400 protein-coding genes, 2 tRNA genes, 1 other RNA gene, 8 pseudogenes, 5 riboswitches and 5 other annotated features (2 of these 421 cut by a window edge) are annotated in these 461,373 nt (G+C 30.8%); of the genes and pseudogenes, 86 read left to right on the top strand and 325 right to left on the bottom strand.

From position 1 onward, the window contains the following. From CA_RS04280 to CA_RS04270, 3 genes are all read right to left on the bottom strand, one after another. Positions 1 to 50, bottom strand: partial view of a PEP/pyruvate-binding domain-containing protein gene (locus CA_RS04280; protein WP_010964115.1) — the beginning only. The gene continues 2,470 nt to the left of window position 1, outside the view; the window shows 50 of its 2,520 coding nt (coding positions 1–50); the start codon lies at positions 48 to 50; its stop codon lies off the left edge, out of view. 13 nt (positions 51 to 63) lie between these two features. Next, positions 64 to 651, bottom strand: a complete 588-nt coding sequence (locus CA_RS04275; RefSeq protein WP_010964114.1) for a CDP-archaeol synthase — start codon at positions 649 to 651, stop codon at positions 64 to 66. 440 nt (positions 652 to 1,091) lie between these two features. Continuing rightward, positions 1,092 to 1,946, bottom strand: a complete 855-nt coding sequence (locus CA_RS04270) for a glycosyltransferase family 2 protein (RefSeq protein WP_010964113.1) — start codon at positions 1,944 to 1,946, stop codon at positions 1,092 to 1,094. Positions 1,947 to 2,074: 128 nt separating this feature from the next. Between CA_RS04270 and CA_RS04265 the strand changes: the two genes are divergently transcribed. Further along, positions 2,075 to 3,022 carry an NAD-dependent epimerase/dehydratase family protein gene (locus CA_RS04265; protein WP_010964112.1) on the top strand — a complete coding sequence of 316 codons (948 nt, stop codon included), beginning with the start codon at positions 2,075 to 2,077 and terminating at the stop codon, positions 3,020 to 3,022. A gap of 93 nt (positions 3,023 to 3,115) precedes the next feature. On the opposite strand, the gene CA_RS04260 is transcribed toward CA_RS04265, so the two are convergent. Then, positions 3,116 to 4,162, bottom strand: coding sequence for a Vps62-related protein (locus CA_RS04260; protein ID WP_010964111.1), 1,047 nt, complete (start codon positions 4,160 to 4,162; stop codon positions 3,116 to 3,118). A 162-nt stretch (positions 4,163 to 4,324) separates the two neighbouring features. Beyond that, positions 4,325 to 5,167: a D-amino acid aminotransferase gene (locus CA_RS04255; RefSeq protein WP_010964110.1), complete on the bottom strand. Its 843-nt coding sequence runs from the start codon at positions 5,165 to 5,167 to the stop codon at positions 4,325 to 4,327. Positions 5,168 to 5,477: 310 nt separating this feature from the next. Here CA_RS04255 and CA_RS04250 point away from each other — a divergent pair, with 310 nt between their 5' ends. From CA_RS04250 to CA_RS04225, 6 genes are all read left to right on the top strand, one after another. Then, positions 5,478 to 6,272: an ABC transporter ATP-binding protein gene (locus CA_RS04250; protein ID WP_010964109.1), complete on the top strand. Its 795-nt coding sequence runs from the start codon at positions 5,478 to 5,480 to the stop codon at positions 6,270 to 6,272. Then, positions 6,273 to 7,196 carry an iron-hydroxamate ABC transporter substrate-binding protein gene (locus CA_RS04245; protein WP_010964108.1) on the top strand — a complete coding sequence of 308 codons (924 nt, stop codon included), beginning with the start codon at positions 6,273 to 6,275 and terminating at the stop codon, positions 7,194 to 7,196. Between the two features lie 82 nt (positions 7,197 to 7,278). Then, positions 7,279 to 8,283 carry a FecCD family ABC transporter permease gene (locus CA_RS04240; RefSeq protein WP_010964107.1) on the top strand — a complete coding sequence of 335 codons (1,005 nt, stop codon included), beginning with the start codon at positions 7,279 to 7,281 and terminating at the stop codon, positions 8,281 to 8,283. Beyond that, a complete protein-coding gene (locus CA_RS04235; RefSeq protein WP_010964106.1) occupies positions 8,280 to 9,290 on the top strand; it encodes a FecCD family ABC transporter permease in 1,011 nt (336 codons plus the stop codon). The genes CA_RS04240 and CA_RS04235 overlap by 4 nt, the downstream gene beginning before the upstream one ends. Positions 9,291 to 9,612: 322 nt before the next feature. Next, positions 9,613 to 10,062 carry a YsnF/AvaK domain-containing protein gene (locus tag CA_RS04230; RefSeq protein ID WP_010964105.1) on the top strand — a complete coding sequence of 150 codons (450 nt, stop codon included), beginning with the start codon at positions 9,613 to 9,615 and terminating at the stop codon, positions 10,060 to 10,062. A gap of 58 nt (positions 10,063 to 10,120) precedes the next feature. Further along, entirely contained in the window at positions 10,121 to 10,501 is a 381-nt protein-coding gene (locus tag CA_RS04225; RefSeq protein WP_242663043.1) for a YsnF/AvaK domain-containing protein, read from the top strand. Positions 10,502 to 10,560: 59 nt separating this feature from the next. Here the strand turns inward: CA_RS04225 and CA_RS04220 are convergent, their stop codons facing one another. Continuing rightward, on the bottom strand, positions 10,561 to 11,115 hold the full coding sequence (locus CA_RS04220) for a DUF6143 family protein (protein WP_010964103.1): 555 nt from the start codon (positions 11,113 to 11,115) through the stop codon (positions 10,561 to 10,563). A gap of 287 nt (positions 11,116 to 11,402) precedes the next feature. Here CA_RS04220 and CA_RS04215 point away from each other — a divergent pair, with 287 nt between their 5' ends. Together CA_RS04215 and CA_RS04210 are read left to right on the top strand one after the other, a co-directional pair. Beyond that, positions 11,403 to 12,527 carry a DEAD/DEAH box helicase gene (locus CA_RS04215; protein WP_010964102.1) on the top strand — a complete coding sequence of 375 codons (1,125 nt, stop codon included), beginning with the start codon at positions 11,403 to 11,405 and terminating at the stop codon, positions 12,525 to 12,527. Then, entirely contained in the window at positions 12,517 to 13,152 is a 636-nt protein-coding gene (locus CA_RS04210; RefSeq protein ID WP_010964101.1) for a pentapeptide repeat-containing protein, read from the top strand. Before CA_RS04215 ends, CA_RS04210 begins: the two co-directional genes overlap by 11 nt. Positions 13,153 to 13,299: 147 nt before the next feature. Here CA_RS04210 and CA_RS04205 read toward each other — a convergent pair whose 3' ends face one another. The 3 genes from CA_RS04205 to tyrS (CA_RS04195) all read right to left on the bottom strand — a co-directional run bounded on the left by CA_RS04205 (position 13,300) and on the right by tyrS (CA_RS04195) (position 16,098). Beyond that, positions 13,300 to 13,698, bottom strand: coding sequence for a hypothetical protein (locus tag CA_RS04205; protein ID WP_010964100.1), 399 nt, complete (start codon positions 13,696 to 13,698; stop codon positions 13,300 to 13,302). Positions 13,699 to 13,713: 15 nt separating this feature from the next. Next, positions 13,714 to 14,544 carry a DUF2262 domain-containing protein gene (locus tag CA_RS04200; RefSeq protein WP_010964099.1) on the bottom strand — a complete coding sequence of 277 codons (831 nt, stop codon included), beginning with the start codon at positions 14,542 to 14,544 and terminating at the stop codon, positions 13,714 to 13,716. 351 nt (positions 14,545 to 14,895) lie between these two features. Further along, positions 14,896 to 16,098 carry a tyrosine--tRNA ligase gene (gene tyrS, locus CA_RS04195; protein ID WP_010964098.1) on the bottom strand — a complete coding sequence of 401 codons (1,203 nt, stop codon included), beginning with the start codon at positions 16,096 to 16,098 and terminating at the stop codon, positions 14,896 to 14,898. A 50-nt stretch (positions 16,099 to 16,148) separates the two neighbouring features. Next, positions 16,149 to 16,423 (bottom strand) — a binding site (T-box leader). Between the two features lie 133 nt (positions 16,424 to 16,556). On the opposite strand from tyrS (CA_RS04195), the gene CA_RS04190 reads away from it, so the two are divergent. Next, a complete protein-coding gene (locus CA_RS04190; protein WP_010964097.1) occupies positions 16,557 to 17,192 on the top strand; it encodes a cysteine hydrolase in 636 nt (211 codons plus the stop codon). 35 nt (positions 17,193 to 17,227) lie between these two features. Here CA_RS04190 and CA_RS04185 read toward each other — a convergent pair whose 3' ends face one another. The 15 genes from CA_RS04185 to CA_RS04115 all read right to left on the bottom strand — a co-directional run bounded on the left by CA_RS04185 (position 17,228) and on the right by CA_RS04115 (position 33,195). Next, the gene (locus CA_RS04185; RefSeq protein ID WP_010964096.1) at positions 17,228 to 18,985 is read right to left on the bottom strand and encodes a helicase-related protein; all 1,758 of its coding nucleotides are present in this window, start codon (positions 18,983 to 18,985) and stop codon (positions 17,228 to 17,230) included. A gap of 154 nt (positions 18,986 to 19,139) precedes the next feature. After that, complete coding sequence (locus tag CA_RS04180) at positions 19,140 to 19,772, bottom strand: CatB-related O-acetyltransferase (RefSeq protein WP_010964095.1); 633 nt, start codon at positions 19,770 to 19,772, stop codon at positions 19,140 to 19,142. A gap of 135 nt (positions 19,773 to 19,907) precedes the next feature. Next, positions 19,908 to 20,654: a nickel pincer cofactor biosynthesis protein LarB gene (larB, locus tag CA_RS04175; RefSeq protein ID WP_010964094.1), complete on the bottom strand. Its 747-nt coding sequence runs from the start codon at positions 20,652 to 20,654 to the stop codon at positions 19,908 to 19,910. A gap of 20 nt (positions 20,655 to 20,674) precedes the next feature. Then, a complete protein-coding gene (gene larE / locus CA_RS04170) occupies positions 20,675 to 21,490 on the bottom strand; it encodes an ATP-dependent sacrificial sulfur transferase LarE (RefSeq protein WP_010964093.1) in 816 nt (271 codons plus the stop codon). A 24-nt stretch (positions 21,491 to 21,514) separates the two neighbouring features. Continuing rightward, positions 21,515 to 22,777, bottom strand: a complete 1,263-nt coding sequence (gene larC, locus CA_RS04165; RefSeq protein ID WP_010964092.1) for a nickel pincer cofactor biosynthesis protein LarC — start codon at positions 22,775 to 22,777, stop codon at positions 21,515 to 21,517. A gap of 46 nt (positions 22,778 to 22,823) precedes the next feature. Continuing rightward, positions 22,824 to 23,549, bottom strand: coding sequence for an energy-coupling factor ABC transporter ATP-binding protein (locus CA_RS04160; protein WP_010964091.1), 726 nt, complete (start codon positions 23,547 to 23,549; stop codon positions 22,824 to 22,826). 18 nt (positions 23,550 to 23,567) lie between these two features. Beyond that, complete coding sequence (locus tag CA_RS04155) at positions 23,568 to 24,377, bottom strand: energy-coupling factor transporter transmembrane component T family protein (RefSeq protein ID WP_010964090.1); 810 nt, start codon at positions 24,375 to 24,377, stop codon at positions 23,568 to 23,570. Further along, positions 24,374 to 25,342, bottom strand: coding sequence for a cobalt transporter CbiM (gene cbiM, locus CA_RS04150; RefSeq protein ID WP_010964089.1), 969 nt, complete (start codon positions 25,340 to 25,342; stop codon positions 24,374 to 24,376). The genes CA_RS04155 and cbiM overlap by 4 nt, the downstream gene beginning before the upstream one ends. Positions 25,343 to 25,650: 308 nt before the next feature. Beyond that, entirely contained in the window at positions 25,651 to 26,379 is a 729-nt protein-coding gene (locus CA_RS04145) for an MIP/aquaporin family protein (protein WP_010964088.1), read from the bottom strand. A gap of 27 nt (positions 26,380 to 26,406) precedes the next feature. After that, entirely contained in the window at positions 26,407 to 27,687 is a 1,281-nt protein-coding gene (larA, locus tag CA_RS04140; protein ID WP_010964087.1) for a nickel-dependent lactate racemase, read from the bottom strand. Between the two features lie 158 nt (positions 27,688 to 27,845). Next, positions 27,846 to 28,736 carry a LysR family transcriptional regulator gene (locus CA_RS04135; protein ID WP_010964086.1) on the bottom strand — a complete coding sequence of 297 codons (891 nt, stop codon included), beginning with the start codon at positions 28,734 to 28,736 and terminating at the stop codon, positions 27,846 to 27,848. Between the two features lie 187 nt (positions 28,737 to 28,923). Beyond that, positions 28,924 to 30,054 carry an aldo/keto reductase gene (locus CA_RS04130; RefSeq protein WP_010964085.1) on the bottom strand — a complete coding sequence of 377 codons (1,131 nt, stop codon included), beginning with the start codon at positions 30,052 to 30,054 and terminating at the stop codon, positions 28,924 to 28,926. A 43-nt stretch (positions 30,055 to 30,097) separates the two neighbouring features. Beyond that, complete coding sequence (locus tag CA_RS04125) at positions 30,098 to 30,478, bottom strand: MerR family transcriptional regulator (protein ID WP_010964084.1); 381 nt, start codon at positions 30,476 to 30,478, stop codon at positions 30,098 to 30,100. A gap of 87 nt (positions 30,479 to 30,565) precedes the next feature. Next, entirely contained in the window at positions 30,566 to 31,741 is a 1,176-nt protein-coding gene (locus CA_RS04120) for an aldo/keto reductase (RefSeq protein ID WP_010964083.1), read from the bottom strand. Between the two features lie 218 nt (positions 31,742 to 31,959). Continuing rightward, positions 31,960 to 33,195: an NAD(P)-dependent oxidoreductase gene (locus CA_RS04115; RefSeq protein ID WP_010964082.1), complete on the bottom strand. Its 1,236-nt coding sequence runs from the start codon at positions 33,193 to 33,195 to the stop codon at positions 31,960 to 31,962. A gap of 460 nt (positions 33,196 to 33,655) precedes the next feature. On the opposite strand from CA_RS04115, the gene CA_RS04110 reads away from it, so the two are divergent. Together CA_RS04110 and CA_RS04105 are read left to right on the top strand one after the other, a co-directional pair. Continuing rightward, positions 33,656 to 34,129, top strand: a complete 474-nt coding sequence (locus CA_RS04110; protein WP_010964081.1) for a MarR family transcriptional regulator — start codon at positions 33,656 to 33,658, stop codon at positions 34,127 to 34,129. Positions 34,130 to 34,273: 144 nt separating this feature from the next. Beyond that, positions 34,274 to 35,509 carry an MFS transporter gene (locus CA_RS04105; protein WP_010964080.1) on the top strand — a complete coding sequence of 412 codons (1,236 nt, stop codon included), beginning with the start codon at positions 34,274 to 34,276 and terminating at the stop codon, positions 35,507 to 35,509. Positions 35,510 to 35,576: 67 nt separating this feature from the next. Here the strand turns inward: CA_RS04105 and CA_RS04100 are convergent, their stop codons facing one another. From CA_RS04100 to CA_RS04080, 5 genes are all read right to left on the bottom strand, one after another. After that, positions 35,577 to 36,008 carry a hypothetical protein gene (locus CA_RS04100; RefSeq protein WP_010964079.1) on the bottom strand — a complete coding sequence of 144 codons (432 nt, stop codon included), beginning with the start codon at positions 36,006 to 36,008 and terminating at the stop codon, positions 35,577 to 35,579. A gap of 152 nt (positions 36,009 to 36,160) precedes the next feature. Then, on the bottom strand, positions 36,161 to 36,715 hold the full coding sequence (locus CA_RS04095; protein ID WP_010964078.1) for a hemerythrin domain-containing protein: 555 nt from the start codon (positions 36,713 to 36,715) through the stop codon (positions 36,161 to 36,163). 4 nt (positions 36,716 to 36,719) lie between these two features. Continuing rightward, positions 36,720 to 37,346, bottom strand: a complete 627-nt coding sequence (locus CA_RS04090; RefSeq protein WP_010964077.1) for a hypothetical protein — start codon at positions 37,344 to 37,346, stop codon at positions 36,720 to 36,722. Further along, positions 37,347 to 37,541 (bottom strand): DUF1858 domain-containing protein, encoded by a 195-nt coding sequence (locus CA_RS04085; protein WP_010964076.1) that lies wholly within the window; start codon positions 37,539 to 37,541, stop codon positions 37,347 to 37,349. 212 nt (positions 37,542 to 37,753) lie between these two features. Next, complete coding sequence (locus tag CA_RS04080) at positions 37,754 to 38,551, bottom strand: Tim44 domain-containing protein (RefSeq protein ID WP_010964075.1); 798 nt, start codon at positions 38,549 to 38,551, stop codon at positions 37,754 to 37,756. Positions 38,552 to 38,759: 208 nt separating this feature from the next. Here CA_RS04080 and CA_RS04075 point away from each other — a divergent pair, with 208 nt between their 5' ends. Together CA_RS04075 and CA_RS04070 are read left to right on the top strand one after the other, a co-directional pair. Next, entirely contained in the window at positions 38,760 to 39,302 is a 543-nt protein-coding gene (locus CA_RS04075; protein ID WP_010964074.1) for an NAD(P)H-dependent oxidoreductase, read from the top strand. 16 nt (positions 39,303 to 39,318) lie between these two features. After that, positions 39,319 to 39,987 carry an NAD(P)H-dependent oxidoreductase gene (locus tag CA_RS04070; protein ID WP_010964073.1) on the top strand — a complete coding sequence of 223 codons (669 nt, stop codon included), beginning with the start codon at positions 39,319 to 39,321 and terminating at the stop codon, positions 39,985 to 39,987. Between the two features lie 54 nt (positions 39,988 to 40,041). Here the strand turns inward: CA_RS04070 and CA_RS04065 are convergent, their stop codons facing one another. The 3 genes from CA_RS04065 to CA_RS04055 form a co-directional block, all read right to left on the bottom strand. Beyond that, the gene (locus CA_RS04065; RefSeq protein ID WP_010964072.1) at positions 40,042 to 41,391 is read right to left on the bottom strand and encodes an enhanced serine sensitivity protein SseB; all 1,350 of its coding nucleotides are present in this window, start codon (positions 41,389 to 41,391) and stop codon (positions 40,042 to 40,044) included. A 307-nt stretch (positions 41,392 to 41,698) separates the two neighbouring features. Then, positions 41,699 to 42,790 carry an AAA family ATPase gene (locus CA_RS04060; RefSeq protein ID WP_010964071.1) on the bottom strand — a complete coding sequence of 364 codons (1,092 nt, stop codon included), beginning with the start codon at positions 42,788 to 42,790 and terminating at the stop codon, positions 41,699 to 41,701. 2 nt (positions 42,791 to 42,792) lie between these two features. Further along, positions 42,793 to 43,590: an RNA ligase family protein gene (locus CA_RS04055; protein WP_010964070.1), complete on the bottom strand. Its 798-nt coding sequence runs from the start codon at positions 43,588 to 43,590 to the stop codon at positions 42,793 to 42,795. Between the two features lie 493 nt (positions 43,591 to 44,083). Here CA_RS04055 and CA_RS04050 point away from each other — a divergent pair, with 493 nt between their 5' ends. Continuing rightward, on the top strand, positions 44,084 to 45,649 hold the full coding sequence (locus CA_RS04050) for a peptide MFS transporter (RefSeq protein WP_010964069.1): 1,566 nt from the start codon (positions 44,084 to 44,086) through the stop codon (positions 45,647 to 45,649). Between the two features lie 49 nt (positions 45,650 to 45,698). Here the strand turns inward: CA_RS04050 and CA_RS04045 are convergent, their stop codons facing one another. The 4 genes from CA_RS04045 to CA_RS04030 all read right to left on the bottom strand — a co-directional run bounded on the left by CA_RS04045 (position 45,699) and on the right by CA_RS04030 (position 49,843). Then, a complete protein-coding gene (locus tag CA_RS04045; protein ID WP_010964068.1) occupies positions 45,699 to 46,367 on the bottom strand; it encodes a hypothetical protein in 669 nt (222 codons plus the stop codon). Between the two features lie 74 nt (positions 46,368 to 46,441). Then, on the bottom strand, positions 46,442 to 47,344 hold the full coding sequence (locus tag CA_RS04040; RefSeq protein WP_010964067.1) for a 3'-5' exoribonuclease YhaM family protein: 903 nt from the start codon (positions 47,342 to 47,344) through the stop codon (positions 46,442 to 46,444). Between the two features lie 53 nt (positions 47,345 to 47,397). Continuing rightward, the gene (locus CA_RS04035) at positions 47,398 to 48,123 is read right to left on the bottom strand and encodes a nitroreductase family protein (RefSeq protein WP_010964066.1); all 726 of its coding nucleotides are present in this window, start codon (positions 48,121 to 48,123) and stop codon (positions 47,398 to 47,400) included. Between the two features lie 319 nt (positions 48,124 to 48,442). Continuing rightward, positions 48,443 to 49,843, bottom strand: a complete 1,401-nt coding sequence (locus tag CA_RS04030; RefSeq protein WP_010964065.1) for a L,D-transpeptidase family protein — start codon at positions 49,841 to 49,843, stop codon at positions 48,443 to 48,445. A 477-nt stretch (positions 49,844 to 50,320) separates the two neighbouring features. Between CA_RS04030 and CA_RS04025 the strand changes: the two genes are divergently transcribed. Beyond that, a complete protein-coding gene (locus CA_RS04025; protein WP_010964064.1) occupies positions 50,321 to 52,666 on the top strand; it encodes an immune inhibitor A in 2,346 nt (781 codons plus the stop codon). Between the two features lie 76 nt (positions 52,667 to 52,742). On the opposite strand, the gene CA_RS04020 is transcribed toward CA_RS04025, so the two are convergent. After that, positions 52,743 to 53,624, bottom strand: coding sequence for a LysR family transcriptional regulator (locus CA_RS04020; RefSeq protein ID WP_010964063.1), 882 nt, complete (start codon positions 53,622 to 53,624; stop codon positions 52,743 to 52,745). A gap of 138 nt (positions 53,625 to 53,762) precedes the next feature. On the opposite strand from CA_RS04020, the gene CA_RS04015 reads away from it, so the two are divergent. Continuing rightward, positions 53,763 to 55,109 (top strand): Na+/H+ antiporter NhaC family protein, encoded by a 1,347-nt coding sequence (locus tag CA_RS04015; RefSeq protein ID WP_010964062.1) that lies wholly within the window; start codon positions 53,763 to 53,765, stop codon positions 55,107 to 55,109. Positions 55,110 to 55,173: 64 nt separating this feature from the next. Here CA_RS04015 and CA_RS04010 read toward each other — a convergent pair whose 3' ends face one another. From CA_RS04010 to CA_RS03985, 6 genes and pseudogenes are all read right to left on the bottom strand, one after another. Then, positions 55,174 to 56,589: a glycoside hydrolase family 1 protein gene (locus CA_RS04010; protein WP_010964061.1), complete on the bottom strand. Its 1,416-nt coding sequence runs from the start codon at positions 56,587 to 56,589 to the stop codon at positions 55,174 to 55,176. A 237-nt stretch (positions 56,590 to 56,826) separates the two neighbouring features. Beyond that, entirely contained in the window at positions 56,827 to 58,611 is a 1,785-nt protein-coding gene (locus CA_RS04005; protein WP_241393853.1) for an acid phosphatase, read from the bottom strand. Positions 58,612 to 58,818: 207 nt separating this feature from the next. After that, positions 58,819 to 59,643: a methyl-accepting chemotaxis protein gene (locus CA_RS04000; RefSeq protein WP_010964059.1), complete on the bottom strand. Its 825-nt coding sequence runs from the start codon at positions 59,641 to 59,643 to the stop codon at positions 58,819 to 58,821. A gap of 219 nt (positions 59,644 to 59,862) precedes the next feature. Beyond that, on the bottom strand, positions 59,863 to 60,150 hold the full coding sequence (locus CA_RS03995; RefSeq protein WP_010964058.1) for a DUF503 domain-containing protein: 288 nt from the start codon (positions 60,148 to 60,150) through the stop codon (positions 59,863 to 59,865). 178 nt (positions 60,151 to 60,328) lie between these two features. Further along, positions 60,329 to 60,436: pseudogene (locus CA_RS20450) on the bottom strand (serine protease); the annotation flags it as partial. Between the two features lie 1,183 nt (positions 60,437 to 61,619). Continuing rightward, on the bottom strand, positions 61,620 to 62,540 hold the full coding sequence (locus tag CA_RS03985) for an exonuclease domain-containing protein (RefSeq protein ID WP_010964056.1): 921 nt from the start codon (positions 62,538 to 62,540) through the stop codon (positions 61,620 to 61,622). A gap of 275 nt (positions 62,541 to 62,815) precedes the next feature. Here CA_RS03985 and gdhA point away from each other — a divergent pair, with 275 nt between their 5' ends. Together gdhA and CA_RS03975 are read left to right on the top strand one after the other, a co-directional pair. Continuing rightward, complete coding sequence (gene gdhA / locus CA_RS03980; protein WP_010964055.1) at positions 62,816 to 64,147, top strand: NADP-specific glutamate dehydrogenase; 1,332 nt, start codon at positions 62,816 to 62,818, stop codon at positions 64,145 to 64,147. Positions 64,148 to 64,316: 169 nt separating this feature from the next. Next, positions 64,317 to 65,147, top strand: coding sequence for an endo alpha-1,4 polygalactosaminidase (locus CA_RS03975; protein WP_010964054.1), 831 nt, complete (start codon positions 64,317 to 64,319; stop codon positions 65,145 to 65,147). A gap of 50 nt (positions 65,148 to 65,197) precedes the next feature. On the opposite strand, the gene pelG is transcribed toward CA_RS03975, so the two are convergent. The 6 genes from pelG to CA_RS03945 all read right to left on the bottom strand — a co-directional run bounded on the left by pelG (position 65,198) and on the right by CA_RS03945 (position 74,324). Further along, on the bottom strand, positions 65,198 to 66,634 hold the full coding sequence (gene pelG / locus CA_RS03970; RefSeq protein WP_010964053.1) for an exopolysaccharide Pel transporter PelG: 1,437 nt from the start codon (positions 66,632 to 66,634) through the stop codon (positions 65,198 to 65,200). Next, entirely contained in the window at positions 66,634 to 68,049 is a 1,416-nt protein-coding gene (gene pelF / locus CA_RS03965) for a GT4 family glycosyltransferase PelF (protein WP_010964052.1), read from the bottom strand. The genes pelG and pelF overlap by 1 nt, the downstream gene beginning before the upstream one ends. 10 nt (positions 68,050 to 68,059) lie before the next feature. Beyond that, the gene (locus CA_RS03960; RefSeq protein ID WP_010964051.1) at positions 68,060 to 69,862 is read right to left on the bottom strand and encodes a DUF2194 domain-containing protein; all 1,803 of its coding nucleotides are present in this window, start codon (positions 69,860 to 69,862) and stop codon (positions 68,060 to 68,062) included. Continuing rightward, complete coding sequence (locus tag CA_RS03955; protein WP_010964050.1) at positions 69,852 to 70,757, bottom strand: hypothetical protein; 906 nt, start codon at positions 70,755 to 70,757, stop codon at positions 69,852 to 69,854. The genes CA_RS03960 and CA_RS03955 overlap by 11 nt, the downstream gene beginning before the upstream one ends. 1 nt (position 70,758) lies before the next feature. Further along, on the bottom strand, positions 70,759 to 72,936 hold the full coding sequence (locus CA_RS03950) for an NAD-dependent epimerase/dehydratase family protein (RefSeq protein ID WP_010964049.1): 2,178 nt from the start codon (positions 72,934 to 72,936) through the stop codon (positions 70,759 to 70,761). A gap of 236 nt (positions 72,937 to 73,172) precedes the next feature. After that, complete coding sequence (locus tag CA_RS03945; protein WP_010964048.1) at positions 73,173 to 74,324, bottom strand: AI-2E family transporter; 1,152 nt, start codon at positions 74,322 to 74,324, stop codon at positions 73,173 to 73,175. 255 nt (positions 74,325 to 74,579) lie between these two features. On the opposite strand from CA_RS03945, the gene CA_RS03940 reads away from it, so the two are divergent. Then, positions 74,580 to 75,926 carry a DUF4317 domain-containing protein gene (locus CA_RS03940; protein WP_010964047.1) on the top strand — a complete coding sequence of 449 codons (1,347 nt, stop codon included), beginning with the start codon at positions 74,580 to 74,582 and terminating at the stop codon, positions 75,924 to 75,926. A 46-nt stretch (positions 75,927 to 75,972) separates the two neighbouring features. Here CA_RS03940 and CA_RS03935 read toward each other — a convergent pair whose 3' ends face one another. Beyond that, a complete protein-coding gene (locus CA_RS03935; protein ID WP_043943610.1) occupies positions 75,973 to 76,749 on the bottom strand; it encodes a class I SAM-dependent methyltransferase in 777 nt (258 codons plus the stop codon). Between the two features lie 194 nt (positions 76,750 to 76,943). Then, complete coding sequence (locus tag CA_RS03930; RefSeq protein WP_010964045.1) at positions 76,944 to 78,326, bottom strand: amino acid permease; 1,383 nt, start codon at positions 78,324 to 78,326, stop codon at positions 76,944 to 76,946. A 249-nt stretch (positions 78,327 to 78,575) separates the two neighbouring features. Between CA_RS03930 and CA_RS03925 the strand changes: the two genes are divergently transcribed. After that, a complete protein-coding gene (locus tag CA_RS03925) occupies positions 78,576 to 79,046 on the top strand; it encodes an RpiB/LacA/LacB family sugar-phosphate isomerase (RefSeq protein WP_010964044.1) in 471 nt (156 codons plus the stop codon). A 117-nt stretch (positions 79,047 to 79,163) separates the two neighbouring features. Here the strand turns inward: CA_RS03925 and CA_RS03920 are convergent, their stop codons facing one another. Then, the gene (locus CA_RS03920; protein WP_010964043.1) at positions 79,164 to 79,703 is read right to left on the bottom strand and encodes an HXXEE domain-containing protein; all 540 of its coding nucleotides are present in this window, start codon (positions 79,701 to 79,703) and stop codon (positions 79,164 to 79,166) included. Positions 79,704 to 79,869: 166 nt separating this feature from the next. Here CA_RS03920 and CA_RS03915 point away from each other — a divergent pair, with 166 nt between their 5' ends. Then, positions 79,870 to 80,427 (top strand): TetR/AcrR family transcriptional regulator, encoded by a 558-nt coding sequence (locus CA_RS03915; RefSeq protein WP_010964042.1) that lies wholly within the window; start codon positions 79,870 to 79,872, stop codon positions 80,425 to 80,427. Between the two features lie 200 nt (positions 80,428 to 80,627). On the opposite strand, the gene CA_RS03910 is transcribed toward CA_RS03915, so the two are convergent. Next, a complete protein-coding gene (locus CA_RS03910) occupies positions 80,628 to 81,185 on the bottom strand; it encodes a TetR/AcrR family transcriptional regulator (RefSeq protein WP_010964041.1) in 558 nt (185 codons plus the stop codon). Positions 81,186 to 81,336: 151 nt separating this feature from the next. Here CA_RS03910 and CA_RS03905 point away from each other — a divergent pair, with 151 nt between their 5' ends. After that, positions 81,337 to 81,873, top strand: coding sequence for an HXXEE domain-containing protein (locus CA_RS03905; RefSeq protein WP_010964040.1), 537 nt, complete (start codon positions 81,337 to 81,339; stop codon positions 81,871 to 81,873). 11 nt (positions 81,874 to 81,884) lie between these two features. On the opposite strand, the pseudogene CA_RS03900 reads toward CA_RS03905, so the two are convergent. Continuing rightward, positions 81,885 to 82,742 (bottom strand): annotated as a pseudogene (locus CA_RS03900) (helix-turn-helix domain-containing protein). A gap of 115 nt (positions 82,743 to 82,857) precedes the next feature. Here CA_RS03900 and CA_RS03895 point away from each other — a divergent pair. Continuing rightward, positions 82,858 to 84,003: an epoxide hydrolase family protein gene (locus tag CA_RS03895; RefSeq protein ID WP_010964038.1), complete on the top strand. Its 1,146-nt coding sequence runs from the start codon at positions 82,858 to 82,860 to the stop codon at positions 84,001 to 84,003. 571 nt (positions 84,004 to 84,574) lie between these two features. On the opposite strand, the gene CA_RS03885 is transcribed toward CA_RS03895, so the two are convergent. The 33 genes and pseudogenes from CA_RS03885 to CA_RS03730 form a co-directional block, all read right to left on the bottom strand. Next, entirely contained in the window at positions 84,575 to 85,315 is a 741-nt protein-coding gene (locus tag CA_RS03885) for an NADPH-dependent oxidoreductase (protein WP_010964037.1), read from the bottom strand. 42 nt (positions 85,316 to 85,357) lie between these two features. Beyond that, positions 85,358 to 85,501 (bottom strand): annotated as a pseudogene (locus tag CA_RS03880) (transposase); the annotation flags it as partial. A gap of 56 nt (positions 85,502 to 85,557) precedes the next feature. Continuing rightward, positions 85,558 to 85,683 (bottom strand): DUF1304 family protein, encoded by a 126-nt coding sequence (locus CA_RS03875; protein WP_241393852.1) that lies wholly within the window; start codon positions 85,681 to 85,683, stop codon positions 85,558 to 85,560. A 196-nt stretch (positions 85,684 to 85,879) separates the two neighbouring features. Beyond that, positions 85,880 to 86,238, bottom strand: a transfer-messenger RNA (tmRNA) gene (ssrA, locus tag CA_RS03870). Between the two features lie 337 nt (positions 86,239 to 86,575). Next, a complete protein-coding gene (locus CA_RS20445) occupies positions 86,576 to 86,710 on the bottom strand; it encodes a hypothetical protein (protein ID WP_423191768.1) in 135 nt (44 codons plus the stop codon). Next, positions 86,700 to 88,187, bottom strand: a complete 1,488-nt coding sequence (locus CA_RS03865) for a hypothetical protein (RefSeq protein ID WP_242663042.1) — start codon at positions 88,185 to 88,187, stop codon at positions 86,700 to 86,702. Before CA_RS03865 ends, CA_RS20445 begins: the two co-directional genes overlap by 11 nt. A gap of 125 nt (positions 88,188 to 88,312) precedes the next feature. After that, positions 88,313 to 88,780: an SsrA-binding protein SmpB gene (gene smpB / locus CA_RS03860; RefSeq protein WP_010964035.1), complete on the bottom strand. Its 468-nt coding sequence runs from the start codon at positions 88,778 to 88,780 to the stop codon at positions 88,313 to 88,315. Positions 88,781 to 88,911: 131 nt separating this feature from the next. Further along, positions 88,912 to 91,104, bottom strand: a complete 2,193-nt coding sequence (gene rnr / locus CA_RS03855; protein WP_010964034.1) for a ribonuclease R — start codon at positions 91,102 to 91,104, stop codon at positions 88,912 to 88,914. Positions 91,105 to 91,222: 118 nt separating this feature from the next. Beyond that, positions 91,223 to 91,459: a preprotein translocase subunit SecG gene (gene secG / locus CA_RS03850; protein WP_010964033.1), complete on the bottom strand. Its 237-nt coding sequence runs from the start codon at positions 91,457 to 91,459 to the stop codon at positions 91,223 to 91,225. Between the two features lie 124 nt (positions 91,460 to 91,583). After that, the gene (gene eno / locus CA_RS03845; RefSeq protein ID WP_010964032.1) at positions 91,584 to 92,879 is read right to left on the bottom strand and encodes a phosphopyruvate hydratase; all 1,296 of its coding nucleotides are present in this window, start codon (positions 92,877 to 92,879) and stop codon (positions 91,584 to 91,586) included. Between the two features lie 121 nt (positions 92,880 to 93,000). Beyond that, positions 93,001 to 94,533: a 2,3-bisphosphoglycerate-independent phosphoglycerate mutase gene (gene gpmI / locus CA_RS03840; protein ID WP_010964031.1), complete on the bottom strand. Its 1,533-nt coding sequence runs from the start codon at positions 94,531 to 94,533 to the stop codon at positions 93,001 to 93,003. Positions 94,534 to 94,721: 188 nt separating this feature from the next. Further along, positions 94,722 to 95,468 carry a triose-phosphate isomerase gene (gene tpiA / locus CA_RS03835; RefSeq protein WP_010964030.1) on the bottom strand — a complete coding sequence of 249 codons (747 nt, stop codon included), beginning with the start codon at positions 95,466 to 95,468 and terminating at the stop codon, positions 94,722 to 94,724. Positions 95,469 to 95,666: 198 nt separating this feature from the next. Continuing rightward, on the bottom strand, positions 95,667 to 96,860 hold the full coding sequence (locus tag CA_RS03830) for a phosphoglycerate kinase (RefSeq protein ID WP_010964029.1): 1,194 nt from the start codon (positions 96,858 to 96,860) through the stop codon (positions 95,667 to 95,669). Between the two features lie 130 nt (positions 96,861 to 96,990). Continuing rightward, complete coding sequence (gene gap / locus CA_RS03825; protein ID WP_010964028.1) at positions 96,991 to 97,995, bottom strand: type I glyceraldehyde-3-phosphate dehydrogenase; 1,005 nt, start codon at positions 97,993 to 97,995, stop codon at positions 96,991 to 96,993. A 145-nt stretch (positions 97,996 to 98,140) separates the two neighbouring features. After that, positions 98,141 to 99,175 (bottom strand): sugar-binding transcriptional regulator, encoded by a 1,035-nt coding sequence (locus CA_RS03820; protein WP_010964027.1) that lies wholly within the window; start codon positions 99,173 to 99,175, stop codon positions 98,141 to 98,143. A 140-nt stretch (positions 99,176 to 99,315) separates the two neighbouring features. Next, positions 99,316 to 100,704, bottom strand: a complete 1,389-nt coding sequence (gene rpoN / locus CA_RS03815) for an RNA polymerase factor sigma-54 (RefSeq protein WP_171779437.1) — start codon at positions 100,702 to 100,704, stop codon at positions 99,316 to 99,318. A 281-nt stretch (positions 100,705 to 100,985) separates the two neighbouring features. Then, positions 100,986 to 103,154 carry a cellulase family glycosylhydrolase gene (locus tag CA_RS03810; protein ID WP_010964025.1) on the bottom strand — a complete coding sequence of 723 codons (2,169 nt, stop codon included), beginning with the start codon at positions 103,152 to 103,154 and terminating at the stop codon, positions 100,986 to 100,988. A 347-nt stretch (positions 103,155 to 103,501) separates the two neighbouring features. Beyond that, positions 103,502 to 104,434, bottom strand: a complete 933-nt coding sequence (locus CA_RS03805; RefSeq protein WP_010964024.1) for an ABC transporter permease — start codon at positions 104,432 to 104,434, stop codon at positions 103,502 to 103,504. After that, positions 104,427 to 105,524 carry an ABC transporter permease gene (locus CA_RS03800; RefSeq protein ID WP_010964023.1) on the bottom strand — a complete coding sequence of 366 codons (1,098 nt, stop codon included), beginning with the start codon at positions 105,522 to 105,524 and terminating at the stop codon, positions 104,427 to 104,429. Before CA_RS03800 ends, CA_RS03805 begins: the two co-directional genes overlap by 8 nt. Further along, the gene (locus tag CA_RS03795) at positions 105,511 to 107,055 is read right to left on the bottom strand and encodes an ABC transporter ATP-binding protein (RefSeq protein WP_010964022.1); all 1,545 of its coding nucleotides are present in this window, start codon (positions 107,053 to 107,055) and stop codon (positions 105,511 to 105,513) included. Before CA_RS03795 ends, CA_RS03800 begins: the two co-directional genes overlap by 14 nt. 84 nt (positions 107,056 to 107,139) lie before the next feature. Beyond that, positions 107,140 to 108,213, bottom strand: coding sequence for a BMP family lipoprotein (locus CA_RS03790; protein ID WP_010964021.1), 1,074 nt, complete (start codon positions 108,211 to 108,213; stop codon positions 107,140 to 107,142). A gap of 246 nt (positions 108,214 to 108,459) precedes the next feature. Next, complete coding sequence (locus CA_RS03785) at positions 108,460 to 109,299, bottom strand: DegV family protein (protein WP_010964020.1); 840 nt, start codon at positions 109,297 to 109,299, stop codon at positions 108,460 to 108,462. 16 nt (positions 109,300 to 109,315) lie between these two features. Beyond that, positions 109,316 to 109,798 carry a tRNA (cytidine(34)-2'-O)-methyltransferase gene (locus CA_RS03780; protein ID WP_010964019.1) on the bottom strand — a complete coding sequence of 161 codons (483 nt, stop codon included), beginning with the start codon at positions 109,796 to 109,798 and terminating at the stop codon, positions 109,316 to 109,318. A 139-nt stretch (positions 109,799 to 109,937) separates the two neighbouring features. Further along, positions 109,938 to 110,948 carry a spore photoproduct lyase gene (gene splB, locus CA_RS03775; RefSeq protein WP_010964018.1) on the bottom strand — a complete coding sequence of 337 codons (1,011 nt, stop codon included), beginning with the start codon at positions 110,946 to 110,948 and terminating at the stop codon, positions 109,938 to 109,940. 55 nt (positions 110,949 to 111,003) lie between these two features. After that, entirely contained in the window at positions 111,004 to 111,834 is an 831-nt protein-coding gene (locus tag CA_RS03770; protein ID WP_010964017.1) for a Cof-type HAD-IIB family hydrolase, read from the bottom strand. A gap of 167 nt (positions 111,835 to 112,001) precedes the next feature. After that, positions 112,002 to 113,024, bottom strand: coding sequence for an aldose 1-epimerase (locus CA_RS03765; protein WP_010964016.1), 1,023 nt, complete (start codon positions 113,022 to 113,024; stop codon positions 112,002 to 112,004). 105 nt (positions 113,025 to 113,129) lie between these two features. Next, on the bottom strand, positions 113,130 to 114,608 hold the full coding sequence (locus CA_RS03760) for a UxaA family hydrolase (protein WP_010964015.1): 1,479 nt from the start codon (positions 114,606 to 114,608) through the stop codon (positions 113,130 to 113,132). A 21-nt stretch (positions 114,609 to 114,629) separates the two neighbouring features. Then, a complete protein-coding gene (locus CA_RS03755) occupies positions 114,630 to 116,078 on the bottom strand; it encodes a tagaturonate reductase (RefSeq protein WP_010964014.1) in 1,449 nt (482 codons plus the stop codon). A 142-nt stretch (positions 116,079 to 116,220) separates the two neighbouring features. After that, entirely contained in the window at positions 116,221 to 117,570 is a 1,350-nt protein-coding gene (locus CA_RS03750) for an MFS transporter (RefSeq protein ID WP_010964013.1), read from the bottom strand. Between the two features lie 49 nt (positions 117,571 to 117,619). Beyond that, positions 117,620 to 118,624, bottom strand: coding sequence for a LacI family DNA-binding transcriptional regulator (locus tag CA_RS03745; protein WP_010964012.1), 1,005 nt, complete (start codon positions 118,622 to 118,624; stop codon positions 117,620 to 117,622). Between the two features lie 169 nt (positions 118,625 to 118,793). After that, entirely contained in the window at positions 118,794 to 120,197 is a 1,404-nt protein-coding gene (uxaC, locus tag CA_RS03740; RefSeq protein ID WP_010964011.1) for a glucuronate isomerase, read from the bottom strand. Positions 120,198 to 120,703: 506 nt separating this feature from the next. Then, positions 120,704 to 120,786 (bottom strand) — tRNA-Leu (locus CA_RS03735). A 73-nt stretch (positions 120,787 to 120,859) separates the two neighbouring features. Beyond that, on the bottom strand, positions 120,860 to 122,095 hold the full coding sequence (locus CA_RS03730; RefSeq protein WP_010964010.1) for a VanW family protein: 1,236 nt from the start codon (positions 122,093 to 122,095) through the stop codon (positions 120,860 to 120,862). Positions 122,096 to 122,238: 143 nt separating this feature from the next. On the opposite strand from CA_RS03730, the gene CA_RS03725 reads away from it, so the two are divergent. After that, positions 122,239 to 123,270, top strand: a complete 1,032-nt coding sequence (locus CA_RS03725; protein ID WP_010964009.1) for a M42 family metallopeptidase — start codon at positions 122,239 to 122,241, stop codon at positions 123,268 to 123,270. 44 nt (positions 123,271 to 123,314) lie between these two features. Here CA_RS03725 and nth read toward each other — a convergent pair whose 3' ends face one another. The 6 genes and pseudogenes from nth to CA_RS03695 all read right to left on the bottom strand — a co-directional run bounded on the left by nth (position 123,315) and on the right by CA_RS03695 (position 129,367). Beyond that, positions 123,315 to 123,950 carry an endonuclease III gene (gene nth / locus CA_RS03720; RefSeq protein ID WP_010964008.1) on the bottom strand — a complete coding sequence of 212 codons (636 nt, stop codon included), beginning with the start codon at positions 123,948 to 123,950 and terminating at the stop codon, positions 123,315 to 123,317. Beyond that, a complete protein-coding gene (locus CA_RS03715; protein WP_010964007.1) occupies positions 123,951 to 124,670 on the bottom strand; it encodes a lysophospholipid acyltransferase family protein in 720 nt (239 codons plus the stop codon). A 256-nt stretch (positions 124,671 to 124,926) separates the two neighbouring features. Further along, positions 124,927 to 125,487: a serine O-acetyltransferase EpsC gene (gene epsC, locus CA_RS03710; RefSeq protein ID WP_010964006.1), complete on the bottom strand. Its 561-nt coding sequence runs from the start codon at positions 125,485 to 125,487 to the stop codon at positions 124,927 to 124,929. Between the two features lie 54 nt (positions 125,488 to 125,541). Next, positions 125,542 to 125,757: a binding site (T-box leader), on the bottom strand. A 66-nt stretch (positions 125,758 to 125,823) separates the two neighbouring features. Then, positions 125,824 to 126,528: a spore cortex-lytic enzyme gene (gene sleB / locus CA_RS03705; protein ID WP_010964005.1), complete on the bottom strand. Its 705-nt coding sequence runs from the start codon at positions 126,526 to 126,528 to the stop codon at positions 125,824 to 125,826. A gap of 318 nt (positions 126,529 to 126,846) precedes the next feature. Beyond that, the gene (locus CA_RS03700; RefSeq protein ID WP_010964004.1) at positions 126,847 to 128,073 is read right to left on the bottom strand and encodes an Nramp family divalent metal transporter; all 1,227 of its coding nucleotides are present in this window, start codon (positions 128,071 to 128,073) and stop codon (positions 126,847 to 126,849) included. A 12-nt stretch (positions 128,074 to 128,085) separates the two neighbouring features. Then, positions 128,086 to 129,367 (bottom strand): annotated as a pseudogene (locus CA_RS03695) (magnesium transporter). Positions 129,368 to 129,635: 268 nt separating this feature from the next. Continuing rightward, positions 129,636 to 129,809, bottom strand: a riboswitch (M-box (ykoK) riboswitch). A 398-nt stretch (positions 129,810 to 130,207) separates the two neighbouring features. On the opposite strand from CA_RS03695, the gene CA_RS03690 reads away from it, so the two are divergent. Both CA_RS03690 and CA_RS03685 read left to right on the top strand, forming a co-directional pair. Further along, on the top strand, positions 130,208 to 131,425 hold the full coding sequence (locus CA_RS03690) for an ammonium transporter (protein WP_010964001.1): 1,218 nt from the start codon (positions 130,208 to 130,210) through the stop codon (positions 131,423 to 131,425). Positions 131,426 to 131,554: 129 nt separating this feature from the next. Beyond that, positions 131,555 to 131,920 (top strand): P-II family nitrogen regulator, encoded by a 366-nt coding sequence (locus tag CA_RS03685; RefSeq protein ID WP_010964000.1) that lies wholly within the window; start codon positions 131,555 to 131,557, stop codon positions 131,918 to 131,920. A 71-nt stretch (positions 131,921 to 131,991) separates the two neighbouring features. On the opposite strand, the gene CA_RS03680 is transcribed toward CA_RS03685, so the two are convergent. From CA_RS03680 to CA_RS03665, 4 genes are all read right to left on the bottom strand, one after another. After that, positions 131,992 to 132,642 carry a hypothetical protein gene (locus tag CA_RS03680; RefSeq protein WP_010963999.1) on the bottom strand — a complete coding sequence of 217 codons (651 nt, stop codon included), beginning with the start codon at positions 132,640 to 132,642 and terminating at the stop codon, positions 131,992 to 131,994. 104 nt (positions 132,643 to 132,746) lie between these two features. After that, positions 132,747 to 133,634, bottom strand: coding sequence for a YegS/Rv2252/BmrU family lipid kinase (locus CA_RS03675; RefSeq protein ID WP_010963998.1), 888 nt, complete (start codon positions 133,632 to 133,634; stop codon positions 132,747 to 132,749). A 219-nt stretch (positions 133,635 to 133,853) separates the two neighbouring features. Continuing rightward, positions 133,854 to 134,282: a CBS domain-containing protein gene (locus CA_RS03670; RefSeq protein WP_010963997.1), complete on the bottom strand. Its 429-nt coding sequence runs from the start codon at positions 134,280 to 134,282 to the stop codon at positions 133,854 to 133,856. 48 nt (positions 134,283 to 134,330) lie between these two features. Continuing rightward, complete coding sequence (locus tag CA_RS03665) at positions 134,331 to 135,020, bottom strand: TVP38/TMEM64 family protein (RefSeq protein ID WP_010963996.1); 690 nt, start codon at positions 135,018 to 135,020, stop codon at positions 134,331 to 134,333. A gap of 203 nt (positions 135,021 to 135,223) precedes the next feature. Here CA_RS03665 and pssA point away from each other — a divergent pair, with 203 nt between their 5' ends. Further along, positions 135,224 to 135,763, top strand: a complete 540-nt coding sequence (pssA, locus tag CA_RS03660; protein WP_010963995.1) for a CDP-diacylglycerol--serine O-phosphatidyltransferase — start codon at positions 135,224 to 135,226, stop codon at positions 135,761 to 135,763. Positions 135,764 to 135,807: 44 nt separating this feature from the next. On the opposite strand, the gene CA_RS03655 is transcribed toward pssA, so the two are convergent. The 4 genes from CA_RS03655 to CA_RS03640 form a co-directional block, all read right to left on the bottom strand. Continuing rightward, positions 135,808 to 136,155: a hypothetical protein gene (locus tag CA_RS03655; protein WP_014518865.1), complete on the bottom strand. Its 348-nt coding sequence runs from the start codon at positions 136,153 to 136,155 to the stop codon at positions 135,808 to 135,810. A 72-nt stretch (positions 136,156 to 136,227) separates the two neighbouring features. Beyond that, a complete protein-coding gene (gene sdaAA / locus CA_RS03650; RefSeq protein ID WP_010963993.1) occupies positions 136,228 to 137,100 on the bottom strand; it encodes an L-serine ammonia-lyase, iron-sulfur-dependent, subunit alpha in 873 nt (290 codons plus the stop codon). A 1-nt stretch (position 137,101) separates the two neighbouring features. Further along, entirely contained in the window at positions 137,102 to 137,785 is a 684-nt protein-coding gene (gene sdaAB / locus CA_RS03645) for an L-serine ammonia-lyase, iron-sulfur-dependent subunit beta (RefSeq protein WP_010963992.1), read from the bottom strand. Positions 137,786 to 137,806: 21 nt separating this feature from the next. Then, entirely contained in the window at positions 137,807 to 139,468 is a 1,662-nt protein-coding gene (locus CA_RS03640; RefSeq protein WP_010963991.1) for a nucleoside kinase, read from the bottom strand. A 153-nt stretch (positions 139,469 to 139,621) separates the two neighbouring features. On the opposite strand from CA_RS03640, the gene CA_RS03635 reads away from it, so the two are divergent. The 3 genes from CA_RS03635 to CA_RS03625 all read left to right on the top strand — a co-directional run bounded on the left by CA_RS03635 (position 139,622) and on the right by CA_RS03625 (position 141,035). Next, the gene (locus tag CA_RS03635; RefSeq protein ID WP_010963990.1) at positions 139,622 to 140,296 is read left to right on the top strand and encodes a YetF domain-containing protein; all 675 of its coding nucleotides are present in this window, start codon (positions 139,622 to 139,624) and stop codon (positions 140,294 to 140,296) included. 10 nt (positions 140,297 to 140,306) lie between these two features. Beyond that, the gene (locus tag CA_RS03630; RefSeq protein ID WP_010963989.1) at positions 140,307 to 140,687 is read left to right on the top strand and encodes a DUF4363 family protein; all 381 of its coding nucleotides are present in this window, start codon (positions 140,307 to 140,309) and stop codon (positions 140,685 to 140,687) included. A gap of 123 nt (positions 140,688 to 140,810) precedes the next feature. Next, positions 140,811 to 141,035 (top strand): (2Fe-2S)-binding protein, encoded by a 225-nt coding sequence (locus CA_RS03625; protein ID WP_010963988.1) that lies wholly within the window; start codon positions 140,811 to 140,813, stop codon positions 141,033 to 141,035. Between the two features lie 84 nt (positions 141,036 to 141,119). Here CA_RS03625 and CA_RS03620 read toward each other — a convergent pair whose 3' ends face one another. The 11 genes from CA_RS03620 to CA_RS03570 form a co-directional block, all read right to left on the bottom strand. Continuing rightward, positions 141,120 to 142,340 carry an ABC transporter permease gene (locus tag CA_RS03620; RefSeq protein WP_010963987.1) on the bottom strand — a complete coding sequence of 407 codons (1,221 nt, stop codon included), beginning with the start codon at positions 142,338 to 142,340 and terminating at the stop codon, positions 141,120 to 141,122. A gap of 5 nt (positions 142,341 to 142,345) precedes the next feature. Further along, complete coding sequence (locus CA_RS03615) at positions 142,346 to 143,482, bottom strand: efflux RND transporter periplasmic adaptor subunit (RefSeq protein WP_010963986.1); 1,137 nt, start codon at positions 143,480 to 143,482, stop codon at positions 142,346 to 142,348. Positions 143,483 to 143,493: 11 nt separating this feature from the next. Continuing rightward, a complete protein-coding gene (locus CA_RS03610; protein WP_010963985.1) occupies positions 143,494 to 144,321 on the bottom strand; it encodes a carbohydrate ABC transporter permease in 828 nt (275 codons plus the stop codon). A 3-nt stretch (positions 144,322 to 144,324) separates the two neighbouring features. After that, complete coding sequence (locus tag CA_RS03605) at positions 144,325 to 145,194, bottom strand: carbohydrate ABC transporter permease (protein ID WP_010963984.1); 870 nt, start codon at positions 145,192 to 145,194, stop codon at positions 144,325 to 144,327. Positions 145,195 to 145,317: 123 nt separating this feature from the next. Next, the gene (locus CA_RS03600) at positions 145,318 to 146,676 is read right to left on the bottom strand and encodes an ABC transporter substrate-binding protein (protein ID WP_010963983.1); all 1,359 of its coding nucleotides are present in this window, start codon (positions 146,674 to 146,676) and stop codon (positions 145,318 to 145,320) included. A 238-nt stretch (positions 146,677 to 146,914) separates the two neighbouring features. After that, a complete protein-coding gene (locus tag CA_RS03595) occupies positions 146,915 to 147,394 on the bottom strand; it encodes a hypothetical protein (protein ID WP_010963982.1) in 480 nt (159 codons plus the stop codon). A gap of 30 nt (positions 147,395 to 147,424) precedes the next feature. Beyond that, positions 147,425 to 148,780, bottom strand: a complete 1,356-nt coding sequence (locus tag CA_RS03590) for an ABC transporter substrate-binding protein (protein WP_010963981.1) — start codon at positions 148,778 to 148,780, stop codon at positions 147,425 to 147,427. A gap of 186 nt (positions 148,781 to 148,966) precedes the next feature. Further along, positions 148,967 to 150,850, bottom strand: a complete 1,884-nt coding sequence (locus CA_RS03585) for an ABC transporter ATP-binding protein (RefSeq protein ID WP_010963980.1) — start codon at positions 150,848 to 150,850, stop codon at positions 148,967 to 148,969. A gap of 204 nt (positions 150,851 to 151,054) precedes the next feature. Further along, the gene (locus tag CA_RS03580; protein WP_010963979.1) at positions 151,055 to 151,258 is read right to left on the bottom strand and encodes a CA_C0660 family putative sactipeptide bacteriocin; all 204 of its coding nucleotides are present in this window, start codon (positions 151,256 to 151,258) and stop codon (positions 151,055 to 151,057) included. 82 nt (positions 151,259 to 151,340) lie between these two features. Beyond that, positions 151,341 to 152,660 (bottom strand): insulinase family protein, encoded by a 1,320-nt coding sequence (locus CA_RS03575; protein ID WP_010963978.1) that lies wholly within the window; start codon positions 152,658 to 152,660, stop codon positions 151,341 to 151,343. Between the two features lie 36 nt (positions 152,661 to 152,696). Next, positions 152,697 to 154,253 (bottom strand): radical SAM protein, encoded by a 1,557-nt coding sequence (locus tag CA_RS03570; protein WP_010963977.1) that lies wholly within the window; start codon positions 154,251 to 154,253, stop codon positions 152,697 to 152,699. Between the two features lie 678 nt (positions 154,254 to 154,931). On the opposite strand from CA_RS03570, the pseudogene CA_RS03565 reads away from it, so the two are divergent. Beyond that, positions 154,932 to 156,541: pseudogene (locus tag CA_RS03565) on the top strand (IS1182 family transposase). Between the two features lie 230 nt (positions 156,542 to 156,771). Here the strand turns inward: CA_RS03565 and CA_RS03560 are convergent. The 6 genes and pseudogenes from CA_RS03560 to CA_RS03535 form a co-directional block, all read right to left on the bottom strand. Continuing rightward, positions 156,772 to 156,975, bottom strand: a complete 204-nt coding sequence (locus tag CA_RS03560; RefSeq protein WP_010963974.1) for a CA_C0660 family putative sactipeptide bacteriocin — start codon at positions 156,973 to 156,975, stop codon at positions 156,772 to 156,774. A gap of 222 nt (positions 156,976 to 157,197) precedes the next feature. Beyond that, positions 157,198 to 157,597, bottom strand: a pseudogene (gene tnpA / locus CA_RS03555) (IS200/IS605 family transposase). A gap of 473 nt (positions 157,598 to 158,070) precedes the next feature. After that, positions 158,071 to 159,612, bottom strand: coding sequence for a sensor histidine kinase (locus tag CA_RS03550; protein WP_010963973.1), 1,542 nt, complete (start codon positions 159,610 to 159,612; stop codon positions 158,071 to 158,073). Then, positions 159,606 to 160,271 carry a response regulator transcription factor gene (locus CA_RS03545; protein WP_010963972.1) on the bottom strand — a complete coding sequence of 222 codons (666 nt, stop codon included), beginning with the start codon at positions 160,269 to 160,271 and terminating at the stop codon, positions 159,606 to 159,608. The genes CA_RS03550 and CA_RS03545 overlap by 7 nt, the downstream gene beginning before the upstream one ends. Positions 160,272 to 160,517: 246 nt before the next feature. Next, complete coding sequence (locus tag CA_RS03540; RefSeq protein WP_010963971.1) at positions 160,518 to 161,108, bottom strand: VanZ family protein; 591 nt, start codon at positions 161,106 to 161,108, stop codon at positions 160,518 to 160,520. A gap of 54 nt (positions 161,109 to 161,162) precedes the next feature. After that, the gene (locus CA_RS03535; RefSeq protein WP_010963970.1) at positions 161,163 to 162,200 is read right to left on the bottom strand and encodes a nucleoid-associated protein; all 1,038 of its coding nucleotides are present in this window, start codon (positions 162,198 to 162,200) and stop codon (positions 161,163 to 161,165) included. Positions 162,201 to 162,379: 179 nt separating this feature from the next. On the opposite strand from CA_RS03535, the gene CA_RS03530 reads away from it, so the two are divergent. From CA_RS03530 to CA_RS03520, 3 genes are all read left to right on the top strand, one after another. Continuing rightward, positions 162,380 to 162,922 carry a class IV adenylate cyclase gene (locus tag CA_RS03530; RefSeq protein ID WP_010963969.1) on the top strand — a complete coding sequence of 181 codons (543 nt, stop codon included), beginning with the start codon at positions 162,380 to 162,382 and terminating at the stop codon, positions 162,920 to 162,922. Beyond that, entirely contained in the window at positions 162,922 to 163,773 is an 852-nt protein-coding gene (locus CA_RS03525; RefSeq protein ID WP_010963968.1) for a DUF5685 family protein, read from the top strand. The genes CA_RS03530 and CA_RS03525 overlap by 1 nt, the downstream gene beginning before the upstream one ends. A gap of 97 nt (positions 163,774 to 163,870) precedes the next feature. Further along, positions 163,871 to 164,458, top strand: coding sequence for a J domain-containing protein (locus tag CA_RS03520; protein ID WP_010963967.1), 588 nt, complete (start codon positions 163,871 to 163,873; stop codon positions 164,456 to 164,458). Between the two features lie 82 nt (positions 164,459 to 164,540). Here CA_RS03520 and CA_RS20110 read toward each other — a convergent pair whose 3' ends face one another. Continuing rightward, positions 164,541 to 164,714, bottom strand: coding sequence for a hypothetical protein (locus tag CA_RS20110; RefSeq protein ID WP_171779430.1), 174 nt, complete (start codon positions 164,712 to 164,714; stop codon positions 164,541 to 164,543). Positions 164,715 to 165,055: 341 nt separating this feature from the next. Between CA_RS20110 and CA_RS03510 the strand changes: the two genes are divergently transcribed. Together CA_RS03510 and leuS are read left to right on the top strand one after the other, a co-directional pair. Beyond that, positions 165,056 to 165,132 (top strand) — tRNA-Gln (locus tag CA_RS03510). Positions 165,133 to 165,222: 90 nt separating this feature from the next. Beyond that, positions 165,223 to 165,418, top strand: a binding site (T-box leader). A gap of 47 nt (positions 165,419 to 165,465) precedes the next feature. After that, on the top strand, positions 165,466 to 167,904 hold the full coding sequence (gene leuS, locus CA_RS03505) for a leucine--tRNA ligase (RefSeq protein WP_010963965.1): 2,439 nt from the start codon (positions 165,466 to 165,468) through the stop codon (positions 167,902 to 167,904). A 50-nt stretch (positions 167,905 to 167,954) separates the two neighbouring features. On the opposite strand, the gene CA_RS03500 is transcribed toward leuS, so the two are convergent. Together CA_RS03500 and CA_RS03495 are read right to left on the bottom strand one after the other, a co-directional pair. After that, entirely contained in the window at positions 167,955 to 169,067 is a 1,113-nt protein-coding gene (locus CA_RS03500) for a Ger(x)C family spore germination protein (protein WP_010963964.1), read from the bottom strand. Continuing rightward, positions 169,064 to 170,467 carry a spore germination protein gene (locus CA_RS03495; RefSeq protein WP_010963963.1) on the bottom strand — a complete coding sequence of 468 codons (1,404 nt, stop codon included), beginning with the start codon at positions 170,465 to 170,467 and terminating at the stop codon, positions 169,064 to 169,066. Before CA_RS03495 ends, CA_RS03500 begins: the two co-directional genes overlap by 4 nt. A 98-nt stretch (positions 170,468 to 170,565) precedes the next feature. On the opposite strand from CA_RS03495, the gene CA_RS03490 reads away from it, so the two are divergent. Next, positions 170,566 to 171,672, top strand: a complete 1,107-nt coding sequence (locus tag CA_RS03490) for a GerAB/ArcD/ProY family transporter (RefSeq protein WP_010963962.1) — start codon at positions 170,566 to 170,568, stop codon at positions 171,670 to 171,672. A gap of 23 nt (positions 171,673 to 171,695) precedes the next feature. On the opposite strand, the gene CA_RS03485 is transcribed toward CA_RS03490, so the two are convergent. After that, positions 171,696 to 172,484: a GTP pyrophosphokinase gene (locus CA_RS03485; RefSeq protein ID WP_010963961.1), complete on the bottom strand. Its 789-nt coding sequence runs from the start codon at positions 172,482 to 172,484 to the stop codon at positions 171,696 to 171,698. A gap of 308 nt (positions 172,485 to 172,792) precedes the next feature. Here CA_RS03485 and CA_RS03480 point away from each other — a divergent pair, with 308 nt between their 5' ends. Next, a complete protein-coding gene (locus CA_RS03480) occupies positions 172,793 to 173,683 on the top strand; it encodes a DUF2225 domain-containing protein (protein ID WP_241393176.1) in 891 nt (296 codons plus the stop codon). A 122-nt stretch (positions 173,684 to 173,805) separates the two neighbouring features. Here CA_RS03480 and CA_RS03475 read toward each other — a convergent pair whose 3' ends face one another. From CA_RS03475 to CA_RS03455, 5 genes are all read right to left on the bottom strand, one after another. Next, complete coding sequence (locus CA_RS03475; protein WP_010963959.1) at positions 173,806 to 174,501, bottom strand: metallophosphoesterase; 696 nt, start codon at positions 174,499 to 174,501, stop codon at positions 173,806 to 173,808. 4 nt (positions 174,502 to 174,505) lie between these two features. Further along, complete coding sequence (locus CA_RS03470) at positions 174,506 to 174,778, bottom strand: EscU/YscU/HrcU family type III secretion system export apparatus switch protein (protein WP_010963958.1); 273 nt, start codon at positions 174,776 to 174,778, stop codon at positions 174,506 to 174,508. 46 nt (positions 174,779 to 174,824) lie between these two features. Continuing rightward, positions 174,825 to 176,678: a hypothetical protein gene (locus CA_RS03465; RefSeq protein WP_010963957.1), complete on the bottom strand. Its 1,854-nt coding sequence runs from the start codon at positions 176,676 to 176,678 to the stop codon at positions 174,825 to 174,827. A 240-nt stretch (positions 176,679 to 176,918) separates the two neighbouring features. Then, on the bottom strand, positions 176,919 to 178,142 hold the full coding sequence (gene tyrS, locus CA_RS03460; RefSeq protein ID WP_010963956.1) for a tyrosine--tRNA ligase: 1,224 nt from the start codon (positions 178,140 to 178,142) through the stop codon (positions 176,919 to 176,921). Between the two features lie 39 nt (positions 178,143 to 178,181). Further along, complete coding sequence (locus tag CA_RS03455; protein ID WP_010963955.1) at positions 178,182 to 179,267, bottom strand: sensor domain-containing diguanylate cyclase; 1,086 nt, start codon at positions 179,265 to 179,267, stop codon at positions 178,182 to 178,184. Between the two features lie 309 nt (positions 179,268 to 179,576). Between CA_RS03455 and CA_RS03450 the strand changes: the two genes are divergently transcribed. Next, the gene (locus CA_RS03450; RefSeq protein ID WP_010963954.1) at positions 179,577 to 179,747 is read left to right on the top strand and encodes a zinc-ribbon domain-containing protein; all 171 of its coding nucleotides are present in this window, start codon (positions 179,577 to 179,579) and stop codon (positions 179,745 to 179,747) included. A gap of 49 nt (positions 179,748 to 179,796) precedes the next feature. Here the strand turns inward: CA_RS03450 and CA_RS03445 are convergent, their stop codons facing one another. Continuing rightward, positions 179,797 to 180,354, bottom strand: a complete 558-nt coding sequence (locus CA_RS03445) for an ECF transporter S component (RefSeq protein WP_010963953.1) — start codon at positions 180,352 to 180,354, stop codon at positions 179,797 to 179,799. A gap of 247 nt (positions 180,355 to 180,601) precedes the next feature. On the opposite strand from CA_RS03445, the gene CA_RS03440 reads away from it, so the two are divergent. The 3 genes from CA_RS03440 to CA_RS03430 all read left to right on the top strand — a co-directional run bounded on the left by CA_RS03440 (position 180,602) and on the right by CA_RS03430 (position 182,667). Further along, a complete protein-coding gene (locus CA_RS03440) occupies positions 180,602 to 180,757 on the top strand; it encodes a hypothetical protein (RefSeq protein WP_158306559.1) in 156 nt (51 codons plus the stop codon). Between the two features lie 214 nt (positions 180,758 to 180,971). After that, positions 180,972 to 181,937: a phosphatase PAP2 family protein gene (locus CA_RS03435; RefSeq protein ID WP_010963952.1), complete on the top strand. Its 966-nt coding sequence runs from the start codon at positions 180,972 to 180,974 to the stop codon at positions 181,935 to 181,937. Between the two features lie 82 nt (positions 181,938 to 182,019). Next, a complete protein-coding gene (locus tag CA_RS03430; RefSeq protein WP_010963951.1) occupies positions 182,020 to 182,667 on the top strand; it encodes an HAD family hydrolase in 648 nt (215 codons plus the stop codon). On the opposite strand, the gene CA_RS03425 is transcribed toward CA_RS03430, so the two are convergent. Next, complete coding sequence (locus CA_RS03425; protein WP_010963950.1) at positions 182,656 to 184,974, bottom strand: GGDEF and EAL domain-containing protein; 2,319 nt, start codon at positions 184,972 to 184,974, stop codon at positions 182,656 to 182,658. The two genes, CA_RS03430 and CA_RS03425, sit on opposite strands and share 12 nt — an antisense overlap. A gap of 196 nt (positions 184,975 to 185,170) precedes the next feature. Then, positions 185,171 to 186,751, bottom strand: coding sequence for a peptide chain release factor 3 (locus tag CA_RS03420; protein WP_010963949.1), 1,581 nt, complete (start codon positions 186,749 to 186,751; stop codon positions 185,171 to 185,173). Positions 186,752 to 186,945: 194 nt separating this feature from the next. Between CA_RS03420 and yidA the strand changes: the two genes are divergently transcribed. Continuing rightward, the gene (gene yidA / locus CA_RS03415) at positions 186,946 to 187,752 is read left to right on the top strand and encodes a sugar-phosphatase (RefSeq protein ID WP_010963948.1); all 807 of its coding nucleotides are present in this window, start codon (positions 186,946 to 186,948) and stop codon (positions 187,750 to 187,752) included. A 48-nt stretch (positions 187,753 to 187,800) separates the two neighbouring features. Here the strand turns inward: yidA and CA_RS03410 are convergent, their stop codons facing one another. The 4 genes from CA_RS03410 to CA_RS03395 all read right to left on the bottom strand — a co-directional run bounded on the left by CA_RS03410 (position 187,801) and on the right by CA_RS03395 (position 193,066). Then, the gene (locus tag CA_RS03410) at positions 187,801 to 189,054 is read right to left on the bottom strand and encodes an Nramp family divalent metal transporter (protein ID WP_010963947.1); all 1,254 of its coding nucleotides are present in this window, start codon (positions 189,052 to 189,054) and stop codon (positions 187,801 to 187,803) included. A gap of 134 nt (positions 189,055 to 189,188) precedes the next feature. Beyond that, complete coding sequence (locus CA_RS03405; protein ID WP_010963946.1) at positions 189,189 to 189,623, bottom strand: MarR family winged helix-turn-helix transcriptional regulator; 435 nt, start codon at positions 189,621 to 189,623, stop codon at positions 189,189 to 189,191. A 144-nt stretch (positions 189,624 to 189,767) separates the two neighbouring features. After that, complete coding sequence (gene trpS / locus CA_RS03400; RefSeq protein WP_014518857.1) at positions 189,768 to 190,775, bottom strand: tryptophan--tRNA ligase; 1,008 nt, start codon at positions 190,773 to 190,775, stop codon at positions 189,768 to 189,770. A gap of 65 nt (positions 190,776 to 190,840) precedes the next feature. Then, positions 190,841 to 191,079, bottom strand: a binding site (T-box leader). 109 nt (positions 191,080 to 191,188) lie between these two features. Further along, a complete protein-coding gene (locus CA_RS03395) occupies positions 191,189 to 193,066 on the bottom strand; it encodes a S53 family peptidase (protein ID WP_010963944.1) in 1,878 nt (625 codons plus the stop codon). A 271-nt stretch (positions 193,067 to 193,337) separates the two neighbouring features. Here CA_RS03395 and CA_RS03385 point away from each other — a divergent pair, with 271 nt between their 5' ends. Next, a complete protein-coding gene (locus CA_RS03385; RefSeq protein WP_010963942.1) occupies positions 193,338 to 193,547 on the top strand; it encodes a hypothetical protein in 210 nt (69 codons plus the stop codon). Positions 193,548 to 193,691: 144 nt separating this feature from the next. Here CA_RS03385 and ppk1 read toward each other — a convergent pair whose 3' ends face one another. Further along, positions 193,692 to 195,713: a polyphosphate kinase 1 gene (ppk1, locus tag CA_RS03380; RefSeq protein ID WP_423191769.1), complete on the bottom strand. Its 2,022-nt coding sequence runs from the start codon at positions 195,711 to 195,713 to the stop codon at positions 193,692 to 193,694. Positions 195,714 to 195,896: 183 nt separating this feature from the next. Here ppk1 and ppx point away from each other — a divergent pair, with 183 nt between their 5' ends. The 4 genes from ppx (at position 195,897) to CA_RS03360 (ending at position 200,055) form a co-directional block, all read left to right on the top strand. After that, on the top strand, positions 195,897 to 197,402 hold the full coding sequence (ppx, locus tag CA_RS03375) for an exopolyphosphatase (protein WP_241393177.1): 1,506 nt from the start codon (positions 195,897 to 195,899) through the stop codon (positions 197,400 to 197,402). Between the two features lie 71 nt (positions 197,403 to 197,473). After that, a complete protein-coding gene (locus tag CA_RS03370; RefSeq protein ID WP_010963939.1) occupies positions 197,474 to 198,490 on the top strand; it encodes an ABC transporter substrate-binding protein in 1,017 nt (338 codons plus the stop codon). Between the two features lie 19 nt (positions 198,491 to 198,509). After that, on the top strand, positions 198,510 to 199,271 hold the full coding sequence (locus CA_RS03365; protein ID WP_010963938.1) for an ABC transporter ATP-binding protein: 762 nt from the start codon (positions 198,510 to 198,512) through the stop codon (positions 199,269 to 199,271). After that, the gene (locus tag CA_RS03360; RefSeq protein ID WP_010963937.1) at positions 199,261 to 200,055 is read left to right on the top strand and encodes an ABC transporter permease; all 795 of its coding nucleotides are present in this window, start codon (positions 199,261 to 199,263) and stop codon (positions 200,053 to 200,055) included. The genes CA_RS03365 and CA_RS03360 overlap by 11 nt, the downstream gene beginning before the upstream one ends. A gap of 27 nt (positions 200,056 to 200,082) precedes the next feature. On the opposite strand, the gene CA_RS03355 is transcribed toward CA_RS03360, so the two are convergent. The 3 genes from CA_RS03355 to CA_RS03345 all read right to left on the bottom strand — a co-directional run bounded on the left by CA_RS03355 (position 200,083) and on the right by CA_RS03345 (position 201,916). Beyond that, positions 200,083 to 200,763 carry a HEAT repeat domain-containing protein gene (locus CA_RS03355; protein WP_010963936.1) on the bottom strand — a complete coding sequence of 227 codons (681 nt, stop codon included), beginning with the start codon at positions 200,761 to 200,763 and terminating at the stop codon, positions 200,083 to 200,085. 234 nt (positions 200,764 to 200,997) lie between these two features. Then, positions 200,998 to 201,423 carry a hypothetical protein gene (locus tag CA_RS03350; protein ID WP_010963935.1) on the bottom strand — a complete coding sequence of 142 codons (426 nt, stop codon included), beginning with the start codon at positions 201,421 to 201,423 and terminating at the stop codon, positions 200,998 to 201,000. A 136-nt stretch (positions 201,424 to 201,559) separates the two neighbouring features. Next, a complete protein-coding gene (locus CA_RS03345; RefSeq protein WP_077836351.1) occupies positions 201,560 to 201,916 on the bottom strand; it encodes a ferritin family protein in 357 nt (118 codons plus the stop codon). Between the two features lie 156 nt (positions 201,917 to 202,072). Between CA_RS03345 and CA_RS03340 the strand changes: the two genes are divergently transcribed. From CA_RS03340 to CA_RS03320, 5 genes are all read left to right on the top strand, one after another. Next, positions 202,073 to 202,303 (top strand): spore coat protein CotF, encoded by a 231-nt coding sequence (locus CA_RS03340; protein WP_010963934.1) that lies wholly within the window; start codon positions 202,073 to 202,075, stop codon positions 202,301 to 202,303. A 19-nt stretch (positions 202,304 to 202,322) separates the two neighbouring features. Beyond that, positions 202,323 to 202,619, top strand: coding sequence for a spore coat protein (locus CA_RS03335; RefSeq protein WP_010963933.1), 297 nt, complete (start codon positions 202,323 to 202,325; stop codon positions 202,617 to 202,619). Positions 202,620 to 202,830: 211 nt separating this feature from the next. Beyond that, entirely contained in the window at positions 202,831 to 203,184 is a 354-nt protein-coding gene (locus tag CA_RS03330) for a CidA/LrgA family protein (RefSeq protein ID WP_010963932.1), read from the top strand. After that, positions 203,177 to 203,881, top strand: a complete 705-nt coding sequence (locus CA_RS03325; RefSeq protein WP_010963931.1) for an LrgB family protein — start codon at positions 203,177 to 203,179, stop codon at positions 203,879 to 203,881. The genes CA_RS03330 and CA_RS03325 overlap by 8 nt, the downstream gene beginning before the upstream one ends. Before the next feature lie 14 nt (positions 203,882 to 203,895). Beyond that, entirely contained in the window at positions 203,896 to 204,450 is a 555-nt protein-coding gene (locus CA_RS03320) for a hypothetical protein (RefSeq protein ID WP_010963930.1), read from the top strand. A gap of 48 nt (positions 204,451 to 204,498) precedes the next feature. Here CA_RS03320 and CA_RS03315 read toward each other — a convergent pair whose 3' ends face one another. From CA_RS03315 to CA_RS03305, 3 genes are all read right to left on the bottom strand, one after another. Next, on the bottom strand, positions 204,499 to 213,111 hold the full coding sequence (locus CA_RS03315) for a GH36-type glycosyl hydrolase domain-containing protein (protein WP_010963929.1): 8,613 nt from the start codon (positions 213,109 to 213,111) through the stop codon (positions 204,499 to 204,501). A 329-nt stretch (positions 213,112 to 213,440) separates the two neighbouring features. Then, positions 213,441 to 214,736, bottom strand: coding sequence for a diaminopimelate decarboxylase (lysA, locus tag CA_RS03310; protein ID WP_010963928.1), 1,296 nt, complete (start codon positions 214,734 to 214,736; stop codon positions 213,441 to 213,443). Between the two features lie 94 nt (positions 214,737 to 214,830). Continuing rightward, positions 214,831 to 215,016: riboswitch (Lysine riboswitch) on the bottom strand. Between the two features lie 163 nt (positions 215,017 to 215,179). Then, entirely contained in the window at positions 215,180 to 216,481 is a 1,302-nt protein-coding gene (locus CA_RS03305; protein WP_010963927.1) for a M18 family aminopeptidase, read from the bottom strand. 158 nt (positions 216,482 to 216,639) lie between these two features. Here CA_RS03305 and CA_RS03300 point away from each other — a divergent pair, with 158 nt between their 5' ends. Next, on the top strand, positions 216,640 to 217,824 hold the full coding sequence (locus CA_RS03300) for a cation diffusion facilitator family transporter (RefSeq protein WP_014518855.1): 1,185 nt from the start codon (positions 216,640 to 216,642) through the stop codon (positions 217,822 to 217,824). Between the two features lie 55 nt (positions 217,825 to 217,879). Here the strand turns inward: CA_RS03300 and CA_RS03295 are convergent, their stop codons facing one another. The 16 genes from CA_RS03295 to ribD form a co-directional block, all read right to left on the bottom strand. Beyond that, the gene (locus CA_RS03295) at positions 217,880 to 218,752 is read right to left on the bottom strand and encodes a phosphatase PAP2 family protein (RefSeq protein WP_010963925.1); all 873 of its coding nucleotides are present in this window, start codon (positions 218,750 to 218,752) and stop codon (positions 217,880 to 217,882) included. A 29-nt stretch (positions 218,753 to 218,781) separates the two neighbouring features. Continuing rightward, positions 218,782 to 219,447, bottom strand: coding sequence for an FMN-dependent NADH-azoreductase (locus CA_RS03290; RefSeq protein WP_010963924.1), 666 nt, complete (start codon positions 219,445 to 219,447; stop codon positions 218,782 to 218,784). 60 nt (positions 219,448 to 219,507) lie between these two features. Next, entirely contained in the window at positions 219,508 to 221,673 is a 2,166-nt protein-coding gene (locus CA_RS03285) for a HelD family protein (RefSeq protein ID WP_010963923.1), read from the bottom strand. Next, complete coding sequence (ftsH, locus tag CA_RS03280; protein ID WP_010963922.1) at positions 221,628 to 223,493, bottom strand: ATP-dependent zinc metalloprotease FtsH; 1,866 nt, start codon at positions 223,491 to 223,493, stop codon at positions 221,628 to 221,630. The genes CA_RS03285 and ftsH overlap by 46 nt, the downstream gene beginning before the upstream one ends. Before the next feature lie 74 nt (positions 223,494 to 223,567). Next, positions 223,568 to 225,154, bottom strand: a complete 1,587-nt coding sequence (locus tag CA_RS03275) for a WG repeat-containing protein (RefSeq protein WP_010963921.1) — start codon at positions 225,152 to 225,154, stop codon at positions 223,568 to 223,570. A 904-nt stretch (positions 225,155 to 226,058) separates the two neighbouring features. Beyond that, entirely contained in the window at positions 226,059 to 227,177 is a 1,119-nt protein-coding gene (locus tag CA_RS03270; RefSeq protein WP_010963920.1) for a DUF1648 domain-containing protein, read from the bottom strand. 17 nt (positions 227,178 to 227,194) lie between these two features. Next, a complete protein-coding gene (locus CA_RS03265) occupies positions 227,195 to 227,572 on the bottom strand; it encodes a GntR family transcriptional regulator (protein WP_010963919.1) in 378 nt (125 codons plus the stop codon). A 189-nt stretch (positions 227,573 to 227,761) separates the two neighbouring features. Beyond that, complete coding sequence (locus CA_RS03260; RefSeq protein ID WP_010963918.1) at positions 227,762 to 228,868, bottom strand: Ger(x)C family spore germination protein; 1,107 nt, start codon at positions 228,866 to 228,868, stop codon at positions 227,762 to 227,764. Continuing rightward, positions 228,855 to 229,949 (bottom strand): spore germination protein, encoded by a 1,095-nt coding sequence (locus CA_RS03255; RefSeq protein WP_010963917.1) that lies wholly within the window; start codon positions 229,947 to 229,949, stop codon positions 228,855 to 228,857. The genes CA_RS03260 and CA_RS03255 overlap by 14 nt, the downstream gene beginning before the upstream one ends. After that, on the bottom strand, positions 229,942 to 231,465 hold the full coding sequence (locus CA_RS03250; RefSeq protein ID WP_010963916.1) for a spore germination protein: 1,524 nt from the start codon (positions 231,463 to 231,465) through the stop codon (positions 229,942 to 229,944). Before CA_RS03250 ends, CA_RS03255 begins: the two co-directional genes overlap by 8 nt. Positions 231,466 to 231,641: 176 nt before the next feature. Beyond that, a complete protein-coding gene (pdxT, locus tag CA_RS03245) occupies positions 231,642 to 232,202 on the bottom strand; it encodes a pyridoxal 5'-phosphate synthase glutaminase subunit PdxT (protein ID WP_010963915.1) in 561 nt (186 codons plus the stop codon). Next, the gene (pdxS, locus tag CA_RS03240) at positions 232,202 to 233,077 is read right to left on the bottom strand and encodes a pyridoxal 5'-phosphate synthase lyase subunit PdxS (RefSeq protein WP_010963914.1); all 876 of its coding nucleotides are present in this window, start codon (positions 233,075 to 233,077) and stop codon (positions 232,202 to 232,204) included. The genes pdxT and pdxS overlap by 1 nt, the downstream gene beginning before the upstream one ends. Before the next feature lie 83 nt (positions 233,078 to 233,160). Then, positions 233,161 to 233,628, bottom strand: a complete 468-nt coding sequence (gene ribE / locus CA_RS03235) for a 6,7-dimethyl-8-ribityllumazine synthase (RefSeq protein WP_010963913.1) — start codon at positions 233,626 to 233,628, stop codon at positions 233,161 to 233,163. 16 nt (positions 233,629 to 233,644) lie between these two features. Further along, the gene (locus tag CA_RS03230) at positions 233,645 to 234,850 is read right to left on the bottom strand and encodes a bifunctional 3,4-dihydroxy-2-butanone-4-phosphate synthase/GTP cyclohydrolase II (RefSeq protein WP_010963912.1); all 1,206 of its coding nucleotides are present in this window, start codon (positions 234,848 to 234,850) and stop codon (positions 233,645 to 233,647) included. Positions 234,851 to 234,890: 40 nt separating this feature from the next. After that, positions 234,891 to 235,532 carry a riboflavin synthase gene (locus tag CA_RS03225; protein WP_010963911.1) on the bottom strand — a complete coding sequence of 214 codons (642 nt, stop codon included), beginning with the start codon at positions 235,530 to 235,532 and terminating at the stop codon, positions 234,891 to 234,893. Positions 235,533 to 235,538: 6 nt separating this feature from the next. Next, positions 235,539 to 236,621 carry a bifunctional diaminohydroxyphosphoribosylaminopyrimidine deaminase/5-amino-6-(5-phosphoribosylamino)uracil reductase RibD gene (gene ribD / locus CA_RS03220; protein WP_043943609.1) on the bottom strand — a complete coding sequence of 361 codons (1,083 nt, stop codon included), beginning with the start codon at positions 236,619 to 236,621 and terminating at the stop codon, positions 235,539 to 235,541. Between the two features lie 125 nt (positions 236,622 to 236,746). Then, positions 236,747 to 236,861, bottom strand: a riboswitch (FMN riboswitch). A gap of 103 nt (positions 236,862 to 236,964) precedes the next feature. Here ribD and CA_RS03215 point away from each other — a divergent pair. Next, positions 236,965 to 237,777: a biotin--[acetyl-CoA-carboxylase] ligase gene (locus tag CA_RS03215; protein WP_010963909.1), complete on the top strand. Its 813-nt coding sequence runs from the start codon at positions 236,965 to 236,967 to the stop codon at positions 237,775 to 237,777. A gap of 7 nt (positions 237,778 to 237,784) precedes the next feature. Here CA_RS03215 and CA_RS03210 read toward each other — a convergent pair whose 3' ends face one another. The 10 genes from CA_RS03210 to CA_RS03165 all read right to left on the bottom strand — a co-directional run bounded on the left by CA_RS03210 (position 237,785) and on the right by CA_RS03165 (position 247,690). Further along, positions 237,785 to 238,405, bottom strand: a complete 621-nt coding sequence (locus tag CA_RS03210) for a DUF3793 family protein (RefSeq protein ID WP_010963908.1) — start codon at positions 238,403 to 238,405, stop codon at positions 237,785 to 237,787. A gap of 18 nt (positions 238,406 to 238,423) precedes the next feature. Continuing rightward, complete coding sequence (locus tag CA_RS03205; protein WP_010963907.1) at positions 238,424 to 238,852, bottom strand: flavodoxin; 429 nt, start codon at positions 238,850 to 238,852, stop codon at positions 238,424 to 238,426. 177 nt (positions 238,853 to 239,029) lie between these two features. Beyond that, positions 239,030 to 239,491: a chemotaxis protein CheX gene (locus tag CA_RS03200; protein WP_010963906.1), complete on the bottom strand. Its 462-nt coding sequence runs from the start codon at positions 239,489 to 239,491 to the stop codon at positions 239,030 to 239,032. After that, positions 239,473 to 240,348: a response regulator gene (locus CA_RS03195; protein WP_010963905.1), complete on the bottom strand. Its 876-nt coding sequence runs from the start codon at positions 240,346 to 240,348 to the stop codon at positions 239,473 to 239,475. The genes CA_RS03200 and CA_RS03195 overlap by 19 nt, the downstream gene beginning before the upstream one ends. 105 nt (positions 240,349 to 240,453) lie before the next feature. Continuing rightward, positions 240,454 to 241,056: a precorrin-6y C5,15-methyltransferase (decarboxylating) subunit CbiE gene (gene cbiE / locus CA_RS03190; protein ID WP_010963904.1), complete on the bottom strand. Its 603-nt coding sequence runs from the start codon at positions 241,054 to 241,056 to the stop codon at positions 240,454 to 240,456. Between the two features lie 30 nt (positions 241,057 to 241,086). Next, on the bottom strand, positions 241,087 to 241,908 hold the full coding sequence (locus CA_RS03185) for a sirohydrochlorin cobaltochelatase (RefSeq protein ID WP_241393850.1): 822 nt from the start codon (positions 241,906 to 241,908) through the stop codon (positions 241,087 to 241,089). A gap of 14 nt (positions 241,909 to 241,922) precedes the next feature. Further along, positions 241,923 to 242,870 carry an adenosylcobinamide-phosphate synthase CbiB gene (cbiB, locus tag CA_RS03180; RefSeq protein ID WP_010963902.1) on the bottom strand — a complete coding sequence of 316 codons (948 nt, stop codon included), beginning with the start codon at positions 242,868 to 242,870 and terminating at the stop codon, positions 241,923 to 241,925. Positions 242,871 to 243,208: 338 nt separating this feature from the next. After that, positions 243,209 to 244,582, bottom strand: coding sequence for a SpoVR family protein (locus tag CA_RS03175; RefSeq protein WP_014518852.1), 1,374 nt, complete (start codon positions 244,580 to 244,582; stop codon positions 243,209 to 243,211). 5 nt (positions 244,583 to 244,587) lie between these two features. Then, positions 244,588 to 245,763: a sporulation protein YhbH gene (yhbH, locus tag CA_RS03170; protein WP_010963900.1), complete on the bottom strand. Its 1,176-nt coding sequence runs from the start codon at positions 245,761 to 245,763 to the stop codon at positions 244,588 to 244,590. 4 nt (positions 245,764 to 245,767) lie between these two features. Beyond that, positions 245,768 to 247,690, bottom strand: coding sequence for a PrkA family serine protein kinase (locus tag CA_RS03165; protein ID WP_014518851.1), 1,923 nt, complete (start codon positions 247,688 to 247,690; stop codon positions 245,768 to 245,770). A 169-nt stretch (positions 247,691 to 247,859) separates the two neighbouring features. Continuing rightward, a riboswitch (SAM riboswitch) is annotated at positions 247,860 to 247,965 on the top strand. Positions 247,966 to 248,039: 74 nt separating this feature from the next. Between CA_RS03165 and metH the strand changes: the two genes are divergently transcribed. Further along, entirely contained in the window at positions 248,040 to 251,678 is a 3,639-nt protein-coding gene (gene metH, locus CA_RS03160) for a methionine synthase (RefSeq protein ID WP_010963898.1), read from the top strand. Positions 251,679 to 252,084: 406 nt separating this feature from the next. Then, positions 252,085 to 254,115 carry an RICIN domain-containing protein gene (locus CA_RS03155; protein ID WP_010963897.1) on the top strand — a complete coding sequence of 677 codons (2,031 nt, stop codon included), beginning with the start codon at positions 252,085 to 252,087 and terminating at the stop codon, positions 254,113 to 254,115. 994 nt (positions 254,116 to 255,109) lie between these two features. Here the strand turns inward: CA_RS03155 and CA_RS03140 are convergent. The 6 genes from CA_RS03140 to CA_RS03115 all read right to left on the bottom strand — a co-directional run bounded on the left by CA_RS03140 (position 255,110) and on the right by CA_RS03115 (position 260,909). Next, complete coding sequence (locus CA_RS03140; protein ID WP_014518850.1) at positions 255,110 to 255,682, bottom strand: hypothetical protein; 573 nt, start codon at positions 255,680 to 255,682, stop codon at positions 255,110 to 255,112. A gap of 245 nt (positions 255,683 to 255,927) precedes the next feature. After that, positions 255,928 to 256,857 carry a DUF4097 family beta strand repeat-containing protein gene (locus CA_RS03135; RefSeq protein ID WP_242663041.1) on the bottom strand — a complete coding sequence of 310 codons (930 nt, stop codon included), beginning with the start codon at positions 256,855 to 256,857 and terminating at the stop codon, positions 255,928 to 255,930. Between the two features lie 2 nt (positions 256,858 to 256,859). After that, on the bottom strand, positions 256,860 to 257,435 hold the full coding sequence (locus tag CA_RS03130) for a DUF1700 domain-containing protein (RefSeq protein WP_010963893.1): 576 nt from the start codon (positions 257,433 to 257,435) through the stop codon (positions 256,860 to 256,862). After that, positions 257,428 to 257,751, bottom strand: a complete 324-nt coding sequence (locus tag CA_RS03125) for a PadR family transcriptional regulator (protein ID WP_010963892.1) — start codon at positions 257,749 to 257,751, stop codon at positions 257,428 to 257,430. Before CA_RS03125 ends, CA_RS03130 begins: the two co-directional genes overlap by 8 nt. Positions 257,752 to 257,935: 184 nt before the next feature. Beyond that, the gene (locus CA_RS03120; RefSeq protein WP_010963891.1) at positions 257,936 to 259,933 is read right to left on the bottom strand and encodes a glucose PTS transporter subunit IIA; all 1,998 of its coding nucleotides are present in this window, start codon (positions 259,931 to 259,933) and stop codon (positions 257,936 to 257,938) included. Between the two features lie 151 nt (positions 259,934 to 260,084). After that, complete coding sequence (locus CA_RS03115; protein ID WP_010963890.1) at positions 260,085 to 260,909, bottom strand: PRD domain-containing protein; 825 nt, start codon at positions 260,907 to 260,909, stop codon at positions 260,085 to 260,087. Between the two features lie 205 nt (positions 260,910 to 261,114). On the opposite strand from CA_RS03115, the gene asd reads away from it, so the two are divergent. After that, on the top strand, positions 261,115 to 262,194 hold the full coding sequence (asd, locus tag CA_RS03110) for an aspartate-semialdehyde dehydrogenase (protein ID WP_010963889.1): 1,080 nt from the start codon (positions 261,115 to 261,117) through the stop codon (positions 262,192 to 262,194). A gap of 37 nt (positions 262,195 to 262,231) precedes the next feature. On the opposite strand, the gene CA_RS03105 is transcribed toward asd, so the two are convergent. The 4 genes from CA_RS03105 to CA_RS03090 all read right to left on the bottom strand — a co-directional run bounded on the left by CA_RS03105 (position 262,232) and on the right by CA_RS03090 (position 266,306). Next, positions 262,232 to 262,861, bottom strand: a complete 630-nt coding sequence (locus CA_RS03105) for a class I SAM-dependent methyltransferase (protein ID WP_010963888.1) — start codon at positions 262,859 to 262,861, stop codon at positions 262,232 to 262,234. 104 nt (positions 262,862 to 262,965) lie between these two features. After that, complete coding sequence (locus CA_RS03100; protein WP_014518848.1) at positions 262,966 to 264,054, bottom strand: Ldh family oxidoreductase; 1,089 nt, start codon at positions 264,052 to 264,054, stop codon at positions 262,966 to 262,968. 67 nt (positions 264,055 to 264,121) lie between these two features. After that, complete coding sequence (locus CA_RS03095) at positions 264,122 to 265,621, bottom strand: sensor histidine kinase (RefSeq protein ID WP_010963886.1); 1,500 nt, start codon at positions 265,619 to 265,621, stop codon at positions 264,122 to 264,124. Beyond that, complete coding sequence (locus tag CA_RS03090) at positions 265,605 to 266,306, bottom strand: response regulator transcription factor (protein WP_010963885.1); 702 nt, start codon at positions 266,304 to 266,306, stop codon at positions 265,605 to 265,607. Before CA_RS03090 ends, CA_RS03095 begins: the two co-directional genes overlap by 17 nt. 195 nt (positions 266,307 to 266,501) lie before the next feature. On the opposite strand from CA_RS03090, the gene CA_RS03085 reads away from it, so the two are divergent. Next, positions 266,502 to 267,008, top strand: coding sequence for a hypothetical protein (locus tag CA_RS03085; protein ID WP_010963884.1), 507 nt, complete (start codon positions 266,502 to 266,504; stop codon positions 267,006 to 267,008). 389 nt (positions 267,009 to 267,397) lie between these two features. On the opposite strand, the gene CA_RS03075 is transcribed toward CA_RS03085, so the two are convergent. The 14 genes from CA_RS03075 to CA_RS03015 form a co-directional block, all read right to left on the bottom strand. Continuing rightward, on the bottom strand, positions 267,398 to 270,034 hold the full coding sequence (locus tag CA_RS03075) for a glycoside hydrolase family 9 protein (RefSeq protein WP_010963882.1): 2,637 nt from the start codon (positions 270,032 to 270,034) through the stop codon (positions 267,398 to 267,400). Between the two features lie 620 nt (positions 270,035 to 270,654). Further along, positions 270,655 to 270,737: riboswitch (cyclic di-GMP riboswitch) on the bottom strand. A 114-nt stretch (positions 270,738 to 270,851) separates the two neighbouring features. Next, entirely contained in the window at positions 270,852 to 272,177 is a 1,326-nt protein-coding gene (locus CA_RS03070) for an MFS transporter (protein WP_010963881.1), read from the bottom strand. Continuing rightward, a complete protein-coding gene (locus tag CA_RS03065; protein ID WP_010963880.1) occupies positions 272,128 to 272,571 on the bottom strand; it encodes a MarR family winged helix-turn-helix transcriptional regulator in 444 nt (147 codons plus the stop codon). The genes CA_RS03070 and CA_RS03065 overlap by 50 nt, the downstream gene beginning before the upstream one ends. Before the next feature lie 82 nt (positions 272,572 to 272,653). Further along, positions 272,654 to 273,148, bottom strand: a complete 495-nt coding sequence (locus tag CA_RS03060) for a hypothetical protein (RefSeq protein WP_010963879.1) — start codon at positions 273,146 to 273,148, stop codon at positions 272,654 to 272,656. A 267-nt stretch (positions 273,149 to 273,415) separates the two neighbouring features. Beyond that, positions 273,416 to 273,607 carry a hypothetical protein gene (locus CA_RS03055; protein ID WP_013913674.1) on the bottom strand — a complete coding sequence of 64 codons (192 nt, stop codon included), beginning with the start codon at positions 273,605 to 273,607 and terminating at the stop codon, positions 273,416 to 273,418. 169 nt (positions 273,608 to 273,776) lie between these two features. Beyond that, a complete protein-coding gene (locus CA_RS03050) occupies positions 273,777 to 275,042 on the bottom strand; it encodes a M48 family metallopeptidase (protein WP_010963878.1) in 1,266 nt (421 codons plus the stop codon). 127 nt (positions 275,043 to 275,169) lie between these two features. Next, on the bottom strand, positions 275,170 to 275,928 hold the full coding sequence (locus tag CA_RS03045; RefSeq protein ID WP_010963877.1) for an AIM24 family protein: 759 nt from the start codon (positions 275,926 to 275,928) through the stop codon (positions 275,170 to 275,172). A 125-nt stretch (positions 275,929 to 276,053) separates the two neighbouring features. Next, a complete protein-coding gene (locus CA_RS03040) occupies positions 276,054 to 276,761 on the bottom strand; it encodes a sulfite oxidase heme-binding subunit YedZ (protein ID WP_010963876.1) in 708 nt (235 codons plus the stop codon). A gap of 163 nt (positions 276,762 to 276,924) precedes the next feature. Next, entirely contained in the window at positions 276,925 to 277,899 is a 975-nt protein-coding gene (locus CA_RS03035) for a GH25 family lysozyme (RefSeq protein ID WP_010963875.1), read from the bottom strand. Positions 277,900 to 277,914: 15 nt separating this feature from the next. Further along, complete coding sequence (locus tag CA_RS03030) at positions 277,915 to 278,175, bottom strand: hemolysin XhlA family protein (RefSeq protein WP_010963874.1); 261 nt, start codon at positions 278,173 to 278,175, stop codon at positions 277,915 to 277,917. A 118-nt stretch (positions 278,176 to 278,293) separates the two neighbouring features. Continuing rightward, the gene (locus tag CA_RS03025; protein WP_010963873.1) at positions 278,294 to 279,490 is read right to left on the bottom strand and encodes an Ig-like domain-containing protein; all 1,197 of its coding nucleotides are present in this window, start codon (positions 279,488 to 279,490) and stop codon (positions 278,294 to 278,296) included. A gap of 269 nt (positions 279,491 to 279,759) precedes the next feature. After that, positions 279,760 to 280,266: an Ig-like domain-containing protein gene (locus tag CA_RS03020; protein ID WP_010963872.1), complete on the bottom strand. Its 507-nt coding sequence runs from the start codon at positions 280,264 to 280,266 to the stop codon at positions 279,760 to 279,762. Positions 280,267 to 280,706: 440 nt separating this feature from the next. Next, positions 280,707 to 280,838 carry a hypothetical protein gene (locus CA_RS20320; RefSeq protein ID WP_275541666.1) on the bottom strand — a complete coding sequence of 44 codons (132 nt, stop codon included), beginning with the start codon at positions 280,836 to 280,838 and terminating at the stop codon, positions 280,707 to 280,709. 263 nt (positions 280,839 to 281,101) lie between these two features. Then, entirely contained in the window at positions 281,102 to 281,530 is a 429-nt protein-coding gene (locus CA_RS03015; RefSeq protein ID WP_010963871.1) for a sigma factor-like helix-turn-helix DNA-binding protein, read from the bottom strand. A 234-nt stretch (positions 281,531 to 281,764) separates the two neighbouring features. Between CA_RS03015 and CA_RS03010 the strand changes: the two genes are divergently transcribed. Together CA_RS03010 and CA_RS03005 are read left to right on the top strand one after the other, a co-directional pair. Then, positions 281,765 to 282,187, top strand: coding sequence for a helix-turn-helix domain-containing protein (locus CA_RS03010; RefSeq protein WP_010963870.1), 423 nt, complete (start codon positions 281,765 to 281,767; stop codon positions 282,185 to 282,187). 24 nt (positions 282,188 to 282,211) lie between these two features. Further along, the gene (locus CA_RS03005; protein WP_010963869.1) at positions 282,212 to 282,646 is read left to right on the top strand and encodes an ImmA/IrrE family metallo-endopeptidase; all 435 of its coding nucleotides are present in this window, start codon (positions 282,212 to 282,214) and stop codon (positions 282,644 to 282,646) included. On the opposite strand, the gene CA_RS03000 is transcribed toward CA_RS03005, so the two are convergent. The 3 genes from CA_RS03000 to CA_RS02990 all read right to left on the bottom strand — a co-directional run bounded on the left by CA_RS03000 (position 282,626) and on the right by CA_RS02990 (position 283,933). After that, positions 282,626 to 283,105, bottom strand: a complete 480-nt coding sequence (locus tag CA_RS03000) for a VOC family protein (protein ID WP_010963868.1) — start codon at positions 283,103 to 283,105, stop codon at positions 282,626 to 282,628. The genes CA_RS03005 and CA_RS03000 overlap by 21 nt on opposite strands. Before the next feature lie 164 nt (positions 283,106 to 283,269). After that, the gene (locus CA_RS02995; RefSeq protein ID WP_171779429.1) at positions 283,270 to 283,626 is read right to left on the bottom strand and encodes a DUF4064 domain-containing protein; all 357 of its coding nucleotides are present in this window, start codon (positions 283,624 to 283,626) and stop codon (positions 283,270 to 283,272) included. Positions 283,627 to 283,708: 82 nt separating this feature from the next. Further along, positions 283,709 to 283,933 carry a YdbC family protein gene (locus CA_RS02990; RefSeq protein ID WP_010963866.1) on the bottom strand — a complete coding sequence of 75 codons (225 nt, stop codon included), beginning with the start codon at positions 283,931 to 283,933 and terminating at the stop codon, positions 283,709 to 283,711. 141 nt (positions 283,934 to 284,074) lie between these two features. Here CA_RS02990 and CA_RS02985 point away from each other — a divergent pair, with 141 nt between their 5' ends. Further along, positions 284,075 to 284,560 carry a DUF6803 family protein gene (locus tag CA_RS02985; RefSeq protein WP_010963865.1) on the top strand — a complete coding sequence of 162 codons (486 nt, stop codon included), beginning with the start codon at positions 284,075 to 284,077 and terminating at the stop codon, positions 284,558 to 284,560. Positions 284,561 to 284,638: 78 nt separating this feature from the next. On the opposite strand, the gene CA_RS02980 is transcribed toward CA_RS02985, so the two are convergent. The 23 genes and pseudogenes from CA_RS02980 to rlmD all read right to left on the bottom strand — a co-directional run bounded on the left by CA_RS02980 (position 284,639) and on the right by rlmD (position 316,559). Continuing rightward, positions 284,639 to 286,378, bottom strand: coding sequence for a methyl-accepting chemotaxis protein (locus CA_RS02980; protein WP_010963864.1), 1,740 nt, complete (start codon positions 286,376 to 286,378; stop codon positions 284,639 to 284,641). Positions 286,379 to 286,572: 194 nt separating this feature from the next. After that, a complete protein-coding gene (locus tag CA_RS02975) occupies positions 286,573 to 288,300 on the bottom strand; it encodes a methyl-accepting chemotaxis protein (RefSeq protein WP_010963863.1) in 1,728 nt (575 codons plus the stop codon). A 238-nt stretch (positions 288,301 to 288,538) separates the two neighbouring features. Further along, positions 288,539 to 289,195 (bottom strand): class I SAM-dependent methyltransferase, encoded by a 657-nt coding sequence (locus CA_RS02970; protein ID WP_014518847.1) that lies wholly within the window; start codon positions 289,193 to 289,195, stop codon positions 288,539 to 288,541. Positions 289,196 to 289,421: 226 nt separating this feature from the next. Next, positions 289,422 to 291,020 carry a glycosyl hydrolase gene (locus tag CA_RS02965; protein ID WP_010963861.1) on the bottom strand — a complete coding sequence of 533 codons (1,599 nt, stop codon included), beginning with the start codon at positions 291,018 to 291,020 and terminating at the stop codon, positions 289,422 to 289,424. Positions 291,021 to 291,060: 40 nt separating this feature from the next. Continuing rightward, positions 291,061 to 292,578 carry a glycosyl hydrolase gene (locus tag CA_RS02960; RefSeq protein WP_010963860.1) on the bottom strand — a complete coding sequence of 506 codons (1,518 nt, stop codon included), beginning with the start codon at positions 292,576 to 292,578 and terminating at the stop codon, positions 291,061 to 291,063. A 470-nt stretch (positions 292,579 to 293,048) separates the two neighbouring features. Further along, positions 293,049 to 294,644: a glycosyl hydrolase gene (locus tag CA_RS02955; protein ID WP_010963859.1), complete on the bottom strand. Its 1,596-nt coding sequence runs from the start codon at positions 294,642 to 294,644 to the stop codon at positions 293,049 to 293,051. 237 nt (positions 294,645 to 294,881) lie between these two features. Continuing rightward, positions 294,882 to 295,979 carry an SGNH/GDSL hydrolase family protein gene (locus tag CA_RS02950; protein WP_010963858.1) on the bottom strand — a complete coding sequence of 366 codons (1,098 nt, stop codon included), beginning with the start codon at positions 295,977 to 295,979 and terminating at the stop codon, positions 294,882 to 294,884. 157 nt (positions 295,980 to 296,136) lie between these two features. After that, complete coding sequence (locus tag CA_RS02945) at positions 296,137 to 296,895, bottom strand: SDR family NAD(P)-dependent oxidoreductase (protein ID WP_010963857.1); 759 nt, start codon at positions 296,893 to 296,895, stop codon at positions 296,137 to 296,139. Between the two features lie 86 nt (positions 296,896 to 296,981). Beyond that, complete coding sequence (locus tag CA_RS02940; protein ID WP_010963856.1) at positions 296,982 to 297,788, bottom strand: MBL fold metallo-hydrolase; 807 nt, start codon at positions 297,786 to 297,788, stop codon at positions 296,982 to 296,984. Positions 297,789 to 297,960: 172 nt separating this feature from the next. After that, positions 297,961 to 300,567 carry a phosphoenolpyruvate synthase gene (gene ppsA, locus CA_RS02935; RefSeq protein WP_010963855.1) on the bottom strand — a complete coding sequence of 869 codons (2,607 nt, stop codon included), beginning with the start codon at positions 300,565 to 300,567 and terminating at the stop codon, positions 297,961 to 297,963. A gap of 251 nt (positions 300,568 to 300,818) precedes the next feature. Then, entirely contained in the window at positions 300,819 to 302,144 is a 1,326-nt protein-coding gene (locus CA_RS02930) for a 6-phospho-alpha-glucosidase (protein ID WP_010963854.1), read from the bottom strand. Positions 302,145 to 302,221: 77 nt separating this feature from the next. After that, on the bottom strand, positions 302,222 to 303,817 hold the full coding sequence (locus CA_RS02925; protein ID WP_010963853.1) for an alpha-glucoside-specific PTS transporter subunit IIBC: 1,596 nt from the start codon (positions 303,815 to 303,817) through the stop codon (positions 302,222 to 302,224). 347 nt (positions 303,818 to 304,164) lie between these two features. Further along, positions 304,165 to 304,938, bottom strand: coding sequence for a MurR/RpiR family transcriptional regulator (locus CA_RS02920; RefSeq protein WP_010963852.1), 774 nt, complete (start codon positions 304,936 to 304,938; stop codon positions 304,165 to 304,167). Between the two features lie 107 nt (positions 304,939 to 305,045). Then, on the bottom strand, positions 305,046 to 305,567 hold the full coding sequence (locus tag CA_RS02915) for a PadR family transcriptional regulator (RefSeq protein ID WP_014518846.1): 522 nt from the start codon (positions 305,565 to 305,567) through the stop codon (positions 305,046 to 305,048). A gap of 63 nt (positions 305,568 to 305,630) precedes the next feature. Further along, the gene (locus CA_RS02910; protein ID WP_010963850.1) at positions 305,631 to 306,479 is read right to left on the bottom strand and encodes a sialate O-acetylesterase; all 849 of its coding nucleotides are present in this window, start codon (positions 306,477 to 306,479) and stop codon (positions 305,631 to 305,633) included. A 131-nt stretch (positions 306,480 to 306,610) separates the two neighbouring features. Then, positions 306,611 to 306,880, bottom strand: a pseudogene (locus tag CA_RS20160) (hypothetical protein); the annotation flags it as partial. Between the two features lie 262 nt (positions 306,881 to 307,142). Next, the gene (locus CA_RS20155; RefSeq protein ID WP_013913519.1) at positions 307,143 to 307,280 is read right to left on the bottom strand and encodes a hypothetical protein; all 138 of its coding nucleotides are present in this window, start codon (positions 307,278 to 307,280) and stop codon (positions 307,143 to 307,145) included. 558 nt (positions 307,281 to 307,838) lie between these two features. Beyond that, positions 307,839 to 309,317 (bottom strand): Lsa family ABC-F type ribosomal protection protein, encoded by a 1,479-nt coding sequence (locus CA_RS02895; protein ID WP_010963849.1) that lies wholly within the window; start codon positions 309,315 to 309,317, stop codon positions 307,839 to 307,841. Between the two features lie 470 nt (positions 309,318 to 309,787). Further along, on the bottom strand, positions 309,788 to 312,379 hold the full coding sequence (locus tag CA_RS02890) for an ABC transporter permease (RefSeq protein WP_010963848.1): 2,592 nt from the start codon (positions 312,377 to 312,379) through the stop codon (positions 309,788 to 309,790). Then, positions 312,376 to 313,059: an ABC transporter ATP-binding protein gene (locus CA_RS02885; protein ID WP_010963847.1), complete on the bottom strand. Its 684-nt coding sequence runs from the start codon at positions 313,057 to 313,059 to the stop codon at positions 312,376 to 312,378. Before CA_RS02885 ends, CA_RS02890 begins: the two co-directional genes overlap by 4 nt. 82 nt (positions 313,060 to 313,141) lie before the next feature. After that, complete coding sequence (locus CA_RS02880; RefSeq protein ID WP_010963846.1) at positions 313,142 to 314,131, bottom strand: sensor histidine kinase; 990 nt, start codon at positions 314,129 to 314,131, stop codon at positions 313,142 to 313,144. After that, a complete protein-coding gene (locus tag CA_RS02875; protein WP_010963845.1) occupies positions 314,118 to 314,804 on the bottom strand; it encodes a response regulator transcription factor in 687 nt (228 codons plus the stop codon). Before CA_RS02875 ends, CA_RS02880 begins: the two co-directional genes overlap by 14 nt. A gap of 372 nt (positions 314,805 to 315,176) precedes the next feature. Continuing rightward, the gene (gene rlmD / locus CA_RS02865) at positions 315,177 to 316,559 is read right to left on the bottom strand and encodes a 23S rRNA (uracil(1939)-C(5))-methyltransferase RlmD (RefSeq protein ID WP_010963844.1); all 1,383 of its coding nucleotides are present in this window, start codon (positions 316,557 to 316,559) and stop codon (positions 315,177 to 315,179) included. A 140-nt stretch (positions 316,560 to 316,699) separates the two neighbouring features. On the opposite strand from rlmD, the gene CA_RS02860 reads away from it, so the two are divergent. Next, positions 316,700 to 317,497 (top strand): Cof-type HAD-IIB family hydrolase, encoded by a 798-nt coding sequence (locus CA_RS02860; RefSeq protein ID WP_010963843.1) that lies wholly within the window; start codon positions 316,700 to 316,702, stop codon positions 317,495 to 317,497. A gap of 57 nt (positions 317,498 to 317,554) precedes the next feature. On the opposite strand, the gene CA_RS02855 is transcribed toward CA_RS02860, so the two are convergent. Next, complete coding sequence (locus CA_RS02855; protein ID WP_010963842.1) at positions 317,555 to 317,920, bottom strand: DUF1540 domain-containing protein; 366 nt, start codon at positions 317,918 to 317,920, stop codon at positions 317,555 to 317,557. Positions 317,921 to 318,143: 223 nt separating this feature from the next. On the opposite strand from CA_RS02855, the gene CA_RS02850 reads away from it, so the two are divergent. Next, positions 318,144 to 318,941 (top strand): sugar nucleotide-binding protein, encoded by a 798-nt coding sequence (locus CA_RS02850; protein ID WP_013913518.1) that lies wholly within the window; start codon positions 318,144 to 318,146, stop codon positions 318,939 to 318,941. Between the two features lie 18 nt (positions 318,942 to 318,959). On the opposite strand, the gene CA_RS02845 is transcribed toward CA_RS02850, so the two are convergent. From CA_RS02845 to uvrB, 18 genes are all read right to left on the bottom strand, one after another. Next, positions 318,960 to 320,234, bottom strand: coding sequence for a dihydroorotase (locus CA_RS02845; RefSeq protein WP_010963841.1), 1,275 nt, complete (start codon positions 320,232 to 320,234; stop codon positions 318,960 to 318,962). A 285-nt stretch (positions 320,235 to 320,519) separates the two neighbouring features. Then, positions 320,520 to 321,941: a pyruvate kinase gene (gene pyk, locus CA_RS02840; protein WP_010963840.1), complete on the bottom strand. Its 1,422-nt coding sequence runs from the start codon at positions 321,939 to 321,941 to the stop codon at positions 320,520 to 320,522. An 89-nt stretch (positions 321,942 to 322,030) separates the two neighbouring features. Next, positions 322,031 to 322,990: a 6-phosphofructokinase gene (gene pfkA, locus CA_RS02835; RefSeq protein ID WP_010963839.1), complete on the bottom strand. Its 960-nt coding sequence runs from the start codon at positions 322,988 to 322,990 to the stop codon at positions 322,031 to 322,033. Positions 322,991 to 323,246: 256 nt separating this feature from the next. Further along, positions 323,247 to 326,750 (bottom strand): DNA polymerase III subunit alpha, encoded by a 3,504-nt coding sequence (locus CA_RS02830; RefSeq protein ID WP_010963838.1) that lies wholly within the window; start codon positions 326,748 to 326,750, stop codon positions 323,247 to 323,249. 7 nt (positions 326,751 to 326,757) lie between these two features. Then, positions 326,758 to 327,042, bottom strand: coding sequence for a Dabb family protein (locus tag CA_RS02825; RefSeq protein ID WP_010963837.1), 285 nt, complete (start codon positions 327,040 to 327,042; stop codon positions 326,758 to 326,760). Positions 327,043 to 327,057: 15 nt separating this feature from the next. Then, positions 327,058 to 328,362: a CBS domain-containing protein gene (locus CA_RS02820; RefSeq protein ID WP_010963836.1), complete on the bottom strand. Its 1,305-nt coding sequence runs from the start codon at positions 328,360 to 328,362 to the stop codon at positions 327,058 to 327,060. Positions 328,363 to 328,365: 3 nt separating this feature from the next. Further along, entirely contained in the window at positions 328,366 to 329,319 is a 954-nt protein-coding gene (whiA, locus tag CA_RS02815; protein ID WP_010963835.1) for a DNA-binding protein WhiA, read from the bottom strand. A 1-nt stretch (position 329,320) separates the two neighbouring features. Then, a complete protein-coding gene (locus CA_RS02810; RefSeq protein WP_010963834.1) occupies positions 329,321 to 330,676 on the bottom strand; it encodes a gluconeogenesis factor YvcK family protein in 1,356 nt (451 codons plus the stop codon). Next, complete coding sequence (rapZ, locus tag CA_RS02805; RefSeq protein ID WP_010963833.1) at positions 330,673 to 331,557, bottom strand: RNase adapter RapZ; 885 nt, start codon at positions 331,555 to 331,557, stop codon at positions 330,673 to 330,675. Before rapZ ends, CA_RS02810 begins: the two co-directional genes overlap by 4 nt. A 154-nt stretch (positions 331,558 to 331,711) precedes the next feature. Then, positions 331,712 to 332,629, bottom strand: coding sequence for a UDP-N-acetylmuramate dehydrogenase (gene murB, locus CA_RS02800; RefSeq protein WP_010963832.1), 918 nt, complete (start codon positions 332,627 to 332,629; stop codon positions 331,712 to 331,714). A gap of 53 nt (positions 332,630 to 332,682) precedes the next feature. After that, the gene (locus tag CA_RS02795) at positions 332,683 to 333,417 is read right to left on the bottom strand and encodes a phosphatase (protein WP_010963831.1); all 735 of its coding nucleotides are present in this window, start codon (positions 333,415 to 333,417) and stop codon (positions 332,683 to 332,685) included. 4 nt (positions 333,418 to 333,421) lie between these two features. After that, positions 333,422 to 335,293 (bottom strand): excinuclease ABC subunit UvrC, encoded by a 1,872-nt coding sequence (uvrC, locus tag CA_RS02790; RefSeq protein WP_010963830.1) that lies wholly within the window; start codon positions 335,291 to 335,293, stop codon positions 333,422 to 333,424. Between the two features lie 13 nt (positions 335,294 to 335,306). After that, entirely contained in the window at positions 335,307 to 335,915 is a 609-nt protein-coding gene (locus tag CA_RS02785) for a metal-dependent hydrolase (protein ID WP_010963829.1), read from the bottom strand. A 9-nt stretch (positions 335,916 to 335,924) separates the two neighbouring features. Next, the gene (locus CA_RS02780; protein WP_010963828.1) at positions 335,925 to 337,373 is read right to left on the bottom strand and encodes a peptidoglycan D,D-transpeptidase FtsI family protein; all 1,449 of its coding nucleotides are present in this window, start codon (positions 337,371 to 337,373) and stop codon (positions 335,925 to 335,927) included. Position 337,374: 1 nt separating this feature from the next. Continuing rightward, the gene (locus CA_RS02775) at positions 337,375 to 338,577 is read right to left on the bottom strand and encodes an FtsW/RodA/SpoVE family cell cycle protein (protein WP_010963827.1); all 1,203 of its coding nucleotides are present in this window, start codon (positions 338,575 to 338,577) and stop codon (positions 337,375 to 337,377) included. 11 nt (positions 338,578 to 338,588) lie between these two features. Beyond that, a complete protein-coding gene (locus CA_RS02770; protein WP_010963826.1) occupies positions 338,589 to 339,068 on the bottom strand; it encodes an FHA domain-containing protein in 480 nt (159 codons plus the stop codon). 68 nt (positions 339,069 to 339,136) lie between these two features. After that, complete coding sequence (gene uvrA / locus CA_RS02765; protein WP_010963825.1) at positions 339,137 to 341,956, bottom strand: excinuclease ABC subunit UvrA; 2,820 nt, start codon at positions 341,954 to 341,956, stop codon at positions 339,137 to 339,139. Further along, positions 341,956 to 343,956 carry an excinuclease ABC subunit UvrB gene (gene uvrB, locus CA_RS02760; RefSeq protein ID WP_010963824.1) on the bottom strand — a complete coding sequence of 667 codons (2,001 nt, stop codon included), beginning with the start codon at positions 343,954 to 343,956 and terminating at the stop codon, positions 341,956 to 341,958. The genes uvrA and uvrB overlap by 1 nt, the downstream gene beginning before the upstream one ends. Positions 343,957 to 344,168: 212 nt before the next feature. Between uvrB and CA_RS02755 the strand changes: the two genes are divergently transcribed. Further along, positions 344,169 to 344,993 (top strand): undecaprenyl-diphosphate phosphatase, encoded by an 825-nt coding sequence (locus CA_RS02755; RefSeq protein ID WP_010963823.1) that lies wholly within the window; start codon positions 344,169 to 344,171, stop codon positions 344,991 to 344,993. 67 nt (positions 344,994 to 345,060) lie between these two features. Here CA_RS02755 and CA_RS02750 read toward each other — a convergent pair whose 3' ends face one another. From CA_RS02750 to CA_RS02690, 13 genes are all read right to left on the bottom strand, one after another. Further along, positions 345,061 to 346,365 (bottom strand): S1C family serine protease, encoded by a 1,305-nt coding sequence (locus CA_RS02750; protein ID WP_010963822.1) that lies wholly within the window; start codon positions 346,363 to 346,365, stop codon positions 345,061 to 345,063. Between the two features lie 155 nt (positions 346,366 to 346,520). Next, entirely contained in the window at positions 346,521 to 347,732 is a 1,212-nt protein-coding gene (locus tag CA_RS02745; protein ID WP_010963821.1) for a S41 family peptidase, read from the bottom strand. A gap of 291 nt (positions 347,733 to 348,023) precedes the next feature. Continuing rightward, entirely contained in the window at positions 348,024 to 348,929 is a 906-nt protein-coding gene (ftsX, locus tag CA_RS02740) for a permease-like cell division protein FtsX (RefSeq protein WP_010963820.1), read from the bottom strand. After that, positions 348,919 to 349,605: a cell division ATP-binding protein FtsE gene (gene ftsE, locus CA_RS02735; protein ID WP_010963819.1), complete on the bottom strand. Its 687-nt coding sequence runs from the start codon at positions 349,603 to 349,605 to the stop codon at positions 348,919 to 348,921. Before ftsE ends, ftsX begins: the two co-directional genes overlap by 11 nt. Before the next feature lie 123 nt (positions 349,606 to 349,728). After that, the gene (locus CA_RS02730; protein WP_010963818.1) at positions 349,729 to 350,568 is read right to left on the bottom strand and encodes a YitT family protein; all 840 of its coding nucleotides are present in this window, start codon (positions 350,566 to 350,568) and stop codon (positions 349,729 to 349,731) included. Between the two features lie 153 nt (positions 350,569 to 350,721). After that, on the bottom strand, positions 350,722 to 351,357 hold the full coding sequence (gene thiE / locus CA_RS02725) for a thiamine phosphate synthase (protein WP_010963817.1): 636 nt from the start codon (positions 351,355 to 351,357) through the stop codon (positions 350,722 to 350,724). Between the two features lie 83 nt (positions 351,358 to 351,440). Further along, positions 351,441 to 351,809: a type II toxin-antitoxin system PemK/MazF family toxin gene (locus CA_RS02720; RefSeq protein ID WP_010963816.1), complete on the bottom strand. Its 369-nt coding sequence runs from the start codon at positions 351,807 to 351,809 to the stop codon at positions 351,441 to 351,443. Continuing rightward, positions 351,769 to 352,089, bottom strand: a complete 321-nt coding sequence (locus CA_RS02715) for a CopG family ribbon-helix-helix protein (RefSeq protein ID WP_010963815.1) — start codon at positions 352,087 to 352,089, stop codon at positions 351,769 to 351,771. Before CA_RS02715 ends, CA_RS02720 begins: the two co-directional genes overlap by 41 nt. Before the next feature lie 117 nt (positions 352,090 to 352,206). Beyond that, positions 352,207 to 353,367 (bottom strand): alanine racemase, encoded by a 1,161-nt coding sequence (gene alr / locus CA_RS02710; protein WP_010963814.1) that lies wholly within the window; start codon positions 353,365 to 353,367, stop codon positions 352,207 to 352,209. A gap of 129 nt (positions 353,368 to 353,496) precedes the next feature. Then, on the bottom strand, positions 353,497 to 354,132 hold the full coding sequence (locus CA_RS02705) for a germination lipoprotein GerS-related protein (protein WP_010963813.1): 636 nt from the start codon (positions 354,130 to 354,132) through the stop codon (positions 353,497 to 353,499). Between the two features lie 43 nt (positions 354,133 to 354,175). After that, positions 354,176 to 355,684 (bottom strand): bifunctional ADP-dependent NAD(P)H-hydrate dehydratase/NAD(P)H-hydrate epimerase, encoded by a 1,509-nt coding sequence (locus CA_RS02700; protein ID WP_010963812.1) that lies wholly within the window; start codon positions 355,682 to 355,684, stop codon positions 354,176 to 354,178. 1 nt (position 355,685) lies between these two features. Continuing rightward, positions 355,686 to 356,060 (bottom strand): holo-ACP synthase, encoded by a 375-nt coding sequence (acpS, locus tag CA_RS02695; protein ID WP_010963811.1) that lies wholly within the window; start codon positions 356,058 to 356,060, stop codon positions 355,686 to 355,688. 232 nt (positions 356,061 to 356,292) lie between these two features. Next, a complete protein-coding gene (locus CA_RS02690; protein WP_010963810.1) occupies positions 356,293 to 356,634 on the bottom strand; it encodes a DUF6514 family protein in 342 nt (113 codons plus the stop codon). A gap of 341 nt (positions 356,635 to 356,975) precedes the next feature. Between CA_RS02690 and CA_RS02685 the strand changes: the two genes are divergently transcribed. After that, on the top strand, positions 356,976 to 357,224 hold the full coding sequence (locus CA_RS02685) for a TM1266 family iron-only hydrogenase system putative regulator (protein WP_010963809.1): 249 nt from the start codon (positions 356,976 to 356,978) through the stop codon (positions 357,222 to 357,224). A gap of 65 nt (positions 357,225 to 357,289) precedes the next feature. Here the strand turns inward: CA_RS02685 and CA_RS02680 are convergent, their stop codons facing one another. The 4 genes from CA_RS02680 to CA_RS02665 all read right to left on the bottom strand — a co-directional run bounded on the left by CA_RS02680 (position 357,290) and on the right by CA_RS02665 (position 361,355). After that, positions 357,290 to 357,904 (bottom strand): hypothetical protein, encoded by a 615-nt coding sequence (locus tag CA_RS02680; protein ID WP_010963808.1) that lies wholly within the window; start codon positions 357,902 to 357,904, stop codon positions 357,290 to 357,292. An 86-nt stretch (positions 357,905 to 357,990) separates the two neighbouring features. Continuing rightward, a complete protein-coding gene (locus CA_RS02675) occupies positions 357,991 to 358,842 on the bottom strand; it encodes a YihY/virulence factor BrkB family protein (RefSeq protein ID WP_010963807.1) in 852 nt (283 codons plus the stop codon). 160 nt (positions 358,843 to 359,002) lie between these two features. After that, positions 359,003 to 360,349 (bottom strand): phosphoglucosamine mutase, encoded by a 1,347-nt coding sequence (gene glmM, locus CA_RS02670; protein ID WP_010963806.1) that lies wholly within the window; start codon positions 360,347 to 360,349, stop codon positions 359,003 to 359,005. Between the two features lie 76 nt (positions 360,350 to 360,425). Continuing rightward, a complete protein-coding gene (locus tag CA_RS02665; RefSeq protein ID WP_010963805.1) occupies positions 360,426 to 361,355 on the bottom strand; it encodes a CPBP family intramembrane glutamic endopeptidase in 930 nt (309 codons plus the stop codon). Between the two features lie 180 nt (positions 361,356 to 361,535). Here CA_RS02665 and CA_RS02660 point away from each other — a divergent pair, with 180 nt between their 5' ends. Next, positions 361,536 to 362,171, top strand: a complete 636-nt coding sequence (locus CA_RS02660; protein WP_010963804.1) for an MBL fold metallo-hydrolase — start codon at positions 361,536 to 361,538, stop codon at positions 362,169 to 362,171. Here CA_RS02660 and nrdG read toward each other — a convergent pair whose 3' ends face one another. From nrdG to CA_RS02580, 16 genes are all read right to left on the bottom strand, one after another. Next, complete coding sequence (gene nrdG, locus CA_RS02655; protein ID WP_010963803.1) at positions 362,172 to 362,633, bottom strand: anaerobic ribonucleoside-triphosphate reductase activating protein; 462 nt, start codon at positions 362,631 to 362,633, stop codon at positions 362,172 to 362,174. A gap of 77 nt (positions 362,634 to 362,710) precedes the next feature. Continuing rightward, complete coding sequence (locus tag CA_RS02650) at positions 362,711 to 364,819, bottom strand: anaerobic ribonucleoside triphosphate reductase (protein ID WP_010963802.1); 2,109 nt, start codon at positions 364,817 to 364,819, stop codon at positions 362,711 to 362,713. A 456-nt stretch (positions 364,820 to 365,275) separates the two neighbouring features. After that, the gene (locus CA_RS02645) at positions 365,276 to 366,631 is read right to left on the bottom strand and encodes a PFL family protein (RefSeq protein ID WP_010963801.1); all 1,356 of its coding nucleotides are present in this window, start codon (positions 366,629 to 366,631) and stop codon (positions 365,276 to 365,278) included. Between the two features lie 16 nt (positions 366,632 to 366,647). Then, the gene (locus tag CA_RS02640; protein WP_010963800.1) at positions 366,648 to 366,917 is read right to left on the bottom strand and encodes an ACT domain-containing protein; all 270 of its coding nucleotides are present in this window, start codon (positions 366,915 to 366,917) and stop codon (positions 366,648 to 366,650) included. Positions 366,918 to 366,997: 80 nt separating this feature from the next. Next, positions 366,998 to 368,302 carry an ectonucleotide pyrophosphatase/phosphodiesterase gene (locus CA_RS02635; RefSeq protein ID WP_010963799.1) on the bottom strand — a complete coding sequence of 435 codons (1,305 nt, stop codon included), beginning with the start codon at positions 368,300 to 368,302 and terminating at the stop codon, positions 366,998 to 367,000. A 177-nt stretch (positions 368,303 to 368,479) separates the two neighbouring features. Further along, complete coding sequence (gene pepT / locus CA_RS02630; protein WP_010963798.1) at positions 368,480 to 369,706, bottom strand: peptidase T; 1,227 nt, start codon at positions 369,704 to 369,706, stop codon at positions 368,480 to 368,482. 24 nt (positions 369,707 to 369,730) lie between these two features. Then, entirely contained in the window at positions 369,731 to 370,786 is a 1,056-nt protein-coding gene (locus CA_RS02625) for an HD-GYP domain-containing protein (protein ID WP_010963797.1), read from the bottom strand. Between the two features lie 30 nt (positions 370,787 to 370,816). Continuing rightward, positions 370,817 to 373,747 carry a zinc ribbon domain-containing protein gene (locus tag CA_RS02620; protein ID WP_010963796.1) on the bottom strand — a complete coding sequence of 977 codons (2,931 nt, stop codon included), beginning with the start codon at positions 373,745 to 373,747 and terminating at the stop codon, positions 370,817 to 370,819. 94 nt (positions 373,748 to 373,841) lie between these two features. After that, positions 373,842 to 375,938, bottom strand: coding sequence for an Hsp70 family protein (locus CA_RS02615; protein ID WP_010963795.1), 2,097 nt, complete (start codon positions 375,936 to 375,938; stop codon positions 373,842 to 373,844). Between the two features lie 14 nt (positions 375,939 to 375,952). Then, the gene (locus CA_RS02610) at positions 375,953 to 377,608 is read right to left on the bottom strand and encodes an Hsp70 family protein (protein WP_010963794.1); all 1,656 of its coding nucleotides are present in this window, start codon (positions 377,606 to 377,608) and stop codon (positions 375,953 to 375,955) included. Between the two features lie 2 nt (positions 377,609 to 377,610). Beyond that, complete coding sequence (gene grpE, locus CA_RS02605; RefSeq protein WP_010963793.1) at positions 377,611 to 378,183, bottom strand: nucleotide exchange factor GrpE; 573 nt, start codon at positions 378,181 to 378,183, stop codon at positions 377,611 to 377,613. Positions 378,184 to 378,491: 308 nt separating this feature from the next. Further along, entirely contained in the window at positions 378,492 to 379,013 is a 522-nt protein-coding gene (locus CA_RS02600; protein WP_010963792.1) for a spore maturation protein, read from the bottom strand. 11 nt (positions 379,014 to 379,024) lie between these two features. Further along, positions 379,025 to 379,600: a nucleoside recognition domain-containing protein gene (locus CA_RS02595; protein WP_010963791.1), complete on the bottom strand. Its 576-nt coding sequence runs from the start codon at positions 379,598 to 379,600 to the stop codon at positions 379,025 to 379,027. 185 nt (positions 379,601 to 379,785) lie between these two features. Continuing rightward, the gene (locus tag CA_RS02590; RefSeq protein WP_010963790.1) at positions 379,786 to 380,490 is read right to left on the bottom strand and encodes an HAD family hydrolase; all 705 of its coding nucleotides are present in this window, start codon (positions 380,488 to 380,490) and stop codon (positions 379,786 to 379,788) included. Positions 380,491 to 380,502: 12 nt separating this feature from the next. Continuing rightward, positions 380,503 to 381,312 carry a lipid II flippase Amj family protein gene (locus CA_RS02585; RefSeq protein ID WP_010963789.1) on the bottom strand — a complete coding sequence of 270 codons (810 nt, stop codon included), beginning with the start codon at positions 381,310 to 381,312 and terminating at the stop codon, positions 380,503 to 380,505. A gap of 42 nt (positions 381,313 to 381,354) precedes the next feature. Further along, the gene (locus tag CA_RS02580) at positions 381,355 to 381,777 is read right to left on the bottom strand and encodes a hypothetical protein (RefSeq protein ID WP_010963788.1); all 423 of its coding nucleotides are present in this window, start codon (positions 381,775 to 381,777) and stop codon (positions 381,355 to 381,357) included. Between the two features lie 199 nt (positions 381,778 to 381,976). On the opposite strand from CA_RS02580, the gene CA_RS02575 reads away from it, so the two are divergent. After that, positions 381,977 to 382,768, top strand: a complete 792-nt coding sequence (locus CA_RS02575; protein WP_010963787.1) for a helix-turn-helix domain-containing protein — start codon at positions 381,977 to 381,979, stop codon at positions 382,766 to 382,768. Positions 382,769 to 382,916: 148 nt separating this feature from the next. Here CA_RS02575 and cutA read toward each other — a convergent pair whose 3' ends face one another. Continuing rightward, a complete protein-coding gene (gene cutA / locus CA_RS02570) occupies positions 382,917 to 383,258 on the bottom strand; it encodes a Nif3-like dinuclear metal center hexameric protein (protein ID WP_010963786.1) in 342 nt (113 codons plus the stop codon). A gap of 124 nt (positions 383,259 to 383,382) precedes the next feature. Here cutA and CA_RS02565 point away from each other — a divergent pair, with 124 nt between their 5' ends. Then, the gene (locus CA_RS02565; protein ID WP_010963785.1) at positions 383,383 to 384,429 is read left to right on the top strand and encodes a S1C family serine protease; all 1,047 of its coding nucleotides are present in this window, start codon (positions 383,383 to 383,385) and stop codon (positions 384,427 to 384,429) included. A 28-nt stretch (positions 384,430 to 384,457) separates the two neighbouring features. Here CA_RS02565 and fabV read toward each other — a convergent pair whose 3' ends face one another. The 3 genes from fabV to CA_RS02550 form a co-directional block, all read right to left on the bottom strand. Beyond that, entirely contained in the window at positions 384,458 to 385,654 is a 1,197-nt protein-coding gene (gene fabV, locus CA_RS02560; RefSeq protein WP_010963784.1) for an enoyl-ACP reductase FabV, read from the bottom strand. 63 nt (positions 385,655 to 385,717) lie between these two features. Further along, positions 385,718 to 386,116, bottom strand: a complete 399-nt coding sequence (locus tag CA_RS02555) for a heavy metal-responsive transcriptional regulator (protein WP_010963783.1) — start codon at positions 386,114 to 386,116, stop codon at positions 385,718 to 385,720. 26 nt (positions 386,117 to 386,142) lie between these two features. Next, positions 386,143 to 387,474 carry a hemolysin family protein gene (locus CA_RS02550; protein WP_010963782.1) on the bottom strand — a complete coding sequence of 444 codons (1,332 nt, stop codon included), beginning with the start codon at positions 387,472 to 387,474 and terminating at the stop codon, positions 386,143 to 386,145. A 207-nt stretch (positions 387,475 to 387,681) separates the two neighbouring features. On the opposite strand from CA_RS02550, the gene CA_RS02545 reads away from it, so the two are divergent. From CA_RS02545 to lon, 4 genes are all read left to right on the top strand, one after another. Next, positions 387,682 to 389,565 (top strand): sigma-54 interaction domain-containing protein, encoded by a 1,884-nt coding sequence (locus tag CA_RS02545; protein WP_010963781.1) that lies wholly within the window; start codon positions 387,682 to 387,684, stop codon positions 389,563 to 389,565. A 190-nt stretch (positions 389,566 to 389,755) separates the two neighbouring features. Beyond that, positions 389,756 to 390,985 (top strand): MFS transporter, encoded by a 1,230-nt coding sequence (locus CA_RS02540; RefSeq protein ID WP_010963780.1) that lies wholly within the window; start codon positions 389,756 to 389,758, stop codon positions 390,983 to 390,985. Between the two features lie 186 nt (positions 390,986 to 391,171). Next, positions 391,172 to 391,735 carry a TetR/AcrR family transcriptional regulator gene (locus CA_RS02535; RefSeq protein ID WP_010963779.1) on the top strand — a complete coding sequence of 188 codons (564 nt, stop codon included), beginning with the start codon at positions 391,172 to 391,174 and terminating at the stop codon, positions 391,733 to 391,735. 68 nt (positions 391,736 to 391,803) lie between these two features. Beyond that, positions 391,804 to 394,164, top strand: a complete 2,361-nt coding sequence (gene lon, locus CA_RS02530; RefSeq protein WP_010963778.1) for an endopeptidase La — start codon at positions 391,804 to 391,806, stop codon at positions 394,162 to 394,164. A 59-nt stretch (positions 394,165 to 394,223) separates the two neighbouring features. Here lon and CA_RS02525 read toward each other — a convergent pair whose 3' ends face one another. From CA_RS02525 to CA_RS02515, 3 genes are all read right to left on the bottom strand, one after another. Continuing rightward, positions 394,224 to 394,457 carry a hypothetical protein gene (locus CA_RS02525; RefSeq protein WP_010963777.1) on the bottom strand — a complete coding sequence of 78 codons (234 nt, stop codon included), beginning with the start codon at positions 394,455 to 394,457 and terminating at the stop codon, positions 394,224 to 394,226. Positions 394,458 to 394,569: 112 nt separating this feature from the next. Then, positions 394,570 to 397,068, bottom strand: coding sequence for an ABC transporter permease (locus CA_RS02520; protein ID WP_010963776.1), 2,499 nt, complete (start codon positions 397,066 to 397,068; stop codon positions 394,570 to 394,572). Continuing rightward, positions 397,065 to 397,748: an ABC transporter ATP-binding protein gene (locus CA_RS02515; protein ID WP_010963775.1), complete on the bottom strand. Its 684-nt coding sequence runs from the start codon at positions 397,746 to 397,748 to the stop codon at positions 397,065 to 397,067. The genes CA_RS02520 and CA_RS02515 overlap by 4 nt, the downstream gene beginning before the upstream one ends. Before the next feature lie 405 nt (positions 397,749 to 398,153). Between CA_RS02515 and CA_RS02510 the strand changes: the two are divergent. Further along, positions 398,154 to 399,321, top strand: a pseudogene (locus CA_RS02510) (MFS transporter). A gap of 34 nt (positions 399,322 to 399,355) precedes the next feature. On the opposite strand, the gene CA_RS02505 reads toward CA_RS02510, so the two are convergent. From CA_RS02505 to CA_RS02475, 7 genes are all read right to left on the bottom strand, one after another. Then, positions 399,356 to 400,606 carry a HAMP domain-containing sensor histidine kinase gene (locus tag CA_RS02505; RefSeq protein ID WP_010963773.1) on the bottom strand — a complete coding sequence of 417 codons (1,251 nt, stop codon included), beginning with the start codon at positions 400,604 to 400,606 and terminating at the stop codon, positions 399,356 to 399,358. Continuing rightward, positions 400,607 to 401,290, bottom strand: a complete 684-nt coding sequence (locus tag CA_RS02500; RefSeq protein WP_010963772.1) for a response regulator transcription factor — start codon at positions 401,288 to 401,290, stop codon at positions 400,607 to 400,609. A gap of 120 nt (positions 401,291 to 401,410) precedes the next feature. Further along, entirely contained in the window at positions 401,411 to 401,881 is a 471-nt protein-coding gene (locus CA_RS02495; protein ID WP_010963771.1) for a DUF3189 family protein, read from the bottom strand. Between the two features lie 80 nt (positions 401,882 to 401,961). Then, positions 401,962 to 403,725, bottom strand: coding sequence for a ferrous iron transport protein B (gene feoB, locus CA_RS02490; protein WP_010963770.1), 1,764 nt, complete (start codon positions 403,723 to 403,725; stop codon positions 401,962 to 401,964). Next, the gene (locus CA_RS02485; RefSeq protein ID WP_010963769.1) at positions 403,725 to 403,952 is read right to left on the bottom strand and encodes a FeoA family protein; all 228 of its coding nucleotides are present in this window, start codon (positions 403,950 to 403,952) and stop codon (positions 403,725 to 403,727) included. The genes feoB and CA_RS02485 overlap by 1 nt, the downstream gene beginning before the upstream one ends. Before the next feature lie 83 nt (positions 403,953 to 404,035). Then, entirely contained in the window at positions 404,036 to 404,656 is a 621-nt protein-coding gene (locus CA_RS02480) for an NUDIX hydrolase (RefSeq protein ID WP_010963768.1), read from the bottom strand. 16 nt (positions 404,657 to 404,672) lie between these two features. Beyond that, on the bottom strand, positions 404,673 to 405,431 hold the full coding sequence (locus CA_RS02475; protein WP_010963767.1) for a DUF2087 domain-containing protein: 759 nt from the start codon (positions 405,429 to 405,431) through the stop codon (positions 404,673 to 404,675). 163 nt (positions 405,432 to 405,594) lie between these two features. Further along, positions 405,595 to 405,650: a sequence feature (sodium ion sensor (DUF1646 type); this cis-regulatory element may regulate processes involved in with the transportation of sodium ions), on the top strand. Positions 405,651 to 405,710: 60 nt separating this feature from the next. Here CA_RS02475 and CA_RS02470 point away from each other — a divergent pair. Further along, on the top strand, positions 405,711 to 406,892 hold the full coding sequence (locus CA_RS02470; RefSeq protein WP_010963766.1) for a cation:proton antiporter: 1,182 nt from the start codon (positions 405,711 to 405,713) through the stop codon (positions 406,890 to 406,892). Positions 406,893 to 406,982: 90 nt separating this feature from the next. Here the strand turns inward: CA_RS02470 and CA_RS02465 are convergent, their stop codons facing one another. After that, entirely contained in the window at positions 406,983 to 408,692 is a 1,710-nt protein-coding gene (locus CA_RS02465; protein ID WP_010963765.1) for a methyl-accepting chemotaxis protein, read from the bottom strand. A gap of 292 nt (positions 408,693 to 408,984) precedes the next feature. Between CA_RS02465 and CA_RS02460 the strand changes: the two genes are divergently transcribed. Next, positions 408,985 to 410,319 carry a chloride channel protein gene (locus tag CA_RS02460; RefSeq protein ID WP_010963764.1) on the top strand — a complete coding sequence of 445 codons (1,335 nt, stop codon included), beginning with the start codon at positions 408,985 to 408,987 and terminating at the stop codon, positions 410,317 to 410,319. 28 nt (positions 410,320 to 410,347) lie between these two features. Here CA_RS02460 and CA_RS02455 read toward each other — a convergent pair whose 3' ends face one another. Then, positions 410,348 to 411,127: a YdcF family protein gene (locus CA_RS02455; RefSeq protein ID WP_010963763.1), complete on the bottom strand. Its 780-nt coding sequence runs from the start codon at positions 411,125 to 411,127 to the stop codon at positions 410,348 to 410,350. A gap of 152 nt (positions 411,128 to 411,279) precedes the next feature. Between CA_RS02455 and CA_RS02450 the strand changes: the two genes are divergently transcribed. Continuing rightward, positions 411,280 to 411,717, top strand: a complete 438-nt coding sequence (locus CA_RS02450; protein WP_010963762.1) for a BON domain-containing protein — start codon at positions 411,280 to 411,282, stop codon at positions 411,715 to 411,717. Positions 411,718 to 411,779: 62 nt separating this feature from the next. On the opposite strand, the gene CA_RS02445 is transcribed toward CA_RS02450, so the two are convergent. Then, positions 411,780 to 412,076, bottom strand: coding sequence for a hypothetical protein (locus CA_RS02445; RefSeq protein WP_010963761.1), 297 nt, complete (start codon positions 412,074 to 412,076; stop codon positions 411,780 to 411,782). 411 nt (positions 412,077 to 412,487) lie between these two features. On the opposite strand from CA_RS02445, the gene CA_RS02440 reads away from it, so the two are divergent. Next, positions 412,488 to 412,730 carry a metal-binding protein gene (locus CA_RS02440; RefSeq protein WP_010963760.1) on the top strand — a complete coding sequence of 81 codons (243 nt, stop codon included), beginning with the start codon at positions 412,488 to 412,490 and terminating at the stop codon, positions 412,728 to 412,730. A 108-nt stretch (positions 412,731 to 412,838) separates the two neighbouring features. Here the strand turns inward: CA_RS02440 and CA_RS02435 are convergent, their stop codons facing one another. Then, a complete protein-coding gene (locus CA_RS02435; RefSeq protein ID WP_010963759.1) occupies positions 412,839 to 414,752 on the bottom strand; it encodes a PAS domain-containing sensor histidine kinase in 1,914 nt (637 codons plus the stop codon). A 293-nt stretch (positions 414,753 to 415,045) separates the two neighbouring features. Then, positions 415,046 to 415,942, bottom strand: a complete 897-nt coding sequence (locus CA_RS02430) for a polysaccharide deacetylase family protein (RefSeq protein ID WP_241393847.1) — start codon at positions 415,940 to 415,942, stop codon at positions 415,046 to 415,048. A gap of 269 nt (positions 415,943 to 416,211) precedes the next feature. On the opposite strand from CA_RS02430, the gene CA_RS02425 reads away from it, so the two are divergent. The 3 genes from CA_RS02425 (at position 416,212) to CA_RS02415 (ending at position 418,339) form a co-directional block, all read left to right on the top strand. Next, positions 416,212 to 416,385, top strand: a complete 174-nt coding sequence (locus tag CA_RS02425; protein ID WP_010963757.1) for a hypothetical protein — start codon at positions 416,212 to 416,214, stop codon at positions 416,383 to 416,385. Between the two features lie 121 nt (positions 416,386 to 416,506). Next, positions 416,507 to 416,974 (top strand): 2-C-methyl-D-erythritol 2,4-cyclodiphosphate synthase, encoded by a 468-nt coding sequence (gene ispF / locus CA_RS02420; RefSeq protein ID WP_010963756.1) that lies wholly within the window; start codon positions 416,507 to 416,509, stop codon positions 416,972 to 416,974. A gap of 39 nt (positions 416,975 to 417,013) precedes the next feature. Then, positions 417,014 to 418,339: a methyl-accepting chemotaxis protein gene (locus CA_RS02415; protein WP_010963755.1), complete on the top strand. Its 1,326-nt coding sequence runs from the start codon at positions 417,014 to 417,016 to the stop codon at positions 418,337 to 418,339. Between the two features lie 49 nt (positions 418,340 to 418,388). On the opposite strand, the gene CA_RS02410 is transcribed toward CA_RS02415, so the two are convergent. Then, complete coding sequence (locus CA_RS02410) at positions 418,389 to 419,402, bottom strand: PocR ligand-binding domain-containing protein (RefSeq protein WP_010963754.1); 1,014 nt, start codon at positions 419,400 to 419,402, stop codon at positions 418,389 to 418,391. Between the two features lie 441 nt (positions 419,403 to 419,843). On the opposite strand from CA_RS02410, the gene CA_RS02405 reads away from it, so the two are divergent. Further along, a complete protein-coding gene (locus tag CA_RS02405; RefSeq protein WP_010963753.1) occupies positions 419,844 to 420,719 on the top strand; it encodes a YitT family protein in 876 nt (291 codons plus the stop codon). Positions 420,720 to 420,810: 91 nt separating this feature from the next. Here CA_RS02405 and CA_RS02400 read toward each other — a convergent pair whose 3' ends face one another. The 9 genes from CA_RS02400 to licT form a co-directional block, all read right to left on the bottom strand. Next, the gene (locus CA_RS02400) at positions 420,811 to 421,560 is read right to left on the bottom strand and encodes a glycerophosphodiester phosphodiesterase (protein WP_010963752.1); all 750 of its coding nucleotides are present in this window, start codon (positions 421,558 to 421,560) and stop codon (positions 420,811 to 420,813) included. A 10-nt stretch (positions 421,561 to 421,570) separates the two neighbouring features. Next, a complete protein-coding gene (locus CA_RS02395) occupies positions 421,571 to 422,914 on the bottom strand; it encodes an ABC transporter substrate-binding protein (RefSeq protein ID WP_010963751.1) in 1,344 nt (447 codons plus the stop codon). A gap of 32 nt (positions 422,915 to 422,946) precedes the next feature. Then, on the bottom strand, positions 422,947 to 423,768 hold the full coding sequence (locus tag CA_RS02390; RefSeq protein ID WP_010963750.1) for a carbohydrate ABC transporter permease: 822 nt from the start codon (positions 423,766 to 423,768) through the stop codon (positions 422,947 to 422,949). A gap of 22 nt (positions 423,769 to 423,790) precedes the next feature. Beyond that, positions 423,791 to 424,705, bottom strand: a complete 915-nt coding sequence (locus tag CA_RS02385) for a carbohydrate ABC transporter permease (protein WP_010963749.1) — start codon at positions 424,703 to 424,705, stop codon at positions 423,791 to 423,793. A 154-nt stretch (positions 424,706 to 424,859) separates the two neighbouring features. Continuing rightward, positions 424,860 to 425,726 (bottom strand): AraC family transcriptional regulator, encoded by an 867-nt coding sequence (locus CA_RS02380; protein WP_010963748.1) that lies wholly within the window; start codon positions 425,724 to 425,726, stop codon positions 424,860 to 424,862. An 80-nt stretch (positions 425,727 to 425,806) separates the two neighbouring features. Further along, a complete protein-coding gene (locus CA_RS02375; RefSeq protein WP_010963747.1) occupies positions 425,807 to 427,279 on the bottom strand; it encodes a sucrose-6-phosphate hydrolase in 1,473 nt (490 codons plus the stop codon). Then, on the bottom strand, positions 427,280 to 428,230 hold the full coding sequence (locus tag CA_RS02370) for a carbohydrate kinase family protein (RefSeq protein ID WP_010963746.1): 951 nt from the start codon (positions 428,228 to 428,230) through the stop codon (positions 427,280 to 427,282). A gap of 75 nt (positions 428,231 to 428,305) precedes the next feature. Then, a complete protein-coding gene (locus tag CA_RS02365) occupies positions 428,306 to 430,189 on the bottom strand; it encodes a sucrose-specific PTS transporter subunit IIBC (protein ID WP_010963745.1) in 1,884 nt (627 codons plus the stop codon). A gap of 140 nt (positions 430,190 to 430,329) precedes the next feature. After that, the gene (licT, locus tag CA_RS02360; RefSeq protein ID WP_010963744.1) at positions 430,330 to 431,178 is read right to left on the bottom strand and encodes a BglG family transcription antiterminator LicT; all 849 of its coding nucleotides are present in this window, start codon (positions 431,176 to 431,178) and stop codon (positions 430,330 to 430,332) included. 275 nt (positions 431,179 to 431,453) lie between these two features. Between licT and CA_RS02355 the strand changes: the two genes are divergently transcribed. Further along, a complete protein-coding gene (locus tag CA_RS02355) occupies positions 431,454 to 432,002 on the top strand; it encodes an ECF transporter S component (RefSeq protein WP_010963743.1) in 549 nt (182 codons plus the stop codon). A gap of 57 nt (positions 432,003 to 432,059) precedes the next feature. On the opposite strand, the gene CA_RS02350 is transcribed toward CA_RS02355, so the two are convergent. Together CA_RS02350 and CA_RS02340 are read right to left on the bottom strand one after the other, a co-directional pair. Further along, the gene (locus CA_RS02350; protein ID WP_010963742.1) at positions 432,060 to 432,890 is read right to left on the bottom strand and encodes a CPBP family intramembrane glutamic endopeptidase; all 831 of its coding nucleotides are present in this window, start codon (positions 432,888 to 432,890) and stop codon (positions 432,060 to 432,062) included. A 197-nt stretch (positions 432,891 to 433,087) separates the two neighbouring features. Then, complete coding sequence (locus tag CA_RS02340) at positions 433,088 to 434,203, bottom strand: hypothetical protein (RefSeq protein ID WP_010963741.1); 1,116 nt, start codon at positions 434,201 to 434,203, stop codon at positions 433,088 to 433,090. Positions 434,204 to 434,369: 166 nt separating this feature from the next. Here CA_RS02340 and CA_RS02335 point away from each other — a divergent pair, with 166 nt between their 5' ends. Beyond that, on the top strand, positions 434,370 to 435,020 hold the full coding sequence (locus CA_RS02335) for an HAD family hydrolase (RefSeq protein WP_010963740.1): 651 nt from the start codon (positions 434,370 to 434,372) through the stop codon (positions 435,018 to 435,020). Between the two features lie 78 nt (positions 435,021 to 435,098). On the opposite strand, the gene CA_RS02330 is transcribed toward CA_RS02335, so the two are convergent. The 14 genes from CA_RS02330 to CA_RS02265 all read right to left on the bottom strand — a co-directional run bounded on the left by CA_RS02330 (position 435,099) and on the right by CA_RS02265 (position 451,472). After that, complete coding sequence (locus tag CA_RS02330; protein ID WP_010963739.1) at positions 435,099 to 435,437, bottom strand: arsenate reductase family protein; 339 nt, start codon at positions 435,435 to 435,437, stop codon at positions 435,099 to 435,101. A gap of 198 nt (positions 435,438 to 435,635) precedes the next feature. Continuing rightward, on the bottom strand, positions 435,636 to 436,766 hold the full coding sequence (locus CA_RS02325; RefSeq protein ID WP_010963738.1) for a tetratricopeptide repeat protein: 1,131 nt from the start codon (positions 436,764 to 436,766) through the stop codon (positions 435,636 to 435,638). Between the two features lie 23 nt (positions 436,767 to 436,789). After that, positions 436,790 to 438,100: a tetratricopeptide repeat protein gene (locus CA_RS02320; RefSeq protein ID WP_010963737.1), complete on the bottom strand. Its 1,311-nt coding sequence runs from the start codon at positions 438,098 to 438,100 to the stop codon at positions 436,790 to 436,792. 220 nt (positions 438,101 to 438,320) lie between these two features. Beyond that, entirely contained in the window at positions 438,321 to 439,301 is a 981-nt protein-coding gene (locus CA_RS02315) for a hypothetical protein (protein WP_010963736.1), read from the bottom strand. 530 nt (positions 439,302 to 439,831) lie between these two features. Continuing rightward, positions 439,832 to 440,137: a WXG100 family type VII secretion target gene (locus CA_RS02310; RefSeq protein WP_010963735.1), complete on the bottom strand. Its 306-nt coding sequence runs from the start codon at positions 440,135 to 440,137 to the stop codon at positions 439,832 to 439,834. Continuing rightward, positions 440,124 to 441,260: a tetratricopeptide repeat protein gene (locus tag CA_RS02305; RefSeq protein ID WP_010963734.1), complete on the bottom strand. Its 1,137-nt coding sequence runs from the start codon at positions 441,258 to 441,260 to the stop codon at positions 440,124 to 440,126. Before CA_RS02305 ends, CA_RS02310 begins: the two co-directional genes overlap by 14 nt. Before the next feature lie 127 nt (positions 441,261 to 441,387). Continuing rightward, positions 441,388 to 441,690: a WXG100 family type VII secretion target gene (locus tag CA_RS02300; RefSeq protein WP_010963733.1), complete on the bottom strand. Its 303-nt coding sequence runs from the start codon at positions 441,688 to 441,690 to the stop codon at positions 441,388 to 441,390. 72 nt (positions 441,691 to 441,762) lie between these two features. Beyond that, entirely contained in the window at positions 441,763 to 442,032 is a 270-nt protein-coding gene (locus CA_RS02295; protein WP_010963732.1) for a WXG100 family type VII secretion target, read from the bottom strand. A gap of 14 nt (positions 442,033 to 442,046) precedes the next feature. Further along, positions 442,047 to 442,301 carry a hypothetical protein gene (locus CA_RS02290; protein WP_010963731.1) on the bottom strand — a complete coding sequence of 85 codons (255 nt, stop codon included), beginning with the start codon at positions 442,299 to 442,301 and terminating at the stop codon, positions 442,047 to 442,049. Between the two features lie 9 nt (positions 442,302 to 442,310). After that, positions 442,311 to 446,885, bottom strand: coding sequence for a type VII secretion protein EssC (gene essC / locus CA_RS02285; RefSeq protein ID WP_010963730.1), 4,575 nt, complete (start codon positions 446,883 to 446,885; stop codon positions 442,311 to 442,313). Positions 446,886 to 446,910: 25 nt separating this feature from the next. Next, on the bottom strand, positions 446,911 to 447,690 hold the full coding sequence (locus CA_RS02280) for a PP2C family protein-serine/threonine phosphatase (RefSeq protein ID WP_010963729.1): 780 nt from the start codon (positions 447,688 to 447,690) through the stop codon (positions 446,911 to 446,913). Positions 447,691 to 447,700: 10 nt separating this feature from the next. Then, positions 447,701 to 449,251 (bottom strand): FHA domain-containing protein, encoded by a 1,551-nt coding sequence (locus CA_RS02275; RefSeq protein WP_010963728.1) that lies wholly within the window; start codon positions 449,249 to 449,251, stop codon positions 447,701 to 447,703. 21 nt (positions 449,252 to 449,272) lie between these two features. Further along, a complete protein-coding gene (locus CA_RS02270; RefSeq protein ID WP_010963727.1) occupies positions 449,273 to 449,530 on the bottom strand; it encodes a hypothetical protein in 258 nt (85 codons plus the stop codon). A gap of 10 nt (positions 449,531 to 449,540) precedes the next feature. After that, positions 449,541 to 451,472 (bottom strand): serine/threonine-protein kinase, encoded by a 1,932-nt coding sequence (locus tag CA_RS02265; RefSeq protein ID WP_242663055.1) that lies wholly within the window; start codon positions 451,470 to 451,472, stop codon positions 449,541 to 449,543. A 185-nt stretch (positions 451,473 to 451,657) separates the two neighbouring features. Here CA_RS02265 and CA_RS02260 point away from each other — a divergent pair, with 185 nt between their 5' ends. Beyond that, positions 451,658 to 453,832, top strand: coding sequence for an Ig-like domain-containing protein (locus tag CA_RS02260; RefSeq protein WP_010963725.1), 2,175 nt, complete (start codon positions 451,658 to 451,660; stop codon positions 453,830 to 453,832). A 43-nt stretch (positions 453,833 to 453,875) separates the two neighbouring features. Here CA_RS02260 and CA_RS02255 read toward each other — a convergent pair whose 3' ends face one another. From CA_RS02255 to CA_RS02210, 11 genes are all read right to left on the bottom strand, one after another. Continuing rightward, positions 453,876 to 454,031, bottom strand: a complete 156-nt coding sequence (locus tag CA_RS02255; RefSeq protein WP_158306558.1) for a hypothetical protein — start codon at positions 454,029 to 454,031, stop codon at positions 453,876 to 453,878. 245 nt (positions 454,032 to 454,276) lie between these two features. Further along, on the bottom strand, positions 454,277 to 454,783 hold the full coding sequence (locus tag CA_RS02250) for an AsnC family transcriptional regulator (protein WP_010963724.1): 507 nt from the start codon (positions 454,781 to 454,783) through the stop codon (positions 454,277 to 454,279). Positions 454,784 to 455,047: 264 nt separating this feature from the next. Continuing rightward, entirely contained in the window at positions 455,048 to 455,176 is a 129-nt protein-coding gene (locus CA_RS20315; RefSeq protein WP_278046125.1) for a hypothetical protein, read from the bottom strand. Positions 455,177 to 455,402: 226 nt separating this feature from the next. Further along, positions 455,403 to 455,654 carry a hypothetical protein gene (locus CA_RS02245; protein WP_010963722.1) on the bottom strand — a complete coding sequence of 84 codons (252 nt, stop codon included), beginning with the start codon at positions 455,652 to 455,654 and terminating at the stop codon, positions 455,403 to 455,405. A 16-nt stretch (positions 455,655 to 455,670) separates the two neighbouring features. Next, positions 455,671 to 457,044: a hypothetical protein gene (locus CA_RS02240; RefSeq protein ID WP_014518838.1), complete on the bottom strand. Its 1,374-nt coding sequence runs from the start codon at positions 457,042 to 457,044 to the stop codon at positions 455,671 to 455,673. A 41-nt stretch (positions 457,045 to 457,085) separates the two neighbouring features. Next, positions 457,086 to 457,388, bottom strand: coding sequence for a WXG100 family type VII secretion target (locus CA_RS02235; RefSeq protein WP_010963720.1), 303 nt, complete (start codon positions 457,386 to 457,388; stop codon positions 457,086 to 457,088). Positions 457,389 to 457,658: 270 nt separating this feature from the next. After that, positions 457,659 to 458,207 (bottom strand): 6-phospho-3-hexuloisomerase, encoded by a 549-nt coding sequence (gene hxlB / locus CA_RS02230; RefSeq protein ID WP_010963719.1) that lies wholly within the window; start codon positions 458,205 to 458,207, stop codon positions 457,659 to 457,661. Between the two features lie 5 nt (positions 458,208 to 458,212). After that, entirely contained in the window at positions 458,213 to 458,839 is a 627-nt protein-coding gene (locus CA_RS02225; protein WP_010963718.1) for an orotidine 5'-phosphate decarboxylase / HUMPS family protein, read from the bottom strand. Positions 458,840 to 458,843: 4 nt separating this feature from the next. Further along, on the bottom strand, positions 458,844 to 459,791 hold the full coding sequence (locus CA_RS02220; RefSeq protein ID WP_010963717.1) for a sugar kinase: 948 nt from the start codon (positions 459,789 to 459,791) through the stop codon (positions 458,844 to 458,846). Between the two features lie 285 nt (positions 459,792 to 460,076). Next, complete coding sequence (locus CA_RS02215) at positions 460,077 to 460,703, bottom strand: bifunctional 4-hydroxy-2-oxoglutarate aldolase/2-dehydro-3-deoxy-phosphogluconate aldolase (RefSeq protein ID WP_010963716.1); 627 nt, start codon at positions 460,701 to 460,703, stop codon at positions 460,077 to 460,079. 93 nt (positions 460,704 to 460,796) lie between these two features. Next, positions 460,797 to 461,373, bottom strand: the 3' portion of a protein-coding gene (locus tag CA_RS02210) for a LacI family DNA-binding transcriptional regulator (protein WP_010963715.1). Its footprint extends 458 nt past the window's final position; 577 of the gene's 1,035 nt are visible here — the last part of the coding sequence; its start codon lies beyond the right edge, outside the window; its stop codon occupies positions 460,797 to 460,799.

The raw sequence follows: 461,373 nt of genomic DNA, 5'->3' as shown, positions 1-461,373 counted from the left end.
TTATTACCCAGCTCTTGAGATACCTCACCTTTAGCAATATCAAAAATCATGCTCTTTCATCTCCTAAATATTTTTCTTTAACTTTAATAAATATAATAAAACATTAAGTATGTAATGTGTAACTCCACCTAAAAATACACAAATAAGATAGTAAGGTAATGTCATAGAACTAACCAAGCTAATTACGAAAGCACAACCAAATAGCGAATCCACTTGATCAATTATTATAAACACATAACCATTTTTTTTATTAATTGATTTTCCTGGTTCAATTCCTACCCTTCTCTTAAAAAAACTATTAGGTAGCTCACACAGAGCGTAAGCAAGTCCAAGAGCTAATCCAAGGATAATATTAAATGTAAATATATTTTTATGATAGCTATATGATAAATTATTTTGATATATTGCTTTATTTAAGCTGCAAATCACTCCCCAAATCACAGTAGAAATAGCAGCAAACACCACCATTCCTAAAAATCCCTTCCAGGTTTTGTTATCTCCAAATATTCTTTTTCCATCTTTTAATGTTTTGTTGTTGTCTATTGGATATTTCAACACATTAAGTACTGGCAGTTTAACAAAAATCATATTAAATATTCCCGCTAATATTACAGGAAATAATGTAATATACATATCTACAATAACTTTCACACATAGCCTCCTTTCAATAATATTGTAACAATGACATTAAAATGTAAATTTTTCCTTAAAAAACATTATAAATCCACAATTTGTTTATACTAATACATTTCTCGATTCTTGTCAAGTTATAGCATAAACTAAATTCTACAAATAAAGCTGAACCTATATAAATCAATACTTGTATAAAATTCAATATATATTTTTTTCATTTACTGTCATTTGACTTTTACAGTTTTTTATTATTTTATAATGTTATTAAACTTTTTACAAGTATATTTTATAGTTATAACATTAAATACATTTTTTCCTAATAAAATGCTTAATCTCCTTCTTTAAGCATTTCATTACAATATTAAAGATAATTAGCCCATAAAAAAGTTCCTACATCAATTCACCAGTTTTAATGCAAGAACTCTTCACTATAAACACATTCATAAATTTTATACAAATCATCTTCGCTTCTGAACAAAGTGATCAATATATCTCCACCCACTCTTATCCATTTTAAAGATTGGTTTGAATTTATCTCCCCAACGTTTTAATACTCTCCTAGTTTCCCACTCAATCATGCGATTATAGACATCAAGTTTATTTGTATTATTATAATCGTGTCGTCTATAAACATAAAGCACGCTGTCAATCCAATAAAAACGATTTTTTTCTACTAATCGTAAAAGCACTCTTCTGTCTTCCATATGACGACCTCCATATGGGTCATCTGTAGGCCAACCACCAATTTTTTTTAAGGAACTTGTTCTATAGCATCGTGGCCAAAGAGTCAAATTTGATAATAAAAAATCATACTTATCTTTAAAAAAACGACCTTTTCTAATATTAGGTTCCAAAAAACCATTATTTAATTTGAACCACGTTATCTCATTGCTTGTAATTAAAACATTTCCACTAACAACCGCCACCTCCTCTGGCTGTTTTCTAAATGTCTTAAGTAATCTTTCTAAAGCATTTGGAAAAAACCAATCGTCACTATCTAATTGTACACAATAAGGTGTTGTAATCAATTCCAAAGCCCTATTTTGAGCTTCAGATTGTCCTAAATTTCTAGTATTTTTAATTACTGTAATCCTAGTATCCTCCAATAAATCTTTAGCCATATCCAAACTATTATCTGTTGAGCAATCATCTACTAAAATTAGTTTCCAATTTCTATATGTTTGCCAATATACGCTTTTTAAAGCGGTTCTCAAAAATCTACCTGGATTAAATGAAGGTATAAAAACAGTAATTTCACTAGCATTTTCCTCTTTCGTAAAAGCCTCCTGTGATTTTATTTTATCATTTTCCATTACATCACCCCTACCAAATTATAGGCACTTTGCACCATATGTGTTCAAATTTCATATAATTTAATATATGCTAAATAGAATTAAATTTGTATTTAGCAATAAATATATATATGATAAGGTGATTTACCATGCATTATTTAATTACAGGTGGTGCAGGATTTATTGGCACTAATCTAACTCTCAGACTATTAAATGCTGGTCACAAGGTTACTGTACTTGATAATTTTTCAGCAACTTTACCTGATAGACTCAATAATACCAAAGCAACCGTAATTAAAGGCAGTGTTTTAGATAGAAACTTAGTTTTCTCTTTAGTTAATAAATGTGATTATATAATACATCTAGCAGCTGTAGTTGGAGTAAGACTAGCAATGTTAAAGGGAATAGAAGGCCTTAAGGTTAGCTGCACAGGAACAGATAATATGCTAGAAGCTGCACATCTATACAATAAGGGAATTTTTATTTCCTCTTCTTCCGCTATTTACGGAAAGATAAGTAAGAAATCTGTAGATGAAGAAGATGATTCCGTTTTGGGTACAAGCAAAAAACCAAGTTGGCTTTACTCTGTTGGCAAATTAACCGAAGAGCATTTGGTTCTTGCTTATCATAGGGAATTAGGTGTTAAAGTTAAAATAGGACGTTTCTTTAACGTTATTGGACCTTATCAAGTGGGAAACTACGGTATGGTTGTTCCTACATTCATAAATGTTGCTCTTGAAGAAAAGCCTATACAAGTATATGGTAATGGTCAGCAAACTCGTACATTTGGTTATATAGAGGATATTTTAAACGGTTTACAGCTTGTTTTAAACTACGGAGAAATTGGTGAAATCTACAATATTGGAGGCACTGAAGAAATAAGAATTTTAGATTTAGCCAAAAAAATTAAAGTTTTGACACAATCAAATTCTAATATCAACTTAGTTCCATATGAAAAAGCCTTCGATAAAAATTTTGAGGAAACACTCCAGCGTGTTCCAGACATTAGCAAGCTAAAAAAACTAGGTTATACTCCTCATTACTCTTTAGATGAAGCATTAAAAAGTATAATTAAATATGAAGTTTCAAAAAAATAGATGGGATTCTTTCCTTACTAAAAGTCTAATTTACCCATTTATAAATACTTATATGTATAAATGGGTATACCGTTATTGTAAGGTTATACATAGTTAAATAATAATATTAAAATCATCTTTACTTTTAATTCCATTAGCTTGATTTATATTTTTTTTACTGTAAGGAATAAATCTCCATAGTAAGCTATCAACCACTTTTCCACCAGCCGGCAATCTTGATATTTGATATAAAATACTTATATCTTTGTCTGTTAAATCGTAAGGCTTTCCCCATCGTCCATTGAATGCCATCCACTTAGGCTCTTCAACCTCCGTGCCAGTAATATTATAAGAAACAAGCTGACACACAAGTGATGTATCCCACCTTCTTCCTTTATCAGTAGCATCGTGTAATTCAAATTTAACTATACCAACTGAAACCGGCGGCACTCCTAACTCCTGTGAATCATATTCAGTTACACTTTTACCTGCTGATGGATATGAAGCATGGCTACTTAATGCTGAATATACAACAATATGTCCTTTTTCATATTCCAATTGATCAATATCATAAAAACAGCTTTTACCATGTTGATCAAAAATAGCACCTAGAATTGACCCATCAGTTGAATCTATAACAACAGTAACATGCTCCCAATTACCATAATTTTCACCTATATTGGATGTAGAATAATTCTTTTTATTTTTATTAAGATGAATATTAATTGTTGGACCATTGTAGCCGTAAAAGAAAAAGTATTGTAAATCTAAATATCTTCCCTTGTTTCTTTTTCTGACATATACATAACATTTTGCACTATTAAGATTTCCTTCTCTTACACTTGTATCTGTAATCTTAAGATAAAATTTTTGATTTCCTAACGCATCTTTAAAAGAACCAGAGAGGATTTCTTTTCCATCACAAAATTTTTCATTTTTTTCATTCATGACGTCAGTACATTCTAAAAATTCTTCTACTGTTATTGGAAAACATTTTTCATCTGGATGAAAATAAACTATAGGTGCATACTTTATAATCCAATTACTTAATATTACAGCTTTATTCTTCTCTTCTTTAATGGGCTTTTTTTCTTCAGCTTCTAAAGGTAAAATTTTATCCTTATTACCTCCTTTAATTACTACACTTTCTGCCTCACTCATAAAACCATCTCCTGAAAAATAAAATTTCACATTAACTAGTTATTTACTATAATATGCTATGCTAATTTATTATTCTAAGTTCATTATGTTTTTTACATAGAAAAAGAGTACTAAATTTAAAGTACTCTAATCATAAATTGTGTAGTTATGGATTTTTAAACTTTAATTTGTTTCTTCCAAAAATTCATTAAGTAAGGCAGTCTGAAGCTTTTTAATAATATCTGGCGCTTTTCCGCCTACAGGTCTTCCATCTATCTCACAAGCAGTCATACAAAATTGCCCTGAACTTGTAACTATAACTTCATCCGCATTAATTAACTCCTTTAATGTAAATGGAGTTTCATCTACAGGTATCTCAAATTTTTTGCACATTTTTATAAGATGCGCCCTTGCTATTCCCGGCAAAATAAGATTATCTGTTGGCGCAGTTTTTAAAATCTCATCCTTTATAATTGAAACATTACTATGAGCACATTCAGTAACTCTATCTCCTCTATGAAATACTGCTTCCTGGCAGCCTGCTTCTTCAGTTTTTTGTGCTGCAATTACACTAGGAAGCAAATTTAAGGTTTTTATGTTACAATGTAAAAATCTAGTATCCTCTAATGTTATTAGTTTTAATTTTTTTGACATATCTTTTACCTTTAGTGGCTTTAAAACAATCCAAATATTAGCCTTAACATCCTCACTCAAAAAAGCATGATTACGCATGCCAGTACCTCTAGTAACCTGCCAATATACAAATTGTTCTCCGCTATCAACCTTTTTAACCATATCCTTTAAAAGCTCTTTCATTTCCTTCTTTGTATATGGAATTTTAATTCTTAAAAGCTCGGCACTATTATAAAATCGGTCAATATGCTCATCTAGTGCAAATATATTATGGTTTCTACTATAAGTAGCATCATAAACACCATCACCAAAATAGCATACACGATCATTCATTGGTATTTTCATATTTTCAATTAAGTCGTATTCTCCATTGTAATATCCTAAATCTTTCATCAAAATCCCTCCAAACAAATTAATACTCTCTACAAACAATTCATTACATTTTATAACTTTTTAGTAATTTATTTATATATTATATTACAAAATAGTTTTTTTCAATATTCTTAGAAGATTATTTTCAATTTATTATAGATTAACCATAATTCTCACTTTATACTAATTTTCTTTTGATTATATGCCTAACTTGAATTTCATTTTCAATTAAAAATGATTATTGACATTTTAGTGTAAACAAAGTATAATTAACAATCATTGATAAACATTATCAGTTACATATAAAAATCATTTAGTATTGGAGGAAAAAATGACTAGGTTATATACTGACATGCTTAACGTCGCTTATGACAATAATTTGATTGTTAAAAATCTTAGTATAAAAATTCCAGATAAAAAAATAACTACAATTATAGGTGCTAATGGTTGTGGAAAATCCACTTTACTTAAGGCGTTAACTCGTATAATTCCAACTAAAACTGGAACAATTCTTTTGGATGGAAAAAATATTTTAAAAGAAAATACAAAAACCTTAGCTAAGAAAATAGCCATTCTACCACAAACCCCTGAGAGTACAGATGGAATAACTGTAGCCGAACTTGTTTCCTATGGACGTTATCCCTATCAAAAAGGTTTTGGGAGGCTTTCAAAAAAAGATTATGAAGTTATTGACTGGGCACTGGAGGTAACTGGAACTAAGAATTACAAGTTCAGACAACTAGATGCACTTTCAGGAGGACAACGTCAGAGGGCTTGGATAGCCATGGCATTAGCTCAAGAAACAGATATTATTTTTCTTGATGAACCTACAACTTATTTAGATATGGCACATCAACTAGAGGTATTAGAACTTCTGCAAAAACTTAATAAAGAACAACATAGAACGGTTGTAATGGTATTACATGACTTAAATCAAGCAGCTAGATTCGCTGATTACATAATTGCCCTTAAAAATGGAACTATAGTAAAAGCAGGAAAATGTGAAGAGGTAATAACTAAAAAAGTACTTATGAAAGTGTTTAATATCGACGCTGAAATTGGAATCGATCCTAGAACCACTAAACCAATATGTTTTACATACAACTTAATCAAGGAGATGAAGTAATTGAAAAAAATATTAATTTCAATAATGATAATAATGATGATATTTGGAAGTGCTTGCAGTCAAAATAGTATCAAAACTTCTAAAGATACAAGTAAAGAAGCTGAAACAATTACATACAAATCAGAAAATGGTCCAATAAAGGTACCAGCACATCCAAAAAGAATAGTCGCACTAAACGGAAGCACCTCTGGAGATATCATGAAGCTAGGCGGAAATATAGTTGGTGTTGAAAAGTACTCAATGGCAAATCCTTTGTATAAAAAATATTTAAAAAATGCTACTGTAGTATCTGATGAAGACTTAGAGAAAATAATTGAATTAAAACCTGATTTAATAATAGCAGGTTCAACTGATAAAAACCTAGACAAACTATCTAAAATAGCCCCTACCGTTTCTTATACCTACAATAAACTTGGTTATTTGGATCAAGTTATTGAAATTGGAAAATTAATAAATAAAAAGAAACAAGCACAGGAATGGGTAAATAATTTTAAAAAGAGAGCCTCTGATGCTGGCGAAAAAATCAAAAATAAAATAGGCAATAACTCAACAGTAACAATTTTAGGTGGAGATAACAAACAGTTATATGTTTTTGGAAGCAATTGGGGAAGAGGAAGTGAGATACTTTATCAAGCTATGGGTCTAAAAATGCCTGCTAAAGTGACCGCTAACGCCTTAAAACCAGGATATTATGTTATTTCATCCGAAGTTCTCCCTCAATATATAGGAGATTATTTAATTTACATCAAAGATTCAGCAGCAGACAATTCATTTCAAAATACTGATACATATAAAAATATTCCGGCAGTTAAAAACAATAGAGTTCTTGAAGTTGACGCAAATAAATTTTACTTTAATGATCCAATCTCATTGGACTATGAGTTAGACACATTTATTAATTATTTTTTAGGAAATAGTAAATAATTTAGATTTTTAATGCTCTATCGGAGAATTCACAAACAGAATTCTCCTTCTTTAATTTTTATTTAAAGGAGATGAAGTTTGATTGGACAAAACCAATAGTATAACTAACTTTAGCAGTAAATTAATTTTATCAGTTATAATACTTATTATTATGTTTATTCTTTCATTAATACTTGGAGCAGAGAAGGTATCATTAAATGATGTGTGGCTTGCAGTAAGTAGCAGTGTAAAAAACGGAAATATAAATATAATAAGGGAAATTAGACTACCGAGAGAAATTGCCGCAGTATTTGTTGGAGCAGCTTTAGCAGTTTCTGGAGCTATAATGCAAGGTGTAAGTAAAAATCCTTTAGCAGACCCAGGACTCCTTGGACTTACTGCAGGAGCAAATGCTGCACTGACAATTACTATAACTATAGCACCTTCTGCAAACTATTTAACTATTTTAATTTCATGCTTTTTAGGAGCAGCTGCCGCCGTAGTTCTGGTTTTTGGAATAAGTTTTTCAAAACGAGGTGGATCTTCTCCTCTTAGAATTGTGTTGGCTGGATCAGCAGTTTCGACTTTTCTTTTTGCAATTTCTCAAGGTATGCAAATATACTTTAAACTATCAAAAGATGTATCAATGTGGACATCAGGTGGTTTAATAGGAACATCTTGGGATGAACTTGCTGTTATTATACCATTTATAACTTTAGGACTTGCTACAGCATTTATTTTATCGAGACAATTGACTGTATTATCTTTGAGTGAAGAAGTTGCTGTTGGACTTGGTCAAAAAACAACACCAATAAAGGCAATCCTTTTCGTTGTGGTAACAATTCTTGCTGGAGCTTCGGTAGCCCTTGCATCTAATCTAGTTTTCTTAGGTTTAATGGTGCCACATATAGCTTATTTCATTATTGGAAAAGATTATAGATTTGTAATTCCAATTTCAACTGTACTTGGTGCCGCACTAATGGTTTTTTCAGATATTTTAGGAAGGCTAGTTGCTTCTCCCTATGAAACGCCAGTAGCAGCAATAATATCTATAATTGGTTTACCATTCTTTTTATTCATAGTTCATAAGGGGGGAAAAAACAGTTGATTATAGAGAAAAAAAGAGAAATGAAACATAGACTAGTACTACTTATTATAATACTTCTTACAGTTTTAACCATAGTCATTAGTTTAGGTATAGGTGACTATGCTCTTTCATATAACAATTTGATTCCTACTTTATTAGGACAAGGCTCATTTAAAGATGAGTTTGTTTTATTTGATTTGAGATTTCCACGAATGGCAATAACAATATTATCCGGTATGGCTCTTGCCCTATCTGGCGCAGTCCTTCAGAATATAACAAGAAATGATTTGGCCGATCCCGGTATAATTGGAATAAACTCTGGAGCAGGTGTTGCTGTAACAGTATTTTTTATGTATATGCCAATTGATTCAAAAACTTTTTCTTATTTAGTTCCAATAATAGCCTTTATAGGCGCACTAATCACTGCAGTTATTATATATCTGCTTGCCTACAAAAAAAATGAGGGTGTTCAGCCATTGAGGCTAGTTCTACTAGGTGTAGGTCTTTCAATGGCGCTATCTGGACTTATGATAGTTATTATGTCTCTTGCAGATAGATCAAAAGTAGATTTTATATCTAAGTGGTTAGCTGGAAATGTCTGGGGATTGGATTGGGCTTTTGTCTTGGCTATATTTCCATGTATAGTTATATTAGTGCCATATATATTGTACAAATCTAATACCTTAAATATTATTAAATTAAGTAGAGATGTATCTATAGGCGTAGGCATGTCAATTGAAAAAGAAAGATTTAAACTACTTATGGCTTCAGTTGCATTATCTTCTTTTGCCGTTTCGGTTACTGGAAACATATCATTTATAGGACTCATGGCTCCACATATAGCAAAGGCATTAGTTGGACATAGAAATCAGATGTTTATACCAATAGCAATTTTAATGGGCGGATGGCTTTTATTATTAGCAGATACTATTGGACAGCACTTACTTCAGTCTGGAAATATACCAGCAGGAATAGTAGTTTCGGTAATAGGTGCTCCTTATTTTATATATTTACTTTTAAAGAAATAATAATTTCTCTTATTTATTATAAAATTTCATATAGATATCCTAATATTAAAACTATAATGATGTTGAGCTATAAAGCTTTAAAGAAATTTTATCCAACACAAATACATCAACCAAAGAGTTAATTTTTTTAACAGAATAAATTTTAATATATGGTGATTGTGCGCATTATTCATTAAATTATTTTTTACAATATTTTACACTTAAGTTTTATATTATACTCTGTACACTTATTTCTTTTCTTTCCATATTTAAAACAGGATAATATATTTCTTATAGGGTAATATATAAGTGGGCAAAAATTATTATATGGAGGTGCTTGCACATGGGAATATTAGATGGACTTTTTGGAGAAAACGATGATAATAAAAAAGCAGATACAAATAACGATGCCAAACTTAAACTTCGTAAAGAAGAACTTGATATCAACAAGGATAAAGTTCAAAAAGGTGAAGTAGAACTTGGCAAGGAAATTATAGAAGAGCATAAAGCCGTTGATGTCCCTGTAAAACGTGAAGAAGTAGTAATTGAAAGAAAAGCTCTAAACAATGAAGCAAGCGATTCACCTATAACTGACGAGGAAAGTATTAAAATTCCTGTCAGCGAGGAAAAAGTTAATGTTGGTAAGCATACAGTACTAACTAGTGAAGTTTCAGCCCATAAACATGATGTAGAAGACACTCATCATGTAGATGAAACTCTTAAAAGAGAAGAAGCCAGAGTAAACAGAACAGGCGATGCTGATGTAGTTGATACTCAGCCTAAGCAGCAGTAATATAATAAAAACACCTCCGATGATATTCTCGCGAGGTGTTTTTTAAATTAAATAGGAGGTGTTTTTGTTGAATTCCTCAACTGAAAATGTAACCCTAAAGCTTAAGTCGGAACAATTAGACATAGCCAAACAGTGGATACAAACAGAGGATGTTAAAGCCTACAAGGAAACTTCCTCCATACAAAAAACTTTTACTATACCTGTTGAACGTGAAGAACTCGTAATAGAAAAAATACCTACGGCTTCTGATGATAAAAAAGAAGTTATACGAATACCTCTAAGTGAGGAGGAAGTTAACTTTTCAAAACATAGGATAATTTTAGAGGATGTATCAATATATAAAAATCAAATAGAAGATGTAAGACACATTGAAGAAACCTTAAAAAAAGAAAATCCTAAAATAGAAACCTTCGGTAATGCTAAGGTAATAAAAAAATAATTTCTATTAAATAAGAGCTGCAAAACTAAAAACATATGCAGCTCTCTTTTATTATTCCCCTAATATATTGGCTTTTCTGACCAACCAAATGCAACTATTGCCTTACTAAGACTTGCTCCTAAAGATTTTATGACTATTACATAATTTCCATTAGGTCCCTCTATAAATTTTCCATCTTCTTCAGCTACTAAAGTTGTTTTAGGCGGTACAATCCTCTCATAAACATTAACTCCTTCACATGGCAATTCACTAGTAAAATCAGTAAATCTAATATCCACCTTGTTTTTGGGAAGAGGTCTTAAAGAAGTATTTGTAGGTGATACTCTGTGTGATATCCTTCCCTTTTGAGGAAGATTTGTATTAAGCCATACCTCAGCAATTAAATACTCACTAGACAAGTTTGTAATGGTAAATACATAAGCATACAAATCAATTTTTGAGTCACATGGATTTATCAAACCTGCCCAAGCACCTATGCCTTTATCTACTCCCAAAATTCCTGTTTGTCCTACAAAATACCTTCCCTTTACTGATTCTTCTTGAGAAACTGGAATGCTAACTACTTCTTTCTTTACAATACTTTTATCTTCAAAAAACTGATTTTCGTATTTCATAATTACATCCCCTACGTTTTTTTACGGACTCAATGTAGTCCTTATCAATATATAATATTCAGACTATGTAAAGCTGTTCATAAATTTATGAATCTATGTTCACATTTTATAAAAAACACTTAATCTTCTTTTTACTATAGTATTAAAAAACTTATATGACTTATACTATTATAGGTAAACTATTAACTTATGTATGTCAGTATGGTATTATTAACTATGCTAACCATATAAAATACATAGTACTAAAGGGAAAATTTTTTTATCCCTATAACGAAAGGTAGAAAACAATGAATTTTAAAAAATTAGGAATTAGTGAAGCACTAGTTGAGGTGCTAAAAAAGAGTGGTATTACTGAGCCAACTCCAGTTCAAGCTGAGAGTATAAGCCACATTAAAGGTGGAAGAGATGTCATTGGAGAAGCCCAAACAGGTACCGGAAAAACCCTTGCATTTCTACTCCCTATTTTTGAAAATATATCACCAACATTAAGCGCAGTTCAAGCCTTGATTGTAACACCTACAAGAGAGCTTGCCCTCCAAATAACAGAACAAGCTTTAAAGCTTAAAGAAGCTAAGGATATAAATATATTAGCTGCCTATGGTGGTAAGGATATAGCCTCCCAACAAAAAAAACTTAGAGGAAGCACTCATCTTATTATTGCAACACCAGGTAGACTTTTAGATCTTATCCAGAGAAAAACTGTAGATCTAAGAAAGTTAAAAAGTTTTGTACTTGACGAAGCAGATCAAATGCTTTTAATGGGCTTTAAAAATGATGTAGAAGAAATCCTTAAAAATGCTCCTAAAAAAAGGCAAATGCTTTGTTTCTCTGCAACTATAAGCCCTGCTGTAAAAAAATTAGCCTATAGATACATGACTAACCCTCTTACAATATCTACAAAGAAAAAAGAGGTTACTTTAGAAAACATTGAACAATTTGTAGTAGAAACCACTGACAGAAAAAAATTAGAAGATTTGTGTACCGCATTAAAGCAAGATAATCCCTTTATGGCTATCATATTTGGAAGAACCAAAAGAAGAGTAGATGAACTTGAAGTAGAGCTTTATAGAAGAGGTTTTGACTGTCAAAAACTTCACAGTGATTTAACTCAAACAAAACGTGAAAGAATTATGAAGTCCTTTAGAAATGGTGATTTTCAATACCTTCTAGCTACAGATGTAGCATCAAGAGGTCTAGATATAAGTGGAGTAAGTCATATATATAATTATGATGTTCCAGATAATCCTGAAAGCTACATACATCGTATAGGTAGAACTGGAAGAGCTGGAGAAGAAGGCTACACTTGCTTGTTCGCTGCTGAAAGAGATAAAAGAAAATTAGAAGATATAGAAGCTGCCATTAAATTTAAGATACCTAGAAGAGATTTAACTGGAGGTAAAAATGAACGCTAAAGGCAATTTTAATTACAATAGTGCAGAAAAAAAGAACAAAAACTTCATGTATCAAAATCTTGAAAGAAGCCATTGCTACAGCTGCGACTTTTCAATGTCTAATTTCAACTATGTAAATTTTAGAGGAGCACACTTTAAGTTCTGTAACCTTTATAAATGCAGCTTTAAGCATGCAGAATTCATTGGCTCAAATTTAAAAGGAAGCGATTTTAAAGATGCAGTGTTTGAAAATACTGTTTTTGACTCAGTAAGACTTGAAGATGTTAGCTTTAAAGACGCAAAATTTATAAATACTATATTTGTATCAACCAATACAGCCGCAGCTAAAAACTTAGATATAAAAAATCCAGGTATAAGAATCTTTAATGAAATGCCTAAACTTGAAATTAGTGATAACTTAAAAAATGCTGTTTTAAGTGCAATGGAAAATAAATATATAAAAAAATCACGAATTCTCGATACAAAGGATGGAGGAATAAATACTCTAAGTCTTATGCTTCTTCTAGAAAATTTTGACGAAGAAACATTGATTAAGGGGCTTACACTTCTTAATAGTCAGATAGATAGAGATTTTTATACTCTTAGCTATATAACAAAATTCTTAGAAAATATGCCTAAAGAGTAAAAATTAAAGAAAGGTGCTAGCATATAAACACCTTTCTTATTTATTATCTATCCAAGTACACCTTAGTTGTAGCCTTTAAAGTTATTTAATTTCTATTCACTTTTATTTTACCTATTTTCTTCTTTCCATTTTCACTCGTTTTAAAGCCTAACAATTATGTGTAACCTCTAATTTATTGTTTGGATATATAGTTCCATAAGTGGCACAAAAAAGCATACATCCACATACATCACTGCTAAGCCCAAAATTTATTCTATCTTCATAAGTATCAAGACTATCAGCTCTAATTGTAGACACAAGTTTCTTTAAATCAAGCATCCGCAAGTATTTGTAAATTATTTTATAACTTGTTAATTTGTCTTCATTTCTATATACATTGTAATCTTGAATCTTTTTATAAATTAGGCTCGGACTATAAAGATCATGGTTTACCTTTCCATACTCATCTTCAAATTTTTTCATTTCTTCTACTATGTAATTAGGGTATTTTTTCTCTCTTTTTTTCTGGTCTCCAAACTCCCAAAAGGGATAAGCTATGTCACACAAATATTCTATAAACCACTAACCCGGAATATCCGCATCCTCCAAACCATGATTTAAATCACCTGAAATTAAAATTGAGTGTCCCCAAAATAAATCTCCATCATCATGCCAAAATTCAAATTCTCCATTTGGTCTTACCGTAATAGCTTCAAGCTTCATACGCTTTTTAAATTCTTCAGCTGTTATTTCTTCCTCATCCTCTTCAAGCCAACTTTCATTCTTTAAACCAAGAAGCTTTTCAACCGCATAATCACAAACACGCTTTTGCCACATTAATTGATTATTCCACAAGTCTTTTGCGACCTCTAAGCTAGAGGCTATATTTTCATCATCATCTAGTAGCAAATTAAGATTAATTCTATCTTCTCCCCAAATTATATTTCCACCATACCACTTAACCATTCTATCAAAAACAAGGCTTCCAAAATCAGGATCAACATAAGTAACTGTTTTTTGAAGTTCCTTTAAGTATTCATTTAATTCCTTATCATTTGAAACTTCCTCAATAAATCCTTCTAAAAGCGCATCAGGTCTACCAAATACACTTTTCTCAATCATACGCGCTTTTATTCTTACTATGGTTTCTGCTTTTATTACCTTCTGTATACTTTTTAATTCTTCATCTGTAACTTTTTTCTTAATATGAAGTGGTGTGGTTTTTATACTACTACCATTAATTCTCCATGCATCTAGTTCTGTATTTAAGGTCCATATGTTCTCGCCACCTGCTCTTCCAGCAGTAACTCCACTTATAGATACTATCCCTGTTATTTCTGATACAGGACATTCTTTTAATTGCTCCAATAGATCTTTTTCTGTTTTAGAATTATTTCTTAAAGTATTTAACATTAGTTATACTTCCTTTCTTATGTTGACTATCTTACTAATATCCAATTATCTTAAAATATTATTCTACTCTTCAGCAACTCTGCCTACCCCATAAAGTATTTCACAAAAATAATATTTTGAGGCTACGACCTTTTTCAATTTCTATAAACTAGTTTTACCTCTTTTATAGAAATCCATTCCAAAACCTTGTAGGGAAGCTTTTTAAGCCTTTTTTGTTTGTGATAAATCTCCTCATAAAAACTTAAGCTTAAATATATTTAATAATTCATCCATGCATTTAAGCACTTTCCTATTATTTCTGATTTAATATAATTAAATTATTATATGGAATTATACCATAATTTTATGAAATTATTCTACTAATAGCTTTACAATTTTTTTCTTTCCTATTTGAATTACATCATTACTTTTTAAGATAATATCATTAAAATCTATAACTTTTCTTCCATTTAGTTTTACCCCACCCTGAGCGATAAGTCTTCTTGCTTCACTTTTTGATGTATTTGAATTAATTTTTACAATTGCCTCAATTAAATTATTCTCTGACCTAACTTTAAAAATCGGTATATCTTCTGGAATTTCTTTATCTTGAAATAGATTTTTAAAGTATATTTCTGCATTAAGGGCTTCTGCTTCATTATGGTATAAACAAACAATTTCCTTAGCAAGCTTCATTTTTATATCTCTAGGATTAACTTTATCCTCATTAAGCTGTTTCCTAATTATATCAATTGCGTCTGGATGCATATCTGTACAAAGCTCAAAATATTTAATTATTAAGCTGTCCGGTATTTGCATAACTTTTACGTACATATCCTTTGCACTTTCTTCAATACCAATATAGTTACCTAAGCTTTTACTCATCTTTTCTTTTCCATCTATCCCTTCTAACAGAGGCATAAATATAGCTATCTGTTTTTCCTCTCCATATTCTGCTTGAAGAGTTCTCCCCATTAAAAGATTAAATCTCTGGTCAGTCCCACCAAATTCAATATCAGCTTTAATAGCCATTGAATCATACGCCTGCATTAAAGGATAAAAAAATTCATGTATTCCTATACTTTGCTGATTTTTAAACCTCTTTTTGAAGTCCTCTCTTTCAAGCATTCTAGCCACTGTGTATTTTGAAGCAAGCTCAATTACCTCTTTAAAATTTAATTTTTCTAACCATTGGCTATTAAACCTCAAATCAGTTTTATTCCTATCTAATATTTTAAATATTTGCTTTTCATAAGTTTCAGCATTTTTCATAACCTGCTGACTTGATAGCTGCTTTCGTGTTTTTGATTTTCCCGTAGGATCTCCTATCATTCCTGTAAAATCACCTATAATTATAACTATTTTATGACCTAGGTCCTGAAGCTGTTTTAATTTTCTTAATACCACTGCATGACCTAAGTGTATATCAGGCGCACTTGGATCAAGTCCTAATTTAACCACTAATTGTGTATTTTCCTTTTCTGCTTTTATTAACTTCTCTTTTAATTCTTTAGCATCTATTATTTCTTCTGCGCCCTTTTTTATTATTTTTATTTGTTCATCAATATTCTTCATTATATTTTCTCCTTTATATTTTTATATAAAAAAAACTCCCATCCTTAATTAATAAGGACGAGAGTTACATTCGCGGTACCACCTTAATTTATTAGCATCTCACAATACTAACCTTTTCAAGTACGATGTATAGAATTCATACATGATACTCTATCCTTTTAACGTTGGAAAGGAATACGCCTTCAGCCTACCACCTTCTAGTTTGAAAGCTTTGGTGAGGTGCTCAGAGATGTATTCAGAATACTTATTCTTGCTTCCTCTCAGCTAACGGAAGCTCTCTGTAAAAGCTCTAGGTAATCCTACTCTTTCTCTTCAATGCATTTAAATATATTTTTTTACCAATACTATCATATAAATAATAAAAAATCAACACATTGCATTAATCGAAAATGGAAGTAACAACATCATTGCATATCACATACTATATAAACGTACAAACTCATATTAGGAGGATTACTGTGATATATTTTTGCCCCTTTCATAGAAACGCTTTCAATTACTTAAATGATGATTTTAGATATACTGGGTTTCAAAGACAAGACAAAACAATTATAGATAACTGGAATACAGTTTCTACACCTCCTGCACCTACGCTAAAACCAGTAAAGATTGATCCTAGAAATACTGCACTTTTAATATTAGATATGGAAAATACACTATGTACAAATCCAGAATGTAGAGCTTCTATACCTAAAATTCGTAATTTACTTGTAAAGGCTCGCGAAAACAATATACCAGTCATTTATAGCCTTAGACCAACAGCTACTGCTTTAGATGTAATTAAACCTTTAGCTCCTCTGCCAATGGATCTTGTTGTAAGATCTGGTGTGGACAAATTCTATAAAACTAATCTAGGCGAAATATTACAACAAAAAAACATTAAAAATGTTATAGTTACAGGCTATGCTGCAAACGGAGCAGTTCTTCATACTGCTACTGGTGCTGCTCTTCGTAATTATAATGTAATTGTTCCTGTTGATGCTGTATCCGCAGACGTTCCCTATGCTGAACAATACACTGCCTGGCATATGATTAATAGTCCTGGAACAAGGGATAAGGCAGTATTAACACGAACTAATCTAATATCAATTTAAGGTGCGAAAAACACCTTAAATTAATTTTTTAATACTTACATGCCTACTAATATATTATTTATATCTTCGCTTACTCTTATTCTTTCACTATAAACCCACTCTTCATCAAATTCCAAATTGAATATTTTAGAAAATGAGTAATACATGTTTATCTTTTGATAGTAAATTTCAAGCTCATCTAAGCTCCCTCTAAAACATTCTGGTTTAAATATACTGTCCTGCTTATTAATAAAAATCTCAACTACGTATCCCGAGAAAGTGCTCATTAATTCTTCCTTTGATACATCAAAAGGAACCTTTAATAAATCCCATTGAACCTCCTCACTTAATTTATATTTCTTTATCCTATCCAATATCATCATATATTCACTTATATCCATTTTGGTGTAGTAATCTAACTTTTCTTGTCTAGTGCTCCACAAAGCTAACTTTTCACTTAAAGGCAGTCCTTTAATCCTAAGTATAGCCTCAGAAGGACCAATAACAGCTCTTCTTATACTTTTATCCTCTTCCTCTAATTTTTCCTTAATAAAATCTTGAGTATCTCCTGCACTTGCCACATAGCCAACATCATAAATTCCAATTCTTCCCGCACGTCCGCTTATTTGCTTTACTTCTTGTGAAGTTAACTCCCTTATTTGTTCTCCATCAAACTTTCTTATGTTTATAAAAATTATTCTTCTGATAGGTAGATTAACTCCCATTCCTATAGCATCAGTAGTTACTAAAACTTTAGTCTCTTTTTTTATAAACTGTTCATATTGAAGTTTTCTAACCTCTGGTGGCAAATCACCATATATTATACTTGCTTTAATGCCTCTAGCAGAATAACTTTGAGCTATTTCAAGCACTCTCTTCTTAGAAAATACAACAACAGCGTCTCCTTCTTTTATATCCTTATAGTTAAAGCTTTCATCCTCAACTTCAAGTGGAATAGCTCTCTTGTACTCCTTTATCTCATACTCATCCTCGCAATCCTTTATGATTGTTTCAAGTATATACCTTGCATTAATAGCACCACATATATGAATTTCATCACACTTTAGTCCAAGAAGAGCCTTACTCCATGCTATTCCTCTTTGATAATCACTGATCATTTGGATTTCATCAATAACTGCTATGTCATAGTGCTCTTTTAAATCTACCTTCTCTATTGTGCAGGATATATGAGTAGAATCTGGTTTTAAAATTTCCTCTTCGCCAGTCAATAAATCGCAAATAATCCCTTCATTATTTAATTTTTCGAAATTCTCTAAGGCAAGAATCCTCAATGGTGATAGATATACCCCTCTCCTTGCTGTTTTAAGGCGTTCTACAGCATTGTAAGTTTTTCCTGTATTTGTATCACCTAGATGGATATAGAACTTTCTATGCATTCTGCGTGTTTCAATGTATTCATTTTTAGGGTTATCTGGGAATTTTTCTTCAAATTCTTTTGCTATAAGCTTAGGAATATGATGTTTAGTGAGTACTGTCATAAGTCCTGAATTATAAAAAGCATTATAATTCTCTTCTAAAACCTCATAAAAATCAAAATTTGTTCCGTTTTTCTTATTATAATATTCAAGCATCCTTTTACCGGTGTCATTTAAAAGCTCTTTATACCTATCATATGTATAATCAAAATCTCTAAAGCCTTCCTTCTCAAATTCCTTTAGCTGCCTTAACTTTTTTCTTATTGCAGATTCATGCTCTATAAGTGCACCTGGCTTTGAATGATGTACAATCTCCTCAATTTGATTAATTTGACTTTTTAATTTTTTAAATTCTCTTTGAGCACCATTTTTCTTCATATATACCTCCCCTATATTATTACTCTAATTATATTATATCTATTATATGTTAATTATAAAAACCTCTTTAATAATTTTATAAATATTTATAAGGACGCAATTAGGTAGGCATATATTATTATAATATGAGCCTACCTTTAAATTACACATTAACTTAAATTAATTTATCAATGTTTCCGGATTTAAAATATTGAATATTTTCTCTAATCTTTTCGTACGGCAAGTTCCACCACTTAATTTTTAAAAGCTTTGAAATCACGTCGTCATCAAATCTTTTCTTTATAACCCTTGCTGGTACACCTGCAGCAACAGTATAAGGCGGAACATCTTTAGTAACTACTGCTCTTGCTCCAATAATCGCACCATCACCAATTTTTACTCCTGACATAATTACAGCATCATAACCTATCCATACATCATTTCCTATTACAATATCCCCCTTATTATCCCATGCCTCCGTTATTCTTTTAACGTCTAAATCCCATTCTTCATAAAATATCGGGAATGTATAGGTAGATAGTGATTTCATACTGTGATTTGAGCTGTTCATAAGAAACTTTGCTTTGCATGCAATTGAACAAAACTTTCCAATTATTAACTTATCACCATTTATAGGATACTGATATAGTACATTATTTTTTTCAAAATCTCTTGCGTCATTATAAAAATCATTATAGATTGTATAATCTCCAACTTCTATATTTTTTCTTGTAATAACATTTTTAAGATATACAGTTTGGTAATCATTACTTCTTGGATATATTTTATTTAAATTTGGAATAGTCATATTTATTTCTCTCCTTTTTATTGTGCTATTTTTTGACTATTCCACTACTACAATGCATTTTTTCATAAAACCACTTCCTAGTTGTCTTTGTTTTAAATTACATTTATAATCTTCACTTTAAAAGTAGAAATCTCTCTATAATTTATTAATCATACTGGCATTATAAGCCGCACCAAAGCCATTATCTATATTTACCACGCTCACACCACTAGCACAGCTGTTCAGCATTGACAATAAAGCTGAAATCCCTCCAAAATTTGCTCCATAACCAACACTTGTTGGAACTGCTATTACAGGTTTATCAACTAATCCACCTACAACACTAGCTAAAGCTCCTTCCATTCCCGCAACTACTATAACAACCTTAGCTCCCTTAATAACATCTAATTTAGAAAAAAGCCTATGTATTCCTGCAACTCCTACATCAATTACTTTTTCAACCTTATTTCCTAATATTTTTGCTGTCTCGTAAGCTTCCTCTACTACTGGTAAATCAGAAGTTCCTGCTGCCACAATAGCTATATAACTATCTGTAACTTTTTCATCTTTTTTTCTAATAGTTATTGTTCTTCCAAGTTTATTGTACTCTGCATCAGCACATATTTGCTTTACTGATTTATACATTTCTTCAGTTGCCCTAGTTCCTAAAATATTATTATTTTTTGTAAGCATAAATTTAACAATATCACTAACTTGTTTCACTGTTTTTCCCGCACAATATATTACTTCTGGGTATCCAACTCTAATTTCTCTATGATTGTCTATCTTTGCAAACCCTAAATCTTTAAAAGGTAAATCCTCTAGTTCTTCAAGAGCTTTTTCTATGTCTATTTTGTTATCTCTAACACCTTGTAATAAAAGCTTAATCTCTTCTTTATCCAACAGTTTTTCCTCCCAAGGTTTTATTTATCAGAAATTTTGGCTATAGTCTCATTGAAGCTTCCTACCCTATATCCTTGCAAATCTAATGATACATATTTAAATCCACATTTTTTTATATTCTCTGAGATAGTATCTAAAAGCTCTTCATTAAACAATTTGCTCCTATCCTCTCTAGCGACTTCAATTCTTGCCAAGTCATCATGACACCTTACTCTAATAGCTCTAAAGCCAATACTCATCATATATCTTTCTGCTCTTTCAATTTTCTCAAAATCTTCTACCTTAAGTTCATTTCCATAAGGTATTCTTGTTAAAAGACAAGCATATGGTGGTTTGTCCCAAGTTTTAAGTCCTAGTTCCTTTGAAAAGGTTCTTATTTCTGCTTTAGTTAATTTACATTCTAAAAGAGGACTTTTTACTGATAATTCCTTCAAAGCTCTTAGTCCTGGTCTATAATCCTTTATATCATCAAAGTTTGTACCATCAATTACACAATCATATCCCTGTCTTTTAGCTGCATCTAATATCATGCTAAACACTGCAGTTTTGCATAAATAGCATCTATCTTCTGGATTAAATTTAATTGAATCAATAATAGGTGCTTTTATAATTTCATGTTCTACTCCTAATTCCTTTACTAACTCCTCTGCTTCTCTTATTTCCCACTTTGGAATATATGGAGATAAAATTGTAACTGCCTTTACGTTATCTCCAAGGGCTTCTTTTGAAGCTTTAAGCAAAAAAGTACTATCTACACCACCTGAAAATGCTAAAACTACTTTTCCTAAGCTTTTAAGGTACTTTATTAGTTCCTTATATTTTTCATTATTTATCACTTATTTTCCACCTCTCATCTAATATTATTTTAAATCTTGTTTATATACTGCTTTATATACCTTATGTATGGATACATTTTTTTCTCTTGCTATATCCTTGCACTCCTCATATTCTGGTTTGTACTTCACAAGCTCGCCTTTATAATAAGCTTTCTTTACTGTAATATCTCCGAATTCTGTTTTTACTTTTGAAAACTCTCTTTTTAACATTATTTTTTCAACCTTATACCTTCTAACTCCTATGGATGTAGTTTCCTCAAAAATAACATCTAAAACTTCTCTTTCTGACTTTTCATTAGTCAAAACACTGAGTTTTATTCCCGGTCTTCCTTTTTTCATACATATAGGTGTTTTAAATACATCTAAAGCTCCTACCTTAAAAAGCTTTTCCTCCACATATCCATAAATCTCTGGATTCATATCATCTATATTAGTTTCAAGTATATATTGATTTTCTATATCTTGAAAGCTCTCTTCTTCTCCTAAATACACTCTTAAAACATTTGGAATTTCTAGATCCCTATGCCCTATTCCATATGCTGTCTTTTTAATTATGAAATCAAGCTTTTGTGTGAATTCCTTAACATTTGCTGCAAGTATAGCTGCTCCTGTTGGAGTGGTTGTTTCAAATTGAACTATACCAGTATTTATAGGTATATTCTTTAAAATTTCCACTGTTGCCGGCGCTGGTACTGGCATAATTCCATGAGCACATCTAACAAAGCCTCCTCCAACTTGAACTCTAGATGCAAGTATCTTATCTACTTTTAAGTAATCTATGCAAATAGCTGCCCCTACAATATCCACAATTGAATCGACAGCTCCAACCTCATGAAAATGTACTTCATATAATTCTCTTCCATGAACTTTCGCCTCTGCCTCTGCAACTTTCATAAATATATTTAAACTAAGCTTTTTAACCTTGTCATTTAATGTACTTGAGTTTATTATTTCCTCTATATCCCTTAAACTTCTATGATGATGCTCATGACTGTGCGCTGGTTCATCGTTTTTAATTTCGTGATGATTGTGCTTATGCTCATGATTATGTAAAACTTCTTCTAATTCATGTTTGTTATGATGTTCATCCTTTAATATAACATCTACTCTAGTTCCTGTTATTCCAAGCTTTTGCCCTTTTTCAATTTTTATTTCGTATTCCGATCCCAAATTAAGCTTTAAAAGCTCATCAATTAAATATTTCTTAGGAACTCCTAAGTCTACAAGTGCCGCTAAATTCATATCACCACTTATTCCACAAAAACAATCATAATACAATATCCTCATATTTATCACTCCTCTTACTCTTAACCGCTTACTTGTCCAATGTTTATCATATAATATTACATTCCATTAAAAACTCTCTATCGCTTATAATATTTTCATATCTATCATCTCTTATTATTTTATGATTTTCTGAAAATACAACAGCTCTATTAAATACTCCTTCAATATATTCAAAATCATGAGTTGCGCAAATTATAGTCTTACCACTTTTATTTAAATCTATTAAAAGCTCTTTTAAAAAGCGTTTTCCTTTTGGATCTATTGCATTCATAGGTTCATCTAAGGTTATCACCTCTGGATTCATGGCTAGTACGCTGGCAATAGCTACTCTCTTTTTCTCTCCTCCGCTTAAGTTATATGGATGTTCCTCCTTTAACTTTTCTATATTAAGCAGCTTAAGGCAGTCTCTCACCCTTTTATCTACCTCTTCTCCTTCAAGTCCCATTTGCATAATTCCAAATGCCACCTCATCAAATACTGTAGAACAAAATAACTGAGCGTCAGAATTTTGGAATACAAATCCCACTCTTTTATGAAATAACTTTAAGAATTTATTGTTTTTTAATGTATTCTCATTTATTTCATTATTGTCAAATACATACCTACCACTGCTTGGAAAAAGAATCCCGTTCAATACCTTTAAAAAAGTTGACTTTCCGCTGCCGTTAGGACCTATAATAGCCACAGCTTCCCCCTCATTTATATCAACATTTACATCGCACAAAGCTGCCCTATTCTTATATGTAAATGAAACTTTCTCTAATTTTATCATTAATAACTCTCCATTCTATTAGTATTGCAAATGAATGAATCTTAAGTATATGAATATAATAAGTAAAATTAAGTTTATTATCATGTATATATAATCATTTTTTTGGAATTTCAAATTTGCTTTTGTAACGTATTCTCCTACAAATCCCCTGCACTCCATAGCACTAAACATCTCTTCACTCATCTTATAAGATTTTATAAACAAATTTCCCATGATTCCTGTGAATGAATTATATTTATTATAGCTTATGCCAACTGTTCTAAGTTTTAAAGCATATAACAAGTCTATAGAATACTCTCCTAAGACAACAATATATTTTATAGTTATATCCATAATCCATATAAAGATATCTGGAACAAATAATAATTTTAGTGATTTATTAACCTCGTTCCATTTAGTAGTGTGTGATAATAAATTTACAAGTATTATAGTTATTATTATTTTTTGAACGATAAGTACACTATTATAAGCATTTCCATAAAGAATGGATGGAAATAATGCAATAAAGGTTATAATAGGAAATATAAGGCTTCTAAAAAATATTCTTTTTCTCAGTTTATTTTCTATAAAAAATAGAGCTATCAAAACATATGCGTCCATTACTAATAAACTACCTATATTCCTTGATATCGCCACACATATTATAAGAACTATATTACTTATAACCTTCAGTGTAGGATTTAATGAGTATATTACCCCATTAGTATTTTTATTTTGCTTAATTATTGCTATTGTTTTGATTAATGAATAAATGCTTTTTTCTACATAGGAGTCTTTTTCTTCCTTAGGAATATATTTATCCTTTTCTGAAAGCCACTTTGGAATCATACTTTCTCCTTTTTTACCTTCTCTAAAATTTTAAATATCATTAGTATTATTACTACTCCAACCACTGCTGCCAATATATATCCAATATAGTCCTTTAAATTACCTACATTATATCCCTGAAATAGTGAATTAAACTTAAAACCATTTTTCATTCCCTTAGGTGTAAAACCTATAAGATTTTTAATTTGCTTTACATTCCATTCTCCCCATGCTGTACCGCTCGACAAAAGTCCTAATGGGGTAGCCAAAATAAGTAGCCCCAGTATAACGTACAAAAATCTATTTTTACTATTGTTTTCCTTGTATATTATTTCAGGAGAAGCTTTCTTTACATAGCTGTACGCTCCAACTGTTATAATTCCTTCTAAAAATCCAACCACCAACAAATGTGGTATTAACATAGATGGAATAGATACTGTTAAACCATAAGGACTATATAGTGGCTTTCCTAAAGCATCCTTAAAAAGCAGTGGTTGAATACCAAACTCAATTGCTGCAAATAAGGCAGCTAGGTTTACAGCTATATATCCAGAAAAAAACGCTCCGAAATACTCACCTTTTTTACTCTTTGAAAATCTTTTTATCATCTTAAATAAATTAAATGATACAAAAGGTATTATAAACGCCATATTAAAACAGTTTACACCTATTGCCAAAATACCACCATCGCCGAAAAATAACGCTTGTATTACAAGTGCTACTGTAACTGCAAGCACTGCAGCATATGGTCCAAGTAAAATAGCCACAAGCGCCCCTCCTATAGCATGGCCAGTAGTTCCTCCTGGTAATGGGACATTAAACATCATAACTAAAAATGAAAAAGCGGCGGCTACTCCAAGTAGGGGCATTTTCTTCCTTGAAATCTCACCTTTTACTTTTATTATTGCATTTCTCCATACAGGCAACATAAATGCCCCAAAAACAGCACAGGTTGAAGGACTCAAATAATTATCAGGTATATGCATAAATTTATCTCCCCCTGAATCAAATAAATTTTATTTATGCGAATAATAATATTATAAGACTTAAAGTTAACTCTAAGTCAAGTAACTTTGAAAAAAATTTCAATTTAACCTTGATATGCAAATTAAATACACGTATTTATGTTAACACAGGAGCCTACTCTAAATAGTATAAAATAAGTGTAAATGTTAACTATATAAAAAAACAATTCTAAATTATATATTTAACATTTACACCTTTATGTTAAAAGATAGCTAACTTATAATTATAGTAATAAATATACGACGTAATTGTATTAAGTATGAAATTATTAATATATTTTATTAAACAAGAATATAGCAATAATACTTCCAAACATTGGTGCCAAAACAGGAATCCAGGCATATGTCCATTCAGAATTGCCTTTATTTTTAAGTGGCAAAAGTGAATGTACTATACGAGGGCCCAAATCTCTAGCTGGATTTAATCCAGGACCAGTTGGACCACCTAAAGATGCAACTAATGAGCATACAAGAAATCCAAGACCAACATAACCTACTGCAGGTGTACTTTTTACTCCAGTTGAATTAAGAATAAACATTGCACCTAAAACCAATAAGAATGTGCCAAAAAATTCTGTGACAAATCCATTTATATGACTTCCTGATGCTGATATAGTAGAACATGTACCAAGAATGCTTTTAGTATCCTCTGTTTGTTTATAAAACGGAAGGTATATAAAGTAAAGAATAACTTGACCTATTATAGCACCTACAAACTGAGCCAATATATATGGTATAACCTCAGACCACGGAAAAAGCCCATTTACTGCTAATCCTATTGTCATAGCTGGATTTGTCTGACTACCACTAATTTTATTAAACATTAAAGCTGGAAGCATTACACCAACACCATAACCAATGGCAATAATAATCCAGCCATTGCGATACCCTTTAGTTCCTTTTAATTCTACATTAGCAACTGCACCGTTACCAAATAGTACTAAAATTGCTGTACCAAGCATTTCGCAAACTAACTTTACAGCTAAACTATAATGCATTATTATCTACTCCTTATATTAAAAATTCTATTCCACAATTACTGAAAGTCCATCTGGAATAACTGTTACTTTAGCATCTTTTCCTTCTATTTTATAAGCACGCTCTAGTGCCTCTTCAAAATTTGAAACAAGCTCCATATGCATACCACAAATAAGCTTTTGATCAACAAGGTCAGAAACCATTATTACATGGTGCTTTGAAAGAATACGCGCTAATATTTGAGAAGTCCATTGATCTGGAATTGTCTTCTGGCGTTCTGTATGAATAGCTTTTTCTAAGAATTCTTCAGGTGTTTTTACATTAGCAAGATTTTTGTAAAAACCTTCTCCCCCATGCCCATCCCTACATCCAGCAACCATTATAATTACACCATTTTCTTTATTTGTAGCTTCTGCTGCGGTCATTCCTTTTACTGCTTGATAAATATTTTGATCAAGAGGATAACCACCATTTGTAGACACTGCAATATCACAAGGCACTTTTTTAACTCTTGCCAAATCCTTTACGAAATCACAACCTGTCTCATGGGCTTTTTCTACATCTCCTGCAAAAGAGCCAATAATCTTTTTGTTGCCGTCAAGAACTACATTTAAAATAAACTTAAGACCGGCTGTTCTAGCTGCATAAACCATATCTTCATGAATAGGGTTGCATTTTATATTACCAGTTCGTGCTTTATTTGAATTTATAAACTCGCCACAATGATTGGCCATAATTGTTTTATAAGAAGCTATTCCAGGTAATACAGATTTACGCCCACCAGAAAAACCTGCAAAAAAGTGAGATTCAATAAATCCTTCAGCAATAAGTAAATCCGCCTCTGCAGCAATTTTATTGATAATGCATGGACCTCCTGATGGCAGAGTACCTATTTGTACCATAGCAGAATCATCAGTTGAAACATGCATTACAATATTCTCTCTTTTTACAATTTCCTCACCATACTTATCCACTAACTCCTCATGAGTAGATGGACGGTGAAACCCCGTAGCAACAAGTATAATAATGTTTGCATTAGGTTCAACACTACGAATACGACGAAGCAAAATAGGTGTAATAATTTTTGAAGGAACAGGACGCGTGTGATCAGAACTGATTAAAACTATATTTTTCTTTCCCTTCACTAATTCCTCCAGTTTAGGTGAAGCAATAGGATTATCAAGAGATTTTTCAACAAGCTCCTTCTCTGATAGACTATTTTTATAATTTTCTGATTTTGAAACTAAAATACCAGCTAAATTTCTCTTATATATTTTTGCAGTAATTTGTTTTTTATCATAAGGTAATTTTATATTAACATACTCCATAACTTATTCATCCTCCCTTTATATTTTCTAAAAATTTCTTTTTTTGTATGTCGAGATTATTATAGTTCAATGGAATATACTTGTATAGCCAAATAAAAAAATGGCTGACATAAAAAAATTTCATAACAAAATTAATTTTATATCAGCTGTAATAAATATTAGCTATCCCTTTGATTTAATTTTACAACGTAATCAGTAAATATTTTTATCGCACTATACTTTGGATTTTCTTTTTTATATAGTAGAAAGGCTTTTATTTCATACGGTGGGTCAATGTTAAAGTATTCTTGCTTATATTTAAACCCAAGTGTATTGAGAAGACGTTCTGTAATAAATGCTCCAGCAGTGTCCTGCTTGCAATATTCAATGAACGCATATGGAGATGGTAATTTTGCTGCCACCGTCGGCATTTTCCTCTCAATATTAAAATACTGATCAATCATTTTGTTCATGAAATTATCCGGCGGATATTTCACTAATGGCACTTTTAGCATATTGTCCCTTTTTATAGTGCCAGATATTTCTTTGATTTTTGGCGCATAATATACAATCTTATCCTTTCTAAATAGGGACTTTTCAAAATTTTCTAAGGTCTCATCATCAAAAAGAAAGGTAGATGCAATATCAATTTTACCATTATTTAAAGCGCGTATAAGTTCATTTTTTTCCATACTATAAACTGTAATTAGTATGTTCTTATTCTTTTGAAAATAATTGACGTGTTGATTCATTAGTATGTCTCCAAGTGATGTAAGTACCCCTACTTTTAGTTCTATTGCTTTTTCACCATTTATTTGTTGAAATTCGTAAATTACTCCCACCAATTCTGGCAGTATTTCACTTATCTTCTTATAGAAAATTTCACCTTCAGGTGTTAAACTGCTACCTCTATTAGAACGTAAAATGAGTTTTACTCCCAAAGTCTCTTCAAGTTTTTTCATTTGAAAGCTAAAGGCTGATTGCGTTATGTTTGCTTGATTAGCTGCAAGTGTAAAATTTCGTACTTTCCCGTAAATTATAAAATTCTCTAATTCTTGAATGCTAGGCAACTCTTTTATTTAAAACACCTCCTAACTTTTTAATATATCATATTTGTTTTTTTATTTCAAAAATAATACCATTAGTTCCTACAAAAACCAATGGTATTATCTTCTTATTATTTCGTTTAGTAATCTACAATAAAATATCTCACACTTTAAATTTTATAAAAGCCTAACTTTAGAAATATTTTTCTAGTTAAAGCCATCTACCTTCAAAGGAATTTGCTACATCCTTTAGGTATTTTGTAATTTCAATATGCTGCGGACAAGACTTTTCGCACTGCTTACATCCTATGCAATCAGATGCTTTTCCGTAAATTTTTATATATTCTTTATAATCTGATTTTTGCTTAGATGAACCAGTATTTAAGTATTGCTTTTCCTTATTGTATAATGAAAAATATTTAGGAATAGGTATATTCTTAGGACATCCCTCTACACAATATTGACAGGCTGTACAAGGAACAGTAATGGATTTATGTATGATTTCTACTGCCTCTTCAATAACTTGATATTCTTCATTATTAAGTGGTTTAAATTCCATCATATAGCTTGTATTATCAAGCAGCTGGCTCATGTCAGACATTCCACTTAATACCATCATGACATTATCATGGCTTGCCACATAACGAATTGCCCAAGAGGGTACTGATAAATTAGGATGATAGTTTTTGAATAACTGCTCTGCTTCTTTTGGCACCTGTGCAAGTTTGCCTCCTTTTATAGGTTCCATAACTACAATTGCCTTATTATGTTTTTTTGCTACTTCATAGCATTTTCTTGATTGAACACTTTCATTTTCCCAATCCAAGTAATTTATCTGCAGCTGAACAAAATCCACTTCTGGATGCGCTAATAAAATTTCATCCAATAACTCTGAGGTATCGTGAAAAGAGAAACCTATATTTCTTATTTTTCCTTCCTCTTTCTTTTTCTGAATAAACTCAAAGCTTTTAAATCTTTGAGCTGTAGCATAGTTTTTCTCTCCTAATGCATGAAGAAGGTAATAATCGAAATAATCCACACCACATTTCTCTAATTGCTCATTAAAAATTCTTTCTTGATCGCCTTCTTCTTTTAAGAACATTGTTGGCAGCTTTGTTGCTAAAGTAAAGCTGTTCCTTTTATGGCGTTTTACTAAAGCTTCCTTAATAGCCAGCTCACTTTTACCTGTATGATACATATAAGCTGTATCAAAGTAGGTAAATCCCCTCTCTATAAAAGTATCAACCATTTGATTTACTGCTAAAAGATCAATGCTTCCTTGATCATTTTGATCTTTTAGAGGTAAACGCATAAATCCGAAACCCAATTTTTTTGTTTCCATATAATAACTTCCTCCTATTTATTTTAAACTTTTTTATGATGTCTTACTGAGATTTTAATTCTTTTTCTCTAAGTAATATCCTTTTTTCATAACCATCAATTTTTTTGTCTAGCCTTTCTAAGGTTTGCTGCATTACTTTAATTTTTTTAACAAGTTGACTGCGCTGTTCTATTAAAAGCTGTTTTCTTGTACCAATAGTAGAATTTCCTTCTTGAAACATTTTTACATACTCTATTAATACTTCAATGGAAAGTCCTGCACTGCGCATACACTTTATAAACTGAACCCATTTACAATCTTCATGTGTATAATCTCTAATACCACTGCTATTTCTATTTACTGCTGGAATAAGTTTAATTCTTTCATAATATCTTAACGTATCAGCTGAAATATCATATTTTTGGCTTACCTCTTTAATTGTCATATAACCTCCCCCTTCAAAAGTAATGCTTTTGTTTACATGAATTTATTACTGTTAAACACATACCAATTATATAATTTATATCTTTTCCTAACTTATTTTATCTTTCTTAAATTTTTCTAGTAGGAATAATGCTATTTTTTCAAACTTTTCTACAACATCTTTTAAGTGTGTAGTAATTTTGATATGTTGTGGACACGCACTTTCACACTGTTTACAACCAATACATTCACTGGCTTTTCCATGATTAATAGCAATATTATTATAATACACCATCTGACTTGAAAAACTATCAGTAGTACGCATGATACTGTTGTAAAGTGAAAAATATTTTGGAATAGGAATATTTTTAGGACACCCATGTGTACAGTATTCACATGCAGTACATGGAACCGCTGTATTTTCATTAATTATTTTAGTAACCTTTTCAATTATAGCCATTTCTTCTTCGTTTAAAGGTTCAAAATTTTGCATAAATGAAGCATTATCCTCTACTTGCTCTATAGTGTTCATTCCACTTAATACACGAAATACTCCCTTTTGACTAGCTGCATAACGAAATGCCCAACTTGCAATAGAATAATTAGGATTATAATCTCTCATTAATTTTTCAGCTTCCTTTGGTACATTTACAAGAGTTCCACCCTTACAAGGTTCCATAACAGTTACTGGTTTATTATACTTATTAGCAATTTCTAAACAATCACAAGCATTAACATTTGGCTGATTCCAATCCACATAGTTAATTTGCAATTGGATAAAATCTAATTTATCAGTATATTTGGATAATATCTTATCTAGTAATTCTGGTGTATCATGAAAAGACATTCCAACAACTTTAATTTTTCCTTCTGCTTTCTTTTTAGCTACAAAGTCAAAAGCACCATACTTTTCGCATTTATTAAAGACATTTGACCCCATGTTATGCAGTAGATAAAAATCAAAGAAATCAACACCACAATTAGATAACTGTTCATTAAAAATACGTTCCATATCACAACTATCTTTAAAATCACGCAGTGGCAATTTTGTTGCCAACTGAAATTCATCCCTTAAATGGCGCTCTACTAATGCCTTACGCACTCCTTCTTCACCATGATAACCATGATATGTGTATGCAGTATCAAAATAAGTAAATCCTTTTTCTAAATACATATCAAATAATTTATTAATTAAATCATAATCAAAGGATGTAGGATCTTCCTTATCTAATAAAGGTAGACGCATACATCCGAACCCAAACTTTTTTTCGTTCATTAACTCCATACTAGACCCCCTAACTCTTTCAATAAAAGTGTAGCACTTTGAGTTAACTCTAAGTCAAGTGCCTTTTTTAACTTCAATTTTCTAACTACATTCTTTAAGAAATCAAAAATGCCACCAGCTTATTAACCTGATGGCATATATTTATTAAAATTCAAGCTCTCTAAAAGCTTTTATAAATTGTTTTATTCTGTAGTTTCCAAATTTCACTTCAAATTAATTTAATTATTCTTGCAATACTCATCAATAGTTTCTGCAACTACTTTTGCTTGTGCTGCAGCTTCAACTACAGTTTTTGCTCCTGTAACTACATCTCCACATGCAAAGGTTCCTTTTTTAGTTGTATTGCCTTTTTCATCTGTTACTATTAATCCCCATTTAGTATCTAAGCCTGTTGTATTAGATACTATATTATCCTTAGGTGCTTGACTTACGGCAACAACTACTGAATCACACTCAAAAAACTCTTCTTTTCCTTCAATAATTTTAGTTCTTATTTTTCCTTCTGCATCTGTAACATTTTCTGTAAATGCTACTTTAATACCCTCTTCTGTTATTTCAATTGGTGCTCTAAATAATTTAAACTCTACTCCATCTTCTTTAGTTTCTCTTATTTCTTGTTTTGATGCTGGCATCTCATTAAAGCTTTTTCTATAAAGTATTGTTACCTCAGCACCATTTCTCTTAGCAGTTCTTGCAGCATCCATGGCAACATTACCTGCTCCTATTACAGCTACTTTTTTTCCTAATCTATAGCTTTCAGGAGATTTTAAATAATCAATAGCAAAATGAACATTTCCTAAAGTTTCTCCCTTTACATCTAAGGTTTTTGGATTCCATACTCCAGTTCCAATAAATACTGCCTTATATGAATCTTCAAGTAACCTGTCCAAAGAAATAACTGGTCCAATAACAGTATTAGGTCTAATTTTCACTCCAACCTCTATAAGTCTTTCTTCAAGCTTATCCACTAATTTCTTAGTCAATCTATACTCTGGAATACCATATCTAAGTACTCCTCCTATTTTATCGTGAGCCTCAAAAATGGTAACATTATAGCCTTTATTAGCAAGTACAAATGCAACTGTGATTCCTGCTGGACCTCCTCCAACTATTGCAATTCTATCCTTGTCCTTCTGAACATTCTTAAGCTTGGCCTCTTTTAAGTACTTCTCTGATATCTCTTCTTCTATCTCGTGAAATTTTATTGGCTCGCTTTTTATTCCTCTTACACAATTTCCCTTACATTGATCCTCATGAATACAGACCAATGAGCATATTACTGAAAGAGGATTGTTATTAAATAAAATTTCTCCTGCTTCCATAATTTTTCCTTCTTTATAAAGGCTTATAATTTCTGGTATGGGTGTATTAATAGGGCAATTTGCTTTACATCTAGGGTTTTTGCATAGTAGGCATCTGTTTGCCTCTTCTGACAATAAATTAGGGTTATCCATAATAATTAATATCTCTCCTTTTTCTTACGCATATTTTATAAATTCCGTTTGCAAAACATAATTTTACTATCAAGTAAATTTTACTTTCCAAGTAGTATTAATTATACCTTAATCTTATAATAAAACAGTACGCTTAATATTGCAATTATAATCTTACAAAGCCTTCTCCTGTCTTAATCAAATAATTTACTATATTATTTATATAATAAATTAATTCTTTAAAAAGAATAGATACTCTATTAATCACGCCCGCTTAGTATATTTATTTTCCTAAACCCACTATATTTTCAACTAACTTTCCTATAGGCTTTTAGTCTTTTCATGTCTTCAATTTAAAATTATTGTAGAACTAAAACAACTGCTACAACTCAATACTGAAATAATTATCTTAATATTGTTGAAATAGAAACAAAAATTTAATATAATATTGTTAATCTACCAAAGGATGGGAGGACGGACTATGAATAAAGAAGAACAAGTCATGATGAGTTTAAGGGAACTATTTAACAAAATGGCTTGGCTCAATAAACTTAAGATGGAAGATAGTCTTAAAGGGTATAAACCCTCTGAAGTACATTACATCGAATGCATTGGAAAAAATGTAGATTCTAACGTTACAAAGCTTGCAAAGTCCCTTTATATGACTAGGGGAGCCATAAGTAAAATGACAAAAAAGCTTATAGAAAAGAATATTGTGGAGAGCTATCAGAAGGCAGATAATAAGAAGGAAATCTATTTTAGACTTACTGAAAAGGGTCATGAAATTTATAAACTTCATGAAAATCTACATAAAGAGTTTCAAGAGAGGGATAAAGTTGTATTTGAACAGGTTACCGATGAACAATTTGAAAGCATGCTTAGCTTTATAGAAAAGTACAGCAAACATTTGGATTCAGAAATAAAGAAACTTGGTATAGATACTAAGTTAGAGTAAATTTTAATAGTAAAATGATAGGCAGTCTAATTTTATTTAAACTAGGCTGCATTTTTATTTTTTTGTTGACATGGAAACAAAAAGTTGATATGATAAACATGTTTCCCAGGAAACAAAATTAATAACTTTGAGAGGAGAATTCAAATGTCTAAATTTAAATCACACAATAGCAATAATACAAAACAAACTATAAATAAACACGCTTTAATATTCGGTCTTATATCTGTATTTCTTTCTGGAATAGGTTTTACTATCATATCACCTGTAATCCCATTTTTAGTTCAGCCTTACATAAATAATCCGGGAAACCAAGCTATAATTGTTACACTTTTAACTTCTGTCTATGCAATTTGCATGTTCTTTTCAGCTCCCGGGCTTGGCGCTTTGAGCGATAAATATGGCCGCCGTCCAGTACTTTTAGTATGCCTTTTAGGTTCATCAATAGGATACTTAATTTTTGGCATAGGAGGAGCTCTATGGGTTTTATTTGCTGGGCGCATAATAGATGGTATAACTGGAGGAACTATAAGCACTATATTCGCATATTTTGCAGACATCATTCCTGAAAACGAAAGAACAAAATACTTTGGATGGGTAAGTGCCGTTGTTGGTGTAGGCACCATCATTGGTCCAACTCTAGGAGGATTACTTGCCAAGTTTGGTTATTCTGTACCCCTGTATTTTGGCGCAATAATAACTTTATTAAATGTTGTTTACGGATTCTTTTTTATGCCTGAGAGCCTCGACAAAAATATCAGGCTAAAAGAGATAACCTTTGTAAGACTAAATCCATTTACACAGCTTGCAAATTTACTTTCCATAAAAAGCTTGAAAAGACTTCTTATCTCAGCATTCTTACTTTGGATTCCAAACGGATCTTTACAGGCTGTTTTTTCACAATTTACAATAGATACCTTTAGTTGGAAGCCTGCTATAATCGGACTTATGTTTTCAATTATGGGCTTCCAAGATATCATTTCACAAAGTTTAATAATGCCAAAGCTTTTAGTAAAACTTAGCGACAAATATATAGCGATTCTTGGAATGATTTCAGAGGTTATAGGTTACAGTCTCATTGCAGCATCAGCTTTATTTTATTTCTATCCTCTCTTTATAGCTGGAATGTTTATATTTGGTTTTGGTGATTCCATCTTCGGACCTTCCTTCAATGGGATGCTCTCCAAGTCTGTTGATTCTAGCGAGCAAGGAAGAATTCAAGGAGGAAGCCAATCTATTCAAGCTTTAGCAAGAATGATCGGACCTATCATTGGTGGTCAAATCTACGTATCACTTGGTCATGCCACCCCCGCTTTTATGGGTATAGTACTTATAACAGTGGCAATACCTGTCTTGTATAAGAATATTCATATAAATATATAATAATAGGGTTTCAGAACTTGTTTCTAAGTTCTAAAACCCTATTATTATACACTCTAAGTAAATTTACTTAAAGAATAATTAAGAAAGCTATCATAATAATGACACTGATGCTAGTAATGATCGCCCCCACAACCATAAATTGTCTGCTTAACCCATACACATCCATTGGTGTGTTGGCGCGAATATCAACTCCTTTGTCAGTATATAAGTGTCTTAATTCGATTTTGTTACCAATTGTATATTTGCTTTTAAGGGTATGTCCCGTGCTAGATTTATAGAGCAAATATGAGTTACTACGTTCATCCCAGTACTTGATTACCGGACACCATGATTGTGGACTATCTAAAACTTTAACTCCCTTTACAATATCGACTATTTCTCCTTCTATAATTTTTGATTCAGAAGCATATTTTTTCCCCTCATTATAATAATGCAATCCAACTAATAAAGGAATCAATCCAATTACAATAAAAGGAGACATAATTAAAATAATTATCATATCAGAAACTCCTTAATTTTAAATTATTATATACTATATTGAATAATAATTCCTTATTTGTGTCAATATAAAAATAAGGTTAAGTTAATATCATATACTTCCTTTAATATTAACTTAACCTTAATAAAGCTTTTTTAATCATTACTATAAATTTAGTTATATTTTTTCTCCAGAGCTTCTAGTATTTTAGCATATTTATTTTGAATGCCTTCCTTATTAGTTTCTTCTTCAAACTCAAAGCATTCTTTATTTATCTCATTTAATGTCTCTTCACTAAGCTCTCTTTTAGCAAACGAATATGCAACATTATCTTCTTTATCTATATGTCTATTTAATAAATTTGTATACCCTACAGCATTAGCTATAACATCAAGCTTTGCTTCACTATCACCATTTTTTAGCTTATTTATAGCTTCCTCAAGGTCTCTCATATAAAGTCTTCCAAAGTCGTGTTCTACAAGCATTCCATACTTAACTAATTTCTCCGCTGCTCCACCTATTTCATCAACCATTCTATTAAATAAAAACTTTTCTTCTTTTCCATGGTGATGCTTATCCGCATAATTCCTCACAAAATCAATGATATCTTCAAAGTCTTCATATTCAACTTCTTTTCCATTCATAATACCAAAGCAAACTTTTCTTATAACCTTAAGCATTCTCTTTATATTTTTGTGTTCATCAACCATTAAAGCAATTCCATCCATAAGATCACACCTTTTCTATTGTACTTATTCCATCTTCTTTTCTAGAGTATTTATACCCAGCAGGACTTTCACTAAAAAAACCATTAATCCACGAATCTCTAAAATCATTAAAATTCTTAACATCTCCATGAACATTATCCCAATAAGTTCTATGCAAGTCGCTAGTAGTTCTCCAACTAATAGACTCTTCGCTGTTTTCAATTATTTCATTTACCCTATCACATGGCATTCCTTCAAGCATGTAATCAAAAATAAGGTTAAAAAAGTTTTCAGGTGTCCCATCTTCTACATTAAGTTCCTTCATTGTATTTACCCCATTTTGATAAAAAATATGAGCAATATCCTCTTTTTTAACAATGTTATCCCCTAACAAATTAGTTATAATATATGCCAATCTACTTTCTACACTTATTATTCTTTCTTGAAGCCATCCATGTATATTACTATGATTTATATTATCTTCAAGTGAACCTACTATAGGCTCACCATATTTTGAGTAACTTTCGCTTATAAGGCTATCAGCTTTATAACCATTATTATCTGCAAGTTTTGCTATATCTTCTATTAAAGCTTCATGCAATTGAATTTTATTGTAAAGCCAATAATGAATTTTCCCCAAGAATGCACTCATCTATTTAGCCTCCTTATTTAAGGCCTCAACTAATTCATTAACATCCATTCCATGAACGCTGCATGCCTCTTCTATTGTTTCTGCTTGTGCTGACGGACATCCTACGCATCCTAATCCAAAATTAAATAACACCTCTACACACTCTGGATGATTTCTAACAACTTCTCCTATAGTCATATCTTTTGAAATTTTCATAACCTTTTCCTCCGTTATTTTATAGTAAAACCATATGAACTATTAACCTTCACACTTGGTTTTCTGAATTTCTTTTAATTTATGTTCTAATTATATGATTAACTTTTTTTAAATTCGGTATCCTTCGTTACGAAAATAATTTATTTTATAAAAAAAGCACTATTATTTTAGTGCCCTCTTATTATAAATTAATATTATATAATCATTTGTCTTTACTCTATAGAATAATCTTGTTTATTATCTATATGTATTTTAAAAAAGCTCAAGTCCACAACATCTTTTGTTTGCTTTATCTCATCTGCCACCCAGCTTTTTTCTTCTCTTATAAACTTCCAATACTCTTCAAATTCAACACTAACGGATTGATATCCTTCTATTACCTTATTGTCTTCCTCATTTATTGTATAATCTATGGCCTTAGCTTTTATATATAACCAAAAGCTATCTTTATCCGTACCTTCGTAATCTTCAACTGCTACTGGATAAAATTCTAACAATTGTACATTATCTAAAATATTTTTTTCTTTTTTAATAATCATACTTTCAGTTTCAGCTTTATGTTTATCGTACAGTTTCTTACTCATATATTCTCTAGCTAATTCTTGATTTCTCTCCATCCAAGCCTTTTGAATATTATAAAATGCTTCTTCTACATCCTTTTTTATTTCATCATAATTCCAATTATTATCGTCTATAGATAAATCGTTTATTGCTGAAATACTTTCATTCTTTTTTTTACGCATAATTTTATTTGGAATTATTACTCCTACTACAAAAATAAGACCCATAAAACCTGCATTTATTCCAATTACAATTGGACCAATAAAACCTGAACCTCTCCCACCTAGTGAACTTCCATGAAATGAACCTCCGTGAAATGAACCGCCATGGCTACCACCTGAGCTTCCACCTCCTGCCCTTGCTAATACAGCTACTTTTTGTCCGCTTATTAATAGAACCATGAGTGCTATAATCAATGTCTTTCTTATAAAATTATTAAATTTCTTCATTTTCACCTTCCTCTTTTGCATTATTAAAATTTATATATAATATATTACCATAATTCTTTAATATGTAGAGTCTAATTTATATTATTTAAAATCCATTAGTAATATATTTGCACTAAACCCATCTCTTGTTATAATTATAATACAATTGTTTCAACTTATTTTTCAAAGATTCTACAAAAGCTATTCTATAAATTGAGGAGTGATCTAAATGAAAATATTACTTATCTGTGATAAGGATAAGAGAACAATTCCTAGCGAAGTATTAAAAAAAGATTTACTTGAGTTTTTTTCTTACAAAAATTTTGAAACAAAAGTTATTGAAGCTGGGAGAAACAGTTTTAAGCACTGTATAGGCTGCTTTAGCTGTTGGATAAAAACACCAGGCAAATGTGTTCTTAAGGATTCAATGTCTGAAGTAAATAAAAGTTACATAAATAGCGATATAGTTATTTATTTAACTCCCATAATTTTTGGTCAATACAGTGCAAATATTAAAACCATTATAGACAGAGCTCAACCCTATTGTTTACCTTTCTTCAAAGTTATTAATGGAGTAATTAAGCATCCTCTAAGATATGAAAAAAACCCAAAAGAAATAATTGTAGCTTATGGTGATGATGTAACAAAAGAAGAAAAAAGCACTTTTCAAGATTTAATTGATAATCACGGACGTAATTATAGAGATGTCTTTTACTCTCTTAAAATAGAGGACAACAAAAAAATACTTGATGATTTGAAAAAAATTATATAAATATAATGGAGGAACTATGAAAAATATATGCTTTATAAATGGAAGTCCAAGATCAAAAAAAGCCAATTCAACTCTTTATTTAAATTTAATAGACAAGTCATTAGACTCTAAAAATTACACTAAATATTATATAGACACAACTTCTAGTATAAAAGGAGATTTAGAGTCTACTTTTAAAACACTTCTAGATGCGGATTACATTATACTAGCCTTTCCACTATATGTCTATTCTATGCCAAGTCTTCTAGTAAGATTTTTAGAAGACTATTATATCTACTTAAAAAATAAGGATACTATAAGTCAAAAGACTAACCTATATGCTGTAGTAAACTGTGGTTTCCCCGATGCAAAAATGAATGTAGAAGCACTAAAAATAGTTTTCAACTGCTGCAAAAAATTAAATATAAATTTTAGATTTGGCATTGGTATTGGTGCAGGGGAATTTGTTAATTTTTCTAAAAACAACCCTCTTTTAAATAAACTAAGCAGCTGTGTTTATAAATCTATAAATAAAATCACTTATGATATTGAAAATCAAGTCTCAATTGAAATTAATAATATTTTTGTAAATCCCAAAATACCTAGAAGACTATTTTTTATTTTCGGACATATATTTTGGAAAAAATGGGCAAAACGAAACGGTATTAAAATAAGTGCTTTATTTGATAAGCCCTACTCAGATTAAATTCGTATAACATAAAACAACCCTCGGTATATCACCGAGGATTTTATTTACATATTAAAATATTCCAAACAGCTTTTTTTTATAAAATGGTTTAACATCTATAAGTGCATCTTTGGCCCAAGCATCCATTTGAACCATGTCTAAATGCATACCTCTTAAATAAGGAACTGCAACCTCTGCAATTTCATCAAATACCTTATCATCCTTTTCATTATAGTCCACAACTATAAGGTAGCTTTTATCCTGATTCTTTGTCATAAGTCTTATATATGCTTTATTGATGGATTTCCTGTTTTCCATATACTGCTTAACAGCCTCTATCATTTCGTCTGGATACTCTTTAGGCTCACAAAGTGTGATTTCTGTATCCTTTGAATCATGATTTTTCTTAACTATTTCTTTTTTCTCTTCTTTCTTTTCTTCTGTTAAGACCTTACCTCTTTCATATATCTCTAACATTTTTCTATTGTTTTCATCTATTCGTAGTGAAACTCCACTACAATTTACAACCACACCATGCATTTTAACACATAATTTCATTAAACCATCGTAGGAAGTTATATATCCCCTCCACATATTTTTATGATATACCTTTTCAAACTCCTCCCAATCAGTAAAAGCCGGAAGCCAAGTTGTATCATCCTTATCTACTATGCTTGCAAACTCAGTATCTTTTTTGTTTAATATAGTCTTTACTTGCTCTCTTGAGATTATGGGAGCTGCTGTTCCAACTTTTACTGGAACTAAATACTTAGCACTTACTATCTCATCCAACATTTTTCTCTCCAAGTCATGGATAAATTCCTGCTTTCCTTCATACTCATCTTTAGAATACAGATTTTGAAAAAACTTTATCATACTGTACTGCAACTTAGGATTTTCTATCGGAATATTTATCAACATCGTATTACCAATATGAGGGGGAGGTAATATATCCTTTCTGTCTATCTCAACTTTATATTGACCATTATCTACTATTATTTTTTTTATTCCAAGCCTATGTAAATTATTAAAGTTATCCAGAATACATTGTTTGTTTACTCTCTTTACTTTAAGACGTATCGATTGTTTCACAAAATAATTCTTAACAACAACTGCATATTCTTGTTTTGAAAATATCCATACTCTATCCTTAGAATCTATATATGGGTAATCAGTATTTTCATCATACATAATAAATAATTCATTAGCATTTCTTATTTTTTCTAATAAAACCTTCATAAAAATCTCAATTTTTTCTTTAAAAATATTACTCGCAATTGTTTGTTTTGATTTAAAAAATCTTGCAGAACAAATTAAAAAAATAATTTCTTGAATTTCTAACGCTCTTAATTTATTTAATGATGTTTCTTTTCTTAATAAGAATACTACACCTATTTGGTCTTTCCTTGTTTCCTCAAGCATTGTTGCATTCATCCTCCAAATTACTACATAAATATATATAACTTACCAAATACACTAATATCTTTTATAGTTTGCATTTAATATACTATTTATTTTACAATAATGCAATTATTTTTAGACATATATGTAACATTTTTTATACTTTTATTATATCATATTAAAAAAACTATTATAACGCAAGTAATTAACTAAGCATTTATGTAATATGTATTCATTTTAGGACTAATACGCAAAAAAATAAATTACTCCTAGAAAACCTTGTATGGTTCTGCAGGAGTAATTTATTAATAAGTATTTTGAAGTTATATCATCTACAAATTTCTTCTCCTTCAAGCATATCCATTTTTCTTATCATCTTATTTATAACTTCAACTGGAACATACCTGCTTCTCATTTTGTTTCTCGAGAGTAATTCCCTATAAGGAACTTCTAAATAAATAAACTTTAATTTCGCCCCATAAGCTGTACATAGTCTTATTAACTTTTGTCTGTTCTCTCTTCTTAAATTCGTTGCGTTCCAAATAAAACTTTCTTTTCTTCTTAGAAGCTGTTTTGCCCTAGAAATCGCAATTGCTGCAACTTTTCCTGAATTTCTTTTAGATGAAATATTAAGCTCTTCTCTAATGTCATCTAAAGATATTACATTGATATTTTTAAAATTTTCTTTTATATAAGTATCTTTTCCAGCTAGCGGCAACCCCATCATTGCTACAACCCCGAAACCTCTGTTATCAAACATCTCTGCTTCAGGATGAATCTTTTTTTCTTTAAAATATAAAAACCGTGTATATTCATTTTTGAACTTCTTTCGTCCATAAAAACAGCCTAGCTCTTTTGAATATGTCTTAAAATACCCTATGTTATCAAGCATAATTTCTTTATCTTTACAAAAACGTCCAAGTAAATCACACTTAGCTAATAAATACAACAGCTTCATATTAGTAATTTCAGCTGCCTTTATAATATCGTAATCCATATTCTCTCTTTCAAGAAAGTACAAAGGAAGTCCATGATACCTTATTAAAGCCGCTGACTCTTCCCTTATACTATTTTCTATTTCATACCTTGTATACGCCAAGTATCTAAACATCTTTGCACCCTTTAAAGCATGTCTTGGAGAAATTATCTTACCATTTTCTTCTCTTGTTGTAACTAGCTTTCCTATGTCATGAAATAATGCTGAAGTATATAAAACGACTTTTTCCCTATCATTTAGAGTTTTCCATTCCTCAAGCTTTAAAATCTCTCTGCAAACTAACTCAGTATGCTTGTACACGCTTCCTTCCCCATGATATTCTGGGTTTTGCTTTACTTTTTTTAGTCTTTCTATTATGCTAAATTCTTTTACTATTTCTTTAAAGTTGTAGTTTTTTTCTTTTAAAATTCCTTCCATATCCATAACTATACCTCACCATCAAAAATGTTTATTCCTACTTTTAATCTATTGGGAATAATAGGTCTACTTATCCAATGAGTTTCAGAATCCATAATTGTATTTAAAAATGAGGCCCTCACATATTTCATTCTGCTGAGTACATAATCTTCATCCTCTAATTTTATATATATTCCTTCCATTAAATCACTTAAATCCGTCTGTTTTTTTGCAATTTCATAGGATAAAGTTAATTCACTGCATCTAATTTCTAAATTTTCTCTCCAATTATGTGACTTAAAATTTGATTTTCCTAATAGTGTTGTAATTTCCTTTTTTGAAGTTATTATTCCTTCCTTTAAAACAAGCACTGATTTTATAAAACCATAATCCTTAAGCATTTCTTTTCTTCTTTTAGTACTTAAAAATTTTTCTTCTTTTTTATCGAATATATCAAATTCCATAAAGTAATGGCTTAATTTATCATAAAATACAGTATGCTTTGCATATAGCCATTCCCCATACATTACATACCTATCACCCAAAATACTCCAAAGCCTACACTTGAAACAGTTTGCCCAAGTTTTAAATAAATCAAATTGTTTTTCACCATATCCACCATTTAAAAAATGTCCTCTACTCTGTAAATACATTTTTCCGTTTGTATCAAAACTTATACCGCAGTTTGCTCCATCTACCTTCTCTTCAAGTACACAAAATCTATTTTTAATATTTTCAAATTTTATACCTTCTAAATCCTCATCACCCTGCTGAAATCTTGATCCTTCAAGATGTGGTGTCCTTGGATATTTGTAAATCCGTTCCATATAATTCATCTCCTTTAAATTTACGCAACAAAAAAAGTGCTGCGGTTCTTACCTTTTTCACAACACTAATAAACTTAAAAGAGATATTCTTTTTAAGAATTTTATTATGTGATAAAAAAGTAAATTATATTCAAAATAAAAATCAAATTGCAAAAACGAACCCATAAAAAAGCAACTTTTTTAATAAATTGATAATTGTCTTCAATTTTGCTTAAATAAATCTACTTAAATTACATAATAATTTTCCTCACAGTTTTAATTTAATGCTTTATTATAACATTTAAATTATGCAAAATCAACATTTGACATTTAATCAAACAATAGCCTTTTTTATTATTTTTTTTTCACATTTTTACTTAATATTTTATTTAATTAATTTTTATTCAAGGTTTTCCTTAACAATCATTTTGAAAACAAAAATCCATAAACTTGCAGAATATAAAATTGATTGATAAAATTATAGTAGACAAAAAATAGAGAAAAGGGGTTTATTATGACGATTAGGCAGACAAACGATATAACTATAAATGAAACTTTGCAAAACAAAAAATTCAAAACAAAACATCCGCCAGGATTATATATGCTTTTTTTCACTGAAATGTGGGAACGATTTAGCTACTATGGTATGAGAGCTTTATTGGTATTATATTTAACCACAAAATTTGTACAAGGTGGACTTGGTGTTAGCGATGCAACTGCTACAAGCTTGTACGGTACCTTTACCTCTCTAGTATATCTTACCCCAATAGCTGGTGGTTATATTTCAGATAGATATTTGGGTCAAAGAAAGGCGATAACTATTGGCGGAATAATAATGGCTATCGGACAGCTTACATTATTCTCTAGTCAAAGTATGACAGCCTTATATAACGGTACCTTTACCTCTCTAGTATATCTTACCCCAATAGCTGGTGGTTATATTTCAGATAGATATTTGGGTCAAAGAAAGGCGATAACTATTGGCGGAATAATAATGGCTATCGGACAGCTTACATTATTCTCTAGTCAAAGTATGACAGCCTTATATATTGGACTATTTTTACTTATAATTGGTAACGGCTTTTTCAAACCGAACATTTCAACTTTAGTCGGTCACTTATATCCAGATGGAGACAAAAGAAGAGACTCAGCATTTACAATCTTTTATATGGGTATAAATTTAGGTTCATTTTTCGCCCCACTAATATGCGGAACTTTGGCTGAAACAGTAATGGCAACAACAAAAGCAGGACAAATTATACATTACGGATTTAGATATGGTTTTTTAGTTGCTGGTGTTGGAATGATTATAGGACAAATTATTTTTAATTCCTTATCAAATAAATTCCTTGGCGATATAGGTAAAGTACCAGTTACTAAAATTAAAACTGGTACTAATGCCGAGAACAAAAATAGACCTTTAACTAGACAAGAAAAAAACAGAACTATTGTTATATGCATATTAGCAGCCTTCGTAATAATTTTCTGGACAGGCTATGAACAAGCAGGAAGTTCATTTACCCTTTATACTCAAAATTTCTTAAACAGAAATGTTGGCAGCTTTGAGGTCCCAGTGTCCTGGTTTCAGTCACTAAATCCACTTTTCATATTGATACTTGGAATACCTATGTCAAAATTATGGCTAAAATTAGCTTCTAGTAAAAATGGAGATTTAAGTATACCTACAAAAATGGCTTTAGGATTAATACTTTTAGGCTTAGGTTTCTTACTTATGGTAGGAGCGGTTATGCAAAGAGGTGGAAACTCTACTGATACTGCTATAAAAGCTAGCATGCTTTGGATGGTAGGTGCTTACTTTTTTCATACAATTGGAGAGCTTTGCCTATCACCAGTTGGTCTTTCAATGGTAAGTTCACTTGCACCTGCTAAATTCGCATCACTTTTAATGGGAGTATGGATGCTAAGTAATTTTGTTGCTAATAAATTAGCTGGTATTGTTGCAGGATACACTGAAACTTTAGGACATCTGCAAATATTCGGTGGAATAGCTGTAATTGCTATCCTAATAGGTTTAGTATTATTAGCATTGAATAAAAAATTAGAAAAAATGATGGAATAAAGTACATAAAAGCTTGTATTGTTACAATTAAACAATACAAGCTTATTTTTTAATTATCCTGTTTACACGAATATTGAAATTGTGGCTGTGTTTGAATATAGTAACCTGTTCTTACTTCACCAATCCAATTTTGAAAAATTGATTTCCAATCATTTCTTCTAAAGAAAGTTTCAATAGGATTTACTGCTGTAGAATCCCATTCCAATATTAAAAGTGGTGCAATTCCAAAAGACCAAATTCCGTTTTGTTCTACACCTATTTCCCTTATTAGAAGTAGAGGAAGACCATATTGATAAGCCATTCCAGGCTCTATTTGGGCAAAAGGACTTCCCTCCCAAACATCTCCCCCTATAGGTTGATTAAGATTGTTTTCTATTAAGCTAACTCTTCTTTGTCTGAGATTAAGTGACACCATTCCATAGCTAGATGCAATCATTCTACGAATATTGGTTAGAGGTGTTTCTGGATATTGTTCGCTTATAGGAAGCGTTCGAGGAAACAGAAGCGCTTTTCTAATTTGTCTTATTATTGCATCTACAAATTGCTGCTGCACTGTATTTAATCTACTAGGATGACTTAAAAATACTGGTATTCTAAATAGAAGATTAGCTGATTCCTGCATCAACTCAGTAGGTTCAGCTTGTTTCACAATTGTATTTAAGCTTTGGTCACCTGCTTCACTATTGTCTTTATCTATTTTAACCTTGGTTTTATCCACATTTATCCCTTCTTTCAATATATACTATGTGGATAATAAAAATGAAGTGCAAAATTAGCTTTTGCACTTCATTTTTATAAATATAATTTCCTCTCAATTCTTCTATCAAACTCAGACCATGTATCAGGCTCTGTTTTTTCCTTTAACTGAGATATTTTATTCATAGTAGCATCTATTGAATCTGCATAATTAATTATAAAAGACTCCTCCATATTCATTTCTCTTGGAGAACCAAACTCCAGCTTACCATGATGTTGAACAATGCATCCCTTTATTCTATTTACAAAATCCTCCGGATAAAGATTCAAATTTTCTCTAACTGCTCTATCTACAAGCTCTACTCCAATAACAATATGCCCCTCCATTTGCCCTCTCATAGTATACTTAAAAGGGCCGTTACAATCATACTCATAAACTTTTCCTATATCGTGAAGCTTTGCTGCTAGTACTGCCACTTCCATTCTTCTACATTTGTACTTTTCTGAAAGCTTAGCAGTTATTTTCATAACATTCAGTGTATGTTCTGCAAGTCCACCAATATAATTATGGTGCATAGAAACTCCACCTATGCCTTTTTTAAATTTCTCTAAAAACTCTTCATCCTTAAAAAAATAATCATTTAACGCTCTACCTTCTTTAGATAGAACATACTTATTTGTGTATAATTCAATTTCATTCATAATATCTTCAATTGGCCTTTTAACTGTAGGAAGATAATCTGAAATATTATAATCCCGTATAATTTTATAACTTTTAACTTCTAGATTTACATTTTTACTGCCATTTATTTGTATTACCATACCTTGCTTTATGTCACCATCTTTTAAAGGTACACTGGCCTTTATTTCGCCCGTCCTATCTGCCAATATACATATAAGCTTATCGGTTTCTCTGAATATTATCTTCATTACCATTAAAGATAACTTTATATTATCTCTACTTTTTAAGTCTTCTAAAAAAGTTTGCTTTGTATCCATTATGCACTCCTCCAAATTTATGTTTCAATTTAGATTGTGCTATAGATTTTTTTTTATACTTCTTTAGTAAACTGAGCTCCATTTCCCCACTGCCATTTTCCGCCCTTAGCACCTATTTGAAAGTGTAATTTTGCAATCCCTAAATCGATTTGTTCATATTCATTATCTCCCTTTACAACTGCTGTAACAGTTGAATTTTCAAAATAAAATCTTACCGGTTGTTTATTTATAGCAGAAGGTGCTTTTTTAACTGCCATCATTCCATCCTTAAACCACTCTGGAACTTCTCCTTTAGTCTCACACATTTCTTCTACCTTTTTTGATTTCCTATGAATTGCCTTAAATATAAGCTTTTCTTTAATACTAAGATTTTTAGAAACATTTCCTATAGTTATTACACCAACTAAGATTTCATTGTCCTCAATTTCAGCAGAACAAGCTTCCTTATCAAAACTTCCTCCTACCCAACAAGTTCCTAAATTCATTGTAGTAGCTTCTAATACAATCTTTTCTCCATAGTATCCTACTTTTTCTCTTAAAAGCTTGTCATTTTTACCCACTAACGCTATATAATTTTGTACTCCGCTAAACATTCCATAACTTTTTCTTATATTCTCAAATGCCTTTCCATCCTTTAAAATTAATTGAAGATGCAAATTTGCCTTTTTATTTATCTTTTCAATTAAATTTTCAAGATGTATAACTTTATTGCTATCTATTAAATCAGATGTGTATTTTCTTCTTGAACACCTAACATCAATTGCTCCAATCAAATCCATTAATTATCCTCCTCATTATTCTTAAATTGATTAAAATACATTTGATAATAATACTTACCTTTTTTACTTATAGTCTCCTTATGGTTTACAATTTTAATAATTTCACCTCCATCTATAACAATTATCTTATTTGCATACCTATAATAATTAATCTATGCGCTACTATAAAACTGGTTCTTCCTTAAGATACTTAAAGTCCCTGAGCTTTGATCTTTAGAAACATTACACATAAACTTCAAATTATATATCTTGTTGGATTTACTTTATAAACAATAAAAGACGCACTAAAATTTCTAGTGCGTTGTAATTAAAATAAATATTAATAATAACAAACAACTGGGGTGCCAGCATCAATATTTTCAAATACTGTCTTAGCTAAATCATATGGTGAGTTTACACACCCATGAGAGCCTCCAGTCTTATATATTTCTCCGCCAAATACACTTCTCCAGTTTGCATCATGAATTCCTATTCCTCCGTTAAACGGCATCCAATAGCTAACGGGTGAGCTATAGCCCTGCCCCTTTAAAGTAGCGTTTCTTTCCTTATATTTTAATCTATATACACCTGCTGGAGTTGCATCATTTTCGCTCACATTACCTGTAACTACATCTCCTTGAACTACCAAAGATCCATTCTTATAAAACCATAAATGCTGTTTTGACAAATCAACTTCTACATAAGTGTTGCCAATATCATTCGCATCGTGGGATGCTGCTGTTTGGCTGTAGGTTGGCTGTTTTTCTATAGTCTGTCCCTTCTTAATGGCTTCATTTAATGTCTGAGCTTCTTTAGAAGCATCTATAACCCAACCATAGTCACCACCACTGACATTTATTGTAGCTCCTGATGAGGTAGCAAAGCTTCTAGTTTTACCTGCTGTATTATAAGGACTAAAAATTCCATTTAAATATTTTTTTTCTTCTTTTTCATCAATTGTAACATTGAGATCATCATCAACCTTAAGCCATTTATTTATTACAGCTCCAGCTATATCCTCTTTATGATTTCCTAGATTATAGGTCACTTTTGAAGCCACATATTTATTCAAAAGTCCCTTAGTCTCCTTAACCTTTGGAGAATTTGATGTGTACTTAGGCTCAATGTAAACTCCACTTTTCTCCAAATCTATTGAGCTATCTTCATTAGAAATAGCCTTTCTTATCTTCATATATAGGGCATCCTTATTAATTTTATTTCCCTTTACTTCATTTATAACTTCATATCCTTTATCTGTATACTTGAAGCTTGGACTTTTAGGTTCTATTACTGAACTTCCAGTTATACAGGCCAAATTATCAATTTTTTGTTTAAGCAATTTGTCATCATATGAAATTTCATCTTTCATATTGGAATCTTTTGTTTTAAAGACACTTACAATCCACTTATAGGGATTTTGTTTTTCTTTAAAGCTACTGTAATTATCTTGTGAATTGTACTTTACATTAATATCCTTTGCCTTTATGTTCTCTACCTTTCCTCCTCTCTCTTTTATACTTAGGGTGTAGTTATTTAGCTTACCTTCCATTTCAGTCTTAACTTGATCTACAGTTTTTCCTGAAACACTAACATCATTAATTTTAGATCCAAAATAAAAATGATTTGTAAAATACCTGGCCATTCCTAAATATATGACAAGTAAAATACAAAAGGCAGCTGCAGCACCTATGATAATTTTATTGCGCTTGCTTTTCTTCTTCTCTGTTTCCGTAGTATCCATCCCCTTCTCAACTAGGTTTAAAGCTAATAATTTTTTTATAATGAACCATACATTTTATTTTATGTAGTGATAACCATACTTAAAACAACCTATTAATAATTTTCGAAAATTATTTTTAATAGTTAAATCGTTTTTTATGTGTCACTATTATTTTACACAATTATATAACCTCATGTCCATGCTAATATGCTAAGTTTTTTTTAATTATTATTATTTTCTTTCTGTAGAAACATTCTATGACTTATTATAACTTATCTATATTATATACATAACAAAATTCAACTTTTTTCAAACAATTATAATACACGCTTAATTTTTAGAATAATATTAATATATTTTAAAAAAATATTATTTTTTATCAACAAATAAGTAATTTTATAGTAAAACTGTCTATTTACATTTAGTACCTTTTGTGGTAGTTTATTATTATATACTTTAACACTTTACATTGTAGATTAAAAAAGGGGGAAACTTGTTATGTCAAAAACAAAAATTTTAGGCCTACTTACAGCCATAGCAATTACTTTTAATGCAACAACCAATTTAACTATCAAAGCCTATGCCGATAATTCTTTACAAGAAAAAAGTAAAATTTCATCAAACTCTTCGGCCAGCGCTGATAATGCCATCGCTAATGATGATAAGTTAATACAAATGTTAAAAAAGAACGGAACAATTCCCAAAAATGCAACTGCTGAAGAAACTGACAAAATTCTTAATAACTATTTAGCAAAACATGAAGGCAAGGACAGCAATGATCCTAACAAATTAGATATGAAGTCAATTCAAGGATTAAAGAAATACAGTAAAGATGCTCTTAATAAAGGAATTCTAAAGAAAGCTGACAAAAAAAGCAAAAGAAATGGTCCTCAAACTTCTTGGGATGGAACTGTAACAAAGGACAAGGCTCTTGTAATTTTAATTGAATTCCCTGACTTACCTCATAATACCTTAACTCCGCAGGATACAGATATGTATTATAAAGACTATACAACCTCACATTATCAGGATATGATATTTGGCCCTAACGGATATTCCGGTCCTCATAATGAAAATTTAGTTTCTTTAAAAGAATATTACAATCAGCAATCAGGTGGGAGCTATGATATAGGCGGAACTGTTGTAGGCTGGTATAAAGCTCAACATCCAGCAGCTTACTATGGTAAAAATCAAGGAAGCGACAACAGCCCACGTGCTCGTGATCTTGTTAAAGAAGCTTTAACCGAAGTTGCTAAACATATAGATCTAAAACAATTTGATGTAAAAGATCCTTACGATTTAAATGGAGATGGAAACCTTAACGAACCAGATGGAATAATTGACCACCTTATGATTATTCATTCCGGAATGGGAGAAGAAGCAGGTGGAGGTTCAATAGGAACTGATGCAATATGGTCTCATAGTTCAAAAGTTTATGATATGGATAATGGTACTACAAAACCTTGGAAAATACCAGGTACAGATATGTCTGCCTACCCATATACTATTATGCCTGAGGACGGAGCTGCTGGTGTATTCTGTCATGAATTTGGACATGATTTAGGTCTTCCTGACGAATATGATACTCAATATTCAGGTAAAGGAGAACCTGTAGGTTATTGGTCAATTATGTCAAGTGGAAGTTGGTCAGGAACAATACCTGGAACTGAACCTTCAGGTTTTAGCGCATACGATAAAGAATATTTCCAAAAAAGATATGGCGGTAATTGGTTTCATGGAAACACTATAGATTTATCTTCTTTAAATAAGAAGGGTAAAAAATACACTTTAGATGCTGCTAGTGAAAAATCAGTAAATAATGATTTTGTTAAGGTTACTCTTCCACAAAAATCCACTACAATAACAAAACCTTCTAGTGGTAGCTATCTTTACTTTAGCGGTAAGGGTGATAACTTAAACAACTCTATGTCTACTGCTATAGATCTAACAAATGCTACTTCTGCGGATTTTAACTTTAAAACTTGGTACAACATAGAACAAGATTGGGATTATGCTTCTGTACAAGTACAAGTAGACGGTGCAAACACTTGGACAAGCATTCCAGGAAATATCACTACAAGTACTAATCCAAACAATCAGAACCCTGGAAATGGTATCACTGGAAAATCTAATGGTTGGATTGATGCTAAGTTTGATCTTAAAGACTATATCGGCAAAAAAATTAACTTAAAACTAAATTACTGGACAGACGCTGGTGGCGATATGGACGGTTTTTATGTGGATGATTTAGCCCTTAATATAAATGGAAAACAAGCTTTTATTGATGATGCTGAAGGAGCCACAAGTAGATTCACATTAAATGGCTTCACTAAAGATAGTGGTATAAAACTTACAGATCAATACTACTTAATGGAACTTAGAAATCACTATGGCACTGACAGTGGACTTGGACATATAAAACGTGGTGCAAGTCTTATGTCTTATGATCCTGGTGTAGTTGTATGGTATGTAGATAATCTTTATAGCGATAACTGGACAGGCATTCATCCAGGTCACGGCTTCTTAAGTGTTGTAGATGCCGATCAACATTTATTAAGATGGAGCGACGGAACACTAGCTGATAACAAATATGAACTGCATGATGCAGCTTTTACTACAAGAAAAGCCAGAAAAATGTTTATAGATTACAGTAATACCTCAACTCCAAAGACTTTAACTGATGATGTTATTTCAAAACATCCTACTTTTGAAGATGATAGACCTTATATTACAGAAGAACTTCCAGACGTAGGTGTTATACTCCCACACTTCGGTTTAAAAATGAATGTAATTGACCAAGCAAATGATGGCAGTCATGCAAACATCGATCTTAAATTAAAATAGTAATTTAAAATCTAAAAATATACTGCTCATTACCAAAAATTAATGAGCAGTATATTTTATTAAAAAATGTTTTACTTTATTGTTTGTCCATGAAGTGTTTGCAGTTTTCTAAAAAATGTTTAGCCGCAGCTGAAAGGTACTCCCCTTTTTTCCATACTATTGCAGTTCTTGTTTTTAAACTTGATTTTTTAATTTGAGCGTATTTTAAATTTATATTTGGAATAATTCCAATCCAATCTTTCGGTATTATTGCTACTCCCATTCCCGTATTTGCCCACAACAATATAGCTCTTGTATCTTCTATTTTTCCAAGTACCCTTGGTTCAAAGCCAGACTGCTCACATGCCTCTATTATCATTTTTGCATATCTTCTATGCATTAATAAAGGCTTACTTGAAAGATCCTTCATATCAATAACTTTAGGTTCATCTCTCCAAAACATATTCTCATTAGCAGCTGCTATCATAGGTTCATCCGGAAGTAAAATTGACTCATAAAGTTCTGAATTTAACGGAGTTCTTATAATTCCAACTTCTATTAAACCATTATTTAATAGCTCTAATACCTCATGAGTATCACATTCCCGTATATGAAAATCTATATTAGGATATTTTTTATGAAAGTTATAAATCCAATTTGGCAATAGAATATCTCCCGCTGAGGATATAGCTCCAATTGACAGTGTCCCTTGAAGTCCCTCATTAAAATCCTTCAACTCCTTAATTGTTCTATCTCTCAACTCTAGCATCTGTTTAGCTCTATGTAAAAGCATTTCTCCTGCATTCGTAAGCTTAATCCTGCGAGTAGTTCTCTTAACTAGCATAACACCGAGTTCATCCTCAAGAAGTTTTAATTGATTACTAAGATGAGGCTGTGCAATATGCAGTCTTTCAGCTGCTCTTGTTATATTTCCCTCTTCTGCTATGCTAATGAAATATGTAAGCTGCTTTATATCCATTTTACCCCCTATTATTTATACATAAATATATATAAATTTTATATTTATTAGATATTTTAATTATATATCAATTTTTGCTACAATAATACATGGTCTTTAGGATATTAAATAATTAATATGACAATTTGGAGGGTACACATGGAAATTTTATTAGGATTTTTAATTTCTTTCTGTCTGCTTATAATTAGTGTAATAAAAGGCATCTTTATAGGATATGCATTAATTACTTGTTGGGTGGTTTTTGCATTAATTTCAATAAAAAAGGGCTATACAATAAAAGAAATTATAAAAATGTCCTACAATGGAGGAAAGCAATCATTTATAGTTATAAAAATTCTTCTTTTAATTGGAGCAGTTATAGGTGTATGGATGGCTTCAGGGACAATAGCTGCGATTGTGTATTATTGCTTGGAATTTTTAACTCCTTCTTTATTTATTTTTTTCTCATTTATAATTTGCTGCATAGTATCATTTTTAATAGGTACCTCATTAGGAAGCATAAGTGTAGTTGGAATCCCATTAATGATAATAGCACGAAGTGGACACGTAAATTTAAATATAACAGCAGGAGCTATTATTGCTGGTGTTTATTTTGGAGACAGATGTTCACCAATGTCAAGTAGTGCCGCCTTAGTTGCTAATTTAACTAAAACAAATATATTTACTAACATGAAAAACATGATTTATTCTTCAATAGTTCCATTTTCACTGTCATTATTTTTTTATTATATTTTATCCATATCACAACCATTGAGGAATATGAATAGCAATTTATCTAACGAAATTTCAGGTACATTTAATATAGCATTTATTACCTTGTTTCCAGCTATAATTATACTTATACTTTCACTGTTTAAAGTTAAACTTTATTTTTCTGCTTCTATTAGCATTATTATAGCCTCAATTTTTGCTTTAGTCTTTCAACAGCATAATTTATTGGATATAATTAAATTCATTATCCTTGGATTTCAAACAAGCCCTCATAGTCCACTGCATAATGTCTTAAAGGGCGGTGGCATTGTTTCAATGCTACAACCATGTTTAGTAATGTTTGTTTCCTGCTCTCTTTCAGGCATATTTAAGGAATTAAACATATTTAATAGCTTCAAGAAAGTAATTACAAATAAAAATTTAACAAAACACAAACTATTTAGCGTAATTTCGATAGTAAGCATTATGACTGCGGCCTTTGGGTGCAATCAAACAATTAGTTCAGTTATGACTAATGAAATTATGAAGGACTCCTATAAAAACATTGGAAAATATCGATTTGCACTAGATCTTGAAAATTCCGGAATAATAATTGCAGCCCTTATTCCTTGGAATATATCTGCACTTGTACCAACAACAACCCTAAACGTAAGCGCAATAAAATATATTCCTTATGCATTTTATTTATATATGCTTCCTATTATATATTTTATATATTTAAGATACTCCAATAAGTTTTTAAAGATACGCCTAAATAGACACACACTCTCTTAAATAATACATTATACAAAAACCAAAATAGCTTAAGCTGTGTGCCTAAGCTATTTTTTCTATCTTTTTATTTCTTTAAACTAGCTCCATTTGTAGCTATAACTTCCTTATACCAATAAAAACTTTTCTTCTTATATCTTTCTAATGTACCACTTCCATCATCATGCCTATCTACATATATAAAACCATATCTTTTCTTAAGTTCAGCAGTTGATGCACTTACTAAATCTATACATCCCCAAGTAGTGTAACCCATTAGCTCAACACCATCTTCTATGGCCTCTCCTACTTGAACCAAATGATCATTTAGATAGTTGATTCTATAATCATCATTTACGGTTTTGTTACCTCTTTCATCTGTTATTAATTCATCCACAGCACCTAAACCATTTTCAACTATAAATAAAGGCTTTTGATATCTATCATATAACAAATTGAGTATATACCTTAATCCTTCTGGATCTATTTGCCATCCCCATTCTGAAGCCTTCAAATAAGGATTTGGCACTCCAGAAATAATATTTCCTGCCCCTCCCTTACTCTTTTTAGTGTCGGATGTTGCACATGAACTCATGTAATAGCTAAAAGAAATAAAGTCTACTGTATTTTTTAATATTTCTTCATCCCCTGGCTCCATCTTTATATGTACATTATTTTCCTTAAATAATCTATTCATATATTTTGGATACCTTCCTCTTGCATGAACATCTGCAAAGAAAAGATTTTCTCTATCCTGATTCATTGCTTTAAGAACATCGCTTGGCTTTGAAGTAAGAGGATAGTTTGGTACTCCAAGAATCATACATCCTATTTTAAATTCCGGATTTATTTCATGACCTATCTTAACTGCAAGAGCACTGGCAAGTAATTCATGATGCATAGCTTGATATAAATCTTGTTTGCTCAACTTTTCCTTTGGTGTCCATATTCCAGCACTCATATAAGGAGCGTGGAGAGCTGAATTTATTTCATTAAAAGTGAGCCAATATTTTACCTTATTTTTATATCTATTAAATATTGTCCTAACATAATTTTCAAAAAAGCCTATGAGTTTTCTATTAGTCCAACCATCATAATTTTTAGCAAGTGCTAATGGTGTTTCATAATGAGATATTGTAACTAAAGGCTCAATATTATACTTAGCTAATTCATCAAATACATTGTCATAAAATTGAAGTCCCTTTTCATTTGGCTGCTTATCATCACCATTTGGGAATATTCTAGACCACGCAATTGATAATCTAAAGGTTTTAAAGCCCATCTCTGCAAACAACTTTATGTCTTCTTTATATCTGTTATAAAAATCAATACCTATAAGTTTCATATTATCTTCTGTTGGCTTATCAGTTATAGGTCCTCTTATACCTTTTGGCATTATATCTTGAATAGATAAGCCCTTACCATCTTGATTATAAGCTCCTTCAAATTGGTTAGCAGCCGTAGCTCCTCCCCATAAAAATCCTTCCGGAAATTTAACTCCCATAGTTATTCCTCCTAAATTTTATATATCTGATTTTATAAAAAATACCTAAGAAATGTATTAGAGTATTCTCTACACATTCCTTAGGTATAGCCTGCATTACCAGTAACAATCCTTATTTTTATTAAATTTAATTCTATGATAAGGTTATCATAGAATTTTAATCATGTCAATCACTGCCTTGTTTATCAAATAACTTTATTTACAATAAAAGCCGCTAAACTCAGCAGCTTTTATTTCTTATTTGACAACTTGCAGTACAACCTGATCATTTTTATATAAAATATTCACCCTATCCCCACTTGGAAGTCCTGCTGTTGCAACTGATGAAAATCTTCCCCCTATTTTGCCGCATTTTATAATAACTTCTTTATTCGTAGGCACATATCTGTTTAAAAAATTTAATTTTAATACCCCGTTAAAATTTGCCTCATCTTTTATTCTAAGAACATCATTTTTACTATAAATATTGAGTTCTAAAGTACCATTTCCCAACTGTACATATTTCCCCCTAATATTTAATTTATCAGCTTCTTTAGTAAGCATTCCTGAATTATTTACAACATCCCCATCTCCAAAAGCTTTCTTAGAATCGGCCTCTAAATCTCCTCCATTAATTTCAGTACCTCCTCTATACTTATTATCCCCTTTTAATTTTAATTTTCCAGTTCCATTTTTAATAAGCTTACCATTACCCGAAATATCATTGATCCAGCTATCTTCAGCATTAAATCCCCCTTTAGAAGCATCCATTGTAACCGTAACATCTTTTACAAAAGAGGCATAACCATCTGCAGCCGCAAAAAGATTAATTCTTCCCCAGCCTTCTGAATCATCTAATACTGGATATCCAGATGGAATACCTGTTGTATAAAGAATCCATCTGCGATTTTCTGCATCTAAATAAGGAAACCGTGTTTCTAATAAAACCTCTGCTCCCTTTGGAACTACCATAGGCTTATTCTTATCACCTATTTGAGGAAAGTCATAGGTTAATCTTTGAGTATAATTTTTCTTGTTTTCAGAATAGTTACCAAACCTATCCTTTGAAATTGCATTTTCTTTAATAATAAGCTTAGTTTGAGCATCTAAATATGCAGCATTTTTAATTGCTGTGTTATCCCTATTATTTAGAGCAGAAGCGGCAATAGCTGTTGCCATAACTCGTCCTCCAATTACATCTAAAGGAGAATGCATTCCTGCTACTATACGATCATTCCCAAGTTCAGATGCACGTGTAAGCATTTCCTGATAACGTTCTGGTACTGCATAAGCTAGAGCTATGGCATCTATAGTTGCAGCATTTGTATGTCCACTTGGAAAGCCTCCATCTGATGATGGATTAGTACTTTTTTCCGGAACAAGTGTAGGTAGAACCTTAACCTTGTCACTCCATCGCCATGGACGAGGATACTTATAATAATTTTTAGCAGGTGTTGTTGATGCTGCACTATTGCGAATAGTATCTACTAATTTAACTACACTTCCTAAATCAGAACTTTCTTCTGCCCAGTTCCCCTCAGCATTGCCTTTATCCGTATATTGAACATTAATAGCATCTTTAGGAATAACATCAGTTATTGTAGTTCCAGCTCCAGCCCCCTTTATAAAAGCATCCTTATATGGCCCCAAACCATCTAACACACTGTAATTTTGATTTCTTCTATCATCAAGATATGCTTGATGCTCCTGAAAACTTGTACGTCGATAAGTTATTTGTATAACCTTTTGAATATTTAAGTTTAAGATATCAGAATTAAGCTTTATTCCGTTATCATAAGAAATACCTGGCTTCCATAACTTTAGGTATCCAGAAAGTACACCAATGGCTGGATTAGTACTTGGACTCATATTGTTTGTATTATTATTTTTCCACTCATCTACAAAATACCCATAAACTGCATGATGTGAAGTTATTTCATTACCATTTACGCTACGAGCTAAAAGTACGCTTGAATAACTTTGGGATAATATAAAAGTAAGAGCTAATGACAAAAAAGTTTTCTTAAACTTCAAGTAAATCATTTCCTTTCTAAGAATGTTATACTTATGAAAGTACTAGCTCACTCAACTTACCTTTTATATTATATATGCAAATGATTGCCTTATTGTTATCACACGGTTAAACTATTGTTAACTACAGTTAATTAATACAATTATGGAATTATGCATTCTTCTCTTTTTCATTGTAAAAAACATAAAGCCCTCGATTATTCTCGAGGGCAAATTAAATTATATATTTTTAGACTCTTCCACAAGCGTTTGAGATGCTGTAGTTATTTCATCTATAGTTGCATTTATTTCTTCTGTAGCTGCGGCATGTCCTTCAGCAACTACATTTACTTCATTGATTTGACTTATAATTGACTGAATGGAATTTCTCATCTCTAGAAGCATTTCTGAAACCTTTTTGGCAGATTCACTACTATTTTGTGATAGCTTTCTCATTTCTTGAGCTACTACAGAAAATCCTTTTCCTGACTCTCCTGCTCTAGCCGCTTCTATTGCTGCATTTAACGCTAAAAGATTTGATTGAGATGCTATATTTTTAATGGCTCCAATTGTTGAATCTGTCTCATTAATTTTATTATTTGTAACATTTGCCTCTGACAAAACATCAACAATAACACTAGAAAGCCTTTGTGAACCTTGTGCTATTTCATCAATTGCACCATTTATTTGACTAAGAGAAGAAAATAAATTCTCGGCAATTCCTTCTATTTTAATTTTATTTTCTAAGCTCTTTCCTACGCCAATAGCTCCAACGACCCTTCCATTACTATCATTTATAGGATATGCTATAGCCTTAAATGAAACCCCGTAAACCTCCTTAGGTACTACTGCAGATATTACCCTATTCTTTTCCATAGCTATGCATAAAGGATTATCGTTTGGCACTAAATCTCCTGTATTGAAACTAATAGGGATTTTATTATTGTGATATACTGCAACTGCAATTTTATCTTTATTTACTATGGTAGTCGCTACATCCTCCTGTATTAGTTCAGACAAAACTGGTAGTACATCTTTAAAAGACTGCATAATATCCTTTTCCATAATGCTCTCTCCTTAAATTTTAGTTAAGTGTAACCTACTCTCACCAAAGTTACTTATGCTTACTTTATCGAAATATTTAAAACATATCTTTATAATTTTTTATATTGTTTTCGACTTATTTCACAAGAACGAAATATCATAAACTTCGTTTAACCATCATTGTTACACTTTCATAAAATTTAAGTTATACGCAACTTATCCCTCCTTCCTAGTAAATAATTATTTAATAACATCATCTTTTTCTATATCAACTATTTCTGCATCAGTATTTTCTTCTATAAAAGTTATTATCTTCTCCATTGTAGAATCTTCCTTTGCTGAATCCTCGCATATTCCTGCAATTCCTATAACTATTTTTTGGTGAATGTCCTGTTCATCTACTTCTGATACAGATATATTAAATTTATTTTTTAGTTTTTGGACAATACTCCTTACTACCATCCTTTTCTCCTTTAAAGAATGACACCAGGATGCTCTTAAGGTAATTCTCATAATTAAAATTCTCATTTTCTTTCCTCCAAATTATTTTAGTATCCCCCATTATTTTAAACATTTTTCTATTTTTAAATAATAAAAACTGTGCCAAAAATAACACAGTTTTTATTATTTAAATTTTATAACATATTTAAAGCTACTTGTATTTAGTAATTTATCAAATTTAATTACCTGAAGTTGTTCCATTTGTTGTAGTAGTTGAACCCGAATTACTGCTTGTTCCACTACCTGATGTTTTAGTATCTTGATTTGTATTTGTTGTTCCGCCTGACGTATTTGTTCCTGAATTTGTACTAGAACCTCCTGTTGTTTCACCTGTTGATGTCTTTGTGTCTGTACTTGTTCCACTCGATGTATTCGTATTGCTATTACTATTACCACTCTCTTTGGTATTCGTTCCACTACCTGTGCTTTGCTTTGTATCTGTACCTGTACCGCTTCCACCACTTTGTGAAGTTGTACCTGTACTTTTGTTTGATCCAGATTTTGACGGATTAGTTTCTGAATTCACACTACTTCCACTCTTTGAATCATTAGAACCTGTACTTGTTGTAGGTGTACTTCCTGTAGGCTTTGTTGTATTTGCTGGCTTGCTTTCAGTATTAGCTTTTGAACTATTAGCTTGTGTCTTATTAGGTGAATCATCTTGGAAACTTAATTTTACAGCAACTGCAGCAAGAATAACTAGAGCAATTGATGCAACAGCTAAAATTACCTTTTTATTCTTACTAAGTCCTCTATTGGTACCTGTTCCACCTTTTTCATCCTTTGAACCTAAGATTGTTTCAGCTACATTTTTAGGCATACTAAATACTGAAGCTAGTACCCCTTTTTGATCCATGGAATCTACCTGCTTAAAATTTTCAGGTGATCTTAATACAATATGAGGTTTATTAGGAGTTTCTACATATACTGTAACTGAAAACTTATCACCTTTACTTAAAAAAGGCATGGAAATGTCAACAGTATTATATTCTATTGAAGAATCAAATTTTAATCCTTTTGTTATTTTTGCATCAGCAATATTAAGGCTGCCTCTTTGGCTTTGTATGTTCAAGGTTAACTCATGAACTGTATTTTTTGACATGTTACTAACAGTAACAATATATGCAAAAACTTTCTTTCCATTCATCTGTAAGGATACACATTTTCCTACAGTACACAATATTTTAGGAGCCACGTTTTTAACGTTTTTAACGTATTCTAGTAATAATCCGGATATAATTGATATTATTATGGTTGCAATTGCAGTTTTAATAACACTTAGCATATTGTTTTCGCTTCCTCACTTTTTCCTATTTTACTTTATAAATTATAAAGTAGATACATATTTGTGTCAAACTTAAAAATTAGTTATAATGAAATCCAAAATTTTCAAGCAAAATAATTATGTTAGTATGATTTTTTAATTAACCTATATATAGGTTACAAGTATAATATCAAAACTATTATATTATTAAACTTCTAAATTAATACTTTATCTATTTTATCTTTAAAAATTCCTCTTCATTTAAAAATTTTATATTCTGTCCTCTGGCATTTAAGTCCGATGCCCTTTTTAGTTTGTTACTCATTTCTTCCCTTCGTAAATTTTTTATGTTTTTCATATTGGTTACTAGTATTGTAGTTTTTTTTGTAACAGAACTTCCTGCTGTACCTCCAAGTCTCCTGACTAATCCCATTGCCTCGTCTCTTGACATAGAATCTAGTCTTCCAGTAAACACCACAACCTCATTTTTAAATTCATCAGCTTTTAATCTTTCAAAGGCACTCTTTTTTTTAGAAAAATAAATTCTATCTGATGTTCTTACTGCAATTCCTTTAGTTTGTGATGGTTTATATCCTTTACTATCTACCTTTCCAACAGTTACGCCTAACAGTTTAGATATTTCAGTTATATCCTTACATTTTAATTCTTTTGATATACTAAGCATTATATTACTACAGGCAAGAGCATCATATAATGCATCATGGTGTCTAAACTCATAGCCCAAAAAATTATTTACTGTATTCAATTTTGCATTTTCAATGCCTTTATAAAAGTTCCTAGCAAGCTTCATTGTACAAATATAATTAAACTCTGGAAGCTCTATATTATAAAGCTCAGCACTTTTTCTTAGAACTGATATATCGAAGGAAGCATTGTGTGCTATCACTAAAGTGTCATCAAAATAGTGCTTAATCTTTTCCCATACCTTATCAAATTCTGGTTCCTTCTCAACCATAGCTGGTCTTATTCCATGAATACCAATATTGATTGGCATAAACCTCATTTCCTTGGGTCTTATTAAATGATGTGATTTTTCTACAACATGTCCATCCTTAACAACAACAATACCAATTGAACATGGACTATTTCTTTTTTCATTTGCAGTTTCAAAATCTATAGCTGTGAATTTCATTTCCTTCCTCCAGATTTTCTTAGTTTTTATCACTATGTTTTTTCCTATGACTATTATACTTCATAATTTACTATTGAGTTGAATTTTTTATTAATGTTTACAATAAAGCAAAATTTCTAATGTATTTAACCTTCGTATGGGTAAGGAGATAAAGGAATAAATATTATAAAACAACACAAATTAAAATAATATTTCTAGTCATTAAAGGCACCAATATTAATATCAACATAAGCATAAATATTACTATTAATACTTTAAATAAATTGGAGGGAAAAATGGAAATTTTAAAGCATGTAATGGATGATGTTATTAAAAGAAATCCAAATGAACCTGAATTTCATCAAGCAGTAAAAGAAGTTCTCCTATCTCTAGAGATAGTTGCAGAAAAACATCCTGAATGGGTAAAAGACAAAATTTTTGATAAAATTGTAGAACCTGAAAGACAGATTATTTTCAGGGTACCATGGGTAGATGACAATGGCGAAGAGCATATTAACAGAGGCTTCAGAATTCAATTTAATAGTGCTATAGGCCCATATAAAGGTGGCTTAAGATTTCATCCATCAGTAAATCTTGGAATAGTAAAGTTTTTGGGCTTTGAACAAATCTTTAAGAATTCCTTAACTGGTCTTCCAATAGGAGGCGGAAAAGGCGGCAGCGATTTTAATCCAAAGAGCAAATCAAATTCAGAAATAAAGAGATTTTGTCAAAGCTTTATGCTTGAACTTAATAAATATATAGGAGCAAATACAGATGTACCTGCCGGCGATATTGGAGTTGGAAGCCGTGAAATAGGCTATTTATATGGCATGTTCAAAAAGATACGTAATGAATCTACTGGCGTATTGACTGGAAAAGGATTAACCTTAGGTGGAAGTTTAGTGAGGACTGAAGCCACTGGTTATGGATTATGTTATTTCATGAATGAGGCACTAAAGGCTAAAGGTAAATCTTTTGACGGTGCTACTGTTATTATTTCAGGATCAGGTAATGTGGCTATTTATGCAAATCAAAAAGCAACTCAACTTGGTGCTAAAGTTGTTGCTATGAGTGATTCAAATGGATATATTTACGATGCTAATGGAATAAATTTAAATACTATTAGAAAAATAAAAGAAGTTGAAAGAAAAAGAATACATGAGTACACAAAATATCATCCTAATGCATCTTATACTGAAGGCTGCGATGGTATTTGGAAACTTAAATGTGATATAGCTCTTCCCTGTGCAACACAAAATGAAATTGATGAAAATTCTGCTAAAACTTTAATTGCCAATGGATGCTATGCTGTTGGAGAAGGTGCTAATATGCCATCTACAATAGAAGCTGTTGATTTATTTATAAAAAACAAAGTGATTTTCGGGCCAGCAAAAGCTGCTAATGCCGGTGGTGTTGCCACATCAGCTCTTGAAATGTCTCAAAACAGTATGCGCTATTCATGGACTTTTGAGGAAGTTGATACTAAGCTTCAAAATATAATGAAGAATATATATATAAAGTGCAGTAATGCTGCAAATGAATATGGCTTCGAAGATAATTTGGTTGCAGGCGCTAACATAGCTGGATTCACTAAAGTTGCTGAAGCCATGTATTCTCTTGGATTTTAACTTGCAATATTAAAAATAACACGAATGACCACTTAAACAAATATATAAAATCTGTGTATTATATTAATATATTTTATCCTCCTGAGTTTATCAAAATATTCTTTATAGCCCTTTATTTATGGTAAAATATTTCTAGGCTTTTATGAATACTGGACGCAGGAGGAAACTAATGAAAAAAAAATTAATTATTGTTGTAATGATTTTTGTTGTAATATTTTCGATTTTGATAAACTTAAGAATAAGAATTAAAAATTCTAATACCTTATCTTATGGTGTTTTTACTGGTTTACAACCTAAAAATATAAATAGGTTGCTTTCATATAAAGAAGTAGTAATAGACGCTTCATACTACAGCAAAGCCCAAATTGACTTTTTACATAAAAAAGGTATAAAAGTTTATAGCTATTTAAATGTTGGTTCATTAGAGAACTTCAGGCCATACTACAGTGATTTTAAAGATATAACTTTGGACAATTATGAAAATTGGAAGGATGAAAGCTGGATAGATGTAAGCAACCTTAAATGGGACAATTATGTTGTTAACACCTTAGGTAAGAATCTAAAAAATAAAGGTGTAGATGGTTTTTTTTTAGACAATTTGGATGTGTACTCAAAGTATAAAAAAGACTCTATGTTTATTGGCTTACTAAATATAATAAAGGGATTAAATTCAAGCTATAATCTTCCTGTAATATTTAACGGAGGAGTTGATTTCCTTGAAGCAGCAGAGAATAAAAAAATATCACTTAAAAGCCTGATACACGGTATCAATATAGAAAGTGTATATACCACAGTAGATTTTAATAACAATAAATTCATTAAAAATTCTAGAGATGATAGAGATAAAAAAGTTAAATACCTAGAAAAATTAAAATCTAAGGATATATTAATTTATATAGTTGAATACTCTAGAGATACTTCTTTAAATAAAATTATTCATAACTACTACAACAATTTAGGTTTTAAAGTTTATATTTCTAGCAGCCTTAGCTTAAACTAAATATAATTAAAAAAGACTTATGCTTTAGATTTCAAGCATAAGTCTTTTTACTATACCTTGTACAGTTTATTAACTATTAAACTAAATATTCCTTCACGCTCTTTATAAATTATAGGCTGCGAACAGAAGGTTATATAATCTATGTTTACTAAAAACTTATTTAAATTAATAAAGGCTACTATTACAGAAATAAATGATGCTAAAAAGTATCCCACTCCATAATAATTTTGTCCCAGCTTCAAGCTTATAAATGTAAATACTGCATTTAAAATCAAAAACACACTAGTTGAAATAAGTGCCCCTTTTCTATTTTCAAAATACAAATCTATTAATATAATAGTAAACATACTTATAGAACAAAATGCCCCAAGAGTTAAACTCTTAAATATATCTATTGAAATTTGAGACAATCCAACAAAAGGAAGCAAGTAATGACCTAGGGCAATAAAAACTACACTAAAGAAAAGTTGTATTTCCATAAGTCTAAATATTTGTTGGTAAAGCACTGAAATCATGCTCTTTCTAGCATTTGTTATCTCCTTTAAGCTACCGCCTAAGGTAATCTGTGAATAGTACTCCTTATACTTATCATAGAAAGAAGTTTCAAGCGATATTGAAAATATTATAGACGCAGGAAAGGTTGTAAGTAAAGCATAAAACGTAGGTACATCATACATTGTTGCAAAAATGTATGTATGAGAAATAACTTCTTTTAAACTTCCCGACCAAAAAATAAAATTGTGTATATAAAGAGAAACTGTATAAAAAAAGCATATAAGAAAAAGAGAAATATATCTATCAAAGTATTTTAGAAAATCAAAATACCCCTTTTCACTGCTTTTAAAAAATGATTTTATATAAAACATTAGCAAGGTTACTATAATAAATACTCCTATATCAAAACAAAGAAGCGATATTTGTATTGGATTTATGTGTGTAACCTTTAAAATTATAATTCCAAGTACGCCTGAAGTTACAAAACCAATTAAAAAACTTCTTACTATTTTCATATAGTCTTTAAGAGCACTTAAATAAGAGGTTTCTAGCCACATTACTATAAGCCCAATAAAAAGGATATAAGTAAAGAATTTAGTAAAGATATTAATTGGAGATTTATAAAAGAACACAGCTCCTATTACTCCTCCTATGAATACACATATAGATATAACTCCATATAGCGATGGAAGAACCTTATTGTATTCTTTAGCAAAAAGCTTATCAGATATATACCTAGTTATTATCATAGAAAATCCACTTGTTATAATTTGAGAAAAAATAAAACAGTATAGTGTAGAAGCTAGAAATAACTCTTTATCCTTAAACGAAACATTTGCATTTGACATAATAATTTGAAAAAAAGCAATTGCTGCTATACAAAGAAGCTGAGGACCAACTATCACTATTGATGAATACATTAAAGTTCTAAAATCAAGCAGTAAACTTTTATGATTATATAATTTCTTTAATTGAAATCCAACTCCTGCCATTATAATCCTCCTTCATACTTCTTATAAATATCTTTGTATCTATTTATAAACTTTTCAAATGTATATTTTGTAGATGCCCTTTTATATCCATTTTCACCCATACTAAGTCTTAAAGCTTTATCTTTACATAATTTTATAAGAGCATTTCCCATTTTAACATAATTCATTACAGGTACTACAATACCAGCACTTCCAAAATTATCATCGACACCATATATTAACTCACTACAGCTTCCAACATTAGTTGTAACAAAAGGTTTTTTACAAGCCATACCCTCAAGCATTGCAAGAGGTTGTCCCTCACTAATGCTGCTTAAAACCATTATATCCATTTTTCCTATATAGTCTTTTACGTTAGCTCTTCCTGTAAAAATTACATTTTTTAATTCCAATTCACGAACAAGCCTCAAACATTCCTTATAATACTCCTCATCTTCATCTGTTGGACCTATGAGATAAAAGTTACAGTTTTTTATTTCATAGGACACAACTGAAAAGCTTTCAAGCATAGTCTTTACATCCTTTATAGGAACAACTCTTAAAACAGAACCAATATTTATAGTGTTCTCTGTGTCTCTCTCACAAGATATATTTGCAAAGTCTTGTATTGGTATGCCATTTTCAACTATTTCTATCTTGCTAGGCTTACACCCTAATTCAATTTCAATTTCTCTATTTTTATTAAACAAAGTTATAACTTTATCTGCTGTGTCATAACTACACTTAGATAGGGTATAGAAGAATTGAATCCACATATCCTTTAAATAGCCTTTTATCCATTTTGATTTTATAATCTCTTCTTCTCTTTCCCTTGTGTATATTCCATGCTCAGTAATTATAAATGGTTTGTTATACAAAGTTCCAGCTAAACTTCCAGCAATCCCTGCATATCCTGTAGAAACACTGTGATACAAATCTGCTTTTGGCAGCTCATTGCTTACTATATATAAAAGTGGTAGCAGCATAGCCCTTACTCCCCAAAAGAATTCATTAAAAGGTATACTAGGATATTTATCCTCATAAGCAGAAACCACAATATCAAAAAAGTTTTTACTCATAAAAAAATCTGTTGGCTTCTTTAATTCCTTACTTCTTAAAAACTCATATAAAATATTAAAGTTTACCTCTCCACCAATAATAAGATTTTTTATTGATTCCTCTCCTGAAGTACCTATTGGATAGCTTTTCTGCAATGACGACTTTTGCTTTAAAATATAATCCAAAAAAATTTCTTTTACTTCTACAACATTACTTGGAATTTCATACTTAAAATTCCCTTTAGATTTTTCCTCTGCAACAATACAATAAAGTACGAATTCATGCTCTGGCATTTGTTTTATAAGCATATGAACCCAACTGGATACTCCACCTGTAACATGCGGATAACTTCCCTCACAAATTAAACAAATTTTCATAAATACTCACCTACTTAATATTAATGGAGAACTTCTCTTTATTAGCCGTTATAAGATATACTCCTGTATCAATTTTTTCAATTTCACAACTGCCATCTGAATAAATATCTTTATTGCTTCTGAAAATAAATTTATCGCCTTTTTCAAAGTTTTTACAGTAAATATCTATAGAATCCTTATTATATTTTATAAACGGCTCTAGATCACTATAGCTTTTTTCTGAATTAGACGCTTCTGAAGCTGTAGATGCAGTTAACCATGGAAATTTTTTGTATATATTATACATAAGACTATTATAATTTTTTAAAAGCTGTTCCCAGTTCTTACCTTGGCTTCTTTTTGCATCTAGTATATCGTCTGGATGAATAAAGTGAGAAAATACCCCAACTGAAGTTAAGCCATTATAAGCCTTCCATATGGTTTCTTCATCATCATAGTATCCAGAGGTTATTCTTGGGAGCTCACAAATTCCATTTTTAATTTCGAATTCCTGAACGTAGGTGTCTTTATAATAATCATCAGTATAAATAGATGATATAGTTTTCAAATTAGGCATTGCTTTTAAAATAGCCTTTTTACCATCAGGACTTAGCACATTCGAAGGTGGAACATAAACCTTAAAAGCATAATTTTTAAATAATGAAGCTGAATACCTACTAACCTCTTCAACCGCTTTTACCATATTTTCTTCACTTGCCCAAGGCTTATAACCTAGAGGTTCCTTAATATAATCTTTAGGAGCAAGAGATTGATGGTTGTATCCATGTATGCCCAATTCTCCTCCACTTTTCACAAGTTCACTTCCATATAATATAAAATCATTAGCATTGCTTGTCTTGGTTGAAAAAGGTGGAGTTGTATTATTGTTATAGTCCTCTATTATTGAGCCTGTATATTTCAAGTTATAAAGCCTTGAACCTTTTAGTACATCTGGCCACCAAACCTTACGGTAAAAATCAGCTGTAGTGATTCCATATTCCTTATATATGGAACTATTATACCCTGAAGGAATTGGTGCAGGAAAATCATCTATATAGGTTAATTTTGCATCTATAATAGGATAAATATAATTTGGAACTAGTAAACTAATAGCACCAGTAATAATTCCTCTCTGGTCTTTCTTAGCTAAAATTGTTCCATTAAACACCATAATATTTCCACTACCAAACTTTGTTTGCCACATCATTGGAATTTTATTATCTGAAATTCCGAGTAGTTTGGAGTTATTATTTAAAGTTACTTTTAAAGAGTAGTCAGATACTATATCTTTACTAACATTAACACCATTACCCTTTATAAGAACATTAGAAAGAAGCGTCATTCCATCAGATTCACCCATATCACTTACGGTTTTTATACCTATTTCATTTGATATACTTGATAGTGCATCCCCCATTACAGGTCTTTCAGCAAATAACACATTTCCTCCATTTTGAGCATAATTCATCACTGATGATAAACTTTTAAAATCATCAATGTCCTCAAATGTCAATATTACTGCTCTATATGAAGGATCAACCGTTTGGACATTATTTTTTTCTTCTACTACTGCAGTTTTTTTCATGTATTTTAACATCTGTTCAATATTATTTTTAATTTCACTGCTATTTTGCTCATTCTTATCAAACAAAATCAAAAACTTTTCTTTTTCAGTATTTGAAGGAATTTTCGCTGATGTATAAGAAATTTTATTCGTTATTCCTTTGTCATTCTTAAAGAAATTCATTACAAAATTAAGACGTAATATTTGAAAGAATACAGCTATACATAACACTATAGTAAGCATTATCCTAATATTTCTTTTAATATTCATTTCCTTCACCTGCTATCCAAAATCTTACTGTATTTAAAGTATCGCTGCTAAACTTTATATTTGATTCCATCAATTTTTTTAAAGTTTTTTTGAAGTTAATGTGATCATTAAGTAAATAATAAATTTTCATAAACATAATATAAGGTTTTTCATTATTTTTATGGTTATCGTAAAAAACCGTGCAATATTTTTTAGCAGAATTAAAATTCTCAAGTTCAATATCGCAGTCTATCTTTTTTACAAAATACTCAGCATCTGATTTATTAATTAAAAGTAATTCTCCTAATTTTTCTGAATACAGCTGCTTATATTTATTTAAATTATGTCCCTCTAGAAATCCACTGTCTATGTATTGTTTAAGTATATTTAAATACGATATAAGTATCTCTATATTATTTTTATCCTTTTCATACCTTACAGCTTCCTTTTGGATATTTTCTATAAAATAATTCTTTATTTCTGTAATTGCGCTTGCTGCATAATGAGACACCTCTGTATCATCATTCTCCAAGGCCTTTTCTAAAATTGAAATATGCTTCATTGGATTATCTTTAACCAAATTAATTAATAGTTCTCTTTTAACTTTATTGCTATTTAAAATAAAAGCTTCACTAATAGGTACTAGATCCTTTTGCTTATTAAAGTTTGACATTTTAAAATGTGTATTTTCTAAAGTACTTTTTATATAATCCTCATAATCTGATAATGCTTTATCCGATTTATAATTTTTCTTATCCAAAATATAAATAATAAGAAAATATACTATACCAAAACAAGGAATAAATAAAACTACCAATAATCTATAAAGTAACTCTTCTTTTGAAGTATTCTTAATATGCATATATACATAAAATATTAGGCAAATTAAAAGATGAATTATTAAAAACTTATACATATCAATATAGATCCTCCATTACTTCAGCATTTAATCCACTTTTGGAAATCCTCATTAACACTTTCTCAGATTTAATCTTGTCTGTATTTGATAAAATAACATAAATATAATTCCCCTCACCAAGTCCTATTAAATCATCGTCTCTTATGCTTAAAGAAAGTTTATTAAAGTTTTCTTCATAAGAAAGATTATTATCTTTAATTCTCAAAAGAGTAAAATTTATTCCAGAGATTTCCTTGTTTCTAATTTTATCGGTTAAAACTTTTTTAAACTCTTTAGTAGTTAGTATTTCCGTATTAGGTATATATTTATTTCTAGCTGCTATTTCATCATATTTTAATGCCTTACCTATAGCATTTGAAATCAAATCAACTAGGGCCTTAAACAAATTCTCATAATGGAGAGTTAGCTTTTCAAATTTAACATCATACACAGATATAATAGCCTTTACATTATCATTAATTATTACTGGAGCAACCATTGTAGGCAGTTTAGGATTTAGAGTTCTATTAATAAATACTGTTTTACTTTTTATAGCCTGATTTATCTCTCTAAATTGATCTAGATTAACTGAATAAGGCAAACTAAAGTTTTCACTGCTGGATTTGGCTTTAAGTCTAAGATATTTCCCATCTCTATCCAATATATATATTGATGATTTCAATGTATTTAAAAGCTTATCTATTATCCTAATAGAACCAAAGTATATATCATTGACTTCCAAACTATCTAAAGCTTTTGTTGTATTATAAATATTTACAAAGCTGTTCTCCGAACCAATAATTTGTTCTTCTAATTCTTCCTTTGCATTTCTTGTTTCATTATAAATTGTTTCTAGAAACTTATATTTATTGTTAAGAGTATCAATTTTTAATTCTTTAATTTTAGAATTTCTTTTATAAACATCCGCAGCATATCCACAAACTGCCCCAATTATAATATAACTTAATACATGCGGAAGGTTTGTAGGATCATATAAAATTGTAACTACACTATACCCCGTGTTTAATAACAAATAGAAATATAAGCCACAAGAAAAGATTACCGATAATGATGCCTGCTTCATTCCATACATAATGGACATAATTATTATATACATATAACAAATATCCGCAAAACCACTGGAAAATGGATCCTTAACTTTAAGTATGCTAAAAGTCAAGAAGAAAATAAGAAGCATAAATAATATATTCTCAAAATAAGGTAGATATTTAAATAACGTTCTTTTTTTTGTCTTAGCCTTAGATGTATCACTAACTGTTTCACTTAGGCTACAATTTTTCTTATACCAATCATAGGTTTTTTCCAAGGCTGCTCTAAAAGAATATTTAGTATCCCATCCTAGTTCTGTTTTTGCCTTTGAGTTATCTAATTTTGATTTTTTTATATCCCCAGAACGATTTAATCTGTAATTTACCTTTCTTATTGGATGAAATTCCTCTAAGGTGTCTATTAATTCATTCAAAGAATGCTCCGTATTTGTAGAGATATTAAGTACTCCAGTATAATCACTTTCTAGAGCTTTATATATAGCATCAACAACATCTTCAACATATATAAAATCTCTTGTTTGAGTTCCATCACCAAATCTATCTATTTCAGAACTTTTAAGAGCTTTATTTATAAATAAAGCTACCACATTGCCTTCTCCTTTTATACTTTGTCTTGGACCAAATACATTTGAAATTCTAAGAGATATTGTTTTCAGCCCATAAATCTCGAACCATTTTTGAGTATAGAATTCCCCAACATATTTATTTACTGCATAAGGTGATAGCGGATTTATCTCAGCTTCCTCTTTAATAGTAAGATTATTATTGCCATAGACTGAAGCAGAAGACGCAAATATAAATCTTTTCACTCCATATTTAGAGGAAAAGTTTAGCAAATTAGTAATTCCCTTAACTGATGGTGTTAATTCAAATGAAGAAGCTTCAGCATTAGTATTGACTACTGGAGATGAAAGATCAATGACAGCATCAAATTTATTTGCCTTAAACACTTCTTCACAACTTTCGCTTTCAATTGATAAATTATAAAACTTATGTGGTACTGTAACATTTTTTAAATTTCCAGTAGAAAGATTATCTATTATATATGTTTTATGCCCTTCTTTATAAAGTCTCTCAACAACATGGGAGCCTATGAACCCACAGCCTCCTACTATTAGTATCCTCATAATTCCCTCCTAGGTTTTCGACAAATAATGTGCAAAACTCAACAAATTGTATAATAATTATATCAAATATGTTGAGTCATTTCAAAGAAACCATTATGTTATTTAACAAAAGCGAGAAAGGATACAAAAAATAGCCCTGTTAAAGGCTTTATGCATAAAATATTTAATTTAAGCTCCACTAAACAAAAATAAGAAGTGAATTAAAAAATCCACTTCTTATTTTTATACTATAAACCCTATTCTACCTTTAAAGCTTTTTTCTCTAATCTAGTATAAACTTCTTTTCGAAGTAAAACGTAAGCTACTGAAAATAAAGGAATAGACATAATCATGCCTGGAACTCCCAAAACTTTTCCTCCTAAAGTTATTGCTACTAATACTAAAATAGATGGTAACCCTACAGAATTTCCTACAATCTTTGGATAAATAAAATTATCCTCAACCTGCTTAATTGCTAAGAAAACAAATACAAAAACACCTGCTTTTATAGGGTTAAATATTAAAAGCAATAACACACTTAAAACAAATCCTATAATTGAACCTATCATAGGTATAACTGAAAAAAAGGCAATTATTATACTAACTTCAATCGCATATGGAAGCTTTAAAATTGTCATTACAATAAAAAACATAACTCCTAAAATTATAGATACAGTACATTGACCAGTAATAAAATTTGAAAAAGTATTACTAGTAAGTTTTAATACTTCTAAAGCTGAATCTACCTTTTGCTTCTTAAAAAAAGCATACAATACCATTTTTACTTGAGTGCCTAATTTATTCTTTTGCGCCAATATGTATATTGAAAATATAAATGACAATACAAATTCGATGGCAGTACTAGCAAAAGTAGTTGCCGCACCTAATGTTGACATAAAAACTGAACTAGCACCTGTAATAATAGTGATTTTTACTTTATTTAAAATTCCATTCCAATCTATATTCAGATTATTAACCAAACTCGTTACATTTTTAGACATCCAACTATTTTCATTAACGAATTTCTGAAATGCAGTTATAGAATTATCAAAAGCGTTTGGTAATATTTTAATAGTTTGAATTATATTAGGTATAATTATTGCTGAAATCAATGCAAAAATGCCTATTATAAGAATACATGAAGCTACTATACTAATGCTTATATTATATTTTCTAACTACTTTTCCTATGAATTTAATTTTGCAATTAAGCAGCTTCTTCGAAAAAAATGTAACTGGTATATTAAGAATAAATGCAATACATCCTCCTAAAATGAAAGGAAAAAATATCGAGTATATATTATTTATTATTCCTCTTACATCATTACCGTAGTTAAGTAGGAAATACATTAAAATCGCAATAAATACTAAAATAGTAATTTTGCTTTTAATTCTTTCTTCCAATTTCATAGTATTACATACTCCTTCTTAAATAATTGTTTTATCATAATATTAACTATATCATTATTTATAATTTCTGCCTACCCAAATACAGTTGAAAAAGTTTATATAATGTTGATTAATTAAATCCATCAATTTTTAATATCCTTTTAAATTTTTCAAAACAAAACTAGTTTAGTTACTTGCAGAGCTTTCAATTGAACACTATACTATATTAAGTAGTATAGTTTCTTTATAAAAACTCATGAAATGAGAGGGTTAAATATGAATAAAAAGGATATATTAGAATTAAAAAGACGTTTTAAAAAAGACGAGTGTACCTTTACTAGAATGTGCGGTTGTTATGTAGATGCACAAAAAAATATCGTATTAAAAATTAATGAAACCTTTTTAAATCTAAGGGACGAAGAATTCTTTAAATATTTAGAGATTGCTAAAAAAGCTTTATCTGGAACAGTTGGAAATAACCTTCTAGAACTTAACTTTCCCCTTGATGGCGAAAATATGGATAGTCGGCAGCTTTCTTTGTTAAGCCTTAAAAAAAGTGCATTAAAAGACGCTGCTCTTCTCGACAGCTTTTATAACTTAATTATAGATAGTTATGATTATGCAGGTAATTTCTTAATACTTATTTTTCATGACGCTTATGATGTTATGACTAAAACTACAGATAATTCTAAATTAGATGAATCTGAAGAAATATACGAATACTTATTATGCGCAATATGTCCAGTATCACTTTCAAAAGCAGCTCTTGGATATCTTGAAGATGAAAATAGAATTGGAGCACGCAATAGGGACTGGATAGTCGGGCCGCCAGATCTTGGATTTGTATTCCCAGCCTTTACAGACCGCAGTACTGACATTCACTCTATTATGTACTATACGAAAAATGCAAAGGATACTCATCCTGAATTAATGGAACAAGCCTTAGGGTGTAGCTCTAAACAAACTGCTACTGAACAAAAAGAAGCATTTAATACCATTATTCGTAAAGCTATTGGCAGTGATGATGCTAAATCTGATCATTTATTTATGGAAATTCAAGAGACTCTTAATAACATAGTTGATGAAAATAGTACCGTTAATGGTACTGATGCTGAGCCTGTAATTTTAACTAATGATAACATTCAGGATATTCTAGTTGAAAGCGGAATTCCTGAAGAAATCACTGAGAAAATTGAAAAATCCTATAAAGAAGAGTTCGCTGATACTCCTCCTGTAGTAGAAAATTTAATAGATAAAAAAGCACTGGCAGCAAATGAACAAAGAAAAAAGGAAAAGAGACTCGAACAAAAAGTACAAGTATTAGAAGAAAGACTTGAACAAACAAAGAAAGAAATTGTAGAAGATTCAGACAAAGAATCGGTATTAGAAGAAAAAATTAATATACCAGAAGAAGCAGCCACTGATACTACTTTAGAGGAGGATTCCAATTCTGAAATAGCACCTGATAATCAGTCTGATCCAAGCTATGATATTGTTCTTAAGGTAAAGCCTGAAAAAGTACCCGAAATAAAATCACAAATAATTGACGGCAAGAAATGCATTGTAATTCCTCTAGAAGAAAATGAACAAGCTAATGTAAATGGCGTCGATGCCTTACTTTAAAAAAATCCCACTAATTTTTATATTAGTGGGATTTCTAATGTTTGTCCTATTCTTTTCTCAAAATATCTACGGTATGTGCACTTGCTCCTAAAAGCTCCGGTCTTTCACATGTGGAAAAATGATAATCAAGAAAAAGATTAAAGGTATCTTCATCCATAGCATTTAAAACAGGTCTCATATAATTAGCAGGTCCATCTGCTGCAATCAATTTTATTCTCTTTAAGTTTACTTCCTTATCTAACCTGTTAATATCTTCAATCCTTACATAATCGTATAAATCCTTTGGCTCTGCTATAACATGAAATTTACTATCAAGCTTACCGTTATCAACACATTCTCGAATATTGTTCTCCTTAAAACCATAGGTTATTACACTATATTCATTCATACAATATGCTACTAGAATAACGCCTCCAACTTTGGTTACTCTTTTTGCTTCTTTAAGTGCTTTCACCTTATCTTCAAAGGTATATAAATGATACATTGGTCCAAATACCAACGTTATGTCAAAGGTATTTTCAGAAAATCTTGATAAATCTAGTGCTGTCCCCTGCATTGCCTTTACTGTACTTCCTTTTGATCTTAAAACTCCTAAATTATGCTTTACAAGTTCGATAGCCGTAACATCGTAGCCTTCGTTTGCCAACTGCACAGAATACCTGCCTGTACCCGCACCAACATCTAAAATTTTTGCATTCGCATTATCTCCTATATATTCATGAATATATTTCATTGAAGTTAAATATTCAACTTGTCCATATTTTCTTGTTAATCTTTTGTCCTCGCAAAATTTATTGTAGTACTTTTCCAATTCAGTTACCATATCTTTATGCTCCTCACCCATTATTATATTAGAAATCTTCAACTACAAAAATCGTCCTTCGTATTCTACAGAAATATTATACTATGTAAATTCTCTATATGCCATAATTTTTGAAATTGATACTTAGAAATACATCAATCCAAATTTGTAAAAGCATCATCATAGGCATAACCCACGATGATGCTTTATAATTCCTATTCTTGCAATTCTTCTACTTTTGAAACCTTACCCTTGTGTATACCAAAAGCAAAATATGCTATAGTAACGATAGCACAGAATACAGCACCAATAAACAAAGGAATCTGAGTTGATGAATTAAAGCACATACCAATTAAAACTAAGCAAAGATATGCTACTACAATATAATTAGCATATGGAAAAAGCCTTGATTTAAAAGGATGCATCTTCATTTCTTCTGCATGCTCTTTCCTGAATTTTATTTGGCTAATGCATAATACAAACCAAGGAGCCATTCCTGGAAGCACACTTGCACTATAGATATAAACAAATAGTTTTGAATTTGGATATATATAGTTTAATATCACACCTATAAGTAAACAAACTAAAGTTGTTCTTATACCATTTGCTGGTACACCATCCTTGTTTAATTTCCCTAAAAATTTAGGTGCTTGACCATTTGTAGCTAATGTATAGAGCATACGACCACAGCTGTAAATTCCACTGTTACAACCGGACATTGCTGCTGTAAGTACTACAAAATTTATAATACCGGCCGCTGCTGCAATACCAATTTTAGCAAAAGTTAAAACAGATGGACTGCCAAGTGTACTAATCTTGTCCCATGGATAAATAGTTACAATTACAAATATAGCACCAACGTAAAAGATTAGTATACGCCAAATAATATTTTTAGTTGCTTTTCTTAATGTATTTTTAGGATCCTGTGCCTCTCCTGCTGTAATTCCAATAAGCTCTACTCCTTGATATGATGCCGTTACCATACATAAAGCAAACAACCAACCTTTTAACCCACCAGCAAAGAAACCTCCATGAGCTGTAAGATTTTTAAATCCAATAGGCACACCATGATTACCAATACCAAAGAAAATCAAACCCACTCCAACTATAAGCATAACTACAATAGTTACAACCTTAATTAAAGAAAACCAAAATTCAAATTCACCGTAAAATTTAACTGAAGCCATATTAGCAGCGGCAAGAATAGCCACACCAATTAATGCTGGAATCCAAGCTGGTAAAGCCGGAAACCAAAACTTCACGTAAATTCCTATAGCTGTTATTTCAGACATACCAACAGCTATCCACATAAACCAGTAACACCAAGCTGTTATATATCCAGCTAAAGGAGATATATATTTATTTGCGTAATTTGCAAAGGATCCTGCTAATGGTTCTAGATAAAGCATTTCTCCCATAATTCTCATAATTATGTACATAGCTATACCTGCTACTCCGTAAGCTAACAGCACTGATGGTCCTGCCCATTTAATTGTACTAGCTGATCCCATGAACAAGCCTACCCCAATTGTACCACCTAAAGCTATTAGCTCAATATGACGTGCTTTTAGCCCTCGTGACAACTCTTTTTTTTCCAACTGAATGTCCCCCTTCAAAAATGTCTATCAATAAAATGTTTTTTTTATGCAGACACTTGTTTGTTATTCTAATAATATATTATCACAATTTTTAGTTTTTTTCATTTTTTTCTTCATTTTTTTCTATCGTTTTGAGTTTAAATTTAAGTAATATCATTATAAATACCTTAAAGACTAATATTATTTCATTAATAAAACAAACATATTTGCCTTATACTATATTTAGAAATTAAATTGGAGGTACATAGAATGAAGATTGTTGTTGCTAGTGATCATGCTGGTTTTTCTCTAAAGGAAGAAGTGAAAAAATTTCTAGAAGATGGTGGTCATGAAATTTTAGACTTTGGAACTCATAATACAAATCCCTCTCACCTATCTGACTATATTTACCCAGCAGCTTTATCACTTTCAGAAGGCAAGGCAGAACGTGGAATTTTTATTGATGGTGTTGGTTATGGCAGTGCTCTAATTGCAAATAAAATATATGGCGTGTATGCAGCAGTTTGCCAGGATCCATTTTGTGCTAAACTCGCTCGCTCACACTCTAATACAAATGCTCTTTGCATTGGCGCAAAAATAATAGGTTCTGCCATAGCCCTTGAAACCATAAATACGTGGATGAATACTGATTTCCTAGGTGATATTGAAAAATATAAAATTCGTGTAGATAAGGTAACTAAAATTTCTGAAAAGCATTTAAAGAAACTTTCTGAAATTTAAATTTATAAAGGGCTGCAAGGTTTTAAATTGCAGCCCTTTTGTATTGTTTATATTAAAAATAATAAAGTTACTTTTACATACCACGTTACACCGTAATACATTTCCTAACTGCTTTCTTTATTTTTCAATTTTGTTAATTGAATATTCAATTAATTTATTTGCAAAATTTTTTTCCATACTGTGAAGGAATGTATAAATGAAAAAACCAACTGCTGCTCCTAGAACGCATGATATTAATATATCAACTGCATTAAACCTTAACATTGCTGTTACAATATAAATGATATAAGCATTTAATGGCAAAAACAAGATTGAAGTTACAAATCCAGGAACATAATGTTTGAATTCTAATACACCCTTAAAATGAGCTGTTATAAAATGAGCTGTTATAGTAAATATGAACCCATACCAAACATGGTAATCGTTAAAAATGATAGAAATTAGTGTTATTAACGAAAGAATTACAAATATTATTTCTACTCCTATTGAAAATTCATCTGTACTTTTAAAATGTGAAAATGGCTTCTTTTTCATTGCGGAAGCATCAAGACAATACTGATACTTCTGTCTCCAAACCTTAACGAATATAATCTCCTCAAAATCATGAATCATAAAAAGGATAGGAAGTAACCAGGCAATAGCATTCATTTTGTTCATATAAATCATCTCCTAATAAGTTTCAAATCGTGTCACACATGTGAATCACAGTCACACATGTGACATTTATTTCTAAACATAGTATAATAATATCTATAAATAATATCAATACTATTCGAACAAGTGCTACATATAAAGAAATCTGTGACACTTTAGGAGGGATAATTTGAAACAGAAAACAAATCGTATTGCAGAACAATCCAAGAAATGGCTGGTTCAAGCCCTATTAGATTTAATGAGAGAAAAACCATACTCGAGTATTTCAGTTAAAGAAATAGCAGATAGAGCACAGCTGTCAAGAAGAACTTTTTATCGTAATTTTAAAATAAAAGAAGACTTATTATCTGAGTATTTTAATTATTTATTTGAGGACTATACAGAATCTTTAAAAGAGCTTACAGTACTCTCTATTAATGACGTTCTTATTACTTATTTTGAATTTTGGAATAAACATATTAATGAATTGAAACTACTAAAACAAAATCATTTATTTTATTTAATTATGGAGCAGGCAAACTCATTTATACCTAATATTAATAAATTTGAAAACGTTAAATGGCATGATTACGATAATCACACTGAAGAAGAATATATAGGACTTTATAGTATAGGTGGGCTTTGGAATGTCTTATCTAATTGGATAGATCGTACAGATAGACAATCACCTCAAGAAATGGCTCAAATAATTATAAAAGCATTCCGTAATTTTTCTAAATCAATTTAGGTTAATGCTTTAAAGAATAGTAATGAGATGAATTTATTACAGCTTAAGAATTGTTTTATTCAGTAGTCTCTCAAACCACCTTTGGGTAAGCCTTTTTAAGCTCCATTAATATTTTCTTATCTTAGCTCACAATAAAAAGTGCTTATTCCATAAGAATTAGCGCTTTTTCACATATAAAATTAATGAAAAGTAAAAACAATTTACTTTATTAATTTGTCACTTAATATTGAATCTATTAACATTGCCATATCATCAGGTGTTTCCTTTGCACCATCTTGCAGCCATTTAACAAGTATATTCCAAAAACCTCCGGCACTAAAGAATAATACATACTCAAGCATTCTATCATTAAACTTTTCTATTTTATTTTCATTAACCTCTTTATGAATCATAGGTAAATATTGATTAAATCTTTGCAATAAAAGGTGCAGAAGATTATTTTTTTCCATTAATATTAGAAAGTCTAAATGTTTACTCCAAAAAGTAAAGTAAACTTTAGCACCATTATGTATTGTTAAATACTCATTTTTTAATAGATTAATATATTCATCTATTAGCCCTTTTATATACATATCCAATACATCTTCCTTAGACGCAAAATTTCGATAGAACGTCCGTCTTCCAAGTTGAGCTGTATAAGCTATTTCTGTTATTGTTATTTTTTCATATGGTTTTTCAGCCAACAGCTTTAACATGGCTTCTGTTATCCATTTTCTTGACTGCATTGCAATTTTATTGATTTTAGATTTTTCTTTCATAAGCTTCTCCCTTGAATTTTGATGACACATTTTTTTCTATTTGTAGCACTTAAAGCAAATCTATTGATTTTCCTTCTGATGGATATTATACTAAAAAGCATCAAGCAGCACAAATGTGTCACTTAATTGATAATTAAAGGAGGTTTATATTATGAAAACATTATTTACTATTATATGGCTCTTTCCAATAATCTTCATGATTCATGACTTTGAGGAAATCTTAATGATTAATGTATGGCAAGAAAAAAACAAACAATATATTCAAAGTAGGAAGGGTAAATACATTCCGTATAATTTTAATGGTTCTACTGCCTCAATAGCTTTTGGAGTAGCTTTGGAATTTGTAATCATATCAGCACTTACTACAATTTGTTACTTACTTAGCAGTTTTATTGCATGGTTTGGATTTTTTACTGCTTTCACATTACACCTAATATTTCACATTATTATGACTATAAATTTTAAAAAATATGTTCCTGGAGTAGCAACAAGTATAATTTTTATTCCTCTTTGTTTTTTTATGCTTCATAAAGTTACTAACAATATTCTACCTAATTACAATGTCCTAACCTTATCTTTTTCCATACTAATTAGTATATTAATAATGATTAGTATAATATTTGTTCTACATAAAGCAGTAAAACACTTCAACCTTTGGCTAAAAATGTACAAAACTAACTCTATATAAAACTCTCTCTTTTATTGATAATAATAAACAAACTCACGAGAAGAATTCCTAAACTCCGTTGGTGTCATTCCCCTTTTATCAGTAAATTGTCTTATGAAATAAGTGTCATACTCAAAGCCAGCAGCTCGTGCAATTTCATTTAAGCTCATATCTGTATGAGTTAAAAGACTTTCTGCCATCTTTAATCTATATGTCAACAAGTATCCCATGGCAGTGTATCCAGTTAATTCCTTAAACATTTTATTTAGGGACACTCTATTTAAATGAGCACATCTTGTTAAGTCCTCTAAACTTATTCTATCACTATAGTTTGTATGTATATATTCTAAAACTCAATCAACAGGTGACTGCTCTCCGTTTTTATTCAGTTCCTCAAGCAAACCTAATATTTGTATTAAATATTTTTTTATTCTGCACACCCAAAGAGAATCGCTCTGTGCATGTACTTCTGTTCCCATAATAAAGAACCATTCATATAGTTTAGGATAAGCCTTCTCAGTTACAGTATATACTCCATTATTTTTATTATCCTTTTTAAAAAGAGAAAGTCCTGTTTCTATCTTTAAGCTATTTGACATATATCCTGTTTCCTCAGAAAAATAAGCTGTATTAAAGAAATCTGGATGAAAGCTGAATGACTGTGAAGCTAAATTATTCTTTTCAAAAATTTGTATTTTATCGTCTTTTGACAAACAAAGAATACTTGGAGCTACAACTTTTATTGGATAGGCATTAAGTTTCAAATTCACACTTCCATTTGTTACAAAAACTATCGTAAATCTCGCCTTATACGGAAGTTTATTAAAATCCTCCTCTGCATTAAATTCAATATATACAGATCTATTCTTGTAACGGTCCATTTGAGGCATAAACATTCCTCCATTAACAAATAGTATAGTTTAAAGCTTCATTTATCTCATTGTATCATAATTTATAAATGATAAACTATTGTTAATACTTAAATGTTATGAAAGGAGAATTATTATGTCTATAAAACGTTTCAATATTAAAGTATCTGATGAAGTACTTAATAATTTAAAATCCAGATTAAAGAATGTTAAATGGCCTGATCAATTAGAAGACCTAGGCTTTGAAAGAGGCACTGACTTAAACTATTTAAAATCTCTTGTATCCTATTGGATAGAGGACTTTGATTGGCGTGCACAAGAAACCGAACTAAATAGTTTTTCTCAGTTTCATTGTAAAATAGATGGGATAGATATTCATTTTATACATGAGCACGGTAAGGGACCTAACCCTATTCCAATTATCTTAACCCATGGATGGCCCGATAGTTACATACGTTACAAAAAGCTTATACCATTACTCACTGACCCTGCAAAGTATGGTGGTAACCCAGAAGATTCATTTGATGTCATTGTCCCCTCTCTACCTGGTTTTGGATTTTCCGGCAAACCTAAGTATGGCGGAATGAACAATTCAAATGTTTCTGAACTTTGGGCAAAACTAATGACTGAAAAACTTGGATATAATAAATTCGCCGCCGCCGGAGGTGATGTTGGTTCTGGGGTTACAAGATATCTTGCATTAAACCATCCTGAACTTCTAATAGGAATTCATCTAACGGATGTTGGTATTATCAAAGCTTTAATGACTTCACAAGGTAATCTAAAACTTTCTGGAGAAGAAGTACAATATAAGAAAAATGCCTCTAAGTGGATTTCTGAAGAAGGTGCTTATATGTCTATTCAATCCACAAAACCTCAGACTCTTGCATATGGACTTTCAGACTCTCCAGTGGGACTAGCAGCTTGGATTATCGAAAAATTTCGTGCCTGGAGCGATTGTAAAGGCAACTTAAGTAGAAGCTTTAACATGGATGAACTTCTCACTAATATAATGATTTATTGGGTTACAAATACCATTGGCTCATCAGTAAATATATATTATGAAAATACACATTCTTTGCCTTCACTGAGTTATATTGATGTGCCAACAGGCATGGCTATCTTCCCAGCTGATATATTGCTTCCGCCTAAAGAATGGGTCGAACGCAATTTAAATATAACTCGATGGACTACAATGCCTAGAGGCGGACATTTTACTGCCATGGAAGAACCTGAGCTTCTAGCAGAAGAAATTCGAGCATTCTTTAAACCATATAGGTGATTATCTTTTCTTCTTTAATGAAAAAACCACCAGCTGCTCGGCTGTCTTTTTCAAGGGATACCATACCAGCTACAGCTACTGCATATCCTGCTAATGGTGATTCCTCCAATAAAGCTATATATGCTTTAGCTTATAACAGTTCCAAAGCCGTTCTCAATATGCTTACTCTAACTCTTTCAAAGGAACTATTAGATACTAACATTAAATTTAATTCAGCAAGCTGCAGAGATTATAGTAAAACTTGCCACTCTAGATGAAAACGGACCTACAGGAGGATTTTTCGATAAAACTAGAACTGTTCCATGGTAAGAATAATGTTTAACGCAATATGTACCTATGTACTATTGTCCAAAGTCATATGTTTTAAAACCTGCATTTACAATATGAAAATTGCTATATACAAAAATATAAAACCCTTTTCTAAATATCTAAACACTAAAAAACAACCCACAACAATTTGTGTGGGTTGTTTTTTAGTGGAGGCGAATCGTGACCTTTGAAATCCACAACAACTATATAATCATTTTTAGTATTACAGCATTATATTTATTAACAATAATTTCCATATTGATTATTTAGTTTTTAGTCCTTGTTTATTAATAGCGCCTTTAACTTTAGGATAATAAACAGATTGATAAATTGTTGAAGTAAAAGTACTCCAATTTATTTCTTTCTCAGCTCTTCCAATTTCCTTTAGATATTTATTCATCTGTTCGTCATAAACATTAATTGAATCTTCAACAGCTTTTATATCATAACTCTCATTATGCCTAAAACTTTCAAAAGGAACCCTAGGTTTTTTATGTGATTCATCAGCCGGATATCCAACTACTAAACCTACCATTGGAAAAGTATATTTAGGTAATCCTAATATTTCTATAACTTCTTCTGGATTTTTTCTGATACCACCAATAGGCACTGTGCCAAGTCCAAGGGATTCGGCAGCAACAACAGAAGCTCCTAAAGCTATTCCAACATCTACAGACCCTGCAAGAATACCTTCTATATCTTCATGAATTACCTGCTTAAGACCAGTTTTTTCACCTGCAAGATAAGTTCTATAAAAATCCATCACAAATACTAAGAATACTGGAGCTTTTGCAACATATTCTTGATTACCAACAAGTTCTGCTAATTTTTCTCTCTTCTTTTTATCTCTTACAACTATAACAGATGTTTGTTGTCCATTGATTGAGTTAGGCATAGCCTGAGCACTTTTAACAATTTCATCGATTAAATCATTTGGCACCTCTTTATCTAGATATTGTCTTATTGATCTATGATTTTTCATTGTATCTATTGTATTATTCATAATAAATTTCCTCCTATTTTAAATTATTTTATATAGCTCAATTTACTTTTTAACTATATCTATTTGTTCACTCCTAGTTGTTATAAGCCAATAACTTATGCTCCAAAAATGTTCTTCCCATAATTGTTTTTTTATAATCTGGAATTCTTTTTTTAGTCTACTACTGGCACTTTTATACGCATTTAATTCCGCCCATTTAGTTAAATTTATCTGTTATATTATCATAATATATCTATAAATAATTATGATGTAGCTAAAATTAAAAGAGTTATTGCTAATACGGCTAAACCACCTTGCTTTATCAAAATATTTTTATTAGATGTAATCGCTCCATACATAGCAGCAATAATTACACATCCTTTGCACATTCATAATCTTATTTCCTCGTAATTCTCCATCTTTACGTAAACATCTGTGTCAAACTTTATTTGTTGCAATTTAATTGTACACAACTAAATTTCAATTGTCAATATATTATTTTCTTGCAAATGATAAATTAAAATTCATCCATATATTTTCGCTTTAAATAGGGAAAAAACCCTCGACATCCGTCGAGGGTTTTCATAGTGGAGGCGAGGGGAATCGAACCCCTGTCCGAAAATGGTTTCATTTAAGCATCTCCGAGTGCAGTTTGTATTTTAACATTCCCTCCATGAAACGCCTACAAACAAGCTTTTCACTTCAGTAGCTTCATAAATTCCGTTCCTTACTCAAAGCTTTGTAAGGCTCGGTTCCCCGCTGTCGACGCCAGACTCTGAGTCGCGGGACTCTCAGGCTGACGTTAGCTGACTACGCAGCTAAAGCTAAATTATTTTCGTTATCCTTTATTTTTAAGGCCTATAGTTTTTTAACGCGGGTCCACAGGTTCCCTCGACTCGCTTCTCAAACGTAACATCATCCCCGTCGAAACCAAAAGCGCCCCCATATTATAGTATTTAACCTTAAACTCGAAAGTTATACACAAGTTTAAAATTAAAAGGCACAAAACTGTGAATAAACACAAAGTTTCATGTGGATAACGTTAAGCTTTTTACTTGTTTTAAATCGTAATAATGATTATATCACATTTAATTTTATTTGCAAGTACTTTAATTTAGATAAATAAATTATTTAAGATGTCATATGCACTTGCGACGATTATTATGATACTCCAATACTTTAATAATTTCAAGTATAATTTATCTTCATATAATAACAAAATGTAGAGAATGTACACAGTATTTTGCTAAATAACTATGTACATTCAAAACTTGTGTACTATTAAAATGTATAGTTATATGAAGGTGAATCCGTAGCTGCTGTTTGCCAATAGGTAAATGAATACTTTATTGTGTCTCCTGCTTTAAGTCCTGTAACATTTTGCTCCCATCTATTTTGGATGCTATTATACGTCATGTCTATAATTAAGCTGATTTTGTGAATTAACTACATAATGTACATCTGCCCACGCTGCACTGGGTGATGGAGAAAACCATATTACAGCACTATTATCACCAGTTTTTGTTACTCCATAAGAGGTATCTACTGGTGTTGGTGTAGGAGTTGGTATTGCGGAATTCAAATATTCCCCAGTGAATGGATTCCACCTACTTGAAGCAATTATAAACCATCCTGTACTAGATACACAATTTTCTTGAGCCATATGCCAATAATTATTATTTGTTCCCATAAGTGAATATGGAATTCCTCCAAGAGATTCTCCACTTGACGTACTTTGCTTCTTCATTATGTCATCTATTATACTGTCTGCCTTACTTGTATTTCCCTGCATATAATAAGCACATGACATGAATGCTGAGCCTTCGAACCATATATCAGGACCTTTTAATCCCATGGATGCATCTGAGCTATAAGGCACATTGTCGCTTTCCCAATCAAAATCATATAAAGTCATAGTTTTTCCGTTATCAGCAGCAGTTAAAGTCTCAACATATTTAGGATTACTAAGTGTACCTACTCCAGACGCGTTACCTTTTGCATTTTCTATATAAGCTAAACTTGAAGCATAATTATGAGGATTACTGGCACCACTTAAGGCCATAACTCCCCACGGATTAACATCAAGAGGAACATACGGATCTACTGTTTGAGTATCATTTTTGAAACCTCCGTGAAACCTATTGTTTGTATTATCCCATTCTATATTATCTAAAAAACTCTTAACTCTATTCTGCGCTGATTCATATACTGAACTTTTATCTGGAGTTGTACTTGAAAAATATTTAAGAGCTGCATACGCATCTATATTTTCCTCTGTACCTGACCAAGTAACTGGCTGCCAAACTCCTGATGCATATGTTTGCCCACCCGAAATACCTCCATTAGGTTTTTGAAATTGAAGTGCCCAATCAATATATTTAGTAGCCATTGAGTGAAAGGAAGTGTCTCCTGTTATTTTTTCATAGTTCATTACTGCTAAGCATATCCACATTCCAGGTCCAACATTTTTTATAAGTTCTTGACCCGATAGGTTATTATTCCAATATGAGTTACACCATGACCCATCACTGCCCTGTATTTTACTCATAAGCGTAAGAACATTTTTAGTTCTATTTGTATCACCCTTTAATAAGAATGCAATAGCAGCAACCCCTTGATCATAAGTATAACTTATCTGTTTAGGTAAATTAGGTCCCCAATAATCTTCAAAACTGTCAACCATACCACTCGGAAGACCTGTACCATCTAATTTTGCAGAATCCTGCTGAGTTTTTAACCAAGTGTATGCATTATCTGAAGCTGTTTTATATTTTGTCTCTACTACTGGGATGTCAGAAGTTTTAGCCATTAACTGTGGTGGCAAGATACCTATGAAACTTAAAGTAAAAGCAGCACTTACTATTAAGCTCAACTTAGTTCTAACTTTTTTCAATTCAATCCCTCCAAAATATATATTAGAGTAAACCATCATGTTTACCTTAATATATATTATACACCATAATAATATATTAAGAACAGAAATAAAAGAGTGGTGTAAATTAATAAACTTACACCACTCTACCTATTATTTTTCATAGCTCTATCTATTTCACGTCTAGCATCTTTTTCCTTTAAAGCGTCCCTCTTATCGTAATTCTTCTTACCTACAGCAACCGCCAACTTTACCTTGACTCTTCTATTCTTTAAATATAATGCTATAGGAACTAAAGTATACCCCTTTTGACTTGTAAATCCTAAAAGCTTATCTATTTCACTTTTATGAAGAAGCAGCCTTCTCTTTCTCAAAGGATCTACGTTAAAAATATTTCCTTCTTTATATGGGCTTACGTGCATATTACAAGCAAAAACCTCTCCATTTCTTATTTCTGCATAACTATCCTTAAGATTAGCTTTTCCATTTTTTATTGATTTTACTTCTGTGCCAACGAGTTCTACTCCACATTCATATGTTTCTTCAATAAAATAGTCATGCCATGCTTTTCTATTATCAGCTAAGGTATTATTTTCTGTATTCTTTTTAGCCATAATGTCACCTACTTATATAATTTTTCATTCTATACTTTTCTTAAAATTATATCACATATAATCTCACCGTAGCAAAATTAAAACTTATATCCTTACAAAATATTTTTATGAAAGGATATAAGTTTATGCATCTAGAATTCTTCTTCCTCTTCTTCTGCTTCTACTTCAGTCTCTGCCTCTACTTTTATTTCTCCTTGCGCCGCTTCTCCTTTATTCTCAACCAACTTAAAATATATTTCGTGAGAATCAACACTTACTTTATCTACTTTTATTCTCGCCTCATCACCTAATTTGTATATCTTTTTAGTTCTTTCTCCTACGAGGCTTAAATATTTTTCATCATATACATAATAATCGTCTGTAAGTTCACTAATGTGTACAAGACCTTCTATGGTATTAGCAAGCTGAACAAATATACCAAAGTTTGTTACAGAAGATATTATACCATCAAATTCCTCACCTACTCTATCAGCCATGTATTCTGCCTTTTTCAAGGAATCTACTTCTCTTTCAGCTTCTTGAGCAACTCTTTCCATTTCAGAAGACTGCATTGAAGCATAATCAACCTCTCCTATGAGCTTTTTAGATCTCTTTTCATCCATTCTTCCATTTATATATTCCTTCATTATTCTGTGTATTATAAGATCTGGATACCTTCTTATTGGAGAAGTAAAATGACAATAGTACCTTGCTGCCAAACCAAAGTGACCTGAACATTCTGGCGAATATCTAGCTTGCTTCAAAGACCTTAAAAGAAGCGTACTTACAACTGTCTCTTCTTTCTTTCCTTTTATCTTTTCTATTACATCTTGAAGCTGCTTTGGATGAACCTCTGATCCCCATCTTACTGCATAACCTAGGTTATGAATAAATTCATTGAATCTTTCTAATTTTTCACTATCTGGTTCTTCATGAACTCTGTACACAAAAGGAATATTAGCCCAGTAAAAGTGCTCAGCTATAGTTTCATTACAAACAAGCATAAATTCCTCTATTATTCTATTTGCAACTGCTCTCTCATATGGCTTTACTTCTACTGGTTTTCCAAGCTCATTAAGAGTTATTTTACTTTCCTCAAAATCAAAATCTATTGCTCCTCTTAATAATCTCTTCTTGTTAAGTATAGAAGCTAATTCTTCCATATTCTTAAAATCATCATAAAGGTATTCAAAAGCCTTAATAGTTTCTTCATCGTGATCTCTAAGTATTTTGGTTACATCTGTATACGTCATTCTTTCGTTTGTTTTTATTATACTTTCAAATATTTCATGTTGAATAACCTTTCCTGTAGGATCAATTTCCATAAAACAACTCATTGCTAGTCTATCCTGTCTTGGATTAAGACTACAAATTCCATTTGAAAGCTTTTTAGGAAGCATTGGAATAACTCTATCAATAAGATAAACAGAAGTTGCCCTTTTAAGAGCTTCCTTATCAAGCGGATTATCCTCTCTTACATAATTTGAAACGTCAGCTATGTGAACTCCTAATTTAAAGTTACCATTTGAAAGCTTCTCTATAGATACAGCATCGTCAAGATCCTTTGCATCCTCGCCATCTATTGTGACCATCTTTACATCTCTAATGTCTCTTCTTCTCTTGTATTCACTTTCTGGTATTTCATTTGGTATACCTTCTGCAAACCTTTCAACTTTTTCTGGGAATTTTTCTGGGAGCTTATGCTTCTTTATTATTGTAAGTATATCTACACCTTTTTCTCCCTTACTTCCAATTATCTCTACTATTTTACCCTCAGGATTTCTTCTTTTCTTAGGCCATACTGTTATTTCAGCAACTACTACATCTCCACTTTTAGCACCATTCTTTTCTCCTTTAGGAATAAATACATCTTGTGGTATCCTAGCATCATCAGCAACTACAAAACCAAAGTTTCTACTATCCTCGTATACTCCAACTACAGTTTTATTTGCTCTTTCAAGAATCCTTATTATTTCACCTTCGCATTTTTTACCACTATCACTTTCTTTAAGAATTTTAGCAACTACCTTATCTCCATTTAGTGCACCATTCATATTGATAGATGGAATATATACATCTGGTCTATCCTCTTCTGGTATAACAAAACCAAAACCTTTAGCGTTTCCTTGAAGAGATCCCTTCACAAGTCCCATTTTTTCTGGTACTCCAAAGTGGTCCGTTCTATTTTTAATTATAAGTCCTTCTTTTTCCATATCCTTAAGTAATTTTTTAAATATTTTATAATCAGCTTTACCTATATCAAAAACTTCTGATAATTCCTTTATGTTCATAGGCTTATATGCTTGTTCTCTCATAAATTCAAGTATATTATCCCTTATATTCATGTATAATCACCTCATTATAATTCTTATCTTTTATTTCAAATATTATTCAATATAAATTCATAAAATAAAAAAGATACAATTCAAAAAGTAAAATGAATCATATCTTTATGACATTATCCTATTTAAATATTTTCAAATTAAATATAATAAGAGTTATTGCAAATAATACTGAAAATAAGACTGTTAATTTAACCAGAAATGCCTCTTTCGTTTTTGACTTGTTTTTAGCAAAAAACGTTTCATTTGTACCAGATATTGAATTCATAAAGCCATCCATTTTACCTGGCTGCACAAGAACAGTAATTATTATAGCAAAAGCCAAAACTATTTGTGCAACTATCAAAAAAGTACGCATCTTAAACCTCCTATAAATCTCCTGTATAAATATAATATTATATCTTTAATACTATCATAAATACTATTATATTACAATAGAAAATAAGGGAAATTTATCAAATTAAATCCCCCTTATTTTATAATTATTTTTTTATATTGTAGAAGGCATTTAAACCTCTAAATTCAGCAACTTCGCCAAGTTCCTCTTCTATTCTAAGAAGTTGGTTATATTTTGCAACTCTTTCTGTTCTTGCTGGTGCTCCTGTTTTTATCTGTCCTGCGTTTACAGCTACAACAAGATCTGAAATTGTAGTATCTTCTGTTTCTCCTGATCTATGAGAAACTACTGCTGTATATCCAGCTCTTTGTGCCATTTCTATTGCATTTAAAGTTTCTGTAAGAGTTCCTATTTGGTTTAACTTTATGAGTATTGAATTAGCTACTCCAAGCTGTATTCCCTTTGAAAGTCTCTTAGTATTTGTAACAAATAAATCGTCTCCTACTAATTGAACTTTATCTCCGATTCTGTCAGTTAACAGCTTCCATCCATCCCAATCTTCTTCAGCCATACCATCTTCAAGTGATATTATAGGATATTTTTCCACTAAATTTGCGTAAACTTCAACCATTTCTTCTGAAGTATAAACCTTACCTTCGCCCTTAAGATTGTATTTTCCGTTCTCATAAAATTCTGTTGAAGCAGGGTCCATTGCTATAAACATATCTTTTCCTGGCTCATATCCCGCCTTAGTTACAGCTTCCAAAATAATTTGTATTGCTTCTTCATTACTATTAAGATTTGGTGCAAATCCGCCTTCATCTCCAACAGCTGTTTCAAGTCCTTTTGATTGTAGTAAAGATTTTAAAGTGTGATAAACCTCTGCGCATGATCTAAGGGCTTCGCTAAAGCTTGGAGCTCCTGCTGGCATTATCATAAATTCTTGGAAATCAACATTGTTATCTGCATGCTTTCCTCCATTTACAATATTCATCATTGGAACTGGAAGAACTTTAGCATTAACTCCTCCAAGATATTGATAAAGACTAATTCCTAGGTATTCAGCTGCTGCTCTAGCTACTGCAAGTGATACTCCAAGCATTGCATTTGCACCAAGCTTTGACTTATTTTCCGTTCCATCAATTTCAAGCATTGTCTGATCAATTAATGTCTGGTCAAATACATTCATTCCTATAAGCTCTGTTGCTATTGTCTCATTTACATTGTCAACAGCATTGAGAACACTTTTTCCTAAGTACTGAGCTTTATCGTTGTCTCTAAGTTCGACAGCTTCAAACTGTCCTGTGGATGCTCCTGAAGGTACTGACGCTCTTCCTACTGTTCCGTCTTCAAGAACAACCTCTACTTCGACAGTAGGATTAGCCCTTGAATCCAAGATTTGTCTTGCCATTACGTCAACAATTTCAACATATGATTTCATATAAAACACCCCTATCTTTCTTTGTTATATATAAATAAAAGTGTACTACATGTAATAAAACCAATATTCAATTTTATTCATATACTACACTTTATTTTTTACAATAAAATATTAAATTATACTATTCAAATAAACTTTTTCCTGTCATTTCTTCAGGTTTTTCAAGTCCCATTTCTTGAAGCATTGTAGGAGCTATATCTGCTAAAACTCCTTCATTAAGTTTTTTAGCCTCTGTATGATTACTTACATAAACAAAAGGTACTGGATTAACAGTGTGTGCTGTCATAGGTTTTCCATTAGAGTAATCGATCATTTGCTCTGAATTTCCGTGATCTGCTGTTATAAATACACTTCCATCTAATTTAAGAACCTTGTCAACTATTTTTCCAAGACATTCATCAACTGTTTCAACAGCCTTTTTAGCTGCTTCAAGAATTCCAGTATGTCCAACCATATCAGGGTTAGCAAAGTTTAATATAACCATATCATACTTATCTTCATCTAACCTCTTCAGAAGCTCATCAGTAACTTCATATGCACTCATTTCTGGTTTAAGATCATAAGTTGCAACCTTTGGTGATGATATTAAAGCTCTATCTTCATTTTTATTTGGCTCTTCAACTCCTCCATTAAAGAAGAAAGTTACATGAGCATATTTTTCAGTTTCTGCAATTCTAAGTTGATTTAAACCTTTGTTGCTTACATATTCTCCAAGAGTATTTGTGATGTTTTCAGGTCCAAATGCAACATCAACTCCCTTAAAGCTTGCATCATATTCTGTCATAGTTACAAACTCAATATTAAGTCTGTCTCTCTTAAATCCGTCAAAAGCTTCTTCTGCTATAGCTCTAGTTATCTGTCTAGCTCTGTCAGGTCTGAAATTGAAGAATATAACAGAATCCTTGTCCTTTATAGTCGCAACTGGTTTTCCTTCTTTAACTATAACTGTTGGTAGTACAAATTCATCTGTTTTGTTGTCATGATATGAAGCATCTACAGCTTTAATAGCACTTTCTGCCTCTTCACCTTTTCCAAGAACCATTGCATTGTAGGCAAGTTCTTCTCTTTCCCATCTGTTATCTCTATCCATTGCATAATATCTTCCAGATACAGTAGCAATTTCACCAAGACCTATTTCATTCATGTAGTCCTCTATATCTTTTATAAATTCTTTTGCAGAAGAAGGCGGTACGTCTCTTCCATCAAGAAAAGCATGTACAAATACTTTTTTTACGTTCTTCTTCTTTGCAAGCTGTAAAAGACCCTTTAAATGATTAGTGTGTGAGTGAACTCCTCCTGGAGATAAAAGTCCCATTAAGTGAAGAGTAGAATCATTTTCTAAGACATTATTAACAGCTTTATTAAGAGCTGCATTTTTAAAGAAATCTCCATCTTCAATTGCCTTTGTTATCTTTGTAAGCGATTGATAAACTATTCTTCCTGCTCCTATATTTAAGTGTCCAACTTCTGAGTTTCCCATTTGTCCATCTGGAAGTCCTACGCTTAGTCCGCTTGCCCCAAGATGTGTATGTGGGTAGTTATTAAAGTATTTATCAAAATTAGGTTTACTAGCAGCCTTTACTGCATTTCCATCAACCTTGTCTGAAATTCCAAATCCATCTAATATCATTAACATTACAGGTTTCTTTGCCATAGTATTATTTCCCCCATTCTTTATATTGCTATGCTTTTGTTAATTAGCAATTGACAGTAGACACTCATTTCTATTATCAATTCTCAATTACCAATTATAAGTAATTAACTTATATTTAGTTTGTATATGTAATATGTATTATGGAGAAAACTCCATAATACATACATTATGAGCTTTTCTCTTTGCCTTTAGAAATTAACTATTGCTGCAAAATCAGCTGCTTTAAGGCTTGCTCCTCCAACTAATGCTCCATCTATTTCTGGCTTAGCCATTTGAGCTTTAATTGTATTTGGTTTGACAGAACCACCATATTGTATTCTTACTTTTTCTGCAACTTCTTTTCCGAACATTACTTCTACTGTTTTTCTGATTGCTCCAATTGTTTCATTTGCCTGTTCATCTGTAGCAGTTTTACCTGTTCCTATTGCCCAAATTGGTTCATAAGCTATAACAACCTTAGCTGCCTGTTCAGCACTTAATCCTGCTAAATCTAACTTTATTTGCTTTCCTGTAACTTCATTTGTTACATTTGCTTCTCTTTCTTCAAGAGTTTCTCCGCAGCATAATATTGGAGTTATATTATGAGCAAATGCTGCTTTTACTTTTTTATTCAAAGCACAATCTGTTTCATTAAAATACTGTCTTCTTTCACTATGACCTAATATTACATAACTTACACCTAATTCTTCAAGTGCTTTTAGTGATATTTCTCCAGTGAAAGCTCCACTTTCTTCAAAGTGTGCATTTTGTGCAGCAACCTTAATGTTACTTCCTTTTGTAGCATTAACAACAGTTTCTAAAGAAACAGCTGTAGGTGCTACTACAACTTCAGCCTTTGCATCTTTTACAAGTGGCTTTAATTCTTCAATTAATTTTAAAGATTCACTAATTGTGTTATTCATTTTCCAATTACCGGCGATTATTGGTGTTCTCATTAAATACACTCCTTATTTTATAGATAGTATTTATATGAGGCTACTCTTAATCAAAACCATTATATATTGCACAATAATAATTTTCAATGGATTATTTATCATATGTAGTTTTAGATTGGAATAGCTTCATATATCTATCTTTAATTTCATTATAGCACTATTCTATTATTTGTAAATATTATTTACTAATAATTATTATTATTTATCATTAAGAGCTACTATTCCTGGAAGTTCTTTTCCTTCTAAGAATTCAAGTGAAGCTCCGCCTCCAGTTGAGATATGAGTCATTTTGTCTCCAAATCCTAACTGATTAACAGCAGCAGCACTGTCTCCTCCACCTATAACTGTTGTTGCATCTGATTCAGCCATAGCTTTTGCAACATCTTTTGTTCCTTTAGCGAAGTTTTCAAATTCAAATACTCCCATAGGTCCATTCCAAACAACTGTTTTAGCTTCTTTAACAGCATCAGCATAAAGCTTTTGAGTCTTTGGTCCAATATCTAATCCCATGTATCCTTCTGGTATATTTGCATCTTCAGTTGTAACTGCTTTTGTATCTGCTTTAAATTCTGCTCCAACTATATTATCTATAGGAAGAAGTAATTTTACTCCTTTAGCTTCTGCTTTTTCTATCATTTCTTTTGCATAATCAACTTTGTCTGCTTCAAGAAGTGAAGTTCCTATTGTATATCCTTGAGCTTTTAAGAATGTGTATGCCATTCCGCCTCCGATGATTAATGTATCAACTTTTTCAAGTAAATTGTTTATAACATTGATTTTATCAGAAACTTTTGCTCCTCCAAGAATTGCAACAAAAGGTCTAACTGGATTTTCAACAGCTGATCCTAAGAATTTTAATTCTTTTTGAATTAAATATCCACATACAGCAGTATCTACGAATTTAGTTACTCCAACTGTTGAGCAGTGTGCTCTGTGAGCAGTTCCAAATGCATCATTTACATATACATCTGCAAGTGAAGCTAAATCTTTTGAGAATGCATCATCATTTTTTCCTTCTTCTGGTCTGAATCTTGTGTTCTCAAGAAGAACTATTTCTCCTTCTTTAAGTTCAGCTACAGCCTTCTTAGCATTCTCGCCAACAACTGTATCATCAGCAGCAAATTTAACTTCGCGTCCAAGTAATTCACTTAATCTTTTAGCAACTGGAGCTAAAGTTTTTGAAGGATCTGGTCCCTTTGCTTTTCCAAGATGTGAACAAAGAATAACTTTTCCACCGTGCTCTGAAAGGTATTTTATAGTTGGAAGTGCTCCATTAAGTCTGTTTTCGTCAGTTATTACTCCGTCCTTTAAAGGTACATTAAAATCGCATCTAACTAATACTCTTTTACCTTTAACATCTACATCTTCAATAGTCTTTTTATTGAATTTCATAATATTCACCTCATACTACCTTATTTATATTTTATAAAAGGTCCAGCCTCATAGCCGTTTAACTATAAAACCAGACCTTTTTACTATGTTCTACTTTAATCTATTCAAATTAATTAATGAGCGCTTTAAACTATTTTGCTATTTTTGCAAAGTAAGCTAAAGTTCTAACTAATTGTGAAGTGTATGACATTTCATTATCATACCAAGCAGCTGTTTTAACTAATTGTGATCCGTTAACATCAACAATTTTAGTTAAAGTTGCATCAAATAATGATCCGTAGTTGATTCCTACTACGTCAGCTGAAACGATTGGATCTTCAGTGTATCCAAATGATTCATCAGCAGCTTCTTTCATAGCAGCGTTGATTTCTTCAACTGTAACTTTTTTCTTAAGAACTGAAACTAATTCAGTTATTGAACCAGTTGGAACTGGAACTCTTTGAGCGTTTCCGTCTAATTTTCCAGCTAAGTCAGGAATAACTTGGCTTATAGCTTTAGCAGCACCAGTTGAGTTAGGGATGATACTTACAGCAGCAGCTCTAGCTCTTCTTAAATCTCCTTTTCTGTGTGGACCATCTAATGTGTTTTGGTCATTAGTGAACGCATGAATTGTAGTCATGAATCCTTTTTCTATTCCAAATTTATCATTTAATACTTTAGCCATTGGAGCTAAGCAGTTAGTTGTGCATGATGCACCTGATATAACTGTTTCTGTTCCATCAAGATCTTCATTATTAACGTTGAAAACTATTGTCTTTAAGTCGTTTCCAGCTGGAGCTGATATAACAACTTTTTTAGCGCCTGCTCTTACGTGAGCTTCTGCTTTTTCTTTCTTTGTGAAGAAACCTGTGCACTCAAGAACAACGTCTATTCCAAGATCTCCCCAAGGTAATTTTTCAGGATCTGCTTCAGCGAAAACTTTAACTTCTTTTCCGTTTACTACGAAAGCTCCTTCTTTAACTTCAATTTCTCCATTGAATCTTCCTTGTGATGAATCATATTTAAATAAGTGTGCTAACATTTTTGCATCAGTTAAGTCGTTTATTGCAACAACTTCCAATCCAGGTACTTCAAGAATTCTTCTTAAAGCTAATCTTCCTATTCTTCCAAAACCATTAATAGCTATCTTTGCCATTCTAACTACCTCCAAAAATTTTTTAATATCTAAAATTATATTTAAAATATAATTATTAGCTAAAATAATATCAGCTGCTATAGACACACAATATACTTTAATGCGTGAAAAGATTATATATCTACAACAAATAGATAAATTGATTTTATTTAGTGCCTTTTAATATTTTCACTATTTCCTTAGCGGTTCCCTCATCTGTTATAAGGATATTTCCTCTGCCATTTATTTGCGTTGCCACAATAGCTTCCGCTTTAAGCTTGCTACCTGCAACAGCTATAATATTTTTGGCTTTTTTAATATCTTCTGTTTTAAGTCCCAGTGATGGAGTGTGATATACAACATTTCCTTCTTTATCAAAAAAATATCCAAAAGCTTCAGCAACAGAACCACTTCCGAGTATGTGGGATATTTCATCTTCGCTAAGCCCACGCCTCTTGCTCATTTCATCAGCTCTTCCAACTCCATAAATAATTATATCAGCTTTACGTATAGTATCAATTGCGTTCTTAATGCTTTTTTCATTGATTATTGTACTTAAAGCCTCATTACTTAAATTATCTGGAACATGTATCAATTTATAGCTAGCACCCAATTTATCGGCAAAATTGGCAGCTAAAGTATTAGCTTCAGTTTGAAGATTTCTCTCCATACCACCCCTTGCTGGAACAACAACGGTGTTCTGATATCTAGGTGAATAACTATAATTATCAACAACAGTTTTCATGGTAGTACCACCAGTAATAGCTACAATATCTCCGTCTAGAATTATGCTTTGTATAAATTTAGCAGCTGTTCTTCCAATTTCATTCATAACTGTACTATCTTCATCGATATCTCCTGGCACTATTATAACTTTCTTTATATTGAGGTTTATTCTTATGAATTCCTCAATATCTGTTAATCCTTTAAATTCCCTTATGAAATTTTTAAGTTTATCAATTATTTCTTCTCCGTCTTTTGTAACTGACATTCCTGGATTGCTTATATTTATGAGATTTTGCTTTTTCAAAAAGTTTATTTCTGTCCTAACAACTCTTTCACCTATACCTATTTTATTTGCAAGTATTCTTCTTCCTATAGGCTGGTTATATTTAATTGTTCTTAAAATGTCATATCTCTTTTCAAGCAAATCCATAAGCTCAGGAACGATTTTTTGCTGCAATTTTAGAATCTCGTGCATTAAATCACCTCGCTGGACATATATAGTCCCAGCATCATAAATCATGTCCCACTAATATTATAAGATAAAAAAAATAATTTTTAAATAGTATTTATGAAAAAAATATAATTTTTTCATAAATACTATTTCTTTAGCACTTTTTAATAACGTTTCCTTTTAGCTGATGATTTTATACCAATTTCTTCTCTATATTTTGCTACAGTTCTTCTAGAAATATTCATACCTTTTTCTTTCAAAATTTCTGAAAGCTTCTGATCAGACAATGGACTTTTTTTATTCTCCTTCTCAATCAAATCTCTAATCTCATTTTTTATTTTTTGGGTTGACATATCCTTTTTATCTTCAGACACAGAATAAGCACTTGCTATTCCCGTAGTGAACATATCTCTTATTTTTACCAAACCCTTTGTATCGATATATACGTACTTTTCTCTTATCGCCCTACTTATAGTTGATTCATGCATACCTAATTTCTCTGAAATATCTTTGAGTGTCATTGGCCTCAAATAATTAGTTTTTCCAACAAAATATGCTTTTTGGTATCTTAAAATTTCGTTTAGAACTTCATAAAGAGTAGTTTTTCTCTGCTCTATACTTTTAAGAAGAAACATAGCACTATTAAGTTTTTCTTTTACATAGTCCACATCTTTTTTATCGTTTTCAGTATTTAATATATTCTTATAGGTATTATTTATAGATAATTTAGGAATTGAACTATCATTCATTATTACATAAAAATCATCATCTATTTTTCGTATAAACGCATCTGGAACTACATATTTTACTTCGTCACCTGTAAAAAATCCTCTCGAAGGCTTAGGCTCTAGTTTTTTTATATAATCTCCATATTCTTGAGCTTCCTTTGGAGTTATATTAAGTTCCTTTGCTATTACGCCATATTTATTTTCAGCTATATTGCCTAAATGCTTATCAATTATTTCTATTAGTTTAGTATCGTTTACATTCCTCACATAAATCTGAAGTTTCAAACATTCTGCAAGATTTCTCGCACCTACTCCAATAGGTTCTAAGGATTGTACTACATTAAGTGCATTTTGTACACTTTTTAACTCTTTGTGCACAGCCATCCCTATATCTTCTAAACTATCCCGTAAATATCCGTCCCTATCTAAGTTTTCTATTATATATTCACATATATGCCTAGTTTCACTATCTATACTTATCTCTCTAAGTTGGTCTAATAAATACTCCGTAAAGGACTTTTTACTACCTATAAAATTAAAAGGTGATACCTCTTCTTCTTCACTTCTGTATGAATAATTTTCATGAGTATAATTATCGAAATCCAGATATTTTATAAATTCTTTGTAGTCCACTTTACTCATTTCTGACTGATACTCATCATTTTTTATTACTTCTTTTCCGTCAAGAAGTGGGTTTTCTTCTATTTCACTCCTGATATACTCATTTAATTCCATATTAGACATTTGAAGAAGTTTTATTGACATCTGCATTTGCTGAGTCATTACTAATTTTTGCTGCTGAGTTAAATTCAATTCAAAATCCAAATTCATTTTTTTCACCTAAATTTTAATTATATAACTTAATAATTTAATTATATCATATTTAATTATCAATTATACATTAATTATTTCATCTTGTACTATAATTGTATAATAAGTTAATTTATTAAAATTATATATAATTCTATTTAATACTAACCTAAAAACGAATACAAAAATAAGCAAGATATTTAAAACGAAACCTATACAATATAATGCTTGTTCATATAGGTTTCATTTTATATTAATCTCACTTCATTTCTTTATACTGTCTTTAAATATTACTCTTAGTTAACAGCCTTAAGTATCCACTGCTGATCTGCTGTACTGCTATATTTAGCTAATTGAAGGTTAGAACCATCCCAAGCTCCAGTTCCATTTAAAGCTAAACCGCTTTTCTTATTTGTTATTTTATAAGTATTAGCAGCAATTTTTTCAATATTCCACTGTTGACTTTCTGCGCCAGTATACTGATACTGTTTAACATCAGAACCCTCAGTACTTGTACCTGCATCCAAACTAAAATTACTTAAAGCAGACGTAATTTTATAGCTTCCATTACCTGAATTTGTTATTTTCCATTCTTCGGATAGTGCGCCAACATCAACTAACTCTTCTATTTGTGCTCCACTTTCAGAACTATAATTTCTTACATTTAAAACTTTACCTGTATTTTGAGATATTATTTTATATGTTTTACTATTATCTATAGCACTTCCTGTAGTCGGTGTTGTATTTCCACCCGTAGTTGGTGTTGTATTTCCGCCTGTAGTTGGTGTTGTATTTGTTCCTGCATTCACATCTGAAATTATCCACTGTTGAGTTCCTTTTCCTGTGTAATTCCAAAGTTGAATATCTGCACTATCATAAACTCCAGTAGTTTCTAATGCTAAATTACTTTTCTTATTTGTGATTTTATAAGTATTGGCATTTATTTTTTCAATATTCCACTGCTGATTTTCTGCACCTGCATATTGATATTGTTTAACATCAGTTCCTTCAGTACTTACACCACCATCTAAGCTTAAATTACTCAATGCAGAAGTAATTTTATAGCTTCCATTGCCTGAATCCGCTATTTTCCACTGTTCTGATAACGCACCAACATCAACTAATTCTTCTATTTGTGCTCCGCTTTGAGAACTATAGTTTCTTACATTTAAAACCTTACCTGTACTTGAAGATATTATTTTATATGTTTTACTAGTATCTATTACAGCTCCTGTAGTTGGCGTTGTATTTCCACCTGTAGTTGGCGTTGTATTTCCACCTGTAGTTGGTGTTGTATTTCCACCTGTAGTTGGCGTTGTATTTCCACCTGTAGTTGGCGTTGTGTTTCCACCTGTAGTTGGTGTTGTGTTTCCACCTGTAGTTGGTGTTGTGTTTCCACCTGTAGTTGGTGTTGTGTTTCCGCCTGTAGTTGGTGTTGTGTTTCCACCTGTAGTTGGTGTATTATTTTGAAGCATAGCCGCCTTTACAAACTTTCCTGACTCTGTCAAATCATTGTCAGTCCATCCTCCATTAGGATTACTTCCAGGCTTTAATATTGATGCTGTTGCATTTGCATCATCTAAAACCCAATTAGTCCAACTTATTTTATTTTGGGTCATAAAATCTACCCATCTTTGAGATTCTTCTATGTAAGTTCCTCCACTACCATTGCAATCACTAGTTCCCCATTCTGTAGCAAATAAAGCTATGTTTTTGTTAAGAGCTTGTGTTATTCTATCTCTAAGCCATTGACCATGTGTTCCAGCATAAAAATGGCACGCATACATTACATTACTGAAGCTTAAAGGATCATTGGCAGGATCTAGAACAGATTGACTCCATGTAGGACTACCAACTATAACTATTGCATTAGGCGAATTGGCTCTAATAACTGGTATAACCTCATTTGCATATGGTTTTATATCTCTTCCCCAAGTTACATCGCCACATGGTTCATTTGCTATTTCATAGATTACATTAGGTGAATTTTTATATTCGCTTGAAATTTGATTAAAGAAGTCCTTTGACTGACTTTTATCAGTTTGAGGATTATTAAACATATGCCAATCAACAATTACATATATACCTAACTTTTGAGCAGCATTTACAGCCTCTTCAACCTTTGCTTTACAAGCTGCCTTATTAAATATATATCCTCCATCTCCGTCAGTATACATAGCAACTCTAAATACATTCATTCCCCAGTTGTCTCTTAAATATTTCATAGTATTATAATTTACAAACTGTGGCGAGTATTGTATACCAAAACTACTCATACCTTTGAGTTGAATAGGTTGATTGTTTGAATTTAGTAATTTACTTCCTGAAACCTTAAGTTGACCATTTATTTCAACTGGTGTTAAATTGTTTGCTTTGACCCTAATAATACCAACATTTGATAGTAAAAACATTAGTACTACAAAAAATATTGGTAAATTTAAAATTTTCATTCTATTTCTTTTCATCTTTCGTCCTGTTCTATAAAAATCAATTTATAAAATCAGTTACACCTCGCCTTCAATATTTTGTAAACGTTATCTGATTAATTATATAATTCCGGGATCCCTAATTCAATTATAAAACATAATTTCTTATTTTACAATATAATTCCATAGAATTTACTAAAAAAATTAATTTAATTTTAATTTTTATTAAACTTTCTTGTTTATGTCCGAAAAGTAAATATTTTTTGATATTTATGGTATATTTTGTATTGTAAATACAAATCTAAACAACTATAACCTCAATAAGAAATAAGAGACCTTATAAAAAGCCTCTTATCTATTATTTAATCAAGTTATATATTTTTATATCATCTCTCGCCTTTTTCGTATGGTATTCCATCAGCTGCTGGTGCTATGGTCTTACCAACAAATCCCGCTAAAGCAAGCATAGTCAATATATATGGTATCATAGAGTATATTTCATCTGGTATTGAAAAGCCTAAATTTCTAGCGTTAATTTCAAGAGCATTTCCAAAAGCAAAGAGTAAACATGCCCAAAGCGTACCCTTAGGTTTCCAGTTACCAAATATCATTGCGGCAATTGCTATAAATCCTCTTCCTGAAACCATTCCGTCTCTATATATAGGAGTCATACCTATTGATAACGAGGCGCCTCCAATGCCTGCAAGCATACCTGAAAGAATTACACAAAAATACCTAATCTTATATACCCCTATTCCCATAGTATCAGCCGCTTTAGGATGTTCTCCAACAGCTCTTATCCTAAGTCCAATAGGAGTTTTAAATAGTACAAAATCAGCCACTATAACTAATATTATAGCTCCAATAACAAACCAGTTTAATCCTGATATAAATTGTCCTAAAATAGGTATACTCTTAATTATCTTAGGAACATTAAATGTAAATCCTTTGACTATATCTGTTTGACCGCCCTTATGAAAAATTCTAAATATTAGAAAGCTAGCAAAAGCCGTAGAAAACAAATTTATAGCAGTACCTGAAATTACTTGATCTGCTTTCAGGTTTATACTTAAAAATGCATGAAGTAATGCTATAATTCCTCCTGCAACAGCTGCAAATATAAGTCCCAGAATAGCACTTCCAGTTAAATAAGAACCAAGTACAGCAAAGAAGGCACCAATTGTCATCATACCATCAAGCCCTATGTTAACAACACCAGATTTCTCTGAAAAAACTCCCCCGATTGCAGTAAATATGAGTGGAGTTGCCATTCTAAATGTTGCTGCAGCTATAGCAATTATTAATAATATCTTATCCATTTATAGCAACCTCCTTCTTTCTTTTTTTGTTTTTGAAATACTTAACTATATAATCTGTAGAAACAAATATAATTACTACTGCTTGTATCAAATAAACTATCTCTTTAGGTATACTATTTAATTGAAGTAATCTAGAACTGCTGTCAAGCACTCCAAAAAGGACTGCAGCAGGAATACATCCTATAGGGTTATTTTTAGCAAGAAGTGCCACCGATATACCATCAAAACCGTACCCTAGGGTTCCCATCATATCTGTTGTACTATGCATAAATCCAGCAAGATGAACAGCTCCTCCAAGTCCTGCAATAGCTCCAGATATCACCATAGCTAATACTATATTTTTTGCTTTACTAATGCCTCCATATTCTGCAGCTAGTGGACTAGTACCTACAGCTCTAAGCTCATACCCCCAAACTGTTTTTGATAAAATCCAATAAACAATAACTGCACACAGTATTCCAATAATAAGTCCAATATTAGCATTACTTCTAGGACTAAACTGAATTAACTGCGCACTCTTCTTAATTATAGGTGTTGTTGCCTTATTAGGTATTCCTATAGGTGTTCTTAGCACTATAAGATTAACAAAATATAAAGCTATGTAGTTCATCATTATGCTGTTTATAACCTCATTTGTACCGAACTTAGCTTTAAGGAAACCTGGAACAGCTGCCCAAAGTCCCCCTGCAAGTATTCCTCCAAGAATAATAAGAGGGACATGTATCCAAGGACTCAATCCTGGTATAAGACCTATTACAGCCGCAGACAAAAGCCCAAGAGTAAATTGTCCTTCAGTCCCTATATTAAACAATCCTGTTTTAAAGGCTATTGCATTAGCTACTCCAGTAAACAAAAGAGGAGTTACAAACACCATAGTATCAAGAATTTTTGTTTTATCTCCAAAGCTTCCTTTAACTATTATTGTAATAAGATCAGTAAGTGCCTGAAAATATTGTGTTATTGCATAGCCTTTAGACCACATTACAAAAAAGACCGCTACAAACAAAGAAACAAGCACTGAGGCCATAGGAAATGCTAGGCTTTTTAATGCATTGACTATACCAGATACAATTTTATTATCTTTCTTCAACAGTATTCACACTCTCTTTCTTATCTAAGTTTCCTCCCGCCATAAGTATGCCTAACTTCTTTTCATCCGCATCTTTTCTCTCTAAAACATCCACTATTTTGCCATCATACATAACTGCTATTCTATCTGATAAGGCTAATATTTCATCAAGCTCAAGAGAAACTAAAAGGACAGCTTTTCCTTTATCCCTCTCTTCAACAATTCTTTTATGTATATATTCTATAGCCCCTACATCAAGTCCCCTAGTCGGCTGAGATGCTATAAGTAAATCTGGATTTCTAGATATTTCTCTTGCTACTACTAGCTTTTGTTGATTTCCGCCCGAAAGAGCTGCCGCATTAACCTCATCATTAGGCGTTCTAATATCAAATTCCTCTATAAGTTTTTTACAGTGTTTTCTAACAGCCTTATAATTTATATTAAACATTCTCGAAAATGGCTTTCTATGATGCATACCAAGTATAGAATTTTCATAAAGTGAATACTTAAGTACTAAGCCCCTCTTATGCCTATCTTCAGGAATATGTCCTACACCACTATTGGTTATGTATTTTGCGGATTTTCCTGAAATATTCTTTCCATTAAGTATTACATTACCTGATTCTACTTTTTTAAGTCCAGTTAACGCTTCTATAAACTCTGATTGTCCATTTCCGTCAACACCTGCAATTCCTAGTATTTCTCCCGAATTAACAACTAAATTAATACCTTTTACAACTAAAACATCCCTATGATCCTTAACTTTAAGTTCTTCAACTCTTAGAACTTCTTTTCCAGCTTTGCTTTCTTTTTTAGCAATAGTAAGATTAACCTTTCTTCCTACCATAAGCTCTGCTAGTTCATCAATACTTGTATCCTTTGTATTAACAGTCCCTGTGACCTTACCTCTTCTTATTATTGTAACTCTATCGCTCATCTTCATTACTTCTTTTAATTTATGGGTAATAAGTATAACTGATTTTCCTTCCTTCTTAAGGTTTTCAATTATATCTCCAAGTTCATCTATTTCTTGAGGCGTTAAAACAGCTGTAGGCTCGTCCAGAATTAAAACATCTGCTCCTCTGTAAAGCGCCTTTAAAATTTCAACCTTTTGTTGCTGGCCTACTGATATATCCTCTATAATAGCCTTAGGTTCAATAGCAAAACCATATTTGTCTGATAGTTCTTTTACATTATTAATAGCCTTACCCATATCAACCCTTATGCCATTTTTAGGTTCCATACCTAGAACTATGTTTTCAGCAACAGTAAAGTTATTAACCAACATAAAATGTTGATGCACCATTCCTATACCGCTTTTAATTGCATCATTTGGGCCACTGAACTGAACACTTTTACCATTAACAATAATCTGGCCTTTTTCTGGATGATACAAACCATATAATATATTCATTAACGTAGTTTTTCCAGCTCCATTTTCACCTAGTAAAACATGAGTTTCTCCCCTTGTTAATTCAAAATTCACATTGTCATTTGCTATGGTTCCCGGAAAGACCTTAGTAATCCCCTTCATCTCGATTACTTTATCCATTCAAATCCTCCTCAACTACTTTTTTACAGTAAAAATCTTTATATTTCTATAAAAAGCTGAGCAACTAACCCAGCTTTTCTAAATTTATTTTATTTGATCCGTCTTAAATGTTTGCGCCTTATCAACAGTATCTGGAACAACTATTTTTCCATCAATTATTGCTTTTTTGTATTTGTCAACTAGAGACAATACTTCACTAGGCACATGCTTATTTGAAGTTGGTGCAACACCAACACCATCTTCCTTAAGTCCAAAGCTTTCAACTTTTCCGCCTTCAAATTTTTTGCCCTTTACAAGGTCTTTTACTGTATTGTATGTAGCTATATCGACCCTCTTTACCATACTTGTAAGTATTACATCTGCATATTTAGGAAGTCCAGCTGCTTGATCCTTATCAACACCTATAGCCCAAACATCTTTACCTTGATCTCTTAACGATTTGGCAACATCAAATACTCCGATTCCCGCTCCACCAGCTGCATGGTAAACAATATCGCATCCTCCATTATACAATGAAGTTGCAACCTCTTTACCCTTGCTTGTATCAGAATAATCGTTAGTATAATTTTTCTCGACTGTTATATTAGGATTAACCGTCTTAGCTCCTGCTATATACCCAGACAAAAATTTATTTATAAGTGGTTGATCCTTTCCTCCTACAAAACCAATTTTATTAGTTTTTGTCATCTTTCCTGCTATAACACCCATTAAAAATGAACCTTCTTGTTCTTTAAATACTAATGACATTATATTCTTAGGCTGCTTATCATATGCATCATCTATTATCGCAAATTTTTTATCAGGATACTTTTTTGCAATTGTTGCTAAATCATCTGCCATTTGATATCCAACACCAAATACCAAATCTGAATCGTTATCTATTAATGATTGTAAATTAGGCTGATAATCATCTTTTTTCTTTGATTCTATTGCCTTATAGTCAACAGAATACTCCTTTGCAGCTTTTTTTATTCCTTCATCAGCTCCCTGATTAAAGGATTTGTCATTAAGTCCTCCCTCGTCAGTTGAAAGTCCTACTTTAACTTTTTTAGTATCTTTACTGTTTCCTGAACCTGATGAAGTGCTACTGCAACCTGCAAACAATCCTGCTACTATCATAACTGTTGTTAATATTGCTATTGTTTTCTTTTTTATCATTGATTCTCCCCCTTAAAACTTATATATAAAAAAACTTACCCACATAAGTTTTGTACAAACGTTATATGGATAAGTTTAATTAAAATCTAGTTAAGTCCTTAAAATCACAAACCATAAATAACCTTGTATAAACTATTATTATAATTTAATACAAATATATACAATTTTAACTCCTTAACTAATATACGTTATTTTTGAAAAAAAATCAATATTTAATAAAAAAATAAGTGCTTTTATAATAATCTATTAATATTTCTCTATAAAAAATACTCCACAGGCTTTAGTTCCTGAATGAGCTCCTACAACACAACCAACTTCACATTCTATAAATTTATTTTCTTGTTCAATAAGCTTTTGCCTTAATATTGGTAAAATATCATCATTTTCAGCATTTAAAAGCAATGTGGTTTCTTCCTTATTCATACTTTCATCTTTTATACAATCCAAAACAACTCTTGCTGCTTTTTTATTTCCACGTACCTTATCTTTTATTGCCATTTCTCCATCTTTAACTTCTAGTATAAGCTTTATTCCAAGTAAGTTTCCTATAGTTCCTGCTGTCTTTGATAACCTTCCACCTTTAATTAAATTATCTAGCCTTTCAAAAGCAAGTGCACTTTTAACATGAGGAATTGTTTCTATAATTTCATTTTTTATCTCTTCAAAGGATTTTCCCTCTTCTCTCAATCTACATGCCTTTAAAACCAACACTCCAAGTCCTGAAGTCACGTTAAGACTGTCAATAACGACAACATCCTCTGACTCAAGCATATCCTTAGCTATACAGGCAGATTGGTAAGTGCCACTCATCTTTGAAGACATATTTATGCATATAATTTTGTAACCTTCCTTAAGATACTTTGCAAAGCAATCATTAAATCTTTTTGGTGTTACCTGAGACGTAGTAGGAAATATATTTTCTTCATCCATAATTTTCGAAAGCTGCTTGAAATTTATGTCGACAATATCAAAATATGATTTTCCCTTTACATTGACCATAAGTGGCAATACCTCAATATCAAACTTACTTATTATATACTCTGGCAAATCACATGTACTATCTGTTACTATTTTTATTTTTTCCACTCACTTTCCCCCTATCTTATTTCATATTGGGAAAACCAAACTGTCTTATAGCCTCATAAGCAACTATTGCAACAGTATTTGATAAATTAAGCGATCTAGTAGATGTTTTTACCATTGGAACTCTTATACACCTATCAGGATCACTTTCCCTTATCTCATCAGGAAGACCACAAGATTCTCTTCCAAAAATTATAAAATCACCTTGATTAAATTTAACGTCATCGTAAAAACCATTACCATGAGTTGTAGAAAAATAAAAAGTAGAATCCTTGTACTTCTCTCTTAACTCATCGTAAGAGTCATACAGACTTAAATCTAGGTCTTTCCAATAATCAAGTCCCGCTCTTCTAAGATGCTTCTCGTCTAAACTAAACCCAAGTGGTTTAATAAGGTGTAATTTAGAATTGGTTAACACACACGTCCTAGCTATATTCCCTGTGTTCTGAGGAATTTCTGGCTGAAATAATACTATGTTTAAATTTTCTTGTCCTAAAATCATAGAAGTACCCCCTACAAGTAATAATTATATATTACTTAAATAACTTATTCTAGTGCGCAGCTTTTAAAACAGTAAAAACTTAATAGCCTTTTACTATTTGAAACTACGCTTTTATATGTAGTAAATAAAACAATATCACTTAAATTATATACTTAATTGTTGCCTTGTTAAAATATAAATTTATATTGTTAATAAAAAATTCTTTAATTTCCTGCATGTCATCTTTATCATATACATACTTTCCATATCCAAATTGACCGAATTTAAACTTTCTAGCTTCATCATCCATAGGAAGTTTAGTATTCGGAAAAACCTTTAGTATTTTATTTTTAGCGCTCGTAGTAAATCTATGGGATATTATTTCAAATTCTAATTCTTTATCTCCTAATTTATCACTAGCTTTCTTTAAGAGTTCTTCATATTCCTTCTTCCAATTTTCATATAAAAATACAGGGCCTACTATAAACCCAGTTTTATATCCACTATTTAAAATATTATAGGCTGACTCTATTCTATCTTCAAGACTTGATGTCCTATGCTCATAATTCTTTATAACTCTTGGAGTATTTATGCTAAATCTTATGGTTGTATGATTATTATGCTGTACCGCCAGCAATTCACTTATATCCGCATACTTTGTAACAAACCTAAACCTAGAATATTCATTTTTGCCAAAGTACTCAATAGCCTTTTTAAGTGCCCCACTGTATCTTTCTACAGGAACCGGATCAGAGATTGCAGCCCCTTCAAAGACTGTAATATCAGGCTTTCTTTTTTCTATATACTCACCTGCTTTACTTAAAATATCATCTAAATTAACATTGATTTTAACATAAGGCTTCTTGCCTCCATGAGTATTTAAGTAACAATATTCACACATTGCAGCACACCCACTTACGATGGGTAATTGATAATTTGCAGATGGCTTACAGGTTTGAAAATCTAGTTCACGTCTAACCCCTACCACAAGTGTGTTTTTCCCCTCAAAAAAAGACTGCGCCTCATCTTTTCCTGGTATTCCAGTTATTCTTCCCGTTTCTGAATATCTTATTTCTATATCTGTATTTTCAAATTGCCTTAAAATATCACGTCCCATTGGATAATCTAAAGCTTTCTTTTCAAATATAACTCTTCTAAACATATTTTCCATATTACCACCTCTTACAGGTAGTATTTACTAAAACTTCAGCAATATACTTAGTTGACTATTCTTCATTAAATATAAATTTATCTATGGCTTTTGCAACTCCAGAATTATTATTTGTATCTGTAACATAGTCTGCAATTTGTTTAATACTATCCTCAGCATTTCCCATTGCTATACCAATCCCAGCACATTTTATCATTGAAAGATCATTTTCATTGTCACCAATACAAATAACTTCATCTTGTTTTATATTGTAAAAAGCAGCGAGCATCTTTACTGCCTTTCCCTTCGAAACACCCTTTGGCATAATTTCAAAATTAAATTCACCAGAACTTACAACATCAAATCTATTAAGAGACTCTATCTCTTTTCTTAGCAATTTAAGTTTTTCTACATCTTTGTCAATACATATACATTTTAATATTTCGCCAACATTTTCTTCTAAAAACTTATCCATATTTTTGGGATAAACAAGTTTTACTCTCTTTTCTTTCGGAAGGTTATCGTTAAATTTGTTATATGTATAGTTTTCTTCAAATTCTTTATTTGATATAACCGTATTATAGGTATTGAAAAACATAGATACATTGTATTTCTCTATTATATGGTATATATCCTTCGCTTCCTCATTTTTCAAATAGCTTTCGTATATAACATTGTCATTATCTTTTTCCCTTATATAGCCACCATTTGAAGCTATTAAAGGAGCTTTTACTCCTAATATATCAGAATATGCTAACGCACTTGCAAAAAGCCTTCCTGTACAAATTGCTATTTTAACTCCTGCATCATGAGCCCTTTTCATTGCCTCTATATTTTCATTGCTTATTTTTTTTTCGTCATCAAGTACCGTACCATCCATATCTACACATATTAATTTATACTTCATATAATCTCTCCTTAATTTAGAACATATTCTCCAAACACATCTACATTTTATCACATTTTTTTAATTAGTTATATCATGTTATAACAAAGAAAAAGATGATTTCTTAAGCTTTTTAAAAAAATCATCTTTCGCGTTTGATTATTTACTTATCTAATATTATTTTAGTTTTACATATTCTCTATATATAATTTACAAACTCCACTCCAGCTTTCATTAGGCTTAAGAGTTTTAAAACCAGATACACTTCTATCTAATTTTACATTAGGTGAATTTATAATACTTGTTTGAGGTTCTATACAAGCATACTTTTTATCACCCATATCATTCCATATAACAAGGTATTTATATTCACTGCTCATTTCATAAACAACTCTTGTATTCTTTGAAGCATCTTCTATACATGCTCCTCTAAAAGTCTTACCATTAACATCAATATCCTTTAAAGAAAATAAAGATTCTATAGGATGTGAAGCTACGGCTACTCCATTTTCTAAATATTCTTTTTGTTCTCCTGTAGGTGCAAAACTTTCTCCTGTAGGAAGATTTCTTGAATCCTGTTTCCAGAACTTATCGATTGAAATTTTAACCCTACAGTTACTGTCTTCACTTCCTTCTATGAAAGGAACATTAAATGCACTATGATATCCAACTGATAATGGCATTTCTTCGCTGCTTAAATTTACAACGCTCGTAGTTTGTTTTAATCCTTTACTCGAAAGCTCATAACTTAATTTAAATTGAAATTCATGAGAAAAATATTTATAAGCTTCATTTTCCTTTGTAAAATCAAAAACGACCTCTACTAATGCTTTATCCTGATCTATTTTCTTTTTATGTACTGTCCATTTGCTATTCTTTATAAATCCATGTATATAATTATTATTTTTAGCTTCATTTATAGGAAACTTATATGTTTTATCTCCTAGTTTAAAAGTACCATCATCTATTCTGTTTGGAGGAAATAATACTGGAAGACCATAAACCTGTGGTCTATTTTTAAAATCTTCAAACTTCAAATCTTTTTTTGGTGTTCTAAGAATAGTTACACCCTTATTAGTATCTTTTAATTCAACAACATTTCCACCTACATCAGGTATTATTAGTGCTTCATATCCACCTGCAGCAAAACGTATACATTTATGCTCACTCCATATAATTTCTTCTTTTATCCACAAATCCTTATTATTCATTGCTATCATCTCCAATTTTAAATAGCTTATGAAACTGCAACTACATCATTTATAGTGCAGCTTCATAAGCTTCATATTTTAGAAGTTAGTCAGCGTCGTTGTTTTTTATAGTGTTACACCGTTTTTAAATATAGATATTTCTCTTATGTTATTTTTCTCATTGTTTGCCATATTTCCGTTTGCAACTCCGAGTAAATAATTAATAAATTCTTTAAGCACTTGATCCATAGATTGATTTTCTAAAAGTGCACCCGCATTAAAATCTATCCAATTTTTCTTCTTATTATATATATCTGAGTTAGTTGAAATCTTAACAGTTGGCACAAAAGTTCCAAATGGTGTACCTCTACCAGTTGTAAACAACACCATATGACATCCTGCCGATGCAAGAGCAGTAGATGCCACTAAATCATTACCTGGCGCACTTAAAAGATTTAACCCTTTATTTTCTAAAGTTTCTCCGTACTTAAGTACTCCAACTACTTCAGAGCTTCCTGATTTTTGTGTACATCCTAATGATTTATCTTCTAATGTAGTTATTCCACCTGCTTTGTTTCCTGGAGAAGGATTTTCATATACAGGTTGATTATAGCTCATGAAATATTTTTTAAAATCATTAATCAAGTTTACCGTTTTTGCAAATACTTTCTCATCTTTTGCCCTATTCATGAGTATTGTTTCTGCTCCAAACATTTCAGGAACTTCTGTAAGTATAGTTGTTCCACCCTGTGCTATTAAAAAGTCTGATAACTTTCCTAAAAGTGGATTTGCAGTTATTCCAGAAAAACCATCTGATGCTCCACATTTAAGTCCTATTTTAAGTTCTGAAATAGATACCTCTTCTCTTTCATCCTTTTGTATCTTTTCATATAATTCTTTTAACAACTCACATCCGGAAGATATTTCATCTTCTACATCTTGAGCTATTAAAAATCTTACTCTTTCTTTATTGTAGCTATGAAGTGATTCCTTGAAACTCTCCATAGTATTATTTTCGCAACCAAGTCCAAGAACTAATACTCCTCCTGCATTAGGATGCTTTACAATGTTACCTAATATAGTTCTTGTGTTATTGTGATCATCACCAAGCTGTGAACATCCAAAATTATGCTTAAATACATGTACATCTTTAAACTCAGTTTCACTTTTAAATCTTTCAGCTATTAAATCAGCTGTACCATTCACACAACCAACAGTTGGAACTATCCATAATTCATTTCTTATTCCTACTGTTCCGTCTTCTCTTCTATAACCCTTAAAAGTTAAATTTTCATTTTTAAATGGATTCTCAAAAGTTTGTTTATTGTACTCATAATCCTTTATTCCATCCAAATTGGTTTTTATATTATGAGTATGTACCCATTGACCTTTTTTTATTTCTTCTAACGCATGACCAATAGGAAATCCATACTTATATATATTAGAGTTCTTTTGTATATCTGTAATTGCAATTTTATGACCTTTTTTTACAGGCTCTTCTGCTGTAATTACTTTTCCATCTATTTCAATTACATCGCCTTTGTTTAAATCATTTAAAGCAACTACAACATTATCTTTTTCATTTATCTTTATAACATTTTTCATGAAGATATACCTCCACCTATATTACATTACAGACTTTACAGCCTCTTTCATTCCTAATTTATCTATTTTAATTAAGTTTTCAGTAACTGCATCTGTTAAGCCTTCTAATTCATTTAAGTTCATTTTCCAGTTCTTTTCATATCCTAATACTGTTTCTACTATATTTCTGTAGCAAGCATCAGTTCCATCAAATTTTGACCATAAGTCTTTATATAACTCTAAAATATCTTCTCCATCAGCTAATTTTATATCCTCGTCTCCTCTTTTTCCCTTGTAGAATTCTATAAGAGCAGCAAGTGAGAATACAAGTTTCTTTGGAAGCTGACCTTTTCTCTTTTTATATTCAAGAAGAGAAGGTAAATCTCTAGTTTCAAATTTTGGCATTGAATTTAAAGCAATGCTCATTAAATAATGATTTACGAAAGGATTTAAGAATCTTTCAAGTACAGCACCTGCAAAGTATTTAAGTTCTTCTTCTGGAAGATCTAGTGTTGGTATTATTTCATCATATACTAATTCTGTTAAGTATTTTCCAATAACCTTGTCCTCAACTGAATGTCCAACAGTATCTAATCCATAAAGGTATGCTACTGGAACTAACGCAGTGTGTGCTCCATTTAATATTCTAACCTTTCTTGTTCTATAAGGTGTAACATCCTTAACTACTTGAATGTTTACTCCTGCTTTTTCAAAAGGTAGTATATCCTTTATCCATTCAGGTCCTTCTATTACCCATAAGTGGAATTGCTCTCCTACGTCAACTAAACTATCTTCATATCCTAATTCTGCATGAACTTCTTCTATTGTATCTCTTGGATATCCTGGCACTATTCTATCTACAAGTGTACAGCAGAAAGTATTAGCTTCTTCTATCCAGTCAGCAAATTCTTTTTCTAAATTCCAAAGTTCAGCAAACTTAAGTATAGTTGCCTTTAATTTTTCTCCGTTTCTGTCTATAAGCTCACAAGGTATAATTAGCATACCTTTTGATTTATCACCATTGAAAGTTTTAAATCTTCTATATAAAAATGCAGTTAACTTTCCTGGATAACTATTCTGACAGGTCCTTCCAAGCTTATCATTTTCATCAAATGCTATTCCAGCTTCAGTTGTATTTGATATAACAATCTCCATTTCTGGATTCTCAGCTAATTTAAGATATTCTTCATACTGAGTGTATGGATTTAATCCTCTAGTTACACAGTCTATTACTGAATGTTCTTTAACAGCTTTTCCTTCTTTTAAACCTTGTAAGTATAATGTATATAATCCATCTTGTTCATTAAGCATATCAACTAAACCCTGTTCAAGTGGTTGTACTATAACTACTCCGGCATTAAAATCTGCTGCTTTGTTCATTCTGTCAACTTGCCAATCAACAAAAGCTCTTAAAAAGTTTCCTTCTCCGAACTGTAGGATCTTTTCAGGATACTTTTTAAATTCACTAAAATTACTCCTATTTAATTTCATACCTGTTCCTCCTAATTTCTTATTACGTTCACGTGTTCAAAAATGATATTGGCATTTTTGTTTTCTTATATTTTTCATAGTAAAATTGTATTCTTTTATATTATACCACATTTTGAACACGTGAACATTTAAATTATAAAATTTAAACTGTTTTACCTTTTCTAGCGTCTAATTCTTCTATTATTTCAGTAAATTTCTTATCTGAAAGGTTGTACAATAAACCAATTATTAATGCTGCTACTAAAAGCGCTACCGCTGGATAAGCCATCAATAATGCTTTTATTCCAAATAATGCATGTGCACTTTGTTTCTTGTTAGCTACATAACCAACAAATCCAAGTCCCCATCCTGATAATAATCCAGCTATTGACTGAGCAAGTTTTCTTGCGAAATTAAATACAGAGTAAGTTATTCCTTCTCTTCTAGTTCCTGTTCTCCACTCACCATAATCGATACTGTCTGATACAAAAGCCCAAGTTATTCCATTAGGAATGCTTATACCTATAAATCCAATTGCTAATAATATTGTGAAAGTATATATATTTCCTGGAAGAAGAAAGTTTATACTATCTGCAATAACACTTATCAAAAATCCTATGATAGCAGTTCTTTTTTTACCAAATCTACCAACTAGCTTTGGCATGAAAGAAACACCTAAAACAGCACATCCTATAGTGAAGAAATTTATATATGGTAATAAAGTAACGTTTCCAAGATTATATTGGCAGTAATAAACAATTAATGAACTTCTAATATTGTAAGCCGAAATAGAGAATATAGTCATTAATATTAATGTTAATAATGCTCTATTTGTAAATATTGTAACCGCAATTGACTTTGGTGTTATTTTTTCCTTCTTAACGTTTTCAGCTGGCGCAACAACTTCTCTAGTATTTTTGTATGTCATGTAGAATGATAATATTCCTATTAACCCCATTATACCCGCAACTACTGGATAACCTATTGCTGGGTTATGAAATACTAAAACAAGAGGCATAAATATAACACTTGTTATAAGAAGAGCTCCTGAAGAACCTATCTGTCTAAAAGTCGCCAACGAAGTTCTTTCTTGAACATCTTGAGTTATAACTGATCCAAGAGATCCATACGGAACATTTGTAAATGAGTATCCAAGTCCCCATATCATATATGTTGCATATGCAAATAATAGTTTTGATGTAGCAGTTTTTCCAGGGTTAGTAAACGTTATTACTGTCAATATAGCAAGTACTATACTTGCAAAGAACATAATAGGTTTGAATTTACCGTTTTTACCTGGTTTCCTTGAATCTATTATTGTTCCAGCTATAGGATCCATGAAAGCATCAAATATTTTAGTGAAGAAGAATATTCCTCCCGCCGCTCCTGCAGCTATACCTACGACGTCTGTATAGAATTTTAACAGATATGATTGACCCAAATCAAACATGAAACCATTTCCAAAATCGCCAAGTCCATAAGAGATTTTTTCCTTTAAGCTTAACTTTTTCATGACACAATCCTCCAATTATTATTAGAAACATAGTTTCTTCCTAGCCAAATCACTTACTTAAATTTTTAACAGAATCTCTTACAATGAGTTCTGTACCTATATAAATCTTCTTTTTATTAAATTCTGTTTCGTCTATTACATCAAGCATTTTATTAGCACCTACTATGCCAATCTCTCTTGATGGTTTCCTAATAGTAGTTATTGCAGGAGTAACATACTCGCAGAATATACTACCATCAAATCCTACTAAGGAAATATCATCAGGAACTCGTAGCCCTTCAAGCTCAATTGCTTTTACAGCTCCTACTGCCATATCATCATTAGAGCAAAATACCGCAGTGGGCCTATCTTTTAATTTTAAAAACTTTTTCATGGCAGAAAAACCACTTTCAACATCATAGTTTCCCGCTTGAAAATATTCATTTTTAATTTCTATATTGTTATCAATTAAAGCATTAATAAATCCCATTTTTCTATATACTGATGATTTAAAACCAGCTTTACCTTCTATAATTGCAATCTTACTATGTCCATTTTTAATCAAGTACTCAGCAGCCTTATATGCACCATCTTTTTCTGCTGCAATTATATTTATAACATTTTGTTCCTCAATTTCTCTATTTAGAACAACTATAGGTATCTCTTTATTAATAACATCATATATGAAGGAATTATCACTTTCACTTTGACTTACCAATATTATTCCATCGAATCTTTTTTTAGATATGTAATTAAAGTCATTGCAATTATCTATCCCTTTAATAACCAAATTATAGCTTTCTTCTATAATACTATTTACTCCCTCTACAACTTCATGAAAAAAGCTTGGAGAAGTACCTTTGCTTATGCTTGAGAAGAAAAGACCTATATTATAAGATTTATTTAACACTAAACTTTTAGCATTAAAATTAGGAACATAATTAAGTTTTTTGGCTATTTCCAATATTTTTCTTTTTGTTTCTTCGTTTATCACGGGACTATTGTTTAGAGCCCTTGAAACGGTAGTATGCGAAACATTTGCTATTTTCGCAATATCCTTTATCGTAACACTCATTTTACAACACACCTTTCAAGTATTAGGAGTCCAAAATAAAACTTAAGTTATCATAATATAACTTAAGAAAGTAAACTGGCTTCCTCATAAACATATTAGCATATTCATAATATAACACAATAGTCCCTAAATAAACTATATTATTTTTAATTACAATAAAATGGAATGATTATAGTCCCATTTCGAAGTAATTATTAGCATTATTAAAGCATATATTTTTTGTTATTCTTCCAAGTAACTCCATATCATTTGGTACTTCGCCATTTTCAACCCATTTTCCTATTAAATCACAAAGTATTCTTCTGAAGTATTCATGTCTAGTATATGATAAGAAACTTCTTGAATCTGTAAGCATTCCAATGAATGTGCTAAACGCTCCTAGGTTTGCAAGTGTTTCCATCTGCTCTACCATACCATCCCTGTGGTCATTGAACCACCATGCAGCTCCAAACTGAATTTTTCCAAATGCCTCAGTTCCTTGGAAACATCCAAGTAAAGTTCCAATAACAAAATTATCATTAGGATTTAAGCTGTAAATTATTGTTTTTGGAAGTGAACCTTCCTTTTCTAGTGAATCTAAGAATCTTGAAAGTGGTCCAGCAACTCCATTATCATTAACTGAGTCAAATCCTGTATCAGGTCCTAATTTGTTATACATACGAGTGTTGTTATCTCTCTTAGCATTCATATGAAGTTCCATTGCCCAACCTAGGCTTGCATATTTTTTACCTAAGAATTTCATAGTGAATGTTCTAAATTTAGTTTCCTCTTCAAAACTAACTTTTTCTCCCTTTAAAGCCTTAGCAAATATAGTATTTACTTCTTCTTTTGAAGCTTCTAAATAAGGTACATAATCTAAAGCATGATCTGAAACTCTTCCTCCAACTGAATGGAAAAACTCTATTCTATCATTAAGAGCTTCTAAGAACATGTCATAGCTATTTATATTTTTCTTTGAAACTTTTGCTAATTTACTTACCCAATCAGTGTATCCATCCTTGTTTATTCCAAGAGCTTTGTCTGGTCTAAATGCTGGAAGAACTTTTACATTAAAGCTTGTATCCTCTTTAAGTTTCAAATGATATTCTAATGAATCTATTGGATCATCAGTTGTGCAAATTGCTTTAACATTTGATTTTTTAATTATTTCTCTAACAGTAAGTCCATCATTTAGAACCTTGTTTGCTTTTTCCCATATTACAGGTGCATTTTTCTCGCTTATAACTTCATACACACCAAAGTATCTCTGTAATTCTAAATGTGACCAGTGATAAAGAGGATTTCCTATAGCAGTTTCAATTGCCTTAACATATGCTAAAAATTTTTCATAATCAGATGAATCGCCTGTTATGTACTTTTCATCCACTCCAGAACTTCTCATAAGTCTCCATTTATAGTGATCACCATAAAGCCAAACTTCTGTTATATTTTTGAAGCTCTTATTTTCACATATTTCCTGCGGACTTATGTGACAGTGGTAGTCTATTATCGGCATATCTTTAGCAAAATCATTGTATAAATCTTCTGCTACTTTTGTTGACAGCATAAATTTTTCATCCATAAAATTTTTCATGAAAATTCCCCTTCCTAAATAACGGATAATGGCGCAAACCTGGTAACGTTATCAGGTTCCCTACTTTAATTATATACCAATAATTTTAAATATCAAGACTTTTTTGTGAACGTGAACAACTATTTTTAAATTTTATACTTTAAAATAGGCAATAATATATTTTTTTAAGTGTAATGTATTTTTTTGCAGTCTTTTGTAATTATGTATTGTTACTTACAAATAAAAAAATCAACTTTTAGAGTCTTATTATAATAAATATCACATAAATTAACATTTATTTACATGCAACTATTAAAATTCCATTATTATAATTCTGTTCTTATAAATTTTTATTTAAATCGTCTTGAGTAAACGTTATCACATTATTGTTTATGTGTATAATTGTTAACGTATGCACAACTCTAGTTCAATATAATTAAAAAATATTTATATATGTCAATAACAAAACAGCACCCAATAAAATTCTCAAATCCACTTAAAAATTCTATTGGGTGCTGTTCTTAATTTGGTGCGGATAACAGGATTCGAACCTGCATGATTTCTCACTAGTACCTGAAACTAGCGCGTATGCCAATTCCGCCATATCCGCTCATAGTAAAATCACTCATCACCTAAGCTATTTCACTATATTATACTACTTTAATTTTAAAATTTCAATTTTTTTACTTACTATAAGCATCATTTGCAATCATATCTTTAGATATAAGTGTACCATTTTCATAAGTTTCCAAATAAACTTTTGCTTTAGGAACCGAATCTGAAATATTTTCGCTGCTCACCTTGTAGGTCTTAGAAAGAAGACTCGCATCAGAATAAATATTAAAGGTAACATGTCCATTATCTGTATTTCCCTCTATATATATAGGAAAGCTTAATGTATTTTTAAACTTATAATCTAAAGTTCCATAATCAACAGTAGCATCATATCCAACAGGAACATAGTGTGATGGCAGCGTATGATGATGTCTCTCAGTTGCTTTTATTCCTGATGTTAAAACGGTATTATATAGGGTAGTAGATACTTGACATATACCTCCACCAAGTCCCATATCTGACTTATTTCCTATCAAAACCGGTGCTGATTGATATCCTTTTGCAGCTGTTCTCTCCCCAACAACTCCATTAAAGCTAAAAGAATCTCCTGGCATAAGCACAATACCATTTATAGCTTTTGTAGCAAGTGTAATATTATTTGCACGCTGAGGACTTGATAAAGATGCATATTCTGTATTAAAAGAACTTATAAGCGTATTGATTCCTTTAAGCTTGTCCTGCGTTGCATTTGCCTTAACAGCATCCATATTTATTTTTACATTATAGTCTGTTATATTATTATCCGTTATTTTGCCTTCTATATCAGCTTTTAACTTATCTTCATTTACTTTTTTTCCATCAGCCTCTGGAGTTATTTGAAATCCTGAAGCTGTTTTTACTATAGTAGCATCCTTGGCTTTTTTATTTAAAGTATTGCTTAAATTCTTTATTGAATTTTCAAGAGCATTTTTATCATAGGTCATACCTACGCTAATTTCGAGCTTTTTAGGATTATGAAGAAGCTTATATCTATCATAGATGCTTAAGCTTTTACCGTAATCAAATGCCCCACTAACAGCTTTATCAATATCATATTTTACATTTATATCACTATACTTAAGCGGTATTGTCTTATTATCATCTGTTACCATATTAATGGTTCTATTTTGTACTATTTTATCGAATTTCTTTTTTACAATATCTTGGACTTCTTTTTTAGTTTTAGATGATACATCAACTCTATCAATAGTAACCCCTCTATATACAAGACCATCCCACTTTTTAACCTTTATATAAATGCTGCTCAATACTATTAAAATTATAATTATTGCACTTGAAAATGCACCTATTACTACTTTTTTCATAGAACTCTCCTCTGGTGTAAGGTCACCTATTTTTATTTTCTTTACAATTATACTATAAAATATACAATTAGTATTCTCTTAAATTATAAATATTTGAAAATTTTATTTTCGTTGTGTAAAATAGTTACTAAGGAGTTGATACAATGCATAATTCTAAGGAATTAACAGTTTTTTTACAAAATCTACTACAAATAAATAGTCCTTCTGGCTATACTCATGATGTAGTCAGCTATATCGAAAAAGAGTTCTGTAAACTTGGAGTTCATTATAAAATAACAAATAAGGGTAATATAATGGCAACCCTTCCTGGAAAAAATAGTTCCTTCGAAAGAACAATTTCTGCACATCTAGATACCTTAGGTGCAATGGTTAAAGAGATAAAATCAAATGGTACTCTTTCACTTACTCCTATAGGTGGTTATATGATGAATTCAATAGAAGGCGAAAATTGCAACATAATGACACTTGACGACAAAAAATATACTGGAACAATACAATCAACCAAACCATCTGTTCACATCCACAATGATGCCAAAGAGTTAAAAAGAATACCTGAAAATATGGAAGTTGTAATAGACGAAAAGGTTTTTTCTAAGGAAGATGTTGAAGCTCTTGGAATTAACGTTGGTGACTTCATATGTTTTGATCCAAGAATAAAATTTACTGATAGTGGTTTTATAAAAAGCAGACATCTTGATGATAAGGCTAGCGCTGCCATAATGCTCTACGCCATAAAGCATTTTATAGACAATAACATTGAGCTTAAGTACACAACAAATTTTTATTTTAGTACCTATGAAGAAGTTGGGCATGGTGCCTCAAACCTCCCTCAAAATACCAAAGAATTACTTTGTATAGATATGGGAGCTCCAGGAAAAGGTCAAAACTCTTCTGAATTTGCAACCTGTATATGTGCAAAAGATTCTTCTGGTCCTTACGATTATGCATTCAGGAAAAGACTGGTAGATATATGCAAAAATAAAAATATACCATATAGGATAGATACTTATCCATACTATGGTTCGGATGCATCTGCTGCTTTAAAAAGCGGATACGATATAAAAACAGCTCTTATAGGCACTGGCGTATATGCCTCACATGGCTACGAAAGAACTCATTTAGATGGTATGCTAGCAACATTAGATCTTCTTATAAATTACTGTACATCTGAATAAAAAAGTACTGCAAGGCTATATAAATTAAGCTTTGCAGTACTTTTTTATTTATTGTTTTCTTTAAAGTAATTACATACTTCTTTTAACCCACATTTTTCACAATCCGGCCTTCGCGCTTTACATATTTGCCTCCCATGCCATATTAGAGCATGATGCATTGTAGACCAATCTTTTTTATCTATATTCTCCATAAGCTGTTTCTCTGTTTCATACACATTCTTACTTTTTGCAAGTCCAATTCTATTTGAAACTCTAAATACATGAGTGTCCACTGCAATAGCTGGTATTCCGAATGCATTTGACATAACCACATTTGCAGTTTTTCTCCCCACTCCTGGAAGACTTGTTAATTCCTCCATATTACTAGGAACTTCTCCATTAAATCTATCAATAAGTCCTCTTGAGGCCTCAAGTATATTCTTACTTTTATTTTTATAAAGTCCACAAGTTCTAATTTTCTCCTGCAACTCTTCCTCTGTAAGCTCACACATTTTATATGGAGTATTATATTCCTTAAACAGCTCTTGTGTAACTAAATTTACCCTCTTATCTGTACATTGAGCACTTAATACTGTAGCTATCAAAAGCTCATAGGGCGTTTTGAAATCCAGTGCACATTTAGCTTGTGGATACATTTCATAAAGTATATCTACTATTTTATTTACCTTTTCTTTCTCTATTTAAAGCACCTTCTTTATATCAGAATAGACTCCTCTATAATTTTCAGGTATTAGTTCTGCGATCTTATACATAGCATTATCAAGAGCCCTTTTCTCGTAGTCCTTCTTGCTTTCTTCCTTCATCCTTTTATCAAAATAAAAAGGCTTACCTATATTAACCTCAACTTTAGCATGATGAAAATTTTCATTACTCATGTTTCCTTCCTTATTAATAGGAAGAAGTTTTTCACTTCCACATATACCAACTGGTACTATAATAGCCTTACTTAGCTTTGCTATAAATAACGGCCCTCTTTTAGCTTCTATCATTGCTCCGGTTCTACTCCTAGTACCTTCTGGAAACATTAGTATATTATGATTACTCTTTAAGATATCTATAACTCTATAAATACCATCTTTATCAGCTGTATTAGGCTTTATTTCTGTTGTTTTAACACAATATGTACCTAAATTAGTAATAGCATCTCCTTTTAACTTAACACCTGCTACAAAAGTAACATCGTAATCCTTCAATACCTTGTTAAGAACAAGTCCATCAGAATTACTTAGATGATTACCTATAAACATAATTGGCTTATCTATTCCCTTTAAATTTTCCATGCCATGAACATTTATATCAGCATATTTATTTAAATACATATTTAAAATTCTTTTACCTATAAAACCAACACAAGAATCCGGTAGTAATTCAATAATTCTAGCTACTACAGGAGAAACCATATAAAATTCCACCTTTCAAAACATTAACTTAAAAATTTGCATTAATAATTTTTATATATGTCAAAACCTATTATAGTGTAAAATATCTAAAAAGTCTAATGATAACGATTATCCATATAAAACCCAAGCGTAAAACTTAATATATATGTACTCTTTAATATATTACCGTAAAAAATTCGGTACAATTTTCAATTACAAATCTTATATAAAAGAAAAATCGAAACAGCAGAAACCATCCCGATTTATATACATAAAATTATTTATTGCAATAATCATTAAAATCAATTACTTTTTCTTTTTTACTACTGGGCAAAATTACTTTTGCTGGAATACCTACAGCTGTACTATTGGAAGGTACATCTTTAAGAACAACAGCATTAGCACCTATCTTACATCCATCACCAAGTTTTATTGGTCCTAACACCTTTGCACCTGAACCTATAAACACATTATTTCCAACAGTTGGATGTCTCTTGCCAGTTTCCTTTCCAGTTCCCCCTAAGGTAGAACCATGATACATAACAACATTATCACCTATTTCAGCTGTTTCTCCTATTACAACTCCCATACCATGATCAATAAAAAGTCCTTTTCCTATAGTCGCTCCTGGATGAATCTCTATTCCTGTAAAAGCTCTTACAATTTGTGATAATAGTCTTGCAATAAAAAACATCTTATGTTTATAAAAAACGTGGGCTATTCTATACCAAATAAGTGCATGTATACATGGATACAACAAAAAAACTTCAAGTCCGTTCCTCGCAGCAGGATCATTCTGCAAAACTCTATTTATATCATACCTTATTGACTTAAACATCTTAGCACCCCTTATAATAAAAAACTATATTTATAAAAAAAGACCCCGTCTCTCACTAGAGACGAAGTCATACTTACTCGCTATTCCACTCTAAAACAAAAGCACATATAATGCTCCATACTATAACGGGTATTACCGCATCATCCTACTCATACTTCAAATGATGTACTCCAAAGCGCACTTCATACAGCTTCCATTTAGGAATTTTTCAGCTAACATTCCCTCTCTTAAAACTTTCACTATACTACTTTACTTTATCAAAGCATTTCTGACTATTTTAGTAAGAATTAATTCTAATTTTATTATATACATTATTTAGTTTTTGTCAACATGATTTTATCTACAAAATCTATGCTTACCTATAATTATTATAAGTGGTCTTGACCATATCCATCCACTTGTAGCTGTTGCCGGATTAAAATAATAGATTGCTCCTCCAGATGGATCCCAACCATTTAAAGCATCTCTTGCGGCTCTTATTGAATTAGGTTCCATGGTAGCATGAATTTGACCATCTACTATCGCTGTAAAAGCTCCTGGCTGATATATTACTCCTGCAATTGTTGACGGAAATTTAGGATTTTTAGTTCTATTTATTACCGTTGCACCAACCGCAACCTGACCCGCATATGGCTCCCCTCTAGCTTCACCATTTATAAGTCTTGCCAAAAGGGTTACATTTTGATTGTAGCTTGAATAACTGCTTGATGCAACAGTGGGCTGCGTAGTTGTCATTCCAAGTGCTGCTGACGTAGCAGTTCCAACTATTCCATCTGGCAAAATACCATTCTTTGTTTGAAACTTTTTAACCGCCGTATAGGTTTGATATCCATATACTCCGTCTATTTTTCCCGTGTAGTAACCCCAATTTTTAAGTTTTGTTTGAATTTGAATTACTCCACTTCCATTTGATCCGTACTTATATGTAATGGCATTTACTGCATTATTATAAGGCAGAAGCCACACATAGATACTCAGATATGATATAAGTACAGCTAAACTAAGTACTATACTTCTTTTATACTTCAAAATTCCTTTCATAAATTTTACCTCCGCCAAATAAATATAGTCTTTATTCATAGAAATCTAATATTAAAACTAACCTACCTTGCTAAAGACTCTACTGATAAATTAGTAGTTAAACTAGATTTCATATATAAATCATTTCAAAGATATTTTGTTCAAAAATAAAATTTTAATACTAAAAACTTTATTTATCTATATTTATTTGTATTATAATTAATTTAATATCAAGGAGTATAAAAGTACTAAATTTCAAATACAACTATTTATAATTTTACACAAAAATATATGCATGAATCTGTATCTAAATAGATTCATGCATATATAAATAATAATCTATACAAAATTTCCAGCAAAAGCTAGTATTGTAAGTATAATTATAAGCCCTATCGTAAACTTAGCTATAAAATTTTGAAGCCTATTATTAGTATGCTTACCCATGATTTCTTTATCATTAACAAGCTTTATCATAAATATTAGCACTACAGGACATAGTACCCCTGCTAACTGCTGTGTAAACAATATTATACTTATTAAAGATATATTAGGCATTAAAACTATAATTACACTTGTTATAATCATAAAAAAGAACAATCCGAAAAACACAGGTGCCTCTTTAATCTTATTATCAAGTCCACTTTCAAAGCCAAAGGCCTCACATACCGCATAAGATGTTGACAGCGGTATAATACAGCAAGCTAGAAAAGATGCTCCAAACAAACCGACACCAAATAGCACAAATGAATATTGACCTGCAAGAGGTTTTAGAGCCGCTGCCGCATCCTGAGCACTTGATATTGCCATGTGAGCTTTAAAAAGTGTTTCTGACGTACATATAGTTATAAATAAAGCAGTTAAAATTCCCCATACAGTACCTAAATAAACATCAAGCTTTTCATAACCATATTCTTTTAATGATATTCCTTTATCTACAATTGAAGACTGCAAGTAAAATTGCATATAAGGAGTTATTGTTGTTCCTACCATTCCTATAAGGTCAAGCCAATAATTTTTACTCAAGGTTCCACCTGGATTTGATATATGTGAAAACACATTAGACCAATTTGGTTTTAGCATAAAGGCTGTAATAACATACCCAAAGAAAGTAAGAGTTAAAAGCAAAAATACTTTTTCAGCCTTTGAGTAGTTTCCCTTTGTCATTATAATCCATATCATTATTGCAAGTATTGGAACAGATATATATTTATTTATATTGAATAATTGCAAACTTGCGGCAATTCCAGCAAAATCAGCTATACAAACCCCTAGATTTGCTATCATTAAAACAAGCATTGCAAAGAATGCCAACTTTACGCCGTACCTTTCTCTTATTAAATCAGATAATCCTTTTCCGGTAACTACTGCCATTCTAGCATTCATTTCCTGAACAACAGCAAGTCCTATGCCGATTGCAAACAATCCCCAAAGCATAGAATATCCATACTTAGAGCCTATCACTGAATAGGTAGTCACACCTCCTGCATCATTACCCGCATTTGCAGTAATAAGCCCCGGTCCAACTATACTAAAAATAAACAGTAGTCTACTAAATTTTTTTTTCATATGCTCACCTTCTTAGCCAACTTTTTTAAATTTCTTTTTCCACGCTGGTAGGAGTACTTCATCAATTAAATCATTAACTAATATAATCCCACATAACTTGTTGTCATTATCAACTACTGGAAGAGAAATAAGATTGTACTTTGATGATGTTTCTATTGCTTCCTCTAATTTATCTGAATCTTTTACAAAAGCAATCTTTTTATTCATAACATCTTTAAGCTTCTTTTCTGGTGGCATAAAGAGTAAATCCTTAAGAGATACATAGCCTTCTAGCTTTCCTTCATTATCTGTTATATAAATACAGTATATTACCTCATCCTCAGGATTCATTTCACGCATTATATCTAAAGTTTCATTCAACGTTATATTCACATTAAATGAAATAAAGTCCTTGTTCATTATACTACCCACGGTTTCTTCTCCATACCCCATGAGTGCTCTAACTTCTTCTGCATCTTCCTTTTCCATATTAAGCAATATCTTTTCAGCAGTTTCTTCATCAACTTCATCCAAGATATCTGCAATTTCATCAATAGGCATACTATCTAGTACTTCACTTTTCTTATCATCACTTAGGCTTTCAAGTATATCCGCTTGAATATCTGGGTCTATCTCCTCTAGTATGTCAGCAGCTAAATTTTCATCAAGACTTTCAAAAACCTTTTTTCTATAATTAAAATCCATATCTTCAATTATATCGGCTAAATCAGCCGGATGCATAGTTGAAAGCTTTTGATAAGGCACTGTCAACTTTAAATTATCATTAACCATTTCTAAAGACTCTACATCGTTCCACATTATATAATTTTCCATAGGCTTTTTTTCAGTTAATTTATAAAAACCCCATATAATTCTTTCAACTCCAAGTCTCCTACTTAATGCCATAAAGCCCGTATCAACTGCGTATAACTTTAAGTTCTCCAACCATTTTAGCCATTCTTAAATCATTGACTCTTACAAGCTTCTTTCCATTTATATCAACTATTTGTTTATCTAAAAGATTTTTAGAGAGTAAATATGAGTATTTTCTCATTATAGTATCCTTTACTGCTTTAACCTGCATATAAATTTTTCTACTTTCATCTTCCCTGTAAAAATGTATTGACTTAAATTCATAGTTGATATATTCTCCGCCCTTCTTAATCTTATATCCAATTGCCCTAGGATATGATTCATCAGCAGTGACATATATATCCCATAATTTACCTACATATTCACCATATTCGTCATATACTTTTCTATAAAGTACTTCACTCAAAAAAAAGTTATTTAATAATTTCTGCACACCAATCATCCCTTTCAAACTTTACTGAAATACTTCACCTAAATAAAATCTAATTCTTGGCAAGTAATACACAGTTATGTTCTCTAATTTAGCTTGAAGAGAAAGATTGGAATCGTATATATCTATATTAACAAGTTATATATGAAAAACATTCCTCAAATTTCTCTTCAGTTGTAAAATTCAGATCGTCCTCGCTTAAATGAGGGCCACTTTCCATAAAAACTCACTCCTCTTTACAATAAAAAAAAGCCATCAAAGGCTCACTCATAAACTCTAATACGAAATTAGACAGTAGAGCTTTAGCACTATATAGCTTAGATTAAAACTATAAATCCAGCTACATTAGATAGAACCTTGATTCGGTAATATCTGCTGACCCAATTTGGCATCTCTCGATGTTTCTGGGCAGTAGCGTATATCTATATAGGAGCCTCACCTAACTAAAACTTTTCTTCTTATTATATTATTATTTAAAGCAGAAAATATATACTGTTAATTTTAAATTACAACATCTAAACACCATATCTTTAATAAGATACAGTACAGTAGAATGTCCTACAACAACATATTTGTTTAAATCTGCTCTATACTTTTAATTATAGTATAAAATGTGAATTTTTCAACCTTAAAATTAAAAACTTATTAAAGTTGATTATTAAAAAAATAATTTATCGAGCATTCTTACTTGTTTAAAAAATACGATATTTAAAATTTAAGGGCTCTTTATTATTTTTTTTGCATTTTAGGACTTATTTATTTAATAAACTTGCAATTTTTATTTATCTTTGATATCATTATAAAATATTGGACTACTTATTAACGAAGATTTTAAAAAAGGAGGCTATTATTATGAATTTCGCAGATACTACTTTTGTATTTCTTTCTACAGTCTTAGTAATGATAATGACACCTGCTCTTGCAATGTTTTACGGAGGTATGGTTAAAACCAAGAACACTTTAGGTACTATGATGCACAGTTATGCCTGTATGATTATAGTATCCCTTCAATGGATTTTAATAGGATATTCTATTGCATTTGGCCCTGATATTTCAGGCCTTATAGGAAATTTCCAATATGCACTTTTACATCATGTAGGTTTTAAACCTTTTGCACCATATTCAAGCACTATTCCTCATAGCCTATTTATGATGTTCCAATTAATGTTCGCAATTATAACTCCAGGATTAATTACAGGTGCTTTTGCTGAAAGAATAAAATTTCCCGCATTTATACTTTTTATACTTCTTTGGACAACTATAATATACGATCCACTTGCACACTGGGTATGGGGTAACGGTGGCTGGATTAAAAATTTAGGTGCTTTAGACTTTGCTGGAGGAACTGTAGTTCATATAAGTTCCGGAGCCTCTGGTCTTGTTGCTGCAATAATGATTGGAAAGAGAAAATATATAAAAACCTCTCCAAACAATCTTACTTTAACCTTTATAGGTGGTACGCTTTTATGGTTTGGTTGGTTTGGTTTCAACGCAGGAAGTGCCTTAGCTATAAACGATGTAGCTATGAATGCCTTTATAACTACAAATACCGCTGCTGCTGCGGCTGCTGCTGCTTGGATTACCTGTGAATGGTTTATTACAAAACGTCCAACGGTTTTAGGTGCCCTAACAGGTACTTTAGCTGGTCTCGTTTCTATAACACCTGCCTGCGGTTTTGTAACAGTTGGCTCTTCATTAGTTATAGGTATTATTGGCGGAATTATATGCTTCTTCTCAGTTAGCTTCCTTAAAAAGAAATTTAACTATGACGATGCATTAGATGCCTTTGGCTGTCATGGTATTGGTGGTACCTGGGGTGCTATAGCAACCGGAATATTTGCTACAAAAGCTGTTAATTCAGCTGGTGCAAATGGACTTCTTTATGGCAATGCTTCTCTTGTTTTGAAACAACTTGAAGCAACTGCTGCTACCTATGCTTATTCTATAATTGGGACAATAATAATTATTAAAGTGGTGTCTCTAATATTCAAAATACGTTCTACTGACGAAGAAGAACTTCAAGGCCTTGATATCTCTATACATGGAGAAAGAGCTTATCACATAGATTAAAATTCAGAACATACTACTTTAGATGTAATTTTCATTAACTTTATAGTTTTATAATATGGAACTTTAATCTCTAAAGTAGTATATTTATATATATGCTGTTATATTTTATTTTTAAGGAGATGAACATTTATGGATTACAAGATGAGCAAAGTTGACATAGTTACAAGACCAGAAAAATTCGATGAACTTAAAAGTGAGCTTAACAAAATTGGAGTTACAGGTATGACAGTTACAAACGTACTCGGATGTGGTCTTCAAAAGGGTACTCTTGAGTACTATAGAGGAAATCCTGTTGAAATAACCCTAAATCCTAAAATAAAAGTTGAAATAGTCGTATGCTCAGTTCCTGTTGAAAAGGTGGTAGAGACAGCCAAAAATGTTCTAAACACAGGAAAAATTGGAGACGGAAAAATTTTTGTATACGACGTTAGTAAAGTAGTTAAAATAAGAACTGGTGAAGAAGATTACGATGCACTTCAAGATGATAAAGAATAACTTTTAATAATATATAAAATAGGTTGATGGAAGTAAGAATAAAATCCATCAACCTATTTTCGTATTTCAGATTATTTTTTAAATAACCTAACCATATAGTTTAAACAAATCAAAAGCAAAACTTCTCCAAATAAATATTCAGGCATAACCTTTGGCATAATAATTATAGATATATTTTCTACTAGCATGACTAAGATTACAATCATCAAAAAACAGAATCCAGCTCTCCTTATGTTGCTTTTCCTTAAGAAGTAGCCACATAGCATAAGCATTAAAATAAGCACCATAACTTTAACTACTGCAACTACTACACTATAGCTCTTTAAATCAATTAAATATCCAAAGCTATAACTGTAAAAAGGATTTGCGGTTTTTAGTATTTTAAAGTTCAAAAAAATATACAAACTAAAAAATATAATCCCACTTATTGCTGCATATACGAAGTTAAACTTAGCACTTCTTGTAAAAACAAAAATCATAATCAATATAACAAGCGGTATATATAGTATATCTAATAAAACAATAGGCCTCATAAAGTATATGTATGTTATACTTTTTTTCAAGCACATGATAAGCAATGTTACATACCTTAACATAATTAGAAACACTAATCCTCTAAGAATTCTTCTTATTTTCACAGGACATTTAAAACTATCTATAAACAAATTTATGCACATAAGAACAGTAAGCAATAACATTAATATATAGGCATAAACAAACACTTTATCCCTCCACTGAGTGCTATTTAGGGCTTCTACGCAAATAACATGTACCAAAATTAAATTCACGTATGAAAACCTATATTTATTATTACTCCTGAATTTTGTTAAATATTCTTTACACCAAAAATTTTAAGCCCGCCTTTTATGCATGTAATTTCAACAGGAAAATCAGGTCCTCTTTCTCCATCTATATCAGTAACTATATCATTATTACAACTTATATTAAGCTTATCTGTCTTAAAATATATTATTCCGTTTACATCTTCAAGATGCTCCCCTTTAAACATCTTGATTAGTATATTTACTATATCTTTAACCATTCCGCCCTCTATTATAATTACATCAAGCATACCATCATCTACAATGGCCTTGTATGCAAACTTAAAGTTACCTGCTGTTTGACCATTAAAAACAAGCATAAGGAGCATTTCCCCATCAAAATTATTTTGTTTTGATTCTACTTTTAATGGTATTCTCTTAAAATTAGGCAGCTGTTCTATTCCTTTAACATAGTAAGCAAGCTTTCCCATTGTATTTTTCATATTTATATCTGTTTTTTGTGAAACATTAGTAAATAATCCTGCACTAGCTACATTGATAAAATACTTATCATTTATTTTTCCAATATCAATTTTTCTTATTTCACTATTTAATATTTGTTCACAGGCCATTTCAATATCAGCTGGCATTCCAATAAATTTAGCAAAATCATTTGCAGTACCTACTGGAAGTATTGCAATAGGTATATCCAAATTACACTTTTTCATAACATTAACTACATTATCTACAGTACCATCTCCACCAGCTATAAGAACATACTTATATGTATCATCTATATCATCGAAAGCACTTTCTATACTACAATTTAATTCTATTCTATGTGGAACTATTGTGTACCCATATTTTTGATGTGTTTTTATAACTTTATCTATATTATTTATAATTAAATTTTCTCCTGAAAATGGATTGTAAATAAACTTAACTTTGTTCATTATCGTATATGCTCCCCTCAAATCAATAATAATACCAATACAATACTACATTATTATATTATATCATTTATTGGAATAAATCCACAAGATTAGAATACCATCTTGTGGATTTATAAATTCGCTACATTTCTATTATTTTAAAAACAAAAACACCTATTTTTTATATACGTTATACGATTACAGGTCTGCACAATAATGAATAAATTTATAAAGTCATACTTATATTTTAGGGCAACAAGGACTTGATATGCCACTAAGAGCCTTTTCAGCACAATTGTCGGTACTGCCTTCAACTGCAAAATCACCAAGTGAAACCATTCCAACAAGCTTTCCATCTCTAGCAACAGGAAGTCTCCTTACCTGCTTCTCACTCATTATTTTTGTAGCTTCTCTAGCGTCCATATCAGGACTAGCAACTACAGGAGTAGATGTCATTATACTTCTTACATTCTCACTTGAAGCATCGCTTCCCTCAGCTACTGTTCTTAAAACTATGTCTCTATCTGTTACAACTCCTATAACCTTATCACTATTGCATACTGGAATAGCTCCAATATCATGATCTCTCATGAGCTCAGCTGCTCTCTTAATATTCTCTTCTCCACTTACACTTACTACGTTCTTTGTCATTACTTCACTTATTTTCACAATAAACACCTCCCAGGATATTAGTTTATCCAGGAAAGCTTTTTATATTTATTTTTTTTTCAACTTTTTATGTACAAAAAATGCTGTCGGTGCAGCTAATATTACCACTAAAATTGGCAATACAAATTTTAGTGAAAATGGTTTTTCAAAATTTTTCCCTATAACTGAATATGCTATCATTTCTGGTATCACTCCAACTAAACTACCTAAAATAAAATCAGTATATTTTATTTTAGTTAATCCCGCTGCATAACTTAAAGGATCATATGGAAAAACGAATGACAATCTCATTAAAAGCATTATTATAAAACCATGTTTATCTAGACTATTATCAAGATTCATTACTTTTCCCTTTAATATTTTATCCACAAATGGTCTCCCAAGTTTTCTAGCAAGGAAAAATGCAAGGCTTCCAGATAAAAAACATCCAAGCATACTTAGACAAAATGCTTTAAGTGGTCCAAAAATTCCACCTGCTATAACCGAAAGTGCAGATACAGGTATTACAAGTAAAATAGGCTTTAAAGAATATATTATTACAAAGACTAAACTAGAATATGGACCATAACTTAATATATATCTCTTGACTTCATGAGGTCTTAAATGTAAAATCTTCATTCCAATACTACCACTATGCCTGAAATATTGTCGCTTAACTATTACAACAACGAATATAGCAATTATTACAATTAATGCTATAATGGCATATATTAATCTCTTTTTTGTTTTATCTTTCATTCTATCCACTCCAAATCACCTACTACACATTAAATAATCATATCATATTAACTAGTAAAATAATACGTTTTTCAAAACAATTTTTGCCTTATACAAAAATTTTATTATCAAAAAATTCATTTGTATGCTATAATATAACTTGTTTATATAAATATAACTTGTTTATATACAATTTCTTATTAACATTATAGGAGTGATTTTATATGGCTAAAAGTTCAGTAGCAAATATTTTTACTTTTAGTAACTTATCATGTGGTTTATTATCATTAATTATGACTTTAGCTGCATCTTCAACTAATAATGAATATTATAAATTGGCATGTTTATTCATACTTATAGCTGGAATTATAGATAGATACGATGGTAGAGTTGCTAGAGCTTTGAATGTGTCGAGCGAACTCGGTAAGGAGCTTGATTCTCTTGCTGACCTTGTTTCCTTCGGTGTTGCTCCTTCAATATTAGCTTACCACCTATGTAATTTTAGTTCTAATTTTAATTTTTTAGGATATATTTTTGTATTGATATTCCCTATAGCTGGTGCTTATAGATTAGCTCGCTACAATTTATCAACTTTTGACGGAGTATTTCGTGGTATTCCAATAACTTTAGCAGGTATGTTTATGGCTCTTTATTCTCTTATTTACCTTCTGCTAAATACACAGCCAAACGCTGTTTTAACAATAGTTATAATGCTTATATTATCATATCTAATGGTAAGTAACTTAAAATTAAAAAAATTGTAAACATAAATAAAGTGAGAATTGCCTATTAAGATTCTCACTTTTATTTATAACGGCTTTTGTTGTGGTTTTACTTCATCACACTTATCATTTAGCTCTTCTTCTATACACTTCTTCTTAATCCTACATTTAATAACGTTAGATTTTATTTCACAATACTCTATATATTCACATTGACACTTTTCTATTGAGTAAATAAGTTCATCTATTATATCTCCTAATTTGTTAACCCTTTCAAGTGCATGCTTAACATCACTTCTTTTTGCTGGTGTAATTTGATTTAACTCACAAGCACCTCCTATCAAAAGCCTATATGAGCTAACATACTGAGTCAAAAAATCCGATAACTTATTCAAATCACAACAGTACTCTTCAATTGCCTTTCTATTTGTCAAATTAATACTACCCATACAATAGCTATCATTAAATTATATTATGAATTATATAAATATATGTTTTTCTCATATCTATTTCATTATTTTATTTTTAAGCTCTTGCCCTTTTTTAGTTACCGCTAATCCTCCAAGTGCTGTTTCTCTAAGCTCACATGGAAGCTGTTTTCCAACTCTATACATAGCTGAAACAGAATCATCAAAAGGAATTATACTTCCTACTCCAGCCATTACCATATCTGCTGTTGTTATAGCATTTACTGCTCCAGAAACATTTCTTTTTGAGCATGGAACTTCAACTAAGCCTGCAACTGGATCACAAACAAGCCCTAACACATTTTTTATTACAATTGATGCTGCATCAAGTGCCATCTCAGGCGTTCCTCCCAGCATTTCAACTACAGCACCTGCACCCATTGCTGCCGCTGATCCACACTCTGCTTGACATCCACCTTCTGCCCCAGACAAAGTTGCATTTTTAGCTATAAGCATACCAATTCCAGATGCAGTAAACAAAGCTTTTGTAAGCTCATCATCACTTTTGCTGAATTTTTCCCCTACTGTTAAAATAACTGCTGGGAGTATTCCACATGAACCTGCTGTTGGTGCTGCTACTATTTTTCCCATAGAGGCATTAACCTCTGAACATGCAATTGCTCTAGCCATGGCCTTAACCATAATACTTCCTGTAATTGTATCCTCTTTCTTTGAATAATTGTTAAGTTTAAATCCATCTCCTCCTATTAATCCACTCATGGATTTAACCTTATTTTCAGTACCATATTCAGCAGCCGATTTCATAACTTCTAGATTCTTTTTCATCCTTGAAAATACGTATTCATAATTGGTTTGACTTTTTGATATCTCCTCCTCTATTGTATAATCAGCTATACTTATTTTTCTCTTTGTACACTCTTCTATGAGTTTTTCTCCACTATCCACAAACATTCTATTCACCTTCTATAACTGGATTTATAACTATTACGCTTTTTAAATTTTCTATTTGCTTCATTTTGTCAATGATTTGCTTATCAATCACTGTATCAGTCTCTACAATCATCTTTGCTGCAAATCCTCTGCTACTTCTATATACTTTTAAGAATGCTATGTTTATGTTATTTTCATAAATCATAGTTGTTATCTTTGATATCATTCCTGGAACATCCTTATGTGATACTATAAGCGTAGGATACGCTCCTGTAAACTCTACACTACTGCCATTTATCTCGATTATCTTTATGTTTCCTCCACCTGTTGATGAACCCATTATCTCAACTGTTTCGTTATTTTTTTTCTGTATTAAAAATTTAACAGTATTAGGATGTACATCTCCAAGATCTGCTGGCTTAAATTCAAAATCAATTCCATTTTTTTTAGCTATTTCAAAGGATTCTCTTATCCTTACATCCCAAGGCTCCATCCCTAATATTCCAGCAACCAATGCCTTGTCTGTACCATGTCCTCTATACGTTTCTGAAAATGATCCATGTAAAAGGAAAGTAACTTTTTTAGGATTATTTTCCTCTGATATTATACTTGCAATTTTTCCAAGTCTTACTGCACCAGCGGTGTGAGAACTTGAAGGTCCAATCATAATAGGCCCCAATATATCAAATGCACTAAATTCTTTCATCTTTTGCCACCTCTTTATAAACTAATAATCGTAAAAACAACTGCCCCCTATAAATTCCTTTAATATTGAATTTTGTGGAACCAATTTTTCATCTATATCTTTAAAAAAGTTAAGAAAATTTCTAAGTTTTCTTGCTTCATAATATACGCTACTTGAAGGCTTTATTTTTGACAGCTCAAGTAATGCATATTTTCTAAGTATTCCAAGCTCATACACAAGCGTTGAGTTAAACATAACATCTGCTTCTTCCTGAAATACAAATATATTTTTTTCCTCTCCTCTTTTTATAGACGGCCACATCTTAAGTGTTTCCTCTCCTCCATATCCACGTGAAAGGTAATCTCTAACAATTCTTCTTATCTTTCGTACATCTGTTGTTGAAATTCTGTTATGATCATCAAGGTTTAATTGTGTTAGTGCACTTACATATATTTTAAACTTATTTTTTTTATCTATATATAGTGTCAGCTTCTCATTTAATCCATGTATTCCTTCCACTATTAGCACACCATTTTGAGGCATCTTTATTTTTTCAGTTCCAATAATTCTTTTACCAGTTCTAAAATCAAACTTAGGAAGTGCTGTTTCTTTATATTCCATCAAATCCTTTAAATTTTTATTAAACAGTTCTACATCAAGTGCCTCTATAGATTCAAAATCATAGTTTCCATTTTCGTCTTTTGGTGTCTTATCCCTGTCTACAAAATAGTCATCTAATGAAATAGCCACAGGCATTAAACCATTTACTCTCAGCTGCACTCCTAATCTCTTAGAAAATGTAGTTTTTCCTGAAGACGATGGTCCCGCTATAAGAACTAGCTTTATATCTTTTCTTTCGGATATCATATCAGCTATATATGCTATTTTCTTCTCATGGAGTGCTTCTGAAATTAATACTATATCCTTAATTTCATTTTTCATAACCTTATCATTTAAAGATCCAACATCACCAACACCTAGAATATTTCCCCATTGTTCTGTTTCATAGAATATATTATAAAGCTTAGTTTGATTTCGGTACTCTGGTATTTTATCTACATCCTTTTCTAATGGAATTCTAAGTATAAAACCAGGCTTATAGTAATTTAAATCAAATAGTTTAAGTGCGCCAGTAGAATATGCCATAGCACCATAAAAATAATCATATCTTCCATCCAATTCGTAAAGCTTAAGATATTTAACTTTTACATACTTTAAAAGCCTTACCTTATCTTTCATACCGTACTTTTCAAAAATTTCAACTGCTTTTTCTTTATCTATTGTAACCTTTTTTATAGGAAGATCTTTTTTAACTATTTCAAGCATTCTATTCTTTATTTTATCTATATCAGCTTCTGTCAATTCCCCATCCTGTTTGTGTATTTCACCAAATATACCATTATTTATGGAATGCTCTATAGTAACAACTGCATTAGGTAAAATATCAGAAACCGCTTTTACTAGTACAAATTGTAATGTCCTTTCATACACCTTAATACCTATTGGATTTTTTAAATCTATTATATCAAAAATTCCTGAGTAACTGAATTTATGTGTAAGCTCATATATATTTCCGTTTACGCTTCCAAGCATTGCTGTCTCAGCGCCTTCTAGTTTATTTTGATTTATAAAATCGTGGAAACTCGTTCCTCTATTAACCTTAAAGCTTCTACCGTCCTTTAACTTAATCTCAATACTGCTCAACCTAGCACCTCCCATACCTAATTTAGCCTTTATATAAATATTTTACTCATAATATTATACTTTAAATTAATAAAAATGTATCATTTCCTAATCATATTTTTTGTTAATTTGAGGAATTATAATTATATAAATTATTTGAAAAGGATTGATTATATGTATATTATTATGCTCAGAACTGTAATACTTTATTTCTTGGTTGTTTTGACAATGCGTGTTATGGGTAAAAGACAAATAGGTCAGCTTCAACCTTTTGAGCTTGTAATTACCATAATGATATCAGAACTTGCTTCACTTCCAATGCAGGATACAAGAATTCCCCTTATATATGGAATAATTCCCATAGTAACTCTGTTATTTTTAGAAATAGTTTTATCTGTTCTTCAGCTAAAAAGTGAAAAAGCAAGGATTATACTTTCTGGCGAGCCAACTCTTTTAATAGATAAAGGAAAAATTGATATTAGTGCTTTAAAAAGTCAAAGGTTAAACATAAATGATTTAATGGAAGAGTTACGACTAAAGAACTACTTTAATGTGGAGGATATAGAGTATGCAATACTTGAAACCAGTGGACAAATTTCTTTAATACCCAAAACCCATCTAACAAATGCAACAAAGGAAGATTTAAATTTAAAGGTAAAACAAGAAAACGTTCCTATAACTATTATCCTTGATGGAAAAGTTAATACAGATAATATTAAATACCTTAACAAAGATGCCGATTGGCTTATGAAAGAACTTAAAAAAAATAAGATAGATTCCCCAAAGGATGTTTTTTTGGCATTAATAGATTCAAAGGGCAAATTTTATTATCAAAAATATAATAACTAGGAGGATACTCATGAAAAACATAGTTGTCGCCGTATCATTATTTGTAGTAATTCTACTTTTAAGCTTTTTCTCAATAAGATATCTAAATAAAACCTGTAATAAATTTTTAAGCCTTAGTAATAAAATTCAAACTTCATTGCAAAACGGTTCCTACTCCAAGGCAGATCTCTATTTAAAAAGCTTTGAAAAAGACTGGTATAAACACTCAAGTATTTTATCAGTTTTCATCCACCACATGGAAGTAGATGACATAAGTTTAGAGGTAGAAAGATTATCTCAAGCTATAAAATATAAAGAAAAAAAAGATGCTATGGAATCATCACACACACTGAGTTTTTTAATAGAGCATGTGTCGAGTCTCGAGGAGATAAATTTAGAAAATATATTTTAATAAAGTTTTTTAGTTGAAAATAATTATCAATAGATTTATAATGCAGCTATAGGGATTTTTAGTCAAAACATCGTAATTTGAATTTTTTCCTATAACAATTTATTTAAAAGGTGTGATTAATTTATGGAGAATAATGCAAATAAAGAAATTATGGATAAATTAACAAAAGTATGCCTCTGTAAGGCAATACCACGTTCAACTATAAAAAAAGTTATACGAAAGGGTGCTAAAACCGTAGAAGATGTTCAAAAAGCTACAGGTGCAGGTTCTGGTGGCTGCTCTGGTAGAAGGTGCACTCCAAAGATAGAAGAACTTTTAGATTCTTACCGTAAAAAAGAATGGAATTAAACTTGCATAAACAATATAATTCCATTTCTAATATAACTGCTTACATTTATAAATAAAATAAGTTTAAGAATCAAAACCTAGGTTTTAATTCTTAAACTTATTTTTTAAAATTCTAAAAAATTTATAATTTATAAGTATATTTATAATTAATATTAACTCTGCCACAAGTATAAAACTTTCTACATGATTAATAGTAGTCAAATACCTATCATATATATTTCTAAAACCATTCTCATTTGCATTATTTAATTGTATATTTGAAACTATTACCTCCTTATAAAATTCTATATCAAATATATTTTCAGAAGGCAAATACTTTTTATCAATAACAACATTAAATTTAATCAAATTAAATACAAATACAATCAATACTATACATATAAGTACTTTTCCTAAATAAATGGAAATTTTTATTTTATTATTAATAAGTACATCTTTTAAATAGTCACTCTTCATTTTATCCACAAAAAAAGTTTTAGCTTCTTTTATAAACATTATCATAATTTTAATCAAGCAGGCTATTACAAAAAGCCCTATTACAAAATATAGTATTTTTACGTTCTGAAATAAAATTCCTTTTAGCATACTATAATCAACTAAATTATATTCTGATAGCTTATCCCCTAAAACTTTAGTTAATTTAGAGTTTATATCCTTCTTATCATGTTTAGGGTTTTGCCTTGCTGTAAGCACATTTAGAAAAAGCTTGCTAATATCTTGGCTTCTATAAGCTGTATATGGGATATATACTTTTTCATATCCATCATCTGACATACTATACAAGAATGAATTATTTTCTTTATAAACTCCTACAATTCTGTACTTATCATTATTAATTTTCAAAGTACTACCTATTACATTATTACTTTTAAAAAGAGCATTTGCAAGAACATCACTTATTACAACAACCTTGTCATTATTATTAACGGATAAAAAATCAAGTTTCCCACCAGTTATTATTTGAAAAGGATACAATCTAAAGTAATTTTCATCAGTTAAAATCATTTTTGTTTTTATTTTTTTATCAGCAAAGTTATTATACCTACTTGGTGAAACATCATATTTATTTGTTACCTTTGTCTTTACTTCACTATAGCAAGTAAGATCTATATCGCTATACTGCTTTTTTAACTTATTAAATTCCTCAAAGGTAATTCCATCATTATTGACAGTATTCTTATATTCTATTACATTTGAAACACTATCATTAACCCTAAAGTTAAGATAATTACTTGCTATTATTAAAGTAAGTAAAACTACAACCCCTATAATTAATCTAACTTTTGTAAGCTTAATTATATTCACATTAATCACCTCGATACTTCCGTAGTAACCAACTTTACTTCTGAATTATCATTAATTGACTTAGATGAACTACTTACAATTCCGTAATTACTTTTATCCAACTGACCATTATTTACTGATTTAATCGAACAATTTAACGAGTCAGAATCTATAACTTTCACTTGAATTCTTTCAACATATTCTTCATTCTCTAGTGCACCGTCTTTGGCTTTAACAGCATAAATATAATCTACTCCATTATCATCATACAAACAGCTTTTGGGAATAACATTGTTATATTTTTTAATATTTCCTTGGGTACTTACAGTAACTTTATCATTTTCTTTAAAGTCACTCTTACCACTTATGGTAGCTAAAAACTCGTATTCATCTTTAGTTGAATCGTATTTTTTTTCAGAAATTGCTGCTGTTTCAGCATTTGAATTTTCTCCATCTTGTGCTGTAACATTAACAGTATCTCCAATTGACAATCCTTCAGCATCTTTTGTCGAAGCTGTCCATTTTACTGAAAAAGTTGCATCACTACTTATTATTTCAAACAAAGCATTGCTTGCTGCTTGTATATTATCTCCTGCTTGAGAACTTGATGAACTATCGCTCTGAGCATCTTGGGGACTTTGCCCATTTTGAGAATTTATGCTCACTACCTTACCATCTACGTCAGAAAGTATACTGCCATCATTCGTTAATCCTTTTCTTATCGCTTTATACTTTATATTTTCAGTATCCAATTTATATTGATTTTCTTTAATCTTATCTTGATCTGGAGCTGGTGCCTTTTTTAAGCTATTTATTTCATCCTGAAGCTGCATTATTACTTCTTGCTCTTCTTTTTCTTTAAGTGATATTTCATCATTATCTACCTTTGCTAACACATCTCCTTTCTTAACATCCTGATTTAGCTTTACACAAATCTGTTTAATTTGCCAGTTTGACATTGGATATATTTTATGAGTATTTTCATATTGTATTGTTCCTGTAGTTTCAAAACTTTCACCTATAGTTCCAGGCTTAGCATAACAAACGGTAACTTCAGGAAGAAGCATATTTTTTATAGTCTTTGAAAAATATGTGCAAATTATAACAATCCCAACAAATACTATAATACTTATAGTAACAACTTTATTTTTTTTATTTTTCATACATCTCACCCCTACTTCATATCTAAATGCTGTATCCCTTCAAGAAGCTCATCTTCTCCCTTTAAAAACATAAGGATTGAAGGTATCATAAATATTACGCTGCATGCAAAGGCTATTCCCAACTCACCACTATTAATCTGTGATAAAAATGTTGAAAGAGGCTGTTTTTTATCTCCTAGTAAAATAAGTGGCTGCTCTATCATATTCCAATTATCTATAAAACTTAGTATTATAAGTGATACTAATGCTCCTTTGCATTGCGGAATTATAATTTTAAATAATATTTGTATATCATTGGCTCCATCAATTTTCGCCGCCTCACATTGCTCATCTGGAATTGATTTCATAAATTGTGTCATAAGAAATACTCCAAAAGTTGAAAATATTCCAGGTAATATTACCGAAGCATAAGATCCCACCAAGTTCAACTTTTTCATAATTATGTATATAGGCACTAAGGTGACTTGGTATGGCATTATCATAAGTATTATAAACATAAAAAATATTTGAGTTTTATACTTAAATTTTATCTTAGCAAAAGCATAGGCTCCAAAAATTGATACTATTATTTGTCCAATAACTGTGGGTAATGTTAATATTACCGAATTCCAAAACTTCAATAAAAAATCTGGCTGCCTAAGTAAACTATTATAATATTGAATCAATGTAAATTCATCAGGTATAATATGAAACTTAAAGCTTTGAAGTGCATTTTTAACCTCTTCTTCACCCATAAAAGAACTTGAAATCATATATATAACAGGAAATATTGCTGCTATGGCAAAAATAACCAATATTGTATACTCAAAAAAAATTAATGTCTTATTTTTTCTCTTCATAGTCTACACCTCAAATTTCTTTTGAATTCTAAACAGGTAATAAATCACAATCGCGACAAATACAAAAACTATAACTGATGCTGTTGAAAGCCTTTGATAGTTTAAATTAGCAAAATTATTATTCATAAAGTGCTGAAGCATATATATGCTAGAATCTGGATATTGGCCTGAAAGTAAATACGCTTCTCTATAGATTCTAAGAGAATTTATTATTGATATTATGAAAGCAAAAAATATTGTAGGCATTAAAAGAGGTAAGGTTATTTTAAAAAAGCTTTGGATTTTACTGCATCCATCTATTTCTGCAGCTTCATAATACTCTTTTGGGATATTGTTTAAACCTGCAAGAAATATTATCATGTCATAACCACAATTTTTCCAAACATATAGAAGTACCAGTACAAAGAATGACCATCCCGTTTTAAGATAATCCGGTCCCATAATCCCCACTTTTAAAAGAATCTTATTAATTACTCCTGATTCAGCAAAAAAAACTTGCCAAACTAGTATAATTGATGCCACTGGAATAACCAATGGTACAGTTAAAGCAGTCCTAAAAAATGATGCTTTTTTTATTTTATTATTAACTATAATAGTAACTCCAAGCGATATAATTAAAACCAATGGTACGGCTATTATATTGAATAAAATTGTATTTTTAACTGCCAATTTAAATGAATCATTTTGAAATAATTCTATAAAGTTTTGGAATCCAACGAAATCCAAACCTCCTACCCCTTGTGTAAAGCAATATACTACACTTATAAGAAATGGTATTACAAAAAACATTAAAAATCCTATTATGGAAGGCCCCGCAAAAATATACCCCTTTATATTTTCTTTTTTCTTTACATTTAAATTTTGTATTTCCATCCACTCCCCTCCAAGCAAATTCAATGTTATATTATCAAACTTACTATTAAGATAACGTTAAGATGTAAAAATAGAGTAATGTATTACCTACTTTTGATAGCTAACATATTACTCCTTTCTTATCTATTCATTTATATATAATTTAACTTTATTTTCTAAGGTTTTTAATGCACTATCATAGGATGATTTATTCTCAAAATATGGCGTCATGCATTCTTTTATAAGCTTATCTACATTTGTATCTAAAATTCTTACTTCATCTATATTATTTGTTACCCTATCATAATATTTGTTAAAATCATCTGACAGTTTATTTAATATTACCTTGTTCTCTTTATCATTTTTACCAACTTCTTCGTTTAAATATTTATTTTTAATATCTATTTGTGATTTTTTATTTATAGGGGGTGTATAACCTCTATTATCACATTGTATTTTTTCTGATAAAGCTATTTTTATAAAGTCATAAGCAGCCTTTTTATTTAGTGTTGTTTTACTCATTCCTATTAAATCTTCTGCAATTGCAATTGTTTTATTACCTCCGTTATAAGTCGGAAAGCTATTTATAACCTGAGTTTGTCCTGTTAATCCTTTTATTGTTGACTCAGATTCAAAAAACTCTACACCACATGTATAACTCTGATCTGTTGAAAAAAGAGTAGATCGATTTTTTATTCCTTGTAATCCTTCCTCACCACTTTCACTAGTTGCTGGCTTAGGTGTTGAATTATATATCTTTTTATAATTTTCCATTATATCTTTGAATTCTTTTGTATCAAAATACATTTTTTTATTCTCATAATCTACGCATTCAAAACCACTACTTGCAATAAAATCACCTATATTTAATGATTTTGCAAAAAGTGTTTTGCCATTGCTACTTTTAGCATTTGAAATATATCCACTCAATGACTGCATAAAATCATTTTGAGATATATTTTCAGTAATTTTAATATTATTTTTATCAAGTAACTCTTTTGTTGTTATATAAGATGGAATACAGTAATCAGTAGGTATAAATGTCAATTTTCCTTTATACATCCCAGCATTTAAAAGTTTTGAATTATAATCTTCTTTATTAAAATCTTTATCCTTTTCTATATATGGCTTTAAATCTTCAAGCATACCAGACTTTTGAAAAGCTCTTGCATTAGTCTCCTCAGGATTAAAATATATTATATCTGGTCCTCCTCCTGCTAAGGTGTCACTTAAAATTTTCTCGTTATATTTTTCATATCCACCACCATCGAGATTAAATTTTACTATATTCAATTTTATATTAGGATACTTTTGCTTAAATCCATTTACAATAGCCTCTATATCATAATTAAGCTTTCCATTATAAGCTAAAGCATAAATAGTTAATGTATTTGGATCACTTGACCTTAAAAGTTTCTTACTAAATACTGGATACATGCCTATTGCAACAATAATAACTATGACAACACCAATAATTGCTAATCGCTTTTTTGACATTTTCATTTAACATTTCCTTCTTTCATATACAACGAAACCTAATCTAATTTATTTATAATAGTGTCAAATTTAATATTAATATAACTTAACGTTACGATATAAATATAAATTTTTCTATCATGTTACTTATAATTACAATTTTACATTTATAATCATGTCTACATATATTACACTAAAATAGAGTAATGCTTTTTACTGCAACATTACTCTAAACATTCGGTTGTTTTAATCTTAATTTACTTTATTAATTCCCCCACTGAGTTATTTGTATTTTTTTCGCTATAAATATATCTCCTTCCTGTTCTCCCCATGCTATAAAGCAGCGATAATTCTTCAGATCACTTTTAGACAATTTGCTTTCCTTAACATTTTTACTACCTTTATAGCAAGTATGCAATATAATCATTGTGCTATCTGTAATTTTTATTTTTTTATTTCTAGTTATTCTAACATCATGAGTTTTAGGATTTTCTTGCTGCAAATCAACTGTTACCTCATCTCCATTAATTGATTTAATATTACACATACCTCTTAAATCGCCAAGCTTATCACTGCCATATTCATCATTTCTACTATTATCTTTATTTGAACTTACATTTTTACTTCCAACACTTTCAGCTTTTTGACCATCTTTACTTGAATTACTTGAACATCCACTTACAACAGTACATATAGCTATTATTAGTCCTGTTATAATTAAATTTTTCTTCAACCTTTTTGACATAGTAAAAAACGTCCCTTTATCTAATTAATATTATTCATTTATATATAATTTAACTTTATTTTCTAAGGTTTTTAAGGCACTATCATAGGATGATTTACCATCAAAATATGGCGTCATGCATTCTTTTATAAGCTTATCTACATCTGTATCCAAAATTCTTACTTCATCTACATTACTTGTTACTCTATCATAATATTTGTTAAGATCATCTGATGGTTTATTTAATATTACTTTATATTCCTTGGAATTCTTACCGATTTCTTCTCTTAGATATCTATTTTTAATATCTATTTGCGATTTCTTATTTATAGGTGGCATATAAGTTTTATCATCACATTGTACTTTCTCTGATAAAGCCAGTTTTATAAAGTTATAAGCAGCCCTTTTATTTAGTGTTTTTTTACTCATTCCTATTAAATCTTCTGCAATTGCAATTGTTTTATTACCTCCTTCATAAGTCGGAAAGCTATTTATAACCTGAGTTTGTCCTGTTAATCCTTTTATTGTCGACTCAGATTCAAAAAACTCTACACCACATGTATAACCATTATCTGTTGAAAAAAGAGTAGATCCATTTTTTATTCCTTGTAAGCCTTCCTCACCACTTTCATTATTTGTTTTCTTAGGTGTTGAATTATATATCTTTTTATAATTTTCCATTATATCTTTGAATTCTTTTGTATCAAAATACATTTTTTTATTCTCATAATTTACACATTCAAAACCACTACTTGCAATAAAATCACCTACATCTATTGATTTTGCAAAAAGTGTTTTGCCATTGGTACTTTTAGCATTTGAAATATATCCACTCAATGACTTCATAAAATCATTTTGAGACATATTTTCAGTAATTTTAATATTATTCTTCTCAAGTAGCTCTTTTGTTGTTATATAAGCTGGAACACAGTAATCAGTAGGTATAAATGTCAATTTTCCTTTATACATTCCAGCATTTAAAAGTTTTGAATTATAATCTTCTTTGTTAAAATCTTTATCCTTTTCTATATATGGCTTTAAATCTTCAAGCATACCAGATTTTTGAAAAGCTCTTGCATTAGTATCCTCAGGATCAAAATATATTATATCTGGCCCTCCTCCTGATAAAGTGTCACTTAAAATTTTTTCATTATATTTTTGATATTCACTATCGCTACTAAATTTCACTATATTTAATTTTATATTAGGATATTTTTCTTTAAATTCATTTACAATAGGCTCTATATCATAATTAAGCTTTCCATTATAAGCTAAAGCATAAATAGTTAATGTATTTGGATCGCTTGACCTTAGAAGTTTTTTACTAAATACTGGATACATGCCTATTGCAGCAATAATAACTATGACAACACCAATAATTGCTAATCGTTTTTTTGATATTTTCATTTAATATTTCCCCCTTATATACTCTAAGATATAGTTAATAGTTGAACTGATTTCCAACTAATATTAACAAATGTAATATTAATTTAACGTTAAGATTACACTATTTTCTAAGTGTTAATTTTAAATTTTAATATAAGTTCCTAATTTGAAACACCAATAATTAAAAGACATAGTATGTCTTTTAACTCATACTATGTCTTTTAATTTATCTTTACTCACATCAATATTCTTATCTTCATTCACCAGATAAGCGTCAGCCTGCATATTATATAATTCAGCATACAAACCATCACTTTTTATAAGACTATCATGATTTCCTTGTTCAACTATTTCACCATCCTTTAGAACAATAATTTTATCTGCCATTTTTACGGTAGAAAACCTATGGGATATTAAAATACTAGTTCCTTCTCCCATTAACTCTTTAAAATCCTTAAATAATTCATATTCCGACTTTGCATCAATTGATGCCGTAGGCTCATCTAATATCAGTAAACATGCATTACTCATAAAAGCCCTGCTTATAGCAAGCTTTTGCCACTGACCTAGTGATAAATCCACTCCATTACTCCACATTTTCTGAAGTTTTGTATCGAATTTATTACTTAATCCCTGTATAAATGTATATGCATTTGCTTTTTTAGCTGCTGTTTTAATAAGTTCAAAATTATCTAAATTATCAATATTACCAAATCCAATATTCTTTTTCACATCAAATGGATACTTCATAAAATCCTGAAATACAATTCCTATACCTTTGTATAGAGATTCTATATTAAATTCTTTGATATTTATATTATCTATATATATTTCTCCTTCTGTAGGATCATACAGCCTAGTTAACAATTTTATAAGTGTCGTCTTTCCACAACCATTAAGTCCTACTATAGCACAATTTTGATTTGCTTCTATTTTAAAACTAACATTTTTCAAAGCATATTTTTTAGAATTAGGGTATTTAAAGGATACATTTCTAAATTCTATTGAATCCCGTATTTCATTTATAAACTCTTTCTTGCCACTATTGTTATTTAATATTAATGGCTTTAAGTCAAGCACATAAAATAAGTTTTCTATATAGAGATTATTTGAATAAAGTAAAGCAAAATTATCCAAAGTATTTTTTACTGAATCCTCTAAATTTGTCAATGCGGATATATACATATTCATAGAACCAATACTTAACCTTTGAGTTAACGTTATAAAAATCACATAAATCTTATATCCATATGAGATAATTGTATTAAAAATATCTACTATACTCATAATTAAAAGCTGTTTCTTTTCGATTTTTTTATCCTGATTTAGATTATCCTTATATATAGAAAGTATAATTTTTTCCAACCAATCTCCAATACGATTCAATTTTATTTCTTTTACTGGTATATAATCCATCATAACCATCTGTAAATAATGCGCCAATCTTGTCTTCTCTATTCTTTTACTGTAAATATTATATTTTTGCTTATAAATCTTTATATTTATAATAAACATCGGTATGGATGTCATAATGCAAAGCAAAAGTATAATAGGACTTAATTGAAATACAATTACAATAGCTCCAACTAGCGTAGTAAAATTCTTTACAATTTGTGTTAATCCATTTACAATTTGAATAGTAGTTCCTACTGCTTGGCTATTGGCTTTTTCTATTTTATTATAAAATTCATCATTTTCAAAATATGATAAATCCAACTCATTTGCCTTTTTTATAAGAAGTTCTGAAATACTGTTATTTAAACATTTAGATTGAATAGTTGAAAAATATGTATTTACTCTACCTATAACGTAGGAAAATGCAATAACCCCAAATTCTACTACTAACCAAAAAAGAACTTTATTTAAGGAATCAATTGGACTTTTATTTTTTAATGCATTTACAACACTATCAATTAAATATTTTGAAATTACCATATTAATTGGAACAATTATACCATTTAATACAGTAATAATCAGTGTTGCAATAAAGCTTAAACTTGAGCTTTTCCAAAGTAATTTAACTGTTTTAATTATATTTTTTGAAGAACTTAAAAAACTACCTAATTTCTTATTAATATTGCTATATTTCATAATAAATATCTATCCTCTCAAAATTTCAAATAATCACCTTCCAAGCATATAGTGGATGCTTCATCTTTCTACTGAATAGTTAAATAACAGTTTCTCATATAAATAAATTTCATATAAGGAACTGTTATTTTTATGTTTATTAAGTACTACAATTTATAATAGTTCATTACAAATTGCAACAATAAGAAGTATTACTCCTGTAAACTAGTTATTTTTGCGAATTCCAAATGTGTCTGCGTAATCCGAGTTAGTGGCATGCTCCACATCATCACATTCACAAGCATCATAACCTCCATGATACCCACGCATCTTTGCAGTATATGAACCCGAAGAACATATGCAATGACAACTATAAGCCTCTGTTTCTAGTTCAGTTAAATCTCTTCCTACTGGATTTACTAATTTCATAAAAATCCCTCCAATTATTATATTTTAATAAACTTTGCTTCTTAATTTAGTAACTATATAAGAAATTAGAAAGCAAAAATTATTAGCTTAAAAACCTACTAAATTTATTCATATACTCCAAATTAAATTTTTCTTGTCCATTAACTACTAATATTAAATTTTTATTATTAAGTTCTTGAGATATTATTTTATTAAATTCTTTAAATTTTATATTATCAACAATCAAATTGCAAGCTTCATATTCATTAGACAATGTCATTAATTCTTCATCGTATAAAAAGTTATTTATGCATTCTTTTATAATTTCTTCACTTTGATAATACTTGTACTCTTTATGATAACTCTTTAAATCCTTGTAAAAAATCCTTTTATATTTTACAAAATCATTTTCATTAATTCCTTTTGCTTGAATTTTATTAATACTATCAATAATAAATTCAAGCCTCTCTACAAATTCACTTTGTGATTTAAACTCCAACACATTAAGCTTCAGATTATGAAGAAAAACCTTAGAGTAAAATTCTACTATTCCAAAACTTTTATCGGTAAATAAATCTAAAATATAATTTTTAATTATGCTGAATAAAAAATATTCAATTGTATCTGATTTTAAACTATATTTATAATCTTTTTTTAAATAATAAAATTGTGCCTTAACCTCATTTTTATTCACATTATTATTTACAACTACCTTTTCTCCATATGGACAATAATTTGTGCTGTATTTTTCAATTTTTTCATTATCATTTTTAAATTCAGAAAAATACTTGCTGATTTTATTTTCTATATCAGAATTCGCTATATCTCCACAAATACAAATAGCACTATTTTGTGGCTTGTACCATTTATCATGAAAGCTTTTTACCGATTGAAATTCCATTTTTTCTATACACTTTATTTTGCCTAATGGAAATTTATCCTTAATATTTTTATCACCAATTATTACCGGTAGTATATTATTTTGCAAACCAAAATTTGCACATTTCATTCTATAATCAATTTCTACTATTAAATCCTTTTTAACTTTCTCCATTAACCTTCTATCTATAAAACAATCAGATAAAATGTTTTTAAACACACTAAAACCTTCATCTATATTATCAATAGTACAATCAAAATAATACACGGTTTGTTCAAAGTTTGTATACCCTTGTAATATATTGTTGTCTTCATAATATTTACCTACATTTTTCAAATAAGCCACATTACTATCTATGCACAGATGCTCAGTAAAATGTGCTGTGCCATTGGGTAAACCTTGTTCCATTAAAGAGCCTGCTTTTACTATTAAAGCCAACTTTACTTTTCCCTTAGACTTTTTGTTATTGCAAATATAATACGCAAATTTATTTTTTAAAGTATTCTTTTTTATATTATTTTTACCTTCATCTTCTTTATTCATAAGAACATCCTTTACCAGTAGAAAATTTAATATTACTTAAGAAACCTCTATTTTATTTAAATACTTAAGTTTTTCTGGATTTATTTCAGCACATTTATGATAAAAAACCAAACTTCTTAATGCCCTTTCACGCGACCTAATACAATATCTTTTCTTCTCTTTCATATCAAGCTTTCCATCTGTATAACAATGTGAATAACATACATTACATAAACGAGCTGCCCAACACCTAGAACAATCTTTAATTGATTTATTTATAAATTCATCTATTACTTCATTTTTTATTTTATTTTCATCTATACCATTAAATACATTTCCTATAATAGGGGAACCATTTATTCTTTCACAAATTTGAAAATTACCATCTACAGTTACATATAATTTTCTACTTCCTGGAATACAACAACCATTTACTGGATACCCAGATTCTGATTTAGCACTTATTCTTCTACCATGTATTCTTAGAATAGGATGTACAACAAACTCCTCATTAAACATATCTATTTTTCCATCACTTTTAAGCTCACTTTTATACTTACTTTCAGACCACTGAATTAGCTCCATTCCATAATTTTTTTCACACCCCTTTGGTGGAGTATCATCTACGCTTCCTGTTGAAGGATAAGTCATTGATATACGTAAACCCTTTGGAAGCCAATCTAAGCTATTTATAAAAGTTTCTATTTTGTTTACTTTTTCTATAGAATATGGTGGAGTAAATACCATATTCATCATAACTGCTTTATTAGCCTTATCCCCAAATGCTTCTATTAAATATTTCAATCCTCTAATAGCCCTTTTAAATGTTCCATTACCATTTATATCTTTTCTATAACTGTCGTGAATTTCTTCTGGTCCGTCTATACTACATAATATAGTTAAATTTTCAATAGAAGCTAAATAAGTAGCTATTTCAGGTGTCATTAATGTTAGATTACTTGTCAGAGAAAAGGTTAATTTCTTATCCTTTATTACTTTTCTTGAATATTCAATAGAATGTTTTAATAATTTAAAATTCACCAAAGGCTCTCCGCCATAAAAAGTTACTCCAACTCCTTTTTCCTTTCCACTATGTAAATTAGCATAATCAATAGCCTTTTCAGCTATTTCAATAGGCATATCTTTATTTCCAAAATTCCTCTTATGTTCGTATGATTCATTATATATGCAATATCTACATCGTAAATTACATTTTTCAGTAAGCTCAAGAGTAATCTGATCTAATTCATAATTAAGTTTTTTATCTAATTCTTCGAAATGACCTTTTGATACAAACTTCCACTCTTTACCACCCCTTAGTATGTCCTCCTTTTCTATTGCCTGCCTTACATTTTCTAAGGCTTCATAAAATCCGGATTTATCCGCATCATCATTAATTCTTGATATCTCGTCAAACTTATTATCAATTATTTTTCCTAATATACTATACTCATACTCCCCGCAGGTTAATACTTTATTGGTTCCCGTATCATAAACATAATATGAAGAATCTGTTTTAAAAAGTTTTGCTAAAATATTAGGTTGACTAGTATTTTTTTTAAAGTAATCTATATACTTATCTATCTCTATAACACACTGCTCAGAAATTGACATATCTATAGCCTCCAAATTAATTATATTTTACATACTTGTAATTTATTTTCAAATCAACAACTTTCACTAAAATAATACTTATATTTAATCAAAATGTAAAACAGTAAAATTATTCAAAAAACCCATGGATATCCTATAGTATTACTTATGTATTATTTTTATGCTACTTTCTTTATCTTTCCTATTTTACAAAAATAATAAATAATGGTATTATTTCCTAATAAGCAAAAATAAAGGAGTATGCATAATATATTACTTACACTGTTATGCAAAACACAGGAATAAAAATTTTTTAAAAAATTCATTTATATTCCACTTTTATTTGTGTTTACTTAATTACATCTACCTACGTTAACGCTTGTTACAAAAAACTTAATGCTAAATTATTAAATTATAATTTAAATACAAATTTCAACTGAAAGACAATCAGCTGCAAATTATGCTGAAAAATGGTGTACTTCAAGAAATCCTGTTACAACAGAAAAACTTACATTTGATATGTCAACTTGTACAGGAAGAAATGACTTAAATGCACTTTTATGCTATAGTACGATGAAATCCTTGAAATCGAATGATTAAAGGGGTTGTTTCAAAACTAATTTAGTTTTGAAATGGCTCCTTTTCTATATATAAAAAATGTGAGTTCCGAAGAACTCACATTAATTGTATAATTAAGCTATGCTAGTAACGAAATTACACACAAAAAATTATAATCAATTTAATGATAATTTGCAACTTATATTACCATTAAATTTAGAAAACTTAATACCGGAAGATGATTCTGTTCGCTTGCTAAGCTATTTATTGGAGGGATTAAATTATAAAAAATTGTACAAAGCGTATTCTTCCTTAGGAAGAAAATCAGCAGTTGAACCAAAAATCATGTTCAAAATAATATCCTATGCGTATTCGCAAAATATTTATTCAAGTAGAAAAATAGAAAAAGCATGCAAAAGGGATATAAATTTCAAGTGGCTACTTCAAAGCTTTAAAGTACCTGATCATGCTACTATAAGTAGATTCAGAAAAAAATACCTTTCAAATGAAGTAATTGAAGATCTATTTTATCAACAAGTTAACTATTTAGCTAAGGAAAAAGAATTATTATTTGAAAATGTATTTATCGATGGTACTAAAATTGAGGCAAATGCTAATCGATACACTTTTGTTTGGAAGAAAGTTATTTATAAAAATGAGGGCAAGATGTTTGATAAAATTATTGCTCTTGTTGAAGATATTAATCTTGAAAACTTAAAAGGATTTACTATTGGAAAAGAAACTTTGATAGATGATATAAATAAAATTCTTCAATGGCTTTTATTTGAAAAAGAAAAAAGAAATATAGAATTTGTTCATGGAATCGGTAAAAGAAAAACTAAAATTCAGAAATGGATAGAACAACTATCTCAATATAAAGAAAGACAAGAAAAATATAATTTAAGTAAGAAAATATTTTCAAAAAGAAATAGCTATTCTAAAACTGACAATGATGCAACTTTCATGCATATGAAAGATGATCATATGAGAAATGGTCAATTAAAACCTGCCTATAATGTACAAATAGCAGTTGATAGTGAATATGTAACTGGTGTTGGAGTATTTGATGATAGAAATGATATAGCAACATTAATACCAATGATTACTAACATGCAAAAAAAATTGGTCATACATACACCAATGTGATTGCGGATTCTGGTTATGAAAGTGAAGAAAACTATTTGTTTTTAGAGTCTAATAATCAAATCCCATATATAAAACCTCAAACTTATGAGAAGTGGAAAAAAAGAAGTTTTAAAAATGATATCAGTAGACGTGAAAATATGGAATATGATGCTAAAACAGATACATATACTTGCCATAATAATAGAAAATTATCACCATCATGTATTATTCATAAAAAATCTGCAAGTGGCTATACATCTGAGGTTACTGTTTATGAATGTGAAATTTGTGATAACTGCACTTTGAAACCAAAGTGCACAAAAGCAAAGAAGAATCGAAAAATGCAGGTTTCAAAGGCTTTTATTAAAAAGCGTGAAATTTCCTACAACAATATCAAAACTGAATTGGGAACTAAATTAAGAATGAACAGATCTATTCAAGTTGAAGGTGCATTTGGAGTTTTAAAAAGCGACTATGAATTCAAAAGATTTTTAACACGTGGAAAAAATAGTGTGAAAACCGAATTTATTTTGCTTTGTTTTGGATATAACATTAACAAATTACACTCGAAAATTCAAAATAAAAGAACTCAAAAGTATCTTCATGAATTAAAGTCTATTTCCTAATTATGGAATAATATGATTAGGTTTATTTTAGTGCGCTAAAATATCATGGAAATTCAAATAATTAATTTAGCATTTAAAATATTTGGAGATTTTGTAACTTAAATAAAAAAGAGCATCGCTCATGATTAATTTTAATCATTTTGCGACACTCCCTTTTTAGGTTTATTAAGTACTACAATTTATAATAGTTCATTACAAATTGCAACAATAAAAAGTATTACTCCTGTAAACTAGTTATTTTTGCGAATTCCATATGTGCTTACTTCATATAAGTTAGTCTCATACTCCCAATTATCACATTCACAAGAATCATACACTTCATCAAACCCACGACTCTGCGCTTTATATGAAGCCGAAGAACATACACAATGACAACTATAAGCCTCTGTTTCTAGTTCAGTTAAATCTCTTCCTACTGGATTTACTAATTTCATAAAAATCCCTCCATTTATTATATTTTAATAAACTTTGCTTCTTAATCTAATAACTATATAAAAAATTAGGAAGCAAATGTTATTAACTTAAAAACATACTAAATTTATCCCCATAGTTAAATTTTAAATTATATTAATTATATTTTACTTATTACCAATTTATCCCAAAAAATCCTTACTAAAATAATACTCCTGTTCAGTTAAAATGCAAGCCAATCATAACTACCCGTTAAACGGTTCAATATATTCTTTTAAACTTATCTGTTCATATGCAAAATCTTCTTGTATTTGATTTTTTATATATTCTTCTATGACTTTTCTACTCCTTTCTACAGTATCAACTTAGTATCCTTTACACCAAAATCGCCTATTACCATATCTATATTTTAAATTTGCATGTCTATCAAAAATCATCAGTGAACTTTTCACTTTTAAATATCCCATAAATTACTATACACTTAATTTAAGTGGTATACTTACTAGCATATGTATATGATCTTTGCATGCATTAGCCTCAATAATTTCTACACCTTTTTGCTCACATAATTTTCTCAGTATTATTCCTATATCCGCTTTTATTTTTCCATATTATTTGTCTTCTATACTTTGTTGCAAAAACTATATGATATTTACAATTCTACTTGCTATGTGCTAAACTACTATTGTCCACTTTGGACACACCTCCAATATACTTTAGTTGTTGTTGGCAAACCCACTTCTATTTTATATTGGGGTTTTTCTTTTTTCTACTCATATCTATAAGCTTTCCGTAACCACAGGTAAAACCTGTGGTATTCTAAGTACGATAAAATTATTTTTTATATTTTAAATACATAATAGTATTATTTTCCACATAGCAAAAAAGAAGAGAATATTGAAAATTAAAAAACACCTACTTTAACGTTTGTTACGGAATTTTTCAATTAAATCCATAAAACTCCATTAGATACAATCACTTTGTAATAATAACCAAATTTGATGACAATGGAAATTTATATTATTGCGCAAACTATAATACTAGAAATAAAAAGAACCATACATTCGTAATCTATAATGATTAGAATATATGGTTCTATATTTTATTTTTTTAGTAAATTATCTTCGAGAAAATATTAGTGATATTTCACTATACTCTTCTTTTTTACTTTTCACCAATACCCTCCCTTTATGTAAATCCATTATATGTTTAACATATGCAAGTCCAATTCCTGTACTTAGACGCATACTATTTCCATAGTACGGTTCAAAAATTTTGTCAATTTTTGATTCATCTATTCCTATACCATTATCATATACCCTAATAATACTATCTTTTTCATCTTCCAAAACTTCTACTCGTATTTCGTTATATGCTTTATTTTTATCAACAAATTTAATTGCATTATCTATAAGATTGGCAACACACCTTTCTAACCACAGCTCTTTTCCTTTAATTAACTCAACACCATTGTCAGGTAACTTTAACTCTATATTTCTAAAGACCTCTATATACTCATCAACTACTTTAGCACAAACTAATGCTAAATCTACATTCTCATCATTGAATAATTTAGGTGTTGACATTGCCATAATATCATTTGTTGTATTTGTAATTTTATCAATATACGCTTCTATTTCGTTAATTTTATCTCCCAACTGAAGTTTTGCTTTTAGAATAGCTAAAGAGTTTCTAAGTTCATGTGACGCATATGAATTTAATATCTGTAAATCATCATACGAATTTTTTATTTTTTCCATAGCTAAATTATAAGCACATGTTAAATCATATATTTCATCATTTACTTTTGGAACCTCTACAAATTTTATCTCTTCTGCATTACTTTGTTCTTTTATTTTATGAGTAAACTCTATAAGTGGTTTTAATGCAAACCTTACATATGTTTTACTCAAAGCAAAGTTTATTATAGTAATCATTAATATAATTATAAATATAATATAAATAAATCTCCTATAGAGTACATGCATTACCGCAGCTTCAAATTCTCCTGATGTCATTTTAAATCCCTTATTATTTGAAAGTTCACCAAACATTTTATCATAAACACTATCATCAATTTTCTGGATTCTTATTACGCTATCATTCTTATCTGTTACTATAGATAGTTTACCACTCATATTATTTTTAAGTAAATCCTTAATGAAAATCTGGCCTTTAGAATAATACTTTAAATTTTTAGTACCGTAGCACTTACTCAGATTATCCTCTGAATAATCATCTGGAAGTATAGTAGATATTATAACTTTACCATTATTAAATATAGTTTCTAAATAATTTTGAGTATATTTATTTTGATATCTTCCTTTTTCCGTTTTATATACATCAATTACTCCACCTTTTTTCTCATATACAAAGCCAATTATATAATCCTTCTTACTATTATCTACCCGTATGTTAGATTTTTTTATCTTTCCCCCTTCTGCCCCTTCATATATGAAGTTTTTTGTTAAATGTATATTTCTATTATTACTATTTATCTCTTCACTCTTTTTATCTCCTACTTTTGTTATACTATCCAATATTGGTCTTTTATTAATATAAATATTTAAAATCAAGCAAAATGAAATAATAAAGATTATAATTAAAGCTATAGTCAACATACTATAAAGTAGAGCGATCCTACTCTTTATCTTCAGCATAGCCTATACCCCTTACCCTTCAAAGTCTCTATTAACGTTTCCCCACCACTGCATTTAATTTTCCTTCTTAAATTTGCAATATGAACTCTGATTACATTAGAAAATTGATTATCATTATCTCCCCATACATGTTCAATAATTTCCTCTGCCGAAACAATATTTGGGTAATTATAGCAAAGTAATTCTAATATATCGTATTCTCTTGCAGTTAATGTTATTAATTTTTCACCTACTTTTACAGACTTTGCCTTGGTATCAATATTAAGATCTTTTATTTTAATTTCATTTGAAGGTTTATTATAGTTACGCCTAATTAATGCATGAAGTCTTGCTCTTAATTCTTTGAATTCAAAAGGCTTTCCTAAATAATCATCTGCTCCACTATCAAGTCCTAACACTCTATCATCTGTATCAGTTCTAGCTGTAAGCATTAGTACTGGGGTACTTATACCTTTTCCCCTCATTTTTCTGCAAACTGTAATACCATCCATCTTAGGTAAGTTTATATCTAAAATCACTGCATCATAACTATTTATCTCCAAATTGTACAATCCATCTTCTCCATCATGAGAAATATCACATGTACAATTATATTGTTTTAATCCTTTTTTTAATAATATACTTAACTCTTCATCATCCTCTACTATTAGCAAATGCATTTTACACCATCCTTATAAATTATTGATCTTATTGTTAAAATAAGCAAAATTTGTTTATTATGTTGTTTATTATACCAATAATTTACTTAAGCATCAAATGATCATAATATATCATTTACCCCTAGCTATTTAGCATCTACTAAAATATACCCTATAGTAGTTTTAAATACATTAATACTAACAAAAATTGGCTTCAAATATTAATATAAAATCAAGTTTTCTACTTTATATTGCAGCTTATTTGACCTAAAAAAGAAAATTACATATAATTACAATAATAATACATACAAAAGGTTCAACTTTAACAAATAAATTATTCTCCTCTTTTTCATCAGTATGATAATTCTTTTTTCTAATAATATAAAAAATCATAAAGCCTAATACAGTACCTAACCCATTCATTATCAAATCATCTATATCTGTTACACGAGATCTTGAAAATAATTGGCTTAGTTCAATTGTTAAGGAAAATGCCAATCCAAAACTAGCAGTCATCCAAAACTTGTGGTATCTTTTCCATAGAGTCGGCAAAAAAAATCCAAAGGGCATAAATAATACTATATTAAGAGCATCTTCAATACCCATCTCTTTAAAAGGAATTAAATTTATATGTGGATTAAATATTGGCTGACTAAGACTCATCATCATTTTCCACTCCCATAAAGACGGAAATCCCACTACATCTAAGACAACTATTAGATATAATATAAAAACACATTTCATTATGTAATATTTCAATGGTACTTCATTTTTCTCTTGTTTACTCTTTTTATTGACTATATCATTAAAAAGCTTTATCAAAATCACTGATAGTATAAACTTTATTGTTATACTCATACTTCTCTCCCTTTGATTTCTAATATTTTTTACATTATTAATATATATATGTATCTACTTTTCCACATAATTTCTTACTTGTTTTATAATCATATTTATTGTTCCATCGCCATTTCTCTTGATTTCAAATCTAGATGAATCATTATAGGTTTCTTCATTAATATATAAATCTATGTCCTTGTCTATTTTCAATCTTGTTCTTTTCATTTTATTTTCTACCCACTGCTTATCTAGTTCTATTTTTTCTTCTATTCCCTGCTTTTTTATAAATTCAACGAAATTATCTTTTGCTTCTTTATTTTCTCCAAAAATTTCATCTGAAACCTCATTTATATTTATAGAATCATCTTCTTTAAGCCTTTTTTTTATAGATGTTCTTACAAGTTCTGCTGCATCAGCATTGTCCTTCAAATTTTTTTGTGTCCACTTTTCTGCAGATTTAACAAAGGTTTTCGTTAAGTCTCTTTCATTATTTATAATCTTACAACCAAGGTAGTTGTTTATGAAATAATTTGAACCGTACTCATCTTCATCCTTTTTACCGCTATTTTTATCTATTACCATTAAATCAAAATTATTTTCTTCTCTAATTGGCTTAATAAATGCACACTTTTGTATCTTTTGACCACTAGATGGTAGTCCAATAAACTGTGGAATTATATTTATTTCAACCTTATCATCAACCACATCAATATTATGTGTATAATTTTTTACATAGTCCATTTTTAATACTACAAGCATCCTTCCATATTCTGTTGTTATAGCTGCTGTTAAAAGATCACAGGAAGGTATATTTCCATTTGACTTCATTATTACAAATAGCTGTGATGCAAGCTCTTTTGAAACACTTACAATATCGCTTTTACCATCTAGGTACTCCTGCGACAGCTCTTTTGCCAAATTTCTTTCAACATTAAAAACAGCATATTTAAGTTCTTCATCCTTTAGACACTTTTGTATATGCTTAAGTATATATTCATATGTTTCTTCATTAAGTTCAAGCTCAACTTCATTAAAGACAACTCCCTCTGAACTATTATCCAATACATGAATAATTGCTTCATTTATAGTTACCTCATTTATATATTCCAATAATATCACCACTTTAATAATCTTATTTTAAAATAAAATTGTAAGTTCAATATAGACTTTAAAATATATTATAACATAATGCTAAATTCTTTAAAGACATAAAATCAAGACAATATTTCTATTATATATGATATAATACATAATATATAAAAAAACAATTTGTTTGCGAGGTGAACATATTGAAGGAAGCTGAAACAAGAATTATAGATATAGACGTAGAAAATATACGAACTATACTAAAAAGCGTAAATGCAATAAATATAAAAAAAGAAAATCAAGTAAATGACATATATGACTTTGAAAACGGAAAACTTCTAGATAATAAAGGATATGCAAGAATAAGAATAGTAGAGAATATGCTTGATAAAAAAAATCATTACTTCATGACTGTAAAAAAAATGCTTAGTCAGGAAAAGTTTAAGGTAATGGATGAACATGAAATTGAAATAAGTGATCCTTCTGAAGGTGAAGAAATTTTTAAAGCTCTAGGTCTAGTAAAAAAACAATCTATAAAAAAATATAGGGAAAGCTACAAGTATAAAAATTCCTTAATAGAAATCGATATAAATGATAAAGACTTCTGTCCTTTTCCATATATAGAAATAGAAACTGCTTTTGAAAACGAACTGGAAGATATAGTTAAACTTTTAGGATATTCTATGGAGGACACATCCTCCAAAACAATCTACGAAATACTCAATGAAAAGAGTCGTGGTTTATAATGTTTGGATACGTCCTTCCTTTAAGGGGAGAACTAAAAGTAAAGGACTATGAGAAATTCAAGTCTTACTATTGTGGCTTATGCTTATCAATAAAAAAGAATTATGGAAACTTACCAAGGTCTGTACTAAATTATGATATGACTTTTTTGGCAGTTCTTCTTGATGCTTTAGAAGATAAAAAGTGTGAGTTTCGCCTTAATAGATGCATTGCTCATCCTTATAAAAAAAAATATGCTATTATAAACAATAAGGCTCTAGATTATGCTGCTTTTTTCAACATATGTCTTGTTTATTATAAACTTGTAGATGATGTTAACGATGATAAAAAAATATCAAGTAAAATTAAATCACTACTTCTCAGAGGTTATTTTAAAAAATTTCCCAAACCCTTCTATGTGTATAGTGATTACATAAAAAGTAGTCTTACAGAGTTAAATAAACTTGAAAAAAAGAGTAATAATCTAACACTAGACGAGATTTCTCATCCATTTTCAGATTTAACAGCCTTTATAATATCCTCTTATGCTGATAATAAGCCATATAAAGACATACTATATAATATAGGCTACAATCTCGGAAAGTGGATATATATAATGGATGCATATGATGACCTTAAAGAAGATATTAAATTAAAAAAGTTTAATGCCATAAATAACACAATGAATTTAGATGATAAACCTTATGAAGATTTAATAAAAGATATTTCACCAAAAATATCTTTTGTATTATCTATGTGTGGAAGTAACTGCCTTCACAATTTAAATTTGCTTCCATTAAAAACAAATCAAGATATACTTTTTAACATTCTTCAATACGGTTTGCTTGATAAAATGAATAATTTAAATTTATAATACAAAAAACACTTGCTAAATATTAAGTGTTCTGACTATAAATAGGTTAAGTTTTATATTTTGCTTCATATAAATTGTACCTTAAGGAGTGATAATAATGGATAATCCATATAAAGTACTTGGTTTAAATGAAAATGCCTCACCAGATGAAATTAAAAAAGCCTATAGAGAGCTTGCTAAAAAGTATCATCCAGATCAATACGGAAACAACCCTTTAAAAACCTTAGCTGAAGAGAAAATGAGAGAAATAAATGAAGCTTATGATTTTTTAATGAAAAAGTCTCAAAATACTACATATAATAATTCAAGTTACGGGAATAGTAGTAATAATGCAGATTATAATTCTATAAGAAACGACTTAAACCGTGGAGATATCAATTCAGCTGAAGCAAAACTCAATAGAACAAATTTAAGAGATGCTGAATGGTTCTTTCTTATGGGAAACGTCTATTTAAGACGTGGTTACTACGATAATGCATATAATCATATACAAAGGGCTTGTGATTTAAATCCTTCTAATCCTGAGTATATGAATGCTCTTCAAAGCCTAAGAACGCAAAATAATAGCTATAGAAATCCATATAATTCACGAGGATATGCAGATAGAGATTCTCAACTATGTAATTTATGTGTAAGTTTATGGTGTGCTGATACCTTGTGTGACTGCATGGGTGGAGGCTGCTAAAGTAAGGGAGTTGATGTTAATTGAGTAAAACTCAAAGCCTAACACGTGGAAGTATTTATGCAGCAGTATGCATTGTATTTATTTATTTATCTACCATAATTCCTGCTGGTAGACTTTCCTTTTTAGCAGCAGCATCTTTAGTAATTCCACTTTCAATTCTCACTATTGGAATACGGAGTTCACTTATGGTATATGCATCTACTTCAATCTTAAGCTTAATACTTTTGGGTTTTAGACAAAATGTACTTATATACATCTTATTATTTGGAAACTTTGGTTTTGTAAAATTATATATAGAAAGAATACGAAAATTACCTATTGAACTACTTCTTAAGCTTATTTATTTTAATGCTGTAATTTTCGTAATATACACTTTATACAAAACTTTATTTTTAAACACTATGTACAAAAATTTCCCAATTTATATTATAGTTGTAATCCTTGAATTTATTTTTCTACTTTATGATTACATTGTTTCTCTTTTTGTGCTTTATATCAACAGGCACATCATAAAAAATTTAAAATAACTATTGACATATTATAAAAAATTGCTATAATATTAATTGTTGCTGTTAATGAATACAGTTACAATTTTAATGCCCTATAGCCAAATTGGTAAGGCACCTGATTCTGGTTCAGGCACTGTGTAGGTTCGAGTCCTGCTAGGGCAGCCAAAAGCTTCAATATTAATTGAAGCTTTTTATTTTATCTTGACAATAAATTTTAGTTATTTTATAATTGTTTTAATTATATTATTTGAATATTTAAAAGCTTTGAACAAGAGTAGTAATATTTATTTATTTTAAGAGAGCTGTTGCTTGGTGAGAAACAGTATTAAAAAATATGAACTCGCTTGGGAGCTTATTTGCAGAAAAGCAAATACGGTAAATCCGTTAATTTTTTAAGTGAGGTATTTCCTAACTTGAGTGGTACCGCGGAAGTAATGCTTTCGTCTCAATCTGAGACGAAAGCTTTTTTTGTATATATTAATTTTAGGAGGTTATACAATGAGTACTTATAGTACAAAAGTTGATGAAAAATGGCAAAAAAAATGGGAAGAAACAAGTCTGTATAAATTTGATGAAAATAATCTCGAAAAAAAATTATATGTTTTGGAGATGTTCTCTTATCCTTCTGGCGCAAAGCTTCATGCAGGACACTGGTTTAACTATGCTCCAGTAGATTCCTGGGCAAGATTTAAAAAAATGACTGGTTATAATGTATTTCAACCAATGGGCTTTGATGCATTTGGTCTTCCTGCTGAAAACTATGCTATAAAAACAGGAATTCACCCTAAGGACTCCACATTAAAAAATATTGAAACTATGGAGAAACAGTTAAAATCTATGGGAGCAATGTTCAATTGGGATCATGAGGTAATAACTTGTACGCCTGATTATTATAAATGGACTCAATGGTTGTTCTTAGAACTTTATAAAAACGGTCTTGCTTATAGAAAAAAAGCTCCTGCAAACTGGTGCCCTAGCTGTAATACGGTTTTAGCAAATGAACAAGTAGTAGATGGCTCTTGTGAGAGATGTGGAACAGAGGTTATAAAAAAAGATTTGACTCAGTGGTTCTTTAAAATAACTAATTATGCCGAAGAACTTCTCCAAAAATTAGATGAGCTTGATTGGCCTGAAAAAACAAAGGCAATGCAAAAACATTGGATAGGTAAATCCAAAGGTGCTGAGGTAACCTTCAAGGTTGATAACAGTGACTTAAAATTTGATGTATTTACAACAAGAGTAGACACTCTATGCGGTGTAACCTATGTAGTACTTGCACCTGAAAGCCCTCTAGCTGATGAGCTTACAAAACCAGAATATAAAGAAAAAGTTGAAGAATATAAACTTCAAGCTCAAAAGCAATCTGAAATTGAAAGACAATCACTTACAAGAGAAAAAACAGGAGTATTTACAGGCTCTTATGCAATCAATCCTATAAACAACAAGAAAGTACCTATATGGATTGCGGATTACGTAATATACACTTACGGTACTGGTGCAGTTATGGCTGTCCCTTCACATGATGAAAGAGATTTTGCTTTTGCAACTAAATACGATCTTCCAATTGTGAGAGTTGTTGAAGGCGGTGAAGAGCTTCCTTTCACAGGTTATGGCCCACTGGTTAACAGCGGTGAATTTGATGGTCTTAAAGGAAACAAAGCAAAGGAAGCTATTGTAAGTAAACTTTCTGAAAATGATCTTGGAAGATGGAAGGTAAATTACAGACTTCGTGATTGGTTAGTTTCAAGACAAAGATATTGGGGTGCTCCAATACCAGTTGTTTACTGTGAAAAATGTGGAATAGTTCCTGTTCCTGAAAAAGATCTTCCAGTGGAATTGCCTTATAATGTAGAATTTAATCCTACTGGTAAATCCCCTCTTACAACTTCTGAGGAATTTATGAACACAACTTGCCCTCATTGTGGAGGTCATGCTACAAGGGAATCCGATACTTTAGATACCTTTGTATGTTCATCCTGGTACTATTTGAGATATGCAGATAATGAAAATAGCGATGCACCTTTTGATAAAGAAAAGATATCTAAAATGCTTCCTGTTGACAAATATGTTGGTGGACCTGAGCACGCATGTATGCATCTATTATATGCTAGATTTATCACAAAAGCATTAAGAGATATTGGATACCTTAATTTTGATGAACCATTTTTATCTTTAAGACATCAAGGCTTAATTCTAGGTCCTGATGGTCAAAAAATGAGTAAATCTAAAGGAAATACTATTTCACCTGATGATATTATAGCTGAGCACGGCTCTGATGTATTTAGAATGTATCTAATGTTTGGATTTGACTATGCTGAAGGCGGCGCATGGAGTGATGACGGAGTTAAAGCCATGTCCAAATTTGTAGACAGATTTTCTAGAATGATTGAAACTGCAAAAGAAGAAATAAATAATCCTAAAAACTCAAAAACAGATATGGGAAAAGAAGAAAAAGAATTAAATTATGTTAGAAATCATTCAATTAAAGCTGTAACAGAAGATATGGATAAATTCCAGTTCAATACATGCATAGCTAGGCTTATGGAATTCACAAATTCTTTATCAAAATATCTAACTGTAGATAATAAAAATATTAAGCTTCTTAAAGACACCACTATTGATATTATAAAGCTGATAGCTCCATTTGCACCTCACTTTGCAGAAGAACAATGGAATATAATTGAGGAAAAATATTCAGTATTTAATGAAAAGTGGCCAGAATTTGATGAAAAAGCTCTTGTAAAAGATGAAGTTGAGATAGCTATTCAGATAAATGGCAAAATTAAAGCTAAAATAAATATTGCAACAAACTTAAGTGAAGATGAAATCAAATCTGCTGCACTAGCTGACGATAAAGTTAAAGCTGCTACTGACGGAAAGAATATAGTTAAGGTTATAGTTATAAAAGGACGTCTTGTAAACATAGTTGTTAAATAATAAATAACAAAAATAACATCTGATAAATTAAAATCAGATGTTATTTTTTATTATTTAAAGGTTGAAGCTTTACCACTTCTTTCAATCTGTACATGAGGCTCAATATCAATTACAGTGTTCTTTATTATATCAGGACTACCCTTTTTATATATATTTTCATATACATCTCTTACGTTGAATATATCCTCATTTTTCTCCTTGTACTTATTGAAAATTTTATTGCAGTTATTTATTATATTCTTTTCTGCATTTTGTTCTATTTGCTTCTGCATATACTTATTGTAGGTTATAGGACTTTGGCTTTCTAAAAAAGCTACCTTAACATTTACAATCTTTTTTACGTGAAACTTTCCTCCATAGAATTTTCCCTTTGTAGTTGTTTTACTATTAAGTATCCAAAGTGATATAAAATCTCTATTAGTTTCCGGGTTTAGTACCTCCATTGAACCACTGCTTACCTTACCTATCATAAAATTGTATGCTTCCGTCTCGGATTTATCCATCTTGTCAATAAGCTTATCGTTTTTAAAAATAGCTCCTCCATCAAGTTCTACAGAATTTTTATTTTGAGCTGATCTTATATCTATTGCTGTCATTACAACACTCCTGTCAGAATTAATTCTTTTGTTTAAGAAATCATTATATTGAATCTCCACCGCCCTTGATGATGCTCCTGTATTTATTATAAGCTGTGATAACAAAAACCCAACATATTCATTTTCTTTAAATCCGCCCTTCATTAGCTCCTCTACGTTACCAATAAAAGTTGCCACATAAGGCCTTAAGTAAAATTGTATTCTCCTTCTAACCAAATCTACAAAGGGCTTTATTCCTTTTTTAGCCGCTTTTTCAGAGTATATATATGCCTTTACTTGAGTAAAATTCAATTCATAGCTGCAGTGAAGGTTTATGTCATTTAATGCCTCAAAAGCAGTTTTTCCTGTTCCTCTAAATACCAATCTCTGCTGTCCCTGCTGCCCTTTTACCATGCTTTTAATTGGCTGAAAAACTTCTAGGTAAGTAATTACATTGTTATCATCATCTATATCAAAAACTACTGTTGTAACAAATAAAACATTATCTATATCTTTGTAATTAAAGCATCCTGTTAGCATAACGCAGCACATTATTATTGAACATATGGTCGTTATTTTTTTTCTCATAACAAATCATCTTCCTGTAAAATATTATCTGTTGCTTCTTGCAGGTCTCCTCTTAGTATCCTATCGCTGTGAGATATTATCTTAGAAGTACCAATTGGGAAGGCATATAGATACCCAACAGTTTTAAGAGAACCAATATGAGCTATCATAACAAACACTCCTGTAAAAAATCCTCCAAGGCCACAAAATGCTGCAAATAATGCTATTATTACAGACCATATAGAAATAGGTCCATATAGATTTGGGGTTAAAAATGATGATATAGAGCTTAAAGCTACTATTATTATTGTTATCTCCGAAGTAAGTCCTGCTTCAACTGCTGATTGCCCTAATATAAGAGCTCCAACAATACTCATTGCCTGACCTACTGGCTGCGGAAGTCTTACTCCTGCTTCTCTCAATACTTGAAAGAAAAACATCATCATAAGAAGTTCCACAATTGTTGGAAGAGGTACTCCCGACCTAGATATAGCTAACCGGAAAACAAATACCGACGGAATAAGGGATACATGATACGTTATAATTGATATATAAAGTCCAGGAAGAAAAGTTGAGATACAAAAACCAAGCCACCTTAAAACTCTAGTACAATTAACAACTATCCTATTTAAATAGTAATCATCTGGCATGTGAAAGTTTTCATAAAAAAAGTATGGCGCAATTGCAACAAAGGGACTTCCATCAACTATAACTGCAACTTTACCTCTAAATAAATGATTAACCACTATATCCGCCTTCTCACTATATCCAATGGTATCAAAAGCTGTTCTCTTATGTCTAAGCTTTTCTTCAATATAGTTTGAATCTAAAATATATTCAGTAGTTATCTCATTTATTTGTTTTTTTATGTTTTTAACCAGTTTTTCTGGAGTCGTTCCCTTTAAATATACCAGAACCACCACTGTTTTTGATTTAGTTCCCAAAAATACACTTTCAAATTTTAAATCTGCATTTTTAGCCCTTCTTCTTATCAGTGATATGTTATCCACAAAAGCTTCTGTAAAGCCTTCTCTCGGTCCTTTTATTACAGCTTCTGTTATAGGTATTGAAACTCCCCTTCTTACATATCCCTTTGCCTCACAAAATATAATTTCATCATAGAAATTTGTAAGTATAACAACATCTCCAGATAATATATGGAGCAGCATATCTTCCTTATCCTTAACATTTCCTATAGAATTTGCAAGAAGCGCATTGCTCTCTAGGTTAGATACAGTTTTTATGAAGTCTTTTCCTCTGATTATAGGTGCAATTATGTATTCACTTATAAATTTTGAATCACATAAATTATCTATAAATATTATATTTATTTGACCATTCTCAGAATCTATAGTTCTGTACTTCACATCAACATTATCCTTAAGCTTATCTTTTATATATTTTAAATTTTCTTCATTCATGTTTACCACCCGAAACTATTGTTTTCTTTAAAGGTGAATAATATTCATATATTTAGAAAATAATATTATTACAATTTTACATAAAGGAAGTATTTACAATGAGATATTTAAGTAAAAATTATTTAATTTTCATAGCACTAGGAACATCAATCGTTACTATAAAAACCTACCCTACTTTATTAATACAATATGGAGAGAGGGATACTTGGCTCGCTTTGATTTTTTCATCGCTCTTATTACTTGCTTTCCTGCTCATTATAATAAAAGCATTTTCTACTAAAAGCGATGCAAAACTTAAAACCGTGTATTTTAAAGCTTTTGGAAAATATCTTGGAGCATTTCTTTTATGGGCTTTTGCATTTACTCTAATTTTAACCTTAATAGAATGTTCTGCTTCGGAAAGCAGTATGCTTGGAGTTAATATACTGGATAAAACTCCACCTTGGTATTTTATATTATTTTTTATAGTACCTGCAACTTATGTAATTTTACACGGTGAAAATTCAATGCTTATACTGACAATCGTAGGTATATTTTTTATATTTATTTCCGGATGTAATCTTTCGGTTTTATTATTTGCCTATAGAAAAATTGAATACATCCTGCCTATTATGAAGCATGGAGTCAATAAAAATTTTATTACCTGCGTATTTAAAGGTCTTGCTATGTTTTCAGGTTTTGGTATAATAATACCCTTTATTTATAAGGTAAAATCAAGAGAAGAAATAAAAAAACCAATTCTTATAGCTTGGATATTAATAGCCCAAATTCAAGTTTTTGCAACAAGTGGTTTACTTATGACTATTGCTGCACCACGTGTCGTTGCTGCTTATTATCCACGTTTACTACAAACACAACTAGTTAACTACTTTAATTTTATAGAAAGTGGTGAACTTTATGTACTGTTTCAAGTAATTGGAGGATGGTTTGTAAAGTATATCTTAACCTTTTATGCATTTTTAATAATCTTAAAACAGTTAAATGTAAAGAGAAAATATGTATTTTATGTAATTACAATTTGTGTAGCAATTATATCATTTGCAATAAATAGAAGCGTATTAAATTTATTTGTTTTGATTAATTACTACACCTATATAGCTTTTGCAAATTTCATAATAATTCCATTCGTAGCCTCAATAATATTTATATTAAAAGAAAAGAAATCATCTAAAGGCAAAAAACAAGAGGAAGTAGAAACTGTTTAATACTTTTAAGTTTCTACTTCCTTTTATCTACCCATTTCTATTGTCTTTTCCGTACTTCTAAGGAGATTATTTAATTCAAAAACCTCTCCCTTATTAATTAGCTGATTAAGCTTACTTTTATATATATCTGCTTCTGATAACTTCCCCATAGATGTTATGGTAAGTATATTTCTTATAATATTTGAAACAATACTAGATTTAACTTCAAATAGCTTTTGAGCATCCTTAATCTCATCTTTAATCTCAAGCATGTGTCCATCAAGCTGAAATGCTGCATCTGCTGCTATTTTTAATTTTGCTTTAATCTCGTCAGGTATATCATGCTTATACTTATAATTTAAAGAATGTTCTATTGTCGCCCAAAAGTTCATAGCAAGTGTTCTTATCTGAATTTCTGCTATAATATCTCTTTGCCCCTCTGCCATACTTACGGGGTACTTTATAATGATATGATAACTCCTGTATCCACTACTCTTTACATTTGTTACATAATCTTTTTCATACATTATATGCATATCTTTTCTTGAACGAATTATATTTACAACCTTTGTTACATCGTCAACAAACTGACACATTATACGTATTCCACAAATATCCTCCATCTCAAGCATTATTCTTTCATCAGGTATATTAAACTTATTGGCTTTTTCTAGTATACTTGAAATCTCCTTTACTCTTCCAGTAACAAATTCTATTGGAGAATATTCATTTCTTTTTCTATATTCCTTTCTTATACTTTTAAACTTAACCTTTAATTCTTCTACTGCTTGCTCGTAAGGTATCAAAAAAGACTTCCATTCAATTGTAGCCATATTTCTATCTTCCTTTGCCGTAATTTATATATAATCATCCCATATAAATAAAGCGAACATATTAAATATACGCTTACTGTAGGTGTTATATAGTTTTAACTATCAACACATTCTAAATACTTTCTTTTATGCATTTCTATGCATATATTAATTATTAATAAAACTACTTTCTCTACATTATAATTATAATTACATAATGAAACTTTTTCAATTGTTATGATAAAACTTTAACACAAAATGAAACATATACTTTATAATAATTCTTTGCTATAATATATTTGATATCTATTTGTGCTTGGGGTGATTCTATGGATAGCAATATCTTTTCCGAACTAAAGGATTTAGGATTTGAAGATGTCAGTAATATAGATATATATGGTAAAAACAAAAAGGAAGAGAATAAAATGAGAAAAGAAGAAGAAAAAAAAACAAGTATTAATGATTTGTTGTATGATAAAACAGTAAATTGTCCAGTGTGTAACACTACCTTTAAGGCAAGAACTGTAAAAACCTCTGCTATAAGAATTTTAAAAAAGGATACAGATTTTTTTATACAATATAAAAATATCAACCCTTACTTTTATGATGTTTGGTTATGTCCAATTTGTGGCTATGCTGCTATGAAATCTGATTTTGAAAAAATTAAGTCTTACCAAAAAGAGTTAGTTGAAAAAAATATTTCATTAAAATGGCACAGCAAAAAATATCCTGACATTTATGATATAAATATAGCTATAGAGAGATTTAAGCTCTCGCTTTTAAATTATGTATCAATAGAAGCCCATTCAAGCAAAAAAGCTATGAATTGCTTAAAAATTGCCTGGATGTATAGGATTCAACAAAATGAAGATATGGAAAAAGTATTTCTAAAAAATGCTCTAGAGGGCTTTGATGATGCATATTATAATGAATCATTTCCCATATATGGCATGAATAAATTTTCACTTATGTATTTAATAGGCGAACTTCATAGGAGATTAGGTGATGAGGACAAGGCCTTATTATGGTTTGGTAATGTTATTACAAACTCCTTAGCTCCTCAAAAATTAAAAGAGATGGCTAGAAATCAAAAAGACTTAATTCGTGAAAACGAAAAAAAATTATCGCAAACTCAAGATAATGATAGCAATGATGATGATAACTCCGAAGCTACCACTCCTAAGAAAAAAGGCCTTTTTTCTAAGTTATTTAATAATTAATAAAAAAACTAAGGTTTTAACCTTTTTTCTATTGCTTAAACAACAATATAGGTTAAAACCCCAATATATATAATGTAAGAATACTTCTACATTATATTTTTTTGTTTTCAGATAAACTTTTTTTATTTTAGATCAATTTTTATTGGATTAAATTCTATATAATCACAAGAGGTAAGCATATATTCAACACCATTTTTAACAATACTTCCACTTATATTTTTTAATGCAGGTCCATGTAAATGCCCGTATATTGCCTTTTCAACTTTGTACTCTTCTAAAACCTCTGTAAATTCAGACCCACTGTTTTCATCCTTAAAAGGAGGATAATGAAACATAACAATGAATTTTGAATAACCTTTTTTAACCGCAGCATCAAGAGAAAGCCTTAATCTTATAATTTCTCTTTTATATACTTTTTTATCATGCTCATCGAAGCTATCAAAACTTTTATCTATCCAACCTCTTGTTCCACAAATAGCATAATCTTTGTATTCAAAGAAATTATTTTGCAGAAAGCTTATGCTTTTATACATGTTATTCAATTTAGTTATACTTTTCCACCAATAATCATGATTCCCTTTGCAGATTATTTTTTTACCCGGAAGACAATCAATCCAATTTAAATCTTCTTCTCCATTTTCAATATCCATAGACCAAGATATATCTCCAGCAATCAATACTGTATCTTCTTCACTTATTTTACTAATCCAATTTTTCTTTATCTTTTCATCATGTTTTGACCACTCTTCACCAAATATATTCATAGGTTTATCTAAATTAAAAGCCAAATGTAAATCTGAAATAGCATATAAACCCACTAATTCACCTTCTTTTTTGTAATCCGCTATCTACTTCCATTATATATGCAATTACTTCTGCAACTACGTCGTATATTTCATATGGAATACTTGAGCCTACATCAACATTAAGCAATAAATCAGTAAGCTCCTTATTATAAACCACGGGAACTTCATTTTCGGATGCCTTTTTTACTATATTATCTGCAATTTTACCAACACCTACTGCTGTTACAATTGGTGCTTCATATCCCAAATCATATTTTAAAGCGGCAGCTTTCTTCCTCTCCTTAGCCACAAAATCACTCCTAGCACTACACTTATTTTAATCTAGTACTCACTAACTAAACTCGAGTATCCAACTTGAAATATTCTTTATCATTGAAAAATTCTCTACATTCTACAATGTCGATCTCTTTATCTTCCTTCTTTTTCTCTACGGTCATATTTATATTATAACCCATATCTGATATTTTTTTAACCGCATTTGCCTTAGCCTTGTCTAAAATTTTCACCCAATCCTTATCACATTTAACATTGATACTCATACTATTATTTAAGACTGTTATATATGCATCTACTTCCCCCATATTTACTGTTTTAACCGAAGTTACAATTTTTACATTTTTACTATCAACTCTTTTTCCCGATTTTCTATCATCCTTTATAATCAACTTACATTGATAATCGTCATTATTATTCCTTATTGGAACATCCATATAATAATATTCATTACTTACAGAATTAAAAACTTTAAAATCATTTATATTATTTTTAATAAGTGCCGCTATTGTATCTTGCATGTTAGCATTGCCATTATTACTTTCAGATAATAACTTTCCCACAATATCTTTCATATTATTTATCTTTAAATTTATCTCTTGTTTTACGTTTTCTGCTGTAGTTTTTGGTTGGATTTGAGGCATATTGTCGTTCTTTAAAATTTGTCCCTTATTAGCATCAACCTTATTTAGTAATGTTTGCTCTTCAGCTTTAAATGCTGTGGATGCGAGATTTTCACTATCCTTAGGCTCTAAATTTTTTAATAAATTATTTACTTCTGTTTCCGTCATATCACTATTATTTATAAGTTCCTTAAACACAGCTATTAATTGTTCCTTATTCATTCCTGTTTCAGATAAGATTTTATTCATCATATTGCCTACAAGCTGCTCTTTACTAAACTTTGTTATGTCTTGCCAGTTTTCTGATACATAATCTTTTATAATGTTGGCTATATTAACTTTTTTTCCGTCAACAACTACTTCTGTTAAATCGTTTTTACTTAAAATTTCCTTCATTGAATCCAATAACTTAAGATTGTCTTGAAGCTTGTTTATATTGCTCTCTTGAGAAGCTTGTTTACTAGTACTCGAAATAACTTCTTCATTATGCTGCTGTATAGCTTCTTTTATATTTATATTGGACAAATCCTTTATATCATCTTTAACACTTTCCTTAATAAAAGACGCTGAATTACCGTCAGACAAACTTTCTTCGATGTTTTTTAGTTCGTTATAAATAGAAGTTTCACCCTTGAACAATTTTTTATAACTCTCCACATTATTAGGTGTTATATCTATATTATTTTCTATGAGTGTAAACATATCCTCCGAACTCATTCCTTTAAGATTTTCTGACAGACCTTTTAAAGTATTAATTATATTTACTCCTTCTTCGCTATCAGGAGCTATACTCCTATTTTGAAGGTACTTCATTATGAATTCATCGCTTTTATCAGCTTCGTTTGATAATTTATCGTTAAAATCAAGTATAGTTTCCATTTTAGCTATATTTTCTTTAGTTAATGGCATATTATACTTAAGCATTAGTTTTAATACATTTTCATCTACATCAGATTTACTAAGTCCAAGTTCATTAACCAGTTCACCAAGAATATTCTTACCATTAGCCGTACTCTGATCAATATTTTCATTTTGCACAAATTTGAGTTTAATCTTGCCGTCTTCAACACCTGTAACTACAAACTTTGATGCTTGACCATCATTAATATCTGATGGATTTTCAACTTTAGCGTTAAAACTCCAACCATCTGAGGTCTTTAATGTAACTTCATTTCCGCCATCCTTCTCTGAAATTACTCTTGCTGAAAATGTATCTCCTACATCAAAAGAGATTTTTTTGGATATGGCTTCTCCTCTGCTTGAGGCATTATTGATTTTAGATAAACCGGCCATAATTTATCACTCCTAAAAATTTCGATATAGATATATTATCGTTTATATTTGATGCTTTCTGAATAATTTTATTGCTATTGAAACTATATTATAAAAGCACTTTAACTAAAAAGTGACAAATTGAAAGTAAAAACTATGTAAGTAAAGATAACTTTAGTAATTCCTTACATAACCATCATCCAACCTACCACTTTTTACTTTTAACCTGTCACCATAGAATTTATTTATTAGATTTACAACTTAGCCAATTACAATTTTATAGTATTTTTTCTTTCCTCTTCTTACAAGAGCAAAACCATCATCATTGAAGTCTTCTTTTGTTATCTCGTAGTTAAAGTCTTCAACTTTCGTATCGTTAAGGGTTATTCCACCTTGCTGCACAAGCCTTCTTCCCTCACCCTTAGATGGTATTATCTTTGTATGGACTAATACATCTAATATAGAACTTGAAAGCATATCTTCCGGAATTGAAACCGTTGGAACATTATCCATGTTAGTTCCGCCACCGAATAAAGCCTTAGAAGAATTTAATGCTTTCTTAGCCTCTTCTTCACCGTGTACAAGTTTTGTAACTTCATAAGCCAATACTTCTTTTGCCTTATTTATCTCTTGATCTTTTAGAGAAGCCAGTCTTCTAACTTCATCCATTGGTAAAAATGTAAGCATAGAAAGGCATTTTTCAACATCTGCATCATTAACATTTCTCCAATATTGAAAAAAATCATATGGAGATGTTTTTTCTGCATCAAGCCATAATGCACCCTTCTCTGTTTTACCCATCTTTTTACCTTCACTATTGGTTAAAAGCGCTGATGTCATAGCATATGCTTTTTTATTTGATTTCCTTCTTATGAGCTCAACTCCAGCTATCATATTTGACCACTGGTCATCTCCGCCCAATTCCATTTTACAATCATATTTCTCATTTAACTTATAGAAATCAAATCCCTGCATAAGCATATAGTTAAATTCAAGAAATGATAATCCTTTTTCCATTCTTTGCTTAAAACATTCTGCTGTAAGCATTTTATTTACTGAAAAATGGACTCCAACTTCTCTTAAAAACTCTATGTAATTTTGCCCCATAAGCCACTCAGCATTATTTACTATAATAGCCTTATCATCACTGAAGTCAATGAACCTTGACATCTGCTTTTTTAAACATTCAACATTGTGATTTATTTCTTCTCTAGTTAGCATCTTTCTCATGTCTGTCTTTCCAGTAGGGTCACCAACCATAGCTGTGCCACCACCAATAAGTACAATTGGTCTGTGTCCTGCTTTTTGCATACGAGCCATAAGCATAAGTGCAATAAAGTGCCCCACATGTAAACTGTCTCCTGTTGGATCAAACCCTATATAAAAAGTCACCTTTTCCTCTGAGAGTAACTTTCTTGTCTCCTCTTCATGTGTAAATTGTTTTGCGTATCCACGCTCAATTAACTCATCTAAAACATTTGACATAAATAAATGTTCCTCCTTAAAACGTCTTATAATTTAATCTCATAATGATGAAACTACTTTATTTCTTCCACTATTCTTAGCTTCATAGAGCATAGCATCAGCAACGCTTACAACTTTTTCAACAGTTTCTCCATTCTGCGGATAGTAGCTTATACCAAAACTTGCTGTGACTCTTTTCTCTATTCCACCGTGTCTAACTGAATTATTGCTGAGAGAGGCCCTAATTCCATCTACAGTTTTAAACACCTTTTCCTTACTTTGAGCATCGTTAAGATAAAGTACAATCTCTTCTCCACCATATCTTGCAACTTCATCTTTTTCTCCAATACTCTGTTCTAATATTTTAGCTGTCTGTATTAAAACCTCATCACCAAATTGATGACCATAAGAATCATTAAAACTTTTAAAATGATCAATGTCAAGCATAACGATAGCAAAGCTTCTGCGTGAATCTTTTGCAACCTTTCCTTCTATCATATCAAAAAAATGCTTTCTATTATATATTCCTAAAAATGGATCCTTAATTGATGATTCCTTAACCTTCTTGTAAAGAAAGCTATTTTCAATTGCAATAGCTATTTGATTTGCTATTGATGATATAAATTTTATATGTCCATGACTAAAAAAATCATACAGTGTATGCTCAACTATAATATATCCTCTAAAGTTATCTCTTAAAGTTATTGGAACACCAATAATTGAGTGTACCTTTAACTTATTTTTAAACTCCTTAAATAGTGGCTCTTTAGAATTAATTACAATAGGTCTATTATCACTAAAAGTTGAAAACACAGGATTCACTATAATATCATAATTATCCATAACATTTGAAGCCTTTACTATTAACTTTTCATCATCCTCAACTAAATATATTGTAGAATACGTAACACCTAATATACCTATAATCATATCATTTATCATAGGTACTAAATTATCATCGCTTATATTTGAATTTATGTATTTACTGACTTCTATGACATTTGTTAAAATATCAAGTTTTTTTTCTAGTTCAGTATTTTTTCCATTCATACGCTGAATTTGTGTTTCCGCAAAATTTTGATATGTGCTGAATTCATTCTTTAACTTTTCATATTTCTCATATAACATCTTATAATTCGTATCCATATATACCCACTTTTCTTATAAATTAAATCCTTATTTTTTAGTAATAACTTTTCATTCTTATTATATAATTTTATCGTGATTTTGGCTACAATAATTTATACTGAATACCAAATTTAATACGATTACATTATGATTTTAAGCCAAATTTTTATATTGTTTTTTTTACTATTTATGCTATAATTACTTATAGAGTGTGAGCTCAATATTTTATAAAATTAGGTTTAATTATCAGGGTCTTTTTTCCTCCTCAAGCATAGGAGCTAAAACTATCCAAGATAAATTAGTCCTATGTTTAAGGAGGTTTTTATCGTGGCAGATAAGACTATTGTATGTAAAGATTGTGGAAAAGAATTTGTATTTACTGAAGGAGAGCAGGCTTTCTATAAAGAAAAAGGATTTGAAAATGATCCTGTAAGATGCCCAGAGTGCAGAAAAGCTAGAAAAAATAAAAGAAATAACTTCAGCAGAGATTTCAGGTAGAAATTATTAAAGAGAGGCAAAAACCTCTCTTTTATTATATCGTAAAACTCTATCTTATTATATTTGCCTTTTTTAAGATTTTACTTATAGGTAAGGCTACGATAATACCAACAACAACCTGTGCTATATCTGCTGGTATGTGTGTTCCTTGAGCAATAAAACTTTGATTCCAAGGATATTTCATTAAATAATGATTTATTAATGCTCCCGCAAAATAATATGCTCCAACCATCCATACCCCACCAGAAATACATCCTACTAAATTAACTAATATATTATTCCCTTTGTATTGTTTTTCGTAACTAATTTTAGATGCTATATATGCCATTCCTCCTTTTATTACAAAAGTAAACGGCGTCCACATTGGTGTTGGTGACAGAATATCGTACAAACTCATTCCTATTGCTGAAGACAAAACTGCATTACGACTTGATAATAAAATAGCAGCTATAAATATCATACTGTCGCCAAGATGTACTACTCCCTTATACCCAATTCCAACTGGTATAGCTGTAAGTTTCGTTGCTACAAAAACTATAGCTGACATTAAAGATATTTGTACTATATCCTTAACATTATACTTAACTTTTGCTGAATTTCCTTCCATATAAATCCTCCTAAAATTATATTAAATACTATGTAAATAAGACCTTATTAAATAAAATTATATCTCATAATATGCTTTATGCAAATGTATCCATACACTATTAGAATAATTTTATTTTTAAAATCTAATAATATATAATAACTTCATTTTCAATCAAAACTCTATATGAATAATAGTCTTCGTTTTTTTGTATATATAGTAACTTATTGCACATAATCTTTACACTTTAGATTGGAGGACGATTTATATGCACTTTTTTAAATGGCTATGTGGATTGATTATTCTAATACTTATGTCCGCTTTTATATTCAACTCTATTCTTGAAGGAATATACTTCTTTGTAATCATATCTACCTTTGTTTTCATTGGTGATATATTAGTAAAAAGAATGAGAAGCTTTTAAATAGAAAATAAAATATTTATAATATATAGAGTAACATAAAAACTACTTAAAATTACACTCAACTTTTTCACATAAAACATTCTTAATTTTAAGTAGTTCTTTTTATAAAAATATTAATTTTATTACAATATAATTTCTCAAATTCATGTTAAATTTTCTTTAATTATTTATACAAAATATGCTATAATGAGACTTGATAATGGAGGTACTAATAATGAAGGAATTAAACATAGAAACATTACAATCTTACTTAAAAAAGTTTCTTGACTTTTTTAATAATTTTTATCCATTTATAATTGGCGTAATAGTTTTCATGTACTATTTTCATGTGTTCGTTGGAAAATCTTCGCCTGGTTATAAAGTCATAACTTTAATTTATCCATTTATATTCTTAACTGCTTATAAAGATATAAGAAAAGATGTTCGTTGGATAAGTTTTATTATTTTAAGTATACCGCTATTTATGTTTTTATCTTATCTAAACAAACATGGATATGCCTTTTGGGGCAGCGTTATACAATGGGAAGCCAAAATGAAAATAGTATTTAATTTAAATCCTATCTTTGATAGTATACCTTTTAATGATGCTTCCTTTGCAAGATTATATAGAAGTGATAATTTAACCTGGTTTATGCGTCTTGTATATAATAACGGCTTTACACTTTGTACTATGATATGTATTTTTCGTTCAGCAATTTGTAAGGATATTAAGAAAATGCTTAAATACATGTGCAGTGCTCATGTTTTTCAAATATTTTTAATCAGTCCCTTTTATGTTATTTTTCATCTTCAAGAAGTATGGTTTGTTAATGGTCATCCTGATATGCTTTTAAGACATTATTCTTATAGACAAGCTTACGGTTCTACCTTAAATTGTTTTCCATCAATGCATACTTCTATAGCCTTTGCAGCGTTTTTGCTGTTACTTAGAGAAAAGAACTTACTCTTTAAATCTATTTGGGGCTTCTTCTGCTTAAGTGTAATTTATTCTACAATGTATCTTGAAATTCATTGGGCTATTGATGTTTTAGGCGGCTTAATTTTAGCTTTCTGTTCCGTAAAACTAACAGACTTTGTATTTGCTAAACTTCAACCTAAGCTTCAACCCCTTATAAATAAATACTATTATAGAACTGCTGATAAAACATTAGCAAGCAATAAGTCAGTTTCAACAACATAAATAAAATTTATTTTTATACAACCTGAGGCTGAATCACCATCGATTCAGCCTTTGATTTTGTTTAATAGGAGAGTATACAACTATGATAAAAGCAGTTATTTTTGATATGGATGGTGTGCTTATAGACAGCGAACCATTACATTTAGATTATGCGTTTAAACTTTTTAAAGAACTTAATATAACAATGACACCTAATGAGTACAGTAAATTTATCGGTACCACATCTCTATATATGTGGAGTAACATAAAGGATACATACAATTTAGAAAACACTGTAGAAAGTCTTATCAATAAAGAAAGAAATGGATTCTTTGAGTTCTTATCATCACCAAATACAAATATAAAACCCATAGATCACATACCAGAACTTCTAGGCGCCCTGAAAGAAAATAATTTCAAAACTGCAGTGGCTTCTTCTTCTCCTATGCGTGTTATAAAGTACATAATAAACAACTTTGAATTAGCGAAACAATTTAACGAGCTTGTTACTGGTGACTATGTTGAAAGAAGTAAACCAAATCCTGATATATTTCTATATGCTGCTAAAAAACTTGATGTTTCACCTGAACAATGCGTTGTTATAGAAGATTCACACAACGGAGTTTTAGCCGCTAAAAATGCTGGAATGAAGTGTATAGGTTTTAAAAATCCTAATTCCGGTAATCAAGATTTATCTAAAGCAGATACTATAATACATTCTTTTAATGAAATAGACATTTTAAATTTGTAATAAAAATTCCTTTTCAAATCTATCTGCTGTAACAGGCTTGCTATAAACATACCCTTGCACTTGATTACAGCCTATTTCTTTTACTATATTAAGCTGATCTTCTGTTTCCACACCTTCTGCTATTGTCAAAATATTCAATCCCTCAGATAGCATTACAATTGCTTTTACAATATGCCTTTTATTTAAGTCAATTGTAATGTTATCAATTAATTCCTTTGCTATTTTTAGACGATTAAAAGAAAACTTCTGAATGTAACTTAATGAAGAATATCCAGTTCCAAAATCGTCTATCGAAATTGATATTCCCATATTATCTAGTGTTAAAAATATTTGCTTAAAAATCCCTTCACCCTTCATTGCAATATTTTCTGTAATTTCTATATCAATCCAATCTGATTTTAAACCATACTTTTTCATGATTTTCTCTAAATCACTTGCAAAATCTATACTAACAAGCTGATTAGGTGATATATTAATTGACATTCTTATATTTGAATCAAATTTTTCATTCCATATACCAATTTGTTTTGCAGCTGTATTCATAACCCACTGTCCTATTTTTTCTATAGACCCAGTTTCCTCTGCAATTTTTATAAATTTATTTGGCGGAATATTACCCATTATAGGAGAATGCCACCTTATTAACGCTTCTACTCCAATTAACTTATTAGTGTTTATATCTATTTGAGGCTGATAGTAAAGTTCAAATTCTTTATCATAATCTACATTCCTAAGTAGTAATTCAATCTCGCCTTTTTCCAAAATTTCATTACTTACATGTGAATCAAAGAATGAATATCTGTTCTTTCCTTTAGATTTTGCATCATACATTGCTATATCTGCGTTTTTCATAATAACATTTCTAGATATGGCATCATGCGGAAACATTGCAACTCCTATACTAATGGTCACATTAAATAAATAATTATCTGAATAAATGGTTTCCTTACAACTATTTATTAATTTTTCACATATGTTTTTAATTTCCTCTTTACTTAACTTTCCTTCAATTATAATTACAAATTCATCTCCGCCTAATCTTGCTAAAATATTATTTTCTTTAACTGTCTTCTTTAACCTATCAGAAATTTCAATCAATACATAATCACCAATATCATGTCCATATGTATCATTTATGGTTTTAAAGCCATCTACATCTATATAAAGTATTGTTACCTGATTATCCAATTTCTTTTCATTTATAATACACTGTAATCTTTTATTTAAATATCTTCTATTATAGACATTTGTAATAGGATCGTGATTAGATATATATTCTAACTCCTGATTTTTTAATAAAAGCTCCTTTGTACGTTCCTTAATTTTCTCTTCTAATATTAAATTTATGTCCTTTTCATACGTAAGAAGTGTTTCGTTATTTATGGCCTTTTGCACATAATTACTTAATATCTCATAAGCTACAAAAATATAGAGCAGCACTAATATTTTTGAAAAATCAAACCCTCCAAATATTACATATACAGGAATTGTTAACAATAAGTATAGTCCTTTTTTTTCACTTCCGATGTTTTTAGTTTTAGAGTAAAACTCATCTGCCCATTCAAAGTTACTGTATTTTAAAACAGTTAGACCACCAAAGGCAATTATTAAAAGAGATGTGGCATACATAAAATCAATTATAGAATTAGGTACATATAAATTATAAAAATACTCATATACATAAACCAAATCAACAACTGCATATATTGCTGTACCTAAAATAGTAATATATACACCTTTGGTTAATTTACCTTTACGCACTGAAAACAAACCTGACAAAATACAATTAATAATCAAAAGATCTGTAATAATATATATAAATTCGATAATATTGTTTGCATTTTTAATAAATAAATTAAAACTTCCATGCAAAAATAAAAGCCCAAATATAATAAAACAACTTATGGATATTGCAGAAACATCTATAAAGAACTGAACTAAATTTACTCCTTTAATAAACTTTTTCATATATATATATCCAGCTGTTACTATACATATATTAGTTCCTAAATAAAAGAAATCAAATATAGTGATATTTTCCGGATTAATTCTAATTAATAATTCACAAATTGCCCATAGTATATCAGTTATCGACCATATTAGTGACCCTAAGGATAAAGTAAGCCACACACCTTTAAAACGTTCTGATTTTTTATACACGTATATTAATATAAAAAAGGAAATTAAAGTTCCTATTGGTGATAAAATATCTCCAAAAAACTTTGATTGAAAAATTGTTGAAATAAAATATAGTATAAGATAAACTCCTAATAAAATATATAAGTGCAGCGTATATTTTTTTATCATTCTCTCCTCCTTTAATTTTTAATACTAATATATCATGTAATTAATTATATCGGTAGCTTTTATTTATTAAATAGGTACAAATTTATGATTTTTCTATAAAAGTTTTTTTATTCAAAAAATAAATATAGGGAAATCAAGATGATTTATTAAATTCATATTGATTTCCCTATAAAACACGAGGTTTATTTTTTTAACCTTATTTGCTTATATCTGAAAGAACAAGCCCTTCATTGTGCTCGATTGCCCAACTTATAGACCATTCACTTTGGAATAAGAGTAAACTTCTTTCATTTACATCCTTAACAATTTTAGTATCTGATGTAAGTGTAAGATTTTCAGCATCTCCTTTTTCTATCCACCTTATATACTTAAATGGTAACCTATCCATTTTTATATCAACATTGTATTCATTTTCAAGTCTGTACTGAAGTACTTCAAATTGAAGAACACCAACAACTCCAACTATAAGTTCTTCTATTCCTATGTTTACTTCTTTAAACACCTGAATAGCACCTTCTTGAGCTATCTGTGTTATTCCTTTTATAAATTGCTTTCTCTTCATAGTATCTACAGTTCTAACTCTTGCAAAATGTTCAGGTGCAAAGATTGGAATTCCTTCAAACCTGAATTTATCAGAGCTTTTGCATAGTGTGTCTCCTATGTTAAAAATACCTGGATCAAAAACTCCTATAATATCTCCTGCATAAGCCTCATTTATTATTTCTCTATCTTGAGCTAAAAACTGCTGAGGCTGAGTAAGCTTCACAGTATTACCTTTTTGAACATGGTTTACTTCCATTCCCTTTTCAAACTTACCAGAACATATTCTCATAAACGCAATTCTGTCTCTGTGAGCCTTATTCATATTAGCTTGGATTTTAAATATAAATGCAGAAAAATCATTCTCAAATACATTTATTTCACCTTTATCAGAATTTCTAGGAGTAGGTGGTGTTGTAAGTTTTAAAAATTCTTCAAGAAATGGCTTTACTCCAAAGTTTGTAAGAGCACTTCCAAAGAAAACAGGTGTTATCTCTCCCTGCCTAACCTTCTCTATATCAAACTCATCTCCAGCTATGTCTAAAAGTTCTATATCTTCAGCAAGTTTTTCTTGCAATGCTTCTCCTAATAATTCTCCTAGTGAAGGGTCATTTACATCTCCTTCAACATCCTCTACTTCTGTTTGACCGTGATTTCCTCCATTAAAAACATGTACGGCTTTTTTTCTTCTATCATAGACACCTTTAAAATCTTTACCTGCACCTATTGGCCAGTTTATAGGATAAGACTTTATTCCAAGTTCGGTTTCTATTTCTTGAAGAAGTTCAAATGGATCTCTACTTTCTCTATCCATCTTGTTTACAAATGTAAATATAGGTATTCCCCTAAGACTACAAACATGAAAAAGCTTTTTAGTTTGAGCCTCTATACCTTTAGCTGCATCAATTACCATAACAGCACTATCAGCTGCCATGAGTGTTCTATATGTATCTTCACTAAAATCCTGGTGACCAGGGGTATCAAGTATATTAATACAATAGCCTTCATAATTAAACTGCATAACTGAAGACGTAACAGATATTCCTCTTTGCTTTTCTATTTCCATCCAGTCTGAAACTGCGTGTTTTGAAGCCTTTCTTGCCTTAACAGAACCTGCAAGTCTTATGGCTCCTCCATATAATAAAAGTTTTTCAGTAAGTGTTGTTTTTCCAGCATCTGGGTGGGATATTATGGCGAATGTACGCCTTTTTTCTATTTCACTAACCAACTCTGACATCTTATATCTCCTCTACATAGGCATATTCATAACAAATATAAATTATATCAGTTTATATAATATTTTTCAATACAATGAAATCTAGCCAAAGTCTTAGCTATATAACTATATGCTCGACCATATTTCTCTTTTATATACATAAAATTTGCTGTTAATGATATAATTAAACTAAATTTAACAATTGGAGGTTTGCAATGTATAAACTAATCGCACTTGATATGGATGGAACTCTTTTAAACGATGATAAAATAATATCTAAAAGAAATAAAGAAGCTATTAAAAAAGCTAAAAACTTAGGTTATAAGGTCGTGTTATCTACTGGTAGACCTTTAAAAGGTGTAGAGCGTTATCTTAAGGAATTGGACTTAGTCAATGATGATGATTACGCTATAGCCTTCAATGGTGGCTTAGTTCAGAATACAAAAACAGGTGAAGTTTTAGGTAAGGAATTAATGAAGTTTGAAGATTTAGATAGATTATATAAGTTAAGCCAAAAATTTAATGTAAACATACATATGTTAAGCATAAATGAGTGTATAACTCCAAAGAAAAACCCTTACACTGAAGTTGAAGTCAACATAAATCAGATTCCATTAATCGAAAAAAACTTTAACGAATTGCCCCATGATACTGTCATTGTAAAAATAATGATGATAGACTCTAAAGAAAAACTAGATAAAGTAGAAAAACTTCTTCCTAAAGAAATTTATGATGACTACTCGGTTGCAAGAAGCTCTGATATATTTCTTGAATTTTCACCCAAAGGAGTGCATAAAGGAGTTGGCCTCAAAATTTTATCTGAGCACCTTAACCTAAAGAAAGAGGAACTCATAGCAGTTGGCGATGCAGGAAATGATATAGCTATGATAGAATATGCAGGTCTTGGTGTTGCAATGGGCAATGCCTTCCCTTATGTAAAAGAATCAGCTGACTATGTAACTGATAACAATGAAACTCACGGTGTAGCAAAAGTTATAGAGAAATTTATGCTTAATCAATAAAGTATATACTGTCTTAAAAGGAACTTAAAAAAAGTTCCTTTTAACTTTTTAAAAATAACTAACTAACAAAGCTATATTTAAAGCTGTAACTATTACTGCTATTATTCCAAGTAAAACTCTGTCTAATAATGAATTAGAGAACTTTCCCATAACTTTTTTAGAAGATGTAAGATAAATTTGAGTAAATATAGTTATTGGAAGCTGTATACTTAAAATCATTTGGGAATATATTAATCCTTTAAATGGATCTTTTATAAAAAATATAATTACAGCAGCTAAAACCATAGTTATAATAACACCTATTTGAGTATGACTATCTTCTATATCATAAGGTTCCTTATATATTCCAGCAAAAATACTTCCTCCAGCCATTCCAGCCGTAACCGTTGAAGCTATACCTGAAAATAAAAGCGCCAGTGCAAATACTACAGAAGCAGAACCTCCTAAAAGCGGTTTCAATAAAGCTTGTGCTTGAGATAATTCACTTACACTAACATGCATTTTAAAAAAAGTTGATGCTGCCAATAAAACCATAGCACTGTTTATAGCAAATCCTACAATCATTGATATAATTGTATCCAAAAATTCGTATCTGAGCTGTCTTTTTATAACATCTTCCTTTTCAACATTCCATTGTCTACTTTGTATTATTTCCGAATGAAGAAATAAGTTGTGAGGCATAACAACAGCTCCCAAAACACTCATTATTATAGGCATAGAGTTTTTAGGAAAACTTGGAGACACAAAACTCACTGCTGCCACTTGCCAATTTACCTTTACCAATAAAAGCTCAAATATAAATGATAAACCTATTATTGAAACAAATCCTATAATCCACCTCTCAAGCTTTTTATAAGAGCTAGAAAAAAGCATCCAAATAACTAGCGATAACATAATTAAAGTTCCAATTTTTATAGGAAGCCTAAAGAGCATATTAAGGGCAATTGCTCCTCCAAGAAGTTCTGCCATAGCTGTAGATATTGCTGCTCCTATAGCACTGTAAAGTATTATATTTGTAAGCCAAGGTTTAAATTTCTTGCTAACAGCCTCTGAAAGACAATCACCAGTAACTATTCCAAGATGAGCAGCGTTATGTTGAAGTATTATAAGCATTATAGTTGACAAAGTAACTATCCATAAAAGCGAATATCCATAGTCTGATCCAGCAGATACATTCGATGCCCAATTTCCAGGATCTATAAAACCAACAGTTACTAAAAGCCCAGGACCAACATACTTAAAAAAATCTATTGCTGTACGTTGTGGATTATGCTTTCCTTTAAAAATATTAATTTTACGCATAAAATCACCTTCTTTTTATCTATAATTCCCCATATATATATTATAAGTCAATAAAAAATATAAGACGAAAAACTTATCTACATTACCAATTAGTAATGAGATAAACATTTCGTCTTATATTTTAACATTATTCTCTAAGCATTATCTTCCATAGATTTCAATAGAATTTCAAAGTCTTTTGTTATACTCTCTCTACTCTTCTCTGGTAAATTATCTAAAATTCTCTTACAATAGAGTTTAAAATCATCACGAATGTTTTCATATATCTTTTGTCCATTTTCCGTAAGTTTTAGAATTACATGCCTTGTATTCTCAGGGTGTATATGTCTTAAAACAAACTTTTCATCTACAAGATTATTAACTATTTTATTCACAGTGTTCTTGTCAAGATATAGTATTTTAGAAAATTCATTGGTAGACACTTCTCTCAATTTTCCTATTTCAAAAATAGCGTGAACTTGCACAACCGATATTTCAAGTTCTTCTGCCCTTTTAATTTCTATCATTCTTAATTTATCTAGCATTTTTTGCAAAACATTGATAATACAGAATTTATTCTGAGATATCATTCCACCCACCCCAATTCAGTATACTACATATATTTGAATAACAAAATTAGCTCACTATAAGTACACTCATAATAATATCACCAATTCTACTTAATTTCTATAAAAAATTTATAAATATTTACACTTCATTTTTTCCAAAGAAAACTATTTTTCTGGCAATATAAATCCAACTTTTCTCATCATTTTAGATACAGTTTTATTAGCTATGTAGGACGCTTTTTGAGCTCCTTTTTTACATATGTCCTGAAGATATGCTTTATCCTTCAAAAGCTCATTCACCTTATTCTGAATTGGTTCTAATTCTTGAATAAGTGCATCTGCAACATCTTCCTTGAATTTAGAATATCCCTGTCCTTCATATTTATCCTCTATATCTTTTACACTCATACCTGTGCAACAGCTCATTATATTCATAAGATTTTTTACTCCTGGCTGATCGTCAGTATACTTTACAACTCCTACATTATCAGTTACAGCTCTTGCAATCTTTCTTTTTATAACTTCTGGTGGATCCATTATTAAAATAAAGCTGTTTGGATTATCTGAGGACTTTGACATCTTCTTTAGAGGTTCTTGAAGACTCATTATTTTTGCTCCACCAGTTGGTATATATCCTTCTGGTATTTTAAAAGTCTCACTGTAAGTTGAATTAAATCTCTGAGCCAAATCACGAGTAAGCTCAATATGCTGAGTTTGATCCTTTCCAACTGGAACTAAGTCCGCTTGATAAATAAGTATATCTGCTGCCATTAAAACTGGATAATTTAAAAGTCCTGCTCCAATACCTGTATCCTCATATTTCTTAGATTTATCCTTGAATTGAGTCATTCTTGAAAGTTCTCCAACATACGACATACAATTAAGAATCCATTGTGCTTGAACATGTGCCGGAACATGTGATTGTATAAAAATTGTATTCTTCTCAGGATCTATCCCTGATGCAATATATGTTGCAATAAGCTGAAGTGTTCTTCTTCTTAAATCTTTTGCTTCCTGCTTTACTGTTATAGCATGTAAATCGACTATGCAATAATAACAATCATATTCATCCTGAAGTTTAACCCAGTTTTTAATTGCTCCAAAATAATTTCCTATAGTAAGTTCACCTGATGGTTGAATCCCACTAAATATGACCTTTTTATTTTCACCCATAATAAAATTTCCTCCTAACAAAATTTAAATCTACAAAATAAAAACGCCCTAAAGAACCAAAAATTCTATAGGGCGTGTATATTTCACGCGGTACCACCTATTTTCAGGAGCATAACTCCCCTCAAAATAATGTAATCTTTTCTTCCTTAACGCGGTTTACGTTTGAAATTAATAATATAAATTATATACTTTCACTTCAAATCTCAAAGACCCATTCAATTTAATCATAAATACTGCACTTTCACCAATTCACAGTTCTCTTTAATTTTGTTTTTAAATTTACTCTTCTTCTCATCGATTTTATTATGTCATTTATTATACAATGATAATATTTATATTTAAATTTGTCAACATGTTTTAATTAGTTATAGTTTTGCCTAAATACTGCAATAATATTCTCTAATGGCATGTCCTTATCTTCCAAAACTTGCATTTAATTTTGCAATATCAGGTATACCTAAACCAGTTGCTTGATTATATATTGTACCTTTTGTGGCTGTATAGAAAATATTATCATTGCTAGAACCAGTATCGTTAAGAGGATTTAAAGGTGAATTTGAGCTTTGAGCAAATTTGTATATTTGTGGATTCCAAAAACCAACTTGCGTATTGTTATTATCATTTATCAATGCACATAATCCTGCCAACTGTGGAGCTACTATGCTTGTCCCACCAATAGAACTCATTTCACCGTTCATATACACATTATAACCCGTGTATGGATCTGCATCCATCGAAATATCCGGTACATTTCTTCCAGTATCTTTACCAGTAACTATCTGTTGAGCAGCATCCCTAGTTACATTCAAAAGAAGAGGACCTTGGGGATTTGAAGCTGTCCACTGCTTAACTCCTGTAAATCTATTTACACCAGAAATACCTTTTTGGTAATCAGGAGTATCAAAAATCTTACTGAATCCTCCACCTCCACCAACAAAATATTTATCTAATTTTCCACTCGAATACAATCCATCAGCGTCAAATGCCGGATATAAATAATCCCATCCCCATGCACGTTCTTTATCTACCTTAACTGATGTCTCTTTTACAGTTCCCTGCCATGCTAATGTAGTACCACCTGCCGCTGTAATATATGGACTATCAGCTGGATTATCTACAGAAAGTTCATATGATGGTGGTGTATTTTCTTTTGAATCATAGGCCCCAGAATCTCCAGCAGCTGCAAACATAGAAATACCTTGCGCTGCAGCCTGCATAAATAATTGATTAAATGCTTCTGCATACCCCTTGGTTTCTTGACCTTGTGATACTAAATATGAAATGAGGTCTTCACTCTCTCCCCAACTTGCAGATATCTGATGACATTTATTTTCATTAATTACATTAGCAAAGGCATCCACAAAACCCGGATCAGTATTTGGGGCAACATATACATTAACTTCAGCCTTTGGAGCTAATGCACCTGATTGCTCTACATCAAGTGTTGTTTCGTCTGCCCCATCATTACCGGAACCACCATCAACATTAATGACTTTTATACGCCTTTTGTCAGTTTTAATACCTTCTTGTTTCCAAAACGAATATGCATCATTTGGATTAAATTCAGCTAAGGTAACAATACCTATGCTTTCATTCTTACCACTTGCACCATTTTTATATAAAGGTTGTACATTATAATGCTTAATTAAATCTGAAGGATTAAGAGAAAGAGGTCCATTACTGTTTGAAGGCTTAAATTCATTTGGAACCTTTACAGTTTTCGTTGTATAGCTTGAATAACTACTTAAACCTAAAATACATAAAATGTTATCAGCAATTTTTTTAGGAAGTTTAGGCTGCTTTTTACTGGCATGAAAGTTTTTTCCCTTATATGACGCATGCTTAAGTTCAACATTAAACGCTTTATTTATTTGATCTGCTGTTCCGGTAGCCGTAACAATTAAATTATCTTGATATACTTCACTTTTAATGCCAAAAGCTTTTAAATATTCAGTCAATTCATTGATTTGTTTCGATTTTGGAGCAAATGACTTTTTAAACTCAGCTACACTTAAATATCTTCTATAATTAGAACTTTTAGGTGTAACTGTATCATTAATATATTGTTGAAGTTCAGATTTGTTTTGAAGCTTTATTACAATATCAATTGTTACCTGAGTATTTGGATCTAAATCCCCTAAAAACGAAGCTTTATTGGCTATAGTATCGCCTACTCCCTCTGTAACACCAACATCCCCCTGAGGCTCTGCGTGGACAATGCTTGCAAAGCTGCCCATAGTTATAAACACTGCTGTGCTTATCGTTAACATCCTTTTTACATAACTATTCATTAATTTTTCCCCCTTTTAATTATCATTTTTTTAAAAATAGTATGTTTTTTTTATTATATACTATATAAACGCATGTTTACAATAGTAACTTTTAATTTTTTGTTTTTTTACCATTATTTTATTAAATTGAAAATAGAGTTTAATAAAATAAAATATTAAATAATATAAAAAGAAAGAGTAAAATTTATTCAATATATGAATTAAATTATTTATATTAGGCATAATATAAATGTTCCATATATCAATAAAACTATGTGAGGAGGAGTTAATTTTGGATGACAAAAAAACTTATGCTCCTCATATGAGGAACTACTTTGAACAGAGGCCTAAAGATATAAGGTCATATTCCGAATATGACTATACACCAATGCCTGATCCTGTAGTAGACCCCATAGTAAGCAACAACATAGCTACATGGGAGTTTGATTATACCTACAATGGAGATGACGACGTTTTTAAAACATCTAAATACCTTAACTGATTAAAGTAGCTCGCAAACTCCTATACCAAAACTAAATTTATATCTCTTTCAAAACATCAACTCAAAGCAACTATTTAGTAAACTAGTTGCTTTGAAAACCAAAGATGGGATTGCTTAATGCAATCCCATTTTAATTTAAACCTGCTATCTATGAAAATCTATTATTTTCTTTCTGACACTACTCCTTACAGCAATCTTTTTTGCCTTTTCTTGAAAATATTTTTGAGAATTTAAAGTATCATGACTATCCTCTATTCTTTCATAAGAACCATCACTTCTCAATCTTCTTGCCTTTACATTATCCATAAGGTACGTCTTAAGCTGTTCTTTTATCATAAATTTATTTTTTTTATCTTCAACTGGAAACAGTATTTCAACTCTTCTATCCAGATTTCTTGTCATCCAATCAGCACTTGAAAGATATACTTTTTCTTCTTCCCCATTATAAAAATAAAATATTCTGCTGTGCTCTAAAAATCTTCCAACTATACTTATAACATTTATATTCCTACTTATCTCACCATAATTAGGTCTTAAACAGCATATTCCTCTTACAATTAAATCTATTACAACACCCGCAAAAGATGCCTCATAAAGCTTTGTTATTAACTCTCTATCTACAAGAGCATTTATCTTAACTATAATTCTTGCATTCTTCCCTTCCTTTGCACTCTTAATTTGTTCGTTTATCAAATCTATAAATTTACTCCTCATATTAAGAGGTGCTACAAAAAGCTTGTTCATACTGCTTATCTTAGCATATCCAGACAGCATATTGAAAATTGAAGAAGCATCTTTTGCAATCATATCATTTGAAGTAAATAACCCTAAATCAGTATAAAAATTAGCCGTTACATCATTATAGTTCCCTGTGGCCATATGAACATAACTTTTAATTCTACCTACTTCTTTTCTGACTACAATAAGCAGTTTTCCATGAGTTTTTAATCCTACAAGTCCATATATGACATGACATCCTGACTTTTCAAGTCTTTTTGCCCAAACTATATTATTTTCTTCATCAAATCTTGCTTTTAACTCTACTAAAACCGTTACTTCTTTTCCATTTTCAGCAGCTTCCATTAAAGCCTCTACAATAGGTGATTTACCACTCACTCTATAAAGTGTTTGTTTTATTGCTAGAACATTAGGATCAGAAGCTGCTTTTTTCACAAAATCAACTACGTGTTGAAAGGATTGGTACGGATGATACAAAAGCACATCTTTTTCCCTTATTACTTCAAACATACTCTTATCTTTTATATTAAACTCCGGTACTACTTGGGCTTCAAATTTTGGGTATCGTAAACATTCATATCCCTTAATAGCTGCAATTTTATTTAGAAAGGTCAAATCTATAGCACCATCTATCTTATATACATCAGCTTCATCTGCCTCTACCTCTGTTCTCAATATATTTAAAAGCTTTATATCTATATTCTTTTCCACTTCTATTCTTATAACTTCTCCCCATTTTCTTCTCCTTATAGACTGTTCTATAGTCTCAAGTAAATCTTCTGCACCCTCTTCATCTATTGCCAAATCAGCATTTCTAGTTATTCTGTAACAGCTCATGTTTAAAATTTTATGACCATTAAATAATTCTTTAGAAAACATCTTTATTACATCCTCTAAAAGAATAAACTTATTTCCCATAGGAAGCTTTACAAGCCTACCTATTACAGAGGGAACCTGAACTGTACCAAATATAACTGAATCATTATCACCCTCTATTAAAAGTGCAATATTAAGACTTTTATTTAATATGAGAGGAAAAGGCCTACTTTTATCGACTACTATAGGAGTAATTACTGGAAAAATTGTATTGTAGTAATAATTAGTTATGTACTTTTTCTGTGTATCACTTAATTCTTTAGGGTTTATAAGGGTAATTTCTTGTTTTTTTAAGTCACAAATAAGTTCCTTAAAACACAAGTACTCTTCATATACCATAAAGTGAACCTTTTCTCTTATCAATTGAAGCTTCTTAAGAGGTGTATATCCGGCAATATCCGGTATAGTAATACCAGCACTTATCTGGTCAACTATAGACGCTACCCTTACCATAAAAAATTCATCTAAATTAGAACTTGCTATAGATAAAAATCTAAATCTCTCAAGAAGTGGATTAGTTTTATTCTTCCGCCTCCTCCAAAACTCTTCTATTAAATTTCTATCAGCTAAGTTCTCTATTTATAAAGCTCCTACTTCCAAACGGTTTCCAAAAGTATCAACCCCCATCTAACCTTAGAATTCTTCATAGTTTAGTATAACTAGAAAACAATATTATAAACGTATAGAATTGATTTATTAATACTATGCTATATTTATCAAAAATTTTTCGAGGTGATGATATTGAAGCATATTGGAATAATTGATGTAGGCTCAAATTCTGTAAGACTTCTGTTTGCAGAAATAACAAGTAAAAGTTCCTTTAAAATACTAACTGAATTTAAAGAATATGTAAGACTAGGCTCTGGTTTTGATTCTAAAGGAAATATTACTGATAACAAAATAGACTCTTTAATAAGTGTTCTAAATTTGTATAAAAATTTTTGCAATAGGTTTGAAGATACAGAAATGGTTGTAACTGCTACAGAAGCTTTTAGGAGAGCTAAAAATCAAGAGTCTATTATACAAACTGTAAAGAATAACCTAAATTTAAATATAAGAGTCCTTTCAGGAGAAGAAGAAGCTTATTATGATTATTTTGCCGCAATAAATACCTTAGATATAAAGGATGGCCTTATAATGGATATTGGTGGTTCAAGTACAGAACTTATATTAGTAGCAAACAGAACTTTAAAAGAATGCGTGAGTCTTCAATTTGGTGCCATAACTTTAATTGAAAAGTTTAATATTAAAGATTCTATAGATGAGAAGCAAGAGAAAATGCTAAAAGATTTTTTACTAGAAAGCTTTTCCAGCATTCCATGGCTAAAAAGTATTTCCTCAACTACTTTAATAGGTATAGGAGGAAGTATCCGAAACATAGGAAAAATATCAAAGAAACAAAAAGATTATCCTCTTAATTTAATACACAATTACATTATGCCTGCAAAATCTGCAGAGGACATATATAATGATGTAAAAAATAAAACACTTGAGCAGAGAAAAAAAATAAAGGGACTATCAAAGGACAGAGCTGATATCTTTGTAGGCGCCTCCTTAGCAGTATCTATGCTAGTAAATATTTTAAGCATAAATGAAATTATAATTTGCAGAAATGGCTTGAGAGAAGGTCTTTTACTATCAAAATTATTTCATAAAAAACCAATAGATAATATACTAGACTTTTCCATAAACAATGTACTTATCAACAACAGTATAAATATTACCCACAGCTTTCACGTTTACAAACTCACAAGTCTACTGTTTTCATCATTACAGTCTGTGCACAAAATTAATATATCACTTGATAAAGTCATAAAAACAGCATCAATGTTTCATAATGCTGGAGTAAATATATCTTACTATTATCATCACAGGCATTCCGCATACATAATACTAAATTCCTCCTTATACGGTATTTCCCATAAAGAATGCGTAATGAGCGCATGCATTGACATATACCAAAGAAGTGAAAACATACAATCTATGTTAAATGAATACGGTAATATGCTTGAAAAAGAAGACATTTACGCAATAAAAGTTATAGGGATACTTTTAAGAATTGCTGAAAATCTTGATAAGGATCTATCCGGTTCAATATACGATTTAAAGTGTATAGTCGACGATGCTGTTGTTATAATAAAAACCTATTCTAAAGAGCCATCAGATTTCCTTATAAGTGAAGCTCAAAATTCCTCTGGCTTATTCAAAAATACTTTCAACAAGTCTCTTTATATAGTATAAAATTTAATAACTTATCCTAATTCAAATTCATAATATAAAGTAAGCATTGTAATAAAATTAAAGGAGGATTCATGAAGAAAGCTTATTTTAAACTATTAACATTGTTTACTTTATTATTATGCATTACCTTTACAGGTTGTTCAAAACCAACTAATAGTTCATTAACTACTGTAAGACTAAATGAGGTTACTCGCTCTATTTTCTATGCCCCAATGTATGTTGCCATAAAAAACGGATACTTCAAAGAAAACGGAATAAATCTTGACCTTTCTACTGGTGAAGGTGCCGATAAGACTATGCAGCAGGTTTTAAGTAAAAGTGCTGACATAGGTTTTTGTGGTCCTGAACAGGTTATATATATTTACAACAAACATAGAAAAGATTACCCTATAGTTTTTGCTAAGCTTACACAAAAGGATGGTTCATTTCTTGTAGGCAGACATGAAAATAAATCTTTTACTTGGAAAAATCTAAAGGGTAAAACAGTAATAGGCGGTAGACCTGGAGGAGTACCTGAAATGGCTTTTGAGTATGCACTTAAAAGCAATGGTTTAAAGCCAGGCAAGGACGTAAATATAATAACTAATATAAACTTTTCTTCTGTCGGTGGAGCCTTTAAAGGGGGTACTGGTGATTATGCAACCTTATTTGAACCTACAGGAAGCCTTTTAGAACAAAGTAAAGCTGGATATATAAATGCATCTGTTGGAACTGCTGCTGGATATCTTCCATATACCTGTTTCTTCACTACCAAATCTTATATAAACAAAAACCCAAAAGTAATACAGGGTTTTACTAATGCCATTTACAAAGGACAGCTTTGGATGAGTAAACACTCTGATAAAGAAACAGCATCACTAATAAAATCATTTTTTCCTGGAAGCAGCACAACTTTAATACAAAACTCTATAAAAAACTATAAAAGTATAGATGCTTATGCATCAAATCCACTTCTTAAAGAAGAAGAAATGAATAGATTTATGGATATAATTCAGTCTTATGACAAAGATCTCATTAAAACTAGACCTGCCTTTAACACTATAACAAATGAGAAATTTGCTAAAGAAGCCATTAAAAATATAAAGTAAGTTTTATGGAGATGATAAAATGGATAAGGTATATATAAAAAATGTATCTGTTAATTATCACTCAGTTTCAGCAGAGACAAAAGCACTAAAGAATATAAGTTTCAAAGTACCAGATGGTGATTTTGTAAGCATTGTAGGGCCCTCCGGCTGCGGAAAATCTACTCTTTTAAATATAATTGCTGGACTTTTAAAGCCTTCTTCGGGAGAAGTTTTTATCGACAATATATTAGTAAAGGGAGTATCTCCTAAGATAGGTTACATGTTTCAAAAGGATAATCTATTTCAATGGCTAAGTGTATGGGATAATGTTGCTCTAGGTCTTAAAATAAAGAAAGAATTAAATGATAAAACAAAACAGAAGATTGAAGAACTTTTAGAAAAGTATGATCTTAAGGATTTTAAAGATCATCATCCAAATGAATTATCTGGAGGAATGCGACAAAGAGTTGCTCTCATAAGAACTCTTGTACTTGATCCTGAAGTACTCCTTTTAGACGAACCTTTTTCAGCTTTAGATTATCAAACCAGGCTAAACGTTGGAAGCGAAATATGTGAAATTATAAAAACTGAGTGCAAAACTGCTATAATGGTAACTCATGACATAGCCGAAGCAGTCTCTATTTCTAAAAGAGTAATTGTGCTTTCCAAGCGTCCAGCGACACTAAAGAAAGATGTAAAAATAACTCTTCCTGATGTATCTCCTATTAAAAGACGTGAGTGTCCTGATTTTTCACTGTATTTTAATGATGTTTGGAAGGAGATGGATATCAATGAAGGTTAGCGTTGAACATCAAAACTACATTAAAAAATTAAAACGAGAGAAGCATAAAATTACTCTAACACGAATTCTTATACTGATTTCTATATTTGTTCTTTGGGAAATAGCCGGTGATTTAAATATAATAGATCCTTTTTTAACAAGCACTCCTTCAAGAATGCTCCAAAGTCTAATTAAAATTTATGGAGAAGGAGCTTTATTTACACACATAGGTATAACTTGTTTTGAAACTGTAGTTGGCTTTCTTTTAAGTACTATTTTAGGTACCTTCATAGCAATACTTCTATGGTGGTCGGATTTTGCCTCAAAAGTTTTAGATCCTTATCTAGTTGTACTAAACTCTCTTCCTAAGATTGCCTTAGCTCCAATAATAATCTTCTGGATGGGAAATGGAATAAAAGCAATAATAGTAATTACAGTTTTAATATCAATCGTTGTAACCATAATAACTGTATTAAATAGTTTTAAAGAAGTTGAAGATGAAAAAATAAAGCTTATGAAAACCTTTGGTGCAAATAAATTTCAGATTCTAAAACATTTAATAATTCCTTCTTCAATCCCAACTTTAATGTCAGCATTAAAAATAAACGTTGGTTTATCTTGGGTTGGTGTAATAATGGGAGAATTCCTGGTAGCAAAAGAAGGCCTTGGTTTCTTAATTGTTTATGGCGGACAAATTTCTGAACTAGACATGGTAATGATGAGTATAATAATACTCTCAATTCTAGCTTACCTAATGTATGTAGCTGTAGCCATTTTTGAAAAGAGACTACAAAAAAGATTTTAATGAATTGTAAAAACGCCAATGAATATACTATAGTGTCTTCATTGACGTTCTTTTGTGTTCCAATACTACAGGCTCTAAGGCTATAAAATCCTCTATTTCCGTTTTAACTGACATTACCTCTTCAACCTTAAGCCTTTTCTTTAAAGCTTTCATTATAACTTCAAGATTTTCTCGAGAAATTATTTCGGTTAATATATTTACAACCGCGCACCTAATTCCGTGGTATTCGTTATTTAGTTCCTCTATAAGTAGCTTTAAATATGTAGTCTCTCCTACCATATACAAAGCCTTATAAAAGTTAATTTTTACCCACTTAACCTCTTCTTTTTCAAGTGCACATATAAGAAATTCTCTTATATCGTGGTTTATTCTGACTGCAATCTCTGATATGGATACTAATGCATAGCCTCTTACCAAATAGCTTTTATCCTCTAAAACCTTACTCTTTAAAAGCTGAAGAATCTTTTGTGAATTACTGCTACAAAGTGAATCACAAGCATTTATTCTTACTAATTCATTCTTATCATCTATCAAATTAATTAATATTTCTTCTCCCTCTTTATTAACCTTAGAAAATAAAATTTCAGCTACTCTACATCTTACATCACTATTAGAATTTCTCGAGAAATATTTTAAAACTTCAAAATCATATTCATTAAACTCTTCTTTTTCTTCAATCTCGTCTAACTTATTAAAGTACTTTTCCATATAAATACCTCATTCATTATTATAAAACTATTAATATATTTATAAAAATACACTATAGCACTTATAAATATATGCTGAAAATACTTATCAAACATTATTAAAAGTTAGTTATATTAGCTTTTTAAAGGCATTAGCTATAACTAACGATTTTTACTAATAAATTATAGCATACTCCAATGGTATATTTCATTAAATATTACTTTTAATCTAAAAAATTAATTTCAACTTTCATTATTACTTTTTTTCATGTCCACACAAAAGCTTTACTATAGCGCTGGGAACTATAGGTATTAAATATGCAAAGAAAATTCCCATTGTAAAACTTGTACCAAACATCATAAGCAAGAAACCGAAATCATCGTTGGAATTATTGATACTATCTCCTATAACAGCTGATAAAATCATTACAAAAATCAAGCCAAAAATATATATAATGCTTGAAAACAAGATATACAAAAAATTTTGACCAAAACTCATTTTTGAATACATTACATAATTAAATATAATTGCATAAATAACTAATACTATAAGAGCAAAAATAAGTAGATTCATAATTACTTCTCCAGCAGTGTTTTGACAAAGCATTGCAAATACGCATCCAAACACGTATGTTATAACAAATACTATTGGTAAATTGTACTTCTTTAGTGCTTCTTTCATAATTAACTCCTTAAATTGTATAATTTAAAATTGTTTAATACTCTACAATTTTAAATGATTGATATGCTATTTTCAAGAATTAATTAAGTATAGCTTAACTTTTCCTAGAACCTTATTCTTATATTACATAATAATACTACTTTTTCATATTATTCATAAGTTCCCCATGTCTTTTTTCATCATCAAGTATCTCTTTAATAGCCTTAAATTTATCCTGAAGAGGTAAATATGCTTCAGCAGCCTTAAATTCACCTTTTTCTAAAATACCAAGAGTAAATTTAAGTCCAAAGATGCTATAAATGATATACACAAAATTAGCCTTTAATTTTTTAGGTATCAATTTTTCTTCGGTATACTTTTTGAGTATTGCTGCATGTTTTCCTTCGTCAGCAGCAATGCTCAAAAATGTTTTTTTATACTCTTCTTCCTTTAGTATAGATGATAGTTTTTTATATACTATTACAGCATCTAACTCTCCCTGCTGCGCTTTTATTAATTTTTTTCTTTCTTTACTTGTAATATCCTCTTTTATAATTTCTTCATCCCCTTTTTTAAGTTATAAAATGTATCTTATTATATCAAATTCTTTGCATATTTTATATAATATATGCAAAATATAAACTTGAAGTAAATGATGGAGGTGATATTTATGCAACAACCTAAACTCGGAGTACATGAAACAATGGAATTACATGAGCTTTTAACATTCAAAAATTTGTGTTTAACAAAAACAACTGTCATGACCGGATTAGTTTCTGATCCCAACCTAAAGTCAATTTTACAAGATGACATCAGTACAACAAAAAGACAAATAGGAGAACTTAAAGAACTTATAAAGGATTCGGATATGTGTTCTCCAGAAGGTGTTATGCATCAATAATTAAAAAGGAGGTCCTACTATGAATAGTGTTTTAGAAAGTATAACGGGAATGGATGTGCTTAATGATCACGTCGTGGCAACAGACTTCTTAATTTCAACTAAGTCTGGAGTAAAAAACTATGCTGTAGCTATAACTGAAACAGCTACACCTAGAGTAAGAGCTATTTTAAGGAAACATCTTGATGAAGGTATAAACTGCCACGAAAAAATATTGAACTACATGATGACAAACGGTTATTACCATCCCTATAATATGCAAGAACAATATAAAACTGATATGAAATCAACTGAAACCTCTTTGAATCTAAACAGGTAAATATTGCATATAATTTAACATAATTACATCTTCTCATCTTGAAATATATTCAATTATCTCTAATTAAAATTTTATAACTAAAACACCAAAACATGTAATCGTTATTATTTTTTTGTAACGATTACATGCTTTTTTATATTATTGTTCTCTACAAAAGAATGTGATATATTTATGAAGTTGTATAAAATCCATAAACAAAAGAGGCGATATTTTGAAATACTTAAAGCAGTTAATGATTATTTTAAGTGCGTACTTTCTTGGTGTAATAATCCAACTAGTATTCAACCTTCCTATCCCCGGAACTGTTTTAGGACTCATTTTATTATTTCTTGCACTCTATACAAAAATAATAAAAGTAGAAATGATTGAAGATATATGCGATGTTTTGATATCACATATGTCATTTTTCTTCGTTCCTGCCGGAGTGGGTCTTATGACATCCTTTGGAATACTTAAAGGAAAGTGGCTCAAATTAATGACTATAGTGATTATCTCTACAATCTTAGTCTGGATTGTGACAGCTTACGTAGTAAATTTTTTAAGGAAGGTGCTTACCCGTGAATAGTTTAGTTACTTCTCCAGTATTCGGTGTACTAATTTCTTTGGTAGCTTACTTAATAGGAGAATTTTTAAAGGAAAAAACAAAGCTTTCAATTTTTAATCCACTTTTAATCTCTATTATTATATTAATATCTTTTTTACTAAAGTTTAATATAAAATATACTGATTATAATAAAGGTGGACAGCTAATTTCCTTCTTTTTATCACCAGCTACAGTAGCTCTTGCTTTGCCATTTTATAAGAAGTTTTCGTTATTCAAAAAGAATGCTTTACCAATAATCATTGGAATTTTATGCGGCGCTGCTTCCGGAATTATTTATATAATTTTATTTTCAAGATTATTTAACTTTTCTGATGCTTTAACAGAATCACTGCTTCCAAAGTCCATAACAACACCAATAGGAATGGAGCTATCAAGACAGCTTGGTGGCATACCTGCTATTACTGTTGTTTCAATTATAATAACTGGAATTCTTGGAACTATTGTAGGACCATTTCTATATAAACTGTTAAAGTTTAAAGATAAAGTAGCTATGGGTATAGCTATGGGAGCATGCTCTCATGCAGTTGGAACTGCAAAGGCTATGGAAATAGGTGAAACAGAAGGAGCAATGAGTAGTTTAACTATGGCACTTTCAGGAATTATCACCGTATTTTTAGCTCCTCTTATATGGCATTTATTTTTAATGCTTACTAAGTAAAAAGGAGATTATTTATGAATAATAAAAAGAATCCAATTAATAAATTGTTTAGTTCTATAGACAATTTGTTTGCTGGCGAAAGAGAACAAAACCTTAGAGTCAAACTAGGCAAGGCAATTAAGAATTCAATTTTCACTGATGAAATTATAACAAAACTTTACGAAAATGATTTTACAGGATTAGTAGAAGAAGAAAATAAAATATCTTCACTTTTTTCTATAATATTCCCTGTATACGTAAAAAAATCCTCTTCTTCGTTTAGGTTATACAAACATAAAATAGAATTAAATTTACCTGAAGAAAACGCTCGATATATTTACATATTTGATGATGGTAGGTTGACCTCAGACTCATTTCATTGCTTTAGGCTTTACGATGATACCTATGTAGATAAGCTAAGCAAAATAATAAGTTTGATTCCACTTTTTAAGGAGGCTATAAATTCAGCCCTAGATAATTTTGAAAAGAACATAAACACCTACGATGAGAAGATTTTAGATACTAATAAAAAAGAGTTATTAGCAGAAGATAACTTTAAATTCTTAATAAATAAGCTAAGTCCAAAGTAAAGTTAAAATTGCGAAGCTCTTGTCTTGAGAGCTTCGCAATTTTAACTTCTATATATTCTTCTCTATAATAACATCAACCTTATGATCACCGTCCTCCAAAAACGGAATTATTCTATCTTCCATTACTTTACCATCTAGTAAAATTTCTCTTTTATCTCCTCTTCTAACATCTATATGATATACACTGTTCTTATGTCTATATTGCATGCTATAGGAATACCATTTGTTTGGAACACATGGTTCAATTGTAAAACCTTTACCTTCTTTTAGTTTTAATCCAAGTATACCCTCAAGTCCAACCCTATACATCCAACCAGCAGTACCTGTGTACCAAGTCCAACCACCTCTTCCAACATGGGGTTCTTTTGCATAAACATCCGCTGCCATTACATAAGGTTCAACCTTATAGGTTTGACAATCATAGAAAGATCTTGAATGATTTATAGGATTTATCATATTAAATAATTTCCATGCCTTTTTACCTTCACCCAACTTTGTCATAGCAAGTATTACCCAAGTAGCTGCATGAGTGTATTGACCTCCATTCTCTCTAACTCCTGGTACATACCCTTTTATATATCCTGGATTTAACTTAGAATCATCAAAAGGAGGTGTTAGAAGTAATATCATTCCTCTGTCTTCCTTTACAAGATACTTTTCAATTGACTGCATTGCTACCTTAGCTCTATCAGTTTTACCTCCACCTGATATAAGTGCCCAGGACTGTGACAACGAATCTATCTGGCATTCATCATTCTGTGCTGAACCAAGAGGAGTACCGTCATCAAAATAAGCTCTCCTATACCAATTTCCATCCCATGCATTTTTATCTATACTTTCTCGTATAAAATCACTTAATTCTAAATACCTTCCGCTTCTGTAATCGTCATTCTTCAATTTTGCTATATCTTTAAAATTTTGAAGAATGGAATATAAAAACCATCCAAGCCATACACTTTCACCTTTTCCTTTATTACCTACAGTGTTCATTCCGTCATTCCAGTCACCACTTCCCATAAGAGGTATATTGTGAATTCCAAATTTAAGAGCCTTATCTATTGCCTTTATACAGTGTTCATATATCGTTCCTGTCTTATCTGAAACTTTTGTAAGACTATATCTCTCATCTTCACCCTCTTTTAGTGGTTCATCCTCTATATAAGGAACAACTTCATCTAAGATGCTTAAATCACCAGTTCCCTTTATATAATCTATAGTTACGTAAGGAAGCCATAATAAATCATCCGAAAATCTAGTTCTTATACCACTATCCACAACTGGATGCCACCAATGCTGAACATCTCCTTCTACAAACTGTCTTGATGCACTGATAAGAATTTGCTTTCTTGTCATATCTGGTCTAACAAAGGTAAGTGGCATAGTATCTTGAAGCTGATCTCTGAAACCATAAGCTCCTCCAGACTGATAAAAAGCAGTTCTAGACCATAATCTACAGGATATAAGCTGATACATAAGCCATCCATTCATTATTATATTCATACTCTCATCGGGCGTGTTTACAACAACAGTATTCAAAATAGATTTCCAATATTCTTTTGTATTTGTAAGCTCTCTTTCTGAATTTTCAATAGAAGAATATCTATCTGTTACACTCTTAATTTGTGCTAGTGAAGTTTCTTCACCTAACATTATTACTATTTCCTTTTCCTCATTTGGTTTTAAAGTAATTTTTACTTTTTCAGCCATGCACGGTTCTATTCCACTTCCAGCTGTATTTGATAACCTAGCCTTTTTCATTGCCTGTGGTATGTGAAGATTATTTCCTCTTCCGATAAATTCTCTTCTACTACCTGTGAAACTTTCGTCTTCTCCCCCATATATTTTAAGAAAAGCATTTAAGCTACCAAAGCTTGTGCTGTAGGGATTTCTTGAGTAAATTATTTTATTTTTCAAATCTATATCTGTAGAAATATATTGTTCAGTATGTTCTGCCACTACACCTAAAACCATTCTTGCATAATAGGCTAAAGCCAGGTTCCTATCAACCTCAGTATTATTTTTAAGCTTTACAATTATAAGCTTAACATTATCATACATAGGAACAAACATTGTCATTTTACCTATTATTCCTTCTTTATAATGGCTAAAACTACTGTATCCAAAACCATGTTCAATTATATAATCATCATTGTCTCTAACTGGCTCAGGGCTTATACTCCAATACCTTCCTGTAACTTCATCCCTTATATAAAGTGCTTCTCCTAAAACATCTGACACAGGATCATTGTTCCAAGGGGTTATCTTATTCTCTCTACTATTTGCACACCAAGTATACGCTGATCCTCTTTCAGATACATGAAAACCAAATTTCTCATTAGACACAACATTTATCCAAGGTGCTGGAGTATTCTTATTGTCATTTAGAATAATTACATATTGATTGTTAGCCTCATCAAATCCACCATAATCATTAAAAAACCTAAGTGAATTAATTTTGAACTTATAATCTTTTATATTATAATGAACTTCATGAACTTTAATATCTTCAATTTCCTTATACTCCTTACCTTGAACTTTAAGCTGACTTACTATTAGACCTTTATCAGAATCAATTACAAGTTTTGAAATACCAATTAGCAATTCCATATCCTCTATTGGCATTAATGATTTATTGAATGCAAATATTTTTCCTATCCTATCCTTTTTCGTTCTAACTATATTTTGATTTATAAAACTATTTATTGTATCCTGGAATGCTTGGATGTAGGAATTTTCCATGAGATTCAGTATTACTAAATCGACATTTAATCCTTTAATTTCAAAGTACTCATGCGCTCTTACCATTTGCCTTACAAAACCAATATCTCCATCATTTCTTACAATTAAGAGCATTATTGGAACATCACCTGAAATACCATATCCCCAAAGCGCTGGTTGAGATTTCTTTATATTTTTTATATAATCTGATCTCATATTAAGGTTTTCACTTAGATATAATATTTTAGATGCCATCATTTCATACAAATTTGCTTCTGAGGACATCATATTTAAATACTTCATCCACATTTTTACTTCTGTGGTTGTAATCTCAAATGCTCTTCTTATACTACTTTGAGAAGAATATTTTTTTGCAATCTCTAAAACCTCTTCTCTTGACGATGAGATTGCAGTTATATATGAAATATTTATTGTTTTTCCTGGCTGCAATTTTATTCTTCTTCTAAGACTCATAACAGGGTCTAACACATCTCCAATTGTATTCTTAAGCGGAGAATTTAAAGCTTCTGGATTATGAACATCTCTTCCTCTTCCTATAAAGTTAATTCTACTAGTTTCATATTGAATATTTCCATTTACGTCTCCATCCGTAAACATCGAGTGCATAACATAGCTTTTATTTTCTTTTTCACTTCTTCTTCTTCGTGAAGCAATCAAACATCCATATTGTGGTTCAAACTCTGTTCTTACAAATAAATTACTGAAGGTAGGATGAACTAAATCTGCATCAAAAGGAGCCGCTGTAACCTCCATGTAACTTGTTATTTCTAAAAGTTTAGTTGTATTACTTCTATTTCTTATAGACATCTTTCTTATTTCTGCATCCTCTTCATTTGAAACAGTTATTGTAGTACTTGTAATTAAGCCTTCATCTTCCCTCTTAATCTTTGCCTTATCAATAGAAAAAGTGACTTCATAATTATCACCTTCATCCTGACAAGGCTCATATCCAGCACTCCACCATTTGTTATTGTTTAAATCCCTTATATAGAAGAACATTCCATAGCTTTCTTCTATGGAGTCTTTTCTCCATCTGTATATATATTCTTTATCGCGCTTACTGTAACCACTCCCACTATTTGAAACCATGGCAGAATAGGTACCATTTGATAAAATCTGAACTTCTGGAAATTTAGTTTTAGCTGTTGAATACTTTCTCTCTACTATTTTCTGCCTTTGTTCCTTAAGTTCTGGAATCTCAAATGCCCTCTCTTCATTGTATATAATCCTCTTTGGCACTCTTTCTTGTAGAAGAAGCTCAGCTGATTTAACCCTTGGAATGCTATGAAACCTTTTTTGAAGTATCTTATCGTTTATAACATTATCTAGAGACATCAAACTCATTCCTTCATGGTGAACCATAAAACACTTTACTATAGCCTTATCCTTTCCTCCTCTTAGCCTTTCTTTAGTGTAATCAATAGCTTCATAAAATCCATATCTTCCCCCAGCGCCTTCTTTTAAAAGATTTTTCATATTACTTATTGCACCTTTAACATCAACCTGAAGTGCCATTACAGATGAATAAGGCGATACTACAAACTCATCTGAAAGTCCTCTTTTAAGTCCTATTCCTGGAACTCCAAAGGCCTTATACATATAATTATTTTTATTATCTACTTCTGAATATGCTGATTCTGAAATTCCCCAACATGGAATTTTTCTTTTTCTACAATATTTTTTTTGACTTTCAACAACTGATCTATATGTTTCACTTAAAAGCGTATCTGGATAGTTTTTCATTATTATAATAGGCATAAGATATTCAAACATAGTTCCACTCCAAGATACAAGACACTTTTCTTTTTCCACATTAGTTATTGATCTTCCTAGTTTAAACCAATGATTTTGATTTATTTCTCCCCTTGCAATTGCTATAAAACTTGCCTGTCTTGCCTCAGATGCTAAGAGATCATAATAACTTTTTCCCAAACTATCACTTTCAATATCATACCCTATTGAAAATAAATCACGCCTTTTATCAAAAAGCATTTTAAAATCAGCATTTTCAGCCATTTTATTTACCCTATTTTTTATATCTGTTAATTTTTTAATAATTTCTTCAATTTCTCTTTTAGCTGTACCCAGTAAATTTATCATCTTTCCATAGTTTTCTCTATTTTCATCTACAGTATTACTCTTCCTATGTTCTACAGCATCTTTTATCCTTTCCAATTTTTCAGGTAATTTTCTAAGAGGTACTCTTAAAGTAGCTTCTTTTAAATCACCGAAAATATATTCTTCGCCTTGACTAACACCATCTATCCAAGGCATTAACTTATCAAATCCAGCTTTCAGTCTAATAACACTATTCTTGAGCTTAACATTCCAATACAACTTTTCAGAATTTACATTTCCTTCTACATATGCTTCTTTTTCTAGAACCCTAGAAAATATTATGTAGAACCCGTTTAAACTGAATTCTTCATCCCTTAATTGACCTTTCAAATCCTCATAATATCCATCTATTTGAATTGATGTATTTTTTATTTCCTCATCCGCTAAATTCATAGTATCAATTAGACCTTTTTTCAAGTTAAAATTAAAGATAGGAGATGCTATGAACTCGTCAATTGTTCTATCTATAAGCCATAAATATGCTATTAAATTTCCACTATCAACAGTGGATATATACCTTGGTCTCAATGGTTCTTTAGTTTTTATATCGTACCAATTATAAAAATGTCCTTTATACATTTCAAGAGACTCCATACTGCCCAATATCTTATCCATTCTTTCACAGAACTCCAATATTCCGATAAATCCCAAATCATAAGCTACTAAGTTTGAAGTTAATCCCATTCCCATATTTGTTGGAGATGTTCTAAACGCAACTCCCTTATCTTCATATTCTTGATAATTATCTGGTGCAAGGAAATTGCCCTCTTCATTAACAAAATCCTCAAAATAAGCATAAGTTTTTCTAGCAGTTAACCTTAAAAATTCTACATCTGACGTACTTATATTTTGAGTACCTTCACTTTCCTTACTGATAAAATATGCAGTAAATGGACTTATAAACCATAGTATACTTAGCGGAAACATTATTAACCCAATTGTAACATTTTTGTAAAAGGATGTAATGCCAATTATAACCGCTATTAAGCTTCCTATCCACATAGTATTTATATAGTTATTTAAGCTTTTCTTAGATAAATTTTCTGAGTCAGCTGATGTCTGCCATTGAAGTAGATTTTTTTTACTTATTGTTAATCTATATATTGTTCTTGCTATAGCATCAACCATCAGGCAAGCTTTGTATGGTAGAAAACTAAATATCAAAAACATCTGCTCAATTACAATTTTACTTCCAACAAGTTTTCCAGATAAATTCATACCTCGTATAGGTGATATAGCAACTTCTGAAACGTCAAAAAGCCATGGAAATATTAATGATAAAAATGCTACAGCAAGCCATTTATCAGAACTATACGGAAGCAAAGTTATTGATAACAATATCAGTATAATTATAGCTGGAGCTATAAGACTTCTTCGTAAGTTATCAAAAATTTTCCACTTAGAAAGTGTATCTATAGGTGATTTTTGAAATATCCATCTTACTAATTGCCAATCTCCTCTAACCCACCTATGTAATCTCTTACTACTTGAAGTATAATAAGCAGGATAGCCATCAATAAACTCAACATCTGTAACTAATGCTGATCTTGTATAAGCTCCCTCTAGCAAATCATGGCTTAAAACTCTATTTTCCGGTATTTGATTCTTAAGCATAGTTTGAAATACATCTATATTGTATATTCCCTTTCCTGCAAAGATACCCTCGCCAAACAAATCTTGGTACACATCCGAGACAGCAGTACTATATGTGTCAATACCTGCTTCTCCTGAAAAAACTTTAGAGTAAATGGTTTTATTTGCACTAATAGAATTTATATTTACTCTAGGCTGCATAACTCCATATCCTCTTATGACTTTATTTTCTTTTATTACAGGTATATTGAGAACATGTATCATGGCTCCTATAAGCTTTTTAGCTGTATCTCTTGGCATCCTAGTATCTTCATCAAGTGTTATTATGTATTTCGCATCATACAACTCCTTTAAACTTCCACTTATCACGTTATAACTTGTATTTTTATCTCCTCTTAAAAGTGAATTGAATTCCATGAGTTTTCCTCTTTTTCTCTCCCAACCAATCCACTTACCTTCACTGGTATTAAGCTTTCTCTCTCTATTAAGAAAAAAGAAAATTTCCCTTTCATTTTGACAATATTTTTTGTTTAAATCCTTTACCGCCCTTAAAGCAACTTTATTTATCTTATAATCAGATTCTTCTGTCTTGATATTACTGTCTCTAAAATCGCCCAAAAGAGCAAAATAAAGATTTTTTTCTTTATTAGCCAAATAATAAACTTCTAGATTTTCAATTAAATTTTTGGCCTTTCTAGCACTATTTATAATAGCTGGAATTACAACAATTGTTTTTGCATAATCAGGTATACCTTTAGGTAATTCAATCTTACATACAAACTTCGGAGTTGTTAAATGATTAACACTCCAATTAAGTACAGAATTAACCATCTCTGAACAAGGAATCAAAATTGCTAAAAAGCCCAATACATAAATCCAGTTTCTATACTCATTTGTTCCTCTAAAAATGAGGTAAAGTAAAAAGAGTGATAAAGCAATAGTTCCAAGTATATTTATCCATATATAAACTCCAACTTTATGGTTATTTAAAGTTGACATTATTCTACTTATTCCTTTTTCACGTATTCCTATTTTATTTTTTAATCTATCAATTCCTTCATCTATTATGTAATACCCAACGTGCTTTTTTATATCACTTTCAGAATCATCTTCACGTGCACACCTTACAGCGGCCCTAGCTACAAAAGATTCTGGAATCTTCATTCTTCTAGAAATTTTCTCTATATTGTGTCTATAGTAATCTTTAGATGAAAAATCCATACTTTTATAGATATTGGATGGATCATCTTTAAGTATACTCTCTACAATACTCAATTTTTCAAAACATTGCTTCCAATTTAAAGCCTCAATCTCTCTTATAGCATTTATACAATTTCCCATTAATACTTGAAATTCAGCCTGCCTTTGATGCTCTAATACTACCATTTCGCTAGTTGTTGTTTCCTGCATTTCAAGCTTTCTATCTATATAATCATAAACCTCCTTATTATCAACACCATTATCTCTTAAAATTTTAATAAATCTTTCAATAAAATGTGATGTCATTATTCCTTCATCTTTAAGCAGTTTCCTTATTTTCTCAGAGTTTGCGTTTCCAGAATTTATTATTTCGTATCCAAGTTTATCAGCTTTTGCCTTTTCATTCTGAGCAAATACCATGCTCTCAGTAATTCTACCTATATTCTGAATAACTGCCATTCTAAACATAAGTGGAAGTGCCCAAATCTCAGAACTTGTTAGTATCGACTTTTTTTGATATTCATGTACATACGAAACAACAGTATCCTCGCTTATTTTTCCGTCCAACTTGTTTACTATTTTCATTCCAAGATAATATGCTCTTGGAAGCCCCCTAAAAGCTCCTTCAATTACAATAGGCAATTTTTTGTAACAAATTTCAGGCATATTATGTTTTATATCTTTATACTCTTTCTCTATGAGATATAAATTATCAAGAAGCCATTCCGCTGCTGGAACTATCTCTTTCTTATTTCTTATTTCTCTATCAAAATATTCATATCCCCTTAGAAGTCCCTTATAACTCCTATCTAGTTTTTTTATAAGTACACTTCTGCTTTTTCTTTTAGGCATACTATTATATTTTTTTATAGCATCTAAATAATCATTGTGAAAATCCTCATGCAAATTTATCTTTCCATTATGATTGTAACTTTTCTTTCTATTTATATCTCTCAATATGTATATAAGAAAAATAATTAGACATAGAAGAAAAATATATACATAAAGCATAATAATCAATCCTTTCAGCAAATATACTCATTACCTAACTTCGATTATTATTCCCCTATATATTTTTTTTTAATCAGAAAGTAATAGACAAAATTTTTAGTTTATTATTATAAAAATAAAAAATCGGTTGTCACCTATAGGAAAATAGTTTACCCCTCTATTTTCCTATATTTTATGACTAACCGATTTCTGTACTTCAACAAAAGTTTGATCCCTATGCCCCAATTTATAGAGAGCAAACTTAATTCTATATTTAAGCCCCCCAGCTTATTTATATTCACTATGTGAATTTTTATTTCATGCTATAAACCTTAATTAATATCTTTAATTTAAATCATAATTTCATTTGAAAGCATATGCTCGTAGGTTTCTCTTTTACATATTAATCTTTCCTTACCATCCGATACTAAAACTACTGCTGCTTTAGGAATTTTATTATAATTATTAGACATAGAGTATCCATACGCCCCTGTAGTAGATACAACTAAAATATCTCCGCTTTCTACTTCTGATATATTTACATCATTTATTAGTATATCTCCTGACTCACAGCACTTACCTGATATTGTTACCTTTTCCTTAGAAGCATTAAATTTGTTTGCAATTTCACACTCATATTCAGCATTATAAAGAGAAGGTCTTATATTATCAGTCATTCCACCGTCCACAGATACATATTTTCTCATATGCTGTATTTCCTTTATAGAACCTACAGTATAAAGAGTTGATCCAGCATTTCCTATTATTGATCTTCCAGGTTCTATTATTAGTTTAGGCAACTTTACCCCTAGTTTTTTTGAGCTTTCCTCTGCTTCTTTTAGTATTGCACTACAGAATTCCTCAGCACCTCTCGGCTTATCTACTTCTGTGTAGTAAATGCCAAAGCCACCTCCCAAATCAAGCTCCTTTATTTCATAATTTGTTTCTTTCTGTATTTCCTTTATAAATGCCAGCATAACTCTTGTTTCTTCTAAATAAGGCGCTATATCAAAAATCTGAGATCCTATATGGCAGTGCAGCCCAGATAACTCAACATTTTGAAAATTCAAAACTTCTTTTACAGCTTTAAGGGCATCCCCATTACTTAGCGTGAAACCAAACTTTGAATCAATTTGTCCAGTTTTTATATATTCATGGGTGTGTGCTTCTATTCCTGGTGTTATTCTTAAAAATACCTTCTGTACTTTACCCATCTTTTTAGCTATTTCATTTACTTTTTCTATCTCATAGAAATTGTCCGCTACAAACCTTCCAACATTTAATCTTACCCCCATTTCCATCTCATCTATGGTCTTGTTGTTTCCATGGAAGAGTACATTTTCCATGTTAAAGCCTGCCTTATAAGCAGTATAAAGCTCTCCCCCTGAAACTACATCTAAGCTAAGCCCTTCTTCTTTTATGATTTGACACATTGCAATTGGTAAAAATGCCTTTCCCGCATACGCAACTCTATTTTTTTTCTCCTTAACCTTGAAATTCTCATAATATTCTTTACAATTTTGTCTAACTAGCTTCTCGTCTATTACATAAAGAGGAGTTCCATACTTCTTTGCGAGCTCTTTTGAGCTTATCCCCCCTATATATAATTCGTTGTTCTCTTCATGCATGCTGCCAAATAGTTTCACTTTAAACACCTCTTTATCTTTTTTTGCGCCACAATATTCTTTATAAAAATAAGCGGCAAAGGAACACCCTTGCCGCTAATAAATGCAATCTTGTGTACCTTGTAGCGCTCCACTTACCTAATAACTAACTAATAAAGTGACAGCCATTCATATGTTGTATGAAAAGCCAGCAAATAAATCTGCCAATCTAAATGCTTCGGCTAAAAGCCCCTTTTACCGTTCATCTAAGTTTGCCAACTCCAAACGGTTACTCTTGACTTAAAGCACCTCTACAAAAGGTTATTAATATATATAATGCAATGGAATATTAACATTGTGATTTATAAAGTATTTCCGTTATAAGTATAATCCTGAAATCTTATATAAAACAAAATGTAACAGTTATTCCTACATTATTTTTTTTAATTGTATCACACAAAAACTAAATATACAATATTAATTGCTTATAAATTATAAAACTCTTCAAAAGACTTCTCTACATACATATGATCTAATGTACCGCACAACTCTCTTATTGAATGCATAGCTAGAAGTGGTGTTCCTATATCTACTGTTCTTATAGCTGTATGGGTAGCTGTTATTGGTCCTATAGTACTTCCACCTCTTTCATCTGATCTGTTTACAAACTTTTGGTAAGGAACACCTGAGAGCCTGCATACCTCTTCATAAACAGCTATTGAATTGCTATCTGAAGTATACTTTTGAGCCGCACTTATCTTTATAACTGGACCTTCGTTTATATGAGGCCTTGTTATTGGATCTGCTTTTTCTCCTTTATTTGGATGAACTGCATGTGCCGAATCTGATGATATCATAAATGAATTATGAAGTGCTCTAAAGAAATCCTCTCTATCTCCACCAAAGGATAAAACTATTCTCTCAAGTATATCTGACAAAAACTGTGAATCTGCTCCCTGCTTTGTAGCACTTCCTATCTCTTCATTATCAAAGCAAGCCAAAACGTTGGTAGCTTCTGAACACTTAGCATTAACTAAAGCATTTAATCCTGCGTGAACCATCTCCATATCATCTAATCTGCTGCTAGATATAAATTCATTATTTATTCCCATAATACATCCCTTATCATATTCATACAAAAACAAATCGAAATCTATTATGTTCTCAATATCTTCTCCAAGTTCACTTGCAATAATTTTCATAAGATAATTTTCTTTTTCAAATTTATCATTTATAATTCCTATAATAGGTAGAGTATCAACTTGTGGATTAATTTTAAACCCGCTGTTTACATCTCTATTCATATGTATAGCTAAATTAGGAATAACAAGTATAGGTCTCTTTATATTCAATAGTTTTGTTTCCGGAAATAAAGCACTTTTTCCTCTTACTGTAACTCTTCCTGCTATAGAAAGGGGTCTATCAAACCATGTGCTTAATATTGGTCCTCCATATACCTCTGTATTGAGCTTTATATATGAATTTTCAGAAACCATTTCAGGATTAGGTTTTATCCTAAACGTGGGTGAATCTGTATGTCCTCCTATTATTTTAAACCCTTTTTTTGCAACAAAGCCAGACCCAACAGTAAATGCTATTAGAGCCGAATCATTTCTCTTTACAAAATACTTACCATTTTTATTAAGTTCCCATTTATTTTCTTCCTTAATCTCTGCAAAACCATTCTCTATCAGTGTATTTTTAATATTGTCAACTGAATGAAATGGTGATGGACTATCATATATAAAATCTATTAGTTTTTTTGCAAACTCAAGTTCATTTTTCATTAGTCGCACCTCCAATTATAAAATTATTATTATCATTTTTCCTTATTTATAGTATACAGAATGCATTTATTTTTTTCCAGTACATCATTATTATATGTTATAATAAATATGGTTTTAATTATGGTATCATAATGTTTATACATGTAGGGAGTGATAAAGTGCTTGTTAAATTCATAGTTTCAAAATTCATTAAAGATTACAGCAATATAAGCAATAAAAAAGTTAGAGAAAATTACGGTATTTTAAGCAGCATTATGGGTCTTATAGTAAATCTTATTCTGTTTGTTATAGAATTATCCATCGGAATATTTATAAATAGTATAGCTGTTATAGCTGATGCCTTTCATAATTTGGCAGATGTCAGTGCTTCTGTTATAACCCTTATAGGCTTTAAGCTATCAAATAAACCTGCTGATAAAGAGCATCCATTTGGTCATGGAAGAGTAGAGTATTTATCTGCCCTACTGGTATCTGCAATAATTTTGCTCGTAGGTGTTGAATTCATAAAAACCTCATTCTTAAGAATACTATCACCTGAGCCAGTAAGTTTTAATCTAATTTCTTTTATAATAATGCTAATTGCAATACCTCTTAAATTATGGCTAAGCTTATTTAACAAAAATATCGGTAAAAAAATCAACTCTTCAGCTCTAAAAGCATCTGGAGCTGACGCGCTTAACGATGTATATATACTTTCAAGTGTTATTTTATCACTTTTAGTATCCGCTTTTTCAACTATATCTATAGATGGATATGTAGGTGTTTTAATCGGTGCTCTTATAATATGGTCAGCCGTAAACTTAATGAAGGATACAATAGATCCTCTTTTAGGTCAAGCTCCTGACCCTAACCTTGTAAAGTCTATAAAAAAAATGGCTCTTAAGTGCGATGTTATTTTAGGAGTACATGACCTTATAATTCATAATTATGGACCCGGAAGAACCATGATTTCTTTCCATGCTGAGGTTCCATATAATATTCCTATTATGACTCTGCACAGCAAAATAGATGAAACAGAAAAAAGGATATCAGAAGAGCTTGATATATTTGTGGTTATTCATATGGATCCTCTCTTAATAGGATCTCCAGAAGTAAGTGAAGCTAAAAGGTATGTTTCAAAGATACTTAAGGATTTCCCATCGGTTCAATCTTTTCATGATTTTAGAATAGTTGGTGATGGTGAAGATAAGAAATTAATTTTTGATATCGTTGTTCCTTTTGATGTTGATATATCTGAAAAAAAGCTCAGTAAGTTAGGTGATGATATTAAAAGTGAAATCATAAGGAGACATCCTCATTACGATTGCGTAATTACCGTTGATAGAGATTATTCTGGTATTTAGTAAGAATTTTAAAGGCTAGATCAAGTTATTTATGATCTAGCCTTTAATTAGTTTTTTAAACTCCATTCAATCCTATTTTCTTTATAATCCATAGGTTACCGGTAGTAATCCAAAACAAAATACAAAAATAAGTTATAAAAGAAATTAATCTAGTATGAGGAAAAATAAAATCTAAAATATTCTTCAAGATTAAAATTCCTAAGACTGCTATAATAATTTTTATTAAATTGTTTCTTATATTAGTTTTAGGATTAAACTTTATGTATTTCTCCTGAATATTATGACCACTTATGAGCCCAAGAATAGACCCCAATTCTTCATATAATTTAAAATCTCCTATATATATGGTAATTGTAAGCATTGGAAGAATCACTAAAATAAATATAAGTAAGTTTTTCTTATATACATTTAATCTAAATACTCTATTAAAAATTCCTACACACAAAATACCAAATACAAATCCACCTATAACATCTATTGGTCTGTGAACTCCGAGATAAATTCTTGAAATAGCGACTAAAAATATCATTACATAACCAAGCATATCTATATATCTATTTCTTATATTTTTGATCAAACATCCCCAAAATACAGCTGCCCCCTGGGTATGTCCACTTGGAAAAGAATATCCATCTGCTGTTTGAAGTCTAAGAGACCTCACACCTTGGGTTCCTATAGGTCTTTTTATCTTAAAAATACACTTGACATAATAATTTATTGTACTGCTAAATAAGATTGTTAATGCCATTATATATCCAAGCCTCTTATTTATACATAAATATATTATTCCTATAAATCCAACTAGAAAATATTCTTCTGCTGTCATGGTAACCGCTTGGGCAATTTTATCTAAAAAGGGATTAGAGAATTGCTGTAAAAATTTTATTATGACTATATTATACTCTCCAGTTAAAATATTAAATAGCAATCTTAACCCCCCATTTCATTATACTTAACTCACTGCTTTACAAAATCTCTAACCTGCATTTTATCTATTAATTCATCAATTTCATCAAAAGCTTTTTCTACGGCTTTTTCTTTTCCTATGTCCTGAACATCTACTCCTTCAACAAGAAGCTTTTCGAATTTTTTTATTCCTAAATGTCTAAAAATATCATGAAGATAATTAATTCCATGATTTATTTTCCATGAAATTATCTTAGGATATACACCTCCAGAAGATTGTATACAAAGAACACTTCTCTCCTTATCGCTTAAGAGTCCACTAGATTCATCTTCTGAAATTTTTATAGTCTTACCATTTTGCACAATACAATCAATGTACATTTTAAGCCTTGGAGGAAAAAGAGAGCTCCACATTGGATATGCAATTACATATACATCTGCACTTACAAATTCATTGCAAAGATCATTTATCCTATCCACTATTTTTTTGTCATTGTCACTTAATAAATTGTAGTCATTTCCTGATACAATATCTCCATTATCATTTAAAAATCTATGATCTAGCTCGGGGATATATTCATTACATATATCATGTTCTATAAGCTGATACTCTGGATAATTCTGTACAAATCTATCCACAAACTCTCTTCCTACAGTTTTACTTGCGGACATTCCTTCCGGTTTTGTATTCACAGAAATATATAGTAACTTTTTCATTTAAAACACCTCCAAAAGTATTTTTACCCTTAAAGGTAAAAATTATTCTGGAGGTACACCTTAAAACTCTATATGAAAATCATACAATTTATGAAGAGCTCTAGTAGCCATAACATATAAAACCCTATCTTTATTCTCTTTATTTTCTCTACTTACAAGAATTACACCATCGAACTCTAATCCTTTAGCAAAATAAGAAGGCATAACTGTCTCTCCACCTGTATAAATTTGATTTTCTTTTTCTATTATATTTATATACTTTTTGCTTTTTAGTAGTTCACCGAAATATTTAGTGTCATGCATATTTTCACATATTACACCTATTGTTTCAATTCCTTCTTTTTTCATATCGTCAATGGCATAAGTAACCCTATCTACAAATTCATCTTCACTGCTAATGGATAAACTTTGAACCTTCTCACCACTTCTAACCATTGGAATTATACTCGTGTCATTTAAAAATCTATTGGCGTATTCCATTATTTCCTTAGTTGATCTATAGCTTTTGTCAAGCTTAAACATTTCAAAATCCATATCTTCAAAGATAGTATCCATTCTTTCCATAGCAATTTTTTCATCAAATTTTGGAATCAATCTTTGATTTGAATCTCCAACAATAGTCATGCCAAGACAATTTGTAAGTTTCTTTATCACAATAAACTGCAGTTTACTATAATCCTGTGCCTCATCTATAACTACATGCTTTACCTCACGTTCAAGTTTTACTCCATCTAACCTTATTTTAATATACATAAGCGGTGCTACGTCATCTATAGTATATATTTTGTCACCGTTAAGCCTTTTATAAATTTCAAGTACATCAATGTTATCAAGCCATGTAAGAGATCTCTTAGCCTCCATAAGTCGCCTTAGAGTTTCACGTATTTTAAGCTTTCTCTGAAACATAAGCTTATTTCCCTGCAAATTTAGTTCTTCAGAAGTACTGTTCTTAACTGCCTCTTCATATTCCTTTTGTATTTGCCTAATCTTCTCATCTCTTATGTCTTTAAGCTTACTAAAAATTATTCTTCTTATTTTTTTATTTCTTCTAAAAAGAGGCATATATTCATAGTATTCAGTAAAAAGCTCTACTATTTCTCCTCTGCTAACTGCTCTTATATCTCCATAAAACACATCCTGCATATTATCCTTATATTGTCTTTCTATCTCAGAAACAAGATTATCAAGTGCAGTTATATAGTTATCAGAAGTTTTACGCTTAACATCCTGTATAAATTCTTCATCTTCCATAAGAATTTTTTCCATATAATCTCTAGTACTCATAATATCGTAAGTATCAAGTGGAAGTATATCAAGTGCAAAATCAACAAAAGTCTCCTGTCTTACATTTTCTTCTCCAAGACTTGGGAGTACATTTTTTATGTATTCCATAAAAACTGGATTAGGTCCTAAAATTAAAATTTTATCTTGAAGTATGGTTCTGTAATTATACAAAAGGAACGCAACTCTATGAAGTGCTATAGTTGTCTTACCACTTCCAGCAACTCCATTTACTACTGATATTTTATTTCTTTCCTGCCTTATAATATTGTCCTGCTCAGATTGTATTGTCATTACAATATCGCGGAGTTTATCTCCTGTATTTTTACTTAAAACCATTTGAAGTATTTCATCTTTTACATCAACTTCCGAATCAAAAAATCCTTCAAGTTTACCTTTTTTTATTATATATTGCCTCTTACCTTTTACATTTACAGTTACGTCTCCAGCTGGAGCTTTATATCTAGTTTGCCCTAATTCAGGAGTATAAAAGAGAGAAGCTATAGGTGCTCTCCAGTCAACTACTAAAGGTTCATACCCTCCGCTTGGTGTAACTCCAAATCTACCTATATATATTTTTTCTTCTCCTAAACCCTCCTCTTCAAAGTCAATCTTTCCAAAGTAAGGTGAGGATAATAAGATATTTAATTCTTTAAGTCTTTTATATATGATACTAAAGGTTTCTTCCTTAACATATCTTTCATGATCAAAATATTCTATTATCTTATCTTCATCATCTGCGTAATCTTCAAGAGTCTTTTCTCTTTCTTCAATTATATACTGTGAGATTTCTTTTTTCTTATTTATATACTGAATTATTTCCCTATTTATAATCTCAATAACGCCTTTTAATTTTAAAGCTTCACTTTCAAGTTCCTCGGCCTTATTTTTTTCCTCAATTAATCTGTTAACTTCTCCATCTGTATTTCGTTCATCTCTTTCCATGCTGAGCTCTCCTTTACAATTTTCATAAATTCGCTGCCAGTTAATGTTTCTTTCACAAGAAGAATTTCTGCAATACTATCAAGAAGCTCTCTATTCGCCTTTAAAATATCCTTTGCTTTATTATGTGCTTCTTTTATAATTCTTAATACCTCTTTATCTGCTTCATACTCAACTTCATTGCTACAATTTTTAGCAGGAGTTCCATCTAAATATCTACTTCCTTGAGACTGAAGTGCCATCATATCAAACTTATCAGTCATTCCATATATTGTAACCATATTTCTAGCAGTTTGTGTGGCTTTTTCTATATCATTTGATGCTCCCGTTGAAATAGTTCCAAAAACAACTTCCTCTGAGGACCTTCCTCCAAGTAGAACAGATATCTCATCCATCATTTCATCTTTAGTTACAAGATATTTTTCTTCTTCTGGAAGCTGCATAGTATATCCCAATGCTCCCATAGTTGTAGGCACAATAGTTATTTTATGTACCGGATTAGTATGTTTTAAAAGAGCCGCTACTAACGCATGACCAACTTCATGATATGCAACTGTCTTCTTGTCTTTATCTGACAATATCTTATCTTTCTTTTCTTTTCCTGCAATTATAAATTCAACTGCCTTATCTAGATCTTCCTGATAAACCTTATTCCTTCCATTCTTTACAGCTAAAAGTGCAGCTTCATTTACTATATTTGCAAGATCAGCTCCAACAGCACCTGAGGTTGCTTTTGCTATTTCTTCAAGAGATATATCCTCTGACATCTTAACATCTTTAGCATGAACTTTAAGTATAGCCTCCCTACCTTTTAAATCAGGTCTATCTACTATAACTCTTCTATCAAATCTTCCAGGCCTTAAAAGTGCCTTATCTAAAATCTCTGGTCTATTAGTTGCAGCTAAAATAACAACTCCCTTTGACGAATCAAAACCATCCATTTCTGCTAAAAGCTGATTTAAAGTTTGCTCTCTCTCATCATTAGAGCCTCCAAGTGTATTTTCTCTACTCTTACCTATGGCGTCTATTTCATCTATAAATATTATACAAGGTGCCTTTTCTTGAGCTTGCTCAAATAAATCTCTAACCCTTGCAGCTCCCATTCCAACAAACATTTCAACAAAATCAGAACCTGACATTGAAAAAAATGGTACTTTGGCCTCTCCAGCTACAGCCTTTGCTAAAAGAGTTTTTCCTGTACCTGGCGGACCAACTAAAAGTGCTCCCTTAGGAAGTTTAGCTCCTATTTCTGCATATTTATTAGGATTATGTAGAAAATCTACAATTTCCACAAGAGACTCTTTTGCTTCTTCCTGTCCAGCAACATCTTCAAAGGTTTTTCCTGTTTCACTTTCTGCATATAATTTAGCATTATTCTTACCAAAAGACATAACTCCATTACCAAACTTTTTATCCAGTTTTCCAAATAAAATCTTACCAAAGAAAGCAAGAAGTATTATCGGCAAAATCCATGTGATTAAAAAATTCTTTATTGGATCATCATTTTTTATCTCTGGCTTTATTTCTGCTCCTGATTTCTTAAGCTCAGTTTTTAAATCCGGATCTTCTATTCTACCTGTATATAGAATCTTTTTATGAAAGCCAGCATTCTCTTTTGGCACTATCATTATCTTTTCATCTGAAATATTAACCTGTGAAACTTTTTTTGCATTTAATAAATCGAGAAATTTATTATATGTTATTTCTTCAGTTCTTATTGAGGATGCTGCATAATTAACCAATAGGACAAAAATTATTGCCCCTAGTGTATAAAAAATAGCATACTTATACTTGTTATCTTTGAAATCTTTATTATCAAACATCCCATCTCCTCCTCATCGTTATACTATAATACCATAATTTATCCTTAAATGTTATAAATAATTTTTTAATATGTTTATTTAACACTAAGCATTTGTTTGTAATTAACTATTTTACCATCACTGCTTATATATATATTCTTTTTAGAAGCAAAAATCCCTTGAAGTCTAACACTTGCAACCCCATTGTAAAAATCTCCAGCTTCTGAATACTTAGCCTCAATTACAATTTTACCACTTAAATTAACATATCCCCACCTCTTTGTGCCAAATTTTTTCAAACTAAAGGCTGCAAGTCCATCATGAAAATCTTTTACCATACTAAATTTAGGTTCTATAACAATATCACCATTTAAATTTATAAACCCCCAACTACCATTTATATTGACCCTCGCAAGGCCCTCATAAAAGCTTCCTATATAATCATACTTAGGTTCTATTAAAATCTTTCTCTTTGAACTATCCATATATCCATACTTACCTTTATCACTTATATATCTCATCAAATTAAATTCCATATTCATATCTTGATTTAAATCATTTTGTATCTGTACTCCATTATCTATCACTTGTGAAACACTTTCACTACTTTGAACTTCATATTCAAGTTTTATATTTTTACTAAAGGTAATAACATTAATGCTATCTACAGAAATTTTATCTTCCTGGATTTCAAAGTTTATATAAACATCATATACGCCCCCTCCTTTGTAAAGAATACTTGCATCTTCTTTTGATATGCTTATAGAAAATGAACATAAGTCATTTACAAAAGGAGCAGCCCACTTTTTCCATATTACATCTACAAGAAAAGTACTACTTTCAAAATCATACTTAGATGGATTCATTCTTACCTTCCCTGCACTTATCATAGATATATGCTCAATATTGTTTTTAAACTTGTTTACATCATAAAAATACATACTATTAAGGCAAATTGAATATATGGGAACAGACTTATTGTTAATCATTATAAATAAACTTCCCATATCTATACTTATAGCTTTATCTATTAACATAAGCTTCCCATACAAAACATATTCAACATCTACTTTACATATTTCCTTTATAGCCACATTATCGATAGCTGTAAAAAGACTGTATATTTTAGGTATCCTTACTTCCTTTATTACATTCCATTCATTTCCAACTATACCCGAGTATGTTTTTATATCGTAATTATTTTTATTAAATTTTACTCTTCCAATTGGTATATGCTTTATATTTGTTATTCTAGTTTTAAACTCCTCATTACTTTCAAAAGCTTGTCTATAAAGATTTACACAATATATCTTATAATTTTCTCCATTAATACTTATATTTAAACTTTCATTATCAATATATACCTTTTCACCTATGGATACAAATTTACAACTCACGTCATATTTGTTATTAAAATCAACATCTCCATTTAAATTCCTTTTGCTTATCATACAAAAAAAATATTCGCTTTTTACCTTTTCCACTGAATTAATTCCATACCACTCAATTTTTATATAGCAAAACCCATAATCTTTATCGTAGCTCTCCTCTTCAAGAGTTCCCTTTCCTACAATTACAGACTTTACATTTCTTATGCGTATTTCATATTCTTCATACTTTTCAAAGGGATCTCTTTTAAGCTGTTCTTGAAGCTTATTAATTTCAAATTTACTATCCATCATTCTCTCATCCTCCATTTTTAAAAAATACTATACCCTAAATCTTGTAATAGTTTTTCTATATATCCTATTACTTTTTTTCAACATTTATACATTTAAGCTTCAAAATAGCAATCTCACAAACTTAATTTTCATGAATATAAAAGATTATATTGGGCATTATAATAGCGTCAAAGAATTTAAGGTTATTCAGTGATTATTCATTAATTTATTTATATTGTATTTTAATCAATGCACTGAATATTGTATATAACAAGTGCTTAAATAATGTAATAAATGGATTGTTTAGGTGTGGCGTTATATATAACCTTAAATCTTATGATAAGGGAGCTATTCTAAAAATGTAACCGACACTTGCATTTGAGGGATAGCTCTCTTTTAATTATATTTTATAAAAATGATACATATAAAAAATTTTATTGGGCATTATAATACTGTCAAGGGATTTAAAGTTGTTGAGCGAAGAGTAATTAGGGTTTATTTTTATTAGTTTAAGCTCGAAATTATTCGACCAAAGATGTATATGAGATCTAACCTTTAACCCCGCTAGGTTTTATGTATGTCGGAGGAAAATTGTTATAAGTTTGTATATCGCTTTATATAGGGTAAACTATATGAGGTAATATATTGATTTACAATAGTTGAGCGAAGATTTATTAATTTTTCTTTAGAGGTTATAATAATTGAAATATTGTTATAGTTTTTAAAGGTATGTTAATAAATCGAATGAAAACTTATGTCTGTAACAAAGTGCTTAAGTAATAAAAAAAGGGGTACTTAGGTGTGTAGTTATGCATATGGGTCGTAATTGAGATGATTTTAGGTTCTAAGACTGAAAGCTGTCCTATATGATGTAACTTAGATTTACATTTAAAGGACAGCTTTCAATATTATTTTTTTATTTTATTCACCTAGATATAGCAATACATATTATAAGAAAAACAATTATTAGCACATAAAAAAGCACTCCAAACTTGTTTCCTACATTTACAGTCCATCCAATTCCAAATCTCTTTTGAACAAAAATTGATGGATCATTTTTATTACAATAGAATAGATTTCCTAACCTCCAATACTTATCGTCATCTCTCATGTTGATTCCAAATTCAGACTTATTCCCTCTTGTCTTAAGTCTACTTCCTCCTTGTCCAACCTTTATTGATATAATTAGAGACGAACAGATTACTACAATAGTCATTGTTATGACTGCAATAATTATAAATTTAGGATTTGTATTAACTATATGCATTATTTGAAAATCTTGAATTAAAAATATGATTTGGAGGAAAAAATTAACTACTATTGCATATATAGCCCACACATTTCTGAATTTTATATTTCTTTCTCCTGAATCCTTTGGATTTCTTCCATCCAATTCGTTCTTACTCCAAAACGTTATTTTATAAGAAAAAAACATAACTGCAATTAAAATAAGCTGATTAATAGGCATAGAAAAAATAGTCATATAAGATTTAAGTGAGTATGCATTTGGTCTTCCGTTAATATCCCAATGAGTTGGATACCTATATGGAATATTGGGATATTGCTTAACGTTAACAATCAAGCATATAACAATAAATATTAGCGATAATAAAAACCATCTGCTTCCTGCAACCATTCTTTCACTTTTTCTTTTGGCAAAGGATGTATCAATAACTATTTCCTGCTTCTTAGTTTTTAGCCAACCTTCTTCTTTTTTTATTTTTAAAATCTTTCTATTATAATAATAGTAAAGCAAAAAACTTATTGCCATAAATAAAATTATAGCTGCTAAATATAAAATATCATTATTAATTTTATACACACAGTAAGAGAGTAAAGCTGCAATTGGTATTCCCAAAAGAAGATTAGACCATATGTATCTTTTCCCGATTGCCTTTATTTTTGTATTATTTATTTCTTCTTGTGGAATTCTGATTCCCAAATATATATTTCGTTGAGATGCACTTAATGCTATTATTTGAGATATTATACTGATAATCATTATAATAAAAGTAAATAAACCTAACATTCTTCCATCATTCATAAAAACATCCTCCAAAGCTACGAATTATAATCATCATAAATCTTACTGCATATATCTAAAAATTCTTTTTTACTTATATCTCTGCATTTACAATCTGCAATAACATATTCAAGCTCCTTAATCAATTTTTCTGAAAATTCTTCGGTTCTTTCGGGCATATTTTCGTTTATCACAGCACCTATTCTTCTGTCGATATTAAGATATCCTTCCTGCTTCAATATGTTATATACTTTATTGACAGTATGCAAATTTATCCCTATATCCTCTGCCATTTGCCTCACAGAAGGAAGACTTTCTCCTCTCCTTAACTCCCCCTTAGCCATACCTATAACTAATTGATTTTTTAACTGTTCATATATAGGTGTTTCCGATTCAAAATCTATTCTTATCAGCAAAAAACCACCTTCTTTTGATGTATTTTAATATATTATTATATATATACTATAATAAATATAATTTTTTAATTCAATATGTTATGGCAATTTATTTTTTGTACAAATTATAAATATTATATTAACTAATCTACTTATAATTGTCACCACTAATTTCATTCCATATCCCCGGTATGTTGAAGTCTCTCCTAACTAATAATCACCTCTTCCTTCATCATCAATCTCAACTTTTACATTAACTTTTATATCAGATTCACTTACAGCCTTATTCCAATCAGTTCCAGTATGTTTGCCATATTTTGCAGTTGCAACTCTACCCAAATCTAAAACATCCACTTTATATTTTTTTGTTATATCCTTTATGGTTTGATTGCAATTTTGTTCCACTGATTTTTCTAGTAAAAATTTAAACTTTTGTAGCTGCCTGGAGTCTGAAGTAATATTTTTATATAATTGATTTGTTACAATTTTCCCCTTTAATTTTAAGTTTATTATAAATTGATATTTTCCATCTTTTTTATAGCATTTAATTTTCCTTTTAGTTACTCCATAAAAACTTGTGTACCTCTTAGGAGATCTTTCAACAGACACAATACCCTTTACATTATTTTCTTTTAACATATTTATTACTCTGCTTTCTTCAATACCTACATTAGCAACCATTTTATCCTTATTGAATATAGCAAGTCCTGTTGTCTGTATTAATCCATCCTTTATTTCTATATATGGTAACAACGCCGTTCTACCTTCAGTACTACATCTTACAAAAATATCTGTAAAAGTATACTGTTTGGAGAAAAAGTTAAATTCATTTAAATTTTTTATCATTCCCTCTATGTAATCCGAAGAACTTTTATACCCTTTAACCTTATAATTGAGAATATCCTGTGCTTTTCCTTTAAAAATTACACACCAAGCTCTATCATTTATTTCTGGGTTGTTTAAGTTCAAATCCAAGAAAGGCTTTAGTCCATTCTTTGCGGAGGCTTCGCTATATACAAATATTTTATTTAATCCTAAAATAAATTTCTTATTTGCCTTAAGTTGTCTATCCTGCCTAGTATCTGGTGGAATACTACCTTCTCCAAGCAGTTGGTAACTTTCTATTTTATTAGCATCCTCAAATGAATAAACTACTATAGGTATTTTATATGCTATACCACTAGGTGTTTTCTCCACATCCACACCGACTCCTACTGGTATTTCCAAATTCTCTACTAACTCTCCTTTTCCTCCTATGAACACCGCAATAAATATTAGTATTACTGGAATAAATAATAACTTATTATTTATTTTCATGTCTTTCACCTTTCTTGAACACCGTTATAATTAATATTATAAAAACATAGCAAAAATTAAATATCACAAAATAACGCACTAATATATCTGAATAACTACGTCTATTGGTTGGGTTTTGATATAACATACACAGTACAAAAGCTACTGGATATATGAATACAGTTACACTCTCGGAAGGTATTTTCTTTATTATTCTGCTAATTCCAAAAGAAACTGCAAAATAATAAACAGAAATACATCGTAATATTACTAGTGACCATAGTGATATAAATATGTATCTAAAACTATTTATAATTGGAACATGTAAGCTGTCACTTAATCCTATTGTTGGCCACAATAATTTAGGCGCTGCATCTATGCCATAATAATAAATAGTTAAAAAAGTAACTAATGTATAAATAATTACAACTAAACCAAGTGATAAAATGCAACTCTTCAAAAATTTTTTACTACTTAAAGAAAATGGGTATATTAGTAGAGCAAGTTCAGCTCCAGTATAAAAAAACATAGTGTCCTTTGAAGCCTTAATTATATTAACTAGACCCGATCCTCCCACTGGCATAACATTTAAAGGATTTCCTTCTTTTAAAACTCCAATAGGCAATAAAAGTAAAACTATCAATAAATAAAATAACACCTCACATAATCTTGCAACCGGCTTCAAGCCTTTAAATGCCATATATGCCGTTACTAATAAAACCACTGCAATTACTTGATAGGATTTCAAAAAACCTGTTGCATATACAATAAACACATTACTAAATCCAGCAATTTCAGAGGTTAGAATAAATATAAAAAATAACATAAAAATACAGTTAAAGGTATTTCCAATTATACTTCCAAAATATTTTTTACTTAGCATTAGAATATTTTCTTTAGGTGATTTTTTGCATATATAACTTGCCATTAACACTAATAATAAAGGATATATAGCTCCAATAATACACGCTATCCACCCATCTTGACTTGCCTGTTTAATAACTGAAATAGGTAAATAGGTAAATCCAACGCCAATCAAGGAAGAAAACATTAAAAAAGTAATTTGGCTTGCTGATAAGTATACATCCTTATATCTATTCATTTTTACCACCCTTAAAATCCTTCTGTCTAACAGGATTATGATTTGGAATAATTCTAGGTCTTTCATCCATTTGCCATATTGGTGCTCTTACAAATATATCTTTGATATCACTTTTATTAAAAGAAAAATAAGGTACTCCAAAGTTTTCTTTAGAACACAAATATGCTATTATAAAAAACCAACCAATTACTATTCCAAGTACACCAAGCCAATTAGCTAATATTAGCATTGGATAATTAATTAACCTTATTGATGTGGACATTTGATAATTTGATATTACAAAGGCTGCTACTGTAGTAATTCCTGCAACTAATAGAGTAGCAGAACTAACAATCTTAGCTTTAAGTGCAGCATCTCCAATAATAATACCCCCAACAACACTAAGCGTTTGACCTATTTTACTTGGCAGCCTATATCCTCCCTCCCTTAGTAACTCTATTGTAAAATTCATTGATAATAAGGACATAAAAGGGGTTAAAGCTATACCTTTTCTAGACTGAATAAGAGTTGCTACAAATTCAATAGGAATGAGCTCTGCGTTAAATTTTATAAAAGTTATATAAATAGCTGGCAAACTTGTTACTATAAATACAGCTATAATTCTTATAATTCTTATAAATATAGCTTGAATTGTTCTACCATAGTAATCTTCTATTGTCTGAAAAAAATCAAAAAAAGTACTCGGATATACAGTCACATAAGAAGTTCCCTCTAATAGAAAGGCTATTCTTCCCTCCATAAGATGTGCTGCTATAACATCCGGTCTTTCAGATCCAAAAATCTGTGGAAAAATACTATAAGTATGCTCTTCTATACATTGTTCTATTGTACTGTTTGCCGGAACAGAATCAATATCTATTTTTTTTACCTCATCCTTTATCTTTTTCAAATATTCTTTATCTACCACATCATCGATATACACCATAATGAGATCTGTCTGACTTCTTCTTCCCAATGTAAATTTTTCTGTTTTTAAGTTTTTATCCTTTATTCTTCTTCTTAACATAGTTAAATTAGTTTCTAAATTTTCAATAAACCCCTCTCTAGGACCTCTTAAAGATAGATCACTAGGTGGTTCTTCAATTGATCTATATGGACCTCCTGTTGTATCAACTACAACAAATTTTTTTGACCCTTTAACTACAACTATAGTTTTTCCTCTTTTTATATTTTCAACTACCTTTTCGAAATTTTCTTCTATGTAAGTATTACTAACAGCAATATATTTTTTACATAAATAATTTTCTATATTTGAGCTAGGAGTAAACTCCTCATTAACTTTAAACATTAATGGATTGAGAATACCGCTATCTATTATATCCCTATTAGCCAAGCCATTTGCATACATTATTACTGCCTCTAGCTGCTGCCTTTGACCTATTAAAATTTCTCTGACTATCAACCTACTTGTGTCACCAATAGCTTCCCTTATATCTTCGATAATATTATTAACTCTCTTTTTGTCATTCTTAATATACTTTCCTTTAAATGAACGAAAACGCGATGAAAAATCCATTACTATTTTCCTTTCTTTGATTCCTGTTATTTATTTTGACTACATTTAGTTTCCTTAAATACTTAATTAATTGTTTTTTATTATTACCAATCACAAAAAATATATAAACGAGTAAAATAATAAAACTGTAATTTAAATAAGTTTCCTTCTTTAAATCACAGTTTTATAAATTGTCTTCATAACTTCATAAAATATTCATGAAATTCTAAATTATCTGCTAGTTCGGGGTGAAAAGATGTTACTAAAACATTGTTACTTTTGGCCGCCACTATATTTTTATCTATAGTACATAATGCTTTTACTGTTTCTCCTATGCGTGTTATATACGGAGCTCTTATAAAAACAAGCGGCATTTCATTTAAAGATATTTCTTCAATTAAAGCCTTAGTATTAAAGCTATCAACTTGGCTTCCATAAGCATTTCTTCTTACAGTTATGTCTATGGCATTTATATAGTTGACCTCACTGTTTTCTATTTTTCTTGCTAAGAGTATCATTCCCGCGCAGGTTCCCCATACTGGCATGCCTCCATATATCTTTTCTCTCAAAGGTTGGAGCATATTAGATTGTTTTAAAAACTTTCCTATAGTTGTACTTTCTCCTCCTGGTATTATAAGCCTATCTATTTTTTGTAAATCTTCTAAACTTCTAACCTTAACAGGTTTACCATTAAGTTTTTCTATATGCTCCAGGTGTTCAACTACTCCACCTTGAAACGATAAAACACCTACCCTCATTACCAGCCTCTTTCTGCATATCTATCTTTTATGTCACTTATTTCAAGTCCATACATAGGCTCTCCAAGGTCCTCCGACACTTCTTCAAGCACTTTAGGATCATCGTAATAAGCTGCTGCCATTACAATAGCTCTCGCTCTTTTTTCTGGATTTTCAGACTTAAATATACCGGAGCCAACAAATACTCCTTCTGCACCAAGTCTAATCATAAGCGCAGCATCAGCTGGAGTAGCAACACCGCCTGCTGCAAAATTAACTACAGGAAGCCTTCCATTCATCCAAACATATTGAACGAGATCATATGGAGCTCCTAATTCTTTTGCAATTGTCATAATTTCTTCCTTAGCTGCATTTTTAACTCTCCTTATTTCATCCATAACTGTTCTCATATGTTTTACAGCTTCAACAACATTTCCAGTACCTGCTTCACCCTTTGTTCTTATCATTGAAGCTCCTTCCCCAATTCTTCTAAGTGCTTCTCCAAGATTTCTTGCTCCACAAACAAATGGAACCTTAAAGGCCTTTTTGTCAATATGATAAGAATCATCAGCTGGAGTTAGAACCTCACTTTCATCTATAAAATCTATTCCTAAAGACTGAAGAATCTCGGCTTCAACAAAATGCCCTATTCTAACCTTTGCCATAACTGGTATTGTTACAGACTCCCTAATTTCTTTTATCATTTTAGGATCAGACATTCTTGCTACTCCACCTTGTTTTCTTATATCAGCTGGTACTCTTTCTAGTGCCATTACTGCACATGCCCCTGCCTTTTCAGCAATTATGGCCTGTTCCTTATTAATAACATCCATTATAACTCCACCCTTTAACATTTGAGCGAGATTTTTATTCATATCACTTCTATCCATACCCATAACTCCTTTACTATAAAATATAATTCTATAATAGGACATGTATATCATTTTGAAAAGTGTATGGGTACATTTATTTATATTTCCTATTCGCCAATTGTTTTAATTAAATTAGCCATTTCAATTGCTGTTACTGCTGCATCAAAACCTTTATTTCCTGATTTTGTTCCAGCTCTTTCTATTGCCTGTTCAATATTATCCGTTGTTAAAACACCAAATATTACAGGGCACCCCGTCTTAAGTGAAGTTTGTGCTATTCCTTTAGAAACCTCTGAAGATACATAGTCAAAGTGTGAGGTTGCTCCTCTTATCACAGCACCTAAGCAAATTACTGCATCATATTTACCACTTTCAGCCATCTTCTGTGATATTAATGGTATTTCAAAAGCTCCCGGAGCCCATGCAAGCTCTATACTATCTTCATCACATCCATGCCTTTTAAGCGCATCTACTGCACCTGATAGCAATTTTGATACTATAAATTCATTAAATCTCCCTGCTACAATTCCAAATTTTAAATTTTTGCTTATAAGTTTGCCTTCATATATTTTCATTACAATCTACTCTCCTTTAAATTTCAATTAAGTGACCCATTTTTTGCTTTTTAGTTCTTAGATAAAATTCATTTTCTTTAACATGTTCTGTATTAATAGGAACTCTGCTTACAACATCAATTCCATATTTATTTAATTCGTTTATTTTTTCAGGATTATTTGTCATTAATTTAACTTTTTTAACACCTAAATCTTTAAGCATTTCGGCAGCCGCCCAATATTCTCTTAAATCAGCTTCAAATCCTAATTTCAAATTTGCTTCAACTGTATCAAGACCCTTTTCTTGGAGCATATATGCCTTTAACTTATTCAAAAGTCCTATATCTCTTCCCTCTTGATCCATATAAAGAACAACTCCTGCCCCCTGCTTTTCTATTGCACTAAGTGCATATGAAAGCTGATTTCCACAATCACATCTTAGAGATCCAAATACATCTCCCGTAAGGCATTTAGAATGAACTCTTACAAGCACCTCTTCTTCAGCTTTAAGCTCTCCCTTAACTATAGCTAGATTTTCCTTATTATCAATCAGGCTTTTATATCCAACTATTTTGAACTCACCATATTTTGTTGGAAGCTTGGCCTCTGCTTCTCTTTTTATAAGTGCCTCATTCTTTTTTCTATATTCAATCAATTTTTCAACAGTTATTATTTTAATATCATTTTTTCTTGAGAACTCCATAAGCTTTGGTAGTCTTGCCATAGTGCCATCTTCATTCATAATTTCACAGCATACTCCAACTGAAGGATAGAAACCTGCAAGTCTTACTAAATCAACGGTAGCCTCTGTATGTCCATTTCTATCCAATACTCCATTTTTTTTAGCTCTTAGAGGAAATGTGTGTCCTGGTTTTACAAAATCTTCTTCCTTGGCATCTTTATCAGAAAGTTTCTTTATAGTTTCAGCTCTTTCATATGCTGAAATTCCTGTTCTAGTCCTTGCAGCATCTACAGAAACCCCAAAATCCGTACCGAAATACTCTGTATTTTTTTCTACCATGGTGTTTATTCCAAGCCTTTCCATGCTATCTGAATCCATAGGCGTACATATGAGTCCTCTGGCATACCTTGCCATATAATTTATAGTTTCTCCTGTTATCGTTGCTCCTGCTGCCACCAAATCTCCTTCGTTTTCTCTATCTTCATCGTCTACAACAATAACCATCTTTCCTTGTCTTATATCAAGAATTGCTTCTTCTACAGTATTAAATTTGAAATTCATAAAAACTCCTCCTCTTATTACAGAATACACTTAACTAATATTACATAAATCCATTTTCCTTTAATAAACCTTCAGTTATACACGAACCTTTTGTACTATTCTGGATATTCACAAAATTTCGAATATTTTTTGATAATACATCACACTCTATGTTTACACTATAACCTTTACTCCTTTGTGTTAAAGTTGTTTTTTCCTGGGTATGAGGAATAAGATAAAATTTAAAATAATCTTCTTGTACTTCTCCTAAAGTTAAACTAACTCCATCTATAGCTACAGAACCTTTATAAACAAGATTGCTTGTAATTTCTCTATTAGTCTTTATTTTATATTCAATTGCTATCGCATCTTTTTTTATACTCTCTATAGTTCCCAACCCATCTATATGTCCTGTTACTATATGTCCACCAAATCTATCTCCTAATGCCAAAGCTCTTTCTAAATTAACTTTACTTCCTGAAATCAATTTTTTTAAATTAGTTACCCTATATGTTTCTGGCATAACATCAAATTCTCCATTTTCACAAGATACAATTGTAAGGCATACTCCGTTTACTGCTATGCTATCTCCAAGCTTGATATTTTCCATTACCTTTGAAGCTTTTATAGCAATCCTTATTGAATTATCATATTTCTTTATAGTTTTAATTTCTCCTATTTCCTCTATAATACCGGTAAACAAAACAAATCATCCCCTATTTAGGTATCCTGACACTAAGATATCCTCTCCAATTTTTTCAGAATCCATATCATATATCTTTATTGAATCCTTAAGCTTTTCTATCCCCTTACCTCCAACTGCACCCTTAGCTTTTTCTCCTCCTACTATCATTGGCGCTATAAAGCACATTATCTTATCTATATTTTCTTCCTTTATAAAAGAGAAATTCAATTCGCTTCCACCTTCGAGTAAAACACTATCTATACCTATCTTACCTAATTCATCTAGTAGATAATCTAAGTTAACACGACCATTTTTATTAGGTGTTTTTATAATTGAAACTCCCATATTTATAAGCTCATTTTCCTTATTTTTATCTGCATATTCAGTAGTTGCAATAATAATCTTTCTCTCCTGTAATGTATTAAAAATTCTTAAATCCTTTGGAACCCTAAGCTTTGAGTCCACAATAATAGCTATAGGACTTCTTACATTTTCACCTTCTATTCTAGTTGTGAGAAGAGGATTATCATTAATAGCCGTACCTACTCCCACCATTATGCTCATATATTTGCTTCTTAAATGATGAACATATTTTCTTGATGTTTGTCCGCTTATCCATCTTGATTCTCCTGAAACAGTGCATATTTTTCCATCTAGGGTTGATGCCATTTTCATAGTTATAAATGGCCTTTTAGTTGTTATATACTTTATAAAAACTTCATTTAACTTTTCTGATTCCTTTTTCATAACGCCTGTAATAACTTCTATTCCATTTTCCTTTAGTATTTTTATCCCCTTTGTACTTACTAAAGGATTTGGGTCTTCCATGGCAATTATCACTCTTTTTATTCCCGCTTTAACTACCGCAAGTGCACAAGGCGGAGTTTTACCATAATGAGAACATGGTTCTAACGTAACATATAGTTCCGAGCCCTCTGCATCTTTTCCAGCCATATTTAAAGCATTTACCTCAGCATGATTTCCTCCAAATTTCTCATGATAACCTTCACCAACTATTTTATTGTCCTTAACTATAACTGCTCCAACCATAGGATTTGGATTTACATATCCACTCCCCTTTTCTGCAATTTCTAAAGCTCTTTTCATAAAAGCCTCATTCAATTTAAACACTTCCTTGAATTTAATAAACTTGCAAGCAAATAAAAAAATCTCCAAAGAAAGGTAATCCTTCGGAGATTTATAATCAACAAAACCTGCGTACTGCAGTTACGCTATTTCTTCTTTCATCCAGACTTTAACTGTCGGCCCCGGAGTTTAACCGGATCTGCCAAATGGCTTGCGGGCTTTACCGCCGATTGGGAATTTCACCCATCCCTGAAGAACATCCTATTAAATTACCATTAGTATACTACTTAATATTTTCCATGTCAACACTCCATAAATATGCTATAATTCATAATATATATTATACTTATCTGGAGGCTAAATAATGGAAAGAGGGAATTTTTCTTTAAATATAAATAAAATAAATTCACTATTAACCACGAAATATATCGGAAGAAATTTAATACTTTTAGATTCTATAGATTCAACAAATTTAGAAGCCAAGCGTCTTATAATGAGAGCTGTAGCTGAAGGAAGTCTTATAATTTCTGAAGAGCAAACCCTTGGAAAATGTAGATTTTCAGATAGAACCTGGAGTTCACCTAAATATAAGGGCTTATGGATGTCACTAATTTTAAAACCTAACGTAAAAAAAACACTTTTTCCTCTAATAACACAGTTAGCAGCAGCCTCTCTTACTAACTCTTTTAATAAAATGAACATCAATTGTCTAATAAAGTGGCCTAACGATATCCTTCTAAATAATAAAAAACTAGTAGGTATTCTAGCTGAGGTTTCTGAAGACATCAATAACACTTCAAATATAATTTTAGGAATTGGAATAAACGTAAATCAAGATTACAATGATTTTTCGCCAGAGATATCAAAAAAAGCTACTTCTTTAAGAATAGAATTAAATGAACCAATCTCAAGAGAAACCATACTATCTAACATATTAAATGACTTCGAAATAATCTATGAAAACTTTTTAGAGACTCAAGATCCCAATAGCTTTTTAGACATATGCAAAAAAAATTCAGCGCTTATAGGAAAGGAAATTGCTATTACAAAAAAAGACCACACTGAAGCTGCTAAAGTAATAGACATAAGCAGAAAAGGTGAATTAGTAGTTACCTTTAATGACGGTCATACTGAAAATTTAATATCTGGTGAAGTAACTCTTAATAAATTCTACTAAAATTTATTTAATTATTAAGTGATAGTATTTTTGCAACCTTACTTATATCAATATTGTCACTTAATAATCTTATTGCCTTACTGCGTGATTCATCATATTCCTTAAAAATTTTCATTGCCCTGTCCTTATTTTTATACACCTTCCAGTAGCCACAGTATAAACACTTTCTTCCATTGCAATTTATAAACTCTTCTACATCTTCAACTGGTATCCCTAAAAATATTCCTAGTTCGTGAGGACAATTTGTTTCTTTATACCTCTTCTTTAAAACTCCAAGAAACTCCTCTAAATCCATATCTTCTTTATATCCAAATTTATTTAAAAAGCCTATATTAGTTTTATGATAAAGAGTACTTTTAAGTAACGCTTTATCATAAAACAAAAGTGTTAAGCAATCCTTATCTTTTTTAATTTCAAAAACATCTACATTTATATTTCTTAAATATTCTTCCCCATATATATTCCATAAATCATACATCCCCTTGTACCTGTTTGAAACAGTAATTATAGAAGATGGTTTTCGTTTAGATATAACTGGAGATATTGAGTATGTTATAAGCTTTATCATATATACTTTACCAGTAACACCCTCGATAAAATCTGTAAATTTATATAAACATTTTTCCATCCTCTATCTCTCCCTTTTCTAGCTATTTATAAGAGCCTTACCAAACTCTCTGCATTGATCTTCTGTTTCTCCCTCTGGTGCATCTTGTACGATTAAACCTTCACCTATAAGATCTGCTCCATATCCCTCCATACGTTCTACCCAATCACGCATAAATTGGCCATCTCCCCAACCGTATGAACCAAATAGAGCTACTTTTTTCCCTTTCACCTCTTTGGATATATTCTCAACAAATGGTTCCATTTCTTCTTCTTCTAATACCTCATCACCCATTGCAGGCGACCCAAGCACAATAACATCCGCATTTTTAACTTTATCTACATCTGCATCACTTACATTGATTAATTGAACATCTGCTCCAGCTGATTTTGCTCCTTCACTTATCAAATTAGCCATTGCCTCAGTATTTCCAGTTCCTGAGCAATAAATTATGTTTATTTTCACCATAAAACTCCTCCTACATATTTAATTTTATTTGTTGATATTGATTTTCATTATCAAGTATATATTATAATTTTTTCCCTCTATTGTCAATGCTTTTAGTAAAATAGCGAAAAAAAATACACATTTGTGATAAATTTAAAATTTCTAATCACAAATGTGCTCTAATTATGTATATAAATTCTACATAACATTTAATGAAACATTTATCTCAAATGGCATATCATCCACAAACATCTCAATACATAGAACTTTTCCATAATTCGCGCTGGCAGTAAACTCACCATACATTAGCGCAGGAGTTGATATATCTATATTTACACTGTCCTCTTCAAAATTAGTAGCTGCATTGGCTGTTAACATATTTGTAAGCTCTGAAACCGCACTCTGAGCCATTTCGTCGAGTTCATTTACAGGCATCCCCATCATCATTGTAGATGCTATTTTTTTTGCAGCATCTATTGTTGTTGAATACATTACATTTCCTTTGATATCTCCCACAATGCCTATTATAATCATAACACCTGAACTCTCAATGGAGTTTCCCTTAAGCTTAACCTTTCCTCTTTTAATATTGGTTAAACCAAGTTGTGGCATTACATTCATAAATGATTTTAAAAAAGGATTTATATATTTGACATCCATTCTACTGCCCCCTTATTGAATCCAATATTGACACTTATCTCCCCAGCTGTAACATTAACTGTGAAAAAGTTCATTGTATCAAGACTGTTTCTAGATATATTAATAGAGTCTCCATAAATTGTAGTAGGTGGTGCTATTCTCATCCCAAATATTTTATTCTCTCTATTTATCATTGAACATGCATTTCCACCAACTATATTTGCAAACTCTGCTACCACGTTTAATATTTCTTGCAAATCCTTTGCTGGTCTGTTTAATACCGACTCTACAAATTTATCGGCAGTTTCATAGGATATATTTAGAATTAATCTACCACAATACTTTCCTATAATGCCCATAACTATAGATATACCCTTTTCTACATGCTCAACTGTATGTTCATCTTTTTCAACAAAGTTAGGAACTTCTTTTATAAATTTATTAAAAGCGTACGAAAATGCCTGCTTAAATATATCAAAATATCTATCCTTAAGTTCTGAATACAAATCATCATCTGATGATATTCTATTTATTGCAAGCACCAATTCTTCTTCATCAATTGGTTTTTGTATATATGCGCTTATATTATTTTTTTTAGCCTTCGCTAGAATCTCATCATCCATCATTGAGCTTATAGCTATAACCCTTATTTCTGGATTTATTTGATGTATTATCTTGGTGCATTCAAGTCCATCAGTATCTGCTAAAACCATATCCATAGTTACTAAATTAGGATTTAATTCCGTTACAGCTTTTTTAACCTCATTAAGATTACTTGCACTTCCTACCACCTCAAATCCATTTCTTTGAAGCATATCTGTCAAAATTGAAACAGAAAAAGGTGAATCATCTACAACTACTATTCTTGGATTTTTCATACTAAATTTCCTCCTATTACTATCGTAATATTTAATTTAGTTACAATATTCATTGCCCTTAAATTACATCTTATATATTAAAATACTATTGTCTTCAATAGCATCTTAATGCTTTTCTACAACTACTACGCATAATTCATTAAATACCATACTTAATATAGTATCTACACTTCCTATTCTTATTTTCTCATCTTCATAGGATAAATTTTCTCCAACATATACCTTTGCTTCTATACTATTCTGCTTTAACTCTTTGCAAATATAATTTGGTGAATTTTGCTTATCTGTAAGCCAAACAGTAACTTCATTTTCCCTTATAATTTTAATAAAATCTTTATTTCTCCCATGAATACTTGAAACATAAGCATTATTCCAAGACTTTCCGAGCTTTGCCATGAAATATTGGAATGAACTTATACCTGGTATCACTTGAATTTCATATTCGTAATTTTTTTTTATATAGTTCAATATGCCATAAAAGCATGGGTCACCAGAGGCTAAAATGGAAATATCTTGTTGTGTATTTAAATTTATAAATGAAATTATATCCTTCATGGAATCAACTATAGTTTTTTTCACTTGTATATAGTCTATACTATTAATAGCTCTTTTAAAACCAATGGCAACATTGCTTTTGCTTATAATTTCTTCTGCTAATGGAAGTATATATTTTTTATTTCCTGGTCCTATTCCAACTACATAAATCATACTATTTTCTCCCTTTATGTCTTAATTTATCTATAGTGCAGTATAATTTTCTCTTATAATAGCATCTTTAATATGCTGTATATATATACTTCTAAAATCATAAATCTCGCCTAAACCATGTTCATAAGTTTCAACCTTATATCCTTTATCTTTAAATATATTAACCCACTCTTCTTGCATATCTTTCTTTACGTGCTTTCCTGCTGTAACAAGAAGTGGAATTATCTTTACTTCACCTTTATATTTTTCTTTAAATTTGTTTTTTTCCATGTACTCAATTACATCTTCTACCTTTGGAAAACCTTCTAATGTAGCTATTACCACACTTGTAAATCCATGTTTTTTTATAAAAGAATCAAGCTTTAGATAGTATTCGTTAGACTCATGCATGGTTCCGTGGCACATAAAAACTGTTATCTTATCTTTTGGAATCATATCTTTTATTTTTTCTAGAAAAATTTCATAATCGTTGGGCTCATTCTTGTTGTTTCCTTTAAAGTATAAAACGGGTCTTCCAATCTTTAACCTTTCAAAATCTTTTAAATACTTATCTACTGTTCCTATAAGTTTTTCATATTCATATCCAGGTATCATATATATCGGTTGAATTATTACTTCTCTATATGCTTTATTTTTAAATTTATGCAAAGCTTTTTGAGGAGTATCAAAATCTATTCCTTCTGTTTCTTTTATTTTCTCTATAATTTTACTTGAAGTAAATGCCTGCAGTACCTCATAGTCTGGAAATTGCTTACATACTTCTTCCTTTATTTTGTCTATAGTACATGCTCTAGCATCCTTGTATATCGTTCCAAACCCTACAATTAAAATTCCTTTTTTCAATAGTAACATCACCTTTTATAAAATTAATGTTTACCTAAAAAGCATATAATTATAACATAAATAATAATAAATAAAATTTCAGATGAATACATGAGTATTATTGTTTTCGTTATATGAAAATCTGAAAGTTCATTTTTCTCTTCTCCAATAGTTGGCTTTTCTACAACTTCTCCAAAATATATATTAGTTCCACCAAGCATTATCCCACTAGCAGCAGCTGCTGCAGCTTCTGGATAAGCACAATTAGGACTTTTATGATTTTTTCTATCTCTTAACATTATCTTTATACTATAAAATATGTTTCCTCCTATTATTGGTGAAACCAGGCACATTATAATTCCTGTTACTCTTGCCGGTATAAAATTAAATAAGTCATCTATTTTTGCAGGAAAAAAGCCTATATATCTGTATTTAAAATTCATATATCCAAGCATAGAATCCATAGTATTTATACCTTTATACATCATAGCTAAAGGCGCTCCCCCTAACATTGCAAATAGAAGTGGAGCAATTATACCATCTGATGAATTTTCGGCTATTGTTTCTACATCAGCTCGTATTATTTCCTTCTTTGAAAGTCCTTCTGTCTGCCTTCCTACTATGTATGAAAGCTTTAATCTTGCATCCTCAATATCTTTCTTTTCAAGGGCAGTATATACCTTTTTCCCTTCCTTATGTAGACTTTTTGCCGCAAGTACAGTCCAAAGAAAAAAAATATTTATAACATGGTATATAACTTGAAACTTTTTAACACCTTGCAGTATTATAAATGGTATTAAAAAGCTTATGCTTGATACTATTATTACTATAAAACCTCCAAATACAAGAAGCCACTTATCTTGCTTAAAGAACCTTCTTCCAAGCTTTTCTAACATTTTTATTAATTTTCCTATATATATAACTGGATGTGGAAACCAATAAGGATCTCCAATAATCCAATCAATTATAACTGCTATTATTATATCTAACATTGTATAGACTCCTAATTTTCGTATTGTTACAGGAAAACAACTTATAATTTAATATTTCAATTATTTTCCCTATAACTTTAATTTTAACTTATAACTGATAACAATAGCAATACTCATAAATTAAATCTAATTTTAAACAAAAAGACTGCCACAAATAAAATTTCTAATTTGCAGCAGTCAATGTTCGAGAGAGTTAAAGAGTTTATCGATAATAATTATCATTATCAGTTATATCTTATAATTATTTTATCCTTATGTCAATATTATTTTAAAATATATTTATATAGGAAAATAAGACTACAAAGTCCTATTTTCCCTATAATGCAAATGATATATATTTATTTCACTTCACATATTTTTTTATTCTCATCACATACTATCCTGTACTCTTTTCCTTCAATAGTAGTTTTTAAAGTAACTTTACCCTTCCACAAGTTAACCACATATTTTAAGGTTTCCTCTGCATACTGCATATTAAGTTCCCTTCCATCGTAAAGATGCTCCAATATCAAATTGTTATCCTTTTTAGACAATTCTACAACTCTTATTACTGGTATACTATTCATACCACATCCTGAGCATATTGAGTTTCTTATATTTTTCCATCCCTCTTCATCTGCAACATTATCTATTATATATTCTCCTCTTCTTTTGGAAAATTCAAATAGATTTAATTCCTCACATAGTTCCCTAGTAAGATATTTTCTTATAAAAGATTCATCCCTCTCAATTTCTCTAACCTCAAAAATTTTATCTCTGCCATATCTATCTTCTATATCCTTTAAAATTTTAAAACCAAGGTAATAAGGGTTTAACGAGCCAAGAATAGGTGACAATACATCATTATGCCTTTTTAAGAACTCTAAATGAAGTCCATCTGGAAGCTTAAGCTCATTTAATATTGTATAATGCCAAAAACTCGCCCATCCTTCATTCATTATTTTGGTTTCAATTTGTGGAATAAAATAAGCAGTTTCCCTTCTCACAATTTCTATTACATTTCTTTCCCACTCTTGAAGATTACCATAGTTCTCTATAAAATATATAATGTCATCTTCCGGCTCTAAAGGTATCTTACTCAAATCTGGCTCTACAGGCTTTTCATAAGGTTCTATTATACTTCTAGGCTTATAGCTTGAATTATAATCTTGTATTATTTTATTTCTTATTTCTTCATAAGATAGTCTTTTCTCTCCTATTACTCTGTGAGTTTGATATCTTATTGCATGTGCTGCATCGAGAATTTTTTCCACCTTTTCATTTCCTATTGCTGGATTGTCTATATAATTTCTTATAGTATCAGCATCATTTTTAAACATATTAACAGTTTCACTGGCATCTGTACCTTCTCTAAAAAGCCTATTATTCTTAAAGAAATCATTGTGACCATAAACATGTGCCATAGTAAGAATTTGAAGTAGTAAAGTATTTTCTTTCATCAAATATGCTATGCATGGATTTGAGTTTATTACCATTTCATATGGAAGCCCAACAAGGTCATAACCATAAAGTGTTTTTTGTTTTTCATATGCCTTTCCATAGCTCCAATGTGGATATCTTGATGGCATTCCAGTATAAGCCTCCGCTTCAAGCATTCCATTATAACTTATGATTTCAAATTCCTGATTGTAATAATTAAGCCCCATTTCATTGACTATACCTTCAATTTTCTCATTCCAGGTTTCAAGCTCTTTTAACGTGTAGTCCCCCATATCTATCACTCCTTTAATTCCTTTATGAGCATTTTTTTAAGAACAGGCCATAAATCTTCCTTATTTCTTATGGTTGAAGATATGAAGTTTTTATCCTTTACATAATTATCAAACTTGTATTTCATCGTTCCTGAATATGAATAAGGTAAAATTTCAGCATAACCAATCATATTTGCAATTTCACAGAACTTTCTCATAGACTTTATTGCTCTTTCATCGTCCTCAGTGAAATTATCACCATCACTTACGTAAAATCCGTAAATATTCCACGTAGCTGGATTAAATCTTTCCTTTATTATATCCATAGCCGTATTTAATCCACTAGAAATATATGTCCCGCCCGATTCTACTTTGTGAAAAAATTCTGTTTCAGTTACTTCACGCCCAACTGTAGAGTGTGAAATAAACGCTATTTCCACATTAACATATTTCATTCTTATAAACTTAGAGAGTATGAAAAAGAAAGAACGTGCAAGATATTTTTTCGTACTATCCATTGAACCAGAACAATCCATTACACACATTATTGCTGCATTACATTCTTTTTTTGGCTTTTCTTTTATTCTATGATATCTTAAATCTTCTTCACTGAACGGTAATCTTTCTACCTTATCATCCTTACCTAATTCTTTTATTGCTCTTTTTCTTGACTGCTCTCTTTTTATTTTTTCTATAACTGTTCTTTTTTTAGCAAGCCTTGGCCTTATACCATACTTTTGATAACCTGCTTTTTTCTTTGAACTATCTGTTACTATTTCAGAATATTTCTTTTTATCAAGATTAGGCAAATTTAAGTCTTCAAGAAGATACGAAAAAACTTCTTCGATAGTTACTTCTGTTTCATAAATATCTTCTCCCTCGCTGTTTCCTGCACCTTTACCTTTTCCTTTAGAGCCATTGCCCATTTGCTCTTTTCCTATAATATCCCCTTTTTTTTCGTTTCCAGTTCCGCTTCCTACAGATGAACTGTTATTTCCATAAAGGAACTTATATTCTTTAAGGCCTCGTATTGGTATTTTTATTTTCTTACTTTTACTTTCTCCAATTATACTTTCTTCTGATACTATATCAGCAAGATTATCCTTAATAGCTTTTTCAACCAGTTCTCTATGTCTTCTCCTATCCCCTATAGTTCTATCATGTTCTGTAGGATTAATACTGTAATCTCTAAAAATTGCCATTCTATCAATCCTTCCACAAATTGTTAGCGGCATATTTTAATATAACATCACAGCAATAATCGCAATAGCCATTTCTTTTCATTTCTTCGACCATAGCATTATATTTTTCATCCTGCTCTTTATCTCTTACTCTTGATTTTGTTATTATTCTTGATAAATCTTTTACTGAAGAAGTAAGCTTCTTTTCAATAGCTTCTTTTAAAGGTTCATAAGCATCATATGCTATTTTCCCACCATTTCTAACTACATAGAACATATATGATGTAACATCTGTTCTAAAGCCCTTAGCTGAACTTTCAGATATACCTATCTGCTCTTCTATAGATCTCATAAATTTCTCATCTGGATTAAGCTCCTCTCCCGTTGCTTTATCCTTAAGTCTTGTTTTATTCACAAAAGCCTCTGCATTATCTAAGTAATTGTTAAATAAAGTTTCAGCTTGTTCTCTATAGCTGTGTATAAATGCTTTTGTTATTTCTTTTTCTAGGACTTTATTATATTCTTTTCTTATTATGTTTTGAACAAACCCCAAATACTTCTTCTTTTCATCATCTGCTATATCAAGATCTTTTACTGATCTTATAATATTTTCCATTATACCCAAAGGATTTATACAATCGTATTGTGAGCTTGAAAGAGCATTATCTATAGCTTTAATTATAAATCTTGTGGATATTCCATTCATTCCTTCTGTTATTCCCGCCTCTTCTCTAAGCTCGCTTATATCAACTTTTTTAGTTGTTCCATTCTCTACAATATCTTCACCATTATATATTTTAAGTTTTGTTATGAGGTCAACCTTTGAAGACGGTTTAAGTCTTGAAAGTACTGCGAACATAGCTGCAACACTTAATGTGTGCGGTGCTATATGAGCTGTAAAATTACTCTTTTTAAGTATCTTCTCATATATTTTTTTCTCTTCATTTAGTTCTAAACAATATGGCACCTCTATTTTTACTATTCTATCTAGAATTGCTTCATTAGTATGATCAGACTTAAACTTATTCCATTCTGCTTCATTGGAATGGGCTATTATAAGTCCATCAAAATATATCATTGCTCCTTTACCAGGAGATGGTATTGATTTCTCTTGTGTCGCTGTAATTATAGTATGAAGATATTCTACATCATTTTTAAATACCTCTATAAATTCTACAAGTCCTCTGTTACCAACATTAAAAGCTCCATTTAAGGAAAAAATCCTTGGATCATCCTCAGGATATAGATCCATTTTTGAAATATCTATGCTTCCTGTTAAAATTGATGTATCCTGATTATTTGGATCAACAGGTGGTACTACACCAATTCCTTTTCTAGATCTTATGGAAAATCCACTAGTAATTACAGGGAACTTTTCATATTCTCCATTATATTCATGCATAAGTCTATATCTGCAAACAGGGCATAGATCCCCTTCTATCTCCACTCCAAGAAGCTGCTCAAATTCCCCTCTTAAATGCTTTGGAATAAGATGAAGTGGCTCTTCTCTCATGGGGCAGCCTTTTAAAGAATATACCGGTTTTGCCTCCTCAAGAGCTCTTTTAATAGATTCAACTAAAGATGATTTTCCTGCTCCAACAGGACCTACAAGGTACAATACCTGCCTTGCTTCTTCACCTTTCATAGAAGCCGAATTAAAATAATTCATGAGCTTCATAATAACCTTATCTATACCAAAGAAATCATTTTTAAAGAAGTTATATCTCTTTATTGATTCATTTCCATAAATTTTTCTTATTCTATGATTTTCCTCGGGCTTTAAAACCTCAGAGCCTTTGCTCTTTATAATATCGTATATTCTTTTGTGGGCCAGCTTAACTATATCAGGGTTTTTCTTAACCATATCAAGATATTCTATAAATGTACCTTCAAACTTTGTTTTTCTTGAGCTAATTCTATCATTTTCTATGATTTCCTTAAAATCCATGAATGCACCTCCAATCATTTTATAACATCCAATTTATAAAGTAATTTTCCTAAAGTCTTAACTGGATAAATGAAATATCTATAATAAATATATGTATTTATTATTGTAAAATTACTGTATTGACATTTTTTAATTTAACTAATATAATAAAAACAAATTTAATGTAAAAATCTTATCAAGAGTGGTGGAGGGACTGGCCCTTTGAAACCCGGCAACCAGTATATTTTTTAATATATGTGGTGCTAAATCCTGCAGCAAACGCTGATAGATGAGAATAATCGCGAATGTAAAGCCCGAGGTTATTTCCAAGGGCTTTTTATTTTATCCTATTTTTTAAGGGGGCTAACTTATGAATTCTTCACTAAAGAATTTGTTAAATAACAAAATTTTAGTTTTAGATGGTGCTATGGGAACATGTATTCAATCCTTTAATCTAGATGAAGGCGACTTTAAAGGTTCCTTATCTTGTACATGTCATTCCAATCAAAAAGGAAACAATGATGTTTTAAATTTAACCAAGCCAGAAATAATAAAAGAAATCCACAAGAGATACCTTGAAGCTGGCGCAGATATAATAGAAACAAACACTTTTAACGCTACTGAAATATCACAAAAAGATTATAATATGCAAGATAAAATATATGATATTAATTTTAAGGGGGCAAAACTCGCAAAGGAAGCTTGTACTTACTACACAAAACTAAATCCTAATAAGCCTAGATTTGCTGCTGGTTCTATTGGGCCTACAAATAGAACTGCTTCTCTATCTCCAGATGTTGAAAATCCTGGTTTTAGAAATGTAACCTTTGATGAGCTATGTAATGCCTATAAACATCAAATAGAGGCTCTAATAGATGGAGGTGTAGACCTTCTTTTAATTGAAACTATATTTGATACTTTAAACGCTAGAGCAGCAATCTTTGCAGCAGAAACAGTATTTGAAAATAAAAAAATAAAACTTCCTATTATAATTTCAGGGACAATAGCTGATAAAAGTGGAAGAATATTATCCGGTCAAACTCTTGACGCTTTTGCAGAAAGTTTAAAAAACGAAAATATAATTGCTATAGGGCTTAATTGTTCCTTTGGTGCTGAAGAACTTATACCTTTTATAAAAAGACTCTCTGAAACACAAAATAGATATATATCCTTTCATCCAAACGCAGGACTTCCAAACTCCCTTGGTGAATATGAAGAACTGCCAGAGGAAACTGCTAGCATTGTAAAAAAATTAGCACTTGAAGGACATTTAAATATAGTTGGAGGCTGCTGTGGCACTACACCAGAACATATAAGAGCAATAAGCAGCGTAGTTAAAGGCATTTCTCCAAGAAAAGTTCCAAACTTGGAACCCAAAACAATTTACAGCGGACTAGAAAACATAAAAATTGATAAGAACAGTAACTTCATAAATATAGGCGAAAGAACAAATGTAGCGGGCTCAAGAAAATTCGCAAGGCTTATACGTGAAAAAAATTATGAGGAGGCTCTAACCATTGCAAGACATCAGGTTGAAAATGGTGCCCAAATTATAGATATAAATTTTGATGATGCACTTTTAGATGCTCGCTCTGAAATGGAAACATTTTTAAGACTTATTGCAAGTGAACCTGAAATATCAAAAGTTCCAGTTATGATAGACTCCTCTAATTTTGAAGTTTTAAAAGTTGGATTAAAGTCTATTCAAGGTAAAGCCATAGTAAATTCCATAAGTCTTAAGGTTGGAGAAGAAAAGTTCATTGAAGAGGCAAAATTTATAAAGAACTTTGGCGCTGGCGTAGTTGTAATGGCCTTTGACGAAGAAGGTCAAGCAGCTACTTATGAAAGAAAAATTGAAATCTGCAAGAGAGCTTATACTATTCTCACAGAAAAAGTTGAGTTTCCACCTGAAAATATAATATTTGATCCAAATATACTATCTATAGCGACAGGAATTGAAGAACATGACAACTATGCAGTTAATTACATAAAAGCTGTTAAATGGATAAAAGAGAATCTACCATACGCTAAAGTCAGCGGTGGAGTTAGCAACCTCTCCTTTTCTTTTAGGGGTAATGACGCAATAAGAAGAGCTATGCATTCTGTTTTCCTTTACCATGCAATAAACGCTGGAATGGATATGGGTATTGTTAATCCAGCAATGATTGATTTATATGACGATATAGATAAGGATCTTCTCGAAAAGGTTGAGAATGTTGTACTAAATAAATCATCTAACGCTTCTGAATCATTACTAGAATTTGCTCAAACGTATAAAAAGACGACTGAAACCTTAGAAAAGCACGAGGATGAATGGCGACAAAAAAGCCCAAGTGAAAGGTTGAGTTATGCTTTAGTTAAAGGAAATGTTGAATTTATTGAAGAAGATATAGAAGAAGCAAGAAAAGAGTATACAAATGCACTTGAAATTATAGAGGTTCCTTTAATGAATGGAATGAAAAAAGTGGGTAAACTTTTTGGAGAGGGAAAAATGTTTCTTCCTCAAGTAGTAAAAAGTGCTAGAGTTATGAAAAAGGCTGTTGAATGTCTTCTTCCCTATATAAACGAAGAAAAGTCTAAAAATCACAATAAAAGTGCTGGTAAGGTTGTATTTGCAACTGTTAAAGGCGATGTTCATGACATAGGCAAAAATATCGTATCTGTAGTTCTTTCCTGCAACAATTTTGAAGTTATAGATTTAGGAGTAATGGTTCCCCCTGAAACCATACTTGAAACGGCAAAACGTGAAAATGCAGATATCATTGCTTTAAGTGGTTTAATTACACCTTCTCTTAATGAAATGGCTTATGTAGCTGAAGAAATGAAAAGGCTTAATTTTGATATACCACTTATGGTGGGTGGTGCTGCTACCTCAAAAACTCACACAGCTTTAAAACTAGCTACGAAATATAAATATGTAGTACACAGTACTGATGCTTCAGATGCTGTTACCGTAGCCAAAAATCTAATGAGTGAAAACAAATTTACTTTCTTAGAAAAATTAAATGAAGAGTATTCTAAAATAAGAGAGACCTTCTCTACTAATAAGATTGAACTTATCTCCATTCAAAACGCAAGAAAAAACAGATTTACTATTGACTGGAATAAAACTAAAATAACTGAACCTAAATTTGTCGGTATAAAAAAATTACAAGCTGTACCTATAAATGAATTAAGAAAGTATATAGATTGGACTTTCTTCTTTACGTCTTGGGATATGGGAATGAATTACCCCAAAATAATGAAAGATCCTAAATACGGAGCTGAAGCTCAAAAACTCTTTAAGGATGCCAATGAAATGCTTGATTTATTGCAAAAAGAAAATTTAATCACTTGTAATGGAGTTTTTGGAATATTCCCAGCTAATTCTGTTAATGATGATATAGAAATCTACACTGATAAAGGAACTGTAACCATAAATACTCTTCGTCAGCAGCAGATACTTAAAGACAGCGATTATAAAGCTCTATCTGATTATATCGCTCCAAAGGGTATTGGCATCAAAGATTATATAGGTGGTTTTATTGTAACTGCTGGAATAGGTGCAAAGGAATATTCCGATAAATTAAAGAAAAAATGCGACGATTATGGAGCTACTATGCTTAAACTTATATGCGATAGACTTGCAGAGGCCTTTTCAGAACTTCTTCACCTAAGGGTAAGAAAAGAATACTGGGGATACTCTCAAGATGAAAACTTATCCTTAGAAAAACTTCTTAAAGGAAGTTACAGAGGGATAAAACCAGCTATTGGATATCCTTCTATTCCCGATCACTCTGAAAAAGCAAAGTTATTTGATTTACTTTTAGGTAAAACTTCAATAGGAGTGGAATTGACGGAAAGTTATATGATGAATCCAACTTCAAGTGTATGCGGTTTGTATTTTGCAAATGAACGAGCAAAATACTTTAATATAAATAAAATAGGAAAAGATCAACTTGAGGACTATGCTGTTCGAAGTAATAAAGACATTAATGAAATAAAAAAATTATTAGATACTCTGTTATAAAAATAGTGGAAGCCATTTTAGCTTCCACTATTTTTATTATGCACTAATAAATTACTCTTATTTTCTATAATTCATCCCCTAGTCAATTTTAAAAACACATAAGCATCAATAATAGTAAATATATATTTTTAATATTGCCCTTGATTTATTGCGTGCTATTCTCCTATTTACAAATATTAATTAAATTCACTTATCGATGCAAACATTGACATATACTCTTTTTCATTTTAAAATTACAAATACAATGAATTAATATAACAAGCAAAATAGTAAACAAAAAATTTTCCAAATGCATTAACCTTATTTATGGTTAATGTTAGAAATAATTTATAAAGGAGGCTAGAAAAGAACTTATTCCATAAAATAATTTAAGGGAGGGAACGATATATTTTTATATCGAATAGCAATGAAAAATAAGTTTAAAAAAATCATATCCATTACCTTAGGATTATCCTTAACTTTTGTAACTCAATTAAACCTAATTCCTTTTGGCAATGAGGTTACTGCTTTCGCAGCCGCCTTAAATACATCAAGGGTTTCAGTACATGATCCTTCAATAGCACAAGCTGGCGGAAAGTATTATCTTTTTGGATCACACAGAGCAGACGCAGTTTCCTCTGATTTAGCCTCCTGGAATTACTTCCAAACAAATATAAACAATGATTATGCAAATATTTTCTCAGTAGGTGGCAAATGGGCTGCTCATGGCAGTAATTCATACGATATCACCGGAAATCTATGGGCACCTGATGTTATATATAATCCACAAATGAAGAAGTGGTGTATATATATGAGTGTTAATGGTGACAAATTTTATTCTTCTATAGCTCTAGCAACATCTAATAATATAACTGGGCCATACAAATACGCTGGAACAATAGTTTACTCAGGCTTTACTAATTCTTCTTTAGCTAGCCAAACAGATTATTCAAAGGTTACAGGAACAAACAATGTTGCCAGTAGATACTTATCAAAAGGAGCTTGGAATTCATCTTATGGACCTAACGCAATTGATCCTTGTGTAAAGTATGATAAATCAGGCAATCTATGGCTTTCCTACGGTTCATGGTTTGGTGGTATTTTTATGTTAAAATTAGATAAGTCAACAGGTTTAAGAGATTACTCATACACTTATTCCACCAAAACCAACGCCTCTGATCAATACCTTGGTATAAAAATATCAGGAGGCTATGGAACCTGTGGTGAAGGTTCATATATTGTGTATGATAAAGCAACAGACTACTATTACTTATACGAATCCTACTGCGGACTTGATGCTACAGATAATTTTAGCGGATACCATATTCGTTTATTTAGATCCAAAAACATAACTGGTCCTTACACAGATGCAAAAGGAAATCCTGCAATATGTACAAGTGCTAATGATAATAAATCAAATAAAGGCATAAAGCTATTTGGAAACTACTATTTTTCTTCTCTTTCAAGTGTGAATGGTTCAGAATTAAGCTCTAAAGGATACATGTCAGGAGGACATAATTCAGCAATTATAGATACCTCTGGACAAAGATACCTTATTTATCATACAAGATTTAATAACGGAACTGAAGCACATCAAATTAGAGTGCATCAACAATTTTTAAATGAAGATGGCTGGCCAGTAACAGCAGTATACGAATATTTAGGAAGTCAAATTTCTAAGTCTGGCTATTCAAGCAATGACATTATTGGAACTTATGAATTTATTAATCACGGATTAAATGCAACTACAGCAAAAACCGGAATGTTAAAAACATCTAAAGTTTCATTAAACGCTAATGGCAGTATTTCTGGAGATTACACCGGAACTTGGGTAGAAAAGTCAGGCAGTTACTATTGCAACATGGTAATTGGCGGTATTACCTACAAGGGTATATTCTTCAAACAATATGACGAATCAGCTTCTCACAAAAATACTATGACCTTTTCGTTAATAGGTTCAAATAACGAATCTATTTGGGGTTCAAAAATTTCTGGCTCGACAATAAATCCTTCACCTAAGCTAGATGGCACTTACTACATAAAAAGCTCTTTAAGCGGAATGTACTTGGATGTTGCCAATGGTCAAAACACTGATGGAACTAATATAAGACAATGGACTCCTTTAAACAATAATGCGCAAAAATTCAAAATAGTATCTGACAGTGATGGATGTTATCACATATTAACAGGTGCTTCTAATTACAAAAGCTGTATTGATGTTACAAATAATTCATCCTCTAATGGATCTAATATCGAGGAATGGAGCTATTGGAATGGTGATATGCAAAAATTTAAAATTCAAAAAGTCTCCGAAAATAAATATGCTATTTTGACTAAGTCCTCAAACTTCAAATCTTGCCTAGACGTCTATAACATGAGTAAAGATTCTGGTGCCAATGTTTGTCAGTGGAATTATTGGGGTGGTAACGGACAACTCTGGGAACTAATTCCTAATTAAAATATTTTATATATAATAGCGGTAGCAATATTACACACCTTTTACTCTTAACTTCTCTTCTAACTTATAGGAAATCTTTAAAACAAAAGCATACTACATAAAAATCACATGTAGTATGCTTTTAGTTTTCTAATATTTTTGGGGAAAATTTAGAAAAGTATTGTTTCCAAGTATCCGATATACTTACCCTATAATCTCTCATCTCAATTATAATTTTGCTAACCTTAAAATGTTTGCTATAAGCCTAAAGGCATTTTACAGCAGTATATATAATGTATTAATATACATTATATATAAATTCTATTTACAGAATTCTAGGCACCCTATTCCTAGCTTTCTGTACCGAATTTATTTATATAAAGCCCATAACTCACCCTTTTATAAATATATATAATTTATTTCCCTTAGCCTGATACAACTGTACTCTATCCATTAAAACCTTCTGCACTTAAATTCTCTTTATTTAGGCCCTTAAACCAAAAACCCCATTATTCCATTTGCCCTTATTGCCTCATACACATTGTTGAAAGCATTTACCTATCATAACCTTGGACTTCTCTTATTTATTTTAGTAAAATAATTATTTGAGTAGGTTACATAAAATTTATCTTTATGCCAAATTAAATTTTCCTTTAAACGATTTTCCAAAATACTATTTGATATTGTTACCTTTATTCCACCATACACCTGCTCCAATAAATTCACTTGTAGGACTAAGCTTTAAAAAATCTTTATCTGTGCAAAGTACTTAAGTTGTACCTTTCATTTTATCTGCACTCTAAAATACATTTGATTTTACAGTTGCATCAGCACTTATTTTATCATTGGCAGAAGCTTTGTAAGACAAGCAGCTTGTTAAAATAGCAGTACCGTTATTAAACGCAAAGTTACTCCTTTTACTTGATCCATTGTTATAACCTGTACAATTAGTTAAACTTATTGAACCCGCATTACTATTGAAAGTAAATCCATGCTTTTTATTATTGAAGGAAACTCAATTTTTAACAACATGGCTTACCGCTATTTTATCTCCGCCTAATTTAAATCCGTTACCATCACTATACGCTGTAGATGTGCCATTAGAAGTTGCGCCGTTGTTATATGCCACACAATCCTTTATAGTAACCGGAGCTACAGCACCTTTTACTTCTATACCCCTTATATGCCAATAAGCTCCATTAACCTGAAGTCCTCTATCGTTGCTAACTTTACTTGGCTTACCACAAGTTTCAGATGAAGAAATTACCTTACCATTGTTATATGGCTGTATATTTTTAAATTTATCCACTTGACCGTCATTGCCTCTTTGAATTGTTATCTGATTATTGTAATTGTAAGTTCCCCCCATAACATATATGGCTCCACCTGGAGCAACCTTAGTTAATGCAGCCTCAAAAGTTGTAGGACTATTTAAAGTACCATCATTATTAAAACTTCTATTGGTCGAAACATATACATCTCCCATTACAGAATCTGCTTTTACGAAATTACTATTAAATACAGACATAGATGCGGTAGCTGCAATTATGCACAACGCAATCAATTTTGATGGTCTTTTTTTAGACATTATAACCCCCCCTTCTAATTTCATTAAATACAACAAAACTTTCCCTAACACTTAAAGATTATATTAAACTTTTACTCTATTGTAAAATTATATTCTTACTGGTAAAACGCTTATAATCGCTATAATTAAAGTATTAAATACAAAATACTGTATATATTAAAATAAATCTATTACATGTGAACGTTAACTCACTTTGACATAAATAAAATAGAGTTTTATTAAAACTCCATTTTATTTTCTTGTATTTAATTGTCAATATCAATATTTCCTGCTGAATTTTTCAATTTAATAACATTATTACTTTCCCCGACACTTCCCTTTACTTCTTTTTCTACTCCGCCTCCGCTGCTACTTAAAGGGAAATCGCAATCTACGTCTCCTGCACTTGCATACGCATCTAACTTAAACTTAGAATCCTTAGGAATTATTAATTTTATATTTCCTGCCGAACTTTTAAAATCGATATTATTATTAAATTTACTATAACTTATATCAGTATTTCCTGCTGAATTTTTTCCTTGAATATCACCACTAAACTCTTCTAATTTTATACTTCCTGCTGAAGCATCTATTGTAGATGTTTTGCATACAATACTTTTACCGTTTATATCTCCAGCACTATCTTTTAAAGTTAATTCTGCTGATATATTTAAATTTTCTAATTCCATTTTCCCTGCACTTGATTTAGCATACATTTTATTTAAATTTAAATCCTTTATACTTGTATCTCCTGCTGAAGAATCCACCTCCATATCACTTTTATAAGCTTCTGGAATAGTAATATTTAATTTAACATCCGATTTATTTGTAAAATCAAATATGTGTATGGATGGTCCTTTTCTTTTAAAGTTTATATACAAAGTATCTCCGTCTTTATAGCAATCCAATTTAGGTATATTGCTAGATGTGGAGCTTACGTTTCCTAAAGCCTCAGCAGTTACATTAACCTTATATCCCCTTGAAACATACACATCAGCTGCTGAAGAATCCACATATATTTTTGAAATACCATTCGTATTTATTTCTTTTCTCTCATTCACTTTATAATCCTTATCGGCAATTTTTAATAAACTACCATGTCTAAAAGATAATGCCATTGCTATTCCGTAACTAATTAAACAAATTCCAACAAGGTATAAAACTATTTTCTTTACATTAACCTTCAACTTTATCACTCCTAACCTTTAATCACTTTTATATTCCATTTAATATATTTAACAGTAAGAACTATTGCAATTTTAACTACATAAAACATTGCTATGCACATTAAGAGTCCTAAAGCCAAAGTTCCTATACCTCCAAAGAAAACTGCAACTCGCGACAATATATCAGGTGTTTGTATATAAGGTATAAACCATCCTCCAAATACACTTGCAAAAACAAGCGCTAAACCTGATACTGTTACAGCAAAAGCACCTATACAAACTCCAATCACAGCTGATATTACGCCTATATAAATCCATAAAACAAATATGAAATTAAACATAAGCAATCCAATAAAAGTAACAATAGAGCCTCCAACTGACTTTTGGCTTCCGTACACATTTACTTTATCCATGCCATTTGCTTCTCTATACTGATTTGCTATATCAATAGGGCTCCCAAGTTCCTTTGCTATTTCATCTTCGCTTTTTCCATTTTCTTGCCCAATTCTAAAATGCTCTTCATAATCGTATAATATATCCTTTTTCTCTTCTTGCCCAAATCCTTCAAGATATGATTTAAGCAAATCGAGAAATTCTTTTTTACTCATGCTGCTGTGCCCCCTTCAATATACTATTTACACCTTCAACAAATTCCATCCATTCTTCTACCAGCTTTTGTTTTTCTTCTCTTCCAAGCTCAGTTAACTTGTAATACTTTCTAGGTGGTCCTTCCGTAGACTCCTGCAAGTAAGTTGTAAAAAAGCCCTCCTTGCTAAGCCTTCTTAAAAGAGGATATATAGTTCCTTCCGAAATTTCTATACTTTTAGAAATTTCATCTACAAGTTCATATCCATAACAATCTTTTCTATCTAATATCGAAAGAACACACAATTCCAAAATTCCTTTTTTTAGCTGAGTATTCATGACATTTTACTCCTAACTATAGGAAAACCAATTTTTTAAAAAATGAATCTCCTATTATATTATTATTCTTTTATATATTCTTTCCACAACTATAGTATAACATTTAGTACTGTTTAATACAAGATACTAAGTTAAAATAAATACCCCAAACTTATTTCAGGGGTATTTATTTTAACTTAGTAAATTATTTTACGGTAACATCCGCAGCTTTCTCGGAATTTTTAACGTTTCCTAATTTAACATCTATATTTCCTACAACATCCATGTTAGTTACAATCACTGGAGTTATAAGGTTTTTACCTTTGCTCTTTATAAACTCAGTATCTAAAGTTAAAATCAAATCTCCTTTTTTAACTTTATCTCCTTGTTTTACATGTGCTGTGAAACCTTCACCATTTAATGCTACAGTATCAATTCCAACATGTATTAAAAGTTCAAGTCCGCCTTCTGTTGTTATTGCAAATGCATGCTTAGTTGGGAATAAAACTGATACTTCTCCATCAGCTGGTGAGTGTACTTCATTTCCTGAAGGTATTACTGCAAAACCGTCTCCAAGCATTTTTTCAGCAAATGTACTATCCGGAACACTCTCAATACCAACTACTTCTCCATCAGCTGGACTTAAAAGTTCGTGTGCACCTTTAGAAATTTGCTTATCCTCTTGAACTTCTTCTTCCTTATCTGAATCATCTTCAACATATCCACCATTTTGTATAATTGCTTTTATGTCATCTTTTATTCTTTCAGCTTCAGTTCCAAAAACTACTTGAACACTATCTTCTGCTGTCATTACTCCAGCTGCTCCAAGAGCTTTAAGTGTAGCTTTATCAACCAAAGAAGGATCATTTAAGTTAAGTCTTAATCTTGTTATACATGCATCAAGTACTTTTATATTATCTTTTCCGCCTATAGCTTCAAGCACCTTAGCTGCCTTAGCTTTTCCTTTTACATTTATCTTCTTAACACCTTCTGCATCATCATCTTCTCTACCTGGTGTCTTAATGTTCATTGCTTTAATTGTGAAGTAGAATACAACAAAGTACAATACAAAGAACCCTATACCTACAAGCCATATAAGTAATGGATGACCTGCATATTTGAATCCTAAAACATAATCTATGAAGGATGCTGAGAAAGTATACCCTAATCTTATGTGTAAATAACTTGTAATAAGACCAGATGCGAATGCAGCAAGTACGTGGAACACAAATAATACTGGAGCAACAAATATGAATGAGAATTCAATTGGCTCTGTAATACCTGTTACAAATGCTACAAATGCTGCTGAAATCATCATTCCAGCCATTTCTTTTCTCTTTTCTTTTTTAGCAGCTGCAATCATAGCTAGAGCAGCTCCTGGAAGACCAAACATTAGTATTGGATACTCTGCTGCCATGAAGTTTCCGGCAGTAGGATCCCCATGGAAGTATCTTGCTGTATCTCCTACATAAGTAACTCCATTTGAAACAAAGTGACCAAATTGATATAAGAACAATGGATAATAAATGTGATGAAGTCCTAGTGGAATTAAAAGTCTTTTTCCTCCAGCATACATTGCAGGTCCAATTGGTGATGTAGTTGCAAATGCTGCTAGTGAATTTATTCCAGCTTGTATTGGCAACCAAATATTTACTCCTATAGTTGCAATAATAAGAGCTGAAATTGAAGTTATAATTGGAACGAAACGTTTTCCACCAAAGAAACCCAAAACTTGAGGCATCTTTATATCATGGAACTTATTATATAAAATAGCTGCTGTAAGACCGATTATTATACCGCCAAAAACACCCATACTAATAGTTGTTTTAGTTACAATGTTACTGTATTCTTGAGTTTTTTGAAATGCTGCAAGCGTCATATGATGTGAAGCTGCCGCTGTTTTTGCTAAAGCTGCTGCTGCCGTATCACCTGCTGTTTTTTCAACCGCCTCAAGTATTAGTTCTCCAATTACAGCTGCAAGTGCTGCAACACCTTCTCCGCCTGAAAAACCTATAGCAACTCCAACCGCAAAAATTAAAGGTAAATTATTAAAAATAGCATTTCCTGCTGCTTGAACATAAGGCATATTAAGCAAATCTGGCTGTCCAAGTCTCAATAGAATTCCAGCCGCCGGTAGAACAGATACTGGAAGCATTAAAGATTTACCGATTTTTTGAAGTACGGCAAATATCTTATTACCCATAAAGTATTCCTCCTAATTTTATCTTTAAAATTTATTTTGTATCATTTTTAAGCGCATATACCTACAAAAAAATATAACACGAGCCCATTAAAAGAATTTCCTAAGTAAAATTCTTTTAAAAAGCTCGTGCCTAATTTAATAGTAACACTGCCTAAAGTTCCTTTAATCTCTTAAGATGCATAGCGATATATCCTATTTCATCTTCAGGAACTGATACAGAAAATAAATTTTCTAGTTTTATAGCAACCTTAATTGCTAAATCGTATTCATTATATAATTGTTTTTTTATACTGTCAAGTAAAAGATTTTTTATAGTTTTCTTATTTTTAATTCTATCTAACACAAAATTTATATGAGTTACAGTCCTTTCATAAGCTAGAGAACTCTTATCTATATCCTTATTTAAAGCAGATGAAATGAACTCCATAACCTTACCTATTTTTCTCATATACTCAACAGTGTCGTTCACATCTTTTCTCTCTATTGCTGCATTAATATGCATGGATATGAATCCAATTTCATCTTTAGGCAGCTTTGTAGTGAAGTTTTTATTTATCATATCTAATGCCTTCTCTGCAAGCTTATATTCCTTTGGGTATAATGCAACAATTTCATTCAAAAATGGGTTTTCTATTTTTATGCCCTTTTTTATTCTAGTAAATGCAAAATCAATGTGATCAGGTAATGATGTATGAATTGCTTCATTTAGCTTTATCCCTAATTCATTTTCACATAAGAATATTATCTCTTCACAAATTCCTACTATTTTACTATCTATCTTTTTTAACACTATATCGAATTTACTTTCCCCTAATGATTGCTTTATAAAGACGTTTTCAATTTTGTTCTCAGGAATACGGCTTCCTTTCTTTGCATTGAAACCAATTCCTTTTCCTACTATTATAAATTCATACTTGTCTTTTACAGCAATAACCACATTATTATTCAGAGCTTTCTTTACAACATAACTTACCATAAGCGTGCTACCTCTCTTAATGCTTATAATCTATTTAACACATTATAAAAAACATATCGCTTTTATTATATTATCACTAATATTGATTAAATACAATTTACAATGCTCACTCAAAGTTGTATAATAGCATAAAACATTGCATAATTATTAACCGTTTACATTGCAATATACTCAGATACCCATAATTTTAACGGAGGGATTATAAATGAATAAAAAACTAAGGGTTGGTTTACTTGGTGGTACAGGTCTTGTGGGACAAAGATTTGCTACCTTACTAGATAATCATCCATATTTTGAAGTAACATGCATTGCAGCAAGTCCACGTTCTGCAGGTCAAAAGTATTCTGATGCTGTAAAAGGAAGATGGAAGCTTGACATACCTATGCCAGAATATATAAAAGATTTTATTGTAAAAGATATTTATGATATCGATGAAATTTCAAAGGAAGTTGATTTTGTCTTTTGTGCTGTAAATATGGACAAGAGCGAAATTAAAAAAATAGAAGAGAATTATGCAAAACACGAAATACCAGTGGTATCTAACAATTCTGCACACAGATTTACAGAAGACGTTCCAGTAATAATTCCAGAAATTAATCCTGAACATCTTGATATAATTCCAAAGCAAAAGGAAAGATTGGGAACAAAAAAGGGCTTTATAGTTGCAAAACCAAATTGTTCAATTCAAAGCTACGTTCCTGCAATAAGCGCACTTTTGGAATTTAAACCAACAAAAATATTAGTCTGTACTTATCAAGCTATCTCTGGAAGCGGAAAAACCTTTGAACAATTTCCTGAAATAGTAGATAATACAATCCCTTATATTCCTGGAGAAGAACAAAAAAGCGAAGATGAACCTTTAAAGGTTTGGGGACATATAGAAGGAAATAAAATAGTTTCGAAAAAAGATCCTTTAATAACTTCACAATGTATTAGAGTTGCAGTTTCAGACGGACACCTAGCAGCAACCTTTGTTTCTTTTGAAAATAAGCCTACAAAAGAACAAATAGTCGAAAAATTAAAAAATTATAAGGGTAAACCTCAATTGCTTAATCTCCCAACTGCCCCTGAACAATTTATAACCTACTTTGAGGATGAATTCAGACCACAGCCAAAGCTTGATAGAAATATCGAAAAAGGTATGGGCATAAGCATTGGAAGACTTAGAGAAGATACTCTCTTTGACTATAAATTTGTAGGTCTTTCTCATAACGCTTTAAGAGGTGCAGCCGGAGGAGCTGTTTTAACTGCTGAATTATTATACAAAGAAGGATATTTATATTAAAACAAAGCGAGAGACTATATAAAATCTCTCGCTCTTATTATTTTTCGCTAACATAGCATATCCAATTATTTTCTTCCTTAATTTCCATTTCAACGTTTAAGTATCCTGCATTTTTAAGAAGACTTTTTAATTTTTCAGGAGAATATATTTTCATATTACTATTTTTAGCAAATTCATTATTTCTTTCTCTAAATTTATCATCATCATATATTTCGTTTATTATAATGAATTTACCACCTTTTTTTAAAACTCTATTGACTTCTTTTATATTTTCTTCTACATTTGGCCAAAAATATATAGTCTCAACAGCAGTTACAACATCAAACTTATTATCCTCAAAAGGCAATTTTTCAACACTTGCTTCACTAATATGAACTCTTCCCTCTTTAATTAACTCTTTATTGTACTCACTTGCCCATCTAACACAATCGGAAGAATAGTCTATTCCATAAACCTCTCCTTCTTCTGCTGCCTTACTTAATCTATTTACAGTTCTTCCTCCACCGCATCCGATGTCCAACATTTTATAAGCTTTATCAATTTTAATTTTATCTAGTCCCCAACCTGTAAGCTCGTAATGTCTTTCATTCATATCATCAACTACAACTTTCCCTTGATCTCCAACAGGTTTTTTACACTGATTTAATCTTCTAGCTAGTTCACTCATTTCTAAAACCTCCATCTTTAAACTGCTATATTTATAAAAGCAAGCTTCATAATATCTTTCTTTTAATGATAATCATTATCATATATACCAAGTTTAAATGAATTTTAATATTTTTTCAAGTAGTTATTGATATCAATATCCACATAATCACATATTTCTTTAATTTCAACTATAGTATTCTCATTTATAGGTATTCCATTCTCCATTCTATCCTCATAAGCCTCAAGTTCTTTTTCTCCGTGTGTGTATATCCTTGAAGCACCATATGCCTTTTTTGAATTTCTAATCTTTTGCATATAGGCTGACATTCTTTTCTCTATAGCATTTTTATCATCAAATAAACCATAATCTATAGCAGCAAAAGCATGGCACACACCATTAGTATTATTATTACCACGTATTTCGTCGCTGGTAAGTCCACCTGACAGGATAGACGTAAACATTTCAACAGCAAAAGAGATTCCGTATCCTTTATGTCCACCAAAAATCTCTGTATCTCCTCCAAGCGGCAAAAGTCCACCTGTATTTCCATTTGCTAATTTCAAAACTTTATCTGGATTATCTGTTTTTCTTCCCTCATCATCCATAGCCCATCCATAATTAAGTTTCTGATTATTTTTACTGTAAACCTCAACCTTTCCTCTTGTGATAACGCTTGTTGCCATGTCAAGTAAAAACGGTATTGGTCTTGCAGGCATTGCAATAGAAATAGGGTTAGTCCCAAGCATTTGCTCTCTTCCATATGTAGGCAACACAATGGCTCTAGTATTTGTCATAGCTATTCCCATAAGCCCTTTTCTCTCAGCCATCCTACTGTAATATCCCGCTATACCAAAATGATTGGAATTTTTAACAATAGCCATACCTATCCCTGTCTTTTTTGCCTTATCAATAGCCCTCTCCATAGCTTTCTTTGATATTATTTGTCCCATTCCCCCATCTCCATCAATAACTACAGACACAGGTGATTCTTTTACTATATTCATATGATTTTTAACCTTTATGCTTCCATTTCTTATTCCCTTATAATACAATGTAAGTCTTTGCACTCCATGAGATTCTATCCCAAACAAATCCGCTAGAAGCAGCACTTCCCCTATTGTATAGCTGTCCTCTTTTGTATAGCCAAGCCTTTGAAAAACCTCTAGGCATAAATTCAATAGACCTTCATATTTATATTTACTATAACCCACTCTATCACCCCATAAATTCATACTTCATTGTATATTTTATCACATTTATACATAGAACTTACAAATCTCACTTGAATAATTTAACAAATAAACTTATTGTTTCCTCTCTGCTTTCAGCCCATATTTCACCGTTATGTAACTCAACTATGCTCTTTGCTATTGCAAGACCCAAACCACTTCCCCCTGTGGCTTCAGATCGTGATTTATCCCTCCTATAGAATCTATTAAAGATTTTTTTAAGCTCTTGATTATTTATATGTTCACATTCATTTTCCACAGTCACTATAACATAAGCTTTTTGATCTTCAACCTTTAATTTTATCTTCCCAGGTTTTTTACTATATCTTATAGCATTCATAAGTAAGTTTTCAAACACCCTGACCATCTTATCTCCATCTACTTTTACAAAAATATTCTTTTCAGTTATTTCCTTTTCAATCTCTGTATTATTTTCTTTGCATATTACATATAGCTCCTCTACTAATTGCTCCAAAAGCTCATCTAGGCATATGCTTACTTTATTTAGTTCTATAACTCTATTACTTAATTTTGTATACTCAAATAAATCATTTATAAGATTTTCTAATTTTTCTGATTTATTGTAAGCAATTTCTATAAAATCTTGAAATTCATTAGAATCCCTATATTTTTTATCCTTTAAAAGAAGCAAATATCCTTTTACTGAGGTTAAAGGAGTTCTTAAGTCATGAGATACATTTGTTATAAGATCATTTTTAGTTTTTTCAGCTTCTCTTTCTTTTTCAATTCTTTTTTGAAGCTCACTTGCCATAGAATTAATATTATCCGCTAAATTCTTTAATTCATCTTCTCCCATTAGCATTATCCTATAATCCAAATTTCCCTTTGAAATCTCCACAAGCCCGTTTGATACGCTTTCTATATACTCCATCTTCCTATTAGTTAAGAAGTAGAAAATAAAAACAAAAGTTATAACAGCTATAATTCCAGATAAAAAAGGGCTATATCCTGGTCTTATGTATGTAATCTTTTGTTTTGGAATTCCACTAACTATAATATAAGCATTTTTATTATCAATTTTTATTCCATCAATTTCATTGTACTGTTCAACACTTTCAAGAGATATTGTTTTTTTAATAATACCATTAACTGTATTAATTACGGTTGCTTTGTCATATTCTCTTTTAAATTTTTCAGACTTCACTATTAAATCATGTATATCTATTTTTTTCTCTTTTGCATTGCTTGACTTAAATAAAACCTTTCCTTCTGTATCTGTTAAATAAACCTTTATATCATCCTTTGCTCCACTATCTATCATTTTATTTATCTCATCGCTTGAATTTTTACCATCTAACATACCCTTCAAGTCTTCCATATCAGAAGAAATCCTTTGTATTCCAGAGCTATAATCAACTTCCGCCATCATATGTTTATCGTTATAATATCCTGTATACCAACTTCCAAGTATAAATGCCGCTAAAAGGCATATGCCAAATGTAACCACCAGTTCAAGCCTTATACTTTTTACTACCTTTTTTTTAGAAAAACTGTACAGTTTCAAAAATGGCTTAAATATTTTTTTCAATTTTATAACCAACTCCCCAAACGGTTTTTATATACTCAGGCTTCCTAGGATTTTTCTCAATTTTTTCTCTTATTTTTCTTATATGGACCATCACTGTGTTATGACAATCATAAAATTCTTCATGCCAAACACTCTCATATATCTTCTCTGTGCTAAAGACTACTCCCTTATTTCTCGAGAGCAATACTAATATATCAAATTCTCTTTTAGTTAGACTTACTGTCCTATCCCCAATTTTCACTTCATGTGTGTCTGTATTTATAGTAATTTCACCTACTTCAATGTTTGCACTATTACTTTCATAGGTACTATTCAACTTAGTATATCTTCTAATTTGTGATTTTACTCTAGCTATAAGCTCAAGAGGATTAAAAGGCTTTGATATATAATCGTCTGCTCCCGTTGTTAATCCTAATATCTTATCCATATCCTCCCCCTTTGCTGAAAGCATTATAATTGGTGTATTTTTATCTTCTCTTATTTTCATACAGGTTGTAATTCCATCCATTTTAGGCATCATAATATCTAGTAAAACTAATTGAACTTCTGTGTCCTTTAATATCTCCAATGCCTCCACTCCATTTTCTGCCTTTATAACATTAAAACCCTCATTATTTAAATATATACCTATAAGATCTCTTATCTCCTTTTCATCATCAACAACTAAAACAGTTCTACTTTCCATAAATCTGCCCCTTTTTTATAAAATTTTAATTACTACATATCATTATATAGAATAACTATTTTTTTTACTATGCATCTTCTTTTATAATAATTAAACTTAAGAAAATTTTAAGATTTCTATAAACCTAATCTTAAGCTCAATACTATATAATGATATTATTAAATCAAGGTAAAACTTTTAAGGAGGATTAATAAATTGAATCATTCAAAATCAACTGCAACTTTTTTCTCATTGGTTCCTGGAGCCGGACATATGTATCTAGGTCTTATGCGTCAAGGTATAGAACTTATGTTTTTATTCTTTTTCACTATTTCAGTCTCAACTACCTTCCATCTTGGAGTTTTTTCTATACTAATTCCAATAATATGGTTTTACAGTATATTCGACGTTAGAAATAAGGCATCTAGAAATGAGACTCTAGAAGATACAGATTTGCCTATATTTAAATCAACAAATCTTAATAAAGCTTTAAAGAGTAATAATTCAGCAAAGTATGTAGCATATATATTTGTTTTACTTGGATTTTTATCTCTTATGGATAATGTAATTATACCTTTACTAGACACTTATATTGATTACCAAATATTAAGATATTCAAAAAGTGTATTAATTTCTATTTTATTTATAATTGTTGGCATATTCATAATAATAAAAAGTAAAAAAGCAAAGATAGGTGATAAAGAATGCATCAAAGAAGAGTAGGAACCTTGACCTTTGGTTTTTTACTGATTATTTTCGGAATACTTTATTTTTGTGTTAATTTTTTCAACTTCCCATTTTATTATATTGTTGTACACCTATGGCCTTTTGTACTTATATTATTAGGCGGAGAAATTTTATTTTGCAATCATCTTGCATCCAAAAACAATATTCCTTTAAAATATGATGTAATAAGTTTTGTTTTAATCTTTGTAATGCTTTTTTTCTGTTATGGAATAAATATATTGATAACTGTTCAAAAACACATTCACATAGCTATATAATTGTAGGCGGCCTAAAGCCGCCTACAATTATATATAGCTATAAAAAAACTGCTTCAAAGCTTTTACAGCTCTGAAGCAGAAATCAAATAATTTATTCTAAAATAAGCATTATTTATTACTTTCTACTGGAAAAGAAGTTACCTTTCCTGATACATATTGTCTTAAAATCATAAGATCTCTTCCATTTACAGTTCCATCACCATTTACATCAGCAGCTGCTGTGTCTATAGTTACAGGTTTACCTGCAATATATTGTGTTAATACCATGATATCACGTCCATTTACAACTCCATCATCATTAATATCACCATATTTTACATTGTTAACCTTTGGTGCATTGTCATCTAAGTATGATGAAATCCATGCCATAGGGGCATTCCAGTTAATTGTGATTTCATTTGTTGACCATGATTCTATATTATCCATGTAGCATTTTTCTGGTGCTTTATCACCAACATGCCATCCTGAACCCTTAACCCATGGATCTTGAAGAGCACTGTTTGGTCCTCCTACAAAGCATCCTGCTGGTGCATTAGGGAAGTTTGGATCAGCTTGATGTGCCCAGAAACGATGATGTGGATTTTTAACTGCTCCTGCTCCATATCCCGTAACATAACTCTTAACATTAGGGTTACGTCCAAGTAAATAATCCATATCTTCTTCCATACCATTCATGTATTTAGCATTTTTACTAAAGTCATAAGCGTATCCCATTACAATTGCTTCATTAGCAACAAATGAGTTTGAACCCCAAGGATATCCATTAACTATTGGACCCTTTACTCCATGGTAAGTTGTATCAACTTGTGACTCTGCAAGTGATGTACCATATCCTTCTTTAGATTGATGATCAATAAATGCATCTGCAGCTTTCTCTATATTGCTTTTAGCTGTATCTACATCTGTTTTTGATAGATTGTTTGGTACAGTTGCTAAAGTTATTGTTCCTAGACCTTGTACATTACCCCAATCAAATGGTCCTGCGTTTCCAGTAGATTCTCCTCCTGTTAACTCAGTAGGCATTTGTAAATAGTATGGGGACTTTTGTATATAGTCTAAGTATTCCTGTTTTCCTGTTGTTGCATAAAGTTCAGCGGCTGCCCAATAGAATTCATCAGTTACATGATTATCACTATAAGCTCCTCCACCTACATCTCCAGCATCTGCATAAATGTCAGGATGTGCAAGAGCTGCCTTCCAAGCAGTTTCTGCTGATGTTAAGCATTTAGTTGAGAAATCTGCATCTTTATCCTTCCATAAACGTGAACCCTGTGCTGCTACTGCTGCAAGATTTAAAGTTGCTGCAGTGCTTGGTGGTTGTAAATAACGTGTTTTTGTGTCTTGATCTGGACGAACTCCAAGACCTGTCCAAGTTTCATCATGTCCTTTATGATGTGCCATACCAGCATATGTGTTGCCTGCTGGAACTTGCATCTTAAGAAGCATTTCAAGTTCATAACGTGCTTCATCAAGTATGTCTGGTGTTCCGTTACCACTTTCAGGAATATTCATAGTATTATCTGCGAAAGGAGCCTTTGTAACATCTCCTCCGTTGTATAATGCACGCTCATATTGATTCATCATAGTCCATACTGATATACCACCGTTTACAACGTATTTACCATGATCTCCTGCATCATACCATCCACCTGTTACATCCAACTTGTAATTAGCTAAGCTGCTATACCAGTTATTAGGTGCCAATCCCATTATATCACTTGGATGTCCTGCTGGACGTGCCAATGATGAATCACCACAATAAGGCATTTTTATTTCTATACCACTTCTGTTGTGATAGAAGTATTTTATAGAATCTTGTTTAAGTTGTGAATATAAGTCACTTCCAATATTAAAAGGAACACTGTATGCTGGATTTTCATCAGTATCACCACTAACTACTAATTTATAGTCCTTACCGGATTTATTGTAGGAAGTGAAATCGATAATATGAACATTATCTCCTGATGCCTGATCTTGTCCAAATACTTTTGTTTGTCCTGATGCAACAACTGCTCCTGTGCTGTCTTGAAGTTTCCATGGTATTGGAGTTGAAGAATCAGAAGTTACTGTTGCAATCTTCTCAAGATTAGGATAATATCCGACTTGGTTTACCCTTACCGCATCGTAAATATTATCATCTGGTATTGCTGGTTGTGTATATTGTGGATCTGTTAAATGTATATTATCGAATTTATATGTTATTGGAAGCTTTGAATTATCGTTTGTATTGGAAATATGGAATGCAAATTCAGCAGAATCATCATTTGTTGTCATAGTGAAATCATCAGTTACAGTTTTAGCTTGTCCTGCTGTTAAGTGTACATTTTCCCAGTTTCCATAGTGCCAATATTGAGTATATGGATCTTTAGACATAGCTATTTGAGGATAAATATCACAATCCTTATCTGCTGTTACTGTAAATTCTACATGATATTTATGTCCTGCTTTAAGCTGTAAATTTCTATGTCTAAACTGTACATCCCAGATATTACTTCCTGGTTTTGTAACAGTTATATTATAAGTACCTCCTGAAATGTCAAAATCTCCATGAGCAGGTGCTGTTTCAACCTCAGTCCATGGCAATCCAACTCCATCAGTAAAAGTACTATTTCTAATAAGATCATGTGTACCTACATTGCTGTTTGGATCTGGAGCTGGTGGTTTTGCATAACAAATATTAGAGAATCCTACTCCAACTACAAGAGAAGCAGCAACTATCATAGACAGTAATTTTCTCCTTAACATTATTTTTTCCCCCTTTAATTTTTACAATCGCTTATAGTTACATCTTATACAAAAATCGTAACTTTTTTATCTTTTATTACTGTTTTGTATAAAATATCCTACAAAAATTATAATACATTATTTACCCATTGGTGTCAATATATATGTAAACATTATTTTTTACTAGCCTTCCACAATACCACATGAATTTATTTATTTTTTTATCATATTTGCCGTATCAAGTAGAAATACAGTTAATATTTCTATGTTTTATACTTTTAATTTGTAATAATTATATGTTATCATCTATTTTTACTAATTTTAAACTCAAAATAGTGTTAATATTTATATTTACCTTTTCAAAAAACAAATGTAGGAAAATCAAATTGATTTTCCTACATTTATCTTCATAATTCTCAATTTAGCCACTATAGTTGAAAAACGAATTAACATTATATCTTTTTAATATTAAAATATGATGCTTGGCATTTATAAACTATTATTTTATTTAACCTCTCTACATCTTATATCCCTATTATGTAAATTATATTGAACAATAATACATAAATTACATTTTTATACTTTAATAGTTTAAACACCTCCTTACACAAGCAAAAAACCAACAATTAATACAGCTTAATTAATCGTTGGTCGGTTGCACTACTAACTCAAAATTTCTCAAGTGCCCAATTTAAAGAAATTCATCATTGTTTCCAAACAAATAGGTATTCTTTATATTAATAGTTATATTTTACCACAAAATTATATTTAAAGCAACCTGCCTCTAGACTACTTTTTCATAGCTAAAACCTTAAAATTGTAATTTTACACTTATATATCACCTTACCTGTCCATACTTATTTCTAATGCTAAATTTAGTTCCGTATATAAAATAATGAAATATAACTGCAATTATTTGAAAAAACATACCAATAGCACACACACCACTCCATCCAAACTTTTGCCAAAATACAGCTGCAACAAATGATCCAATTGAACCTCCAATAAAATATGAAACCATAAATACAGTATTTATACGACTTCTCTCTTGATCACTTATAGCTTGAACTCTTGCTTGATTTGAAACTTGTCCGGTTTGATTTCCTAAATCAAGCAAAATAACTCCAATTACAAGTCCATATATTTTATATCCCATGCCCCAAAAACAAACATAAGCTATTGTAGAAAAGATTATAGCAAATCCAACTGCAAATCTTGGTGTTTTTTTATCTGCAACTTTCCCAACTACAGGTGCAGCCAAAGCACCCACAATACCAACTAATCCAAAGAAACCAGCTTCTTTGGATCCCATATTATATACTTTAGATTCCAATAAAAATACAAGCGCAGTCCAAAATATACTAAACGATCCAAACATAAGCGCTCCATTAATAGAAGCTTCTCTAAGAACTTTTTCTCTTTTTATCAATCCCCACATAGAAAATATTAATTTTTTATAGCTTATCTTAGATGTAGGTTTACTCTTAGGAAACAAGAACACAATTATAAATAAAAAAGAAACCATTAGTAACGAGGCTATCAAATATACATTTCTCCAACCTAAGATATCACCTATTATTCCACTAAAAACTCTAGATAAAAGTATACCTATTAATAGTCCGCTCAGAACATTACCTATTACTTGTCCACGTTCTTCGGGTTTTGATAGATGTGCCGCAAACGGTACAATAAGCTGTGGCACTATAGTTGTAAATCCTATTAAAAATGATGTAACTAATAAAACATAATAATTTCTAGAAATAAAAGCAGCAAAAAGGAATACTGAAACCAATAAAAGCATCTCTATTATAAGCTTTTTTCTTTCTTTTATATCTCCAAGCGGTACAAGAAAAAGCATTCCAAGAGCATATCCTACTTGAGTTAACGTAACAACAAATCCAGCATTAGCCTCTGTAACATTAAAGCTTTTAGCTATTTGTCCTAAAAGAGGCTGACAATAATACAAATTAGCAACAGTAACCGTACACGTTAATGCCATAATGAATATAATGAACTTATTAAGCTCAAAAGATTCTTTAATAGTCATTTTAAACATCTCCATCTCCATTGTATACATACTATACACTAATTCAAAATAAATCTTAAATCTCCCTCTATATTTTTCTATAAAATTCAAGCAAAAAATCATATACAACTTTTTCACTTCCAGCCCCCATATTCTCTAAAATATTTTTAATTCTAATTTCATATTGCTTATGGTAGTTTTCGTGATTAATATATGCCGTCTGGCCCTTACCCGTCAACCTTACTACAATCTTAGAATTGTTACCTTCGTCTACCTCCTTTGTTATAAGACCTTTACTCTGAAGCCTCTTTATGGTTTGAGAAACTGCCCCTCTTGTAATTCCTAGTTTTCTAGCAATAGCTGAAATATGCAAATCTGTATTTTCCTTTATAAACTTAATCATATGAATTTCAGAATGATGTATATTTACATCAGTACCAAAATTTCTTTCCTTAGAATCCCTCTCATCAAATTTACATATAGTTTCTAATATTAGCTCACTTATTTGTTTTTCATAATTTGAATTTTTCATATTAATATTGTATACCTGCTATACAATAATGTCAAAAAGATGGTTTCTACAAGGTGTACCTTATAGAAACCATCTTGATACTTTATTTTCTTTCAGCTAAAGAAAGCATTTCATTTACAATATCAATATATTTTTGAGAAACCTGAGGACATTTAAGCAGTATGTTGTCAACAATATAATCTATATTATCTTCTTCTACTTTCTTGAAATTTTTCTCATTTTCACAAATTATATTATCATCACTAAGATAATTATATATCTTTTCTACAACTGACGATTGCATTACTCTTTCGTTTTCCATACATTTGTCTGAAAAATAAAGCTCTCCATCTATAACAACAAACTCAGCATAACAATACTCTTTAAGTTCATTGCCAAGCTTGTTTTCATTGTCATATCTAATATGTTCTACATGCTTTAAGTCTAATATATTGTAATCTTCCTTCGATCTTGTAAGTACACATCTCAAATCTAAATCCATAAGTCTTTTTATGACGTTTTCCGAAAAATGCTCACCAAACTCTTTTATAAACATTTTTATGGAGATAGTATTCTTTCTTCTATTATTTACTCTCAATGTGAACGCTCCTTTTTTTCTATATACCTAACAAAAATCAAAATCACCTAATAAAAGGTGATACTTATTTGTCGTCTCGTATATAGTTAAATTTAATAAATAGATCTTCTCTTCTGTATTTATTATAACATAAATTATGAAAATGAACAAATTTAATTTTAATTGGATATTGATTTTTTTTTTGACATATGATATATTTAAATTTTTATTAGTTTGTCCATGCAAATAATAGAAAAATAGGTGGTTAAACCTTTAGGATTTAACCACCTATTTTATATAAGAAATAATGGTTATTAAATAAAGTGAAGAAAAAATAAATATAAAAGCTTTAAAATTAGATGTACTTATTAATGTTATATTTGAATTACTTCCACTTCTTAAGGATAGTTTTAATGTAAGTAAGGAAGATATTACAATCTCAACTAATCCTAATGTAATTATATAAAAAATATTATTCACACTTATCTCCTCCCTCTATCAAAGGTTACTCCAAATAAAAAAGCATAATCGATATTGATTATCGTTCTCAATTATATAATACCATATATTTTTTATCCTTTCAATATATTGTTCTATACTTTATAACATTTTGAAATATAAAAAAATAACCAAACGGAATTTAACCCGCTTAATTATTTTTAATGTATCTACCATACTTTAAAGGCTTATTTTGTTCCCAGGGTTTATACGACTTAACAAAATCTATTCTTTCCTGCAAAGATGGATGTGTGTATTTCCATATTTCATACCATCTATCCGGTTTCATTACAGATAAATTTTTAACTGATAATTTTTTAAACATATTTACTCCAGCTTCATTGTTGTGAGTGAGCTCAACTGCAAAGGTATCAGCATTGTACTCCATAGTTCTACTCACAGCATTATAAAGCGGCTCAGAAACACAAGTGCAAATAGTTATAACTAGTATAACAAGAGGAAAAGACCTTATATTTATAATGCTCTCTATTTTAAGCATCTTGCCGTATTTTTTTACAGTATGCGGAACCGCCTTATGTATAATATAAAGCATTATAAATAATCCACCTATTGTTCCAAAACAATTTATTATTGTATGATTTAAAACATAGTGTCCAATTTCATGTGCAACAACAAATTCAAGTTCATCCTCAGATAAATTTTTTATAGCCGTATCCCATATAACAATTCTTTTTGTATTTCCAACCCCCGTCATATAGGCATTTATTTGTTTTGTATCTGCGCTTTTATTAACCTGATATAGTTGACAATTATATACTCCTGCCCTGTGTGCAAGATTTTGTATTTTACTTTCAAGCCTTTTATCCTTTAATGGTTCAAATTTATTATACATTGGATCTATTACTATAGGAGAAATTATGTATGAAAATATAATAACAGGAATAAAAATAATCCAAGTATATATCCACCATCTTTTAGCTGATCTCTTAGCTATTTTATATGGAATCCACAAAATAACTGCCAAAAAAACAGCTGATGTTAGCACATTAAGAGACCAATTCCACACCCATTTTCCAAAACTTTGATTTGAAACTGAAAAAATATGCTCATTTATAAATCCTGAGTAAATATCAAGTGGAAGATAAAAGATATGGTACACTATAACAAATAAAAAAGAATATATACAAATCCCTGGGAGCCACACTTTTTTAACTTTATAAGCAAACTCTTCAAGGCTTACATGTATTCTTGAGAAAATAATAAGCAAAGGAATTAGTATTCCCATAAAAGTGTATATTATTTCAAGAATCATATTAATTTTGTAGTACCTAACTCTTATAGCTTCATTACTTAGCATTACATGGTAACAGTCAAATATAGGTGCACTTCTTAATTTTATAAAAAAAATCATTACTGAAATGCAAAGTAAAAACAAAACACTAATCTTTTTTCTCATAGCTCCTCCAATACTTAAACATAATACATTTTTTATTATATGTACCTACTAAATTATAAATACCTTGGACATAAATATAAAAATCCAGTGAAAGCTATGCTCACTGGATTTTCTTATACAAAATTATTTATCTTACAGGTGCCATAAGAATTCTTCCTGTTCCTCTATATACATTCACTAATCCCTCTCCTGAAACAGCAGAACCAATTAAGCTTTTACTTGATTTTTCGACTCTAAAATCTAGTGTATCAGACCATGCTATAGCGTAGTTACCATCAATTCTGACTTCATCTTTTTCAAGCACAAATTCTATAAGTTCATCTCTTGGCACAGGGCTTTCAAGAACTGCAACTCCTTTACCTTTAAGACACAAATTAAATAGTCCTTCTTTACCCATTACTGCTGAAGAAAAATTAGTTCTTGCTACTACTTTCTGTTTAAGATTTGATTCACAAGCTAGAAAAAGTCCATCCTCTAGTACTATTCCCTCTCCCCAATCTGAAACTTCTTCAAGTAAAATGTGTTTATATGTAGGTTCCAACATTAATAATCCATTTCCTTGATATTTAGGTTTAATTGCTGATTCTTTTGTTACTTTGGACGATAAGGCCTTTCCAAACAAATCACCAATACCTTTAACATCAGCTGCCATAGTAACGGAACCCGACATCCACTGCATAGCTCCTGCACTAATTGTGTATGCATTATCTTTTAATTCAATCAATACTTGTCTCTTTCTAATATTCATTTCAGAAGCAAAATATAAAGCAGCAGCGCTAGAAATATCTACACTCAAATCTTTCTTATATTCAAGGACTTTTATATCTCCTCTACTTTCCACTATTTCCACATTTTTATTCCCATAAAGATTGTTGCACTTTACCATTTTCATCTCTCCCTTACACTTGTATGTAAGAATTATATCATAAAATGTAAAAATAAAGTTATTATATTATTATATTTTAAATAAAACAAAAAGTTCAGCCAAACTATCAGCTGAACTTACAATATCTAAGCAATTGGCTCTACACTCTTTGTTACACTGCTTAGTCTTGTCTTTGTTACTCTAAGTATGAAATATATGCCGAATAAGATATTATATGTTGCAAATCTTGTTATGTCAATTTTTTGGGAGTTAAGCATTACAAATAATATATGTCCATATACTAATAAATAAAAAAGATATGCCCATCTTTGAAGCTTTTTCCACTTAACACCATTCATTTTTCTTCTTACTTTCTTTAGTGATGTAATAAACAAAGGCATCATTATAATGAATGCTATAATTCCCGCTAAGATATATGCTGCTGTGAATAATTCTATACTGCCCTTATCTATTACCTCTGGAAAAGTATATTTTAGTACATAGTATAAATAAATACATACATGTGGAAAAATAAATATAGATGCCATAATAGCCATTTGTGCCCTTATTGCAACAAGTTTTTTAGTTACTGCCAACTTATTATTAAGTGCTCCTGCAAACATAACAAGTAGAAATAATGATATGGCTATAAATCCTTTTATACACACTTTTTCAAATACAGCTAAAACTCCCCCAATATGAACTTTATACAAAATTTTGAAAATTTCAAAAAATACTGTGGCAAAGGAAGCTGCTAAGGAAATAAAATACCAAATTGCTCTTTTCCTTATAATAGTTGAATTTAAAAATAACATTACAAGAGTTGTAACCGCAATACAGCAAACTAATTCCATCCTTCTCACCTCCATTCTATACCATTTTAGTGTAATTTTATTACAATTTTACCACAAAGTCAACATTATTTTATATATATGTAATAAAAAAGAAAAATGGCTATGTGTTAAAAACATCTTACTTTCCACATAGCCATTGTGGACAATTTTCATTTATATTTTATTAATTTTCATCTAATAGCTTTGACCAAGTAGCCGATCCAACAACACCATCAGCCATAAGTCCCTGATTTGACTGCCAAGCTGCAACTTTTGCTTTTGTTCCGCTACCAAAGGTACCATCTACACTTGCTCCAACTCTATATTGAATATATCTTGTTGCATATTCATAATGAGGATATGCAACTCCATCTAGAGGTCTTGAAAAAATTTGCTGTGCAGCCCCTGAAGTATTTGTTCCCCAAATTCCATCTACTGTAAGTCCCATAATGGATTGAAAATCTTTTATAGCAGCCTCAGTCTCTGGTCCTTCTATTCCATCAACTTCTAGCCCTCTTTTTAGTAAGATATTAAGATCCTGTTGAATAGCCTTTATATTATCATCTCCACCCTGTCCTGGATCTATAACAACTGTACCTCCAACAAGTATCCCCTCTGAAAATTCATCTAAATCAGCAGAACCACTTATACCATTCACAGAACCGCTATCTGAATATTGAAATCCAACATATGAAGCATCTATATTAGGCTTACTTACGCCATATTCAGCTATCCATAAAGGCAAATCTTTAACCGTACTATTTAAATTATCTTTATAGAAGTTAGTATAGGTATATACACAAACATCCAATCCTTTATTTATCAAATAATCCGCAAATTTTCTAACATTTGAACTTATTTGGTCGATACTTTGACCTAATGTTACTTCAACATCTATAGCACATTTACAATCTAATGAAAGTCCTGAAATTGTATTAAAAAAATGTTCTGCCTCACTTGTTGGGTCATTTGCTCTTAAATAATGATAAAAACCAATTTTAAGTCCTGCATTTTTTGCTCCATCATAAAAATCCTTGTAAGTTGAATCCGTATATGTTAATCCCTCTGTTGCTTTTATATAAACAACTTCTACCCCACTTTCTTTAACTGCATTAAAATCTACGCTTCCTTGTCCTGAATAAATATCGATTCCTTTCATTCTATCATTCCCTTTCTAATTTTTTATTTTCATTAAATATCCCAAAACAAAAAGGGTAATGGTAACTAATATACCAAAACCCCATTTAAGAGTATTTACTAAATTTTTCAGCTGTTCACAAAGGTTTTCAACCCTTTCGTCTACAGCCGCAGACCTTCTCTCCAATTTTTTAATTCTATCACTGTGGTCATTCAATCTTACATTATGCAAATTAAGTTTTTCGTCAATAACCTTGTGCCATTCCTGGCATAACTTCGCATCATAATCCTCACTCATTTTACACCTCCTTTCATTTAACTTTATATTTTATTTTGATATAAACCCATTCTTGGAAGTATATCAAAATAAATTCACCTTAAAACTTTTTTAATTACTTAATTTAATATAAACTCAATTATTTAACATAATCATCTACCGTAAAGGATGATATTTTATTGAAAACTACATAGTCATGTCTTAAAATACCTGGTTCTGACAATTGAGTTATATCGAATTCATAAAATGGTTCCTCACTTCCTGCTGACCTAAGCTTATACCAAGATATGAATTTATTTACTAAATCCATACCTACGTAATACTGCTTAACTTGACCATTAGTCATAGATATATTTAAGCAAGCCTTATCTGGAATGGTTGTATCAATAACAGCAACCATACAAGTTTGACTTAAATTACTACCATCATTTGTTGTTACTGTTATACTCACTTCTCCTACCTTTAAAGCTGTTATTTTTCCATTTTCGTCTACTGCTACTATAGATGGATCACTTGATGACCATATTACTGATTTATCAGTAACATCCTCTGGCATAATTGTTGCTACTAAATTATCTGTTTGTCCTATTATTAATTGATCTATATTTTTATTTAAAGATGTACCTGTACTAATACTATTGAATTCAACTACGTCATCGTATATTTCAATTGATTTTATATACCCAACATACTTTTGGCCAATTATACTATTATCTGCAGTGCGATACTCCCCACCATTAAAATCAAAAGAACATACATGAGCTTTTAAACTGTCACAATAAGTGTTATTGGTTTTGTTATCATAATAATTAAATATCGCAGTATGCTTTTTACCATCACAAACGTTAAAAACAGCTGGATGAGAATTTAACATATTAATCTTACTATCATCATTACAAAAATATAAATTGTTTAAACAAGCAGTCTTATATGAATCAAACCTTATAGACCATGAAGTAATTGATTCACCTTGTCCACTTCCTTGTTCTATAAGAAACTCATACTGTCCATTACTTTGAGTTCCAGAATCTTTTTTAAAGGTTATAATTATTGTTTTGTTACCTTTTGGTATAATTTGATTGTTAAAATTAACACTAGCACTACCATTAAAATATGCACATTTACCCAATTCAGAGTCATCTTTTATACTAACACCTGACATAGTACCATCATAACCATGTCCACTTAAATCTTTAAGTGTAATATTATCAGTTGATATACCATTTGAATCAAAAACATACTTAGCTACTAAATTTCCTGAATAATCTTTTTTAGGTACATAATTTTCCCCCTCATCTTTAAAATCAATTCCCAAACTTTCTAAATCACTTATCATTTTAAATCCTCCTCAAATTTTGAATAAAATTAGGGATTTAAATACATATGTGCTCACCTCAAAATATGGTGAGTATCTTAATGTTTTAAATCCCTTAAGAAATATTAATTATTTTCTATGATCTTATATTAACATATATAACCTTATAGCGATGTTAGTTAAAACTTATATGTTTATCCTGTAATATTGAATACAAATGTTATATGCAAATAAAAAAGAAGCCTCGTAAGGCTTCATCTATTAATAAATAAAATATATAATATTTTTATTTATTCTTGAATTTCATATGAAACTATCTTATCAAAAGCTACAGTATGTGTTTCATACGTGTATGGAGGCGTTGGCTTAGCAGTAAATACATAATATGCATTTCCGGTTCCATTGGATCTGTTTTTATACCATGTTACAAAATCATCTACACCTGATTTAGACAAATAATATTTTTCTAAACTTCCATCTACCATTTTTAAAGTTAATACTGCTGTTGTATCTATTTGAGCTTTTACATTAATTGTACATGCCTGAGTTTTACCATCAATGGTTGTTGCAGTTATAGTTACTGTTCCTGCACTTACCGCTGTTACCTTTCCTGTTGTTTTATCTACGCTCGCTACGGATGAATCACTTGAACTCCAAGTTACCCCTTTACTTGCAATATCATCTGGTGTCACTGCAGCTATAAGAGTATCTGTGTCACCCACTACAAGTTCATCTGTAGTTTTATTTAAAGTTATTCCCGTACTTATGTTATTGTACTCAACTACAGTGTCATACATTTCTATATCTCTTAGTGCTCCTTGAAAATAATATTTATATCTAGAATCAGTAGTATTTGATTTTCCAATATTTAATGAATAGCTTGCATTTGAAGCTTCAAGATATTTTGCTGCACCACAACTATCAGGATAACCAAATCATCAATATACCATTTGAATGCATTTGCATTTGAATTTTTAGTATCATCCCATGTTAACATAACAGTATGCCAAGAATTATCACATACACTTTTTTTTAGAACTCATACATAATGAATTTTTCAACTTTAGCCATTTAAATAATCTAATTGTACAGTTCCACTTGTAGTTATTCCACTCGTATTATTATCATCTGCTGCATTATCAAGAATAGCCATTTGGTGACTTGGTACACTAGCTATTTTGACCTTGAATTTAATAGTTTTAGCACCTTTAGGTATTATTGAGTTATTAAAACTAACTTAATCACTACTTCCATTGAAATTTCTGTAACTGCCATTACTATCTGCTCCACTTGTGGTTCCATTGTACGTGCCATTATTAGTTAAATTGTTAACGTTGTCTATACAAGTTGATCCAGATGTCTCATTCAATTTATAGTTCACCTTTAAATTATTTGAGTAATTCCTTTTTAGGTATATAGTTTCAGTGGTGCTATCTGCAAAACACTAATAAAACATCCTAAAATAACAATAAAAAACACTATGAAAGAAAATTTAACTTTTCCATCCCTTTATGTCCATTTATGTATTAATATATATTACCAACCATATTTATTGTATTAACTCTATTACTCTTTATCCCTTATATAGGATTAGTCACCATAAAATACTTTCAATATTTTATGGTGCTTCTCTTATATAAACACAAGTGTCTCTAGTTTATATAGTGTTTTTGATTTTAATTGCATACAATAAGTTTCATTTAGATTAAGTCTCTCTGATATTTGCTTAAATTGAAGCCTATAAAAATACCTAAGTTCTATAATTCTCCTTTCATTATCAGAAAGAGTATCAATAGCATTGTCCACCTTCTCTATTTGTATTTCTTTAATCCTTTTTCTCTTTTCAAGATTAAGTACCTTGTTTTCTCTAGTTAACACTTCGTTTTCTACAACAGAATTAAATTTATTCGTAGCTGCTGTTTTTTCTTTATAGCTAACAGCTATTAGTCCTTCATAATTTTCTTTTGAAGCTTCAATTTCAAGCTCCAAATTTTTTATTTCAGCTTTTATATTTCTATAATCCCATAAAAGCCTTTCCATTTCCTTACAACCATTCCTCAATTTCTTCGCCTCCCTATACATATTTATATGGTTAAATAACAATTTTTCTAAATAGCGCTCTATTTCGTTATAGCGAAACTATATTTATATACTATCTCATTAACGAAATAATTACAACTATTATATAAGTTAATTACTATAAATTATATTTAATTTTTGCGAAATACATTGACATAGCGAAATATTACAATTATTATTAACTTATAGCGAAATATTACAGCGGAGGTCTTTTATATGTTTAACAAAGATAGAATCGAATTCTATATGACTAAAAAAGGTTGGACTAAATATAGACTTGCAAAAGAAGCTAATATAGGTCAGTCGACGTTATCTGAAATATTAAGTGGCAAAAAGAAAAATCCCAGTATAAATACACTACAAAAAATAGCTTCTGTCTTAGATGTAACTGTAGATAAACTTACAGACGAGCAAAATACCTCTGGATCACTAACTTCTAATGAAAATTTCCAAGAAAATTCAAATGACTTTGAAGAGTTTAAAACTCCTGAAGCAGCTATGCAATTTATTGTAAAACAACCTGCTTTAGCTGCTTATGGTGGTTATGACATAAATAAAATGACCAACAATGAAATACTTGAATTTGCCAATGAGCTTTTAAGTCAGCTAAAATTACTAGGCTATAAGTATAAAAAATAATACTTTATATTGGGGATGATGTTAATGGAATGGATTGATAACATAATCCTAGGATTGGTATCTAATTTCAAAACTAGAGACGTGCATGAACTTTGCGATTGTTTAAATATTAAAGTAATAAAGCTTCCTTTTAACAATATACTTCTTAGAAAAAAAGATGCTCTTTATTATAGGGATTATCAAAATAATGAAATTATCTTTATAAAAGACAACTTACCTTTGTCTTTGGAAAAATTTATTCTATCTCACGAACTAGGTCATGCTTTATGTAATCCAGATTTACTTTGTGCTGCATTTACTTTCTCAAACAAAGGTAAATTTGAAAGACAAGCTAATTACTTTGCATTCAAGTTAATCAATATTAAATTTGACGAAATTGAACTAGAAGGAATGTCTTTAGAGCAAATTGCTGCTCTAACTCAGATTCCTTATAATGTTTTAAGTCAATTTATAATGTAGGACTCTTTTTACAAACTCAAGAGGGTGCTGAGTGCGTTTTGTAATTTCATCAATGGACATTCCTTCATTAAAGAAACGTTTAATAACACCCTCCATACTTTCTCCAACCTCTATTATATGCATATCCGGATCATAAAATCTAATAACTCTCTGTCCCCACGGATGTTCTAGCAAGCTGTGAATATAATTAATACCTTTATTTTGTTTTAGCTTGTTTAGAAACGCTTCTATATTATCCTCCTCAAAATACAATTCAAAACCATTAGATTGAAATTTTATACTTTTTTCATCTATATCAATCATATTTGCAAAATGAGATTTTAACTGCAAAGAAAAATCCCCTTCATAAACTACATTTTCACCAAAATCATATTTTATCTTTTGACACAATACCTCTTCGTAAAACTTTCTTGAGATATTAATATCATTTACAACTATAAGTGGACAATTAAATTTCATTATTATAGTTCCTTTCTAAATCATGGTTATCTATAAAACATTATTGAATATCTTTACAATTTGACTTTCTTATTTCTTACATTGTATTCCACTTGTTTTTATTTTTCAATAAAGGAATTGCACATAATCAAATCAGATGATTATGTACAATTTATTACTAAAATTTATTTCTTACTAATACTTTGGTTTTTCTTTAATAATCCCATTAAACCAGGTATTATTAAAAGTACTCCAGGGAGAATATAAAAATAGGATATACATATGAAGCCTCCAATAGCAGCTATAATCATAAATGCTCCGCCTAATTTTCCCTTTGTTCTAACAAATACTGCACCCACTATACCTAATACAGAAAATAATATAGCTACAATACCTAGCCCTCCAACAGTTGTTGAACCACTGGCTCCAACAGCGGATCCTAGTCCTCCAAGACCAACTGCCCCTATTCCTGAAATTATACCAAATATTCCTCCTATAAGACCCAAAACAAATTCAACAGTTCTTTTATCTTCCACAAACATTCCTCCAAATAAACTTATAAAAAAATCTATCACCTAATTATACGATGATAGATTTTTTTTATGACTTCTATTATTTGAAGCTTTATACATTCATTTCGTTAAGTATCTCTTTAAGTCTTTTTACCTCTTCATTACTTAAAGTTATACCTTTCCCCATTTTACTATGTTCTTCATCCCAGTCTCTTAAGTCATATTTGGGCTCTCTTCCATTCCAAGAAATTAAATTCAATTCTTTTTTCCAGCCCTTCGACGATTCTGAAAGTACTGCTATTTGCTCTTTTATCTCAAACTTTATACTTGCTGCCATACATATCCTCCTATAAATTTTTAATACTTTAATTTCTTAATATACTATCACTATAGTATTTCAACATCAACTTAAATCTTTATATTATCTTCATATTTTTTTTATAATATAAATTCATAAACTACATGGAGGTAATAACTTATGAACATGACACATTATATGTCTCTACTTTCACAAAACCAGCCTTGGAACTTAATTATTTTTATGGCTATACCAGTAATCTGTGCTGAAACTCTTACAATTACTGAATTTTTTATCATCTTCAACAGAGTACAAAGAGGCGGTCTTAAAACTCTGAACAAAATTGTTGGTATATTTGCTGGTATTTATTTTACTGGAATCTTTATATATCTAATGCTTACAGCCGTAATACCACTAACTTCTACCGGTGGCTGGCATACTTGGGTTGATATTGTTGCTGTTGGTTTCTACCTGAGTGGAGTTATTTTCCTGCTTCCTATAGCCTTAATGGAGTTAGGCTTAATATTTAGAAATAAAACAGCAAATGAAAAAATGAAAATACATTTTATGCTTGTTGGCGGTTTTCTTGTTGTAGCTCATATAGCTATGATATTCGGTATGGTAAATCCAGAAATTATAGGAAAAATGCCAAATATGGCTATGTAATTATATTATTAGCAACCACAAAATAAAAGCATGTGTATACTATACACATGCTTTTATTTTGTTAATATTATACTATATTTATTTCACTTTATATATTTCTAAAAGATTTTTAAGATTATCTGAAGACTTAGAAAGATCATTAATCAATGTACTTATTTCTTCTAATGAAGAGACCTGCTCTTCTGTTGATGCAGCAACCTCTTCACTAGCCGCAGCATTTTGTTCAACTACAGATGATATGTTACTGATTGCTCTTTCAAGTGCTATGGAATTTTCGTCAATAACTTGAGTGCTGTTGGAAACATCTATAACTTTATTAGCTACCTTAGAAGTTGAATCCTTTATTTCCCAGAAAGTACTCTCTGTATTTTTTATAGCCTCAATCTGTTCCTCCATAGATTTTTCAAATTTCTTCATCTTTAGAACAGTTTCATTTATGGCACTTTGAATTACTTTAATTAATTCTTCGATTTGAGTAGTTGATGTGCTAGATGATTCTGCTAGCATTCTTATTTCATCAGCTACAACAGCAAATCCCTTACCAACTTCTCCTGCTCTTGCCGCTTCTATAGATGCATTTAAGGCCAGTAAATTTGTCTGAGAAGAAATTCCATTGATTACTTCAACAAATTCTGCTATTTTAGATGATTTTGAAGAAAGATTCAATATAGCCTCTGAAACATCTTTTGTAGTCTTTTTACTTTCCTCCATTTTTTCGTTCTGCGTTTTAATACTTGAGATACCATCCGTAAGTACTTTATCTGTTTCTATTGCTAATTCCTTCATGGACTTGGTAGTTTCAGTAACTTTATTTAAATCCTTTGTAACATTAACCACCATATCATTTCCCTGATTAGCTAGAGCAGATTGTTTTGTAGCACCGTCCGCAACTTGTGATATTGTTTCTGCTATTTCATATGAAGTTTTAACCGTTTCATCAGCCCCCCTAAGAATCTCATTTGATGAAGCTGCTAGTAAATCACTCAAATCTTTTGTTTGCAATATTAAAGCTTTAATTTTTTTAATAAACTCATTAAAATTAATTGTTAAGTCCCCTAATTCATTATTAGAAAAAACTTCTCCTTCTACAGTAAGATCACCATCTCCTGCCTTTTTCATAAGCGCTTTAAATTGTTCTATAAACTTTTCAATGCTCTTATAAGTTTTTAATGTAATGAGTGTAAGTAAACCAACTATACACATACTTATAGCAATAATAGCAAATAACTCTATGGCTAATTTTTTATTTTTATTTTCTGATATTGTCTTCATGTTAGCTATTTGAGTCTCTGAGTTCTTTCTAATTGATCCAACCAAAGTATCCATATCATTAGTTGGAGCTCTATCCATTCCTTTAACTAAAGCATCAACAATTTTGTAACTGTCCTTATTATTTTTATCATAACTTTTCAGTGCATTTGAATAATTCTCTTGAAGCTGATTAATTTCTGATGACACTTTATCAATTTGATTAGTATCTAGTCCTAATTCCTTCATAGTACCTTTCAATTCCTCTAATTGCTTTGTCACCTTTTCATTGTACTCTGTAAACTCTTTAAAGTAAGTATTATACTTAGCTTCATCAGAACCCCTTAATAATAAATCTTTCCATGACTGTACTTGCTTTTTAAAGGTTACTTGTGCCTCTCTAGAACCGTCTACTAAAACAACATATTTACTAACAGTAGCTACATTTTTCTCGCTTTCGCTTTTAATATTATTCAATGAATAAAAGGAAAAGCCTCCTAAACCTACTGCAAATATCAACATGAAAATTACTAACAAAGATAGATTAGCTTTAATGCCACCGCTTTTCATTATTTTTCTCCCCTCTATAATTTAATTCTTATATTCTGTTATGATTAATTTTATCGCCTGAAAATTTTATTTCTAAAGCATTTATTCGATTTTTTTCGACATTTTTTTAATATTATATTACTAATATTAATAAAGCTGCGAAAATCTTTTACCATTTCGCAGCTTTCAATTTATCTGTATTTAACTGTTAATTATTAAGAAAACATAGATGTGGTTTCATTAAGTACCACTATAGCATCTGTACCAGCCTTCATCTTATTTTGTATTTGGTTTAAACCATTAGATAATTGAGATGCTTTTTCTGCAATGTTTTGCGTTCCAACTGCTCCTTCATTTATAGTTCTAGAAACTTCATTTATAGCTATAACTATACCATTAACAGACGTTTTCAGTTGATCAGCAGTATCATTAAAATTATTCATTAACTGACTTATAGCTGTTGCATCATTTGTATATTCCTCAGATACACCTACAAACATATCATAATCCTTTATTACCTGGTTACTAATAAAATCTAAAACACTTTTAGAATCCCCTGCAAGATTTTTAACTGATTCTATTACTATACTATTTATACTTTGTATTTCACTTGCTATTCTTCCTGAATCCTCTGCAAGTGCCTTAATTTCATCCGCCACTACAGCAAATCCTTTTCCTGCTTCTCCTGCCCTCGAAGCCTCTATTGCAGCATTTAAGGCAAGTACATTCGTCTGTTCTGTTATTTCTAATATGGAACTAGTTAACAAGTTTATCTTCTCTACATCTTTTGATTTAACAAGTGCCTTCTCTAAATTTTCCTGCACTACTTGTATGATTTCACTTGCGGCCTTCTGCGAACTTACAGCTTTAACTTTTATTTCATTTGCTTTAGAATTTACTTTTTGTGTTGCTACTGACCCACTTTGTGCTTTTAGTGCAATTTTTTCCACCGCATTCTCAATATCATCTGTGGATGCATTGATTTCTTCTACTGAGGCTGCAGTTTCTTCCATACCAGCAGCAATTTCTTGAACTGTAGCCGAAGTTTCTTCTACTTTTATATTCGAAGAACTAATTTGTTCAAGGAGTAATTTTGATGATCCCTCCAAAGTAGCTGATGAAGTTCGTATTTTTCCTATTATATCTTCTAATCTTTCAATAAATGCATCTACTCCAAGCGTTAACTCTCCAATTTCGTCTTTCGTGTTAACATAAATTCTTTTTGACAAATCTCCATCATTATTTTCAATATCAGAAATAATTTCTTTTATTGCTCTACTTGCCTTGACTATAGGCCTAGCAATTAACTTATTTACTGATAATAAAAGTATAATTGCTATAATGTCTGCAACTATTAGTCCCTCAACTGCAAAGTACTCTCCCCTGCTAGTAACCGTTTTTATGTAAGTTTTCTGCTGAGAAGCTTCGTCAATATTTGTCTTTAACATCATATCTAATTTTTTTTGAATTTTATTAGAATCTCCCTTCATTTTCTCCCAATAAAGTTTTAAAGCTTCTTCATTTTTATTCTCACGTGATAACTCCATACTTTTGTCGTATACCTTTGAATAATCCTCCCATAATTCCGCAACCTCGTTAAATACATCTTTTTCCTCTCCCTCATTTAGTGTCATTCTAAATGCATTTAAGTTATTTTTCAAATTAGTCCTTGTACTCTTTATGCTATCATCTATGGCTGACATAGTCTTATCATCTGGAGCGGTATAGTGTTCATTTGCATATATTTTTAATTTATACATATCATTATTTATGTAATGAAGATTAATGATACTTTGCATGTAATTCTCTGTAACCTTTGATGACGAATTATCTATGTTCTTCATAGAAAATATATCAATAAGTACAATTATTGTAAAACATGCTATTATACATAAAAAACAAACACCTACTTTCTTAGATACTTTCCAATCCATTAACTTCATAATAAAACCTCCTATAAATTACCTTTAATTATTATTTTTTATATATCTACCATATATATTATATCGTATATCGCAACAAAAACTTACATTTTGTTATAATAAATTACAATAAATAATATTATTGTTTATATTTATAATAAAATCATGATTATTCTCCACATTTTTGTTTCATTATTGCGTAAAAAAAAGCTTTAAGTACTCTTAAAATTAATTAAGATATCTTAAAGCAAATTTCAAATTATTTTTTTGCAAGTAAAATAACAGTATTTTCGGCCTTAAATACTTTCTCTACGGATTTAAAGCCCGACTTATATAGCATTTTTATTTGATTCTCTACAGTACATGGAGTATCGTAATGGTAAAATCCATCTTTTATTCCTAATTCTAAACGTATTCTTTTATTTTCGTTAAAACAGTGATCTTCATAATCCTGATTAGGCGCCATATAGTCAGCTTCAATATAAACCCCATTATCTTTAAGTGACCTTACAATCTTTTTGTATAACTTAATTTTCTGTTCATGATTAAAATGATGTAGTGTTTCTACCGATAAAGCTGCATCGAATACCTTTTCTCCAATATCGCAGCTGAAATAATCTCCTACAATCAGAGTAAGTCTATCAAGCTTATCTTTGTGTTTTTCTTTTATTTTTCTTAGCATATTTTCAGCCAAATCAATTCCCGTAACTCTAACTGTATTATTAATTTTAAAAATCTCATCTAATTCTAGTCCCGTTCCACACCCTAAATCAAGTATATTTATCTCTTTCCCTCTAGGAATTAGTTTTGCAGTTTCAATATAATATTGATTAGCTCCCCCTACGTTATTCATCATATGTTCCTCATATTCATTAACACGTTTGTTAAAAAAACTGCTCATTTCCTCTAAATCCATTTCATCATCCCCTAACACTTTATATAAATTATGTAACATATAAAGAGTTATAACAACCTCAAAAATTGTTCTTAAAAAAGGATGAGCCATATAACTTTCATTATTGAATTTTCTAAAAATTAGTTTTATATATTCTAAAAATAAAAGATGCTTTCAGAAATTTGATATAATTTCTGAAAGCATCTTTTTATCATTAAAAAATTCCAATTATTAACCTTTAAAATTCTTATTGAGCATTTGCTACTTTATTATCCATAAAATTAGCTACAGGTGTATTATTCTTAACAACGTATATCTCTATAGCTTCCATTCTTAATCCTTCTTGAACTGTTCCTGCTATAGCTCCATTTTTTACCCATGGCATCCATCCCTTATTCTGAACTTGTGCTCTATAATATACAGAATAATCATTTGAAACATTCCCCAAAGAATCTTTTAGAGAAATTTTTATAGCCTCCATTCTTAATCCCTCTTGAACTGTTCCTGCTATAGCTCCATCTCTTACTGCTGGCATCCAACCTTTATTCTGAACTTGTGCACTATATTCTACATGTAAACCTGCATTATTAGGATAATTAATTTTTATAGCTTCCATTCTTAAGGCTTTCTCAATTGTTCCTGCTGCATCACCATCTTGTACAGAGTCTTGCCATCCTATATTCTGAACATGCGCTTGATAATTTATACTTGTATTTGGTTCCTGGCTATTACTAAAAAGTGAAGTTCCATGAAGATTATTACGAGGGTCATATGCACCACCAAATACTATGCAATATTTAGCATTAGAATAATACTTTTGAATAGCATCACTCCATTTTTGATAATTAAATGGTCTTGTTTCAACATTCTGTTGAGTCCTTTCATTCGGGACATTAACAAAATCCCCGTCAACTTTAGCACCAAGTTCAGCAAATCCAAATGGTTTTCCTGTTGCTGTAAGTTCTGCATATTGTTTTTTTATTCCGCTATCGTTTGAAGGATCATCACTATATCCATCTAAAGCTACCGTATCCACATAATTATTTCCTGGATAATATGAATTTGCACCCTTGACATGTGCTGGATCTAAGCTAGGATCTCCAGCACTAGCAGCAAAGCAGAATTTTAACCAAGTAAACTTACGATCATTCACTAAGTAGTTATGAAGATGTATCCAAAGATTTTTAAAGTCATCCTGATTTTTAAATCCCCACCATAACCAAGGTGAATTCATTTCATGAAAGGGTCTCAAGTATATGGTTGCATTACCATTGCTATCCATAAGCTCTGTATGATATTTTTCAATTATATCTCCTAATTTGCTAACCATTTGTCCATAGTTCCTAACAAAGTAAGGACTTGACTGATTTATATTTTTAATATCTACACTAGCTAATTCTTTAAAATCAGCATCGGATATTTGCGAACCATAGGCTATCTGACCTACTGAACCAATTTCTTGACTAGGAACAGGGTTGGGTAATGTAGCTGATATCATTGTATCTTTTCCTTGTTGTGCCACATTCAAAAAATCAGATGTATAATTAGAGTTATGCCATTTTGGCGTAGGGCCATTACCAATTGCTGTCTCATTATGATTCTTATGATTATCGTCACTATTATTATCCGAACAATTAGCCACATCAAACCCAACTATACTTACTTTTCCAGTATAGTTAGGATCTTTCATAATATCTATAGCGTCTAAATTTTCAGCCCTACCAACAAATATTCCTGAATTACATGTTGTTGGAATTGCATAAACTTTGCTATTAGCTAATGGTGATAGTATACCCACCATTGTCACCATACTTATCAATACTTTTTTTCTTTTGTTTAATATCATAATCTTACTCCTTTATATTACTTTTGGTGTTTTACAAAATCTATTTTCCACTCTGTATTAACTTTTCCATAGCTTGCGCAGCACCTGTACCATTTTTAATAACATATATTTGAAGAGATTCCATTCTTAATCCCTTTCCAGTTGTTCCTGATACATCACCGTTCTTCTTCCAAGGTGTCCACCCTATATTCTCAACTTGAGTTCTATAATATACTGAGTAATTTGATGCATTATTTCCTGAAGAATCCTTTAACATAATTTTTATAGCTTCAGTTCTTAAGCTCTGTCCTGTTGTTCCTGCAAGTTCACCATCTTTTACCTCTGACATCCATCCATAATTTTGGACATGTGTTTGATAGTGAAGATGAAGGCCTAAATTATTGTTATAATTAATTTTTATGGCTTCCATACGTAATCCTTGTCCAACAGTTCCTGCTGTATCCCCATCACTTACATTACTCTGCCAACCTATATTTTGAACATGGGCCTCATAGCTAAGACTTCCATCTTCCTTCTCAGCACCGTTAAAAAGGGAAGTTCCGTGAATATTGTTTCGAGGATCATAAGCTCCATCAAATACTATTGAATATCCTGCTTTAGGATAGTTTTTTTCAATGGCATTACTCAATTTTTGATAATCAAATGGTCTTATCTGCCTATTATTGGTGTCAACATAGTCTCCACCAACCTTTGGTCCAAGCTCAGTAAATCCAAATGGTTTCCCAAGTCCTTGATAAGTTTGTCCATTGTATGTTCCACCAACAAGCTCAGCATATGTTTTCTTTACATCTCCATCATTTTCAGGATCATCACTATATCCGTCTAATCCTACATTATCTACGTATTGTCCACCTGGATAATAATCAAGTGCATCTTTAACATTAGAATCAGTAGTAATACTTTCATTTGCAGAGTAGCAGAACTTCAACCAACTTAAACCACGAGTATTTACCAAATAGTCATGAATATTTATCCAAAGCTGTTTAAATTGATTACTGTCGTGCTCTCCCCACCAAAACCAACTTGCGTTCATCTCATGGAAAGGTCTATAGTAAATAGTTGCATTAGCGTTGTATGTATTTAATTTTTGGTGATAATTATAAATCTCATCACCTATTCTAGAAATCATTGTTTTATAGTTTTGAAGAAGCAAAGAACTCGATGTATTAATATCTTGAATTTTTGTATTAGCTACAGTTGCAAAATCTTGGTCAGATATATCTGAATGTGTATCTCCCCCAGCTGGGTTAGGCATTTCTGCTGATATAATAGTATCCTTTCCAAGTGGCGCAACCTTAGCAGCACTATCTCCACTGATAGAGCCTTCATAGTTTGCATTATTAAAAGTAGCAAGATCAAAAGAAACAATATTTACTTTCCCTGTATATGCAGCATCATTCATAATGGACGGATTATCCAGATTGTTTCCCCATCCAAGAAATGCTCCTGAAGTACATGTTGTTGGGACCGCATAAACTTTGTTAGTAACTAATGGCGAGAGTATAAGTGTCGTCGCTAGAAGACTTATTATAGTCCTTTTTCTTTTGTTAAATGTCATAATTTTACTCCTTTTTACTATTTACACAAAAATTATGGTTTTTTTATAAAGTTTTTATAACTTTTTGCTAGTATATTATATTACACTATAATATTGCCATTGTAAACTTCCATTATTTTTATGTAATGTATATGTAAACGTATATCTTTTTAAATTTTTGTGCTAATTCTATACTTATTGGAATTTTTGTTTCTACTTTTAATTGGCGTACAAATATAACTGCCACCTACTGTGAAACTCTAACAAATAAGTGGCATTCATATTTATTTAATTTTTAATACACTATGCTTATAAAATTTCATGCTAAGTTTATTATCTTGGTGCCGCTGTACCATTTTTAACTATGCATATTTGAATAACTTCCATATAATTATCCGTTTTTATTGTTTTTTAATCATATCTATTAACAAGATAGCAGAATTTTAACCAAGTAAATCCTCAATGATTTAATAAGTAATTATATATATTAGTTATTTAGTACCTTGCACTAATCCTTCCATTAATTGCGCTCTTTCTGTACCATTTTTAACAACACATACTTGAATTGCTTCTACTGGCCTAGATTGCCCAATTGTTCCAGATGTACTTCCATTTTTAGTCCATGAGGTCCATCCCATATATCTAAGATGTGTTCTATAATATATCGAGTAATCAGATGAATCTTTTCCTTGAGCATCCTTTAATGAAATATTTATAGCTTCTATAGATAGATGCTGACCCGTTGTTCCTGCTATTTGACCATCGGATACTGGTGACATCCATCCTATATTAGAAACATGTGCTTGATATTGCAAATGTAATTCAATATTATTAGGATAGTTCATTTGAATAGCTTCCATAGACAATGTTTGTCCTGTTGTCCCTGCTGTTTCAGCATCTTTTACATAATCTTGCCACCCAATATTGGAAACATGTGCTTTATAACTGATGCTTGTATTTGCATCTTTATAATCATTAAAAATAGAAGTTCCATGAATATTATTACGTGGATCATATGCTTTATCAAACACTATTGAGTATGAAGCCTTTGAATATTCACTTTGAATAGCATTACTCCATATTTGATAATCAAAAGGTTTTATTTGATTATTGTCTTTATCAATATAGCTTCCACCAACTTTTGCTCCAAGCTCAGCAAATCCAAATGGTTTATTATAGCCTTTATATGTAACACCATTGTATGTCCCTCCAGTAAGTTCTGCATAAGGTTTTTGTATGTCAGGATCATTTGAAAGATCATCACTATAGCCGTATAAGGCAACTGTATCTACATAATTATCTCCTGGATAATATAACGTTGCATCTTTAGTGTATTTGTACTCATCTCCTATATTTTCATCACCTTTATTGACAGCGTAGCAAAATTTTAACCAAGTAAATTTTCTATCATATACTAAGTAATCATGAAGATTTATCCAAAGCTTTTTAAATTGCTCTTTATCTTGAAATCCCCACCAAAGGTAACTTGAATTCATCTCATGAAAAAGGCGTAAATACACATTAGCAGCCTGGTTTTTCTGATTTAGATTTGAGTAATAATCAGCCAGTATATCCCCTAATTTTTTAACCATACTTTGGTAATTTGTAACAACTTTAGAATCTGAACTATCTGTTATCTTAGCGTTTGCTACTTTTGAAAAGTCATCTGAACTCATATGTGTTGTACATTTCTGGCCTTCTGGATTAGGAATTTCCGCAGATACCATAGTATCCTTACCAAGCACTGCAACATTTTTAAAATTCGTCTCATAATTTGCATTATGCCATCCTGCCGGACCGTCCCCAATAGCTGTTGCATCATTGTTTTTGTGATTATCATCACTATCGTTATCTGACCAATTGGCAACATCAAAAGCTACCATATTTACTTTTCCACTATAAGCTGGATCACCCATAATATCCTTAGTTTCAAGGTTTTCAGCCCATCCAAGAAAAGCACCTGCCTTACAGCTTGATGGTATAGAAGCATACACTTTACTATTAATTTTTGGCGACACTAAAAGTACTGATACTAACATAGCTGAAAGTATTTTTTTCTTTTGTTCAATATCATTATTTCTCCTCATTTCTAAATTTTCTTTACATATTTATTATTAATTTCCTTTAAAAGTATAATAACCCATATATATTATTTTATAAACATATAATGTATATTGTTTTATATTTTTATTAATAGTATTAAAACTAATGAGTAACCTTTTAATAATTTACAATTAAATTCTTATCATTTTATATAAACATAATTGCCACCCAAAACAAATGAGTGGCAATTATTAATTATTCAATTTTGATTTTTTACAACCTTACCAACCTAAATCAGCTTTAATTGCTTTATAAAGCTGAACAGCCATCAATTCATGAGTTTTTACGGTAGGATGCCAGTCCTCACCATATCCATTTGCAGAATCCTGCACTGGAAACTCAATAAAATGAACCTTTTGATCTCCTGAAGAATTTTTCATCTCTACAGCACTATTAATATAATCCCTTGCACTTTTTAGGTTATCTCCATTTAACATAGGTCCTACTGCACAGTATATATGTGCAGTAGGATATTGACTGCGAATACGATCTATAAATGTTGAATAGGCTGTAACAAAAGTTGTCCTATCTGGAATACCTATACTAAAGTCATTTGTACATAAATTAATTACAACCACTTGAGGTACCCATCTGTTCGTATCCCAAAGAGGTGTTGATGTATACGGCAATATTCTTTGGTACAAATCAGGCATTAAATCAGTTGTGTTTCCTCCAGAATTTCTAATTAAACCTTTTCCTGACCAACAAATAGTCATAGGTTCAGCTCTTAAAAGTCTAGAGGTTATGGCACCATAGGAAAGATATGCATTTTCATTTTTTGTCGTAAAGGATTGATATTGACTTTTACCTTCATTTCCATATCCACAGGTAATTGAATCCCCAATAAACATTATTCTTTTTTGTAAAGGTTGCGGAGGTGAAATTAATTCTCCACCATCAACAATAAAACCTAAAAATTGAACTTCTCCAACTGACGCTTCAGTTCTCTTAACCAATTCTACTGTATGTTTTCCATTTGTAAGTCCCTCTGCTAATACAATAGGTGATGAGTTACTTGAAGTTACATTAACTGGCATCTTTACTATTCCATCAATTATAACATTAAACCAATTGTCTCCTGAAGATTTTAAATTTACACTTATTCCTGTACCATTAAAATTTGCCTTTATGGTACTGTTACTCCATGCAAACTTTGGACCAGCAGGATCGCTTGTATCAAAACGACCGATGAATAAAACATTAGATGAAGTTTCTGATGTTTTCAAACTACCATAACCAAAAGAAGCAGCTTTAACTGTAAAATTTACGTTTAGAAGCATCATAAAAATAATTAATAAAAAACTAAACTTTTTTCTCATTAAAATTCCCCCTTATTATACTTTATATCCACATTATACCACAGGATTTTTATGTAATAAATGTAATATGCTTAAAAATATTATTTATATCTAACTAAAATCATTCTTAACTTATATCAAATAAAAAAGAGCATCTCTGCCCTTAGTATTTTTTAACTTATCTATTATTCATTCTTTCAAATGCTATATCCAAGTCGTTTCTTGACGCCTTAATAAAGTTTTCAGAAGTCCCATATCCTATTTCCTTTCTATTTTCTTTTAGACCATCTATTACACCTGCCACAAAATCTTTAGTAGGTACTGAGAAATCATTTGTACCAAGTTTTGCTCTTGCGCTGCTATTTAGTTCAGATACAACTGCAGGCGGTACAACTTCAATAACTTCTATTCCTAAATCCTTAAGCTGATGTCTTAAGGACAAAGTATAAGAATGCATTGCAGCCTTAGTTGCACAATAAATTGGCACCCTAGCCATTGGCACAAAACCCAGCCCTGAAGATACATTTATTATTGTGCTTTTCAGTTTTCTTTCCTTAAAATGTTCCACAAACATACCTGCCAAATATATTGGAGCTTTTAGATTTATATCAACTTCTATTAAATTATCTTTAACGAGGTCTTCTATTCCCTTTGTCAAATCTACATCTTGCTGCATCCCAGCATTGTTAATTAAAATATTTATATTAGAATAATTTTTCTTTATCTCGTTCATTAATTCTTCTCTACTTTGTGATGATGCCACATCGCAAACTATAGTATGTATTGAAGGTATAGCTTTTTTTGCTTCCTTTAATCTAGATTCACGTCTACCACAAATGATTACTTCGTTTCCCAATTCAACAAATTGCTTTGTCAGCTCTAATCCTATACCTGTAGCTCCACCAGTTATAAGTATTGTGTTTCCAGTTAAATTCATACTAAAACTCCCTTTCAATTATATACTCTTACTTATATCCCCAGTATTGAAATTTCTAATTCATACTTTAAAAAGTATATATATTATTACCAGTTAATTTCTAGTCCTACTCCAACTTCTTTTACAGGCAACTTTTTATGTATTTCTGCTCTAACTAAAAACGAGGTACAATGACAAGGATATAACTCTTTTATATTATTTTGTACTAGATAATCTATGGTTTTCTGCACTTGCTCATTTACTTCAAATAAATGAAACCCACCTATGATTCCTATAACTCTGTTATCCCTGCAAACTTGCTTTGCATATTCTACAATATTGCAAATACCACTGTGAGAACATCCTGTAATAATATAAATACCGTTTTTACTTTTATATGCCAGCGCTGTATCATCCATTACATAATCGTCTACTAATTTTCCACCATCAACTTGTTTTCCTATGGATTTTCTATTTTCAAAATTATTTATCTTAGGTATTTTCCCTAAAAATATTAAGTTTTCACTAACTTTCTTAGGTTCTTTCGATAAAATCAAATTACATTTTTCTCTTAGTTCCTCCTGTAAAATAGGAGAACATATTTTCAATTTATCCTTTATTTTTTCTTTAAATGCATCCTTATGAGCAATTATAGAGATCTCACCTACACTACTTTGTTCAAAATAGTATTTTAACCCTCTTGTATGATCATCATGACCATGTGAAATGACAATAGTATCTATATTTTTCAAATCTACATCTAACGCACTGGCATTTTTAATAAATATATCAGAATATCCAACATCTAATAATAGCTTAGTACTTTCGTCTTCAATATAATATGAAACAGCAGGTTCACCTAAATAATATTGGTCAATATATGTATTATTATCTACTAAAACTTTTAATTTCATTTTTTCCTCCTTCAGTTAGATAAAATGTCTAGACATTATATTTATAGCCTTCCTTTTCCAATTAAAAACTTACATATATTAAATTTTACACCAATTCATTGAAAACTGCATGAACCTGCCGACTGACTTCATAACATATTTTTAAAATTTTTTTATCAATATCAAAGAATATTTATAGTATTTCTACATATCCTTCTGTTCCATTCACACGAATTTGCTGCCCATCTTTTATTAATTTTGTGGCATTCTCCACTCCTATAACTGCTGGTAAACCATACTCACGTGCAATAACCGCTCCATGTGTCATCAATCCACCAACTTCAGTTACTAAACCCTTTATGGATACAAATAGAGGTGTCCAGCTTGGATCAGTAAATGAAGTTACTAATATGTCTCCTGCCTCTAGATTTGCATCTTCCATATTTAAAATGACACGCGCACGCCCTTCTATAACTCCAGAAGAAACCGATAATCCTATAATAGCTCCCTCTGGTACATTTTCTCTTTTGTATTCACCTTCAACAATTTCACCATCAGAAGTTATAACACGTGGTGGTATTAGTTTTTCATATAATTTGTGCTCATTTTTTCGTTTATTTATTATACTGTAATCCACTTTTTTTGTGCGTATAACTTCCCTAAGTTCTTCAAATGTAAGATAGTAAATATCTTCTTTTTCATGAATAGCACCTATATTTGCAAGTTTTTCAGCTTCTTTCATCAAAGCCTGCTTATAAATGAAGTAGCGATTAACCATTCCGTATTTAGGATATTCGCGATAACCTATAAAATTTCGAATTAGCTTAATCATTCGTTTTGTCTCTTTTGCCTTTTGTTCACCATCCGGTAATTGTTTTAACCTTTCCAATAACTCTTGTTCCTTTTCTAAAGCTTTCTGTTTTCCTTGCTGAAATTTTATATTTGCTGCACCAGTCTCAAAGTTTTTTATATTATTAAGAATCATAGGAACAAGTGTAATTGGTTTTTCACTTAAACGTGTTCTGGTTATATCAATTTCTCCGCTGCATCTCATTCCGTATTTGCTAAGATAAGACAAAATTGCATTCTTAACCTCATGACCACCATTAAATTTAACTATTTCCTCCAAAAAGTTATCATCCTTTACATGTTGTAAATAGTCTATTATTTCCGGATAAGGGCGAATCACATCTGCAATCTCTAGTAGCTCCAAACCCATTTTTGAAGTAATATTGTTTGGTACAGATTGAGAAAGAATATCTGCTGCATTTTTTTCACCCAACCAATCCCTCATTTTTTCATTTATCCAATGTGAAGCATTTATAGCAGTCATAAATACAGCTGAACTTTGTGGGTCGGATAAAATTTTCTTTAACTCCTCTACATCTGTTCGAATAAAATCAATTAACTCTAATCCCGATTTTGTTTTTATGTTTTCTTTTAGCTCTTCTATAGATGCTTGATTCTTATTAATTAAATCAGAAACAATTGTCGGGTTGTTTTCAATTTGATTCTCTGACTCTCCTGCTGATACTCCTTTATTGCTTTTACTTTGATTCCCATTATCACTTGGTAAAGCTTTTATAAAATCTCGTTCTATTATGGTAACTAATGCATCTTTCATGAGAGGATCGTGTTGTTCCATATTATTTAATAACATTTTTCTGCTATCCTTTGAAGCCAACATTTGTGTAACATCAAAAAATAACCTTCCACCAGCTTTAAATCTGTTCCCAAATGATGTTAACTCATATAAAGACATTCCAAGTGGTTTCAGGGGATCTGTCATCATTTGCTGATGACCCACAGATATATATACATGATTTTCTTCATCATTTGCTTTAGGAATTGGATATAAAGTAGTAATTGGACGACTCTGAAGAATATAAAATGTATCTTGATTTAAACACCACTCTATATCCTGAGGAAAGCTAAAATGTTCCTCAATGCTTCTGCCAATATGCTCCAACTGTAAAATCTGCTCTTCTGTCAACACTTGCTTATTTTGTTTTTCAATCTCAAGCTCTTGTGCTTTTGTACCACCATCTTTTGAAGCATAAATAGCTAGTTTCTTTTTAGATACCTTCTTATCGGTAATCTTACCACTCAGCACCTTATACATATCAGCATTCACCAACCCAGAAACTAAAGCTTCACCAAGACCAAAGCTTGCATCAATAGATAACACCTTCCTATTAGAATTCACAGGATCAGCCGTAAACAAAATCCCTGCTGCCTTTGGAAATATCATCTTTTGAATAACCACAGATATATAGACTTTTCGGTGGTCGAAGCCATTTTGAAGACGATAAATTACTGCCCTGTCAGTAAATAGAGATGCCCAGCACTTACTGATATGTTCTAAAATTGACTTTTTACCAATAATATTTAAATATGTATCCTGCTGTCCGGCAAAGGATGCTGTCGGCAAATCCTCTGCAGTTGCACTGGAACGTACAGCATATGCATCTTTTTCACCTAACCTTGTGAGATACACATCAATCTCTTCTACTATATCTTTAGGAATGGATATTCTTTCAATGACCATACGAATTTTCTTGCTAACTTCATAAACTTTTTCCCCATCCTCCAGTCTAAGACATGATAATTCGTCTAACAACTCATTAAATTCCTTACTTTTTTCAATTATCTTCTTGTATGCTTCTGTAGTAACACAAAAGCCTTCCGGTATTAAAATTCCTGCAACCCTAGATAGTTCCCCTAGATTTGCGCCTTTACCTCCAACCATGGAAATCTTTGTTTTATCAATTTCCTTAAAACCAAGCACATATGAATTCATACACATACCCCTTCTTCTTTTCTCTGTATAGGTAAACCATTTATCAATAATATCTGTTCCTATAATACACACAATAAGCACAAATTATAAGCCTATTATTTAAAAATTCCATATGATATAATTAAGTTGGGGGATTAATTTTATCAACTGTTAGTACTCATCTTACCCACTTCTGTATAAAAAAAGTACCAACCTATTCGATTAGTACTTTTCTTGAAAATTTTAATTGTTTTCACTCACTATATGCTTTATTAATTTAATTCTGGCCAGTAATCTTTATTTACTTCTATTAACTCATCTAGTATTTGTTTAGCAACTTTTGCACTAGGAACGGTCCTAGAAAGGGTTATAGCCTGCCATAACTTTTGATATGATTTTTCTTTCCATGCCTCAACTACTAATTTCTCTACAGAAACTTGTTGTTCCATCAAGCCCTTTTGAAATTGAGGGATTTTTCCCATTGTTAATGGCTCTGGTCCATTACTTCCAACTATACAAGGTATTTCTACCATACCTGTAGAGTCAAAGTTTTCAATTGATCCATTATTAGGTACTATCAATAACATTCTTTCATGTGTGTTATATGAAATTGCTCTTGCTAAATCAACTATATAAGAAGCATGTTCATCTATCTCCATTTTACAACCTTTTGTAGACTGATTTTCTATAACTTTTTTACATTCACCGAATACAAATTTTTCACGCCCATCCATCACTTCATTTGCTCTTGTATATTCTTTATTAGAATGTTCAACTACATAATCTGGAAATAAATAATATTTTAAATAAGTGTTTGGCAATGTACTTGGATCTACTGCATATACATCTTTAGCTTTAGCAAAAGTATCGTTCCAACTAGCATCAGTGTGTTGAGTATCCCCATTTTCAGCTACATAACCATACTTTTTAACGTGTTCCTTTAACTTTGGCATTAAATCATTGCCATCTTTATCACGTATATCTGACCACCACCCGAAGTGGTTAAGTCCATAATACTTAACTGTCATTTCTTTTCTTGACTCTAATCCCAATATTTCTGCCATCCTTGTTTCTATTCCTATAGGCATATCACAGATGTTTAATATTTTAGAATTAGGTCTTAGTTTTCTTGTTGCCTCTGCAACTATTGCTGCCGGATTGGAGTAATTTAGCATCCATGCATTTGGTGAATATTTCTCCATATAATCAAGAATTTCAATAACTCCACCTATAGATCTCATTCCATAAGCTATTCCTCCTGGTCCACAAGTTTCTTGACCAACCACTCCATACTTTAATGGAATTTTTTCATCTAATTCACGCATTGCATATTTACCAACTCTTATATGAGCCATAACAAAATCAACATCTGTAAATGCTTCCTTTGGATTTGTTGTTGCAAGGAATTCTATTTCTGGTGCCTTTTCTTTTAATATTATCTCACAAGCTCCAGCTACTATCGCTTGTCTTTCTTTATCATTGTCATAAAATTTAAGCTTTCTTATAGGGAATTTATCCATATTGTCCAATAACATTAATACTATTCCTGGTGTAAAAGTACTTCCTCCACCTGCTATTACAACTGAAAATTTTTTCATAATCTTTTCCTCCTTAAATATAAATATCTATTTTTATTAATTTTAGATAACAAATTGATTATTTATTTAATACTAATTTATGACTTTATAAGTAATCCCTCAAACTCTTCTCTTACCTGCGGAACTGATAATCCAACTATAACTTGAATGGCTTTTCCATTTCTAACCACTCCATGTGCTCCAGCTTTTTTGAAAACACTATCTGGTAATAACTTACTTTCATCTTTTACAGATACACGCAGTCTAGTTGCACAATTAGTAACATCTGCAATATTTTCACTTCCACCTAAGGCTTGTAAAAATTGCATAGCTTGACTTCCATCTATTTCATCATTCTTAACTTCCTCAGCTGCGCCTTGTTTTGCCTTATAATCAGCTTTTGTATAAAGTTTTGTTTCTTCATCATCTATCTCTCGTCCAGGAGTAGCAAAATTAAACTTTAATATTAAGAAACGGAATACTAAGAAATATATTGCTGTAAAACATAATCCTATTATTATTTGAGTTATATAAGTAACTGGATGATACTTAAATAATGGCAGCCAGTTTTGTGCAAACCAATCAATTAATCCCCCTCCAAAATTACCTACAACACCAAATGCATATTCTATTGCCGCTAAAGTTGCAGCCAACACAGCATGTACTGCAAATAATGCTGGAGCTATAAATAAAAACGTAAACTCAAGAGGTTCAGTAATGCCCGCTACAATAGCTGTTATTGTTGCTGGTATAAGTAAACCAGCTACAATTTTTTTCTTTTCAGGCTTTGCAGTGCTGTAGATAGCCAATGCTATACCAGTACATCCAAATACCTTAGAAGATCCATGCAGTGCAAAACCGCCGGCTGGGAACATATCTTTTAATGAACGAGCACTTGTTGCAAAATCTGATAAATGCTTTGGCCAATATGAAGCAATACCATCAGGTACTACTGCTGGCCCATAAACAAATGGTCCATAGATAAAATGGTGCAAGCCCGTTGGAATCAAGATACGTTCTAAAAATGTATATATCCATACGCCTATAACTCCAGATGAAGCTAAGAACCCTTGTAACGCTCCTATGCCGCATTGGACCTTAGGCCAAACTAGACACATTAACAAAGAAGTTGGTAGCATTACGAAAAATCCTATCATCACCACGAAAACTGAACCTTGAAAAATACCTAAGTAAACTGGTAATCTCTTTTCGAAAAACTTACCATGTAGATACACAGCTATACCTGCAATTAAAATTGCACCTATCATACCAGTATCAAGCGTCTTTATGCCTGCAATCAATGCAAGCCCACTTGATACCCCATGGCTAACTCCAGGTTGTAAATTAAAGTTAACTCCGAAACTTGAACCTGAAATAGTAAGAATAGCATTAATAAAATAATTAAATGTTAAATATATTAATAGAGCTTCTAGACAGGCACGGGCTTGTGCTTTTTTAGCTAAGGCAATTGGTAATCCAACTACAAACAATAAGGGTAGTTGATTAAACACCGTCCATCCACCTTGCTGAACTACATACCAAAAGCTATACCATGCTGTACCTTTTGCTGCTATGGAACCCATAATATCTTGATTTGTAAACAAAATAGAAAATCCAACAACCATACCATAAAAAGCAAAGAATAAAACCGGAACAAACATGGCAGCTCCAAAGCGCTGAATTTTTTGCATCATTTTTTGACCCCCTCAAATCTTTTATCAATAACTATTGTGATATTTTTAAGAAAGCAATTATCGTACTGTATTACCTTCCTTATAACTTGTATCAAATTGTTTGTTTCATAATTTAGCCCAAATTGTTATGTCTGTGATCTAATGTTTCTTACCAAGATATCTTGTATGAGTTTATATTATCAACTAAAGAAAACCTTTTCAATACTTTTCACCCATTTACTTCTTATGTACATCTTTAAGTTATTCGCACATAATTTGTGCATTCGCACAGGCTATCTTTTCAATATTTATATAAAAAACAAAAAGTTAGCACATAAATATTGTGCTAACTTTTTTACATATACATCCTATGATATTGTATCCTCTTTTTTTAATTGTCCTAAGTAAGTAATATATTTTAGAAATAATATCTCAATTAAAATGAAGTATTGGCCTACATTTTCACAAGTAACCACTCCTTCTATTTTTATATTTCTTGTAATAATATACAAATTCTCGTCACATAACCTCGCTATTGAGTTGTCGGATAATTTTGTAATAGAAATAGATGGTATATTCTTGACCTTTACTTTTTTCAAATATTCAACCGCAGATTTTTTTTCACCAGATAATGATATAATTACAATTAAATCTTCATCAGTAGCTGTCTCTAGAACCATATTCATTTCAGCTTCTCCGTGTACTGTAACAAAAAACTTATTTACACTTATAAAATGCCTTTTAAGTTCATTGGCTGCTGCAATTTGTACCGCCCCAGTCCCATATACAAAAAGATGTTTTGCTCCATAAATCATACGACATATTTCTAAAAAATCCTTTTCCTTCATATCCTTTATTGTTTTGTAATAATCCTGATAAACATCCTCAACACTGCTGCTTTTAAAATTATTACTCACGCCAAGTTCTAGTTTTAACCTAACTTTAAACTCTCCAAACCCCTCCAAAGATAGCTTTTGAGTAAATCTAGAAATTGTTGTCCTTGAAATATTACATTTTTTTGCTAATTCATCAATAGATATTGTACAACACTCACGCTTATTACAACATATATACTTCCATATGTGGAGATCGTTTTCATTGAGCTTATTGTAATTATTATTAACCAATTCTTCTAATCTCATGTTTACTTCCTATCTTTCAAACTAATTTTTAACTAGATTATAACATCTTAAAAGTTTCCTGTAAATATCAGTATATAGCCTCATAAATAACAGATAATCTCTTATAATTAATTTTGATCTTTTATATCATTTAATAATCCTTCAAACCATTGAAGATTTACCAAATGATGAGAACGCGAATTTTCTAACATCTTTTTGAAATAAGTAGGTATAGCTTTATTATTATTAAGAGATTGCTCTAATAAAAAAATTTTCTTTTTTGTTTGTTCGATTTGCTTTTCTATTAGTTTTGTTAATTCCTTACTTTTATACTCATTAGCAAATAACATAGCAGCATAAAAAGATAGGTTTATATAATCTGTCTTAGAACCATACTTATACATCAATTTTTCAAATTCTTTATCTCCTAGTTCTGTTATGATATAATTACGCTTCTCTCTAGTGCTGTCTAATTGGTTAACTTTTTTTATATATTGCTTTTCTTCCAATTGTTGAAGATTATAATAAAATGATCCTTTGGTGAAATTTACTATGTACTTATAATGTCTCTCTTCCATTAACGCTAATAATTCGTATCCGTAAGAACCTGGTTTTTGTTTTAATAAACCTAAAATTAGTAATGGTATCAAAAAAACATCTCCTTTATGTTCTTCATTAAATTTATATTAATAGCTCCTTTATACTTGTAATATTTAATCATTGTTGATTTTCATAAGTTCAGATGTAAATTCATCATACGATATTTTTCCCAATGCAAAATCCATACTTTTTATATATATCTTTTCTGCTTTAGTATGTGTTCTAGCATAATTTAGATTTAGCAATTCATTTTCATTAATTAATGGCTCTAATACATGTTTCCTATTAAAAAAGGCTTCAAAATATCGTAAACCAAATTTTCTTTGAGAAATAGCATCAATATGAATGCCATCAGGATTACAAGTTAAACCTGATGCTGTAACAAAGTAACAGTTATCCTGTTCAAAAGCAAATTTTTGTAACTCCTTATTAATGAAATTATATTCAGTACAGCCTTTTCCAAATCTTTCTTTTCCTAAAAAATCTCCTAAGCCACCAATAATAATCGGAATATCTGGGACATTGAGCTCCTTTCTAAGAGCTTCAATAATTAAAAGTAACTTTTTATAATATACTTTGTAGTTACCATTAAGGCTATCACTCTCCCCTTGGTGCCATAGAATTCCTGTTAATTCACTACTTTCCATAGCGAATTTAGCTTCGGTTAATGCATGTCTAAAAAGCACCCCATCTAAAGCCCACTCATCAATTGAACTTCCACCTTCAGCACAAGGAATCAATCCAATAATATCTTCTTGATTTTTTTGACTCCATGCATCTGCAAATGAACCCGCTAAACTTATTCCCGAAACAGGACGATCATAATTGATTGGCTCAGTCATCATTTGCCATCTACCATTACGTAACATTTGTATTCTCTCATTATAAATCATGGGAACTTCATTAATAAAACCACGCCCAGCCATATTTGACTGCCCTAACATCAAAAACGATTTAACCACTTTAAGCCCTTCTTTCTATTTACTTTACTGCTTCATTAAGTTTTTCTAAATATCAAAAACCTTGAAATTATTATTAGTCTAATTAGACTAGCCATACTTAAATATTATAGTCTAATTAGACTAATTGTCAACTATATTCTTTTTATCTTAATGGCAAAGTGTTTTTTACTTGTAATATTTAAGCTGAAAGCACTATTGCTTATATTTTCCAGAACATAATCAGAAGCTCTTGGAATCAGGATAAAAATCATCATAGGCATCATAACAGCCATGCCACGATTGGTGCATAGCTGCGTAGTCATTAATTCTTTATTGGTATTTTCAAATTTTTCTTCCTGATAGTCTTCTGCATTATATGATCTTACAACCCGTAATCCTGTAAGATTTTCTCTTGTTACACGGTTTAGATTATCAGTAAGGACTTACATTTTTTAAACTTTGGAATAACAAAAATCATAATCATGGATATCACAAAAACCATAATTCCTAGCATTACTACAGTAGCAACCGTTCACTCAAATCCTTTTCCCTCAATCTTTGTAATTGACCATACTCCTAAGATTGGTGCTTCGATTAGCGTCTATAAACCCATGGCAACTAGCATCTGTACTTGAGTAATATCATTTGTTGATCGAGTTATCAGACTATCTGTTGAAAAGCGGTTTATTTCTTCCATTGAAAAGAATCTACCTTGGAAAACAAAAGGCTTCTAAAATTTTGCGAAAAGGAAGCCTCAATTCTTTCAACAAAAAATTCTACCACTACAGCAGCTGCAAAACTACATAAGGCACAAAGCATCATCTTTCCACCTGCTAACATATATCTTACATTTCACTTCTCTGTGTTTGCAGAAGTCTTGTAATATCTGACATACAATCAGGAAGTTTTAAATCTAACCAGACCTGTGCTGCTATGAAAACTAAACTGATAAATGCTTGGATCAACTCTCTAACTCTCAAACGCTTTAATAATTTAATCATGTTTTCTCCTCATTTTGCTAATAATATTATGCACTAATACTGTTAGATATTTTATCAATAATAATTTCTAGTTTTTAAAAAATGAATAACCTTATAAATTTAATGCTTACTGCTGGTGCTATTCCTGTATAGTCACTTATTAATTCTATTACAAGAAAATATTTCCTTTAGATAATCAATTTTTTACCGTCCAGTAATATGTTATTTTTTATCTTTTTGTATCAATTTGATACTATTTGCTTTATGTAGGCTCCCTGATAACTATCAATAGTTATCAGGGAAACCCAGTATAATTAAAGACCTATACTATACTCCATACAGTCATCACCAAAACATCTGATTCCGTGTGTTACCTTTACATTAATGCCCATTTAAACCTTTATAATTTTATTGTTTTTGTTGCAACATTCTCGCAAAACGAAATATCATGCTCAACAAACAAAATTGTAGGTTCATATTCAATTAACAATTTCTCAACCTGCATACGAGAAATGACATCAATAAAATTCAATGGTTCATCCCAAATATACAAATGTGCCCGTTCACACAGACTTTTTGCAAGCAGTACCTTTTTCTTCTGTCCTCCGCTAAAATCCTTGATATCCTTTTCGAACTGTTCTCTTGAAAAATCAAGCTTTCTAAGCATTGATTTAAATAAAGTTTCATCAATGCAGTATTTATCCGCATACTCAGATAAATTACCATATAAATCTGATGTATCTTGTGAAACATATGAAATAATTAATTTATTATTCTTTCTTACAATTCCGCTATGTGGGATGTCTTCTCCATAAATTAATTTCAATATACTTGATTTTCCGCTGCCATTCTTTCCTTGAATAGCAATTCTTTCACCTTTCTCTATATTAAATCTTACTCCTTCACAGACAATTCTATCATCATATTTAATTGCAACATCTATAACTTCTACAAGCTTTTTATCATGAAAAGTAAGCGGTACTATTTTTAAATTTTCATTATTCTCAATATTTTTAAGAAGTCTTGATTTTTCCTTAATCATATTTTGTTGTCTAGCTTCTATATTTTTAGCACGTTTCATCATTTTTTCAGATTTATGTCCAACATATCCTTTATCTAATTTGCTCCCAGAATTAGTAGTTCCATACTTGCTACTTTCAACACTATCTGACCACGTAGATGTACGTTTTGCCGAGCTAGAAAGTCTATTAATATCCTTTTTCAATTTTTCATTTTCTGCTAGTTCAAACCCATCTTTTAATTCCTTGTTTCTCCACCATGAAGAAAAATTCCCTTTTTGTATTTCAATATTAGTTCTATTAATAGACAAAATATGGTCAACACAATTATCCAAAAAAGATCTATCATGTGAAATTAGAATAAATCCTTTCTTCTTTTTCAAGTAATTACTTAGTTTCTTTCTCCCTTCAGCATCCAAATGATTTGTAGGCTCATCAATAAGCAAAAAAGAATTCTCTTTCAAAAACATAGCAGCCAACAATGATTTGGTCTGCTCTCCTTTAGAGAGAGTATAGAACTGTCTATATAAAGCTTCATAGTCTATATCTAACAAAGATAATTCTTTTACTATTTCCCAATCCATTGAATTTGGACTAATCTCCTTTATGACATCTATGACAAATTTGCCTTTCTCCTGCACTTCATAAGGAAAGTATTCAAAATTCACATCAGTCGAGATGCTTCCATTATATTCGTATTTTCCAAGCAAAAGATTTAGAAACGTAGTCTTTCCTCTACCGTTTCTTCCAGTAAACCCCAATTTCCAATCAGTATCAATTTGAAAACTTACATTTTCAAAAATATTATCATAACTACCTTCATAAGCAAAGGTTAAATTTGTAACATTAATTAAAGACATATTTTTGTCCTCCTCTGTATTTAATAATATAAAAAACAAATTCGGAACAATAGGTGATCTTGTTATTACTCCATATAAATATCACCTGCAGTATCCGAGTCTATATGGAGATTATCATGTGTTAGCAAAGTATCTTTATCTATCATAATATTATTTATCCTCCTTATTCTAATTATTTATAAAAAAGTAAGAGCTGCAAGAATTTATTATCCTTACAGCCCTTAGATATACACAGTTAAGCTAATTATTATAGCATAACACAAGTATATATTAGAAGAAAAAAGAATAACTTTCCTGCATAAGTACAACAAAAAAACAGAACACACCTATTATCTTTGTATTAAATGTACTTTTAAAAATCAGCAAGAAAATTTAATCATTTTTTCACCTCAAATTTCAAATTTTTTACCATTATACTATTCCCCATCAAAAAAGTCAATGAGGAGTTAATCAAGAAAATTTGTTTTAAATTAATCCATGTCATCCCGAAGAGCGTCAATGATATTTTCTTTTTTTATCTTGCTAATGGAATACATCATAGTAATGAACACGATAAATAGCACACCGAACACGCTGATTCCAATACTACTCCACGGCAATACAAAATGGGTACTGTCGCCACTCATTACTTTGTGCACAAGCCATGAGAATATGATTGACAGAGGAAGCCCGAGGAGCAGAGCCTTCATTCCATAAAAGACGCACTCGAAATTCATCATCTTTTTGAAATCGCGGTCAGACATTCCCACAGAGCGAAGCATGGCAAGTTCACGCCTGCGCAGCTTGATATTCGTAGAAATAGTGTTAAATACATTGGCAACTGCAATCAGCGAAATCATAATTATAAAAGTATAAGAAAATACGTCGACAATAAAAATTTCATTTTTGTTTTCCTCAAATATTTTCTTACTATTTATAAGGGTGTATATATCTTTAATTTTCGCACCTTTAATTGCCTCTTCCATTTTAGCCGCTGACTGCGAGGGATTCTTTGACAAAAAAGTCATGCCCTTAGCGTTAATATCCGCAGAAATATTAGAGGTATTAAACTTTTCCTTGAGTGAATATGGTGCAATCAAACTAAGCTTACTTGGCTTTTTAAGTGATACTCTTACACTCGGAGGAATATCAGGCATCACCATGGTGCTAACAAATGTAATACTTACATTACGTCCCTGCCTAATCTCCGGCTTGCCATTTATTTCAGGAGCGATTGTAAAATTCATGGAAGAACTCTTGAACATATCAGGAAGCTGGTGAACGTTCTTCTGATTGTCGTGATCACTATCCACTTTGGCGACACTTATCAATTTGGCATTTGGTCCTATATATTCCTTCTTTGGCAAGCCCAAGCGTTTGACAATATTTAAATAAGTACTGTCATCCAAAAACTGGATTATCGTTGACAGATTCACTGTTTTGTCCAGCGAATGTGAACTCACAGATTTCTTGTATGCATCTGAAAAGTCGCTGCCTTTGACAGCACAGGAATAATTCATAACAACTTGATACGAGCTTTCATAAACACCATTGGTGGTTTTTAATTTGTTATAAAGCTGCAGCATTTCACTGTCCTTCATATCATCTGAACCAAAACCAATATCATAACCATTAATCTCCTTTGCACCCGCTGTCGTCTGTTTCAAATCTGCTACCATTGCACTGGTCGATATAAACAGCACTACACTTAAAACAAGTGACAACACAATGCTGCGGTAACGTTTTTTGTTCCTTTTGAAGTTTTTAAGAGCAAGCACACCTTCAAACCCGTAAATGCGCTGTGCCAATTTTGAGGTTTTAACTTCTTTAGCTTCCAATTTGACCTCGTTAGTCTGACGAATACATTCCATCACAGGCATATTGGCAGCTTTACGAGCTGGAATATCGGCTGAAATAAGGATTGTAATCATGCTAATTACCACCGCTGCCAGAATTGCAGGAACAGACACCATAACAGTGAAAGGTACACCGACAAAGAAAATGTTTGAAAATTGCTTGGCAACAACTACCATCACAAGTTTGGTGCTGGCTATGCCCACTAAAACTCCAATCGGAATGCCAATGGCGCCGATACAAATACCTTCAAACAGCACCGAACGGCGCAGTTGTTTTGCGGTAGCGCCCACTGACGAGAGAATCCCGAACTGGTGTGTGCGCTCATTCAAGGATATATTAAATGAATTGTAAATCAGAAAAATCGAACCAATCATGATAATCACAACTACAATGCCACCAACTGAGTATAAAAATGCATTAAAAACCTTATCACCCGGATCATTAGAAAGAGCCATGAAGCGCAGCACTTCATTATTCAAGGTATAAGCATGACCTTCAGCTGTGCTTTTTGCATAAGTATGAACTTCACGCGGATTTTTCAACGTAACAAATAAGCTGAGATCATCCATCGTGTCTGCTGCATCCGCGGTTGTGATTGCGGTATATCCTGGCGCAGAATCTTCATCAAATGTTGGCATTTGAGAGATACCAACCACCGTGTAAGTCCTCTTTACTTTTGGCACAAGAGTTTCTTTTCCCGAAATGTAAGGGTCGTGTTGACCAAGGCTTTTGTTGACCTTCATGCGGCTTCCAACATCAATGGTAAACTTGTCGCCCAACTGAACCTTAACTCCACCTTTCGTCATAACTTTTCCAGGGACAACAATCTCTCTGCTATTTTGGGGCATCCTGCCCATAACCATTAGGATAGGCGGCAAAGCATTAAAGTTTTTCTTGCTGTATCCAGCTATAAAAAGATACGGCTTATTGGTGGTTTTTACGCCTTTAAGTTTTGCATAGCCGATATTTTTAAATGTTGCAACGCTTGCAACTTTGTCGTTACTTGCCTGTTTCGATGCGAAAGAAGAATTCACATTTTCAAATTTAACGTGCCAGCCGCCGTATTTCTGAGCTTCACCTTTTGCCAAATAATTCATCAATGAAATACCAAATGTGGTAACTCCCGTAATCAGTGTGACGGATAGAATAACTCCAATCACTGTTACAATTGTTCGTGTACGGCTTTTTTTCATGCCTTGCAAAGCAACTTTGTTGAAAACGTTCATGCTCTCACCCTCTCATCTCGTACTACTTTACCGTCTGATATACCAATAATACGATCTGCTTGCAGGGCAATATTTTCGTCATGCGTTACGACAATAAGAGTCTGATTGTATTTTTTATTGCTTTCTTTAAGTAGCTTTATAATTTCATGTCCATTTTTGCTATCCAAACTGCCCGTTGGCTCATCACCAAGCATGACTGCTGGGGCATTCATCAAAGCACGTCCTATGGAAACACGCTGCTGCTGACCACCTGAAAGCTGATTAGGTAAATGTTTTTCTCGTCCCTTTAACCCAAGCAATTCCAGTAATTCATTCAGTCGTTCTTTGTTAACCTTTCGCTTGTCCATTAATATAGGTAAGGTGATGTTTTCCACTACATTCAGAGTTGGAATGAGGTTATGAAACTGGTAAATCAGTCCAACCTGGCGCCTGCGAAAAATAGCGAGTTTTTCATTGCTTTGGGCATATACATCCTGCCCCTCCAGATACACCTTTCCGCTTGTCGGCACATCCACACCAGCTATAGCATGCAGTAGAGTAGATTTTCCGGAGCCAGAGGAACCAATAATTGAAGTAAATCCTCCTTTTTCAATTGTAAGTGAAATATTGTCAAGTGCAGTAACCTTATTTTCGCCCTTGCCGTAGACCTTGCATAAATTTTCAACTTTTAAGAACTCCATTATGTGAGTCTCCTTTCTTATGTTTTACCCATATAATAGAACATTCAACTTACATCTCTGTGACTTTTAGGTGAGAGATTCGTCACTTTGGAAAACGAATGGAAAATATCGCGCCTCCCTTTGGATGATTTTTGGCAGTAATCGTACCTCCCTGCCGTATTATAATCATCTTGCAGAGAGCTAATCCAATACCATATCCTGTGGCACCTGCATTTTTCCCGCGATAAAACCTGTCAAACAAGTGAAATAAATCTTCTTTTTGAAAACCTTCGCCACTATCGTGGATGATAATCTCGGTAAACAGTGGGTTGTCACCACAAACAATCTCAATCTTTCCGTTATCGCCTGAGCTTTCCATGCAATTTTTAATGATATTTTGAATTGCTTCCGAAAGCCAACCTGAATCGCCTTGAATAACCATCCCTTTCGGTGCATTTATTTTCAAATTAATATCGTGCAGTTCTATTGGTATTAAGAATGGTCGAATTGCGTTGCATATCAATTTATTTACATCTATCTGCTCGCTTTGGAACACCACAATGCCCGCATCCAGACGAGATAATTTCAAGAGAGAAGTAAGCAGCCAATCCATCTGTACAAACAATTCCTCTATTTCCCTCATCAATGCTTTCCTATCATTTGGGTCAGTTTTATTCTCTAACAACGACAAAATAAGGTTCACAGATGTAAGAGGAGTGCGGAGTTGGTGGGCTATGTCAGCCATAGAATCGGCAAGATGCTCTTTTTCTTTTTTCAGTGCATCATTTTGCTCTCTAATGCGCAGCGTCATTTTTGTTATCTCGCTTTGCAGAATGGAAAGTTCGCCCTCCTCCAATTCAGCAATATACAAATGATCAGCGTTATGAAGTACAAGATCAATTTGATCTGAAATCTGAGCAATACTTTTATATCGAGCCTTAGTAAACACAAAAAACACTGTTCCAAAGGCAGCAGAGGAAGTAATCGTAAGTATTCCAGCTGACATATTGATCACAAATCCAATCGTCACAGTTGCTGTAGCTATTAAAGAGATTAAAATGGCAAACTTCTTAAACTCTCTATTCCGAAGCATAACCGTTCCCCAATCTATATCCCGTTCCTCGAACAGTCAAAATAATTTCCGGACTTGCAGGGTTGTTCTCTATCTTCTCTCGCAGTCGTTTAATGTATACAGTCAATGTATTGTCATTTACAAACTCTCCAGCTGCATCCCATAATTCGTCAAGCAGTCTACTTCTTGTGATAATGCTTTTGTTATTATTAATAAATACCAATAGTAAACGGTACTCTAGGGCTGAAAGAAAAATCTCTCTGCCTTCCTTTTTTACAATTCCGCTCGCCGTATCGACATGAAGCCCACATATTTCAAAAGAAGAAGGAGAACTCCCACTTTTTCGCAGTGCGGTTCTAATTCGTGCAATCAATTCACGCGGACGAAAGGGCTTTGTTATATAGTCGTCTGCCCCCATATTAAGCCCAGTTACGACACTTGATTCATCTCCGGAAGCCGTAAGAAAGATAACTGGAACATCTTGCTTTTCTTTGATTTCCGTGCAAACCGTAAAACCATTTCCGTCAGGCAAAGAAATATCTATAAGCGCTAAGTCAAATTTATTACCATCAAGAGCGCCAATGGCGTCACTCCTCGTAGAGGCATGGTTTACTGTAAATCCTTCTGAGCGCAGCAAAAGTGTAAGATTTTTAGCTATCGCCTTATCGTCCTCAACCAAAAATATATGTTTCATTTATTTTCACCATCTCCTACTTTACTGTTCCTGTATCGTCCATCAGTTGGTTTTTCGGCGTCAACCGGAACAAGCCATGTATTTCCCATTTTATTAGCTACCCTAATCCGCCCAAAAGAGCAATAATATGCTACCACTTTGTCTGTTATTTCCCAATCTTAGCTGGTTTTTTTGTCGTTATATAATCTACGCTTAACAAACACCTCCATAATTTTATTATATTTCTTTTGATGGAAATATACAAACTGAAGTAATTCATGTCATAAATATCACTTTACTTTTGATTTTATTGCAAGAAAAAAGACGCTCATTTCTGAACATCTAAATTAAGAGAAAAGATATGTTTGAAAAAATGCCTAAAATAATTGTTTTCTATTTATCTACTCGTTTTATCAACACAATAGTCTCCACATGCCCCGTCATTGGGAACATATCGACTGGTTGAACTTCATTAACTTCATAACCAAGCTCACTTAAGATTCCTAAATCCCTTGATAAGGTTGCTGGATCACAGGAAACATAAACTATTGTTTTAGGCGATGCCTCTGCAATTGAATGTAAAAGTGACTTTTCACAGCCTTTCCTTGGTGGATCTACAACTACAACTTCTGGTGCTATGCCCTTTTCTATAAGCTTTGGTATCTCCTCTTCAGATTTTCCAACAATAAATTCAGTATTTTCTATGCCGTTTTGTTTTGCATTTATTTTTGCATTTTCTATTGCTTCTGGTATTATTTCTACTCCATATACCTTCTTTGCATTTTGAGATAGAAATAGAGAAATTGTTCCCGTACCACAATAAGCATCAAATACCACTTCTTTACCTGTCAGCCCCGCATATTTAAGCGCTGCAGAATAAAGCTTTTCAGTTTGAATTGGATTCACTTGAAAAAACGATTTAGAGGAAATATTAAATTTAAACTCACCGATATAATCTTCAATAGTACTTTCACCCCAAAGAGTTATTTCTCTTTGACCTAGTATTACATTAGTTTTCTTATTATTAATATTTTGAATTATCCCCTTTATACCCTGAATTTCAGTAGTTATCATGTGGATAAGTTCTTTTTTATGTGGAACATTTTCAGTATTTGTAACTAAAACCAGCATTATTTGTCCCGTTTTAAAAGCTTTTCTTATCATTATATGCCTTAAAGTCCCTTTTCCCGAATACTCATTGTATCCTTCTATATTAAACTCTTTAATCCACCTTTTTATCAAGAGTATTATTTCATTTGCAGAATCGTCTTGTATAAAACATTTATCAACCTCTATTATTTCATGACTTCTCTCTCTATAAAAACCTATTTTCGCTTCTCCAGCTGTTTCTCCCACTGGAAGTTGAACCTTATTCCTATAAAAATAAGGATCTTCCATACCTATTGTTTCATTTATTCTTACAGAACTTAAATCTAATTTTCCTATTCTTTTAAGACATTCTACTACTTTATTTTTTTTAAACTCAAGCTGTTCTGTATATTTTAAATGCTGAAGCTGACATCCACCACATTTTTTATAAATAGAACACACTGGCTCAGTTCTATCTTGTGATTTTTCAATTATGTCTATCAACTTTCCTATAGCAAAACTTTTATTTACCTTTATTATTTTTGCCCTTACCTTTTCTCCCTTCACTGCATCCTTTACAAATACAGTGAAATTATCTATTTTGCCAATTCCTTCTCCCATATTTCCAAAATCATCTATGTAAATTTCATAATCATTATTTTTTTTAACTGGAATAACTTTCTCCATAAACTCACCTTTCAAACTTCAATTTAATTGATTTTTAAGCATTCTATATATTATAACATATCCATAAAGTTCATACATTAAACTTAATACAAGTATGTTATAATAATGTTAGTATTTATAGAAATATTGGAGGTAACTATATGATAAAATTAATAGCCACAGATATGGATGGAACACTTCTAAGGAGCAACGGCGAATTCCCTAATGAATTTCCTCTTATACTAGATAGTTTATTGAATAAGAACATAATGTTTAGCGTTGCGAGTGGACGACAATATTTTACCTTAAAAGATAATATGGCTGGTTTTGAAGATAAAATTACATTTATTGCAGAAAACGGCGCCTTCATAGTTAAAGATGGAAAGGAATTGTTTGCAAAAACTTTAGATAGAGATATGTTATCTAAAGTCGTAGATGATGCAAAAAAAGTTCCTGACTGTAAATTGGTTTTATGCGGCAAAAAGAGCGCATATGTTTTGGACAAATCTTCTGCATTTATAGAAGAGGTCGAGAAGTATTATCATAAAAGTGCTGTTGTTAACAGTCTAGATGAAATTGACGATGAATTTTTTAAGATAGCAATATGTGATTATAAAGGTTCTGCAAATAATTCTAATGTACTTCTTTCTCCAAAGTGGGGCAAATTATTTCAACTCACTGTATCAGGGGATATATGGCTTGACATTGGAAGAAATGATGTAAACAAAGGAACTGCTATAAAGTTCCTTCAAGATAAATTCAACATAAATGAAAACGAAACTATGGCTTTTGGAGATTATTATAATGATGTTTCAATGCTCCAAAGTGTATATCATAGTTATGTTATGGAAAATGCTCCTGATGGAGTTAAAAAGCATGGAAGATTTATAGCAAAAAGTAATGATGAATCAGGTGTAATACAGGTAATTAAAAATAAGGTTCTCGAACTAGGTGCATAAATAAAAAATCAGAACTAGTGGTTTCTCTTAAAACATGCACTAGTTCTGATTTTTTCATTAGCTTTTTGATGTGAAAGTCTCGCATTCAGTACCTTCACTTGTAATAGCTCCTGGTCCGTAAATTTGTACATTCCTTGCTGCACATAGTTTATTATGATTATATGAGCAATTTATAGCCTGACATTGTATTTCAGGACTCATTTCTATTGAATTTCTGCTAAATACCTGTCGTATTTCTCCTGGAATATTCATATTAACTAAATTTGAAAGAGCATTTTTAATTCCTTTTTCTGCAAAAGTTTCACATTCCGTATCAATAGATGATCTAGCCTTTATACCATGCACATTAATAGTTTTCGCTGTACACAATCCACTAATATTATTAACACATGTACCTGCGCTGCACATCAATTTTGTTGCCATATTATTTTCTCCTCCTATTCTTAATTAAATATAGAAATTTTTTATACTCCAAATCACAAGTTCAAGTTTATAAACCCTATATATCACTTATTGTATTTTCTACTCTTTAAGGAACTTTTATTCACAATTACTTCAATGTATTTGCAAATCATATTGTTGTACTAAAATATTATGTTCTATAATAAAATAAGGAGTTGATAGTTTTATAAAAAAAATTTTAATATTGGGTGGAAGCGGGCTTGTAGGTTCTGCAATAATAAATCAGTTTGCTGGTGATACTGCTTTTCATATATATGCAACATACTTTACAAACCAAATAAAATATAATACAAAGGGCAATTTTAAACTTAATATTGACGATTTAAACACTCTGAAACATCTATTAAAAAAAATCAACCCTGAAATTGTGATTTCATGTTTAAGGGGTGATTTTAAGAAACAGCTACTTACTCACATAAGGGCAGGAGAATTTTTAAGAACCAACGGCGGGAAGTTGTATTTTTTCTCCACTACAAATGTATTTGATGGAAATTTAAATACTCCACATTTTGAAGACGATATTCCAATTTCTCAAACCAATTATGGCAAATATAAAATAGCTTGTGAGAATAAACTTATAAAGATACTTGATGACAATTGTTGTATATTGAGAATTCCTCAAGTTTGGGGAAAAACTTCAAAACGAATGGCTAATCTATTAAATTCCTTAGAAAATAATGAAGAAATCACTTTATATCCAAAACTCTTTATTAATACAACTATAGATGTAATAATAGCAAAACAGCTTTATTATATAATAAATCATAATTTGAGAGGAATCTTTCATTTAACTTCAAGGGATATAGTGAACTATAAGTCTTTTTACATTGAATTAATAAAAAGGCTAGGGTTTAGTAATACCAAAATTTCAGATAACTTTGAGGATACAGGCTATTTCTCAATTTTGTCAAAACGTACTAACGAATTTCCTTCTAATTTGTCTATAACTAATAATTATGTAATAGATTATTTAACTAAATAAAGAAGCCTATAGGCTCCTCTATTTATCTTCATATACTATTTTTCCATTATATATAGTGGTCTTAACCTTACCAAAAAGCTCTTTACCTATAAAAGGAGAATTTGATGCTTTAGATTGAAATTCCTCTTCCTTTACAGTGTACTTTTCATCGGGATCAAATATTACAATATCCGCTCTGTGACCTTCTTTTATATATCCTCTATCTAAGTTATAAAACCTAGCGGGATTTATTGTTAACTTTGATATCATATCCCTATAAGTTAAGTCCCCTGTTTTAACAAGATTAGTTACCGCAAGTGAAAGAGCCGTTTCCAGTCCTATCATTCCACTTGGAGCCTCCTTAAATTCCCTTGCTTTTTCATCTTTAGTATGAGGAGCATGATCCGTTGCTATAACCTGTATAGTATCGTCTTTAAGAGCTGCTACTATTGCCTTTCTATCATCTTCTCGTCTAAGTGGTGGATTAACTTTTGCATTAGTACCACAATTTAGTATCTCTTCTTCTGTAATGCTAAAATGCTGAGGAGTAGCTTCGGCTATTATGTTAGCTCCCATTTCTTTTGCCAACTTTATAATACCTAATGATATTTTTGAACTTATATGTTGTATATTAGTTTTAGCACCACTTGATACAGCAAGCGCAGCATCCCTAGCAGTTAGAACTGTCTCAGCTTCTTCTAATGCTCCCATCATATTAAGTTTTTCTGCTACTTTTCCACCATTTATTCCACTTTCATATACTAATTTAGGGTCTTCTTCATGAAAACTTAATGGAACATCTAATTCCCTGGCTTTTTGCATTGCCTCAAGTACAAGTCTTGAATCCATTATAGGTTTTCCATCATCAGAAAATCCAACAGCTCCGGCTTCCTTTAGAGCTTCCATATCTACTAGCTCAACTCCCTGCATTCCCTTTGTTATAGTTCCTACCTGAAGTACTTCTATTTTTGCAGTCTTTGCTTTATCCACTATGTATCTTAAAGTTTCCACATTATCAACAACCGGATTAGTATTAGCCATACAAATTACCGTTGTATATCCACCTCTAGCTGCTGCCCTTGCCCCTGTAATTATATCTTCTTTTTCAGTAAAACCAGGATCTCTAAAGTGGCTATGAATGTCAATAAAGCCTGGTGAAACTATACAATCCTCGGCATCAATAACTTCTATATCATCATCAATTCCTATATCCTGTGATATTCTAACTACATTTTCTCCATCTATTAAAATATCAAATTTGCCTTCACGTTTTGTTAAAGGATCAATTACGTACCCATTTTTTATAATTATCATAAAAAACCTCTTCCATTAATATTTTTAATTTAAGGAATTACTATAATTTATTATACAAAAAAGCACCCGAAGGTGCAAAAACAAAAATTAGTTGCCATTTTATTTATATTTCTTATATTTTACTATCTTACTATTATAACCATAATAAAAGCTTTTTACACACATTTTTATATTTTGATGTATAAAAAAAGAGATTGCAAGCCCCTATGTCAAACAATCCCTTCTTTTTATTGGGTTTTAGTTAATTTATAATATAAATTATTATATTATCTTAAATTATTAATATTACTCAACAACTTGAACTTTAAGCATGTTTGTAGTACCTGATACATTTGTTGGTACACCTGCAGCTACAACTACAAGATCTCCTTTTTGTACATATCCTGCTTCAAGGGCTTTATCTACTGAAGTAGAGATAAGTTCATCAGTTGAACCAAATTTATCAGATATTATAGGGTGTACTCCCCAGCTCATTGCAAGTTTTCTTGCTACTTTTTCAGATGGAGTAACTGCTATTACAGGTGCTTTTGGTCTATATTTTGAAACTGTTCTTGCTGTGCTTCCTGTTTGAGTTGCAGTTATTATTGCTGAAGCTTCTAAGTCTGCTGCTGCTGTGCAAGTTCCAAGACTTATTACATCAGAAGTATTTTTCTTTTCATTTCCTTTTCTTTCTGCTAGGAATTTATCATAATTGATTTCATTTTCTGCCTCTTGTGCTATTTTTGCCATTGTAGTTACAGCTTCTATTGGATATGATCCATTAGCGCTTTCTCCACTTAACATTATAGCATCTGTTCCATCAAATATAGCATTTGCTATATCTGAAGCTTCTGCTCTTGTAGGTCTTGGATTTCTCATCATTGAATCAAGCATTTGAGTTGCTGTTATAACAGGTTTTCCTACTGCATTACATTTTTTGATTATCATTTTTTGGATTAATGGAACTCTTTGTATAGGAATTTCAACTCCCATATCTCCTCTAGCTACCATTATTCCGTCAGAAACTTCTATAATAGCATCTATGTTGTCCACGCCTTCTTGATTTTCAATTTTAGAGAATATTTGAATGTTTTCTCCGCCATTCTCATTTAATACTTTTCTTATTGCAAGTACATCTTCAGGTTTTCTTATGAATGATGCACTTACCATATCTATTTCTTCTTTACATCCGAATATTAAATCGCTCTTATCTTTTTCTGTCATTGCAGGAAGTTGTATTGAAACGTTTGGAACATTTACTCCTTTATGGCTTCCAACTAATCCTGTATTTGCTACAGTACAAATTACATTTGTTCCTTCTATAGCTTCTACTGTAAGTCCAACTAAACCATCATCTATTAATATAGTGTTTCCTGGTTTTACATCTTTGTATAAATCTTTATATGATATTGAACATTTTGTAGCATCTCCAACTATTTCTTCGCCACAAACGATAGTAAATTTTGAACCTTTTTGAAGTTCAAGCTTTGAAGGATTGAAATCTCCAGTTCTTATTTCTGGTCCTTTAGTATCAAGGCATATAGCTACAGGCTTATTAAGCTTTGCTCTAACCTTTTTTACTAAAGCTATTCTTCCACCGTGCTCTGCATGATCACCGTGTGAAAAGTTATGTCTTGAAGCATTCATTCCAGCTTTTATGAAAGCTGTTACAATCTCCTCTGTCTCACTTGCTGGTCCAACTGTAAAAATCATTTTAGTTTTTTGCATTGTATATTCTCTCCTCATCTTTTATATAAATTGTGATTTGAAAAAAAATCATTTTATATATGTGAATTAATCATTTGACTAATTACTGTCTATTTTGAAAGCATATTTGCTATATCATATAACTCTTTATTAAAACTTCTTGGAACTGCTAAAGCCTCATCAATATCTTGATCCATTATTTTTCCTTCTTTAATACCTATAACTCTAGAGGTTTTTCCTTCCATTAAGACTTCTACAGCCTTTACTCCCATTCTAGATGCAAGCATTCTATCAAAGGCTGATGGACTTCCTCCTCTTTGAATATGACCAAGTATTGTGGATCTGGTTTCTATACCAGTAACTTCTTCAACTTTTTTTGCAAGCTCAGCTGCTCCTCCAACACCTTCTGCAAGTATTATAAGATTATGCATTTTTCCTCTTAATTTTCCTTCTAAGATGTTTTTACAAAGCTCATTAAAATCATAACCAATTTCAGGTATTATTACACTTTCTGCTCCTCCAGCTATTCCAGAAAACAGAGCTATATCACCGCAATCTCTTCCCATAACCTCGATTATACTTACTCTTTCATGAGAAGTAGAAGTATCTCTAAGTTTATTAATTGCGTCTAATACAGTATTAAGTGTAGTATCAAAACCTATGGTGTAATCTGTATATGGAAGATCATTATCGATTGTTCCCGGAAGTCCAACCGTCTTTACTCCAAGCTTAGAAAGCTTTTGTGCTCCCATAAAAGAACCATTTCCACCTATTACAACGAGACCATCTATACCAAAAACCCTTAAAACATTTGCTGCCTTTTGTCTAACTTCTTCTTTAAGAAATTCTGGACAACGTGCTGTTCTTAAAATAGTGCCTCCTCGTTGTATTATATCTGATACGCTGTGTCTATTCATATCAAATATTTCGCCATTTATAAGGCCACTGTACCCTCTTTGTATGCCCTTAACATTAATACCCTTTTCAATGGCAGTTCTTACTACCGCTCTTATAGCAGCATTCATACCTGGTGCATCTCCACCACTCGTTAAAACAGCTATTGTTTTCATATTATACCTCCCATGACCGCAGGGACTTAATTTGTCCCAGATTGTTTATAGAAACAATTATTCATAGATACCTTAAAACAACAACTTCCAAATTTCTTCGTATATAATTTTAATCGAAAAAGTAAAAATATTCAATGGTTTTATAAAAAATATGCATATTTCCATTATATAAATAAAGAAATAGTAAGTATTTTGTATCCATAGTAATTATGTGTTTACCTTCTGATATTATTATGTACAAAACACCTACTTTTAATTATATCACTTTTACATTATTTTCGCCAAATTTATCCGTTAAAAATTTAATTACCTCAACTTCCTTTTGAACCCATAAAGCTTTATCAATAAGAAATTTCTTTCTATCCTTCTTCGTGCACATATATATTGGAGTGTCTCCATTATATAAAAGCAGCATTTTTCTTATTTCTTTTAATGAAGTTTTAACAGCAGTATCATCTTCAACAAGCACATATATCTTCTCTGTATTTTTTATAATAGGTGATATCTCTTCACATATTACCTTAGGCTGTTCGTCTTCCCTTTTATTTATCCTACCCTTTATTATCACCATCTCATCTTCATTTATGTAAGAGGCATTTTTTTCTAGGATTTTAGGGAATATAACAACTTCTATAGCTGCATACATGTCTTCTAACTTTATAAAAGCCATCATTGTATTGCTTCTTGTAACCTTTTTAGTTACAGAAGTCACAATTCCGCCTATAATAACTCTAGTACCATCTTGAACATCTGTATTTTCATCAAGCTTTACACCATCATTATCTTCTAGAGACTGAGGTGCTACTATATCTGATATTTTTATACTAGTCATATTTTTTAAAGTTTCTTCATAATCTTCAAGTGGATGACCTGATAGATATAGCCCTGTCATTTCTTTTTCCATGGCAAGTAAGTATTTTTTATCAAATTCCTTTATATCTGGATATTGAATTTCAACTTCTTCGTAATCGTCTTGTACAAAGTCAGTAAATAAATTCATTTGACCTTTTATATTTTTCTTTCTCTGCCCTGAAATTCCGTCCATTATCTTTTCAAAAACTGCAAGAAGCTTTGACCTATAAACTCCAAGAGTATCAAATCCTCCTGATTTTATTATACTCTCAACTGCTCTTTTGTTTACCTCAGAGGTATCAATTTTATTACAAAAATCCGTGAAAGAAATAAAATTTCCCTTTTCGTTTCTAGCCCTTACTATACTCTCTATTACATTAAAACCTACATTTTTAATAGCAGCAAGACCGAATCTTATAGTGTCTTCCTTTACGGTAAACCTTGAATAGCTTCCATTTATATCAGGAGGTAAAACTTGAATTTTAAGCTCTTCTGCACACCTTATATAAAAAGCTACCTTTTCACTATTACCCATAACACTATTAAGCATAGCTGCAAGATATTCTGCTGGATAATAATGAATTAAGTATGCAGTTTCATATGCCACAACAGCATAGGCTGCCGCATGTGATTTATTAAAAGCATAACTTGCAAAATCCATCATTGAATCAAATATCTCATTAGCTATTTTTTCAGAAATTCCATTTTTTATACATCCTGGCACTTCAACATTGCCATTTTCATCAACAACTCCATGTATAAAATTATGTCTTTCTTCTTCCATAACATGATGCTTTTTCTTAGACATAGCACGTCTTACAAGGTCACTTCTTCCCATTGAATATCCTGCTAAATCTCTTACTATTTGCATTACCTGCTCTTGATATATTATACAGCCATAGGTGACATCTAAAATATGTTTAAGTTCTGGAGTAACGTATTTTATTTCTTCTGGATTATTTTTATTTCTTATATATCTTGGTATTTCATTCATAGGACCTGGTCTGTAGAGACTTATTCCTGCTATTATATCCTCTAAACTATCTGGTTTTAACTCCTTCATAAAACTAGTCATACCAGCAGATTCTAGCTGAAATACTCCTACTGTTTTCCCTTCACCTATCATCTTGTAAACACCATAATCATCAAAGTCTATATCATCAATATCTATATCAATATTTCTATTTTGTTTTACCATTTTTATAGTGTCATTTATAACCGTTAAGGTTCTTAGTCCTAAAAAGTCCATCTTAAGAAGTCCAAGCTCTTCAAGAATTCCCATAGTAAATTGAGCTACTATGGATTCTTCATTTTTTAAAAGCGGTACATAATTTACAAGAGGCTGAGAGGATATAACAACTCCAGCTGCATGAGTAGACGTATGTCTCGGAAGTCCTTCAAGCTTTCTTGATATATCTATTAAATCCTTTATTCTATCATCGTCATCATAAATAGCCTTGAGTTCTGGATTCATTTCAAGTGCCTTATCTATATTTATGTTAAGAACATTTGGAATCATCTTAGCTATTTTATCAACCTCACCGTAGGAATAATTCATAGCTCTTCCAACGTCTCTTATACACAATCTTGCTGCCATAGTTCCAAAGGTTACAATTTGGGACACACAATCCTTTCCATACTTCTCCACAACATAATCTATTACCTTTTGACGATTTTCATAACAAAAATCACTATCTATATCAGGCATGGAAACTCTATCTGGGTTTAGAAATCTTTCAAAAATCAGACTGTACTTAATTGGGTCAATTTTGGTTATTCCAAGTGTATATGCTACAATTGATCCTGCCGCTGACCCCCTGCCTGGTCCTGTTGGCACACCATTTTCTCTTGCAAACTTAATAAAATCCCAAACTATCAAAAAATAGTCTACATACCCCATTTCTTTTATTATTCCAAGTTCATACTCAAGTCTTTCCTTAATGGTATCTGTAATTGGGTTATATCTTTCATTTAAACCTTCATAGCATAACTTTTTTAAGTATTCGTAGTGGTCCTCACCCTCTGGAAGAGGAAAATTAGGGAGCTTTGACTCATGAAACTTATATTCAAAATTACATTCATCGGCTATTTTAGATGTATTTAATAAAGCTTCCTTAACATAAGAAAACTGTTCATACATTTCTTCTTGACTTTTAAGATAAAATTGCTCAGGAGCATACCTCATTCTATTTTCTTCATCGATAGTCTTACCTGTCTGTATACAAAGAAGTATATCATGTGCAATAGAGTCCTCTTTATTTATGTAATGAACATCGTTAGTCGCTATAAGCGGTATATCAAGTTCTTTAGACATATTTACCAAGGTATCATTAACCTTCATATCATCCTTAAGTGCATGATATTGCAACTCTAAATAAAAGCCATCCTTAAAGGTTTCTTTATAAAAAAGTGCAGCTTTCTTTGCCTTCTCAAGATTATCTTTTAATATATAAGATTGAACCTCTCCTCCAAAACATGCGCTTGAAGCTATAAGTCCTTCACTATGACTCATTAGATATTCATGATCAACTCTAGGCTTATAGTAAAAGCCCTCTATTGAAGCTGTTGAAACTATTTCCATTAAGTTCTTATATCCAATCTCATTTTTCACTAGTAAAACTAGATGATATGTTTCATTTTCAGCATCAGGATGTTTTATATGCATAGATTTTCCTGCTACATAGATTTCACATCCGATTATAGGTTTTATACCAACTTCCTTTGCTGCCTTATAAAACTCTACACATCCATACATTGCACCGTGATCTGTTATTGCAATACTCTTCATGCCAAGCTCTTTAGCTCGTTCAACTAATTTCTTGACCTTACCAGAACCATCAAGGAGACTGTATTCGGTATGGACATGAAGATGAACAAAATCTTTAAATTCAGCCTCCAATGTAATCATCCCTTCTCTAATCTTCAAAATCTACTGAAACAGAACTCTGTATTAAATCTTTTGTATTTTTAATAACTACATCCACATGATATGGATGTACTTGATATGTTTCCATATCCTTTAAAGAGTCAAACTTCACTATAAGTGCTATATCATAGGCTCTTTTTGAATGAACAACATCTATACCAACCTTAACTTTTCTTGCAAACTCTACATTTCCCTCAATTGATTCTAAAATTTGTTTTACTTTGCCTACGTCTTTTTTGTCATGTAATTTAAAAAATACAATGTGTGTTAACATAAGTTTTCCCTCCCATTATACCTTTAATAACTTCGCGGAAAGTATGGCTTTAGCTATGCTTTCCATATCATCATTTAACATATCAACTTCTACATTGGCAAAATATCTTCCCATTCCTAAAACTCTTGTATTTATGCTTATTGTATTATCCATTTGAACAGGTTTTAAAAAGTATGTAGAAATACTATCTATGGAAATGTTTGTATTGTTTTGCTGTTTAAGTGTCATAACACCTGCAGTAGACAGGAGCATATTTAAAGAATTCCAAGATACTGTACCTATTGGTTCAAGCATTTCTGGCACTATTTTGCCTAAAAAACTCATTCCGTTTTCTACATAGGAGTAATCAAAATTTTTAAGTATAAGATCCTCTAATTTTTCTCCTATCTGCGGCTGTCTTAATATATATTGAAGTGCTTTTATGACTTCACTCCTTGTAACGATTCCCAAAAGCCTATTATTATTATCTATAACTGGACACATAGATATACTTTCCCATCCCATTACATGTGCAACATATGCCACAGTAGTCTTATAGTTAACCGTTAATGGATGCTTATTTATATATTTTTCTATGGTTTCGCTGTCATCGGCATCGCTAACATCTTTTACCGATACTATTCCGACTAGCTTCTTGCTTCTATCTATTACAGGATAAACATTTATATTTAACTCTTCAGAGTAATTTCTAAGCTTATCTATGGTATCAGAATTTTTAAGATAGCTAGGTGTTTCGTCCATTATATCCTCTACAAGAATTATATCCTTCTTAACCAGATTCTCAGATATAGCCTTATTTATTATACTAGCTATTGTAAAAGTGTCGTAATTGGAAGATATTACTGGGAGACACTTTTCATTTGCAAGCTTCTTTATCTCCTTACTACAATCAAAGCCACCCGTTATTAGAACTGCCATGTTATTTAATATAGCAAGTTTTTGAACATCTTCTCTATTTCCAACTATCATAAGGCTTCCTGGATCTATGTATTTTCCTATAACATCTGTTGTCATAGCACCAATTACAAACTTTTTTAAAACCTTATCTATACCATTTTCTCCGCCTATTACAGTTCCTTCGATTATATCTACAATTTCTCTATATGTAAGAGCCTCGATGTTTTTTTTCTCGACCTTTTTTATTCTTACCGTTCCAACTCTTGGTATTGTAGTTACCAATCCTAAGTTATCACATTCCTTTATAGCTCTATATGCTGTTCCTTCACTTACATTTAAATCACTTGCTATTCCCCTTACAGATATTTTAGTACCAGCTTTTAAAGACATAATATAATTTATTATCTCTTCGTGCTTAGACATTTACTATCTCCCCTCTTTTCTGAGCTCTTCTGCTATCTTTTCTATTTTTCTTAGTCTATGATTCACGCCTGATTTTCCAACTGGAGGTTCCAGCATCTTACCGAGCTCCTTTAAGGATTCATCTGGATAGTTCAATCTAAGTTTTGCCACTTCTCTAAGGTTTTCAGGCAATCTAGAAAGTCCTATTTGTTTTTCTATAAGCTTTATGCTCTCTATTTGCCTTACAGAAGCATTTACAGTTTTACTTAAATTGGCAGTTTCACAGTTAACAAGCCTATTAATATTGTTTCTCATCTCTTTTATTATTCTTATATTTTCCAATTCTAAAAGGCTCGAGTGCGCTCCTATTATATTAAGTAAATCTACTACCTGCTCTCCCTCTTTTATATAAACTACATAGCTGTTTTTTCTCTGTATAACCTTTGAATTCAATCCATAGGTATTAATCAAATCCCTAAGATTAGAAGCATAATCTTCATTATGAGTTACAAATTCAAGATGATACATTTTCTCGGGATTACTTACGCTACCGCCTCCAAGAAAAGCTCCCCTTATGTACATTTTTCTGCTTTCATCATCTTTTACTACAAACTCTGGAATATCATAGCTTAATGTTACTATACCATCCTCATTTTTCATAACTCCAACAGTTTTAAGTAGTTCTCTTACCCCCATATCCTCTGTTATGGAAACAACATATACGTTATTTTTCTTAAGAGAATTGCTTTTTTTCATCATTATTTCAGTATGTATATCAAAATACTTCTTCAATAATTTAAAAATGAGCCTTGCTATAGCCGGATTTTCGGTGATGATTTTAAAGCTTATCTTTCTATTTCCCTCTAGAGCCAATGTTCCGCTGGCCTTCATCACAGCCGACAAAACCGCAATAGCTTCACCCTTACTATAATCATCATATCTGCAAACTTCGCTTTTAACTTTAGATGAAAATGACATTCTAATTACCCCTGTTTTCTTTTTCTAATTTTCTATTTTCTTTAAGTCTTTGTGACAAATAGAAGTATTCTATTATTTTCTTTCTATCATAGAATAATTTCTTATCCATTATTGTTTCTACTAAAATTTTTGCAATCTCATCTGAATCATGTCTAACAAAACCATCTTTTATTTTGATAAAATTGCCTTCTACTATTCCAACGCCAATTTTATCAAGTTCATTTTTATCGATTTTTACAAGCTCAGAAGTTTTTTCAAAATACTTTTTCTTTAATTTCTCACTTACAGTACCATTATTAACAAGTGTGTAGTCTACAACTTTGCCACCCACATGCTTCGTTATTGCATTCACGTGATCCGATACAGAAAAATTATCTGTTTCTCCTGGCTGTGTCATTATATTTGAGACATATAGTTTAAGAGCTTTTGTTTTTAAAAGTGCATTCCCTATATCTTTAACTAAAAGATTTGGTATAACACTAGTAAACAAGCTTCCAGGTCCAAGTATTACAGCATCTGCTTCCTTTATTGCCTGAACAGTTTCATGAAGTGCTCTTGCATTTTCAGGTTCTATGAATATCTTTTCTATAGGACTTTCATATAAAATTGCCTGCTCTGGTATATTAGATTCACCCTCTACAACTACTCCATTTTTTAGCTTTGCTTTTAAAACAACATTGTCCAGTGTTACAGGAAGAACTTTACCCGTTACTGCAAGTACAGAACTCATTTTATGAACTGCTTCCTCAAAGTTAGTTGATATACCATCCATTGCAGCCAAAAATAGATTTCCAAAGCTTTGATTCTTAAGTCTTCCATCTTTAAATCTATATTGAAGTAAATCCTCCATTAATGGTTCTGTATCAGATAAAGCTAAAATACAGTTTCTTATATCTCCAGGTGGCAGTATTCCAAGATCCTCTCTTAATGCCCCTGAACCTCCTCCATCATCTGCAACAGTAACAACTGCTGTTATATTTGAAGTATAATACTTAAGACCTCTAAGCATAGTTGATAATCCAGTTCCTCCACCAATAGCAACTATCTTAGGTCCCTTAACTAAAAGTCTTTTTTCATATATAAGATTTCCTAGTTTCCTTGAATCTAAAGATACATTTAAGTACCCCTTATTTATTAGTGATATTATGGACTTCATTCCTTGCGTTAGAGAAATATAGAGGATAAATGCTCCGACTACTATTAAGAATATATAGAAAGCCTTGTAATATACATTATAATAACTTCCCTTAGTGATTAATTCTGCTAGAGCAAAGGAAATAAATAACACTCCCATTCCCCCAAGCATAATCCACCTTTTAAGCTTAATGCCAGGCTTTATCCAATCAATAAATTTCATAGTTTTTTACCACCTTTATTAATATCCTCTTCTATATCCCTATGATCTATATTAACAGTTTCGCCATCATTTTTAAGCCTTTCATAGATCTCGTTTGCAATGGTAACAGAGCGATGTCTTCCACCTGTACATCCTATAGAAACTATGAGCTGCCTTTTACCTTCCTTTAGATAATTTGGGATTAAAAATTTTAACAATTGTTCTATTTTATTTACAAATTCCTTCGTTTGATCAAATGACATAACATAATCTTTAACAGGCTTCTCTATACCTGAAAAACGTTTTAATTCCGGTATATAAAATGGATTAGGAAGGAATCTAACATCGAATACCAAATCAGAATCTACTGGTATTCCATATTTAAAACCAAAGGAAACTACAGTTACTATAAGTTTACTCTCAATTTGACCTTCTTCCTGGTAAATTGAATTTATCTTTTCTCTCAACTCTCTTGTAGCAAGCTTAGACGTATCTATTACATTATTAGCCATATTATATAGTGTCTTAAGCTTTTTACGTTCCATCTGTATTCCATTTAATATTCTACCATTTGGTGCTAAAGGGTGTTTTCTTCTAGATTCTTTAAATCTTTTTATAAGTACCTCATTATCTGCATCGAGAAATAATATCTCATACTTATACCCTGCTTCTTTAAGGTACTTTAAGCTTTCAAAAAGATTGTCGAAGAATTCTCCACCTCTTATATCTATAACAAGAGCTATCTTATTAATTTTACTTTCTGATTCATAGCAAACCTGTGCGAATTTTGGTATTAATGCTGGAGGTAAATTATCAATGCAGAAATATCCAAGATCCTCAAGGCTCCTTATTGCCTGTGTTTTTCCTGCACCTGATAATCCTGTAACAATAACAAATCTCATAAAACCTTGCCTCCTTTATTTGTCTATTTATATAGTTTGTAGTTAAGTTTTAATTTCAATACTTATTTATTAATTAATTATAGCATAAAAGTGACTGTAAATGTCCATTCTAATCACAGTCACTTCTAAATAATCAATGTGATTCCTCACTCTATTATTTGTCCTCACCTATAATTCTAACTTCTGTATCCAATTCAACATTAAATTTTGATTTTACAGTGTTTTGTACAAATTTTATTAAATCTAATATATCTTTTGCAGTTGCATCATTTTTATTTATAATGAATCCAGAATGCTTATCAGATACCTGAGCTCCACCTATTCCTTTACCCTTAAGCCCACTATCTTCTATAAGCTTAGCAGCAAAATGTCCAACTGGTCTCTTAAAGGTGCTTCCAGCTGATGGGTATTCTAAAGGCTGTTTTTCAATCCTTCTTCTCATAAGGTCATCAATTCTATTAGCTATTTTTTCCCTATCACCTTTTTGTAAAGTAAATGTTACCTCTAATGCTATATATTTGTGTTTCAATATAGCACTTGATCTATATCCAAACTGAAGTTCGTCCCTATAAAGCCTTTTCATTTTACCTTTATTGTCTATTACGAGAACACTTTCTACTACATTAGAAATTTCTCCATTATAAGCTCCTGCATTCATAGCAACAGCTCCTCCAACACTTCCTGGAATGCCACATGCAAATTCAAGACCAGTAAGTGATTTATCTCTTGCTTTTCTGCTTAAATATCCAAGAGGTACTCCGCATCCAGCTATAATTTTATTATTGCCAATTTGAAGTTTATTCAATTTTAATAATTTTATAGCTACTCCCCTTAGTCCACCGTCTCTAACAAGCAAATTTGAACCATTTCCAATTATATAGTAATTAACATCATATTTTTCACAAAGTTCTATTATTCTATTAATTTCTTCATACTTTTCTGGCATCACTAAAACGTCTACCGGACCACCAACCTTAAAAGAAGTATGGTTTTTCATTGGGACGTCAATCTTAAGATTATCCTTTTTTATAAAATTGCTTAATGCTGCTATAAAATCTTGAAAGTAATCCATAGTACATCTCCTCAAATTATTAATATAAAGTTAGTATAATTTAAAATATAGGCTTATTCAAGATTAAAATTCTTAAGTTTACCTTTAGCTTTTAAATATTCAACTATTTTTTTCTCATCCGTATTCATGATAAGTTCCTTTGGCATATCAACGCTATCAAGCAATTTCTGTACTTTATCAAAGTTTCCTATAGTAAAACTTATATGAGAATCTGTTCCAAGAATTACTTTTACGCCTTTTTTCTTACAAGCTTGTGCTATTTTCTTACAATTATCATAGCTACCCTCTCTAGAGCCACTTAGTGAACCATTATTTATCTCGATAAGTACATTTTTTTCCTTAGCCTTACTAACTACAGCATCTATATCTATTGGATACATGGGGTTTCCTGTATGTCCTAAAATATCTATATTAGGATTATTCATGGCATTTAAAAGAGCTTTTGTATTATCTTCAATAGTACCTGGTTCTATACAAACATCATGCAAACTCGCAATAATATAATCTAGTTCATTTTGTATTCTTTCTGGAATATCTAAATCACCATTAGAATTCAATATATCTGCCTCACATCCCCTTAAAACAGTAACATCATAAATCTTTCTTGGTACTTTATTCATATTACCAAAATACCATATGTGAGGTGCTCCTGGCATTTTAGGACCATGTTCAGAAGTTCCAAGTATTTTTATCCCAATCTGAGATGCTTGTTTTATATTTTCAAGTAAAGTGGTATATGCATGACCACTTACTATAGTATGCGTGTGTAAATCAATAAGGTATTTCAATTTTTCACTCTCCCTTTCTTCCTCTAAAATAACTAACAATACTTTCTGCAGCTTTTTTGTCGATAGAAGGTGTTTTCATAAGTTCCTCGTAGGTCGCTTTCTTGATATTTTCTATACTTCCAAAATGCTTTAATAAAGCTTTCCTTCTTTTTTCTCCAATGTATGGAATATCATCCAGTACTGAATGAAGAACCCTCTTATCCCTAAGACTTCTATGATAGGTTATTGCAAATCTATGTACTTCATCTTGTACTCTTGTAACAAAGTTAATTATTTTTCTATTAGATTTTATATCTATTTCATTATTGTTGTATATTATACCTCTAGTATTATGTCTATCATCCTTGACCATACCACATACTGGTATATCAATATTAAACTCTTTAAGAACCTCAAGAGCTATATTAACTTGCCCTTTTCCTCCATCCATAAGTATAAGATCAGGAAAAACGCAAAACTTACCTGCACTAAGTGAAAGATTTTTATTTACTATTGAGTTAACTTCCTCTAATCCATGCTTAAATCTTCTAGTCAAAATTTCTCTCATGCTATCATAATCATTTGCACCTTTTACAGTCTTTATTTTAAAACGCCTGTAGTCACTATTCTTAGGTTTCCCCTCTTCAAATACAATCATAGAACCTACAGAATCAACTCCTTGAATGTTGGAAATATCATAGGCTTCTATCCTATGCGGAACCTCTTCAAGTCCAATAACCTCCGTCATTTCTATAAGTATGTTTTCATTTAATCTTTTATCACTCAAAAGCTTTATTTTGAATTTCTCCAGGGTTATTTTTGAATTTCTTTTGACCATTTCAATTATGTCCTTCTTTTCACCCTTTTGTGGAATCTTTATCTCTACCTTTGAGCCTCTTTTCATTGTAAGCCAATTCTCTAGAAGATTCAAATCCTCTCCAGCAGAAGCATATATACTCTTAGGGACATATGCAGTTCCACTATAAAATTCTTTTATGAATTCTCCTATTATGTCACCTTCATTTTCTCCAGCTGTGTTCTCAACAATAAAATGCTCTCTTCCTACGATTTTTCCTTCTCTCAAAAAGAACACTTGCACACAACTATCCTTCTCATCGCTATATAAACTTATATAATCCTCATTTTCAAAGTTACCAATTATTATCTTCTGCTTTTCTGTAACTTTTTGTGCTGCTAGCATTTTATCTCTAAGATCTGCTGCTTTTTCAAAGTCAAGATTCATGGAGGCTTTCTCCATTTCTTCTTTTAACTCTCTTATTATATCATTATTTTTCCCAGATATAAGTCCTACAGCCTTTTTTATTATTTCTCCGTACTCTTCTTTACTTATGAGTCCAGCACAAGGAGCATTACACCTCTTTATATGATAATTAAGACATGGTCTTATATTTTCTCCATTTTCTTTTATATATTTCTTGCATGTTCTTATGGGAAAGATTCTTCTCATAAGGTCTACAGTCTCATGTACTGCTGAAACATCCGGATAAGGTCCAAAATACTTAGAGCCGTCTTTAACCATATTTCTAGTAACAATAATTCTAGGAAAATCTTCATTCATAGTTACTTTAATAAAAGGATAGTGTTTATCATCCTTTAGCAATATATTGTATCTTGGTTTATATTTCTTTATCAAATTACATTCTAAAATTAAAGCTTCAATTTCAGAATCTGTAACTATATACTCAAATTCGGAAATATTTTTTACCATCGCCTTAACTTTTTCTGAATGATTTTTGGAATTCCTAAAATACTGCCTTACTCTATTTTTAAGTATCTTTGCCTTTCCAACATATATTACTTCTCCGAGAGAATTTTTCATTATGTAAACTCCTGGTTTATCAGGAAGATTCTTTAATTGGTATTCAAAATCAAACATAGAGTTACCCCCCTTAGGTTTTAAAGACAACTGGAAGTCTATATATTATGTATAACAAGCTTAGTATTATCAAAAAGTTTTCTATAAATGTACCCTTAGCCGAACCAACTCTAAAGGTATATGAAAACTTATAATTTTTCTTTTTAAACGGGTATAAAAGAGGTATTCCCCTTGATGTACTCATGTCACATAATAGGTGCAGCCCATAACCTGCCATAAAATAGTATATAATAACATGTATATTGTATCTATTGGCAACATATCCGACTAATACAGTGCATACTATCATACCAGCTGCACTATGCATAAGACCATTTCTGTGTGAGGAAATTGCAATTAAAAAAAGAAGAGCGCCAAGAATATAAAGCATAAATATGTGAAACCTGTAATAGTTTCCAAATACGACAAGAGCTCCAAAAGAACCATAAAAGAGAGTTTTTATAAATTTACTTTTTATAGGTAATATGTATTGGTTCAACATACCCTTAGGATGATCTATATCAGGGAGTATTGAGGCTGCAATTATCAGCCCCATTCCCACCGCATTAAATCCTCCGGGTAATTTACCCGCTAATGCTATTCCAACCGCCGCACCAATTCCAGCATGAGTTTTACCAGTCATTATTCACCTTTATTTTTGAAGAGCAGTTTGGATTACTTTAGATGCAATTCCAGCAGCTGCTTTTCCGCCCTGTCCTCCATCCTCTACAATTACTGCTATAGCAACTTGAGGATTATCGTAAGGAGCAAAACCAATGAACCATGAGTGAGGTGTAGCATCTTTTCCATTAACCTTATGATCTGCTGTACCTGTTTTTCCTGCAACTTGTATTCCTTCTACCGCTGCATTTACTCCTGTACCATCTTCTACAACATTTCTCATAAAATCCTTCATTGTAGCCGCATTCTCTTTAGACACTATATTTCCTATACTCTCCGGTTCGATAGATTTTATTTTGTCACCATTTGGAGATAAAATCTCATTTACAACATGTGGTTTCATCATAACTCCATCATTTGCAACAGTACTAGCTACGAGTGCCATCTGTATAGGTGTTGCTAAAACACTCGCTTGACCTATAGCACTTTGAGCCATATTCCCCTTCTCATAACTTTTCAAAGTTGGAAATTTGCTTTTATCAATTACAATTCCATCACACGGAATATTTTTATTGAAATAAAATGATTCCGCTGTCTGCCTTAAGTTATTATTTCCAAGTTGAAGTCCAATCTTACCAAAAACTACATTACTTGATACAACATAGGCATGCTTAAAGCCTATATCTCCAAAAGACTCACCACCAAAATCTCTTAAGGATTCCGTTGAGTTAAATACTAATTGCCCTGGATCATTAAAGGTTTCATTCTGAATTCCCGATATATTTTCTAGTGCACTAATTGCTGTTACTGTCTTAAATGTAGATCCTGGTGGATAAAGCCCTGATACCGCTCTATTTAAAAGAGGCCTATCTGGATTACTATTGAGTGCTGCCCAGCTTGCTTTAAGAGCATCATCATTAGGATCATAGGATGGCTTTGAAACCATTGCCAGTATTTCACCAGTCTTAGGATTAAGTACTACAACCGAACCCTTGTTATCTCCTAATAGATTATAAGCCTGCTGCTGAATATTGTAGTCAAGAGTTGTAACAACATCTTCACCTCTTTTATCTTCAGGCGAAACTTTTCCTTTGTTCTTTATAAGCTCCATGAGATACTGATTAATTGGTTGATCATCAGCACCCATCAAATACTGATCATATTTAGCTTCAAGTCCAGTTAAACCATACTGTGGATTAACATATCCAAGTACATGGGAAAACATTGCTCCTCCAGTATATTCTCTTTTCTGAGTTAGCGTGTTTACTCTTTCGCTCTTTGTTAAAGCCTTTTTGTTTCTATCATAAATAGTTCCTCTTAAAACTTCATTTCTTTTTGCCCATAATCTCTTATTATCAGTGTTATTAACTATCTTAGGCGAAACTATAAGCTCAAAATAAGTTATATAAGATATAGTAACAAAAAATATAACAAGAAAAATGAAAAGCACTTTTTTTATATTACTAGAAATATTATTCACGTTATCTTCCACCCTCCGATATCTTTTGCAAAATACCAAGTGCAACAAATATCATTATCATTGAACTTCCTCCAGCACTTATAAGTGGGAGAGTAATTCCTGTAAGCGGAATCATTCCTGTAACTCCTCCAACTATGATTATTACTTCCGCACCTATCATGGCGCTGTAGCCAACCGCAAGAAGTCTAGAGAAATTATCTTCTGCACGAACTGCTGCCCTCATACATCTATAGAAAAGCAAGAAATACAAAATCATTATAGCATACCCCATAAGGGCTCCCATTTCTTCACATATAGTAGAAAAAATAAAATCCGATTCAGATACTGGTACAAATTGCGGATATCCAAGTCCCAATCCTGTACCAAATAATCCTCCCCAAGCTATAGCATACAAGGATTGTACTATTTGATAACTTTGATTGCTTTTATAAGGCCATGGATTTTCCCATATCATAACTCTAAGCCTAACATGCCCAAACATTTTATAACTTATAAAAGCTCCTACTGCAAACAGGATAAAACATACCAATACATACTTCTTTTTAGCTGTAGCTATGTACAACATAGTTACAGATATTGCAAAAAACAATAGTGCCGATCCTAAATCCTTTTGAAGTACCATGAATCCTAATGATACCATTACTACGAAGGCTGGTTCGATAAGCTGTTTAAAGTTTTCATATTCTTTAAGCGCCGCTGCAAGATATGCAACTAAAAATATCTTACCAAATTCAGATGGCTGAAAACCAAGGGAACCTATATAAACCCAGTTTCTAGAACCATTTTTTTCTGTTCCTTTAAAGGTTGCCATAGCCATAAATAATAGACATATCACCATATATACATATTTATATCTATCATATTTTTTAAGCTCTGGCAAAAGCACCACAATTAATATAAAAACAGCAATACCGCCAATAAACCACACTATCTGTCTAACTGCGTATGATGGATTTATTCTATACAGTATAACAATCCCTATGGAAGAAAGAATACATGCAAATACTAACAAGTATTTATCTCCATCAGGGAAAAACTTTCTAAGTATAAAATGAGAATATCCCATCAAAAAGCATATTACAGCAAACATCACTAAAGCTCCCACATCAAATGGATCTTTCAGTAGTGATATATTCGCGAAACATATCAAACAAAAAAAATAAGTATACCTTAAGAGTTTTTTCTCATCCTTTAAACTATCCATTTAATTATCACCTATCCTATTACCTTAAAAAGGCTGCTTCCAATTTTTATCTCATCACCGCTTTTTATGTATGCTTTGCTCTTTATTTTTTGTCCATTAAGTACTGTACCATTAGTACTATTTAAATCCTCGAGAATATATTGATTATTTCTGAGATAAACTCTAGCATGATGACCAGAAACATAACCTTCATTAAGCATAATGGAATTATCGTCTTTTCTTCCAATTGTTATTTCTCTACTTACAGGAACAACTGATCCTCTTCTTATGGTTTTATTCATTCCAGGTTCCAAAACTTCAAGTCCAAATGTTCTTTTTCTACTTGCGGCAGGCCTTTTGTCGCCATTTTTCATATCCTTATACATTATCTTAAAGGCAGTGAAGATTATAAGATATACAATTGCTATTATAACAAACTTAAAAATTGTACTCATATTGCTTAGGCTTGCACCAATCACTGCCAAAGAACTAATGTTGTATACAGAAACCAATATTTAACACCTTCTTACGTTATAATTTCAAGCATAATGCGTGCATTCTAATATAATATACCCTATAATTATAACATCTTTTTTAGATATTGTCCCGTATATGAGGAACTATTTTGAGCTACCTGTTCAGGTGTTCCACTGCAAAGTATAGTACCTCCTTTTTCCCCTCCTTCAGGTCCTAAGTCAACTATATAATCTGCACATTTTATAACATCTAAATTATGCTCTATAACCACAACTGTATTTCCCATATCAGTAAGTCTTTGAAGTATACTTATAAGCTTCTTAACATCGTCTGTATGAAGTCCTGTTGTAGGCTCATCAAGTATATATAGTGTTTTTCCTGTACTTCTCTTTGATAATTCATAAGCCAACTTTATTCTTTGAGCTTCTCCACCTGAGAGCTGAGTAGAAGGTTGACCAAGTCTCACATATCCAAGCCCTACATCTGCTAAAGTTTGAAGTTTATTCTTTATTCTAGGAAGGTTCTCGAAAAACTTCAATGCGTCCTCTACAGTCATATTTAATAAGTCATCTATATTTTTATCTTTATACTTTATTTCTAATGTTTCCCTATTATATCTCTTGCCTTTACAAACATCACAAGGTACATAAACATCAGATAAGAACTGCATTTCAATTCTTACTATTCCATCACCCTTACAAGCCTCACATCTTCCACCTTTTACGTTAAAACTAAATCTACCAGCCTTGTAACCTCTTAACTTTGCCTCCTTAGTAGATGCATAAAGCTCTCTTATTATGTCAAACACTCCTGTGTAAGTTGCTGGATTAGATCTCGGTGTTCTTCCAATAGGACTTTGGTTTATATCTATAATCTTATCAATGTTTTCTATACCGTTAATGCTCTTATATTTTCCTGGATTAAGCTTTGAACGGTTTATTTTTTTATTTAAGGCTTTATATAGTATTTCATTTACAAGTGTACTCTTTCCCGAACCAGACACACCTGTAACACAAGTAAATAATCCTACTGGAAATTTAACATTTACATTCTTAAGATTGTTTTCCTTTGCTCCAACAATTTCTATAAAGTTTTTGCCTGCTTCTCTTCTCTCCTTAGGAACTTCTATCTTTTTAACTCCCGTTAAATATTGACCAGTTATAGACTCCTTACAGTTTTTTATATCCTCTAAGCTTCCTGCCGCAATTATTTCTCCTCCATGTTCTCCAGCTCCAGGACCTATATCAACAATAAAATCAGCAGCCTTTATTGTATCCTCATCATGTTCAACTACAATAAGTGTGTTCCCTATATCTTTAAGATTTTTCATTGTTGCTATAAGTCTATCATTATCTCTTTGATGAAGTCCTATACTAGGTTCATCCAATATATAAAGAACTCCAACTAAACTTGAACCTATTTGAGTTGCAAGTCTTATCCTTTGAGACTCACCACCAGATAGTGTTCTAGCTTCTCTAGCAAGATTTAAGTAATCCAAACCAACATTTATTAAAAATTCAAGTCTGCTTTTAATCTCCTTAACTATCTGAGCACTTATAATTTTATGCTTATTTGAAAGTTCTAAAGTATCAATAAAAGATACTTCTTCTCTTATTGGCATAGAACAAAATTCAAATATGTTTTTGTTTCCAACTGTAATTGCAAGCACTTCTTTTTTTAGTCTTGCTCCTTTGCACTTTGGACATGGATTGTTACTCATATAATTTTCTATTTCAGATTTTATGTAATCAGAATTACTCTCCATATATCTTCTCTTCATTTGATTAATTATGCCTTCATAATGGTGATTAAATACCATTTCCTGAGAATCCTTAACATAGTTAACCTTAAGCACATCTGGTGCGCCATATAAAAGTATATTCAAAGTTTTCTCATCATAATCCTCAATTGGTTTATTTATATCAAGTTTATACTTCTTTGAAAGCGCCTTAAGAACACCAAAAGTCCATGACTCTTCCTTTAACCTTCCTTCTCCCCAAGGCGCTATTGCACCTTCCATTATGCTTTTTGATTTATCAGGGATAACTAAATCCTCATCAATTTCAAGTAAAGTTCCTATTCCATCACAAACATCGCATTTTCCAAATGGTGCATTAAACGAGAACATACTAGGCGAAATTTCTCCTATACTTATTCCGCAATCCGGACATGCAAAATTTTCGCTAAAAAGCATATCTTCTTTTCCCATTACATTTATTACAACAAGTCCTTCTGCTAGCTTAAGTGCTGTTTCTACTGAATCTGTAAGTCTTCCTTCAACACCTTGCTTTATTACTATTCTGTCTACTAGAGCTTCAATGTGATGCTTTTTATTTTTATCAAGCTTTATTTCATCTTCATCTATTTCATATACTTCTCCATCAATTCTAACTCTAACAAATCCACTTTTCTTTATATGTGCAATTAATTTTGTATGCTCTCCTTTTCTTCCTCTAACAACGGGAGCAAGCACTTGAATTTTTGTTCTTTCTTCAAGTTTCATAACACTATCCACTATTTGATCTACAGTCTGCTGAGAAATTTCTTTTCCACAATTAGGACAATGTGGAACTCCTATTTTAGCATATAAAAGTCTTAAATAGTCGTATATCTCTGTTACAGTTCCAACTGTAGATCTTGGATTTCTCCCAGTAGTCTTTTGATCTATAGAAATTGCTGGTGACAAACCTTCTATGTATTCTACATTAGGCTTATCCATTTGACCTAAAAACTGCCTTGCATAGGAAGATAAGGATTCCATATATCTTCTTTGTCCTTCTGCATACAATGTATCAAAGGCAAGAGAAGACTTACCAGAACCTGAAAGTCCTGTAAAAACTACAAACTCATTTCTTGGCACCGTTAAATCTACATTCTTTAGGTTATGAACCTTTGCGCCTTTTATTACTATCTTATCTTTCATTATTTTATTACCTCTTCGTTTTCATTTAATTTTTTCTTAAGCTCATTTACTTTATCTCTAAAGTACGCTGCTTTCTCAAATTGAAGTTCTTTAGCAGCCTCTTTCATTTCCTTTTCAAATTCTTTTATTAATTTATCTATATTCTTATTATCAGCTTTTACTGCCTCATCCATACTCTTATATTCTGTTTTTCCCTCTGCTACTTCACTTATACCTATAACATCTCTTACTGCTTTTTTAATTGTAGTAGGCTTTATTCCATTCTTTTCATTGTATTCTATCTGTATTTTTCTTCTTCTTTTTGTTTCACTTATTGCCTTTCCCATAGCATCGGTTATTTTATCTCCATACATTATTACTCTGCTTTCGGAATTTCTAGCCGCCCTTCCAATTGTTTGAATAAGAGATCTTTCTGACCTTAAGAATCCTTCTTTATCTGCATCAAGTATTGCCACTAGTGCAACTTCAGGAATATCAAGTCCCTCTCTTAAAAGATTTATTCCAACTAAAACATCAAATTCTCCTGTTCTTACGTCTTTTATTATCTTCATTCTCTCCAATGTATCTATGTCAGAATGCATATAGGTAGTTTTTATTCCTAAATCCTTAAGATAATCTGTTAAATCCTCTGCCATTTTCTTTGTAAGAGTAGTAACCAAAATTCTAAAACCATTTTGAATTGTGTTCTTTATTTCTGAATAAAGATCATCAATTTGACCCTTAGTAGGCCTTACCTCTATTTCTGGATCAAGGAGTCCCGTTGGTCTTATAACCTGCTCTGCTATATTTTCTGAATGATCCAGTTCATAGTTTGAAGGGGTAGCACTTACAAATACAATCTGATTTATTTTTTCTTCAAATTCATCAAATTTAAGAGGTCTGTTGTCATAAGCACTTGGCAATCTAAAACCATAATCAACTAAAGAATTTTTTCGAGATCTATCTCCTCCATACATTGCTTTTACCTGCGGAAGAGTTACATGGCTTTCATCTATAAACATAAGAAAATCATCTGGGAAGTAATCAATAAGGGTTTTAGGTGGTTCTCCTTTTTGCCTTCCATCCATTATCCTAGAATAGTTTTCTATTCCAGTACAATATCCAACTTCTCTCATCATTTCAATATCAAAGTTAGTCCTTTGCTTTAACCTTTGAGCTTCAAGAAGTTTATCCTCCGAATTAAGCTCTCTAAGTCTTTCCTCTAGTTCAATCTCAATTTGCTTTATCGCTTCTTCAATTTTATCACTTGAAGTTGCAAAGTGAGATGCTGGAAAAATAACTGTATGCTTTAATGTTTTTATTGTATTTCCTGTAAGAACGTCAAATTCTTTTATTTTATCTATTTCATCACCAAATAGCTCTACCCTTATAGCACTGCTTGTTGATCCTGCTGGAAATATATCTATGGTGTCACCTTTGACTTTAAAGGTACCTCTAACAAAATTTATTTCATTTCTTTCATATTGCATTTCAACCAGCTTTTCTAGAATCTCATCTCTATCTTTATTCATTCCTGTCCTAAGTGATATAGAAAGTTTTTTGTATTCCTCTGGATTACCTAATCCATATATACAAGAAACCGATGCTACAACAATTACATCTCTTCTCTCAAAAAGAGCTGAGGTAGCAGAATGCCTTAATTTATCTATTTCATCATTTATAGAAGCATCTTTTTCTATATAAGTATCTGTTTGTGCAACATATGCTTCTGGTTGATAATAATCATAGTAAGATACGAAATATTCAACAGAACTATCCGGAAAAAAATCTCTAAATTCTGAACATAACTGAGCTGCTAAAGTTTTATTATGTGCAATTACTAGTGTTGGCTTTTGAACCTTTTCTATTATATTTGCCATAGTAAAAGTCTTTCCTGATCCAGTAACTCCTAAAAGTGTTTGCCACTTATTATTATTTTTTATTCCATTAACTATGCTTGCTATAGCCTGTGGTTGGTCACCAGTAGGCTTAAACGCTGAATTTATTTTAAATGTGCCCATTACACCATCTCCATCAAACATTTGTTCGTATTATAATATATAATTTTAATATTAGTTATATCTATTGTCAATTAAAAATATAAATATACCACAAGTAAGCATAACTTGCACTAATAGCACATAGAAATTGGCATAGTACTTTCTGCCATGGCAATCTTTATGTCAATTGTAAAACTGTTTGCATATTAAAAACATAAATACGGGAGGATATTATGGAACATATCGAAATATTAAAAGCAATTTTCCTTGGAATTGTCGAAGGAATTACAGAATGGCTGCCAATAAGCAGCACAGGACATATGATACTAGTTAATGAGTTTATACGATTAAATGTAACAGAAGCTTTTAAACAGGTATTTTTAGTTGTCATACAATTAGGCGCAATTTTATCTGTTGTGCTACTTTATTTTAATAAACTCATACCATTTTCTCTAAATGGAGGTTTTTATTTAAAAAAAGACGTTGTATCCATGTGGATAAAAATAATTATTTCATGTATTCCTGCCACTATCGTAGGCATTCCTTTTGATGATAAAATAGACGCTCTTTTTTATAATTACCAAACAGTTTCTATTACTCTAATTTCATTTGGTATTCTATTCATAATGATTGAAAATCATAATAAAGGTAAACATCCTAGAATTACATCTATTTCCGAGATAACTTACACAACCGCTGTGCTAATTGGAATATTTCAACTTATAGCTGCTGTATTTCCCGGGACATCACGTTCTGGCGCCACAATTGTAGGTGCACTTTTAATTGGAGTATCAAGGACTGTAGCTGCTGAATACACCTTTTTTCTTGCAATTCCAGTTATGTTTGGGGCAAGCTTATTAAAACTATTCAAATTTGGTCTTCACTTCACTTCAACTGAAATAACCATATTATTCATAGGAATGCTATCTGCCTTTATTGTTTCAATATTGGCTATAAAGTTCCTCATGATATATATTAAAAGGCATGATTTCAAAGCTTTTGGGTGGTACAGAATCATTCTAGGATGTGCTGTTCTAGTGTATTTTCTTATAGTATAAAAATAAAAGATGTTATAGCTTTAAAATGGACCCTATATAGGGTCCATTTTATTTACTATAACATCTTTTATTTTTGATCCTTTTTATTTTCATCCTCTTTATTAACATTATCCAAAATATCATCAAAAGATTTATGTTCAAATTTTACTATCTTACTTTCCTTTGGCATTCCCTTTGGTACAAAGATTGCTCCAAGTTTCTTATTCCTATCAAATTTATCGTAGCTTATCTCATTCAGTTTACCTTGTACATCTTTTATTTTAAACCACATATATTTACTCATATTCTGAATCGACCTTGTAATATCTTCCTCTGAAAATATTTTTGTATCATTTATTTCTAAAAGTAAATCTCCGCTCTTTATACCCATCTCATAGGCTTGAGAATTCGGTGCTACATCTAACACCATTACTCCATCCTCGCCGCTCACAAACTTAGGTTTCCCCTTCACTTCAGAATACGCTTCTAATCTAAGCATTGTTTCGTGCAACAAAGGTGCCAACAAGCATAATATAATCTGCTGTTCAAGGTTATGCTTAAGCACCTGAGATAAGCCCAATAAAACAGCTCCATAAAGTGCTATAGCCATTCCTGACATAAATGTTTTTTTACGTTTGCTTTTTGTAAATGTAACACTCTTATATCCTATGATGCCATAAAACATCATAAATGATATAACAGCACTTTTACCGATAACTGTAAACGCAGTTCTAATTATAGGCCACGAGTCCGGAGTCGCTACATTAACAGTTCCATTTAAATCTGCATTATTTAAAAGAAACAATAGTGTTATTGGTAAAACCCAATACCTTTTGAAAGCAAAGCCTCCAATTATTTTATCCTCTCTATTTGTAAATACAGGAATAGCTCCAGATTTTCCGTCAATCATCACTATTATTCCTTCTACAATATGAAGTACTCCTACCAGTGACATAATCATTACAACATCAATTTCAAGAAACTTTATAGAGCTTACATCCGCTATTTTGTTCACTGAAAGAAATTGAATCACTATACTTATAATTCCAAGTATGGACCCTGAATAAGAGAAACATAGAAACCTACTTCCTGCAAACATAAGAATTACAGAAATTAAAAATAACAAGACTATTGCGCTGTTATCTTTAAAAACAACTCCAAGATAAGAAAGAATAACACTACCTAATGCTCCAGCAATTATACTTAGAGTTATTTGTGACAATGTAAGCTCGAAAGGCGACTCTATATTCTGACCTATTATCATTCTCTGCATAAACGAAATTCTTCTGTTCTTCATATAAAACATTATCATTATAACAATGATTGTTAAAAGATAAGAAGGAGTAACTATCGTCTCAGCCAGAGCTCGTAGTGTCTGAACCGCAATATTCATGTAAAAAAGATTCTCCTCTCCTTTATAATAGCTATAATTTAATGTCAGCTACATTGAAATCACTAAAATAACCTTATACAAGAGCCTTGATGAATACTCTGACTCATGTATAGGTTAATAGTTTAAGTAAATTTCGATATATTAATCATAAAAATCTATTTCATTTTAGATTTTATTTGTTCCAAAGCTTTCTGAAATTGTGGGTCCGAATTTCTATCATAAGGTTTATCTTTAAGTGTATCAGGATACTTAACTTCTATATCAGGTTTTATACCTTTGTGGTGTATATTTTCACCATTTGGTGTGTAGTACTTAGATATAGTTATCTTAAGTTGTGTACCATCATTTAAATCAAATGGAGCCTGAACAACACCCTTACCAAATGTCTTTTCACCAATTAGGGTGCCCAATTTATAATCTCTTATAGCACCTGAAAAAATTTCTGAAGCACTTGCTGTATTTCCATCTACTAAAACTACAAGAGGAAGACCTATATAATTTCCACCCTTTGATTTATATTCTTCCTTAGAATTATATTTGTCAATTGTTGAAACTATAACTTTATCTTTTGTAACAAAGTTTGAAGTCACTTGTATACATGCACTGAGAAGTCCTCCTGGATTTGACCTTAAATCGAGAATAAGTCCCTTCATTCCCTGTTGCTTTAATTCATCAATTTTCTTATTAAAGTTATTCCCAGTATTTTCATCGAACATACTAACTTGCATATATCCTATTTCGTTACTTAACATTTCTCCACTTACAGTATCAATAGCAACTTTTTGTCTTTTTGCTGTGATATCAAAGTTTCCCTTGGTGGATCTGTATAATGTAAGTGTAACACTTGTTCCTTCTTTTCCCTTTATCATCGAAACTGTTTTCTCAAGATCAGTGCTTACTGCATCCGTTCCATTTACTTTTACAATAACATCTCCAGATTTCATCCCTGCCTTTTCCGCTGGAGAATTATCAAATACAGTAGATACTATTACTTTATTGTCTTTCGCTTGAACCTCCATTCCAAGTCCTACATATTGTTGTCCTTGAATTTCAGAATTGAAAGATTTTGTTTCACTTTTATCCATATATACTGTATATGGGTCTTTTAAAGATGAAGTCATTCCTTTCAAAGCTCCATCCAAAAGCACACTATCACTGATTTTACCATCGTAGTATTTATAAAGTTGATCCCTTACAGAAAACAATTTAGAGAATTTTTGAACAGTGTCATATGTATCCTTATCTACTGCAACTCTACTATTTCCCGCAAATACTAAAAATCTTCCGCCCAAAAATAATGAAGCTATATTAGTAACAACAACAATAGCCACCGTAATGACAATCCACTTTTTCTTCTTATTATCCAAAGCTTTCACCGTCCCACAAATTTTTATGAAATACACTTAGAAATTTCAATAATATTGTTAATTTATAATAATCATAGTGTTTTCATATATACCAAATATTATTTATTATAGCACTATTAAATAATGTTTGGCAAAATCTTTATATCTATTCACTATTTATAAATAAAAACATATAACAAAACCACTCCATACCAAAATATAATTTAGAAATAAGATTAACTCTAAATTATATTAGGAGGTTGGAGTGGTCTTAATTTAATCCTTATATCAAAAGATCAACATAAATTTAGGCTACACATCAAGAAACTTTCTTATAACTACAATACTTCCTAATGCTCCAATAAACATTCCTGCTAAAATAAATTCCCAGGACATAAAAGTCAATACATATGAAGGCTGTATTATATTCATTGTTAAGAAACTACTTCTTATCTTATTAAAGAGAACTCTATACAAGTTATATACAACCAAAATTGTTACAAGCGCTCCTGCTATACCTATAATCATTCCCTCTATTACAAAAGGAAGTCTTATAAACCAATCTGTCGCACCTATATATTTCATTATCCCTATTTCTCTACGTCTTGAATATACTGTAAGTTTTATAGTATTTCCAATTAAGAACAATGACACACCCGCCAATATAATAAATATAGCAATTCCAACCCATTGAACTGTATTTGTTATAGTGGTTATCTTATTTACTAATTCTCTTCCATCCTGTATCTTCTCTATTCCATCTAAAGTAGATCCATTCTTATCTTTAAGAGCTTTAACCACACCTGATGCATAATCAGAATCCGAAACACTTACAACATATGAATTAGGCATAGGATTTCTAGTATCCATACCTTCAACTAATGTTTTATTATCATTTCCTAGTTGTTGTTTAAATTTAGCTAAAGCATCACTTTTACTTTCGAATTTTATTCCTGTTATGCCTGGTACGTCCGCCAACTTATTTAAAACAATTTTTTGTTCATCTATTGTTATATCATCTTTAAAGTAAACCTGTACCTGAACTTTGGATCTTACATCGCTTATTCCTGTTTTTACGTTAAGAAGCACCAATAAACATACTCCTAGTATAAAAAGAGTTGCCGCTACTGTTGCTGCTGCTGCAGTACTTATAGTCTTATTTCTTTTTAAACTTTTAAGAGCATCTATAAAAAATAACTTTAATGTACTAACTCTCATAATCGTATCTTCCCCTTCGTTCATCTCTAGCAACCATACCATCTTCTATTGCTATAACTCTTTTTTTCATGTCATTTACTATTTCTTTAGCATGGGTTGCCATTATTACTGTTGTTCCTGCTTTGTTTATATCATTCATTATATTAACAATCTCGTTTGCTGTATCTGGGTCAAGATTTCCTGTAGGCTCGTCTGCAATCAAGACTGCAGGATTATTTACTATCGCTCTTGCAAGTGAAACTCTTTGCTGCTCTCCTCCGGAAAGTTGACTTGGAAAGTCATTTGCCTTACTTGAAAGCCCAACAAGCGCTAGAACCATAGGAACTCTTTTCCTTATTTCTTTATGACCTGCTTGAACAATTCTCATTGCAAATGCTACATTTTCATAAACATTTAGAGTAGGTATAAGCCTAAAATCTTGAAACACCATACCTATCTTTCTTCTATAGTACGGTATTTGCTTCTTTTTCAAATTACATATTTCTACATCATTTACTATTATAGTTCCTGAAGTAGGTTCAATTTCTTTCATAAGCAATTTTATAAAAGTTGATTTACCTGCTCCGCTTGGACCAACTACAAATACAAACTCTCCCCTATCGATTGAGATATTTATATCAGAAAGAGCTTTTACATCATTTCCGTATGTTTTATTAACATTTTTAAATTCTATCATATATCTCTCCCACTTATCTTTTTTTTCTACAAAACTGTTATCACAAATCAACAAAACTACTCTTATTATAACATACTATGCTAAATATACAAAACGCCATTTATTAACATAGTATTAAGTTTTCTAAATTTCTTTAAAACCTTCTCCAAGAACTTCCTTTGCATCACTTATTGTTATAAAAGCATTTGGATCAGTTTCTTTTATAAATATTCTAAGCCTTATAAATTCTTTTCTATTGAGTACAGTATATAATATGTAAGTATCCTTGCCAGTATAACCACCTTTTCCATCTATAATTGTACATCCTCTTTCTAGTTCTTTTATTATAAATTCACTTATTGCGTCATTTTTATCACTTATAACCATTATCTTCTTGCATATATTCAATCCTTCTATAACATTATCTATAACAAAGCCTCCTATTATAACTGAAAGTAAAGAATACATTCCAAGATCTGCCCCAAGTGTAAATCCTGCAAAAAGTGTTATAACAAAATCCACCAAAAGAAGTGCTTTCCCTATATCCATATGAAAAAACTTATTCATCATTTTAGCAAGTATATCCGTTCCACCTGTGGACGCATTTTGATTAAAACAAATTCCCATTCCTATACCTGATATTAGAGTTCCAAACAAAGTCGCCAGTAGTAAATTTTTAGTTAACGGTGGACATACTATGTATTTATCCATAATCCATAATGAAACTGAAAGTCCAAAACTGGAATACAAGGTTTTAATTCCAAAGTTTCCATCTATAAATATCATTGCTACTGCAAATAACACTGCATTTAACACAAATGTAATTAAACCTACTGAAAGGGTTTTAAAAAATTCATTTATAATTATTGCAAATCCCGTTACCCCACCTCCAGCTATATTATTTGGTTCAAAAAAGAACTTAACTGAAGCGGCTACTATTAGAAAACCTAATGTTATATATAAATACTCTTTAAACTTTTTCATATCTATCCTCCTCACCCAGTAGTTAGTTTGTGCATTTTTTCTGATTTTAGTTTAAAATTTACTTTTTGTTCACACTCTACATTGAACTCAAGGCAAAATCAGGCTATATATGCAAAATATCTAAGACCTCAACAAAGTTTTGGTGTATACGACTTATTTAGTTGAATTTTTTTTAACTATATCAAACATAACTCTAGCCTTATCTTTAATTTTTTGTGCTGAAAGTATTCCAGATATGACACTTATTCCATCAACACCAGTTTCAATTACCTTGTTAGCATTCTCCTCATTTATTCCCCCTATTCCTACCACTGGTATTTTAACGCTATTTTTTATATTCTTAAGTTCTTCGAGGCTTACAGCTTGAGCATCACCCTTGGTTGAAGTATTATAAATAGCACCTACTCCAAGATACGTTGCTCCATTTCTTTCCGCTTCTAAAGCTTCCTCAATGCTATGAGCTGAAACACCTATTATTTTATCTTTCCCTAATAATTCACGTGCCTTAATCAGCGGCATGTCGCTTTGTCCAATATGTACACCATCAGCATTTATTGCCAGTGCTATATCAATTCTATCATTTATTATAAGAGGTATTTTATATGTCTCTGTTATTTTTTTAAGCTTAAGTGCAGACTCATAAAAGTCCAAGGTAGACATCTCTTTCTCCCTTAATTGAACTAGGGTAACCCCACCTTTTATAGCCTCTTCTATTGATTTGTATAAATCTCTTTCCTTCAAAACTTTTCTATCTGTAACAAGATATAATTTATAGTCAACATTTTTCACAAAAACTCCTCCTAACCTCACAAAAATAAGCACCATTCGATAAGAATAGTGCTTATTAATTTAAATTTAGTATAACTTTCGTCCTATACACTCTCAAACATATTTTGAAGACCTATACTAATTAAAAGCGCCTCATCCACTTTTTTCATATCCATATCTGTCATATGACCTATTTTTTCTTTAAGCCTTCTTTTATCTAAAGTTCTTATCTGTTCAAGCAAAACAACAGAATCTTTGTTTAAACCATAATCTTCTGAAGAAATTTCCACATGCGTTGGAAGCTTTGCTTTATTTATCTGCGATGTTATTGCCGCAACAATCACCGTAGGACTGTACTTATTACCCATGTCATTTTGAATAATTATGACAGGTCGTATTCCTCCTTGTTCAGAGCCTACTACTGGACTCAAATCAGCATAGAATATATCTCCTCGTTTTACCACTATTGTCATCAAGCAAATCACTCTCCGATAGCATAACTTCATATTGATTCAAATCTTCTAAATCAGAGGAAAAACCACATTCACAAATTTCTATATTTAATTTAGCCATTTCACTATATCCTTTTTTTACGAGTTCTATCTGTTGAAGTTTTTTTCTCTCCTCTATATATAATATTATAGCTTCCCTAATAAATTCACTTCTTTTTTTACAATCTTCCTTAAGTGCTTTGTTAAACTCGTCATAAAGTGTTTCTGAGAGGTTAACTACTAATCTCTTTGAACTTGACATACAAAAATTAATACCTCCTATCAACTATAACGAATATATGTATATACTGATTATAATTCATCAAGTGTCAATATGTCAAAGGATTTGCTAAAACTTAAGGTTTTTCTATAAAATTCGCTACACGTAATTCCTTATTTTTACAACTTCCCCATTCTTTATATAAACGCGTGGTACACGCTTGCTTATCATACAAATAACTTCGTAATTTATTGTTCCTATGATTTCAGCCATATCGTCTGCTGTAAATTTTTTATCATCACTTTCACCCATAATTACAACTTCGTCTCCAACTTGAACGCTTGGAAGATCAGTAATATCTATCATACATTGATCCATACAAATCCTCCCGATAACAGGCGCATAGTTACCATTAATTATTACTTTTGCCTTGCCTGAAAGCATCCTGGTATATCCATCTGCATATCCAACAGGAAGTGTAGCTATAATACTCTCTCTTTCACATTTAAACTTTCTGCCATAGCTAACATATTCACCAGGCATCATTTTTTTTATATGAACCACATTGGTTTTAAGTGTCATAATGGGTTTTAAGTTTAACTTATTCTTGTCAACCTCATTTGATGGATAGTATCCATATAGTATAATGCCAGGTCTTGTAGCCTCAAAATGAGTTTCTGGCAATTCCATTATGGCAGCACTGTTGCCTATATGTCTTATATTTATTTTAATATTTTTCTTTCTTAATTCATTATAAAACCATTCAAACTTCTTTAATTGTGCATACGTATATTCTTTATTTGTCTCATCAGATGTTGAAAAGTGTGAAAATATTCCTTCTATTATTATGTTTGAAAGTTTACTTATTTTATAAACTTCCCATACACTTTCCTCTGTTGGCAAAAATCCTATTCTCCCCATCCCTGTATCTAATGCTATATGGATTCTAAGCGTTATATTCTTTTGCCTTGCTGCCTCAGATAGCTTTTCTGCATAATCATATGAAAAAACAGTTTGTTCTATACTGTATTTTATAATACTATCCACCAAACTTAAGGGTGTATAACCTAAAATCATTATCGGACATTGAATTCCTGACTTTCTCAGTTCTACAGCTTCGCTTATCACAGCAACCGCAAGACGATTTGCACCATTCTCCAAAAGTACTGGTGCTACATCAACAGCTCCATGACCATATGCATCAGCCTTAACTACCCCTATTATTTCATCACTTTTTGAACACCTTCTAATTTGCTGCATATTATATGCAATATTATCTAAATCTATCTCAGCCCATACAGGTCTTATATGTCTGAACATTCGCCCACCATCCTTATTATTATAACTAAAACAAATACTATAATATTCAAACTACAAAATTAAAAAACTCTGCTTCTACAAATGATACATAAAAACTATTCTTATATCAAGAACCACCTGCAAACATAATTACATATTAACTGGCTCAAATAAGTTATCTTCTAAACTAGGATCGGGCTGAAACTCTTTATATTGTACTCTTAATCTTTCCTCATTTTTTACATCATATATTTTAAGTTCAGTTGGACACTTATCTTTTAAATCCACATAAAGTACACCGTAACTCATATTTTTGTTCTGACATGGTATTGTTATTTTAATTAGGGCATACTGAATTCCCTCTATACTTTTGATAGAATATTTTATATTTTCAGCAGTGTACAACATGCCAATGTATTTACCTATAAATGTCATATTATATACATCATCAACTTTGAGTGGCAGTGTATATGATTTATTATTTTCTACATCTTGAACGTAAACTTTGTTTTCCTTATATATCATAACTCTTTTTTTATCGTTCAACTCCAGTCTATATCCCGAACCGAGTCTATACATTTGTTTTCCATTATATTCAATATGCTGCTTCCCATTTTTTACTTCAATATTTATACTACAACTATAGCTTTTTAAGTCCTTTAAGTATTCAACAATATCTTTTTCATGTTCTCTATTTATAAAATAGTAAATCATAAAAATTGCTAAAACTAATATTAAGAAAACAGCTGTAACTATAGGTATGAATACTTTTTTACCTTTCTCCATGCAATTCCCCTTAAAATTTCTATTACTTAATTAATATTCACAACTATCTCATTTTATTATAACTAATTTTTTTTATTGAATATGGAATTTCCTTCAATATGTCAGAGGCTGTTATATTAGCCATCTTATTTGCTAACACATCACCACAATATCCATGAATAAAAGTTCCAATAGCCGCTGCCATAATAGGCGAATATCCTTGTCCAACTAACGACACTATAATTCCTGTTAAGCAGTCGCCCATTCCACCTGATGCCATATAACTGCTGCCAGTTGTATTTACAAAAACCTCTTTACCATCTGTTATTACTGTCTTATACCCTTTTAAAACTATTATTACATCATATTTAGCTGCAAAATTTTTAGCAATATCTATTCTGTTCTTTTCAAGCTTTTCAATAGATACACCTGATATTCTTGACATCTCACCTGGGTGAGGCGTGAGTATTACTTTATTTTTACTATTTTTTAATGTATCGAGCCTCCCCTTAAGAACGTTTATTCCATCTGCATCAATCACAATAGGGCAACATGCTGTAGATAAAATTTCCTTCACTTTATAAAAAGTTTCTTCAGTATTTCCCATTCCTGGCCCTACAGCTATTGCATCACTTGAAGTAATAATTTTTTCAATTTTTTCTTTATCGTTAAAACTAGCAGTCATAGCCTCTACAAGTTTGCTACTTAGTAAATTTTGTAATTCCTCTTTTGTGCATAAGGTAATTAAACCAGAACCTGATCTAACAGCAGCTTCTGTGGATATATATGCTGCTCCAGAATACCCCTTTGCTCCAGCAAAAATTGCCACTCTTCCAAAGTTACCTTTATGTGCATACTTATCTCTTTTTATAATACTATTCGATGCCATTTCTTCGTCTACTATGTACTCATTCTCATGAAATTTATCTATTACAAATTTAGGTACTCCTATGTTTTCTATTACTATCTCTCCTGTGTAATCTTCGCTTCTGTATCTAAAAAAACCTCTTTTGTACATAACAAATGATATTGTCTTATGTGCTTTTATGGCTATCCCCATTTCAATTCCAGTATCACTGCTTAAACCTGAAGGTGTATCAACTGCCATAATATAATTTCCTTCATCATTTATTATGGAGATTACATCTCTATATATGCCTTTAACTTCTCTACTAAGTCCTGTACCAAATATGCAGTCTAAAATCAGGTCAGCTGATTGAACAGCCGTTTTAAATTCTTCTAAATCATCTTCATTCGCTAAATTTATCACTTGTATCCCAATATTGCTCAGTATATCGTAATTAAATTTACAGTCGCTACTCATCTTTTCTATATTTCCTACACAAAATATCTTTAGATTTCTTCCTATTGCATTTAGGTGTCTTGCACATGCCATTCCATCTCCGCCATTATTTCCAACACCACATACTAAAACTATATCCTTAAATTCTTCTCCTATGTTTTTTACTACTTTTAGAGCCGCGTTTTCCATAAGAATATTTCCTGGTATTCCTAAACTTGTAGTACAAAATTGATCTATCTTATTCATAATTTTTGAGGTACCAACTTTCACCTTAAAACACCTCCAAAACAGCATAAGCTATAGCCTTTTCTCTATCATGAGAAATACTTAATTGAACTTGGTATTTTCCATAACCTTCAGCAATAGCTCTTGCACCTCCATTTAAAACTACTATTGGTTTTCCTAAATCATCCTTATGAATTTCTATATTTTTAAAACTAAAGCCTCTAAAACCAGTTCCAAGTGCTTTTGAAACAGCTTCTTTAGCAGAAAATCTTCCTGCTATGTATTGTGCCTTTGTCTTTTCAGCTTTTATATATGCTATTTCTCTTCTGCTAAACAATTTTTCAATAAATTTATAATTTCTATCAATAGCGTTCTTTACTCTATTTATTTCAATAATATCAACGCCAACTCCTTTAATCATAACTACACCTCTTAATTTTAAAATAGATTGCGAAATTTATTATACTATAAAGAACAAACTTCTGCATTACTACTAGCTATTGCTTAAATTTAAATGTTTTACTGACTATTTTAGAATTGATTGCATAAAAATAGTGAAAGAGCAGAGTTATAATTTAAATTATAAAACTCTGATTTTTCACCCACTTATTTTTCATCTAATATATAATTTATGAATCCGACTTGTCCACAGCTTAACCTACAAAATCAAAATCAAAGTCAGCTGTATAATTATCTACATAGGATCCTATAACTTCTATAAAATGTATTGGCGAAACCACATTTTTATATAGAATCTCCATAAGATTATGTACTTTTTCTTTTTCCACGCTTATATTTTTAATATCGTCCCTCTCAATATTAACTATTTTATTGTCCACAAAATCTTTTCTCTCAACTTCTATACCGTAAGATTGTATTTTTGTATTGTCATATTTATGACATATTGTTAATTCCCCTTTTATAAGTCTGTACTCGTATTCATAAACCCTATCCACCATTTCAACTTTTTTCTTCAAAATTTCAACTACTTGCATAACAAAACCTCCAATCAACCTTATATAAACATGTTATCATAATTTTCAGAAATATTATGTCACTATATGAAACACTCAAAAATTTTTCATACTTTAAATTCCGACACATTATTAGAATGATTAATCCATTATTACTATTTTTCTTCATTTTTTTTACAGCAATAATTGGATTAAACTTTTAAGCGTATACTTATCACTATTTATTTCAAGTAAATATTGCAAAATCATGTCGCAATATTTCATTTAATACACAAATTTTTTTAATATAACTATTTCATAATTCCTGATACTTTAATGATATAATTATGTTATGAATTTTTACATAAGGAGATGTTTGTATATTGGATAAGCGAATTGCCGTAGTCGGTATAATTCTAGATGATATAAGCATGGCACAAGAAGTAAATAAAATTCTTCATATGCACAGCTCAGTAATTGTCGGAAGGATGGGCATACCTTATAGAGAAAAAGGAATTTCGGTAATATCTATAATTGTAGACGGTACCATGGATGAATTAAGCTCCCTTACTGGTAAACTTGGTAGAATACCTGGCGTAAGCGTAAAATCAGCTGTTTCAAAGAAAGCTTAATTATTGTAAAACCGTATATAAAAACTCATACATATTTTTATACGTATGAGTTATAATTTTATTCGCTATTTTGTATCACTTAAAAACTTCTGTTGACAAGCCCTCATGTATCCTAGATTCTCATCATCAAATGTCTTATTGAGTTTTAATATATCTTGTATTTTCTTATTACTTACTATAAACTTTCTTTGCTTTTCTTTCTCATCTTCTAACCACTGCTGTTCATTATCATTAAGAATAGATTCGTCATTTAAAAAATACCAAGAATTATCTTTATTAATAAGCGTTACTATTTCTATATCTGGTCTCGGTTTGCTAATTCCTTTAAAATAAGCATTAAAAGCTGACACCATTATCTTCAATCTATTTTTGGAATTAACATTGTATATTCCAATAAGATTTATTTTTGTTATTCCAAAATTCTCAAGTTTTTTCTTTATTGCCAAAGTATTTGAGCTTTCAGGATTGCTATAGAATTTACTCAAGCCTTTTGAATCACCACTAACCTCATCACTATAATACTCATTAATAAATTTCTTTTCTTCTGGTTTAATGGAATTTTCCTTACCAACTTTTCTTTTACTATTTTGATTTTTATCCTTATTATTACATCCAAATAACATAAAAACACCTAAAAATACAACAAAAATTAAAACTATTTTAAACCAAAAGCCTTTCACCACTTTACCTCTATTCTAAAATTATTATTACCTTCTGCAATTCTAAATTTTACACTAAAACACTCCCTATGTAAATACATATAATCTTATGATTTTGTTAATTTATTGGGATTTTTTATTTCAAAATAAACTGCATTTATTTCGCCTCCACAAATTATTATAAAAGATATTATAAAAAGCCAAGTCATCAGAACTATAACTGCCCCTATACTTCCATATACTTTCGAATAATTTCCAAAATTGTTTACATAGTATGTAAAGCATATAGATGATATTACCCACCCAAGTGCACTTATTACAGCTCCTGGAAATACCATTTTCCACTTGTGTTTATTAGCTGGAGTGTATCTATATAATGCTGCAAATGAAAAAATCATTCCTATTGTTAAAATCCCATATTTTATCAAATCCCAAACTCCATATCCAAAAAACTCGTTAATTCCAAATTTCTTTATGATTAATTCCTCATTTATATCACCAAATACAATTAAAAGCATTGCAAAAAATATAGTTATTATTAATCCAAATGTAAAAATTATTGATATAAGCTGTACTTTTAAAAAGCTTCTTCTTTCATTATCTTTATAGGAATTGTTTAAACCTCTTATTACAGCATTAAATCCTGAAACACAAGACCAAATACTAGTTATTAAACTTACAGAAAGAAGCTTACCATTTTTAGTATCTACAACTTCCTTTACGATATTTTTAACTAACCCATATACTTGATATGGTACAACTTTTCTCATCGCCTCAAGTACATCACTACTTTTAATACTACTGAATCCCACAAGTGTCATAAGAAATATTAAGAATGGAAAAAAAGCAAATATAAGACTATATGCAAGTTGAGAGGATAAAGCAATTATTCCATCATCAATAAGCCTTTTTATAAATACAGAAACGTAGTTTTTTATCCTTAACAATTTTGCAGACATAATATACTTCCCTTCCCTATATAAATTTCATTATATATTATATCCACATTTCTTATTTTTTTATTAACATTTCCAAGCATAATATTCACAGTATCAACAAATAAACAAAAAGAGATTATGTAAAACCACTTTACAATTTTACATAATCTCTAAAAATTCACTAGTTTGCTTTCTTTTCAATTAACTCTGCTAAACCATGAGCTAAAGTATTAAGTCTATCTTGATCTTCTCCCTCAAGCATAACTCTAACTAAAGGCTCAGTACCAGAAGGCCTTATTAATACTCTACCTTTACCATGCAGTTCTTCCTCAATCTTCTTAATTTCATCAGATATCTCCTTATCTTCAAGGTATATATCCTTTTTATTATTAGGCACCTTTGCATTTGCAAGTACCTGTGGAAGCTTATGCATTATAGATGCAAGCTTTGACAGTGTTTTTCTACTCTCTTTTACTATTGAACATATCTTAAGAGCCGTTACAAGTCCGTCTCCTGTTGTATTATAGTCTAAGAATATTATATGACCAGATTGTTCTCCACCAAGCTTGTATCCTTCTTTTAACATCTCTTCAAGAACGTATCTGTCTCCAACCTTAGTTTTTACTGTTTTAATATTTGCTTTATCTAATGCTAAAAATAATCCCATATTACTCATAACAGTAACAACAACTACATCCTTATGTAATTCACCTTTATCCTTTAAGTACTTACCACAGATAGCCATTATAAAGTCACCATCTATCAGGTTTCCCTTTTCATCAACAGCAAGACATCTATCAGCATCACCATCAAAAGCAAGACCTAAATCACAATTTTTCTTAACAACATAATCCATCAATTCCTCAGGATGTGTAGAACCACAGTTACAGTTTATATTTATTCCATCTGGATCATTGTTTATAACAGTTACCTGGGCACCAAGTTCTCTAAAGGTTTTTACCGCAGTTTTATACGCAGCTCCATTTGCACAGTCAAGAGCTATTTTCATTCCCTTTAAATCTGTTCCTATAGTGCTTTTGGCAAACTTAATATAATCTTCTTCTGCAGATTCCTCTACAACCTTTCTTCCAACACTTTCACCAGTAGGAAGCGGTACTCCCTCAAAGTCACTTTCTATAATTTTCTGAATTTCGTCCTCAAGATTATCTGATAGCTTGTAACCTTTTGCATCAAAAAACTTTATTCCATTGTATTCTACCGGATTATGGGATGCAGATATTACTACACCAGCATCTGCTTTGTATTTTCTAGTCAAATAAGCAACCGCAGGAGTAGGCACTATACCAACACATACAGCTTCAGCTCCAACAGAAAGTATACCTGAAACAAGCGCAGCTTCAAGCATATCGCCTGAAATTCTAGTATCCATACCAACCAATATTTTAGGTTTATGAGTTTCATTTGTTAAAACATACGCTCCTGCTCTTCCAAGTCTATATGCAAGCTCTGCTGTAAGTTCTTTATTGGCTATTCCTCTTACTCCATCAGTTCCAAACATTCTACCCATAGATATTATCCTACCTTTCTAATCCACTATTATTAAAATATTACATTTTAACTTTTGTAATTATTACTTCATATTTTTATAATATCTTATATAGATTAGCATATATATAATCTAAAAACAATATTACAGAAAACAAAACCGGAACACTTGCAATAACTTTATCTGATATATTGTACTCTTCTCTAACAGCTTCATCCTGTTTTTGACTTTCTATCTTATCTTTATTCATATCCATAAGTTCTCTTATGAGTATAATAATAACACCAAGCGCTACAGCCGCTAATACTGCTCCAAATAGTAAAGTTGCAATCTTCTGATTTGCAGGAAGATTTCTAATTGCATTTCCTGTTGGTTTTGCATTTTGCCTCATTGCAAACCAAGACACTACAGCACTAAAACTATTAAATATAAAATGAGCAATCATAGATGCAAATATAGAATCACATGAATATACAAGATAAGAAAGAATTGTACCAAGTGCAAAGGTATACAAAAATTGAGGCGGATTAAGATGCAAAACTCCGAACAAAAATCCATTTATTAAAGCTGCCTTTTTGATTGATATTCCCTTATATGCCGACAAAATAGAACCTCTTACTAAAAGTTCTTCGCAGAATGCTGGTACTATGCCCAGTACAAAGATCATTTCTAAAAGAGGTGTACCCTTCATATTCCTTATTACAGTTTCTACATTGTTACGAAAAAATAATCCCGTAAAGTTTGCTAAGAAGCTTGCAATAGGTATAAAAAATAAAGCTACCAATATAATAATAAATGCACTTTTAAAATTAATGGGATTAAACCTTAAAACTTTTTTAAATGACTGTCTAGTAACTAAGATATAAACTAAATTAGGAATAATTAAAAGCACAATTTGAGTAACTATAAGCGCAATAGCAAAATTAGGTCTAAGCTTTGTATTAAACTGTTGTATAATTGTGCCCCCAATTATCTGAAGCACTATTAAGGCAAGAAAAAATATATTAGCCTTTGTTATTCTTTTCAATTTATTTCCTCCTCATTTATAGTATTTCTTAAAGAAATTGAGCCTATGTAAAATAGCTGTACATGAGTAAAATATATCTATAATTATACCATTAATGTATTTTTTTTAAATAACATATTCTATGTATATTGAAAGTTTTATACATTAATACTATAATACATAAGAAAGTTGGTGATAAAATTGAAATTTACTTGGTATGGTCAATCGTGTTTTCTTATTGAAACCAGCAGAAATAAAAAAATATTACTAGATCCGTTCAACAATTCCATAGGATACCCTACCTTTAAGGGTGAGGCTGACATAATAACTGTAAGCCATCATCACTTTGATCATGACTTTATCGACTGTGTTACTAATTCGCCAAAAGTAATTGATAAACCTGGAGATTATAAAATCGATGACATAACCATAAAGGGTATACCTTCCTTTCATGACAATGTACATGGTGCCGCTAGAGGCGAAAACACTATTTTTTTGTTTAACATAGACGGTTTTAATGTATGCCATCTTGGGGATATAGGTTACGTTTTATCTGATTTGGAAGTGAAAAGTCTTGGAAATGTAGATGTACTCATGATTCCTGTAGGTGGTAATTTTACAATAGATGGCGCAGAGGCTGGTCAACTATGTAAAAAAATCAATAGTAATATCATACTTCCTATGCATTATAAAACCACCTTCACTATTTTACCTCTTGAAGGCGCCGAGAAATTTATAATGAGTATGAAAAATGCAGAAAGACTCCAAAGCAATGTACTAACCTTAGACACGAAAACAAATGAAAAAAATCAGGTTAAAATTTTCTCCATTAAGTAGTTATTTTAACCTGATAATTCTCTGATTGCTTGAACCTGCGTACTTAGGTGCATTTTCTGTTAACTCAGCTTTGAATTCTCCATCAACCAAAACATCTATGTATTTCAGTAGTTCAAGCTTATTGGAATCTTTTTCTTTTAAAATCTCTTCATATGTATATCCTGTATAACACCATATATTAAGACCTAGCTTCTTTATTTCCTTTGATATATTAATTAACCCTTCAGCTTGTTCTAAAGGATCTCCACCTGAAAAAGTCACCCCTTTTATTATAGGAACATTGCTCTTAATTCTATTAAATATTTCCTCCGCAGAAACACTTTCGCCGTATTTAAAATCCTGCATATCCGTATTCTGGCATCCCGGGCATCTTCTCCTACAGCCTGATAAAAATAATACAGATCTAAGTCCCTCTCCATTCACCATTGAATTATCTAAAAAACCCGCAACTCTAAGTTCCATAAAATCCCCCACCTATGTAAAAATAATCTTCTTCATTTCACTGTAATACCTTGTAGTAAAATGAAGAAGCTTTTTTATTATTTATAACAGTGTTTTGCAGTTCCTTGTGATATTCTATCAGCTCTTTCTGCTGCCTTTCCAACACCAAATCTCTCATCTAGGCTTAAATATCCTGTAACTCTTGATATTCCCTGAATATCGTGGCTTCCGCACTTCTTGCACTTCATATCTGATGCATCCAAATACTCTCCACAATCCTTGCAATATCTTATGTGGAAGTTTATTCCTATATAATTTATGTTTGTATTTTCATATGCATATTTAATTATGTTCATTATTGTCTCTTCATCGCCATAATCATCAAGCTCTATATAGGATATATGTCCACCATTACATAATTTATGATAAGGTGCCTCTATATTTATTTTTTCCTTTATAGATATATCAAAACCAACTGGTACATGATAACTATTAGTATAGTAATCCTTATCTGTAACCCCTGGTATTTCTCCAAAAATAACTTTATCCTTAGCAATAAATTTTCCAGATAAGCCTTCAGCTGGTGTAGCGTAACAACTCCAATTAAGCTTTATATGCTTCTTTAAATCATCAAGATAATCTCTTATATATGAAACTATTTTAATTCCAAGCTCTTTTGCTTCTTCTGTTTCTCCGTGATGATGTCCTGTAAGGGCTACAAGTGTTTCAGCCAGTCCTATAAAACCAACTCCCCATGTACCTTGTTTAAGAACTGGTTCTATGGAATCATCCGGTTTTAAATTTTCAGAACCCTTCATAAGGTTTTGTCCTACAACAAACGGTAAATCTTTAACCTTTAACTTTTTAAGCACACTATATCTGTGAAGCAAGCTTTCTTTTGCGATTTCAAGTCTTGAATGTAAAAGTTCAAAGAATTTATCTACATCACCTTTTGCAAGTATACCTATTCTTGGTAAGTTAACGGTTGTAGGTGCTATATTTCCTCTTCCCTTTACTCCTGGTTCTCCATTTATATTTGACATTAAATAAGTTCTACATCCCATTGTTGCTGGAATATATCCCTTATCATAATACTCTTTATTAAAATCAGCATCTATATTCATAAACGTAGGGTTCATTCTTTTAGCTGCAACTCTACAAGCTAGTTTAAATAAATAGTAGTATGGATCATTTTCGTTTCTATTCACACCACTTTTAACTCTAAAAATTATATTAGGGAAAATTGGTTGTTCACCATTTCCAAGTCCTTTTTCGTATTCTTTTAAAAATATTTCGCACACAAGTGCTGCATCCTTAGATTGAGGTATTCCAATATTTATAGATGAAAAAGGGACCTGCGAACCGGCCCTACTATGCATTGTGTTTAAATTATAAACTATACCCTGCATTGACTGCCCAACGATTCTCACTAATTTTTTTTCAACATATTCATCTAGCTTATCCGCTTCAACACCTATTTCTTCATATTCATGTCTTATTTGTCTTCTAGTTTCCTCAATAAATTCAGCCATATCGTTATCAAAATCAGGATGTGACTGACCTCCAAACATATCATTTTGTGTTGATTGTAGAAGTATACATGAAAGCTCCGCAGCTGACTCTATTCTCTTTGGTGGTCTTATATATCCATAACCTGTATTAAATCCACTTTGTAGAACTTCCTTTGTTGGAATATGAAGACAGTTTATACTCAAATTATAACTATCTAAATCATGTAGATATATATCTCCATTTTCATGAGCTCTAGATATTTTTTTAGGCATAGCAGAAAGATTGTGCCATTTGTTAGATTCACTAGCTATTCTTAAAAGCTTTGAACTATAGTTGTTTCCAACATTAGCATTATCTCTATCAGTTTCTATTCCGATTTTCTCTATAACCTTCATAAGATCAGATTTTATCTCTCTTACCTTTGTTCTCTCTTTTCTATATGTACAATAGGCCATACCTATTTCCTTATTTCCGTTTTCAAGAAGCACTTCCTCAACTAAGTTTTGCACTTCCTCAACTGAAATTTCTCTTATCTTTAAATCCTCAACTCTTCCTATAACTTTTTGAGTTAATTCAAGTATATCACTTTGCTTAATGTCATAGCCAATCTCATCGGCCGCTCCTTTTATGGCATTAAATATTTTATTAGAATCGAATACTACCTGTCTACCATCTCTTTTTACTACATTTAGCATACAAATGCCCTCCAATACACTATATCTTGTACTTTGATATTATACATTAGTACTTTTTTTATATCAAAATCTAAAATATACATATTGCATTGTAATTCAATTTTTAGTCACTATGGACTTTATTTCTTATGTTTTTCTCCGCCATACTGTATTTGATATTTTTGAAATCATGATTGATGCTTTGGTATGACTTCCATAACTTAATGTAAACCTAAATTGAAAGAATATTTATCATTTTAACCACTCTTCTATTCAGTGGAAGATATGGAAAACTAGTTGATATTAATTATAAAGGCGTATATACCATCTTAATTTAAAAATATCATTAGTATTATTAAGCATATGTAAGTTAATATCACTATAATTGCATATTTACCATATTAAAAACCATAATAGATAAATATATATTAAAAAAGCGTTATGAAAATACAACTCATTTTCATAACGCAAAATTTATTAGTTTTTAAAACTGTGTATTGGTGAAGGTATTCTTCCACCTCTATTAATAAAATCAGCCGAAGAAAATTTGCTTACAGGCATTACAGGTGCCGTTCCAAAAAGTCCTCCGAATTCTACGCTGTCACCTACACCCATTCCTATTGCTGGAATTATACGCACTGCTGTAGTTTTATTATTTATAACTCCTATTGCAGCTTCATCAGCAATTATTCCAGAAATTGTTTCAGCTGGTGTATCTCCAGGCACTGCTATCATATCGAGTCCTACTGAACATACACAAGTCATAGCTTCAAGCTTTTCTAAATTAAGTGCACCGCTCTTAACTGCAGCTATCATACCCTCATCTTCACTTACAGGTATGAAAGCACCACTAAGTCCTCCAACATGTGAAGCAGCCATTATTCCGCCCTTTTTAACGGCATCATTTAATAATGCAAGTGCTGCCGTTGTTCCTGGAGCACCACACGCTTCAACTCCTATTTCTTCTATTATTCTTGCAACACTATCTCCAACTGCTGGAGTTGGTGCAAGTGATAAATCTATTATTCCAAATGGAACATCTAATTTTTTAGACGCTTCTCTAGCAACAAGTTGGCCAGCTCTAGTGATTCTAAAAGCTGTCTTCTTTATTGTTTCAGCAACCACATCAAATGGTTCGCCCTTTACCTTTTCAAGTGAAGCCTTAACAACACCAGGACCACTTATCCCAACGTTTATTACGCATTCAGCTTCTCCTACCCCATGAAATGCTCCTGCCATAAAAGGATTATCCTCAATAGCATTGGCAAATACAACAAGCTTCATGCATTCCATTCCGTTAGTTGAGGCACTTAAATTTGCAACATCCTTTATTATATGTCCCATTTGCTTAACTGCATTCATATTTATTCCTGTTTTGCTACTTCCAACATTCACAGATGAGCAAACAATATCTGTAGTATGTAACGCTTCTGGGATAGACTGTAATAAGATCTTATCCCCCTTAGTGCATCCTTTATGGACAAGTGCTGAAAATCCTCCTATGAGATTAACTCCAACTGCTTTAGCTGCTCTATCTAAAGTTTTAGCATACTCAACATAGTCTTTATCATCAGATGACTCTGCAATCATTGAAATTGGAGTTACTGAAATTCTTTTATTGATTATAGGAATACCATAATCTCTTTCTATCTCTTCTCCAACTCTTACCAAATCCTGTGCATATCTGGTTATTTTATCGTAAATCCTCTTTCTGGATTCTTCTCCATTAAAACTGCAACAGTCTCTTAAAGATATACCCATGGTTATTGTACGTATATCAAGTTTTTGTTCTTCAATCATTTTTATTGTACTCATGATCTCGTTAGTATTCATCGATTTTTAATCTCCTTTACACCCTGTTCATTGAGTTGAATATGCCTTCATCCTGTATCTTGATTGAAACCCCAAGTTTTTTACCTTTTTCATCAAGTTCAGTCTTAACCTTATCAAAAGAAACAACCGAACAGGACAAATCTGTAAGCATTATCATAGTAAAGTATTCCTGCATTATAGTTTGACTTATGTCAAGAATATTAATTTTCATTTCAGCAAGAATAGAACTTACCCCAGCAATGATACCAACCTTGTCTTTTCCTATAACTGTAATAATCGCTTTCATAAAATAGCCTCCTTTTATAATATACGATTTAATTATAATACAAAATTCTTACTATGAATATAGCAAAAATATTTAGTATATTACATCAAAATATCATTTAGTACAATACCATCTACATTTTTCATTTCAAGTCCAAGTATAGCTGCCATAGTAGGTCCCTCATCTACAAGATTAGCATTTTCTATTGTAACTCCCTTTTTTATACCACAGCCAAATGCTGCAAAAAACGTTCTATAACCTTCTTTAAGAGGATCATATCCGTGAGTTGCTGCAAAGTACCCTTCTTCATGTGCCCTACTTCTTGACTTTTTTATTTTCACAATCACATCTTTTTCATTCCAGCCGTTGTCAAAATAATATCCATCTTCAGCTTCGAGCATGAAATCAAAGTCTCCTCTGATATTCTTCTTAGCCGCTTCTTCCTTAGTATATATTTCTTTTATACCGTACCTTCCACTATCCTTCATATCGAAAAGAAGCTTTGATACCTCGTCAATATTTTGAGGATCCATCACTTTTATTTGGTTAGATCCGTCGCAATAATTTGCATATACCTTACAGTTTACTATCTTTCCCTTTCTATCTAAGTGTATGAGTCCTTTTTTCACAAAAGCAGTATTAATACAAATCTTATAGTCTACATCAGAAAATCCGTGATCACCTAAAACAATAAAGGCAGTTTCATCATATATTCCAGCTCTTTTTGAAGCCTCTATTATTTCTCCTAATCTCCTATCCTCTCTTTTTAAACCCTCATAAACATCCTCAGAAGCAAAACCAAATTTATGTCTTGCATGATCTATTTCGTTCAAGTGCAATAATGTTAAATTAGGTTTTTTATTTTCTACCATATAACATACTGACTTACATAAGAAGTCATCCAAATTAGGCTGCTCTGCCCCCTTTAATGTAGTTCCAAACTTCAATATTAATTTAAGAAGAAATAATGGTGTTCCGTTTACAAGTGATGCTATAACTTGGTTTGTGTATGGTTTTACACTCCAAACCTCAGGACAATTATAATGAATTTTAGCTCCACCCATAACTGGCCAAAAAACATTTCCAACCTTCATACCATGTTCAAGTGCAATATCTACTAAAGTTGGTACCTTAATATACTTCTTTTGCCAATACCATTCTTGGGTTTTTACTCCTATCTGCATTTTTTCATTATTAAATATTCCATGCTTCTCTGGATAGGTTCCAGTTATTATTGATGTATGTGATGGGTATGTAACAGATGGGTACACTCCTGTAACCTCCCTAACATATGAACCATTATTTATTATGTTTGAAAAGTTAGGAAGCTCCTTTATAAAATCAAAATCCTTTGCATTTAGGGCATCTATAGATATTACTATTAGATGCTTCGCTTTAGCTTTCATATTACGCTTATCCCTCCGAAATATATTATTTGTCTTTTATATAAAACTAGCGTGCAACTTTATAAACTGAGCCAGCTTTTATTTTTTAATATTATCATTTAAAAATAGTCCATTTATTAAGCTATAGTTAAATGTAATAGGGCTTCTAGGTTTAAAACAAACCCAGAAACCCTTTTATTATTTTTCAGCATATAGCTCAACTATCTTAACTATTACCTCTACTGCTTTTTCCATAGCAAAAGTAGGAATATATTCAAATTTACCATGAAAGTTTACTCCACCAGTAAATAAATTAGGTGTTGGAAGTCCCATAAAAGATAATCTTGCTCCATCCGTTCCTCCTCTTATAGGTCTTACTAATGGCTTAACCTCAACTTCTTCCATTGCCTTATATGCTATATCAACAACATATTTTACTTCGTCAATTTTTTCTTTCATATTATAGTACTGATCTTTAACTTCTATTTCAACTAAATTTCTTCCATATTTCTCATTTATAAATTTAGCAGCATCAAGCATTAGCTTCTTCTTATCTTCAAATTTATTCTTAGAGAAATCTCTTATTATATATTGAAGTTTAGTTTCCTCTACACTACCTTGAAAGTCAACTATGTGATAGAAACCTTCATAACCTTCAGTATACTCCGGAGCCTGTTCTTTTGGCATAAGCCTCATAAACTCCTCTGCAACAGAAATAGAATTTATCATCTTATCCTTAGCAGAACCTGGATGAACATTTCTACCATGTACTGTTATTTTAGCGCTAGCAGCATTAAAGTTTTCATATTCAAGCTCACCAAAATCTCCGCCATCTACAGTATAGGCAACATCTGCTCCAAACTTTTTAACATCAAAGTAATCAGCGCCTCTTCCTACTTCCTCATCTGGAGTAAATCCTATGCAAATTTTTCCGTGCTTTATTTCTGGATGCTTTGAAATATAGCTTATAGCTGTAATTATTTCTGCAATACCAGCTTTATCGTCTGCTCCCAAAAGAGTGTTTCCATCTGTTGTTATTAAAGTTTTGCCTTTATATTTCAATATTTCTGGAAAATCCTTTGGAGAAAGAACTATATTCTTATCCTTATTTAGAACAATATCATTGCCATCATAATTTTTAACAAATTGAGGATTAACATTTTCTCCACTCATATCCGGACTAGTATCCATATGTGATATGAATCCCAAAGCTGGTACATTTTTCTCTATATTAGCTGGCAAATATGCCATAACATATCCATTATCATCAATAGATACTCCTGAAAGTCCTATTTCTTTCAATTCTTCTACAAGATTTTTTCCCAGCTTTAATTGTTTATCCGTACTAGGAACAGTGTTTGAATTTTCATCAGATTGAGTATCAAATTTTACGTACTTTAAAAATCTTTCTATTACTTCCTCCATAAAATCACTCTCTTTCTATAATTATTAAATAACCTCTTCTATAATTATATCATTATGTTGCAATAAATCTATTTCATATGGAGAAATTGAATTTGCTTTATCTTTTTCATATATAACTCTGATAACTGGTCTATCTGGAAAACTTTTGTTTTGCTTTACAACATATCCCTCAACCCCATTAGAAAGTCTTACACACGAACCAAGAGGATAAATAAAAAATGTATTTCTAAACTCATCCACAAAATCAGGATCAAACATACTTCCCGAACCCGACAATATTAGTTCATATGCTTCATTAGGCTTAAACCTCAATCTATAAGACCTATTTGCACTTACAGCAGTAAACACATCGCATATACTTATTATTCTACCAAATTGAGATATTTCATTTCCTTTTAATCCTCTAGGATAACCACTTCCATCATATCTTTCATGATGATTAAAAACCCCATCTATAACTTCTTCACTCAACATTCCAATGGAGTTTAATATATCTCTTCCATAGGCAGGATGATTTTTTATAATTGCATACTCTTGATCAGTAAGCTTTTCTTTTTTATTTATGATTTCACTAGGAATTTTAGTTTTCCCAATATCGTGAAGCATAGCTGCAATACTTAAATCTTTTATTCTTGCTGTATTTAATCCCATGGATAATCCTAAAAAAGCTGCCATTATACCTGTATCTAGGCAGTGTATGTAAGTATAGTCGTCATAAAGCTTAACCTCATAAAGATTAGTATTTACAGTTCCCTTATCAACTATATAGTCTACAAGCTCATCAACAGTTTCCATAGCTTCCATAGTATTTTTATATTCACCTGTAAGTATGTTATTAAATATGAGCGGCATTTTCGTAAGTGTTTTTGTTTTCAGTTTTTCTAATTTCTTATCTACTTTTATATCACTTAATTTTTCATCTTCAATATGAACTAAAAAAACATTATTTCTTTTTAAAAAACTTATACTTCCTCTACCAACCTTTGTACCGGCAGTAATCAGAAGCTTACCCTCTTCATTGTATATATCCTTTGCTATTACTTCATCGGCTTTAAGATCTTTAAGAAAAACTATCTTCATTAGTAGGCACTTCCTTCTTAAAATATATTACTAAATTCTTATAAATTTATATCTATCACTACTGACAGTAAAAAAAGGCCTTAAAAAAGCGTCAACATTTTCAATATCAATAAAAACCCTATCCTCGCTGCCCTCATAAACTATTCTTCCATCTTCCTTGCCTACAGGTTCTTTCTTTTCATTTACCACTAAAACATAAGTTGGTATTCCTGATTCATCAGGATTTTTTATTGAAAAATTAATTCCTCTATTTAGTCCAAATATACCCTTCGACCTCTTTATTTCATAGTGAAGTTCTGCAACACCTAAATTACCTAGTTTACACCTTGTACCATAAGAATATTTCTTTGTATATAACGTTTCATAAATTGCAAATACAGTAAAAAAATACTCTTTGTATTCTGGATTTTCTATTATGAATGCAGCCTTCTTATTGTACTCATCTCTAGAAATCTCTCTATAAACTGCTTTACTATCATTTATACCAGAACAATATCCATCAAATTTTAGTCCAACTAAAACCTTCCCTATTCCCTCTGGCCATCTCCATTGAAGATAAAGCTTTTTGTCAAATATATATCCTGTAATTTTTTCAACTTCATTTAGAATCGATATATGCTGTTGTTTTCCTACACAAGCTGAGTTACCTTCTGATACAACAGGAAGTACAAAAATAGTTCCTGCATCTACATTCTTTATTTCACATTCTCCACTTTTCTTTATAAGTGCTCTGTTCTCAAAACTGCTAAGCTTATTCTTGGATATAATCTGTCCCTCTTCAAATTTAAAAGGATTTGTCGAGTAAAATATATAAACTTTTCCCTTATACCCTTTTCGCTTCCAAACAACCTTTATATCCTTTTCCTTAGTAATTGACAGCTTTATATCACTAATCAATTCCGGAGGATTAATAGTTTTTCCAAAACAAGTTATTCCCTTTGTTAATATCTCCTTGCCACTGGAATCTCTATATTTTGTAACTATCAAATATCCATAGTTTTTACCACTTGTAAGTTCCGTGTCTTCAACACCAAACAAAGATACATTTTCAAGCTTTGTTCCATCACCTCTCCTTAACGGTGCAACTCCCTCTTTTCTCCAAACCTCTACAGCTTTGGCCTTAACAGGTGTACTCCAAGAGAGTATTATTTCTGTGCCGCTGTTTTCTACTTCAATATTATCAACTTCAGACACAGGCATAATAGGTCCTATATATGAAAATGCTTTTGAATGAATGCTTGCCCTGTAAGAAAATACTGCATAATAGTAAGTCTGTCCAGCTTCTACACTAAAGTCTGTAATTTCATTTTCCTCAGTTTGTCCTATCAATTTTCCATCATCAATAGAATTAGGTTCACTTCTTAATTTTCTTAGAACTCTATATTTTACATTATCCGCCTCTCTGCTATCCCATTTTAAAACCACACTATCATTTAGTACTTCATATCTTAAATTGTAGGGAGGTTTAGGTGGATATTTTGAAAGCCATGTCAAAGCATCTGTGCAATCACTGCAAATGTTTAGAGCCTTAGTGCATAATTCTATACTTACACTCTCATTAGTTATATCATTAGCTTGTTGCATAAGCTTTTCAGCCTCAGCTATCTTAATACTTATTATTTTTTCATAGGTATCTATAAATGCTGAGGTGTTCAATTTTTTTAATGATATAATTTCCTTCATTCCACTATAATAAGCTTTTTTTTCAACAAATTCAAGAATTTTATTTTGCCTATCAACAATTATATTTATTTTATTCTGTATTTTTTTAAGCATCTCATCTATGTTACTATTGTCCTGCCATAACTCCTTTGCTTTTTTCAATAAAAAGTACGCTTCTTCTGTATTATCACACTGAAGCTTGTTTTCAGCATCTCTTACTAAAGCAGCTGCCACACTCATATCCTCTACATGAAATCCACAATTAGTACATACACTATGTGCTGCACTAATTACTCTATGGCACTTAGGACACGTAATCTTTAAAGGGAATCCACATTTATAACAAAACCTAGAAATTTTGTGGTTTAGACATCCACATATACTGCACCTTTCCATTGTTTCTACAGATAGTTGCTTAGGTATTTCAATTGAAACCTTTCTTTTAATACAAAAATCTTTGACATATTCCTTTGCTTCTTCTGTACCCATTCCATTTTCTACAAGCAACCTTACCATACAGTCAAATTCTTCATAAGCTATATATCCTTTTGATAAGGATACCTCTATTACTTCCGCTAAACTTTCTGTATTAACTTTTTTTAATGCTTCATCATATTTTCTCTTATTTTCTTCATCTTTAAAAACATCATCGCACATTCCCTGAAGTATTGAGCTTGCTGTTATAAAAGCATTTTTAGATGAAGATTTTTTTATTTCCTCATACTTTCTTTTAGATGCAAGTCTCAAAATAGCTAAACCAGATGACATGGGAACTCCAAGAAAATCATACAAGGATTTCTTGTCTACAATTTCAAGATTTGATTGAATTTTATTTATTCTAGTGGTATCTAAAACATTTTCGTCATTATTTTTCCCTTTTTTACTTTTTTCGTATATTTTTACTGGAACTTTAATCCTACTATTTATTTCAGCTTCATTAAACTCCATAAACTTTTTCTTAAGCGTCTCTTTTTCAATATCAAAAATATATCCCTTTGAGCATAGAAGCTTTATAGCCTCATCTAAAATATTATATTTAATTTTTTCCTTTTGTCTTTTTTCTTTTATTGCACGCTTCCATTCTTCATTTCTTGAGTACTCACTTTTAAGCATTACATTTTCTATCTCTTTTATCATTCCTAAATATAACTTTGCCTTAACCGCCTTTGTAGGATGGTTTCTAAGCTTTGACCACTCGCTTCTTTTTTTGTTTATGGCATTTTTTATTACTTCTTCATCCTGCTCCTTAGGCTCTATTGGTAGTTCCAAAAGAGTATAAAAATTCTCTCTTTTTTGCATTTCATTCACCTCATACTAATAGGAAGATTTTATGTACGTTTATTAGCATTTTAGCAGCGGTAACCAATTTTATCTCCGCTGCTAAATATGATTTTTATCTAAGTTTTATGGAATTACTTTTTTGAAATATCTTTATGCTCCCATCTGATCTCGATATAACCTTTGCAATTCTTGAAAATGACTGTTTTAAATTGGATACTTCCGTAAAAATAGAGTTTTCCTCACAGGTTGCTATTTTATCTAGAAAATCTTTTTTTGCATTTCCAAATCCAATAGCTGCAATTTCTATTTCATATTCTTTGCATTTATTAACCTCTGCCATAATATCTTTCTTTCCATACCATTGACCATCAGTTAATACTACAACAAAACAATCTCCATATGCATCCTTTAGGATATTATAAGCTTCACTAAAAGGCTCGGACATAGTTGAAGTTCCCACATCTGCCTTTTTCAAACCATCTATGGCTCTAAATATTTCTTCTCTATCTTCTGTTAGATTAATCAAAGTTTTCACTTTATCTGCAAAGCCTATTAACGCTAGGGAAAAACTACCTTCATCAATTGAATCCACAAAGGTTTTTGAAGCCTCTATTGCCTCTTCAAGAGGTTTCCCTCTCATACTCCCCGATAAATCTATTGCTATAACTATATTTTTATGAACAGCCTCCTCTTTTTCGTTAAGTTCCTCTTCAAATATAAAATCCTCCGACAATTTTTCTATCTTTAAAGGAAGTTTTTTAGCTGTCTCCCTTTGTGTTGCAAAAACATCCACAACTCCATTTTTATTATAAGAATACTCTATATCTATAATTGAAGGTTTTCTTCCTACATATTCTATATCATAAAAAACATATTTTCCAAGAATAGTGCAATCTGATATTTCTTCACTTTCACCTTGGAGCATATATACTTCAAGAACATTGTTTCTATTCCTACCGGTTCTAATCTCATAAGGTCTTTTTTCTGTACATGGTATTTTTTTATTTTTCTCTATTATTATACTGTTTATATATCTTTCACCTGTACTATTTAATGCTATCATACCAAGACTGTGACTCATTACATCCTCTGTTTTTTTATAGCCACCAAGTGTAAAAAGTGCTTTTTCTTCTCTTCTCAAGGTAGGGGTATTAGTTGCATTCTCCATAGATGCCTTTATTGCCGCACCTATTGAAACCGCTTCATCAACATTTATTCCAACAATAGGCTCTTTTTTACTCACTTCTTTTATAAAATCAAGTACCATAGGCATTCTTGTAGATCCACCTACCGGAAGCACTCCGTCTATATCCTCCCAAGTGAGCCCTGCACTTTTTATAACATCGTCACTTAAGCTTTTTGTTCTCTGAAGCAAATCACCTGTAAGGCCTAAAAATATTTCCTTCGTTATGGTGAACTTTTCACTTAAATCGCAATAATAAATACTAATATCAGTGCTTTCTCTTTTAGAGAGATGCTTCTTCACATTTTCACATTTTACAAGAATATCATTATAGTACTCAATATCATCCATTGGATTTACGCCAAACTTTTCAAAGAACTTTTCTCCAATATACATGGCTATTCTATCATCCCAGTCCTTACCCCCAAGCTCATGATCACCATCAGTGCTTAGTACCTTGATAAGTTCCTCTCCTATATGAACTAAAGTGACATCAAAGGTTCCCCCACCAAGATCGTATACAAGTATATTTTTATTTTCTCCTGAAGCTTTCATTCCATACGCCATTGCCGCAGCTGTAGGCTCATTTAATATACTCAAGACATTAAATTCAGCTCTTTTACCTGCGTTTATTGTTGATTGCCTTTGTATATTATTAAAGTAAGCTGGAACGGTTATAACTGCATCCTTAACCTCTGCCTTAAGAAAATCTTCTGCATCCTTCTTTAATTTCTTAAGCACTATTACTGATAAATCCTCTGCATTGTAGTACTTGTTTTGAAATTCAAGAACAAAGTTTTCATCTCCCATATTTCTTTTAAAAAAGCAGGCTATGTTATTATCTCCCATTGCCTGCATTTCTTTTGCATCATCGCCTACAATAATTTCTTCTCCACTAAAATATATAACTGATGGTGTTAACGTATTTCCTTCTTTGTTCTTTAAAACCTTAGGAGCTCCATTTTCATCAATAATAGAAACTACAGAAAATGTAGTTCCTAAATCTATACCTAAACTATATTTCATCTATACATCAATCCTTACGATACTTCAATATTTTTATTTCTCTCTTTAGCTTCTTCAAGGTCTTTTCCTTTAATTACTGAACTTGTTTCTATGGATGTACTTATTTCTCTTTTTTCCACAGCTTCAATAGCTTTAATTTCAAGCCTTCCTTCTTCATTAAGCTTAAAAGTTATATCAACTGGAGAATTTTTAGGAAGATTTTCTGGAAGTACTAATTCAGCCTCTCCTATTTCATTTCCATAAGCTATATCTACAATTTTATCTGAAAGCTCATCCTCAACTATTTTTATCATTACATTTTCTTGATTTTCTTCTCTAGTCCCAAATCTTTCTGTAAATTCATATGGAACCTCAGAGTTTTTAATTATTAGATTATAAACAACTTCTTTTTCTTCATTATTATACGTTACAACTCCAAAACTTTTACTCACAACATTGACTACCTTAACATTTGAAGCTTTAACTGCTGATAGAGTATAACCTGTATCATCTGCTACCCTCTTTGCTGCTGCCTCAACCACATTTTCATCTATACTCTTTTCATCTATACTCTTTTTTATATCCTCAATATCTTTTCCTGTCTCCTCCGATATTCTTCTTACCAGCTCATCATTTACAGACAGCTTCCAGCCATATAGTGCTGCACCTTTTGAAACAGCTTCATCTGGATCAAATACCTTAGGCTCTATATTATATTTATTCTTTATTATCTCTTCAACTTGAGGCATGCGAGATGAGCCTCCTACAAGAAGTATCTCATCAAAGCTTGTATAATTTTTCTTTGCAGCTTCTTTAAGCATATCATCCATAAGATTTACTGTTCTCTGAAGTAAATCATAAGTTAACTCATTAAATTTTTGCCTAGTTATTTCTATTTTTGCCCTTTCTCCCTCGTAATTAATTGATATAGGTGCCTTTTCTCTTTGTGATAAAGTCTTCTTCACTCTTTCTGCTAAAAGTTGAAGCTCTTGACAGGTTTCAGGATCTTCTAGTATATCCTTATCATTTCCTGTTATCTCCTTGTACTGCTCTGCCATGTATGCTATAAGAGCATCATCCCAATCCTTTCCTCCTAGATTGTGATCTCCTCCAGTGCATATAACCTTTATAGAATCCTTTTTCACATCAATCATTGTTACGTCGAAAGTTCCGCCTCCAAGGTCATATACCAAAACTACCTTATCTTTATCATAATCAACACCATAAGCAACAGCCGCTGCTGTAGGTTCATTTATTATCGCCTTTACATTTAACCCTGCTATCTCTCCTGCAAGCTTTGTAGCCTCTCTCTCATTTATTCCGAAATATGCTGGACATGTTATTACTACATCATTTATTTTTTGTCCTAAATTATTTTCCGCATCACTTATAAGTTTCCTAAGTATAAAGCTAGAAATTTCCTCAGCATGATAGTTCTTTCCTCCATGCTCAAAATAGAAATTTTCGTCTCCCATTGATCTTTTTACAAATGATACTACATCTTCTGGATACATTTTAGAGTTTTCTTTTGCAACATCTCCAACTATAACGTTGTCACCATCAAAAAACACTACTGATGGAGTTATTCTTTCATTCTCAGCGTTGGGAACAACCACTGGTCTTCCATATTCATCAACATAAGATATACATGAATAGGTAGTGCCCAAATCTATTCCAAAAATTTCATTCATTGCTATTCCTCCTGCTCCTTACTTACATTACTGTTATAAACATATACCTCTACAAGTTCATGGCGTATAACCTTGCCATCCCAAATGTATCCTTTTTTTATGCTCTTTGAAACAGTTCTATCCTTATTCTTATCATCAGTCTCAACTGTTTTAACTACCTTCTGCTTCTTAGGATCAAATTCAGGAAAACTAAATGTGAAATCCTCTACACCCTGTCTATACAGCATGTCCTCTAAATCTTCTGATAAACCGCCTACTATTTGAAGTACTTTTTCTTTTGTAAACTCAGTGCCATCTTTGTCCTTAAGTGCTTCACATGTCTTATTGTTATTATCGATGGTATAAATTATATCTGTAATAAGTGGCTTGATCATTTTCCCTATTATGTCATTTCTATAACTCTGAAGTTCCTCATGAAGATTATCTATTATCTCGTCCTTGTGCTTGTCGTATTTTACCTTGCTTTCAAATTCTTCTGTCAATTTTTCAACACCTAATGCAAATTCTTCTGTCTTCTCTTCAATCTTTTTAACTAGTTCCTCTAATACTGGATTTTCTAAAGTTTCCTTTTCCAAAATACATACCTCGCTTAAACGTTATAGATTTGAATTTTCAAAATTATATTTTTATTATAACTTTTATTTTATATTTTGTTAATACAATTTCATTTTACAGAAATGTGGTAAACCATAACATTAATTCATTTTAAGTTACCTAATAGCTATTGGTGCAGATAATATTAAATTAATATAAATAAAAACAGCTGTCACGTTAACATATTTTTATGCTAATGCCACAGCTATCTTACAAATTCAATATGATATTCAAGACTGCTTTATTAATCTACATAACCAAAATCATATCCAGCTTCATTTTCATTCACTTAAATCCCCATAAACCTAACAACTAGTATTGCCACAATAATTGACGTCATATCTGCCATAATTGCTGCCCATAAAGTATGTCTTATATTTTTTATTTTTATAGCTCCATAATAAACTGTTATTGTGTAAAATATAGTTTCTGTAGAACCCATTATTATTGATGCTATTATTCCTATATATGTATCAGCTCCATATTTTTTAAGTATTTCTGCAAAAACTCCAAGAGCACCACTCCCTGAAAGCGGCTTGACTATTATAAGCGGAACAAGCTCTGATGGGAAACCTATAATCTTAAATACAGGCTTTAAAATATTTATTAAATACTGCATTGCACCAGATTCTCTAAAGATAGCAACAGAAAGAAGCATTGCAAGAATATACGGAAATATATTAACACATATTCTAATTCCATCCTTAGCTCCTTCTACAAAACATTCATAAACCTTTACTTTCTTTATCATTCCATATAAAACTATAGAAAATATTATAATTGGTATTAATGCACTTGAAATATAATTCACAAGCTCACCTCCTAAAAATGTCTTTGAAGAATCTTACAATAAATTAATCCCATTATAGCTACTGTAACTGAAGTTACTATTGTTGGAATTACTATAATAGCTGGGTTTGAAGACCCACAGGCTGCCCTAATAGATATTATTGTAGTAGGTAAAAGCTGTATACAAGCTGCGTTTATAACAAGAAATTTTGCCATATCGTTAGTTGCTGTACTTTTTTTTTTATTTATTTTCTGCATTTCCTCCATAGTTTTTATTCCAAATGGAGTTGCAGCATTTCCTAGTCCAAGCATATTTGAAGTTATGTTCATAATCATTGGTCCCATTACATTGTTGTTTTTACTTATATCCTTAAATACTATCTTCAATATAGGTCTTAAAACTATGGACAACTTGTCTGTAAGTCCACTTTTCTCTGCAATTCTCATTACTCCACACCAAAGGCACATTATCCCCAAAAGCGAAATCATTAATTTTACTGAGCTCTCGGTGGAATTTATTATGGATGACGAAAGCGTACTTCCATTTCCAGATAAAACGCCAACAATGGTACCTACAAATATAAATATAAACCATATATAATTTATCAATTTTCTCCTCCATATAATTACTTTATAGTTTATTGAAACCTAATACTTACATAGCACATGACTAAGTTTCACTATAATATATATGAAGTAACCTTAATTATTATTTCTGCCACATTAATCATAGAACGGAAAATGTGTTTTGAAATTCAGACAAAAATAAAACAGGGTGTTTTAACCACTCTGTTTTACACAATCTCTTCTAACTGCTTCAAGTTTCTAATGCTCTTGATTCTTCTATTAAATAACTTATTATAAGCATATATTCTACTTTTTCTACTTAAAACAAAGCTTTTAATTCCTAGCTTTACTGCACCTTCACAATTTCTAATGTTATCATCAATAAATACAGCTTCCTCTGGCAATACCCTAAGTTCTGAAAGAGCAGTTTTATACATCATTTCATTTGGCTTTGTTACTCCCTTTACTGAGGATATTACAAAAGAAGAAAAATACTTTCTAAGTCCTGCCTTTTTAAAAACACCTTCAAGTGATGGCCATGCATCTGATATTACAGCCAATTTATATTTCTTACTTAATTTAGGTATTTCATAAATAGCATCTTTATAAAAATCATACTTTCTGTAGTTATAAACCAAATCTTCTGTAATCTCTTCAATATCATTGTTTTTTAACTTAAGCTGATAAAGCTCTTTTGATAAGATTTTATAATATTCTAGGAAGCATTTGTACTCCTCCTCTTCTGTAGTAATTAGTTTTTGTTCTTTTATATACTTATTTGCCTTATCAAAGGCTGATTTTCTTTTTATAAGAGGTATTGTATTGAATCTCTCCCAATCCACATAATAAAAAAACTTAGGCGGTATAAACCATTCACCTGTAGCCGGTTTATTCAACACTTTTCCAGAATCCATTAAAATAGCTTTAATCATGTTTTCCCCCATTTAAATTCTTGAAATAAAGTCCACACCTTTTGCGACAAATACAATTGCAAAACTTGCAGGAATTAAAATAAAAATAGCTGCAAAGGTACCAGCAACTTTACTTCCTACCATTGCTAGAACACAATTCTTAAAATCTTCCTCACTGCATTTTTTCTCCATTACCTCCTCTGTCATAATAGACATCTGTGGATCAATAAAAATGGTCATAAGTATTTGCGCTATACCATTCACAACAGAAGATAAGGTTACACAAGTGGCTCTTAAATTAGGAACTATTTTAAAAGCATATATAGGAGCTAAAGCTCCAACTGTAAGTGCTGCAACGGATATAAAGTTGTATACTATTATCCTTCTTGGAAGTTTTCTATAATTAAATTTCTCAACGCTTTTTCTAGATGGCAGCACCACGCACTGTTTCATTGAATAAATCCCCCTTCTCGTCATACTATGTACTACAAGTCTTGGGATTGATTTTTCTAAAGAAAAAAACATAACCCCTTTTGAAAACATTCTTTGAAAGGTTGGTATTAATACTGCTCCCAAAATCGATGCTGCACCGGAAACTAAGATTATACTATTAAAAATAACTATTAAATTACTTGAGTAAAGATTTTTCTCAGCATAGTTAGTTAGAAGGGGTTCTTGGAAGGTAACCGCAGTTCTTGATACTAGCGTCAATATATTGAATACAGTAAAAGAAATAGCTATCTTACCTGTTTTTACTCCAACTAATCTGGTAGAATATGCTAGAGTTCCTATAAATGTAATTATAAAATTAAATATTAAAATCAATAAAATTTGTATATTCAAAACGTCACCTTCTTCTAGAAGTTAAATTCTAATCAAGTGTATCTAAAACTCACCTAATTTTAGACTATCTATAGATGGACTCTTTATTCCCACGGCTTTATTTTTAACAAGCCACCAAGTAAAATAATCTATATTCATATATCCTTTTTTTAACTTTCCATTTTCTACGTAGATATAAGGCTTCATCTGTAGATCTACTTTTCCTACATCATCTAAGCTTACATATCTACCCTTTACTTTGCTGTTAAACTTAAGTTTATCATGTATCTTTTTCAATAAATTAATTTCTCCTTCTGTAAATTCATCTGTTATAATTGTCATAAACTCAATATATTTATCGCCCTCAATATTACTATTTTTGTATATATAAACTCCATAGATTTTATCCTGAAAATATATTTTAAGCTGAAATTCATATTCACACAGTTTTGACTTAATATCATATATAACTTTTCTCAAATTCATAAATTCGCACCAGATGTTCTGTTAATTACATCTTGGTTTTCCCACACCTCCAACCCAAAACTTATCTATAAATATAATTCACATAAAATATAATCTCAATAGTTCTATAAAATCTAAACATAATCTTGAATAATATGGTATATTGTATATAATATTAGAATATAATCTTGAATAATAATCAAGTTTAAGGAGGCTTAAAATGAAAGATAGCAACCTTGAAATAAAAATACTAAAAAATAAAATCTATGATGAAACCTCTAGCATCTTCATTCATAACTTAAAGAAATTAATACAACTTGAAGGAACCCAAAAAAAACTTGCATCAAAAATAGGAGTATCCGAAGATTTATTATCTAAATATAAATCTGGTGATGCCTTCCCTGCTATAGAAACAATTCTATATATTTGCAAACTATATAATATAACAATAGATGAATTTTTAAATATACCGTTAACTTCTTCTTATTTTGAAGATATGCTTTACGATGACACCGGATTTGAGGATATTTTTAAACAGGATTACTTTTGCTATTTTTTTGTTACAAACTCAGGAAAAAAGTCTGGAATTCACGAATCAAACTTAAGAATAACTAAAAAGAATTGCATTTTTAGAATATATATTAAAGGTGAGGTCATAAAAGAATTTAAAGGAACCTATAAAATTTCAGATAATCTTGTATTCTTTAATCTTTATAGTAGAGAATACGGCTATGCTTATATAACTATGATTAAACCAAGCTTGAATAAGAGCAAATACATAGGGGGGATTGCTATGTTATCTCTTCCATCCGATGCAAATAGCAAACCTTGCTGTCAAAAAATAATAATAAGCAGCTCAAAAATCAATAGAGAACTGAGCTTTGATATTTTAAATAATTTCTTATGCTTTAAGTCAGAAAGAGGCAGCTTTGGAAATATAAAAATTTCAAGATATGAAGATGAGAAGGTTTATGATTTTATAACTAATTTAAACGAAGAAACAAAATTATAATTTCACGCATACTTATACTTAAATTTGCTGTATACACTCTTCACCGTGTCCTTAGAGAAAAAGCCTTTATATGCATCAATAGAAACGCAATTTAAAAGCTTTTAATCTCTTCGGCTTTACTAGAGCTTATATATCTCTAAGGTAACTATTATCTATTGTTTTCAAATAATTGATTTAAAATAGGTATGACATTTATAACTGGTTCTTCATAAGGATGAACCTTTCTTATAATCTTTAAAGCATTTTCTACATATTCACGTTTACATTTCATTTCTATCTTACATTCTTCGCTATGACAAACCTTTCCTATCTCTCCCTCAACAGGCTCTGATCCTTCAAGTGGCCTCCAATACCCTTCTACAATATTAGTAGCCATGCAGTGATCATAATTGCCTATCTTTCCAACATTAGCTTCACTAAGCTTATCACCTAGCTTTTCAACATATTCTTTAGGAATAAAGATTTCAATTTTAAATTGATTTATTTGCATTATAATCAACTCCTGTCAGTATCTTTTTAATCATTTTATAACATTAATTTTTGCATGTAAACAATTAAGAATAATATATGCAATTTTGTGTCAAAATATTATAAAAAACGTTGGTGGCGATATTATGAAAACACATAAACTATTATCCATAGTCCTAGCAAGTGTTCTTTTAACCTCTTCCTTTACTGGATGCACTTTTGCTAGCAATAAAAAAAAGATAACACCGGATACTGCAAATGCTCAAAATGCTTCTACTAGTGTTGAATCTCCTATTACAAAAGCTTCAAAGAAGGTTCTTCCCTCAGTTGTTGGAGTTACTACAACCTATATTGAGAGAGATAATACAAAAAAAGAAGGTGTAGGCTCTGGAATGATAATCGACAGCAGTGGCTACATTCTAACAAATAATCACGTAGCCGGAATGACTAGCAAAGATTTAAAAGTTTCACTTTACGATGGAAGTTCTATTGGAGCAAAACCATTATGGGCTAATGAAAGCTTAGATTTATCTATTATAAAAATAGATAAAAACAATCTTCAAGCCGTAACCCTTGGTGATTCCTCTAAAGTTGATATAGGAGAAACTGCAATAGCCATAGGTAATCCACTTGGATTAAACTTTCAAAGAACTGTTACCTCTGGAATAGTAAGTGCAGTTAATAGAACTGTTGAAGCAGGCGAAGGAGTTTTCATGGAAGATTTAATTCAAACAGACGCTTCTATAAATCCCGGCAACAGCGGTGGACCTTTAATAGATGCAAATGGAAATGTCATAGGTGTAAACTCGGCGAAAATAACTAGTGCTGAAGGTATAGGCTTTGCTGTACCTATAAACATAGTTAAACCTGTACTTAAAAGTTTAAAGACAACTGGTCAATTTAAAACTCCTGTAATTGGAATTATAGGACTTGATAAATCTATGAATGGCTACCTTAATTTAAATTTTGAAAAAGGAATCTATGTTTATAATATATCTCCTAATAGCGGAGCTGCTGCTGCTGGAATAAATAAAGGCGATATCATTCTTTCTGTAAATGGAAAAAATATTAACACAATGAACGAATTAAGAGAGTCTATATATACCATTGGTGCCAATAACACTGTAAGCTTAAAGCTTAAAACCGCTTCTGGCGAAAAAACAGTTAATGTAAAAATACAAAGCTCAACTTAAAAAAGCTGCACTCTATTGTGCAGCCTTTTTAAGGTTCTAATTTTCTTAATAATTCTATATCCAGGTCTTTACTATAATCAACCCCATCTAGATCAAAACCGTTTAAGTTCATGAATTCTTTTTTGTATCCCTTATAATCAGATAATTCCTTAAAATTTTCAGGAGTAATATTACTCCATATTCTATCAACTTCGTCTTGAACGTCTTTTCTAAGCTCTAAATCGTCCATCCTTAATCTTCCCTTGTCATCAAATTGTATTTTTTCATTTGAATATATTTTTTCAGAAAACATTCTCTCAATTTGCATAATACAATTTTCATGAATATTTTTTTCTTTCATGACCTTATATAAAATAGCTGCATAAAGAGGAAAAGTTGGAATATATGCACTTGCTTTTGTAACTAATGCTTTATTCACAGACACAAAGGCTCTACCACCTATAACTCTGTTAAGTTTTTCATTTATAAGCTTAGCCTTATCTTCAAGATCCTTTTTAGCTATTCCTATAGTACCTTCTCTATATATCTTGTAGGTTCTTGGGGATCCTATATACGAGTATGCTATGGTAGTTGCTTTATCCGAAAAACAATCTTCATAAAGCAGCTCTTCACACCACTCTTGCCAATCCTCTCCACCCATTACCTTTCTAGTTTCTTCAATTTCTTCAATGCTAGCACTACTAACCTTTTTTAAAGTAATCTCGTCTCTTTCAACATCAATAGTCGGTCCCTCAAAATCTCCTAAAATTGTTTTTATTCTTGAAGTATAAACATTTCCAGTTTTATAGTCCTTTCTCCTAGGCGCAGCTAAACTATAAACAAATAAATCTATTTTACCAAATTCATCCTTTATATACTTAATAACTTTATCTTTGGTTTCATTAGAAAAGGCATCCTCAATGAAGTTTTTTGCAACTAATCCTTTTTTTTTAGCAAATTCTTTAAAAAATATGTTATTATACCATCCCGCTGTTCCTATTCTTCTATCTGTAGCTCCTGTTTCATAGGATACTCCAATTGTGTGAGCTTCTGGACCTCCAAATGCAACTGAAATTCTAGTAGCAAGACCAAACCCAGATGAGGCTCCAACAATTAAAACCTTCTTTGGTCCCCTAAACCCAATAGCCTTCTTACAATAATCTATTTGATTTAGTACTTCCCTTCTGCAACCATAAGGATGTACATCTCTGATAAATCCTTTTACAAACTTTGCTTTTACTATCATTTCCTCACTCCACTCAATATATGTTCTTTACAAAAATTGTACCAAGTGGAGTATAGTACACAGTCAAGTATTTTTTTCATTTATTATCCTATTTAAAACGGGACATTGAAGATCATTTATCTCCTCCTCAAATTTCAACAGCTGATTCTTTTTATAGTTTAATCTTTCGCACTCTTTTTCTATTTGCTGCACCTTATTCATAATCGTACTGCTTAGATCTATGTCTTCAATGCTGCTAGTTGATACCTCTGATAAAAAATTACTTATTTCATGCAAAGTAAATCCATAATTTTTTGCCTTTATTATAATCTTCAATCTGTATATATACATTTCAGAATATTTCTTATACCTATTGTTAAATCTCTCTGGCTTAGGAATCAGCCTTATTTTTTCATAATATCGAATTGTTTCAATACTTAAATTTACAATTTTACTTAACTCACCTATTTTATAATATCTCATACTTCATAATCCTTTTGAAAATTTATTTATTCCAAAAGATCTTTTTGTAAATGAACCTCAACTTTTTCTATTCTCTTTTCTTTGACTTCTTTTATTTCAAATGTGATGCCTTTATACTTAATACTCTGCTGTTCATTATCTTCTGGAATATGTCCTATAAGCTTGATAAGTAATCCACCTAATGTGTCATAATCATCAGTCTCTTCATCTAAATCTAAGTCCAATTGTTCATTTAGTTCTCTTATAGGTATAATACCCTTAATTATAAATGTGGACTCATCAATTTTTTTTATGTAGTTATCATCTTCATCGTATTCATCACTGATGTTTCCCATTACTTCCTCAATTAAGTCCTCTATTGTAACTATACCAGAAAATCCACCATACTCGTCTATAAGCACAGCCATATGCTTTTTAGCAGCTTGAAGTTCCTTAAATAACTCATTTATATTCTTTCTTTCAGGTACAAAATAAGGGGAATGTATTATATTTTTTATATTTACATTCTCAAATCCAACCTTACGAGCTTCTACTATAAAATCCTTTATATATAAAATTCCTATTATATTATCACTATCGCCCTCAAATACAGGTACACGTGAATACTTAATTTCTAAAAGTTCATCAACATATTTATTTAAAGGTGTATCTATATTAATTAAATACACTTCTGTTCTAGGCGTCATTACCTCTTCTGCTATTCTATCATCAAACTCAAAAATACTATCAATCATTTCTTTTTCGGATTCATTGATTACACCATATTCTTGACCTGCTTCAACTATGGATTTAATTTCCTCTATAGATACTTTTTCTTCTAATTTGTTCATGTTCATTCCTGTAATTCGTAGTAAAACATTTGTAGACGCCGAAAGCAGTTTTACGAACGGTACAGTAATTTTAGATACATATAGTATAGGTCTCGCCGCTAGCATAGCAATTTTCTCTGACTTTTGAAGAGCTATTCTTTTCGGAAACAATTCTCCAAAAACAAGCGTAAAATAAGATAAAACAATTGTTACTACTATTAGTGCTACTTGACTTGAGTATGGAATGTTTATCTTCTTTAGATAACCTCCAAACATGTCTGAAAGTCCTGTAGCTGCAAAGGCGCTTGAAAAGAAGCTTGCCAAGGTAATTCCTACCTGAACAGTTGATAAAAATTTAGTTGGTTCTTTAATTAATTTTTCTAAAATCTGAGCATTTCTATTTCCTTCCTCTGAAAGAATCTTCATTCTTGTTTTATTAAGAGATACTATTGACATCTCTGCTGCAGAAAAGAATGCATTTACTAAAGTAAGTACTGCTATTAAAACAAATTGTAAAATCATGTTATCTGGATCAGGGTCTGCTTCCATTTAATTATTTCCTCCTAAAATGAAATTTGCTTAATTTTATCATATTTATATTTATATATCAAATTAGCTCACATTAATCAAGCATATTATGAAAAACCAATTTTATGATATACTGGAATTAATACATACAACTAAATAACTCTTTAGTGTTCAATCGTAAAATATGGTCTACTTATTTTTCCTAATTAATTTATGGAAGGTGTTTTTATGTCTCTAAAAATAGCACTAATAAGTCAAAACGAAAATTTATTAAATTTATTTCCTAAGCTAGCCTTAGAAAAAAACTTTATACCAATTACAAAAACAGCTTCACTTACACGTGCCAGTAAAATAGCCTTTGGGCTTCAAGATGAAGTCGATGCTATTATAAGTAGAGGGGCCACCAGCGACTACATAAAGAAATCAGTGAGTATACCTTCTATCTCCATTAAGGTTACTCGCTTCGATACTATGCGCGCAGTTTACAACGCCAAAAGGTTTGGAAATGAGCTAGCTCTAATAGCCTACAAACATAGCATTGTTGATAAGCACGAAATTGAAGCCATGCTTGGAGTAAAAATAAAAGAGTTTCTATTTTCATCTGAGGATGAAATTACTACTTTAATTTCTAAGGTAAAAACAGAAAATATAAAAATCGTCGTAAGCGGAAAAACCGTTACTGATGAAGCTATAAAGCAAGGACTTTACGGCGAAACTATAAATTCTGGTGAGGAATCTCTAAGGCGAGCAATTGAAGAAGCATTGAATTTGATAGAAGTTAGAAATATAGAGCTTAGACGCTCGGCACGTTTTAAAGCAATACTTGATGCTATTGGAGAAGGAATAATAGTAACAGATCAATTCAAGAAAATAATTACCTACAATAACTCTATAAATAAAATATTTACAAAAACGGGTAGTAAGCTACTTGGCAAGTCCATTCAATCTGTTATTCCTAATTATAAAGTAGATAGTATATTAAAAAACGTAGAGCCTGAAACCAAAATCATTAAAAACTTCAATGGATTAATTATTGCTGCCAAGCAATTTCCTGTTAAACTTGAGGACAAGATTATAGGTGTTGTAAATACCTTTGAGGATGTAACCAAAATACAAACCTTAGAAAAAATAATAAGAAAAAAAATACACGAGAAAGGTTTTGTAGCTAAATATAACTTTGATGATATTTTAACGCAAGATAAAAACATGATAGAGCTGAAAAAACTCGCTCTTTTGTATTCAAAAACAGATTCATCAATATTAATTCAAGGTGAATCCGGCAGTGGAAAGGAACTTTTTGCTCAAAGCATACACAATAGCAGTCCTAGAAAGAATGGTCCCTTTGTCGCAATAAATTGTGCTGCCCTCCCTGAGCATTTACTTGAAAGTGAACTTTTTGGTTATGAAGGCGGCTCTTTCACTGGTGCGAAAAAAGAAGGTAAACAAGGTCTATTTGAACTCGCTCATAATGGAACCATTTTTCTTGATGAAATAGGCGAACTTTCAAAGCCTCTTCAGGCTCAGCTTTTAAGAGTTCTTGAAGAAAAGGAAATTATGCACATAGGCGGAGATAAAATCATTCCTGTAGATATAAGAATAATAAGCTCTACAAATAGAAATCTACTTAATTCTATAGAAAATGGTACTTTTAGAGAAGATCTTTATTATAGACTTAATGTATTCAATCTTACCCTGCCACCATTAAGGGAACGCGGAAAAGATATAGAAATCTTAGCAGAACATTTTTTAGAAAACACTCATAATTTTTCTTCAAATCGTTCTAAAATATTAAATCAAATCACTCCTTTCTTAATGGCATATAATTGGCCTGGAAACACAAGGGAACTCAGTAATGTGATGGAGAGAATATCCCTCTTCATTGAAAATAGTATGACCATAAACTGGTCGCAAGTTTTATATAAAGTTGTACACAAGGAGAAAATTGAAGATACTCTAACCTTAAAGGTTCCATATAATCTAACTATGAAGGAGATAATAGAACTTACAGAAAAAAGGGTTATACATAGTTTACTCGAAAGATATGATAACGATCATAATAGAGTTGCAGAAATCTTAAATATAGGCAGAACTACTTTATGGAGAAAAAAATAGTTTCATTTTTTAGAATCATGTTTCATTATTGAAACATGATTCTAAAATTTTACTGGTGAAATCCTTATCTTTTATTTGGCACAATTTTTGCTGTACATAAATGTATAAACAAGTTCGATTATTAAGTTATACACCTATAATTTAGTTTTAGCTTGATTTACCTTTACATACTTTACATGGAGGCTTTAATATGATTTTAGTAAACAAAAATACCTTTACTTCACTGCATCACAGAGATTTTAAATGCTTTATTATCGGACAATCTATTTCCTTAATGGGAACATGGCTTCAGAGAACTGCCGAAGTTTGGCTTTTATACACCTTAACCAAATCCCCTTTGCTTTTAGGTTCTCTTAGTGTATTTCAGTTTGGACCCACTTTAATTTTCTCAGTTTTTTCTGGCGCCATTGTTGATAGATTTCCAAAAAAGAAATTACTCTACTTAACTCAAACTGTTGGAATGCTCCAAGCCTTGGCATTATTTATATTGGTTTATACTAACCACATAACTGCTATACTAATTTTTATTTTAGCAACAATTGGGGGACTTTCTACAACTCTAGATATGCCAACTAGACAATCATATTTCATGGAGCTTGTTGGAAAAAAGGATCTTCCAAATGCCGTATCCTTAAATTCTTCAATTTTTAATCTAGCCAAAATAATAGGTCCTTCTATAGCAGGTATTATAATGGGCAAATTTGGTATGAGTGTTTGCTTTTTTATTAATTTTTTAAGCTATGCCGCAGTGCTAACAGGTTTGTTTTTCATAAAACAAAAAAGCTACGCTGCAAACATCTCTAGCGACAATATCTTTAAAGAAATAAAAGAAGGACTTAAATATATCTATGAAAATAAAATTCTTTTAAAAGCACTAATTTTTATGGCTATTATTTGTACCTTTGCCATGAACGTTGATGTAATTGTTCCTGTATTTTCAAAAACAGTCCTCCACAAGGGATCACATGGATATACATTTTTGCTATCTTCTATGGGGGTAGGCTCACTCTTTGGTACAATGAAAATGGCGGGTTTAAGAAGAAAAAATTTAAATTTCAAGCTTTTAAAAATTGTCGGCTTCTCAAGTGCTATTTTTCAGATAGTGGCTGCATTTTCGGGAAATCTATATTTTACAGCAGTATTAGTACTTGGATCTGGTTTCTCTAACCTCTGTTTCTTAAATGGAAGTAACTCAATACTTCAGCTGAATACTTCAGATAAATATCGCGGAAGGGTAATGAGTATATATACCCTACTAAATGCAGGCACTACCCCAATAGGAAATCTATTTGTAGGTGCCGCAATGAATAATTTAGGAGGACCATATGGTTTTCTTTTAGCAGGAATTGTAACTGCTTTTCTAACCACAGTATTTTCTATAGCTTACAGAAACAATGCTGCTAATACAGTCACTCAATAACAAATAGAAGATAATTTCTAGAACCCGCAGCAAAATCAATTGAACTTTTAATTCATGCATATACCAAAATACTTCTAGTATCAGCATTTTAGTGTATGCATAAATTAATTTTCATATAGGCCTTCTTGTCTTGACATTAAGTGAATGTTCGTTTATTATATAGTGATAAAGGCAGGAGGTGAGTAAGTGAGAAAAAAAGATGACAAAAAGCAGGAAAATATAAAAAATGCAGTTGTAAAACTTATACTAAAAGAAGGATTCCACGGCACATCAATATCTAAAATAGCTAAAGAAGCTGATGTTTCTCCTGCTACAGTGTATATATATTATGAAAATAAAGACGAGATGCTTCGAAAAATTTATCTTGAGTACTCTAAAAATATATTAAATCATTTACTCAATAATATTTCAGAAAGCATGTCTGGAAAAGAACTTATAGAGAGTTTAGTTAAAAACTATTATTTATATATAAGGGATAATAAAGAAATATTTTTATTTGTGGAACAGTTCTCTAGCTGCCCCTCCCTTGCAAATACCTGCGAGAAGATAACTGAGCTTAATTATATTAATTCTCTATTAGATTCTATGAAAAAAAACAATATAATACGAAATTATCATAATGATACAATCATAAGTACTATTTTTTCCCCCGTTAAGTCTATAGCAATTAATCATTGTTTAGACATAAGCGAGAAAATAATTTTACTTAGAGAAATAATTAAAATTCTTCAAGATGCTTTGATTATATAGTTAAGTTAAACGCTTTTGAAGATTATTAAACGAACATTCACTTAATATGTTTCAGAAAGGATAATAATATGGAAAATAAAAACACGGCAGTTGTAATTCCTATTTGGGATGTTAACCTACTTCCAGATATGGATTACACAATTAAACTTAATAATATAGATAAAAAAATGTTAAACTACTTAAATGATGACACTATAGTTAATATAGCATTACCTCTAAACAAAAAAGTAAAGTTAGATGAAATTTCTGAAGATGATTTTTATGAGATTGGAATAATTTTTGATATAACTGAAATAGAAAAAATATCTGATGGTTACAAAATCAATATTAAGGCCATTGATAGAGTAAATATATCTGCTATAACTTTCGAGAATACTGCCATATTTGCAGAGTACAAACTTGCTTCAGATATACTTGATCTTTCTGAAGCAGATATAGAAAAAACACTATTTGATATAAAAGAAATAGTTCATGAAATAAGCAAAAACTTTACAGAATCAGATTTATACACAAAAAAAGTCGATAAGCTATCTAATCTAAATAAAGTAATTGGATATTTAACTCAATTTATGCCACTTTCAATTGAAGAAAAATACGAGTTAATACAGCTTCAATCACTTAAATCTAGAAGCCTTAGATTCTTAGATCACTTAATTAAAAGAAGAGAATCTATAAAATTTCAGCTTGAAGTTACTGAAAAGCTATCTGAGAAATCAAGTAAAAATTATAGAGAAACTATACTTAGAGAACAGCTTAAAACTATAAACGACGAGCTTAATTCAAGCTCTAAAAATAAGAAAGATTACAAAGCTTTAATTGAAGATTCAGACATGCCTAATGATATAAAAGAGGTTGCTCTTGATGAATTAAGTAAACTTGAAACACAAAATCCAAATAGTTCAGATTATAATATAATAAGAAATTACATTGATCTACTTATAAAATTACCTTGGAAAACCAAAGAAGTAGATGAAATAGATTTAAAAACCGCAAAGGAAATACTCGATAAAAGACACTATGGTCTTGAAAAAGTAAAAAAGAGAATAATACAACATCTAGCTGTTATGAAGCTAAAAAAAGATAAAAAGGGCTCAATATTGCTCTTAGTTGGACCTCCTGGAACAGGTAAAACAAGTCTTGGTAAAAGTATAGCTGAGGTTTTAAAAAGAAAATATATACGTTTAAGCTTAGGTGGAGTAAAGGATGAAGCTGAAATAAGAGGTCATAGAAGAACCTATGTTGGAGCTCTTCCTGGAAGAATAATAGAAGGTATAAAAAAGGCTCAAGAAAAAAATCCAGTTATGGTTCTAGATGAAGTTGATAAACTTTCTTCAAGCTATAATGGTGATCCTGCAAGTGCTCTTCTTGAAGTTCTAGACCCTGAGCAAAACAATACCTTTACAGATCACTATCTTGATTTACCTTATGATTTGTCTGACGTATTTTTCATAGCTACTGCAAACTCTTTAGACACTATACCGCGTCCTCTACTTGACAGAATGGAAGTAATACAAATATCAAGCTATACTGCTAAGGAAAAATTCCATATAGCAAAAGACCATCTTCTTCCTGAAGTCATTTCAGAACATGGTCTTGAAGAAAAACAACTACAGGTTGCTGATAGTATTTTAGAAAAGCTAATAAGTGACTACACTCTTGAAGCTGGTGTAAGAGGTTTGAAAAAACAATTGGCAAAACTAGCTAGAGCTGCATCTGAAAAAATAGTTTTAGGTGAAATCTCCTCCTCCTTTAACATAACTGATGATGATATGAAAGAAATTTTAGGAAGACATGTTTCAAGCCATGACAAAGCTCAAGACTATAATCCACCAGGAGTTGTAACAGGGCTTGCTTGGACACAAGTAGGAGGAGAAATTCTCTTCATAGAAGCAGCCGCAATGCCAGGAAGTGGACAAATTATATTAACAGGCCAATTAGGAGATGTAATGAAGGAATCTGCTAGAATTGCTCTAAGTTTAGTAAAATCAAGGTTGCCTTTAACTGATTTTAATTTTAAGGAAAAGGATATTCACATTCACGTTCCTTCAGGATCAGTTCCAAAAGATGGTCCATCTGCTGGTATTACAATGTTCACAGCTTTATCTTCTCTTGTCACAGGAAAGAGCATAAATCCAAAGCTCGCAATGACAGGTGAAATAAGCCTAAGAGGTGCTGTACTTCCTATAGGAGGACTTAAAGAAAAACTAATAGCTGCAGAAAGAGCTGGAATTAAAAAAGTTTTAATCCCTAATGATAATATAGACGACTTAAAGGATATACCCGATGAGGTAAAAGAAAGCCTACAAATTATACCTGTTAAAACTATCGAAGATGTCCTAAAAGAAGGTTCTGATATCTCGGTTCCTAAAGCAGAATGCCTCATTAGTACAGATTCACTAATAAGCGAAACTTTTAGTTTAAATTCATAAGAAAATTTCATATTGTAATTAAATCTAACATGCTTTTAAAAGCGTGTTAGATTTTTTAATTACTCTTTAAAATTCTCAGCAAATTTTTTTATAACCTCTTGCACTTCTTTTACTTTGTCAGGTTTTAATAATATAACTATTTTCGAATTAAATTTTGCTGCATCCTTCTGTGTAAAAGTACCCTTTTCTTGTTTTTCAAAATTATCTGCAAGTAATGCCTTTGCCTCTTCTACCTTATCTTCTGTTACTCTTTCTAAAATATAGCTTGAGAATTGTGCTTGACCCTGATTCATAAAGTTATCCCCCTCAAATTTCTTAGTACACTGTATGTAAATATTATCTCCTAAAACTAAATATTTATAAGAAGGATAATACTTAAAATGACAAGTTAAAATCTTTAACTTGTCATTCATCCCCTCTCATATTTTCTATTATATTCATCTTTTGAATTCTTTTTAATGGAAATATCATTGAAATAAATATTATTACAATGACACCAATAGTAGCTACTGCAATTTCTTTAATAAACAAACTCCATCTAACGACACTAGTATTCATCATTTCTTTATAAATTAAATAATACAGACCACTTCCAACTAACAATCCATAAAATACTCCATAAGCACCATATAGAATCCCTTCGGTTAATAACATTTTCTTCAAATCATGTATACTCATCCCAACTGATATGAGACATGCAAATTCCTTTAATCTGAGCATCAAATTTGTATTTACAGTATTTATTACATTCAGTATACCTATTAAAGATATAACTGCTATAAACCCATAAACTAGAACTATAGTTTCTATTTTATATTGCTTGTATTGCGATTCAATTTCTTCTTCATCTTGTAATATATACTTATAATTAACTGCAAGCTTACTATCTATTTTTTTTCTAACCTCTTCTTTATTAGCTCCTTTATCCACTTCTACTTGAAATTCATCAAAGCTATCGTGTCCAATTATATTTTTATACCCTTCTGTAGAAGATATAAAAAACATAGCTGAGTTATTATTATAGTAAGATAGATTTTTGCTTACTATAGCTCCTACCTTTACCTTCTTCAATTTATTAAATTTAAGTTTTGAGGCTTTAGCAGGATCAGCCTTACCATAGACTCTGTTGTTATCAATATAAATTTCATCACCAATGTTTAAATTTGTTTCATTAATCTCCTCTCCTACACCCCTATATTTTATTTTCTCAAATGCTAAAACTTCTTCACCACTATTAAGCTTTTCAATGTCGATTTTTCCCTTGATTACATAATCCTTTACCTCATTAAGCTCATTTAAATCATAACCAGCAAAATAAATATCCGCTCCGCTCCAAAAATATCCATCTTTATGTTCTAATTTTTTATTTGCCTGCTTAAACTCCTTGGATAACCTATTAAAAGGACAAAATATCAATCTACTTGTCTCTTCCATTGGATATACATCTTTTACTCCCTTAATATCCTTTATAGCATAAATATCTTCCTTCTTAAAGGTAATATCCCTTGAACTTATATTAAAATCCTTTATATATAAAGGCCCCTTCATAAATTGAAATAATAAAAACATAAAACTATTAAATACAATAAAAATCACTACACTAACTGCAACTGATGAAACAACTAACCTAAACCTTCCCTTATTTCTCTTTATATTTCTAAAAGTCAGGAATGTTTGAAAATTAATTTTCTTTATTATATTAAAATAGCTTCTTTTATTTAAAGCCTTTGTTTTTCCGGTTCCTCTTATTGCTTCTATAGGATTAATTCCGCCACTTTTTATAACTGGAACAATTGAGGAGAAAATTATGCATAGAACTCCAAAAATTATACTTGAAACAATAACTCTTGAAGATATATATATATTAATATCAACAAACATAGAAAATTTACTAAGAGTAACAATTAAAAAAAGAATTTTTATTGCTGCTATACCGCATAGAACTCCAAGAGGTATTCCAAGAATTATCATTATAAAAGCTTCTATAAATATTACACTTTTTATTTGATAATTCGAAGCACCAACAGACCTTAATATACCAAATTCCTTTACTCTCTCAAATATAGATATATTAAATGCGCTATATACAACAAGTGCAGATGATACCAATATAACTACTCCTAATATAAACATAACAAATGCCATTCCATAGATGCTAGCTTTGTTATTATAATTACCCTCAAGTTCTAAAAGACCATAATTATACATTACATCTTCACACTTAATTTGTTTTTCTATAGTTCTAAAGCTTTTATTATAATTAACACCTTTCTTCATATTTACAAAAGAAATGTATTTTTTGTCTATAGGCGTAAGTTTTTCTGCTACTTCTTTAGGAAATAAGATAGTATTATAGTTATAATCTAGGAATCCTGAAATAATAAATTCCTTCTCCTTAAGATCTCCTCCCCCATTTGTAAGCACATATATTTTTATCTTATCGTTAACCTTATACCCAAGCTTATTAAACATTTTAGTTAACACAACATGCTTATTATCCTTTGGAAATGTCCCTTTTTTCAATTTCATATTGTTGATTTTTAACGCTTCACTATCGTAATAATATACTGTATATGCTCTTATATTAGTGTCACCTGAAATATACCGTTTTGCTTCATCCTTGTTAAGAAAAGCATTTCCAACACTAATACTTGTACCAACCTTATTAACATTGTAATTACTATTAAGATAAGCTATATCCTTTAAGGTAATTCCACTATATTGAACTTCATAGCCTCCATTAATATCTAATTCACGTGATGTTTGATAGTGCTGCAAGCTGGCAAGCATTGTACCTATAGCAGTAAAAAGAGCAACTGAAAGAACTATACCAAGAATTGTTATAATAGTTCTTCTCTTTTGTCGCTTAATATATCTCAAGGCAAGAATCTTAGATATATTCATCCACGTATCACCTCATCACTAGCCACCTTGCCATCTTCCATCTTTATAATCCTGTCTGCTGAAGAAGCTATATTCATATCATGAGTTACCATTATCAGGGTTTGATTGAATTTTTCCACAGAAAATCTAAGTAACTCTGCTACTGCTCTACTATTTTTAGTATCAAGATTTCCTGTAGGCTCGTCCGCAAGTATTATTGAAGGCTTGTAAGACAGTGCTCGTCCTATGGCGGTTCTCTGCTGTTGCCCTCCAGAAAGCTCCTCAGGAAAATGATTCCTTTTATCCTTTAAATTCAATATTTCAATAAGTTCATCAATATACTTCTGATCAGGTTCTACATTATCTAATAAAAGTGGCAACTTTATATTTTCCTCTACAGTTAAAACAGGTATTAGATTATAATATTGAAATACCACACCTATCTTTCTTCTTCTAAATACAGAAAGCTTCTTTTCATTAAGTGAATATATATCGCTCCCATCTACAATTACCTTGCCTAAAGTAGGTTTGTCTAATCCACCAATCATATGCAAAAGCGTACTTTTACCTGACCCACTTGGACCCACAACTGCAGTAAATTGACCCTTTTTTATTTTTAAATTTATATTTATTAATGCATCAACTCTCGCAGCATTCTTCCCATAAACTTTACAAAGTCCTTCAACAACTGCTATATCCATGTTTTCCCTCCAAACTCCAAATTCTCAAAAACAACTTCAAAATTGTATAACTCTAATTTCACTATACCATAAATTTTACTAGACTAATCTTAATTTTTCATGTAGTATATTCTTACTTTTTATTAAGGCAAAAATCTACTTTGCACATTCTATAATGTTTTAAAATCAAAGTCTTGCCTTATTTTATTCTTGGTTTCCTCATACTTATGTGATAAAATAAAAACGCCCTAGCAAATTGCTATGATCTATAGCAATTATTTTGTATTAAATTTTAATATCTAGCTTGAACCCCTAGAATAACTAGGTTTAATGCAAATATTTAAAACAAAAACTTGAGAGGAGGATATGTGTAAAATTTTTAGAACGCGGGTGTTTTAACTTTATAAATTTTACACATTCGAAATCATGAACAAAAATTTCAGAAACATGCTTATAGCTTTTATGGGTGCATTTTTTCTATCACTATTTTCTAACACCTTATCCCCCTTTATAACCACCATAAAAAACACTTATGGTGTTTCAGACACTATGATTGCAATACTACCACCTACCGTATATCTTGCTTCTTTTGTAATGAGTATACTTGGTGCAAAATTAATGGCTAAACTAGATTTAAAAAAAGGCCTTTATCTAGGTTTTTCTTTTATACTCATAGCAAGCTTAATAATTTTATTTTCAAATTCCTTCTATCTACTACTTGTAGGCTATTTTTTCTCTGGATTTGCAGTTGGAATGGGATCTCTTATATGCAGTACCATAATATCAGTTTTACCAAAGCAGTATCAAAAATTTGGCCTTTATAATGCCTTTTTTGGTCTTGGCGGGATTTTGATTTTACCAATTAGTAAATTCTTTTTAAAGAATAAAATAAGCTTTCATTACGTATATTTAGTACACATTGTAACAATATGTGTGTTTTTTCTACTAGCTACTAGATTAAAGGGAATTTCAATACATAATGATGATTCTTCAGAAAGCTCACATGTATCAATTTCAGTATTAAAAAATCCCCTAGTACTTATTATGTCGATAGCTATATTTTTCTATGTTGGTGCTGAGATTTCAACTACCAATTAATTGGACAGGTACTTTTTTAGAAAAATACTATAGCGTAAGCAAGGCTGACGTACCAAATATTTTACTAGCCTTCTGGATTCTATTTACTCTTGGAAGAGCTTTTGGTGATAAAATTCTCGATAAAATCGGACATCTTAGATTTTTATGTATTTCACCAATAATATCCATTGCCGGAATATTTATAATACTATCAAAGGTGAATAGTTATTTTGCTTTAGTTGGTGTAGGAATTATAGGGCTTACAATATCTGTTATATATCCTGCTATTCAAGGTTATATAATACAGCATGTTCCTTCAAGTGATGTTCCATCAGCTTCGGCTATTATAAATATTTTTAATAACTGTGGAGCTACCTTCTTAACTTATATTATAGGTTATGCGGCTGGAGTAAAAATCACATCTGTATTTATAATACAAATAATATTTTATTTATATATAATTTTTGCTTCTGCAAAATACTTTTTCAAACCAAAAACTAATAATCAAACAGCTTAAAATTTAATGTACCTTTGGAGCCCTAAGTGGCTCCTTATTTTTGTTGTTCATATAGAAAAACTATATTAAAAATAGTACCTGCACTAACGGCACTTTTAACAGTGATAAATCCACCCTGATTTTCTATTATACTCTTTGCCATAGATAAACCTATTCCTGTACTACTTTTATTATAAACTCCCTTACCTTTATAAAATCTTTCAAATATATGAGGCAAATCATCCTTAGATATTCCTGACCCATTATCTTCAATTGTTACCTTAACCATAATAGGAGACCTATACACATGAATCTTTATCTCACCATTATCTCCTGTATGCTCAATACAATTCTTTATTATGTTACTAAAAGCTTCGAGAAGCCATTTTTTATCATGCTTGAAGTATGCCTTATCTGTACTTTCAACACTAACCTTCTGATTTTTCAATGTATACATTGGCTTTAAAAGACTTATACTCTCACATACAGTTTCTTCTATTGATCTTTTTTCATTTTTAAAATCTATAGCTCCAGCATCTAATCTTGCCATTTTTAAAAGGTTTATTATTAACCATTCCATTTTATCAAGCTGTTTTTTACTTTCGTGTAAAAACTCATCCATAGTATCCTCATCTTTAATATTTTGATTTAAAAGCAGCTCATTAAAAATTTTAAGTGATGAAAGAGGTGTTTTTAATTGATGTGATATATCTTGCATCATATTCTTGAGAAAAATCTTTTCTTCCTTTAAATTGTTTAGGGTATTTTCTATTATTGAGCTCATTCTATTAAATGAAGCACTCAGCTTCCCAAGCTCTCCCTCTCTATAATCATTAAGTCTTAAAGAATAGTTACCATTTATTATTTTTTGTGCACCTTCATGTACTTCATTTATTTTCATAAATACACTTCCAAATTGACTGCTAATTAAAAGTACATTAAATAAAAAATACAGGATAAAAATAGAAAACGTTAGAATTATAAGTTGATTATGAAAGGTTTTTAAAGATATGTTTAGATTATATTCACTTTGATCAAATCCATATTGGTTTGATAATTCAATACCCTTTTCTAACATTTCCTTAGTTGGTTTTTTAGTAAATGCTCTTACTACTTCATCCTTCATATCTGGATGTGCTTCTATTAAAGTTTCCATCGCCGCTCCATTAGTTTTTATAAGTCCATTATTTGCATTAATAGCCATTCTATCTAAAAAAATATAAAGTACAAGCGAAAATATTACTGCAACTATAAAATTAAGCTGCAGTACCTTCATAATCTCTGGATTTTTAAGAATATCCTTCACTTAAATTCCTCCTCCATTCCATCTATATCCTATTCCCCTTACTGTTACTATGTAAGGATTTTTCGAATCTTCTTTAAGCTTTTCCCTCAAACGTTTTATGTAAACTGAAAGTGTATTATCATCCACAAATTCTTCTGAAATATCCCACAGTCTTTGAAGTATCAAATTTCTCTTAAGGGTTTGTCCTGAGTTTTCGATGAACAAAATTAAGAGTTTTAATTCCATGTGTGTAAGCACTATTTCTTTATCATTTTTATATGCTTTAAGCGTTCTTTTATCAATAAGAACATCTCTAGATTTTAATTCTGAAACTTCCTCTCTACTTGAACACCTTCTTAAAACAGCTTTAATTCTTGATATAAGCTCTTTTATCTTAAATGGTTTTGTTATGTAATCATCTGCTCCTAAATCAAATCCCATAACTACATTTACTTCTTCGTCGCAGGCTGTCAAAAATATTATTGGAATATCTGAATTTTTTCTTAGTTCTCTACACAAATCGTATCCACTACCATCTGGAAGCATTAAATCCATTAATACAAGTGAAATTTTTTCATTGTTAAATACTTCTTTTGCTTCTTCTATGCTACTTGTTGCTATAACTTCAAACTTTTCACTCAAAAGAGTATATTTTATTCCCATGGAAAGTGCTTCATCATCTTCAACAAGAAGTATCTTGGCCATATAATTATCTCCTTTAAAATTAACTATTTACATCTACAATACTAATATAATTTATTACTGGTATCAAGTACTTACTTTACTGCAATAAAAAAACTGGAATAAATCCAGTCACATTATGTACTAATTACTTATCATTTCTTTTAAATTATTCTTTACACCTCTAACTATACCTGCTATCTCCATATAAGCTTTAAGACTTCCATATGTCACAATAGGCCTTCCTATGCTTACTAAATGTAGTCTTCTTGATGTAAATCCTCCTATTTTCATAAGTATGTTAACAGTTGGTTTAGTATCAATTATCATTAGCTCTTCATTATTTTTTTTCAAGATAGTGTACATATCTTCAATGGCTGGTATTACAAGATTAGCCGAGTACTGCCTGCCAATAGTATATATTTTTGATTTATACTCATCTTCCCCTATGTAAATAAGATGCCCCATATTTCCTTTATCTACTTTGTCAAAAGTTTTGAGTTTAAGCAGTTCCTCTTTTTTCGGCACTCTATCAATTGGCAGTTTATTTATGTGTATATTAGCTGCCACTGCTGTAGAATGAGCCCCTCCAACATCATGATAAATAACTAACATTTTCTTCACCTACTAAAAAAACTATAATATAAGATTTTAAAACCTTACATTATAGTTTGCTTAATTCAAAAATATATTCATTATATTAATAAAATACCCACATTATAGATTATAAAGCATACTATCCAAGCCGTACATATTTGAAAAACAATTGAAAAAAGTGTCATTTTTATTCCGTACTCTTTTTTCATTGTTCCAAGTGCCGAAATACATGGTGGATATAAAAGTACAAAAACTAAAAATACATATGCAGTAAGTGGTGAAAACAATGTTGGCAAAACTCTTGTTAAGTTTGCTCCGTAAATTACTCCCATTGTACTTAGTACAACCTCTTTTGCTGCAAGTCCACTTAAAAGTGCTACAGAATTTTGCCAAGTTCCAAAACCAAGTGGTCTGAAAAATGGAACTAAAACACGACCAATATATGATAAAAAGCTGTATTTTATATCAACCATACCACCAAAACCAAAGTGAGATAATGCCCATATTATAACAGATATAGAGAATATTATAGTTCCTGCTTTTTTCAAGAAACCCTTTCCCTTGTCCCATGTATGTAAAAATAAATTTTTAGGTTCTGGAAACTTATACTCTGGAAGCTCTATTACAAGAGGCTCTTCACCTTTTTTAAATAATGTGTTTTTAAGACACTTTCCTATAATAAACGCAATTATAATTCCAAGTAAATATAAGGATCCTATAGCCAAACCTTGATTTTTAGGAAAAAATGCTGCTGTCATAAGAGCGTATATAGGAAGTCTCGCATTACAAGACATAAACGGAACAAGTAATGCTGTTAATTTTCTATCTTTTTCACTTTCAAGAGTTCTAGCAGACATTATTGCAGGAACACTACAACCAAATCCCATTACCAGTGGTATAAATGCCTTTCCCGAAAGCCCCATTTTTCTCATCAACTTGTCCATTAAAAACGCTGCTCTTGCCATATATCCACTATCCTCTAGTATAGAAATACAGAAAAACAAAGTAAGTATTATAGGTAAAAATACAACAACCGAGATAACTCCTCCAAAAACTCCATCTATTAAAAAGGAACTAAACCAAGGACTTGTAAAACCCAGTATTTTATGTAAGTATGGTATCACACTGTCATCCACTAAGTTGGTTGCTAAATCCTGAAGTGGTGCTCCAACCCATGAGAAAGTAAATTTAAATATTAAAAATATTATAAGTGCAAATACTGGATATGCTAAAAATCTATTAAGAAATATTTTATCTAGTATTTCTGTAGGTGAATTTACTGTTTCATAAATTTGTTTTACAGATTTTCTTAAAATACCTTCAATAAATTCGTAAGTTTCCTTTTCAGAGGAAAAATGATATTTATTATCATCTTCAAATTTTGAAAAATCCTCATTTTTTAGTATTTCTTTAACTTCATCTATATTTTTATTTTTTGAAGCTACTATAGGTATAATTCTAATATTAAGTTCTCTTGATAATTTATCAAAGTCAATTTTGAAACCCTTCTTCTCTGCAACATCTATCATATTTAAAAGAAGTACGATTGGCTTTTTAAATTCCTTAAGCTGCATTGTAAGATATAAATTTCTATCTAAATTTGCAGCATCAACTATGTTTATAATTATATCTACATCTCCGTTTTTTAAAAATTCCTTGGACACCTTTTCCTCATTTGAATAAGTATCCATTGCATATATTCCTGGTAAGTCAACGATCTTAATGTTCTTCTCCAGATAACCTTCTTTTTTTTCAACTGTTACGCCTGCCCAATTCCCAACATATTGATTTGAACCTGTAAGCACATTAAATAAAGACGTTTTACCCACATTGGGATTGCCGATAAGTGCAGCTGTAACCATTACTTAGCCTCCTTAAGAAAAATATTTTTAGCGTCATTCTTTCTAATAGCTATATTAAACCCTCTAACGTTCACAAGTATAGGGTCCCCCAGTGGAGCCATCATTTTAACTTCTACTTCAGTACCTTCTATAAAACCTAAAGCACTTAACCTCTTTGATAATCTTTCATCACCTTTAATATCCTTTATTCTACCTTTTTCATTAGGTTTTAAATCATATAAACTCATATTTAAAATACCTCCGCATTCGTTTAATAACTACAGCTTATTTCTAGAATCTATTGTATTATAATCGATATTGAATGTCAATATCAATAATCATCCATTAGAGCCCGTAACACTATTTTGTAATATCCATACTTATGCGGAACAAAATCATCCTTATTTAGAATTTTACTTAGTTTATATCTTCTTCCTTCCTGATTTACAATAAAGCCTTCTGCAAAAACACCATCTATTTTATTATCTAAGAACCTTGCTAATTCATCTATTTCTATTTTGACAAGCCCTACAACCTCATCCCTCTGCAGAGTATAACTTTCAATTTCAGCTTTATTGCTATAAATATATATATGACAGAATTCCCTATCTATATTCTTACCAATGTGAAATTCTTCTTTTATTATTCCTATATTTATTAGTTCATTTGGTTTTGCATCTATTCCAAGCTCCTCTTTTAATTCTCTTACCCCATCTTCAATACTTTCTCCACTTTTTATATGCCCAGCTGAACTTACATCAAACATATTTGGTGCTGTATCTTTTAATGGATGCCTTTTCTGAAAAATAAGGAAGGTTTTTTTTCCCTCCCTTTTTACAACCCAGCAGTGAAATGTACTATGCCAATATCCTTTTTCATGTACTTCTTTTCTGCTCTTTCTTCCAATTAACCTTTCTTCTTCATCAAATATATCTAAAAATTCTTCTTCCATACTACCTCCTCATTTACTAATTTTTAACCCAATATGCACTACAATCATCTCTTCTATCCATAAAGCCATATTCTATTAAAGCTCTTCTTACAGTTGCATAATCATCATATATTCTTTTAATTATTAAATTAACTTGCTTTTCTGTATACTGTTCTTCATTTTTAAAATTCTTCAATATGTGTTTAAGCACAATTATCTTTTTCTTTTCCTTTGCTGGAAAATCTTTAAGATGATTATTTTTATCGAAACAATTCTTTATTATATTCCTTTCCTCTTCCTCTGTTATTGAAAATCTATCATCGCTCATTGTTACACTCTTATGAATTCCAACAAGCTTATCCTCATCACCTTTATTTCTGTTTTCCTCCATTATATCCATAATAGCCATAAATACCTTAGCTTGCTTTTCTTTCTCCTTAAGCTTAAATCTATAATTTCTAACAGTTGAATTACTTGTCATCATCTTTTCAGCTATTTCTTTATCCGAAAGGCCACTTTCATAAAGCATTAAAAACTGCTTCTGCATATCTGTTATTCCTGTATATGCCTTACTCATATTTATAAGATAATCAAAAACAGACTTGTGATTGTTCTTTATATGAATTTGCATATATTTATTTGCATCATATAAATTCTCAGCCCGCTTATATATTACCCCATTTTCGTAGGTCTTACCACATATAAGACATATATATAGCTCCTTCTTTTTATCATATACATATCCTCTTTTTATATCGTCAACACTTGAAGTCCAAAACATCTCTGAAATATCCATTCTTTACTCTCCTTTTATATTTTATATAGACATTATATATTTTTGTTTGCACATATGTCAACTTTTTATTTTATTGTTTGCATTTTTCTTTATAACGAATTAAATATTGATATACATCAATTAATCTGTTATGATTATATTAAATAAAATATTTTAACATTTCGGTTGAGCAAATTTATATTTGTTTTCAAGAGCTTTGAATTTCTGGGGTGGGAAATTCCTTAAAAGAGGAATATCCTACCTTTTTTGCGTACAAAATATTATTTGGAGGTGTGATTTTTGGATAAAATTTTATTTGATATTGCTCTAATACTCATTTTTACTAAAATAGGTTCTCTAATTAGCATACATTTTAAGATGCCAGGAGTACTTGGAGAACTAATTGCTGGAGTAATCCTAGGTCCTTTCATTTTAAACTTAATTCAAGCAAATGCGGACATAAAGCTTCTATCTGATTTAGGTGTTGTATTCCTTATGTTCTTGGCTGGAATTGAAACAAATTTAGATGAACTAAAAAAAGCTGGAAAAAGCTCATTTCTTATTGCATTAGGAGGCATAATAATTCCTTTAATTGTAGGAACTTTATCTGCTTATATGTTCTTCTCAAATTTCTATGAAAACTTATTTGTAGGTGTTATATTAACTGCAACCAGTGTAAGTATTTCTGTTCAAACCCTTACAGAGCTAGGAAAACTAAACACACGCTCAGGCATTAATATACTGGGAGCAGCTATAATTGACGATGTTTTAGGCTTAATATTAATCACAGTCGTACTTGCAATCTCAGGTGGAACAAAATCTCATGGCTCATCCATTTTTATGACCTTTATATACATAGGAATATTCTGCTTAGTTTCACTTTTAGCTATAGCCTTCTTACCTAAACCTATAGATAAATTAACACAAAAATTCAAACCTCAAAAAGGACTTGCAATTTTCTCAATAGCAGCTGCCCTAATTTGTGCGTTTACTGCTGAAAAACTTGGAATAGCTGCAATAACTGGAGCTTATATTTGCGGACTTGTGCTGTCACCAATAACCCATAAAGAATACATTGAGAAGAGAGTCAAAATTATATCAACTTCCTTCTTATCACCAATATTCTTTGCATCAGTTGGTATATCTGCCAGCGTTAAGGGATTAAATTTTGAAGTTTTATTAATAACCTTAATTATGTTTATAATTGCTGTAATAGGAAAAATATTAGGCTGTAGTGCCTCTGCACTTACACTTAAATTCAAGAAAAGTGAGGCTCTTCAAATAGGAGTTGGAATGGTTTCAAGAGGTGAAGTTGCTATAATAACTGCTAATATAGGACTTCAAGCTAAAATAATATCAGAAGAAATATTTTTACCTACTTTGATTGTTGTTATTTTAACAACCGTAATAACTCCTATACTTCTTAAAATAGTATTTTCACATAAAACTCAAAAGCTTATAGATAAAGAAACTTTAACTTAATAAAACAGCTGTTGCAAAACTAACAAAAGTTTTGCAACAGCTTATCTTTTATCCACTAAATGGATCATATCTCCACTCTATTCATTAATTTTATTTCAATTTAAATTGCTCTACTAATCCAACCATAACATTAGCACTTTCAGATAATTTTTCAGCGGCGTTTGCCACCTCAACTGAAGAAGCCGACATTTGTTCTATTGATGCGCTTATTTCCTCAGAAGATGCAGAATTTTCTTCTGCAATGGCTGAAGCTCCCTCCGCTTTTTCAATAATAGAACTCTTTTGTTTTGTAACACTCTCCATAGATTCACTTACGTCATTTATTTCTGGTATTATTTTTTCAATTTCATCAATAATTTCTTTAAATGAAGATATTGAAGTATCAATTACAGTAACCTGGGAGCTTAAAGTTCCATTAACATCCGACGTAGTAGCCAATACACTTTTAGTTTCCTTATTTATATCTTCGACTAAGGTAACTATTTTAGATGAAGAATCTTTGCTTTGTTCTGCTAGAGTTCTTATTTCATCAGCAACAACCGCAAACCCTTTACCAGCTTCACCTGCTCTAGAAGCTTCAATAGCCGCATTAAGCGCAAGTAAATTGGTTTGATCAGCAATACTATTAATCAGTGAAGTTATATCATTTATTTGATTTACGCTTAATACAAGTTTATTTATTTTTTCTACAACTGATTCAAAGGAACCATTCATATTTTCAACAGAAGAAACTAAATCCTGCAATTGACCATTACTAACATTAGCCATTGAGCTTACTTGTTTTGCTGTCGTATTAACATCTTTTATATTTTTTACAATTCTATCAATTTCTTCTCCAAACTTGTTTATACCAGCTGTCATATTAACAAGTTCACCAGCTTGACTTACAGAACCGTCAGCAACTTCACCAATTGTGCTACTTACTTCTTGAGAAGTTGCTGACATTTCCTCCGATACCGCCGACAGAGAAACCGATTGATTACTTACATCCTTAGCATTGTCCTTTACTCCTCGCATTATTGTTGAAATTGATTCAATTGTTTTATGCAACGCTTTATTTAAAATAGCAAATTCATTAGTTCCTTCTGTATTTATTTGAACAGAAAAGTCGCCATGAGACACTTCATTTATTACAGTTGTAAACTCATTAATAGAAGCCTTTATTGAAATTAATATTATCATTGATAACACTGAACCTACTACTACAATAAAAGCAGTTATCAGAAAAAGCATAATAGAAGCATCTCTAAAATCTGCATTGGACTTTTCAGTTATTATTTGTGCCTGATCTTTATGATATTGAGACAATTCCTTTATGGCATTTTGAAGATTATTTCCTGATTTAGTATTGGCGTCAATAAATTCTTGATTAGGATTTTCACCTGCTACTCTCATGGTTTTAAGCTTGTCATAAAAGCTCATATAATCAGAAAACGTATTCATTAAGTTTTCAGCTTTTTTGCTTCCCTCTGAATCATCCTTAAGTGCAGATATTTCTTCTCTTATATTTTTGTTAATTATTACTTCTGTAGCATCTATATCCTTTATATATTTAGTATCAAATTTTCTATCTGTAAGCTTTGTCAAATTGTTACGAATAACTCCAACGGATCCATATGCCTCACCAACTCTAGAAACGCCCTGTAATTGAATATTTTGCATTGCATGCATATTTTCATTTACGTTCTTTAACTTAAGATAACCAACTGCCCCTATAAGAACAGATGAAAATACAGCTAAAACAAAAAGTATTATGATTCCACTGCTAACTTTCAAATTTTTAAAACCCTTTTTCCCCATTATATCCCCTCCAAAAAATATACTTACTTATTTAATCGGTATAATAAGAAATATATTTAGATACTATCATTGTTAAATGTATACTAAATATTGGTTAACTTAAATATTCGTACATTCTCTAATTTGTATCATGAAGCTCCTACTTACATTTAAGAAGGTTCTAACTACATATAAATATATTAAGTTTCCGTCTATTCCATAACTTATATAACAAAGTTGACAATAAAAATTTGTAGTTCTTTTTATAAAGTTGTAATATAAGTACTGTGAAATACAATATGAGGTGATTTACTTGAATTATTTAAAAAGATTTATAACTGAGGAAGGTATCTTAATACTCAGTGCTTTGAAATGGATAATTTTATCTATAATAATAGGGTGTTTAGTAGGATCTTTTACAACCCTATTTGTTAAGCTAGTTAATACTAGTACAAGCTTTGCTTTTAAGTTTAAATACTATTATCTACTTCTTCCTATAGGACTTTTTTTTAGCAACCTTATAATAAATTTATTACCAGCTGCAAAAGGTCATGGTACAGAAAAAGCTATAAAAAGCGTCAATGAGGATAAGGGTAACATGGACATAAAAGTAGTACCTGTAAAACTTATAACTACCTTAATAACAATTATCTTTGGTGGCTCTGTTGGCCTTGAAGGTCCAGCAACTCAAATTGGGGGTGCTATATCTTCATTTTTAGGCTCACAGATTAAAATGGACGTTGCTGATAAAAGACGTCTTGTAGTATGTGGAATAAGCGCAGGTTTTGTATCTGTATTTAATGCTCCCATTGGTGCAGCAATCTTTGCATGCGAAGTTCTATACATAGGCAAGTTATCTTACATAACTCTTCTTCCATCCCTTATATCATCCTTTGTCAGTTATTATACTGGCTTATATCTTGGAGGTAAGCCTTTAAGGTTTCCTGTTTCCTATGTTCCCAAAAATCAATTAAAAGCCTTTATTGGCGTTATAGTTTTTAGTTTTATAGTGGGTATTTTATCTATATTATTTATAAAACTAGTTAAGACTACGGAATTTTTATTTAGAAAACTAAAAATCTACCCACCACTAAAAGGTGTAATTGGCGGAATCATAATTATTATTTTAGTTACCTTAACAAATTCAAGAGAAGCTCTTGGAATTGGAGATGATGTCTTTACAAATGCTATTATGGGTACCCAAACTTCTCCTCATCTGTTTTTAGTAAAGTCCTTAACAACTTCCTTAACCTTAGGCTCTGGTGGAAGCGGTGGAATTCTAACTCCTATGCTTTTTATTGGCTCGACTTTAGGAAGTGCTTTTGCACAGCTTATTAATTCTAATTTAATATTCTATTCCGCAATAGGCATGGTAGCCTTCTTAGCTGCCTGCTCAAATGTTCCAATCTCATCAATTGTAATATCAATAGAGCTGTTTGGAAGTACTATTGGTTTATATGCATCTATTGCAATTGGTATAAGCTATATAATAGTTGGACACACAAGTATCTATCCAACCCAATTTATTATGACCTCTAAAACACCATCTTTAAGCGTAGAAACCAATAAAGAAGTAAATGCTTTAAATGATATTAATGTATCTAATAAAAAACACAGCTTATTAAAACTAATAAATAAAATAAGATGACCCTTCTTAATTGAAAGGCCGCCTTATTTTATCCTCTATCAAAAATTATAGATTTGTAAAAAGCAAAAAATTCTCTAGTATATGATTGAAGTAGTAGCAATTTATTTATTGGAGCAGGTATTGCATAAAGCTTTAATCCAACTCTTTTTCCCAAAAGCTTGGCACGAGTAATATGATAACTACTAGTTACAACTCCAACCCTTATTTCCTTTTTATTTGATATCTTTTCTAAGATTTTTTTAGAATTTCTAAGATTTTCAAAAGTATTTTTAGATTTGTCCTCCATAATTATAGAATCATTTTTAAATCCTTTATTTAAAAAGTACTGCTTCATCGCCTCTGCCTCGCTTATATCTTCTCCATTACCCTTGCCTCCAGAAACTACAATCTTAACATCTGGATTTTCCTTAACATATTCCGCTGCCTTTTTTACTCTCTCATATTGTGTTCCGAGCATATGTTTACCTCTTAGACCAGCTCCCAAAACTATTATGTAATCTAGTTTCCCCTTATATTCAGATTGTCCATTATATACAAGTACGGCCTCTGTAAAAATAAACACCACACATATAGCACAAACTATACCTTTAATGCACTTATCTATTTTACTTAGCCTACTTCCAGCTTTAATTTCATGTTTTTTATAAAAAATTCCAAATAGAATACATAAAATTCCCAAAATCATAAAAAAGGCCATGAAATTAACATACATAGCGAAGGTTAGTCTACAAGCTATAAAATACAATATTCCCAATGCACCTAATATTATATATACATTTCCAACAGTTTTTTGTTTCAATCTTTTCATATAATCTCCTTTAAATCCATTCTGATTTAACTTACCTAAATCGTATTTTTATAACATAATAACATTTCATTTAATAATATATTAACTCGTAAATATGGACAAAATATTAACATAAAAATATTTATTTTTAAATAAAGAAAGAAGGTATTTTAATGGCTTTTTCTGATAGCTCTATACAAAGTTCAATAAAAAGTTATATACATGATTCTATGAACGATACTGCTGATGACATAAATGTTAGTACACATGATGGATGTGTTCTATTATCTGGCTGTGTTAATGTTTTAGCTGAAAAAATAAAAGCAGAAGAGATTTCAAAGAAAGTTGAAGGAGTAAAAAAAGTAGAAAATGATATAACCATAAGCATGGATGGTAGTTCTTCAGATAAACAGCTTACAGACCTTTTAAATGATAATCTAAGAAATTGCAGCAGGCATGAAAGCTTTGTTGGCGTTACAGGAAAGGTAAATGGTGGCTCAGCACTCCTTTTGGGTGAAGTAGATAGCCAAGATGATAAAGAATCCGCAGTAAGAGAAGCCACTAAAACCTTTGGAATAACAAATGTGGTTGATACCATAAAAGTTAGATAATTTATTGTATATTGAATTGGGTGGATTTACATCTATGTTCTGGTGCAAATTCATCCTAATTTTTATAGCGATTTAGGAACTATAAACACATCATATTTCATAGAACAATCTTTAACAAAAGGTTTGTCATTGTTGGTAATCTTTTCTATATCGCTCATATCTCTTAAACTAAAAAATATAGTTCCGCCTTTTCTATTATAAACTCCTCCACCAATAAGATATTTTTGCGATTTATTTCTATGATTTCTAATAGTAGTCTTTTCATTGCTTTTATTGTTTTTTTCAAGTTCATTATTACAAATTTGTTTTAATTCTTCTGATGTATAGCTTATTCTTAAAAATATATTATTTTTATCCATATAGTTATCCTCCAAAAGGCAATTTAAGAACAGATGTTCTATTAGTATTATAAAGAACATCTGTTCGTCAGTCAATATTTTTTTGGTATAATTTAAAAATTTATCCCTCTTTATTTAAAGGATTACCGCGCATTACCCCATTGCCCTACTTTATTTATCAAACCTTGCTTATAGCACAAGAATTATTACGCACATTATAATATATTACCCTTATAAGGAAATAATAATTAGTTGATTTATTATTGAATTTCCTTTAACCTAGTGTTAACATTTACTTATAGGGTATTGTAAATTAAACCTAATTTGTATATTTTTCTAATTATAAATATTTTAATATAAGAATTAAATTTATGTAATAAAGCACGTTTTTTATTATTTTTATAAATAAATGCCTATGGGAGGGAAATCAACTTGGTTATAAATGAAATTATGAAATACGTTGAAAGCGAGTATTCTATAATAAAAAATACTCCTTGTGAAGTTTGTGGTGGTAGCTATGAAGCATCTGAAGAAGGAATAGGATTTATAAATGACGAGCCATATGATATATGTGAATGTTCCTGCAGCGAATGTGGACATGAAAGGGTTTTTCAATTTGCAGCTCCATTTCTAGTTGAACGTCCAAAGGAAATGCTAAATAAAACTTTAAACTAGACTAATAAATATTAAACTATAGTTGGCATAGCGCCATCTAATATTTTCATGCGTTTTATAAAATATGCAAAAAGGATTAAAGTTACCACTTACTTTAATCCCCTTATATTAAATCAAGAGATCCGAAAACTCCATATTAACCTTATCTTTGCTAGACATTCTTATAAGGCTATCCGAATAACTGTTCTTGTACTTATTAGATTTTCTAACTGGAAGCTTTACAGTAAATTCACTTCCAATACCAACCTTGCTTTTCACTTCAATTGTTCCATCATGAAGTTCTACTAAAAGCTTTACTATCGACAATCCTATACCGCTTCCTTCGTTTTTACGAGTAAAAGTCTTATCAAGCTGAAAAAATCTTTCAAATATCATTTTTTTCTTATCTTCAGGAATTCCCATACCATTATCTTCAACAGATATTTGTATATTGCTGCCAACATCATGAATTGCAACTCTAATATTAGCATCTTTTCCCGTAAACTTAACTGCATTAGATAGTAAATTTAATACTATTCTCTCAATTTTCTCTTTATCAAAGATCATTATTTTTTCTTCGACATCCGTATCAAATATTATATTTTTTCCCTTATCCTTCAAAAAAGCAGCAACTGCTAAAGTAACATCTTCTACTATTGTAACTATATTACCTTGAACAAAGTTCAGTTTTCTTGCACCATCTTCTATTTGAGTAATATCCATAAAGTTATTTATCATTTTTAGAAGCCTATATCCATTTTGCTTCATTACAACAGAATACTTTTCGTAAACCCTACACTTTTCTTCTAAATCACCATAATTGGCATACAAGTCCATAACTTGAAGAGCACTTAGTATTATGTTAAGCGGAGTTCTAAGTTCATGTGATATAGTCCCCATAAATTGTGTCTTAGCATTACTGTAATATAAAACTTTATTAAGAAAATCATTCTTTTCACTCATTCTATTTTTTAGTTCTTCCATTTTAGTTTTATATTCCATATCCCATACTACAACTAACTCTATCTCTTTATCTCTATACAGGTATTTTTCAACCAAAAACTCTACTTTTAATACTCTATTATCACAGGTTCTAACTATTTCTGCTGACCTAATATTATACTCTGTACCATTTAAATTGCTTTTTTTATCTTCACTTATATTTTGTATTTTTATTAAGTTAGTATAATCCTTACCAATGATCTCCTGTAATTTTTCGCATCCAAAGAGCTCCTTTGCAACTTTGTTTAAATAAATTACCTTAGTATTATCATGAATAAAGATAGCCTCTGGAACACTTTTAAATAAATTCTTCAGATTTTCACCATTATTTTCAATTTGATTATTTTGAAATTTAGTAATATCACTTTTAATAATCACTGTAAACTTTTCATTATTATTTATTGTAACAGGAATGGCTATAACGTATAGAGTTCTTTCCTCATTATCTTTATTTAAAACTTGTTCACAAAATGTTTTTGAACTCTCCGACTCAATTTTTAAATTATTAAGCTCACTGTAATTATACTTATCTAGCTTATTATCTTTTTTGATTTCTTCTTTTACACCATAGAATTCTCTTGCTTCTTTATTAACCTTAATATGTTTACCATTTTCGTTTTTTATAATTACTAAAAAAGGAATACTATCTATTATTCTATCTATAAATTGTATGTTTACTTTATGCATATAGGATGTCCTATTTTCAATTATACTTCTCTCTACCTCATAAAAAAAATCGTTTAGCTCTACTAAAGCCTTTTTCATATGATTAATGTTACTAATATTTTTTATAACATAATTCGTATACGCATTTTCAATAAACTTCAAAATTCTATCGTCTTTTTGTGTGAATTGAAGTATACACTCAACCACTTTTTCCTTTTCTTGATTTCTTATTCCTTTGTTAATTCCATTGATACATTCAAGCCAAGTTTCTTTGTTTCTATTTTGAAGACTAATATTATATTTATCAAAAAGCTCTGAGATTTCTAGATAAATTTTTTCATCATCACTATATATCTCTTCAAATAAATAACTCATAAAATTCACTTTCCCCTTTATGTACTATGAACAATAATTATTATCGTACTATTTGTAATAAAATACAATAATAACTATTTTTCAAAATATGACATAATTTCTTACATATACATGCAAACGTGTGCTATAGGGATCATATCGATTGTTATTTTTGACGAACATTGTCGTAAAAGGTTTATAATTGTCGCTATTTTATTTCAAAAAAAATAAAATTAATAGCATGGAATTTAAATTAAACCTTTAAAAAGTTTCTTTAATAGTAATTTTTATACAAATTTCAATTCTTTTGGAATCTAATACCACGCTAATATACTGTAGTAAGCTTCTTCAATAGCTTTTATGGGATGTACAATTTGACTATAGCTAGGATTATCTATCCTATCTTTAAAATTATTCAAATCATATTGTGGAAATATGTATATTCTATTTAAAGCATAAGCACCCTTATTTAAATCTGCCCACTTACCTTTTGTTGTAAATGCCATCATATAACCTAGTTTTTTATCGGCTTTAATTGTATTTGTATTATAAGCTCCATAAGGATACGCAACAAATCTAACTGACTTTTTACATATATCCTCAAGTTTACTTTTAGAATTCTGAAGGGTCTTTAGCTGCTCTTCATATGTTAGCTTGTCCAGATAAGGATGATTTGTAGTATGGCTTTCGATGTCTATACCATTATCGCTCATTTCTTTAAGTTCATTTGATTTTAAATATAGGGTTCCCTTGTCCAAATAGTCCGTTATAATAAACATGGTTGCATGTAGATTATATTTTTTCAACACTGGATATGCATTTTTATAATGATCTTCGTATCCATCATCAAAAGTTATAAGCACTGATTTCTTAGGCACTTTTTTCCCATTAATAATACTATCATAAAATTGGTCTATTGTGAGCGTATTATAATTGTTGTCCTTTAAATACTTCATTTGCTCCTCAAAGCTTTTTTTATCAATCTTCATCAAATTCATATTCTTATCATTATTAATATCATGATACATGAGTACAGGAATCTTATTGCTTACATTCAAGTCTTTTCCCGTACTCTCTTGTGTTACTTCCTTACTATAAGCAACGTTTTTATAATTTTTATAGTAATCCTTCACCAATATTAGGCAACTAGCTATCACTATAATAGTTATTATAATAAGTAAAATCTTTTTAAATTTACTCAATTCATTCATCCCTTCAAATCATAATTATAATATGTATTCCTCAAACATCAATTTTATCACAATTTTTTTATTTAACATATTATAATTTATAAAATAATGCCGATACTAATTATAACATTATTTTATGAAAAAATAACTGTAAAATCTATACTAGCATAAAACTCACTTTTAATTTCAAAAAGATAGTTTAAATTAATATTTATAAAACTATTAACAATTATAGCCATATATGCTATACTATAGTTGAAAACGATATCTTAGAGAGTAGGTGTATATTAATGAAGAATAACATTATTTATGTAGACTTTTTAAAAAAATGTAAAACTAATAAAAATGCTAATTTATTTTACACTATATTAAATACCCTAAAAGCTCTTTTAAAATTTAATAGAAAAAATTATACTGGTCCCAAAAATAATGGTACCTTTGATAATAATAGACGTATTCTTTAGTATAAAAATATCACTTCTTAATTATATTAATGAAGTGATATTTTTTTAAAACTATTTCTTTTTTAGCAAAATGTATTTATAATATAGATGTTATTATTATATTTTGCAAAGGAGAATTCGAATGAGGGTGGGAATTGGTTATGACGTCCATAAATTAGTTGAAAATAGAAAATTAATTCTTGGCGGCGTAGAAATTCAATATTCAAAGGGGTTATTAGGTCACTCTGATGCCGATGTACTTGTTCATGCTATAATTGATAGTATACTAGGTGCTGCTGGTCTTGGTGACATAGGCAAGCTATTCCCTGATAGCGATAATAAATACAAAGGAATATCCAGTCTAAAATTATTAAAGGAAGTTAATGCACTAATAAAGGATAAAGGCTATAAAATTGGAAATATCGACTCCACTATAATAGCTCAAAAACCTAAGATTTCACCTTATATAGAAGATATTAAAAAGAGTTTATGCAATGTATTAGATATTGATTTAGGAAGTATAAATATAAAAGCTACAACAGAAGAAGGTCTTGGATTTACAGGTAGGGGCGAAGGAATATCAAGTCAAAGTATTTGCTTACTCATCTAAAATTCTTGGCTTAAAATTAATTTTAAGGTGGTGTTCATTATGAGTTCTAAATCAAATTCAAAAATATCTTCAGATTTAAAAACAAAATTTGTACTATGCTCACTTCTTCCAAGTACAATTGCAATGTGTATATATGGTGCAATCATATACTTCACATGCTCAAGCACCCTATCTTCGGTTTCTTATGGAAGTGACAAGCTCTCTTCCATAAGAAACGTGATTATACTATGTACTGTTGTTTTTTGTATACTATCCGCAGTTCATTCCCTTAGCCTATTTAAATTAATTACAAATAGTGTACAAGGCTTAAAACAAATTTTTAGAGATATTTTAAATGGAACCTTTTCTGGAGAAGCCATTAAAACTTCATCACTTAAAGGACCCTTTAAAGTCATCGCTGATATGTTTCTAGAAACCACTACCAAGGTTCAAGGTCTTGTTGTTGAAGTCAGATCCTCTTCTAAAACAGTTTTGGAAACTTCAATAGCTCTTAAGAATCTAATAGATAAAACTGATAAATCAGCTTCAGATGTAGCCTTAGCAACTGACTCCATTGCAAAAGCAGCCTCTATTCAGGCAAAAAATGCTGAAGAATGTTACAATAAAGCAACTTCTTTATCAGAGAAAATAAATAGAGTTTTAAGTGGAACAGAGGTAATGAATGTAGAAGCTGACTCATTTAACGAACTTATAGATAACGGACTTAAAACTATAAATATTCTCAATGATCAATCTGAGAAAGCTCTTGAAGCAACATCAAAGGTTAATGAAATAGTACTAAAAGTAAATGAAAATTCAAATGATATAGGAAACATAACAAAAACAGTTTCTCAAATAGCTGAACAGACAAATCTACTAGCATTAAATGCAGCAATAGAAGCTGCCCGTGCTGGTGAATCTGGAAAAGGCTTCTCTGTTGTTGCAGAGGAAGTGAGAAAACTTGCAGAACAGGTTACTGAATCCATAGGCGAAATTGAATCCCTAATAAATGATATACAACTTCATTCAAGTGAAGCTGTTTCAGCAATTTCTGAAGCTTCAAGTATAGTTGCAAAAGAAAATAGTTCTTCTATTGACACTAAAAAGATTTTCAACGATATTTCAGATGTTTTGTTTGAAATGAATGCAGTAGTAGGAGAGATTAAGAATGCTAATGTTGAAATGGACAGCGAAAAAGATGAATTAATTTCCCTTATTTCATCAATATCTTCAAAATCAGATGACACATCTGCCTCAACTGAGGAAGTTGCTGCAAGTGCAGAAGAACAGCTATCCGCTATGAAAGATGTATCTGATTATTCATCAAAACTCGAGAAACTTTCTGAAAAATTAGAAAAAGAACTTTCAACTTTTAAAGATTCATAAATAATATTAAAAAGGACTTTCAAATAATTTTGAAAGTCCTTTTTATAATCTATACTAATTTTGTTAATTCCTCAGCCATACTACTAACTTCTTCAATACTAGCATTTGTTTCCTCTATAGCAGCTGATTGCTGTGATGCAACATCCAAAGTAGATTTTGAAACCTCTAATGTCTTATCAACAGACTTTTCTATTTGAACTGTAAGATTACCAGCCTTGATTGCAGTTTCCTTTGAGCTTTCAGAAAGTTTTCTCATTTCTGCTGCCACAACTCCAAAACCTTTTCCAAGTTCTCCTGCTCTCGCTGCCTCTATCGCTGCATTTAATCCTAACATCTTAGTTTGATCTGCAATACTCTTTATTTGAGTTAAAATATCATTTATTTCGCTAGCTACATCTTTTACATTTATAATTTCTTGATTGAGTACCTCTTGATTTTCAGTTACACCTATTGATGATGCTGCCAGTTCTTCCATAGCGGCAGAAATCTGCTGAAAGTTATCCACAAAAGCATTTGTAGCATCATGTAATTTCAACTTTTGATAGCCAATTGTACCTAGAGCGTTAGTTACGTTAAATAATACATCTGCTGCTGCTCTAACTCTTTCTTTTTCCACAATATTTACACTATCTAAATTGTCTAAATACTCTTCTTTAGTTAGATCTAAATCGCTTACAATACCAGGTATTCTGTCTCCATCATCTTTTGAATATAGTATTTGACCACCTAACACTGTGCCTACGTGTTGTCCTCCAACCATTATTGGTGCTGCAAAATCAATAAGTCCAGAGTTACAGACATAAATATAAGGCTTTCCAGTTCTAACTGCTTCCTCTCCACCTTTTTTGTGAGATTCCGCACATCTTTTTTCGCCCTTAGCGGTACTCTGAATTTTGTTACAGTATCTTATATAATTACTAGGCTTTGTAACAGGTTTTCCATCCTTGTCCACAGTTACAGCTGCAATTCTCATACTCTCAGAGAAGTTATCCTGGAAACCCTGTAAAAATCCAATGTCAATTACATCTGCAATAGATAAATTTCTAAATACATTCGATTCCATAATCCATCATTCTCCCTTTTATTCTCATAGTTTTTTGCATTTTCTATTAAATTATATCATATTAAATTTATAGTGTCTTTACTTACATTTAATTTAATAAACGAGGAAACTAATACTTATCTTTGTATATTTATACTACATATTCGCCTTATATTTTTAATATTATTTTTATTAAATTATAAATTCACAAATTATATAGCATAATTATAAAATAAATATAAAAACATCTATTTATTCTTGACTTTAAGCTCGTATATTGCTAAAATAATTATGTAAGTTAAGTCGAATTTTGTTGATAATGAATTAATGTTTAATTTATTATTACAATAATAACCCTACTCCCCTGTGTCACATGATATTCATGTGACATTTTTTTATTTTTTGTATTTTATTATGTACATCCTCACATACTATATAAAAAATATGTAGAGAGGTGAAGAAATGTCTGAAGACATAAAATTAAAAATAACAAAGCAAACCACCTTAAATATATTTTATACAGTAATAGGATGTTTTACTTCCTCTATAGGTATAAATCTCTTTCTTATTCACGCCCATCTTCTAAGTGGCGGTGTTTCTGGTATATCCTTGATACTTCAATATCTATTCAAAATACCTGCTGGCATATCTTATTTAATTATGAATTTACCTCTTTTTCTTTTAAGCTATAAGGTAATTGGAAAAAAGTTTACCGCAATGACCATACTTGGTACCCTAACCTTTTCTGTAGCTTTTAACTTAACTGCACCTTTTAAAAACTTACTCACAATAAAAGATCCTATTCTTTTATGCGTATATGGTGGGGTTTTAAATGGACTGGGAATGGGTATAGTTCTAAGCAATTATGGCTCCTTAGGAGGTCTTGATATTGTAGCTGCTGCAATAAAAAAGAAACATGAAAACTTCCAATTTAGCACTACTTCACTTATTATAAATATTTTAATTATTACTCTGGGAGCTATTTTCTTCGGACTTCCTAGTGCTCTATATACTTTATTTTCTATATATATATCCTATTCTGTAATGGATAAGGTTATTATAGGTTTTAATAGGCAAAAGCTTGTTCTAATTATAACAAACAAGGAAAACGAAATAAGTTCCAATATAATGAAACATTTGCATAGAGGAGTTACTTTTCTTTATGGAGAAGGAGCCTATACTAAATCTAATAAAATGGTTGTATACTGCGTTGTAACCACTCAACAGTTACCACTCTTAAAAAGACTTGTAAAAGCCACAGATGGTGCATCTTTTATGTCTATACTTGATATTTCCGAAGTACATGGTAATGGATTTCAGGGAAATATGTTTAGTTAGCATAAACTCTATTGGCAGTATTATATCAAATTAAAACAGCCTATTATGACTTTTTATAAAATCACAATAGACTGCTTATCTAATATTTTTGCTATGAATTTTTAATGGCTTCCTTAAGTACTTTATTTAACCTGTCTGGATAATTTGTTATTATCCCCTCAATACCTAACCCTATTAATTTTCTCATATCTTCTTCTTCATTTACTGTATAAGTATTTATATTAATTTTAACTTTCTTTATATTTTCTACAACCTCTTTATTCATAACTGCTGGATAATATGGATGAAGCGAAAAAGCTCCAAGCTTTCTTCCATATTCATGAACGTTGTAAAGATTAGCAGAATACAGCAAGCCTATCTTCATAGTACTGTCATATTCTTTTAATTTAACCATTGAATAATGATTAAAGGAGGACACTATTATATTATCTTCAAGTTTATATTCATGAATTTTATCCACAACCTTCTTCTCAATATCCACATATTCAATCAAATTGTTCTTAAGTTCTAAGTTTAATAGTAGGTTTTTATCTTTTATATAGTCTAGTAATTCATCTATACACAAGATTTTCTCCCCTTTGAATTCTTCACCATAACCTATCCCCGCATCAAATTGTTTCAATTCTTTATAGGTATAATCTTTTATATATCCACATCCATTGGTTGTTCTATCTATTTTTTCATCGTGACAAACAACAAGAATACCATCCTTAGTCATGTTTAAATCCGTCTCTATTCCATCACATTTCTCTTCTATTGCTTTTTTAAATGCCACCATAGTATTTTCAGGATACTTTCCACTGAATCCTCTATGTGCAATATTAAGTGTTGTTTTTATCATACTTTTACTCCTATTTATTTTTATCATTATAATCTTTAATGGACTGATTTATAAGTTTTGAGGAGTTACTTATAGCCTCTTCTGGCGATTCTTTTTTCTGAAGCATCTCCTCTATATTTGCTTCTATAGTTTGCCTAGCTTCAGGAAATACAGCCATAAGAGCTCCTACAGCAGTCTTAGGCGATGCGTAAAGCTGATCTATAGCTGTTTTAAATTGAGGACTTTTCTTTAAGTTTTCCTTCATTATATCCTCATCATATGCCTTCTTAGTGACAGGAAAATATCCAGTCTCAGTACTCCAATAAGCCTGCTGTTTAGATGATACCATATATTTTATAAACTCAAAAGCCGCCTTTTGCTTTTCTGCATCCTTATTTTTCAATATCCACATAGAAGCTCCCCCTATTGAAACTCCTCCGTCACTAGTTCCATCAAAGGAAGGCAGTGGTGCTGTTCCAAGCTCAAATCTTCCTCCAATAGAATTCAAATCATGCTTAAGGTCAGCAGTGGATTCTATATACATAGCTGTTTTTCCAGCAATAAATGCATTTTCTGTATCATCTTCATTTCTGCCTAAATTGCCTACATATCCGGAATCCACAAGTTGTTTCCATTCCTTTAGAAATTTCAGCCCGCCTCCATTACTATCAAAATCCACCTTTGTGGCTGCTGAACTTCTACCATTTCCATTATTAACATAATTCTTCCCCTGCTTTACTAAATATTGCTCAAATAGCCATCCATATATAGCCATAGAAAAACCATATCTTGTTACATTACCTGAGGAATCCTTTTTAGCAAGAGCCTTTGAATATCTTTCTAACTCAGAGAAAGTCTTTGGAGGCTTATTAGGGTCTAAATCAGCTTCCTTGAATGCACTTTTGTTATAATAAAGTATTGGTGTAGATGAATTAAAAGGCATGGAGTAGAGTTTATTATTTACTGTATAATATGCTAGTAAATTAGGCTCCAAACTTGATGTATCGTATTTATCCTTATCAATAAAGTTTTGTATAGGCTCTGCCCATTTGCTATCTATCATAAATCTTGTACCTATGTCATACACCTGAACAATATCTGGAGCCTCCCCTCCCTTTTCTGCGCTTTTTAGTTTATTGAGCTCTTCGTCGTACTTTCCCTGAAATTCTGCCTTTACTTTAATATCGCTATGAGAATTATTAAAATCCTCCACCATCTTGTTTAAAGCCTCACCATTTTTACCACTCATAGCATGCCAAAAAGTTATTTGTACAGTTTTTGACTCAGAGGCACTTGCCTTACTTTGAGCACAACCAGATAAAATTGTTGCTGAAAGCGCTCCTATTAGTAACAAAGATATTATTTTTCTTTTCATTTTTTTCCCCCCGAAATAAATTTTATAATATATTAGCCTTTTACAGCGCCAGAAGTCATTCCATCAACTAACTGTTTTTGACCAATTATAAATATAACAATTGACGGCAATAGAACTATTACAATTCCAGCCATAATAAGTCCAAAGGATTGGTTCTCAGAAAACTGAAGCATACTTATTCCTATTTGGACGGTTCTTGAACTCTCCTTACTAGTAACTAAAAGTGGCCATAAATATTGATTCCAGCTTACTAAAAAAGAGTATATGCCAAAAGATGCAATTACTGGCCTTGATACAGGCATAAGTATCTTAGTAAAAAAACCGAAGCTTCCACATCCATCTATTTTAGCAGCTTCATACAATTCTTTTGGAATCGTCAAGTAATACTGTCTCATCATAAATATACCCATAGCTGAACACATATATGGAACTATTAAAGCCTTATAGCTATCAAGCCATCCTAATGAACCTACTGTAAGATAATTAGATATCAATGTAGTTTCTGCTGGTATCATAAGCGTTGCAAGTACGGCTATGAATAATATTTTTTTCCCTTTAAAGTCTAAAAATGAAAATGCAAAAGCTGCCATACTAGAAGTTATTATTTGAAATACAGTTACCCCAAGTGAAACAATAAAACTATTAACTATAAACTTTATTATTGGAACACTTCTAAGTACTTCTTTATAGTTTCCTAAATAAATACCTTTAGGAATAAATCTTGGTGGAAAAGAAAATATCTGATCTTGAGGCATTAAACTAACGCAAAGAGCATAAATAAGTGGAACAATTGTAATAAGCCCTAATATTATATTTAATCCATAAATTCCTGATATTTTAATCTTTTTTATCATAAAACTATCCTCTCCAAACTTGCTAATTATAAAACACCTTACTTTTCTCATACTTAAACTGAAATAAAGTTACTGCCAACATTATCAAAAACAATATTACTGATTCAGCACTAGCAGTGCCAAGCTTGTTATTAAAAAAAGCGTTTCTATATATTGAAAATACAATAAGATTGGTAGACTCTGAAGGTCCTCCCGATGTCATTATATTTACTGTACCAAAGGTTTGAAATGTATTTATTACTGTTATTACAGTAACAAAGAAAAGAGTTGGAGAAAGACAAGGAATTATTATCTTTTTTAATATGGTAAAATACCCCGCTCCGTCAACATATGCACTCTCATATAATTCTTTAGGAATATTTTTAAGTCCAGCATTTATAAATATATAATTCACTCCAGCATTCAACCATACATTTACAATTGTCAGAGCAACAATTCCCCATGCTGAACTGGTAAACCAATTTATTTTTAAGCGCAAAAGATAATTTATCATTCCTATGCTTGGATTGAAAAGTAAAAGCCATATTATTGCAGCGGATGACGATGACACAGCCATAGGCATAGCATACATCGTTGTAAATAGGCCTTTAAACTTTAACTTATTGTTTGTTATCAATGCCATAAGTAGCCCTATAAAAATTGATGGTACTACAGTCATGAGTACAAACTTAAATGTCACAACCAAAGTGTTTAAAAAACTTTCAGACTTTATCAAATTTAAATAATTTGAAATCCCCGCAAAACCTGCTATTTTGCCTTCCGCATTCATATTAAAAAAACTCAAGTATATAGTTTTAAAAAATGGATAGTACGTGAATGCTAAAAATATAATTAGGCATGGAAGCATATACAAAAATGCCTCTTTGCCACTAGTAAGAGAAAACTTATTCCCCAATATGCGTTCTCTTTTAAGGACTTGTTTTTGAACTCTTTGCAAATTCTATACCTCCTAAAAACATATTTGCTACAAAAGCTATTACAAACTATACTTAATAATTATTAAATTTGTACTGTCTAAAGTTAAGACGATGTTAAAATATAAAAAAAAGCCCACAAATAGGACTTTAATCCACCTGTGAACTTTTTTATTACTATTTTCTTTTTTCTACCACCGGAACCCATATTTCTGCTCTATAATCTTTATCCTGTGGATTTCCTGGAAGATAAACTTCAATTTCAGGTCCTTCTGCTTCTTCATACTTTGTAGCTGGAAACCACTCTGAAAATATCCTTCTGGTTACATCTTGAAGGGCATCAGGCATTGGTCCTATACTTTCAAATACTGCAAATGATAATTCAGGCACTTCAATAACTACATAATTATCTAAACCCTCTATCTTATCTCCTTCAACTGCTATTAGATAATCAAACTCTTGATACTCACAATCAAAATTAGTGCAGACTCCCATGACACCTAACTTTCCTGCGTTTTTTTCAATAATTTCACACTGTCCACTTTTTTTTACCTCATCCCAAAACTCAGGTATTATCTTAAAGTTGTTACCTTCTTTAGTGGAGATTCTCTTAGAAACCCCCGCTATTTTAAAGCTTTTTTTAGTTTCAATCTTATAATTCATGTTTTCTTCTCCCTTTACAATTACTTGAAAGGATAGCGGTGGTATAGCTTTCAAATTATTTTTACTTTTTCTAGCCTCTGTTGGCGATATTCCATTAAGTCTTTTAAATGCCTTTGTAAAGGCTTCCGGCGTCTCATACCCATATTTATAGGATATATCTATTATTTTTTGATTAGTGGACACTATATCCTTAGTTGCTAAGCTTAGCTTTCTTTCTCTTATATAGTCCCCGAGGGTCATCCCTGTCAAAATTTTAAATATCCTTAAAAAATAAAACTTTGACATATGAGCAGCATTTGCCACTTCTCCTGATTCAATATTTCTTTCGAGGTTTTCCTCAACATATCTAAGTGCATTATTCATATCGCCTATCCAGTTCATATACCATCTTCCTTTCAACATAATTATAGGAAATATCCAGTAATTTATCCTGTCTTATATTGCTTTATGCTGATAGTATATTATATTTGCCAGTGATCTACACTAAGTCTAACTTCTCCACCCTTTGAATAAAATACAATATCTTTGCTATCTTTACTTGGATATATTCTTGAAGTAAAAGTCTCTTCACCATCATTTATAAATATTTCAACAGAAGATTTGTCCATAAATATGTGCATTTTTACTTTGCCATTATTTTTTATAAAGCATTTTCTTTCTGCATCAGCTTCTTTATGAAATCCATCCTTGCTTCTATCAAAAACTATTTTTTCATTTATAGCATCATAAAACATCAAAATTTCTTCATCTTTATGACTATTATACCTCATTTTTATTCCAAATTGATTAACCTTATCAAATTCAAATTTGCATTTGAGTTCAAAACTATCTCCATTTATACCATCTAGTTTTGTTTCAGTATCCTTTATTATTTTATTCTTGTACTCAACCTTTCCTTTTCTTAGCCTTTTTAGCTCTCTTAAAGGTTTTTGCACTACTTTGTTGTCTTTCATTTTAAGCTCTCTTATAATAGTCAAACAATGAAGCCATCTATTATCAATTGTTGGACTAACTTCTCTGTCAGGCAACCCCATCCAACCTAAAAGAAGTGTTCTTCCATCACTAGTCTTCATCACTTGAGGTGCATAAAATTCGAAACCACGATCTAATTCTAAAAAATCACCACAAGAAAACTCTCCTGTCTCATAATTAAGACTTCCTAAAACGTATCCACATTGATATATATTATTATATAAATCCCCTTGTTTATCCACTCCCTGTGGACAAAATAATAAAACATCCTTATTATCTAAAGTAAATAAATTAGGGCATTCCCACATATACCCTAGAAAATCAAATTTACTTAAATTAGAGCCCAATATTTCATGAACTATACTCCAATTTTGTAAATCATCAGAGCAGTATAAAACAGTACTTCCTTTTTCTTCTTCTCTTTGAGCCCCTAGCACCATATACCATTTATCATTATGTTTCCAAACCTTTGGATCTCTAAAATGCCTAGTATAGCCTTCATGCTGATTTTTTATTACTGGATTGATATAAGGCTTCTTAAACTCAACACCATCGCTGCTTTCTGCAAGACACTGGTAGGTTTCCCTTTCCCCCTTACTATCTTTTACATTTCCAGTATACATTAAAACAAGCTTTCCACCCTTATTCACAGCACTCCCTGAGTAGCAACCATGACTGTCATACCATTCTAGAGGGCTTAAAGCTACCGGCAAACACTCCCATGTAATTAAATCCTTGCTTCTAAAGTGCCCCCAACAAACATGTTTTTCATCTGGATAAAAAGGATTATACTGATAAAACACATGATACTCACCATTTATCTCTATTAATCCGTTAGGATCGTTCATAAAACCCACCTTAGGCATAAGATGATAATTTTGTCTGTAATAATCCTTCTCTACTTTATCCCTATATTTTTCTTCAATGTAACTTACCTTCTTTATAAATTCCAAGCTATTCATCTAATCACCTTCAACTTCACTTAAACTAGGAAGAGAACTTATAGCACCAAGCTTTGTACACACAATTGCACCAACCTTATTTGCAAAGCGAACATTTTCCTTGATTTTATTAAAGTCACTTAAAATATCTCTTGCCTCTAATGCCTCTGACAATTTATAAAGAAATGCTCCCACAAATGCATCTCCTGCTCCGGTAGAATCTATAGATTTTATTTTTATACTCTCTATGATTTCAACTTCTTCTCCATTTGAAATCATAGTACCCTCTTTTCCTAAAGTTACAGCAATAACCTTGTTATTTGAAGCTAAAAGCTTTACTCCATTTTTTATATTTTTCTCTCCAGATATAATTTTTAATTCCTCGTCACTTAATTTCACAAAATCAGCAAGTTCAATGCACTTACGTGAAATAGCTATAAACTCTTCTGTTCTGTTTTCCCAAAGATTATCTCTGTAGTTTGGATCAAAGGATATAATTATTCCCCTTTTCTTCGCTTCCTCCATTATCTTTAAGTAAGTGTCTGTCATTTCTCCACCTAATAAAGCAGTTGCGGAACCAAAGTGAATTATTTTATTTGAGTAAACTTTATCTAAATTTATTTCATCATATCTTAAAAGACCATCTGCTCCCCTATTAAAGACAAAATCTCTTTCACCATTTGCCTGAAGTGACACAAATGCAAGAGTAGTACTTGAGTTGTTATCCATAATAAGCATTGATGTATCTACCTTAACTTCATCTAAAGTCTCTTTCAAAAAATGTCCAAAGGGATCATTCCCAACCTTACCTAAAAAAGACGCACTTCCTCCAAGCTTTGAAATTGCTGCCGTTACATTTGCAGGTGCCCCTCCTGCCTTCTTCTTAAAGTTTTCTCCTTTAGAAAGAGTTGTATCTATATCAGAACATATAAAATCGATTAAAAGTTCTCCTATACATAAAACATTATTCATATCTTAATACTCCTCTCAAATATTTATTAAAGTACACCACAACAATTTAATTTGTGGTGTACCCTTTAAGAATATTTACTTTATTCCAATCTTTAAAATTTCGTCCTTCTGTCTTAATTGTTTTCCATCTATTTTTTCGCTATTTACAAATCCCATATCCTCATGATTTGTCACTATGGTTAGCACTATTGGTGATACAGCCTTCTCCTTTACTAAATCAAGATCAAACTGAATTAATTTATCACCTTTTTTAACCTCTTCACCATCGTTAATAAAGCTCTTAAACCCGTTACCTTCCATCTTAACAGTATCTATACCTATATGAATAAGCATTTCAACTCCATTTTTACTTTTCATAGCAATAGCATGCTTAGTTTCAAATACATGAACCACAGTTCCATCTATTGGTGAAACAACTTCTCCATCCTCTGGATCTACTCCAATTCCATCGCCAATTAAACCTTCTGCAAAAGTCTTATCTGGAACATTTTTAAGTAAAACTACTTTTCCATTAACAGGTGATACTACACTTTCTACCTCTTCTACTTTTATATCTTTATTAACAGTTTCCTTGTTTAAATCCTCTTCTGTAATTTCTTCCTTTATTCCAAGAACCATAGCTATTATAAACGCTCCACCAAAAGCTAAAATCATGGCTATAATATAATTTAAGAAAGAACCTTGTTTTACTATTGCAATACCTGGTATTCCTGTTACGCCAACAGCTGTCATTGCTACTTTAGTGAATACTATATAACCTCCGCCTATTGCTCCTCCTAGTGCTCCTGCAATAAAAGGCTTAGTATATCTAAGGTTAACACCAAAAATTGCTGGCTCTGTTATACCTAAAAGGCAAGAGAAGGACGCTGGTGCTGCTATTGATTTCATTTTCTTATCTCTAGTTTTAAAGTAAACTGCAAGAGCAGCTCCTCCTTGAGCTACATTTGCCATAGACCATATTGGTAAAAGGAAGTTCTTGTGTATTGCAGGGTTTGCAAGAAGTCCTGCCTCAATAGCATGAAAACTGTGATGAATTCCAGTTATAACAATTAATGAATATAGTCCACCAAATAATACTCCTGAGAAGAAACCCGTTGTATTATATAAAGTTTGAAGTCCTAATGATATCTCATCACCTACAAATCTTCCTCCTGGTCCTATAACAACCATTGCAAAGAAGCCTGTTATCATTAAAGTTAAAAACGGAGTTAATAAAATATCTAATGCTTCTGGAACTATTTTTCTAAGTCCTTTTTCAATGTAACTCATAACCCATACAGATATAAGTATAGGCAGTACTGTTCCTTGATAACCAACCATTCCTATGTTAAGTCCAAAAATATTTATTGTATGCTTAATACCTTCTCCTAATGTCCAAGCATTTTGAAGATCTGGATGTATCATTATAGCACCTAGTGCTGCAGCTAAATATGGGTTTGTTTTAAATTCTCTTGCCGCACTAAATGCAATTATCATCGGTAAAAATTGAAACGCTGCATTTGAAAACATATTTAAAATAACATACAAACCACTTTTAGAATTTACTAAATGAAAAGCATCTAGCATTCCAAGTAAACCCATTAAAAGACCACTTGCAACTATAGCTGGTATAATTGGTACAAATATGTTTGAAAGCATTCTGGCAAATCTCTCAAATAAATTCATGTTTTTCATAGCTGCTTTTTTTGTATCGCTTAAACTTGACTCTGATATACCTGTACCTTCAACAAAAGCTTTGTATACCTTATTAACGCTTCCTTGACCTATTATTATTTGATATTGACCTGAACTAGAAAATACTCCCTTAACCCCATCTAGCTTTTCTATTTCCTTAGTCCTAGCTTCTTTTTCATTTTTTAATACAAGTCTAAGTCTTGTAGCACAATGAGCTGCACTCATAACATTTTTTTCTCCACCCAAAAGCTTTAGTATATCTTTTGCTGTTTTGTTATAATCCATATATTTTCCCTCCTAATTTTATGTTTTATCTTAAATTTACAAAAAAAATACCTAAACTAAATGGCTCAACTAAACCACTTAATTTAGGTATTGCCTTAACAGAAATAAATTCTAAAAAGTAACAATCCTCGATATTAAATTTACTTATCTCTTAAACTTGATATAACTCTTTGTACATGAAGGGTAAGATAAACGATCTCTCCTCCCTTAACCTCGTAATCATAGTTTTTCTCTATAAAACTTTTAATTTTACCTACACATCTATATGCTTCTTTATAATTTGTTTTTACAATTTCAAGAAAACTCTTTTCTTCTTCATCTATTGCATTTTTTCTAGAAACAACTCTTTGGGCAAAATACTTCAAATGAGTTAATAACCTATCATAAGACATATCATCTTCATTAAATTCTATAGAAAAGAAATACTTTATTATGTTCAAAATGCCATCTATTATCTCAGTTATATTGATAGTATTATCCATCGATTCATTTAGTGAAGCATCTATTATGTGAAGTGCTATAAAACCAGCCTCATCTTCGTCCATTTTTATGCCAAGCTCACCTTTTATATACTCAACAGCCCACATACCTATGTTATACTCTTTTTTATAAATTCTCTTTATGTCCCATAACATATTATTCTTTATTTTTATACCCTTACTATATCTCCTAAATGCAAAAGATAGATGGTCTGTAAGTGATATATATATATGCTCGTCAAATTTTACATCAAGCTTTCTTTTTGCATAACTTATGATGTTTTCTGATACTTTAATGTGCTCTATTGGTATTTCGCTAATAAGGCTTTGAAACTTTAAATTTTCATTTTGGTTTTCTATGGAGAAGATTTTTTCTATTTTTTCTTCGTTTAGTATATCTCCTGGTTTCTTTTGAAAAGCGATTCCTTTTCCCATAATGACTTTTTCAATTCTTGTAGCATCATCTATTGTCGTAACTGCACTATTATTTAGTATTTTTTTTATAACCATATGATATCACTCCATTATTAAAAAGACACCAATAAATAAAAACCCAAATTAAAATAAACGATATGATTACTTCATTTACTTTAATCTGGGTTTTGCCTGCTTAACAGTAACAATCCCTGTATTCAATACTATGAACTAATGATAACATTTTCATAAATTTTTGTCAACAAGAAAATTATATTTATTTTGAAAAAAGCTTTACTAATTGTTATAATTATATAGGACATAATTCTGAATATTAATTATTATATAATATTTATTATAGGAGGATTTATATGAGTCATGATACTAAAAAACTAGCAAGAGCAGCTCTACTTCTTGCAATTGCAATTGTATTTCAATTTATAGGTAAAAACTTTCCAGATAGTCAGGTATTTGTTGGACCTGCTGTAAATGCCATATTAATATTATCTGCTTTCATTTGTGGAACTGGTCTAGGAGTAATGGTGGGAGTATTTACACCTCTTTTAGCCTCCTTACTAGGACAGCTAAATCCAATGCTCGGACCTTTTATTCCTTTTGTAATGATAGGAAATGCTATTTATATTCTTTGCTTCGGATTACTTAAGAATAAAGACATAATTTTAAGCTATATAGGAATTATAGTTGCTGCTATTCTAAAGTTTGCATTTTTAGATGTATCAGCTACAAAGTTAGTAGGTATGTTACATATTGTACCTAGTGGAAACAAAGGTCATCTATTTAACAAACTTTTACTTAAGTCTATGACTATTCCTCAGTTAATAACCGGCTTAATTGGAGGCCTCATAGCAGTAATTATAATAAGTATTTTACGAAAAAACAAAATTTTAGATCAAAATTAAATTATCTATTTATTTAACTATAAAAATGACGTTATATACTTTTAACGTCATTTTTTATTACGCAGCTTTATTATTCTTTGATAAAAATATAATAAGAAATCCAACTAACGTAATAAACGTTACTATTAGTCCTCCTTCTGGTCCTACTAAGCCACCATTAATAACATTGCTGCCTAAAATCTTTATGTTGTAAATTCCCTTAACTATCATACCACTATCCGGAAATCCCCATACGTTACCTTCAAAATAATCCCACATAATATGGAAACCTATTGGAAGCCATATATTAAATTTAAAAGTCATGTATGAAAAAAGCATTCCTATTAAAACTACATTAACAAAAAACACAGCTGTCACATTTGGGTTTAATGCATGAAGTACCGAAAATAACAAAGATGTTATTATTGCCGCTGTAATTTTTTTATTCCTTTCCGAAATACTTCTTAAACAATATCCCCTTAAAAAAATCTCTTCAGCAAACCCCACTAAAATAAATAATATTAAATCCTTTAATGTTTGATTGGTAATATTAGGATTTATTATATTTCCTAAAAACACAGCGTTCCTAGTAGCCAATAGTAGAATAAAAACAGCAGTCATAGAAACTGCTCCAAAAACCAGGCCTAATACAAAACTTAATATTGAACCCTTTCCCTTAGTAAATCCCATACTTTGAAGAGATTTTTTTTCAACATACTTCCATAATATAATTGGAATTAAAATAAATGCTACTTCTTGTGGATACTGTCCTCCATAATTTCTTTTATACCCATGCGTCAATATCTCAAAAAGAATAATTGCTATCATGATGAGTAAAAAACAAATCACAATTTTGTAACCACTTCTAAGCTTTGAATACCTTTGACCAAAACTCAATTTCTTATTCATAAATACTTTCTCCTTATCTAACACAATTAGTAACCCCATTTAATAATTATATTAAGTTTTCCAGCTCTAAATTCCTGAAATATGTTGTGTCCCATTTGCTCTACTAGTTCTTTAGCTATTGTTAATCCAAGGCCTGTGTTATTTCCATTTCGTGTTCTATCAATATATTTATATTTTCTTTCACAAATTATCACCACTTAACTATTTTTTAGATTAATCATATGGACATCTACTTCGTGTATACCATAACCAAACCACATTCCACCTTTGCTTTTTATAAGATTATTTGCATCCATTAGATACTCATAATTATCTTCGATTCCAAGTATGTGCTCTATAAATACTTTAGTATAATTTTTCCTCTTATCATTATAATATAAAAACTTTGCAAAATAATTATATAACTCAAGTGCATCTTTATTATTATTGTCTACCACTGCAAGATACAATATATACCTATATACAAGATTTAAGACTCTTCTAGAAAACCTTGGTTTCCCCACAAATTGTTCTTTCTTCTTAATTATATTCTGTATAAATTTCATAATATTTGATGGAACCTTATTTACAATGCCCCCTAGACGCATATATATAAGTTCAGACACATAGGATATATTTTTAAGCATTTCATCATCACTATAGTTTCTAACTTTAATATTCTCTCCGAGAACAAGGTACCTTTCAATTAGATAACTAAAACGATGTGCTTCTTTAGTCCCCTCATAAAATATACCTAGAAGTAATAGGTCCTGTAGAACTTCCTCTTCTGAAGATTTTTTCATATTTAAAGCACTCTTTACACTGCCTCCAAAAACAGAAATAAAGCCTAAAAGTTCTGCCATAATAATTGATATAATCAAAAACATTTTAAAATCATGATTTTTAAAAGCTGCTGTAAAAATCAAAATAAGTGCAACTATTACAATAATTATGTCAGCAAAAAATCCCGCGCATAGTACTATTTTTAAGTTCTTTTTAACTCTTTCAAATTCCTCTTTAGATTTTATATCTGGAATATGTACTCCTTGTATATTTCCCAAAAAACCGGAATATGCCCTCATTTTAAATTTAACCTTTAACTTGCCATTACGCTTAAAAATGGCAAAAGGTCCAATACATATAACATGAGACACTATCCCATATATCTGACCAATTAAAATAAAACTAATTTCTTGAAGTATTATGCAAACTACGAAAGAAACAAGAATGTACAAAAATAATTTAATTTCATTTATAATACTCCATTTAGAAACATATAGTCCTAAAAATATAAAAGCCAAAATTGTTATTATAGCATTTATCCTCTTTTTCACCTATTTATCCTCAACTTTCCCTTTTCATTTTAATGATGTTATAATATATTTAAATTAACTAATCCCTAAAACATGCATTTACAATATTGCTAATAAGAAATATAAATACCCCAAATTTCTTATTAGTTCCATTATAAATTATACAACAAAACAGGAGGTTTTTTAATTGTATAACTATGTACTATTTGATTTAGATGGAACTTTAACCGACTCCGCCGAGGGAATAACAAAGTCAGTTAAGTATTCCCTGAATAAATTTGATATACAAGTGGAAGATTTATCTTCTCTTAATAAATTCGTAGGACCACCACTTAAAACATCTTTTATGGAATACTATAATTTTGATGAGGAAACTGCAACTGTCGCAATTGATTATTATAGAGATTACTTTAAAGCTAAAGGAATGTTTGAAAACAAGGTTTACGATGGAATTGAAGCTCTACTTAGCTCTTTAAAAGATTATGGTTTTCATTTAGTTGTTGCAACCTCAAAGCCCACTGTATTTTCAAAACAAATACTTGAACACTTTAAATTAGCTTTCTATTTTGATGCTATAGTCGGAAGTTCTCTTGACGGTAAACTAAGTACAAAAGAGGACGTAATAAGATATGCTATGGAAAGTCTTAATATAAAAAGCGACGATGCAATAATGATTGGTGATAGGGAATATGATGTTATAGGTGCTTTAAAAAATAATTTACCCTCTATAGGCGTTACTTATGGTTTTGGTTCCTATGAAGAGCTAAAAAATGCAGGAGCTAATTATATTGTAAACAGTGTAGACGAGCTTCATAAGAAAATACTTGAATTAAGATAATGTATAAAAAAATAGTGAAGAGGCCTAATCTATAATCGTTTCTTCACTACTTTTTAATATATTATCCTATCAAGGCCCCTACGACCATTCCTTCCATACCTCTGGTTTATAACCTACTGTAGCATTTTTTCCGTTTCTAACTATAGGAGTTACATAAACCTCTGGATTATCCAATAATATTTCTTCCTTTACTGATGCAGTTCTAATCTTATCAAGATTTAGGGCTTTATATTTTTTTGCTTTAGCATTTATCAAATTGTCTAAACCTACAGAGGCTTTAACGCTATTTAATTCCCCCTTACTTAATCCCTTTTCCTTTAAATCTATAAACTGATATTTTATTTTTCTCTCTTTAAAGTATCTCTCGGCTTTTTTTGTATCAAAACACTTTTTAGTACCAAAAATTTGAATATTCATTTATTAGTTCCTCTCTGCTTTAAGTGTTAATTTATTATAATTTAAGCATATAAAAATTAAAAAGGCAAGATTTATAAAATTTAAATCTTGCCTTGACTATCTTAACTTTTCTATGCTAATTAACTAATAAATTTGTATAAACAATTCATTATTTCCAGTGTCTACATTGTGTTAATTATTTACATTTAGTTTTAAGTCCTAAAATTTCATGAGTTCTTTAATGTTCTCAACTATGCCTACAAACTCATTATTTTCCTTAGCTATGCTAATAAGTTCCTCATAATATTTTATAGCCTTTTCCCCCATGGCTTTAACTTCATCATAATCACCTAGTTTTTTATAAAGTAAAACCAATTTGTATGGGGCCTTGGAAAAGGATGAGTAAAGCTTAGATTTGTCGTTTTCCATCAAATATTTATATGTTTCAATCGCCTCATCATAAGCTTTAATCTCAAGAAGAACTTCAGCCTTAAATATGTATGACTTAAAAAAGCTTTTATCTACTTTAATTGCTTCATCATACCATTTTATAGCTTCATCATACTGTTTTATCTTTCTATATAAATTACCCTTTATAGTATAAATCTCAGGGTCTCTATTTTCCATCTTAATAGCCCTATTAATCCATTCTAATGCATCGTTATATCTTTCAGTACTTATAAGAATAAGCGCTTTGTCTACATATCCTATTACTCTTTCTGGATCAACTTCTAGTAATTTTTCTATATAGATAAGAGCTTTGTCATAAAAGCCTATTCTATTATAAATACTAGAAATTCTTAGGTACGGTTCTCCATCATCCTTTTTCAAATTTGCAATTGCAATATATGTGCTTATAGCTTCTTTGTGTTTTCCAATTTCCTCCTGTACTCTTGCTTTGGAATAATAAGCATCCATATACTTATTATCTAGTTTTATAAGCAAATCATAACATTCAATTGCCTCCAAGTATTCCCCAGCTCTTTCAAGGGAAATCCCTTTATTATACAGAGCTGTTTTATTGTCTTTATTATTCTTTACAATATTATCAAACTGCTTTGCTGCTCCTTTAAAGTCTTCCTTAAGAAATAAAAGATTTCCTATTTCGCTCATAGCAAATTCATCATTTGGAGCAATTTTAAGTGACCTCTCATAATACTCTATTGCTTTTTCATATTGTTTTAAAACAGTGTAATTTGCTGCAATATTTATAAGTACGCCAAAATCATCTTTCTTATATTCCAAAGATTTTTTGAAGTATTCTATTGCTAAATCATGTTTGTCAACAAGATTTAAATTTAGTGCCATTTTCTTGTATTTTTCCGCGTTATCCAAATTTTCATTTGCCATTATAAACACCTCAACAAATATACCTAATTTATATTTTCCTCATAACTTTCATAGCTTTTATCAAGTTCAACACATTTTTTCATATCTTTTTCTGCTTCTAGCTTCATACCTTGAGCTTCATAATATTTTGAACGATAGTAATACGCTTCGGCATATTTAGAATCTAAAGCTAGAGCATAATCATAACATTCTTTAGCTTCATTGTATCTGTCAAAATGTGTAAGTAATATTCCCTTAATCACATAAAATTCAGGTACAAAGCCACTTAGCTCTATAATTTCATCATAATATTTAATTGCATATTTACATATTTCATCGGCATCTTTCTTTTTACCCATTGCCTTATATGCTAAATACATTCTATATGGAGCTTTACCATATGCTGAATACATCTTCGTATTATCTCTATTTATAAGTGTTCTACAATAGTATACGGCTTCACTGTATTTTCCTGTTTTCATTAAAATATCAATTCTTAAAATATAAGCTTCATAGTAATCTGGATCTATACTTATAGTTTCTTCTAAAAATTCTAGTGCTTTATCATACTTTTTTATATTACTATAAATAAGAGCTTTTTCATAATAAATTTTAGGATTTTTAGTGTCTAATCTTAAAGCTTTATTTATGAACTTCAAAGATTCCTCGCTCTTACCTAAATAATTTACTAGAACTCCTTTAATATAATATCCTGATGACTCTTCCGGATATATTTTTATTAACTTTTCTACTTCACTTAATGCTTCTTTGTAATTCTTCATATCGATATTAATCTTTATCATATCTAAAAGTATCTTGTTATTATTCTTCTCTAAATTTTCAAGCTTATTATATGTTTCTAATGCATCTTCATATTTTCCTAATTTTTTTTCTAAACGTGCTTTTGAAACATATGCTTCTTTATAATTAGGATCAATATCAATGGATAATTTATAGCATTTCATAGCTTGATCAAATTCACTAAAAATTTCGTATACTAAGCCCTTATTATGATATGGCACTACAAACTTATAATTAAAGTATATAGCCTTACTATAACATTTAAGTGCTTCTGGATACTTCTGAAGCTTAAAGAACATATTTCCTCTTTCATTTAAAATCACTTCATTTTCTGGTTGAAGCTCTATTGCCTTTCCGTAAACCTCACATGCTTCTTCCCATTTATTAGTTTTATCAAGCAAATCTCCAAGATTAGCATACGCCTCAAAATTATCTCCGTCAACCTCCAGCGCTTTCCTATAATATTCTACAGCCTCATCGTACTTTCCCATTAATTTAAGGTTATTTGCAAGCTCGGTATATCTATCCTCTTTATTTATCCCAATTTCTTTCATGTATAAACACCTCAATTAACTTTTATTTTTATCTAAAAAGCTACGGGCTCCTTAAATAAAACTTAGTTTAAACACGCACCTTATGTATCTATTTTGTCAATCTTATTTATATTTTTATATAGTATTTAGTTGTAAATAAAGTCTTTACCTCTACTTCCGTTTCGAGTCACAAATACCTGATTTATAGGAAAAATAAAATATTATAGGTTAATTTATCTTACTACTTAGATGAGCTTTGAGGAAAAAAAGTCATCGCATCATTACTAATATCTGCATCCCCTACAGATTTCATAATGCTTGATACCCCATTTCCAAAACCTTTACGAGCAAGATTCATATACTCTCTTGAAAAATTAAGAGCTTCTCTTATTCCACTACTATTTCCATTCTTTATAGAACCATTTGCGTATACATAGTTATCTTTCACATCTAAAGTGTCATTAACTGCTCTACTAGACACTGAATCTTTATTAAGATAATACTTAATACCTGATTTAGCTAACCCCCTCACTTTCTTTAAGTTAATTCCAATACTGGATAATTTTAATTCATGCTGATCTAAGTTCGTTTCCTCAGCATGTGCATCTATTTGATTATAATTATTTATTTTGTATTTGAGAGCTTCACTTCCGTTATTGGTGTTTATTTTATTACTTAAAGCTTTTCTCTTAAGTAGTCCTCCTGTGATAAGTGTTCCTCCTCCAACAAGTGTAAGTGTTGCTTGAATTTTAGGTTCATCAAAAAAGTTTTCAAGTTTTCTAGTAAAAGCTTCTGGAAGATCACGTTTAAAAGTATCCTTCTTTATTTTTAATGCACTTTTATCAATTTCCTCAAAATCTTTTTTCATTTCTGTCTTTATCCTCGAACTCTGTTTTTCCCACAAAATCCCGGCAACTGCCGAATTTAAACTCCCCTTATTCATATTACTCCCTAAATTTATGTCAAGTTCATTAAATATATTTACCGCATTCTTCATTATGCTTTCAATTTTCATAATTTCTTCTACAATTTGTTGACCATATTCATAATTCTTGTACATATCATCTGTAATATTTTTTATACTCTTACTTATCTCATTACTGTCAAGCTGTTTGATACATTGCTTTATTTCATTTTGGACATCATTCATCTGATTTGTAAGTTTTTTAATATAATCTATGTTGTTTTGTAGTTCGTCAGATTTCAAAAATATTTCATCCATGATTTGCCCTCTCCTTGCCCAATAATTTAATCCCTAACTTGAATTTATCATAAGACTTAAAATTATCAATACACCTACTATATTTCTAATATTCTTTGTGGGTTTATTTTTCTATATATATTTTACCTTATTTTCACCATATTTTCATCCTTTTTCATTATTTCATTAAATTTTTTGTTAACTTTTCATGTACTTTATCCTTTATATACCATAGGTAACAAAACATTGAAGTAAATTGTAATATATTTCAACAAAAGTGTACCTAATATATAGGTGTATCCATATAATTCAAGTAAATCCTCATTCAGACTCCTAATATTATTTTTTATCATTTATTATAATAATATCAAGGGATAAATTACCACACCTATATATATTCGTATAATTATTTTATTTCTTTCATGGAATATCTTAACTTACATAAATATATTTTATAATTATTCCCACCTTATTTATAAGATAATAAAGCTTAAAAAGGATTACACACTAATCATTTTTAAGCTTTATTATCTTATAAATAATTCTAAATTTTATCTTCTATCAGCTTCTCTAAATCTTTCAGATGCATTTTTTAATTCATCCGCTATTCTATCAATTTCATTTACATACCTTCTGCCATTGCTCTTCCAACCATCATAATTGCTTACAAAAGTATCACTTGATTTTCCCTTCCAATTTTGTTTCATTTCATCTATAGTACTATTTAGTGAGTTTAATATAGTGCTTGCCTTATCAGCCAGTTCTTTATATCTTTTTGCCATAGCTTGGATTTCCTCAGCATTTACCTTCATACTACCATCCATGAAACTAGAATTGTAACGATTACCTGAATCCATATAACATCCCTCCTAATTCTCCTTTTATTCTTTTAAACTCTTCACTCCCATCTGAGAAATAAATAAGTTCTTCATAATAATTTATAGCCTTTCTGCAAGCACATCTAGCTTTATCATAGTCCTTAAGCTCTTTATAGGTTAAAACCAACTTATATGGAGCATTTACATACGCTGAATACACCTTAGACTTATCTTTTTCTATTAAAGCTTCATAACACAAAGCCAACTCATCATATTGTTTAAGCTCATTAAGAAGCTCTGCTTTGAAAATATATGCTTTAAAAAACAGCTCATTAATTTCAATGGCCTTATCATAACAGCTTAACGCCTTATAATTTTGTGACACTTTTCTGTATGCATTTCCCTTTCTCATATAAGTATCGGGATCATCATTTTCTATTTTTATTGCTTTATCAAAGCATTCTAATGCTTCATGGTATCTTTCAAGACTACTTAGTATTAATCCTTTATTTGTATAACCTATTGCTCTTTCCGGACTTATCCTTATCATTTTTTGTATATATTCTAAAGCTCTGTTATAAAATCCTATTTTATTATAAATACTTGAAATTTTCAAATAAGGCTGTCCATCATCTTGCTTTAAGGTTGCAATTACACTATATGTACTTATTGCATCCTTATATTTCCCAAACTTTTCTTGAAGTCTTGCCTTTAAATAGTATATATCTATATAACTTTTATCTAATTTTATAAGTAAATCACAACTCTTAATAGCTTCATGAAATTTTCCTAGCTTTTCATAGCTCATAGCCTTATTATAGTAAGCTAATTTATTAATTTGATTATTTTCTATCACAGCATCATAGTATTTTAAAGCTTCATTAAACCTATCTTGCGTAAATAGAATATTAGCTTTTTCACATAGCACAAATTCATCGATTGGATTAATTTTAAGTGCCCTATCATAATACTCTAAGGCTTCATCATATCTTTTTAAAACTGTTAAATTTGCAGCTATATTTATAAGTACACCAAAATCATTTTCATTTGCCTGTAATGCTTTTATAAAATATTTTACTGCCTCATCATATTTACCTACAAAATTTAAATTCACTGCCATTTTGGCATACTTATTTTCTTCTTTTATATTAAGTTGTTCCATATCCAGTCACCCTACTATCCCTTATTTCAATTCAGAGAAAAAATACATCTTAAGTAAAATTGTATGAATGTGATATTTTTTAAATTGTAAGCTCTATAGAACAAATTATTTTAATTACCTGTTTACCTTATTTTATATCCGTCTTACTGCTGTAACTGCTATCTGTTTCTGCAAACATTTCTACTATTTGCTTAAGACTGTTACCAGTATTATTTAAGTTGTTAACACAATTTTGAAGAAGCTTCATTGTATTATTTTGAAAGTCATCTACAAATTTATCCTTAGAATTACCTTCCCAATTATCATTTAAAATCTGTAAATATTTTGATTGAAGATTATCTAATACTGTCTGTACGGTTTTAGCATCATTTAAAAGATTAGAAGCAACAGAATCTAACTGTTCTCCCTGCATTTTAATTTTTTCAGCCATAAAAATCATCCCCTTCTTTTATTCAGAAGATGGCTGCTTGCTTAAAGCAACCATCTATAAACTTAGTCTTAATTATCTTAAATCTGCATCTCTAAACTTTTGTGCTTGTCCCTTTAATTCATTTGATATTTGTTGAAGTAATTGAACATATCCTGTCATGGTCTTACTCCACTGCTGATATTCACCAAAGAATTTTGTTGCAGAAACACCTGCCCAGTTTTGCTGTACATTTGCTATGCCTGATCCTAATGTACTGACCATTTGCTGTGATTCTTCACTTGCTGCAGAAAATTTTGCTGCTAATTGTTCCAATTCTTCTGGCGCCATTTTTATTAAAGCCATTTACAACACCTCTTTTAATATATTTCTAGGATGCTTCCATCCCAAATAGCGTTATCCCTTAAAGTTGAAGCCTTATCCAGCCCTTTTCCATTAATATAAAACTGTTTATTCTTTAACATTTCTTCCTCCACACTATTTACCTGAAGCAGCGAAGGATAAACTATGTTCATTACATTTTCAAGGCTTTCATCTAATGGTAAGTCAAAATCTGCTTGTCTGTTTTTATCTTTTATTCTAACAGTTACGATAATATTATTTACCTTGTTCATGACAACACCTCAACTCAACTTTTCATTTAATTTATTTATATAATCCATAAATTTGACTTTTCCCTCAAAAGGTGTGGGTATTTTTATAGGGACTGCCTTTCTATTTACAATAAAGAAGCCTTCTCCTAGTTCAAGTATTTTCTTTGAATACTGAAAACCAATATTCACATTGGTAAATATAGAATCTACGCTTGTACTAAATATGATTCCTGTTTCCCAAGCTTTTATAGTCTTTTCCATTCCATCCCATGCACGAGTAAAAAGAGCCATGCTATCAGCTACTATCACATGAATTCCTGTGCTTTTGCTATTTGCCATTATCCACTCTAGTTCTTGTGCTATTTCATCTGAAAAACGTGTTTTAAAATCTTCTATGACATCTATTATCAAAAATATATTTCCTCTATCTTCAACAATCTTTTTCTTGGCATTCATACCATATTCCATTCTTAAACTTTTAATAGCAGCCTTTCTTTCTTCTATTTCCTCTTTTATATCCCTCAAACATTCTTCTAAGTTATCTTTATTTTCAAAGTAACCATCTATACATTTAAGCTTACTTGTAACAAGCATATTGCCATCAGGCGAATCTATAATAAAAATCTTATTTTTCTCTCTACCCTTTGTTTCTGCAAGTGTCATTACAAAGGATAATAAGAAATTAGTTTTACCGCAGCCACTTTCTCCTGATATTAACATGTTGTCAATGTTTAGAAATTCTGCATATATGCCTTCCATTTCATCTGTATTTACGCCAATTGGAATACTGCTGTTATATATTATTTCATCTTCTTTATATTCAAGGAATTCATTTTCATGAATGAAATTATAAAGCGGAAGAACCTCCTTTAAAACTGGTATACCCTTAACCTTAACATTTGGATAATTAAAGTTTATAGTGTCTATTTTAGCACCTATCTCAGAACTCCAATTAAACTCTTCAGCTTCCACAGCAAGAGCAGTTTGAAATTCAATTAAGTTCATATTTCTTATAACTCCACGCCCCTGCAACTTATCAGGAACTATTCCGTTATTTCTTCCAAATATTTCACGGTATTCAGAAGGATCGTTTAGGCTATAAGCTATGTTGAAGGTTATATTTTCTTTGACCTTCATAGCTACAGAGTTACTTGAATTTGCAGTATAAACCACATGTACTCCAAGCGCTCCTCCTTCCCTTACTACCTTTACAATAGTCTCTCTAAATTCATCATTTAAAGCTAAAAAAGCAACAATATCATCTATTATAAAAACTATTTGAGGAAGAACTTTCCCTGTTTTATAATTATAATCATTGATACTTATAGCCCCTATTGAAGTTAGAGCACCTTTTCTTATATCAATTTCCTTTACAATAAACTTAAGAAGTTTCTTCATTCTGTCCGTATCATCACTTAAAACAACCTCTCCTGTATGAACTAGATTCTTAAACATATTCAAAGTTCCTTTATCACAGTCTGCTATGTAAAAGTTTATATCTTCAGGAGAATTTTTACTACAAAGGCTTAAAATAAGTGTTTGCAGGAACATTGTCTTACCTGTTCCAGCCATTCCATATAATGCAACATGATTTTCTTTTTGCATATCAATTTCAAAAATCTCTTGGCTTTGATTATATGGATCATCATAAAGTCCTACTCTAGCTTTGAAATTATCCTGTGGCACATTTTTAAAGTCATCTAAATATATATAATCTTTAAGCGGTGGCAGCCACGGAAGCTTTCTTCCGTAATTCATATTTAAATCACAATAAATTTTAATAGCGTCAATAAGTTTGGAAAGCTGAGTTACATTTTCAGTATGTACTTCCTTCTCTCTTTCCACAATGTCAAATCTCTCTCCATCTATATCAACCATAAGTACATTCTTATCTTTTTTAGCTGCTTTTTTCCTATACTTTTCTCCTGAAAATGCTGTCTGTATAAGTTCGTATACTAAATCATTTCCAACCTTTACATAGGCCCTTCCTGGATTTATTATACTGGACGCATCTGATTTACCAATAACTGTTCTACTATCATCATTATCTTGAACTCTTAAGCAAATCTTTAAATTAGTATTTGTTTCTATTTGAGGATCTACTATACCTAAAGGCTTTTGCGTTGCAAGAATAAGATGGATTCCAAGGCTTCTTCCAACTACTGCTACATTTACAAGTTGACTTATAAAATCAGGATCATTTTTCTTAAGCTGTGCAAATTCATCAACTATTATAATTAAGTGAGGTAACGACATTTTATGCTTACCATACTTGTAATTTTTCTGATATTCATCTATATTACTGTAAGAATTATCTGTAAGTAGTTTTTCCCTTCTTTTTATCTCACTATCTATTGCAACTATAGCCCTTTTGGATCCATTTCCCTCCAAATTAGTAACAGTTCCAACGGCATGTGGCAGGTTCTTAAATATATTTGCCATACTTCCACCCTTGTAATCTATCAAAAGGAAGTTTACATATTCAGGACTATAATTAAAGCTTAGCGATGCAATTAATGTTTCCAAAAGCTCACTTTTTCCCGCCCCAGTAGTTCCTGCTACAAGACCGTGCGGTCCATGATGTTTTTGATGCAAATCGAGATAGAACTTTTCTCCATTTTCTCTTATTCCCACAGGTGCTGATAAAGTGTTATATGCCTCAGATTTGCTCCAAATATTTTCAAAATCTATTTCTTCTACATTTGTTATATCAAGCTCTTCAAATAAAGATATAGATTTCGGTAACTTATTTGAATATGAATCCTTCTCTAATCTTAACGGTGCCATAGTTCTTGAATATTCCACAAGCTTTCTGTTATCTAGCTTATCTGGCGTAAAGTATGATTTTTCCGAAGAATTTTGTATATTATAAATTACTCCCTCTCCCTCATTTAACTGCACTATATTGTTACAGTTTCTAGGAAGATTTCCAAGCTTATCTGATAAGAATATAGTTGATATCTCCATATCTGGGTCAACCTTTAATAGATACTTTAAAATCGCTTCATTTTCTATAAGTTCTCTTGAACCAAGTACAAATACATAATGTGGACTAAATCTGTAGCTCTCATAATTATTTTTATCATCCAATCTATTTTTTCTCTCTGAAAGTACATCATATAAATTAGATAAAAGTCTGTGTGCCTGCTCTTTATTTTTGGCCATAAACCTCATGTTTTTATCGTCATCCCAAACGTGTGGCAGCCATTTTGCCCACTCCCAATGTTTAAGTTCTTTTTCATCGAATAAAACAACTACCTTAACCTCATCTGGCGTATGGTTTATAGAAATTTGAAGTAGCATATTCTTTACCGTTTCAACTACCTTGTCTCTATTTCCTATAATTGCTGTAATGCCATTATTCTTTATTGGTATACAAATAGGAACATTATCTACAATGTTATATTGATCTGTTATTTTATCCAACATATCTAGCAGTGGATCCTCATCAAAAAAGTTTCTTCCTTCCTTAATTATTCTAAGAGGAAAATCCTCATTTCCAAGACCTACCCTAAGAAGTAAAAAATCTTCATCACCATAGCTTCTTGTCCAAAGTTTCATATCAGAATTTTTTACTATTCCAATACTTTCAACCAAGTCAGGATTTTGATTAAAAAGAACTTCTCTTAGATTCCTCTCTTCCTTTGAAAGCTTCTTATCTATTTTATCTACATAGTCCATATACTTACTATTTCTTTTCTTGACTTTTTTATTGTATACAATCTTTTGTCCAATATATGTAAGTCCGTATATAACTCCACTTACCCCTGTGCCTGCTGCAAAAATTATACTTGAAGTACCAGTCTTAGATTTTATCGAAGTTAGTACTATAGTTCCGAAAAACACCAACGATGGCAATACTGTCATAAGACCATATATAGATGGTTTCGCTGGTAACATTGGTGGACTTTCTATTTTTAAGTCCTCTCTCTTTACCTCTGGATAAATTCTAGGTGCTTTTTGAACAAATGGATATTCTTTAACAAGCTTTTCTAAACCAACTTGCTTTTTTATATTTTTTAGTGCTCCCTCAACAATTATGCTTTCCTTATGAAATTCAATTTTATAACCACATATATTTATTTGATCATCCTCAGAAAGTATAGCTCTTGTTATCATCTCCCCATTTAAATAAGTTTTATTTGTACTATTTAAATCTACAAGAACATATTTTCCGTTGTCTTCAAAAATCTCAGCATGTTTTTCAGATACCTTTATATCATCAAACACTATGTCATTAAATTTACCTCTTCCAATAGTAAACTTTATGTTCTCTTTAAGAGACAATGTACCCACACTTGAAAGTTTGTCCATAGAAAAAGCGATCACCATTATGCTTGTTACTCCGCCTATCCCAAATTGCAGTACCTTTCCATGGTTTAGTGGAATCTCAACCTCTTGCCCTTCTGCTCCTATGTAATGTTTACTTTTTAGTATACATCGTCCTTTAAGGTATTTAATTTTCATATCGATACGATTTTTTTCTTTGGTAGGTATATGATATTTAAATCTTTTTCTATTTCCGATTGTTACTGAAGCCTTAGTACTACTTAATACAACCTCATACAATTTTTTATCGGAATATACAAGTAATTTCATGTTCATTTAAACCTTCACCTTTTCCATGCTTCTATAATTTCTTTATTCCAACTAAAATTACAGAAATATTATCGCTCTCTCCACGACCTTTAACTATATTAACAAGTTTACCTGCCGAATATTGAAGTGCATCATTATCAAAGTCCATGTTGCCTTTAATATGAGTTAATATATCCTCTTCCTTTAGCTCATTATAAAAACCATCGCTGCAAATCATAAAAATTTCATTATTACTGAGTTCGCCACGTGTAGTAAATATATCTATTTCATCCTTAACCCCTAAACATTGAAGAAGTACGTGCCTCTCAGGACTTACCCTTGCTTCCTCTGGTGTCATCATTTTATTTTTCACCTTATACGCAACATAAGAATGGTCTTCTGTAAGTTTAACTATTTTATTTTTTATGCTGTAAATCCTGCTGTCACCTACGTGAAGTATGTAATACATGCTCTTATACATAAAAATTAAAGATATAGTAGTTCCCAGCCTCTTTCCATTTAGCATGCCGTATTGGATTATACTTTCATTAATTTCCCTTAGTATTTTTGATAATATAGGAACTATTTGATCTTCTCTCTTTTGTTTTATAAGCCCTTTAAGATCTTCTTCCCACCATCTTTTTAGTCTCATTACTGCCATATTACTTGCAACTTCTCCTGAAGAAAGCCCTCCAAGTCCATCACATACTACAAATATGCCAAAGTCACCATTTTTATCTTCACCAATTTTAACTAATATATTGTCCTCATTTGTCTTTTTAAAATTTCCTTTATCACTAAGGGCCCCCGCCATTAAAACAAACTTATTCATACCTCACCTCTTAATTAAACTTAAAAGTATAATAACTATTAGCAAATTTTAAAATATCATTTTCCGATATTTTATATAATTCATTACTTTCTAATCTTCTGTCATTTATAAATGTTCCATTTTTGGAATCTAAATCCATGAGATAATACTCTGAATTTATCTTTCTTATTTCCGCATGCATTTTCCCTATAGCCCTATTATCACTTACATAATCTACGCTTCCTGTTAATCTTCCAATTTTAAAAATATCTTTATTTATAAATATCTTCTCAACAACACCTTTTTTATTTTCAAGCAAGTATGGGAACTGCTCATTTATTAATTGAGTTGAATAAGACATTTCAGAAACTATCTCTCTTTTAGACATTTTTATATTATTAGTAGTATTTGATGTGATATTTTTTCTTTTATCTGATATATTCTCCGTGTTTCTATTGTGTACATTAACCGAAATCTTGCCTTTCTTCTTCATAAAATTTAATATAATAAGTACTGTTACTATTAGGTCTATTCCGGCTAAAATAGATACAAGAAGAACTTTGAGTGCATTATAATCTCCTAAAAGAATAAGTGCACAAACTGAAAGTAGAATAACAAATATTTGAATTGCTGCTATCCAAAATATAGACTTAAGCTTAAATTCTTTTACTTTACCTTTAGAACTATCTACCATTGGTTTCTCATACACATTAGGCTTACTAATAACTTCGTTTTTCACATCCATAATGAATTCTGTCCTTGGCTTTAATAAATCACTTGGATCAGATATTGGAGTAACAATGGAATTTTTATTCACATTAATATTTTCTCTAGCTACTATAGGATTTTTTCTTTCCGGTACACGTTTTTCATTTGATTGACTAATCTTAAAAGCCTTTGTTGCATTAATATCCTTATTGTTATGTTGTTTAACCTCTACTTCTACCATGCCTTCCTTTAAAGGTTCTGGATTATTTATGTTAATGTTTATATTAATATCCTTATCCTTGCCCTTAATTTGGCTTTTACTTTCATCACTACTGTAGTTTATAATAAAATCCTTTAATACATTAAAGTCATCATTCCTTAAAGCCTTTAATATATCAAATAAAAAATTATCATTATCCTCAATATTAACTACATCAACTATTAACTTTTTAACCAAAGCTTTAAACTGCTTCTCTAAATTAAATTCCTCAATACTATTAGCTGGAACATAAATAAAAAATATGCTGCTTTTCTTTTCATCTATATACATAAACTTAGCTTCCACAGGAATAGTTCCTGATTTTAATGAAGCATGATCTATATCTTTCAGGCTTTCTAGCACTTTTAAGAGTATATTGCAAAACTTACCTGATGCAATTTTACCTTTTTTAAGATATTCTTCTAGATTGGCTTTACCTGTAACATCATATAAAATATCTGTATTCTTTAATTCCATTGAAATCAAACTTGGCTCTTCAATATTTAATCTTTGAACTTCATACTCGTCAATTTTAATAGAATTTCCAAAGTTTAATACAGCAACCTTCCTCTCCACTATCTCATCTGAAAGGTTTATATCACTATAATCAATCATATACGCTTTTTTCCTCCCATATCATAAACAAACTGTGCTATCGTCCTTCTCTCTTTTGTCAATTACAAATGTATCATCTGGATTATTTAATATAACCGTATCCAATCCATCAACTTCTTTATAACTTTTTACATCTTCATTAATATCAGGTACTTCAATTGTTTCTTCTTCCTTGCTTTGATAGTTATGAATAATGGAAAAATATAAAAACACTATACTGGCTGCAACACCTAAAATACCAATAATTATTTTAATAATATCTATAACTTTAGGGTCCATTTATATCCTCCTATTTTATAACGCCTTGGTTCTTTAAATCATTGTATTCCTGCTTTAATGTCATAAAATCGACATCATTTTCATTGTATTTCTTTGAAACAGTACTGTTATAATACTTAACAAATTCACTATAATTACGAGTTTCAGGAGCTGCACTTTGCTGTGAATCATATTCCAGAAGCGCCATCTCCATGTATCCCTTATAATCGTCACTGAATAGCTGAGTTTCTTTCTGAAAGGTATTCTTACTTTCAGCCGTATTACCTAAATACTTGTATATAAGCCCTAACTTACAATATGTGTTTGATATTTTACTTCCCATTTGTATAGAATTTTTGTAACTATCTAGGGCTTTATTTAAGTAGAAATTGTACTTATCCTGCTCTATTTTACTTTCGCTTGCCTTATCAAAGTAAGCCTGTCCTAGCTGTCCATATAATATAGCATTGTTTTTATTAGCAGAAACAGAACTTGCTTTTTCAAGTACTCCTATTTCCTTATCCGTATTTTGAGGAAATATCTGTGGATTATCTCTGTACAATTCCGCCAATGTTATATAAGATTCTACCTTATAATCAACATCACTTCTTGAATCTATGTATTTTTCAAGCTGCGTAATTGAACTTACAATTTTATCTTTGTTTTGCAAATCCACTTTTGATAATGCATTTGCAACAGGCTTATAATATTTCAAAGGCTCACTTATGCTGATATCTGCACCTTTTATTTTGTTAAAATATTGGTAGGCTTTAGCATAACTTTCGTCATCAAAATAGGCCATTCCTATCTTAAATAAAAGTTCATTGTCCTTAAGTAATTCCGATTGCTTATTATTTAAATTTGTTTCAATAAAGTCTATACTTTGATCATATTCTCCATTTTCTAAGTACGTATCTATAATTTTTATGTAAGCTTTTGGATTGCTAGAGTTTTTATCCACAGCCTGCTTAAAATATTCCACAGCCTTATCCCCATTTTGCTTGCTTCCATTTTCAATTATATTATTGTATTCATTAGCACTATCGCTCTTTATGCCTAAAACTCCTGAAATTATAAGAAATACAGAAAATATAAATAAACAAGCGCTTGCTGCAACTTTAATGTATTTTTTTACAAGCTGTTTTTTGTACTTAGAATTTAACTTATGTATATTTTTGATATCATAAAGCATTTCATCTACATTTTGATATCTTAAGCTCGGATCTTGTCTTGTACTTTTTTCTATTATATGTTCTATTCCTTCTGAAAGAGATGAATTAAGTTCACGTACTGGTTTAAGTTCAAAGGGAGGATCGTTTGGTCCCTTACCTGTAAGCATATGATATAAAGTAACACCAAAACTGTATATGTCCGTTCTAGCGTCACTCTGACAATCTCCGTATTGTTCAGGAGCAGCATATCCTCTTGTTCCTATGTACGTTGTATCTTTGGAAACCTCTTTTTTATATTCACGTGCAATTCCAAAATCTATAAGTTTTATCTTTCCATTTTGTGTAAGCATCAAATTTCCAGGTTTCATATCTCTATATATTATTGGATTAGGTTTTTGAGAATGTAAATAGCTTAAAACATCACATATCTGCTTTGCCCAATCTAATACAACCTTTTCATTGATAGCACCATTCTTGTGAATAAACTTGTCCAAAGATACACCATCTATAAAATCCATTACTATGTATAGACTTTCATCTCTTTTAATAATATCTACTATTCTAGGTAGTGCAGGATGATCTAACTTTTTAAGTATATTGGTTTCTGCTAGAAGGTCTACTTTTAACTTTGAAGTATCGTTTATATTATTAGATACTTCTTTTATTGCCCAAAACTTCTGAAGCTTAATGTCCTTGGCCAAATATACAGTACTCATACCACCTTTGCCAAGAATATCTATAATTTTATATTTATTTTCAAATATCTCATTTACTAAATTCAAACAAAACACCCCGTGAAAATTTTTCACTATTATGATATCACTTTTCACCATAACATTCTAGTTTTTTAACCTAAAAGTTGATTAACTTAAATTTTTTATTAAATTTTTGTATAATTTAGTTGAATTTTTTTTTGTTTTGATTTATTGTATAATCTAGTGATTTAAATTAAAAATTCACCAAGGGAGGTAAAACATTGAATTATAAGAAAATTACTTCAGTGATTTTGTCGGCTCTTATAATATCAGCAGCCTTTTCGTATCATTCTGTAAAAGCTGCTGATACTAATGCTGTTCAAAACACTACTAATTCCGCTCAGGATGCACCTATTGATGGCACTCCTTATATAACTAATATATCCAGCAATTCAGTTTTTAACAGCACGATAGACCCTATAATAAAAATTAACAACCCCCTTTTAACAGAGGCTGATGTTGGTCAAGGTAAATCCATATATGCAACATTAAATGGACAACCATATAAGCTTAGTTTTATAAGTAAAGATGGAAATGTATTAACACTTAAAGGTGATACAATAGGAGATAATACACCAAATGGCCAAAAGAGTACTCTTACTGTTTATTCTACAGCCAATACAATTGCTACTGGAAATCAAGCACAAAAAAGTTCTTCAGTTGATTTTATAATAGACACAAACCCACCATCTATTAGTTTTGAAGATAAAAATGGACGTACTATAGATGATTCCGGTATATACTCCGGAGAGGTAGATCCTGTTATAAAATTAGGTGATAACTACCACATTGCAAGTTATGATATAAAACTTAATGGAAACCCTTACGATGGTACTCCTACTCAAAATGCAGATGGGAGCATAACCTTCCTAGGAAAACCTCTTTCAGAAGATGGAAACTACAGTATATCTGTAAAAGTAGTTGATGATGCTGGAAACTCTACTACTTTTTCAAGATCATTTACTATTGATAATACTGCACCAAAAATAAGCATTTCAGGTATTACTAATAATAGTTGTGTAAATACAAACGTAATACCTAAGATAAGCATTAACGATGCTGATCTTGATGCTAGTAAAACAACTGTTAATGTAACTAGAAATGATTCTGTTTTACCTGTACAATTATCTCAAAATGAGGATGGTTCATTTTCTTTTGAAGTTACTAATGAAGGAACTTATTCTTTTACAGTAACTGCTTATGACAAAGTTGGAAATACCACTACCTCTGAGCCTATAAGCTTTAGTATTGATAAAACAGCTCCTTCTTTAAACTTTAACTTTACCAATGGCCAGTATTTTAATACACCTTTTAAACCTACGGCAAAGACTACAAATGCTGATGATTTTATATCAAAATTACTTATAAACGGATCAGCTTATTCTTTTGATGATTTGCCTGCTTTTTCAGATGGTACATATGAGGTTGAAGCTCAAGCAAAGGATAAGGCCGGAAACTTAAGTGAAATATCTTACTTGAAATTCATAGTAGATACTATAGCTCCACAGATAAATATTTCTAATGTGTCTGATAACTATTATTATAATTCATCTGTTTCTCCTATAGCATCAAGCACAGACGTTAATCTGTCTTCCTTTAAAATGTTTTTAAATGGTGCTGAATATAACGCTCAGCCAATTACACAGGACGGAAGCTATCAACTTCTTATAGAGTCTTCAGATAAAGCAAACAATATGTCACGAAAAATTTTGAACTTCTTTATAGATAAGACTGCTCCTAGCATTTCTATTAAAGGACTCGCAAACAATGGTTTCTTTAACTACTTTTTAAACCCTTATGTATATATAAATGATCCTAATGAGCTTATGTCTATATTACTTCTTGATGGTCAAGATTATCATGGCGGTTTTATAAATCAGGATGGAAAACATATACTCCTTGTAGAAGCAGTGGACAAGGCTGGAAATATAACAAAAGAAGCTTATAACTTCTTCATAAAGGCTACTCCACCAGAAATATATGTTTCTGAGATTGAAAATGGAAAGACTTATGATCATTCTGTAATTCCTAGAATATCCTTTTCAAAAGATGTTGTAGATTCCTATACAAAGATAACTTTAGACGGAAATCCTTACAACATAGGAGATGAGATATCCTCTTCTGGAAAGCATGAATTAGTAATTTCTGTTAAAGATCAATATGGAAATAAGGCTGAAAAGAAGATTGAATTTACTATTGAAGGAAATATCAGCAGCAGTGCAACTGTATCCTCAAAAATACATACAATAATACACAAAATTCTTCCTGCGAAAACAAAGAAGAATAATAGAATAGTGTATATTATATCAGCTATTATTTGGGTTATTATTATGATTACTATTGGAATTATAATATACAGATACAAAAAATCTAAAAGATCAGATTCTAACGAATAGAAAAAAATCCTCAAAATGATTTCCAGCATTTTGAGGATTTTTCTTATTTATTTTTAGAGTTGTTACTTTTATAACCTTGCTCATCACCTTTACTAAGAAGCTCAATTAATTCATCCCAGCATTTTTGTATTCCATTGTCATCTTCAGGGTGAAGTTTTTCCCTTATAGATAATATTTGTTTTATTTGTTCATATAACATTAAACCAGTCCTCCTTTAATTATATTTATCAATGTTTCTTTATCTCTTACCATATTCAATTATTTAGCACCTGATTTTTATTCTATTCAAACGATAAAAAGAGTTAATGTTTCTCATTTGAAACATTAACTCTATTTTAGTTATAAGATAAACTTATTCCTCTTTTTTGAGTCTCAATTTGAGTATACTAAAATATAATAATCAATTTTTAGTATTCAATATTCTCAAATTTATACATCAACTGTTTATTTTTCACCCATTATTTCTCTATACTTAGGAAATACTTCATGACATTTTATTGGATATGGTATTCCAGAATAAAATGTTTCAAATTCTATTTTTGCCTTTATAAAATCATTTTTAAATTCAGTATAATCACATATATCTACTTTTTTACCTGTTATTAAATCTAGTATTCCTTTAATACCAAAATAAGAATTAATATCAGATAATAACACCATTAACTTATCAATTACTTTTTCTGAATTTGGCTTTGCTATTCTCATATATACTCTTAATTGATTTTTTACATTGCTTATATTTTCTACACCACGTAACTCTTTATGGATTTCATACGGATTCTCCATTAATACCTCAATTATTCCTTCTTCATAGCAAAAATCTATATTTATTCTTCCACAAACATCTTCACTTATCAATATACCACCTAACTCTAATAATTTTTCTTTTATAGCTTGCTTATTTTCTTTTTTTTCTATATTCACTGCAAATCTATATGCTTCTACTCCCATACTTTAACCTTCCCAAAATTGTTCTTCATTTACATATTCCTTCCATCACATATATTGCCAATTTGGCATGCCAGCTGGACCACTATGAGGCAAATATTTTATTTCTACAGGTATTCCTGTTTCTATACTTGCTACATATCTATGATGTCCTTCTTGTAAATAATAACCTTTTCCCTCTATCTCATAAACTTCAATTGGTTCTATTTTTTCACCATTAAGTAGTTTTTCTTTATATGAATCCGCCTTATGTCTATTAAATACTTCCTAAGTTGGTCTTATTTCACTGTGCTCAGTACCTACAATTTCTTCACCAGCATTTCTTACCCCATTAACGACCTTTTCACTCTTTAGAACCTCGCTCCCAGAACTTCCACCTTTTTTTGCCCATACCATATAAGTATTTCCCATTGAATCTCTTACTAACTGTGGACATTGTTTTATGCATAAAAAAAGGCTAACGCCTTTTTATCAGCGTTAACCTTCATTATTCCTCTGATATATATTTAATTCTCAATTTTGTTGCATCTTACTACATTATTAACATTACACATACATCCTTTTTTTAATTAATAATTAGTTTTACTCAGTTTGTAACTATTTAATTTTTTATGCAGCTATTTTATGATTCAATTGTTGTTCTTTCAGGAAATATTCCTTTTTCTCTTCCAACAATTCTCGCAATTCTTTGAGCTGTAAGGTTAATGAAAAAGTCGTTTGAAATTCCTTCTTTTTTTATAGATTCTATTTCTTTAAAATCTCTACTTATCTTATTATACTCTATCTTTCCTGTTGTTTCTTCATTAGGACCATATTTATACACTACTTTTTCATCATCTTCATATTCCTTTATTAATAATACATATACTGCCATCTTATTTTAACCTCCTTTATGGATTCCATATCCTACCAGTTGATTCTGTCTTAGAATGCGCTGTAGAATAGTCTGTTTTAAATATAGATTCAAATTTAGATTCGAATATTTCATGATTTAATAAATCTATATCACTTTGTACATAATTTCCTTTGATTAATCTTTCCCATGCATTCGCCATATCATAGTTTGGGTCAAATCGTCCAACTTCATAAGTTTTGATATGTTCATTATAGAAAACATGTTCTTTTATCCTATTAATACGTGACTCTGGTATTCCTGTATTTTCGGATATTTTTTTTACATCTGTTGTATAATTTCTAATTATATCATACATTTTTTCAGCTTCTACCTCTCTTTTTAGATACTCTTCTACTGATAAAAGTTTTCCACCTGTTTCAGCCACCCCATTAACAACCTTTTCGTTCTTTAGAACCTCGCCCCCAGAACTTCCACCTTTTTTTGCCCATACCATATAAGTATTTCCCATTGAATCTCTTACTAACTGTGGATTCGGTATTTCTCTAGTAACACCTCTGAGCTTATTAGCTAAAAATTCTCTAAAACTAGCTAGCTTATCTTCTATATTCGGTATATCTTTACTAAACACACTAAACTTCTTACCAGCACTCTCCAATTTGCCTGCTTTATTAATGTTTTTCTCTACTTTTGATGCTTTTCCTAATAATCCAGCACCTGTATCTCCTATAAGTAAAGCATTAATTGATACTGCATACATATTCTTTTTAATTGTATAGCTGTCCCCATGTATTGCTGCATTTTTTATTTCCTTATCATTTATTCCTAAAAAAGCCTTTCCCAATGGACCTAAGTTGTCCATGATTTTTTTAGGATTCTTAATACACTTATATACCTCACCGGCTTCTCTATATAATTCCTTTCCATGCGCTACTGGATTAGCCTTCATATAAAGTCCATACATCATTAAGTCAAATGCACCAAGCGTCATATCTTTTGCTGAATTAAATGCCGCACTTAAAAACGCTGCGCCTTCTCCCGGAGTCTTCTTGTATTTTTCCCAAATATCCTCTCCAAAATCCTCCACCTCATTTATAGCTGTATGCAGCACTTCATTTACTTTTCTTTCAAAGGAATTATCGGCATCTTTGTATTCTTTTTCAGCTACTTCTAAGTCTTTAGACATTTGACTCAGCTTATGTACTATGCTATCAAAATCCTTCATAACTTTACTAATATCATTATATATAATATCAGTGCTATTTAATCCAGAATTATTGCTCTCTAAAAGCTTAAGCTGTGTATTTACCATAGCCTTGTCCTCATAAAAATCATTACTTATTGAAGAAAACTTTTTAGAAAGTAAATCTAAATCCCTTATGGTTAATTTTATATCATCATTAGCTTTCATTTCTAGCCCCCATATCATAATTTCCTAAATTTTTATTTTGGTTAAAATTTGAAAAGGGCATTAATCTTCTGCTTTTCTCTTTCATCTGCTTGTTCAAATGTATTTGCTGTATTATTTAGCTCCCATGCGATATTATCTAATTTCTTTGCAATATTTTGTATATCTTTTTCAATTATTTTATATTTACTTTCAAACGCATCATGTCCTGCTCCTTGCCATGTAGCACCATATATATCTACACTTGCCTTTAATCTTGATATCCTACCCATAATTTCATCTGATTTTTCTTTAAATATTTTAGCTGAAATTTTTAATTCTTTTGGTGTTACATCGTATCTTAACAAATAATCCTCATCTCCTTCATTTAATCTCACTATATTTTATTGTCTTTCATCTTATATGTCAATAATGACCTTTTTTATCATTATTATTTTTAACAATATTAAACGTAAAATCAAATGAATTCATAAGTCCTAATATATAAGTACTTTATATTTTAAAAACATTCCCACACACTTTTTAAAACAAAAAACCGCTATAACAGCATTTTTTATGCTATTACAACGGTTCTTTGTGTGTATGTTTATGTTAAAAAATCATGCAAAAGAAATGTTCTACTCTAAATTACTATGATTCTTTATCGCTGCATCATTATCTATTCTATCCTTATAACTTAATTTTAAACAAAGTGCATCCATAACTATATGAACACTTTGATCAAATAATGAGCTTAGAAGTTGAATAGACTTCTTATCCGTGCCCTTATCGCCTTTTACAGCCCCAGGCACAATTATCTTTTTAAATGAAGCACTTGCAAGAGATGAACCCTCTCTACTGGTTATTCCTATTATGTGCGCTCCCATATCCTTTGACTTCCGTACCAAATTTAATACCATAGAGGTTTCGCCGGAACCCGATATGGCAAAAAGTACATCATCAGCCTTTATTGACGGGGTTATGGTTTCTCCAACCACATAAACAGTATATCCTATATGCATAAGTCTCATTGCAAAGCATTTCCCAATTAATCCGGAACGTCCTTCACCGCATACAAAAACTCTCTTGTTCTTTGTAATAAAATCTACAACTCCATCCATTTCACTTTCATTAACATTATTAATTACCTGTGTAATTTCACCTAATATGTCTTTAAGAACTTCCATGGATATCATCTCCTATTTTCTAATACTTTCCGAACTTCCCTAGCTGCGGCACTTAAATTTTTTGATTTTGTTATAAATGAACCCACTACAACTATTTCAGGATTAATAAGCGTTATACCCGGCATTACTTTTTCACTAATACCTCCACCTACTGCAATTCTTTTTACATCCTTGAAAAGTTGTTTTTTACTTTGAAACATGTCTAATAAACTTTTATTTTCACTATCTTTTGGAAGATGAAGAAACAAAATAGCATCCTCACAAGTCTTTAACTGCTGAATTTTACGATCATCTGTTTCCATCAAATCAATCATCATATGTTTTTTATATTCCTTTGAAACCTTGTAGCATATTTCAATTGTTTCAAAGGGTGAAGTTCCCATAACCGTTGCAATATCAGCTCCTGCTTCATAAGCTGCTTTAAATTCGTACTCACCTTCATCACAAGTTTTTATATCCGCTAATATTAATTTATCCTTAAACTCATCTCTCATAGAGCTTATAGATTTTTTTCCGTAATCCTTTATAAGCGATGTACCAACCTCTATTATGTCTATATAATCATATACTTCTTCTGTAATACTTTTAGCCTCATCTATTGTCATTCTGTCTAAAGCTAATTGTACTTTCAAATAATCACCTTCCGAGGAATTTTTCTAATTCTTCATGTGTAGGATATCCGTCGTTGTCTCCCTCTGACATTACAGCCAAAGCACCTACTGCATTTCCTCTTCTCACAGCTTCTTTAACACTTATTCCTTCAAGAATTGCACTTATAACTCCAACTGCAAATCCATCTCCTGCTCCCACTGTATCAACCACATGCTTAACCTTAAAACCTTCAACTGTGTAAGCTTCATCTTTTGTTTTTACATATGCACCTTTGGAACCTAATTTTATTATTACGAGTTTTACGCCTTTATTAAGATAGAAATCCGCAATTTCTTCAGGCTTATCGCTTCCCATAAGTACTAAACCTTCATTTATACCTGGAAGTAATATATCACTTTTAAATGCTATATCATTTATTGTACTAATCATGTCTTCCTTGCTATTCCAAAGTTGAGGTCTTAGATTAGTGTCAAAAGTAGTTGTTATATTTCTTTCCTTTGCAAGCTCCAATAGCTTGTATGTTGCTTCTTTAGTACTTTCAGATAATGCTGGAAAAATCCCTGTAATATGAACATGTTTAACACCATCTAAATTTACTTTATTTAAATCCTCTACTGAAAAATTAGCAGCAGCAGAATTTTTTCTAAAATAAAATATACTAGGATCTCCCTCGCTTACCTTTGATTTTAATTGAAAACCAGTGAATTTTTTATTTGTTGAACTTATATAATCTGTTCCAACGTTCTCTTCATTAAGTCTTCTCCTTATAAATTCACCAAATGGATCTTCTCCAAGCTTTGTTATGTACTGAGCTGAATGACCTAGTCTTGACACACCAACCGAAACATTTACTTCAGCTCCAGCTAGAAATTTTTTAAAGTGATCAACTTCGCTTATTCTTTTATCTATTTCACTTTCCCCTTCAGCTGCAAATAATGCTAAAGGTTCTCCAATTGTTATAAACTCACTCATTTTATCATTCTCCTACTAATTTTATTTTCAAAGTCAGATATAAAACCCACCGTAAAACTTACGCTCTTCTAATGATTATAAGTTAACAGTTCTCTAGCTTTCTTTCATAAATATATAGAAATTAAATTTGCTCCTAACAACTGAAGGATCTTAGCAACTATACTCAAGACCAACTTCAATATTTTGCAGTTTCCATTTCAGTTTTATTTGCCCAGCACCTATTTATTACTTAAAATACCCAAGTACTTTCTATTTATGCTATATTAATGTAAGAATATTTCTACATTATGCATTCTTTAATGCATCTAATACTTTTTTAACTCTTATATCTATTTCTTCTAAGTTGTCTTCAGTTATATTCTTTGTGAAATATCCACCTAATCCAACTGCAAATGCTCCATTATCAAACCACTCTTTAACATTGCTGTCACTTACTCCTCCTGTAGGCATGCAATCAAAATCAGGGAATGGTCCTTTTAATTCTTTTATATATGAAGGTTTAAATGAACTTCCTGGGAATATTTTAATGATATCAGCACCTAAGCTTGCTGCTTTAAATGCCTCTGTAGGAGTTGCTGTTCCCTGTGAGCATGCTATATCATTTTTTACACAGTATTCACATACCTCTTCAACTATACATGGTGAAACTATGAAATCTGCACCATAGTCAATTGCTTCTTTTGCTTGTGCAGCTGTTACAACTGTTCCAGCTCCAATTAAACTATTTGGATATTCATCCTTAAGAGCTTTTATTAACTTTCCAGCATCTTTAACAGAATAAGTAACCTCAATTGTATCTATTCCTTGTGATATTAATCTCTTTGACATTTTTTCAGCTAAACTAAATTCTGAACATCTTACAACAGCAATTGCCTTGCTCTTCATTTTTGCTTTAATTTCATTCTTATTCATAATTTTATACTTCCTTTCATTCCTAATTGTTTTGTAAATCGGTTTCTAAAAAATATATATGTTATTATCTTTAAATATGTCAACATAGAAAAACTATGTTGGCATATTTAAAGGTATTGTTGACCCTCTTATCTCAAGCTTTGCACTTAAGGTTTTACAAACTGCTCCTAAAGAAGCTTTGCCTTCAATTCTATCAAGTACAAGCTTTGCTGCCTCAGATCCCATTTCATATGATGGCTGCGAAATAGTAGTAATTCCTGGTGGTATAAGCGCTGCCCATCCCCAGTTATCATAACCACAAATTCCTAAATCCTTTGGAACATTTATATTTAACTTATTAATTGCACTCAAAGTATGAAGTAGAACAACTCCGTTGACTGCAAATATCGCTTTTTTACCACTATAATTATTTAAAAACTTATATATGTTCACTTCTAAATTTCCAGCCTTACTATAGTCTACAACTGAAATATTATAGTTTTCCTTTTTAAGTCTTTTACTGCAAACATCAATAAATGCCCTTTCTCTTTCTATTCTAGGCTTTATATTATCAAGTCTTTCAGTAAAGAAACATAGACTATTAAAACCTGCATCTATAAGATAGTTAATGGTCTCAACAGTGATGTCATAGTTGTTACTTTTAACAGAATCAACTTTATCTTCACAAAAG

Origin of the sequence: Clostridium acetobutylicum ATCC 824 (assembly GCF_000008765.1) — a bacterium.
Lineage (GTDB): Bacteria > Bacillota > Clostridia > Clostridiales > Clostridiaceae > Clostridium_S > Clostridium_S acetobutylicum.
The sequence above is the reverse complement of the archived record's forward strand: the minus strand, read 5'-3'. Positions and strand labels throughout refer to the sequence as shown.

What these genes read in the sequence shown, in the direction of transcription:
- CA_RS03065 (WP_010963880.1), bottom strand. Translation starts at nt 272,571, where the DNA reads ATGAAAAATTCAAATTATGAAAAACAAATAAGTGAGCTAATATTAGAA.
- CA_RS02405 (WP_010963753.1), top strand. Translation starts at nt 419,844, where the DNA reads ATGTCTGAAGACATAAAATTAAAAATAACAAAGCAAACCACCTTAAAT.
- CA_RS03950 (WP_010964049.1), bottom strand. Translation starts at nt 72,936, where the DNA reads ATGAGGATACTAATAGTAGGAGGCTGTGGGTTCATAGGCTCCCATGTT.
- CA_RS02970 (WP_014518847.1), bottom strand. Translation starts at nt 289,195, where the DNA reads ATGGATTTAGAGGAAATGAGCAGTTTTTTTAACAAACGTGTTAATGAA.
- CA_RS03820 (WP_010964027.1), bottom strand. Translation starts at nt 99,175, where the DNA reads ATGCACGAGATTCTAAAATTGCAGCAAAAAATCGTTCCTGAGCTTATG.
- CA_RS02875 (WP_010963845.1), bottom strand. Translation starts at nt 314,804, where the DNA reads ATGAAACATATATTTTTGGTTGAGGACGATAAGGCGATAGCTAAAAAT.
- CA_RS03140 (WP_014518850.1), bottom strand. Translation starts at nt 255,682, where the DNA reads ATGTCTAAAAAAAGACCATCAAAATTGATTGCGTTGTGCATAATTGCA.
- CA_RS03805 (WP_010964024.1), bottom strand. Translation starts at nt 104,434, where the DNA reads ATGGATAAGATATTATTAATAATTGCTATAGCTGCAGCAACATTTAGA.
- CA_RS03575 (WP_010963978.1), bottom strand. Translation starts at nt 152,660, where the DNA reads ATGAATAAAGAAGATGAAGGTAAAAATAATATAAAAAAGAATACTTTA.
- CA_RS02960 (WP_010963860.1), bottom strand. Translation starts at nt 292,578, where the DNA reads ATGACATTTAACAAAAGAAAAAGGACTATAATAAGTCTTCTAGCGACG.
- CA_RS02705 (WP_010963813.1), bottom strand. Translation starts at nt 354,132, where the DNA reads ATGGAGAAAGGTAAAAAAGTATTCATACCTATAGTTACAGCTGTTTTC.
- CA_RS02500 (WP_010963772.1), bottom strand. Translation starts at nt 401,290, where the DNA reads ATGGCCAAGATACTTCTTGTTGAAGATGATGAAGCACTTTCCATGGGA.
- CA_RS04080 (WP_010964075.1), bottom strand. Translation starts at nt 38,551, where the DNA reads ATGAAGAAATTTAATAATTTTATAAGAAAGACATTGATTATAGCACTC.
- CA_RS03525 (WP_010963968.1), top strand. Translation starts at nt 162,922, where the DNA reads ATGTTTGGATACGTCCTTCCTTTAAGGGGAGAACTAAAAGTAAAGGAC.
- ftsH (WP_010963922.1), bottom strand. Translation starts at nt 223,493, where the DNA reads ATGTTTGATAATAAAGATTTCAAAGATAACAAGTATAAGTATGCTATT.
- CA_RS03455 (WP_010963955.1), bottom strand. Translation starts at nt 179,267, where the DNA reads ATGGATACGAATTATAAGATGTTATATGAGAAATATGAAAAGTTAAAG.
- CA_RS03035 (WP_010963875.1), bottom strand. Translation starts at nt 277,899, where the DNA reads ATGAAAGGAATCGATATTTATTCAGGACAAGGAAGCGTAGATTTTAAT.
- CA_RS02820 (WP_010963836.1), bottom strand. Translation starts at nt 328,362, where the DNA reads ATGTCTAAGCACGAAGAGATAATAAATTATATTATGTCTTTAAAAGCT.
- CA_RS03155 (WP_010963897.1), top strand. Translation starts at nt 252,085, where the DNA reads ATGAAAAATAAGTTTAAAAAAATCATATCCATTACCTTAGGATTATCC.
- CA_RS02475 (WP_010963767.1), bottom strand. Translation starts at nt 405,431, where the DNA reads ATGGATATTTCAGAGATGTTTTGGACTTCAAGTGTTGACGATATAAAA.
- CA_RS03630 (WP_010963989.1), top strand. Translation starts at nt 140,307, where the DNA reads ATGAAAAACATAGTTGTCGCCGTATCATTATTTGTAGTAATTCTACTT.
- leuS (WP_010963965.1), top strand. Translation starts at nt 165,466, where the DNA reads ATGAGTACTTATAGTACAAAAGTTGATGAAAAATGGCAAAAAAAATGG.
- CA_RS02645 (WP_010963801.1), bottom strand. Translation starts at nt 366,631, where the DNA reads ATGAATACTAACGAGATCATGAGTACAATAAAAATGATTGAAGAACAA.
- CA_RS03465 (WP_010963957.1), bottom strand. Translation starts at nt 176,678, where the DNA reads ATGGCCGGTTTATCTAAAATCAATAATGCCTCAAGCAGAGGAGAAGCC.
- CA_RS03230 (WP_010963912.1), bottom strand. Translation starts at nt 234,850, where the DNA reads ATGAATTTCAAATTTAATACTGTAGAAGAAGCAATTCTTGATATAAGA.
- CA_RS04075 (WP_010964074.1), top strand. Translation starts at nt 38,760, where the DNA reads ATGAAAATATTACTTATCTGTGATAAGGATAAGAGAACAATTCCTAGC.
- CA_RS04010 (WP_010964061.1), bottom strand. Translation starts at nt 56,589, where the DNA reads ATGGGAGTTAAATTTCCGGAAGGATTTTTATGGGGAGGAGCTACGGCT.
- tyrS (WP_010964098.1), bottom strand. Translation starts at nt 16,098, where the DNA reads ATGAAGAATATTGATGAACAAATAAAAATAATAAAAAAGGGCGCAGAA.
- CA_RS04050 (WP_010964069.1), top strand. Translation starts at nt 44,084, where the DNA reads ATGACGATTAGGCAGACAAACGATATAACTATAAATGAAACTTTGCAA.
- secG (WP_010964033.1), bottom strand. Translation starts at nt 91,459, where the DNA reads ATGCGTACTTTTTTGATAGTTGCACAAATAGTTTTGGCTTTTGCTATA.
- CA_RS02435 (WP_010963759.1), bottom strand. Translation starts at nt 414,752, where the DNA reads ATGAGTTATTTATTTGAAGAGATATATAGTGATGATGAAAAAATTTAT.
- CA_RS02310 (WP_010963735.1), bottom strand. Translation starts at nt 440,137, where the DNA reads ATGGATTCAGGTAATCGTTACAATTCTAGTTTCATGGATGGTAGTATG.
- CA_RS03205 (WP_010963907.1), bottom strand. Translation starts at nt 238,852, where the DNA reads ATGGTGAAAATAAACATAATTTATTGCTCAGGAACTGGAAATACTGAG.
- CA_RS02610 (WP_010963794.1), bottom strand. Translation starts at nt 377,608, where the DNA reads ATGAATGAAATTTTTGGAATAGATTTGGGCACTACCTATTCATGTATA.
- CA_RS03040 (WP_010963876.1), bottom strand. Translation starts at nt 276,761, where the DNA reads ATGGAATTAGTTTGCTGTATTGCGGTTACAACTCTTGTAATGTTATTT.
- CA_RS03120 (WP_010963891.1), bottom strand. Translation starts at nt 259,933, where the DNA reads ATGGGTAATAAGATATTTGCCGTACTTCAAAAAATCGGTAAATCTTTA.
- CA_RS03285 (WP_010963923.1), bottom strand. Translation starts at nt 221,673, where the DNA reads ATGGAAAGAGATGAACGAAATACAGATGGAGAAGTTAACAGATTAATT.
- CA_RS03175 (WP_014518852.1), bottom strand. Translation starts at nt 244,582, where the DNA reads ATGGGGGACTACACGTTAAAAGAGCTTGAAACCTGGAATGAGAAAATT.
- CA_RS03430 (WP_010963951.1), top strand. Translation starts at nt 182,020, where the DNA reads ATGATAAAAGCAGTTATTTTTGATATGGATGGTGTGCTTATAGACAGC.
- CA_RS02365 (WP_010963745.1), bottom strand. Translation starts at nt 430,189, where the DNA reads ATGGATTATAACAAAACAGCAAAAGATATACTAAAGCTTTTGGGTGGA.
- CA_RS03185 (WP_241393850.1), bottom strand. Translation starts at nt 241,908, where the DNA reads ATGTTACTATTGAAAAAAGGAATTTTAATTGTAGGGTTTGGAACGATA.
- CA_RS03560 (WP_010963974.1), bottom strand. Translation starts at nt 156,975, where the DNA reads ATGAAATTAGTAAATCCAGTAGGAAGAGATTTAACTGAACTAGAAACA.
- CA_RS03770 (WP_010964017.1), bottom strand. Translation starts at nt 111,834, where the DNA reads ATGAAGTATAAATTAATATGTGTAGATATGGATGGTACGGTACTTGAT.
- CA_RS03440 (WP_158306559.1), top strand. Translation starts at nt 180,602, where the DNA reads ATGCACTTTTTTAAATGGCTATGTGGATTGATTATTCTAATACTTATG.
- CA_RS03305 (WP_010963927.1), bottom strand. Translation starts at nt 216,481, where the DNA reads ATGAAAAATGAACTTGAGTTTGCAAAAAAACTAATAGATTTTATATAT.
- CA_RS02305 (WP_010963734.1), bottom strand. Translation starts at nt 441,260, where the DNA reads ATGGAACAACTTAATATAAAAGAAGAAAATAAGTATGCCAAAATGGCA.
- CA_RS03635 (WP_010963990.1), top strand. Translation starts at nt 139,622, where the DNA reads ATGTATATTATTATGCTCAGAACTGTAATACTTTATTTCTTGGTTGTT.
- sdaAA (WP_010963993.1), bottom strand. Translation starts at nt 137,100, where the DNA reads ATGTTTGTGGATAGTGGAGAAAAACTCATAGAAGAGTGTACAAAGAGA.
- CA_RS02550 (WP_010963782.1), bottom strand. Translation starts at nt 387,474, where the DNA reads ATGGAAGCAGACCCTGATCCAGATAACATGATTTTACAATTTGTTTTA.
- CA_RS03045 (WP_010963877.1), bottom strand. Translation starts at nt 275,928, where the DNA reads ATGGTAAAGTGCAACAATCTTTATGGGAATAAAAATGTGGAAATAGTG.
- CA_RS03320 (WP_010963930.1), top strand. Translation starts at nt 203,896, where the DNA reads ATGAATAATAAAAAGAATCCAATTAATAAATTGTTTAGTTCTATAGAC.
- CA_RS03985 (WP_010964056.1), bottom strand. Translation starts at nt 62,540, where the DNA reads ATGAAATTCACAGCTATAGATTTTGAAACTGCAAATGAAAAAAGAAAT.
- CA_RS04030 (WP_010964065.1), bottom strand. Translation starts at nt 49,843, where the DNA reads ATGGATACTACGGAAACAGAGAAGAAGAAAAGCAAGCGCAATAAAATT.
- CA_RS03445 (WP_010963953.1), bottom strand. Translation starts at nt 180,354, where the DNA reads ATGGAAGGAAATTCAGCAAAAGTTAAGTATAATGTTAAGGATATAGTA.
- CA_RS03685 (WP_010964000.1), top strand. Translation starts at nt 131,555, where the DNA reads ATGGATTACAAGATGAGCAAAGTTGACATAGTTACAAGACCAGAAAAA.
- CA_RS02450 (WP_010963762.1), top strand. Translation starts at nt 411,280, where the DNA reads ATGGCTTTTTCTGATAGCTCTATACAAAGTTCAATAAAAAGTTATATA.
- CA_RS03790 (WP_010964021.1), bottom strand. Translation starts at nt 108,213, where the DNA reads ATGATAAAAAAGAAAACAATAGCAATATTAACAACAGTTATGATAGTA.
- CA_RS02255 (WP_158306558.1), bottom strand. Translation starts at nt 454,031, where the DNA reads ATGTTATATGAACAAATAAAACAAATATTATCTATAAGGGAAAAACTT.
- CA_RS02950 (WP_010963858.1), bottom strand. Translation starts at nt 295,979, where the DNA reads ATGAGAAAAAAGTTTAGTTTTTTATTAATTATTTTTATGATGCTTCTA.
- CA_RS04095 (WP_010964078.1), bottom strand. Translation starts at nt 36,715, where the DNA reads ATGGATGGAATTGCTTTAATGGTTGATGAACACAAAAATATAAAGAGA.
- uvrB (WP_010963824.1), bottom strand. Translation starts at nt 343,956, where the DNA reads ATGGGCACATTTAAAATAAATTCAGCGTTTAAGCCTACTGGTGACCAA.
- CA_RS02810 (WP_010963834.1), bottom strand. Translation starts at nt 330,676, where the DNA reads ATGAAATTTATTGATTGGATAAAGCCTGGCATTAAGCTTAAAAGGTGG.
- CA_RS03370 (WP_010963939.1), top strand. Translation starts at nt 197,474, where the DNA reads ATGAAGAAAGCTTATTTTAAACTATTAACATTGTTTACTTTATTATTA.
- CA_RS04265 (WP_010964112.1), top strand. Translation starts at nt 2,075, where the DNA reads ATGCATTATTTAATTACAGGTGGTGCAGGATTTATTGGCACTAATCTA.
- pssA (WP_010963995.1), top strand. Translation starts at nt 135,224, where the DNA reads ATGGCTAAAAGTTCAGTAGCAAATATTTTTACTTTTAGTAACTTATCA.
- CA_RS03595 (WP_010963982.1), bottom strand. Translation starts at nt 147,394, where the DNA reads ATGTCAAAAAGGTTGAAGAAAAATTTAATTATAACAGGACTAATAATA.
- CA_RS02280 (WP_010963729.1), bottom strand. Translation starts at nt 447,690, where the DNA reads ATGAATAAGTTTGTTTTAATGGCGGGGGCCCTTAGTGATAAAGGAAAT.
- CA_RS02350 (WP_010963742.1), bottom strand. Translation starts at nt 432,890, where the DNA reads ATGAATAAGAAATTGAGTTTTGGTCAAAGGTATTCAAAGCTTAGAAGT.
- CA_RS02370 (WP_010963746.1), bottom strand. Translation starts at nt 428,230, where the DNA reads ATGAATAATGTTTTATGTATAGGAGAACTTTTAATCGATTTTATATGT.
- CA_RS02885 (WP_010963847.1), bottom strand. Translation starts at nt 313,059, where the DNA reads ATGGAGTTCTTAAAAGTTGAAAATTTATGCAAGGTCTACGGCAAGGGC.
- hxlB (WP_010963719.1), bottom strand. Translation starts at nt 458,207, where the DNA reads ATGGAAGTTCTTAAAGACATATTAGGTGAAATTACACAGGTAATTAAT.
- CA_RS03195 (WP_010963905.1), bottom strand. Translation starts at nt 240,348, where the DNA reads ATGAAAAATCCAAGAATAGTAGTTGTAGATGATTCACCTTTTTCTGTT.
- gdhA (WP_010964055.1), top strand. Translation starts at nt 62,816, where the DNA reads ATGGAAATTTTAAAGCATGTAATGGATGATGTTATTAAAAGAAATCCA.
- CA_RS03495 (WP_010963963.1), bottom strand. Translation starts at nt 170,467, where the DNA reads ATGAATGAAGAAAATTTAAAATATATAAAAGATAAGCTTAAGGATAAT.
- CA_RS02275 (WP_010963728.1), bottom strand. Translation starts at nt 449,251, where the DNA reads ATGATTGATTATAGTGATATAAACCTTTCAGATGAGATAGTGGAGAGG.
- CA_RS03675 (WP_010963998.1), bottom strand. Translation starts at nt 133,634, where the DNA reads ATGAACAAAGTTAAGTTTATTTACAATCCATTTTCAGGAGAAAATTTA.
- CA_RS04185 (WP_010964096.1), bottom strand. Translation starts at nt 18,985, where the DNA reads ATGAAGAAAAATGGTGCTCAAAGAGAATTTAAAAAATTAAAAAGTCAA.
- CA_RS02270 (WP_010963727.1), bottom strand. Translation starts at nt 449,530, where the DNA reads ATGGACCCTAAAGTTATAGATATTATTAAAATAATTATTGGTATTTTA.
- CA_RS03290 (WP_010963924.1), bottom strand. Translation starts at nt 219,447, where the DNA reads ATGAAAAAGTTACTATATATTTCTGTGAATACAAAACCGGAAGGAATG.
- eno (WP_010964032.1), bottom strand. Translation starts at nt 92,879, where the DNA reads ATGAAATCATATGTTGAAATTGTTGACGTAATGGCAAGACAAATCTTG.
- CA_RS02290 (WP_010963731.1), bottom strand. Translation starts at nt 442,301, where the DNA reads ATGAACAAGGTAAATAATATTATCGTAACTGTTAGAATAAAAGATAAA.
- CA_RS02525 (WP_010963777.1), bottom strand. Translation starts at nt 394,457, where the DNA reads ATGAATCAGGGTCAAGCACAATTCTCAAGCTATATTTTAGAAAGAGTA.
- CA_RS20445 (WP_423191768.1), bottom strand. Translation starts at nt 86,710, where the DNA reads ATGACGTATAATAGCATCCAAAATAGATGGGAGCAAAATGTTACAGGA.
- CA_RS03165 (WP_014518851.1), bottom strand. Translation starts at nt 247,690, where the DNA reads ATGGATTTTAAGGAAATCATAGAAAATGATAGAATTAGCTCAAGAAAA.
- CA_RS02515 (WP_010963775.1), bottom strand. Translation starts at nt 397,748, where the DNA reads ATGGATATAGCAGTTGTTGAAGGACTTTGTAAAGTTTATGGGAAGAAT.
- CA_RS03355 (WP_010963936.1), bottom strand. Translation starts at nt 200,763, where the DNA reads ATGGAAAAGTACTTTAATAAGTTAGACGAGATTGAAGAAAAAGAAGAG.
- CA_RS02485 (WP_010963769.1), bottom strand. Translation starts at nt 403,952, where the DNA reads ATGAGTTTATATGATTTAAAACCTAATGAAAAAGGTAGAATAAAGGAT.
- larC (WP_010964092.1), bottom strand. Translation starts at nt 22,777, where the DNA reads ATGAGGATATTGTATTATGATTGTTTTTGTGGAATAAGTGGTGATATG.
- ftsE (WP_010963819.1), bottom strand. Translation starts at nt 349,605, where the DNA reads ATGATAGAATTTAAAAATGTTAATAAAACATACGGAAATGATGTAAAA.
- splB (WP_010964018.1), bottom strand. Translation starts at nt 110,948, where the DNA reads ATGGAAAATATGTTTAGAAGAGTTATATTTGAAAAGAAAGCTTTAGAT.
- CA_RS02690 (WP_010963810.1), bottom strand. Translation starts at nt 356,634, where the DNA reads ATGCAAGTAGTTGAAATTTTGAAGAAAAAAGTTGAAATGGTGGATAGG.
- CA_RS04210 (WP_010964101.1), top strand. Translation starts at nt 12,517, where the DNA reads ATGAACGCTAAAGGCAATTTTAATTACAATAGTGCAGAAAAAAAGAAC.
- CA_RS04015 (WP_010964062.1), top strand. Translation starts at nt 53,763, where the DNA reads ATGGAAATTTTATTAGGATTTTTAATTTCTTTCTGTCTGCTTATAATT.
- pyk (WP_010963840.1), bottom strand. Translation starts at nt 321,941, where the DNA reads ATGCAAAAAACTAAAATGATTTTTACAGTTGGACCAGCAAGTGAGACA.
- lon (WP_010963778.1), top strand. Translation starts at nt 391,804, where the DNA reads ATGGAAAATAAAAACACGGCAGTTGTAATTCCTATTTGGGATGTTAAC.
- CA_RS04005 (WP_241393853.1), bottom strand. Translation starts at nt 58,611, where the DNA reads ATGATTTACTTGAAGTTTAAGAAAACTTTTTTGTCATTAGCTCTTACT.
- CA_RS03765 (WP_010964016.1), bottom strand. Translation starts at nt 113,024, where the DNA reads ATGAATAATAAGGATTTGTGGATAAAAGAAGAAATTATATGGAGTGAG.
- CA_RS02925 (WP_010963853.1), bottom strand. Translation starts at nt 303,817, where the DNA reads ATGATGCAAAAAATTCAGCGCTTTGGAGCTGCCATGTTTGTTCCGGTT.
- CA_RS03625 (WP_010963988.1), top strand. Translation starts at nt 140,811, where the DNA reads ATGGAGAATAATGCAAATAAAGAAATTATGGATAAATTAACAAAAGTA.
- CA_RS04040 (WP_010964067.1), bottom strand. Translation starts at nt 47,344, where the DNA reads ATGGATACAAAGCAAACTTTTTTAGAAGACTTAAAAAGTAGAGATAAT.
- CA_RS20155 (WP_013913519.1), bottom strand. Translation starts at nt 307,280, where the DNA reads ATGATGCTTTGTGCCTTATGTAGTTTTGCAGCTGCTGTAGTGGTAGAA.
- CA_RS02750 (WP_010963822.1), bottom strand. Translation starts at nt 346,365, where the DNA reads ATGAATATTGCGGTTCAGACACTACGAGCTCTGGCTGAGACGATAGTT.
- CA_RS03335 (WP_010963933.1), top strand. Translation starts at nt 202,323, where the DNA reads ATGAATAGTGTTTTAGAAAGTATAACGGGAATGGATGTGCTTAATGAT.
- CA_RS02755 (WP_010963823.1), top strand. Translation starts at nt 344,169, where the DNA reads ATGGAACATATCGAAATATTAAAAGCAATTTTCCTTGGAATTGTCGAA.
- CA_RS03730 (WP_010964010.1), bottom strand. Translation starts at nt 122,095, where the DNA reads ATGAAAAAAGTAGTAATAGGTGCATTTTCAAGTGCAATAATTATAATT.
- CA_RS02495 (WP_010963771.1), bottom strand. Translation starts at nt 401,881, where the DNA reads ATGTTAGTTATTTATCATGATGTTGGAGGGGCTCATTCTACAGCAGTG.
- CA_RS03410 (WP_010963947.1), bottom strand. Translation starts at nt 189,054, where the DNA reads ATGCGTAAAATTAATATTTTTAAAGGAAAGCATAATCCACAACGTACA.
- CA_RS04100 (WP_010964079.1), bottom strand. Translation starts at nt 36,008, where the DNA reads ATGATAATTATTTTAATTATGTCTCCTTTTATTGTAATTGGATTGATT.
- cbiM (WP_010964089.1), bottom strand. Translation starts at nt 25,342, where the DNA reads ATGCATATACCTGATAATTATTTGAGTCCTTCAACCTGTGCTGTTTTT.
- CA_RS02615 (WP_010963795.1), bottom strand. Translation starts at nt 375,938, where the DNA reads ATGAAATATAGTTTAGGTATAGATTTAGGAACTACATTTTCTGTAGTT.
- CA_RS03745 (WP_010964012.1), bottom strand. Translation starts at nt 118,624, where the DNA reads ATGAGTGTTACGATAAAGGATATTGCGAAAATAGCAAATGTTTCGCAT.
- uvrA (WP_010963825.1), bottom strand. Translation starts at nt 341,956, where the DNA reads ATGAAAGATAAGATAGTAATAAAAGGCGCAAAGGTTCATAACCTAAAG.
- ppx (WP_241393177.1), top strand. Translation starts at nt 195,897, where the DNA reads ATGATATTGAAGCATATTGGAATAATTGATGTAGGCTCAAATTCTGTA.
- CA_RS02320 (WP_010963737.1), bottom strand. Translation starts at nt 438,100, where the DNA reads ATGAAAGAAATTGGGATAAATAAAGAGGATAGATATACCGAGCTTGCA.
- rlmD (WP_010963844.1), bottom strand. Translation starts at nt 316,559, where the DNA reads ATGGAGAAAGTTATTCCAGTTAAAAAAAATAATGATTATGAAATTTAC.
- CA_RS02480 (WP_010963768.1), bottom strand. Translation starts at nt 404,656, where the DNA reads ATGGAAGAAGAATTTTTAGATATATTTGATGAAGAAGAAAGGTTAATT.
- CA_RS02400 (WP_010963752.1), bottom strand. Translation starts at nt 421,560, where the DNA reads ATGATAAAAACAACACTTAATATTGCACATAGAGGATTCAGTGGAAAG.
- CA_RS02520 (WP_010963776.1), bottom strand. Translation starts at nt 397,068, where the DNA reads ATGAATATATCTAAGATTCTTGCCTTGAGATATATTAAGCGACAAAAG.
- CA_RS02715 (WP_010963815.1), bottom strand. Translation starts at nt 352,089, where the DNA reads ATGTCAAGTTCAAAGAGATTAGTAGTTAACCTCTCAGAAACACTTTAT.
- CA_RS02920 (WP_010963852.1), bottom strand. Translation starts at nt 304,938, where the DNA reads ATGAGATTAGAAGAATTGGTTAATAATAATTACAATAAGCTCAATGAA.
- CA_RS03760 (WP_010964015.1), bottom strand. Translation starts at nt 114,608, where the DNA reads ATGAAAAATGTTATAAAGATAAATGAAAAAGATAATGTTGTAGTTGCT.
- CA_RS02220 (WP_010963717.1), bottom strand. Translation starts at nt 459,791, where the DNA reads ATGAGTGAGTTTATAACAATTGGAGAACCTTTAGCATTATTTGCAGCT.
- CA_RS02455 (WP_010963763.1), bottom strand. Translation starts at nt 411,127, where the DNA reads ATGAAAAGATTGAAACAAAAAACTGTTGGAAATGTATATATAATATTA.
- CA_RS04255 (WP_010964110.1), bottom strand. Translation starts at nt 5,167, where the DNA reads ATGAAAGATTTAGGATATTACAATGGAGAATACGACTTAATTGAAAAT.
- cbiE (WP_010963904.1), bottom strand. Translation starts at nt 241,056, where the DNA reads ATGATTTATGTAGTTGGAATAGGACCAGGAAATAAAAAATATATACTT.
- CA_RS03425 (WP_010963950.1), bottom strand. Translation starts at nt 184,974, where the DNA reads ATGATAAAAAAATATACGCTGCACTTATATATTTTATTAGGAGTTTAT.
- sleB (WP_010964005.1), bottom strand. Translation starts at nt 126,528, where the DNA reads ATGAAAGGAATTTTGAAGTATAAAAGAAGTATAGTACTTAGTTTAGCT.
- CA_RS03960 (WP_010964051.1), bottom strand. Translation starts at nt 69,862, where the DNA reads ATGAATATTAAAAGAAATATTAGGATAATGCTTACTATAGTGTTATGT.
- CA_RS04155 (WP_010964090.1), bottom strand. Translation starts at nt 24,377, where the DNA reads ATGATTCCAAAGTGGCTTTCAGAAAAGGATAAATATATTCCTAAGGAA.
- CA_RS02390 (WP_010963750.1), bottom strand. Translation starts at nt 423,768, where the DNA reads ATGATAAAAAAGATTAAAATATCAGGAATTTATGGATTAAATATAATA.
- CA_RS04200 (WP_010964099.1), bottom strand. Translation starts at nt 14,544, where the DNA reads ATGTTAAATACTTTAAGAAATAATTCTAAAACAGAAAAAGATCTATTG.
- CA_RS03130 (WP_010963893.1), bottom strand. Translation starts at nt 257,435, where the DNA reads ATGAGTAAAAAAGAATTTCTCGATTTGCTTAAATCATATCTTGAAGGA.
- CA_RS03750 (WP_010964013.1), bottom strand. Translation starts at nt 117,570, where the DNA reads ATGAAAAAGTTAAGCTTAAAGGAAAAAATCTCTTATGGACTTGGCGAT.
- pelG (WP_010964053.1), bottom strand. Translation starts at nt 66,634, where the DNA reads ATGGCAGGAGTTGGATTTCAATTAAAGAAATTATATAATCATAAAAGT.
- CA_RS04110 (WP_010964081.1), top strand. Translation starts at nt 33,656, where the DNA reads ATGAATAAAGAAGAACAAGTCATGATGAGTTTAAGGGAACTATTTAAC.
- CA_RS03200 (WP_010963906.1), bottom strand. Translation starts at nt 239,491, where the DNA reads ATGGATGTCAAATATATAAATCCTTTTTTAAAATCATTTATGAATGTA.
- CA_RS02620 (WP_010963796.1), bottom strand. Translation starts at nt 373,747, where the DNA reads ATGCAAAAAAGAGAGAATTTTTATACTCTTTTGGAACTACCAATAGAG.
- CA_RS04020 (WP_010964063.1), bottom strand. Translation starts at nt 53,624, where the DNA reads ATGGATATAAAGCAGCTTACATATTTCATTAGCATAGCAGAAGAGGGA.
- CA_RS04105 (WP_010964080.1), top strand. Translation starts at nt 34,274, where the DNA reads ATGTCTAAATTTAAATCACACAATAGCAATAATACAAAACAAACTATA.
- CA_RS02720 (WP_010963816.1), bottom strand. Translation starts at nt 351,809, where the DNA reads ATGACAATAGTGGTAAAACGAGGAGATATATTCTATGCTGATTTGAGT.
- epsC (WP_010964006.1), bottom strand. Translation starts at nt 125,487, where the DNA reads ATGTTTAAGTCAATAAGGTATGATATAAATAGAGTTTTGCAGAATGAT.
- CA_RS02430 (WP_241393847.1), bottom strand. Translation starts at nt 415,942, where the DNA reads ATGAATGAATTGAGTAAATTTAAAAAGATTTTACTTATTATAATAACT.
- CA_RS02625 (WP_010963797.1), bottom strand. Translation starts at nt 370,786, where the DNA reads ATGAAGATAGTTTTTCTTAAAGATCTTAAAGCCGATGAAGTAATAGCA.
- CA_RS03270 (WP_010963920.1), bottom strand. Translation starts at nt 227,177, where the DNA reads ATGAATGATGGAAGAATGTTAGGTTTATTTACTTTTATTATAATGATT.
- CA_RS02580 (WP_010963788.1), bottom strand. Translation starts at nt 381,777, where the DNA reads ATGAATTTGAGAAAAGTTATATATGATATTAAGTCAAAACTGTGTGAA.
- CA_RS03090 (WP_010963885.1), bottom strand. Translation starts at nt 266,306, where the DNA reads ATGGAAAGTAGAACTGTTTTAGTTGTTGATGATGAAAAGGAGATAAGA.
- CA_RS03025 (WP_010963873.1), bottom strand. Translation starts at nt 279,490, where the DNA reads ATGATAAGTGATTTAGAAAGTTTGGGAATTGATTTTAAAGATGAGGGG.
- CA_RS03260 (WP_010963918.1), bottom strand. Translation starts at nt 228,868, where the DNA reads ATGAAAATAAATAATAAGTTATTATTTATTCCAGTAATACTAATATTT.
- CA_RS04055 (WP_010964070.1), bottom strand. Translation starts at nt 43,590, where the DNA reads ATGGAACGGATTTACAAATATCCAAGGACACCACATCTTGAAGGATCA.
- whiA (WP_010963835.1), bottom strand. Translation starts at nt 329,319, where the DNA reads ATGTCATTTTCATCTAAAGTTAAAAGCGAAGTTTGCAGATATGATGAT.
- cbiB (WP_010963902.1), bottom strand. Translation starts at nt 242,870, where the DNA reads ATGTTAGATATAATAATAGCAGTTATAATTGATTGGATTATTGGAGAT.
- CA_RS02730 (WP_010963818.1), bottom strand. Translation starts at nt 350,568, where the DNA reads ATGAAAAAGTTTAAAGAGTATTTATATATAACATTAGGTTTTCTAATA.
- CA_RS03585 (WP_010963980.1), bottom strand. Translation starts at nt 150,850, where the DNA reads ATGAAATATAGCAATATTAATAAGAAATTAGGTAGTTTTTTAAGTTCT.
- CA_RS03050 (WP_010963878.1), bottom strand. Translation starts at nt 275,042, where the DNA reads ATGAGAAAAAAGATTAGTGTTTTGTTTTTACTTTGCATTTCAGTAATG.
- CA_RS02635 (WP_010963799.1), bottom strand. Translation starts at nt 368,302, where the DNA reads ATGAAAGCTAAAGCGAAGCATCTAATAGTAATATCTATAGATGCCCTA.
- CA_RS02675 (WP_010963807.1), bottom strand. Translation starts at nt 358,842, where the DNA reads ATGTCTGCAAAATTGTTAAGGATAAAAAACTACGTTTCTGTATTTATA.
- pepT (WP_010963798.1), bottom strand. Translation starts at nt 369,706, where the DNA reads ATGGAGGAAGTAATAGAAAGATTTTTAAAGTACGTAAAATTTGATACT.
- CA_RS03895 (WP_010964038.1), top strand. Translation starts at nt 82,858, where the DNA reads ATGTCTATAAAACGTTTCAATATTAAAGTATCTGATGAAGTACTTAAT.
- CA_RS02650 (WP_010963802.1), bottom strand. Translation starts at nt 364,819, where the DNA reads ATGCTAAATGTAGTAAAAAGAGATGGTAGACAGGTAGTATTCGATTCT.
- CA_RS02330 (WP_010963739.1), bottom strand. Translation starts at nt 435,437, where the DNA reads ATGAATATTCAAATTTTTGGTACTAAAAAGTGTTTTGATACAAAAAAA.
- yhbH (WP_010963900.1), bottom strand. Translation starts at nt 245,763, where the DNA reads ATGGCAATTTTTAGAGATTACAGTATTAATCCTACAGAACATGATAGA.
- CA_RS04065 (WP_010964072.1), bottom strand. Translation starts at nt 41,391, where the DNA reads ATGCTTGAGGAAACAAGGAAAGACCAAATAGGTGTAGTATTCTTATTA.
- alr (WP_010963814.1), bottom strand. Translation starts at nt 353,367, where the DNA reads ATGTTCAGACATATAAGACCTGTATGGGCTGAGATAGATTTAGATAAT.
- CA_RS04250 (WP_010964109.1), top strand. Translation starts at nt 5,478, where the DNA reads ATGACTAGGTTATATACTGACATGCTTAACGTCGCTTATGACAATAAT.
- CA_RS02395 (WP_010963751.1), bottom strand. Translation starts at nt 422,914, where the DNA reads ATGAAAAGAAAAATAATATCTTTGTTACTAATAGGAGCGCTTTCAGCA.
- essC (WP_010963730.1), bottom strand. Translation starts at nt 446,885, where the DNA reads ATGAACATGAAATTACTTGTATATTCCGATAAAAAATTGTATGAGGTT.
- CA_RS03550 (WP_010963973.1), bottom strand. Translation starts at nt 159,612, where the DNA reads ATGCTGAAGATAAAGAGTAGGATCGCTCTACTTTATAGTATGTTGACT.
- CA_RS02995 (WP_171779429.1), bottom strand. Translation starts at nt 283,626, where the DNA reads ATGTTTGTGGAAGATAAAAGAACTGTTGAATTTGTTTTGGGTCTTATA.
- yidA (WP_010963948.1), top strand. Translation starts at nt 186,946, where the DNA reads ATGTATAAACTAATCGCACTTGATATGGATGGAACTCTTTTAAACGAT.
- sdaAB (WP_010963992.1), bottom strand. Translation starts at nt 137,785, where the DNA reads ATGAAAGAATTTAGTGCATTTGATATATTGGGGCCTATTATGATTGGA.
- CA_RS04180 (WP_010964095.1), bottom strand. Translation starts at nt 19,772, where the DNA reads ATGACTATTCCAAATTTAAATAAAATATATCCAAGAAGTAATGATTAC.
- CA_RS04085 (WP_010964076.1), bottom strand. Translation starts at nt 37,541, where the DNA reads ATGAAAATTTCAAAAGATATGACTATAGGAGAAGTTGTTAGAAATCAT.
- CA_RS04160 (WP_010964091.1), bottom strand. Translation starts at nt 23,549, where the DNA reads ATGATAAAATTAGAGAAAGTTTCATTTACATATAAGAATAGGGCAGCT.
- CA_RS03005 (WP_010963869.1), top strand. Translation starts at nt 282,212, where the DNA reads ATGGAATGGATTGATAACATAATCCTAGGATTGGTATCTAATTTCAAA.
- rapZ (WP_010963833.1), bottom strand. Translation starts at nt 331,557, where the DNA reads ATGAGATTTGTTATTGTTACAGGATTATCAGGTGCAGGAAAAACACAG.
- CA_RS03795 (WP_010964022.1), bottom strand. Translation starts at nt 107,055, where the DNA reads ATGGATAAAGTAATCGAGATGAAGGGGATTACTAAGGTCTTTCCGGGA.
- ftsX (WP_010963820.1), bottom strand. Translation starts at nt 348,929, where the DNA reads ATGAGAGTTAGTACATTAAAGTTATTTTTTATAGATGCTCTTAAAAGT.
- CA_RS03350 (WP_010963935.1), bottom strand. Translation starts at nt 201,423, where the DNA reads ATGAAAGAAGCACTAAAGAAGTACAATTTACCAATAGTATTTGTTATA.
- CA_RS03945 (WP_010964048.1), bottom strand. Translation starts at nt 74,324, where the DNA reads ATGAAATTGGAAGAAAGAATTAAAAGCAAAATTACTATTTTAGTATTT.
- CA_RS04215 (WP_010964102.1), top strand. Translation starts at nt 11,403, where the DNA reads ATGAATTTTAAAAAATTAGGAATTAGTGAAGCACTAGTTGAGGTGCTA.
- CA_RS03580 (WP_010963979.1), bottom strand. Translation starts at nt 151,258, where the DNA reads ATGAAATTAGTAAATCCAGTAGGAAGAGATTTAACTGAACTAGAAACA.
- CA_RS02215 (WP_010963716.1), bottom strand. Translation starts at nt 460,703, where the DNA reads ATGAATAAGAATGAAATTAAAGCAAAAATGAAGAGCAAGGCAATTGCT.
- CA_RS02545 (WP_010963781.1), top strand. Translation starts at nt 387,682, where the DNA reads ATGTCTCTAAAAATAGCACTAATAAGTCAAAACGAAAATTTATTAAAT.
- murB (WP_010963832.1), bottom strand. Translation starts at nt 332,629, where the DNA reads ATGGATTACTTTCAAGATTTTATAGCAGCATTAAGCAATTTTATAAAA.
- CA_RS02880 (WP_010963846.1), bottom strand. Translation starts at nt 314,131, where the DNA reads ATGCTTCGGAATAGAGAGTTTAAGAAGTTTGCCATTTTAATCTCTTTA.
- CA_RS04115 (WP_010964082.1), bottom strand. Translation starts at nt 33,195, where the DNA reads ATGGATAACCCTAATTTATTGTCAGAAGAGGCAAACAGATGCCTACTA.
- CA_RS03925 (WP_010964044.1), top strand. Translation starts at nt 78,576, where the DNA reads ATGAAGATTGTTGTTGCTAGTGATCATGCTGGTTTTTCTCTAAAGGAA.
- CA_RS02955 (WP_010963859.1), bottom strand. Translation starts at nt 294,644, where the DNA reads ATGAGGAGAAATAATGATATTGAACAAAAGAAAAAAATACTTTCAGCT.
- CA_RS03105 (WP_010963888.1), bottom strand. Translation starts at nt 262,861, where the DNA reads ATGAGTGAACTAGCTAGAAGATTAAATCAGTGTAAAAAACCTGTTGGA.
- CA_RS20315 (WP_278046125.1), bottom strand. Translation starts at nt 455,176, where the DNA reads ATGGTATGGGCAAAAAAAGGTGGAAGTTCTGGGAGCGAGGTTCTAAAG.
- CA_RS03000 (WP_010963868.1), bottom strand. Translation starts at nt 283,105, where the DNA reads ATGAAATTTAATTGTCCACTTATAGTTGTAAATGATATTAATATCTCA.
- CA_RS03500 (WP_010963964.1), bottom strand. Translation starts at nt 169,067, where the DNA reads ATGAGAAAAAAAATAACGACCATATGTTCAATAATAATGTGCTGCGTT.
- CA_RS02785 (WP_010963829.1), bottom strand. Translation starts at nt 335,915, where the DNA reads ATGACTGGTAAAACTCATGCTGGAATTGGTGCGGCGGTTGGAATAGCA.
- CA_RS03490 (WP_010963962.1), top strand. Translation starts at nt 170,566, where the DNA reads ATGAGATATTTAAGTAAAAATTATTTAATTTTCATAGCACTAGGAACA.
- CA_RS02895 (WP_010963849.1), bottom strand. Translation starts at nt 309,317, where the DNA reads ATGTCTTTAATTAATGTTACAAATTTAACCTTTGCTTATGAAGGTAGT.
- CA_RS03590 (WP_010963981.1), bottom strand. Translation starts at nt 148,780, where the DNA reads ATGAAAATATCAAAAAAACGATTAGCAATTATTGGTGTTGTCATAGTT.
- CA_RS03955 (WP_010964050.1), bottom strand. Translation starts at nt 70,757, where the DNA reads ATGTATAAGTTTTTAATAATTCATCTTTTAATTTGCCTAATATTTTAT.
- CA_RS02990 (WP_010963866.1), bottom strand. Translation starts at nt 283,933, where the DNA reads ATGGCAGCAAGTATAAAGTTTGAGATAAAAGAGCAAATAGCAGTACTT.
- CA_RS03830 (WP_010964029.1), bottom strand. Translation starts at nt 96,860, where the DNA reads ATGAAATTCAATAAAAAGACTATTGAAGATGTAGATGTTAAAGGTAAA.
- CA_RS02245 (WP_010963722.1), bottom strand. Translation starts at nt 455,654, where the DNA reads ATGGCAGTATATGTATTATTAATAAAGGAATATGAAGATGATGAAAAA.
- smpB (WP_010964035.1), bottom strand. Translation starts at nt 88,780, where the DNA reads ATGGCTAAAAAGAATACAGAAAATAATACCTTAGCTGATAATAGAAAA.
- metH (WP_010963898.1), top strand. Translation starts at nt 248,040, where the DNA reads ATGAATTCTTCACTAAAGAATTTGTTAAATAACAAAATTTTAGTTTTA.
- CA_RS03910 (WP_010964041.1), bottom strand. Translation starts at nt 81,185, where the DNA reads ATGAAAGAAAAATCTAAAATCAATAAAATTGCAATGCAGTCAAGAAAA.
- CA_RS04125 (WP_010964084.1), bottom strand. Translation starts at nt 30,478, where the DNA reads ATGACAATTAAAGAGGTAAGCCAAAAATATGATATTTCAGCTGATACG.
- CA_RS02325 (WP_010963738.1), bottom strand. Translation starts at nt 436,766, where the DNA reads ATGGCAAATGAAAATTTGGATAACGCGGAAAAATACAAGAAAATGGCA.
- acpS (WP_010963811.1), bottom strand. Translation starts at nt 356,060, where the DNA reads ATGATTAAAGGAGTTGGCGTTGATATTATTGAAATAAATAGAGTAAAG.
- CA_RS02380 (WP_010963748.1), bottom strand. Translation starts at nt 425,726, where the DNA reads ATGAACTGGATAGGCGATATGAATAATGCACTTAGATATGTTGAGGAA.
- CA_RS04260 (WP_010964111.1), bottom strand. Translation starts at nt 4,162, where the DNA reads ATGAGTGAGGCAGAAAGTGTAGTAATTAAAGGAGGTAATAAGGATAAA.
- CA_RS03935 (WP_043943610.1), bottom strand. Translation starts at nt 76,749, where the DNA reads ATGGTAACTGAATTGGAAAAGTACTACAATAAATTTTGCGAGGACAAA.
- ispF (WP_010963756.1), top strand. Translation starts at nt 416,507, where the DNA reads ATGAGGGTGGGAATTGGTTATGACGTCCATAAATTAGTTGAAAATAGA.
- CA_RS04270 (WP_010964113.1), bottom strand. Translation starts at nt 1,946, where the DNA reads ATGGAAAATGATAAAATAAAATCACAGGAGGCTTTTACGAAAGAGGAA.
- CA_RS02575 (WP_010963787.1), top strand. Translation starts at nt 381,977, where the DNA reads ATGAAAGATAGCAACCTTGAAATAAAAATACTAAAAAATAAAATCTAT.
- CA_RS02965 (WP_010963861.1), bottom strand. Translation starts at nt 291,020, where the DNA reads ATGATATTAAACAAAAGAAAAAAAGTATTGATAAGTATGGTGACAATG.
- CA_RS02845 (WP_010963841.1), bottom strand. Translation starts at nt 320,234, where the DNA reads ATGATAATTATAAAAAATGGGTACGTAATTGATCCTTTAACAAAACGT.
- nrdG (WP_010963803.1), bottom strand. Translation starts at nt 362,633, where the DNA reads ATGGAACTTAGAGTTGCGGGTTTTTTAGATAATTCAATGGTGAATGGA.
- CA_RS03340 (WP_010963934.1), top strand. Translation starts at nt 202,073, where the DNA reads ATGCAACAACCTAAACTCGGAGTACATGAAACAATGGAATTACATGAG.
- CA_RS03610 (WP_010963985.1), bottom strand. Translation starts at nt 144,321, where the DNA reads ATGAAGAGAAAAAATAAGACATTAATTTTTTTTGAGTATACAATATTG.
- CA_RS03255 (WP_010963917.1), bottom strand. Translation starts at nt 229,949, where the DNA reads ATGAATAGATATAAGGATGTATACTTATCAGCAAGCCAAATTACTTTT.
- CA_RS02315 (WP_010963736.1), bottom strand. Translation starts at nt 439,301, where the DNA reads ATGGATGAAATATTTTTGAAATCTGACGAACTACAAAACAACATAGAT.
- CA_RS02985 (WP_010963865.1), top strand. Translation starts at nt 284,075, where the DNA reads ATGAACATGACACATTATATGTCTCTACTTTCACAAAACCAGCCTTGG.
- CA_RS04130 (WP_010964085.1), bottom strand. Translation starts at nt 30,054, where the DNA reads ATGGAAACAAAAAAATTGGGTTTCGGATTTATGCGTTTACCTCTAAAA.
- CA_RS03995 (WP_010964058.1), bottom strand. Translation starts at nt 60,150, where the DNA reads ATGAGAATTTTAATTATGAGAATTACCTTAAGAGCATCCTGGTGTCAT.
- CA_RS02445 (WP_010963761.1), bottom strand. Translation starts at nt 412,076, where the DNA reads ATGGATAAAAATAATATATTTTTAAGAATAAGCTATACATCAGAAGAA.
- CA_RS03485 (WP_010963961.1), bottom strand. Translation starts at nt 172,484, where the DNA reads ATGGCTACAATTGAATGGAAGTCTTTTTTGATACCTTACGAGCAAGCA.
- larA (WP_010964087.1), bottom strand. Translation starts at nt 27,687, where the DNA reads ATGGAGTATGTTAATATAAAATTACCTTATGATAAAAAACAAATTACT.
- CA_RS02930 (WP_010963854.1), bottom strand. Translation starts at nt 302,144, where the DNA reads ATGAAAAAATTTTCAGTTGTAATAGCAGGTGGAGGAAGTACTTTTACA.
- CA_RS03250 (WP_010963916.1), bottom strand. Translation starts at nt 231,465, where the DNA reads ATGGATTTTTCATCGCGTTTTCGTTCATTTAAAGGAAAGTATATTAAG.
- CA_RS03405 (WP_010963946.1), bottom strand. Translation starts at nt 189,623, where the DNA reads ATGATATCTCAGAATAAATTCTGTATTATCAATGTTTTGCAAAAAATG.
- asd (WP_010963889.1), top strand. Translation starts at nt 261,115, where the DNA reads ATGAATAAAAAACTAAGGGTTGGTTTACTTGGTGGTACAGGTCTTGTG.
- CA_RS02565 (WP_010963785.1), top strand. Translation starts at nt 383,383, where the DNA reads ATGAAAACACATAAACTATTATCCATAGTCCTAGCAAGTGTTCTTTTA.
- pdxT (WP_010963915.1), bottom strand. Translation starts at nt 232,202, where the DNA reads ATGAGGGTAGGTGTTTTATCGTTTCAAGGTGGAGTAGTTGAACACCTG.
- CA_RS02240 (WP_014518838.1), bottom strand. Translation starts at nt 457,044, where the DNA reads ATGAAAGCTAATGATGATATAAAATTAACCATAAGGGATTTAGATTTA.
- CA_RS04060 (WP_010964071.1), bottom strand. Translation starts at nt 42,790, where the DNA reads ATGGATATGGAAGGAATTTTAAAAGAAAAAAACTACAACTTTAAAGAA.
- CA_RS03780 (WP_010964019.1), bottom strand. Translation starts at nt 109,798, where the DNA reads ATGATTTTAGGACAAGAAAATTTAAACATAGTATTATTTCAGCCAGAA.
- CA_RS03540 (WP_010963971.1), bottom strand. Translation starts at nt 161,108, where the DNA reads ATGAGTATAACAATAAAGTTTATACTATCAGTGATTTTGATAAAGCTT.
- CA_RS03010 (WP_010963870.1), top strand. Translation starts at nt 281,765, where the DNA reads ATGTTTAACAAAGATAGAATCGAATTCTATATGACTAAAAAAGGTTGG.
- CA_RS04070 (WP_010964073.1), top strand. Translation starts at nt 39,319, where the DNA reads ATGAAAAATATATGCTTTATAAATGGAAGTCCAAGATCAAAAAAAGCC.
- pelF (WP_010964052.1), bottom strand. Translation starts at nt 68,049, where the DNA reads ATGAAAATTTGTTTAATTTGTGAGGGAAGTTATCCGCATGTTACAGGT.
- CA_RS03905 (WP_010964040.1), top strand. Translation starts at nt 81,337, where the DNA reads ATGAAAACATTATTTACTATTATATGGCTCTTTCCAATAATCTTCATG.
- CA_RS03360 (WP_010963937.1), top strand. Translation starts at nt 199,261, where the DNA reads ATGAAGGTTAGCGTTGAACATCAAAACTACATTAAAAAATTAAAACGA.
- CA_RS03940 (WP_010964047.1), top strand. Translation starts at nt 74,580, where the DNA reads ATGAATAAAAAGGATATATTAGAATTAAAAAGACGTTTTAAAAAAGAC.
- CA_RS03420 (WP_010963949.1), bottom strand. Translation starts at nt 186,751, where the DNA reads ATGTCAGAGTTGGTTAGTGAAATAGAAAAAAGGCGTACATTCGCCATA.
- uvrC (WP_010963830.1), bottom strand. Translation starts at nt 335,293, where the DNA reads ATGTTTGATTTTGAATACCAATTAAAGAATCTTCCTGATAAACCAGGA.
- gap (WP_010964028.1), bottom strand. Translation starts at nt 97,995, where the DNA reads ATGGCAAAGATAGCTATTAATGGTTTTGGAAGAATAGGAAGATTAGCT.
- tyrS (WP_010963956.1), bottom strand. Translation starts at nt 178,142, where the DNA reads ATGTCAAATGTTTTAGATGAGTTAATTGAGCGTGGATACGCAAAACAA.
- CA_RS03545 (WP_010963972.1), bottom strand. Translation starts at nt 160,271, where the DNA reads ATGCATTTGCTAATAGTAGAGGATGATGAAGAGTTAAGTATATTATTA.
- CA_RS03875 (WP_241393852.1), bottom strand. Translation starts at nt 85,683, where the DNA reads ATGTGCAAAGGATGTGTAATTATTGCTGCTATGTATGGAGCGATTACA.
- CA_RS04090 (WP_010964077.1), bottom strand. Translation starts at nt 37,346, where the DNA reads ATGAGTGCATTCTTGGGGAAAATTCATTATTGGCTTTACAATAAAATT.
- pfkA (WP_010963839.1), bottom strand. Translation starts at nt 322,990, where the DNA reads ATGAAAACAATAGCTGTTTTAACGAGTGGTGGAGATGCACCAGGTATG.
- CA_RS02425 (WP_010963757.1), top strand. Translation starts at nt 416,212, where the DNA reads ATGAAGAATAACATTATTTATGTAGACTTTTTAAAAAAATGTAAAACT.
- ribE (WP_010963913.1), bottom strand. Translation starts at nt 233,628, where the DNA reads ATGAAAATATATGAAGGCAAACTTATAAGCAAAAATTTAAAATTTGGA.
- CA_RS03605 (WP_010963984.1), bottom strand. Translation starts at nt 145,194, where the DNA reads ATGGAAATACAAAATTTAAATGTAAAGAAAAAAGAAAATATAAAGGGG.
- CA_RS03690 (WP_010964001.1), top strand. Translation starts at nt 130,208, where the DNA reads ATGAATTTCGCAGATACTACTTTTGTATTTCTTTCTACAGTCTTAGTA.
- CA_RS03480 (WP_241393176.1), top strand. Translation starts at nt 172,793, where the DNA reads ATGGATAGCAATATCTTTTCCGAACTAAAGGATTTAGGATTTGAAGAT.
- CA_RS03700 (WP_010964004.1), bottom strand. Translation starts at nt 128,073, where the DNA reads ATGAAAAAAAAATTTAGTAGACTACTGTTTATTTTTAGTATAGTTGGA.
- rnr (WP_010964034.1), bottom strand. Translation starts at nt 91,104, where the DNA reads ATGAATATAAGGGATAATATACTTGAATTTATGAGAGAACAAGCATAT.
- CA_RS02940 (WP_010963856.1), bottom strand. Translation starts at nt 297,788, where the DNA reads ATGAAATTAAAAGTTTTAGTAGATAATAATACATATATTGACCAATAT.
- CA_RS02945 (WP_010963857.1), bottom strand. Translation starts at nt 296,895, where the DNA reads ATGAATTTAACTGGAAACACAATACTTATAACTGGTGGAGCTACAGGT.
- CA_RS02300 (WP_010963733.1), bottom strand. Translation starts at nt 441,690, where the DNA reads ATGGCTGAAAAAATTAAAATGCAGGGAGAACAGTTAGATTCTGTTGCT.
- CA_RS03975 (WP_010964054.1), top strand. Translation starts at nt 64,317, where the DNA reads ATGAAAAAAAAATTAATTATTGTTGTAATGATTTTTGTTGTAATATTT.
- CA_RS02555 (WP_010963783.1), bottom strand. Translation starts at nt 386,116, where the DNA reads ATGAGATATTATAAAATAGGTGAGTTAAGTAAAATTGTAAATTTAAGT.
- CA_RS03810 (WP_010964025.1), bottom strand. Translation starts at nt 103,154, where the DNA reads ATGAAAAGAAATAGAATGAAAATTTTAAATTTACCAATATTTTTTGTA.
- CA_RS03315 (WP_010963929.1), bottom strand. Translation starts at nt 213,111, where the DNA reads ATGCTTTATGTATATATTTTTCTTCTATGTCTAATTATTTTTCTTATA.
- licT (WP_010963744.1), bottom strand. Translation starts at nt 431,178, where the DNA reads ATGGTTATAAAAAAAATACTAAATAATAGTGCAGTTACGACAATAGAT.
- CA_RS03665 (WP_010963996.1), bottom strand. Translation starts at nt 135,020, where the DNA reads ATGAAAGATAAAACAAAAAAGAGATTAATATATGCCATTATAGCATTA.
- ribD (WP_043943609.1), bottom strand. Translation starts at nt 236,621, where the DNA reads ATGAAAAGAGCTTTAGAAATTGCAGAAAAGGGGAGTGGATATGTAAAT.
- ppsA (WP_010963855.1), bottom strand. Translation starts at nt 300,567, where the DNA reads ATGAATTCATATGTGCTTGGTTTTAAGGAAATTGATAAAACAAAGATT.
- gpmI (WP_010964031.1), bottom strand. Translation starts at nt 94,533, where the DNA reads ATGGCAAAGAAACCTGTAATGTTAATGATATTAGATGGATTTGGAATT.
- CA_RS02415 (WP_010963755.1), top strand. Translation starts at nt 417,014, where the DNA reads ATGAGTTCTAAATCAAATTCAAAAATATCTTCAGATTTAAAAACAAAA.
- CA_RS03435 (WP_010963952.1), top strand. Translation starts at nt 180,972, where the DNA reads ATGAAGGAATTAAACATAGAAACATTACAATCTTACTTAAAAAAGTTT.
- uxaC (WP_010964011.1), bottom strand. Translation starts at nt 120,197, where the DNA reads ATGAAAAATTTTATGGATGAAAAATTTATGCTGTCAACAAAAGTAGCA.
- CA_RS02410 (WP_010963754.1), bottom strand. Translation starts at nt 419,402, where the DNA reads ATGGAATCGAATGTATTTAGAAATTTATCTATTGCAGATGTAATTGAC.
- CA_RS04025 (WP_010964064.1), top strand. Translation starts at nt 50,321, where the DNA reads ATGTCAAAAACAAAAATTTTAGGCCTACTTACAGCCATAGCAATTACT.
- CA_RS02980 (WP_010963864.1), bottom strand. Translation starts at nt 286,378, where the DNA reads ATGAAAAGCGGTGGCATTAAAGCTAATCTATCTTTGTTAGTAATTTTC.
- CA_RS03275 (WP_010963921.1), bottom strand. Translation starts at nt 225,154, where the DNA reads ATGATGGATAGTAAATTTGAAATTAATAAGCTTCAAGAACAGCTTAAA.
- CA_RS02825 (WP_010963837.1), bottom strand. Translation starts at nt 327,042, where the DNA reads ATGTTAACACACATTGTATTTTTTAAATTACATGACAAAAAAGACGTA.
- CA_RS03030 (WP_010963874.1), bottom strand. Translation starts at nt 278,175, where the DNA reads ATGAGTGAGGATTATGATGCGAAGTTATGCCAGGAATGGCACAAGGTT.
- trpS (WP_014518857.1), bottom strand. Translation starts at nt 190,775, where the DNA reads ATGGGTGAAAATAAAAAGGTCATATTTAGTGGGATTCAACCATCAGGT.
- CA_RS02975 (WP_010963863.1), bottom strand. Translation starts at nt 288,300, where the DNA reads ATGAAGTTAATGGATTGGAAAGTATCTAAGAAAGTAGGTGTTTGTTTT.
- CA_RS02355 (WP_010963743.1), top strand. Translation starts at nt 431,454, where the DNA reads ATGAGTCATGATACTAAAAAACTAGCAAGAGCAGCTCTACTTCTTGCA.
- CA_RS03725 (WP_010964009.1), top strand. Translation starts at nt 122,239, where the DNA reads ATGCATAATTCTAAGGAATTAACAGTTTTTTTACAAAATCTACTACAA.
- CA_RS03020 (WP_010963872.1), bottom strand. Translation starts at nt 280,266, where the DNA reads ATGTATGACACTGTAGTTGAGTACAATAACATAAGTACGGGAATAACT.
- CA_RS03210 (WP_010963908.1), bottom strand. Translation starts at nt 238,405, where the DNA reads ATGGAAAAATGTTTATATAAATTTACAGATTTTATCGAGGGTGTTACT.
- CA_RS03125 (WP_010963892.1), bottom strand. Translation starts at nt 257,751, where the DNA reads ATGAATACTCAGCTAAAAAAAGGAATTTTGGAATTGTGTGTTCTTTCG.
- CA_RS04120 (WP_010964083.1), bottom strand. Translation starts at nt 31,741, where the DNA reads ATGGAGTTAATGAACGAAAAAAAGTTTGGGTTCGGATGTATGCGTCTA.
- CA_RS02465 (WP_010963765.1), bottom strand. Translation starts at nt 408,692, where the DNA reads ATGGGGAAAAAGGGTTTTAAAAATTTGAAAGTTAGCAGTGGAATCATA.
- tpiA (WP_010964030.1), bottom strand. Translation starts at nt 95,468, where the DNA reads ATGAGAACACCAATAATCGCCGGTAATTGGAAAATGAATAACACAATT.
- feoB (WP_010963770.1), bottom strand. Translation starts at nt 403,725, where the DNA reads ATGGTTACAGCTGCACTTATCGGCAATCCCAATGTGGGTAAAACGTCT.
- CA_RS02250 (WP_010963724.1), bottom strand. Translation starts at nt 454,783, where the DNA reads ATGGGAGTAGAAGCATATAGATTTGCAGTGAATATAGAAAAAAAAGAA.
- CA_RS02860 (WP_010963843.1), top strand. Translation starts at nt 316,700, where the DNA reads ATGATAAAATTAATAGCCACAGATATGGATGGAACACTTCTAAGGAGC.
- CA_RS04000 (WP_010964059.1), bottom strand. Translation starts at nt 59,643, where the DNA reads ATGGAAAAGGATATTATGCAGTCTTTTAAAGATGTACTACCAGTTTTG.
- CA_RS03755 (WP_010964014.1), bottom strand. Translation starts at nt 116,078, where the DNA reads ATGAAATTAAATAGGAGTAATTTTAGTGAATTTAAAAAGTATCCTGAA.
- CA_RS20110 (WP_171779430.1), bottom strand. Translation starts at nt 164,714, where the DNA reads ATGTATATAAGTACATTTTGTCTAAAACCCAAAAGTATTAAGCTTAAG.
- CA_RS03615 (WP_010963986.1), bottom strand. Translation starts at nt 143,482, where the DNA reads ATGAAAAATAAAAAAAATAAAGTTGTTACTATAAGTATTATAGTATTT.
- fabV (WP_010963784.1), bottom strand. Translation starts at nt 385,654, where the DNA reads ATGATAGTAAAAGCAAAGTTTGTAAAAGGATTTATCAGAGATGTACAT.
- CA_RS03115 (WP_010963890.1), bottom strand. Translation starts at nt 260,909, where the DNA reads ATGGTAAGTTATGTTGTAAAGAAAGCTCTGAATAATAATGTGGTTATT.
- CA_RS02295 (WP_010963732.1), bottom strand. Translation starts at nt 442,032, where the DNA reads ATGGCTTTAATAAAAATGGCGCCAGAAGAATTGGAACAATTAGCAGCA.
- CA_RS02775 (WP_010963827.1), bottom strand. Translation starts at nt 338,577, where the DNA reads ATGGATAGTTTAAAGGATGAGAAAAAACTCTTAAGGTATACTTATTTT.
- CA_RS03395 (WP_010963944.1), bottom strand. Translation starts at nt 193,066, where the DNA reads ATGAATAGTTATGTAAAAAGGATGTTAACGATAAGCACAGCAGTGTTT.
- CA_RS02890 (WP_010963848.1), bottom strand. Translation starts at nt 312,379, where the DNA reads ATGAACGTTTTCAACAAAGTTGCTTTGCAAGGCATGAAAAAAAGCCGT.
- CA_RS03570 (WP_010963977.1), bottom strand. Translation starts at nt 154,253, where the DNA reads ATGTCAATTTCTGAGCAGTGTGTTATAGAGATAGATAAGTATATAGAT.
- CA_RS03365 (WP_010963938.1), top strand. Translation starts at nt 198,510, where the DNA reads ATGGATAAGGTATATATAAAAAATGTATCTGTTAATTATCACTCAGTT.
- CA_RS03215 (WP_010963909.1), top strand. Translation starts at nt 236,965, where the DNA reads ATGGAAAGAGGGAATTTTTCTTTAAATATAAATAAAATAAATTCACTA.
- CA_RS03600 (WP_010963983.1), bottom strand. Translation starts at nt 146,676, where the DNA reads ATGAAAATGTCAAAAAAGCGATTAGCAATTATTGGTGTTGTCATAGTT.
- CA_RS04230 (WP_010964105.1), top strand. Translation starts at nt 9,613, where the DNA reads ATGGGAATATTAGATGGACTTTTTGGAGAAAACGATGATAATAAAAAA.
- CA_RS02640 (WP_010963800.1), bottom strand. Translation starts at nt 366,917, where the DNA reads ATGAAAGCGATTATTACAGTTATAGGAAAAGACAAGGTTGGTATCATT.
- CA_RS04220 (WP_010964103.1), bottom strand. Translation starts at nt 11,115, where the DNA reads ATGAAATACGAAAATCAGTTTTTTGAAGATAAAAGTATTGTAAAGAAA.
- CA_RS02590 (WP_010963790.1), bottom strand. Translation starts at nt 380,490, where the DNA reads ATGATTAAAGCTATTTTAATGGATTCTGGAAAAGTGTTGAATAAACCG.
- CA_RS03075 (WP_010963882.1), bottom strand. Translation starts at nt 270,034, where the DNA reads ATGTTAAGGAGAAAATTACTGTCTATGATAGTTGCTGCTTCTCTTGTA.
- cutA (WP_010963786.1), bottom strand. Translation starts at nt 383,258, where the DNA reads ATGCAAATAAATCAATTTAAAATTGAAATCTTTATTCCTAAAGAATAT.
- CA_RS02830 (WP_010963838.1), bottom strand. Translation starts at nt 326,750, where the DNA reads ATGATTACATTGGAGGCTGAATTTAAAGATTTTGTTCATCTTCATGTC.
- CA_RS02375 (WP_010963747.1), bottom strand. Translation starts at nt 427,279, where the DNA reads ATGAATAGCTTGGAATTTATAAAGAAGGTAAGTTACATTGAAGAAAAA.
- CA_RS03520 (WP_010963967.1), top strand. Translation starts at nt 163,871, where the DNA reads ATGGATAATCCATATAAAGTACTTGGTTTAAATGAAAATGCCTCACCA.
- CA_RS03715 (WP_010964007.1), bottom strand. Translation starts at nt 124,670, where the DNA reads ATGGTTTCTCCTGTAGTAGCTAGAATTATTGAATTACTACCGGATTCT.
- glmM (WP_010963806.1), bottom strand. Translation starts at nt 360,349, where the DNA reads ATGGGTAGAATGTTTGGAACTGATGGAGTAAGAGGAATAGCCAATAAA.
- pdxS (WP_010963914.1), bottom strand. Translation starts at nt 233,077, where the DNA reads ATGGGTATGGATAGAAGTGATATGAATAAAAATCTCGCTCAAATGTTA.
- CA_RS04035 (WP_010964066.1), bottom strand. Translation starts at nt 48,123, where the DNA reads ATGGATTTGATTGGAGCAATTGATGTTAGGTGTTCAAGAAGAAAATAC.
- CA_RS03885 (WP_010964037.1), bottom strand. Translation starts at nt 85,315, where the DNA reads ATGAATAATACAATAGATACAATGAAAAATCATAGATCAATAAGACAA.
- CA_RS02540 (WP_010963780.1), top strand. Translation starts at nt 389,756, where the DNA reads ATGATTTTAGTAAACAAAAATACCTTTACTTCACTGCATCACAGAGAT.
- CA_RS04145 (WP_010964088.1), bottom strand. Translation starts at nt 26,379, where the DNA reads ATGCATTATAGTTTAGCTGTAAAGTTAGTTTGCGAAATGCTTGGTACA.
- CA_RS02855 (WP_010963842.1), bottom strand. Translation starts at nt 317,920, where the DNA reads ATGGCAACAAAATTGATGTGCAGCGCAGGTACATGTGTTAATAATATT.
- CA_RS03920 (WP_010964043.1), bottom strand. Translation starts at nt 79,703, where the DNA reads ATGAACAAAATGAATGCTATTGCCTGGTTACTTCCTATCCTTTTTATG.